The organism is Streptomyces sp. ADI95-16 (assembly GCF_003721495.1).
Classification (GTDB): domain Bacteria; phylum Actinomycetota; class Actinomycetes; order Streptomycetales; family Streptomycetaceae; genus Streptomyces; species Streptomyces goshikiensis.
The window spans coordinates 280,343-630,187 of record NZ_CP033582.1 but is presented as its reverse complement, the minus strand read 5'-3'; the positions used below and the strand labels follow the sequence as shown (position 1 = coordinate 630,187).

The window sequence follows — 349,845 nt, the reverse complement described above, 5'->3', positions numbered from 1 at the left end:
CGAGCCAGGGCCGGCCCTTCGGGCTGGAGTCCTGCGCTTCGCTCCGGACGGGTTCGGGGCTTCGCTTCGCTCTTCCCCGAACGCCCGCTCCGCGGGCCAAGGTGACCCCGTTTCACGGGGTCCGGGCCTACGGCCCGTTGGGCGGGTCCGCTCCGCTCCCCCACCCGGGCACTTCCGGCTCCACCGCTTCGCGGTGGCTTGGTCGCAGTTCGCTTCGCTCTCTGACCTGCGGGAATCCGCTGCGCGGGCTGCTGGCTACGAGGTGCCCTGGAGTATCCGAATGTGATTCAGAGTTGCCAACCCCCAAGTTGTAAGGCCTTGATCAGATCTGACTATTATTCAGGTCTTGGTCCAGAATTCAAAAAATTCAATGCCTTCGTCTCCTTCTTCTACGGGTCGCGATTGAGTGGAGTTCGTGCCAAGATGGTAGGGGAATCTTCACTGGTAGTGACAGAAGTTGATGATTCCACGACAGTCCGTCGAATGCCCTCTTCTAAGGGAGTGCTCGATGAGAAGACGACGCATGGTTCTCCTGTCGGCATTCGGAGCAATCTTCGCTGCATCCAGCGTGCTTACTCCAAATATTGCAAATGCGGGCACGGGTCCGCCGACGTATATCGTCAACGCCCAGTCTGGCCTGACGACCTTCCTTGTTTCACCACCCAACTGTCACAACATGACATGCCTCAATGGGGCTCCGTTCAAACTAGGAAGCGGAAGTGATTTCTCCAGGTTCTACACCACCAAAAATGCCGCTGGCCTTGTACAGTTCCATTGGACTCTAGACAAATGTGTTGACGTTCTGAACGGGGGCACGCAAAACGGCACATCGGTAGTCCTTAATGACTGTAATGGGAGTCTCGGTCAACTCTGGTTCCCGTCAAAAATCTCTTCGGGCAAGTTCCTTTTGATTAACGGAAACGGCGGCGGATGTCTCGACGCCGATAATCCCGGATTCCCGAATCCCCCTCACGCAGGAGCCCGCCTACAACTATGGAGCTGCGCCAACTCTGCTTCTGCGTTCATTGGCAACCAGACTTGGCAAGTGGATCTCTGAATACCAATCAGGCGCAGCCTGACACCTGAGCAGGAAAACCCACTGCGATCTCAGCCCGCCTTCGGCACCCGGCCCGCGTCACAGGTAGCCGCAGACGCCCTGTGGGGGGCATGGTCGCGTAATCCATGAGGCGCTCAGGAAGGCGCACGCCATCCGGGTTCGGCCGGACTGGACCGACGGACCCGTCAGGCAGGTCGGCGCCGCCAGTAGTAGGCCCAGGACAGGGCCAGCACGATCGGCCCCCACGGCATCACCGGGCTGATGCACAACCGGGCCAGGGCAACCCACCATCCGTAGACACCGAGTGCTTCAGACTGAAATCCTGGATAGAGACTGGAACGGACCACACCACCCCTGCGGGCTCTGCGGCCCCCACGAAACGGCTAGGGGCGACCAGCTGGCGCTCAGCCCCGTCCAGAGGACGGGGCAACAGGGCTCTCGCCCTGGGCCCGATACAAGTCCCGTAGGGCGAGCGCCCCCTCACACGCCAGGCGCATCAGCGAGCGGCTATGAGGCCAAGGCAGGCGACGACCAGGGCAACGGCCATCCCAGCCGCCGTGATCGGCACGGCCAGGGCCGGATGGCAGTAGGCGACGTAGCCGATGCCGGCCGCCAGGAGCAGCGTCACGAGGACCAGGAGCAGCAGAACGGTCAGGGCGAGCGAGGACACGGGGCAGTTCCCTTCGTCGGGCATGCCGGGACCCCGCATGCGGTGAGGGCGGAGCGTCGACCAGCCGGACTGCTTGCATCTCGGGGTCGGCAGCAGGGTGCGACGGGCGGGGGCTAGCCCCGCAACTCGCCGCGGCACGTCGGTTGTACGGCCGTCCTGCACTCCACTGTTATGGGGGAAACCCGTCCACATGTTGGTGTGACGCCGCACACACGAAGCGGCCCCGGTACACCGTGAGGTGTACCGGGGCCGAGGTGCGGTCCGGTCGTACTGCCCCAGAACACGCTGGGCACCGGTCCTGACCCGCACACCCATGTCGGCGCGGACTAGACCCGACCCTAGCCCCGCAAGGGGCACGCCGTTCGCCGGTTCAGTTCCGGCCGAGCCAGCCTTCCTGCCGCCGGTGCCGGTCCAGCTCCGCCTGCTCGGCCGCCAGCTGCCCGTCCTCGCGCTCACGACGCTCCCGAAAGACCGCCTCCCGCCGACACTCGTGTCAGGAGCTCCCCCGGGCGTCCGCACTCCACTCACCGGGGTAAACAGGCTTGCCGCAGCCCGGGCACGGCCAACTGGAGGCCTCCCGCGCCCGCTCGGCCGCTGCTCTAGCGGCCGCCTCCTGGTCCTCGCGCTCACGGCGCCGTTCGGCCTCGCGCGCCATGTAGGCATCGCGTGAGTAGTAGCCGTTGTTGTCGAGAGCCGCGGTGAGGCTCTCGCCGCCGCGCTTGCGTCCGTAGCGCCACCAGATCGGCCCGTGCGGCCCGTCGGCCTAGGCCCTGTCGTCAAAGTGGCGCCGGCCAGGCCCGCGGCGTCCGGCGCCGTGCATCGCAAGGCGGAGGGACGCCCGTGTACCGGACGTACTCGGGCGCCTGGACAACGCGGCGAGGCGCGGCGCCGGGCGTCGCGGGCCAGGCGCCACTTTGACGACAGGACCTAGAGGCGGTCCAGCCGGCAGGCCACGACCGGCACCCGTCCCTCGAAGGTCCGGAAGCCATCCTGCTCGCCGTCCCGGTTGGGGCCGGGGCCCCAGTCACCCTGCCAGACGGGCGACGACAGCTGCGCGATCCCGCGCATGCAGGCGTCCATCGCCTCCAGCCCCATCTGCTTGGTGAACACGATCGCCACCGGAGGATGGGCGACGTCGTCCGGGGCGGTCCACACCGTGCGCCACAACGGCCGCTCCCGCCCGCCGACCGTGAACGCGTTCTTCTCCGTCCGGGCGAAGAACGTGGCGTACCGGTGGAGCTTATCCGCGACCTCAGCCCTGGTCTCGGTCCCGTTGTCGACCTCCAGGAACAGCAGCGGGACCGGCGCGCCCGGCAGAGCGAACACGGCGTCAGCGCGCAGGCTGCCCTGGGCCGACGAGGCGAACGCCCCGCCAGGGCTTTGCCTGGACCAGTGCACCTGAGATGCCCACGGATCGGTCCCGTTCGCCTGGGACAGGGACCAGACCGGCCGAGATGGCACACGTACTGGCGGAAGGAGTCGGGGTTGGGCGAGCCTGTCCCGTCACAGGTGATCTTGACCATTTATCAGGCGATCTTGACCGCTCGGCTCGCCGACAGGCTCAAGCTCCCTTGGGTGGGGGTAACACGGACCATTGGGCGCCGGCGGACGACGAGCGGGACAGGCTCGTTGCCTACACCGACACATGATCGGTCGCAGTCGTGCCTCGCTCGACCACGTAGATGCCGATCCCGATCTCCCGCGACCGATGGCACAACCGCTCCATATCCATCGTGGCTGGCCACCGTGTGGTGTGCGCCGACCACCGCACTCCCTCCAGGTCAACATGGGTCAGATCCACACCCCTCAGGTCCGCCTGCGTGAAGTCGTCCAGCAGGTCCTGAAGCATCCGCGCCGCACGACCATCGACGACCTCCAGCCCCAGCAGATGGGCTGCGGCCTGGCCGAGGTCGTGGGCAAGGTCGTGAGTGGCGGAGAGGGCGCGGTCGAGGTTGAGAGCGCGGGCGCGGGCGAGCGCGCGGATCACGGTGGGGAGGGGGGCACGGTTGGGATCGAGGTCGCGGGCGAGTTCGCGGGTGCGGTCGATGGCCCGGTCGAGGTCAAAGCCGAGGTCGTGGACAACGTCTAGGTCGCGGGCGCCGGTGTGGGCGATCTCGCGGGCGACGTCGTGGGCGAGGTGGAAGACGCGGTCGAAAGCGTTGGCGAGTTCGCGGACGAGGTAGTCGAAGTGGGCGGCGCTGCGGGCGCGGGCGCTGCGGAAGGCGCGATCGAGGGCGGCATCGCCGCCGAAGTCGCGGACGAGATCGCCAGCATGGGTAAGGACGCCGGTGAGGCGCTCCAGGGTGGCCCTGGCGGCGAACACGGGGTGATTGCGCAGTATCAGGCGCGTTCGGTGGTCAAGTGCGGCGATGTGCATCTGCAGGTCGGGGTCCCTGGCGGCTGATTCCGTGCCGACGGGCGCAGCGTCCTCGTGTGCCGGGACGGTGGTCTGCGCGGGCAGGATCGCGGCCAGGCTGCTCTCCATGTCTAGAGCCTGGCCGAGCCCTTGGACCAGATTGTCGTGGTGAGCGTAGAGGGACACCTCCGCAAGGCCGGCCTCCAGATCCAGGAAGCCCGTAACAGCGCCGATGAGGTTGCTGTGCTGCGCGGCCAGCCACTGCTCCAGCTCGTCATCTGCGGGGACAGGCAGCAACGCGTCCGTCATGACTCCTCCTCCCGTGTCTTCATCAGCCTGGCGACAGCGCGGCGGGCCTTCAACAGGTTCGCGCGCCCTGTGGCAGGGTCGATGCCCAGTTCCTCGCCGATCTGCGACGGACTGTAGCCGGACACGCTCCAGGCCAGGACCTGGCGCTGGCGCGGTGGCAGAGCCCGCAGGCATTCCAGGAGGACCAGCCGGCTCTCCCATTCCGCAAGCTAGTCAGAACACGGCAGCAGTGCGGTCACCTGTTCGGGGACCTGGCCAACCAGTTCTTCCTCGGCCCGGCTGACGTGGCGCACCAGCTCCCGGGAGGCGACCTTCCGCGTCCATGCCTCAGGGCTCCGGATCTTCGCCCAGTTCCGGTGCGTGGCGATCATCGCGTCCTGGGCAAGGTCCGCCGCCAGGCGTGCCGGGGCACCCTGCCATACGAGGAAGCCGAGCAGCTTCGGCATGAAGTTACGATAGAACGCGGCGAACTCCTTCTGTGCTCCGCTGTTGGCCGGTGACCCCGAGCTGGCGGGACCAGGAGTTGCGGACAGCGGCGGTGCGGGCCTTGCTTCTGATGACTCCCTGTCGCTCACGTTTCCTGCTCCGCCGGCCGGTCCCCCTGTTGCGGAAGCGTCAGGCTCACACTGCTGCCGTCCCCTCGGACCTCGTGAAAGCGGCTCCCCTCCGGCAGGGACCGAGCCAGCGCCACGAGCGTCTCCCGGTGCGCCTGTTCATGACGCACACGCCAACGTAGCCGCAGGTACTGGCACACCGCAGTGGTCACCCGAACCCCCACGCCCGACGCGGCCATCACCGTCGATGCAACCAGCGGATCCATCTCGCCCCCTCCCAGAACGCCCACCCCATGCGGACCCTCACAGGTAAGAGGAACCGCACCCCCTCAGCGTGAACTTTCTTGCTGAACAACCTTGGAAGGCAACGGGATTGACCAATATCCTTCCACTCCGACGCCGTGCGCGGCACCCTGCCTCGATCAAGATCAAGTGGCAGGAGCCTGGTGTCGGTCAAGATCGCTTGGCGAACGTTCAAGACCTCCTGTCACGGGACAAAGCCCTGCGGGTGGCTGGACAAGCCAGGCTTGTCCAGCCACCCGCAGGGCTTGCCCAGTCATCTGGGAAAACAGCTGGTCGGGGGGGCCGGCCGCGGGCGAGGTGCAGCAGGTTCGCTTCTGCGGTGCAACGCGTCGTGTAACACGGCCTTCAGGCAGCCTCCGCTGTGAAGTTCGTGCAGGTCAGTGCTGCAACGCAGCTCTTGGTGCAGTTAGGTGTTACAGCACTCTGTTGCACGGGGCTGACCTGCGACAGCGAAGCCGGGACGTTGGTCGGGACAATACCGATCCGTGACATCGAAGCCGGGAACGGCACTGTCAGCCCAGCGCCTTCAAGGCGGAGATTTCACCCCCCAGGCTGCATCCAGTCGTCGTACTCATCTACGCATCCTTGTGCTGCCAGGGCGAACAGCCCCCCACACACGAGCATGAGATTCCCCAGCACTGCGGCCACAACGATGACTGCTCCAATCAATGCGCATCGAGCAGGATATTCAATATCGCCAGGGCTCCAATCACCGTTTGCAAGTGTGTGCACCTTGTGGGCCATAACGTCGAGCTGCCGCTCATACCTCGAGGAGAGCATTCCAAAACAACTGGCGGCGAAGGTATCGAAATTTTCAACGTTCGCCAAAGGCGTCAAGCGCCCCAAACTCTCGGTGTTGAGATCATCCGAGTCCAACACTCGCGAACAATTCCATGCACCATACGGTGCTGACGTCTTGACGAGGTTGAGGAGCTCCTTGAGCACTTCAGGGTGAGCTACCTGAACCCACAACTCCTCGATCTTCAAACCGTACTTTGCTAGCTCGGTGATGTCCTCAGCGTTCAAGTCGGATCGCTGCAACTTGTCCGTCCACGTTTCATCAATCACCAACAGCTTGACTGCGGATTCGATGAAGGCGTTTGCCGATCGTTCTTCAAGAATGGGAGCGAACATATACAGCCCTCCAAGATGCTACTCACGTCTCCGGCACATCGAACCTGAGATGTGGGGCGCCCGCCTCTGGAAAGGACTGAATGGGGCAACCCGCGCAGCGGAGAGGCCGGCGGAACCCCGGGCTGGACCTCCAAAGGGGTGCTCGGGCAGTGGTGGCTACGTGATGTCGAGGACACCGCGTGGCCGGTCATGTACGCGGCCCAGAAGCACGGGACCTTGGATGATCAGAAGGAATTAAGGGAGGGCTGGCGAAATTCCTGATCCTGACCCTATATAGCGCGGCGACTCCCGGAGTTTTCCGGGGGCCGCCGCATTTTCTGTCCTCAGAGGTTGAAGTCCATGTAGTGGATGTCTCCGAATTCTATTTCCGCGTACTGGTTGCCTCCTCCGGCTCCCGGATGTATTCGTTCTGGATCTACTCGCGGACGATGCGCTGGGCCTCTTGCTCGTCGCCGTCTTCGAGCGCCTGCCAGAGGGGTGTGGCGTAGTGGGGTGAGAGGTTTTCGGCGATGTGCCTCATCCGCGGATCGAGGGTGTGCGTTCCAGAGTGGCTGTTGGAGTAGCCGAACTCGGCCTTGCCGCTGACTTTCACGGGAGCGGTAATGGCTTGCTGAGCTACCTTCTTCTGAACGTTGGGCCTCGCGACCGCGCGCACTTCGTTCGCCAGCTTCTCCTCGATGCGCTTAGAAGTCATCTCATTTGGTCAGTCTGCGGTAGCAGATGAGGGTGCAGGCGATGCTGGTGAAGGCAAGGAAATGCTCGGCCTTGCGTTCGTAGCGACGGTGGAGGCGGCGGCAGCCGGCAAGCCAGGACACGGTCCTTTCAACGACCCATCTGTGGCGACCGAGCCGCTGTGAGGACTCGACGCCTCGGCGGGCGATGCGGTGCTTGATGCCGCGTTCGCGTAACCATCTCCGCAGGTGGGCGTAGTCGTAGCCCTTGTCCGCGTGGAGCTTGCCGGGCCGGCGCCGTCGGCGTCCACGGCGGGATCGGATGGGCGGTATGCCGCGAACGAGGGGCTCAAGGGCCTGGCTGTCATGCAGATTCGCGCCCGAGATGCCGACGGACAGGGGCAGACCGGTCCGTTCGGTGATCAAATGGATCTTCGACCCGAACTTGCCCCGGTCGACAGGATTCGGGCCTGTCAGGTCCCCTTTTTCAAGGCCCGCATGTTCACCGAATCGATCGCGCAGCGGGACCAGTCCAGCTCGCCGCGGGCACCGAGTTCATCGAGGACCAGACGGTGGAGTTTCGCCCACACCCGGGCCTTGCTCCACTCCGAGAAACGACGGTGAGCTGTCGCCCCGGACGGGCCGAACGAAGCCGTGGGTAGCTGCTGCCAGGTACAACCCGACGTGGTCACGAACACGATCGCGGCAAGCACCTCCCGGTCACCGTGCCGGCGCCGCCCACCGCCCTGAGGCCGCGACGGCGCCTCCGGAACCACCCGCTGGAACAGCTCCCACAACTCATCCGGCACCAGCCGTTCAACAATCCCCACCATGTCCGAAAGCCTACCCGCCGAGGCCAAATGAGATGACTTCTAAACCCGGCGAGCCGAGCCGCCTCATCCACCGCCCCCGCACCCATCTCCTGCTCAAGGGCGCCCGCAAGAGTTTCTCCTGGCAGGACTACCGCGACCTGCTGGTGAGAGCCCATATTCAGCTCGGCGGACCCATCGTGGTGGTCTGGGACAACCTCAACACCCACCTGGCCGCCGGGCTGAAACGCTACGAGGCCGAGCACGACTGGCTCACCACCGTCCGCCTCCCGGCATACGCGCCAGACCTGAACCCGGTCGAAGCCGTCTGGTCACTCGTGCGCAGAGCCACGGCCAACACCGCCTTCGACACCTCCGAAGACCTCGACCGCAAACTCCGCCGCGAGCTACGCAGAATCCAGCTCCGACCCCACCTCATCGACGGCTGCCTCACCGCCACCGGCCTGGCTATCAACCCACCGACCCCACCCAGAAATCCTCAGTAGGCGGGGTGATCGGCGTAGGGTGAGGCGAGGTCGAGCAGGTCGTCGCATGGCCAGGTCTCGCCGTCGTACTGGCAGTCATCGCGGTTGTCCCACGGTAGTTCGGGGTCGCCGGTGGCTGGACTGAGTACATGGCGGGAGAGCACGCGTCGCTTGGCTTCGACGCTGCCCCGCTCCCCGACCCAAAGCAGCCCCGTTTCCCTTGACCAAAGAGATAGAGCCCCGTCCCGCGCACGGAACACAGGTGTCCTCCTCAGCAACACCCCAGGGTGGGTCACGATTCAAGCGCCGCCGACACGCGCCGGGAACCCGGCGCGGCCGGCCAAATCCGACGGCGCTCGCGACGGGCGGAACCTGCGGCCGCGGCGCCCACGGTGTCCTCCTCCACGCGCGAACGAGATCCACCCGGTTGGCCTGCGCAAGGGCCGGATCCGCTCCCCCGACCGCTCCGGGCATCGCCCAGCTGACAGAACGCCACGCACCCGGCGTCACGCGACTACGCCGACGGCCTGCACGCAAGGCAGCAGTGATCCTTCGTTACGAGAGGGCGCTCTTTCGTTCGGCATCACTCAGTGGCGGGCCCGCCAGGTGCGGCCTCTTCGGGCCGAAGAGCATGGGCAGCAGCATGTCGAGCGAGAACAGCCGGGTCGCGGGTTTTTCAAGGCTCATCACGTCCAGCAGGGCGCCCAGGGCGCGGGGGTTGCGGGCTCCGGTGTCGACAGCGCGGTCGACGAATTGTGAGAGGAGCTTCTCGACTGCTGTGGGCGGTGTGTCGCTGGCGCCTGGGTAGACCGCGTCCTGACCGACGGCGAGGTCCCACGCGCCGCCGACGGAACGGGCCGCGGCTCGCTGCATCCGGCGGGCCGCGCCGGGGGCGGTGATGCTGGTGGAGCGCAGGATGTCTCGGAGAGCGACGGCACACTGGGCGGCCACGGTGAGGCCGTGACCGTACACGGGGTTGTACCCGGCGATGGCGTCGCCGAGGACGACGAAGCCCGCCGGCCACCGGCTCATCTTCTCGTAGTAGCGACGCTGGTTGGCCGTGCTGCGGGTGGTGGCGACGTCACCAAGGGGTTCGGCTCCCTTGATGAGCTCTCCGATGATGGGGTCGCCCAGGCCGAGGGCGTAGTCGACGAAGGCGCTGGGATCGTTCGTGGGCTCGCCGCCGCGTGTGCCTGACAGGGTGACAATCCATCGGCCGTCCTCGATGGGGAGGATGATGCCGCCCTGGCCAGGGGCCTGGGCGGGGGTGGCCTGGACGTTGATGAGCGGGAAGGTGCCGACGGTCGCCGCAGGTGCCTGGTAGACGCGGGTGGCGTAGGCAACACCAGCATTGACCTCGCGCTCGGTAACGCGGGGCAGGCCGAGGCTCTCGAGCCACGCCGGTGCGCGGGAGCCGCGGCCGGACGCGTCGACCACCATGTCGGCGGAAAGGGTCCGCTCGTCGGTACCGATCCATATTCGGACGCCGGTGACGCGGGTGGCATCGCCGTCAAGGGCCTCGACCGAGGTGTTCTCGCGGAGGGTGATCCGCGCGTTGCTGAGCACCCGCTGCCGCAGGGTGTGGTCCAGGAGGTTCCGCGAGCACACGAGGTTGCGATGGTGGGTGTGCTCGAATCGGCGGAACCAGACCTTGCTCGGGGACCGGGAGACCATGTCGCCCATGATGTGAACCAGCCGGGCACCCTTGGCGACGATGTCGTTGATGAGGCCCGGGAGAAGTTCTTCAAAGGCGTTGACGCCGCCGCTCCAGAGCAGGTGCGCATGACGGGCCTGCGGCACCCCCTTTCGGCCCTCGGGGCCTTCGGGCAGGGTGTCCCGCTCGATGATGGTGACGTCTGCAAACTCGGCGAGGACTGAGGCGGCGAGGAGCCCTGTGACGCTGGCGCCGATGACGATGGCGGTGGGCCGGTCGCGGTTGTCGATGTCAGACATGTGATGCGCACCAGTCGGCCGCGACGACGTCCACACCGAACTCCCGCGCCAGGAAGACCGACGTGGCGCCCTTGCCGGAGCCGAGGTCAAGAACCCGCATCCCAGGCCGCAGATCCAGATCCCGGGCCAGATCTTCCAGGAGCCACAACGGGTTCGGGCCCGTGTCCAAGCCCACCAGCCAAGCCGCGTCGTAGCGGGAAGAACGTGGGTATCGATTCGGCCGCACAAGATCATCTAAAGCAGTCACGAACCGAACCCAACTCCCCGCCCACCCCGAGCGCAACCCCTTTTCCATTCAAGCCGACGATCCCAGCCAGGACGTGGCCACCTATAGCGCCCGCCGCGCATCCCGGGTGTCGGCCCGGCCACCGGCGCCCGTCACCCCCGCAGCAGGCTCACACCGCACAGCCGCTCACGCAGCCGTATCAGGTGACAAAGGCCGGCCACTTCCTTGGGATCGGGGTGAAACCTCTGGTCCCGGGCTTGCGGGCGGTGATTTCCATGTCGATGCCGAGGGTGGCGGCATGCTCGACGAGGTGCTGGCGGTAGCCGCCGTCGACCCAGACCTTGCGAACCCGAGGGTGGTCGGCGGCCACCTGGTCCAGGAGCCGGGTGCCGGCTACGGAATCCTGCACGCTGGCCGCGGTGACCAGCAAGCACCGCGAGGAGAAGGCCGAGTGTGTCGGTGACGATGCTCCGCTTCCGGCCGACGATCTTCTTGCTAGCGTCGATGCCCTGGCCGGAGGCATGAACGCTGGTGGAGGTCTTGACGCTCTGGGCGTCGATCACGCAGGCCGAAGGTTCGGCGTCGCGCCCCTCCTTCTCCCGCAGGAGCTGCCTGAGCATGCCGTTGAGCTGGGCGAACACGCCCTCATCGGCCCATTTGGCGAAGTACCCGTAGACGGTGTTCCAGTGCGGGAAGTCATGTGGAAGGTAGCGCCACTGGACCCCGGTCCGGTCGACATACAAGATCGCGTCCATGATGTCGCGCAGGTCGTGCTCGGGCGGCCGGCCGAAATGCAGGGCTCGGCCCCGGCGCTCGAAGCGCCAGGCCGCGAGGAACGGCTCGATCAACTCCCAGCGGGCATCGGACAGATCACTCGGATACGGCCGCGATCGTTGGCGCATGTTTCGGTAGTACTGCTGGCCGACGGCCCAAGACAGGGCGCAAACAGGGGTGAGTGGGGGCGCCTTGGGATCAGACGGGAGCGAAGGCGCCTAAACGGACCAGCAGCAGCCGTCACCGGCCACACCCTTAACACCACGACCAGCCGCCTCAGCCATCCTGCGACAGCCGCCCACCCAGATTCGAACCAAACATCATCGACAGGACAAAACGCTCTTTTACAGCCCGGCCTGGGTACCGCGTGCCGGAGGACGACCAAGAGCCAGCAGGTCAGCAGGAAGTTCCGTGCTGCGGTTGCCTGTTCGGCCGCATTCCGGCTGGCCACCGGAGGAAGTCCGGTTCCCGCAAGGGAGGTGAGTTCCCTCACTCCGGTTCTGCGGGCGAGGCATCTTGGCGCAGATATACCCGAACATAAGATCATTTTACGGACGGTACGCGACCGGCCGCGATCGTCATTTTCTGGATGAATGTTGTGTGCAAGCTGTGAAAATAGATAGGACAACCTCACTGATCATCTATGTGGGGGAAATCCGTGCGCACAGCGCGACCACTAGTGCTACTAGGGCCTGTGTGATGTCGTGATCAGCTGCTGGGTTCTGCCTGCTTCGCGGAGTGGGATCCGGTAGGACTGGGGTCGTGACACGTAGGCAACTCACCCATGCCCAGTGGAAGTTCATCGAGCCGTACCTGCCGATCGGTAGGTACGGCCCGTATCCGGAGCGGTTGCGGGAGCAGTTCGAGGGGGTGATCTGGCGGTTCCGCTCCAGTGGGCAGTGGCGGGAGATGCCTGCCGAGTTCGGCCCCTGGGCCACCGTCTACGGACGCTTCCGCGTGTGGCGGGACGCCGGTGTGTTCACGGCTCTGCTGGAAGGCCTGATCGCCGAGGGTGCCAGCGTCGGAAGGACGGACTTGTCGCTGGTCAGCGTGGATTCCACCACGGTCCGCGCTCACCACGACGCCGCGGGAATGCGCGTCAGCAAGCACCTCATGAAGGCCCTGGAAGAAGCCGTGCAGGAGCAGGAGGCAGCCCGGCAAAAAGGGGCGGCGCGGAGGAACAGAACGGACAGGACGAACGCCGGCGCATCCGGCGCAGACGTAAGCTCCCCTGAAGGAAGCCCTGCTGGGCAGGTCCCGGGGCGGACTCACCAGCAAGATTCATCTCGCCGCGGACCGCAGATGTCGTCCGCTCGCGCTGGTCCTGACTGCCGGGCAGGCCGGGGACAGCCCGCAGTTCATCCCCGTACTCGCGAAGGTGAGAGTCCGCCTACCGGTCGGCCGTCCCCGCACGACGCCCGGCGCGGTCGCCGCAGACAAGGCGTATTCGTCCCGCGGCAACCGCGCCTACCTGCGCAAACGCGGAATCAAGGCCGTCATCCCGGAGAAACGGGACCAGGCCGCCAACCGTCAGAAGAAGGGCGCACGAGGAGGCCGGCCCATCAGCCACGACGCCGACCTCTACAAGGAACGGAACACCGTCGAGCGCCTGATCAACAAACTGAAAGCCTGGCGAGGCATCGCCACCCGCTATGACAAAACCCCAGACAGCTACCTCGCCGGACTCCACCTCCGCGCCGCCATGATCTGGATCGACGACCTACTCAAAGCCGCCGACTGATCACGACATCACACAGGCCCTAGGTGTGCGACTGCCGGAGCGATCACCGGCCTCGTCCAAGCCGTCCTCTTCCTGCTTCTCGCCAGCTCAGTCTGAAAATGGAAAACCTTCACTGGCTCAGACACGCGATGCTTCCCAGTGCCCGGGCCCGGCGCGGGCGTCTTTGCAGGACACGCCCTAGCGGTCTTTGACGCAGCGAGGGCCGGAGGGCAGAGTTGACTTACGCAGGCGTAACCACCTTTCGTCTGATGGTCATACCATCCGCCATCGTATTCCTGGACGGTGTGGTCACGATGCTTGCAGGGTCTTTCGCAGGCGCCAGATCGAAGGACGCGCGGGAAACCACAGCACACCAAGGGGAATCATGGCAGACGAAAAGGCGCCGATGGAGCCGAACGACGAGTCGCTTAAGGAGCTCGAGATCACTGAGGATGATCTTGAGTGCACTGATGAAGTGGCGCGCTACACCACGATGTGCACCACTTTCAGGGACACGGTCATCCAATTCAAAGAGACGGATATCGACAGACTATACTCACGGCCGGTCTCGAGCATCACCACTGAATTCAAGTTTGCCGATGAGGCGGTGGAGTCCGAGCGCCGTGAGGCTGACGCGACGAAAGACCGAGGAGAGGAGACAAAATAGAAGACACCGGCAGTTGGAGTGAGCGACCGCAGGTTCGTCGTCCACTTTCCATCCGAGACCGGCGAATTGTTGGAACTATCAGTAGGCCGATCGCAATCAAACCGGCCTACTGATTTCGCTGATCGGTACGGCACGATGCCGGTGCGATTCTTCATCCACGACTGAGCCCGATCTTGGGTTGCGCTTGTTTGACAATGCCGACTCGCCGTCTCGATTACAGATCATCAAAACAGCTTGGTAGAGGCGCACAAACACCTATTCGGCCGCTGATATTTCGGTGGTGTTCAATGCTTATGGCGCTGACAGTCGGAACGGCTGCGCGAGGCGGACGCGGACCTCGATCGCGGCGGTGCTTGCATGCTGATCTGACGGCGAATGAGCTCTCATTGGGTCCACGTGGTCGAGCCCGCTGAGTTCTTCGTAACCCGCGTTCCGGCGCTGCCGTTCTCCACGCTGACCGACTGGTCGGCCGGTGTGGAAGCTCCGGGGGCGGCCGCCGCCGAACTCGATGAAGCGCTGGCGCGCGATCGGGCGTTGCTGGGGTCACGATTGCAGGCCTTGTGTCGGCGTACTGATATCGCCCGTGCCCTATGTGAAGCGTCACCCGATCTGGTGCGCGCCACCACTGACGGCGGTGCGCCACCACTCAGTGACGCTCCTCGCACGTTCTCTACACGATCACAGATCGCGCTGGTGCGGTATCTGTTCCGGATGGCGTCGCGGCCGACGCCGTTTGGCCTCTTCGCCGCCTGCGGTGCGGGGACGATCGGACCGACGACGACGTCGCTGTCGATCCCGCCACGCGACCGTTGGCGCCGGAAAACGATGCTCGACGGCGCATATTTGGACGCTCTGCTGATGGCACTGTGCGACTCGCCCGAGCTGCGAGACCGGCTCACGCTGCGACCGAACGAGACGATTACCCGCGTGGCTGGCAGGCTTAGGCTGCATAGGAGACGTCCCTCCGGAGACGAGCGCCAGCACCAGACGATCGAGGTCAGGCCTACGCGCGAGTTGGAGCGTGCGCTGGATGCTGCGGGCCCGGGTGCACGCGCACCGGAGATTGCCGCCGCTGTGGCAGCCCCCCGGCCGATGACGCCACGACAACTCGACTTCGTGCGAGCACTTGTCAAGGCGCAAATCCTGGTCGCCGACCTCCAACTCCAGGTCACCGGGGCAATGCCGTTGGACGTGCTGATCGATGATCTGGAGAACGTCGGTGCCGGGCTCCCGACGGCCGGGGTCCTGCGCGCCGTGCGTGACGCGCTAGACCAGCTCGACGACGTCGGCGGGCTTCAAGATCCGAAGATGCACCATGAGATGAGGGATCAGCTCGCCCAGATTCGCGCCGTAGCTGTTCCGACGCAACCGTTCCACACAAGTCTGTCGCTCCCGCGCGGCGGCTTGAACCTGGCTCGCGCAACAGCGACTGACATTGAACACGGCGTGCGCCTGCTAGCGCGGATTGCACCCCCCTCAGCTCCCGATGAGCTCGTCAACTTCAAGCTGGCGTTCGCTAAGCGCTACGGCCGACGGGAGGTGCCACTCGCCGAGGCGCTGGATGATCGGATCGGCATCGGTTTCGGCGTTCCGAGACCAGAACGGGCGTCACTACTCGACGGACTGCTGGGCAACGATCGGCCAGTGCCGCCCCCACCCCCGCCCTCCACGAGGCGCGACGCGGCGCTGCTTAAAATGGTTCTGCGCGCCGCCGAGTCGGGAAGCCACGAGGTAGAGCTCAAGCCGGCTGACATCGAGGCGCTTGCGGCTGAGTCGCCGCGTTCGGCTCCGGCAAGCTTCGCTGTGGTCGCCAGCCTGGCGAACACGACGGGCGGACCACGGATCCTCTTCAGCTCGTGTGCGGGCCCCTCCGGGCTCGGGGCGCTCGGCCGCTTCTGCCATGCCGATCGCGACCTCGCCGGTCTCGTTCAGCGCCACCTGCAGGCTGAGGCTGCCCTCGATCCCGATGCTCTGTTCGCCGAGATCGTCCACCTGAGCGGGAGCTCCAGCATCAACGTCCTCGCCAGGCCGTTGCTACGCGAGTGGGAAATCGAATGGCTCGGCCGATCGGGCGCGGCGGCGGACCGGCGGCTATCGGTCGCAGACCTCCTTGTGTCGGTCCGTGACGACCGGGTCGAGTTGAGAGCGAAGAGTCTGGGTCGCCGAGTAGTCCCGCGCCTTACCTCGGCTCACAACTGGGCATCATCCCGCACCCTGCCGATCTACCGTTTTCTGTGCGCGCTCCAGGAGCAGGACAGCGCCAGCGTGCTGTACTGGGATTGGGGCCCCCTCCTGAGCGCCGCCTTTCTTCCTCGGGTGAGATGGGGCCGTGTGGTGTTGTCGCGGGCTCGTTGGATGCTGGCCTCATCAGAGCTGGATCCGGGCGAGCGCGAGCCGTGGCGTGCCGTACAGACGCTGCGCGCTCTGCGCGGCCTGCCGCGGTGGGTCGTGGCCGTCGAGGAAGACAAGGAACTCCTGGTGGACTTCGACAACGTCCTCAGCGTGGATTCGTTCGCGCAACTGTTGCGAAGCCGTGGCTGGACGATCGTCAAGGAGATGTTCCCCAGCCCGGATGAGTTGGTGGCACGAGGCGCAGAGGGTGCCTATACCCATCAGCTGATCGTCCCGTTCATTGCCAAGGCCGCTGGCGCGTCCGAGTCGGCACGTGCACGTGTCGTGGACTCGGGGGCGCCATCTCCGCCTCCGCGGATCTTCGCCCCCTGCAGCGAATGGGTTGCGCTCGAGCTCAACTCGGGGATGGCGCTGGCTGATCGCCTCCTCCTGGAGATGGTTGCGCCACTGCTCGGCGCCTTGGCCGCGGACGGCACCACCGACTGTTGGTACTTCGCCCGGTTCAACGGGCGTTCACCCGGTATTGCGGTGCATGCCCATGGCAATCCCGATGTGCTGGTGCACGCCCTGCGGGGTCTGGCGGCCCAAGCCCTCGACGTCGGCATGGCCCGCGACGCAAGCTTCAGGACCCATGTTCAGCAGGCCGGCGTCAGCGAAGCGGTCGTCGACCCGACCGCTGCGGGCCGACTGGCCCAGGCCGACTCGAACGCCGCGATCGACCTGTTGGCGGTTCTCGGCGCGGACAATCGACACCAGGATGACCGCTGGCGAATCTGTCTGGTCGGCGTCGACCGGTGGTTGCGCGATGTTGGACTCGATCTTGACCAGCGGCTGGCCCACGCCAGGGCGATGAGCCGTGCGCTCGCCCGGGGGCAGCGGCTCGCTGACAGTGCGTCCCGGCGGCTGGGCGAACGCTTTCGCGCGGAGAGGCTCACGCTTGGTCGATTGCTCGCGGCACCGCAGGAAAGCGATCCGCTCGCGCCATGTATGGCCATCCTGGACCGCCGCACGGCGGGGACGGCGTCGATCCTGGCGAAGCTCGCCGACTCAGGGGATCCGACCCAGAATGTGCGCGCCCGACAGGAGCTGCCTGTCTCTCTGGCGCGCGACTGGGTCAACCGCGTGATGCGCTCGCGCGACGGCGCCCACGAGTGGGCGATCTATGAGCTGCTCAGGCGTTTGTATGAGGCTTCGGTACACCTTCGATCAGCCTCGGCCCGTCCTGACCCGAAAGCCACGCAGGGATGAGTGGATGACCCCTTACCCGGAGTCGACGCACGAGAGCGTCGCGACGCCGTCGGTTCCGACTCGCAAGCTTGCCGCGGCCGTGATGGAAAGCCTCACCGCGCCGAACCTGGAGCGGGTTGCAGCGCAGGCTGGTATGCCCGTCGACGTGCTTGTGGCTGCCCGTGACGCCTTCATTGCAGGGGGAACCGCCGCGATCCACTGCCTAGACCGCCAGCAGCGATGGCTTCAGTACTCGATCACAGTGGGTCCGGACGGTTGGCAGCGGATCGTGCGCAGCGACATCGGCACTCGGATCCTTGCGTGGCTTCGGGGCGGGCCCGGCCGGGGATTCTTCTACATGCACAAGCCGCCAGGGCTCAGGGTCAGGTTCTGCGGCGTCGACGGTCGATGTGCCGACGCACTGAAAGAGGCACTGGATGTCTATGTGGCCGAGGCAACGATCACATCGTGGTCTGCCGGTCCGTACGACGCGGAGGTCATGCAGTTCGGCGGTGCCACCGGACTGTCGTTGACTCACCGATGGTTCACCGCCGAGAGTCTCGCGGTGCTCGAGCACCACCGCCTGCGCCTCGACGGCACCACGCGGATGGGATCGGAGCTCTTCTCACTGCTTCTGATCGACCGTCTCCTCCGGCGCCTGTGTGACGATTGGGAGCGCTGGGACGTCTGGTGCAAGCTGGCGCTCACCGGACGCCTGGTTGACGACGCCGCCGGCGCCGTCGATCTGTCGCGCTCGCGCCCCATCCGCTTGCTGCTCTCCCACCAGGCCCGGATCCTCGGCGCTGCCAGCGAGCCGGAGCGCACGCTGTTTGCACAGTACGACGCGGCTCTCGACGAGCTCTGTCCGGAGATTCAGGCTGCAGTGGACGCTGGTCGACTGCTATGGGGCTTGCGCGAGATCGTCCCCTTCTGGATGGTGTTCCACTGGAACCGGATGGCATTCGACTTCGAAACGCAGAAGCGGCTGGCGGCCACGGTTGTGGCCGCCCTGTCGCCGAAGCTCACCCCTGAAGCCAGTTGACTGACCAGCGGGAAGGAGCGGCGTGCCCGCAGCGCCGAGCCTTCCCCAGGCCGCCCGCTCCCGCGCGGTAGAGTCACGCCCGTCGGTGGCGAAGAAGCGGGGCAACGACGGCCCGTTGATCTGATGACACGCTTCACCCGCGGCCGTGGGGCTCGGCGACTCGCTGCTGGCGTGAAGGCGCTCGCCCACGAATGTGCTGGTGCGATTGCTCGCCCTCCCTCTCGAGCGCCCCCGCCATCACGTCCATCAACGTCTTCACTCTTAGTCGGCAGGTCATCGTCTCGGTGCCGGTCACCGTTCCCAACTCGCTGAACTTGTTGCCTGGCGCGCCACCTCCACACACCCCGAAATACTCACACTCGCGTGCGCACGCCGCCACCCCGACGGCGAGGTCCTCATAAAAGGCAGAACCGGTTACGCGCTCGACGAACGTAGAAAAAACGTCCTCAGTCACGTCCGCCCAGGTGAAGCTCCGATACCGCGATGTGGGCGCAATCGTGAGCAGCTCGGGTGAGAACGTCGACACTCGACCGTTCACGTCGAAGTTCAGGATCGACCCGAGTGCGCTCTCCCCGTTCACAAAGGTGCAAGAGGTCGGCCGTAGAAGCAGATTCCGCGAATCGACGATCTCCCGGATCCTCACCTCTGGGTGAGTCTTCGTAAACTCGTAGAGAGTGGAGAAGAACTGGCGATACAACGCCGTCGCGTCATCACCGGCCAGCGTGGAGGTCAGATGCGCGCCCTCTACTTCCTCCACGTTGAAGCCGATGCTGGTGATCCCGCACTCTTCGATCCACTCGCAGACCAAGTCGGGCCGCATGAGTGAATCAACGCTCAGCACGGATGTCACCGAGAACTCGATCCCACTCTTGGCCAGCAGTTTGGCACCGGCCATGGCGCGGTTGAACGTACCGCGTCCGTGCCGGTCCTTCCGGTGCCGGTCGTGCAACTCGGCCGGCCCGTCAATGCTGAGACCGATGAGCATGGTGTGCTCCCGCATGAAGTCGCACCACGCCTCGGTGATCAACGTGCCATTGGTCTGAAACTGGTGAACGCATCGCACACCTCGGTCACTGAGCCGGGCGAACTCAGCAAACGCGGCCCTGTAGAACGAGCGCGGAACCACCAGCGGCTCACCGGCGTGCCACGCGACGTCAACAACCGGCGCAAACTCGGGGACACTGAAGAGGAACTGTACGATCGACCGCACCGACTCCATAGACATCCGCGTGCGATCCAGCCGCGTCGGCAGGTAGCAGTAATCGCAGTCGATGTTGCAGAACGGGCTGGGCTGGACGATGACGGTCGACGTCGGTAGAACAACGGCGGGTCGGCGGCCTTCAATTCCGGACCACATGACTAGCCACATCCCCCCGATAGCGTGTACAAGGACGTCTGATGATTCCTGCCACCACGATCTGCACAACCGGCAGCGGGCGCGTCGATCCGGCGGTCAGGCCGGCTCCAGCACACCTACAGGCCAGTTACCGAGCCAGTAGGCGACGATCGACGGAAGCCTCGCGTCCAGCGTCGAGCCGTCGTGCACGAGCAGCTCTGTCGGCGCGACGTAGGCCTGCCCCGGTTCGAGCAGCACCGAGTAACAGCGCAGACGTCCACCGTTCGCCACGAACGCTCGCACGTCGTCGGTATGCGGGAGATGCTCGTCCGGCCTACCTAGACTGCGACAGATGTCACACGCACTCGGGCTGGCGAACAGAAGCGCCCTACTCCCGGGTCCGAGGTTGACGGTGAGGCGCCGACGACTAGCAGCGCGGGCGCGCATGGGCATTTGGTCCCAGTTGTCGACGTGGAGCCCCAATCGTTTGCCACTGGGACGGCGTTCAGTGGTGGTGAGCTGCCCTGGGGCGTCGAGGCGGATGGCGAGGAATGCGCCGTCGCCGAGCGGGCTGACATTTTGCCGAGCCAGCTGTCGCACGGACTGGAGCGTGTCGTCCGAACTCCACCATTGCCTGATCTGGTCCGGACCGCCGGTCGGGAAGGTGTCTTTGATGTATGCGCAGGCTTCGTTCAGCCCGGCTGGAGCTCGCACGAACTCGATCGCCTCCGAGTGGAGACGTCCGCAAGCCGACAACGGGAGCTCGGAAAAGTCGATCTTGATCCACTCCCCGTCCGGCACGACCGCGCCCGCCTCATACCGCTCGTCATTGTCAGCAACCCGCCGCACGCTGTCCGCGATGCGGGCGGTGACGGCCGGGACCTTTGCCAGCACCGGGTGTTTCATGCGGTTTTTCTATCACTTCTGGTGGTTACAGTAGGCTCACGCCACGCCCTTCTCGCACGCTCGCTGGCCTGGACCGCGACCCAGTGGGACCTCGTCACCCCAGACGATCCGGGACCAATGCGATCCCACACTCGCCGAGCTGCTCGACCGAGCCACCCGAAAGCTCGTGCCAGCGCCACCCGAAAGCTCGTGCCGGCCGAACCCGGCTGCCCCGTCTGGTCCGAGGTGTCCGGGCCGCTCAACCCCACAGTCGAAACCGCATGTTGAACCCGACCCTGCGGGCGCGGGGGCTGAACCGCGCTGGGTTCCGTAGAGGCTCCGTCCGGTGGACGGAAAGGGCCGCGTCACGTGCGAGCAAGTGGCCAGCGGAAGCTCGTGCCCTACTCGAAAATCGGCGAGGCCAGTAGCGTCCGGTCCCACGATGGTGGCATCGCGGTGGCCGCGGCAAGCAATGCCAATGCCACTCCGGTCGCGCCGGTCAGCAGCGATGAGCCGTCACCGTCCCACGGATCTGGCTTGGGATACCCGGCGAAGTCGCCGCCACCGGGCTTGTGAAAGTCGAAAGTTCGCATGAACCAGAACCGAGACCCTTCGCCAATCTGCCCGTCACCAGTCGCTTGCCACATCCGGTTGAACACGTGGGCCAGGCCGGCGCTGCCGTGGCACAGCCACGCGTCGGTGACGCCCGTGTCCTCAGGCGCGCGGACAGCGGCGGCTCGCGCCAGCACGGTCGCCTCGGCCTCCCAGGCCGTCACGCCCAGAGACCGTGCCGCGACCAGCACCGCCATCGCCGCGCCTGCATCGCCGTAGCACCACGCGGTGCGCGCCGGTACGGTGAATCCGTCGGTGTTCAGCCAGTACGGGAGCCGCGACGGGGACGTGTCGTCCAGACGCTGCGCGAGCAGCCAATCGACGGCTCCAGACGCCATCACAGCAGCCTGAGGTCTAGCCACCCCGGCCGCGGCCGACAGCGCCAGGACCGCCAGCACGCCGGGCACCCCGTGGGCCACCCCCAGGTTGTGATGGCCGTCGGGGCTCTGCCTGCGTTGGTGATCCCGCAGCAGCTCGGGCCCGGTGTGCCACGTCACGCCCTCGGGTGTGTGGATCGCAAGCTCGCCCAACTGCCTCACCACCCCTTCGAGGCATTCGCGTGCCCCCGGTGTCGGCAAGCATTGGAGCGCGTACACACCGTAGCCAGCGAGGCCAGATACGAGATCGAAGGGTGCGCACCAGGGCGAGCGCGCGAGCCGCGTCATGAGCGCGCGATTGATGTGCGTTGTCGGGTCGAGAGACTTCGCCTCGAGCCCCAGCAGGCGCGTTACGTGCGAGGCGGCCCATCCCACGCCTGCGACGCCCGCGAACAGCCCGGCCCTCGGCCGAACCCGGAGCCCCGCCATCGCACGCCGGAGCCACGTTTCGGCGCGCTCAGCGGCCGCGGCGTCGTCGAGCGCCAACGCAAGGTAGGCATTGAGAACAGCAAAACCTGCCGCACCGTCGCACAGCGAGGGGCCGACGTCGGCAGGGGGAAGCGCCTCCACCGCTTCGGCGACCTCGACCGCGACGGTGACGGCCTTCGCCGCCGCCGGTCCGGACAGCAGCGCGGTCCAGCGTCCCCGCTCGACGGGCCGGATCACCCGAGGTACGCCGCGTCCGCGACCGCCGCCGTTGCCTCGCCGTAGGGCCAGGCGAAGTCCTGCATCCTCTCGATCCGCGGTTGCGGCCCCCCGGACACGATCGAGTCTCCCGGCCGCATCAGCAGCACGTTAACCGCCGATCGATGGATTCCGGAGCCCGTCTTCGTCCTGGTCGCGGCGGCCCCGATGACGCGCTCGGGGAAGGGGTCGAAGACGGGGTTCTCCGACGCCGCCTCGTCGAGACGAGGACCAAGGCCCATCTGCCAGTACCACGGCGCGCCACCATCCGCATAGGGAACCAGATGCGGGGCTTTCCAAATCTCGGCGATGTCGACGGCCTCGTCAGCAGTCGTCATGCTTCGTTGCCGCACACCCCACGACTCTGGCGGCACAAACGGCAGGTAGCGGCCAACGGACGAGGTCAGTAGCTGAACCGGATACATCAGCCATCCGCGGTACCCGACAAACAAATAATCAGGGCTGCCGAGGTCACGACGGGCGCGAGCCGCTACCTGACGGACGTCTCCCCCGGCGTCACGGCCCGAGTCAGCGAGAAACGCCGCCGAGCACCGCGGCGTACGGACGAAGTAGGTGTTTCCTGCGTTTCGGATGTCGGGATGCAGCTGGCTGCCGTCGGTGGGCTGCTCCCCGTGAAAGGGAAGCGCCGTCACCTCGATGTCCTTCACCTGGACGCTGTCCCACCATGCGAGCTCGGTGACGTTGTCAAAGCCCAGCTCGTGGAGGCGTTCGTACATCCGAACGGACAAGAACGTTTCGCGCTCCAGTTTCGGCACGATGATCCTGGTGTCGCACGGCAGTTGTAGCAGCGTGCCGGTATCGAAATGATCGGGATGGGAGTGCGTCAGTACCACGGCGTCGATGCGACCGAAGTCGCGCAGCTGCAGCGGCTGGTAGTCCGCTGGGTAATGGCCGCAGGCGGGACGGACCCATGGATCGACAATGACTGCCGCGGTGGCCGAGCGAACCACCGCCGTGCTGTGCCCGAGGAACGTCACGTGCGCGTGGTCAAGGTCGGCCGCTGGTTCAGACACCGGCTCGAGCAGGCCCTCACGATCCATCGCAGCCAACAGACGTGCCACCGCGCCCGCCGATCGGTCGACGTCCACGCCGGTAGTGGTCAGCTGCACGATGAGCCGATGCACGTCTGGCCAGGTTGGCATCGGGACGGGCTGGCTGAGCGCCCGCATCCGGTCACTGTTGGCCAGCAGAAGACGATGCGGGAAGCAATCCGACACCGCGGGGAACAAGACCTCGTCTCGGATCGTCCACGAACCCTCAGTCGTGGGCTCCGCGATCTCCCGAAATCGCCGCCCCGCCACCACGTCCGCCAGCATCCCAGGACCGGCGCCGATCAGGTTCGCCTCACCGTGCTCCTCTACGTAGGACATGATCGGTTCGTAGATGCGGCGCATGCTCCGCTCCGGTTGTGTCGTCACCGGGCTGCCGAACGCGGTCCGATCGCTGTACTCGACACTGATTCCGACATGACGACCCAGTCGCTGCAACATCAGATACGCTCGCTCGATTCCATGTCAGAGGCGGATTGGCGACCGGAGGGAGCTCCTGGTCAGCTGTAGAACTGCAGGGGCCTTGTCCCCTCGTGGAGAGCGAAGGCCTGCAGCGTCACGCGGGTGCCTGCCGTGAATCCTCGGACCGCGTGTGGTCGCCCCGTATTCAGGACGATGAGGTCGCCTGCGCGCGGAGTGAGTGTGACGGGGGCAGGAAGAAGGGCGTGCAGCTGCCGCTGGATGCGTTCGCGATGAACGGGGTCGAAAGAGTACTGGAGGAAATAGGCGACGACGCGGACGAGGCTCTGAAGGTGCTCGGGCTGCTGCATCGCGACCGGGAAGATGTTGAGCTCGCCCCCGCTCGTCGGGACGTCGAGGTAGATGTTCGCGCTGAACAAGCCGTGCTCGGAGTCGAGAAACATGCTCGAGTCGGTGTGGATAATCCCCTCGACGCGCGTGATGCCGTCGAGCAGTGTTTCAGGCCGCATCACGCGGGCCAGACCAGCGAGCATCTTTCGGCGGTATGGGTTGTCCCGACTCACGGTCGCCCCCGAGGGCCAGAGCTCGTCGAGCTCGAGTCGGAGCTTGTCGAGCGGAGAGAGACCATTTGTGGCCCCTCGGATCGCTCGCATGGCCGGCAGCGCTTCCTTGAAGTAGGCGATCGCTTCGTCGACTGACGAGTAGAGGGCGTTCACCGGGATGCCGGCAGTGTAGGACGTATCGGTGCCACCCCAGGTGTGGGCGGGTCGATCGGCGAGCCAACGCGCGAGCTCCGTGCATGTGCCGACGTTGCCGAACCCGGGCACATGCAGGGCACACGTTCGATTGGCGAAGAGGTCCTGCAGCGCGCTTGGCGTCAGCTCGCCGCACGTCGCGACTCCGGCGCCGTCGGACTCGAGGCGAACGTCCCGCACCGCCTCGAGTTGCGCCAATACGTCGGTAACGCTTTTGGCCGGCGTCTTCGCGGAGGGCTTCGCGTCCCTCCGTCGCTCGAACTCGGCGCGCAGTTCCTCGTCGCTCATGGCATCAAGAGCGTCGGCGAGCGCTCGCCGTGGCTCTTCCTCGAGTGTGGTGGCTGCCTTCGCCATGGTGCTCTCTTCTCGGTTCAGTCGAGATCGCCTTTCGGACGAAGCGTAGAAGCGCAGAGGTTGTCTGCGGTCCGCGAGGAAGCGGTGGCTGCCAATGTGGCGACTTGATGGTTGATTGCATCACGCCATCGCCGATATAGGGGCAAACACGCCGAGTACGTCAGGACGCAGGGGGCTCCCCCCCGAGGCTGCTATATCAAGTCAAGCTGTTTGAGGAAGATCTTCAGCGGTGATCTGCTGTGTGGGCTGATGGGGATGACCCCTCCGACCGGCTCCCCACCGAACTCCGCGACGACTGCTCCCCGCACCCGCGGGGATGACCCCTGGAACCCAACCCGGACACCGCTCGGTACCTGTGCGAGTTCCTGTCGAGGAAGGTCGGCCGTCCGCTTACCTTGCTGGATCTCGGGTTCAACTCAGCTGATGCCCATTCCGGTGAAGCCAACTTGGGGCTTACCGTCGAAGACGATCCAGTGGAGACGCTGGGGCGGATTGGGAGAGCTGACATCGAGCGACGAGACTTCTTGACCCGGGCCGCGTACTCCGTGGCCGCCGCTGCCCTACCCCTCGGCGTAGCTGGTGAGGCGCAGGCACGCACCGCCAACGCCATTGCAGGTGGTGTGGCCGGGGCCGCCGAGGTCGCGGCGGTCCGCGACATGGTGGCCATGTTTACCGCTATTGACGAGCGGCACGGCGGACAGCACGGCCGCAGCACGGTCGTTCAATACCTGACCGACGACGTGAGGCGCCTGTGTCAGTCCCGCTTCGAAACAGACGACCTACGCAAGGAGATGTTCTCCGCTGCGGGCTCACTCGCCTACCTCGCTGGCTGGAAGGCGTACGACGCTAGCGAACACGGGCTCGCCCAGCGTTACTACCTTCAGGCGTTCAACCTGGCTCGCTCCGCCGAGAACCGGGCCGACCAGGCATATGTGCTGCGTATCCTCGCCCACCACGGCATGGACAACGGGCGCCCGGAGCATGTCCTCGGCCTGGCCAACGCAGCTTTGGAGCTGAGCCGTGGCGTAGATCCGGCCACCGAGTCCCTGTTCGTCATCTGCCGGGCGCGCGCACTGGCTGAGTCTGGCCAACAGGCTGAAGCGCGCCGCGAGGCTGAACGTGCCCGCGAACTTGCTCTTCGGGGAGAGACAGCCGAGATGATGGGCTGGGCCACCATGTGGGGTACGCCCAAAGCAACCGTCGATTCGCACACGGCCAAGATCTACGCCCGATTGGGCGACCACGCCGCCGCCGAGGTTCATCACGCCGGCGCGCGTAAACGGTACGCCTCGACCGAGCACCAGCGCATCGCCGCCTTGTCGGCCGCGGCAGAGGGCGGCGCCCAGCTCAAGCAGGGGCAGATCGAGGCGGCCTGCGCGACCTGGGACAAAGCGCTGGACACCATGACCGGCATCCGGTCGTCCCGAACTGTTAAGTCCGTGCGGACGATGCGCGCAGACCTCGCGCCGTTCCGCGCCCGCGGTGCCCGCTCGGCCTTGGGCTGGACGAGCGAGCCCGTACCCGGCTACGTCAGGCGGTCTAGATTTCTGGCGGCGGGAGGCTGGCGGGCGCACGCTGAGGGAGGCGGGCCCGCCAGCCGGCCTCAGCGCCCTACCTGCAGGGATCGCAGTCGATCCGCGATGCCGTACGAGTCGAGGCGCAGGGCGCGGATCTCGTTGATCAGGTCGCGCCACGGCTCGTACGAGGTGTCGACGGGCTTGCCCGAAGCCTCCAACAGGCCGCGTACCGTCGCGTTCGCGCGGCGCTTGAGGTTGCCCAGGGTGGTCAGGGCCCGGAACAGGGGCTTGTTCGGCTGGTAGGCGGGCTCGCCGCCGGCGGGGTTCTGGTCGTGCTGGGTGGGCTCGAACAGCTCGCGGAGGTCGGCGAGCCAGGCCCGTACACGGGCGACGATCCGCAGGTCCGGGCGGTTCTGCGATTCCCGGTTGGGGACCTCGTCGCCCCGCGATGATGGCCGGACGATCGAGGATCGCCGCGACACAGAGCGCCAGACGGGTAGAGCGCTTCGCGGATCAGCTCTTCGACGGTGTGGGGGCCGTAGGCGTCGGCGGTGTCGATGTGGGCCCGGCCGAGCTCCTCATCGCCACGAAGGTGGGCATGGCCCGGCCGGCCCCGAACCTGTGGGTGCCGCACGGCCACCCCGTGTACCTGCGCTCCTGCGTGGAGGCCAGCCTTCGCCGCCTGCGGGTCGAGCGGCTGGAGCTGTGCTACCTCCACCGCATCGACCCTGAGGTCCCGACCGCCGACCAGCTCGGGACCCTGCGCGCCCTCCAGGACGAGGGGAAGATCGGGCACATCGGGCTGTCCAAGGTAAAACCGGAGGACATCCGGCTGGCCGCCAACGACATCGCCGTCGCGGCCGTGCAGAAAGGATGCTGCGGCGCTTCGCCGACGACGGGATCAGCCAGGTCCTCGTACTGGGATGCGGCATCCCACAAGGTCCCGTGCTGGTCCAGGACGTCATCCAGCAGGTGCACCCCGACAGCTATGATGCCGTGGGTGTGGACGGCCTGGCGGAGCACGCTGAGCGCGCGGGTCCGAATCTCCGGCTCGCCCCAGGTGCCGGGGCCGGTCAGGCGCATGGTGCCGAAGCCGAGGCGGGAGACGTCCTTGCCCGCGATGGTGATGGTGCCGCCGGGACGGGAGGCGGTCATACGGCGGCCACCTGAAGGCAGAGCTGGACGGCCCGGTCGATGGCGCGGGCCTGGCTGTCGGGGTCGCTGGTGACCCGCAGGTGCGGGATCTGGTCGTCGGCGAGGAGACCGTGGACGTGCTGGTCGACCAGGCGGCGGTAGCGGGCGTCGTAGTCGTGGCTCTCGTCCACGGGCATGTCTTCATCGAGCACGAAGGCCAGGAGCAAGTCGTACTTGGGGAGCTGGGTGGAGGCCAGGAGTAGGAGGCGCTCCTTGTCGAGGCGGGGGAGGTGGTCCCCGCGGTACTCCACCGCGGCGTGCAGGTAGGCGATGGCGTCGAGCGGGGCCCGGTCGGCAAGGACCACTTCCATGCCCTGTGCGAGGACCGCGATCTCGTCGGCGATGCCCTGCGTGATGATCCACTCGGTGGACGCAGGAGTGTGGTGCTGCATCTTCGGGAGGCCGATCTCCCGGGCCCGCTTGCCGAGCCGGCCCGTGCGGGCTACGGGGACGCCGTGGCCGCGCAGTTCCATCTCGACCCGCTTGAGCAGGGTCGTCTTGCCCGTGGAGTGTGTGCCGAGCACGCCGATGCGGATGGGGGTCTTGGTCACCACAGGGTTGCTTCCTCTTCTGGTTCGGGGGCTCCGGGCAGGCCGGGCGGCACGGCCGCGGCGACGAGCTGGTCCCAGGTGTCGTATTGCTCGGCCATGGCCAGCAGGAGCTGGGCGGTGGCGTATGCGTCGTAGGTGGCGCGGTGGCGGCCGACGGCCGGCGCGTCGGTCAGGTCGGGCTGCCGGTGGGAGATCAGCGCGTCGAGGCCGTACGAGGGCAGGCCCTGGTAGGTGGCCTTCGCCAGGCGCAGGGTGTCCAGGACTCCAGCCGGCTCCCACTTCGGCAGGTGCGCGGACAGGACTCGGTAGTCCACGTGCGCGTTGTGCGCGCAGATCCACGCCCCGGCCAGGAAGTCGCCCACGGCGCCAGCCGTCTCCTCCCAGGAAGGAGCGGCGGCGAGCGCCTCGTTGGTCAGGCCGTGGACGCGGGTCGCGAAGGGGGTGACGGGCCGGGGCGGGCGGATGAGCCACGCCCCGGCGGTCGTCTTGTCCGCCTGGCCGTCACGGATGGGCAGGGCAGCGACCTCGACCAGGTCGGGCGGGTTGGCGCCGTTGCCTTCGACGTCTACGACGAGGAGCTTGGTGGGCCAGGCGGTGATGTTCATACGACGGGCGTTCCGTTCTCCGCCTCCCAGCCGATGGGGGCCCGGCCGTGCTGGCGGTGGTGGTGGGGCTTGGCTCGGTCGTGGCACTGGTAGCCGAAGCCGTGCTGGAGGGAGTAGCGCGGGGGCTCGTTCAGCCCCTCCACGATGATCGCGCGGTCGGTCACCTCGACCGTGCCGGTCGCGCCGAGGCGGCGTGCTTCTGCGGTCACCACCGCGAGGTCGGGCTTGATCCATGCCTTCTCGCACACGCCGAGCTGGGCGACGGGGCAGATGTCGCACAGCTCGCGGACCCCGACGTGGCCGTTGTAGTCCGGGAGGCCGTGGGCGAAGGCGACGCCGCAGGAGGTCTTGCGGAACAGGTTCCCCCACGGGGCGGCGCTGTTCTCGGGCTTGTGGAAGAAGTCGAGGATCCGCTGCTCGGCCAGCTCCGGCATGATCTTGCGGCGGGCGATGTCCTCGTACGGCATCGGCAGGCCGTGGGCCTCGTAGTAGTCGGCCATCTGCTGCCGGAAGAAGAGCCCGGTGAACACTGTGGCGTGCGCGTGTGCGGACAGCTCGCGGGCGCGCTCCAGGTGGGCTTGGGAGTCGTTGAGGCCGGGCACGATGGGCCGCCAGTACAGGACGGTCCGGTACCGCTCGGCGTGCTCGTAGAGGGTGCGCAGGCTGGCCGCCGCGATGTTCGAGTCGACCGGCTCGATCGCCGCGTTGTCGATCCCGGAATGGGTGACCAGCACGGTCAGCCGGATGTTCTGGAAGGAGTTGAGGACGGCGCAGTCCTCGGGGCTGACCCTCCACCGGGTGATGACGAGAACGTGGTTGGTCAGACCCCGGTCGTCAAGGTCTTGCAGGACCGCGAAGGTGTGGGGCTTGACGATCGGCAGCATGGGCTCGGTGGCCCGGTTGAAGAGCTGGATCGGCGTCGTGTGCGGCCGGAAGTAGGGGTGGCCGACCAGGAGCTTCACCGCGTCGGTGTCGCTCATGATCGCGCGCGGGACCTTCATGTCGAAGTTCTCGAACAGGTGGCGCACGCAGTACGTGCAGTCCAGCGGGCAGCCGACGATGTGGTTCAGCGACAGCCCCGACTTGCGGTACTCGATCACCTCTTTCAGCTCGGGCTTCATCACCGCGAGCTGGGCCGGGGTGAGCATCTGGAGTACGGGGCCGCGCCTGATCTTCACGGGAACGCTCACAGTTCTCCTTCGAAGGGTGTTGTGGTCAGCTCTGGGTACGGGCGCGCGGACGGGGCGCGGGAACCGGGTGGAGGAGACCGCGGCGGTTGGATCCGTACCAGGTGCCGAAGTCCCGGCGGGCGGCCTCCGGGTCGTCGGAGGCGTGCACCAGGTTGTTGATGAGCCGCTTCTCGGCAAGGGCGCGGTCGAGGCTGTCGTCGCCGAAATCGCCACGGATCGTGCCGGCTGCGGCCTGCGTGGGGTCGAAGTGCCCGAGGCGGTCGCGGAACGCGGCGTGGATGCCCGGGGGGCCGTAGGCGAGGACCGTGGTGACGGTGCGTCCGACGTACAGCTCGTCCAGGCACGCGGGCATGTCCCGGCCGGAGAACCAGTCCCGATCGACCAGCATGTCCCAGTAGTGGACATGAATCTGCCAGGGGGCGACGATCACGTCCTGGCGGCCGACGAACACGTCAGTGTCCGAGAGCCGGTCGAGGATCTCATCCACCAGGCCGCGCTCCACGGCGTCGGGCTTGAACAGGATGACGGACCAGCGGCCCCACTCAATCCCGTTGACGACGGCCCCGCTGCGCGAAGGCTTCTGGTTCATCGGGTGCTCCCACAGGCGGTCCAGCGGTGGCCGACGAGCCGCCGAAGGCCCGGGTCGAGGGCGGCAAGGATGTCCGGGGCGACGGCGGTGACGGTCTCGTGGGTGACCTGGCGGTAGAGCTCGAAGAGGAGGAGGAACTGCTGCCAGTACGGCGGGAGGCCGGTCGCGGCGACGTCGGCCGCGGTGTAGCGGACCTTGTTGGCGCGGATGTTCTCCTCGTGCTCCAGCACCGTGGCGATGGTCTTGGCCGTGGTGTCGGCGGGCATGCGCGGGAACTCGGTGTGCTGGAAGGCCGGCCGGGTCTCGGCCTCCTGGAGTACGCGCTCTACGCGCTCGGTGTTGCGGTCGTTGACGTGCGCCGACCCGATCATGTGCGTGTACGTGCCCAGCTCCAGCCCGAGCTGGACCGCGGCGTACTCCTGGATCATCGTGAAGGAGAAGACGTCCGAGAGCAGCCCGCAGTCCAGGTCGTTGGCCCGCATGGTGCACACCATGTGCAGCTGGCCATAACGAGCCAGGAGGTGCAGGCCGGCCACGCATGCGACGTCCGGGTTGCCCGGGTCGGCGAGCTCGTCGGGGGAGAAGACGGAGATGAGGGCACGCTTGCTGTCGGGCTCGGTGCGCAGAAGTTCCAGCACACGGTCGAACTGGGAGACGTCGTCGCCGGGGGCCGGGTTGAAGATGGTGTGGCCGTATGCGCTGCCGCCGAGGTTGATGCCGTCGGGGGAGCTGGAGCTCATGGAGGGCGCGTAGTAGCCGATCATGGCCAGGTCCCGGCGGCCGGCCAGGTACCAGAGCGCTTCGGCGAAGTTGAAGACGGGGTTGGCCTTCCGCGCCGCCAGGTAGGTCAGGCGCTGGCGCGGGTCCGGCAGACGGAAGCCGACTCCGATGACCTCGCGGGCGTCGTTCCCGCGGGCACCGATTTGGTGCTCGGCGTTCTGGGTGGCCAGCCGGAGCAGGGCCAGGTAGGCCCCTTCCAGGCTGGAATAGCTGGGCATCGAGAGCACGATCGGTTTCTCCTTGGTGAGCGGGTCGGGCTCCGCGCCGGTACCGAGCGGTCCGGGCGGGAGCAAGCGATGTGGACTCAGGAGTGGTCGGGGCCGCGGAGAGCCAGTGCGGTGAGCCAGCCGTTCGGGGTCAGGTCCCAGCGGGTGCTGTCCCGCCAGCCCTCACGAAGCTGGTCGACTTCGGCGTCGCGGTGGCTGAGGCTGACCCAGTCCGGGGGCTGCCGTTCCGTGACCTCCAGGACCAGGTGGAGCGTTCCGGTGCCGGGCCGTAGCCACCGCTGGGCCTGGGCGAGAAAGGCCTTCTGATCCAGGTAACCGAGGCTCAGGCGGCAGACGACCAAGTCGACCGAGGCCGGCTCCAGGCCGGCCGGGTCGGCCGCGGTGAGGAAGTTGTGTTCCGCGAAGCGCAGCCGCATGCTGCTGTACCGCTCGCTGGCCTGCTGGATCGCGGTTGGGGCCCAGTCGTAGCCGGTGACGGCCATCCCCGTGCGGGCCAGGGCGGCGGCGAACCTGCCGCGGCCGCACCCTACGTCGACCGCGACCTGGCCCGGTGCGGGCCACAGGTGGCGCTGGAACTGTTGGACCTCGAACCTGGTCGGGAGGTGGCAGTCCTGGTCCTTGCGGGAGTAGAACCTGGTCCAGTACCGGAGGGCGAGTGTCACTTCCTCGTCGGTTTGCGGGACGCGGGTGATCTTCACCGGACGCTCTCCTGTCTGGGGTGCAGGTGCTCGTGGATGGTGGTGTCGCTGTAGCCGTAAGAACCGGCCGCGGGCGGCGTCGTCCCAGGGAGGCGCGGGAGCACCCCAGTCGACGGTGTGGCAGGTGTCCGTGTGGGGGCACCACCTCACCCGCAGGTTCGGGAAGCCGGGGTGGCCGGCCAAGGCGTCGCGTACGGCCATGGCCATGGCCAGAGCCAGCTCGGGCGCGGGGTAGTAGCCGCCCCGGCGGGGACCGCCCCCGGGCACGACGAGCACGGGAAGCCGGAAGACGCTGATGGCGATGCCCTGGTCGGCCAGCCAGGGATCGGCGAGCCGGTCCCGGTACCACTCGTAATCAACGGCGCCGTACGCGGGCCCGAGGATCAGCTCGGGGTACAGGGCGGGGATCCCGCTCACTCCGGCACCTCCGGCATGCCCGCCAGGAGGGCTTCCATCAGCGCCTCGGTAACGATCGCGAGACGGCGCAGGTAGGCCAACGAGTTGATGCGCCCGGTCGGTTCCTCCTGGCGCAGGGTCCGTGCCCGATTCACCAGCGTTTTGACGGGCTCATCCGACAAGTCACCGTCGCGTTCCAGGACCGCATCCACGAGCTGCATGAGCGCGCCCCGGAGCCGTTCGGTCTTGGACAAGACGTCCGGCTCCTTCAGGGCGTGCCCCTGCTCCTGGACCTCCTCGATGATCTGGAAGAGGTCATCGACCGAAACGCCCGTGCGCAGGTGGCTCGCGAGGCGTCGCAGGTCCCTGGCCGGCAGAGGGGGCGTCCACGGTGCGGCCGGAACGGCTTCCGGGATCTGGCCGGCGAGCGGGGTCATGCTGCGCTCCTGTCGGCGCGGACGGGAAGCTCACACCACGTCCCGGTCCTGTCCGACGTCGCGCCCCACGAGCCATGGTGCTCCTGGGCGATGGCGTCGACGATCCCGAGACCACGTCCGTGCTCCGCGTCCTCGCGGGCTTGCTGCGGGTCGCGGGCAGCAGGGGTGCCGTCGGTCACGATGACCAGGAGCAGTTCGTCCCGTAAGACCATGAGGAAACTGATCTCCGTGCCCCGGCTGTTGTGGCGGATCGCGTTCGTGATCAGCTCGGAGACGACCAGGAGCACGTTGTCCGCCAGGTCGGAGAGCCCGCAGTACGTCAGCCGCTGCTTGACCGTCCGGCGGACCTCCTGCACGCGAAGAAGGTCTTCGGTCCTGGGCTCCGCTCCCTCGGCGTGAGGGGAGGTGGAGAAGCAGATGAGCGTGGCGTCGACCTCTTGGCACGTCGACAGCTTGGCCGGGCGGTCTATGGGCGCCGATGAGCTAGGTCGGCAGGTGCTCGCCGTCGGCTGGGCTGTGCTCGGCGCAGTTGCCGTTCCCATCGACTCCTCCTCGTCACGGACCGGGCACTTAGAGTTCCTAACAGAAGCTGTTGATCATGTGACTTTCGGTTCGGATGGTCGTTGGTCTGGCCGTGGGGAAACGTCAGCCGCGGCCGTGGATCGTGTCGGATGAACTGTGGTCGCTCATCGAGCCGTTACTGCCTGAGCCAGCGCCGAAGCAGGTCGAGGGACGCCCTCGGGTGCCGGACCGGCAGGCACTCTGCGGGATCCTGTTCGTGCTGCATACCGGGATCCAGTGGGAGTACCTGCCGCAGGAGCTGGGCTTCGGATCAGGCATGACCTGCTGGCGGCGTCTGGCCGCGTGGAACGACGCCGGTGTCTGGGATCAACTGCACGTGGTGCTGCTGAAGAAGCTGCGGGTCGCGAAGAAGCTGGACTGGTCGCGGGCGGTGATCGACTCCTCCCACGTCAGGGCCGCTCGGCGGGGCCCAAAAGTGGGCCGAGCCCGGTCGACAGAGCACGTCCGGGCAGCAAGCACCACCTCATCGTCGACGGCCAGGGCATCCCACTCGCCGTCTCTCTGACTGGCGGCAACCGCAACGACGTCACCCAGCTGATACCCCTGCTGAAGAAGATCCCCTCGGTCGCCGGCCTGGTCGGACGGCCACGCAAACGACCCGACAGCCTGCTCGGCGACCGCGGCTACGACCACGACAAATACCGCCGTCTCGCCTGGGCGCTGGGCATCAAACCGGTGATCGCCCGCCGCGGCGTCCCGCACGGTTCCGGCCTCGGAGTCCACCGGTGGGTCGTGGAGCGGACCATCGCATGGTTCCACGGCTTCCGCCGGCTACGGATTCGATGGGAACGACGCGACGACATCCACGAAGCCTTCCTCGGTCTCGCCACCTGCCTCATCACCCACCGCCACGTCCAACGCCTTTGTTAGGACCTCTTAGCGTGGTACGGCGAGGAGGGGTGTGCCTATGTCGCGGTTCTGACTTCTACCTGCCCTTTCGGGTGTCACCATGACGTGGCTATGACTTCTTGCCGCCTTCTGACGGGCGGTGGTTCCGCTGGGATGCTGATGCGGTATCCCATAGGTGGGAACCGATTCCGGAGGGGACATGGACGAGGTCCGGCGCACGGTGCTGTTCCTGCTCGCGAGCCAGAGGGGGATCCGCTCCTACGGGTCCTTCAGCGAGGAGTACGACCGCGTCGCCCGGGAGTTAGGGCGTAGGGGCCGCAAGGTGGCCCCACCGCCGGGTGCCCGCCAGTACGAGCGTCTGCTCCTCGTCGGAGGTGTCAAGACGGCGCCCTACGCCGCCACCACCTGCGTGCTGGAGCAGATGTTCCAGGGGCCTGTCAAAGAGCTGCTGGGCCCGGCCGATGAGGAGCCTCCGAGCGCGCGGCCGGCGTCCAGCCGGACTTCCTCTCCGCCTGTGCTCAACGAAAGTGAACTGCTCATGACCGCTCGTGATGCCGCGTCCCACTCAGGCGAAGCCGCCGCGCTGCGCCTGGACGAGCTGACCCTCGACCAACTCCACGACGACCTGATGAAGCTCTCCCGCGAGTACGGGCGCAGGGCACCGGGTGAGGTCTTCCACGAAGCGAACGCCTTGCTTCAGCAAGCGCAGATCAACATCGAACGAACGCGCTCCCCGGAGCAGCACACGCGCCTGTATTACGCCGCTGGGCAGGCGAGCGCGCTGCTCGCCGCAGCATCCTTCGACCTGGGGGCTCTGCGGCCCGCTGTGTCGTTCGCACGCTCCGCCGTCCAGTACGGCAAGACGATCAGCAACGGCCCGCTACAGGCGTACGCGTACGGGATGCTCGCCTTCATGGCCTTCTGGGACGGCCGGCCGAGCGAGTCCGTCAGGCTGGCCAATGCGGCTCAGCAGTTCGGAGGGGTCGGCAGCACGGCCCGGCGTCGCCTGTACGCCATCGAGGCGCGCGCGTACGGACACCTGCGCAACGACGACCAGGCGCGCCGCTCCATCTTGGCCTCCCTGGAGCAAACGGGCGGCGACCGTGACGAGCTGCACGACGATGTTGGCGGGGAGTTCGGCTTCGACGCGGCTCGTACGGCGATGAGCAACGCAACCACGAGCCTTCTCCTCAGGGATGCCGAAGGAGCGGAGGAGTTCGCGGCCACAGCGCTCACTCTGCTGGAGAACCGCCCGGAAGCTGATGTGCCGTTTGTGGTTTCGGGGCCCGCCGCCATCGACCTTGCCCGCGCGCGGCTGCTGCGTGGCGAGATCGAAGGCGCGCAAGAGGCCCTGGACCCGGTGTTCCGGGTGCCTGCGGGCTGGCGGGGTTCGGGGATGATGGAACGCCTGACTGCTGCCCGCATCGAGCTGACCCGTCCCGGGCTGCGGGACGCGCCCGCGGCGCTGGCCCTGGCCGAACAGATCGAGGAGTTCAGCGCTCTCTCCCCGGCCCGGCGACTGGGCGGTCAAAGCCCGCTCACGCTCGAAGCCTGACGCCTAGCGGCTGAGGGCGGACAGGATCGCTGCCTCCTTCCCCGGCGTGATCCCGTGCTCGGCCCAGCGCGGGTGCTCCACCGGCAGCCCCCCGCCCCGCAGCCACGCCCAGGTGTCCACGACGGTTTCCGACAACGGTCGGCACACCAGGCCCGCCGCCTGCGCCCGGGTCGAGTCGATCTTCCAGACGCCGGCGTGGGTGCGCCACAGAGGCAGCTCGGTCCACTGCTGCACACCGTGGTCCAGGAGCAGCTTGTCTGGAGCCCATGCCAGCTGCGCGTCGCCCCCCGTTGCGAGCACGCACGCGGTGAGCAAGCCCCCCATGGTCTCCCTGCCGACCGGCGCCACGCAGTTGTACGCGCCGCCCCGGTCGGCGGCAGCCTGGTTGAGCGCGAACTCGGCGACGTCCCGAGCGTCGATCGGCTGGATCGTCTTGTCCGGGGTGCCGGGGGCGAGCATGCGGCCCCCGCGGGCGGCGCGGTTGAGCCACCACGGGAGGCGCCCGACATACTCGCCGGGCCCGAGGATGACACCCGGCCGAAGAAGTACCGAGCGGTCCCCGCCGAACGCGAACACGACCGCCCGCTCCGCGCCCGCCTTCTGCCTCCCGTAGTACCAGTCCGGGCCGTCCCAGCCCTCGGGGAGACGGCCGTAGTCGAGGTCCGCGTCCGGCGGCCCATCGAGGACTTCCGAGTCCTCCGTGAGCACGTCGTTGAGCCAGCCGCGGTAGGCGTTCACCGTGGACACGTACACGTATCGGCCGGCAACGGGCTCCAGGGCGCGGACGCCCGCGAGAACGTCGCGCGGGGCCATCTCGGACGCTGAGGTGTCCACCACGGCGTCCCAGGGCCCTTCAGCTGCGAGCCGAGCCAGATCGGCCGCAGCGGTGCGGTCGCCGCGAACCGTCCGCGCCCCTTCGGGCGCGGACCCCGAGCGGCCGCGGTTGAAGATCGACACCTTCCACCCACGGTTGAGTGCGGTCTGGGCGACAGCCCTACCGAGAAACCAAGTCCCGCCGAGAACCAGAATCTTCATGCCGCAGATCCTGTCGTGCGGGCTGGGGTCCGGGGAAGACGGACCTAGGCCGTTTCTTACCGATCATCTGATCGTTGGTTGATGTGTGTCGTTGACTGACGCCCAGTGGGCTCAGATCGAACCGCTACTACCGGACCGGGCACCTCGGCGTGGTGGGCGGTGGCGGGATCACCGGCAGGTGATCGATGCGATCGCGTTCAAGTACCGCACCGGGACACCGTGGATGGACCTGCCTGAGCGCTTCGGCTCGTGGAAAGGCGCTCACAGCAGGCTGCGGATGTGGGCGATCGACGGCACGTGGGAACGCGTTTTCGCCGCCCTGCTGGCCCAAGCCGACGCCGAGGATGACCTGGACTGGGTCGTCGCCGTCGATTCCACCATCGTCCGTGCCCACCAGCACGCCGCCGGGGCCCGTCAAAAGGGGCTCCGACTGGCGAGCCGGCCGACCATGCCCTCGGACGCTCCCGCGGCGGGCTGACCACGAAAATCCACCTCGCCGCCGACGGCCGCTGCCGGCCAATCGCGTTCATCCTCACGCCCGGCCAGGCCGGTGACGCACCGGCGTTCACCCAGGTCATAGCCGCAATCCGGGTGACGAGGCCGAAAGGCAGACCGCGAACCCGCCCCGTCGCCGTGCTGGCCGACAAGGCGTACTCGTCCCGCGCGATCCGCGAGCACCTACGGAAACGCAGGATCCGTGCCGTGATCCCGCAGCCAGCCGACCAGATCGCCAACCGCAAACGACTCGGCAGCAAGGGCGGCCGTCAGCCGGCCTTCGATCGCGAGACCTGCAAGCAGCGGAACACCGTCGAACGCTGCATCAACAAGCTCAAGCAGTGGCGCGGTATCGCCACTCGCTACGACAAGACCGCCACCGCCTACCAGGCAGCACTTCACCTCGCGGCCATCCACATCTGGGCCGCGAGGTGATCGCTAAGAAACGGCCTAGTCGGGTAGCGGGCTCCCCCAGGCACGTTCAGTCAGCTCGCCCAGAACCCCCGGCGCGACCGTCCGCGGATCGACAGCCTCACTGGGCGCGGACGTCCTGTACGTACCATCGGGTCGTTCGGAACGGTCGTAGTCCTTCACCCAGAACACCCGGCGGACGAACCTACCGGGCGTGTCGCCGCTTGGGGCGTCCGGCTTGAGGACGGAGTACCCCACGCGTCGGCCTGTTCCGTTCCACCCCACCGGCTTCTGCCGGGTCGTGGACAAATGGGCTACGGTCTGGCGCACATAGTCGAAGTCGCTTACGTCCTCGGTCCAGACGATCTGTTCCTCGTGCTGCAAAGCTGCGTGGTCCTGCGGCAAGGCCCCTCCTAGATGCACACGGTTTCCCCGACTCGCACCCTCCCCATGCGTCCTGCTCTGTATGCCCGCCCTGCCCATCCGGCGTTGCGCACGCAGGCCGAGAGGGCTCACTGCAGCCACGACAGGGAATAGATCACGAGGGTGTTCACGCTGACGGAGATGAACGTTTGAACGATCGTGCTCAGCGCCAGCTCTCCGAGCCCCTGTGGTGCTGCCCCAGTGCAGCCTGAGCCGGCCGTCTTCTTCTTACAGCGACGCATCTGTGTCCCCTTCTTGGTGGTTGCTCCCAGCATTGAGCGCGGCCCAGAAGGCATGAGCAGTTAGCGTCACAACCAGTCAGTTTGCGATTTCACGTAAGTGGCTGACCTGCGGAGTCCCCTCGTGAAAGTCTGGGCTGGAGACACTTGGAGACACTCAGGGGGGACAGTGGCCACTGCTAGAGGGAAGCGGGGGGTAGCGATGCCGCCCGAGGAGGACGTGCCACCTGGACCGCACCGTCAGATGCTTGTTGCACTGCATGCGGCCTACGCGGCAGCTGGCCGCCCGGGGCTGCGCCCGATGGCGCTGGGACTGCGGCTTGACGACTCCGCGCCGGCTACGCTGAATTACCAAGCCATTGGGAAAATTCTAAATGGCAAGCTAATTCCGAACCCGAAGAGCTCGTAACACGATCTTGCTGCAACGTCCTGGTTGGCCGTGACCGGTGTGAGGTTTTGGCCGTTCGCGATGGTGTGAGTACTCGGCCGTGGATCGTGGACGACGACTTGTGGGCGCTGATCGAGCCCTTGCTGCCGCCCTGGCCGGAGAAGGCTCCCGGTCCGCGGCCAGTTCCGGACCGGTTGTGCCTGCAGGGCATTCTGTACGTGCTGCACAACGACATAGCCTGGCAACTTCTGCCGCTGGAGCTGGGGTTCGGCTCGGGCCAGACCTGCTGGCGGCGTCTGGACCGGTGGCAGAGGGCCGGGGTCTTCGACCAGCTCCACCGGGTACTGCTCGCAAAGTTGAACGCGGCCGGTGAACTCGACTGGTCACGGGCGTGCGTGGATGGTTCCCACATCCGGGCGAAAAAGGGGGTGCCGACACCGGTCCGTCGCCGGTCGACCGGCGGAAGACCGGCAGCAAGCACCACTTGATCTGCGACGGACGCGGCACCCCGTTCAAGGTCATCACGACCGCGGCCAACGTCAACGATGTCACCCAGACCCTCGCCCTGGTCGACGGCATCCCGCCTGTTGCGGGCCGCCCCGGCCGGCCCCGTCGCAGGCCCGACGCCCTGCTCGGTGACAAGGGCTACGACTCCAATGCCCACCGCGACGAGCTGCGACAACGGCGGATCCTGCCTGTCATCTCACGCAAGGGATCACCGAACATCAAGGGCATGGGCAAGCTCCGCTATGTCGTGGAGCAGACTTTCGCCCTGCTCCATCAGTTCAAACGTCTCGCCGTCCGCTGGGAACGCCGCACCGAACTCCACGACGCCTTCGTCTCCCTGGCCTGCAGCCTCATCTGCTGGAGACGCCTCAAGAAGACCCACTCCTGATCGCGCCCCAAGCGATCACGGGCAGCGCAGCACCTCGAAAGGCCCTGGGGCTACTGGTGCGGTGCGTGCCTGGTTCCGGTCGGCTCTGCAGTGTCTGCCTCGGCTGCGGTGAGGATGAGCCGTCCCTCGACTCCTGCTTCGACGACCTTGACCAGCAGCGTGCTCGCGTCGTCAAAACGCAGGGTGAAGTGCGGATCGAGCTGCATCAGGAAGTCGAAGCTCTCCCTGTCCTCCGCGGCCAGGGGAGATTCGAGGGTCGCCTCGGACGTCCAGGTGTCTCCGGCAGCACGGACCGCGACCTGCACACGAAGCCTGCCCAGACAGGTCGATCGATTGGCCCACCACTCAAGCGTCGCGGTGCCCTCGTAGCTGTCCATGGTCCAAGTATCGCGAGCGAGCAGGCAGCCGTGTGACAGCGATGCAGAATCTGAGGTCACAAGATCGTGTTACGAGCTCGAAGCAGCTATTAAGCTTGGCGGGATGGCTCTTCCGTGAGGGAACAGGGTCGGGACAGTCGGCGGAGGAAGAATGCGGCCGTTTCCTCGACCACCTCCAAGGTCTATGCGCAGCCATCCATGAACAGCAACTAGGATTCGGTCGCGAGAAAAGCGTCTCTGCGGCAGATCATTCGAACCACCAAGTCGAAGACGAGAGAAAGCTTCTCGGTTGCATGATCTTGTCGGTGGATGCCATTGCGGATGTCCAAGAATTTAACAGTGCGGGCGATTTCATCGACGAGTTCAACAGTGCGGTTTTCGTCACCCTGCTAAAGCTCTTCGAACGCAACGAGAAGATTTCTCCTGCGCGGATTCTCGAAGAGATGCGCAATCTCCCATCCATCACCCCGAGTCGGGCCGAACGCCTTCTGCACGCCATTGTGGCCGCCGCACCCGAGCCGCGCACTGCGGAAATCTATGCTGCTCGCATTTCGGCGAGGTCACTGGCCCGAGAGATAGCCAAGGCGGGTGAAGAGGTTGCGGAACTCGCACTCTCAATCTCCAACGCTGAACACCCTGACACGGAAGATCTAGTCCGGCTTGTGGAGGGGAAACTCCTTGCTGCGTCCAACGCGCAGAGCATGCCTTCGCGGGCGGCGAATTCGGTGGAGGGGGCGCTTGATGTATTGGAAGCGGCCGGTTCGGCACAGAGCCCTCTGTGGCTGCCCTCTGGATTCCGTGATCTTGATCTCCTCACCTCCGGCTTTAGGCCAGGCGAGCTGATTGTGGTGGCTGGAGCTTCGAGAATGGGCAAGTCCACACTTGCGCTCAATTTTGTTCGAGCCTGCTCCGTCGTCGGAAATCGGCCCAGTTTTCTGACGTCCCTGCAGGCAAACCAATTCGAGATCACGATGCGTCTTATGTCCGCCGAGGCGCGTGTCGCTCTGCATCACATGACCTCAGGGACCATGACTGATGAAGAGTGGACGAGGCTAGCCAAGAGAATGCCGTCTGTTAATAGTGCCCCGGTTCATATCGCCGATGCCGCGAGCTATACAATTACTGAAATTGTCCGAGATTGCCGGAAGCTAGCAAAATCCAATGGTCTCCACCTCGCGGTAGTTGACAGTGTCGATCTTCTATTCCCGGGCCTCGAAATGACGGCTGACGAGAGAGAGCGAAACCTTGCAGCCGTGGTGCGTGAACTGCGCGCCGTGGCTAGAGAGCTGGACCTCACAGTCATAGCGTTGTACCAGTTGGGCCGCCTCTCGGCCAATCAATACGAAACTTCCCGGCCTGAAATGCGTCACGTCCCGTGGGTCTTGGAGAGTGCCGCAGATCTTGTGATTCTTTTGCATCGCGACGATGCGTATGAGTTGCACTCTCCAAGGGCCGGTGAGGCCGACTTGATTGTCGCAAAGAACCGTTCGGGGCCTACTGGGGCAGTCACAGCGGCCTTTCAAGGGCATTACGCGCGATTCGTAGACATGAGCCAGGGCTGACCCATCTCCCGTAACTGCGCGCCTGCAGGCCTCCCGTTCGCACTGCCGGTGAGCGGCACCGGTGTCTGGCGATGCCTGAGAATGTCCCATAGATGTTCTTTGTGTAGGCGTGGACGAGACTGTTCGCTGTGTGGCCCTTCTCGGTTACAGAGCGGGTGCGCGTCGAGACGGGGTAGCTTGGTTGCGTGATCTCCCGTTACTGCCTGAAGTGCCACGGCTGCGGCGAAGTCTTCGTCGCCCGGCTGGGCTTGGAACCGACCTGCGGAACGCGCTTCTACCTGCCGTGCCCACATTGCGGACTACCGATCGGAGGATCGATGTCGGGCACTGAGCTGCAGAATCACCGTGTCAATATCGAGTGCCAGGTACTGAGCGGCTCCGCGTCAGAATCTCCTGGTATGCGCGTTGTAACTATTAATCCTTTTGTGCCATCGCGATACGATGCCGACTCGTTTACTCCGGACGGGTCCTTCCCGACGATGACGCTATTGCAGGCCCTCGGCCAGGACACCTATATGGAGTTCAAGTCCGAACGGGATGCCGCGCTTGAGGCCGGCCAGATCCTATGGCCCAAAGTCCGCATGCTGTTTCAGTACTACCTTCAGGGCAACAGCGATATGTTCACTCGCATTGCGCAGCAGCATTTTGGGGTCACGTGGCAACCCAGCACGAGCCACGAGCGGACGAGCGTCGCTTATCAGGCCATGGGAGCAGCGACGACTGTGATCACGGGGAGCACGGGGACCACCAGTGCGAAAGTGATCGGCCGATTCTCGCGAAAGCACTTGGCAGCGATGGAACGCAATAAGGATCACCTTCTTGCCTTTCGGCGTCGGGGGCAGTCCTCGGTGAGTTTGGAGCGAGATGTATTCACCGAGCTGAACCGTTTCGTAGAGCATCATGAATCCTGGGAGCTGGGGCTCCTCGGGAGGTTTTTCGAGCCGGGCAGCAAGGATACGTTCGATGAACTAGTGCTCTACCGCGATGAGTTCTCGCTGGTGAGGGACCTCTACCAGCATGGATTCGAACTCGCCTGTAAGTGTCTGTGGCCGCTCGTCGCAGCTCAGAACTCAGTGCTGCGTGGCAACCCCGACGAATTCGGTGACGTTCACCCCGACCGGGTGCCCGAGAAGCAGCGCCCGAAGAACCTCGATAAGTTCGACAAGCTGTCTAATGCTTTCAAAATCGCATATGTGGCACAAGTGCCAGGATGGGAGTCATTCGAGAGCTTGCTCAATAATCGCCGCCGTAACACGATTGGGCACGCGACAGCCCATCACGACCTCCAGACAGGCCGCATCGTCAGCGATGAGAGTGTCTCCGGGATGACTTATCTTGATTTCCTCAGTGAGGTCCTTGGCGTCTTCGAAGCACTTTCGACCCTTGCTCAAGTGCTCAGGGCCAGCCGTGTTGCTTCCTCGCCAGACTTCGATGTCTGACGCGCTCTCACCACCGCGACGGTTTTCAAGAGCGTTCCATGCGCAGTAGCTAAGCCGTGCCTGAACTGCACGTTCCCGTGCCCAGAACCACAATCTGGCGGTTCTGGCCCGCGCATGGCCCACAGGGCCTGGAATCGCTCTGCTATGCAGCCGCCCCCGCGGCCCTCCTCCCACGGATCCCGGCGCCCCGGAAAAAACGAGCCGGGACACGTCTGCTGCTCGGCCGAGCCCGCGTTGTCCGGTGCCGTGCATCGCAAAGCGGAGGAGCTCCTCGTGTACTGGGCGTACTCGGGAGCCCCGACAACGCAGGGAGGTGCGGCACCGGGCAGCGCGGGCTCGGCAAGATCCGAAAGAGACGGCCTAGCGGTCTTCCCCGTCCCGGGGACCCTCGGTTGACGAGGCGGACTCCCGAGCCCGCGCGACTGCGGCACGAGCCGGGCCGCGGACATTGACATCGCGTGACCCGGACGCCACCGAGGACGACAATGAGATCTGGCCAGCGTGGCGGGGTGGAGGGGTGGCTCGTGACGTTAGGGAGCCCGACGGGCTTGTCCTATCGTCACTGGCCATTCACGGAGTCGGCGTCTTCTGTCGGGAAGCCCGAGACCGACCTCAAGAACCCGGCGGACACGAAGTAAGGATTGTCAGCACCACACGGCACCTCGATCTGGACCGCGTCCCCGTCGCAGTCCATCACGCGGTACTCGTCGCCGGCGCTCAGCCTCAGGCCGCTGTCGTCTCTGCCGTCGGAGACGACCTCGAAAACCTGGTCCTTCGTCGCGCAGGGCGCGTTCCTCTTCGCGAGAGCGGCCTTCGACGCTTTGACTGCCTTCTTCACTCCCGCTTCGGCACATCGCAGGACCACATAGCCGCCCGTGGCGACCCCGGACCCGACGATGACCGTGGCCTTGGTGGGCCCACCGAGGCTTTTAACAACCGCCGTCGGGGTCGTCCTTGAGGAAGTGGGCGGCAGCGTCGATGGCGGGCTCGTCCCAGACGATCGCGAAGGTCACCCGCGCTCCAGACCGAGCCGGGCGCGGACGTCACCGTGCGGAACGGCCGCGGCGGTGCCGGCGGACTGCCGCTCCCGGTAGAGGGCCAGGGCGAGGGCGTCCTCGAGGTCGGCGAGCTCTTGGGGGTTGATGAGTACGGCCGCGGGCTGGCCATGGTCGGTGATGGTGATGCGTTCGCGGGCGTGGGATGCCCGGCGGACCAGCGAGCCGAACTTCGCTCGCGCTTCGGTGATCGGCAGAGTGTCACTCATGTGCAGAACTGTACACTTCTCGCGTCTTGTGTGTCGTATCCGCCACTCGGGTGCGGCCGGGTGCAGGGAAAGAATCCGGCGACATGACCACGGAACAGCGCTTCGGCCCCCGGTTCGTTGCCGAGCAGCAGCGCCGCTACGGCAAGCGGCCGCCGGAGAACCGGATGCTCTCGTACGACCTGGCGGTGCTGGAGGAGTATCAGCCCTGGCGGATCTGGCTGGACGAGCAGCTCAATCTGCTGCCGGAGCCGGCCGCGGATGCCTTCGCTGCGAACCTGTGGCGCGACCAGAACTTCTGGCCCGACGTCACCGAGCTCGCCGCCGGGGCCGCGCTTCGGCGGCTGGGCTTCGGCGTGGAGCTCGAGCGGCAGTGGGGGCGCCTGACACCGGACTGGACCGTCATCGGCGAGGGCGGTGAGCCGGTCGCGCTGGTCGAGGTCCTTAGCCACAGGCAGCAGGGGGCGACCCTCGGCCTGATCCTCAACGCCTCGTGCTCTTCAACACGTGGTACATGGACGCCGCGGTCAACCAACTGCGCACGGACGGCTTCGATGTCCGCGACGAGGCCGTGGCCCGCCTGTCGCCGTTCGTGCGGCACCACATCAACATGCTCGGCCGGTACTCCTTTCAGCTCCCTTACCTGCCGGGCGTCCTTCGACCGCTGCGCGATCAGACGCCGCAGAAGACGAGTGAGAGCCGGATAAGTTGCCTGCATCCCGGGCGCTCGACTTGCTGGACCATTCGTCGCGTGCGCCGACGAGCATGAAGGAGAAGAATGGCCTGCATGGGACCTGGGACCGTACCCCTTGGGACGGCACCCGAGTTGTAGCCCTTTCAATAAATGAGCCCTAAACGGCCAAAGCGCATCCGCACCCAGTGTGAGCATCGCGCGCTCATGGAGTCATCATGACTACCACGGCCCGGGGGCGAATCCCCCGGCTTATCTGCGCTTCCTGCGTCAGTAGCGCACTTCTCATTTCCGCAGGCGCCACCACAGCCATAGCAGCCACCCAGTCTCCTATGCCGGTCCAACAAATATCTAGGGACGATTCGGGCGGTAGCGCAGACACCGGCGACCAGAGCGACAACGGCTCGGACACCGGCAACCAACCCTCCGACGACGGCGACCACCCGAACACACCCTCCGACAACGGCGGCGGGACCGATACCCACAACAGCGGCGGGACCACCGGCAACGGCTGGAACAGTGGCAACCAGTCGAGGCCGGACTTCACGCCATCAACGACGAAAAATCCGTCAGCCAAACTCAAGGTCTCGCCGAACACCGGCAACCACGAGAAGAATAACGTGCGGGCGGATACAGATCGGCTGTGGACCGCTTTCAAAGACTTCGTGAATCTGGTTAACGCCAAGCGCATACTGAAAGGCCTGCCACCGTTGAAGGGCCTCCCGGGCGTTTCACTCGCAGTATGGAGTACAGAATTCAACCTGTGCCTGCAAGATTATTCCTGCGTCATGAACCACTTCCCTCAACTCCTTGCGCCATCACAGAGCAACTGATCACTGCAGCAGCACGCGTGACATGACGTTCTGGGATTCGCTATCCGAGGCGCACCTACTGCCTCACTGCGGGCCTACGGTGCGTCGAGCATGGCGTTGTCCCAGCTGTGGGCGTCCCGAGGTAATTCTTTATGGCGGCAGAGTCAAGCTGAAGGGCTGTCGCTTACAGCACGCCGATTACGGCGTGTCCCATCAGCTCACGCCGGACGATGAGCTGCGGTCGGTGGATCATGCAAACAGGCCCGAGGCGGGGCGTGAAGGGGGCCAGGAGCGCCGACTAGACCACCCGGTGCCCAGGCGCTGCGCGAGAGGGTCAAGATCGTTTGCGGCCCGGTGGCGGGCTGAGGTGCCTCGAATGGGGGTGGTGGGTACGGCGCGGGCCGTACCCACCACCCAGGTCCGGGAGCGGCAACGCCCTGTTAATAGTGCAGAGCGGGGGGCCGCTGGTGCAGCCATGCCCGCTGCGGACCACCCTTCGTCTGGACCGTCACCTCACGGAACTCCTCCACGGGAACGCCCCCGTAGCCGTGGCGCACGGTGTCCGAGTAGACGGAGTCCGATACGCACAGCGCGTAGTCCTCCTCTCGTTCGCGCAGCGCCGCCCGCAGAACCTCTGCGTCGAGCAGCCGGGAGGCTTCGAAAAGCGCAGCACCCACAAAGCCCTCGGGCTGATCCACGGCCACGCGGCCTGTCGCTAGGACCAAGCGGAGTCGGAGCCGAACCGACTTTGCTGCCAGCTTGTTGACCGCCTTCAGCTCCGCAGGAAGAACTCCGCGCAGAGTTCGCAGGACGACGGTCAGAGGTACGGAAGCATCGATCAGCTCGATGACGCCGTCACCCCAATCAGCTTGCCGTCGCACCCCCGGGCCGGCTCCGGCGCTGTGTGCGACGCGGTCAAGGACTCCGTAGAGCATTCGCCGCATATACGCCTGCTCAAGATCAGTTCGGCTGGTGAAGCGTTCGAGATCGACAAGCAGCAGAGTTCGGTTGGTAGCCGTCGACCAGCGGGCCTCAGATGCGCGAGGCAACGTCACTTCCAGGTCACGCTGCGGTTCGTCGCCGGCCAGCGGACTGGTCTCCGCCTGAGCGGCCTGGTCCCAGAGGGTGTGAAGCCGCTTCACCTCAGCTGCGACGTCGGCCCCGGGCGTCCGTCCAGCGAGCTCCACCACCAGTACCTGCACGAGCCCCCATGTCGGCAACCGGGGCTTTACGAAGGCGTCGTGGATCCGGCTCGAGCTGACCACCCCAGTCCCAAGCGCGCGGGCCAGTTCCCGCACCGAGGGCCACCCTGCTCGCCGATGGATCGACTGCAGCTCATCACTCAGCTGCTTGCGAGGCCCCGGCGGAAGCGGGGGAGCCGTCAACCGAGCCATGCGTCATCCCCCACAGAGTGTCCAGAAGCGTCCAACTACGTCCGACGGGCAACGTACAACGTCCGAACTCGTAAATCCTCGCCTTGAGTTGTCTTGCGACGTCCGACCACGTCAGCGCGCCAGCGGCCAGGTCGAACCTGAGTGAGACCAATCGGAATCACACCGGGAGACACCATGATCGACGCAGCGTTGACCCTCGTAGTTCAGGGTCTGCTCACCGAACTCCCCACCAGCTTGATCACGGCTGCGTGCGCGGCACTCGTAGTCTGGGGAGTACGCAAATGGGGCACACAGCGAGACAAGTGAACCGTCCGTTCGCAAGGCCACCCTCGAGGTTCTCCATCACCCGAGACCGCCGAGCTCTGCCGGCATGCTGCACACCACAGGCCCGGTGGGGGTATCGGGGGCCCATCGCCATCGTGGTGAGCACCGCAAGCCGGTGCATGTCGGGGCGGCACCCGCCGGTCTTCTACTGCGGCCCGCACGGGGCCGGCCACCAGAAGCAGAAGAGTGGTCGGGGCCGGTGGAACTGCGACGAGGCCCCCGCGGACCGGGGCCGCGTGCACGCGGAGTGGGGCACACCTTCTGTGGCCGGTGTCCAGTCCGGGAACTACAGGCCCCCGGCACGACGGACGTGTCGGGGGCGAAGCCGGTGTGACTACGAGAGCCACTGTGGCAGGCGGAGCGGACAGTGTCCCGGGCTCAGGTCTGGAGATCGGCCGCGCGGGCCAGCCGTGCATCCCTGGCGTCGTTCCGGCGCTGCTCGATGATCTTCAGCTCGGCCTTGAGGGCCGTTTCCACTTCGCCGAGCGCCTCCTTCGGCACGGTGTCCCCGATCGCGCGCCCGATGCCGTGCATGAGTTCCTTGTGGATCTCAGCCTGGTCAGCGTCGTACGCAGCGCGTGCTTCCTCGACCCCGGCATGGGTGTTCCCGACGGCGCCCACGGTCCACGCGGTGCTGGCCAGGTCGCCGAGGACACGTGCCAGGTTCAGGATGTCCAGGATGGCCCTCGGGGATGATCGGAACTCCCAGTAGCGACAACTGGCCGACGTGGGTTCCGGCCTCGGACATCAGGGTCGGGCGCACGTCGATCTGGGCGAAGCCGACCCAGGCCTGGCCGAAGTGGTGGCCAAACAGGTGGTGGTGACGGACGCCCGGCGTGATCGTTCTTCGGGGCATGAACAAGATGCGTCGCGGATCGTGATGGTCCCCGGCAGTTCGGCGACCTCCACCCGTCCGAACTCCTCGCCGAGGAAGGCCGGGGCCTTCTCTAAGGAGACTCCGAGGCGGAGCCCTTGAATGCGCGGGGGCACGGGCCGGCTATGGGCCGATGCCACCCGGGAGGCAAACAGTCACCCAGTAGAATGCGGCATTTAGGTGGTATGAGTCATATGAGCGTATCTCTGGAAGTGGTTCAGAACAAGGCACAACTGGCCTAAAGTGGCAGGTCATTAAGACTGCTCCCCGCGCACCCGGGGATGGCCCCATCCCCCTCCGCGCCCACCGCAACGGCAAGTGCTGCTCCCCGCGCACGCGGGGATGGCCCCCCTCCAGCGATGCCCGCTGGTGTCACCTGTGGTCTGCTCCCCGCGCACGCGGGGATGATCCCTCTGGTTTTCGACTTTGTGGTCTGCTGACCGTTCCGAGAGACGATGCCCACCCTCGCCCGCGCGGCGGTCGGCCTCGCCGACAGGCGGGATCATCGCGGGCCGCCGCCCAGTCGTGCGTCTCAGCGCGTGCGTGCATGGGGCGCGAGGCCCCATGCGAGCGCGCCGGCGAACAGGGATCCGACAAATGCGAGGGCGGGGATGCTGCCAGCCGGGTAGAGAGGCAGCGCCCACCAGGAGCCGATGCGATAGCCGAGCGGGTCGGGGGGTTGTCCGAGCATCACGTTGGCGATGATGTAGAGCAGTCCGGCAGCCACCGCTGTGGCCTCGTTCGCGATCCGGCGCACCACCAGGGCCAGAGCCAAGATGAGAAGGGTGTTGCGGGCTACGTCCAGTCCGACGGCGGGCGCAGCGGCCAGTAGGAGTACCGCCCCCGCTGACACCGCTGCTCGATCGATACGGCGGACCGGTACGACCGCCGTCAGCTCCGCCTCCGGCAGCCGTCGGTCCAAGCAGTACATGACGGCGACGCTCACGATCACTGGCACGAAGTGCTTGATCTGGGCCATTCCCGCACCTCCCAGAAGACTGGGAACAGGCACCTGGCTCGCCCCGATCAGCCAGGTGACCAGCATGAGCGCAAGCACTGCGGGGACCATGACCCACCAGCGCCTCACTGACAGCGTGTAGAGCTTCACGAGACCGCTCCGCAGTGTTTCTGTGCCCGCGCCGCCTCAGTGAACCACGCGACCTGCTCTTCCTTGGGGAGGGTGCGGATCTTCGTGATCTCCTGCCAGGCCGGGGGCGGCATCGCCCTCCGTACGTTGTCTTCGTTCACGCCGACGACGAGGGCGGCCCAGGCCGCGGGCATGGAACCGGGGCGGCGGCAGGGAGTGACTCCGGCGCTCACGGAGGTGCCGGTGACGGCGGATTCCGCCAGGTCGGCCCGGAAGGAGTCAGGGTTCGTCTGTCCATTGGCGAGGGGCAGCGACCAGATCAGTGGCCAGACTCCAGGCTTCAGCGGCTCCTTCGAGGAGGCCAGGAGCAGTTCACTGGGGATGGGCACGCCCGCATCGCGCAACTTGCTCAGCGGCTCCGTGAGGTCCTTGCGTATCCCGTCTGTGTACGAGGCGTACTCGGGCGGCAGGCACACTCGGGGCGCCTCGCCGGCGCACACGGGCGTGACGACCCGCGCATCCGAGGGGCGGAAGTAGCCCCAGTCGGCAACCGCGCTGCGGCCGAGCAAGATCGTGGCGATCACGAGGGCGAATCCGAGGGAGATTGCAGAAACTCGCTGCCGGACCAAGGTGGGAAGCCAGAACGCGAGGACCAGACCGCCGAGCACCGCCCATGGAATCAGGTACGCGAGCGGCGATCGTGTGTCGGTTGGGGAAGAGAATCCGTCGATGAAGCCGCCCAGGTGCCGCAGCCACGGGTTTGCCATGCCCTGTGGGAAGGAAAGGAACATCCAGCCGCCTACGCCCGCGACAGGGGCGGCCAGGCTGCGGGGAAGGATGTGGCCCAGCCGCCATCCAATGGCAGTCCATCCGAGCGGAAGCACGAGGGCATGGGCGACGCCCAGCCAGCCGCCCGCGCCGCTCGGCAGAGTCCCGACCGTGTTGGCGGCCAGCAGTAAAGAAACGACAAGGAGCACCCCCTGCAGCACAACGACGGGGGTAACAGCCCATACGAACCGGCGCAGCGCACTGCGGGCGGCTGTGGCGGGGAATGTGCCGAGCAGACGGTGCCGTCCGGCCTCCCACGCCGCAACCGCGGCCACGGCGCCGACCACGACGGGCAAGGTCTGCGCGACGGCTTCGCCGGCCTCGACCCCGTATGCCGTCGGCACGCTGATGCGGTTGGCGGTGATGTACAGGCCCGAGTACACGGAGGCGGGCAGCACCATCCAGAGGGCTGCCGAGGCGCGGAGGTTGGCCCATGTGATCATTCCGCGGCCTCCAGGAGAGACGCGTACGCGCTCTCCAGGCGGCGGCCGGGCGCGCAGTCGGGCGCAGCGTAGCTGTCGAACAGCGACACCGGGCCCTGGAACCTCGCCCTGCCCGACTCGAAGACGACAACCTGATCGAAGGCCTGGTCGAGGTCGCCGATGTCGTGGGTGGAGACGATGACGTGCATGGTGCCGCGCAGGGACACCAGCAGGTCGAGGAAGCGGCGGCGCTGGTGTGGGTCGAGCCCCACGGTGGGCTCGTCCAGGAGCAGTAACTCTGCTTCGTGGACAAGGGCGCCGGCGATGGCGACGCGCTGCTGCTGGCCACCGGAGAGCGTCTTGATGCGGTCGTTCAGCTTGTCGGCAAGCCCGATACGGTCGATCGCCGCGGGGGCGGCCGCCCAGGCGTCGCGCTCCCGCATTCCCTTGAGCCACCCTATGTACGCCACGTGTTCACGAGCGGTCAGTCCCGGCAGGAAGCCGGGCCGTTGCGGGAGCCAGGCGACCTTGCGCCGATAGATGCGGGTGTCACGGCGGGTGCTGGCGGACAACGGGCCGACGCCCACCCGCCCCGATCCAGGCCGGAGCGCGCCGGCACCGAGCGAGAGCAGTGTGCTCTTCCCGGCGCCGTTCGGACCGAGCAGTACGGTGTGACCTGGAGCGAACTCCAGGTCCAGCCCGTTCAGGACAGGACGTGTGCGGCGACCGTAGCGAAACGTACAGTCCTGGTAGTGCAGGGGCATACATACCTCAAGTGCGCTATAGGAAAAGCCTGTTCGGGTGGGAAGCGACCTTCCCACCCGAACAGGGAGTGCATCAGTAGTAGACATCCACGACTCTGACCGTCAGGTACGTCCATCCGCCGTAGTTCACGGCAAAGTAGTAGTTGCCGCTGCCATGGTCGTCCCAGCTGTCCGAAGACGTCGAGTTGTAGCCGTTGAAGCAGTTGGTGAAGGAGGCCGTGGAGTACTGCGGGTCCACCTGGAAGTCGACGTCCTTGCGCAGGGTGACGTTGGCTACGGAGGAGCCGCTGGTGCAGTTGGTGAACTCGACCGTCGTCGAGCCGCCAGTGTCGTACCAGCGACGGGACTCGAATCCGGGCCCCGCGTTGCTGAGGCTGCTCATCCAGCTCGATGCCTGGGCCGGGCTGGAAACCAGACCGACGACGGCGGCAGTGCCCAGGCCAACCATGGCCGCCCGGCGGCCGGATTCACGCAGGGCGGAAAGATGCACTGACTTCATGATGCTTGCGCTCCTTTGAGATAGTGGCGAACAAAGCAGCCGCGAAATGATCAGCCCCTGCTCGACATGGATCGGTCGCTCGACTCGTGCCGAATTTCAGAGTTGATTCAGTAATTGACGTTGACGACCCGGACGTCCAGGTCGCTGTATGTCGCGCCCAGGTTCACGGCAAAGTAGTAGTTGCCGCTGCCGTGGTCGTCCCAGCCATCCGAAGACGACGAGTTGTAGCCGTTGAAGCAGTTGGTGAAGGAAGCTGTGGAGTAAGTGGGGTCCACTTGCCAGTCGACAGCCTTGCGCAGGGTGACACCGACGCTTGTAGCTCCAGTGTGATCCGCACAGTTGGTGAATTGGATGCTCGTGCTGCCTCCCGTATCAGCCCAACGGCGGGACTCGAAGTTGGGGTAGGCGCCATCGAGGTAGCTCGACCAGCTGGCGGCCTGGGCCGAACCGGCCGTTAGAGACAGCAGAGTCATGGCGCCGAGCGATACGAGCCCGACGCGATGTCCAGTTTTCCGCAGGCCGGACAGAATAGCGAATTTCATATTCCCCCCCCCGGGAATAATCGAAGATTCGGTACCTGATTTCACCTGGAAGCGCGATCGAATTTATCCGTGCAACCGCCATCCAGGCACACCGGGGATGCAATCATGCGCCGGACGGAGCCGTCAAGATCAAGTAAAGCAACCTCATCCACCACAGGCGGCCAAGGCCGGAAATGATGACCCGCGTCCCGACTGGCCGGAATTAACCGTTCCGCCATCGGATCGCAGTGAGGACAGGGCCAAGAGCCGCCGCGAGACACCCTGCGGTGCCCTCCGGGTTCTCAAGATAGTCGACTGGAATATGACCCCGCTCAATCAAGCCAAGTAGCTTGCAATAGGCCAGTAGTCGCCCCCGCCCCGTTCATGCAACGGCCGCTCGTCCGAGCTGTTCCTGCCGGAGCTGCCCGTGCCCGTCCGCACCGACACCCACTGGAGACCGAGTCCCGAGAACCCGCTGCACATCCAGCTCCTCGATGAAACCGACTGGTTCACCGTCGCCCCGGCCACCGCGACAGGCATGCGCCGAATACGGCTGGACCGCCAAGGCCGAGCACCTGCTCCGTGTCGTCGACCCGGTCGACGACACCTACCGCCGCCAGATGAACCGCCAGCTCACCGCGCAAGAGTCCCGGCCCAAGCTGGCCCGCGACCTGTGCCACGGCAAGCGCGGCACCATCCACCAGGCGTACCGGGACGGGATGTAGGACCAGCTCGGTTCACTGGGCCTGGTCCTCAACGCCGTGGTGCTCTGGACCACCCGGTACATCGACGCCGCCGTCGCCCGGCTCCGTGCCGAGGGCCACGAGATCCGGGACGAGGACATCGCCCACCTGTCCCCGCTCAAGCACCGCCACCTCAACGTCCTGGGCCGTTACAGCTTCACCGCCTCCACTCCGGCTGGCGGCGCCCTACGCCCGCTTCGCGACCCGGACACAGTGGAACTCCACGAGGACGACAAGGGGTAGGGGGAGCAGACTGACTCGTTTTGCGCCCGACGATACTTTCAGCGCTTGACCTTGACGCAACGGCAGGGTTTCTACTGGCGGCATGCGAATCGGAGAAATCGCCGCGCTCGTGGGGCTCACCACCCGGGCGATCCGGCACTACCACCATGTCGGACTGCTTCCGGAACCGGAGCGGCGCCCCAACGGCTACCGGGCCTACAGCGTCCGCGACGCCGTCCTGCTCGCCAGGGTGCGCAGGCTGACCGAACTCGGCCTCAGCCTCGATGAAGTGCGCAACGCCCTCGCCGATGATGCCGGACGCGAACTGACCGAGATATTGGAAGAACTCGATGCCGACCTGGCCCGCCAGGAAGCCGAGTGGGTGGAGATCACCAACACCACCCGCGACGGCATCAACCTGCGCGGCTGGACTCTGCGCGACAGTGACGGCAACCGCTACCGCTTCGACAACGTCCGCATCGCCAGCCGCGCCACCATCCGCATCCACACCGGCAATGGCCGCGACACCCGCACCGACCTGTTCCAGGACCGTCGCGACTACGTCTGGGACAACCGTGCGGACGCGGCGACGCTGCGCGATGACCGCGGTCGCACCGTTGACACGGAGTCCTGGGGCCGGCATCACCACTGACCTCAGGCCTGGGGCCGGCGGCCGCCTGACGGCGGGCGGCCGCCGGCAGCTGGGTTCGGCGGGAAGCCGCTGACCGGTGCAGCAAGTGCGGGTTGTCCCCCTTCACCGGGTGGCGGCCCGCACGGCTGCGTACCGGGCAGGCGCCCGGGCTTGGGGCCTGACCGCAGGGGCTGTGAGGAAGGACGTGGAGGCGGAGGAGGCCGCGCACGCGCTGGCGTACATCATCGTGACCGACCGCCGGTTCACCGATCTCTGCCACGGGGGCAACCGAGCCGCTGTCCTCCGGTTTTCGGGCTCTGGGCCTGCGTTTTCAATCAGCTGCGGCGGCGCTTGACGATCAGCGTGCCGGCGAGGCCGAGGCCCGCGGCAACGACGGCGCCGAGTGCCAGCCACTGCCAAGGCAGGCCCGCTTCCGCAGACGCAGCTTTCGCCGGGGCCGCAGCGGTCTGCCCGGTGCTGGGGGTCGGGGTGGGCGTGTTCGTGGGGACCGGGGCCAGGGGGTCGACGTCAGGGGCCCCCGGGTTGCCCGCCTTTTCGAGCAGGACCATGCGCGGGCGGACCGCCCCGTAGCCGATCCGGTCGCTGCGCTTGGAGCCGTCCTTGGGGCCACCGGCGGTCTCGATGAGGACGCGCGCGACTTGATTTGCGGTCCAATCGGGGTGAGCCGACCAGACGAGAGCGGCGGAGGCGGAAGCCAGGGCAGAGGCGTACGAGGTGCCGCCGTCGGCGATGCACCAGGCGGTGTTCTCCTTGCAGCGGATCGGCGCCTTGCTGCCGTATGCGGACAGGTCCGTCTCCGGCCCGTAGGAGCTGAGCTTCAGCGCCACGGCCTTCTCGTCGATGGCTCCTACGCCGATGACTCCCGGAGCCATGGTGATCAGGTTGAACGCATTGTTGCCCTCCCCCTCATTTCCCATGGCAGCGAAGACCAGTACCCCCTTGCTCTGGGCGTACTCGACCGCCGACTTGAGCCTTTCGTAGCCGTAGTAGTCGCCCCAGCTCAAATTGATGATCTTGGCCCCGTTGTCAGCCGCCAACCGGATCCCCTTGGCACCTTCGGCGCCTACGGCCCAGGCCATGAGCGTGCCCATGCTGGTGCGAACAGGCATGACCTTGGCGCCAGGAGCCAGACCCTTGGGACCGCCTCCTGAACCGTCTCCGACGATCGCCGCGGTCATGGTGGTCCCGTGCCCGCTGACATCCTCGTGCGGCGAGTACTTCTTGTCCGGCTGCTCGACCGGCGGCTCCATGACCGACAGGCCCGGAAGGACGGACTCGCTCGGCACGCCCGGGACTTCCTTGAAGCCGCTGTCGACGACGGCAACCGTGATGCCGCTACCGTCTGCCACCTTCCACAGCTCTTCGGCTTTCATGACCTTGAGGTAGTCCGGCGGGTCGCTGTCGGCTGCCGCCGGCATCACCGTGCCGACGCCGACCGCCCACGCCGCGACGATGACGCCCACCGCCCTCCACCACGAACCCCGACGTATGATGCCTTGCATTTCTGCCCCCTTGATGTACGTGCGCTGCGATCTCTCGCAGCCCCACCTCATCACACGGCATTCCGACCGCCTGTGCGGGGGTTGAGACTGGTAGGCCCGCATGTTGAGGTGTCGCGTGTTCCAGCTTGGAGGGCTCTCGTTGGTCACTCTGGGGGGCGAGGCCAGTGTTCGTGGTCCGTCCTCGGACGGATAGGTTCACCGTGGTGTGTTCGAGTCACTTCTGGAGGGGGCACCGGTGGACATTGTCGCGATCATGGAGGCGCTGGCCGAACAGGGCATAACAGTGCTGTTCAAGGCTGATGCTGAGCGGATGGCAGAGAAGCGGAAGCCCTGGACGTTCGTGGCCAGTGGCGCCCCGTTGCGTGATGACATCCTCGTGCGTACCGATGCTGCGTCGGTGGAGCAGTGCCTCGAAGCCTGCCTGCCCCGCCTGCGCGAACTGGGCTTCACTTATCCCGAGTGACGAGGCATGCCAGCTGGAGCGGCGCGACAACTCACCGTGTGTGGTCACCGGGGCGTATCGGCTCCAGGTTCCGCTGTAGCTTCACCGCCTCCACTCCGGCCGCCGGGTCTCTGCGCCCGCTACGCGACCGGGACGCGGCGGAGCTGGACGAGGATGACGAGGGCGAGGTGGGAGCACGCTGATCTAAACGGTGTCCTTGATCCTGGCCCGCAGTGAGCGGCAAGAGCGCGGGCTTCCACCGTCTGGACCGGGGCTGCGGAATCGGCCTTGGGGAACAGCGGTTGCCGCCAAGTTGATGATGTGCCTCTTTCCAGTGTGCGGCGACGTGGTTCGCGTCGCGCGCTTTCGGGTTGATCTGCTCGCGGACTGCGAGGTAGAGGACCTTCAACGCGGCCTGTTCCGAGGGGAAATGGCCGCGGTTTCGGGTGGCCTTGCGGAGCCGGGCGTTGATCGATTCGACCATGTTTGTGGAGTAGACCACCGTCCGTATGGCCGGCGGAAACGCCAGGTAGGGCGTGAACTCCGGCCAGGCCGACCGCCAGGTCCGAACGATCGCGGGATAGTGTTCGCCCAGCTCAGAGGCTGCGAACAGGTCGAGGGCCTGCTCGGCCGCCGCCTCGGTCGGGGCCGTGTAGATCGCCTTGAGGGCCGGCACCAGCTTCGGGTGGTCCCGCGACGACGAGAGTCGGAGCGAGGTCCTGGTCAGGTGGATCACGCAGGTCTGGACGGTCGCCTTCGGCCAGGTCGCGGTGACCGCGTCGGGCAGGCCCTTCAGGCCGTCGCAGACCACGATGCAGACGTCCTCGATGCCCCGGTTCCGCAGCTCGGACAGAACTGCCATCCACGTGGTCGCGCCCTCTCCCTCGGAGCCGACCCACAGACCGAGGACGTCTTTCCGGCCGTCCATGTCGACGCCGACAGCCAGATAGACCGGCTTCGAGGTCACCGAACCGGAGCGGATCTTCACCCACAGTGCGTCGATGTAGATGATCGGCCAGACCGGGTCGAGGGGCCGGTTCTGCCAGGTCACGAGCTCGTCGATCACCGCGTCGGTGACCTTGCTGATCAGATCGGGACTGACCTCGACCCCGTAGTTCTGGGCCAGGTGCGAGCGGATGTCGCGCACGCTCATCCCGCGGGCGTAGAGCGAGAGGATCCGGTCGTTGAACCCCGCGAGCCGACGGGCGTTCTTCGGGACCAGACGCGGTTCGAACTCACCGTTGCGATCCCGCGGCACCGCCAGAGCGACCGCGCCCGCATCGGTCAGGACCGTCTTGGACGAGGTCCCGTTGCGGGAGTTCCCCGACCCGTGACCTGCCCGATCTCCGCGTTCGTAGCCCAGGTGTTCGCTCATCTCGGCTTCCAGGGCCCGCTCGAGAAGGGCCCTGGTGATCTCCGTCAGGAGACCGCCCTCACCGAGGAGAGCCGCCCCGGAGGCATCAGCCTTGTCCAGCAGCCGCTCGACCACCTCCTCGACTGTCTTGTCCCCGGCCGCGGACGTGGCCGCTTCGTCTTTGTCCGCCATGACTCATCCGATCCGCCTGGCCCACAGGCCCGAGGCCGAGCCCCGGGCCAGGCTTCCACATCGGACTTACACGATCTTTCAGACACGCTCGCGAAGGCTGACGAGCGTCAGGGAGTGTGACTGGCAGCGGCTGGCCGCAGCGACGTCTGGACGCCCGGCGGACGCAGCCGCCGGGCGTGGTGGGGCAGGGGCGAGCCGGTTCAGCAGGAGCAGCCCCACTGCGGGGTGGGTGCGGTCGAGGGGGTTCCGGAAGCCTGGTCGGTGGGTGCGGGCGGGTGGACGGTGGTGCCGGCCTTGATGGTCTCGATCACCTTGATGTCGCGGATCTGTTCGGGGTCGACCGTCAACGGGTTCGCGCTGAGGATGACCAGGTCCGCGAGCTTGCCGACCTCGATACTGCCCTTGCGGTCCTGCTCGCCGTACTGGTGGGCGGCGTTGATGGTGATCGCGCGAACCGCGTCCAGGGCGGAGACCTGCTGGTCGGGGCCGAGGACGTGGCCGCTGCGGGTGCGGCGGGTCACCTGGCTGGACAGCACGGCGATCGAGTTCGGCAGCGCCACCGGGGCATCGTGGTGCGAGGTGTAGCGCAGGCCCTTGTCGAGTGCCCAGCGGGCGGGGGAGATGCTCTCCGCCCGCTTCTCGCCGAGGACGGTCTCGCGGTACCAGTCGCCCCAGTAGTAGGTGTGCATCGAGAAGAAGGACGGCAGGATTCCCAGCCGAGCGAACACGTCGACCTGGTCCTTGCGGGCGGTCTGCGCGTGGATCGCCACGGTCGGCCGCCGGCCCGGCCCGGCGGCCTCGACCGCCTTGAGGAACTGGTCGATCGCCGCGTCGCCGTTGACGTGCGCCAGGACCTGCCAGTCCCGCTCGACCGCCGTAGCGATCTGCTTGGCCACCACCGCGTCGTCCGGCACTGCCGGGTACCCGCAGTAGTCCTCGGGCTGTCCGGGCGGCGGCGTCAGGTACGGCTCGGTGAGCCACGCGGTGCGCCCCTGCGGCGAGCCGTCCAGGACCAGCTTCACGCCGGCCGCGCGGACGCCGTCCACGTACTCGTCACTCACCCCGATCGGGTCGTCGAGCGTGGACGCGGTTGCCTCATCGGCCTTCACGTACGCGACCACGTCGACCGGGAGCGGCACGGCGGCGGCCGTGTCCCGCAGCGCCGTGAGGTTGGCGAGGGTGGTGCCGCCCTCCTGCACGGTGGTGAAGCCGAAGCTCGCCGCCTTGGCCGCGCCCGTCGCGAACAGCATCAGCAGCTCCCGTTCCGGGAGCCCCACGAGCGCCAGGTCCGAGGCCGGGGTGAACGCCTTCTCCTCCAGCACGCCGTCGGGCTCGCCGTACGAGGGCGGGACGGCGAGTTCGCGCCGCCGGATCACCCCGCCCTCGGGGTCGGGTGTGGCGGCCGAGTAGCCGAGCCGCTTCAGGCCGATGCTGTTCACCGCGCCGAGGTGGAAGGACTGGTGGATGGCGAGCACCGGGCGGTCCGTGGACACCTCGTCGAGGTCGTCGCGGGTGGGGTGCCGGCGCTCGGCGAGCATCGCGTCGTCGTACCCGAATCCGATGATCCAATCGGAGTCCGCACCCACCGGTCCCGCAGCCCAGGAGCGCAGCTTGTCCTTCAGAGCGGCGAGGTCGGTGACGTCGCCGTCCGGGTCGGCGAGCAGGTTGGCGATGATGGCCTGCAGGCCGATGCCGCCGAGGTGCCCGTGCGCGTCGATGAACCCGGGCAGCAGGGCGAGGCCCCCGAGGTCCCGCACGACGGTATGCGGGCCGCGCCAGCGTTCCAGCACCTCTTGCTCGGAGCCAACGAAGACGATGGTGCCGTCCTTGACGGCCACCGCTTCGCCCCGTTCGTCGCCGTGCTCCGCGAGCGTGACGATGTCGCCGCCGTGGAGGATGAGGTCGGCCTGCTCGGCCATGCTGGTCTCCCGTTCGGTAGAAGGATGGTGAAAGCGGCCCAGAGCCTAGAAGCGACGTGGGCAAACTTCGCCGAGGACGGCCGGACTTCACTGGAACGGGGCAGCGCGGTCGGGGAACCGGGCCCGCGGAGGGGGCAAGGAAGCCGTCTCCGAGGTCACCGGTGTGGCGGTAGCAAATCAGGCCCCGGACCAGCCCGGCCCTGATGCCAGCCGACAACCTCAGCGTGTCCAGCTCCTCGACCCTGGTCTCCGGGTCGACGTGGTCGATGGTCCCGATCTCCAGGTCGACCCTGCCCTCGCACAGTGGCAATGAGCTGCGGGCGCGCCACACCGAACCTGGCTCGTGGTCGCCGACACATGTCGCACGCTGGACGACAAGGGCAGCGACCCCCAGCATCGAGCGGACCCAGGTCAAGCGCGGCACCGGCTACTGACGCACCGTGCGGAGCGGTCTTCCGAGCCACCGGCCATCGGCCACCCGTGCCGTTACCGGTCCACCCGTCGAGGCGACGGCCCTCATCTCCGGGCTGTACTACGGGGCGGGGGTGAACTCCACCGCCCATGGCCTGGCAGGGGTGCGCTTCGCCGGGCAACCGCTGGCCCGCAAGTGCTGAACAGCGAAACCCGGGCGAGCATCAAGGTCATGACCACCACCCCGTCCTGAAGACGTCGCCTCGTGCCGCCTCACTGGACGGCGATCCCCAAGATTGAAAGCTCAACTGTGCAGGTTGGGAACACTCGCCCATGCGTCGGAGTCAGCGTCGTCGTGTCAACCAGCCCAGCAGAGAGTGCGCGCCTATACCCGGGCCGGGCTCCTGCGCCACGGACCTTGGTACAGGCCGCCGCAGTCCTGGCAGCGGGCCGTCAGGAACGCCGACGCCGGGGTGTTCTCCTCGCACGGCTCTACCACTTCGACCCCGTCGGGGAACACGGCCAGCAGGCTTGGAGCCTCGCAGGCACAGGGACCGGCCCTGCGGGCGCTGGCAGTCGGCTGCTGGGGGATCGACACCTTCAACAGGGTTGGCACCGGGGCAGGCGGATTGAAGTCGAGAGTGAGTGTCACGTACCGGTCGCTGACATCCCATGGCGGCGGCGGGGCCTGTGCCAGGAACCGGGTCCGTAATTCCCAGGTGGTGAAGACCAGCACCGACGCCGCGAGCACGCGGGAGCCGGCCTGGGCCGGGTGGGGGTCGATGACCGCGACGGGGTGAGCGGCCTCGCCCATCAGCGGCACACCGCCCGCGTACCGCGCATCGCCCATGCTGCGCCCAACGTGGTCCGCCCGGAACCCCTTCTGCTGGAGGACATCCATTGCCCAGCCTGCAGTGTCCTCACCCGCCGCCCCAAGGCAGGGCAACGGCACCCCGGCCGCCCGGCGCTTACGCTCGACAACCGCCAAGATTTGGCGCACCATACGACGGGTAATCTGCTGAAGCCTAAGACGCCGCTCCTCCGCATCGCTGAGCCGCCACGATGGCCCGGCCACCTGCTCCTCCTCATCCAGCCGGGCGCCCAACAGGGCATCCTCCTGCCAGCACCGAGCATCGGCCACCTGCGACGCCTCCAGCGCCCGGCGCTCTTCCGCTTCCTCCCGAGCCCGCGCCGACTCCTCCGACTCCCGGTAGTCGGCCGCCGCACGCAGGCATCGGGAATCAACCCACAACACGTCCAGCACGAGGCCTTCGGCCCTTCGCTCCGGGCTGTACGACACCACCTGCCCACTGAAAACGCGGCGCAGGAACTCGACCAAGGTCATCGGACCGCCCTTGACCCACTCACCGGCTGCGAACCGGGCCAGACCCTCCACCACCATGACCACGTCATGGACTTCGCCCACACGCACCGACGGCACCACGCCCAGCCACGGCGCCCTCCGATAGGAGAACCACACCGACGGCACCCCGTCTTCGAGCATCCGCTCCGACCTGCCCCGGATGTCGTCCGCAGTGATCGCGGCCAACTGCGCCTCCAGCGCAATCCGCCACTTCCCGCCCGCACCGCTCGCCAGCACGTCCGCTCGCCACACCCCACCCGGACCGGGCACCTCGGCCTCGGCGACCGCCCCAGCCTCCCGCGCCGCCGTCACCAGACACCACTTCAGGTAGAGGTGATCCGGCGACTCCTCCCCCACTGGACAATCCTCCGGCGCGCCGGGCTGGTGCGCGAAGTGCGGTGCCCTCCGCCGCGATAACCGGGCGTGCATCGGCCACCCGCAGCCCCCGCACGTCAGCTGCGACGGCTTCACCTTGTAGACGTCCCCCCAGGCCCTTCCGCACCCCAGATCCGGCAAGTACGAGTGGACCTGCCCCCATTCAGCGTGCTCGGCATGGAACATGACGATCCCCCCCCTTAGGGGCAACGGCTGCCCGCAGCGTCCCGCAGTCCGAGACCGGGCGCAGCCGAGCCCACCCCCTCAAACACCTGTCCCTACCAACAACAAGTACCCAGGTATCACGCGCCGTGATCGTGGGCGGCGCGCGCGATCGACTTCATCCGCCGCCCCGAGCTCAGCGGGTGCTACAGAGCGGCGCGGGGGTCTGTACGGTCAACGGTGGATCTTCGAGCAGGAAGTGACACCTGATGACAGATGTGACCGTGTCGGCGGAGGCCGTGGCGGAAGTACAGCCGTCCGGGTTCGTGCCGGAGGTTCTGGATGATCAGCTGATCAGTCAGCTGGTGGACCGGGCCAAGGCTGACGGGATCAAGCTGACGGGCCAGGGTGGTCTGCTGCAGCAGTTGACGAAGCGAATCATCCTCGAGTCGGCTCTGGAAGGCGAGATCACCGACCACCTCGGGCACGAGAAGCATGAGAAGGCCGGCTCGGGCAACACCCGTAACGGGACCCGGTCCAAGACGGTGGTGACCGAGGTCGGCCCGGTCGTTCTCGAAGTCCCGCGGGACCGGGAGGGCTCGTTCGAGCCGCAGATCGTCAAGAAGCGGCAGCGCCGGCTGACCGGCGTCGACGAGATGGTCCTGTCGTTGTCGGCCCGCGGTCTGACCCATGGGGAGATCTCCGCTCACCTCGCGGAGGTCTACGGCGCCGAGGTCTCCAAGGCGACCATCTCCACGATCACGGACAAGGTGATCGACGGCATGAACGAATGGCAGAACCGGCCTCTCGACTCGGTCTATCCGGTTTTGTTCATTGACTGTGTCCACGTGAAGCTGCGGGATGGGAAGGTCGCGAACAGGCCGGTCTACGTGGTCCTGGCGGTCACCGTCGAGGGCACTCGCGAGATCCTGGGCTTGTGGGCCGGCGACGGGGGCGAGGGTGCCAAGTACTGGCTCCAGGTCCTCACCGAGATCAAAAACCGCGGCACGGAAGACGTCTGCATGGTCGTCTGCGACGGCTTGAAGGGCCTGCCTGACGCGATCGGGGCGGTCTGGCCGCAGGCGATCACGCAGACCTGTGTCGTTCACCTGCTGCGGGCGTCGTTCCGATACGCGGCCCGGCAGGACTGGGACAAGATCTCGAAGGCACTCAAGCCCGTCTACACAGCGTCGACCGAGGACGCCGCCATGGAACGGTTCCTGGAGTTTCAGGAGGAATGGGGCCAGAAGTATCCCGCGATCGTGAGGTTGTGGGAGAACGCGTGGGCCGAGTTCGTGCCGTTCCTGCAGTTCGACACCGAGATACGGCGGATCGTCTGCACAACGAACGCGATCGAGTCCGTGAACGCGCGGATCCGCAAGGCCGTCCGGGCCCGTGGCCACTTCCCGAACGAGCAGGCCGCCGTCAAGTGCGTCTACATGGCCATCATGAGCCTCGACCCCACCGGCCAGGGACGCAAACGATGGACCCAGCGCTGGAAGGCCGCTCTGAACGCCTTCGACATCACCTTCGACGGCCGGCTCTCAGCCGCCCGCCACTGAACCCCCAACAACCCCAAAACCACCGTTAATTTTACGGACCCCGGCGCGGCGCGGGACACGGGATCGGGTTCCGAAAGGGCCCTGGCCAGAACTTTCGTAATCATGTGTCGGCGTAAGGGTTCATCTACCGAGCGAAGTACCAGGGGTGCAGAGCTCCTCGCTGACGGGAGGGACTGATGTACGTCGTAGCGGGGTCATCCCCGCGTCGGCGGGGAGCACTCGCAGTGTCGGCCGCACGCGGCTACGACTCCCGGAACACCCCCGCGTCGGCGGGGAACGCGTCCGGGCGCCAAGCGCTGGCCTTAATCGCCGGAACACCCCCGCGTCGGCGGCGCACCCAAGGCCGGCGCGCCCGGATCCGTCCTGATCAGCACTTCCCGCGACACCGCGCGCGGGGTCACCTTCTACCGGGCCAAGATGGCCGAGCCGACCGCGACTCCCCGCATCGACCTGGCGAAGGTCTGCCGGGGACTGGGCATCGCGGAGGACGACTCCTGCGTGTTCGTCCTCATCGATGGCAACGAGTTCCTGATCAGCGCGTTCGACGAACCGCCACTCAGCGCGATCTTCCCCGCCACCCGCGAGCTGCTGACCCCGGACGCCAAGGGCATGTACGTGTGCGGGTTCACCATCACCGGCCAGCCGGTGAAGACCATGGTGTACCAGCACGACAAGAACGCCCCGGCCCACGGCCTCACCCTCGGCGTCAGCCGGTCGGGCAAGACGCAGTACTTCGCGATCCACATGGCCGCCCAATCCCTGAACGGCCAGGTGGTGTGGCTCTCGACCGTCCGCAAGGACGAGAAGACCACCACGCTGGGCCGGTACATCGACCGGCAGGGCTCGAACGCGCTGTGGATGGCCCGCTCGCTGCGGGCGGCGCAGGCACTCTGTGAGATCCGCGCGGAGATGCCATGGCCCCACGACGGCCAACCGCACGACTACAAACCGGGCGATCCCCGCTGCCCGTACGCGCAGCTGAACGTGTACGCGGACGAGTTCATGACCGCGGCGCAGGACCCGGACTTCGGCCAGTTCATCCAGACGGACGGTGAGGACCTCACGGTCACCGGGCTGAAGTACGGGATCGGCTTCAACCCGGCCGGCCAGTCGCCGTTCGCGCACAACGGGTTCTCCACCGAGATGAAAGACAACCTGCGGCAGAACAGCAGGCCCGTGATCTTCAACATGGGCTCTCCCGCAGCCACCCGCAAGGCGGCGGAAGGCACGATGGAGAACGCCTACGACGTGCCGACCATCCCGGCCCGCTACGCCCGCCAGGAAGGCTCCGCGATCGAGCGGGCCATGAACGGCGAAGCCGACCCCGAGAACGGCGTCTCCACAGGTGGTGTCGCCGTCATCGTCCTCGACAACGGCCGCGCCGTCCTCATGCGGTCGCTGTACGCCGATTTCGACACCGACCTCGGCAGTCTCTTCCCCGACGAGGTCAACCGCCTCACCGACCACGAGATCCGCGAACTCGACAAGCGCGGACTCTGGTTCGACTGGAACGAAGACCCCCGCCCCGGCGAATTCGGGCCCATGCCCAGTGACGACGAGGACGACGACCGCCCCAGAAAGACCAGCGGCAAGCAGGCGGTCAAGTCCGCCGGCGCGCAGCATCGCGACACCGTCGTCTCCGCCCGCCAGGCTCTCGAGACCATCCAGAGACTCACCAACAGCTGAATCGCCCACCCCACCCCATGAAGGAGGAGCCACCGCGGCCTTTCCCATCTCCGCCACCGTGCTGCTGTGCGTCGTCGCCGTCGTCCTGGTCAGGGGCGGACACGTCCGCGTCGGCTCCGCCCTGATCTGCACACTGTTCGGCTTCACCCTCGCCGCGACCGGCCTGGACCCGGCCATCAACAGAGGCCTGGCCGCACTGGTCGCCAGCTGATCGTCATCCCCCGGCCAGTTCCGCCAACGCCGCAGCACAGCGCCGGTATCTGACCCATGCTCGTCTCGGGCCCCACCAACCACCCCGGGGGAGACAAGGCATGGCACACCTGCACTACACCTGCTGGAACTGCGACGAGGACTGCGTCGTACACGGCGACGGGTGCGACTGCTGCGACCTGGTCGAAGTCCCCGACGAATGGGACTGCTGGAACTGCGGCGCGCTGAACTACACCCCCGACGACTAGCGCCCCTCTCCCCCTCCCCCACTGCACGACGCCGAAGGGCGCCGCCGGAGACCCACACCGGCGGCGCCCTTCGGCGTACCCGCTTGGAGCCCCGATGCCCACCACCGCCCCCTCCCCCGCCATAACCTGCCCCGTCTCAACCACCCAGGCTGCCGCGCCGCTGGCGGAACTGTCCCTTGAGGAGCGCCTCACTCTCATCGACGCGGCGATGACCGCCCGACTGGAACAGGCGGCCATCGCCTACGAGGTCAACACCGCGCACATCCCCACCGAGCCCATCGATCTGACCCACGTCGTCACCGTGCCGCTGACCCCTACGCTCCAGCCGCCGGAGCCCTACCCGACACCCGTCGCCGCCCTTCTCCAGCGCACCCACCACCACCTGTTCACTGGCGGCTGGTGCTCCGGCACGCTGGTCGACGAGGACGGCGCCCGCTGCCTGGTCGGAGCCATCCGAGCGGAGGCTGGCGGCGACAGCGGCCTGGAGGCCGACGCCTCCTCCGTGCTCCTGGACGCGATCCGCCGCAGGTTCGGCGACCACGTTGACTCCGTGCCGTCCTTCAACGACGCGCACGGCTCGGCCCTCGTCCCGATGCACATGCTCGACCAGGCTGCCGATCTCGCCCACGCCCGCGGCCTCTGACCGCCCGCTCCGGACCACCTGCCTCGCACCCGACCCCCTGCGGCCGGGTACGGGCCAGGCCGTCCGGCCTGCACCCCCGCCCACCACACCGCCCAATCAAGGGAGAGCGCCCCGCCATGCAGCCCATCAACCGCCAGCACGTACTGAACCGCCCGACGGACGCGATGTACACCCTTGACGAGCACACGCCCTACCGGCACGGCCGCTACGAGTTCACCCCGCTCCCGCTGATCCAGCGCGGGCTCGCCTACCACGAGGCCGGCCATGTCGTGCTCGGCCAGCTCGTCGGCTTCACCTGCGAGCGCGTCCGGATCCACACCATCACCCGCGACGGCGTCACCGGCTGGACCGGCGCCACCACCTGGGCCCAGTCCTTCGGCAGCTACCTGGACATCGCCGTGGTCTGCGGAGCCGCCGGTCAGGCCGCCGGCCTCCACCAGCTCGCCGAGTCCGGCCGCCTCACCCCCGAGACGGCGAGTCTCACCGTGGCCGAGCACGACAAGCAGATGGCGCTCAGCATCCTCACCGCCGAGGGCGTCCAGGTCACCGAGACCGGGCCGGCCCCCGACGGTGGCCTTGCCTGGGACCACGTCATGGCCACCGCCGAGCAGCGCGTCGACTGTGAGTGGGACCGCATCACCGCTGTCGCCGAAGCGCTCCTCGCCGCGCCCGACTTCACCCTCACCGGCGCCCAGGCCGCGCAGTTCGCTGGCATCACCGTCGCCTGATCCGCGCACCGCCCACCGGCGACTGGAGAGACAGCCCGTGCTCATCCCCCGCCCGCGCTGTCGGATCGGCCGGCCCCGCCCGCAGCGCCCCGGCCCCGGTTACCTACACCGCCCCGACCTCCTGCCCACCGCCTGGAGCAGGTGATGCCGTGTCTGCGGAAGGAGCGCCGCCGTCGCGAGGTGAACCGGGTGCCCCGCTGGGACGCGGCGCTGCCCGAGTACGCGGCAGCACGGTGCCCGACGGGCTCGTCACCCGCAGGCAGTTACGGGAGATGGGCCTGAGCCCCGGCAGCAACTGCGGCCCGGTCGCGATCCTGCGCTGCAAGCTGTGCGCCACCCGGCCGCAGTGGTCGTGCACCCACCCCACCCGCGGCTTCCTGCTCCGTGTCGACCTCGCGAAGCCCAAACTCGTTCCGACGCTCGCCCAGGAGCGGGCCCTCGATCAGGCGATGGCAGCCCGGCAAACCTGCGGCGAATGCGGCCGCCGGTTCTACATCTGCCTCTCCAAGAAGCTCGGGTGCTGCCTGGAGTGCTTCGACGGCACCCCTGTGGACCCGAGCAGCTGCATGACAGCACCGGCCCCGGCCACGCACCGGCTGGCCGCATGAGCCAGCCCCGTCCCGACCGCACCGGCCGGGACGGGGCCCGCACAACCGGGCGGCCGCAGCACAGGCAAAGGCCGGCCGCCCGCTCCTTCACCCTTCGAGATCAGGAAAACCCCCAGCATGACGCACCGGCCCGCCGTCTTTGCCGCCCTGCTCGGACTGACCCGCGCCGGAAGCGCCATCGGCGACTTCTGGGTTAACGCGGCAAGGATCGTGTCCAGCATGTCGCGTGTCTCGGTCCCGCGGCTCGCGGCCGGGGGCAGCGGTTTCCTGCTGCAGAGCACCGGTGTCGCGATTGTGCGGCGTCACGGTCTGGCCTCGCGATTCGCTCTTGTGGGTGGCCGCTGATGACCTCCATCGACGCTACTCGAGTCTGGGTAAACCGATGGCAGCTGGGTCGTCACCGGGCGAAGATGCAGCCATGCGCTATGCCAACACCGACCCCGAGCTCAGGGAACTGGTCCGACGATTCGTCGCGCCCGGCCGGCGGTATATGCGGCTGGGTGGTAGCTCGCTGCGGTTGAGTGGGCCTGAGCGCGAGTCGTTCGTGAGGGAGTTGGTCCAGGCTGCCGGGGAGATCACTCCCGCTGAACTCGGCATCCTTTTCGAGGGCGGGTGGCGGGAGTGCAGGACTGCCTCCTGGCTTGTTGCCGTGTCCGGCAGGACCGAGTTTCGCAGCCGCATCGGCGAACTCCTGCTGGCCAGCGGAGGCCCCTACCGCGGGGCTTTCTGCATCGCTCTTGCCGCCTTCGGCACCAGCGCGGACGCCGATCTGATCTGCAGATATCTTGATCGCTACTTGCCTCAACCTGACCTCGTCTGGGACCAGACCGAGGTTCTCAGCACGCTGCTTCACCTCGATGTCGCCCTTGGGACTGAGCGAGCAGCCCCATACGTTGCCGCTGGTGGCCTGTGGCAGCAGTGGGCCGATGCCACGCCGAACGTGGTGCGGGATCCGCAGGAGTACCGGCAGGTCGTGGATCAGCTCTGTTCCTTCATCAGCGAGTGCGCTGAACTCTTTGCCGTAATGAAAACCAGGCACTGAGCTCTTCATCCCACAGCGCTGCTGATCTCGCCCCTGTTGATCACGTTGGTGTGACATTAGCGGCGGGGCAGGGGGGCTACGCCCTTGGCGTCGTCCCCCTGCCTTTGATCCGGGACCGTGGCGGACGTACTGAGCTGGCGGCGAAGCCGCTGGACTTCGTCGTCCTTGGCGGCCAGGACCGATAGGAGTAGCTGGTGGCGCTCCTTGAGCTGGGTGAGCTCGGTGTGGGTGCGGGCGAGTTTGCCGGTGATCCGCTGGTTGAGGTCACGCAGCCGTGCGATGCGGGCCTCGCGCGGGTCGGGTTGCTGGCCCGCCGCCCAGGCGGCTGCCCTTCGCTTCTCGAACTCGTTCTTGAGGTGGCCCCAGGTCCGGTAGAGGGATGCGCGGGAGATGCCCGCCTCGCGGGCGAGCGTCTTGACGTCGCAGGCGCCGCCAAGCGGGATCTGTCCGGCCAGCAGCCGGTCGATGGCCGCGCGGACGCGCCGTTCGATCTGGTCGCGCTGCTGAGGGCTCAGTGCCATGTCATCAGGCCTTTCCGGCTGCCTTGTTGATCTCTTCGAGAACCCGCATGGACCGCTCGTGCTCCACTCGCAGCCTCCCGGGCGGGGATGCGAGGGCTGGCCAGCAGGGCGGCGCCGTTGTCAGCCGAGGTTTGCCAGACAGGGCTCTCGACGGCCTCTGTCCCCCTTCGGCCGTAGTCGTCACGGAAGAGCGGGCAGAACCGGCCACCGGTGTGGCCGGCCCGGCCAGGGTGCGGGCTCCGCTGCCGTTGTTCGAGGCGATCGACCGGCTCCCCGTGGCTGTCGAGCACCGCGAGGGCTACAAGCGGGACCTGTACAAGCACTGGAACCTCGGGTTGAACGCCGGGGACGGTTGCGACACCCGCAAGGAGGTCATCCTCGCCGAAGCCGTCGAGGCGCCGCAGGTCGCGGCCGGCTGCAAACTGACCGGCGGATCCTGGCGCAGCGCGTGCGACGACATCGTGGTGACGGACACGGCCCGACTCGATGTCGACCATTTCGTCCCCTCGCCGAGGTGTTCGACTCTGAGCAGGTGCCGTGGTCGGCGGGCCGGCGGGAGGCGTACGCGAACGCCAGGCCTCCCCGGACACGCTGATCGCGGTCTCCGCCGCCTCCAACCGGTCGAAGGCCGACAAGGACCGGCCGAGTGGCTGCCCTCTGACGGCTCTTACCACTGCACGTACGCCGCGACCTGGGTCGGCACCAAGCTGCGCTGGGACCTGGCCGTCGACGAGAACGAGCGCCAGGCCCTCCTCGGGCTCGCCGAGGACTGCCCCACCGCCCTGTAACCCGTCGGCCGGCCGTAGATCGCTATCCACCGATTATCAGCCATCGTCGGTCGCTTTGGGTTTGCTGCGACAACGCAGGGTAGCCATCGGCCGCTCGGGCGACGCCCGGCGTGCACAACCAGCCGACACTCGATCGCGCGTCCCTCTGCGTGAGACGCGCCGTTAGGAGCTCTTCATGGCCGTATCGACTGCTCAGCCCACGAATGACGACGTCCCCGAAGCAGCAGTGGAGCCGCCGCATGGGCGGTCCGGGGAAGAGACCGAACTCGACCTCGTCGCGTACGCGGGAGGGGGTCCTTGTCCAGAATACGGAGACGGTGAGGTCCGCTACGGTGCCCAGGCTCTGGAATCCTCCTTACCGGACGGCGAGGGAGTGGGGGACCGGACCGATCTCGCCACCACACCGGTGGACGATCTCGCGGCCGCCCCCAGGACCGGCTGGGTGCCGGTGTCCTCGGACTGGATGGCGGGCATCCCCGACCACGTCAATATTCGGGACATGTCCATCCCGGGCACGCACGAATCTGCCGCCTACCAGGAGAACGTGGGGTCGGCGGGGTACGCGCTGTGCCAGAGCAGGGACCTGGACTGGCAGCTGACCAACGGTGTCCGGTACCTGGATGTTCGGCTCCGCCGGATGGACTCCAAGGTCTTCTCCGTCCACCACGGCGACTACTACCTGAAGCAGATGTTCGGCGATGTTCTGCAGAGCTGTCGGAGCTTCCTTTCGAACCACCGCTCGGAAACCATCCTGATGCGGATCTCGCAGACCAAGTCCAACGCGTCGGCCCAGGACTTCACGCAGACGTTCAACCACTACCTCGACACGTACTGGGGTGGTTCGGGAATGCGGAGCGACTTCCACATCAGCTCCGGCTTCCCGACCCTCGGGCAAGCCCGAGGAAAGATCGTTCTCATGTCCGGGTGGCCCTACCTGGGCTACGGACTGCACTTCAGCAATGAGAACGTGTTCGACCTACAGGACATGGCCAGCAGCCCGACGCCCCCTGGCAAGAAGGACGCGGTCCGCAACCATCTGAGCCGGGCCGTGAACACCGCGTCGAAGCAGAAGATGTTCGTCAACCACACCAGCGCATACGGCACGCCTGTCATCGGTCTGACCCCCTGGGGGTACGCCCAGCAGTTGAATCCCTACACGCTCGGACTGCTCAACGGCGTCGCCGCGGGGAAGACCACGGGCGTGATCGCGATGGACTACATCGACCGCCCCGCCGGCAGCACCAGCGGCGGGAAGAACGATCTCCCCCTTGCCGTCCTCAAACTGAACCAGTTCGCCGGCACACCAACCGGCCCTCGCGCCATCAGCTCCGGCACCACGCAGGGCGCGGCGGTGACGGGACCTGCGTACCAGGGCGTTCAGAACCAGAGTTTCCAGTTCAAACTGGCAGGCCTGGGCTCCGGCGGATTCACCTACCGGATCGAGAACGTGTACAGCGGCATGGTCTTGAGCATGAACGCCAACGGGTCGGTGACCGTCCAGCCCTCCGGCACCTCGAACGACCAGCACTTCTCGCTTGTCAACCAGGCAGATGGCTCCGTCGGTATCCGCAACGCCCACAACGGCCTGGTCCTCGACATGTCCAGCGCGGGCACGGTGACGGGCCGGGCCTACGCCGGCAACACGAACCAGAGCTTCAACCTCTTCACCCAGGGTGACGGTTCGACAGGCATCCGCAGCAAGTACTACTGGCTCGGCGCCTGATCAAGCAGGTCTCCACCGCACCCGACGGTAATTGGCATGGTCCGGCCCCACCTCGTCGGCACCACGGCGAGCCCGGCAGCCCCGCCGCAGACCACAGTCTGCGGCGGGGTCCCGGCAGGCCTGCGGCCTGTCCCAGCCCGGGACGGACCAGGCTCATCGTCTGGGACGGGATCAGTGCCACCTCGCTCCAGCCCCCGGCGCCGGTGTAGGTACGCAACCACAACGCGTTGTTCCCCGCCGTTGTGGGCGTAGAACAGCTTGCCTTGGCCAGCGGTCAGAGCGGGAGCGAACAGGGTGCCGTCCGCGCCGATCCGCCCTTATCCGCTGCGGCCGCTACCGGCGCCGTCGAGATCCCGTGCACGGCAGGTTCGGCTCCGGACACACGAAAGCACGGATCGCCGCCGATGTGGCGACCGACCGGGGGCTCAAGGGCGCTCCAGTATCTGGGTAGCAGGGGTCCGGGAAAGGGTGCAGCACGTCGGTGCAACGCGCTCGCGCACCAGCGCATTGCACGCGTTGTGCCAGGTCAAGACCGCAACACACGGTTGCGTTCGACGGCCTTGCACCGCCTGTGTTGCAGGGCACCCGCGTGCGGACGGCGGGACTACCTCCCGCCGTCCGCGCCCCAGCCGCCGAGGAAGTCGGCCAGGGCGCGGCGCAGCTCTTCCTCGCGGCGATCTGCTGCGCGAGCACGGTGCGCTCAGGCGCTGGAGTTCGGCCGGCTCCAATGCCTCCACCTCCCACTGCACCGGGCGGCGAGGGCCGAAGCCGTAGCGGCGGGCGAAGGCTGGCCACCTCGGGTCGCCGCTCTTGCCCTCGGTCGCCAGGAGCCCGTACGCGCGTACCTGCTCGTAGGTGAGCAGCACCCTGGTCACCTCGCTCCAGCGGCCCGTCCGCTCCACCCGGTCCCGCTCGATGTCCTCGCCCGAGCAGTCGAGTCGCCTACGACGAGTAGACAGGCTTCGCGTTGCTCGTGGGCGACGCGGTCGCGGACGACGTCGGCGTAGGACTGGGGGCTGAAGCCGCGGACCACGAGCACGGGGATGCCCGCGAACTCGAGCCAGCCGGTCAGCTGCTGTCAAGGGGGTCCTTCTCCGCGGCGACGGGCGACGTACAGGGCCCGCTTCTGGCCCGCGGAGCGGTCCAGGCGGAACCAGCCGGGCATCTCGGCGACGAACGCGTCCGCGTCCGGCCAGGCCGGCGGGACGTGCACTTCGCGGACGGTGTCGATCAGGTCGGGGAAGCGGCCCTCTCGCCGAGCCTGGGCCAGCTGTGCGGACAGCCGCCGGTACATCGGCGGCGTGTGCGGCAGCACGCCTTCGGAGACGAGTCGGTACAAGACCTGGCGCAAGGTGACTTTCAGGGGTGCGTACCCGTCCACGATCTGCCGCGCCCGTTCGCGCCCTGTCCCTCCGGGGCCGCCGGCCCTCGGCTATGGATGGACCTCTCCCCTCGGCTATCGCGAGGAAAGACACCTCATGCAGTTAAACCGTCAAGCCGTGGGGTGTTAGGCCGTCTCTTTCGGATCTTGCCGAGGGTTCGGCCCTGGGCCCAGCCGACGCGCAGGGGTCGGCTGAGGGTGCCCGTCGGGCGGGTGGATCACCAGAGCGTGCCGAAGAACCGTGTCCACCAGGTGGGCCGCGCTGCCAAGTGCTCCAGCGCGCTGGGGCCCTCGTAGTCGCTCTCCAGCAGTTCCTCGGGGACGCTCACGTAGCCGAGTTCGGCCAACGCCCGCTCCACGGTAGCGAGGTCTGCCGGGTCCAGTACCCCCTCCTCGCGGGCCTCGTCCGTGCCGAGGAAGGCCCCCGGATTATCGGCGCAGACCTCGGCGAGGGAGCCGAATTTGCTCACACAGACCACGATCCGCGTCCCGCAGACCGTCGCGCCCGCGGGCACGCGGACGCGCCCGTACTCGCTGGAATCCTGGCTGTCCCGCTCGAACTCGCACGGGACCCCGAAGTCCGCTTCGAGTCGGCGCACCAGCCCGCCGAACGCGACGCCGGTCGCGGCGCGGTCGTAGTGCAGCGGCCGTTCCAGCCGTTCGGGGTCGTCGAGTTCGCGCAGCAGGGCCGGCAGTTCCATCTCGCTCATCGCCGTCTGCCCATCCTGCCGCCCGGCGGGCGGGAGCGGAGGGGCAGGGGTGGCGAAGCAACGGCAAGATCTGAGAGCGGCGGCCTAGCCGCCCCATCGCGTCCTCAGAACCTCGGCCCAGTCGCTGGCTTCCGGACCCGGATCCTCCAGCTGTGGCACCGGACCGGGAGCCGTCTCGATCAAGTGCACGAGCGTCCAGGCGACGCCGTAGCAGTCGTCGGGGCCGAAGCAGGTGGCCAGGGCAGCGGCCTCTTCGGGGGTGACAGGGCGGGAGATCGCCGTCAGCTGGCGGTCGCGCCGGTCGACGTCTTCCTCTCTCGCGTCCCAGTCGGGAAGCGGTCCGTCGGCGACGAACGTCTGCACTTCGGGTCTCATGACTGAATGATCGTCTCTCCTGCCGCCCCTGAACAAACTCCCCCGTCCTGTTCATGCGGTGGCTGTTCCTGCTGGCTGGGACTCTGAGGGGAAGGCGATCGCTTCATCGAATGGGATGCGGGCCAGGAGGAAGGTGGCCCCGGTACGGGCCGTCGCCTGGGTGACGGCGTCCACGAGCACGGTGAACGGGCACCCGGGCCAGCCGCTGAGCTCCACCGCGAAGGGGCCGATGGCGGGTCGGTCGAACGTCAGGGTGATCGGCCCCGCGGCGCTGACGCAGGACTCGATGTCCCTCACGAGGGCGTTGACGTCGACGTCGTCGCGGCCCAGCCCGATGGCGTGCAGGAGCGTGGAGTGCATCCCGCCAGCCTCCACACTCCGCAGGCCTGGCGGAGTGAGGTGCTGTGTAGGCCCGCATTCGGAATGTCCTGTTCCGTCGTGACGACCTGGACTTTCCCGGCCGTCTCGTTTGAGGGACACCGCACTTCTATCTCACGATCTTGGCCTTTGTCCGCCGGTCCAGACGGTCATCAGTCGGCATCTGCGGCGATCGGGTGCCTCGGCGGTGTGGCGTCTGCCCTTCTGGGGGTCCGTCGATTGTCATGGACAAGGTGAGGGGAAATGCGCGTGGTGGATGGCTGACTCGGATCGCGCACAGGCGCGGGGCCAGACAAAGGCGCCGCCGCGGTACGGGCGCGCACGGTGCCAGCGGCTTGGGCCGGTCCCAATGGCTTGTGCTCATGGCGGCCACCCTCCCCGGCCTGGCCGCGGTGTTGGCGCTGCTGTTTACGTGGAGGGAAGTACGGATCGCCGAACAGGGACAACTCACGAGCCGGTTCAACGATGCGATCACCAACCTCGGGTCACAGTCGTTGGACGTACGCTTCGGGGGGATCTATGCGCTGGAGCGCATCATGCAGGACTCACCTCGCGATCAGCCCCGGATCGTTGCGGTCCTCTCGGCGTACCTACGACGCCACGCACCCGTTCCGGCGACCGGCTTCGCGAAGGAGTCAGAGGACTTGGAGGAGGCACTCAAACTCCGCCCCTCCACTGATGTGGCGGCTGTGATGAATGTGCTGGCCCGCCGCCATCCTCGCCACGACGGAGGTGCACAGGTCGATTGGAATCGAACAGACCTCCGGGGCCTGATGTTGTCCACCTGGGACATCAGAGACATCGCAAAGATCCCCAAGGCCGGCGAATTTCCCAGCACGCGTTCCTCATTCAGCTTCGTGAACATGGAGGGCGCAGACCTGCGACATGCAACGTTCTCGGGAGTAGACCTGCGGAGCGCATTCGCCAGTGAGGCCAACCTGAGTGGAGCACAATTCCTGCGCACAGACCTCAGCGATGCCCAACTGTACGGAGCGGACCTGACCCACGCGAATATCATTGAGACGGATCTGACCGGTGCAGATCTCAGCAGCGCGATCCTGCGCGAGGCGGTACTGAGTGCACCGGACGCGCCAATCCCCACCAAACCGTCCAATCTGGCCAATGCGGTGCTCTGGGATGCGGATCTCACAGGTACAAGCCTTGCCGGATCGAACCTGGCGGGGGCGATCCTGGTTGATGCCAACCTGACGGGCGCGTCCCTGGCCGGGGCGCACCTTCACGGCGCGAAGTTCAGCGCGGCTGACAAATCCCTGCAAGCCAAGATCCTCTCTGGCACCGTCACAGAAAGCGCGAACCTGACGAACGCCAACTTGATCGGCGCCGACTTAACGGACGCTGACCTGCGCGGTGTGAACCTGACCGGCGCAAACCTCACCAACGCTGATCTGCGAGGGGCACAGGTGACCGGAGCCAAGCTCACCCGGGCCAAGACCAACGGGGCTCGCGGACTACCGCCCTCCTCCACCCCGGACTGATCTGGCAACCCCCAGTCAGATCACACACCAGGAACGAACGCCGTCCTTCAGAGCTCGGTGCAGTGAGAGTCCGCCGACGCGAATGAGATCGCCTGTGAATCGGCCGGCTTGAGGACTCGCGCGGCTACGACGCAGCCAAGAAGATCAACGGCAGGAAACGCCACATCGTCGTCGACACACGGGGACTGCCACTGCTAGTCATGGTCACCCCCGCCGACATGACTGACCGCGACGCGGCCAAGGAAGTCCTCTTCCGGCTCAGGCTCATGCACCCCGAGATCACCATCGTCTGGGCCGACTCCGCCTACGCCGGCCAGCTCGTCACCTGGGCCAAGAAGTACCTCCGCCTCACGATCAAAACGGTCAGCCGACCCAAGGACGCCACCGGATTCGTCGTTCTGCCCCGCCGTTGGGTGGTCGAGCGCACGTTGGCCTGGCTGATGCACGCCCGCCGCCACGCGCGCGACTACGAACGACTCGTCCAGCACTCCGAAGCCCTCATCACCTGGGCTGCGATCACGTTGATGACACGGCGAATCACCCGAGGCCGTGAAAGTCGAACCACACGCTCAGCGTCCGTGGACGTCCTGCCTCAGGCAGCTTGACGACAGGAGCTCATCCCTACAGCCCAGCCTGAGCGAGCAAGGACTCGGCCTGTTGTCGCGTGAGATTCGGCGGGACCGGTGTGGCTGGCGGACACGTATGGGTGCCGCGACTGAACGACAGCATCCACTCGGCAACGGGGCCATCGGGCTCCAACGTGGCCACAACCTGTTCACGCATTGCCGACGGGATATCCCCGGCCGGGCCGCGATCGCGTTCCTGACGAAGACGTCCTGGTCAGCTGCCAGCAGGTCACGCAGACCGGGAGGCAGGTCCGGATGTGCGGCGCCGGCCTCCCGGACATCGGAATCCGGGTCGGCCGCCAGTTCCGGAGTCGGTACGGCATACGCGACCGCGGCAGCACGGGTCGCTGGATCTGCCAGCAGTCCGGGCAGGAGGTCAGGAGGAGGGGCGAATGCCCGAACACTGTCGCTGCGGATGCCTGGATCGGCGTCTGTCAGCAACATCCTGCGGACATTGTCCGGAGCATCGCGCCAGCGCTGGATGGCCGACGACCGCACACTGACCTCTGAGTCCGCGGCCAGGAGCTCCAGCAATTCCGCCGGCAGATGCTCGTTCATCGCAAGGAACGACCGCACGGAAGGGTCCGGGTCAGCCGCAAGACGGGCGAGCAACCCCAGATGTTCGTCCCTGACACTCGCCGCTACCGCACACCGAACGGACGGCTCCGGATGCTCCGCGAAGCGGGCCCTGATCCGAGAGGGCACGGAGGAGTTCGCAGCGAGAGTCCGTACGGAGCCGAGGTCGATGATCTCCGCTATCAGTTCATCAGTCAGGTCCCGACGCAACAACGCCACCGAGCGCCGAGCCCCCGGGTGCTGGAGCAAGCGGCGCACCGGGTCAGCGGGCAGGTCCTCTTGGGCCGCTAGAGCACTGAGTTCGGCATCCAGATCCATGGAACGCAGAGTAGGCCTCGGGCCTGGAAGAGGACGCCCCAAACCGATCTGCCGCCGCAGCCGGACGCCCAACTTGTCATGGGCGACTCAGACACAGGTACTCAGCGCCTCTCAGACCTCGGGCACGGGCTCGCGGCGATGACCTGGGCGATGCGCAGCGGGAGGCCGTTGAGGATCGCCTCGGTGATGAACATCCTGCGGAAATCGTGAGGCTGGAAGAGCAGCGGATGCCCGGGGCCGGGGTCAGGAGAAACGCGGCCGTGCGCACCGGGGTGGATGCCTGGCATCGCACCGGGAGGACTCAACGGCCGGCTTCCGGACCTCGGTGTGGGTCGGGATGGGGCCGGTGTGCGCGCTGGTCGTCCTCGCGCACCGGACGCGGCGCGGTGGCGTCCTTGCGCGACCCATACGGCGGGCGGTGCGCAGTTGGGCGGCGAGCATGGTGGAGGCCATGGCCGCGCGGTCGTGGCGCAGCGGGATGCGGGGAATGTCCCAGTCCCCCTCTTCCGACGGCGGCGGAGGCGGAGGCGTGTCAGGTCGCCCGTGCCGGCCGTGGGCGGCTGATCCGGGTCAGGTGCGGCCGTGGGGTGGCGCCTGCGGGTGGATGGCGGGTCGGCCAGAGCGCGGCGGGCGGTGTAGAGGCGGTACCCGCCATGAGGCCCCGGACGGTCTTGGGTTCGCTGATGTCCACGCAGTGCGCGGCGAGGGCGGCGTCCACGATCTGTTCGTCCAGGCCGGGATCGTGGCGGCGGCCGCGGAGTACGAGGGCGAGGTGGCGGGCGGGCTTCGGCGAGCAGGTGCCGACGGTGGAACCATCCGTCGCTGTTCATCGCGAACACGACCACGGTGACGTCGAGGGCCGCCAGGGCAACGTCGACGATCTGGGCGACCCGGGCCCGGATCGCGACGGCTGCGGCACGGGCGCGCTTGAGGAGGGAGTCGATGATGCTGGCCATCACGCCGGAGTTCAGGATGGCGTTCGTCTTCCACCACACGCGCAGCTGGGCGAGCGGCTGGGTCTTCCGCTTGGGTGAGCGCGACTTGCGAGCGGCGATCTGGTTGAGCTTGGTCCGGGCTCTTTCGGAGACCACGGGCAGGAACCTCGGCTCGTCCTTGTCGTCGACGGCGGTGACGTAATCACGCTCCAAGTCCTGGCAGCATGCTTCGGCGCCTCACCACAGCGGTGACCCGAGTTCACCGCACACGCCCTTCCGTACCCAGCCCCCCGGCACCACGCCGGGGGCTTCGTGAGGATCAGTCGAGGACCGACCGCAGCTGACGGTGGTCTCACACCCCGACAGCAGGGCACGGCGTGCCTGCGAGGGCACATGGGATCCGACGCACACAATGCCCGTGCATATCTGATTCATGAGAAAAATCCATGCTGAGTTCATGACACAAGGAGTGCGTGCCGATGGATCTGGAGCTCACGGACAAAGTCGCCGTCGTCACCGGTGCCAGCAAGGGCATCGGCCTTGCCATCACCGAGGCGTTCCTGCGTGAGGGCGTGCGTGTGGTCGCCGGCAGCCGTTCCGAGACCCTTGAGCTGGCCGCGTTGCGCGAGACCTATGACGTGGCCTTCGTCGCCGGCGATCTGGCTACCAGCGAGGGCGTGGATGCACTGATCCAGGCGGCGATGGAACGGCACAGCAGGATCGACGTCTTGGTCAACAACGTCGGAGCCACAGAGCCCCGCACCGATTTCCTCGCCATCGACGACGCACAGTGGCGGCGGGGCTTCGACCTGAACTTCTTCAGCGCCGTCCGCGCCAGCCGCGCCGCGCTGCCGCACCTGCTCGCGGACGGCGGAGGCGCGGTCGTCAACATCAGTTCCATCAACGCCCGGCTGCCCTTCCCCACGGTGGTGGACTACTCGGCGGCCAAGGCCGCGCTGACCAGCCTTACCAAGGCGCTGTCGGAGGAGTTTGCGCCGCGCGGCGTACGGGTGAACGCCATCGCTCCGGGACCGGTCCGCACCCCGTTCTGGACCGCCCCCGGCGGCTTCGCCGAGGCCGTGGCGGCCAGCGCGGGGACCAGTGCCGAGGAGGCCATGGACGTGGTGGTGCCCCAGCAGATGGGCATCTCCACGGGACGCTTCACCGAACCTCAGGAGGTCGCCAACCTCGCGCTCTTCCTGGCCTCGCCCCGCGCCGCGAACATCACGGGCGCCGAATTCCTCATCGACGGCGGCCAGACCAAGACGACCTGAGCCCGGGCGCGACGGTGCCGCGGGGAATCCTCTTCGGGGCTTCATGGCATAACCACTCGGGCGGCGCGGATCGACTTCAGCGCGGCCAGGCCCCAGCAGATGCCCCTTCCGACCCGGCGAACCTAGGCGGCCACAGCACTAGCCGTGCCTCTGGTGGGCTAGTGCTGGGGCGTTTTGAAATCCGGAGGGGCACCGTTATGCGATCGTCGGGACGTAGATCCACAGCACCATGGCCGTGCCGTGCCGTGCCGTCCCGGCGGCGTACGAGGCCGAGCTGTCGGCCGTACTGTTCCGGGGGGGCTGGGCCGACGTCGACCTCGTCGCCAGCCTCGACTACGCAGGCTGGCTCCCGGCCTCGGACATCGCCTCAGCGTCCGACTTCGGGGTCCGGATGGATCAGTGGGTCGCTCGTGTCTTCGGGGTCCGCGGTTTTGCTCAGTGAGCGCTGGTCCCTCGCGGTTCAGCTGGCAGGTCGGTGTTCGGCCCGGGGCCCGGCCCCGAAGTCGTGGCCCAGACACCACCCGCAAGGTAACCGGCCTCGCCTCGTCGGACGGCTCGATTCCCAACATCGGGCGTGTCGTTGGGCGGGAGTCAGCGTTGCGTGCAGGCGAGCGACGCGGCAGTCTCCCAGGCGAACCCGTCCGGGTCGGTGAAGGCGTCGGCGGTGCCGCCGAGGACGACGCGGTGCGAGCCGGTGCCGTCGGCGGGGACACCGAGGTCCTTGGCCAAGGCGCGGCGCTTGTACAGCGCCAGCTTGACGGGGCTGGACTGACCGGGGGCGAACTCGACGTACTTGCTGCCGACGCTCTTGGCCACGGTCAGGCCCCTGTCGGCGTAGTACTGCTTGGTGGCCTTCACGGCCTCGACGCCGATCAGCAGGACCACCTCGTCGATCTCGCGGGTGGCGGGTCCGGTGTCCTTCTTCGCCGAGGTCGCGATCTTCCAGATCGTCCCGTCCGGAGCCTGCACGACGCCGCTGTAGCCCCACAGTGACTTCGCGGCGGGCTTCAGGACCGTGGCCCCGGCGTCCACGGCGGCGCCGACGAAGCCGTCGACGGTGGCCGGGTTGGACACCGTGAGCGCCAGGGTGAAGCCGCGGAAGCCCGTGGAGTGCGCCTCGGACGCCCGCAGGCGCACGTACGCGTCCACGCCGAAGGCGCTGTAGAAGCGGCGGGCAGCCTCCAGGTCGGCCACCTCAAGGGTGACGGACGCGAGGGACGTGTTGGCTGTGGTGGAAGCGGTGGTTGCCATGACCATCACGCTAGGGGCTGCACCGCGGCCGCGGCTTCTCGATTCCTGACCGGCTGCTTCTCAGCTGGTGTCTGAGCCAAGAATCCGGGGCCGGGCAGCGGGCGGGCTTTCGCCTTCTGCCCGGCAGGCGCTCGGCTGGTCAGGTCCTTCGCCGGGAGCCTGCCCGTGGTCAGGTAGACCGTGGCGGTCTTGTCTGCGCAGGAGTTGGTGCCGTTGACGATGTGCCCCTCTCCGCTGGCGACGCTGACCATCCTGGTTTCGCACAGTGATGATCGTCCTTGCTGGAGAAGCCGCCCGTCACCGGTCAATTCCCGGTGAGCTGCTGATGGACGCACTGCCTGTACTGCTGGAAACTGTCGGGCTGATAGCACTCCTGCGTCTTGTTGGCGTACCAGACGAAGAGGACGGTGACCAGAACGGACACCGCGATCGCGATGGTCGAGGTCACCACGCCGGTGAGGGCCTTGCCCCGGCCGGTACCGGTCCGCTTGGCCGTCGTCAGGGCGACGATGCCCAGGATCAGGCCGATCCCGCCGAACAGGCCGCCGATGAAGAAGACCGACGTGCTCAAGCCGATGATGCCCAGCACCATGGCGGCCCCGGCCAGTCCGTTGGCCGATGCCGTGTGATGCGGTGGCATCTCTGTTCCTTGCGTGCTCATCAAACGTCCTCCGGTCAACTGTTCAGGACACGATCCTGGCCTTCGGCGTCGCGGATGCGCATCGCGGGAAGGCGGGAGAAAGTGCTCCCTCGATCGGGGGAGGCCATAGGTGAGCTGCCCGGTCATACTGGGGCGATCAGGCTCAGGGGACTCCGGCCGCTGCCGCGCGGCTCCACGGGCCGACATCCGGTATCGCTCCCGGGACATCGGGGCGGCACCCTGGCCGGAAGCCCCGCGTGCCGGGTATCCGGTACGACGCCATCGACCGCTGCGAGCCCCCGACCGTCCCTGTCCGCCCGGGCTGCCCCGCGCTGATTCTGGGCCCGGAGGTCGGCGCCGTTCATCTTTACGCGAACGCGTTGTAAGTCAAGTACCGCCGAACCCTGATCGGGAGATGCATAAAGGGTTCATATAAATCCGCTATGCTTCAGGCATGAGTCGCCGAGACGCCGCGCACGGCGCTTCCGATGCCATCGGGTCAGCCCTCTACGGTCTGGCCACCAGGGCCGTGAGACGCCTTCCCCGCGACATGAGCCTGACGTCCGCCGCCACCTTGGCCACCCTGGACAAGACCGGCCCGCGACGGATCACCGATCTGGCGGTCGCCCAGGGCGTCACCCAGCCCGCGATGACCGTCCTGGTCCGGGTGATGGAGGAATCCGGGCTGGTCGAGCGGAAGGGCGACCCGTCCGACAAGCGGGTCACGCTGGTGTGCCTGACCGAGGCCGGCGCGTCGTACGTCCGGACGCGACGCCAGGCGGGCGTCGACGCGTACGCGCGGTTGATCGACGAACTCACCGGTGACGAGGTCGAGGCCTTGGCGGCAGCCCTTCCGGCGCTGCTGCATCTGGCGGAGCTCGAAAGCCACGCCCGAGAGGAATCGGACCGGTGACCGCGGCCCAGGCTCATGACCAGCCCATGAGCACTGCCCTGATACGTTCCGAGGCACGTCTGCTGGTCCCCGCCCTGATGTTCATCGCCCTGGTCGTGGCGGCGGTCGCCAGCCTCGGGACGCCGCTCATCACCAGCGTGGCGACCGCGTTCCACGTCTCCCTCGACAGCGCGCAGTGGACGCTGACCATCGCCCTGCTCAGCGGCGCCGTCGCCACACCCGTCCTCGGCCGGCTCGGCGCCGGTCCGCACCGGCGGGCCACGATTCTCGCCACGCTGGCGATCGTCGTCGTCGGCAGCGCGCTCACCGTGCTGCCGCTGCCGTTCGCCTGGCTGCTCGTGGGCAGAGCGGCCCAAGGCGTCGGACTCGGTCTCACGGCGCTCATGATGGGCGTGGCCCGCGACCATCTTCCCGAGGAGCGCAGCGCGGCCACGATCGCCCTGATCTCAGTGGTCTCCATCATCGGAGCCGGCGTCGGCTACCCGCTGGCCGCGCTGCTCGCCGAGTTCGGCGGACTGCGGGCCGCCTACGGCCTCGGCCTGCTCGTCACCGCCATCGCCTTCGTGACCGCGTGGCGCTCGATGCCCGCAGCTCCCGAAGGCCGCTCCGCTCACGTGAACGTGGCCGGTGCGCTCGTCCTCGCGGGTGGACTGCTCCTCGTCCTGTTCCTGGCCGGCGAGAGGAGCCTGTGGAGCCGACACCTCGCCGTGGCGGTGACCCTTGCCGTCGCCGCCGTACTCCTGCTCTGCGTCTGGACCGTTTCCGAACTGCGAACCAAGACGCCCCTGGTCGACGTCCGGGCGGTACGGCACCCGGCGGTCGCCGGGGCGAACCTCGCCATGTTCGTCGGCGGGAGCGGCATGTACCTCCTGCTCACGCTCATCACCCGCTACGCGCAGACGCCGCACAGCGCCGGCTACGGCTTCGGACTGACCACCTTCGTGGCGGGGCTGGTCCTCATCCCGTTCTCCGTGCTGGGGTTCGTCGCCGGCAAGCTCACGCCGCGGGTCCGGACGCGGATCGACGGCCCCCTGCTCCTGGCCGGCAGCGCCGCCATCGTCGGCGGCGGGTTCGTCCTGTTCGCCACCGCCCGGTCCAACCTGGCCGAACTGCTCGCGGCCATGGGCGTGCTGGGCTTCGGCGTCGGCAGCTTCTCGGCCGCCATGCCCGGCGTCATCCTGGCCGTCACCCCCAAGAGCGAGACGTCGAGCGCCATGAGCTTCAACTACGTCGTCCGCAGCGTCGGGTACTCCCTGGGCAGCGCCATCGGTGGTCTGGTCCTGGCCGCCGGCACCGCCACGGGCCGTCTCTTCCCGGACGACGACGCCTACACGACCGCGGCGCTGGTCGGCGTCGCCGCGATGGCGATCACGACGATGGCCAGCCTCGCCCTCGCCCTCGCCCGCCGACGCTCACCCGAGACCAATCCGATCACAGCCCCAGTGGGTGTGCCGGGCGTGGGCCGGTCGAGTCGAACCGGAAGCTGAGGATCGAAGCCGCCGTCCGACTTCGACGCCGTCTCCGTCGGCTCGCTGACCCACAGCGCGCCGGCCGTGGATCTGAGCATGCTTCTGAGCATCGATTCCGAACACAGGAGGTACCGTGACCAAGGGCTATTGGGTCAGCGCCTACCGCACCATTGCGGACCCCGAGAAGCTGGCTGCCTACAACAAGCTGGCTGGTCCAGCCGTCGAGGCCGCGGGCGGGCGACTGCTCGCCCGCGGCAGCCGGGTCGTCGCACACGACGCCGGAATCGCCGAGCGCACCGTCCTGGTCGAGTTCGACAGCTTCGAACAGGCGGTCGCCGCACGTGCGAGTGCGGCCTACCAGGAGGCGCTGGCCGCACTTGCTGACGGCGTCGAGCGCGACTTCCGCATCATCGAGGGCCTCGACTGACGATCGAGGCTGCGTCGGCGACGAACACGAAGCCGACTGCGGGGCTCACCAGCGGCCGATGTGGGTCATCAGGGCGGCGTAGGGGTTCGGGGTCGCGATGTTGGAGAAGCGGAACGTGCCTCCGGGGCGGCACAGGCGGGGGCAGAGTGGTGCGGATCAGGGCTCGGGCGAAGCGTTCTTCGAGGTAGTCGAAGGCCTCCGGCCAGGACCAGGTCGAAGGGGCCGTGGTCGGCGGCCGGGTGGGCGGCGGTGCGCAGGACGTTGCCGGGGCCGCGGCGGTCTGGGCGCGGGTCGCGGGCGGCAGGGCGTGAGGGCGTACTGGAGGGCGCCGGGTTCGACGTCGTTGAGGACCAGGCGGTTGGCGGGGTGTAGGAGAGCCGGGTCGACTCGGCGCAGGTCGGCGGCGCCTCCGGATGCCATCAGCAGGGTACGGCGGCCGGTGGCGCGCGCGGGGGCCGTGCTCGGGACGTCCGCCGGGTCGCTCCCGAGTGCGGACTCGATGAGCGCGGCCTGGTGGGCAATCTTGTTGCGGTGCTGGTCGGTGATGGGAGCGTGCAGGAGGTAGTCGTCGAAGTGGAGCCCCAGGTGCCGGGCACGCCTCCGGGCTGACCGCGCAGGACGTACTCGATGATCTCGAGGCGGGCGCCGGCGGCGGGTCGGTGCGGGCACCAGCCGTGTGCTGATGCGCCGGCACGATGGTTGAGTCGACCGATACGTCCCAGTCGATCTCGCCTGCGGCGTCGGCCGCGGCCTCAACCTGCTGGAGCAGGCGCTCCCACGTCCCGTCGGCCGACCATAGCCGATGCCGTTCGTAGACGGGCTTCCGTGGACCGAACCGTTCCGGCAGGTCACACCAGTGAACGCCGGTCCGCACCCGGTGCAGAATCCCGTCGATCACCTGCCGGTGATCCCGCCACCTGCCACAACGCCTGTTGCTGACCGGCAGGAACGGCCGCAGCCGTTCCCACTCAGCATCACTCAGAACACCCCGCCCCATGCCCATATCAACGGCCTGGACACGCGGTAGTCACACGTGCAACCAGACAAGCCCTAGCCGGACGGTCGAATCGCAGCGAACCGTGCACTCATGGCAGGACCAAGGTGCTCAACAAGGCCATATCCAGGCTGGTCCGGCCACGGCAGGCTGAAGAGGAACGAGGTGACAATCACCGTGGTGACCTCGGGGACATCGAGACGAAGCTGCTCTTCCAGGAACCGCAGCGTGACACGCCAGTCCGTCTCATCGCCTCCAAGGAACGACGCTACGGTCTCCTGAACAACGTCCCAGAAGAACACGTGGGACAGGACGTCGTGCTCGTTGAAAACGTGCGCGTCAAACAAGTCCTCGAAGCCCGGCACAGTAGCCACCAAGTCCCGTACCAACTGCACATCTCGCTCCACGGCGCACCCCCTCCCTAGGCGCTCAGGATAGATCCACTGCCGCATCGAACATGATCGGCCGGCCAAGTCCTAGTGTCCTGAGTCTTAAATTTCCATATAGTTGAGTCATGACGCGCCCGGGACCGAAGCTTGCGCCGCTGGATCTGACTGATGCTGAGCGATCGGTGTTGGAGGGTTGGGTGCGGCGGCGTAAGTCCGCGCAGGACATGGCGATGCGGGCCCGTGTGATTCTGGCCTGTGACGATGTCGGGGAGGACGGCTTTCCCGTGTCGACGCGTGTGGTGATGGAACGGGTCGGCGTGTCCCGCGACACCGTCTCGAAGTGGCGTAAGCGTTTCCTGGCGGACCGTCTCGACGGGTTGTCGGACGAGCCGCGTCCGGGCCGGCCCCGCACGGTGATGGACGAGCAGGTCGCCGATCTGATCGCCCGGACGCTGGAGTCGAAGCCGGAGAACGCCACGCACTGGTCGACCCGGTCGATGGCGAAGAAGACCGGGTTGTCGCAGTCGACCGTTTCCCGGGTGTGGCGGGCTTTCGGCTTGCAGCCGCACCGGTCCGAGACGTTCAAGCTGTCCACGGACCCGTTCTTCGTCGACAAGGTCCATGACGTGGTGGGGCTGTATCTCGATCCGCCTGAGCGGGCGCTGGTGCTGTGTGTGGACGAGAAGTCGCAGATCCAGGCACTGGACCGGTCCCAGCCGGTGCTGCCGATGATGCCCGGGGTGCCCGAGCGGGCCAGTCACGACTACGTCCGCGCCGGCACCACCACGCTGTTCGCGGCCTTCGACGCGGCCACCGGCAAGGTGATCGGGTCCCTTCATCGCCGGCACCGGGCCGAGGAGTTCAGGAAGTTCCTGAACAAGCTCGACAAGGAGATCCCTGCCGGACTCCAGGTCCACTTGATCTGCGACAACTACGCGACCCACAAGACCGCGGCGGTCAAGAAGTGGCTGCTGGCCCATCCCAGGTTCCACATGCACTTCACGCCCACCAGCTCGTCCTGGCTGAACCTGGTCGAGCGGTGGTTCGCCGAGCTGACGAACAAGCGGATACGGCGAGGAGTCCACAAGTCGGTCCAGGCGCTGGAGAAGGACATCCGCACCTGGATCGCCACTTGGAACGAAGACCCTAAGCCTTTCGTATGGACCAAGACCGCCGACCAGATTCTCGAATCCCTCGCCTCATACTGCCGACGAATTACCGACTCAGGACACTAGGGCCTGTGTGATGTCGTGATCAGCTTCTGAGTTCTTCCCTCTTCGTGGGGTGGAATCCGGTAGGACTGTGGTCGTGACGCGTAGGCAACTCACCAATGCTCAGTGGAAGTTCATCGAGCCGTACCTGCCGATCGGTAGGTACGGCCCGTACCCGGAGCGGTTGCGGGAGCAGTTCGAGGGTGTGATCTGGCGGTTCCGCTCCAGTGCCCAGTGGCGGGAGATGCCTGCCGAGTTCGGCCCCTGGGCCACCGTCTACGGACGCTTCCGCGTCTGGCGGGACGCCGGTGTCTTCACTGCCCTGCTGGAAGGCCTGATCGCTGAGGGTGCCCGCGTGGGAAGAACAGACTTGTCGCTGGTCAGCGTGGACTCCACCACGGTCCGTGCCCACCAAGACTCCGCAGGAATGCGCGTCAGCAAGCACCTCATGGAGGCCCTGGAAGAAGCCGTGCAGGAGCAGGAGACAGCCCGGCAAAAAGGGGCGGACCGGAGGAACAGAACGGACAGGCCGAGCGTCGGGCCATCCGGCGCAGACGTAAGCTCCGCCTGAAGGAAGCCCTGCTCGGAAGGTCCAGGGGCGGACTGACCAGCAAGATTCATCTCGCTGCGGACCGCAGGTGCCGTCCGCTCGCGCTGGTCCTGACCGCCGGGCAGGCCGGGGACAGCCCGCAGTTCATCCCCGTGCTCGCCAAGGTTAGAGTTCGCCTGCCCGTCGGCCGCCCCCGCACGACGCCCGGCGCGGTCGCCGCAGACAAGGCCTACTCGTCCCGCGGCAACCGCGCCTACCTGCGCAAACGCGGAATCAAGGCCGTCATCCCGGAAAAGCGGGACCAGGCCGCCAACCGGAAGAAGAAGGGCGCCCGAGGCGGCCGCCCCGTCAGCCACGACGCCGACCTCTACAAGGAACGGAACACCGTCGAACGCCTGATCAACAAACTGAAAGCCTGGCGAGGCATCGCCACCCGATACGACAAGACCCCGGACAGCTACCTCGCCGGCCTCCACCTCCGCGCCGCAATGATCTGGATCGACGACCTCCTGAAGACCGCCGAATGATCACGACATCACACAGACCCTAGGTGGGAGGGCTGCTGGCCGAAGGCGGTGACGATCGCCTCGTGGATGCCGCGGGCTCCGATCATGGGGTTGGGCAGGTAGATCACGCTGGTCCTCCGGGTGGTTGGCAGGGCCGGGGCATTCGCCGGTCAGATCGGTGAGGTCGACGACGGCCGGCACGTCGCCGAGGGCCGCGTAGTTGACCTTGTCCGCGAGCTCGGACCGGTGGGCGGTGTCGATCAGGCCAGGCCGGGCCTTGGGGTGCGAGTGACGGCTCATCTGGAAGGGAGGCGCGGTGCCTGCGTCCTGTCCGTTGTTGCCTTCCACGCCGCCGGGTTAATGCCGGTCAGGACGACACGGGTAATCGGGCAGACCGGCCGGCAGGCTGCGGGCATGGCTCAGGCCTCGGTGATCATCAGGCGCAGGTCGTCGGCTTCCGCGGTCCTGACGGCGTTCCGAGGGTCGTCATGGCGCGTCAGAAGGCGGTGTCGTCGTGGCAGGCGAGGCGTTGTTCGAGGTCGGTGGCCCAGTGGTGGGCCCAGTTCCTCAGGTCGGTGATGGCGGCGTGGTCGAGGCCGTAGGCGTCGAATTCCTCGTCGTCGTACCATTCGGCGCCGGTGAGGCGGTCGTGGAGGTCGTCGAGGCGGAACTCGTCGCGGCCGTGGCGGCGGCCGAGGCTTTCGAGTTCGGCGGTGGTGCGCAGCTGGGAGGCGGCGTGGACGTCGATGAGGTCGCGGACCGCGCCGCGGTCGGCCAGGGCACGGACCTTGGTGCCGATGACGTCGTCGAGGGCGAGGACCGGGCCGTACTCGGTGTGGGCCGGGGTGCTCCACAGGTTCTCTTTGAGGACGTCGACTTCGCATTCGGCGCCGTCCGCCGGGTCGGTGACCATCAGGCGGGCCGACAGCGGGTCGATGGAGATGACGGCGACCCGCCATCCGCGTTTGGTCAGCTCGTGGGTCAGGTCGGCGGTGATGTCGGCCATGGGGGCGGGGTTCTCGGTGGCGACGTCGAGGTCCTGGCTGAGGCGGTCGACGAGGCCGTGGGCCTTCACGGCGTAGCCGCCGGTGATCACGAGCGGGTAGGGGGAGCCGATGGCGATCACGTCGGCCAGGAGCCGACGGTGGAGTGCGCTGGGGTTCACGCCGCGGACGTCGTCCGCGGCCGGGCCGGGAGCTGGGGGAAGCGTTCTTCCCAGACCTGCCGGATGTGCCGGCTGACCAGGGTGCGCAGGACGGGCCACTGCTCGGTCAGCAGGTCGCGGTCGAGGAGCGCGGTGAGGTCCTCGCGCTGGCCTTCGGCGAGGACGGTGCGGTACAGGCTCATCCGCTGCCGGGGCCGGTCCAGGTCGTAGGCGCGCAAGCCGGACCAGGCGACGTGCAGGGGCAGCTCCACCACTCCGTGCGACGGGCCGGCCAGTTCGCCGAGGGAGGCGGGCAGGCGGTTGGTGTACCGCTCGCGCAGAACCTCGGCGGCGGGCGCCGGTGTGAGGGGGGACGAGAGCTGAGCCATGCGGCCAGTATCGCGTGCCACGGGCCTCACTGGTACAGCGGGCGCGACATCCGTCCCGTCATTGGCCTGCGTTCCTCTCGCCCCAGAAATCGAACACATGATTGAATTGGTGGATGCACCGCTCCTCCTTCCCCGATGACCTGGTCGGACTCCAGGCCGATTGGCTCCGTACCTACCGGGAACTGGCCCGGCGTCCCGCAAGCGCCGGCACGACCACGCTCCGTCGCCGGCTGATCGCGCTCTCGCGCGCGATCGCCGCTCATCCGTACTGGTCGGACGCGGTCCACGGGGCGGGCGGGGCGGGCGGTCCGGTCGAGCTCCGCCGCGCGGCGCGGGCCCGGTCCTGGGTGAGGGCGGCATGACGCGCGCCTGCCCCGGGAACGACGAGGAAAGCGGTAGGCCGATCCCGGCTCCCCGCTTGGTCGTGCTTCCCCCGGACCACCGCGGGTGGCGCCGGGTGCGGTGCGACGGGCAGAGCCTGGGTACGGCGTACCGGATCGGCGACATAGCCGTTTTCCTCGCTGCCAGGGGGATGGAGAACGCCGAGGACTTCGACCTCACGGACCCCGCCGCCGTCGAATGGCGCGGGGGCGGCCCCGACTGCTGGACGCCCCCGCCGGGGTAGCGCGCCCTGGTCCGCCGCCGCGGCGTGACCCCGCGCTACGGCCGCAGGTGCGGGAAGCGGACTTCCCCGCTCACGAAGCACACGAAGCACTACCGGGCCTGGATCCGCCCGCCCTCGGTCCACGCACCGAGCTTCTCCGGGTTGCGGATCGCCCAGATGCGGCTGACTCGGCCGTCCGTGAGGTCGATCGCGGCCACGGTCACGGCGACGCCCCGGTACAGGGCGACCAGGCCGGGGCGGCCGTTGACCGTCCGCTCCGCGAGCGTCAGCCCCGGCGCCTTGCCGGCGACGTGGATCAGGTACGCCGCGATGTCCTCGGCTCCTTCGACCGGGTGCAGGACGGTACCGACCATGCCGCCGCCGTCGGCCGTCATGATGGCCTCGGGGTCGAGGAGAGCGACGAGGGCCTCGATGTCCTTGTTCTCCCACGCCTCCTTGAAGTTCCGTACCAGGCCCGCCTGTCCGGCGGGGCCACCCGCCGGAGCCGCCGTGGCGCGCTCGGCGCGGATGCGCCGGCGGCCCGAGGACGCCAGCTGCCGGCACGCGGCGGGGCTCCGGCCGACGATCTCGGCGATCTCCGCGAAGGGGTAGCGGAAGACGTCGTGGAGGATGAACGCCACGCGTTCGGCGGGCGTCATGGACTCCAGGACGACGAGGAAGGCCATGTTCACCGACTCGTCCAGGGTGATCCGGTCGGCCGGGTCAGCCGAGTCGGCCGACCCGGTCCCGCAGTCGTCCGCCCGCCCGACGACCCACTCCGAACGGTCGGGCAGCGGCTCGGGTATCCACGTACCGACGTAGCGCTCGCGCCGCGCCCGTGCCGAGCCGAGCACGTCCAGGCAGACGCGGCCGGCCACCGTCGTCAGCCACGCGCCGGGCGACTCGATGGCCTCCTGCTGCTTCCGCGACATCGCGTACCAGCGGGTGTACGTCTCCTGCACGGCGTCCTCGGCATCGGCGAGCGAACCGAGCAGCCGGTAGGCGAGGTTGATCAGCCGGCGCCGCTCACCGACGACCACGCTCGGCTCCGGACCGGACCGGACGCCGTCGTTCCCCGACTCGGGCAGGCTGTTCACGATCGGGACCCCCTGGTCGTTCTCGCCCGCCGTCGCTCCCGCCCCCTCGACGAAACACGGCCGCGAACTGTGGGACGACGCCTGACCTCACATTTCGCCGGCCTGCGTCGTCGGACTGGCGAGACACTACTGATCCACCGCCACGAGGCGGAAGAGGGGACCACATCATGGCCACGCAGACGACGGCGGCGCCGCGCACCACCACCTTCACGCAGGTCGCGATCGCCCTGCAGACCCTGACCCTCTTCGCCCAGGCGGTCAGTGCCGGACTGCTGCTGTCCACGTCCTACGGCGAGACGGTGCACGGCGTCGGAGCGCGCGTGATGTACGGCGCGACGATGCTGTACGTGCTCGCCGCGATCCTGGCATGGCGGCCGGGCGGCGGCTCGCCCCGCCCGATCCTGTACGCGTCGGGCTTCCTCGTCCTCGCCTCGGTACAGGTGGTGCTGGGCATAGCGCACCAACCGGCCCTGCACGTCCCGCTGGGCGTCCTGATGTTCGGCCTGAGCGTGCTGGACCTGGGCCGCGTCCTGTTCAGCGCCGTCGGCGGCGGCCGCCAGCAGCGTACGGCGTGACGCCGGACTCCCGGCCGGCACTCCGTGGACGCGCACGGCGCGGACGAACGCCGGTCCAGCTGCCACGGGTGCATCGGGGTCTCGCGCTGCCCCGGGCGTAGCGGGGCCCTGCCTACCAGGCCGGGCGCGGGTCCCGGAGTTCCTCCGGGGTCTGTTCGGGCAGCCACGTGTGCCCGACGTCCGTGCGGAACAGGTGACCGGGGCTCGGCGCGTACTCCTGGGTGGGCGGGGCCGGCGTGTGGAAGCGCTCGGTGCCCGACACCGGCAGCTCCACCAGCTTCCCCTCACGGAACATCCACAGCCCGAAGCAGTCGTCGTCCTCGTCGTGGAGCATGACCTGCACGCACTCCGGCTGATTCCACGGCAGGGCCTCCAGGTCCTTCAGGATCCCGACGCGTTGGCGCTCCCGGAAGAACTCGATGTACCACCCGCCGATGAACCAGCCGGGGATCTGCTCGAACCGGCCGCGCCACGTGCGCGACTCGTCGTCCCGCGTCAGCGGCTCCATCACCTCGTCCTCATACCGGGCCAGCACGAGGACCTGCGCCATTCTGCTCATGGCTGTATGTGACAGGATCCCGGCTCTCGCGGACAAGCCGATTTCCCTGGGGTGTCCATTGCACGGCGGCGGGTCGCCCGGGCGGGCCTCTGGCCTTAGGTTCAGCGGTAGTTGTCGTTTCAGTCACCCGGAGGGTTCACCCATGTCCATGGCCGCGCCGCACCTGTTGTTCTCCTACGGCACGCTTCAGCTCGAACAGGTCCAGCTGGCCCGGTTCGGCAGGCTTCTGGAAGGGACCCCGGACGCGCTGCCCGGGTACACCACGTCAGTCGTGAGGATCACGGACCCCGAAGTGATCGCGGCGAGCGGCACCGACCTGCACCCCGTGGTCGTGGCTTCCGGCGATGAGGGCGATGCCGTGTCAGGGACCCTGTTCCGGATCACCGGGCCGGAGCTCGCCGCGGCCGACGACTACGAGGTCGACGACTACGCCAGGACCGAGGTGGTGCTGCGGTCCGGAACGACGGCCTGGGCCTACCTGGACGCGGGGACGGGTGGGCACGGCTGAGCCCTCGGCCGGGGATCAGTGGGTGGCCTGGCCGCGGATGCCCCGGGGGGGCTGTAGGCGGTGAGGAGGTCGTGGTCGGTGCTGGCCAGTGGGGGGTGTGAGCGGTGTCAGCGGTGCTTCGCCCGCCTGGCTCCGGTGCTCACCGCAGGAGCTGGTCGAGGACGGCCGAGGCGAGAGCCGCGTCGAGCGCGCCCACCCCGGTGAGGTCGGCGACCGTGATCGCTGCTTCTGGGCGGTCGACGGGTCCTTTCAGTAGTTCGCCGGCCGCGGTGTCGCTGTTCTGGCCGGTGGCTCCGGCACGGACGGCGTGGCCGAAGTCTCCGTGGTCGAGGCATTGGGTGTGGTCGTCGGTCGCGATGAGTCGTGCGCGGTGGAACAGCGCGGGTGGCAGCTCGTTCTTGTGCGGCATGTCCGTGCCGATGCCCGTCACGTGTGCGCCCTCGCGCACGTGGGCGGCGTTGAGGACGGGGGATGTGGCCGGGGTCGTGGTGATGACCATGTCGGCGGCGGCCGCGTCCTGGGTCACTGCGGGCCGGGCGTCCAGTCCGCGCGCGTGGAGCTGTTCGCACAGGGCGTTGGCCTTGTCCGGGCTGCGCCCGTGAACGAGCACCGTGCTGATGGTGCGGAGTCCGGCCAGCCAGGTTGCCTGGAGCCGGGCTTGTTCGCCGGTGCCGAAGACGGCCAGTGTCGTGGCATCGGGGCGGGCCATGGCGTGGGTGACCAACGCGCCCGCTGCCGCGGTGCGCCATGCGGTGAGCAGGCCGCGGTCGTCGAGGAGTGCGCGCATCTGTCCGGTGCGGGCGCTGACGACGCAGACCAGGCCGTGGTTGGAGGGGATGCCCAAGACGGGGTTGCCGTAGAAGCCGGTCGCGATCTTGACGGTGAAGTTGGCGGCGCCGGTGATCCAGCCGGCCTTCACATGGCAGTCGCCGTCGGCTTCGGGGAAGGCCATGTGCAGCGGCGGCGGCACGCTCGTGCGGCCTTCCGCGTGGGCGATCAGCGCATCCCGGACGGTGTCGAGCACCAGCTGCGTGGTGACCGCCCCTTCGATGGCGGTCCGATCGAAGACGGGGAGAGTCATCGACGGGCCCGCAGAAAGTCGGCGAAGGCGGCCAGGCCCTCCTCGGGGTCGCGTCGGCCGAGGCCGATGCGGAACCGATCGGTGGGGGTGGCGGTGAGTTCCGAACGGTAGATGCTCGCGGGCAGCAGCAGGACTCCGGCTTCCTCCACGAGACGGATGCAGAACGACTCCACCCCGTCGGTGCCGAGGTAGCGGGGATACGCGACGCACCCGCCGTCCGGGGCCTGCCATTCGAAGTCGTCCGCGAACTCGGCGAAGAACGCCTCGAAGGCCGGCAGATTGGCCTCGATCCGGCCCCTGTTGCGGTCCAGGATCGTGTCGCGGGCTTTGAGCGCGATACGGGCCAGGACCTCGCTGGGCGCGGAGTTGCAGATGGTGGTGTAGTGCTTGGCGCGCTCCAGGCGGGAGAGCAGTGCGCGGTCGCGGCAGGTGATCCAGCCGATCCGGAGCCCGGGCAGCCCCAGGGACTTGGAGGTCACGTTCAATGACAAGGCGCGCTCGGAGAGGTCGGTGGCCTGCGGCAGGGCGCGGGCCGGGTCGCGCTCCAGACCGCGGTAGACCTCGTCGCTGAACAGATGGATGCCCCGTTCGTCACACAGCCGGGCCAGCGCGGTGAAGTCGGCGGCGTCGATGATCTTGCCGGTGGGGTTGTTGGGGAAGTTCACCGAGACGAGGCGGGTGTTGGGGCGTATCGCCGCGGCCACCTCGTCGAGATCCAGGGCCCAGTCCCGGTCCGGGTCGAGGGCCACCCCGGTGACCTCGCACAGCGCCAGCGGCACGGTTTCGGCGGCCTGGTAGTTCGGTGTCACCACCACCGCGTGATCGCCCGCGTCGAGCAGGACGTTCATGGCCAGGTAGATGGCCTCCTCGGCGCCCGCGAAGCAGATGACGTCGTCGGCCTCCGCGTGCTCGTACGTCTGCGCGATCACTTCTCGCAGCGCCGGGTCGCCGAACGTCTGGGTGTAGCCCAGGGACAGGTTCTCGAAGGCGTCCCGGTCCTTGTCGTCGGCCAGCGCGAGGAGCTCGCCGAGCGTCGTGGTCTGCACGTCGGATGCGGTCAGGTGATGACGGGCGGTGAACTCCCACCGCGAGAAGTAGGTCTCCAGACGGAAATCGGGCAGCCGGGTCATGGTGCATCAGTCCTTTGCACTCGGTGTTCTGAGCTCGGCCAGCAGGCCGTAGACGGTGGATCGGGACACCCGCAGCGCCCCGGCGACGACCGGGGCCGCGCGGCGCACCGCGAACACCCGGGCCTCGTCCAGACGCCCCAGGACGGTCAGGCGGTCCTGGCGTGTCATGCGTTCGACGGGGCGGCCCGTCTCACGGACGTGGGAACCGATGATGTGCTGGATGCGTTCGGACCAGTCCTCTTCGAACAACGGCTCCGGCCGCTGGACGGTCGGTGCGCCGAAGGCGGACAGGACCGCCGCGGCCTGTTCCAGCGGAGTGCGGTCGAGATTGACGCACAGCACCGCGGAGGGCCGGCCCTGCGCATCCCGCAGGACCGCACTGACCGAAGACAGGCGGCGGCCGTCCACCAGCAGCTTTTCGTACGGCCCGTACACGTCGCGCGCCGACGGGTCGAGCGCGTCCAGCTCGCCGAGCATCGAAGGATCGCCCGGGCGGCGGGTGGTCATCGGGTTCCAGATCTCCAGAACCCGGTCGGTGTCCGGATCGTGCAGAACCACCTCGGCGTACGGGCCGAGCAACAGCGCGACCGCCTGGCACACCGGGCCCCACGTCCGAATTCGAGGGTCGGGAACCTCTTCTGTTTCACCCATGCCTGGACTGTACGTCCAGACTGGACGGAAAGTCCAGACCCCTGGCGACCCGCGGCGGTCTCACAGAGCCTTGACGGGGCGGCGGCGTGCGGCTTCGGTGAGGTGGTCCAGGTGCTCGTAGAGGGTGCGGACGAGGCGGGCGTGGCCCTGGGCGCAGCGCACGGTGCCCTGCGGGTCGGCCGCGAGGCGGTGTTGGGCTTCGGCGAGGACGGCGGCTGCGAGGATGCGGGCGGTGTGGCCGCCGGTGAGCTGTCCGGCGGCGTGACGGACGTCGTCGGCCACGACGTGGGCGGCGCCCGTCAGCTGCAGGGTGATCTGTTCGAGGTCCGCGGGGCACAGGCCGGGGTCGGCGGGCCAGCCGAGCACGGCCTTGACGACGCGCTCGTGGAACGCCCTGTCGAGAGGGAGTTCACCGTTGAGGTGTCCTTCGGGGTCGTACAGGGCAACGTGCCCCGACTCGGGGGTGGTACGGCCGTCGCCGCGTGTCACCGGGTGCCGGGGTGGTGGCCTGTAGGTCATTGAGGAACTCCGACCGGCCCGCGCGCGGGGGACCTCGCTTGCAGGGGGTAGTGGGGCGGCCCGGTGATACTGCCGCCAGAGCGCTGCTGGCACCGGGCCTCGCCCGCGCACGCCTGATCGGCGCGGACTGCCCCGACCATAGCGGCGGCCGACCGGCAGCCCGCAGGAAAGGCACAGCATTCGGCATCCTGTGTGACCAGCACGGGCTGAGCGTTGACGCCCCGTGCTGACAAGCCCGCTCGCATCGGAGCCCGCTTCTTCGGCCGTCTCAGGGGCGGGAGTACATCGCCGGGGGAAGTGGCACCGTGCGATGCCGGCCGGGCCGGGGGCGGCGCCTGGCGACTGCGGTCACGCGGGGGTGTGCTGCTTCACGCCCCTGCACACGCCCTCCCCACCGGTGGAGATCGGGCGGACAGTGTCGCCTTCTGAATCCGATCAGAGCGGAGTGGGGAAGCGTGTCGCCCTGCGGTGTCGTGAAGTGGTTCGACCTGGGCCGGGGCATCGGTCTCATCAGCCAGGAGGGCGCCGGACCTGACATCCGGGCGGAAGCCTCGGCGATTCACGGAAGGGACGGCGACCTGCGTCAGGGCGAGGAAGTCCTCTTCGACCTCATCCTGGACAGTGCGGGACTGCGGGCCGACAACATCCACCGTGCGCGGAGGGTCTTACGCACCCAGGTCAGCGGTATCACGTACGGGGGCAGGGGTGCGGCTGAGGCTGATCCTTGGGAGTGGACACCCTGACAGTGCATCTTGACGGCCCGGGGAGGGATGTACGCGGCGGTGGCCGCGGATCTCGGCATTGCCGCGCAGTGGCAGAGGATCCGCCGGGTGCTCGGGGCGTACCGCGCCGAGCACCCGGCCGACGCCAGGCGGGCCATGAGCGAGATCCGCGCGATCCACACCGCGCGCCATGGCGCCTGTGGTGCCCCGCACGTCACACGGCTGACGCCGCTCCGGACGTCGCGCACGGCTGAAAGCGCTCTTCCACACGAGCCGTACCGCTCGCCGAGTCAGGACCTCTGCCCGACGAGCTGCCGGCCATCACGTGTGGATGTAGTTGGTGATGTTGCCGGTGCTGAAGTTGATCAGGCCACCGCAGGCGAGCAGGCACCATCCGGGGGTGGTGCTGGGTGGAGCGGGTGCGGTCGTGGCTTCGACGGTCGTGGTGCTGTTGGAGGCATCGCAGGTCTCGTTGCCGTTGTAGGCGGCAGTGATCGTGTGCGTGCCGACAGTGAAGGTGGTGCTGAAGTCGGCCTGGCCGCTGGCGTTCACGGGCACCGTGGCCAGCAGGTTGCCGCCGTCGAAGAACGTCAGGCCCAGACCGCCGCTGGGATCGGACGCGCAGCCGACCGATGCGTGCAGTTGCACCGGCGAGCCCGCGGTGGTGGTCTGCGGAGTGGCCGTCACGGTGGTGTTCGACGCCACGGCCGCAGCGGACGACGCCAGCCCCACTACGGCCGCCAGCGCGGTGGTGACGACCAGATTTCCTCTGCCTCGCGTGATTCTCACCGGTTCAGTTCCTTACGTCGTCGGACGTGTCCCGCAGGGTCGTACGTGCTGTGGTGATCTTCACGCTAGGGCGACTTCCCTCCTCCTGCGAGAGGCCGCGCGCAGAGGGAACCCGGTTGGACCAGCGGGCCGCACCCGCTGGAACCAGGCCGGACGCGCCGTCAGATGCCGGGGGCGGCGACGCGGGTGTAGATCAGGCCGGCGGTGGAGCCGCCGGCGGTGGTGACGCTCACTGACACCGGACCGGCGGCCCCGGCAGGTGCCGTGGCCGTGACCTGTGTGTCGGAGCTGACCGTGAAGGCGGCGAGCGTGGCGCCGAAGGTGACTTTCGTCGCGGTGGCCAGGTTCGTGCCGGTGAGGGTGACGACCGTGCCGGCGGAGGTCGGTCCGCTGACGGGCACGAGGCCGGTGAGTGTGGGAGCGGGGATGTAGGCGAAGGGCACCGGGTTGCTCGTGCCGCCCGGGGTGATCACCGTGATCTGGGTACTCCCCGTGCCGGCCGGCGCGGTGGCCGTGATCTGTGTCGATGACACCACGGTGAAGGAGGTGGCGTTCGTGGAGCCGAAGCGGACCGCGCTCGCGTTGAGCAGACTGGACCCGGTCAGCGTCACCACCGTTCCCCCCGACGTCGGGCCCTGGGCCGGGCTGGCATCGGTCAGTACGGGAGGCGCGGCGTAGAAGAAGTAGGAGGCGGCGGAAACGGCACTGGTGCCCAGGGGCGTGGTCACGGTGACCGCGGCGCCGCCGGGGTTTCCGCTCGGCGTCACGGCGGTGATCTGGGTGGCCGAGTTGACGGTGAACGACGCCGCCGGTACATCGGCGAAGCGCACCGCGGTGGCGCCGGTGAACCCGGTCCCGGTGATGGTGACGCTGGTGCCGCCCGATGTCGGACCGTTGTTGGGCGCCACCGCCGTGACCACCGGAACCACGACCGTGACGTAGGTGAAGATCAACGCGTTGCTGGTGCCGGTCGGGTTGACGACCGTCACCGCCACCGCGCCCGCGCTGCCGGGGGGGCTGACGGCGGTGATCTGGGTGGCCGAGTTGACGGTGAACGAGGCAGGCGTACTGCCGAATCGCACGGATGTGGACCCCGTCAGACCGGTGCCGGTGAGGGTGACGGTGGTGCCTCCGGTGGTGGGGCCTAGGGAGGGACTGATGGCACTGAGTGTGGGCGGCATGAGGTGCTCCTGCGACGGCCTGGGTCGGGGCCCGGAGTCGGGCACGACGGTGCCGCCGCCCGCTGGTGAGCCGGGCGGCGGCGGGACGAGTGATCAGATGCCGGGGCCTGTGACGTAGGTGAAGGCGCCGACGGCCGTTGCCGAGCCGGCCGGGTTGGTGACCACCACGTCCACCGCGCCGGCGGTTCCGGGCGGGCTCACCGCCGACAGCGTGGTGGAGTTCACCACGGAGAACGGTGCCACGACCCCGTCGAAGGTGACCGAGTCGGTGGTGCCGAGGCCGGTACCGGTGATCGTCACGGCGGTACCACCGGACGTGGGCCCGGAGGACGGGACGACCGTGGCCACGGTGGGAACGTCGACGTAGGTGTAGGTGAAACCGTTGTTGGTGCCTCCCGCCGTGGTGACGCTCACCCCGACGGAACCCGCCACCGCACCCGCCGGCACGACCACGTTGAGCAGGGTGTCGGAGACGACCGTCGGGGTGGCGGGCACCGCGCCGAAGGTCACACTGGTCGCGGTCGACAGCCCCACACCGTTGACGGTGATCGTGTTCCCGCCGGCCAGCGGACCCGACGTCGCCCCCAGCGAGGACTTGAACGGGGCGCCGACGTAGAAGAAGGGGATCGGGTTGCTGGTACCGCCCGGAGTCGTCACGGTGATGCCGACCGTGCCCGTACCCGACGGTGATACCGCGGTGACCTGGGTCGGCGAGACGTTGGTGAAGCTGGTGGCCGGCTTGGTGCCGAACTTCACCGCGGTGGTGCCGGAGAGGTTCGTACCGGTGATGGTCACCAGCGTGCCACCGCCGGTCGACCCCTGGTTCGGAGAGATGGGCATGGAGAGACTCCTCGTTGTCAGAACAGGGACAGAGGACACAGCCGACCGGCGGGACACCCGGCGCCGAAGACACGCCTGGCAGAGCGGCACCGAAGCGCACAGTGGGTTCCTGCGTTCACGGAAACCGCTTGAGGGGAGGACGAGCGGATCGATCGGGCTGCGGGGTTTCGCGGAGTGCTCCTGCACACGCCCAACGGAAAAACCGGCAGGCGCCGCCATTACCACGATCCCCCGGGTTGGGATGGGCGGCCCACCGGTTTGCTGTTCCAAGTGACCCATACGGGTGTATCGCTGACAAGGCTCCGGCTCTACTTGTCACCTGAATGGGGGAACGCACACCTGGAAAAGGGCCGCGCGTCTGCGACGGCTGACCACGGACTCTCTGACGACGTATCAAAAAGTGGCCACTACGTTCGCGTTCGCGACGCGCCCCGGCCGGCGGGGCGGCGCGCGGCGAGGTCGTGGTCACGGCGAGGTCGTGGTCGCGGCTCGGTGGAAGCGGCATGTCATCAACGCTTCGAGCTCACCCGGGCCGTCGCACGGGGCGGGTGACGGAGCCCTACAACCGACCAGTCGGTGCCACATAAGCGGCACCGACTGGTGATCCAACCCCCCTCGAGGGGGCCCATCGTGACTCCGGTACGTCGGTGGCCCCCTGACCAGCAGAGAGCCGCAGGCCATAACAGGGCCACGCCCCCCGAGAGGGATGGGCTGCCCACCGGTTGGATACTCAATTGACTCAGGGTTTTGGCATGTGCCGCAAGCATCTGCCGGCACCGTCACCCCAATGGAGGGGCGCGCCGCGGGAGCGCATTGGGGGCGCCGGCGTCAAGGCGATGTCTTCGCCTCTGGCGCCAGGCCCATGAGGGCGGCGAGGGCCGTGGCGAGGGAGGCCACGGTGGGGTGCTGCCAGATGAAGTTCCCGGCGAGACGGACGGGGAGCTCGGTTTCGAGGCGGACGCGTAGTTCAGTGGCCAGCAGCGAGTCGAAGCCGAGGGCTTTGAGAGGGGTCTGCGGATCCAGCGTGGCGCTGCCGGTGCGCAGGATGGCGCGGATGTGGTCGCCCAGGTAGGTCTCCAGGGCGCTCTGGCGTGCGATGCCGGCAGGCAGGCCTTGGAGGCGGGCGTGGATGCCGGAGCCGCCGGACTCGGGCTCGTCCGCAGCCGGAAGGTCGTCCGGCGCGAGGAGGGCGAAGAGGCTGGAGGCCGAGCCCGCGCGGGGGATCCAGGTCTGCGGCGGACCGGGAATGACGGCCGTCTGGACCCGTTGGTGGGCCAGCAGGGTGTGCAGGGCCTCGATCCCCTCGCGGGTGGGGATGGTCTCGTAGCCGCGATCGGCGAAATCGGTGGCCTGCCCCGTCTCGCCCCAGGGACCCCAGTTGACGGCCAGCGTGGGCAGGCCGCCACGGGTGCGCCAGGTGGCGAAGGAGTCGAGCCAGGCGTTGGCGGCGGCGTACGTCCCCTGTCCGGCGTTGCCCAGCAGGGAACTCATCGAGGAGTACAGGACGAAGAAGTCCAGGGCGTGTCCGGTCGTGGCGCGGTGGAGGTTCCAGGCACCGGTGACCTTGGGGGCCCACACCCGTTTGATCTGGTAGTCGCGGATGGTGCCCAGGGCGGCGTCGCTGAGGACCATGGCGCAGTGGACGACCCCGCGCAACGGCATGTCGCCTTCGGTGGCGGCCTCGACGAGCCGTTCGGCGGTGCCGGGCAGGGAGATGTCGCCGAGGACGATCGTGCTCTGCCCGGGCAGGTCCTTGACGGCGCGTGCGGTCTCAAGGGACGGGGACCGGCGGCCGTTGAGGACGACACGGCCCGCTCCCTGCTCCGCGAGCCAGCGCGCCGTGGCGATCCCGAGACCGCCCAGGCCGCCGGTGACGATGTAGGCGCCGTCGGGGCGTACGACGGGAGGCCCGTCCGGCAGGACGGCGGTGGTCTCTCCCCTGTCGGGGACGGTGAGCACCATCTTGCCGATGTGCCGGGCGCCGGCCATCAAGTGGAAGGCGTCGGCGGCCAGATCGAGCGGATAGGCGGTGCACAGCAGCGGCTTGAGGCGTCCTGCGGCGATGTGGTCCATGACCTCGCGCAGCAGCGTGCCGAACAACTTGGGTTTGCGCTGCTGGAGTTCGATGAGGTCGACGGTGGAGAAGGTGATGTTGTGGCGCAGCGGGGCCAGTTTGAGGGCGGCGTCGGCCAGGATGTCGCGTACGCCGAGTTCGACGAAGCGGCCGAAGGGGCGCAGTGCTTCGAGCCCGGCGCGGACGGCGGGGCCGGCGAGGGAGTTGAGGACGACGTCGACGCCCTCGCCGCCGGTCGCCTGGCGGGTCTGTTCGGCGAAGTCCAGGGAGCGGGAGTCCATGACGCAGCGGATGCCGGTGCCGCGCAGGTAGCGTCGTTTCTCCTCGGTGCCGGCGGTGGCCAGGACCTCCGCGCCCAGCAGGCGGGCGACGGCGATGGCGGCCAGGCCGGTGCCGCCGCTGGCCGAGTGGATGAGGACGCGTTCACCGGGGGCCAGCCGTGCGACGCGGTGGAGGGCGTACCAGGCGGTGAGGAACGCCGTGGGCAGTCCTGCCGCCGCCTCGGTGGTGAGGGCGGGCGGGACGGGGACGACGGCGGTGGCGGGAACGGTGATGAAGGAGCCGAAGGCGCCGCCTTCGAGCTGGGCGGCAGCCACGGTGTCTCCGGCGCGGACGTGGTCCACGCCCTCTCCCACGGCGGTGACCTCACCCGCGCACTCGAAGCCGATGCGGTACGGGGTGAGGGGCTCTGAACCGAGCATGCCGAGGGTGGTCAGGACGTCGCGGAAGTTGATCCCCGCGGCCTGGACGCGCACCTCCACCTCTCCCTCGCCGGGTTGACGACGGCCGGTTGCCGCCAGTTCGAGGCTGTCGAGATCGCCGAGGCGTCCGGCGCGCAGGCGGAACCCGTCCTCCCCGTAGCGGACGACCCGGGTGGTGGAGGCGGTGCGTTCGGCCGCGGTGACGGGGGCGCGGTCGATGCGCGCCACGTATCGGCGCTCGTCCCGCAGTGCGACCTCGTCCTCAGGTGCGTCGGCGAGGAGTTCGGCGGCCAGCGCGCGCAGCCCGTGTGTTCCGGGATCGGCGTCGACGAGGGTGGGGCGCAGGCGCGGGTGCTCGATCGCGAGGACACGGGCCACGCCGCGTACGGTGCTGTGGGCGGGGTGGCCGGCCTCGTCCGCCGTGACCGCGCGGGCGTGCCGGGTGACGGCGTACAGGCGCCATGTTCCGTCGTGGTCTTCGGCGGCCTGAGCGAAGGCGAGCAGTCGCCTGGCGCGCTGCTCCGCGCCGTGGGTGGGATCGCTGTCGTCGGCGGACGGCGTGGCGCACAGCATGACGACACCGCGCCAGGGTCCCGCTCCGGCGGCCAGGTGGTTGCGGAAGACGTCGGCCAGTGCGGCGAGCCCCTCCGTGCTCAGTGGGGTTTCTCGCACCTCCGCGTGGGCGCCGGCGTCCCTCAGGAGTGCCGCCAGGCGTCCGGCCTCGCCGTCTCCCTCGTCCACGACGAGCCACTTGCCGGGGGGTGCCTGCCTGGCGCGGGAACGGGGCGCCTGATGCCATCCGAGTTCCAGGAACCACTGGTCGACGGTGGTGCCGTCGGCCGGTGCGCGGCGGGCGAAGCGGGCGCCGTCGAGGGCCAGGAGCGGGCGGCCGTCGGCGTCCAGGACACGGACGTGTCCGGCGAGGGTGGTCTCGGTGTTCTCGGTGACCCAGGCGTGCGCGTGGACGGCCTGTGAGGGGTCGCCCAGGATGCGCAGGGCGCCGACCTGGACCGGCAGGATGGGCGCGGGGGCGCTGTCGTGACCGGTTCCGGCGACCAGCAGTTGCAGGCACAGGTCGAGCAGGACCGGGTGGGGGCTCAGCGCGTGCTCGGGAGTGCGGGCGGCGGCCGGAAGCTGGATGCGGGCCCAGAAGCTGTCCCGGTGGCTGTTCGTGTGCAGGCTGGTGATGCCGGTGAAGGCCGGGCCGTGTTCGAGGCCGCAGGCACGCAACCCGGCGTAGAGGGCGGCCGGATCGAGCGGGACGGGGTGCTTGCGGTCGAGGTCCGGGACGGAGGCGGCACGAGCGGACTGGGGTGTGAGCCCACGGCGGGTGACCGCCGAGGCGTGGAGCTGCCAGGACCCGTCGGGCTGGCGGGAGTGGATCTCACCGGTGGCCTGCTGGGAGGCGGCGAGGGTGAGCGTGGTGCTGATTTCGGTGTCGTCGGTCAGGCGCAGCAGGTCGTGGAAGGCGACGTCGGTGATCTCGATGTCCGTGGTATCACCGCCCAGTGCGGTTCTGGCCGTGGTGTGCAGGAGGGCGCAGAAGGCGGCCCCGGGCAGGACGGCGGTGCCGTGGACGCGGTGGTCGTCGAGCCAGGGCAGATGGCGAGCCGGGGCGGTGGCGGTCCAGGTGTGGCGGATCGGTTCGCCGGGGATCTCGGTGTGCCGGCCGGGCAGGGCCCCCGCGTCGGCCGGCTGCGCCTCGCCCGAGGTCCAGTGGCGGGTGCGGTCGAAGGTGATGGTGGGGGCGTCCGTCAGAAGGCCGCCGCCGTACAGGGGGATCCAGTCGACGGTGCCGCCGTCGCAGTGGACCGCGGCGAGCTGGGTCCGCAGGGTGACGGTTTCGTCCAGTCCGCGGCGCAGTGAGGGCAGGACCAGTGCGTCCGGGGTCAGTTCGGCCAGGCTGTCCGTGAGGGACTGGGTGATCACGGGATGGGGCGAGATCTCGATGTAGATCTGGTGGCGGTCTTGGGCGGCGGCGGCCACGGCGGAACGGAAGCGGACGGGCCGGCGCAGGTTGTCGCACCAGTAGGCGGCGTCCAGGAGGGGGTTGTGCCGCGGGTCCTCGGTCACGGTGGAGTAGAAGGGGATGTGGGGCGCGCGGGGGCGCAGATCGATGAGGTCCTGGTGCAGATCGGGCAGGAGGGGGTCGACGTGGTGGCTGTGGGAGGCGACGTCGACAGCGATCGGCGAGGCGAGGATCCCGCGGTCCCCCCACAGGGTGATCAGGCGGGCGATCTGGTCGGCGTCACCGGAGACGACGGTGGTGCCGGGCGCGGCCAGGACCGCCACTGAGACGGCGCCGGTCCCGGCGTCGGCGAGGTCGGCCTCCACGGTGGCCTGGTCCAGGGCGACGCTGGCCATCGCGCCCGTCCCGGCGATCCGCTCCAGCAGTGCCGAGCGGCGGCAGATGACGCGGACCCCGTCGCTGAGGGTGAGCGCTCCGGCCACGACGGCTGCCGCGACCTCTCCCATGGAGTGCCCGATGACGGCGGCGGGCCGGACGCCGTGCGACTGCCAGGCCGCGGCCAGGGCGATCTGCAGGGCGAAGAGGACCGGCTGGACTCTCGGGCATCCGGTGAGGGGTTCGTCCGAGCGGATCAGCTCCAGGACGGAGAACCCCGCCTCCTGCTGGATGAGGGCATCGACATCGGTCAGGGCCTTCGCGAAGGGTTCGTGGTGCGCGAAGAGCCCGCGGCCCATGCCGGTCCACTGGGAACCCTGGCCGGAGAACACCCATACCGGCTGGTGAGAAGCGGTGACATCGGCCGTGCCCGAGACGAGGGCCGGATGGGGCAGGCCCGCGACGAACAGCCGGAGTGCCTCCAGGGTTTCGGCGCGGGAACGGGCCACGACCGCGAGGCGCCCGCGTCCGGGGCTGCGGCGCAGGGCGAGGGTGTGGGCCACGTCCCGCAGCGGGACGCGCGCCCCTTCCCCTTCGAGCCAGTCCGCCAGGCGGTCGGCCGCGGCCGACAGTGCCCGGTGGGATCCGGCGGCGACCAGGATCACCTCGGGCGGCGCGCTCTCCGGCCGGCGTGGGGCGGGCAGGCCGGCGCGGCGGCTGGGCCGCGGGGGCTGCTGCAGGATGACGTGGGCGTTGGTGCCCGAGAAACCGAACGAGGAGACCGCGGCCAGCCTGACCGGCTGCCGTCCGGGCCACTGGGTCGGTTCGACGGGGATGAAGAAGCGGGTGGCGTCCGCGGCGATGGCGGGGTGCCAGCTGCTGAAGTGCAGGTTGGGAGGGATGACCCCCTGCTGGAGGCACAGAACGGTCTTGATCAGTCCGGTGATGCCGGCGGCGGGCTCCAAGTGGCCGAGGTTCGTCTTGACCGAGCCGAGGGCGCACGGGGAGAGGCCGTTGCCGTACACGGCTGCCAGGCTGCTGAACTCGGCCGGGTCGCCCACAGGGGTGCCCGTGCCGTGGGCTTCGATCAGGGAGATCTGCGCCGGGTCGACTCCCGCCTGGGTGAGCGCCGTGCGGTAGAGGGCCTGCTGCGCGGTGGATGACGGGGCGGCGAGGCCGTCGGAGCGGCCGTCCTGGTTCACGGCGGAACCGCGGACGAGGGCGAGGATGCGGTCGCCGTCCCTGCGGGCGTCGGTCAGGCGTTTGAGGACGACGGCACCACAGCCCTCGCCTCGGACGAATCCGTCCGCGGCGGCGTCGAAGGTGTGGCAGCGTCCGGTGGGCGACAGCATGCCCATCCTGGTGAAGGACCGGGTGGTGCGCGGGGTCAGCATGAGGTTGACGCCGGCGGCCAGCGCGAGATCGCACTCCTCGCGGAGCAGTGCCTGGCAGGCGAGGTGGAAGGCGACCAGGGAGGACGAGCAGGCGGTGTCGAGGGCGATGCTGGGGCCGTGCAGGCCGAGGAGGTAGGAGATGCGGCCTGCGGCCACGCAGTGACCGTTCGTCAGGATGGAGCCTTCCAGCTCCTGGGGCAGACCGACGAGCTGGTCCATGTAGTCGTTGTAGCTCAGACCGGTGTAGACGCCCGTGCGGGAACCGGCGAGCCCGTCGGGAGGCAGGCCGGCGTGCTCCAGGGCCTCCCAGACGACCTCCAGCAGGAGCCTGTGCTGTGGGTCGAGGACGTCGGCTTCTCTGCCGGAGACGCCGAAGAAGTCCGCGTCGAACCGCGAGACGTCGGTCAGATACCCGCCCGGCAGGCGCGCGGCCCGCGCGTCGGCCGACGTCCCGGCCGAGGGTGCCGGCGCGTCACGGCCGGGCGGCGGCGCGCCCACCGCCTCACGGCCCTCCATCAGCAGATTCCACAGGGCGGCCGGTGAGTCGATGTCTCCGGGAAGCCGGCAGCCCATGCCGATGACGGCGATGGGCCCGTTCGCGGGGCGGGAGGGGTACTTGTCCAGGGCCACCACGGGAGTCTCCTAGTCGTCCAAGGGGAAAGCGGATGCGTGTGGTTCGCGGAGCTCGGGGAGTTCGAGGAGAGGCAGGCATGCCACATGGCCGGCGCGACGATCGGGGCGGGGCGCCGGCCATGGCGTGTGCCCGCGGTCGGCAGGTGGCCTTCGGGGGCGGGTCCGCGGGAAACCGCGGGGAACGGGCAGGACCTCGTGCTCCCGCGGGGCGCCGTCGGCTTCGGGTCGGCGACGGCCCGCGAACAGCTCAGTCGAGCGGGCGGAGGAGGGACTCAGACGTCGGCACTCCCCAGCAGGATGGCGCTCTTCAGCCCTCCGACCTGGTAGTTGAAGGTGAAGGCGTAGTCGAAGTCGAGGGGCCGCGTGGCCGTCCCAGGAACCGGGTCGAAGGTGAGGTTGTCCGCGGGCTCCTCGCAGTTGGCCGTGGGACACACCTGACCGTGGTTCATCATCAGCAGGGTCAGGGCCACTCCGAGACAGCCCGCGGGTGCGCCGTTGTGACCGAAGCAGCCCTCCTGGGAGGACATGAGCAGATCGCGTGACGCGGGGCCGTACAGCTCCCTGATCGCGTTGGCCTCGAACGTCGTGACCACCACGTTGCCGTCGCTGCCACCATGGACGTAGGGCACCTGGTCGATCTCCCAGGTGTCGCCGAGGCACCGCCGCACCGCCGACACCAGCGCCTGTCCGGTGTCGTCGCAAGCCAGCGGATTGGCGAGCCCGTCCCGAGTGGTGGCCTGCGAGAGGACCTGGCCGTAGACGCGGCCGCCCCGTGCGAAAGCGTGTTGGCGGCTCTCCATGACGATGGTCGCGGACCCTTCGCCGTGGTTGATGCAGTCGGCACGCCGGTCGTACGGACGCATCAAGGACTCGAATGACGGAAGGAGGGCCGGCATGTCCTGGGACCGCATGGCGTCGTACGTCTGCTGGGCTCCGCTCAGCAGACGCTGGATGTTGTGGATGAGGGGGACGCTGAAGACGTCCACCCCGGTCACCACGGCGATGTCGGCCTCACCGGCGGCGATCATGCGCTGGGCGTTGCCGATCTGGAGGGCGGAGGACGCACAGCCGCACGAAACGGTGAAGTTGGCGCCTTTGGACCGGGTGAGCGCGCCCTGGACCAGGGCCACGTCCGAGGGGGTGACGGACTGCTCCGCCGCGACGAACATCTCCATCGCCTCGGCGACGGGGAGGGTCGCGGGGTCGGCTCTGAGGACGGCGAGGTAGCTGTCGATGTTGGCGTCCACACCCCCGCGGCCGACGAGGACGGCGGCCTCCTGGAGATCGCGGTGCACATCGAGGCCCGTGTCCGCACACGCCTGTGCGAGGGATACCAGCCCGAAGCGGTGGGCGTCCGTGTAATGGCGGGAGAAGAAGTCGGGAATACCGACCACTCTCTCCTCGAACGATTCCTTCGACAGGTTCACGCTGCCGTAGTACACGCCCTTTTTGACAAGGCATGACATTCCATTGCTGGCCACCTGCCAGAGTTCGTCGGCCGTGAAGACCGGGGAATCGATGCCGGGAAGGCACAGTCCGATTCCGGTGACTACGGCGTCTCGCCCCCGTCCCCCGGCCCGCCTGGTCACGAGTCACCCTCAGGCGACAATGGATTCTTCATCGAGATTCCCCTTCAGGATCAGCCAAGGGCGGCTATGATGGGTCACCGTGCCGCAGTGCGGCCCTTTGATCTGCCGGGCCGGCGCACCGGCCTATTCAGCCACGTAGGTACGGCAGCACCAGCGGTATACCGGCCTCTGCTCACCTTCGACGAGGTGGAAGCCCGAGAACTCGAAATGCTCGTAGGCATTCCCGCACAGGATTTTGACCTTCGGCTCGCCTTCCACGGACTTCACGCTCCAGACGACGGGAGCCCAGTCCGGTCCTCCGGCAAGCATCACGCTTATCTTTTCCGACATGTCCAGCTCCTGTGTCGAGGTGGCGGTCCGGAGCGAAATGCGCTACCGCCCCGACCTCTGCTGTCGTCGGGTCTCAGTTTCACGGGGCGTTCCGCATTTCCCGCCGGCTTTCGGGGACTTCGGCTCCTTCATCGGGTCGGAAGGAGTCATACCTGGGAATCAGGCACCGGGAGACCAGGAGACAGGTCCGGCACAGGGACCGCAGAAATTGGGAAACCAGCAGCATAGTGACCTCGTCATGTGTGGAAAGGAGCCATGACTCGATACGGAGGCCGAATGCCCTGACACCACGCCTGCGGACCGCGCCCCGTGAATGGAGGGTGAAGGGCGGCGCCGGTGTCTCCACCGGTCGCCCGCCTGGCCGGGACACGTGGCCCCCGGCGCCCCTGCCGGCACGAGCGGCCCCTCGTCACGCCGCCCGGGCCGGCCTTCCGCCGCCCGGGCTCGCCACCCGCCGCCGACTACGCGGAGAAGACGGGTGGCGGCCTGCGCGCCACCCGTAGGGGAGACGCGGTGGTCCGGCGACGGCCGAGTCCGGCCGTCGCCGGGGGTGGAAGGGCGGGCGACCCCGCTCAGGGGTGCCTTCCCGCGAACCGTCAGGTCGCGACGGCCAGCGCCTGGGTGAGCGCCGATGCGGTCGCCTGCTCGGCGCCCAGGGCCGAGGCCGAGGCGCCCAGCAGGTTGTACACGAGCGCGACCGCGTTGCTCGCGGAGGCGGTGAGGACGTTGGCCCCCACCACCGGCACCTGCCCCGCGCAGTCGCCGATCGCCGCGACGAGCGAGGTGGCGGTGGACAGGTTGGCGGTGCGGGCGGCCGCTGTGTTGTTGACCTGGTCGGCGGCGATCGCGGCGTTGTTGGAGGTCTCGGCGGCCTGGAGGTCGCTGACGCACGCCGAGGGGGCCATGGCGGGAGCCGCCACGGCGAGCGGGGCGAAGCCCACAGCGGCGGCCGCCGCCATGGCGGCGGTTACGGTAGCCGCGGCAAGGCGGGAACGGTTCATGATGAACTCCCTGGAGGTGATGAACGGGCCTGATTTCAAGGGCGGCCGACGGGAGCGGATCCCCGCTCTGTCCAGAAGCTGCTGTGGGAACTGGAACTCGCCCTGATCGTCTGACACTTCACCTGCTGGGAATGACGAACGGAACGGGTCGCAAGGAGGTTCCCGGAGATGGGATGGGCGACCCGCCGGTTCGTGCATCAGTAAGCACCCAAGCTGGGCGGCATCTCTAGGGGCGACTCCCCCACATCACCCGATCGGATGCACCGGCAAGCCCCGCACGCCTCAGGCGCAACTACAGGAACCCCCATAACAGGCGCGGAGCCGGCTGCGACACCTTTCGCGCCCCTTTCGCGCCCCGTTCGCAACGCGCGGGCGGTGACGTCATGTGCAACCCGTTAATGGACACGATAGTCGCGGGCGCGCCTCTGGCATATGCCGTGCGAAGAATCAGTCCATCCCGCCGGACTACGCCATCCGAGTGGTAGTCCTTTGTCCGCCGTTGCGGTCATATGCCAATTCGCTGGATAACGGGTGGTATCCACCCGGTGGGCCGTCCATCCTCTCCGGGCCACGGCTGCCGACCGTCTCGCTTGGGCCACGGGTCGGCCGCCGCGCCGAGAGCACACGAGCAGCCGGACAGGCCACCGCCTTCCGAAGACGCGGTGGTTCCGCCGCCCTCCACCCATGAGGCGGATCCGGAGCAGCTCCCCGACCGGTTCGAAGCGGGAGCCGGGAGCCTGGGTGCCGGGGCGCTCACCGCACGGACAGCCCCGTATGCCCGGTGAGCGGGACGCGCCTGTTGACCGCCGTCACGACCGCATCCGTCGGGGCGCCGGGAACAACGGCCGGCCTCGTCGCGCACCGCAGCACCGACCACACCAGCGCTGGTGATCTCCGGCGCTGGATCACGATCCACCTGGAGTTCCGACCTGGTCTCACCCGAAATCACGAGAGGAGCTGGACGTCATGCACCCGCGCATCTATGTGGTCGATGTCCCCATACACCACACCACCGACCCGGGCCGGCGCGGCCTGCACGTCTTCACTGGCGTCGCCGACTCCCCGGCCGCGGCCCTGCGCCGTGCGTACGAGGTGTACGAGGCCGCGCTCGCCGCACACACGGCTGGACTTGACATCCCCGACAAGCAGCCGGACAGCTGGGGGGCACGCGGGCTCAGGCCCGGATGGCACATGGACTGGGCCGCCGCGAAGGCCGGCCTCTGGCACAACCCCGTCAGCTGGACCAGCCTCAGCGACTTCGCGCTGTAGATCCCGAGACGAGAGAGGGAGATCACCGGCATGGCTTCCGTTCTACGCGTGTAGGCCTTCGGGCAGCACGCGCTCATTCGGCCCGGCCGGGCCGTGCGGCATCCGTGCGGCATCGATTGGACCCGACGAGCCCGCGCCCGTGACCAGCCTGAGGAGCTACACGTCCAGTTCGTTGCCGTGGGTCATGTCCCGCAGGCGGGAGTAGTGGAACTGGTGCGCGACGGTGATCGAACAGGTGGGGCCGTTGCGGTTCTTGGCGAGGATGAGATCGCTCTCCCCCGCACGGGGGCTGTCCGGGTCGTACGCGTCCTCGCGGTGCAGCAGGATGATGCCGCTCGCATCCTGCTCCAGCTGCCCGGAATCACGCAGGTCGGACACCTGCGGCTTCTTGCCGTCCCGGTGTTCGGGGCCGCGGTTGAGCTGGGCGCAGCAGATGATGACCGCGCCGGTCTCCTCGGCAATGATCTTCAATTCGCGGCTGACTTCGCTGACGCGCTCGTAGGCGCTCTGCCGGGTGGTGCGCTGGTCGGTGTACATGAGCTGGACGTAGTCGACGACGACCAGGGGCACTTGGCCTGTCTGCCGGATCAGGGCCTTGATGCGGGTGCGGACCAGACCCGGGGTGACGCGGGGGGTGTAGTCCATCCACAGCGGCAGCGCCGAGAGGTCGGGCAGGCGCGGGGCGATGCGTCTCCAGTCGTCGTCGGTGACGGCCGGCCCGCCCTCCATGAGTTGGTGCAAGCTGACGCGGGCCCGGTTGGAGAGCACCCGGTTGGTGACCTCGCTGCGGCCCATCTCCAGGCTGTGCACGATGGTGGTCCTGCCCGAATGGGCGTTGGCCAGCGCGACGCCCAGCGTTATCGCCGATTTGCCCATGGCCGGGCGCCCGGCCACCACGACGACGTTCCCCGGTCGCATCCTGAGGGCCTGGTCGAGGTCGGTGAGTCCGGTGACGGCCGCCGCCTCGGCCGTGGTCTCCAGGCTTTCCAGGTGCTGCTGGAGGCCGTCGCCGAACCGTTCGAAGAGCCCGTCGTCGCCGCTCTGGTCGGCGGCGAGGTGCTCCAGCTCGGCCTGGTGTGCGGCGATCGCGTCCGTGACGGCGGCGGGGCCGGCCTGACGGGCCGTCTGCATGCCGCGTACCAGGGCCTGCTGGTAGCGGCGCAGGTGGGCGTAACCGTGGACGAGTTCGGCGTAGTGCGCCGCCTCGACGGACGTGCACGCCTGCGCGGCGATCTCTGACAGCCGGACGGCTCCACCGATCCGTTCCAGGTCACCGCTGCGGCGCAGTTCGGCCTCAACCATCGGCACTCCGGTGGGTTTGCTCCGGCCGTGCAGAGCCAAGATCGCCTGCCAGATCGTCTCGTGGTGGGGGTGGAACCAGTCACCGCTGTCGCTTAAGACCGATGCGGCGGCCGCAACCGGGTCATAGGCCGGTGTAGCCGTCAGGCACGCACCGAGCACGGCCGTTTCGGCCTCGGTGCTCGCCACCCTGGCTCCGTCCGACTGCTGCGCGGGAATGCCCGCGCCGGAGGTGCTCATTGCAGCTCTTCGAGGGTGTCGGCCTTGATGCCCGGGTGGGTACAGCGGCGCATCGGCGCATCGTCGTCGTCGTCCACGGCCCAGCCGTACTGGTCGCACGCCGGGCAGACCGCCCGCAGCACGACGAGGTCCTGCGGCGCCGGCCCCGGCTGCGCGGCCGGTGCCGGGCCGGGAGCACGGTAGCGGCGCAGGTCCGCCACCCACAAGGGCAGGCACTTCACCCACGAGGCAGCGCCTGTGGTGTTCTTGAAAATCTCGTCCTCCAGTTTCCGGCGCTGGCATTCGTCCATGGTCGTCAGCGCCGGCCAGCTCTGTGCCCGCATCGTCAGCAGCAGCTTCGGGGCGCTCTTGCGCGCGGTCGCCAGCCCTGCCTGCCACTGCTGCATCTGTTGCAGGAAGTCCTCGGCGGACCGGATCTCCTCACGGGAGAACTCCGGCGCCTCCGCCCGCTGTGACGGCAGCGACCCCGTGGCGCGGGTAAGGGGGTAGGGGGAGGAGGAATCCTCCTCCCCCGGGGGGTGCGGGGGGTGGACACCGGATCGCTGGTTTCCCGCACCCCGGCTCTGCGCAGGCGAAACGCGGGTTTCCAGATCGCTGAAAACCCGCGATCCGGCTCCGGATCGCGGGTTTCCCGCGTTCCGGCCCTGCCCAGGCGAAACGCGGGTTTCCAGCGGTTCCCGTCCGGGCTCCGGCTCCGGATCGCGGGTTTCCAGCCGTTCGGTGCCGACCTGCGAGGATGCGGTGATTCCGAGATCGATGTACTGCTGGTTGTTGGCCGGGTTGCGGTAGACGCGAGTGACCCAGGTGGGACGCTGGGCGACCTCGTCGTACACGGAGATCCGGGCGAGGTGGCCGGCCTTGGCCAGTCGGCCCGCGATCGCGTTGTACCGGTCCTTGCCCATCTTCCAGCCCCGCGCTTGAAGGTCCTTGCGGATCGCCTCCATGGTCGAGGGGAGCTGGGGGTCCCGGAGCAGCAGCTCCGCCAGCACCCCGAGATCCTCCGGCTGCAATCCCGGCGTCCGCACCAGCTCACACCGGAGGATCACCTCCTCCGGGACCTCGCAGGGGCGCTCCAGACAGCTGTTCCCGAACTCGTCAGTCACCGGGCACCACCGCTCACGGCGGCCAGCGGGATCCCGAGCTGTGCTTCGGCGGGGCGGCCGGGACTCCTCGAAGGGGTCCCGCTGGGCGGGGCCGGGGCGCCGGTGGGCCAGGAGACCGGGGTGTCGAAGGCCGAGAAGGTGGTCACACCTGCTACAAGTGTGAGATCGAGGACCGGTGCGCCGCTTCGGTGCGGACAGTTCGGAGCCGCATCGGCTGGGAGCCGACGGCGTCGGTACGGCTGGTGACGCATGTGGTGGATCTCCCCTGGCAGGGGAGCCGAAAGCAGAGACGTAACCAGACATGCAGGGCAAAACATGTCCCGTGCTGGCTATCCTGACGAGGTTGCCTATCCTGGGGTAGGTGACCACGCGAACCCAAGGTTCACGCGTATCACCGCAGTCGAGGTCACCTCGCTGCTCACGACTCGGGTTCTTGTAAGGCTCTGCGAGTCGATCGCTGGGGAGCGGTCTCCGTTGTGGCGACGGAGACCGCTCCGCGCGCTTACGGCGGCATCTCCACACTCTTCTCGGCAGAGACTACGAGGGCTACGAGGGCTTCGGGGTGCTGAGCGGACGGTTCCGCGAGGGGCCGGGCGCACGCCTCGGGACGCCGGCCCCGAAGCTCTGTTCCACCCGTTTCCCACCGGGTCACCGTGTGGATGAGGCCGTGGGCCCTTCCGGGCCGCTCCCACATCGCTGGTGGCGGCATGGCGGTACGGAACGTGCGGAGCAGCAGGTCCACTGCGGCCGATGGGTCGGTCATCGTTACCCCTCTTGTCGCTCAGAAAATACATGTCAAGAGGCGCTGGTGGGGAGGCTTATGACGACATATCACCTGCAAGGCTGCCCGTACGGGTTGACCGCACGGCGGAGCCCCGTGCCCTCGCCCTGCCTGCGGTCATCGACGTCGTCGCACGGGGCGGGGGCGACGCGAAAGAGCGGACTCACGAATGCGGCGCTCCTCGGCTCCCGGCACCTGGGAGCGCTCTCGGTGGCACACCGCTCCCGCGCGCTGCCGCAGAGGTCGTACACCCCCTACGGGGGCCGTCCGTTGTGGGACCTGGATCCGTCCACAAGGTCACCCGGTTCCCGATGGATGATGCGCTCGGCCGGATCCGGCGCCGCCCGGGTCCGGGCGGGTCCGGGCGGCATCTGGGTGGGATCGTCCCGCGGACATCCGCTGCCCCCGGCCGCGCGTAGAACGCGGGCCGGGACGAGGCTCCGGAAAGCCGGGTGCCGACGGCGCAAGCCCCGTTGCCGGGCATGAACTTTCGGATGCGTAGACCTTCGGGCTGAGTCTTCGCACGGCCCGTGACTATCGGTTTCGATCTTCGTTGCAGAGGTGGGGGCACGCGCCCCTTTGACGTGTGGGAAGGACCGGGTTGACCAGGGAGTTACCGTCTGCTGCCACCGGCTTCGTCCTCTGCGGTAGCCCCCGATGCGAGACCCGCCGCCGTGTCGCCGTCCGACAGCGCCCCCGGCCCTCCCTGCGCTGCGTGGACCTGCGCAGGTGGCACTGCCTGACACGTACGACACTCATGCGCCCTACCCGAGCCTTTGGCCGCGGCTGTGGCTGTGCGACGGAGAGCGGGCCGCGCGGCCGTCCGCGGCGGGGGAGGCTGCCGGGGCACTGTCCGGGCTACGTCTGGCCGCGGGCGTCTGCCTGAGCTGCGCGGCCACGGAGCGCACCCGGTTCCGGTGTCGTGGAGCGGGTTGGCGGGGCGGTCGCGTGAGGGTGATCTGGCGGACCAGCTGCTGGAAGCAGGCCAGGGCCGCGACGGCGGGAAGAGCGGACGCAGCCACGGCAGCGATCGTTCTGGGTGTCTGGGCCACGCACAGGAGCGTGGCCAGGGTGGAGAACAGCAGGACGATGGACCAGGAATGGAGGGCCCGGCGCTGGTGCAGGGCGGATCTGAGGATGGACAGGGAAGCGACCGTCCAGGGGCCGTAGATCAGCAGGGGCCACCAGATGACCACTTCGCGGGGCGTGTGGGGCGCGGCGCTGTGGCGCAGGGCGTCGTAGATGGCCAACCCGCTGAGGATGCTCACCACAGCGGCGATGACGGCGACGAGCGCAGCGGTGAACAGACTGCCCGTCTGCAGCAGGGTCATCACCGGCGACTTCGACCGGTTCCGTCTGTGGCCGTGGGAGGGTCGTGCGGGCGTACGCCCGGCAGGGGCGTGTTGCAGCCCTGCGAAGAAGCCCAGCGCACTGACCGTGTCGCCGATGTTCTCGAATCCGGCTGGCGTGAAGGGCTCCGGCTGCCCCGGTACGGCGCTCTCCTGGAGAAGGCCGGCGAGTTCCATTGCCGGATCCCATGGCGGATGCTCCTCGCCGGACGACCCGAGCAGGTGTCCGGGCGAGACGTGCTGTAGCTGCTCCGGCGGGGCCCAGAAGGCGGAGGCCTCCGGCTGGGGGTGGGGGTCGTGGAAGTTCGGGTATCCGTACGGCTCATACACGGGATCTGCCACCCAAGCACTCGGGGACAGCCGGTGCGGGGGGTGCCGTCCTGCCCGGCCGCCTGCCGAACTCGAACTGGACCACGCTCATCGCATGGAGGAACTCCTCGAAGGTCGAGGAGGAGCAGCTCGGATCGACTTCCAGGCTCTCGTGTCCCAGCGTCGCGCTCCGGGTCTCGCCGCGATCGGTTAAACGCGGAGTAGGAGTCCGCTTGCCGATCTGGGTGACACCGGAGCGAATACTGCCTCCCTGCCCTCCTTCGCCTGCAGTCCTGCAGAAGGGGGCGGGGAGCTCTGCTGTTGTCATATTCCATAAACGCCGCCGGTGTTGGTCTGGGTGTGCGCCAACCGGGTGATGGTGGTCGATGCACACCCGCCCCGGCCTCCGGGGCGCGGGGCGGCAGCACCCGTACGCGATCCGAACCGGGGCACGGTGGGCGTGGCCGTGTGAGCGGGCGGCTGGGCCGGCGCTTACGTGCCGACGGCGGTGATCGTCTCGTGCAGGTAGCCGTCGATCGCGGCGAAGGTCGCTTCCGGCTGTTCCAGCTGTGGCAGGTGGCCTGCCCCGGGAATGACCTGGAGCCGGGCGTCTGCGAAGGCTTCGGCGTACGCGGCACCGTAGGCGGGAGTGACGATCCGGTCGCTCTCGCCCCAGAGCAGGAGAGCGGGAACGTCGACGCGCCGCAGACGGCGCAGGAGCTTCGGGTCGTGCATGTAGGGGTCACCGGCGAGGAGGCGCAAGGTGGTCATGTTGTCGCGGTGGAGGGCGGCTTGTCCGGCGGGGAGCGTCTCGGGGTCACGGTGGAAGCGGGCCTGGTCGTGCCGGGCGTACTCGGCCACGCCTGGGGCGTCGGGGGCGAAGAGGTTCGTGATCGGCTCGGCCTCGACGTGGACGCCGACGGAGTCGATCAGGACGAGCCCGGTGATGATTGCGGCGGTGTCCCGTACGGCCATCTCCGCGGCGGTCCATCCGCCGATCGAGGAGCCGACGACCAGGACGTCGCGCAGTCCGCGGTCTTGGAGGCAGTGCAGGTAGGCGAGGGCGAGATCGTCGATGCCCGTCAGCCAACGCGGGCGGTGGGTGCCGTCCCATCCCGGGTGCACCGGAGTGATGGTGTGCATGGTCTGGGCGAGGTGGGAGGTGAGTCCGGCGACTGTGGACGGTCCCCCGCCGCCGTGAAGGATGAGGCAGGGCCTGCCGGTTCCGGCTTCGGTCAGGGTGAGGGGCAGGTCCGGGTACAGGTCGATGCTCGTGTTCGAAGGCATGCCCCGGACTCTAACTAAACTTATTTATATAAACAAGCTTAGTTGTGTCGTAGACTGCTGCTCATGCGCGATGAACTGCAGGTCCTTGGAAGAACGGTGAAGCAGGCCCAGTACAAGCAGCACCGTGCTCTGGACAGCCGCCTCGCCGCTGCCGGCACGACGCTGGCGCAGTGGGACGCCCTCCGCGCGATCAGCCGCGCGCCCGGGTCGCCGGCCCGGGCCCTTGCGGCGGCGACATTCCAGAGCGAGCAGGCCTTCGGCACGCTCGCCGGCCGGCTGACGGCCCTGGGCCTGATCGACCGCAGGCCCGGCAGCGGCCGCCGCATCGAGCACCACCTCACCCCTGCCGGCGAAGAGGTCCTGAGCACAGGACACCGGATCGCCGACGAGGTCCTCACCGCCTGCTACTCCGGCCTGTCCCCGGCCGAGCGCACCACGCTGCTCGATCTGCTCCGGCGCGTCGTCGACGACGCGGGCGCCTGAACCGACCGGTGCCGTACACGGCCGTGCGGGCCGTCACCCGGTGAAGGGTGACGGCCCGCACGGACCGATGTGTACCCGCCCGACAGGGCGGCTGCCGGCGGTCGCCCGCCGTCAGGCGGCCGGCGGCAGTCCGCCCTGGGGGTCAGTGGTGGCGGCGGCCCCAGGACTCCGTGTCTACGGTGCGGCCGCGGTCGTCGCGCAGGGTGGCGGTGTCGGCGCGGTTGCCCCAGACGTATTCGCGGCGGTCCTGGAAGAGGTCGGTGCGGGTGTCGCGGCCGTTGCCGGTGTGGATGCGGAGGGTGGCGCGGCCGGCGATGCGGACGTTGTCGAAGCGGTAGCGGTTGCCGTCGTCGTCGCGGAGGGTCCAGCCGCGGAGGTTGATGGCGTCGCGGGTGGTGTTGGTGATCTCCACCCACTCGTTGTTCAGGGAGCGGTTGGAGTGGTCGTCACGGCCGGGGCTGTCGGCCTGGACCCGGCTGATCTCCACCCGCGGACGCTGGTGGTGACCGTCCTGCGCGGCGGCCGGCAGCGCGGCCGCACCGACCACGGCTCCGGCGGCCAGGACGGTCGCGGCGATGCGGCGGACGGAGGAAGAAGCAGAAGACATGGGTGACGCTCCCTCAAGATGCATGCCCGACCAGCCGAAACAAGCTGGTGAGGCGGTGCGGGTTCCCAGCCCGGAATGAGCCGAGGCCCACACTCTCGACCCCCCGACCGCCCCGCCGGCGCGCTCGCCGGGGCCGGTTACCAGAACCGGACATTCCCGTCACACTCACCTGCACACCACACGCATATCGCCTGAACGTGGCCCTGACATTCACTGACCGCTACACCCACCCGCCCCACCAGCGGAACCTGGAAACAACGCACTCCGGCGCACCACCCGGCGCAGTCCCCACCCCCGTCACCCGCCCGGAGCAGTTGTTCAAGTAACAACCGTTCTGCGGGATTCTTCGCTCCCGCGTTCGCAGATCGCACTGATGTTCGGGTCTACCATCCGGTGCCGGTCTGGACGCGCGCGCCGAAGGAGGTCGTTCCGGTGCCGGGGTAGAGGAAGAGGTTTCCGGTCGTGGTGGCGGGGGCCTCGACGGCGGCGAGGTCGCCCTTGCCGTCGCCGTTGAAGTCCCCTCCGGTCAGTTGGCGCATGCTGTCCCAGTTGGTGCCCATCCGGGTGCGGGCGCCGAGGGTGTTCATGCCGGTGAGGGCGCCCGTGCCGGGGTAGGTCCAGAGGTTTCCGCCGTGGTCGACGGCCACCAGGTCCGCATTGCCGTCCGTGTTGAGGTCGCCGGGGCTGGTCAGTTCGGACAGGCTGTTCCAGCCCGCGCCGATCTGCTGGCGGTTGCCCAGCCCGCTCCCGTTGCCGGGGTAGGCCCACAGGGCGCCGGCGGGGTCGACGGCCAGCAGGTCGGGTTTGCCGTCCTTGTTCAGGTCGATGGTGGTCAGGCTGCGCATGGCTCCCCAGCCGGTGCCGATCTGGGTGCGGGCGCCGAGGGTGTTCATGCCGGTGAGGGCGCCGGTGCCGGGGTAGAGCTGGAGGGTGCCGGTCGCGGTTTCGAGCGCGAGCAGGTCGGACCTGCCGTCGGCGTTGAAGTCGCCGGCGGTGAGTTGGTTCATGCCGTTCCAGCCGGAGCCGATCTGGATGCGGGCGCCGAGGGTGCTGTTGCCGTTGCCCGGGTACAGCCAGAGCTTTCCGGTGGTGGCCTCGATGCCGACGATGTCCTGCTTGCGGTCGCCGGTGAAGTCGCCGGCGGTCAGGTTGACCAGACCCGTGAGTGCGGGCGGGGTGGGCCAGGTCGTGCGGTAGGCCATCCGCTGCTCCGGGCGTTCGTTGACCATCCACAGTTCGTCGGTGCCGGGCAGGTAGGCGAGGTTCTCGTTGTAGATCCCGGTGCGGGTCATCAGCCACACCGGTTCATTGACGACACCGTGGTAGAGGCAGCTCGGCTGGTGCAGGTCGCCGCCCTCCTTGAACTCCGGGCAGGGCGCGGACAGGGCGATGCGGCCTTGGTTCATGGCCACGCCCTGGGTTCCGCCGATGGGCGAGCTGAACGCCTCCGATGCCTGGACCCGGCCGGTGGCGTCGGCCTTCAGGATTCCGGTGGTGGGGTCGATGGGCCAGCGGACGATGGGGGCGGACGCGAGATCGAAGGCGTCGCCGGTGGTGTTGTTCATCTCCGCCGTCACCAGGGCGGGCTGGGACCCGCTCAGATCGAGGGAGGCGGCGGAGATGCAGGGGCGTTCGGGCACCTTCTCGTGGACGCCGCAGCCGTCGCCCGCGCCGGTGTGGGCGTAGCTGCCGGTGCGCGGGAGGACGTAGGTGTCGGCCCCGGTCTGCCAGATGTCGTTGACGTCGAAGACGTCGAAGCCGCTGCCGATGCTGGCGACGTAGAGGCGGGTGCCGGCCCATACGACGGCGTGGCCGTGGCCGGTCAGGGGTGAGTAGCCGCTGCCGTCGGCGGACAGGCCGACGAGTTGGACGTGCCGGTAACGGACGTTGGCCGGGTCGGTGACGTCGGCGAAGGTGAGGCGTTCTGCTTTTTCGCCGGTGGCGTACCAGCTGGTGACGATGGTCTTGCGGCCGCCGGCCGTCGAGGCGGCGACGCCCTGCGGGGTCCACGATCTGGAGTCGTCGTCCTCGGGGGACCAGCAGAAGCCCTGGGCGCCGGTGATGTTGGTGGGGTGGCACAGGGGTCGGGCGGGCGTGGTCGTCGCCTGGTCGAGGAGGCGGGCGGCGGTGGTGCGCCGCAGATCCGGGTGCGCGGCTTCGTAGGTCGCGACCCGTGCGGCGTCGGCGCCCGCGTCCCATTTCAGGCCGAAGCCCGTGGTGCCGGTGCGGGTGATGGCGTTGGGGGTGGCGAGCGAGGCGTCGGCGATGGTCGGCAGGGCGGACGCCGGACCGGCCGTCGTGAGTCCGGTGACCAGGGCCGCCAGCGCGCCGAGGACGGCGGTGGCCCTTCTGGCCCGGGTACGGGTACGGGTACGGGAGCGGGCTTTGCGGGCGGCGGCTGTCATGACGGACGGTCCTTTCGGTTCGGCCGGTGATCCGGGGCGGGGCCGGTGGGGGTGCGCCGCGTCTCAGTGGGGGCGCAGCGGGCCGGGCCGCCACCGCGGTGGTGCGGTGGCGGCCCGTGGGCGGGTGGGGAGGGAGACCTTCGGGGTTACCAGCCGGTGCCGATCTGGACGCGGGCGCCGAGGGTGTTGTTGCCGTTGATGGTGCCGGCGCCGGGGTAGGCGAAGAAGGTGCCGGTGGCGCCGGGGCTGGCCTGGACTGCGGCGATGTCGCCCTTGCCGTCGCCGTTGAGGTCGGCGCCGACCAGGTCGGTCATCGACTTCCAGCCGGAGCCGATCTGGGTGCGGGCGCCGAGGGTGCTCATCCCGCCCAGGGTTCCGGTGCCGGGGTAGACGAAGAGGTTGCCGGTCTCGTCCTTGGCGACCAGGTCGTTGATGCCGTCGGAGTTCATGTCGCCGGGGGTGACGAGGGAGTTCATGGCGTTCCAGCCGGCGCCGATCTGCACGCGCGCCCCGAGGGTGTTCATCCCGCCCAGGGCTCCGGTGCCGGGGTAGGCGTAGAGGTTGCCGCTGGAGGTCTCGATGGCGACGACGTCCGCCTTGCCGTCCTTGTTGACGTCCATGCGGGTCACGTCGTGCATGCCGGACCAGCCGGCGCCGATCTTGACGCGGGCGCCGAGGGTGTTCATGCCGTTGGCGCCGCCGCTGCCGGGGTAGAGGTAGAGGTCGCCGGCGGCGGACTCGGTGGCCAGGACGTCGGCCTTGCCGTCGCCGTTGTAGTCGCCGACGGTGATGTTGGTCATGCTGTTCCAGCCGGAGCCGACCTTGACCCGGTTGCCGAGGGTGCCGTTGGCGTTGAGGGTGCCGCTGCCGGGGTAGAGGTAGAGGTCGCCGCTGGTGGCCTCGGTGGCGAGGACGTCCCGGGTGCCGTTGGCGTCCAGGTCGCCGCCCGCCAGGTGGGTCATGCCCGCCGCGGCCGGTGTGGCGCTGTCGTCGCTGTTCAGCACGGGCGAGATGTAGCCGCTGATGCGCTGCCGGCTCCAGGGGGCGGAGCCCACTGACCAGTTGGTGGTGGACTCGCGCTGGACGATGCCCTGGGTGTGGCCGCTGCTGTGGCCCTCGTTGCCGCCCACCACTGTCATCGTCGTGCCGTCGAAGGCGGTCACCATCGCGACGTGCTCGGCGTAGCCGTCCGAGTAGTCGAAGACGACCGCGTCGCCCGGCTTGGGGGTGGAGTGGAGGGTGCCGTAGGCCTGGCCGTACTCGTAGAGGCTGGCCGCGCCGTCGGTGAGGGCGCTCATGTGGGCCACGTCGTAGTGGGACCAGATCCAGCCGACGAAGTCCGCGCACCAGGCGTGGGACTGGCCGCCGTGGCCGTTACAGCTGTTGTTCTGGCTGCGGTTGTGGCTCCAGTAGCCGCCCGGGGTGCCGCAGGGGCCGTTGCCGACCTCGCCGTATGCGAGGGAGGCCATGGACGATCCGGTGTCGGCCTGGGCGGGGATCGTACCCAGCGCGGTGACGGCCGCCGTGGCGACGAGGGTGGCGATGGCGGACTTCTTCAGGGTGGAGGCGAACTTCGACATGAGGTGAGATCTCCTGGAATCGTGAGGACGGGAGGCGCGGCGGACGGCCGCGAGGTGGGGCGGGTGTTGCGAAGTCATAGGTGCGGGTGGGCGCCACGTCCGCGAGCGGGTTCCGATCCGCGCTCGGGCGGTGAGGTCGGCGCCGGTACGGACTGCCGGGGTACGGGTGGGAGTAGCCCGGTGTGTCTACCAGCCGGTGCCGATCTGGGCGCGGTCGGCGAAGCCGCCGCTGCCGTTGCCGGGGTAGAAGTAGAAGGTGCCGGTCGAGCCGGTGGGGGCCTGGACGGCGTCGAGGTCGCCCTTGCCGTCGCCGTTGAAGTCCGCGCCGACGAGCTGGTGCATGGTGTCCCAGCCGGAGCCGATCTGGTTGCGGGCGCCGAGGGTGTTGCTGCCGTTCAGGGAGCCCGTCGAGGGGTACTTCCACAGGTTGCCGGCGGGGTCGACGGCGACGAGGTCGTCCTTGCCGTCGGAGTTCAGGTCACCGGGAGAGGCGAGTTCGGCCATGCTGCCCCAGCCGGAGCCGATCTGGGTACGGGCGCCGAGGGTTCCGGTGCCGGTGCCGGGGTAGGCGAACAGGGCTCCGGCGGCGTCGACGGCGAGCAGGTCCGCCTTGTCGTCCTTGTTGACGTCGATCGCGGTGAGGTTGCGCATGGTGCCCCAGCCGGTGCCGATCTGGAGGCGGGCGCCGAGCGTGGCGCTGCCGTTCAGGGAGCCGGCGCCGGGGTAGACGAACAGCTTTCCGGTCGAGTTGTCGACCGTGACGAGGTCGGCCTTGCCGTCGCCGCTGTAGTCGGCGGCGGTGAGGCTGCTCATGCCGTTCCAGCCGGTGCCGATCTGGACGCGGTTGCCCAGGGTGCCGTTGCCGTTGCCGGGGTAGAGCCACAGCTTGCCGGAGGCGGACTCGACGCCGACGAGGTCCTTCTTGCCGTCGCCGGTGAAGTCCGCGGCGGTGAGGTGGACCATGCCGACCGGCGCCGGCGGCGTGGAGGTGGCGGGGTAAGGGTCCGCGTGGTCGCTTCCGAGGCCGGCGGCGGGCCCGCAGTTCGGCCAGGCGCCCTGACCCTGTCCGGCGAGGATCTTCTCCCCGATGAGGATCTGCTGCTGCTTGGTCGCCTGGTGCGGGTAGGCGGCGTACTCGCGGCCGCCGAAGGCGTTCCACGTCTGGGGGGATATCTGTAGGCCACCGTAGTAGCCGTTGCCGGTGTTGATCTGCCAGTCGTCGGTGGATTCGCAGTGGGCGACCTTGTCCCACGTGCTGACGGACGCGGCATTGGCGGGGATGGTGGCGAGCAGGGCGGCGCCCAGACCGGCCACGGTCAGGGCGGTCGTGGCCAGAGCGGTGGTCTTCTTGTTGACGCGGCGCTTGGTACGGGACGTTGCGGACATGACGAAACCTCACAGTGGTGTCAGGAAAGGGGTGGTGGCGGGGGCGACACAGGCCGGTCGGCCTGGGGCCACGGGGGCGGTGCGGTGTGCTGGGAGTGGTGCGAAGAGTGCGCGGCGGCCGGGATCGCCCGGGATCGCCGGGGGGCTTGGGCTGCTGACAGCTGCCCTGCAGGAGCAGCTGGGAAGACCGGGCCCCGCGTCAGACCAGCGGGTGGGTCAGGGCCGGCCCATGGTCGGCGGGCTGACGGCCGGTGTGGTGGCGGTAGCCCCGGACCGGGGGCGTGGTGGCGGGGCGCCGAACGAGCCGGTAGCCCTCGAAAGGGTTTCGCGGGTCAGGACGAGCCCATCGTCTACGTGCCGGCAGTCGGGACGCTCAGAGCCGCGGCGGGGGCCGGCAGGAAGGTGGTGGCGAGCGTGGTGACCGCGGCGGCCTGGGCGAGACGAATGCGAAGCATGATCGTGGTCCTGTTCTGACGTGGGGTCGGGGCTCCTGAACCGGACTGCATCCCGCGGTGATGCTTTCCGGTTTCCGGCCTGCGGGGCGGTGTTCCCTGCTGGCAAGAACAACTCTCGCCGCTGGTCGGGGCGGTGGGAAGGTCCACCGGCTGGACCGAAACGGCCTTGGCCCATTGAGTCCACCGGCGGTGCGCGGGCCCGGCGCGGATGAGAACCGGTCCGCTCCCTGGCCCGCGCGGGCCTCCCCCGCGTGGCCGGACACGGTGGTCCAGCCGGCCCGCTCCTGCGTCCAAGCGGGGCAGGCGGCTGGCCTCCGCCGGTCTGGCCGCTCGCAGAGTCCGGCGCGTGGATTTCCTCCTGCGCCGGGCACGCACCACGCGACGCGCTGTTCTTCACCCCGTCGACTGAGCTCCGCTGAACGGTGCCGCGAACCGGTCGGGCGGGCGGACGCCGGTACGGGTACGGGCCCACTGACTCAGACCGGTGGCGTCTGTTCCCGGGGGCGGCGTCCACGGGGGCAGTGCCCCGGCTGCCGGGGCATGCCTGCGAGACAGGTCCCGGAGAGCCTCGGAAGAGCCGTAGGGGTGGTGCTGCGCGTCTTCCTTCATGAGGCCCGGGAAGCCACCGGGTACATCCGCCGCCCGGCCTGCGGGTTCTGCCGTGCACCCGGCATTCGAATCCCGTGGACGGCGGACTCGGGGTGACATATCTTCAGTCGGCTCGGGCCGCCCGTCAGGCGGCCCGTTTCCATGTCACACGTCGCGCATGTTCCCGTGGGGGGTACTCCGTCATGTCCGTCAACGCGCCCGGTCCTTCGCCGTCGCCGTCGCCGTCACCACAGCCCGGGGCCTGGCCGGCTCCGCCGCCGCATGCCGCCGACGTCCTGCGTTCCCCGCAGGGGCTCGCGACGGCCCTGACCGTGCTGCTGTCCGCGGGTGCCGCCGTCGATCTCTTCTCGGCCGGGGTCGGCCTCTACACCCGGAAGCTGATGACGGACTACGCCGTCGATCCCGCGGCCGTCGAGTCCGGCAGCCTCGACCTGTCCGACTCCCTCACCACCCGTACCGGCTTCGCGCAGGGCCTCTTCGCCCTTGCCACCGCCGTGGTGTTCATCATCTGGTTCCACCGGGTCCGCTGCAACGGCCAGGTGTTCCGCCCCGACTGCTTCAGCCGGTCCGCCGGCTGGGCCATCGGCGGCTGGTTCGTGCCGATCGGGAACCTGTTCATCCCGTACCGGACGGCGCGGGAGACCTGGGAGGCCAGCACCCCTTACGACCCCGACGGCACCCACCGCCGGGTGTCGGTCGCGCCGGTGATCGCCTGGTGGCTGGTGTTCATCGCCAGCGAGTTCCTCTACCGGTTCGCCTCGGCGCAGTACGTGCGCGCCGAGACACCCGAGGAGATCCGCGACGCCTCCGCACTCAACGCGGCGGTGGACCTGACCGCCGTCGTGGCCGCCGTGCTCGCCGTCGTGTTCGTGCGAAAGCTGACCGCGCTGCAACGCGCCCGGGCCGAGGAACTGCTGCTCAGGCGGACGGTCCCGGGGGCTGCCGCCGCCGCCGTGTGACCCGCGCGTCGGCACGGCTGGGCCCCGTCGGATGCTTCACGTACGCAGGTACGAGGCTCCGTTGAGGTCCAGAACCGTTCCCGAGGCCCATTCGGCGGCCGGTGAGGCCAGCCACAGCACGGCCGCCGCGATCTCGTCCGCCGACGCCACCCGCCCGAAGGGGCTCTGGGCGCGGATCGCCTCGCCCTGCGCCCCGCTCAGCCGGTGCGCGACCCGCTCCGTCTCGAAGAACCCGGGTGCGACGGAGGCGACGCCGATTCCGTGGGGGGCGAGGTGTACGGCAAGTGACTGGCCCAGTGCGTGCACCGCCGCCTTCGTCGCCCCGTACGCCGGGTGGTCGGGCTCGCCGCGGAAGGCCCCGCGCGAGCCGACGTTGACGATCCGGCCACCGCCGCCCTGCTCGATCATCCGGCGGGCCGCGAGGTGGCTGAGGTTCGCCGTCGCGAGGAGGTTGACGGCCACGTGACCCTGCCAGGCGGTCGCCCAGTCCTCGTACGAGGTGGTGTCGAGCGGGTGCGGGAGGTTCACCGCGGCGTTGTTGACGAGCACGTCCAGCCCGCCGAGTCCCCCGGCCGCCGCCTCGGCGACGGCGTGCGCGCCTTCGGGGGCGGACAGATCGCCTCCGGCGAGCACGTGCCCCGTACCGACGAGGGAACCGAGGGTTTCCTCCGCCTCCTCGCGCCGCGAGCCGAAGTGGACGGCCACCACGTCGCCGTTGGCGGCGAACGCCTGGGCGAGCGCGCGGCCGAGCCCGCGCGAGGCACCGCTGACGAGCACGCGGCGGCCGGTGGGCGGGAAGACGCGTGCGGAGGGAGAGGCGGCGGCGCGAGAGGCGGCCTCGGTGGGGGTGGAGGGCGGGGCTGAAGTCATGTGGATCATGATGCCCCCCGGTCTGCTCGGCCGGAACGGCGTCCCGCGCTGACCGCCGGGGAACCCGTGCTCGTGTTCCGGCACCGCGTGGACGTCCACCCTGGACCGCTTCCGGCCAGGGTGGACGCGCGGACACCACGCGAGAAGGGTTCGTCTCTTTGTTCGTTCGGTCCCTTCCGTCCCTTCCGTCCCTCCGTCCGCCGTGTGCGGCAGTGGGGGGACGGTCAGGCGGTGGCGGCAGCCGGTGCCTTCTCGGTCTGGGCCGGTGCCTCGGTGCCGGCCGGGGTCTCGCCCGCCGTGCCCTCGCTCGGGACGGCCGTGTAGTAGACGGTGGAGCCCTGCTTGGAGCGCTCCACCAGTGAGCGGGCCACCAGACGCTCCGTGGTGGTGCGCACCAGGTTGCCGTTCAGGAGCCGCTCCGGGTGCGCGGCGGCCAGGGCCTGGGTGATCTCGCCTGCCGTCTTGGGCTCCTTCTGGGCGCTCAGGTGCTGGTGGATCAGCCCTGTCAGCGGAGCCCGCGTCTCTCCGGACGTGGCGGCCTTCTTCGGCGCGTCCTTCGCGGGGGTGGCCTTCTTGACGGTCGCCTTCTTGACGACGGTCGTCTTGTTGGCTGACGCCTTGTTGGCTGCCTTCTTCACGACGGTGGCGGTCGTGGCACTCGCCGCCGTCTTCCTCCCCTTGGCCCTCGCGGACGTCGGGGCCTTCTTGTCGGCGCGCGGGCCGGGCACCACGGCCAGGGTGTCGCCGAGGGCAGCGCGCATCCCGATCAGGAGTTCGTGGTCCTGCTCCAGGGCGGTCAGGCGCTCTTGCAGCGATGCGATCTCGTCGCGGATACGTTCCTGCTCAGCCGTGTTCAGTTCGAGGTCGGCCGTGACCTTGTCGGCGTACTGGGACTTGAGGGTGGTGGTCTCCTGCGGGGGCATGAGGGCTCCTGAGGTAGAAGTGTGGGATGCGGACTCTACCCAGGTGATCTGTGGGACGTGTGAAATAGCGTTGTACACCCCTCTTAGGGGGCACAACATCTCCGTTGAGGTCCAGCCCGGGACAACAGCGCCTCAAGGCCGATTCCTGAGCACGAAAGGGGCAGTTGGGCCTCTGAAAACGTTCCCCTGATCCTCCTGGCACTCATCATCCTGGTGCTGATGGTCGTGGGCTTGAAGTCCAACGTCACGTGCCCCGGCGGCGCCAGTAGCTGCGGCTACCCCTGACACGGGGGCGCGGCCGCCCCGACGTGCTGTGCTCTTCCCGGGGTAGCCTCGGCGGGTGCCCGTTCGCAGCGGGCCGCGGCCGGTGGACAACACGTAGGGGAGATGGGGAGTCGATGACTCTGAGGGCAGGCCAGCGGGTGGTGCTGGCGGCGGACACCCGGCTGACCGATTCGGTCGAGGTGTCGGGGGTCGTCGTCGGGTTCCTGTCCCTGGCGGCGGGCACCGGCGGGACCGTCGAGCAGGTGGTCGGCCACCAGGACGAGAGCGACGACGTACGCGAGTACGAGCGGCTCAAGTCGCTGCTCGACGCCTTCGGAGGTGAGATGCCCACGGGGAGCAGGAGGCAGCTCGAAGAGAAGGTCGGCTCCCTGGAACCCGCGTGGACCGCCTTCCAGGAACGGGCGCCACGCGTGAGCGTACGGGTCCGCTTCGACAACGGGTTCATCCTCGACGGGGCCCAGGAGGACGTCTTCGTCCCCGCCTGAACCCTGACAACGACACCGCGCCGCCGCCCCGGCCTACACGATCTCTTTGACACGCTCGGCGGGCGCGGCGCCGGCCCCCGCGCGCACCGCGTTGAACTGCGCGCCGGCGAGTAGCGCCAGGTTGGTGAACCACAGCCACACGAGGAAGACGACGACCCCCGCCAGCGAACCGTAGAGACGGCTGTAGGTGCCGAACTGCGTGTAGAGGGTGAAGAGCGCCGAAGCGCCGAGCCACAGGAACGCCGCCAGGGCGCCGCCCGGGAACCCGCGGCGGGTTCCGCGGGCCTCGGCGGGCCCCGTCCGGTAGAGGATGAGGATCAGGGCCGTGACGATCACCAGGAGCACCGGCCACCGCAGGAGGGCCATGGCGTCCGTACCCGAGTAGCCGGCGGCCGCCGCGAGTCGGCGGGCCACGGGGCCGGTCGCCACGAGGCTCGCGGCGCCCGCGACGAGCAGGGCCAGCAGCACACCGGCGGTCAGGACGAGGATGTGCGCCGCGCGCAGGGGCGGCCTCGTGTCGGGCAACCGGTGCATCGTGTGCAGGGCGCGGCGGAAGACCGCCAGGTAGCTGCAGGCCGACCACAGTGCGCTCAGGACGCCGCTGACGAGCAGCACCCACAGGGAGGACGGCCTTGAGGTGAGGCCGTCCAGGGCCTCGCGGAGCACCTGTGCCGATTGGGGAGGCGCGTAGGAGGTGAGGTCGAGGATCAGGCGTTCGCGGGTGCCGGCCCCGGCCAGTCCCACCAGGGAGACCGAGACGAGCAGGGCGGGTACCAACGCCAGCACCGCGTAGTAGGTGAGAGCTGCCGCGTAGTCGGCGATGTTGTCGTTCCAGAGGTGTACGGCTGTGCCGCGCAGGGCTGAGCGCCCCCGTCCGGCCAGCTCGACGGCGCGGTTCCCGGGGGTGCTCCGGTGCGTGCGGAGAGTGTTCGATGCCACGAAGCCCTCTTGCCCGGCGTCACCGCTCTCATCCCCGGTACGCCGCTCTGCCTGCCGTTCCGTCGTCGGCCGCCGCGCGCCCCTCGCGGTCCGGGCGGCCGGGCCCCCGCCGGGTGCGCGTTCGCAGCGGCGGGGGTACGCGTAGGGCCGTCGGCGGTCAGGGAGTGTCGCCGTCCCAGAGGAAGGTGTTGTCGGGATCGGTCCCGGAGGGGCTGTACAGCGCACGCCCGCCGACCCCGAACAGGCCCCGGTCAGTCGCCAGGAGCACGCCGTCCGTCCGCTCCTGGTCGGGCAGGTTGGTGATGTCGAGGAGCTGGCCGTCCAGAGGACCGCCCGCCAGCCTCACGTACACCCGCCCCGGGGTCGGCCGCACCAAGTGGCCCTCGTCACCGCAGTACACCCGCTCATCCATCGTGCTCATCCCGCCTGTCTGCCCTCCCCCGGACCGCCGGCCACCCCGCGCGCGGGTGAACCCGCGCGCGCGTGCCCCCCTTGGGGCGAAGGCCGGCAGAGGGGCAACGGCCCCGCTTGGAAGGACATCCTCTCCCGGCCGCATCGGACCGGGCGAGCGCGTCGGCAATCGGCGGCGGTTGAGGGTCGGGGCAGGTCACACCTGCTTGGCCGTCGATCCGCCCGGCGAGAACGTACTCGAAGACAGTTGCGCCCCGGCTGTTTGGGGAGGCGTCCTGCGGTCATACGGGGCTGCGTAAGACTTTTCCACCGAAGAGGGAGTGATCAGCTGTGTCTGGTGAGCAGAAGGCCGAGGCGAAGGGCGAGCAGGCCAAGGGCAAGCTCAAGGAGACCGCTGGCCGCCTGACCGGCAACGAGCGGCTGACCGCCGAGGGCCGCGCCGAGCAGGCCAAGGGCGATGCCCGCGAGGCCAAGGAGAAGGTCAAGGACGCCTTCAAGCACTGACCCCTCATGCCCGTACGCGACCGGGGCCGGGACCGCAGTAGCGGTCCCGGCCCCGGTGTGTCGACGGACGACGTCTTCGCGGTGGTGGGTTATTCGCCCTGGAGCTTGGCCAGGATCCACTCGCCGAGTTCCTGGGTCATCAGCGTGTGTCCCTCGTTGTCACTGGCGCACATGAAGGCGTCGAGTTCGCTGTCGGCGGGGTCGATCTTGCTGTAGAGCGTGTCGTGGTCGTCGATGTCGCCGGCCGCCACCGCGCTGACGCTCGGAACGAACGTGCTCGTGTTGTACGTGAGTTCGGCCGGCTGGCCTTCGAGGAGCCCGGCCAGGAAGGCGGCGGTTCCGAAGTTTCCGGGGTGGCCCGGGAGGTTGTGCGCTTCGGGGAACAGGCCGCCGGGAGCGCCGTCGATGTCGGGCAGGCCGCTGGTGGTGATCCGGATCTCGGTGTCTCCGGTCTTCTTCAGGACGGCGACGACCGGTTGGCCCGTGTTCTGGGTGTCCAGATAGGTGCCGGTCAGCTCCTGACCGGTGGTGCGCATCGCCGTCACGCCGGCCGGGATGTTGTTTCCGGCGCCGGTGCCCGTCCCGTTTCCGACACCGAGCAGGCGTACGCCCTCGGGCCAGCTTCCGACCCGTTCGAGTTCGGCGAGGAAGTCGATGCGGGCCTGGTCCTCGCGGGCCTCGGCCTCGACGGTTCCGATGTGCCAGCGCAGCAGTTCTCGTGCGGCCGGGCTGTTGACCAGCACGGAGAAGCTGCCGAGGAGTTCGCCGAACCCCGGGATCGAGCCCCAGTTGTCCTTCACCCAGTGCGCGAACGCCTGTACCGCGATGGGCAGCCAGGCGCCGCGGTGCGGGGTGTCGTAGGAGAGGTAGGTCGAGGTCTCGGGGTCGTCACCGTCGTGCTGCATCTTCGCGAGCGCGTAGCGCGTGACCAGCCCGCCCATGCTGAAGCCGCCGACCGTCAGCTTGGCGGTCCCTTCGCGGTCGTCGATCGCCTTCTCGATGCACTCGATCGCCACGGCGGCGTTGTCGAGGATGGACGCGGAACGCTCGTCGAAGCCGAGGAGGACCAGGTCGAAGCCGGCCTCGCGCAGCTTGGTGACGAAGGGGTACTCGCCGTTCTCCAGGGCGTTCCACAGCGCGTCGGGGTCGCTCTTCCCGGCGGAGAAGCCGTCGGAGAGGATCACCGGCTTCCTGACCCGGCCCTGGCCCTGCGTGCTGTAGAACACCCAGGCGGTCCCCCCTTGGAGGGGCCACGTGGCGTCCCACGCGGAGGTCTTCGGGTGCGCGGGCTGAGCACCCGGCATGGCGTTGTCCCAGATGCTCACAACAGGCATGGACATGAATCCAGCTCCTCCGTTTCGTGGTGCGGCCGGGCTGCGCCACCCGTGAGGCCGCCGCTTTCGGGGCGAATGCGGACCCATGATCGCGAGGCTCTGATCCCGCTGCCAGCGAATCCACACCACGTCACCCTTTCGACCCCGGCGCCCTTTCCGTGCAGGTCACAGGGGCGAAAGGGAAGAAACGATGATGCGGGTCCGAGGTCCGGGAGCATTCGGCCGGGCGTGAAGTACGGCGGAGAGACGACTTCGAGCGCCCCCCGGCGCGCAGTCCTGCGGGACTCCTCTCGGCTGTGACTCCAGCCGTGACTCCGGCGCCGGCCGCGACCTGGGCCGTCGCCGACATGCCGCGCATCGGCGTAATGAGCCGCTCCGGCGGCTTCCCGGGTCACGGTGTGCGGAGGCGGTGACGGGCGTGGTGGGCAGATCGGGGCGGGGGCCGGTGCTCCTCGACGCCATGACCGGAATGGGAGCGGCCGATGCTTCTCTACGCCCAGACCCCAGCACGGCGGACCCGCCAGGTCCTCGCGGACCTGATCGCCGTGGTCCTGATCGCCGCCGCGGTCAGGTTCGCCCTGGCCGTCCACGGCGCGATCATGATGCTGGCCGAGCCGGGACGCAAGGTGGAGAGCTCCGGCGAGGGCCTCGCCACCGCCCTCGATGACGCCGGTGCCACGGCCTCGAAGGTGCCGCTCGTCGGCGACCTGCTGGAGAAGCCGTTCCAGTCCGCTGCCGACGCAGGCACCGGGATCGCCGACGCCGGCCAGTCGCTTCAGGACGCCGTCAGCCAGTTGGCCACCCTGGCCACCCTCGCCCTCATCGTCGTCCCCGTGGCCTTCGTACTCCTGCTGTGGCTCCCCCTGCGCCTGCGCTGGATCCGTCGCAGCGCCACCATCCGACGCCTTCTCGACGCACCTGGAGGCGCCGACCTGCTCGCCCTGCGCGCCCTCACCGGACCGCCGGGCGACCTCTCCACGGTCCCCGCCCCTGAGGGCGGCCTCGCGGACGCCTGGCGCCGCGGCGACCGGCACGTCGTTGCCGCCCTGTCCCAGATCACGCTCAGGCGAGCCGGTTTGCGGCCCTGACGGGATCAGCGTGCGGCCCTGGAACACGGCGCCCGCGCCCGCGGCGGCCTCCTCCGGGCCGGCCGTGGGCCGTTCGGGGGAGGACGGCGGGGGCGTGCGGCGCGCTCGGGCCCACGAGGGGCCACGCTGGGCAGTCGAAGGGATTCTCCATCCCCGAAATCCCCGAACGGACCTCAAGGGAGCTCGTGGTGCCCCACGCAACCGACCCGCCCGCCCACGGGCCCGTACCCGACGGCGCTCCCGTACCCGACGGCGCTCCCGGCCCGGCGCCGCGCACTCCGGACGACGCGCCCGCCACGGCCGTCCGCTCCCGCGTGGCCCTGCGCGTCAACGGTGTCCACCACGAACTCGACCTGGACCACCGGGTCACGCTCCTCGACACCCTGCGCGAGCACCTGGACCTGACCGGCGCCAAGAAGGGGTGCGACCACGGGCAGTGCGGTGCCTGCACCGTCCTGGTGGAGGGCCGGCGCGCCAACAGCTGCCTGCTCCTCGCCGTGGCCCTCCACGGCTGCGAGATCACCACCGTCGAGGGCCTGGCCGGCCCCGACGACGCCCTCCACCCGCTCCAGCGCGCCTTCATGGAGCACGACGCCTTCCAGTGCGGCTACTGCACGCCCGGCCAGCTCTGCTCCGCGGTCGGCGCGCTCCGCGAAGCCGCCGCCGGCCACCCCTCTCACGTCACCGCCGCCGCGGCCCTGGCGGTGCCCGGCCCCGCCGTGCTGACCGCCGAGGAGGTCAGGGAACGGCTCAGCGGGAACCTCTGCCGCTGCGGCGCCTACCCCGCAATCGTACGAGCCGTCGCCGACGCGGGAGCCGACACCTCGGCCACCGCGACCGGTACGGAGGTGACCCCGTGAGGCCCTTCGCCTACGTACGCGCCACGAGCCTCCAGGAGGCGGCCGACGCCTACGCCGCCCACCCCGGCTCCCGCTATCTCGGCGGCGGCACCAACCTCGTGGACCTGATGAAGCTGGGCGTCGAGACACCCGGCGCCCTGATCGACGTCTCCCGCCTCCCGTTGGCGGAGATCCGCGAGCTCCCCGACGGCGGTCTGCGCGTCGGCGCCACGGTCCGGGGCAGCGACCTGGCCGCCGATCCGCTGGTGCGCACCCGCTACCCGCTCCTCAGCCGGGCGCTGCTCTCCGGCGCCTCCGGCCAGCTGCGCAACGTCGCCACCACCGGGGGCAACCTGCTCCAGCGCACCCGCTGCGGCTATTTCCAGGACCTGTCCAAACCCTGCAACAAGCGCGAACCCGGCAGCGGCTGCGGGGCCCGCGACGGCCTCCACCGCGACCACGCCGTACTCGGGCACTCCGAGCACTGCATCGCCACCCACCCCTCCGACATGGCCGTCGCCCTCGCCGCGCTGGACGCCGAAGTCGAGCTGTACGGCGGGGCGGGCACCACCCGTAGCGTCGCGGCCGCCGAGTTCCACCGGCTGCCGGGGGACCGGCCCGAGCACGACACCGTCATCCGCCCCGGGGAGATCATCACGGCGGTGCTCCTGCCCGCCCCCGCGCCGGGCGCCGTCTCCCTCTACCGCAAGGCCCGCGAACGCGCCTCGTACGCCTTCGCCCTCGCTTCGGTCGCCGTCGTCCTCGACCTCGACCCCGACGACGGCCGCGTGCGCCGGATCGCCCTCGCCTTCGGCGGCCTCGCCCACCGGCCCTGGCGCGCGGCCACCGCCGAGGCCCGGTTGACCGGCGCCGTACCGCACCCGGGCGCCGTCCGCGCGGCCGTCGACGCCGAACTCGCGCGGGCGAGGCCGCTGCGCGACAACGCGTACAAGCTCCCGCTCGCCCGCCACCTCGCCTGCGACGCCATCGCCGAGCTGACCGGCACGCACCCCGGTTCCCCCGCCACGCCGTAACGGTGCCACCGACCAGGAACAGGACCACGATGAGCCCGACCGCCGCCACCCTCGAATCCGCCACGGCCGCCGCTCTCGGCGCCTCCGTCCCGCGGCGCGAAGGCCGGGAGAAGGTGACCGGCGCCGCCCGCTACGCGGCCGAACGGCACCTGCCCCTGCGGGCCTACGCCTGGCCGGTTCCCGCGACCGTCCCGCGCGGGCGGATCACCGCCGTCGACACCGCCGACGCCCTGGCCCTGCCCGGCGTACTGGCCGTCCTCACCCCCTACGACGCCCCCCGCCTGGGTCCCTCCGACGACCCCACCCTGCAGCTCCTCCAGGACCTGCGGGTGCCGCACCGGGGCTGGTACGTGGCGCTGGCCGTCGCCGACACCCTCGAAGAGGCGCGGGCCGCCGCCACGGCCGTACGGGTCACCTACGAGACGGAGCCGCACGACGTCACCCTGCGCGCGGGGCATCCGGGCCTGTACACCCCCGAGGTGGCCAACGGCGGCTATCCGGCGCACCGCGAACACGGCGACCCCGACGGGGCGTTCGCCGAGTCGCCCGTACGCGTCGACGTCCGCTACTCGGTTCCGCCGCTGCACAACCACGCCATGGAGCCGCACGCGGCCACCGCCGACTGGGACTCGGAACGCGGCCACCTCACGGTGCACGACTCCTGCCAGGGCACCACGGTGGTGCGCGGCGTCCTGGCCGGGCTGTTCCGGCTGCGGGAGGACCAGATCACCGTCCTGGCCGAGCACGTCGGCGGCGGCTTCGGCTCCAAGGGCACACCGCGCCCCCACGTCGTCCTCGCCGTGATGGCCGCCCGGCACTGCGGACGCCCCGTCACACTGTCCCTGCCCCGCCGGCACATGGCCGCCACCGTCGGGCACCGCGCGCCCACCCTGCACCACCTCCGGCTGGGCGCCCGGCCCGACGGCGCCCTCACCTCCCTCACCCACGAGGTCACCACGCACACCTCGCGGGTCCGCGAGTTCGTCGAACAGGCCGCCGTACCGGCCCGGGTGATGCATGCCGTTCAGGACAGCCGCACCACCCACCGCGTCACCGCGCTCGACGTTCCCACGCCCTCCTGGATGCGCGCCCCCGGCGAAGCCCCCGGCATGTACGCCCTGGAGTCGGCCATGGACGAGCTCGCCGACGCCCTCGGCATGGACCCCGTCGAGCTGCGCGTGCGCAACGACGCGGCCACCGAGCCCGACAGCGGCCGCCCGTTCAGCAGCCGCCACCTCGTGGAGTGCCTGCGCGACGGCGCGCGCCGGTTCGGCTGGGCCGGCCGGCGGCCGCCGCGCCGCGAGGGGCCGCTCCTCATCGGGGCCGGTGTGGCCGCCGCCACCTACCCCGTGTACATCGCCCCTTCGGGCGCCCGGGCCCACGCCCGACCCGACGGGAGCTACCTGGTCGAGGTCAACGCCACCGACATCGGCACCGGCGCCCGGACGGTCATGGCCCAGATCGCCGCCGACGCCCTCCGCGTCCCGCTCGACGCCGTCTCGCTGGCCATCGGCAACAGCGCGCTGCCGCCCGGCCCCGTCGCCGGGGGCTCCACCGGAACGGCGTCCTGGGGCTGGGCGGTGCACGACGCCTGCACCGCGCTGACCGACCGGCTGGCCCGGCACCAGGGGCCGCTGCCCGCCGCCGGGCTCTCCGCGTCCGCCGACACCACCCAGTCGGCGAAGCAGAAGTCCCCGTACGCGCGCCACGCGTTCGGGGCGCACTTCGCCGAGGTCCAGGCCGACACCGTCACGGGCGAGGTACGCGTCCGCCGGCTGCTCGGCGTCTTCGCCGCCGGCCGCATCCTCAACCCGCGCACGGCCCGCTCCCAGCTCGTCGGGGGGATGGTGATGGGGCTGGGCATGGCGCTGACGGAGCACAGCGGGCTCGACCCGGCGTTCGGCGACTTCGTGGAGCGGGACCTGGCCGCGTACCACGTGCCGACGAACGCCGACGTCCCCGCCATCGAGGCCCACTGGATCGACGAGCACGACAAGCACCTCAACCCGATGGGCAGCAAGGGCATCGGGGAGATCGGCATCGTCGGCGCGGCCGCGGCGATCGGCAACGCCGTCTGCCACGCCACCGGCCGGCGGCTGCGGGAACTGCCGCTGACCCCTGACCGGGTCCTGGCCGCCCTCGATGCCGGGCCGGAGGGCGCGGGGCGCGTCGCAGGCCCGTAGCGCGGTGTCCCGCGGGCGGGGTTGACCGCCCTCACCGGGCACCACGGGGCGTGGCCGCCCGGCCCTTTGACCGCCCGGCCCTTTCACCCGCTACCGCGTGGGGCGCGGTGGCAGCCGCTTCGTGATCCGGTCGAACAGGTCCGTCAGCGGCTCGCCGACGTCCTGGCCGAACTCGGTCAGCCCGTAGGTGACCTGGGGCGGTGTCGTCGGCTCGACCTGCCTCCAGACCAGGCCGTCCTGGACCAGTGCGCGCAGCGTCTGGGCGAGCATCTTCTCGCTGATCCCCTTGATGCTCTCGCGCAGTTCGTAGAACCGGAGGTCGTCGCTCCGAAGGGCGATCAGCACCCAGACGCCCCACCGGCTGGTGACGTGGTCGACCACGTCCCGGGCGGGGCAGTCGGTGTGAAACACCTCATACGACGCCCTGTTCCCGGCCTGTGTGAGCTGCGCGCCTTCCGTCATGTGAGGAGCTTACCCAAAGGTATGTCCTTACCAAGAGTTAGTCCGGCTCATAGCGTCGGTGCCACGAAGGACGTCGAACAAGGAGCTGATCATGATCGTCGTAACCGGGGCCACCGGGAACATCGGCCGGCCGTTGACGCGGGCGCTGGCCCGGGCGGGCCGGCAAGTGACGACCGTGTCGCGGCACGCCGCGGCGGCGCCCGACGGCGTACGCCACCTGACCGTCGACCTGGCCGAGCCGGCCGCTCTCGAACCCGCGCTGGCCGGGGCCACCGCGTTGTTCCTGCTGCTCTCGGGCGACCTGCACGCCGAGGGGGCCAGGCCGGCCGACATCATCGGGCTGGCCGCGGCCAGCGGGGTGCGCCGGGTCGTCCTGCTCTCCTCGCTCGGTGTGGCGACCAGGCCCTTCGGCACGACGCGGATCAGGATGCGCGAGCTGGAGGACGAGCTGCGGAAGTCCGGTCTGGACTGGGCCGTCCTGCGGCCGGGCGGCTTCGCCTCCAACGCCTTGTGGTGGGCCGAATCCGTCCGCGCGCACCGGGTCGTCGCCGCCCCGTTCGGCGACGTGGGGGTGCCGATCATCGACCCGGCGGACATCGCCGAAGTCGCGGCCGCCTGCCTGCTGGACGACCGCCATACGGGAGGGGTCTACGAACTGACCGGACCTCAGGTGATCACGCCGCGCGAGCAGACCGAGGCCATCGCCGCCGCCCTGGGCTCGCCGGTGCGGTTTCACGAGCTCACCCGCGAGGAGGCCAAGGCGGCCATGGCCCGGAGCATGCCGGCGGAGCTCGCCGATGACACCCTGGACATCCTCGGCTCGCCGAACCCGGCCGAGCTGCGCGTCAGCGAGGACGTGCGGCGCGTCCTCGGCCGCGCTCCTCGCTCCTTCGCGGACTGGGCCACCGACCACGTCGCCGCGTTCCGCTGACGGGGCCGACACGAGCCGGGTGCCTGGCCGCGCTGACCCGATGTCACCGCGGGCCCCCGCTGGATCGGCGCCAACGGCTGCCGCCGCCCGGGCAGCTGGCGATGATCAAGAAACGGAGGCGTTTGGAATCCTTGAGACGGTGAAGACGAGCGTTGACACGGACTTCACTCATCGAGGTAGGAGAAGCGCATGGGCATCATTGCCTGGATCTTGATCGGACTGCTCGCGGGCTTCATCGCCAAGGCACTCATGCCGGGCAGGGACCCGGGCGGCGTCATCATCACGATGCTGATCGGCATCGCGGGCGGCCTGCTCGGCGGCTGGCTCGGCAAGGTCTTCTTCGGCGTCGACTCCATCGACGGCTTCTTCGACCTCTCCACCTGGATCGCCGCCATCGCCGGCTCCGTCATTCTCCTCGCCGTCTACCGACTGGTCACCGGCAACAGGCGCCATCACCGCCACGCCTGAGCGACGACCCGGCCTCAGCCGGACGCGGGCGGCCCCCCTGGGGGGCCGCCCGCGTCCGCGTGGGCGCTCTTGCCCGGGCCGAACGCGCCCGGCCCGGCGGGCGGCAGGTGAGACCATGCCCGCGATCGCGGCCAAGTGGCGGTACGGGCTGGACTCCGACGGCACGCCCACGCTGCCGTGGCACTGACTCGGAGTCGGCCCGTAACCCCCCGAGTGGGGCGGAACGGGGGCTGGTTCAGGCGTCTTCCGGTCCCGGAGTGTGGGCCGGGTGGCCCGCCGTGCGGCGGGACGCCTTCAACTGGGCTTCGTAGAGATGGTCCCGCCCATCCGCGAGGTCCCGGACGATCTGCTGTTCCAGAGCGACGAACGGGCGGTGGTACGTCGCGTTGTAGGCCTCGATGATCTGGAAGGTCCAGTGTCCGGGAATGACGTTGCGTCCGAGGATCTCGCGCTCGACGGCTTCCGCCTGGCGGTGGTGGCCCGCGCGGCGCAGCAGGCGGACCGCGTCGTCGAGTTCGAAGTCGGCTGTTCCGGTGAGCTGGTGGAAGTCGTAGAGGTGGCCACGAGCCCGCTCCGTGGTCTCCAGCGCCTTGGACAGCGCCCCCAGAGCCTCCACGGTCGCGTCGTTCACCCCGCTCGGGCGCCCGTCCACCAGGTCGGGGGCTCGGTCATCGTCGCGTTGGTTCATCCTCTGGAGGGCCCTTCTCTTTGGTACGGGCCAGGGCCCATACGGCTCCGGTCCGGCGCGCGGACGCCGGTCGCGGGACCGGAGCCGTCCCCCGGCTCGATCGTCGGCGTCTACTCGGACCGCTTCGCGTTGCGCGCGTCGCGCTTGGCCGTGCGGCGCCGGGCATCGGTGTCGGGGCTCGGCGCGTCGGCGGCCCCGTCATCGTCAGACGCGGGGATGACCGCGTCGTCCGCCTCTCGCCGGGCCGCGCGGTCTCCGCTCTCACCGGGCGCCTCGGAGGGCGGGGTGGGCTTGCGGTGTTCCTTCTCGTTCATTTTCTGCTCCTTTTCTCCGCGGGCCGTTGGATCACTTGGTGGTGGTCGGGAAGCGGTCCCAGACCCGGTGCTCGGCGAGCAGCGCCGCCAGGCCCTCCAGGGTGGACGCCGCGTCCGTTCCCCCGACGATGCCGGGGGCGTCGGCCGGAACGCCCGCTTCGGCCAGGACGGTCTCCGCTCCGGCGAAGCCGCCGATGGCCTTCGCGTGCCGGAACGTCTCGGACACCAGGAGGAGGATCCGGGGGTCGCTGCCCGTGGACCGCGCGGCGGGGCCGGGTACTCCGGCGATGAGCAGGGCGTCGAACTCGGTGGAGCGGGCGGTGGCGAACGTCCGCTGGACGGTGACGGTGTTCTTGCCCTTGCCCAGGGTGCCACCGACCGGGGCGATCACCAGGGGGAGCATGCCGGCGTCGAGGACCGCCTGCCGTGCCGCGGCGATGTCCTTCACGGCGCTGTCCGGGCCGGCGACGATGCCGACGACCCGCCCGTCCAACGGCCACTCCTGGCCGAGCTGCGACAGCGCGGGGCTGGGCTCGGCTTTCGGGAGCGGCTCCGTGGCGGCCGGGGCGGGCAGCCCCAGGCCCGAGGCCACTTGGGCGCAGAGTTCGGCGTCGATGTTGGCGAGCACGGTGAGTGCGCGTCGCTTCACCGCTTGCTCGTAGCATTTGGACAGTTCGAAGGTGTAGGCGGCGACGATGTGTTCGCGTTCCACCGCCGTCATGCTGAGCCAGAACTGGCGGGGCTGGCTGAAGTGGTCGTCGAAGGACTCGGCAGCCGCGCGCTCTTTGCGGGCGGGCGGCAGTTCGGCCGGCACCTCGATGAAGGCCGCCGTGTCCGCACCGGCGAGGAACGGGCAGCCGCCGTCCAGACCGTTCGGACGGTACGGCGCGACGCCGGAGTGGACGGCGCTCTGGTGCATGCCGTCGCGGAGCATGTCGTTGACGGGCGCGTGGGGCCGGTTCACCGGGATCTGGCCGAAGTTCGGGCCGCCGAGCCGGCTGATCTGGGTGTCCAAGTAGGAGAAGAGACGTCCGGCCAGGAGCGGGTCGTCGGTGACGTCGATGCCGGGTACCAGGTGTCCGGGATGGAAGGCGACCTGCTCGGTCTCGGCGAAGTAGTTCTGCGGGTTGGCGTTCAAAGTCATCAGGCCGATCGGCCGCACCGGGGCCAGCTCCTCGGGGACGAACTTCGTCGGGTCCAGCAGGTCGATTCCTTCGAACATCTGGTCCGGGGTATCGGGGAAGGCCTGGATTCCCAGTTCCCACTGCGGGTACGCGCCCGCCTCGATCGCGTCGGCGAGGTCTCGGCGGTGGAAGTCCGGGTCCATGCCGGCCGTGATCTGGGCTTCCTCCCACACCAGGGAGTGCACGCCGAGCTTGGGCTTCCAGTGGAACTTCACGAGGGTGGTGGCGCCCTTGGCGTTCACCAGGCGGAAGGTGTGGACGCCGAAGCCCTCCATCATGCGGTAGGAGCGGGGGATGCCCCGGTCGGACATGTTCCACAGGGTGTGGTGGGTGGCCTCGGTGTGCAGCGAGACGAAGTCCCAGAACGTGTCGTGGGCGCTCTGCGCCTGCGGGATCTCCCGGTCGGGGTGCGGCTTCGCGGCGTGGATGACGTCGGGGAACTTGATCGCGTCCTGGATGAAGAAGACCGGGATGTTGTTCCCGACGAGGTCGAAGGTGCCCTCCCCGGTGTAGAACTTCGTCGCGAAGCCCCGGGTGTCGCGCACGGAGTCGGCCGAGCCCCGTGAGCCGAGGACGGTGGAGAAGCGTACGAAGACCGGCGTCTCGACGCCCTTCGCGAGGAAGGCGGCCTTGGTGACCTTCGCCGCCGTTCCGTATCCGGTGAAGACTCCGTGGGCGGCGGCCCCTCGTGCGTGGACGACGCGCTCGGGGATCCGCTCGTGGTCGAAGTGGGTGATCTTCTCCCGCAGGTGGTGGTCCTGGAGGAGGACGGGCCCGCGTGCGCCGGCTTTGAGGGAGTGGTCGCTGTCGGACAGCCGGGTGCCCTGCGCCGTCGTCAGGTACGCGCCCCCTTGGGCCATTGCGGCCGTCGGCGCCCCGGTCGGCTGCCCCGTGGGGCTCAGCGTGTCAGGACTGCGCTGGTCGGCCTTGGGCGGCAGGGGTTCCCTCGGCCGTTCCGGCTCGGCGAGTGCGGGCGGCTCGGGAGCCGGGGCTCCCGGGACCACGCCGGGGTCGCGGCGCGCGCGGGCCGCCTTCCGGCTCGTGGCCGCCTTCGCGGGCTTCGCGGGCTTCGCGGGCTTCGCTGCCTTCGCGGGCTTCGCCTCTGCCACCTTCTTCGCAGCCATGATGTCCTTTCCGCTGGTCGAGGGCGGGGCGGGTGCCGTCGCCCTGAGAACCGGCCTCACCCGCCACCAGGTCGGCGCTACGGCCTGGATCGTCGAATACCCCTTATCCCCCGAAACATCCGATTCCTACCGCACCTGCGTCTTCCGTGCGCCGACTGCGGGGTGATGCCGCGGCCTCGGACGGCCACCGGCTCGGCCGCTACAGCCAGCCGTTGCGGCGGAAGACCCGGTGGAGGAGTCCTGATGCCAGGGCCATGAGGGCTACGGCGAGCGGGTAGCCGTAGGCCCAGCGGAGTTCCGGCATGTGCTCGAAGTTCATGCCGTAGACGCCGGCGACCATCGTGGGGATCGCGAAGATCGCGGCCCAGGCCGAGATGCGCCGCATGTCGTCGTTCTGCCAGGTGCCCACCCGGGCCTGCTGGGCGCTGAGGACGGAGTCCAGCAGCTCGTCCAGGGTGCGCACCTCGATGTCCGTACGGTGGAGGTGGTCGGTCACGTCGCGGAGGTACGGGGCGATCTTCGGGTCGAGGTCCGCCGCGCCCGGGCCGCTCAGGAGCCCTTGCGCCACCGGGACGAGCGGCTGCACCGCGTCACGGAACTCGCGCACTTCCCGCTTGAGGGAGTAGATGCCCTGGGTGTGATCGACGCGCGAGGTCGAGAAGACCTGGTCTTCCAGCCGGTTGAGTGCGGCGCGCACCCTGCGGGCCGCGTCGCTGTAGGCGTCGACGGCGACGTCCAGCACGGCGTGCAGGACGGCCCACGGGCCGAAGCGCAGCATGTCCGGGTCGGAGTCGAGCCGGCGGGCGGCCTCGGCGCACGGGTCGACCGCTCCGTGGCGCACGGTCAGTACGGCGCGGGGCCCGACGAAGAGCATGATCTCGCCGGTCTCCACCGCCGTCTCCTCCTCCACGTACCAGAGGGTCTTCAGCGCGATGGCCAGCACGTCACCGAACCGCTCCCGCTTCGGGCGCTGCTGGGCGTGGACCGCGTCCTCGACGGCCAACGGGTGCAGGCCCAGTTCCTCGGCCAGCTGGAGCAGCTCGTCCTCGGAGGGGTCCGCCAGGCGCACCCAGGCGAACTCGCCGTCGCCCACCCCGCGCAGCCGCTTCAGGACCCGCTGGCACTCCTCGTCGGGCAGCTCGCACTCCACGTACTCCGAGCGGCCCGATCCCTTGTCGTAGATGACGCATTCCATCTCACGCACATGCTTCACAACTCCGGCTTCATGCGCCCCCTCGGGCCGGGATTCCAGCCCGCCGGGGTGATCCCTTCGAGGTGGACCCCCGGCGCCGGGCGGCGGCTCAGCCCCCGCCGGCCGCCCCGCCCCGGTCCAGGACGCCCTCGACCGCGGCGAGGAGCCGCTCCCCCACCCGGTCGACGCTGCCGTTCTGGGCGCTGATCTGAGCACCTTCCAAGAGGAAGGTGATCTCCGCGGCGGCCTCGTCGGGAGAGCGCACGCCGGCACTCTCGCACATGCCCGTGAGCCTGCGCCGCTGGGTGGCCTTGTGGTCCTCGATCAGCCGGCGGGCCGGGTGTCCCCGGTCGGGCAGCCCGGCGATGGAGTTGACGAAGGGGCAGCCCCGCCGCGCGATGTCCGGCAACCCGTCGGCGATGAACCGCGTCACGGCGAGGACCTGGCCCCGGCCGTCGCCGGGGTGCTCGGCCTCGGTCCGGTCGAAGGCGGTCGAGTACCCCACCGCGACGATGCGCAGCCACTCCTCGATCAGGGCGTCTTTGGTCACGAAGTGCCGGTACAGGGCCATCTTCGTGGTCTTCGCCCGCTCGGCGATGGCCTGGACCCCGACGGCCCTGACGCCCTCGCGCAGGAAGAGCTCCTCGGCGGCGTCGAGGATGCGTTCGCGCGGGGGCAGGCGGGCCACTCTCGTGTCCCGGCCGGGCCGTGGGGTGCTGCTCGCCATCTCCGCCTCACTTCGCTCGCCGTCGCCGGCCTCTCTCCGCTCATGCTACGTTACCGACCACCCCCGGACGATACCGATCGGTATCACACGGGACCGATCGGATCATCGCGAGGCTGGACATCTTGAAGCTGCACGAATACACCCGGTACGACGCCGTGGGGCTGGCACGGCTCGTCGCACGAGGAGACGTCACCGCCGCGGAACTCGCCTCCTCGGCCCGGGAGGCGGTGGCCGCCGTCAATCCCCGTATCAACGCGGTCGTGGAGGACTGGCCGGCCGAGGACGCTCCGCGCCCCGGCAGCACGCCGCTCGCCGGTGTCCCGTTCCTCATCAAGGACCTGGCGGTGGCCATGAAGGGCAAGCGCGTCGAACTGGGCAGCCGCCTCGCCGCCGGCAACGTGGCGGCGGCGGACTCCTTCCTCATGCGGCGGTTCAGGCGGGCCGGCCTGGTGACGCTGGGCCGTACGGCGTCCCCCGAATTCGCCTACAGCACCACCACGGAGCCGGTCCTGGGCGGAGCGACCCGCAACCCCTGGGACCTCGGCAGGACGCCGGGGGGTTCCAGCGGCGGTTCGGCCGCGGCCGTCGCCGCCGGCATCACCCCCCTCGCGCACGCCACCGACGCGGCCGGCTCGATCCGCGTCCCCGCCGCCAGTACGGGGCTGTTCGGGCTCAAACCCACCCGCGGCCGCGTCTCCATGGGTCCGGACGCCGACGAGGTCTTCAACGGCCTGGCCGTGCACGGCGCCCTCAGCCGGACCGTGCGCGACAGCGCGACGCTCCTCGACCTGATCCACGGCCCCGAAAGCGGCGATCCCTACTTCGCGGCGCCTCCCCGGCGCCCGTACGCCGAGGAGAGCACCCGCGACCCGGGGCGGCTGCACGTCGGACTGCTCACCACCCCCTGGAACGGACGCGCCGTGGAACCGGCCGTTCACGAGGCCACCCTGGCCGCCGCCCGCCTGCTGGAGTCGCTCGGCCACCGGGTCGAACCCACCGGCGTGGACCTCGGGGTGAGCTGGGAGGAATTCGTCCTCGCCAACGCCCGGCTGTGGACGGCGAACCTGGTGACCTGGATCGACGGCTTCGCCGAGGCGTACGGCCGCCCCGTGGACGAGACGACCGTCGAGCCCGAGATGCTGGCGAGCTACGCCTGGGGCCGCGGGGTGAGCGGTGCGGAGTTCGTGCGGGCCCTCGACGTGCGCAACCGGGTCGCCCGCGCGATCGGCGCGCACTTCGACCGTCACGACGTACTGCTGACGCCCGCCCTTCCCGAACTTCCCCCGGCCATAGGCACCTACCACCACGGCGCGGAGGGGGCGGACGGCCGGGGCTGGCTGGAGCACCTGTTCCACAGGTCGCCGTTCACCGCGGCCTTCAACGTCGCCGGCACTCCCGCCATGTCGGTGCCGCTGGCGGCCGATCCGGCCACCGGCATGCCGATCGGCGTCCAGTTCGCCGCCGGGTACGGGCGCGAGGACGTTCTGTTCCGCCTCGCCGGGCAACTGGAGAGGGCCGCTCCCTGGGCGCGGCGCACACCCCCCGTCTGGGCGGGCACCCTCCCGGTCGCCTGAACCCCGGGAACGGTGGCCCGGGATCAGACGCCGTCGGCGCGCCTCAGATGCGCTGTGCGGTCAGCCTCTTTCCGTCCGCCCCGAGGACCAGCACGTTCCTGGCGGTACCGCCCCGGCCGTGATCGCCGTCCCACCACTCGACGAAACTCCGGGCGAGAGATTCGGATCCAGGCTTCCCGGGCCCTGCCGGGTAGTCCGTGCTCAACTCGACGTCATAGTCCCGTTCGGTCAGTTGGACTACGGTCAGCACGCGGACGTGGTCGGCTTGCCGCTCCTGGCCCTCGGTGCGGGCCCGGGCGCGGAACCGCTCCAGCATGTCCGCATCCGTGGTCCGTTTGGTCACGGGGCCGGTGGGCAACTGCTCGGGGGCATGGGCGACGCCGTTGAGGCAGCCTCGCACCCAGGCGCCACGATCCGTCTCGGCGGCACTGCCGGCCTGGAGGGCCCGGCGCGTACAGCCGCCCCATACGGTCTCGCGCACGGCCGCTCCCTTGCCCGAGGAGTCGTAGACGGCCTTGCCCTCGGTGTATCCGGCTCGGTAGGCGGCCACGTAGGCAGGTACGGCAGACGGGCTGGACCCGGGCGCGGAGCCGTCGAGGGGCCTGCCGCCGCCACACCCGACCAGGCCGACCAACGCGGCGACGGTCATACCGATCACACGGCCTGAGCGATGATTCATTACTCCCCCTGGGTGCGGACTGCCAGCCAATGAGAGGGAATCCCGGGCTCATTGGTCGCACCGGTCGAGCATGGCGCAGCCCGCCGCGGAACTGGCGGATCCGCAGCCCGGCCGCCCCGGCGGCCGGGCTTACGGCTGCGCGCCCTGCCCGGGGCACGGGCTTCGGCCGGGCCGCTGGGGGCCCGGCCGTTCAGCCGATCAGGCGTGCACCGCGTGCCACGGGGTGCACTGGCGCTCGCTGCCCTTCACGACGCACCCACGCAGCTTGTACGCGTGCCCCTCGGGCAGGTTGCCGGAAACGACCTTCAGGTAGATCGCCTTGTGGCCGCGCGTGGAGGCGATGCGGCCGTTGCTCAGCTCGGCCTCGACCGCCCAGCCGTCGGGGCTGATGTCCTTGGCGATCAGGGAGTCGCCCGGGATGCCGGGCGCGGGCTGCGGGTCGGCGTTCCACCGGACGAAGCCCATCTCGTGGCCGTCCCGGGGGCTCATGACGTTGATCGTGTACGACCCGTCGGCCGACATCGCGGTGAGCCCCGAGACCCCGGTCGTGGACACCGAGGTGTCGACGTCGGACGCGAGGTCGCCCGTCTCGTCGGCACTGGCGGTTCCGGCCCCGGCCGTGAGCCCCACCCCGACGAACAGGGCGGCCGAACCGAGGACCGCGCCGATGCGCTTGTGTATCGAACCCATGATTTCCTTCGTTCCCGCGCGCGACGGCGCACCGCCGCGCGCACGCTCTCCCGCCGGCTGCGAACGTCGCCGACGGACAGTCAAGACCACTGTAACCAGGCCCCGTTGAGAAGCTACTGGCGGGTACCCAACCGAACGCCCACCCCGCGCCGCGCCGTCGTGGTCAGCGCACGAGGGGGAGGAAGATCGTGTCGACGATCTCTTCGAGCACGTGGTCGGGCGCGGGGGCGCGGGTCACGAGGATCTCGTGGCGCAGCAGGTCGAAGGGGAGGGACTTGACGCGTTCGCTGAGGCGCTCCGGCGCGATCTCGCCGCGGTCGACGGCGCGGTCGAAGATGGCGTCGGCGGCGTTCTCGCGTCCGGTGGCGAGAAGGTCGCCGGGGCTGGTGCCCGTCGCCTGGTGGTAGCCGGCCAGGTGCGCGCTCATGGCGGTGACGAGCTGGACGCGGGTGGCGTTGATCGTCCGCAGGAGGGTGAGGACGTCCTCGCGCAGGCTCCCGGTGTCGGGGACCTCGACCCGGGACTGCTCCAGGACGTGCGTGATGGCCGCCCGTACGAGCGCGTCGCGGTCGGACCAGCGGCGGTAGAGCACGGGAGGGCTGGTGCCGGCGCGCTGGACGACGGCGTCCATGGTGAACCTCGCGTAGCCGTTGGCCGTGAGTTCTTCCCAGGCCGCATCGAGGAGCGCCTTCTCCAGTGCCGCTCCGCGGCGTCGCTCGGGCATCCGCACACCTCCGTTGGATAGATTTGCCTATCTTATCCCGGCGCCCTACCCTGAGGATCGCAAGATACAACTCTCTATCTTAAGGGCGGTGCCCGTGAGCACTCTCGGGATGTCGGCGACACCGGACCACGACGTGCTCGTGGCGGGCGCCGGGCCGGTCGGCTTGATGCTCGCCACGGAACTGGCGTTGGCGGGGGTCCGGGTGGTGGTCGTCGAACGGCGTACGGAGCCCGACACCGCGCCCAGGGCGGCGGGGATCAACACCGCCTCCGCCGAGGCCTTCGAGCGGCGTGGTCTGCTCCCCGCGGTGGAGGCGGTGCGGGGGCGGCTGCCGTTCCAGGGGGACCGCGAGCGGGCGCCCTTCGCCGGGCACTTCGGCGGGATCCACGTCCCGGCCGGCGCCGTGGACGAGCAGGACCCCGTCCTGCGTGGCCGCGGCCCCCACTGGTTCCTCGCGGTCCCGCAGGCCGAGGTGGAGCGGATCCTCGGTGAGCGCGCGGCGGAGCTGGGGGTCGAGGTACGGACCGGGGTCGAGGTGCGCGGATTCGACGCGGACGAGGACGGCGTCACCGTTCACCTGCACGGCGACGCCGACGGCAACGGCGACGTGCGCGTGGCGTGGCTCGTCGGCTGCGACGGCGGCCGCAGCCTGGTCCGGCGCCTGGCGGGCTTCGAGTTCGCCGGTACGGACCCGCTGATCACCGTCCGCCAGGCGACCGGCACCGTGGAAGGGGCGGAGCTTCTGGGACAGGGCTGGCAGCACACTCCCACCGGCGTCTACCACTACGGGCCGACGCCGGGCTGGATTCGCACCGTCGAGCTGGACGGCCCCCCGGCGGACCGGGAGGCGCCGGTCACCGCGGCCGAGATGGACTCCAGTCTGCGGCGCGTCAGCGGCGTCGACGTCCGGGTGAGCGAGGTCGCCGAGGGCGGCACGCGCTTCACGGACCACGCCCGGCAGGCGACGGCCTACCGGCGTGGTCGCGTGCTGCTCTGCGGGGATGCCGCCCACGTGCACTCGCCCTTCAGCGGCCAGGGCCTGAACCTGGGGCTCGGTGATGCCGTCAACCTGGGCTGGAAACTCGGCGCCACCGTGCGGGGGTGGGCGCCCGAGGGCCTGCTCGACACGTACACCGGCGAACGGCACCCCGTCGGCGCGGGGGTGCTCGACTGGACGCGTGCCCAGGTGGCCGCGATGCGCGGCGATGCGTACAGCGGTGCGCTCCGGGCCGTGGTCACCGACTTCCTCGGCACCCGGGACGGGGCGACCCTCTACGCGCGGCGGATCTCCGGCTTGGGGCAGCGCTACGACCTGGGGGACGGCCATCCGCTGGTCGGCGCGCTGATGCCGAGGCTCCGGCTGGACGACGGCAGCCGGCTGACCGACCACACCCACGGGGGCCGGGCCCTGCTCGTCGACCTCACCGGGGACGACGAGCTGGCAGCCCTGGCCGAGCCGTACGGCGGGCGCCTGGAGCTGCTCCGGGGCAGTTCGGACGGCGCCGGGGTGCGCGGCTTGCTGGTGCGTCCCGACGGCTTCGTGGCGTGGGCGTCGGCCACCGGTGGGCCCGCCGGCCTGGAAGCCGCCCTGACGCGCTGGCTGGGGGACGTCCGGAAGGGGTGAGCCTCACAGGAAGCGGCGCAGCGGGCGGACCGACAGCTCCCGGGCGCGCTGCACGAGGGAGCGGCGCTTCCAGCGCTGCGCGCCGATCAGGGTGCTGGCTTCCAGGTCCTGGTCGTAGTGCTCGTCCAGGGTCCGGGTGACGTCCGGGTCCATCACGGCGAGCATGACCTCCTCGTCGTGGTCGAGGGAGCGGCGGTTGAAGTTCGAGGAGCCGATGAGGGAGACCACGCCGTCCATGGTGATGACCTTGGCGTGCATCATCGTCGGCTGGTACTGGTGGATGCGCACGCCGGCGGCGGTGAGCGCCTCGTAGTGGTGCTGGCCCGCGAGTTGGCACACCCGCTTGTCGGTGTGCGGCCCGGGCAACAGGATCTCGACGGTGACGCCCCGGCGGGCCGTGGCGGTGAGCAGGTCGACGAAGAAGTCGTCGGGAGCGAAGTAGGCGGTCGCCAGGCGCACGCGCTCCTCGGCCGATTCGAGGATCACCCGCATCAGCGTCTGCATGTCCTGCCAGCCGAAGGCGGCCGAGCCGCGCACCACCTGGACCACGGCGGAGCCGGCGGGCTCGTGGGACACGAAGCGGTCGCGGGCGTCGAAGAGCTCGGGATGGCACTCGGCCCAGTTCTGGGCGAAGGCCGCGGCGATCCCGTCGACGGCGGGTCCGCGGACCTCGGCGTGGGTGTCGCGCCATTCGCGCGGGCCGCGGGCGTCGCCGCACCATTCCTCCGCTATGCCCACGCCGCCGGTGAAGGCGGTCTGTTCGTCGATGACCAGGACCTTGCGGTGGCAGCGGTGGTTCTGCTTGAGCGGGGAGAGGAAGACGGGTCTGCGGAACCAGGCGATGTCCACCCCGGCCGCGTCCATCCGGTCCAGCAGGTCCCGCTCGATCAGACGGCTGCCGAAGCCGTCCAGGAGCAGCCGCACCCGCACGCCCTCACGGGCCCGCTCGGCCAGGGCCTCGGCGAACCGGCGGGCGATGGCGCCCTTCCAGTAGACGAAGGTCATCATGTCGATCGTGTGGCGGGCGGAGCCGATGGCGTCCAGCATCGCGGTGAAGATCTCGTCGCCGTTGCGCAGCGGGCGTACGGAGTTCCCCTCGGTCGCCGCGATGCCGATCAGCCGCTCCAGCCGGCGCCGGATGCGCTGGATGCGCTCGTCCGCCGGGGTGGCGTGCGCGGGGGTGGCCTGCGGTGCCACGGCCTCGGTGCGGGTGGCTTCGGTACGGGTCATGGCGGGGCTCCTCGGGCAGACGCTGCGCGCGCCGTGGTTCCCGGCCCGCTCGGGTCGGACCCCGTGGCGGGGCCGAACGCTGTTCGGTCCCCGTATGGCCGGGATCGCGGGTCCCAAACCCGGCCGGCCGCCCTCCGCCGCCCCCCGGGGGCCGGGCGGGTCGCCGGGCGGACGCACCTCGGACGGCTGCGCGCCTGCGGGCGGGAGGCTCTGGCGGCGGGGCCGGCCGCTAGCCGGCGGTCGCGGCCCCGCTGCGGCTACCGGCTACCGGCTGAGCGACCCGAGCGCCGCCGCGTCGTACGGCTTCAGCTCGTCGAAGCGGTTGCCGAGCACCTTCGCCGCCCAGTGCGGGTCCTGGAGCAGCGCCCGGCCGACGGCGACCATGTCGAACTCGTCGCGTTCCATGCGGTCCAGGAGGTTGTCGATGTCGCCGAGCGCCGCGCCCTCGCCGGCGAAGGCGCGGATGAAGTCGCCGTCGAGGCCGACCGAGCCGACGGTGATGGTCGGCCTGCCGGTGAGCTTCTTCGTCCAGCCCGCCAGGTTCAGGTCCGAGCCCTCGAACTCCGGGAGCCAGTAGCGCCGGGTGGAGGCGTGGAACGCGTCGGCGCCGGCCGCCGCCAGCGGGGCCAGGATCGCCTCCAGCTCCTGCGGGGTCTGCGCGAGGCGGGCGTCGTAGGCCTCCTGCTTCCACTGCGAGTAGCGGAAGATCACCGGGAAGTCGGCCCGGACGCGCTCGCGGACCGCGGCCACGATCTCCGCGGCGAACTTCGTACGGGCCACCGCGTCGCCGCCGTAGGCGTCGGTGCGGCGGTTGGTCCGCTCCCACAGGAACTGGTCGAGCAGGTAGCCGTGGGCGCCGTGCAGTTCGACGCCGTCGAAGCCGATCCGCTCGGCTTCCGCGGCGGCGTCGGCGAACGCGCCGATGACGTCGTCGAGGTCGGCGCGGGTCATCGCCTTGCCGGTCCCCTCGGTGCCGTCGACGCGGATGCCGGAGGGGCCGACGGCGGGCGCGTCGGCGTACGGCGCGTCGCCCTGCTTGCGCACCATGCCTATGTGCCACAGCTGGGGCACGATCGTGCCGCCCGCCTCGTGCACGGCCGCGGCGACCTTCGCCCACCCCGCCAGCTGGTCCTCGCCGTGGAACCGCGGCACCCGGTCGCTCTGCCCGGCGGACTCGTGGCCCACGTAGGTGCCCTCGGTGACGATCAGGCCCACACCCGCGGCGGCCCGGCTGGCGTAGTACGCCCGTACGTCCTCGCCGGGCACGCCGCCGGGGGAGAACATCCGCGTCATCGGAGCCATCGCGATGCGGTTGGGGACGGTCAGGCCGTTCAGCGTGACGGGCCGGGACAGGATCTCGGACGCGCGGGAGGCGGTGGACGTGGTGACGGTCATGCGGGTCCTCCGGGGTGGGGCTGTGGCTCGTCGGGGTGACGACGAGAAGTGCATAGTACACACGCTATGTATGATGCATATTTCCACGGACCACCCCGCCAGAGGCCCGCCGGAGGACCGCCGGTCCACGGATCGGCGATGGGCGATAATGGAGCGCCGGAAGGAGGGGGAGGCGCAGTGCTGGAGAAACTGGAGCGGGAGCTGATGCTGCTCACGCGGCACCAGGTGCTCGCCCGGCGCGAGCGCGACCCCGAACGCCTGGAGCGGTCGGCGTACCTGCTGCTCAGCCGGATCGACACACAAGGCCCGATGTCCATCGGACAGTTGGCGGAGGCCTTCGGGCTCGACACCTCGACCGTGAACCGCCAGACGGCCGCGCTGCTGCGCTGCGGACTGGCCGAGCGCGTCGCGGACCCGGACGGCGGCATGGCCCGCAAGCTGCGCATCACCGCCGAAGGCGGGCACCGGCTCGCCGGGGACCGCGAGGTCAACCAGTCCTGCCTGGCCCGGGTGGTCGCCGACTGGTCCCCGGCGGAGGTACGGGAGCTGGAGGACGTCCTGGTCCGGCTCAACCGCAGCGCCGAGGCCCTCGAAGGGCGGTACTGGCCGCGCCCGGAGGAAGACGGCACCCGCGCCGCGTGCCACCCGCCGCTCCCCCGGGAATCCGCGCCGCGAGCCTCGCGCGAGACCGCGACTCCCGCCCCGTAGGCGTTCCGGCCCTGCCGGGCGGCGATGCCGCCGACTACAGCGGAGGCGTGCGCGCCGCCGCCACGATCCTCTCCAGGGCCGAGGCGTGCCGCTGGAACGCCTGGCGCCCGTGCGGGGTGAGGCGGAGGTGGGTGTGGCGTCCCGTGCTGTTCCGCGTCTTGCGGACCTCGACGTACCCGGCGCCCGCCAATGCGGCGATCTGCTTGGACAGGGCCGAGTCGCTGGTGTCCACCGCGTCCCGGACGAACCCGAACTCCACCCAGTCGGCCGGAGTCAGCGGCGCGACGACCGAGAGTCGCGCCGGAACGTGCAGGAACTCGTCGAAGTCGGGGTCCATCAGCCGTTGCCGTTCCCGCGGACGATCGACTCGACGACCGGGCGCAACGCGTACGAGGCGACCACCGCCGCCAGGGCGGTGACGGCCGCGGCGAGCGTGTGCCGCGCCGGAAGGGCGAGGAAGTGGGCGGCGATCGCCACCGCCCAGAAGAGCGCGGGAACAGGCCCAGCGCCGCGATGAGCGCGTAGGGGCGGGAGCGGGCGTGCCGCAGGTAGGCGTCGAACGTCTGCTCGGTGGAGCCGAGGCGTGCCCGCCGGGGACCGGCGGCAGGCACGAAATCGGTGTGTGCCGCGCGGGTGTCTCCCGTAGGTTCGGGAGGCGGCGCGCCCGGCGCCCTGAACTGGCGCTGAGGAAGTGCACTGTTGAACGTGAAGTACGCCTGTTGTTTCTGTGACCTGACCGTCGATGTGGAGCAGGACGCGTCGGCGACCGTGGTCCGGTTCGATCCGCTCGACCCCGCGCACGACGGTGGTGTGCTGCGTCAGCAGGTCCACGCGCACTCGCGCTGCCTGCGGGACCGGGTCAGCGCGTCCATCGATCTCTGGTGGGAGCACTGAGGCCCGCGCCGCGTCGCGCGGTGGCCGCGTCGACCCGCGCCCCCGGGGCCGCCGCGCGGCTTCAGCGTTCGGGGCCCGCGGGTACGGGGGCCGCGGCCGGCTTCCCGCGCACGGCTCCGACGGCAAGCGCGGCGGCCTTCGCGCTCCGGGCGCATGAGGATGGGGCGGGTCGTCCCGGGCACGAGGCCGGTCTCGTCGGCCAGCTCAAGCCCGTACGGCTCACGAGCAGGACGGGAGAGCAACGCGCACCATCGCGGTCGCCGTACTCATGGGCGGCCGGGCGGGCCCGGGGGCTCAGAAGTCGCCGGGGGGCAGTGGAAGAGGCAGTCCGGGCAGGCCGTCGATGCTCTGCGCGATGTGGTCCTTCTTGCTGAAGTACGCGCTCAGCGAGGCGTCGTCCTCGCGCGCGAAGCGCTTGCCGTGCAGGTCGCGGTCCTCGTCGTACGACATGAAGGGCACCCCGTATCCGCAGGAGTCGCGGACGAGTTCGGCCGTCACCACGATGATCGCGCGCAGGCCGTGCGGGGCCGGGTCGATGTCGGGGAAGTGCGCGAGCAGTTCCTTGAAACGCGGGTCGTCACGGAAGACGGGCTCGCCGCGGCCGTGCACGCGGACGATGTTGGGCGGTCCCTGGAAGGCGCACCACATCACCGTGATCCGGCCGTTCTCCCGCAGGTGCGCGATGGTCTCGGCGGTGCTGCCGGCGAAGTCGAGATAGGCGATCCGCTTCTCGTCGAGCACCGCGAAGGAGCCCTTGAGGCCCTTGGGGGAGAGGTTGACCGTGCCGTCGCCGACCAGCGGGGCGGTCGCGGTGAAGAAGACCGGCTGCTGCTCGATGAAGGTGCGCAGCCGGCCGTCGATGCGTTCGTAAGTCTTTCCCATGTCTAAGGATTATGTAGGGAAACCATTCGCCCGTCTAACGAAATCCTCCGGGCCGGGCGGCGCGCGGATGCCCGAGCCCCAGCGAGCCTCGCGGCCTGGCCGGGAGCGCCGGGTCAGGATGGGAGCGCCGGCGGGCGCGGTGCCCGCGGGTGGGAGGAGAACGCATTGATCACCATGGACGTCCAGTGCTGCGGCGGTTCGGTCCTGGCCAAGGTCAGCGGGAATCTCGACGACGAGGCGGGGGCGGCGCTCCAGCGGGCGCTGGAGGGGGTCACGGGTTTCGAACGGGACCTCATGGTGGATCTGCACGGCATGGTGTCCATGGACGCCGACGGTCTGCTGCACCTGTTGGACCTGCACCGGCGCGCGGAGGGCCTGGGCCTGCGGGTCCTGGCCATCGGCTGGCAGCCGCAGCCGCAGCGGCTCATGGCCGAGGTCGCCGGCATTCCCGGGCCGGGATCGGCCGTCGGCGAGCGGTACGCGCTGGCCGGCTTCCGGCGGCTGATCGAGGAGCGGGCGCAGCGGGCAAGGGACCGCGCGGATTTCGCCGCGGGATGGCTGCCACGGGCCTGACCGGCCGCGGGGGGGGGTGCCGGCCGCGCATCCCGCGGCTGCTCGGTGTGTCCGGCGGACGCGGCGACGGCGTGGGCAGCGGCGTGCGCGCGGGGGCCAAGACCCCGAGCCGCGCCGGGCCGCTGTTCGACGGCACGTACTTCCTCGCCCAGCCGCAGGGCCGCCCGGCCGAGGTGGCGGTGCTGGGCGGCCTCCCCGACTGGGGGCCCGTGCACGGGCCGGGCTACGGGAGGCGGGCCAGTACGTGGGCGTCGAGGAAGCCCCGCTCGGTGGCCGGGTCGTGGAGCAGTCGGGCGAAGGGCGCGAGGCCGGCCCCGGTCAGCAGCTCGGCGAAGCGGTCCACCGGCCAGCTGTACGCGGGCGTCACCTTGTGGTCGAAACGGACCGGCTCCGGTCCTTCCGTCCCGAAGAACGAGACCAGGAGCAGGCCCCCCGGCGCCAGGACGCGCGCCTGCTCGGCGAGCAGCGCGGGCAGTTCCGCCGGCGGGGTGTGGATCATCGAGTAGCGGGCCACCACGCCGCCCAGCGCGCGGTCCTCGACGGGCAGGGCCTCCATCCGCGCCTCCTCGAACCGCAGGGCGGGATGCGTCCGCCGGGCGTGGCCGATCATGGCCGGGGAGATGTCGAGCCCGAAGGCGTCCAGCTCCAGGTCGTGCAGCATCGCCGTCAGGTGTCCGGGGCCGCATCCGACGTCGGCCGTCCGCGTGTTGCCCGTCGCGCGCACCAGCTCGGCGAAGGTGGCGACCATGGCCCGCGCGAACGGCTGCGTCTCCAGCCGGTCGGCGAACATCGACGCGTAGAGCTCGACGACCCCGTCGTAGGCCGCCCTGGTCTCGTCCTGGTGTTCCGGCACGGGAGGGAAGGTAACACCCATGCCGTTCTCGGTCAGTTCGGCCGGTGGGGGGTGCGGGCCTCGGCGGTGGTCTTGAGGTCGCTCAGCCATGCTTCGAGGCCCCGGCGGAGGATGGCGGTCGCGGTGGGGACGTCCGCCTCGACCTGCGGGCCGGTGTGGGTCTCCTCGGTGCTCACCCTGACGCCGCCGGGGACCTCGGTGAAGTTCCACACGTGGACGCCGTCGAGGTGCAGCCCCTCGCCGGTCGCCGGGCCGGTCCAGCGGATGCAGGAGCGGTACCGGAGCTGTTCGACGGTCGAGGTGATGTCCAGGCGGGTGGCCGGAGTCGGGTTGGGGGGTACCGGGGTCGTCCACCGGAAGGCCGAACCCCGGCGGAGGGGGCCGTGGTCGAGGCGTTCCGCGGTCGTCACGGGAGCCTGCCAGGACGGCCAGCGCTCGACGTCGGTCTGTAGCTTCCAGACGGTGCGCAGCGGGGAGTGGACGAGGATCTCGGCCCGGTGGCGGACGCGGGCGGCGGGGTCGACGCCGGCTCCGCGGCAGGTGAGGGACTTGGCGGCGCGGGGGCCGGGGGAGGCTGCCGCGCCGGCGGGCAACGCCGCGGCGGCGGGTAACGCGGCGGCGCCGAGGAGGCCGATGGCGAGGGGGACGGTGAACAGGGCGCGCAGGTGCGTGCGGCGGGTCCCGGGCATGGGCTCCCCTTCCTGAGGCATGAGACTTGACGCCCTGCCGATCGGCAGGGCATCACGTGATTGTTAGAGGCTATAACCCAGAAGGGGCGAGGGGCAATAGCGGGACGGTCCCCGCCCGCCGGCGTTCGGGGGCGGGGGCGGGAGCGGGGGCGCCGGTCGCGTCGCGGCCTACTCCTCCGGCTCCCAGGCGCGGAGCCGGTCGAGCGGGAGCAGGTCTCCGTCGACACGTGCCGGCCGTGAGCTGGGCGTCGTACGTGTGCACCGCGATCTGCTGGAGCTGGTGCCGGGCGACGGTGCCGGTGGTCTCGGGCGACTGGGACGCACCCACCACGTCCAGCAGCCGCCGTCGGGGCCGGCCTCGCGCAGGGCGTCCAGCAGCTCCTGCGTCGACGCGGCCAACCAGTCCGTCAGGGCACCGCGCTCCGAAGGCGCGGGCGCCGGCGGGGCGTCCCGCGGTTCGGCCTTGCCCGTGGCGCCGGGGCCCGTGGCGACGGTGGCGGCCCAGGCGTAGCGGCCCTCGCCCAGGCGACCAGACAGCGATCTATTTCTACGGGGTCCGCGCCGGGGTCAACCGCGTGAGGACCAGCAGGGTTTCGACGAGGTCCTCGGCGGGGGCGCCGGTGGCCAGGCGGCGCAGCTGCTGCCCGAAGACCAGGGCGACGGCCACGCCGGCCAGGCGCTCGGGGTCCGGCACGCCGAGCTGGGTCAGGATCCGGGTGGCCAGCAGGTCGTAGGCGGCGAAGCACTCGGCCGCGGCGGCGCGCAGCCGTTCGTCACGGCCGGCCTGGACGTACAGCTCGAAGGGCGCGATGTGCCGGCTGTCGAAGGCGTTGCCGCCCGCGACCTGGGCGACCACCTCGGCCGCCTGCCCGATGTCGAAGCGCTCGTCGGAGCACTCGTCGGCGAGTGCCGTGAAGTGCCGGGTCTCCTCGGCCACGAAGTGGAGCAGGCTTTCGCGCAGCAGTTCGTGCTGGGTGGCGAAGTGGTAAGTGACGGAGCCGAGGGAGACTCCGGCCTCCTTCGCGATGCGCCGGTTGGTGACGGCGGCGATGCCGTCCTGCCCGATGATCCGCAGTACGGCGTCGATGATGCGCTGGCGGGTGTCGGAAGCGTGGGGCATGTCGGCATTGTGCCCCATCGGCCGGAGCCGGTGGCCGGGCAGGGCGGGTGAGTTGGGGTGTCCGGGGTGTGGACAGCCGAGGGGGCGATCTCTACTGTTCGTTCGAACGAACAACAGACTGCGGCGCGGGAGTGATCGTGGACGTATCCGGATCGAAAGTTCTGCTCACCGGGGCCACCGGGGGCATCGGCTCCGCTCTGACCGCGCGCCTGACGGCGCAGGGGGCCCGCCTCACGGTCAGCGGGCGCCGGGAGGAAGCCCTCAAGGTCGTCGCCGACGCCTGGGGCGCCCGTACCGAGGTCGCCGATCTGGCCGTCCGGTCCGATGTCCTCCGCCTCGCCGAGCGCTGCGCCGACGCGGACGTCCTCGTCGCGAACGCCGCCCTGCCCGCCAGCGGCGACCTCGGCGACTACACCGAGGAGCAGCTCGACCGCGCCCTCGACGTCAACCTGCGCGCGCCCGTCCTGCTGTCCCGGCTGCTCTCGGAGCACATGGTGGCGCGCGGCCGCGGCCACATCGTGCTGGTCGGTTCCCTCTCCGGCAAGGCGGCGACCAAGTCGACCTCCCTGTACAACGCGACCAAGTTCGGGCTGCGCGGATTCGCCCTGGCCCTGCGCCAGGAACTCCGGGGCACGGGGGTGGGTGTGTCCCTGGTGCAGCCCGGTTTCGTCCGCGACGCCGGGATGTTCGCGGCCACCGGCGCCGCCCCGCCGAAGGGCATGAGGACCGTCACGCCCGGCCAGGTCGCCGACGGCGTCGTACGGGCGGTCCACCGCGACCGGTGCGAGGTCAACGTGGCGCCGCTGGAGCTGCGGCTGCTCAGCGCCGTCGCCGGGCAGTTCCCCGGCTTCGCCGAGCGGATCCAGGCCCGGGCGGGCGTCGACGGCTCCGTACGACAGATGGTCGAGGCCCAGCGCTCACACCGCTAGGGCCTGTCTTTCGGGTCATGCCAGGCCCCGCGAGCCCGGCATGATCCGAAAGACAGGCCCTGGACGCCCCCCAAGGCCGTGACCGGCCCCGTGACGGGCGCCGGCGCCGGCCGTGGCGGTAGGGCGCGGGGGTTACTCGCCCTGGCCGGCGCTGCCGATGGGGCCCACCTTGACCGGGGAGCCGGAGCCGTCCGTGACGGGGAGGGTGGCGGTGCCCGGCCAGGGGAGGGTGACCGACTTCGTCTCGTCCGGCGGGGTCACCACCAGTCCCGTGATCCGGACGCCGGAGCCGCCGGAGGTGTTGAGCGGGTAGTTGATGCCGAAGGCGACCGACTTCCCCTTCTTGAGGACGCCCGCCGGGGCCTGCTCGCCCGTGCGCTTCGCGGACAGCGATCCCGCGCTGGTCTTCAGGTCGACGCCCGCGTACCCGGAGATCGCGCAGTCCCGGCCGCTGCGGTTCTTCAGCTCCACCGCGACGGTGCCGTCGGTGTCGCCGTCGATGGTGTGGTCCAGCGCCTTGATCTCCAGGTCGTCGGTGCGGCACTTGGCGGTCTTGCCGGTGTCGGGCTTGGTGGTGCCGGCGGCGGTGCCCTTGCCGGCCGTGCCGCCGCCGTTTCCGCTGGAGCTCGTCCCCGGGGAGTTCGTGCCGCCGGGCTGAGCGGAGCCGGCCTGGTCCGGGGCGCCCTTCGAGGAAGACGCGGTGGGCACGGACGACGTGCCGCTCCCCGCCGCGCCGTCGTCGCCGTTCTGGCAGGCCGTGAGCGAGAGGCTCGCGGCGGCGGCCAGGGCTGCGATGACGGTGAGCTTGTGAACGCGCATCATGTCTTCCTCAGTATCGGTTGGGGGTCCGACCGCTCCGCACGAGTCGGTACGAGCGAGCGTTTCTGATGATCAGGACCCACCGGGCCGGTGATCCGTTCCGCCCCACCACCCGCTAATACATTCCTGTTACACGCATGGCCGGGCGGGCCGGACCCGGCCGCGCCGCCGGCCTGCCGGGACGGCGGTTCCCGGCACCGCCCCGTACGCGCGTACGACCCCTGGCCGCTGGAACAGACCCGTAACGCGGCGGGTCTTGACCGGGCGTCAGCTTCCGGCCTGTCGGCCCGCCGGGGCCCGGCGGCGGGCCTACCGTGGTGCCGTGGCACAGAGGGAACCACGGCGGGGCGTCGGGCCCGCGCGCAGGCAGGTGCTCGGATTCGCGGCGGCGGCCGCCCTCTCGGGGGCGGGCCCCGGCGCCGCCTCGGCGGCGGGGGGCGGGCCGGCCCTCGACGTACGGGAAGAGAACTCCCGTCCGGGCGCGGCGGACTGGCGGATCACCCGCCCCGGGGCGGCGCGCGCCGTCGAGGGGTACGCCGACCGCGACTCGGTCCTGAGCGGGGAGCGGGTGGGCCTGCGGGTGTCGACGACCGCTCCCGCGTTCACCGTGTCGGCGTACCGGATGGGCTGGTACGGCGGTGCCCGGGCCCGGCTGGTGTGGCGTTCGCCCGCGGTGCCCGGAGTCCTCCAGCGGGCGGCCCGGACGGATCCCGCCACCCGGATGGCGTGGGCCGGGTGGGAACGGACCCTCGGCCTCGACACCGGCGGCTGGCCGGAGGGCTGTTATCTGCTGCGGCTGGACACCGTGGGGGGCGAGCGGGCCCAGCGGTTCGTCCCGCTGACCGTGCGGTCGGCGTCGGCGGCGGGGCGGGTGCTGTTCGTCAACGCCACCGCCACCTGGCAGGCGTACAACCGGTGGGGCGGCGCCGACCTGTACGAGGGGCCGACGGGGAAGAAGGGTTCGAGGTCGCTGGCGGTGAGCTTCGAGCGGCCCTACCGCGGCGGGCACGGGGCCGGTCTGTTCCTGACGTACGAGGCGCCGCTGCTGGCGGTGGCGGAGCGGACGGGGATTCCCCTCGCCTACGCGACCGGCCTCGACCTGGCGCGCGAGCGGGCGCCGGCGCGGGGGGCGGTGGCGCTGCTGTCGCCGGGGCACGACGAGTACTGGAGCCCGGAGCAGCGCCGGCACGTGGCCGCGGCCCGGGACGCCGGTACGAACCTGGCGGTGTTCGGGGCGAACTGCTGCTACCGGCGGGTGCGGTTCGAGGATTCGGCGACCGGCTCCGACCGGATCATGGTCTGTTACAAGGACGACTACGCGCTGGATCCGGGGTACCGGGGCGGGCTGCCGCCGACCAACGACTTCCGCCGCCGGCCGGACCCGGATCCGGAGAGCGGCCTGCTCGGGGTGATCTACGACGGGTACCCGGTCGACGCGCCCTACGTGGTGACCCGGCCGGACCACTGGCTGCTGGCGGGGACCGGGGCCGTCGCGGGGGACGCGTTCGCGCACCTGGTGGGGGTGGAGTACGACCGGGTGGACCTGCGGTACCCGACGCCGAGGCCGATCGAGATCCTGGCCCACTCACCCGTGGTGTGCAAGGGCAGGGCGTCGTACGCGGACACCGTCTACGCCTCGCTGCCCTCCGGCGCCGGCCTGTTCGCGGCGGGGACGATGAGGTGGGTGGAGTCCCTGGAGGCCCGGGGAGCCGGCGGCGGCAAGGCGAACCACGGGCTGGACGGCCGGGCGGGGCAGTTCACGCGTACGGTCACCGAGAACGTCCTGCGGGCGTTCGCCGCGGGTCCCGCGGGATGCGCGCGGCCGGCGGTGGACACCGTCGCGCTCCATTACGGTGACCCCGGCTCCCCGGAGGAAGCAGCGACCGGCGTGTAGTGGGCGCCGCGCCGGGGACCCTCGCTAGCGTCCGGGCTCCGATCCGCCGGCGCGGTCGCTTGCCGATGCGCCGGTCCGCCCGGTCTTCGGGAGTCCGCGATGCTCCGTACCACCGCCGCCATGACGCTGCTGGCCACTCTGGTGTCGGGCGCGGCCTGGACCGCCGCGCCGGCCGGCCCTCCCCCGCCGGGGAACGGGAGCGGGAACGGGACGAACGTCCTCGTCGTCGGTGTCGACAGCCGTGCCGGGCTGTCGAAGGCGGAGAAGAACCGGCTGCACGTCGGCGGCAAGGGCTGCAACTGCACCGATGTGATGATGCTCGTGCACCTCTCGCGGGACTCCCGCCGGGCGAGCGTGGTCTCCCTGCCCCGGGACTCCTACGTGGAGTACGCCGACGGCAGCGGCGTCCGGGGAAAGATCAACGGGGCGTACGCCCGCGGGGGCCGGGCGCTGACCGTCAAGACCGTCGAGAAGGTCACCGGGCTGCGGGTGGACCACTTCCTGGAGACCGGGTTCACCGGGTTCGAGCAGACGGTCAACGGCCTCGGGGGCGCGGCCCTGTGCACCGACCGGCACCTCCAGGACGAGAACTCCGGTCTGGACATGACCCCGGGCATGCACCACGCGGACGGCAACGGCACCCTGCGCTTCGTGCGGGCCCGGCACATCGAGCGTCCCGGTGACCTGGGCCGGGTGCGGCGCCAGCAGCGCACCGTCTCCGACCTGCTGACCCGGCTCACCGCCGAGGGCGCGCTGGCCGATCCGGCGGCGGCCGCCGAGACCGCGGCGACGCTGCTGAAGTCGGTGCGCACGGACGACCACACGGGCGTGGCCGATCTGGCGCGCATCGGCCTGGCGCTCGCGCGGCTGCGGCCCGAGCGGACCGAGTTCGCCACCGTCCCGATCGAGGAGTTCGACCACCGCGTGCCCGGGGTGGGCTCCACCCTCGTCTGGCACGGGGCCCGCTCGCGGGCGCTGTGGAAAGCGCTGGCGCGGGACCGGCCGATCACCGGCGACCCGGCCATCCAGCCGGTCCCCCGGACCCCGGCGGCGACCGACCCCGCCGGGATCACGGTACGGATCGACGACGCCGGGGCGGCGGCGGGCCTCAGGGCGGCGGGCTTCATCGTCATGGACACCTCGGCGCGGGCACCGGAGGTCCGGCCCGCCGGTCCGCCGGTGATCCGCTACGCGCCCGGACGGGAATCCGACGCCGCGACCCTCGCGGCGGCGCTCCCGGGTGCCCGGCGGCAGGTGGTCCCCGGACACGACGGGGCCTTCGACGTCGCGGTCGGCGCCCGGAAGCCCGAGGTCAGGCCGGTCACGTACGACCGGAACGTCGCCGAGGGCGCCCCGGTGACCGCCGACCGCCTGGGCTGTCTGACCCGGCGCCAGGCCCTCTCTACTGCTCTACGTCGACCATCACCCAGTCGCTGATCTCTCGCCATTGGGCGATCGCGTCCTGGTGGAAGGGGTGGACGAGGTACCTCTCGACGGCTTCCATGTCGTCGAGGAGTCCGTCGACCAGGAAGTCGCAGGCGACGGGGCGCGTCGAGACGTTGCGCCCGTGGCGCCACTCCCTGAGTTCGGGTACCTCGGCGCCGACCCTGACCGCGGTGCGTTCCGCTTCCAGGACCCGCGGATCGGTCCAGTCGAAGCCGGGCTTGAAGGTGAAGAGTACGACGTGGCGTATCACTGTTCTCCTAATGTGGCGGAGAGGCGGCCGACGGCCTCCCTGAGCCTGTCCTCGGGCGCCAGGAGGCTCACCCGTACGTATCCCTCGCCGTGCTCCCCGAACCAACGGCCGGGCGCCACGGCCACGTTGGCCTTCCGGAGCAGTTCGTCGGCGAACGCGACGGAACCTCCCCCACCGGGTACCGGCAGCCACGCGAAGATCGACCGCGGTACGTCGAGGTGCCATCCGGCGTCCCTCAGCCCGGCGACGAAGACGTCCCGGCGGCGTGCGTAGACCTCCGACAGCTCGTGGACGCAAGTCTGCGGGCCGGTGAGCGCCGCAGTGGCGGCCCGTTGGATGAACGGCGGGAGGGAGACGTAGTAGTGCTCCTGGATGAGGTTGATCGCGGAGATGACCTCGCGGTTGCCCACGACGGCGCCGACCCGCCATCCCGCCATGTTGAACGTCTTGGACAGCGAGATGAACTCGACACCGACGTCCTTGGCACCGGCAGCCCGCAGGAACGAGACGGGGGCGGCGCCCCCGAGGGCCAGCGCTCCGTAGGCGAAGTCGGAGGCCACGATGATGTCGTGCTCGGCGGCGAACCGGACGGTGCGCTCGTAGAACTCCGGCGGGGCCGTCACCGAGGTCGGGTTGTTGGGGTAGTTCAGGAACATCAGCCTGGCCGCGCCGAGCACGGCCGGGTCGAGGGCGTCGTAGTCCGGGAGGAAACCGTTCTCCCGCAGCAGCGGCAGGGGATGCATGCGCGCTCCGGCGAGCACCGCTCCGGCCCAGTAGTCCGGAAAGGCGGGATCCGGCATGAGGCAGACGTCGCCCGGGTTCAGGAAGCACTGGCTGATCTCCACCAGGCCGGCCTTCGCGCCGAACAGGATCGCGACCTCGGTCTCGGGGTCCAGCTGCACCTGGTGGTGCGTGGCGTACCAGCCGGCGATGGCGGCCTTGAGTTCGAGCATGCCGGAGAACGCCGGGTACCGGTGCGTGGCGGGGTCGAGCACCTCCCGGCGCAGGACCTCGACGATGTGCGGCGGGGTGGGGAGGTCAGGGTTTCCCTGGCACAGGTTGACGACGTCCTCGCCGGCTTCGACGAGCTCGGCGATCTTGCCCGCGGTCGTCGCGAACGAACTCCGGGGCAGGTCGAGGAGCCGGCGCGCGGGTTCGGTCCTCACCTGCGGCCACCGCCGCCCGTCGCCGCCCGCTCGGTGCCCGTCGCCGGCCCCTCGGTGCCCGTCGCCGCCGGCTCGGTGCCCGTCGCCGCCCGCTCGACGCCCCGCCTCTGGGCCCATCCGCTGAGGGCGAAGGCGACGAGGGTGATGCCGGCGCAGACCCAGCCGAGGGCGGAGAACCCGTACGCCGTGAACAGGGGGCCGAGCAGCGCGGCGCCGAGGGCCACCGCGAGGTTGGTCGCGAGGCTGTAGAAGGCGAGGACGGTGCCGCGGTACTGCTGGGAGGACTCGCTGAGGAGGGTGCTGAGCAGGGTGACGACCAGGCTCTGCATCGCGCCCCAGAGGAACAGGCAGAGCACCAGCAGCGGCGTCCACCCGGCGACCAGCGGGATGGCCACGAGGGCCGGGACCAGGCCGCCCAGCAGGGCGGCGAGGACCCGCTCCTTGCCCAGCTTGTCGGCCCACCTGCCGGTGACGAAGCTCGTCGCGAACCCGAGGCCGTACAGCAGGATCATGATGCCGGTCATGGAGCTTCCGTCGCCGAACCGGTACTGCAGGGCGCTGCCGAGGAAGGTGTACATGCCGTAGAAGCCGAGCATGTTCAGGAAGGTCGCCAGTACGTACAGGCTCACCTTCGGCGCCAGGAACGCGCGGGCCGCCGACTGGATCCACCGCTGCGACGAGACCGGGGCCGGGGCCGTGTCCGGCGCGGTCGCCGGCGGGGGAACCCCGTCAGTGGCGGGGCCGGCGCCGACCCGGGTCATCAGCAGGACGCAGGCGACGAACACGCCCAGTACCGAGAGCATCCCGAAGGTCCAGCGCCAGTTCGCCCACTGCCCGATGAAGGACCCCATGGGCACGCCGAGCACGAGCGAGATCGACCAGCTGGACACCAGGATGCCCATGGCCTTGGCGCGATGGCGGTAGGCGATGTGGTCGCCGACGAAGGCGTAGGCGGTCGGAACGAACGCTCCCGTCGCCAGGCCGGCCAGCGCCCTTCCGGTGAAGAACAGCCCCGGTCCGGTCGCGAACGCGCACATCAAGGTGCCCGACACGAAGGCGGCCATCCCGATCGTCAGACTGAGGCGGCGCGAGAACCGGTCGCCGAGCGGGGCGAAGAGCAGGGCGCCGATCGCCGTGCTGACGCCGTAGGCGCTGACGGACAGCGCCATCACGGCCACCGTCGTGTCGAACGAGGTGGCCATGTCCACGAGCAGCGGGGACACCACGAGTTCTTCCGAGCCGACCGCGAAGATTCCGGCCATCAGCGCGAGGACGGTCAGCAGGGGGAATCCGGCCGCGCCCTCCTCGCCGCTCAATCGGTCTGACACTCCGGCCAACCTTTCTTCTGGGGTGATGGTGGTGATGGTGACGACGGTGGTGGTCTACGGGCCGGCTAGATCGCCGTGTATCCGCCGTCGACGGTGAGCGCGGCGCCGGTGATGAACGACGACTTCTCCGAGGCGAGGAACAGGATCGCGTTCGCCACGTCCTCGGGCGTGCCGAGACGTCCGATCGGGTTCAGCTTCGCCTTCGCCTCCTTGACCGACGCGTCGTTGCCTATGGACGTGTCGGTCATGGGGGTGTCGATGATGCTGGGGCAGACGCAGTTCGCCCGGATGTTGTACGGGGCGTAGTCGACGGCGAGGGATTTCGTCAGCATCATCACGCCGCCCTTCGTGGCGTTGTACGCGGCGATGCCGGGCCAGGCGACCAGCCCGCTGACCGAGCAGACGTTGACGATGACGCCGTTGGTCGCCCCGACCATGTGCCGCAGGGCGTGTTTCGAGCACAGGAACATGCTCTTGAGGTTGGTGTCGACGAGCCTGTCCCACTCCTGCTCGGGCATCTCGTGCAAGGGCGTCGATATCTCGATCCCCGCGTTGTTGACGAGGACGTCGAGCCGGCCGAAGGTGGCGGTGGCGGTGGCGATGAGGTGTTCGCAGTCCGCCTCGCTGGTGAGGTCGGTCCTGACGAAGACCGCGTCGAGTCCGTCGTTCTTCATGCCGGCGACGACGGCCGCGCCGCGGCGTTCGTCGATGTCGGCGACGACGACCTGTGCGGCCTGCCGGGCGAATTCGATCGCGGTCTGCCTACCGATGCCGGAGGCGGCGCCGGTGACCACGACCACACGGTCCTTGAACACGAGCTCTTCTTCTCCTATACGCATGTCAGTTGCCCGCCGTCGACGGAAATCTGCTGCCCGGTGAGATAGGACGCCTCTTCGGACGCCAGGAACCCGATGAGGGCCGCGACTTCTTCGGCACGGCCCGGTCTGGCCATGGGGATGGCCTGCTTCAGGAGGTCCTCCGCCGTGGACCGCGAAGTCTTGGCGGACGCGCTCAGGTGCTCTACGGCGCGGTCGTAGCGCGGGGTCCGGATCGTTCCGGGGTGCACACAGTTCACCGTCACGTTGTGCCGGGCGTACTGGCCCGCGAGGTACTTGCCGGCGTTCGCCACGGCCGCGTTGACCAGACCCGAGAGGAACATTCCGGGGGCCGGTTCCCTGCCGATGTTCCCGACGATGTTGACGATCCGCCCGAATTCGTTGCGCGCCATCGCGGGAGCCACGGATTTGATCAGGTCCAGGTACGGTACGAGTTTCCGCTCCATCGCGGAGGTCACGTCTTCGGCGTCCACGCTGTCGAAGGATCCCGGCGGCGGGCCGGGCGCGTTGTTGACGAGCACGTCGATCCTGCCGAACCGCCGTTCCGCGTCTTCGACGAGTTCGGCGCGGAATGCCCGCGAGGTGATGTCGCCCGGACATACGTGGACGTCCTGCCCCCCGGATTCCTCCGCGACCTCCCGCAGTGCGCTTTCCGTACGCGCGGTCAGCACCGTCGCAAATCCTTTGGCGCGCAGGTGCAGGGCGGTCGCGCGCCCGATCCCGCTGCCGGCGCCCAGGACCATCGCCACGCGCATCAGGAGGCTTCCCGGCCTTCGTCCTGCCGGGGTACGCGGTGGTACCGGGGCGGGATGAAGATGTTGAGGGAGCGCGCCATGCCGGCGTGGGGGTTCTCCGCGCTGTGTCCCTCCTGGCCGGCGCAGAAATAGGTGCCGCCGAAGCGGAGCTCGTGGCTCGTTTCCTCGACGGTCATGTCGTAGCGGCCTTCGAGGCAGATCCCGATCTGCTCGTGCGAGTGCTTGTGGTACGGCATCTGGCCGCCGCCGGGTATGTCGGCGATCATCAGCTCGATCCAGTCGGCCAGGAAGAACGTGACGTCCATCTTGACGAACTTGCGGGATTCGAGCGGTTCCAGGAAGTACCCGTCCGGCGCGGGGTAACTCTCGCCCGGCTTGCCGCGCGTGATGTCGAGCAGGACGGTCTCCTGCGCCGAGGGGTTCACCGCCGACAGCGCGACCTGCGGCGGGACGACGTAGACGTCGTGCTCGGGCCGCATCGCCTTCGTCACCTCCCCCACGGTGACGGAGAGATCGCCGCGGACGGTCATGCCGACCCGCGCCCGCGTCAGATCGCCGCCCGTCACGGCGGCGCCGGGCGGAATGAAGGAGAGCCGGACCTCGGTGCCGTCCCGCCGGTAGGACTCGACGCGCACCCCGTTGTCGTGGCGCACCACGTCCGGAGCGGGGAAGTACGGTCGCTCACGCGTCGGCGCGGTCACTTGTTCACCTTTCGCGAGAAGACGGTCCACGTCATGGGGATGTGCGAGAACCTGTAGACGAACTTCAGGTTGTGCTCCCTCACCGCCTGCGCGTTGGTGATGGCGATGTCGTACCGCCCGTCGGCGACGTCGCGGGCGGCCTGACTCGTCGAGTTCGCGGTGGCCAGCCGGACGGGGCGGCCGAAATGGTATTCGAGCAGCGGAACGGGCGCGGGGTGCGAGACGACGGTTTCACTGAAGAGCAGCTCTTCGCGGAATTCGAAATCGGGTCGCGTCGCCAGACCGTACTCGGGTGTGTTTCCGCGGAACACGATCGCCGGTTCCAGCAGTGGGTTCATGTAGAAGGCGTTGATCTTCGGATAGGCGTGCGCCACCAGTGCCAGGTCGACCTGTCCGTCGGCGAGGGCGGTCATGCACTGTTCGTACGTGCTCTCCAGCACGATGCGCAGGGCGTCTCGGTCGCCGATGCTGCGCACCATCGACTGGGCGATGTACTCGCTGCTCGTCCCCTTGGGACCTAATGTGCCCAGCTTCACGGATTTCGCGGAGCCGGCGGGTATGAGCGCATCGAATACCCGCCTCTCGCTCTCGGGTATCTGTAGTATTTCCACGCGTCACTCTTCTCCGGTGTCACCACACGGGTCGGCATATTCGGCCGAGTCCGCGCCGCACCATTGCGGCTTTGCGGATTCCCCGCCACTGGGGCCGGGGGGCCTGCCGATCTAAACGTGAGACGAAGGTACATGGCCTGATCAGCGCGTTCAACATTTCCTCGATCATGGCCGAAAAGCGTTGAACGGCAGGTCCGCACCAGGCCCTTCCCTCACTTCACCCGGGGAAGTTACGCCGCTATTTCCGGTCGATGACGTTTCTTTTGCCGCCCATTCACGTGGGGTGCGGCGAGCCGTCCTGAGTTTCGAATTGCGTCAGGCCGACCCGATGGCGACGCGCCGCGGAGGCCGGGAGGCGGTGGGAGCGGAGCGAGTGACCTGCGCGCCGCGTTGGCCGAAACGCGCCGGCGACGGTACCCGCCCGAGGGGCGCCGCGCGCGCCTGTGGGCCGTTCACCGACCGGCTGCGCACCTCGGGCGGGCCCTACTCGGAGAAGGTGCCGTGGCCGCGGACGCCCTTGCCCGCCGCGGCCACGGAGGCGGCCCCGCCGCTCAGGCGGTGAGGGTGGGGTAGTCGGTGTACCCGCGGTGGTCGCCGCCGTAGAAGGTGGACTTGTCCGCGCTGTTGAAGGGACCGCCGACGGCCAGACGGGCCGGGAGGTCGGGGTTGGCCAGGAACAGCGCCCCGTAGGCGACCATGTCCGCCGTCCCGTCCTCGACCAGCTTCAGCGCGTCGGGGCCGGTGGCGTCGGGGTAGGTGAACGGGTTGAGGACGAAGGTCCCCGGCCAGTCCCCCCGCAGCCGCGCGGTCAGGGAGCGGTCCGGCCCCTCCATCAGGTGCAGATAGGCCAGGTCCAGGCCGGCGATCCGGTCCAGCAGGGCCGCGTAGACCTCGGCCGGGTCGTCCTCGGCGATGTCGTTGTAGACGTTCCCGGGCGAGATCCGCAGGCCCACCCGGTGGCCGCCGATCGCCTCGGCCACGGCCGTGACGACCTCCACGGCGAAGCGGATGCGGCCCTCGGTGCCGGCTCCCCAGGCGTCGGTGCGCAGGTTGGTGTTGGGCGCGAGGAACTGGTGGATCAGGTAGCCGTTGGCGCCGTGGATCTCCACGCCGTCGAAGCCGGCCTCGATCGCGCCCAGGGCCGCGTCGGCGAAGTCGGCGACGGTCTGCCGGATCTCGGTCTCGGTGAGCTCCTTCGGCGTCACGAACTCCTTCGGGCCCTGTTCGGTGTACACCGACCCCTTCGCGGCCACCGCCGAAGGCGCGACCGGCACCAGACCCTCGGGCAGCAGGCTGGGGTGGCCGATCCGGCCGGTGTGCATCAGCTGGGCGAAGATCGCGCCGCCCTCGCGGTGCACGGCGTCGGTCACCGTCCGCCAGGCCCGGACCTGGCCGGGCGTGTGCAGGCCGGGGGTGGCGGGGTAGCCCTGGCCGACCCGCGAGGGCTGGACGCCCTCCGTGACGATGAGGCCCGCGCCGGCGCGCTGCGCGTAGTACGCCGCCGTCAGCTCCGTCGGCTCGGCGCCGGGTCCGTAGGCGCGGCTGCGGGTCATCGGAGCCATCGCGATGCGGTTGGCCAGGCGCTTGCCGCCCAGGACGATCGGATCGAAAGCAGTGGTCATGGTCTGGTCTCTTCCTCTGGATGTGTGGCACCCCGCGGCGCGGGCGCTGCCCGCCCGGAGCAGAAATGCCTGTCCGAACAAGTAAATCACCTGTCCGAACAGGTAATCCAGAGGATCCATTCCCGGGGGTGGGATGTGAAGCGGCTAACAGGCTCTGACCTGCCCATATGTGCCCTTACGCCTCAAACGGACCCGGAGGACCGCGGGCCGGCGGTAGAATCATCCTGACCAAGCAGGAAAGGTGGGTACGAGATGACGCAGTCCACTCCGGAGGCCGGGAACGGCGCCGTGGGGACGGTGCCGGAGGGCACCGTCCCCATGCCGGGCGCCGCCAAGGGCGGCCCGGTCAGCCACGCGATCTTCCGCCTGGCCCGCCTGCACCGCATGTTCGCGGGACAGCTGCTGCGCCGCATCGGCCTGCACCCCGGCCAGGAGCTGGTGATGATGCACCTGTGGGAACTCGGCCCCCAGCGGCAGGCCGACCTGGTGCGGCTGATGGACTCCGACGCCGCCACCATGACCCGGACCGTCCGGCGCCTGGAACAGGCAGGCTTCGTCCGCCGCCGGCCCTCGCCCACCGACCGGCGCGCCTCGCTCATCGAACCCACGGCAGCCAGCCAGGCCCTGCGCCATGAGGTGGAACGGGTCTGGAGTCAGCTCGAAGAGATCTCGACGGCGGGCCTCTCCGACGACGAACGCGCCGCGGCCCTGCGCACCCTGGAGTGCCTGGAGCAGAACCTCGTACGCGCCGCCGCCGACTCCGCGTGCGCGGAGGCGGAGGCTCCGCGACTCGGGTAGGACGAGCGCGCGGCGGGGGTCAGTTGCAGCGTCCGCTGCCGCTGTAGCAGGGCGAGTAGCCCGGGCTCGGGGCGGGCGCGGGGCGCGGGTGGGAGAGGTCGTAGTCGTGCTGCGCGAGTACGAGCAGCGCGGCCGCCGCTCCGGCGGCCAGGAGTTGTGACAGCACCGTCCACGGCGCGCGGAACAGCAGCGCGAGTACGACGAACACGATCATGGCGACGAGGAAGTGCCGCATCGAGGCGAGGTCCGCGAGCCGTGCCGCTTCGATCCGGGTTTCGTCCCCCTGCGCGGCCCACATCTCCATGCCGTGCCCGAAGCGGACCGAGAAGTGGACGGCGGCCTCGACGACGAACAGTACGACGCCCAGGGCGATGTCCCGCCCGAGGGGCGTCCTGCGCGACCAGGGCCGGCCGCGCCGGGGCCGGGGCGCGGGCTCAGTGGGTGCGTACGTCATGCCCCCACCTTGCCGGTCCGGTCACGGGGGCGCATGAGTACGCGCACTCAGGTCGCCCCGGCCGCGATGCGCGGCGGCGCCGCCCACCGTCCGGTCCGCAAATCCGACGACCCCTCACTCATGCGGAGGGCCCGGGCCCGTCAGCGCACTTGGCGCAGGCCCGCGACGAGGAGCGCCACCAGGCGGCGCGCGTCGTAGCGGGCGTCGGCCTCGGCGCCGATGCAGAGGTTTCCGATGCCGCGCATGAGCTGGTACGCGGTCAGGTCGGAGCGGATCTCGCCCGCCGCGGCGGCGGCGTCGAGGAGCTCGGCGCACACCGGCAGGAGGCGGTCGAGGAAGTAGGCGTGCAGCGTCTCGAAGCCGGCGTTGTCGGCCTGCATCGCGCCGGCCAGGCCGTGCTTGGTGACCAGGAAGTCGACGAAGAGGCCGGCCCACCGTTCGAGGGCGGCGTGGGGGGTCGGGCCCGCCGCCAGCAGGGCCGGGCCGGCTTCGGCGCAGGCGTCGACCTGGTGGCGGTAGACCGCGATGACGAGGTCCGCGCGGGTGGGGAAGTGGCGGTAGACCGTGCCGACGCCGACGCCGGCCTTGGCCGCGATGTCGCGCACCGGCGCTTCCACTCCCGACGTGACGAAGACCGCCGCGGCCGCGTCCAGCAGGGTCCGCTGGTTGCGCCGGACGTCCTTGCGCTTCGATCCGGCCGTGGTGCCTTCCTGGGCTTCCTGGCCTTCCTGGCCTTCCTGCCTGTTGCCGTCGTTCAACACGGCACTCCCTTCCCGAGCAGCCTTGTGAAACGGAACAGCGTTCCGTATCGTTTGCGGAGCGAGGTTCCGTTTTGCTCATGATGGCAGACCGCGGGACCGCCGGCCATGCCGCGCCCGCGCCGCACCCGAAGGAAGGCACTTCCATGTCCGACTCCCCCACGACGGTGATCTCCGCGAAGCCGGTCGTCCTGGCCGCCCCGGAGCGCGGGGAGGACCTCCAGGTCCGCGTCTGCGCCCCCGCGACCGGTGGCGACCTGCCCGTCATCGTCTTCTCGCACGGCTTCGGCTGGTCGATGAACGGCTACGCCCCGCTCGCCGACCACTGGGCCGCCAGCGGCTTCGTCGTCGTCCAGCCCACGCACCTCGACTCCCGGACGCTCGGCATCCCGCACGAGGACCCGCGTACGCCGCGGATCTGGCGCATCCGCATCGAGGACCTCACCCGGGTGCTGGACGGACTCGACGTGCTGGAGGCCGCCGTACCGGGCCTCGCCGGGCGCCTAGACCGCGGCCGCGTCGCCGTCGCCGGGCACTCCTGGGGAGCCCAGACGGCGAGCGCGCTCCTGGGCGCGCGCGTCCTCGGCCCCGACGGCCTGCCCGGCGCGGACCTGTCCGATCCGAGGGCCGGCGCGGGCGTACTGCTCGCCCTGACGGGCCTGGGCGACGACCTCACCCCGTTCGCCGCCGAGCACCTCCCCTTCATGAGGCCGTCCTTCGAGACCATGGCCGCTCCGGCCCTCATCGTCGCCGGGGACAACGACCGGTCCCACCTGTCCACGCGCGGACCGGACTGGTTCACCGACCCGTACGTCTACAGCCCGGGACCCAAGAGCCTGCTCACGCTGTTCGGCGCGGAGCACTCGCTCGGGGGCATCCCCGGGTACGAGGTCGCCGAGACGACCGACGAGAGCCCCGCGCGCGTCGCCCTCGTCCAACAGCTCAGCACGGCGTTCCTGCGCAGCGCCCTCTTCCCCGGGGACACCGGCTGGAAGACTGCGGTCACCGCCCTGGAGAACGACCCCGCCCCGCTGGGCGCCCTCCGGAGCAAGTGACGCCCGAACCCGCGAGCGGTGGGGGCAGCGTGGACAGCGGGGACTGCGGGGACAGCTGGGACAATGGGGACATGAACCTGGTGGCGCCGCCCGGTGTCGAGCAGCTGCGCGAGTACCTCGGCCGCAGTCTGTTCAGCCGTGTCGCCGGGCCCGCGGGGCCGGAGAACCGCGACCGCATCCACTACGCGCCCGGCCCCCGCTGGTTCGGCCCCGACCGCCCGATCCGCCGGGTGCACGGGGACGCGTCGATGTTCATCGGCGGGCTCAGCGCCCTGCTGCTCCAGTCGCTGCACCCGCTGGCCATGGCGGCCGTAGCCGCCCATTCCGGCTATCGCGGCGATCCCTGGGGCCGGCTCCAGCGCACGAGCACCTTCCTCGCGGTGACCACGTTCGGCCGGGCCGAGGACGCCGAGCGGGCCGTCGCCCGGGTGCGCGCCGTACACCGCCGGGTGTCCGGGGTGACCGCGGGCGGCGAGCCGTACCGGGCCGCCGATCCGCACCTGCTGGGCTGGGTGCACGTGGCCGAGGTCGCCTCGTTCCTCGGGGCCCACCAGAGGTTCGGCGCCGCCCCGTTGGACGGGACGGGCTGTGACGGCTACCTCGCCGACACCGCCCGGGTCGCCTCGGTCCTCGGGGCCGCGGCCCCGCCCGGCGACCGGGCGGCCCTCGCCGCGCGGCTGGCCGCGTACCGGCCCGAGCTGCGCGCCACCCGGGAGGCGCGCGAGGCCGCGCGCTTCCTGCTGTTCCGGCCGCCGCTGCCGGTGCCCGCCCTCGCTCCGTACGCGGTACTCGCGGCGAACGCGGTCGCGCTGCTGCCGCCGTGGGCCCGCGAGCTCCTCGGCCTTCCCTGTCCGCCCCTGGTGGAGCGGATGTGCGTACGCCCGGCCGGACACGCGCTGACCGGCGCCATCCGCTGGGCCATGCCCCCGCCGCGGCGCGGCGCTGGAGGCGGCAGCTGATCTTCGAGGGCGCGTTCCGGGTCAGGGCGGTGGCCGGCGGCGGTGCTCGCGCCAGCGGGCCCACATCTCGGCCGGGGTGCGCGGCGAGGGCGTGGGCTCGGCGGGCCACTGCTCGGCCGGGGTGAGCGGGAGGACCGGCATGAGGTACGACTGCCCGCCGGTCTCCAGGGTGCACAGGGGTTCACCGCCGGGGATGTCCGCCCGCCCGACGCGCACCGTGAAGCGGCGGGGGACGCCGCCCCCGGCGAACTCGCCCGCCAGCTCCGTCGGCGCGTGACGGCGCGTCCGGGTGGCGGCCACCACCCTGCCGTCGACGAGCAGCTCGGTACGGCGCCCGCCCGAGGACCGGACGACGGTGATCGAGTGCCCGTCCTGGTCGAGGTGGAAACGCTGATCGACCCCGGTGCTCACGGCCGCCTCCTGGTTTCGTACCCCCGCACACTAATTCTGCGATCAACCAATCCATTTCGCGAGTTCGGCGATTTCCAGTGAATTGGGCCGCCGGTGGGATGGCCTCGGTGACGGGCAATTAACCCCATTCACACAACGCGGTGTACGGGTACAGTGAGCAGGACGGGGAGGCGATCCTCCGTACCGGACATGACTCGTCCGGACGGCAGATCGCCAAGGGGGAAAAGCATGGTTCATCGTTTTCATCGTATTGCCGGAATTGCCGTATTGACCGCCGTCGCCGTGCTGCCGTTGGTGGATCCTGTGCCCGCGGTGGCCGCCGAAGCGGGCCCGGTCGCGCGCACCGCGGTGGCGGGTCCGAGCCCGTCGTCCGGGCCCCGGCTGATGTTCCGTGGGGACGGGCAGCAGCCGGTGGAGCAGGGCGACGAGTTCCGGATCACCGTTCTGGACATGCCCGCCGGCTGGGACGAGGTGTCCGTCACGTCTCCGGCCCTGGTGGAGCCGGTGCGGTTGGTCCCCAGGGCCGAGGGGGCCACGGACTCCGACCCGGACCGGTACCAGGCGGGCGCCACCGTCCGGATGGACGTGGATCCGGGGACGTACTCGCTGGTGGCCACCAGCCACGGCCGCGTGGTCACCTCCGCGGAACTGAAGGTCTCGCCGTACGGGCCGGCCCGGATCGGGCGGTTCGGCGTCTGGCAGGAAGAAACGGTTCTGGGGGATCCGGTCCGTCCCGGCAGCCGTGTCAATGTCCTTCTCGGGGACGCGCATCCCCTGCCGGGTGAAGACGTACTGGTGGCCAAGTCCCCCGCGTTCAAACGGGACGTGAAGATCCGGAGGGACGGCCCGGAGGATCCGGCGTGCAAGTGTGACGACGGATCCATTCTGTTCACGGGCCACACGACCCTGCGCGACGACCTGCCCGTCGGGACGTATCCCCTCACTGTCACCAGCCACAACGGCCGCGAGACCCACACCACGCGCATCAGCGTGGCCGGTGAGCCCGTCACCCCCTCCCGCTCCTGGGCGCTCTGGGGTGTCCCGGCCGTTCTCGCCGTGCTGTGCGGGGCGGGGATCGTCCTGCGCCTGCGCCTGCGCCGGAAGAACACCGGTACCGCGTAACCGGACCAGCACCAGCCGTCTTTCCTCCCCGCGTCCAGAGCCGCCGTGGGAGGCCTTCGCCTGCCTCTCGCCGATCTCGGCGAGAGTGCTCGTCTCCTGACCAGAGAGTCTCTTCCTTGACGCCCAGAACACCTTCCGCGCGCCCTCGGCACGTACTTGCCCGCATGGCCCTCGCCGCCTGCGGGGCACTGCTCATGGCAGGTGGCGGCACCACCGCGTACGCCGCCGGAACGCCCACGCCGTCGCCCAGCCCCACGTTGACCGTGCCGCTCGGCAGACAGCCGGCCGCCCCGGCGCCCAGCGCCTCGGGCGGCCCGTCCGCTCCGGCCGTGAACACGCCGTCCCCGTCGGCTCCGGAGACCCCGTCCGGCTCTCCATCCGGCTCTCCGTCCGGCTCTCCGTCCGGCTCTCCGTCCGGCTCCCCGTCGAGCTCGGCGTCCGGCAGCCCCGAGGCCGTCGCCCCGCCGAACGGCGGGGACGCGGGCTGGACGGATGAGGACGTGCTCAAGTTCTGGACGCCGGAGCGCATGGCGTCCGCCACCGACCCGGGCCGCCCCGCGTCAGGCGCCGCGGCGGAGGGCTCCGCTGCCGCGCGGTCCATGGGCGCACTCGACATGCCCACGGCCGAGCACTTCCTCGGCGCCAAGTCCGTCGGCACCGTCTTCGTCTACGAAACGAAGGACCCCACGACCGGTCAGGCGCACGCCTACTCGTGCTCGGCCAGCGTCGTGGACAGTCCGGGCCACAACCTGATCCTGACCGCCGGTCACTGCAGCGGCGGCAAAGCGGTCTTCGTGCCCTGGTACCGGTCCGAGGCCACTCTGGACAAGCAGACCTACGGGTTCTACAAGATCGACGGCAAGGACTGGTACTTCGACCGTCAGTACGAGCACAACACCATGAAGGCCACCTCGGACCTGGACTACGCGTTCGCCAAGGTCTCCCTGTCGCCCAGCGGCAAGAAGGTGCAGGACGTGGTGGGTGCGAACACCCTCGTGCGCACGCCCCGGTTCGACCAGGACGTGACGATGATCGGCTACCCCAAGGTCAAGCACAATCCGGAGGGCCACCCGGTCCGCTGCCCGGCCCGCACGAACGCGCTGCCGGGCTTCAACCAGATGCGGGTCGAGTGCGCCGGCATGTGGGGCGGGGTCTCCGGCGGTCCCTGGTTCTCGAAGATCAACTGGGAGACGGGAACCGGAGAGATCATCGGAAACGTCGGCGGCTACAACGGCGGCGGCATGGACGTCGGGGAATCGGACCCCCGGTACAACCAGATCACCTACAGCCCCATGCACGGCGACCACTTCCTCAGGCTCTACGCCGACGCCAAGAACGACAAGCACACCGACTACGGCCCCTACCAGCAGCCGCCGCTGCCCTACTCCATGGGCGACGGCGAACTCTGGAAGCACGCCAAGCAGATGACCTCCGGGAACTTCTCCGGCACCGGTCACAGCGATCTGCTCGTCATCTGGACCGACGGCGAAGTCACCCTGTACCCCGGCGACGGCAACGGGGGTTTCGGGTCCGAACGCCGGCTCCTGGCCCCCAACGACACCTGGAAGCCCATCGCCACCATCACCGCCGGTGACTTCGCCGGTTCCAACCAGTTCGACCTCCTGGTCCGCTGGGACGACGGCCGGATGACCCTGCACGCGGACGTCGGCTCCAACGGCCTGGGCATCGGCACCGAGATGGCCGGCTCCGGCTCCATCTGGAGCCACGCCACCCAGATAGCCGCCGGCCGGTTCAACGCCACCACCTACGTCACCGACCTGATGGTGCGCTGGTCGGACGGCGAACTCAGCCTCTTCACGAACGTCGGTGCCGGAACCCTCGGCCAGGAGTACAAGCTCAAGGACCCCAACGACACCTGGAAGGACGCCACCCTGCTGACCGCCGGCCAGTTCTCCGGCAACCAGAAGTGGGACCTCATGGTCCGCTGGTCCACCGGTGAACTCGACAACTACGTCGGCACCACCACCGGCGGCCTGGGCAGCCAGCAACAGATCCACGGTGCGAACAAGACCTGGACCCACAGCGTCATCATGACCACCGGCCAGTTCACGGGCGACGGACTCACCAACGACCTCGTCATCCGCTGGACCGACGGCGAGACGACCATGTACCAGAACACCCGGATGAACAACCTCGGCAGCGAACGGACCCTCGTGCCCGCGGCCTGAGCCACGGGGGCGCACAGGAAGGCGGCACCACCGGTACGACCGGCGGTGCCGCCTTCCGTCCCACCAGGCATTTGCGGACCTCGGCTGACCGGGCGGGACGGCCTGGCCGGAACCTGTCGGGGCGTCAGATCGCGCGCGGTGGACTTCGGCGCTGGCGCGGCACGGCATCTGGTGGGCACCGGGCCACCGGTCTAGGCTGCGGGGCGGCGATCCCCCCGCGGCCGTGTGCACGTCCACACTCAATGAGCAACGCTTCGAGGAGCTGACGCATCATGAGCACCACACCACAGGCACGGAACGTCGTTCTGGTCCACGGCGGATTCGTCGACGGGTCCGGCTGGAGGGGGGTCTACGACCTGCTGCGCGCGGACGGATACCGGGTGAGCGTCGTCCAGAACCCGACCCTCTCCCTCGCCGGCGACGTCACGGCGACCCGGCTCGTCCTCGACGCCCAGGACGGGCCGACCGTGCTGGTCGGCCACTCCTACGGCGGCGCGGTGATCTCCGAGGCCGGCAACCACGACAACGTCAGCGCGCTCGTCTACGTCGCCGCCTTCGCGCCCGACAAGGACGAGTCCGTGAACACCCTCATCGCCGACCCGCCGCCCGGCGCGCCCGTTCCGCCGATCGTGGCGACCCCGGACGGGTACCTCTTCCTCGACCGGGAGAAGTTCGCCGAGGCGTTCGCAGCGGACCTGCCCGCCGCCGACGCCCGCTTCCTGGCCGACTCCCAGGTGCCCTGGGGGCCGGACGCCCTGGCGGGGACCGTCGTCAACCCCGCCTGGCGCGACAAGCCGAGCTTCTACCTGGTCGCGGGCGACGACCGCATGATCCCGCCGCCGGCCCAGCGCGCCATGGCCGAACGGGCCGGGGCCACCGTGGCCGAGACCGCCGCCAGCCATAGCGTGTACGTGTCCAAGCCCGCCGATGTCGCGGCCCTCATCGCCGAAGCCGCCTCGGGAGCCACCTCCTGAGCGGTGACTGACGCCCCCTGATCCGCCCGGGCGGATCCGTGGTCCCGTGGCAAGGAAAGGGCCCCGGCCAGCCGAGGGGGGAGTGGCTGGACGGGGCCGGACCCTGACCGACCGGGGGGGGATGGCAGGTCAGGGCGTATGGGGGAGGTGGCCGGGCAGGGCGGTCGATGGTGTGGAGGCCGTGCGCACCGGACAGGTCGGCGCGCACGGCCCAGCCCACTAGAGCCGCTCAGCTCCAGCCGAAGACGCGTATGTCCCGCTACCGCGGATCCACACCTGTGACGCCCCTCACACGGCCCGGCGGGCGCGGCCCGGCGGTGTCGGACGAGGGCGTGGCCGCCGCGGCCGGGACGGTGAGTACGGCGCTCGCGGCGAGGGCCGCCGCGGCGGTCTTGAGACGCATGGTTCCCCCTGTGAACGGTCAGGGCGGTGCGCTGCGCACGCGGTCGGGACCATTCACCCCCATCCGGCACCCGCCGGTCGAGACCGGTTCAGGACTCCCCCGCCCGCCCCCGCGGGCGGCGGGGAGCGGCCGCACCGGCGCAAGTCACCGGGCGGACGCGCCGCCCCGCGGCCGGTCGCGCTGGGACACCAGCGACGGAAGACCCGCCCTAGCCCAGGCGGCTGACCCGGGCGGTGAAGGAGGGCTCCGCCAGCTCGGTTCCGACCGCCACGGGCACGCTCTTCGCCCCCTCCCCGTCACCGATCGTCAGGACGCCGATCTCGGTTCCCGCCTTCGCGGTGTGCGGGACCTTGGCGGCCCCCGGCCGCAGGGTGAGCTTCAGCCGCTGGCCAGGAACGCCGATCACGTTCAGGTCCTTCGTGGCCACGAGCGGCGTACTGCCGCCGAGGCCGTCGTCCACGCGGCCGACCTGCTGGCCCTTGCGGACCGTCGGAGCCGAGGCGAGCGCCTGCCGTACCGCCTCGATGATCTTCTTGCTGTTGGCCTGCACGAGGACCAGGCTGTTCTCCCCGTTGAGGTCCGGGCCGTCCACGTGCTGGTCCATGAGCGTGCCGAGGATCAGCGGGGTCTCGTCGCCGACCGACTTGTACGCCGCCCACATCAGCGCGCCGCCCGCGGGCGTACTGGACCCGGTCTTGATGCCGCGGATGCTGAGGCCGTTGGCCGTGAGCAGGGTGTTGTTGTTGTACAGCGGCGTGGACAGCCCCTTGATCTCGGCGCTCGGCAGCGCCACCACCGCGCGGAACGCCTCCTCCTTCATCACGGCGTCGGCCAGCTTCAGCTGATCGGCGGCCGTGCTGACCGTTGCGGCGTCCAGGCCGCTGGGATCCGTGTACGTGGTGTTCGTCATGCCGAGTTCCCTGGCGGCGGCGTTCATCTTCTCGACGAAGGCGGCCTCGGAGTCGGTACCGCTGTCCCAGCGCGCCAGCAGCCGGGCCACGTTGTTGGCCGACGGGATCATGAGCATCTTCAGCATGTCCTGCTGGCTGAACTTCGTACCGGCGACGAGGCCCTCGACCCGGGACTCGTGCTCCGAGGCGCCGTCCACCACGGCCTTCGCGTCGATCTCGATCTGGGGGCCGGGGTCGCCCTTGCGCAGCGGGTGGCCCTTGAGGACCACGTAGGCCGTCATCACCTTGGCGACGCTCGCCGTGGGGACCGGCTTCTGCTCGCCGAAGGTGCCGATGTCGCCGGAGCCGGGGACGCGGAGGGCGCCCTGGCCCTTGGCGGGCCACGGTACGGAGAACTGCCCGTCGAGGGTGTACGCCGTGTCGGACGCGGCGAGCCGCGGCTCGGGCAGCGGGCGCAGCAGCTGCCCGCCGACGACCGCGCCGGCCAGGGCCAGCAGGATCGGCGCCCAGATCTTCACGCGGCGGATCGCGGTGCGGCGCGGGGTCTCCGGCGGAGCGGGCGTGTTGGTGAGCTCGGCCAGCAGGTCCAGTGCGGGGGGCGCGGGCGCGGGGACCTCGCGGGTGGGCTCGACGACCTCCCCCGTGCCGGGGGCGGGGGCCGGCGACGGGGTCTGGTGCTGCGGTACGGCTACCGGCCAAGTGGCCTTCTTCGCCGGGGCGTCCAGCTCCTTCAGGGCCACGAGCGTGCTGGTCCGCTCCGCGTCGGCCTCGTCGCCCCGCGCCCAGGCCGGCACCCGCCGGGACGCGCCGCCCGCGCCGCGCTCCGCCTCCGGCTCGGATACGGTCCCGGCTCCGTCGGCGGCCTCCGGCTCGGGATCGGGCTCGGGTGTGGCTACGGACTTGGCTCCGCCGGACGGCTCCCCGTCGGGGCGCGCTTCGGCCCCGGGAGCGATCTCGGCCGCCTCCGGCTCGACCGCGGCCGCAGCCGCGTGTTCCGTCTCGGGGTCCGCTACGGCGTCGGCGCCCGGCTCGGCGCCCGTCTCCGGGTCCGCGTCAGCAGCCGCGTCTGCGGCCGACCCAGAGTCCGCACCCGGCTCCGGGTCCGTGCCGGCGCCCGCCTCGGGCTCCGACTCGGCATCCACGCCCGCGTCCGCACCCGGCTCCGGGTCCGGGTCCGTGTCCGCGTCGGTGCCCGCGTCCGCGTCGGTGCCAGGCTCCGGGTCCGTGTCGGTGCCCGGCTCCGTGTCGGCGCCCGGCTCGGCGTCCGCTTCGGCATCCGTATCGGCGTCCGCTTCGGGGTCCGCGTCCGCGCCCGGCTGCGGGTCCGCTTCGGCGTCCGACTCGGGTTCCGCCTCCGCCTCCGCGTCGGCTTCGGCGTCCGGCTCCGGGGGCGCGGCGGCGGCCGGTTCGGGGTCCGGGGCGGTCGGTGGGTTGGGGGCTGGGCTCGCCGCGGGGGTGGGCTTCTTGGCGTCGTCGGGACTGGGGTCCGCGTCGCCGGTACCGGGATTCGTTGCCGGGATCTCGGTTCCTTCCGGCTCCGGAGTCTCCGGGGTGTCCGGGGAACCGCCCGCCACCGATACCGCCTTCATTCCTGCCCCACCTTGCCGCTCGCTCCCGGCCGGCCACCGCCCCCCGCTCGCGCGGTGGGCGGTGGCCGCCCGGATCTTGCCGATATACCGGCTAGATGCACGCCGTGCCCCGTCCGTTCCCGTAACCGGATCCTGTGACCGTCTGGTCATACTTCGGCACCGGAACGGGTGCAGTGTGGTGCGGTGCCGTCCGTCGGTCCGCCGGCCGGGCTGGGCGTGACGGGTGTGATGAGGGGCTTGCCGGGGGCCTCGGCGGTGACCGTGGGCGTACCGCATGCCGTCGGCGCCGGACCGCACGACCTCTTCGCGTGGCGCACGGCCGCCTTCCCGGCGGCCGCTCCGTCCCGCCGGCCTGACGGGTCGGCACCAAACGCCCGCACGTCGACCATCGTCGCGGCAGGAGGCCGAGCGGCGGCAGCGGGCGCCGGACTGACGGGACCGGCGATCACGGCCGCGCACGGCAGGCCGAGGCGGGGAAAGCGCTAAGCAGGGGCACGAGGCGCATACAAGGAGACCTCCAAGGAGGCACGCGAGCACCGCGCCCGGACGCCAGCCGGGGGCGGGCCGCACGTCGCGCCGGGACCGTCCAAGAGGAACTCGCCTTGTGAACCGGTCGGTGAGAGAGGCGTCGCGCCCGGGCAGCGCGCGCGGTGGAACGGTCAGCGGCGGCCACTGGCGGGAGCCGCGGAGGGGCCGACTCCAGCGAATCGGTTCCCTGGTGGCCGCCCGCCCCGGGCGGAGGCGGCAGCAGGGGTGGCCGGTGCACCGGCCGCCCCTGCCTTTCACCTTTCGCCGCAGTTCAGCGGGTGCCGTCAGCTCCGGCCCCCTCCTCCGCGCCTAGAAGACGAGGGCCCAGGAGTCGATCTTCCCTGTGTCGCCGTTCGCGAGGTCCGCGACCCTGAGCTTCCACACCCCGTCGGCCACCACGGCGGAGGCGTCCACCTGGTAGGTCCGGACGATGTCGTCGTCACTGCCGCCGGTGTGGTTGCGCAGGTTGTAGACGGTGCCGTCGGGGGCGACGAGGTCGACCCGCAGGTCGCCGACCCAGGTGTGCCGGATCTCGACCGGCACGCGCAGCGCGGCCGGCGCGTTGCCCGTGATCCCGGTGACGGTGATCGGCGACTCGACGGTGGAGTTGTCGGCGATCGGGTAGTCGTCCGAGTTCTCGAAGCGATTGCCCGGGTCCGGCGGGGTGGTGGTGCTGTCACCGGCGTACAGGAGCAGGTTCGGGGAGCCCGGTCCGGGGCCGGCCACGACACCCGCAGTGGCCGCGGCGACGAGGCCCTCGGCGACTTCCGCCGGGGTGCTCCGCGGGTGCTGCGAGAGGCGGAGTGCCGCGGCGCCCGTGACGTGCGGGGTCGCCATCGACGTACCCGAGAGCACTTGCGAGGCGTGGTCGTCGGAGTTCCACGCCGAGGCGATGGAGGAGCCCGGCGCGAACAGATCGAGGGTGCTGCCGTAGTTGGAGTAGGAGGCTTTGGTGTCGCTGCTGGTGGTGGCACCGACGGTGAGAGCTTCGGCGACTCGCGCCGGAGACCTGGTACTCGCGTCGGTGTACTCGTTGCCCGCCGCGACGGCGTAGGTGACTCCGGAGGCTATGGAGTTGCGCACCGCGGTGTCGAGTGCCGAGTTGGCGCGGCCGCCGAGCGACATGTTGGCCACGGCCGGCTTGACGGCGTTCCGCGTCACCCAGTCGATGCCCGCGACGACCTGGTCGACCGTGCCGGATCCGGAGTCGTCGAGGACGCGGACTCCGACGATCTTGGCCTTCTTGGCAACGCCGTACAGGGAGCCCGCGACCGTGGCGGCGACGTGGGTGCCGTGGCCGTTGCCGTCCTGGGCGGTGTTGTCTTGGTCGATGGCGTCGAAGCCGTCCGCGGCGCGTCCGCCGAAGTCGCTGTGGGTGATCCGCACTCCGGTGTCGATGATGTAGGCGGTCACGCCCTCACCGGCCTGGTCCGGGTGGCTGTAGCTCTGGTTGAGCGGCAGCGCACGCTGGTCGATGCGGTCCAGGCCCCACGACGGGGGGTCGGGCTGGGTGGTGGAGCCGCCGTCGAGGGCGACGACGCTGTTCTGCACCACGGACTCCACCGCCGGGTCGGCCGCGAGCTTCCTGGCCCGCGCCTCGGAGAGTTCGACGGAGTAGCCGTTGAGGGCGGCGGAGTAGGTTCGGTCGATCTTCGCGCCGTACCGCTCGGCCACGGCCTTGCCGCCGACGGTCGTGGAGCGGGCGGCGGAGTCCTTCAAGGTGATGATGTAGCTGCCGGGAACGGTCCCGGCAGCTCCGGCGTTCTCGATGGCGCCTTGCGCCTGTGCGTTGCTTTCGGCCGCCGACGCGGGGAGCGCGGAGCCGGTGCCGAGCGCGACGGCCAGAGCCGCGGTCGCGGCGATGCCGGTTAAGTGCGGACGGATGTGACGCATCACGAACACGAGGGTCCTCCTCGTAAGTGGTGCACGACAGGGGGTTTGGCACAGCACTCCGGGGTGGCCCGCACGAGGTCCTGCTAGGTCATGTCCATGACATTTCGCGAGCCACCGCCGAGCTGATGCCACAGGAAGTCTCCCATGTTTACGCGAACATATTGTGTCGCGGGAGTAAAACCCGTCTCACCGGCGCAGCGGCGCGGCGCGGAGCACCGTGGGCCGGCTGATCCCGCTGCGCGAAGTGGCCGTCACCGCGACGGCCGATGCGCGGCAGCGCTCAGGGGCAGTTGACCATCGGGTCCCCGGGGTCCCGCGTGCAGGAGTCGAACGCGACACCGCCGTCGAGGCTGTCGTTGCCGTTGACGCCGTCGGTGGCGTCGAGGGTGTCGGTACCCTCGTCGCCGTTGAGGGTGTCATTGCCGGCTTCTCCGGTCAGCGTGTCGTTTCCGCCGTTCCCGTTGAGCGTGTCATTGCCTTCGTTTCCGTTGAGGGTGTCGTTGCCCGGCCCACCGCTTATGGTGTCGTTGCCCCCCAGCCCGAAGATGGTGTCGTTGCCCGGCCCTCCGTTGATGGTGTCGTTGCCCGGAGTCGCCGCCGTGGAGCCGAGGATCCCGGGCGGTTCGTCGCCGACCAGCCGATCGGCGTGCGGGCCGCCGTTGAGGGTGTCCTTGCCGCTGCCCCCGTAGAGGGTGGCGGGAGCGTCGAGGTTCGGGGAGACGGTGACGGAGTCGTCACCGTCCTGGCCGTAGGCCTGTACGGCCGTGGGGAGGGGACACTCCGCGCTGCCCGGTGAGCGTGACGCGCAGAGGGTTCCGGCGCGTACCTCGGCTGCCGCGTCCGACACGATGACGACGCTGCCCTGACGGCGGATGGTGATGTCATTGGCCACCCCCTGGCCGGCGGTGACCAGCAGGGTTCCGCCGGACATCTCGACCACGGTGGCGCCGGCGAGGTGCCGGGGGCCGGCCGCGAGCGGTGCTGCCGAGGCGGAGGTGGCGCCGCTCGCGGCGCAGACGAGGGCTGCCGTCGCGAGCAGTGCGTAGAGGGGGCGCAGGGTCATGGGGTGTGTCTCCTTCGTCGTGGGCCCGTGCGGCGCGGGCGGGTCCCAGCGCCGCTTCCGGGTGCCGGTCACGGGCAGTCGGTGACGCTGTCGCCCAGGTCGGCCCGGCAGGTGTCGGCCTCGGCGCCCCCCAGCACGTAGTCGTTGCCGCCGATCTCGTCGACGGCGTCGAGGCTGTCCTGGCCCGCGCCGCCCTCCACGTAGTCGTTGCCGGTTCCGGCGACCACGTGGTCGTTGCCGTTGCCGCCGCTCACCACGTCGTTTCCGGCCCCCGCGTTGATGGTGTCGGCGCCGCCCCGGCCCTCGATCGAGTCGTTGCCCGGGCCGCCGAAGAGCCGGTCCCGGCCGCTGGCGCCGATGAGGGTGTCGTTGCCGTCTCCCCCGGCGAGGAAGTCGGAGCCTTCGTCGCCTTCCAGCGTGTCGTTGGCGCTCCCGCCGTAGAGGCTGTCGTCCCCGGCGCCACCGATGAGGGTCACTCCCGGACTCGCGAGGGAGGACGTCACCTCGTCGGCCTGGTCACCCGCGTTGACGACGAGTTCGGTGAGGTCGCCGGCGCCTCGGCAAACGGCTTCATTGGCGCTGACCGCGGTGCACCCGCCGAAGGCTGTCACCGTGTCACCGGTGTCCCTGACCCGGATCGTGTCCCCGGCCCGCCACACGGAGATGGTGTTGCTCAGACCCACGGCGGCTGTGACGGTGACGGTGGTGCCGGTCTTGCCCACCAGCGTGCCGGCCGCGGACATCCCGGCCGGCCGGGCGGCGGGAGCGGCACCCGCCGGGCCGGTGAGACCGAGCGTGGTGCCGAGCACCGCCGTCACGACGGCGAGGGTGCGGCGTTGTCGTTGGGACGCCTTGCTCATGGTCTGCCTCCTGAAGAACGTTCGGGGACGTCGGGACCAGGCGAGTGGAGAGACGCAAAGGAGCTCAGAGGGAATCGATCAGAATCAAACACATCTCCACAGAATCGATCGCCTTCGGAAGGTTGAGGGCTCTGGAGACCCGGTGTCAAGCGGCCGCGTCGCGCCCGCGCGGCCGGCCCGTCCGCTCCGACCCGCGCGGACCTGGCCCTTTACGGGGCTCATACAGGAGCACCTGCGCCCGCACATCGGCTCGATCGCACGGGCTCAAGGTCCGGATCTGGTTCACTCGCCGTCGGCGGACCGCGCGGTCCGCACCGCCTTGCGCCTGCGCCGGAGGATCAGCGGCCCGGCGGCGGACAGGAGCGCCAGGATCCCCGCGAGAAGCCACGGCACCTCCAGAAAGCCGTCGGACGCGGAACCGCGGAGGCTGTCCGCTCGTGCCGTGACGGTGAGGTCGCCCCAGCCCGCGAAGGGCGCGCCGGGCCACGACGCGGAGAGCCGCACCTTCTGGCCCGGAAGCAGTTCCGCCGGCACTCCCGTCAACTGCCGTTCGGCGGGCCCTCCCACGTACACCCCGCCCGCGGACACGGACACCCGGGGAGCAAGGGTCACGTTGCCCGTGTTGCGCAGGGTGTACGCGACGGTCGACCCGCTGGCGCCGGTCCACGGTATCCACGGGTTCCGCGCCGTGAACCGGACGTCCTCGACGGCGACGCCGGGTTGGCGCTGTCCGTCGACGCGCAGGTAGATCCTCGCTCCGACGCCGCGCCGGACGCCCACGTGGGAGCCCGCCCCCGGGCGCACGCGCTCGTCGACGGCGACCAGGGCCCCGACGTGGTCGCCCGGCGAGGCGTCGGAGGGAATGCGGAGGGTGATGCCGACCGTCAGCGACGAACGGGCCGGGACCGTGATGACGTCGCGTTCGGGCTTTCCCCAGGCGCCCACGTCCCGCTGGGTCTCCTCGACACCGCGCACGGCCAGTCCGCCGTCGCGTTCCGTGTTGTGGGCGTCGGCGACGTAGAGGCGGAACGTCAGGGCGCCGTCCGTGGTGTTGGTGACGACCGCCCGGTCGGAGAGCGTCGCGCCGGGGCTCGCCGGGAGCTGGAACGCCGCCCGCGGTGTGATCGCGGAGTCCGCGGGCCTGACCGACCATTCGCCGTTGTCCGCCGCTGCGGCCGGTGCGGGGTCGAGGGCCGTCAGGGCAAGAAGGAGGAGGGCGACGGGGACTGTGCGCATGGCTCTTCAGCTTTCTGGGGCGCCGCGTGCCGGACGCATGGCGTCCGGCACGCGGGCGCGGTCAGAGGAGGGTGAGGGTGAGCGTTCCGGCGTAGTCGCCGACGGGCGTGTACTTCGGGATGTCCAAGGAGACGGCGGCGTCAGCGGTGAACTCTCCGCCGGTCAGGTCACCGTCGGGGGCGTGAGCCAGGGTCGCGCCGTCCTTTCCTACGGCTCCCGGGCTTCCCGCCGTGCAGGAGCTGGGGCTGTCGGGCTTGGTGGTGCACGTGGGCGTCCAGGTGAGCCGGCCGGCGTCGATCTTTCCGCGCGGCCCGGTGAAGTCGGTGACCCTGCCCGTCAGTGACCAGCCGGACTTGCCGCCGCGGAAGTCCTTGACGGCGACGGTGTTGAGACGTCCGGCCGAGGTTCCTCCGGCACCGAAGTCGACCGGGGGCAGCCGGACGGGCTCCGCCGTGGTGGACATGGTGAGCACGCCGGCGCTGACCGAGGTGGTGAGCCGCTGGTCGGCCGTTCCGGGGGCGGGCGGGTCGGTCGGGTCGGTCGGGTCGGTGGGGTCGGTCGGGTCGGTCGGATCCGCGGCGGCGGCGACCTTCCACGCCTGGCCGGCTGATCCGTCGCACTGCGACTGGACGATCCTGGCTCCGGCCGCCGCATCGGATCCGCCCTGGACGTCCAGGCACTTGCTGCTGTGCTGGGCGACGATCCGGACGTACCCGTCGGAGAGGGTCTCGAAGCGCCAGCGCTGGTTGTCGCCCCAGCCGCAGTCGTACTGCCTGACCTCGGCCCCGTCGGCCGTCGACCTGTCGGCGACGTCGAGGCACTTGCCGCTGTGCTGGGCGAGGACGCGGACGTACCCGTTGTTGTTGTCGGTGAACCGCCACCGGCTGTTCAGGCCGCCGGTGCACTTCTCCTGGGTCACGGGCACCTGATTGTCGGAGAGGCTGCCCGCCACGGTCGCACAGGCGCCGCTCTGCTTGCCGGTGATCGTGTGGAGGGGGTCGCCGCCGGAGCCGGACATCCGGCCCGTCTCCGTGTCGATCGCGACCTGGGGGTACCACGGAAGGGTCATGGTCGTGGCCGTGGGGAACTCCAGCGGCAGCCACACGTACTTCGAGTCGTTGACGCGCTTCGGATCGGACCACACGCCCGCCCAGCGGTCCCCCATGTAGAGGAAGGAGGTGGTCTCGGTGCCTTCCACCGGCAGGACGAACGCCGTCTGCGAGTGGTGGCCGTCGTGGTTCCCGACGTCCTTCATCGCCGACCACGGTCCGGCGAGGCTGGTGGCGGTGGCGTACTTCTGCTGGTTCGGGTCCCAATAGCTCGTCCCGGAAGTGAGCATGAAGTACACCTCCCCGCGCTTGAACAGCGCCGGCGACTCGCGGTGCTGGCCGGGCCACGGGTTCGCCACCAGCCCCTTCACCTGCGTGTAGTCGTCGGTGAGCTCGTAGATGTGCAGATCGGCGTTGTGGTTGGCGGCGGAGATCATGTAGGCCTTGCCGGCGGCCTTGTCCTCGTACACCGTGATGTCGCGGGACATGTGCTCGGTGCCCGAGGCGTCCTTCGGACGGAAGGAGCCCTTCCACTCGTACGGGCCGTCCACCGTCGAGGAGACCGCCACCGCGGCCCGCGCCTCGGCGTAGGAGTCGTCCGCCTCCTTGTGCATCCACATCACGAACTGTCCGGTCTTCTCGTTGTAGAGGACCTTCGGCCGCTCGATCACCGCGGAGCGGATCTCGGGGTCGGCCTCCTGGGTCAGCACGTGCCCGCGGGGCTCCCAGCTCTTCAGGTCCTTGGAACGGTAGGCCGAGACGTAACGGAACTTGTTGTCCTCGCCCCGGTCCTCACCGAACCAGTAGTAGTAGTCGCCGGCTTTGAGCACTCCGCCGCCGTGCGCCTGCACCCCTTGCCCCGTGGCGTCCGGGAACTGGGTACCGGATTCGGCGGTGACGGGTGCGGCGAGCGCCGCGGGCGCCCCGCCCAGAACGGGGAGGAGCAGGCTCAGGCCCACGAGAACGGATCTCACTCTTCGCAATGCGGATCCTCGATGTCGCCGCGCGTCCGTGGCGCCCGTGTGAGTGAGGGGTCCCACCCCCACTCACACAGGAAGCAACATTTCTGCGCGTGAACCAACATTTACGCCCAGAGAGTGGCCCGCTCATTGCCTGAATGTCAACGGCTTGTAAAAGAATATGACGGCTTGTGTGTGCCTCATGGCGGAGAGTCAGCTCCCCTGGGCGCCTCGGAGCCGCCGCTGTCGGGCCTGCGGGGGCCGGGGGGTGAGATGCGCGAAGGCTCCCGACGGTTGCCCGGCCCCCGCACGCGGTTCGTCAGGTCCTGGTGGCCGGTCAGGTCCTGGCGGCCGGTCAGATCCTGGTGGCCAGGGGGACGGAGGTCCGCTTGAGCCAGCGTCCCGCCGCGAAGTCGCGGGCCTTGACCACGACGCGGTCCCGATGCACCTCGACCTGGAGGCCCTGGTTGAAGACGCCGGGGACCGTGCTCTCACCGCCTTGTCCGTTGTCGGTGAAGCCGGTCTGTACGGCTCCGGTGTTGATCACCGAAAAGCCGTCCAGGTTCGCCGTGCCGGGCACCACCCGCCGTACGCACCAGTCGGACAGGGACAGGTTCCAGTGCGTGTGCCCGCTGAAGAGGAACACGTCGCGGTATCGGCCCAGCAGGCCGAGCAGTGCGTCGGCCTGGAGGTAGTCGCTCGTGTAGAGCTTGTTGCGCGTCCCCGAGACCGTGTCCGGCAGTGGGTGGTGGGCGACCACCATGACCGGCTTGCGACGTCCGGACCAATACCTCAGGCGTTCTTCCAGCCACGACAACTGCGCCTCGCTCAGCCACACTTCGTCCCAGAGTTTGGGGTCGTGGTAATGCATGTAGCGCTCGGTTCCGATGGTCAGGACGGGTATCCCGCCGAACGTCGTCTCGGCGTACACCGCGCTGCGGCCGGCGAACCGGTAGAAGCTGCGGAACAGGGAGTCCTCGGTGGTGCCGTTGGGCCAGGTCGCCAGGGCGAGTGTCTGCGGGTCGGCGTACTTGGGGACGTAGAACTCGTGGTTGCCGATGGCCCAGGCGATCTCGCGCGGGCGCGGACCTCGCTCCAGCACCTGCCGCACCGCCGCGTACTCGAAGTCGTAACCGCGCGGCGTGATGTCGCCCGCCACGGCGAGTCCCGCGCTGTCCGGGGCGGTGGCCGCGATGTCCTTCAGGGCGACGGCCAGGTCGCCCAAGTCCCCCTGGATGTCACTGATGACGTTGAACGTGCACAGCGGCGCGCTCGGAGCGCGGCCGAGCGGCTGCGCCGAGGCCGTCGTCGAGGGCGCGGCGCCGAGGGCGACGGCTGCCGTCGCGGTGATCAGAGACCTGCGTTTCATGGACGGGTGGTCCTTCCGCTGGTGCGGGACGCCAACGCGCGCGGCCCGGGGACGAGACCCCGTATGTTTACGCAACCAACGCGGCCGGCGCGTGAATACCGGGCAACACTTCCCCCGACGTCGTCACGTCGCCGGTGCCTCACGGGTCCGCGCGGAGGGTCCAGGACTGGTTGCGCCCCGTGGTGGGCCGGTAGGTGCCGACCGGGGCGCCGTCGGCGGTGGAGGCGCCGGTGACGTCGAGGAGAGTGCCGTCCGCGCTGTTGATCAAGGTGTAGTGCCCGTCCCCGGAGGTGGACAGCATCCACTGCTGCTGTGCGGACGGTCCCGGAGGGAGCAGGGTGAGTGCGCCGTCGGCGACGGCGAGGGCCCGGCCACTGCCCGCGTTCGTCACCCGGTACGCGGCCGTGCTGCTCCAGTCGCCGGGCACCGACCTGGTGAGGTGCCACTGCTGTGCGGGGTCGAGCCGGTCCGGGAGGTGCTGGACGGGGGTGCTCCCGGCTCCGGCCGAAGGGGCGGTGAGGGCAAGACCGCTGTGGTCGTTGACGAGGAGCCGGCGACCGGCGGCGGGGGCCGACTTCTCGGGGTCGACGCCGGACGCGCCCGGTACGACGAGGGTCGTGACCGAGTGGGGGGCCAGGGTCACGGCAAGCCGTTTGCCGGCGGTGAAGACGTCGGCCTCCCGGTGGACGTCGCGGGTCGCGTCCGTGGTGTAGCGCCGCACCGGTGCGGCCGAGACGTCCCGGAAGCCGGTGAGGTCCAGGGCGATCGTCCGGGCCGACCCGGTGGGGTTGGTGTGCACCACGACCGCGCCCTGCCCGCCGGGGCGCACCGCGGCCAGGGTGTGGTCGTCGTCCGTGCCGATGACGCGGGATCCGGGCCGGATGAACCGGCTGTACTGGGCCATCGCCCAGTACTTCTTGTTCTTGCGCAGCGGCTCCTTCGCGGCGTGGGCCGGGGTGAAGTCGGTCTGGATGAGACCCCAGTTGGAGTTCTCGTGGGCCGGGGTCATGTTCTCGTAGTCCTCCACGGCCTGCCACAGCACCCAGGCCCGGGGTTCGAGCTGCGTGAGGTCGCCGGTGATGCGCTCGGCGAGGTCGAGGGCCGGGCTCATGTCGGTGAAGCTCTGCGGGACCGTGCCGCCGAGGTCCACCTCCGACATCCACAGGGGCGTGTGCGCGCCCTTGGCGATGTCCCGTGCGCCGCCACGCCCGTTCGTCCCGTACGTGTGGGTGTTGAGCCGTCCGACGGTGGCGCGGACCGTGCTGCCGTAGCTGTCCCAGTTGGCACGGAACATGTCCGGGTCCGTCTCGTCCATCGCCGCGATCGGCGTGCGCAGCCCGTTGCGGTCCAGTTCGGCGCGCAGTGCCGTGATCGCGCGGGCCTGGGAGCCGGGGTCCCAGTGGGAGCCTTCCTGGCGTCCGCCCGCGCGCCAGTAGGCGGTGGCCGGTTCGTTGACGGGCGACACGGAGGCGAAGGTGACGCCCGTGCTGTCCTGCACGCGCCGCAGGGCCCCGGCCAGGTAGGCGGCGAAGCGCTCGTACTGATCGGAACGGAGGTTGTCGTCCATGGGGTTCACCGCCCCGCTCACCCGTCCGCTGCTGGTCATGAAGTACGGCGGCGAGTTCGAGAACGCCTCGAAGGTGTCGGCGCCCCGGGCCTTGGCGGCCTTGAGCCACCAGCGCTGGTTGCCGTCGGCGTACGGGTCCCAGTGATCGGGGTCGTCCGGGTCCCAGGCGTCGGGCGTCCCGGGGCCGGGCAGGCTCCAGTGGCCGGGTACGGCCGCCCCCGCGCGCATGTAGGGCTCGGTCTCCGGGCCGTCACCGCCGCCGATGTTGTAGCGGGCGATGGTGAAGCCAAGTCCTTCGGCGCCGTAGAGGGCGTCGGCGAGCCGGTTGCGCTGAGCGTCGGGCCAGCCGCCCGTCACGTTGGCGAACCAGGCGAGCGAGGTGCCCCACCCTTCGAACGGCGCCTGCTGGTAACCGGGATCGAGGCGGACGGGGACCGCCGCCGGGGCGGGGCCGGCAGCGGCCGGGGGTAGCGCCGCACCGCCGACGAGGAGGGCGGCGACGGCCGCGAGCGAGGGTGCGAGGGCGGTGCGCGTGTGGCGCCGGGGGGCGCCTCGGGGCCTTCTTCTGGTGCCGAGCACAGCTGATCTCCTGTCGTGAGCGGTGCCCACCCCTACCGGTATGTTTACGTAAACACGGGGGTGCGGGGGAGAGTGTCGAAGCGGTCGGCGGACGTGTCAAGAGAACCGGCGAGTAACGTGCGCGCACGCCGTCTCGGCGTGCGGCGCTAACATCCGTACGGAGTGCACCACGCACTCAGCTTGGAGCAGGGGTTCGGAGGTCCGGTTCACATGCCGCGCGAGGTCGGAGCACGATCACCGAGGTCCCGTCCGCTGCGCCAGTCGCCTTCCATGGCCGATGTCGCCGCGATGGCGGGAGTCTCGTCGCAGACGGTCTCCCGTGTGGCCAACAACCGGGAGAACGTGGACGCGTCCACCCGCGAGCGGGTGCTGGCCGCGATGAAGATGCTCGGGTACCGGCCCAACACGGCGGCCCGCGCGCTGGTCACCGGACGGTTCGGCACGCTGGGCGTCATCAGCTTCGACATCAGCGCCTACGGCAATGCCAGGACCTTCGCCGCCATCTCGGACGCCGCCCGCGAAGCCGACCTGTTCGTGAACTTCATGGGAGCCCGGGCACAGACCGGAGCCGCCGTGCGCCAGGCGTTCCAGCAGCTGATGGTCCAGTCGGTGGACGGCATCATCCTCATCGAGTCGCAGATCCTGGACACCCCCGAACTCCGGCTGCCGTCCGCCGTCCCCGTGGTCTTCGCCGACGGGGACACCGGCCACCGCTACGCCAACGTCGACATCGACCAGGCCGAGGGGACCCGCAGCGTCGTGGCGCACCTGCTGGGCCTCGGCCACCGTACGGTCTGGCACGTCGCGGGGCCCCGTGACTCCTACGCGGCGCGCCGCCGGGCCGAGGCGTGGCACCGCTCGCTCAAGGACGCGGGCAGCGTCGTACCACCGCTCCTCTACGGTGACTGGTCCGCGGCCTCGGGGTACCGCGCCGGCCGTGAACTGGCGGGCCGCCCGGAAGTGACCGCGATCTTCGCCGCCAACGACCAGATGGCCCTCGGCGTCATGCGCGCCCTGCAAGAGGCGGGGCGGCGCGTGCCGCAGGACGTGAGCGTGACCGGATTCGACGACGTTCCCGAGGCCGCGTTCTTCCCCGCCCCCCTCACCACGGTCCGGCAGGACTTCGACGCCGTGGGCCGGCACTGCGTCACTCTGCTCCTCGATCAGATCGGCGGCGAGACGGGCAGCCCGCGCCAGGCATCGGTGGCGCCCGTCCTGGTGGTGCGCGAGAGTACGGCGGCCCCGGTCGGCTGAGCGGCCGGACGCCGGGCCGCCCTTCAGGACGTCCTGGCTTTCGCAGCCCTGGCGGCACGGCGCCCCGCCGCCACGGTGGCGAAGGTCTCGCGGTCGTCGAGGAAGCCCTCAAGGGCGAAGGTGGCGGCTCCGAGGGTGACCGGATTGTCCGGCACGGTGCTCCGCTGGAAGGTGAGCGCCTGGAGCGTCGCCGGTAGCGCGTGCGCCGCGATGACGTCGCGGGTCTGCCGCAGCAGCGGCTCGCCGAGCCGTTCGGCCACCCAGCCGCCCAGTACCAGGGTCTGCGGATTGAACAGGTTGAGGAGATCGGCCGCGGCCTCGCCCAGGTAGCGGGCGGTCCGCGCCACGGCTTCGGCGGCCACGGCGTCCCCCTCCGCCGCGGCGCGGGCGACCTTGGCGACGACGGCGTCCTCGTCGGGGTCCAGGAGGGGGCTTCCCGCGTCCAGTTCCCGTACGGTGTCGGCGATGCCCCGCGAGCTGACGTAGGCCTCGACGCAGCCCTGCCGGCCGCACCTGCACTCGCGGCCGCCGCGGACCAGGCAGGTGTGGCCCCACTCCCCGGCACTGTTGGTGGCGCCCCGGTAGAGCGCTCCGTCGACCGCGATGCCCGCGCCGACGCCGGCCCGGAGGGTCAGTACGACGAGGTCGTCGACCTCGCGTCCGGCGCCGAACCACATCTCGGCGACGGTACCGGCCTTGAGCGGGTTGTCCAGGTACAGGGGCATCGGGAGGCGCTCGGCGAGGAGGGAGCGCAGGGGCACGTCGCGCCAGGACCAGTAGGGCGAGAAGACGGACACGCCGCCCTCGCGCTCCACGAGACCCGGGACGCTGACCCCCGCGCCGAGGATGCGCGGGGCCGCGCCCGTGGCGTCCGAGAGACCCTCGACCCCCGCCACGATGGCGTCGACCACGTCGTGCGGCCGGACGTCGCTCTGCGGCAGCGGCAGCCGTACGCCGCGCAGCACCGTCAGCGCCAGGTCGAACAGCTCGACCTGGACGGAGGTCTCCGCCACGTCGATCCCGACGAGCGCCCCGCGCTCCGCGTTGACCGCGAGACGTGCCCGCGGGCGCCCGCCCTTCGAGTCCTCGTGGCCGGCCTCGCGGAGGACTCCGGCCTCCAGCAGCTCCACGACGAGGTTGGCCACGGTGGCGAAGGACAGTCCGGTCGCCGCGGCGATCTCCTGCCGGCTCACCGGGCCGGGGGCTGCGAAGACGCACCGCAGCGCGTCGAAGCGGTTGCGGCGGCGGATGTCCTGGGCGGTGCGTTTCGCCATGGGGTGCGTCCTTCCCTTGTCGTGGCAGAGGCCGTCGGGTGCGGGACCGAGCTTATTCCATGCGTTGGACGATGAGTATTTACATGGGTTAGAAGAACTCCTAGAGTTTCCTCGCACAAGAGAGGAGCGACACCATGCACCTGACCGCACTGCCGTGCGCGCCCGTGCCGGGACGCCTCACCGAGGGCCCCGTGTGGCATGCCGGACGGGGTGACCTGCTGTGGGTGGACATCACCGCGGGCCTCGTCCACCGGGCTCGTCTGGTGGCCCGTGACGACGACAGCGGTCTGCCCGACCTCGGGCCCAGGACGACCGTCAGCCTCGACCGGCCCGTCGGAGCGGTCGCGCCCTGCGCGTCCGGCGGGCTCCTCGTGGCCGCCGGAACGTCCTTCCTGCGGGTCGACGGCGCCGGGGCGGTCACGGAGTTCGCCGCCCCCGTCGTCCCCGAAGACGGCACGCCGCGACGGTTCAACGACGCCAAGTGCGACCCCGGCGGCCGGCTGCTGGCCGGCACCATGGCCTACGACGCGACCCCGGCCGCGGGCACCCTCTACCGCCTCGACCCCGACGGCACCGTGAGGACCGTGCTGAGCCCGGTCACCATCTCCAACGGCCTCGGCTGGAGCCCCGACGGCCGGCTGCTGTACTACGCGGACAGTCCCACGCGCCGGGTCGACGTCTTCGACCACGACCCCGCCACCGGCGCCCTCTCGGGCCGCCGTCCCTTCGCCGACACCGGCCCCGCCGGTGTGCCGGACGGCCTGGCGGTCGACACCGAGGGCCGGGTCTGGGTGGCGGTGTGGGGAGCCGGGCAGGTCAGGGCCCACACCCACCCCCGACGGCGCACTCCACGCCGTCGTGACGGTCCCCGCCTCGCAGGTGTCCAGCTGCGCCTTCGCCGGCCCGGACCTGGATCTCCTGATGATCACCACCGCCGCCGACGGGCTGACGCCCGGGCAGCTCGCGGCGGAGCCGCACGCCGGCCGGATCTTCATCTGCCGGCCCGGTGCCACCGGCCTGCCGGTCCCGCCCTTCGCCGACGACCCGGCGCGGTTCCCCGGGTCCTCCCCCCTCTCACACGACTCCCGAGGTCCCGCATGACGACCGACCCCCTGGCCCACGCACTCGCCGTCGCCCCCGTGATAGCGATCCTGCGTTCCCGATCGCCCCGCCACTTCGCCGCCACCGCCGACGCCCTCCACGAAGCGGGCATCCGGGCCGTGGAGTTCACCCTCACCACACCGGGGGTCCTGCACGCGCTGCGCGAGTACGCCGAGTCCAAACCGGCCGGTACCGCCCTCGGCGCGGGCACCGTCATGACCCCGTCCGACGCGATGCGCGCCGTGGAAGCCGGCGCCACCTACCTCATCACTCCGGCCACGTGCCTGGACGTCATCAGGGAGGCCCGCCGCCTCGGTGTCCCGGTGCTCCCCGGCGCCCTGACGCCGAGCGAGATCGTGGCGGTGTGGCGGGAGGGCGCCACCATGGTCAAGCTCTTCCCCGCCTCGGCCGGAGGCCCGGACTACCTGCGGGCCGTCCGGGCGCCCCTGCCGCACGTCCCTCTCGTCCCCACGGGGGGCATCGGCCTCGACCAGGCCCCCGCTTATCTCGCGGCCGGCGCGAGCGCACTCGGCATGGGCAGCCCGCTGATCGCAGACGCCTGCGAGGGCGGCGACCTGGACGCCCTGCGGGAACGCGCCGCCACACTGCTGGAGGGCATCCGCTCATGACCGCGCTCGTCACCCTCGGGGAGGCCATGGCCGTCCTGGCCGCCGACCGGCCCGGCCCGCTCGCCTGCGGCACCTCGCTGCGCCTCGGGTTCGCGGGGGCCGAGGCCACGGTCGCCATCGGCGTCAGCCGCCTCGGCCACCCGGCGTCCTGGACCGGACGGGTCGGGGCCGACAGCGCCGGCACGATGATCCTCGACGGACTGCGCGGTGAGGCCGTCGACGTCACCCGCGCACGCGTCGACGACGCCGCACCGACCGGACTCATGCTGCGCGAACGCCGCACACCCGACCACACCCGTGTCACCTACTACCGCCGCGGACTCGCGGGCGCCCGCCTCGTCCCCGAGGACATCGACCCGGAACTCGTCGCCGGGGCCCGCGTCCTGCACGTCACCGGCATCACACCCGCCCTCGGCGACGGGCCGCGGGCCGCCGTCCGGCACGCCGTCGACCTCGCCCGCGCCGCCGGCGTCACCGTCAGCCTGGACCTCAACTACCGGGCCCGGCTGTGGACCAGGGAGGAGGCCGCGGCCGAGCTGACCCACCTCGCGGCCCGCGCGGACATCGTTTTCGCCGGTCCCGACGAAGCCTCCCTGATCGTCCCCGAGGCCGGACCCGCCGCCATGGCGCGTGCCCTGCTCGGCCTCGGCCCCCGCGAGGCGGTCCTGAAACTCGGCGCCCGGGGAGCCGTCGCGGTCACGCACGGCGGCGAGGCCGTCCAGGACGTCGTGCCGGTCACCCTGGTCGACCCGATCGGCGCCGGCGACGCCTTCGTCGCCGGATATCTCTCCGGGCTCCTCGACGGCGCTCCCCTCCCGGGCCGGCTCCTGCTCGCCGCGACGTGCGGGGCCTTCGCGGTGGCCGCCTCCGGTGACTGGGAGGGCCTGCCCCGGCGCGCCGAACTGGACCTCCTCCACGGCGCGGACGTCACCCGCTGACCGGAGCGTCCCGACCACCCCCACCCCACCTCACCTCCGCCACCACTCCACCCACGAAAGACCAGCCATGAACCGATTCACAGGGCGAACCGCCGTCATCACCGGCGCCTCGTCCGGCATCGGCGCAGCCAGCGCCGTACGTCTGGCCGCCGAAGGGGCCGCCGTCGTCCTCGCCGACATAGACGAGGCGGCGGGCACCGCACTCGCGCGGAGGATCCGCGAGGACGGCGGCCGCGCGGAGTTCGTGCCGTGCGACGTCTCTCGCGAACAGGACTGGCACGGCCTGAAGGACCGCGCGCACACGCTGTTCGGCCCGGTGGCCGTCGTACACAGCAACGCCTTCACCCACACGCCCGCGCCCGCCCACGAACTGCCCGGCAGCGACTGGGACCGTGACATGGCCGTCAACCTCAAGGCGCCCTACCTGGCCGTACGGACCTTCCTCGACGACCTGCGCGCCGCCCGCGGCTCCTTCGTCGCCACGTCCAGCGTGCACGCGCTGTGCAGCCTGCCGGGTTACCCGGCCTACGCCGCGGCGAAGGGAGGCATGTGCGCGCTCGTCCGCCAGCTCGCGGTCGAGTACGGACCGGACGTGCGGTTCAACTCCGTACTGCCCGGCCCCATCCTCACCGAGAACTGGCAGGACGTGGACGAGGAGGGCCGTCTGCTCTCCGCCCGCGCCACGGCGCTGGGACGGCTGGGCCGCCCCGACGAAGTGGCGGCCGCCGTCGCCTTCCTCGCGTCCGACGACGCCTCGTACATCACCGGCACGAACCTGACCGTGGACGGCGGCTGGACCGTGAAGAAGGAGTCCAAGTGAAGATCACATCCCTGCGGACCTACCTGGTCGCCCCCCGCTGGTGCTTCCTGCGCGTGGAGACCGACGAGGGCATCACCGGCTGGGGCGAGCCGGTCGTCGAGGGCCGTGCGCACACCGTCGCGGCGGCCGTCGAGGAACTGTCCGACTACCTCGTGGGCCAGGACCCGATGCGCATCGAGGACCACTGGCAGGTCATGACCAAGGGCGGTTTCTACCGCGGCGGCCCCGTCCTGTCCAGCGCGGTCGCGGGCATCGACCAGGCCCTGTGGGACATCGCGGGCAAGGCGCTGGGCGTGCCGGTGTGGCAGCTGCTCGGCGGAAACGTCCGGGACCGGGCACGGGTGTACAGCTGGATCGGCGGCGACCGGCCGACCGACGTGGCGCAGGAGGCCGCCGCCCGCAAGGCCGAGGGCTTCACGGCCGTCAAGATGAACGCCTCGCCCCAGCTGGAACTGATCGACACGCCGCAGGCAGTCCGCGACATCGTCGAACGGGTGGAGAGCGTCCGCGCGGAGGTCGGCGACGGCTTCGACATCGCCGTGGACTTCCACGGCCGCCTCACCCTCCCCATGGCGAGGCGGGTGCTTCCCCTCCTGGAGCCGTACCTGCCGTTCTTCGTCGAGGAACCGGTGGTTCCAGAGATGAGCGCCCACATCGGCGAGGTCGTGCGCTCGACGAGCATCCCCATCGCCACCGGGGAACGGCTGTACTCCCGGTGGGACTTCAAGACGGTGCTCCAGCAGGGGATCGCCGTGGCCCAGCCCGACCTCTCGCACGCCGGCGGGATCTCGGAGGTGCGGCGGATCGCGGCGATGGCGGAGGCCCACGACGTGTCCCTGGCGCCGCACTGCCCGCTCGGCCCGATCGCGCTGGCCGCCTGCCTCCAGGTCGGCTTCGCCACGCCCAACCTGCTGATACAGGAGCAGAGCCTCGGGATCCACTACAACGCCGGGTCGGACCTGCTGGACTACCTCACCGACCGGTCCGTCTTCCGTTACGAGGACGGCCACGTCGCCCTGCTCACCGCACCCGGACTGGGCATCGACATCGACGAGAAAGCCGTCGAACGCGCCGCCGAGGCCGGCCATCGCTGGCGCAACCCGGTGTGGCGGCGGGCCGACGGGTCCCTCGCCGAATGGTGACGCGTTGAGCGCCCCCGCGGGCCGAACGCGGCGGCCGTCCGGGCGTCAGGAGGTCAAGGACTCCAGCCGCTGCCGAGTGGCCGGGCCGTAGACCCCCGGCGGGTCGCCACGGACGCCGTACTTCGCCTGGAACCGCTGCGCCGCGTCGTCGAGGTGCTGGTCGTAGCGTCCTCGCAGGGGGAGGGACCACAACCCCAGCTGCGCGAGGCGCCGCTGCAGATCGACGACCTCGGGCCCGGTGTCGTGCCGGCGCAGCGTCCGCTTCTCGGAGGGGGCCGTCGGCGACGCGGGGGCGGGCGGCGTGGTGCTCGGACTCCCGGAATGCTGTCCGGCGGCCGGCGCCTCGTCGGTGGCGGTGGGCGCGCTCGCGGTCGGCTCGGAGGGGGCCGCCGAAGGCGGTGTGCGCACCGGGCTGTTCCCCGCTGTCGGTGGTGTGCGCGGGGGACGGCTCGGATGCGGGCTCCGGGAGCGGGACGCCTCGGGCGACGTGCTCGGTTCGTCCTCCACATCGAGTACGTCGAGCCGGCTCGCGGGGGCCTGCGCCGTCGTCTCCCCCGCGCCCTGGTTCCGGGCGAAGGCGTACGTACCCGCGATGGCCGCGGAGCCGATCAGGGTGGCGAGGGCCGCGGTGACGCGCAGCGGTCGACGCCGCTTGGCGGGCCGGTGTGCCCGGTGCCCCGCCAGCCTGGTCATGACGACGGGCCGGCCGAAGGCGTCGTCGCCGGGCGGTGTGTCGCCCTCGTGCACGACCGGCGCCGCGACCCACGACACCGTGACGGTGTTCATGGTGGCCGGTCCGTCCGCCGGCGCGGGTTCGTGCGGGGCGATGTAGGGCCTGATCCACTCCCGGTCGAACTGTGCCGGGGCGGCGGCTCGGCCTGCGCCCGCGTCGTGCCGCGCGATGCCACAGGCACAGCGCAGGGGGTCACCGCACTGTGGGCAGAAAGGGGTGCTCACCGAACTCCAGTCGACTGTTCCAGGAAATGCAGAATGAGCCCTCGGTAGGGAGTGAACGGTGAATCTACTGTGCGCGGAGCCCCTTGATCCAGCCCGGTCGGGGCCCAGTTGATAACGATCGGCTAAACGTGCGACCGGGGTTGCCCCGGGGCTCCGCCGGGCTCTTCCTCTCCTTGTATGGACGCGGTACGCATGTCTTGAACTGTTCGAACTTTTGTCAACAGGACGGCCGGCGCTTCCGTTGCCAGCCCTGGGCCATCAGCGGGTACCGCCGCCGGTCGAGCAAGATCTCCGGTGTTGACTTCCTTGCGCGTGTGTCTGATTCTGTTCGGTACAAGGCTGTCCAGCGGCGCGGGCGAAATCGAGACCGGACCTCTCTGCGCATGGAGAATTCCGGTAGCTCGCCGCGCCCGAATAAAGCATGTCCACATTCCTGAGGACAGTTCTTGAATTCTCGCCGACAAGAACTATCGACAGGCGTGTCGTGTCCTGAACAATAGGGCGACTTTCCCTCCCACCCAGGATGTTCCACGTGTCGACGAATCATCCCTCTGTTGTGAGTCGAATGACCGACCAGCAACTGTGTGACACCATCCGCAGCTCGGTACCGGCCGCCCCGTCGGCCGAGACCGAGCTGCGCCGACGCCATGGCCCGAGGGTCTCCGCCTTCGCCCGGACCGCCGCGGGCGGCGACCACCTGTCGGCCCGACGCGCCGCGGACCGCGCGATCGAGCAGTTCCTCGGCATGCTGGCCGCCACGACCGACGACCCGGACCGGCCCCCTCGCCTGTCGTTGCTCACGCTGGTGTCCGCGTCCGCGTCTCCCGCACCGTCCGTAACGTCCGCGCCGCCCGCCGGTGTTCCGTTGGACCCGGCCCTCCGGTCGTTCGTCCGCAAGGGGTTCACCGCTCTGCCTCCGCGCACGCAGGCCGTCCTGTGGCACTCCGTGGTCGAGCGGGAGCCGGACGACCACGTCGCGACGATCACCGGCGACCGGCCCGACTCCCTACCGGACCTGGCCCACCGGGGGTTGGCCGCGTGCCGTGACGCCTTCCTGCGAGTCCACCTGGAGGCCCGGCCCTCGCCGCACTGTCCCGCGTACGCACGCATGCTGGACGCCGCCGCGGACCGCGCGGACGTGCGGGGGAACCCGGACCTGACGCGTCACGTCGACGGATGCCCGGGCTGCGCGGCCGCCCTGCGCGGCCTGGTCGCCCTCTGCGACACCCCCGGCCCGTCGCTGGCCGCCTCCCTGCTCGGTCCCGCCGGCCCGCTCTACCTCTCCGCGGCAACCCACACGGACACGAGCACGGGCACGGGCACGGATACGGACGCCGAGGACATGCCGCCCCTCCCGGTCACGACCGCCGCCGGAGGCCGGCCAAAGCCGGCCGGGCGGGTCCCCCTCGGCGTCGCGGCGGCCCTGATCACGACGACGGCACTCGCCGCGGTCGTCCCCGCGGCCTGGGGGCCCGAGCCGCCCGCCGCGGCTCAAGGGCAGCCACCACGAGCACACGTCGAAGCGGGCGGTGCGGGGTCGCCGGCCCCGTCGAGGAGCAGGGCGCGGCCCTCCGCCTCCGCCTCCGCCTCGCCGCATCGCTCCCCCGGCGCGTCGCCGTCCGCGACGGGGCCCTCGCCCAGCGACGGGCCCACGGCCGGCGACGGGCCCGCGCCCGGCCCCACACCGACCACGGAGGTCGCGACGGCCGACCCCGTACGCCCCTTCCGGGCCTCGGCGTACGGTCCGGCCGTCAATTCCGCCACCGGTCTGTGCCTGGACGTCCGCGGCGGCACCTTCGCCAACGGCGTCGACGTGATCACCGCACGCTGCCGCGCCGGCGCGCCGATCCAGCAGTGGCGCCTCGACGACAAGGGTCTCCTGCGCAATGCCGCCAACCCGGGCTACTGCATGGACGCACGGGGCTCCGCACGGGACGGCGTGGGCATCTGGTCGTGCTCGGCGTTCGGCAGGGCCGAGGGGAACAACCTGGTGTTCTCCACCGATGCGACCGGGCGCATCAAGCCCCGGATCGCCCCGGGCCATGCCGTGACGTCCGGGAGCGGCGAGCCCGGAGCACCTGTCGTCTTCGGCCGTACGGGCCCGGCGGCCGAGCAGCGCTGGAACGAGCCCGGCGGGCCAACACCCTCAAGCCGATAGTCGAACAGATTCAGACATGTTCCGATAGAAATCAACAGGACTTGAGGTCCCCGACGTCGACGCCCGCGCCGTACGGTGCCGCACGGGCAGCCGCCCCGTGTCTTCGGCGGTACGGCCAGACGGCAGCGGCAGAGCGGCTCTCCCCGCCCTGCGGTGCCCCTGGAGGTCACGGGGGCGCATCAATCCGAAACCCCCGCTTCACACTGTTGACTTATGGCGGAAACAGCGCTTTTCTCTGTTGCATCAAGTTTGAAAACGGCCGACTGTGGCGGATTCCCCAGTGAGGGGATCGCCCCCTGGGGGCTCGCCGGCCGAGGTCGGACACCTCTGCCTCGAAGTCCCCAGGGACCCGCAGCCCGGGCGGCGATCACGACGACCGCCGGACCGAACCCCACCCCATCGCACGTGCCCCACTGGTCGCCCGGTGCGACCCGTCCAAGCAAAGGGATCGACATGCTCACTCACCACCACCGCCGTCCGGTAGCGGCCGCGGCCCTGGGCCTGGCCACGATGCTCGTGCTGTCCTCGTGTTCCAGCGGTCAGGAGACGACGGACGGGACCGCGGACGTCGGGAAGGTCGACGGGAAGATCTCCCTGACCTATCTGCAGAAGCAGGGCGACCAGGAGTACTTCATCGGCGAGGCCGCCGGCGCGAAGGCCAAGGCGAGCGAGCTCGGCATCGACCTGAAGGTGGTGAACCTGGGCAACGACGCGAACAAGACGGTGAGCGAGGCCCAGGCGGCCATCTCGCAGAAGAGCAACGGACTGATCGTGGTCGTTCCCGACCCGGCCGTGGGTCCGCAGGTCGTACAGCTGGCGAAGACCGGCAAGGTGGCGCTCCTGACGTCGGACGACCAGATCTGCGGCACCGGCCCGGACCCCTCCGCCTGCGGCGGCGACGCCCTGGTGCCCCGCATCGGGTTCAGCGGCGAACAGATGGGCGGTGAGGTCGGCAAGCGGGCCGCCGAGGAATTCAAGAAGGCCGGCTGGAATCCGGCGGAGACGCGGACGATATCGGCCTGGAAGCAGGACGTCACCGTGTGCACCGACCGTGTCAACGCCTCGAAGAAGGCGTTCGCGGATGCCGCGGGCGCGCCGGTGCAGAACATCGACGTGCCGACGGACAACTCCCCGACGGGCGCGCAGGACAAGATCGCCGCGACGATCACCGCCAACGCCTCCGTGAAGCACTGGGTGGTCTGGGGCTGCAACGACGAGAACGTCCAGGGCGGGGTCACCGCCCTGGAGAACGCCGGCTTCAAGGCCGAAGACGTGATCGGCGTCGGCCTCGGCGCCTACCTCGCCTGCAAGAACTGGAGCTCCGCCAAGCCGTCCGGGATGAAGGCCGCGCTCTTCATCAACGGCAGGGACGTCGGCGCCCTGGCGGTGCAGACGATGTACGACAAGCTCAAGAACGGCAAGGACTTCCCCAAGGAAGCCTTCGCCCCGACCAAGATGGTCGACGCCTCCAACTGGAAGGACGCGGGCGTCACCTGCGCCTGAGCCCGCGGTCTGGACGGGGCGGGTACGGCCGCCGCGGCGGCGGCCGTACCCGCCACCCGTCCGGACCACCACCGCCGACCGGCAGCGTCGCCGGCACGAACGCCCCACGTCACCCCAGCTTGCGAGGCCCCCATGACCACAGCCGGTACAGAGCCACCCGCCCCCGCCCGGGATCCCGGCGAAGAGATCTCCGTCGAGAACATCACCAAACGGTTCGGTGCGGTACAGGCGCTCAGCGGTGTCACGCTCACCTTCCCCCGGGGCCGGGTGACCGCCCTCATGGGGGAGAACGGCGCGGGCAAGTCGACCCTGCTGAAGATCCTCACCGGTGACCACCAGCCCACCGAGGGGAGCATCCTCTGGGACGGGCGTCCGCGGACCCTGTCGTCACCTCACGACGCCCACAAGGCCGGGATCCGCATCATCCCGCAGGAGCCGGAGATCATCCCGCACGTCTCGGTCGCCGAGAACGTGTACGCCGGGGCCCTGCCGCGCACCGCCCTGCGCCGCCTCGACCGGGCGGAGCTGGGCCGCCGCATCACGGCGGACCTGGCCCGGCTCGGCTTCGAGAAGGTCATCCACCCCGATCAGCTGGGGTCCGAACTCACCGCCGCACAGCGCCAGTTGGTGGAGATCCTGCGGGCGCTGACCGGTGAGGCCAAGGTCATAGCCTTCGACGAGCCCACCTCCTCCCTCTCCGAGAACGAGGTCGAAGCGCTCTTCGGCCTGATCGACCGGCTCCGGGACCAGGGCATCGCCGTCATCTACGTCTCCCACCGCATGAAGGAGATCTTCCGCCTCGCCGACCGCATCGCCGTCCTGCGCGACGGCGCGGTCGCCGGCGTCCTGGAAGCCCGCGACACCAATGAGGGGGAGGTCGTCCGCCTGATGGTGGGCCGTGACCTGTCCTCCCTGTTCGTGCGGCAGGACGTCGCCCGTGACGAGGTGGTCCTGCGGCTGGAGGGCGTCACCACGGACGACGTCAGCGGAATCGACCTCCACGTCCGTGCCGGAGAGGTGGTCGCCCTGGCCGGACTCATGGGGGCCGGACGCTCCGAGCTGGCCCTCGCGCTCGCCGGCGACCGGCCCATCCGGTCGGGTCGCGTTTCCGTGAACGGCAGCCCCCTGCGTCTGCGCAGCCCCAGGGACGCGATCCGCGCGAGCATCGGACTCGCCCCCGAGGAACGCAAGGCCCAGGCGCTGTTCCTCCACCGCTCCATCCGGGACAACACCTCCCTGGTGAGCCTGGACCGGCTGCGCCGCTGGCGGTTCGTCCAGAGCCGCCAGGAGAAGGCGGTGGCGCAGGACTTCTCCGACAGGCTCCGGGTACGCACCCCCTCGATCGAGCACGAAGTGCGCAAACTGTCGGGCGGCAACCAGCAGAAGGTCGTGCTCGCCCGCTGGCTGCTGCGCAAGCCCAAGGTCCTGATCCTGGACGAGCCGACGCGCGGGATCGACATCGGTGCCAAGGCCGAGATCTACCGCATCATCGCCGACCTCGCCCGGGAGGGGGTCGCCCTGCTGGTGATCTCCTCCGAACTACCCGAGGTCCTGGGCCTCGCCGACCGGATCGTCGTGATGCAGAACGGTCGCATCACCGGCGAACTGGGCCGGTCGGAGGCCACCGAGGAAGCCGTCCTGGGCCTCGCCATGGCAGACGACCTCGCCCCCGTCGCATCAGACCGACCGCACACCGACTCCGCCGATGGAGACGCTCGATGACCACCACCCAGACTCCGGCCACCACCGAGAACCTCCCCGCTCCGGCGCGGAAGACGGCGGGAGCCCTGCTCTCCTCGCTCGGCGGGCAGAACCTCAGCCTGATCGGCGCCCTCGTCCTCGTCCTGGCCCTGTTCGGGCTCCTGGACGACAACTACCTCAGCCTCGGCAACATCCAGGTCATCGGCGAGGCGGTGACGATCACCGGGCTGCTCGCCATCGTCCAGACGGTCGTGATCATCTGCGGTGGCCTCGACATATCCGTCGGCTCCCAGGCCGGCCTGGCCTCCGTGGTGAGCGCCATGGTCTTCACGTCCGGCGGATCCAACCCCTACCTCGGGATGGCCGCCGCGATCGGCATCGGCATCCTCGTAGGTGTGGTCAACGGCGTCGCCATCGTCTACGGCCGGGTCAACCCCACCATCGCGACGCTCGCGGGCCTGGCCGCCTACAAGGGCGTGGCCCAGCTCGTCTCCGACGGCCGCGCGCAGGGCTACGTCCTCAACGATCCGTTCTTCGTCTTCCTCGGCCGGGGGAAGATCGCCGGGGTGCCGGTGATGATCTGGATCCTGGTCGTCGTGGCGCTGGCGGTGCACGTCATGCTGAAGTACACGGACATCGGCCGCAACATCTACGCGATCGGCGGCAACGACACCGCGGCGCGCCTGGCGGGCATCAACATCAACAAGTACCTGGTGGCCGTCTACGCGCTCATCGGCGTGGTCGCGGCGGTCGCGGGCATCCTGCTGACCGCGCGGACCGGCTCGGGACAGCCCGTCTCGGGAAGTGAGGGCCTCGAACTCAAGGCCATCACGGCGGCGGCGCTGGGCGGCTGCGCGCTCAAGGGCGGCAAGGGCGGCATCGGCGGCACGCTGCTGGCCGTGGCGCTGCTCGGCGCCCTGGAGAACGGGCTGACCGTCCAGGGCATCAACACCTTCTGGCAGAACGTCGCCCAGGGCGCGCTCCTCGTCGCCGCCGTCGTCATCCAGCAGCGCCGCAGCGGCGAACGGGCCGTCGGCCTGCCCCACTGATACGGCGCGCACGACGGTGGTGCGGTCCGTATGACGAGGCCCGCCCCGGGAGGGGCGGACCTCGTCGGGCGCAACGGATTCTCCGGCCTGAAACGCGATCAATCACACGGCGGGCGGGGGAGATCGGGGATACGCCTCTCGGGACGCGCCGCCGTATTTCGTCACGAGATCGCGCGGACAAAAGAGCGGGGACGGTCACCAGGGCCGGCCGACCGGATAGGCGTCCCGGCAAATCCGCCCTTCGGTACGAAGGTTCGGCAAAGGGCCCGCGAACCCCTTGCCCACCCTTATTGGATGCCGTGTACAATTGATCTCTGTCTGGAATGCGCTAGAGATCATTGGGTGGGACTGTGACGGAGTCGGCACCGCTGGCGGCCCAGCGGCGAGAAGTGATCCTCGATACCGTGCGCCGCAAGGGAGCGGTGCGCGTGGCCGCGCTCGTGGAGCAGCTCGGGGTGTCCGACATGACCATCCGTCGCGACCTGGACGTGCTGGCCAGAGCCGGGGCGGTCGAGAAGGTGCACGGCGGGGCGGTGAGCACCTCCGGCACCACGGGCGACGAGCCCGGGTTCGAGACCAAGTCCACCCTCCAGTCCGCGGCCAAGGCCGCGGTCGCCGACGCGGCCGCCCAACTGGTGCAGCCCGGCAGTGTCGTGGCGATCTCCGGCGGGACGACGACGTACGCGGTGGCCCACCGGCTGCGCGACATCGCGGGCCTGACCGTGGTGACCAATTCCCTGCCCGTCGCGGAGCTGCTGCGGTCGTTCGGGACGGAGGACGCCTCCGCCGCCCCGACCCTGCTGGTCACGGGCGGGGCCCCGACCAAGTCCGCCTCCCTGGTCGGGCCGTTGGCGGATCAGGCGATCCGCTCCCTGCAAGTCGACCTCCTCATCGTCGGCGCGCACGGCGTTTCCGAGCGCGCCGGGGTGACCACTCCGAACCTCGCGGAGGCGGAGACCAACCGCACCCTGATCTCCGCCGCGACCCGGCTGGCCGTCGTGGCCGATCACAGCAAGTGGGGCGTCGTCGGGCTGAGCCGGTTCGCCGTCCTGTCCGAGATCGACTACTTCGTGTCCGACGACGGGCTCGGCGAGCAAGCACGCACCGTCCTCGGCGAGCAGGTCGGCCGGCTGATCCTGGCGGAGACCCAGGGGTCGTGAGAGACGGGCGGCGCCCCCATGGCCGGTGACACCGCCCGTCGGGGCTCGAAGCGGTAGCCGAAACGCAGTCGCCGGCTCCTGCCGGAACCCGGTGCGGCGGCGAGGTCGTCGCCGTCGGCGGCCGCGCGCACTCGTACCCGTAGCGCGAGAGGGCGAGCGGCATGGCCCCGCCTCTCGTCCGCCTTCGCCCGCATTTATCCGGCGCCATGCGCGCCGACGCCCCGAAAATGTTCAGAGCCAAAGCGGTATTTCTGCGCTCATGTGACGGGGTGTCGTAAGTATGACCACGCATCAGGCGGATGCCAAGCAATTGTGGCGGGCGAGAAGCCGTCTTTGAATTGATTACGCTGCACGCCTCTTGGGGCGTCGGGCAGCGGTGCAATGCATTCGCCGACACCTCTTGGCCGCATTTACGGCGTGGCGTTATGGTCCGCCGATACGATCCGCACGCGAGAACGCATGCCCGTGCCCCACTCCTTGGCTCCGCTCCCGGGGCGACGGCGCACGAGGCGCGGACCGACGCGACGGCGCGCGGGAGCGCCGGCCGGATGGCGTCGCCGGGGGCGCCGGTCGCGGATCCGACCGGAGCTACGCGTTGACTATAGTTGTTTTCTGTTTATTCTTGTCGGTGTATGGCCTGCCCTAGCCGCCGTACCGCACTCCGAGAGACGGGCCCGTTTCCGTGAAGAGAACCACGACGAAGCTCGCCGACGGCCGCGAGCTGATCTACTTCGACCTCGACGAGAGCGCCGAGCGCGACACGGTCGACCGGCGTGTGCCGGAGTCCGTCGACAGTCAGCCGGAGCTGCGCCTCGACCTGGCGACCGGCGACTGGGTCACGATCGCCTCGCACCGGCAGGGGCGCGTCCACCATCCGCCGACCGACGCCTGTCCCCTGTGCCCCTCCGGAGACGGACACCACAGCGAAGTACCGGCGGCGGACTACGAGGTGGCCGTGTTCGAGAACCGCTTCCCCTCACTGGCGGGGCGCCTCGGACGCTGCGAAGTCGTGTGCTTCACCCCGGAGCACGGCGCGAGCTTCGCCGATCTGCCCGAGGACCGCGCCCGCCTCGTACTCGACGCCTGGACGGACCGCACCGAGCGGCTGTCGGCCCTTCCCGGCATCGAGCAGGTGTACTGCTTCGAGAACCGGGGCGCGGAGATCGGCGTCACCCTCGCGCATCCGCACGGGCAGGTCTACGCCTTTTCCTTCGTTCCGCCGCGGACCGCCAAGATGCTCGCCGTCGCCGGCACACACCGTTCCGTCACCGGCGGAAACCTCTTCGAGGACCTGCTGGCCGAGGCCCGGGCCGCCACCTCGCGCGTGGTCCTGGCCGGGGAGCACTGGACGGCCTTCGTCCCCTACGCCGCCCGCTGGCCGTACGAGGTGCACCTCTACCCCCATCGCCGCGTCCCCGACCTCACCCACCTCACGGAGGCCGAACGCGCCGAGTTCCCCGGGATGTACCTGGAGCTGCTGCGCAGGTTCGACCGGCTGTTCCCCCAGAAAGGGGAAACCGCGCAAACGACCCCGACCCCCTACATCTCCGCCTGGCACCAGGCACCGAAGACCGGCGGGCAGGAACTGGCGCTGCACCTGGAGCTGTTCACGGTCCGCCGGTCGGCGGGCAAGCTCAAGTTCCTCGCCGGGGTCGAATCAGGCATGGACTCCTTCGTCAACGACGTGGCCCCGGAGGTCGCGGCCGCACGGCTGCGAGAGGTCGCGTCATGAGCCGATACCTCGTGACCGGAGGCGCCGGCTACATCGGCAGCGTGGTCGTGGCCCGCCTCCTCGAAGCCGGCCACCGCGTGACGGTGCTCGACGACCTGTCGACCGGCGTGCCCGGGGCCGTTCCGGCGGGCGCCGAGTTCGTCCGGGGCGGTCTCGGCCATGCCGCCGCCCTCCTGTCCGCCGAGTACGCCGCGGTCCTGCACTTCGCCGCCTCGTCGCAGGTGGCCGAGTCCGTACGCGACCCGGACAAGTACTGGCGCAACAACGTGACCGGTTCGATGGAGCTGATGGCCGCCATGCGGCACGCGGACGTGCGCACCTTGGTGTTCTCCTCCACCGCCGCGGTCTACGGCGAACCCGAACGGCTGCCGATCGCGGAGGACGCCCGGACCGCGCCCACCAGCCCCTACGGCGCGACCAAACTCGCCGTCGACCACCTGATCAGCGGCGAGGCCGCCGCCCACGGGCTGGCCGCCGTGTCCTTGCGGTACTTCAACGTCGCGGGCGCCCACGCGGGACACGGCGAGCGCCACGAACCCGAGTCGCACCTCATCCCGCTCGTCCTCCAAGTCGCCCTGGGGCGGCGCCCGCACATCGACGTCCACGGCGACGACTACCCCACGCGCGACGGCACCTGCGTACGCGACTACATCCACGTCGCCGACCTCGCCGAGGCCCACCTCCTGGCCCTGGAGGCGGCCCGTCCCGGCGAGCACCTGATCTGCAACCTGGGCAACGGCGAGGGCTTCACGGTCCGAGAGGTGATCGACTCCGTCCGACGGGTCACGGGCCGTACGATCCCGGAGATCGTCCGCCCCCGCCGTCCCGGCGACCCGGCGGTACTGGTCGCGTCCGCCGCCCGCGCGCGCGAGCGCCTCGGCTGGCGGGCCCGCCGCACCGGGCTGGACTCCATCGTGGCCGACGCCTGGGCCTTCGCACGCGAGGTGACCGTATGAAGGAGGCGTTCCGGCGCATCTACGGCGCCTACCCGGAGGGGGTCTGGGCAGCGCCCGGCCGGGTCAACCTGATCGGCGAGCACACCGACTACAACGACGGCTTCGCGCTGCCCATCGCCATCCCCCAGCGCACGCTGGTCGCGGCGCGGCGGCGACAGGACGGCCGGCTGCGGCTGCACAGCGCCCAGGGGGACGGCCCGGTCATCGACCTCCACGTCGGCCGGCTCATCCCCGGAGCCGTCACCACGTGGGGCGCCTACCCGGCGGGGGTCGTCTGGGCGCTGCGCGAGGCCGGGCACCGGCTCGGGGGCGCCGACCTCCACATCGACAGCTCGGTGCCCGCCGGCGCGGGCCTCTCGTCCTCCGCCGCGCTCGAATGCGCGGTCACCTTCGCCTACAACGACCTCTACGGGTTGGACCTGAGCGCACCCGCCCTCGCTCTGATCAGCCAGCGTGCGGAGAACGGCTTCGCCGGCGTGCCGTGCGGGGCCATGGACCAGCTGGCCTCCGCCTGCTGCACCGCCGGTGCGGCACTGCACCTGGACATCCGCGCCGGCGCCCACGAGCAGGTCCCGTTCGCCCCGGAGGCACAGGGGACGAGCCTGCTGGTCGTCGACACCCGTGTGAAGCACGACCTCGGGGACGGCGCCTACGCGGCCTTGCGGGCCGGGTGCGAGCGGGCCGCCCGTCTGCTCGGGCTGGCGGCACTGCGCGACCTCGCTCCCGCGGACCTGAACCGGGCCGCGAGAGCGCTCCCCGCCCACCTGGTGCCCCTGGTCCGCCACGTGGTGACGGAGAACGCGCGGGTCACCGAGGCCGTCTCGCACCTTCGGGCCGGCCGGCTCGCGGCGTTGGGGCCGGTCCTCACCGACGGCCACGCGTCGCTGCGCGACGACTTCCGGATCTCCTGTGCGGAGAGCGACCTCGTGGTGGACACGGCCCTGGCGCACGGGGCCCTCGGGGCGCGCATGACCGGCGGCGGTTTCGGCGGGTCCGTCATCGTGCTGGCGGAGGAGGGCGGGGTGGAGGTGCTCGGCGAAGCCGTCACCGCCGCGTTCCGTTCGGCCGGGTACCAGGCTCCTCACCTGTTCCCGGTCTCCCCGGCCGCCGGCGCCGGGCGCATCGTATGAGAACGCGGGGAAGCCGAACCCCGGCGACGTACACTGTTCGTTCGTGAGGAATGCCGTGTGACTTTGACGGCGCACGCGGACCGCGCGCGAGGGAACAGGGGACGAGATCGTGACCGAGTCAGCTCGCCTCGCGCCCCAGCGGAGGGCCCTCATCCTCGACATCGTGCGCCGCGACGGTGCCGTGCGGGTGGCCGAACTCGTGGAACAACTGGGCGTCTCCGACATGACCATCCGCCGTGACCTCGACGTGCTCGCCCGCACCGGTGCCCTGTCGAAGGTGCACGGGGGCGCCATCAGCGCCTCCGCCACCACGGGTGACGAACCACCCTTCGAAACGAAAGTCGCTCTGGAGTCGCGGGCCAAGTCGGCGGTGGCCGAGGCGGCCTCCGCCCTCGTGAAACCGGGCAGTGTCGTCGCCGTCTCCGGAGGGTCGACGTCCTACGCGGTGGCCGCCCGGCTGCGGTACGTCCCGGGGCTGACGGTGGTGACCAACTCCCTGCCGGTCGCCCAGCTGCTGCGGCCCACGGGGGCCGAGCCCGGTCCCGCGGGTCCCACGCTGCTCCTGACCGGCGGCACTCCCACCAAGTCGGCCTCTCTCGTCGGACCTCTCGCGGACCAGGCGATCCGCTCCCTCCAGGTGGACCTGCTCATCATCGGCGCGCACGGCGTGTCCGAACGCGCCGGCGCGACGACTCCGAACCTCGCGGAAGCACAGACCAACCGCGCGCTGATCGACTGCGCCACTCAGGTGGCCGTGGTCGCGGACCACACCAAATGGGGCGTCGTGGGTCTCAGCCGGTTCATCGCGCTCTCGGAGATCGACTACTTCGTCTCCGACGACGGCCTCGACCCCGAGGCGTGTTCCGTCCTCCAGGATTCGGTGGGGCAGCTGATCCTGGGCGCCACCCAGCCGTAAGCCGCGATCGTATGTGAGCGGGGACTTGCCATGACACGAATGTTTACGCAAACATGCGGGAGTGGCCCTGTCCCGGCGCGATCCGCGCACCCCTGCTCAGTCGAGGAGCACGCGCATGCCCCTTCTCCAGATCGAAGACGACGGATTCCGGCTCGACGGCGAGCCCTTCCGCATCCTCTCCGGCGGACTGCACTATTTCCGCGTCCATCCCGGCCTCTGGCGCGACCGGCTGCACAAGGCCCGTCTCATGGGGCTCAACACGGTGGAGACGTACGTTCCGTGGAATCTCCATCAGCCGCGGCCCGACGAGTTCCGCATGGACGGCGGCCTCGACCTGACCGGGTTCCTCGATCTCGCGGCCGCCGAGGGGCTGCACGTACTCCTGCGGCCCGGCCCCTACATCTGCGCCGAATGGGAGGGGGGCGGCCTGCCCTCATGGCTCCTGGCCGATCCCGCCATGCGGCTCCGCAGCCGCGACCCGAACTTCCTCGCCGCGGTCGACGACTACTTCGGCCGGCTCCTGCCCCCGCTGCGCGACCGGCTCGCCAGCCGGGGCGGGCCGGTGCTCGCCGTACAGGTGGAGAACGAGTACGGGGCGTACGGGGAGGACACCGCCTACCTGGAACACCTGGCCGGCTCCCTGCGCCGCCACGGCGTCGACGTCCCGCTCTTCACCTGTGACCAGCCGGCCGACCTGGAGCGCGGGGCGCTGGCGGGAGTGCTCGCCACCGCCAACTTCGGCAGCCGGCCGGCGGCACACCTCGCCACGCTGCGGACCGCCCGGCCGTCCGGGCCACTGCTCTGCGCGGAGTTCTGGATCGGCTGGTTCGACCGGTGGGGCGGCAACCACGTCGTCCGCGACGCGGAGCAGGCGTCCCAAGAGCTCGACGAGCTGCTCGCGACGGGGGCCTCCGTGAACTTCTACATGTTCCACGGCGGCACGAACTTCGGCTTCATGAACGGCGCCAACGACAAGCACACCTACCGGCCGACCGTCACCTCGTACGACTACGACGCCCCCCTCGACGAGGCGGGCGATCCGACCGAGAAGTTCGCCGCCTTCCGCCGGGTCATCGCCAAATACGCCCCGGTCCCCGCGGAGTTCCCGCCTCCACGCGCCGGGAAGTTCAGCCTGGAGGCGGTGGAGCTGACCGACGGCATCGGGCTGCTGGACGCCGCGCCGGCCCTCGGGGACGCCGTCGCCTCGCGCCGTCCGCTGACGATGGAGGAACTCGGACAGGACTATGGCTTCGTGCTGTACGAGGCGAACCTGCCGGAGGCCGGGCCCGCCCTGCTCGAACTGGAGCGGGTGCGCGACCGCGCACAGGTCTTCCTCGACGGCCAGCCCGTGGGGGTGCTGGAGCGGGAGGGCCACGAGCACTCCCTCACCTTCGCGGTCCCGCGGCCGGGTACCGTCCTGACCGTCCTCGTCGAGAACCAGGGGCGCGTGAACTACGGCCAGGGCATCCACGACCGCAAGGGGCTGCTCGGCCGCGTTCTGCTGAACGGGTCCCCGCTCGACGGATGGACCAGCCGTCCGCTGCCGCTCACCGCACTCCAGGACCTTCCGTTCGGCGCCCGGCCGGCCACGCCGACCGGACCGGCCTTCCACCGCGGCACCTTCGAGGCGGACCGGGCGGCCGACACCTTCCTCCACCTGGACGGCTGGACGAAGGGCAGTGCCTGGGTCAACGGCTTCGCCCTCGGCCGGTACTGGTCCCGTGGTCCCCAGCGCTCGCTGTACGTGCCCGGCCCGGTGCTGCGCAGGGGTGCGAACGAGGTCGTCGTACTCGAACTGCACGCACCCGGCCGGGACAGGAAGGTCTCCTTCCGCGATACGCCCGACCTCGGGCCGGTGGAGGACTGATCGCCCGGCGGCCGTCTGAGGCCGGCTCCCACGCCGTGCGTGCGCACGGCCGCACCGGTGCCGGGGCGAGGACGGGGCGGGTCAGACGGCCGACCGCCGCCACTTCTGGTTGGCGCCGCCGTTGCACGTCCACTGGACGAGGGGCGCGCCGTCCGTCCGGGACTGGTTGGTGACGTCGAGGCACTTTCCGCTGTGCTGGGCGACGAGCCGCATGCCGCCGGCGTCGGCCCGGGCCGTCTTCCACTTCTGTCCGGGGGCGTCGCCGCAGGTGGTCTGGACGACGGCGGCGCCGTCATCGGGGGACGCGTCCCGCACCGCGAGACACTTCCCGCTGTGCCGGAGCATGATCCGCACCGTGCCGGCTCCCGCGCCCTGGAACCACACCTGCTGGTTGACGCTGCCGGCCGCGCAGGCCCACTGGATCAGCGGGGCGCCTTCGGCCACCGACCAGTCGGCGGCGTCGGCGCACTTGCCGCTGTGTGCGGCGGTCAGGGTGTTCCAGTGCCCGGTGCCCCGCACGGTGCCGGCTTCCGTGGAGATGATGATCTGGGGGTGGTAGTCCATGGACAGGGTGGTCCGAGTCGGGAACTCCAACGGGAGCCAGATGTACTGCGAATCGTTGACCGTGCCGCCCATCGAGTTGCCCCAGCGGTCGCCCATGTACAGGTGGGTGGTAGTACCGGAGGCGCCCTCGACGGGCAGTACGAAGGCCGTCTGGGAACCGTAGGTCCTGCCGTCCCCCAGGTCCCGCAGCGAGCTCCAGGTGCCGGTGAGGCTGTCCGCCGTTCCGTACTTCTGCTGGTTGGGGGACCAGCCGGTGGCGCCGGACGTCACCAGGAAGTAGACGCCGTCCCGCTTGAACAGGGCCGGCGCCTCGCGCGACTGGCCGGGCCACAGCTTCTGTACCTGGGTCTCGACGCCGGTGTAGTCCGCGGTGAGCCGGTAGACGTGGAGGTCGGCGTTCTCGTTGGCGGCCGAGATCATGTAGCCGGTTCCGTCGGTGTCCACGAAGGTGGTGATGTCCCGGGACATGTGCCCCAGCGGCCGGAAGCTCCCGCGCCAGGAGTAGTTCCCGTCGACCGTGGAGGAGACGGCGACCGCGGCCCGGGCCTCGCCGTAGTCGGTGGCGCTGCCCTCCTTGTGCATCCACATGACGAACTGTCCGGTGGCCCGGTTGTACATCACCTTGGGCCGCTCGATGTTGGCGGTGCTCAGCTCGGGGTCGGTGGCCTGTGAGAGGACGTGGCCGCGGAACTCCCACGTACGGAGGTCGGTGGAGCGATGGGCGGAGACGTACCGGAAGCTGTTGTCGGGATTGCGGTCCTCTCCGAACCAGTAGTAGTACCCGTCCACCTTGATGACCCCTCCGCCATGGGCGTGAACGGGCCGGCCGGCGGGATCGGTGAACTGGGTCGCGTTGGTGACGGTGACGGGGGCGGGTGAGGCCGCGGCGGTGCCGAGACCGCCGAGGAGGCTCGCGAGCAGGGCCGACACGATGGCGAACAGGGCTGCCAGGTGTGGGGGGTGACGTCGCATGGGTACCTCTTGCTGGTGGGGTGAGAGAGGCAGGGGAGGGCGAGGTGCGCCCAGGGGTCCGGCACGCGGTCATGCGGGGCCCGGATGACGCCGGTGTTCCGCCTCTGTAATGTTTACGTAAACACTCAGTGGCTGGCTGTGAGTCTGAGAGCCGCGCAGGGGCGTGTCAAGCATTCGGACGTGAATCGTCGCCACCGGCCCGGGGCCGAGCGCGGCATCAACCGGCCGACGGCGGACCGTCGCCGTCGGCGGACCGGTTTCCGGCCGGCGACAGCAAGTCGCTTGACCATCCCGGGTACTTGACGCTCCCAGGCAGGAGTGCCACGATCGCGCTACCGATGATTACGTAAACATTTCTCATCAGGTCCTGCCCCCATGAGGCCGATTCCGGCCCGGAGGCCGTCGCTTCCCTCCGTCGCGGACCTGTAGGTCACTGACTCAAGGACCCACCATGACGCTCCTGCCGTCACCGGCAAAAGCAGTCTCCCCGCCCCGCTCCCGTTCACGCGCCCGTAGGAACGCCCTTGCCGGCTGGGGGTTCGCCGGACCGTTCGCCGTGGTGTTCGCCCTCGTCTTCCTGGCTCCCATCGGGTACGCGTTCTACCTCAGCCTGATGCGCGACCGGCTGATCGGCGGCACCTCCTTCGTCGGCGCGGACAACTATCTCCAGGCGCTGACCGATGCGCGGTTCTGGGAGGGGTCGGCCCGGGTCGGGCTGTTCCTGCTCGTCCAGGTGCCGGTCATGCTGGGGATCGCGTTGCTCGTCGCGCTCGCCATCGACAGCGGCCGGCTGTACGGCAAGGCCTTCTTCAGGGTGGCCGTCTTCCTGCCCTACGCCGTACCGGCCGTGGTGGCCAGCCTGATGTGGGGGTTCATCTACGGCACCAGGTTCGGCCTGGTGGGCAACCTGGACGAGGCGTTCGGCCTGGCCCTGCCGGATCCGCTCTCCCCCTCTCTGGTGCTCGCCTCCATAGGCAACGTCGTGACCTGGGAGTTCGTCGGCTACAACACCTTGATCTTCTATGCCGCCCTGAAGGTGGTTCCGCGCTCCCTCTACGAAGCGGCCGCCATCGACGGCGCCGGGGAGTGGCGCATCGTCACCGCGATCAAACTGCCGGCCATCCGCAGCGCGGTGGTCATCGCGACGATCTTCTCGATCATCGGCAGCTTCCAGCTGTTCAACGAGCCGGACATCATGCGGAACCTCGCGCCCAACGCGATCACGACCGACTACACCCCGAACCTCTACACGTACTCGCTGGCCTTCTCCGGGCAGCAGCACAACTACGCGGCGACCATCGCCCTCGTGATGGGCGCATTCACCGCCGTCATCGCCTACGCGGTCCAGCTCCGCGGCATGCGGAAGGGCTGAGCACATGATCACGGACCCCACCGGCGCCCCCACCGGCGCCCCCTCCGACACGAGGGAGCGCACCGTCCGCTCCGGCGCCGGCTCGACCAGCGCCGCCGCCGGATCACGCAGGACCCCGGCCGCCGAACCGCCCCGAGCTTCGGCGCCGCGGCGACGCCGACGGCCCCACACCCCGCTCGACCCCAGGCCCAGCGTCCCGCTGACCCTGCTGACCGGGCTGGTCCTCCTCTACACCCTCCTGCCTCTCGTGTGGCTGGTCATCAACGCGACCAAGAACCAGGAGGACCTCCTCGGCTCCTTCGGTCTGTGGCTCGGCAAGGACTTCCGGCTCTGGGACAACATCTCCCGCACGCTGACCTACGACGACGGCGCCTTCGTCCGCTGGACGCTGAACACCCTGCTGTACGTCGCCGCCGGCGCGGGCGGTGCGACGCTGCTGGCGGTCCTCGGCGGATACGCGCTGGCCGTGTACGAGTTCCCGGGCCGCCGAGCCGTGTTCGCCGTCGTCATCGGGGCGGTGGCCGTCCCCGGCACGGCCCTCGCCGTGCCCACCTTCCTGATGTTCAGCGGCATGGGCCTGGCCAACACCCCTTGGGCAGTGATCATCCCCTCCCTCGTCTCGCCCTTCGGGCTCTACCTGATGTGGGTGTTCACCGCCGAAGCGGTACCCGCCGAACTGCTCGAAGCCGCCCGCATCGACGGCGCCGGCGAGCTGCGCGTCTTCTTCCGGATCGCCCTGCCGCTGCTGATGCCGGGAACCGTGACGGTGCTGCTCTTCTCCATGGTCGCCACCTGGAACAACTACTTCCTGCCGCTGATCATGATCAAGGATCCGGACTGGTACCCGCTCACCCTCGGTCTCAACGCGTGGAGCGCCCAGGCCAGGACCGCGGGCGGCGAGCCCGTCTTCGACCTCATCATCACCGGATCCCTGCTCACCATCGCGCCGGTCGTCCTTCTCTTCGTCCTGCTCCAGCGCTACTGGCAGTCAGGTCTGGCCGCCGGCAGCGTCAAGGAGTGAGTGACCCGCCCGGCTTCGCGCCTCGTCCCGGCCCACCTCGTCCGCACACCGAATCAGGAGCACCACCGATGAGAACGAACAGCCGCCGCCGGATCTTCGCCGCCGTCGCCGCGACGTGCGCCCTGACCCTCGGCGCCACCGCCTGCGGTTCGCCGGACCCGGGGACCGACGGAGCCGCGAAGGACGTGGCGTCAGCACTCGAAGCCGGAGGCAAGGTGACGGTGTGGGCGTGGGAGCCCACGCTGAAGAAGGTCGCCGCCGACTTCGAGAAGAAGTATCCGAAGGTGGACGTCGAGCTCGTCAACGCGGGCACGGGCGACAAGCAGTACACCGCGCTGCAGAACGCCATCGCCGCCGGCTCGGGAGCGCCTGACGTGGCCCAGGTCGAGTACTACGCGGTCGGCCAGTTCGCCATCGGCAAGTCCTTGGAGGAGCTCTCCCCCTACGGCGCGGCAGCCCACGACCGGGCCTTCACCACCGGTCCCTGGAGCGCGGTCAAGTACGGCAAGGGGATCTACGCCCTCCCCATGGACTCCGGACCCATGGCGCTGTTCTACAACAAGAAGGTCTTCGACCAGCACGGGGTTGCCGTCCCCACCACCTGGGACGAGTACGTCGAAGCGGCGCGCGCCCTGCACAAGGCGGACCCGAAGCTCTTCATCACGAACGACACCGGGGACGCCGGCGCCACGACCAGCCTGATCTGGCAGGCGGGCGGACGCCCCTACACGGTGGAGGGCACCGAGATCGGCATCGACTTCGGTGACGCCGGTACGGCGCAGTACACGAGCACCTGGCAGAAGCTCATCGACGAACGTCTGCTCGCGCCGGTCACCTCCTGGAGCGACGAGTGGTACAAGGGACTGTCGGACGGCAGCATCGCGACCCTGTCCACAGGCGCCTGGATGCCCGCCAACTTCGTCTCGGGCGCACCCGCGGCGGCGGGGGACTGGCGCGTGGCACCCCTCCCCCAGTGGACCAAGGGCGCCAAGGCGGGTGCGGAGAACGGCGGCAGCTCCCTCGCCGTGCCGAAGGCGTCGAAGAACAAGGCGCTGGCCTACGCCTTCATCGAGTACGCGACCACGGGAGCCGGGGCCACGGCCCGCGTCTCCGGGGGCGCCTTCCCCGCCACGCGGGCCGACCTGGAATCGCAGGCCTTCCTGGACACCCCGTTCCCCTACTTCGGGGGGCAGCAGGCCAACCGGATCCTGGCCGACGCGGCCCGTGACGTCGCGGCGGGCTGGTCGTACCTGCCCTACCAGGTGTACGCGAACTCCGTCTTCAACGACACCGTGGGCAAGGCGTACGTCTCCTCGACGACCCTCGCGCGGGGGCTGGAGGCCTGGCGGGCCACAAGTGCCGAGTACGGCACCGATCAAGGGTTCACCGTCGCCAAGTAGCCAGGGCCGCATGGCGCCGCATGATGTTCGGGTGTGTTGATTTAGTTCCATTCATGATGGATCGCAGGCAGGATACTCAACATGAACCACCATGCCGCGCAGGGCCGTCATTCCTCCATGACCTACCGCCGGACCGGACACAGTGGTGTCCGGTTGCCCGCCGTGTCGCTGGGCCTGTGGCACAACTTCGGCGACACCGTGCCGTTGGAGGCGCAGCGGGCGGTGCTGCGCCGGGCCTTCGACCGGGGTGTCACGCACTTCGACCTGGCGAACAACTACGGCCCGCCGTACGGGAGCGCGGAGCGCAACTTCGGCCACCTGTTCGCCCGGGACTTCCGGCCGTACCGGGATGAGCTGTTCATCGCGTCCAAGGCGGGCTACGACATGTGGCCCGGTCCGTACGGGAGCGGCGGCGGCCGTAAGCACCTGCTGGCGAGCCTGGACCAGTCGCTGCGGCGGATGGGCCTGGCGTACGTGGACGTGTTCTATTCGCACCGCCACGATCCCGAGACCCCGATCGAGGAGACCATGGGGGCGCTGAACACGGCGGTGCGCTCCGGCAGGGCGCTGTACGCCGGCATCTCCAACTACCCGGCCGAGCGGCACCGCGAGGCGGTGACGATCCTGCGGGAGCTGGGCACACCGGTATTGCTGAACCAGGCCCGCTACTCGATCCTCGACCGAACTCCGCAGGACGGTCTGCTGGACGCGGTGGGCGACACCCGGACCAGCCTGATCGCCTACTCACCGCTCGCGCAGGGCCTGCTGACGGACCGCTACCTCTCCGGCGAGGTGCCCGCCGGGTCGCGGATGTCGGTCGGACACTTCCTCAAGCACGAGGCGCTGACCGGCGCCAAGCTGGAGCGGCTGCGGGCCCTGGCCGAGCTGGCCGGGCGGCGCGGACAGAGCCTGGCGCAACTGGCGATCTCCTGGGTGCTGCGCGACCCCCGGGTGGTATCGGTGATCATCGGCGCGAGCAGTGTGAGCCAACTGGACCAGAACCTCGACGCGCTGCTCGGGGAGCCGCTGTCGCAGGAGGAGCTGGTGGAGATCGACGTGCTGAGCCGCTGACCGTGTCTGCGGCCGTCTCCGGATCGCTCACCGCCTCGGCCGGGACGGAACGAACGGCAAGAGGCACGTGCCCGTGCCATGCGATGTCCTGTCGACCGAAGGAGCAGCACCGTGATGTCCGACCCCACCCCCCACCCGTCGGCGGCGGGCGGCCAGCCCGAGGTGTCCCGCCGTGGCGTTCTGAGAGCGGCCGCCGCTCTCGGGGCGTTGTTCGCGATGTCCTCGCTGCCCGAGTTCGATCCGGCCGCGGCAGCGGTGACGCGGCCGGGCACGCCGTCCCTGGTGCCGGAGGACGAGGCCGTCACGCTCTGGTACCGCTCGCCGGGCCGGGAGGACGTGATCATGGAGGAGGGCCTGCCCGTGGGCAACGGGCGGCTCGGCGCGCTGGTGTCCGGCGACCCGGCCCGGGACGCGCTCGTCCTCGCGGACGCGACGCTGTGGACGGGCCACGCCAACGCCGCGCTCCAGTCCGACGGGCAGTTCCCCTACGGCACGGACGACTTCGGCGCCTTCGGCATGCTGGCCAAGGCGTACCTGGAGGTCCCGGCCCACACCGGCTCGGCGATCAGCGGCTACCGCCGCTCCCTCGACCTGAGCAACGGCCTGGTCACCGTCTCGTACCGGCTGGGCGGCGTGACGTACCGGCGCGAGGTGTTCTCCAGCCACCCGGACGACGTCATCGTCGTGCGCCTGTCACAGAGCGGCGGCGGCTCCTGCACGGGGTCGCTGACCCTCGCCGGCACGCGGGACGAGACGGTGACGGCCGACGCCGGCGCGGCGGAGGCGTGGTTCGCGGCGGCGCTGCCCAACACGCTGAGGTACGCGGCCCTGGTCAAGGCGGTCGGTACGGGCGGCAGCGTCTCGGCGGCGGGCGCGAAGGTGACGTTCGAGGGCTGCACCGAGGTCGTGCTGGTCCTGTCCGGCGGCACCAACTACAAGGCCGACGCCTCCGTCGCGTACAAGGACACCGCCCTGGCGCCGCTGGCCGTGGCCCGCGGCAAGGCGACGGCCGCGGCGGCGGCGACCGGCACGGCGCTGCTGGCGACGCACGTCGCGGACTACCACCGGTTGCGGCAGCGGATGTCGGTGGACCTGGGAGCCTCGACCGCCGCGCAGCGGATGCTGGACACCCCCGCACGCCTGGCGGCGCGTGCCGCGGCCGGTTCCGCGCCCGACCCGGAGCTGGAGGCCTCCTATCTGGAGTTCGGCCGCTATCTGACGATCACCGGGTCCCGTGGCAGCCTCCCGGCCAATCTGCAGGGGCTGTGGATCGACACCAACACTCCCGACTGGATGAGCGACTACCACACCGACATCAACGTCCAGATGAACTACTGGCTGCCCGACCGGGCGGGCCTGCCCGAGTGCTTCGACGCGTTCACCGACTACTGCGTCGCACAGCTCCCCGGCTGGCGGGCCAGGACGAGGAACCTCTTCCAGGACTCCCGCAACCGCTTCCGCAACACCTCGGGCAGCGTGGCGGGCTGGACCCTGGCGATATCCGCCAACGTCTGGGGCGGCAACGGCTGGTGGTGGCACCCGGCCGGCAACGCGTGGATAGGCAACTGCCTGTACCAGCACTACGAGTACACCCAGGACACCGCCCACCTCGCCAAGATCTACCCGCTGCTCAAGGGCGCCTGCCGGTTCTGGCAGGTACGGCTGATCACGACGACCGTGACCGACCCCGCGACCGGCGCCGCCCGGCAGGTCCTGATCGACGACCACGACTGGTCCCCGGAACACGGTCCCGAGGATGCCCGCGGCATCACCTATGCCCAGGAATTGGTCTGGCAGTTGTTCGAGAACTACCGGGCCGCCGCGGCGAAGCTCGGCAAGGACGCCTCCTACGCCTCCACGATCGCCGGCCTTCAGAGCAGGCTGTACCTGCCCGGGGTCAGCGCGACCAGCGGCCGGCTGGCGGAGTGGATGACCGGGGACAACCTCGGCGAGACCAACCACCGCCACCTCTCGGCCCTCATGGGCCTGTTCCCCGGCGACCGCATCAGCCTCCAGGACTCCCCCTCGGACCTCGTCGCCGGCGCCACCAAGCTCCTCGAAGCACGCGGCACGGAAGGCTTCGGCTGGGCCACGGCATGGCGTGCCGTCTGCTGGGCCCACCTCCAGCACGCCGACAAGGCGTACCAGTGCGTCTTGAACGTGCTCAGGCCCTCCATCGGCTACAGCAACGGCTCCGCCGTCAACCTGTTCGACATGTACAGCCGCGGGGACAGGTCGGTCTTCCAGATCGACGCCAACTACGGCACGCCCGTGGCGATGCTCGACATGCTGGTCCAGTCCCGCCCCGGACGCGTCGAGCTGCTGCCCGCCCTGCCCGATGCGTGGGCCGCTTCCGGCTCGGTCACCGGCATCGGCGTACGGGGCGGTCTCACCGTCGACCTCGCCTGGTCGTCCGGACAGGTCACGAACGCCACGCTCCGCGGAGCGGCCGGACGGTCGGCCACCGTCGTCTTCGGCGCCTGGAGCACGACCGTCGCCATCCCCTCCAGCGGATCCGTCACCCTCACACCTCCCGCCCGGCACACCGTGTTCCAGCTGGTCAACCGCCACAGCGGAAAGGCCGTCGACGTCCCCGGCGCCTCCACCGGCCCCGGCACCGAGCTCATCCAGTACACCCCGAGCGGAGCGATCAACCAGCGGTTCCGCTTCATCCCCGTGGGAAGCGGCCTCCACGAGATCCGCACCACCCACGGGCTGTCCTGGGACATCAGCGGCGGGGGCACCGCCGACGGCACGAAACTCGTCCAGTGGACCCCGGCCTACGCCGACAACCAGCACTGGAAGGTGACCGACACCGGCGACGGCCACGTCATCCTCACCTGCGCCCGCAGTGGCAAGGTGCTCGGCATCACCGACCGCTCCGCCTCGGACGGCGCCACGCTGGAACAACAGACCCCCGACGGCAGCGCCCAGCAACAATGGCGCCGCGTCAGCGGATGAGCCGGGCCCCACGGGGGCGGTCGTTTTTGTCCGTCGGTGACAGAACTGAACTCGCGTGCGGTGCGGGGCCGTATGCAGGACGCGGGGGTCCGCGTCCATCTGATCGAGGAGTGCCCATGTCCAGAAAACGGACGATGAGTCTCAAGAAGAAGCTCGTGCTCTCTGTCGTCACGGGAACGCTCGTGACCGGAGGGGTCGCCGCCACGATGGCGACCGGCAACGCGGCGGTCCCGGACGTGGTGTGTCCCGGATCGACGGTCACGTTGTCGGGTGAGGCGGGGCCGCCCGCGGCGACCAGCGGGACCTTCCCGGTGGGCACGAAGCTGAAGGTGACCAACCTCGACAACGCCCGCTCGACGACGGTCACCGTCAACGGCCCCTCGGGCAGCTGCGCGCTCCTCAACAACGCCGCCTTCGAGAAGGTGCGGGAGCCCGGAAAGAACCTGATCCGGCGCGCCCGCATCGAACGCGTGGGCGGTGGCAATGCCGCACCGGCCCGTCCGGGCGCGCCTGCCGGGACGGGCGCGGGAGCGCCCGCGGGGACGCCTGCGGGGACGCCCGTACAAGTGCCGCCGACCACCGGCGCGGTCGTGTGCCCCGGCTCCACGGTCACGTTGTCCGGTGAGGCGGGCCCGCCCGCGGCGACCAGCGGGACGTTCCCCGTCGGCACGAAGCTGAAGGTCACGAACCTCGACAACGGCCAGGCGACCACGGTCACCGTCAACGGCCCCTCGGGCAGCTGCGCCCTCCTCAACAACGCCGCCTTCGACAAGGTGCGGGAGCCCGGAAAGAACCTGATCCGGCGCGCCCGCATCGAACGCGTGGGCTGAGCGACCGGAGCCGGTTCAGGGTCAGCGGAGCCGCGGCGGGGAGGACGCCCGTCCCCGCCGTGGCTCCGGGTGGACACGAGTGGGCAGTGCTGGACAGTCGCCGGCCCGGTGGGGCCTGGAGAGTGGACACCGGACGGCGCGAGTGTGGATGCCGTGGACGCCGCGTCCGCCCGGCACCGTCACGGGTGGGGCGGCACCCGTATCCGTACCGGTATCCGTATCCGAAGGGGCATCACCATGACCTCCCGCACGCTCCGCGCCATGACCGTGCTGACCGCCGCCGCGGCCCTGTGCGCCACCGCCTCCACCACCTACGCCGTCCAGAACACCGACCGGCGCACGCCGAGGATCGTCACCGCCTGGGCACATGCCTGGAACGGCACCGACCCCCAGGCGCTCGGCGGCCTGTTCACCGCCGACGGCACCTACACCGACGAGGCCGTGGCCGTCACCTTCCGCGGCCCCCAGGAGATCGCGGGGTGGAAGGCGCGCGCCGACACCCTCATCGAAGACGTCCGCGTCACCGTCCGCGCCACCCGTGTCCAGGGCGACCGCATCACCGTCCGGGCCGTCTACTCCGGCCACCTCAAGGGCGCGCCGAAGCCGTTCGCGGTGCCCATGACCACGCTGCTCGACCTCGACGAGAACCACTGCCAGATCGCCTCCGACCGGGACCACTACAGCCTGGCCGCCGTCCTGACCCAGTCAGGCCTGCCCGCCGACTGGACCCCGCCCGCCGCCTGACCCCGGGTCCCGGCCCAAGTCCGCCGACCAGTAGGCTCGTTCCGCAACACGACGCGAAGGGGAGCTTGTGGCACGGGTTGCGGTGGTCGGTGGGGGTATCAGCGGGCTGGGGGCGGCGCTCATGCTGGGGCGCCGGGGCCACGAGGTCACGTTGTTCGAGCAGGACGCGCGGCAGGCCGGAGAGGATCTGGACCGGGACTTCTTCCGCTGGGAGCGGCCCCGGATACCGCAGGCCGTCCAGCCCCACTCGCTCCTCGCGCCCGTACGCAGCGTGCTGCGCGCCGAAACCCCCGACGTCTACGCGGACCTGCTGGCCCGCGGGGCCCGGGAGTACCACGACTTCGACTGGTTCGATGAGCACCCGCCGCACCGGGAGGGCGATGAGGAGCTGGTGACCCTGCGCACCCGCCGCATCGTGCTGGAGGCCGCCCTGGCCGCGGCCGTGCGGCGGGAGCCCGCCGTCGAGGTGCGCCGGGGCCGCCGGGTGGACGCCCTCGCGATCCGGGCGGGCCGGCCCGCCCGGGTCACCGGCGTACGGGTGGGCGGGGAGACGTTCCGGGCGGACCTCGTCGTCGACGCGGCCGGCCGTCGCTCGCCGGTTCCCGGCTGGCTGGTCGCGGCCGGCTGCCGGCCGCCCGTGGTCGACAGCCACCGGACGGGGCTCGCCTATCTGTGCCGCTGGTACCGGCCGCGCGCCGGCGGCCCGCGAGACCCCGGTCGGGTGAAGACGGGCTCGGCCTCACCGTTCGCGCTCGCCGGCGTCTTCCCGTCGGACAACGACACCTTCGCGGTGAACCTGGTGCTCTCCACGGGGGATCCGACCCGCGGCGCGCTCACCGACCCCGTCGTGTTCGAGGCCGCGGCCCGCCGGTTCCCCGCCACCGCCGCCTGGCTCGGCCTGGACCCCGAACCGCGGTCGGCCGTCCTCGCGATGGCCGGCCTGGACAACCGCTGGACCGCCCTCGCCGACGACGAGGGCCCCGTCGTCACCGGCCTGGTCAACGCCGGGGACAGCCTCATCCACACCAACCCCACCCTGGGCCACGGCGCGGCCCTCGGCCTGCGCGCCGCCCAGTACCTCGCCGGCCATGCCGACGAGATCGCCGCGGACCCCGCCGGCTACCACGCCTGGACGGCGCAGGCCCTGCGCCCGTGGTTCGACGCGCAGGTGACGGCCGACCGGGGCAACGAGCAGCGCCTCGCCGAGAGCGCACCGCCCCCGGACCGGCGGGCCGCCGCGCTGGCCGCCTGCGCCTTCGACGACCCCGTCGTCATGCGGGCCCGGGCCCACGTACGCCATCTCCTGCGGTCCGCAGACGACGCCTACGGCACCGACGAGGTGGAGCGGCACGTCACGGCCTGGCTGGCGGCCCACCCGGAGTTCGCGCCCCGGCACGACGGCCCGACCCGGGAGCAGTGGGACGCCCTCGTCCCGGGCTGAGCCGCTGCCCGCTCACGCCGTCCGGAAGGAGCCACCCATGACCGTGAACACGCCGCCATCGCCGGCTGGAGCGGGGCCGGCTGACGGGCCGTCCGTCCGGATCGGCGCGCTCGTACCGCTGACCCGGCCCGGCTGGGTCGAGGCGGGCCGGCACCTGCTCGCCGGGCTCGAACTGGCCGCGCGCGACGTCAACGAAGCCGGCGGGATCGGCGGAACGCCACTCGAACTGGTGGTCCGGGACACGGCCGCCGATCCGCAGCGGGCCGCGGCGGCCGTGGACGAGCTGGCCCGCCTGGGCGTGGCCGCCCTGGCGGGCGAGTACCACAGCGTCGTCGCCCGCGCCGCCGCCACCCGGGCGGACGCCCTCGGCCTGCCCTTCCTCTGCTCGTCGGCGGTGCTCGACGCGCTCACCGAACAGCCGACGCCCTGGGTCGCGCGGCTCGCCCCGCCGCAGTCCCACGGCTGGCGGGTCTACGCGGACTTCCTGCTCGGCGCCGGCCACAGCCGGATCGCCGTGGCCGCCGAGTCGAGCGTCTACTGGGCGTCCGGCACCCGGATCCTGCGGGACCACCTCGCGCCGCGCGGCGGCACCGTCATCGCGCTCGACACGGGCGCGCTCACCCCCGGGGCGGTCTGCGAGGCGCTCCTCGCCCATCGCGCGACCGCGCTCCTCCTGCTGGTCGGCCACCCGGATCCGGCGGTGCCGGTCGTCAAGGCCGTCCGGGGCGACCAGCGCCTCGCCGGGCTCCTGATCGGTGCTCCGGCCGGGCAACCGGAGTTCGCGCCATGGGCGGGGCTGCTGGGCGACGACGGCGCCGCCGTCCCGTTCCTGCGCTACCTGCCCGAACGCCTCGGCCCGCTCGGTGCACGCGTCGAGACGGCCCTGCGCGAGCGGCTGGGCGAGGCGCCCTCCTTCGTCGCGTTCGAGGGCTACGACACGATCGCCGTCCTCGCCGAGGCGCTGCGCTCCGGCGGCGCGGACCGGGCACGTACCGCCGAGTCCTGGCCGCGCGTCGCGGTCGAGGGCACCCGGGGGCGGATCCGGTTCTCCCGCGCGCCGGGGATCAGCGTGTGGCAGTGGGCCCGGGCGCCGATCCAGGTCGTCGACCGCGATCCCGCGGCCCCCGGGCGCTTCCGCGTCCTGCGCGCGGGCGGAGCGGGCTCGGGCGGCTCAGCCGACTGAGGGCGCGGCCACCTCCACCGCTTCGGAGCCCTCACGGCGCATCCGCTCGATCCCCCAGGCGCCGAGCGGTCCGAGCGCCTGGTTGAGCGTGCGGCCGTGGTCCGTGAGGGAGTACTCCACGCGCGGCGGCACCTCGGCGTGGACCTTCCGGTGGACGAGGCCGTCCGCCTCCATCTCCCGCAGGTGCTGCGTCAGCATCTTCTCGCTCACGCCCGGCAGACCGCGACGGAGCTCGGCGAAGCGGCGTACGCCGTGGGCATCGAGTTCCCAGAGGATCAGCCCCTTCCACTTGCCGCTCACCACGTCGAGCGCGGCGTCGATGCCGCAGATGTACGGTCCGTTCCTCGGCCCCTTGGCCATTGCCGACTCCCCTTACTGAAAGGTAAGTACCCCAGAAAATAGTGGGTACTTCCGAGACTAGCGGCGCTCTCCGAGCATGGAGGGGTGAACGCACCCCAGAACTCCACCACCAGGCAGAACAGCGCCGTCACCGTGATCGGACTCGGCCCCATGGGCCGGGCGATGACACGCGCCCTCCTCGCCGCCGGTCACCCGGTCACCGTCTGGAACCGCACCGCCGGCCGGGCCGCCGGCGTCGTGACCGACGGCGCGACGCTCGCGGCGACGCCCGGCGAGGCGGTCGAGGCGAGCGATCTCGTGATCCTCAGCCTCACCGACTACCGGGCGATGTACGACGTCCTCGGCGGCGCCACCGGATCGCTCGCCGGCCGGACGCTGGTCAACCTGAGCTCCGACACCCCCGACCGCACGCGCGAGGCGGCCGCCTGGGCGGCGGGCCACGGCGCCGCCTTCCTCACCGGAGGTGTCATGGTCCCGGCGCCGATGGTCGGCACGGAGGCGGCCCACGTCTACTACAGCGGCCGCGGCGAGGCGATGGAGCGCCACCTGACGGCCTTGGCACTGCTCGGAACACCCCGGTACCTGGGGGAGGACCCGGGTCTCGCCCAGATGATGTACCAGGCCCAACTCACGGTGTTCCTGACCACCTTGTCCGCTCTGATGCACGCCACCGCGATGCTGGGCACCGCGGGAATGAAGGCCGGCGAAGCCCTGCCGGAGCTGCTCTCCTCCGCCGACGCGATCGGCGCCATCCTGCGGGCCGGCGAACAGCACCCCGGCACCGCGCTCGACGCGGGAGAGCATCCCGGCGACCTCAGCACGGTCACCATGATGGGGGCGACGGCCGACCACATCGTCGAGACCAGCACCGCGCTCGGCCTCGACCTCGCGCTCCCGCATGCCGTGCGGGCCCACTACCGGCGCGCGATCGAGGACGGACACGGCGGCGACAACTGGACCCGCATCATCGACGGCATCCGGGGCCCGCGCCGGGCGGACCCGGCCTCGGCCGATCGGGTTCTTCCGGGGCCGGGCAGGTAGCGGGTCGCCCCCGAGCGGGTACATCGCCTCGGCCACGGGCTGACGCGCGCGGCTCACGCCGAGAGGGAATCACCCATGTGCACGCGGATCTTGTGGAACACCAACGACCGCGCCGTGCTCACCGGCCGGACGATGGACTGGCCGGAATCGACCGAGCCGGTCCTGACCGTCTTCCCCCGGGGGCTCCGGCGCGACGGCGGGATGCTGAAGGGCGCCGCCGTCGTCGGCGAGAACCCCCTGCGGTGGACGAGCGGACTCGGCAGCCTCGTGACGACGGTGTACGGCGCCGGAACGGCCGACGGCCTCAACGAGGCGGGCCTCGGGGCGCACATGCTGTACCTGGACGTCACCGACCTCGGCCCCCGCGACCCCGGCACGCCGGGCGTCCAGATCGGCCTGTGGATCCAGTACCTGCTGGACGGCGCCCGCACCGTGACGGAGGCCCTGGAGCTGCTCGACACCTGCCAGCTGGTGCCGATCGAGCTGCACGGCTTCCCGGCCACCGTGCACATCGCCCTGGAGGACGCGTCGGGAGACTCCGCGATCGTCGAGTACCTCGCGGGCGAACGGCGGGTGCACCACGACCGCGGCCACACGATCATGACGAACGCCCCCGCCTACGACGAACAGCTGCGCCTGCTGCGGGAGGAGGTGCGCACCCTGCGGGAGCTCGGCCACGACAAGCCCGGCAGTGAGGTCCCGCTGCCCGGGAACGTCAACGCGGTCGACCGCTTCCAGCGGGCCGCCTACTTCAGCGCGCTGCTGCCCGAGCCGGCGGACGACCGGCAGGCGGTCGCCGGCATCCTGGCCGTCACGCGCAACGCCTCGGTGCCCTTCGGCGCGCCGTACCGCGAGGGGAGGTTCCGGACCTACAACACCGAGTACCGCACCGTCTGCGACCTCACCAACAAGCGGTACTTCTTCGAACTGTCCACCAGTCCGAACCTCCTGTGGGCCGAGATCGGCCGCTTCGACCTGTCGCCCGGCGCCCCCGTGATGACGCTGTGTCCCGAGGGGACCGACCTCGTCGGAGACGTCTCGGACCGGTTCACGCGAGCGCCCGCCCCGTTCTGAGCGCCTCAGCGCGGTCAGCGCGGTCAGCGCGGAAGCACCCAGTCCGGCGTCCAGGTCCCGGCGTCGTCGTGGCCGGCCGCCGTGGCGGCGAGGTGGGCGCGGAGCAGGGCCAGCGCCGGGTGCGGGTTGTCGCGGTGCCACAGGAGCGAGTGCGGGTAGACGGGCGTCGGGTCGGTCACCGGGATACGGCGCAGCCCGCGGCCGGCGGGCCAGGCGGTGTCGGCGCCTCCCGGCGGTAGCCGGGGGAGGGTCAGCCCGCCCATGAAGGTGGCCAGGGCCGGGGTGTCGGCGACGGTGTCGAGGAGCGCGTCGGAGCCGAAGTTGGGGCCGGTCGCCTCGATGGTGAGACCGAACTCGGCGACGAGGTCCTCGTAGTAGGCGGCCCACTCGGTGCCGGGGACGATGCCGGGCATCCAGATCCGGTGCCCGACGAGCTCGGCGACGGTCACCGAGCCGGCACCGGCCAGCGCGTGGGCGGTGCCGGTGAGGAGCTGGAGCGGCTCGTCGAGCACCCGGACGGACTCGATGTCCTCGGGAAGGGGCCGTCCGGGCACGGCGACGGCGCGGAAGGACGCGTCGATCGCACCGGACCGGATGGCGGCGACGGCCGCCTCGATGTCGATCAGCGTCAGTACGTCGAGGTCGACCTCGGGGTGCGCGCGGTGGAAGGCGCGCATCAGGCCCGACGCCGCGCCGCGCGAGGCGATGATGTCGACGCGCAGCGGCCGGCGGCCGCCGCGCACGGACGCGACCGCGCGCTCGGCGACGCGCAGCAGCTCGCGCGCGTGGGGCAGGAAGGCCTGCCCGTCGATGGTGAGCTCGGCGCCGCGCGGGGTGCGGGTGAACAGCCGCACGCCGAGGCTGCGCTCCAGCACGGCGATGCGTTTGGAGACGGCCTGCTGGGTGACGGCAAGCTCGGCGGCGGCCTCCTGGAACTGCCCCGCGTCGGCGGCGGCGACGAAGGTCCGCACGGTGTCGAGGTCCATGCCGACAGCCTAGGGCGTGCGGCCACAACCGTTGGTTGTGGCCGGTGGCCCCGTGGTTGTTTGATCCCCGGGTGCGGCCTTGCTTTGATGCGTCCGGCTTGATGCGTCCGGAAGCGCATCGGTTGTACGGGACGGTGCGGGGCGAGGGGCGAGGGGCGTCGGGCATGAGCGGCGGGCACCGGCTGGGGCGGCGGTTCGGGTGGCTCTGGGGGGCGTACGGGACGAGCGCGCTCGGCACGTGGCTGGCCTTCGGGGCGTTTCCGCTGATCGCCATCCAGGTGCTGCACTCCGGGCCGGCCGAGGTCGCCGCGCTCTCCTGCGCGGGCGCCGCGGTGGGCGCGGTCGTGGCGGTGCCGCTCGGCCCGTGGGTGGAGTTCCGCCGCAAGCGGCCGGTGCTGATCGCGATGGACCTGGTGCGGTGCGCGGCGCTGCTGACGGTCCCCGTCGCGTTCGCGCTCGGCGTGCTCACCTTCGTTCAGCTCCTGCTGGTCTCGGTCGTCGTCGCTGCGGCCGACATCACCTTCCGCGCCGCCTCCGGCGCGTACCTGAAGACGCTGCTGCCGGCCGGGGAGCTGCTCGTGGCGAACGCCCGGTTCGAGTCCACCGCCTGGACGACCACGATCATCGGACCGCCGCTGGGCGGCGCAGCGATCGGGTTCCTCGGCCCGGTGGCGACGGTGGTGGCCGACGCGGTCAGCTACCTGCTCTCGGCCCTGGGCATCCGCGCGATGGGCGGGCCGGAGCCGCGGCCCGAGCGCCGGGAGGCCGCGCGGCTGCGGGCCGGGGACCTGCTCGACGGGTGGCGCTACGTCCTCGCCGACGCGACGCTGCGCCCGCTGCTCTTCAACACCGCCCTGTTCAACGGGCTGGTGATGGCCGCCGGGCCGCTGCTGGCCGTCCTGATGCTCGGCCGGCTCGGGTTCGCGCCGTGGCAGTACGGACTCGCCTTCGCCGTGCCCTCGATCGGCGGGCTGCTCGGTTCGCGGCTGGCCCGGCCGCTCGTCACCCGGTTCGGGCAGCGCGAGGTCCTGGTCGGGGCCGGGGCGCTGCGCGCGCTCTGGCCCGTCGGCCTGGCGTTCCTGGGGCCGGGCACCGGGGGGCTGCTGCTGGTGATGGGGGTCGAGTTCGGGCTGATCCTGTGCTGCGGGGTCTTCAACCCCGTCTGCGCCACCTACCGCCTGGAGCGCACCCCGGCCGACCGGGTCGCCCGCACGCTGTCCGCCTGGGCGGTGACGACCAAGGCCGGGACCGCGCTCCTGACGGCCGTCTGGGGCGTGCTCGGCGCGCTGCTCGGCCCGCGTACGGCCATCGGCCTGGCCGGCGTGTTCCTGCTGGCGACCCCGCTGCTGCTCCCCCGCCGCGCGGCGGCGCGCGACACCGAGCCGGAGCCGGGGCCCGGGCCGGAGCCCGGGCCGGAGCCTGCGCCGAACCGTGTCTGACGGGCCCCGAGGGCGACGGCCGCGGCCTCAGCCCCGGGCGGCGACCGCCGCCTCAAGGAAGGTCCAGCCGTCGACCTTGGCTTCCCGGCGCTCCTGGGGGTCCCAGCCGCGGGCGATCGCCGTGTCGAGCAGGAACCGTACGGTGCCCGGTTCGTGCAGGTTCAGGGCTCCGGCGGCGACGGCGCCGACCTCCCCCGACCCCGTGGTGAAACCCGAGACGTACCGGCCGGGGCCCTCGTCGAAGACGAAGCGCAGCAGACCGCCGGTGCCCGAGGGGTGGGTGTGCAGGGTGAGGGTTTTGCGGCAGCCGCCGTCGTCCGGCACGTGGTGGCCGTGGCGGACGGTCCACAGGTAGGTGCGCCCGTCGGCGACGAGCCGGCGGGCCTTCTTCGAGGAGCGGGGCATGTGGCCGAGCGTACGCGGCCCGGCGGGACGGTCCCCAGGGGTTTACTCGCCGCCGGGGCCGGGGGACGCCGCCCCGGCTACGGTGCCCCCATGACTGATCACGTGATCGTGCTGACCACCGTCGACTCGCAGGACGCCGCGCGGAGGCTGTCGCGCTCGGCCGTGGAGGCGAACCTGGCCGCCTCGGGCCAGGTGACCGGCCCCATCGACACCACCTACCGGCACCTCGGCGAGGTCCGCGAGGGCACCGAGTGGCAGGTGACGTTCCGTACCGCCCAGGACCGGCGCGTTTCCCTGGAGGAGCACCTGGTGGCCGAGCACCCCTACGACTCCCCCGAGGTCCTCACCTTCGGCATCGACGCCGGCCGGGCCGAGCACCTGGCCTGGATCACCCGATCCACCCGCTGAGGGCTCCGCCATACCGTCCCTGACCTGCGGGTTCGCTCTCACGAGATGCGGCTGGACGGGCCTCGGCGGAGAATCTTGCGTTGGAGATCGTTCGGCAGCGTCGCCGCGGCCTCCGCTTCTCCGTCGGAAGAAGGAAGGTACTCCATGGCTTCCGGATCCATACGACGCAGCACCCTCACCTGCGCATCCTCGCTCCTGCTGCTCCTGGGCACCGTGGGCACCGCTTCGGCGGCTGTCGCCACGCCGCCCGCACAGGGCACGCGGGCCGTACTGCCACTGGCGTCCGACCCGGGCAAGATCCTCGAATTGGTGAACGAGGCCCGCAAGGCGGCTGGTTGCCAGCCCCTGACGGTGGACCCGAAGCTCACCGCCGCGGCCCAGGAGTACGCGAACGACTCGACCACCAGCCACACGGGGTCGGACGGTTCGTCCATCCAGGACCGCCTGAAGAAGGCCGGGGCGACGTTCAACGCCTCAGCGGAGAACATCGCCTGGGGCTCCGTCCCCGAGAAGAAGCACGTGGACGACTGGCTCGCCAGCGCTGTCCACTCGGGCAACATCAAGAACTGCAGCTACACGAAGACGGGCGTCGCCGTGGCCGGCGACAGGATCGTCCAGGTGTTCACGGACTGACCGAGGCCACCGCTCCCCGCACACCCCTCACGGGGTGTGCGGGCTCGCGGCCGTCGGGCCGTAGTGGCCCAGGTAGTCGCGCAGGGGCGGATCCAGTTCCGCCGGGCCACCGCCGTGGACCGCGTGCCATATGCGGTTCTCGGCCCAGAACCGGTACGCGAACTCCTCGAAAGCCGGCGCGCACCAGCGGATCTCCGCCCGCAGCTCCGCCGCTCCGTGCGCCGCGCCGCCCTCGCGGCCGCGCTCGTACTCGTACGCGAAGTCGACCGGGGACCAGACGACGCACGTCTCGCCCGAGGGCCGCAGGCACAGGTACCAGTGGACGCAGTCCTGCTGGTCCCGCAGGAACCGTACGAGGAAGGTGCCGGGCTCGCCGGGGCAGGGCAGCGGTTCCGAGACGCTCGTCCAGCAGGCCGTCACCGACACCTCGTCCAGCGCGTGGTGCGTCCGCTCCCCCGCCTGGAAGGCGATGAACTCCGCGGGCAGCGCCAGCCCGTGGGCCGCGAGCGCGCCGTCGAGCGCCGCCAGCGCCGCGCTCCGCTCCGGCGACGCGGCACCCGGTCCCCCGAGCCAGGCGAAATCGCCGGTGAACCGGGCGGAGTCCAGGGGTGGCAGGCTCTCGTAGGCGTAGTACTCGTAGGTGTACTCGCACGGCCGGTGCTCGCCCAGGTCGGTCGCGCACCACCCCGCCTCGAAGCCGGCTCCGGGCTCGGTGGTCACAGGTCGCTCGGCAAGCATCGGATCCCCCGTCGGTCTCGCACGTGATGTTCGGGAACCAGCATCACAGCCGGCACTGACAATCGGGCGCGCGCCGGTGTGGGGCCGCCGCCCCGCCGGTAGCGTGACGACAACCGGGAAGAGGAGGGGACATGACGCGACGCGAGACCGCGGCGGAGGTGTTCGACGCGCTGGGCGCGCGGTACGAGGACCTGTTCGGGCGGGTGCCCGAGCAGATGGCGGCCCTGGACTGGATCGCGGAGCGGCTGCCCGCCGGCGCCCGGGTGCTGGACGTGGGCAGCGGCACCGGCCGGCCCACGGCCGAGGCGCTCGCCGGGGCCGGGCACGCCGTGACCGGCATCGACGTATCGGCGGCCATGGTCGAGACGGCCCGCACCCTGGTGCCGGGCGCGCGCTTCGAGCAGGCCGACGTCCGCACGTACGTACCGCGGGAGGCGGGCGGTTTCGACGCCGTGTGCTCCTTCTTCCCGCTCCTGGTGATGGACCAGCCGGAGATCGAGGCGGCCCTCGACCGGATGGCGTCGTGGGTCGCGCCGGGCGGGTACCTGGTGCTGGCCACGGTGCCGGGGGACATCCGCGGTCTGGACATCGAGTGGATGGGCCACCCGGTCACGGTCAGCAGCCTGTCCGTGGACCAGCACCTGCGCCGGCTGACGGAGGCGGGCCTGGAGGTGCTGCACCACCACACCTCGACCTTCGTTCCCGCCGATCCCCTCGCGGGCCCGGAGGAGCACTTCTTCTGTTACGCGACGCGACGAACCGCGTGACGGTGCCGGAGCCGGCCTGATCCGAAGGACAGGCCCTAACGGCCCTTGGCCGGGGCGGGGTTCCACTCGTACACGCGTGGCACCGTACCGCCCGTGGCCACCAGGAGGCCGCCGGCCGGTGTGAACCCGACGGCCTTGACGACGGAGTCGACCAGCAGGTCCTCGCCGCTGCGTTCTCCCGTCCCCGCGTCCCACCGGGTGACCCTGCCGCCCGAGGTACCGGTCAGCAGGTGGCGGCCGTCCGGGGAGAACCGCAGGGCGTACACCGGGTCGCGGCGGTCGGCGTCCAGCCTCCATACCTGGCGCCGGGCCCGTACGTCCCAGATCCGGACGGTGCGCTCGATGGCGGCGGTGGCGAGCAGCGCGCCGTCGGGCGAGAAGACGATGGTGTGGACCGGCGCCGTGTGGCCGACGAGGGGTTCGCCGTCGGGGCGCCCGGTGTCGACGTCCCACATCCGCATGTCCCCGCCGCGGTAGCTCCCGGCCACGAACGTCCGGCCGTCGGGGGAGAACGCGGTCGCCTCGACCGTGCCGAACGTGTGCCGCAGGGTTCGTACGGACTTGCGCGTGCCCGGGTTCCACAGCTTGACCGGGCTCGCGGCCGGGGCGACCGCGAGCAGGTCGCCCCGTGGGGAGTACGCCAGGCCGGACACCACCGCCAGGCGGCTCACCTGGAGCGGCTCACCCAGGGGCCGCTGGGTGGCGGTGTCCCACAGGTGCAGCTTCTTCGGCGCGTACATCGCCGGGCCGACCCTCATCTCCGTGGCGGTGACGAGCACTCTGCCGTCCGGGGAGAAGACGGCGTGGGTGACCTGCCGTCCGAAGGTCCGCCACTGGGCGTCGGTCAGGGCCGCGCCGGTGGGCCGGGGGTGCGTCATGTCCCACAGGAGCGCGGTCGGCCGCTTCGCGCCGAAGGTGGCCAGCGCCTTCCCGTCCGGCGTGAATTCCGCGAACCGGATCTGCCCGGTGTGGCCTCCGTGGAGCGGGCGGGTGGCTCGCGGGGCCGGGGCCGGCGCCGCAACCGCCGGGGCGTCCTGCGGGGGTGGGGCGGGGCGCTCCTCGACGGGACCGGCCGGCGGGTCCGGGAGGCAGAGGACGAGGTGGCGTCGCAGGGCGGCGTAGGTCAGGTGCTCGCGCGTGTCGGGGCGGATGATCCCGTTGTGGTCGCCAGGGAGAACGGAGACGTCCGGGAAGACGTCCTGGGCCGACGCCGGCGGGACGATGTTGTCCGTCTGTCCCGCGAACACGGCGAAGGGGACGGGGCAGGTCCGCTCGGTGACCTCGGTGGCACGCACGATGTCACGCATGACGACCCGGCGGGCTTCCGTGATCTCCTCGTTGAGCGGCCGCAGGTCCCGTTCCTGCGGATTGCCCCTGAGCAGTCCCCGCCGGAACGCCGCCCCCCACTGGGTACCGCTGTTGGGGCAGGCGAAGAGCACCACACGGTGGATCCGGGCCAGGTCCTTGCCCCGGCCCTCGCCGAGCATCCGGGCCAGGCAGTACTGGATGACCAGCCCGCCCTGGCTGTGGCCCACCAGGGCCAGCCGCCGGTGTCCCGAGGTCTGCGAGTCGAGGAACTCCTTCAGCATGTCGGCGACGACCCTGAGCGTGGGGATGCGGCGCCGGGGGTCCGGCTGCCACAGCCGGGACTCGTAGTCGAAGAGGAGGGGGTCGACGCGCTCCAGCGCGGGGTCTCCGGCGATCAGCGAGGTGATCGGGTTCCAGGTCTCGGACGAGGACAGGAACCCGTGCACGAACACCACACCGAGCCGTCCCTCGTCCGCCTCAGCCCCCACCCGGCCCCCCAGCCCGCCCGACGTCACCTCACGCCCCCGTTCACTACCCCGGCCGCAAGGGGCGCAACCCGGGGGCGGCGGTGTGGGTCAGGTGGTCGTGGCCGGGTGTGCGGGGAGGGTGTGCGACCACGACACGGGGAGGGCGGCGACGCCCCTGAGCATGGCGCCGGGGCGGCGCTCCACGGAGTCGGGGTCGGTGTCCAGGGTGAGGTCCGGCAGCCGCCGCAGGAGGGTCGCCAGGGCGATGCGTCCTTCGAGGCGGGCCAGCGGCGCGCCCAGGCAGTGGTGGATGCCGTGCCCGAAGGCGAGGTGGCCGCGGGCGGGGCGCCGGATGTCGAAGCGGTCGGGGTCGGGGAAGTGGGCGGGGTCCCGGGAGGCCGAGGCGAGGGAGAGCATCAGGCTGTCGCCGGCCGGGATGCGGACTCCGGCGATCTCCACGGGTTCGGCGGCGTGCCGGAAGGCCGCGGCGGTGACGGGCCCGTCGTGGCGGAGCATCTCCTCGACCGCGCCGGCCAGGAGGCCCGGGTCGGCGCGCAGGGCGGCGAGCTGGTCGGGGTGGCGCAGCAGGCTGAGCACGCCGCCGGAGATCAGGTTGACGGTGGTCTCGTGTCCCGCGACGAGCAGGAGGAAGGCCATCCCGAGCAGTTCCTCGGGGGACAGCCCCTCCTCGCCCGCGGGCGCCAGGACCAGGGCGCTCATCAGATCCGTACCCGGATCGAGGGCCTTGGCGGTGATGAGCGAGCCGAAGTAGGCGGTCATCTCGGCGCCGGCGGCGGCGACTGCGGCGGGTGAGGACGGTGCCACGAGCTCGGCCGACCAGGTGTGGAAGAGGTGCTGGTCCCCGGCGGGCACTCCGAGCAGCTCGCATATGACGGTCAGCGGCAGCGGGAGGGCGTAGCCGGCGACCAGGTCGAAGCCGCCGGCCGGCGGGAGGGCGTCGAGGAGCGCGTCGGCGATCCGCTGGACGCGGGGCCGCAGCGCTTCCACCCGTCCTGCGGTGAACTCGCGGGCGACCAGGGCGCGCAGCCGGGTGTGCCGGGGCGCGTCGGTCTGGAGCATGTTGAGGCCGATGGCGTGTCCGCCGTCGCTCTCCCAGGTCGCGGAGTGCCGGACGTCGTTGCGCAGCCGCTGGTCCGTCAGCGCCGCGCGCACCTCGTCCCGTCCGAGGACGAGCCAGACGTCACCGGTTCCGGGTACGTGGACGCGGTGCACGCGGCCGCGCTCGCGGAGCGCCGCGAGGGCGGGGTGGGGGTCGGCGGTCAGGTCGCTTCCCGCTGGGGCGAGTTCCTCAAGGGTCGGTGCAGGCACGGCGGTTCCTCCCTCACGACAACCGGGGACCACTCCCCGTTTCCATGGGAGGGACGCTAGCACGGAGCGGGGGCCAAGTGGGGACCACTCCCCGGATCGCGGCAGCGGCATCCGGTTGTCCGCGCCGGCGGAGCGCACTCGGTCAAGGGACGGTCATTTACCCGCCCGTTGCCGCCGGAACGCAGCCCCGGACCTGTGGGGGCCGTCTTAGGCCGTGTTCACGAGCGATCATGAACGTTCGCACTACTGGCCGTTGTGAGGGGATACGCAGGTGGCTGGAGGATTCCGTTTCGAGGTTCTTGGCGCGGTTCGGGCATACCGGGGGGATGTCGAACTGCGGGTGGGGCCGCCGCAGCAGCAGGCGCTGCTGTCGCTGCTGCTGCTGCGCGCCAACCAGCCCGTCTCCATGGCGCAGATCGTCGGCGCGCTCTGGGCCGACGCGCCGCCGACCCGTGCGGTGACCACCATCCGCACCTACGTCTGGCGGCTGCGCAAGCTGCTGGAGCCCGACGGCGCCGCGCCGACCGTCCTGGAACTGGCCGGCGACGGGTACCGGCTGACCGTGCCCGGCGCGGCCCTGGACGTGTACCGGGCCGAGGAGCTGGCCGCCGAGGCCGCGCGCGCCTCCGCCGGCGGCCGGGTGCCGCAGGCCCGGCAGTTCCTGGCACGGGCCCTGGACCTGTGGCAGGGGGAGCCGCTGGCCGGGGTGCCCGGCCCGTTCGCGGAGCGCCAGCGCGTCCGGCTGGAGGAGCTGCGGCTGGCCCTGCTCGAAGAGCGCTTCGAGCTCGCCCTGGCCCTCGGCCACCACCGCCCGGCCATCCCGGACCTGGTCGAGCTGACCGACGCCCATCCGCTGCGGGAACGCCCGTACGGCCTGCTGATGCGCGCGCTGTACGGTGCGGGCCGCCAGGCCGACGCCCTCGCGGTGTTCAGCCGGGTACGGGACCTGCTCATCGAGGAGCAGGGCATCGAGCCCGGTCCGGAACTGGCCGAGGTGCACCGGCGGATCCTCGTCGGCGACCCCGCGCTGGCCGGGGCCTGCCCGGCGCTGCCCGCGGAGCCGCCGGAGCCGGGCGACGACGAGGCCGCCGACGGGGCCGCGGACCCGTACGCGTACCCGCCGCGGCGGGAGGACGGCGCGGCGGACCGGCCGAATCCGCCGCCCTCGGCGGAGGCACACCGGAGCGCCGGGCCCCAGACCGCCGCGCACCCGGCGGCGGCGCCGGTGCCCGCCCAGCTCCCCTACGACGCACCGGACTTCGTCGGCCGGACCGAGCAGGTCGACGCCTGGCACGCGCTGCTCACCGAGCCGGTGCGCCGGACCCCGGTCGTACTGGCCGCCGCCGGGATGGGCGGCGTCGGCAAGACCTGCCTCACCCTGCACATCGCCCACCGGGCCCGCGCCCACTACCCCGACGGCCAGCTCCACGCCGACCTGCGGGGCAGCGGCGCCGACCCGGCCAAGCCGGGCTTCGTCCTGGCCGGGTTCCTGGCCGCGCTCGGCGTGCCCGAGGACAAGGTGCCCGACGGCGTCGAGGAGCGCTGCCGGCTCTTCCGGTCGCTGGTGGACGGGAGACGGCTGCTGATCGTCCTGGACAACGCCCGGGACGCCGCCCAGGTCCGGGAGCTGATACCGGGATCGGCCAGCTGCGCCGTCATCCTCACCAGCAGATCGCCCATGTTCGACCTGCCGTTGACGTCCCAGCTCCTGCTGGAGCCGTTCCGCAGCGACGAGGCGCTGGCCCTGCTCGGCTCGATCATCGGCCGGGAGCGCCTGGCGGCGCAGCGGGAGGACGCCCTGCGGCTGGTCGAGACCTGCGGCCATCTGCCGCTCGCGGTGCGGATCGTGGCCACCCGGCTGTCGGCCCGGCCCGCCTGGTCGGTGGCGACGCTGACCGCGCGCCTGGCGGACGAGCAGCGGCGCATCGCCGAACTGCGGATCGGCGCGCTGGCCATCGACGCCGCCTTCGAACTGGGCTACCAGCAGCTCACCGGCGCCCAGGCGCGGGCCTTCCGGCTGGTCGCCCTGGCCGGCGCGGCGGACATCGGGGTACCGGCGGCTGCCGCCGCGATGGGTGTCGACGAGCCCACGGCGGAGGTCCTGCTGGAGTCGCTGACCGATGCCGCGATGCTGGAGTCCGCCAAGCCCGGCCGTTACGGCTACCACGACCTCGTACGGGTCTTCGCCCGGCAGCGCGCCGAGTCGCACGACCCCGCGGAGGCGGCGGCGGCCCTCGGCCGGCTGCTGGACTTCCTGCTGGCGACGGCCGCCAGCGCGTTCCCGCACGCGATCCCCGGGGATCCGGTGGCGGACGCGTTCGGCCCGCTGCGGTCGGCCGGGCTGGAGTTCCGCGACGTGCACGCCGCCCGCGCCTGGGTGGCGGCCGAGATCGACGGCCTGGTCGCGGCCGCGCTGAGCACCGTCACCCTGCGCCTGCCTGACGCGGCGCAGGACCGGCTCGGCAGCGCCGTGGACCTGCTGCTCGCGGTCAGCCCGTACACCCACGCCGTGTGGTACGACCGGATGACCCCGGTGGCGCTGGCGCTGACCGAGACCGCGGAACTGACCGGCTGCCCGAGGATCATCGGGCGGGCCCGGATGCTCTGCGGGGGCATCGCGCTGCGCGCCGACCGGATCGCCGACGCGGGGCGGCACGCCGGGCTGGCCGTCGAGGCGGCGCGCGCCGCGGGGGACGTGTACACCCTGCGCCAGGCCCTCAACGACCTGGGCCTGGTGGCGCAGTTCCTGCGCCGCTTCGAGGAGGCGGCGGCCTGCTACGACGAGGCGATCGCCCTCGCGCACACGCTGGGACACCGCTCCGGTGCGGCGGTGACCACCGTCAACGCGGCGCTGGCGCGGGTGCGCAGCGGGCGCTCCGAGGAGGCCATTCCGTCCTGCGAGTCCGCGCTGGCGCTGATGCGCGAGCTGGACGACGACGCCAGTGCGGCCTACGCCCTCTACGTGCTGGGCCTGGCCCTGCACGAACTGGGCCGCTACGAGGAGGCGGTGGCCCGCTACGGCGAGGCCCTGGCGGTGTGCCGGGCGGCCGGGCTGCGGGAGCGGGAGGCGCAGGTGCTCTACCGGCTGGCGGAGACCCTGCGCAGCACCGGGCGGGAGCTGGAGGCCGTGGAGCACGCGGCCGCGGCGGTCGCCCGCTGCGAGGAGGCGTGCTCCGAGCGGGACCGGGCGCACTCCCTGGTCGCGATGGGGCGGGCGCTGGCCGGTCTGGGGGAAACGGGCCGGGCCAGGGGCCATCTGACGGAGGCCCACGGGGTCTTCACCCGCCTCGGGCTGCCCGACGCGGCCGACGTGTCGAAGCTGCTGGCCGGGCTGGGCTGACGGCGCGGCCGCGCGACGGGGGCGCGTACGGAAAGGGGGCCGCCCGGGGGCGCGTACGGAAAAGGCCGCCCGGGGCGGGGGTACCCGCGCCGTCGGACGGCCTCCCGTCAGCCGTGGATCACATCTTCTCGCGCGGGTCGAAGCTGGACCCGGTGTTGTTGACCTCGGGCGCGGCGTCGTTCCCCACGCCGTCGGCCTGGACCGCGACGCGCTGGCCCACCGGCGTGGGGGTGTGCGCGAGGGCGGCGGGGGCGAGACCGGCGGCGCCCAGGGCGGTCGCGGCGAGCAGCGTCAGACCGAGTGCCGCACAGGCACGGGGCAGCTTGAACATGAGGGGTCCTCCTTGACGTTCACCACCGGTGGTCTGCCGGTGGGTCGAGCGGGTGGTGCGTGGCCGCTGACGGGTTCCGTCAGCAGCAGAGGGGAATGTCCTTGGTGTGCGCGGCGCTCTCGATCCCCGTCAGTACGCCGCGGAACTCCGGTGCCGTCGCCGTGGCGAGTTCGGCGGGCCAGGCCGCGAGCAGCAGGGCCAGGACCACCGCTTGAACGCTGCGGTGCCGGAACGGGCCGGTGACGGCCCCGCCGGACGTACGGACACCGGTGGTGCGGCTGGCTGCGTGCGGCATGCGGGCGTCTGCTTTCGTCGCGGGGAGGAACCGATGAGCGGTGTCGGGAAGGGGCGATCGCCCGTTCCCGCGCTGTCTCCTCCGACGTTAGGCGCCGGCGATCAACACGATATCTGCAATTGATCTACGGCCGCGTCTATCGCCTATCGCCCGCGGTCGGCGGGCCCGGCGGCTCCCGCCCGGCCTGCGGCCGATCCGGCGGCGGCCGGTCCGTCGGCGGCGGCCGGGAGCAGGCTGCTGCGCTGGCCGAGGCAGCGCAGGCTCTGGCGGAAGGCCCACACGGCCCGCTCGGTGCGCCCGGAGCGCTCCAGCAGTTCGCCGAGGTCGTTCCAGGCGGAGGCCGCCTGCCGGTCCGCCTCGGAGGCCTCCAGCAGCAGCGCGGCCCGCTCGCAGCCGGCCTCGGCCGCCTCGGCGTCGCCGAGTTGCAGTTGGGCGCCCGCCAGCACCAGGAGGGTGCGCGCGGTCTCCAGCCGGTGTCCGGGGCCCAGCAGTTCAAGGGCCCGCCGGGCGTGCTCCCCGGCCTGCCGGGGGTCGGACTCCAGCAGGCAGGCGCGGGCGAGCGCGGTCTCGCAGTACGCCATGTCCACGGTGCTGCCGTGGTCGGCGAGGGTCTCGGCGCTGCGCACCAGCTGCGACTTGGCCTCCGCGATGTCACCGGACTCCGACTGCATCAGCACCGACGCGTACGCGTTGCGCAGCCGGGACAGCGCCCGGGCGTCGTCGCCCTCGGAGTAGATGGCCAGGGCGCGTTCGAGCAGCAGCAGGGCGTCGGCGGAGGCGCCGCCCCGGTGCGCCACCACTCCGGCGTTCCAGTAGGCGGCGCCCAGGGCCTTGCGGTCGTCGATGCCCTCCGCCTCCTCGATGGCGGTCCGGGCCAGGGCGGCCGCGCGGTGCAGGTCGCCGCGCTCGCAGTACAGCCCGACGAGGGTGGCCAGCAGTTCGACGCCCAGCACGGTCGGGGTGAGCCGGAGCGCGCGGGCCTCCTCCAGGGTGGCGTTGGCCAGGTCGATCGCATGGGCCAGGTCGCCCGTCTCGCGGTAGCAGCGGCACAGTGCCACCGCCACCGCCAGCCGCGGGATCAGGGACTGTCCGTATCCGGCGTGGTCCAGCAGCGCCTGGTAGCGGTCGGCGGCCTCCTCCAGCCGGCCGTCGTGCTCCAGGGCCTGGGCCGCGCCGTACTCGGCGGACAGCCGGATGCCGTCCTGCCCGGCGGCCGCGGCCTTGTCTCGGACCGCGGTGTAGGTGTCCAGGGCGGTCTTGGGGTCGCCGTTGCGCAGGCTGATCTCCGCGTAGCGCAGGTCCGTCTGGAGGGTCTCGTGCCGTTCGGGCGCCAGCAGTTCCAGCAGCTGCCCGGGGGCGCAGCCGAGCCGGGCGGCGATCTGTTCCAGGACCTCCGGGGAGGGGGTGCGCTTGCCCGCCTCCAGCAGCGAGATGTAGCTCGGGGAGAGGTTCTCGCCGGCCAGGTCCATCTGCGACAGGCCGGCTTCGCGGCGCAGCCGGCGGATCCGTGACCCCAGAGTCTGCGATTCCGCCATGACGGCTCCCCCTATTGTGACTGACGGCAGGACATCCCGAGTGAATATAGTGAATATACTCGGTCAAGGCCAGGCGGAGCCGGGCCGCCGCAGTCCCCGGCCCCGCAGGTTCAGCCGGCGGCGAGCAGCCCCCCGAGCCCGTGGGCCCGCTCCACGACGAAGCTCTCCGCGCGGTCGGTTCCGCTCAGGCTCCCGTGGAAGCGGTCCGCGGCCTCCACCGCAGCCAGGTCGACGGGCCGGAAGCCGGGCCGGGCGGTGGCGAAGGGTTCCAGGGCGCGCCGCTTGGCGGCGGAGTGCGCGGTGATGTCCACGAACACCTGCGGGGCGAAGCGGGAGAACGCCGGGGTACGGGTCTCGCCCGGCCGCATCCCGTAGAGGTCGACGCGGCAGGTGCGGGTCGCGGCGGCGGCCGCCCGGGCGGTGAGGCGGTGGTCCGCGTGGCCGTCGCCGCTCCAGTGGGTGAGCACCGCCCGGGGGGCGACCTCGGCGATCAGCCGGTCAACGGCGGCCACCAGGGCGATCTCCCCGATGTCGGCGACCTGCCGGTTCTCGCCGCGGGTCGGCCAGCGCAGTTCGTAGCCGAGGGTCTCGGCCGCCCGCTCGGTGTACCGGGTGCGCCGCTCGCCCTGCGCACCGGACTCGGGCAGGGAGAGGACGGCGGTGACCACCCGGACCCCGGACGAACTGAGGCGGGCGATGGTGCCCCCGGCGGCGATCTCCGCGTCGTCGGGGTGGGCGACCACCACCAGTACGGTGGCCGGGTGGTGCCCGGCGTCCGGTGCGGCGGCGGGGGCGCCGCTCACACCTGCCATCCGTAGAAGGCCACCGTCTTGTCGATCTCCTCGGCGGGCAGCCGGGCGTACCAGTCCAGGGTCTCCGCGAGCGAGGTGGTGTAGTCGCTCAGCCGCGGCTCGCCGAGGACCTCGCGCAGCTCGGTCATGTCGGCGGTGAGGACGGTGCGCGGCACCTCGCCCGGGCGCATCGGCAGGTGCCGGATGCCCGCGGCGTTGCCGAAGTGCTCGTTGACCGAGGCGGCCACCTCGTTGACGCTGACGCTGATCCCGCTGCCGCAGTCCGGGATCACGTCGGTGCGCTCGGTGCGGGTGAAGCGGATGGTCATGTCGGCGAGGTCGTGGGAGTAGACCATGTCGACGATCTGCTCGCCGTCGCCGTAGACCTGGATCGGCAGGCCCCGCATGGCCTGTGCGGCGAAGGCGGGGACGATCTTGCGGATGGGGAGCAGGGCCTGGCCGGGGCCGTAGGCGTTGTAGTAGCGCAGGGAGCAGATGCGGCTGGGGCCGGACTCGTTGGCCATCTGGGCGAAGGACTCGGCCGCCGCCTTGGTGATGGTGTAGGTGTTCAGCCAGACGTTGGGCTTGCCGGGGTAGAAGACCCGGGGCACCCCGCAGGTGCCGGCCGCCTCGAAGACCTTGACGGTGCCGCCGATGTTGACGTCGATGGCTTCCTGCGGGGTCTCCTGGAGCTCGGAGGTGCCGAGGACGCCTGCCAGGTGGTAGACCTCGTCGGCGCCCTGGAAGGTCTTCATCAGCAGTTCGGAGTCGCGGACGTCGCCCTGGACGAAGCGGGCGTCGGGGCGCAGGCCCTTGGTGCCGATGGGCTTCAGGTCGAGGACGGTGACGTCGTGGCCCTCCTCGATCAGTCGGCAGGCGATGGTGCTGCCGAGGAATCCGCTTCCGCCTGTGACGACGGCTTTCATGAGGTCTCCCTGGTGCTGGTGCGCGGGCGCGGTGGGTGAAGGGTGTGCGTACGGGGGCCGGGCGGCCGGGGCTCAGGGCCGGGACGCGGTGGCGGGGCTCAGGGCCGGGGCTCGGCGGCGGGTCGCGTGGCGGGGGTGCCCCATTCCGCGTAGCGGACGGCGGTGCCGCGCAGCGTGGCGCCGTAGCTGCCGAGGTTGTCCACGACCGCCGGCGGGTCCGCCAGCGCGGCGAGGCGGGCGGGCAGGTCGCCGTAGAGGTCGTGCGGGGTGACGGCGACCAGCGTGCCGAGGCTGCCCAGGTCGTCCGGCCAGCTCAGCGGCCGGGCGCCGGTGAGGGAGGTGATCTCCTCTGGGGTGAAGTACGGGTCGTGCAGCAGCACGTCGGCGCCGCGGGCGAGCAGGTGCTCGGCGAGCCGCCGGGCGGGCGATCCCTCGACGATCCGGGCGTTGGGCGCGTAGCTGAGGCCGAGGATGCCGATGGGGCCGTCGGCGATCCGGAGGATCGATTCCGCGACCCGGGCCGGGTGGTCCCCGTCCCAGGCCATCGCGGCGGCGACCAGCGGCAGCAGGCCGTCCTCGGCCGGGCCCGGGCCCTCGCCCGGGCCCTCGCCCGCCCCGTCGACGGCGAACCGGGGGCTGAGCGGGATGCAGTAGCCGCCGATGCCGATGGAGGGGTGGAAGGTGGGCACGTTCCACTTGGTGCCGGCCAGCCGCAGCACCTCGGGCACGTCCAGGCCCGGGTACGCCTCGGCGAGCTGGTTGGTCAGCACCAGGTCCAGGTAGCGGTAGAGGTTCTCCACCGGCTTGGTCAGCCCGGCGTGCCGCCAGTCCGGCGCGGGATGGACGACCTCGCTGATCGCCTCGTACAGCTCCCGGGCCAGGGGCAGGGACTCCGGGCGGGCGGTGCCCACCACGCGGGGCAGGGTCCGCAGGTTCATCTCGGGGGAGAGCATCCAGTCCCGGCGGGGCGCGGCCACCAGGTGGAGCGACGGGTCGCTCGCGGGGGCCGCGCCGAGCGCGGCGGGCACCAGTTCGTCGAGCCAGCGCAGGCTGACCGTGCTCTCCAGGGCGATCAGGGTCTCGCCGCCGGTGCGGGCCCCGGCGATGGCGGTGAGCACCTCGGTCAGCGGCCCGGTCACCGGTCGGCCGTCGCGGTCGGTGTTGACGCAGACCAGGTGCACCCGGGCGGCGACCGCCGCGGCGTCCTCGGGGGACGCCGCCCGCAGCCGCCCGCCGGAGCGCGCTTCGGCGAGGGGGATGACGTCCTCGAAGCCCGGCAGCGGCACCACGCCGGCGTTGATCTGGCTGACCCGGTTCCCGTCGGTGTCGAGCACCGTGCAGGGGAATCCCGCTCCGGCCAGGGCGCACGCGGCGGACAGACCGATGTAGCCCGCCCCCCACACCGTGACGGACTCCGTCCGGTCCTGGAGCGCCGCCGACAGCGGGCGCGGGGACGTCGAGGGCTTCATCGGCCTTGCTCCCTTGGGTCGAATCTAATTGACTGGATCATATGGAGAGATTGACAAGCTAGTCAATATTCCAGTCACAAACGAAGTCAAAAAAAATTACACCGGGTTCAGGTCCAGGTCCCTGGTGACCCCGGTGGCGGCCGCGTTCTGCAGGGTCAGCCGTCCGGAGGCGGCCTCCTTCTCCCCCACCAGCGCGAACCACTGGCTGGGCCGGGCCGGCACCCGGCGGAGCTGGCGCCCGAGCCGCCGGGGCTGCCAGTGCTCCAGCACGTCGTACCCGGCTCCGCGCAGCCGCCGGGCGACGGCCATGAAGGTGCGCAGGTCGGCGGAGGGCATGCGCATCAGGTGCACGCACTCCGCCTCGGGCACCGGCCCCAGCTCGGCCAGCAGGTTGACCGAGGCGCTGGTGCTCCAGCAGCTGCTCAGCCCGATGTCCAGGGTGCGCACCATGTGGTGGTAGCCGCCGCCGTCCCCGAGCGTGCGGCCGTCACCGGTGCGGGCCAGGAAGCACAACCCGGCCTGGTACTCCGGCGCGTGCTCCCAGTCCAGGGCGAACTCCACCCGTACGCCCAGCTCGTGGGCGATCGCCAGGACGGTCCGCAGATGGGCCATCCGCTCCCCGGTCACCGGCTCCGCCGCCGCCACCCGGTCCGGAGCCTCATGCGGCGGCAGGCCGCGGCAGAGCGCGGAGAGCCGGTCCAGGCGCCGCAGGAAGCCCGCGGGGGACGGCGGAGCGGGCTCCGCCTCCCGCGGCTCCCCGGGCGGCAGCACCTGTGCGGCGTCCTGCGATTCCCCGGGCGCCGGAGCCTGCTCCGCCTCCCGCGGCTCCCCGGGCTCCGGCGCCGGCCCGCGGCGACGGTGGTGGAGCGCGTTGCGGGCGGCGGCGGGGCTCAGGCCCTCGTCGGCGGCGATCGCGTCGAGCACCCCGTAGTCGCAGTACTCCAGCCGCCCCCCGGCGGCCGGGCCCAGGACCTCGAAGAGCTCGGCCCAGAGCCGCAGCAGGGTCAGGTCAGCGGCGAGTTCGTCGGCCTCGTTGCAGATGACCGCGACCGCCTGGCTCCAGCCCCGGTGCCGCTTGCGCCGGTACCGGGCGATGGGCACGCAGGCGGCGCCGAGGGCGCTGGCGCCGCCGGTCAGCCGTCCCGACCCGGCCAGTGCCCGTAGTACGGCCACCAGCGAGTCCGCCGTCAGGGCGAGGCGCCTCCCGGAGAGGTCCTCGAAGGCGAAGATGCGGCCGGTGGCCGCGGAGCCGAACTGCTCGAAGGTCTCGGCGTAGCCGACCGGCGCCACCGTGACGGGCGCGAAGCCGAAGCTGCGCGTCACCGACCGGAACATCGACTCGGCCCACACCCCCTGCGCGGCCTCCTCGCCCACCAGATCGCTGAACCCTCGGGGCAGCGCCTCGAACGCGTAACTCATGTGTCGTCCCTCCCCTGGGAGCGCGCTCAGCGCAATGACAGTGATCCGGTGCGGACGGTGTGCCGCAGCGCTCTGGTCAGCAGCAGCCAGGCCAGCAGCCCCCAGCCCGCCGCGACCGCGGCCTCACCGGCCACCGCGCCCAGGTCGAGCGGGCCGCCGGCGGCCAGCGTCCGCGCCGCCGACAGGCCGTGGGTGAGCGGCAGGATCCGGGCCAGCAGGCCCGCGGCGCCGGCCTGCGGCACCGCCGTGGTGACCCCGGCGAGCAGCATCAGCACGATGGTGGTGCCGGCGGTCAGGTACATCCGGGAGCCGGGCCTGCGCACACTGACGCTGGTCATGCACAGGGCCAGGCAGTAGCAGGAGAGCGTGCTCAGGCAGAGCACGGCGAGGATCGCCGGCAACGCCGCCCAGTGCAGCGGCACTCCCAGCAGCGGGGAGACCACGCAGAGGGCGATGGTCGAGGTCAGCAGACCGTCCGCCATCCAGTGCAGACCCCGCGAGGCCAGCACCAGGAAGGTGCTGCCCCGGCTGAGGAGCAGGAACTCCAGGGTGCCGGAGACCCGTTCGCCGACGGTGGAGGAGACCACGCCGAGCGAGCCGAGCGGCCCGAGGATCGCGGCGTTGCCGAACGCGAGGTAGGCCTCGGCGGAGGGCGAGCCCACCAGCCGGCCCAGGCTGGCGAAGAACAGCACCTGGCAGATCAGGCGTACGGTCCAGCCGAACAGCCAGGTCCGCAGCGTGAACATCGCGCGGTAGTCCTGGAAGCTGGCCAGTGCGCCGTAGGCGACCTGGCGGGCGGCGGCCCGGAGCCGGGCGGGCGGCGAGGCGCGCCGCCCGGAGAGCGGATCCGGGGCGAGGTCGCCGCGCGGGCGGCCGGGAACGCGACCGGGGAGGCGTTCGGGAGCGAGCTCGGTCATTGGAGAACCACCCGTCCACTGCGTACGAAGGACAGCACCCGCCGGACGGCCCACAGCCCGGCGGCCATCTGGAGGGCGACCAGGGCGCACAGCACGGCCAGCCGGGCGCCCAGTTCGGGCACCGGCCCGGCGGCGGCGTCGCGGAGCAGTTGCGCGCCCCAGGAGAGGAAGAAGCCCCGGGCGATCCACCGCAGCGGTTCGGGGAGCGTCGCGATCGGCAGGATCAGTCCGCCCAGCAGGTAGAAGGGGTAGGTCAGGGCGTTCTGGAGGCTGCGGGCGGCGCGGACGAGGATCATCAGGCCGCTCATCAGCAGCGCGGTCGCCGCGACTCCTGCCGTCACGAGCGCCGCGACCAGCAGGGTGAGCCCCGGGCGTTCCACCCGGATCGGCAGCCCGAACACCCAGCGGCCGACGAGGAACATCTCGCCGAGCACCGGCAGTGCGAGCGAGGTGGTGAGCAGGGTCCGGGTCGCCAGCGCCAGCAGGTAGCGGGTCGGGGTCAGCAGGGAGAGGCTCAGGGTGCCCTGGGCCCGGTCGTCGTCCACCGCCTGCGAGGCCACGAACACCGCGTGGGACCAGGCGCCCATCAGGAAGGCGGTGAGGGCCGTGGTGGTGGCCAGCTCGCCCTGGTGGTGGGCCTTGAGGAAGTGGAAGAAGACCAGCGAGTAGAACGGGATCACCACGAGGGTGGCGAAGAGCTGGGGCGACCGCATCAGCATCTGTGCCTGGGCGCGCATGAAGTGGAGCATCAGAGCGCGAACTCCCGGTCGGTGATGACCGTGCGGTACAGCTCGGTGAGCCCGGGCGGCGCCACCGCGATCTCGGTGGCCCGCGTCTCCACCAGCACGGCCAGCGCCGCGGACTGGGCCTGCGCGCCGTCGAGCCGGGCGGTGAGGCTGCCCTGCTCGGTCACCTCGACGGTGCCGGGCAGCTCCGCGATCCGCGCGGCGGCCTCCGCCGTCACGCCCTCGGCGCGGATGGTGCGGGGCGCGCCGATGCGGGCCAGCAGCTCCCCGGCGGCGCCGATGCGCAGGATGCGGCCGTGGTCGATGAGGGCGATGCGGGTGCAGACGTCCTGGGCCTCGTGCATGTCGTGGGTGGTCAGGACGATGGTGCAGCCCGCCCCCTTCAGCTCGTGGACGAGCTCGCGGAAGCCTGCCCCGGCGTGCGGGTCCATGCCGTTGGTGGGCTCGTCCATGATCAGCAGCGGGGGGCGGCTGAGCAGGGCCCGGGCGAGGTGGACCCGCTGCACCATGCCGCGGGAGAACAGCTCGACGCGGTCGTCCGCGCGGGAGCCCAGCCCGAAGCGCTCCAGCATCTCGTCGGTGCGCTGCCGGGCGGTCCTGCTGCCGAGGCCCTGGAGGGCGCCCCAGTACAGCAGGTTCTGGCGCGCCGTCAGCCGTCCGTAGAGGCCTCGGTCGCCGCCCAGGACCAGGCCGATCAGGCGGCGGACCTCCTTGGACTGGCGCACCACGTCGTAGCCGCCGATCCGGGCGGTGCCGGAGGTGGGCAGCAGCAGGGTGGTCAGGATGCGGGAGAGGGTGGTCTTGCCGGCGCCGTTCGGGCCGAGCAGACCGAGCACCTCCCCCTCCCCGATGCTGAGGGTCACCCCGTCCAGCGCGGTGACCCCGGCGCCCCGGCGGGGGGTGAACACCCGGCCGAGTTCCTGTACGTCGACGATCGCCATGGCTCAGCTCCCACTGCCGGCGGGGACGGCGCCGGCGGCCGCGTGAGTGGGTGCCCGGGGGGACGGCGCCGGGGCGGGGGCGACGGCCGGGGCCGGACGCTCCTGCCACGGGGCGAGCGCGGACAGCGCGGCCAGCGCCGCCTCGTGGTCGGCGGGGTCGACGAGTTCGCCGGAGACCAGCAGGAAGTCCGCGACCGGGGTGCGCCGGAGCAGCACCCCGCCGAAGTCGTGGTCCTCGACCGCGTCCCCGGCGCCGCGCCGCAGCGGTTCGGTGAGCTGGAAGCCGTAGTGGCGCGGCTCCTCGGCGGCGGGGCCGGCGGCGGCCCGGCGGGCGCGTTCGATGCGGGCGGGCTCGCGCAGCCCGTCCGCCAGCTCCGCGGGGACGGCGGACGCCAGGGCCGGGTGGCCGGCGGCCTTGGCGCACAGCTCCTCCAGCTCCGGCGCCAGCGCGTAGTCGGCGGCGGCCCGGGCCAGCGCGGCCGGTTCGGGGGCCGCGGGCGAGGTGAGGACGCAGACCAGGTCCAGTACGTCCTTGAGGGTGAACTCGCGCTGGAAGCGCTCCTCCGCCACCGCGAGCACATCGGCGCACACCTGCTCGGCGGGCAGCTCGGGACGCAGCGGCACCGCCCGCTCGGGCAGTCCGCCGTAGGCGAAGGTGGTCACCTCCACGCCGCGGTCGAGGTCGAGCATCGGGTCCTCTCCGAGCCACCACACGGAGACCAGCAGGTCCCGCCGGCCGCCCTCGTGCAGCTCCGTCATCAGGGCCTCGCCCGCCTCCCGGCGGTCGAGCACCTCGGCCAGCACCCGCCACAGCGCCGCCTCGTCGGGGACGACGACATCGAGGTCGCCGATCGCACGGAGCAGACCGGCCGGGTAGTGGCGGGCCAGGGAGGGGCCCTTGACGGTGCGCGCCCCGGGTACCGCGCGGACCGCCGCCTCCAGTTCCCGGTAGAGGTCGGACCGCCGGGTCATCCGGGCCAGCTCGCCGCGGGCGCCTTCGCCCAGGGCCAGGCCCTCGCGCTCGGCCAGGGAGAGCACCAGGGTCGACACGACGGCGCCCTCCTGGCGCGCCCGGCGCAGCAGGTACCGGGGAGGGAGGTCGGGGTCGACCTCCAGCAGCTCGTACAGCAGGCCGAGGCTGAGGGGGAAGGGGGAACGGGTCGGTGGTTTCACGGGGTCTCTTCCTGGTCCTGGGATGCGCCCGCGGCCGCGTCCTCGGCGCTGGGGCCGGCGCTGGGGCGGGGCGCGTGGCGGTACTGATGGGTGCGGCGCCAGCCGCGGGCCTCCAGGGCCGTGACCACGGCCCCGCTGCGGCCGGCCTCGTCGAGGCCGTGGCAGACGTTGCCGAGCAGGGGCAGCCCGAGGCCGTCCGCCACCTGGGCACAGGCCCGCACCAGGGCCGCGATCGCGGCGGGGCGCAGCGCGGCGTCGTCGATGAGGATGTCGACGAGGTCCACGAAGTCCGTTCCGCTGGGGTCGTCGTGGGCGTCGACGGAGAGGGTGGCGTGGCCGACCGGCTGGTCGCGGCCGTCGGCGTACACGACGAAGGTGCGCCGGCCGGGAGAGTCCAGCAAGGCGTCCACGGCGGCGCGGACGGCCTCCGGCAGGGTGGCGAGGCCCCGGCCGGCGGCCGCGGTCTCCATGGCCCGGCGCAGCCAGTCGTGGACGGCGGCGTCGTGTGCGCGGGCCTCGTCCGGGGCGACCGTCAGCCCGGTGGCCGGCGCGCCCTCGGGGGCGCCGGCCGCCGCGGCGGGCAGCGACAGGTAGCTCAGATGGGGGGTGAGCACGGGGTGCGGGTCGTCGGCGCCGGCCACCCGGACGATCGCCTCGGTGCATTCCGGGAAGCGGGCGAAGAGCGCGTCGAGGAAGGCCGGCGCCGCGCGCAGCAGTCGCGGGTCGGCGTGCTCGACCAGGCACTGCTCGACTCCGGTGAGCGGCTCGCGGTAGGCGCCGGCCACGTAGACCAGCCCGTCGCTCCGGTGCAGCAGCCCCGCCTCGTCGGCGGCGGCCAGATACTCGGCGGAGGCGGTCAGCGCACCGGGGTGCGCGGCGGCATCCGCCGGGACGGGCGCGGGAACGGTGGCAGACGCCGGAGCGGACGCCGAGGCCGGCGCGGGGGCCGGTGCCGGCGCGGGGGCAGCGGCGGACGCCGGGGCCGGCGCGGAGGCCGGAACGGACGCGGGCGCGGCAGCATCCGCCGGAGCGGGCACGGACGCCGGGGCTGGCGCGGGGGCAGCGGCGGACGCCGGGGCCGGCGCGGGGGCAGTGGCAGACGCCGGGGCAGTGGCGGGCGGCAGGGCGCCGGGAGGGGTCGTCGGCATCGGGTCAGGCCGCCTCGGGGCGGACCACGGCGACCAGTTCGCGCGCCACGTCGGCCGCCGCGGCGGCGACCTCGGCGGCGGTGACCCGGCCGAGGGCCTCGATCTCCTGCTCGGGCAGGGTGACATCGGCCGCCAGCGCCCGGTCGACGGCCAGCGCGATCGCGGCCTCCTGCTGGGACTCGGCGCGCAGCACGACCTCCACCACGGCCTGCCGGACGGCTGCCGAGAAGGCCTCCTCGCCCGGCCCGTCCGAGGCGATCTCGGCGAGCAGCGAGCGGAAGGCGTCCAGGACGCGGGGGGCGTTGGCGGGCTCGGCGCCGGCCAGCATCCGCCAGGCGCCGGTGTCGCTGTAGCTGCGGGACCAGGACTGGAAGGAGTAGGCGAGCGCCTCGTCGTTGCGGATGCGCGCGTAGAGCAGGGAGGCGGGGCTGGAGCCCATCAGGTGCCCCAGCACGTTGTAGGCGTGGCGGCGCGGATCGCCGAGGTGGGGCGCCCGGCTGCCGGCCTGCAGCCAGCAGAACTCGTCGGGCCAGCGCTCCGGGATCCCGGTGCGGACCGGCGGCGGGGTCTGCGGCGGGCGCGCGCCGAGCGGCGGCGCGGCCGGGAGGGCGCCGATGCCCGCCTTGTCGAGGGCGGCGAGCAGTTCCGTCGCCGGCAGTCCGCCGACGGCGCTCACCGCGACGGGTGCGCCGGCCAGGGCCTGGCGGTGGGCGTCGCGCATGACGTCCACCGTGATGCGGGCGATGCTCGCGGGGTCGCCGCCGACCGGCGATCCGAGGGGGTGGCCGTCGAACAGCCGGGCCAGGAAGGCGTCCTGGACGGCGTCGGCGGGGTCGGAGGCCGCCGCGCTCAGTTCCTGGAGGACGACCTGGCGCTCGCGGTCCAGGTGGGCGGCGGTCAGTTCGGGGCGGAGCAGGGACGCGCCGATCCAGCCGATGACCTCCGGCGCGTCCTCGTTGAGGACCTGGGCGTGGATCACCAGGAGTTCGGGGCTGGTGAGGGCGTTGCAGGTGCCGCCGAGCCGTTCGACGCGCTCGCTCAGCGACGGGCCGCCGTCCAGCGGGCACGACATGACGAGGTGTTCGAGCATGTGCGTGGCGCCGGCGACTCCCTCGGGGTCGTGCCGGGCACCCGATCCGACGGCGACGCACACGGTCGTGGTGCGGCTGCCGGGGGTGTGGTCCACCAGTACGGGGACGTTCTGCGTCAGGAGCTGTTCGGTCACGGGGGAGGTCTCCGTCGCTGCGCGGTGCGGGCGGGGTGGGGCCGCGTTCGGTCCCGTCCCGAATTCCGCCGGGGCGCGCCCGGTACCGGGCGCGCGCGCACGGCCGGAGGGGAGAGCTGCGAACACGGCCGGGAGCGGAGCCGGATGCGGCCCCGCTCGCTGGGACCGTCAAGGGCCCGGAAATGCGGCGGCCGGGCTGCCGCCGGAGGTGATCCGGCGGCAGCCCGGCACTCGGCGTGCTTACTTGCCCGAGCGGACCTTGATCTTGTCGAGGCGGGGACGCATGCCGACAGCGTGGTTACGGGTCATGATGACTCTCCTTCATTGTGTGTGATGCCCCGCAAGGCGTTCATTCCCTTGCGGTGAAGCGATATGACCATGATCTAGACCCGCGAGTCAAGTCCCCCTGTCAATATTGTTTGCGAGCGACTCCACAGGGGGCCGAGCAGCCACAACCTCCTCCGCACTCCTGGAGGTTGGAGATCGCCTCACCCACACGAAGGCAACTTGACTAGCTTTATTGACTCAGCCGCTCATTTCGTGTCAATCTCGCTGTGACAAGCACGCGAATGTGAGGGGAATCAGTTGGAACGCCTGTCGGAGAGCCAGCACTCCCTGCTCCTGATCAAGCCGGACGGGGTCTCGCGCCACCTCCAGCCGTACGTCCTCGACACGGTGCGGGAGGCCGGACTGACCGTCCTGTGCCACCACCGGATCCTGCTGGACGAGGACGACATCCGCCGGGCCTTCGCCGACATGCGGCGCAGCGAGAACCCGCTGGAGCACCTCACCCTCGACCTCTGGTACGCGCACCGGCCCATGGAGGTGATCGTCGTCCGCGGGGGCGACGACACCGTGGAGACGGCCGCCGCCGTCAAGCGCAAGGCGCGAGCCGCCTACCGCCTCGGCGTGTGGGCCAACGTGGTCCACACGCCGGACCACTGGGAGGAGTTCGCGCTCCAGCTCTCCGTCTTCGGGCAGCACTGCCCCGACTGCCGGGCCCTGCTGGCCGGCACCGACTTCGGGGACTACGAGGACGTCACCCAGGCCTACCCGCCCGGCATCTCGCTGCCCCCGCGCTGGCGCGACCCCGAGGCGCTGCGCGCGGTCGTCGAGCCGATGTGGCGCGACCCCTCCTCCTGCGTCTGGCGCCCCACCTATCCGCCCCTGTACGAGGCTCCGCGGCGCGCGGACGGGCCGCGCGACCACGTCGTCTGCGTCACCCGCTCGCCCAACCAGCTCTCCTTCGACAACCTGGTCGCCGCCGTGATGGCCGCCCTGCCCGGCATCGACTTCCCGCAGGCCTTCGAGGTGATCTTCACTTCGCTGCACCACGCCGAGTTCCCGCTGGCCGCCGGCACCCTCGCGGAGTGCCGGGGCTACGCGGATTCGCTGTGGGACACCGGCCTGCGCACCGTCATCCGCGCCCTGGACGAGGACTTCCGCTACCCCGCCGGGGACGGACTGCGCGGAGACGAGATGCCCGGGGACGAACTGCCCGGGGACCGGCGGCCGGCCGTCCGGAAGGTGCTCGCGTGACCACCCCCTCCACCCTGACCGGCACCCCGGCCGGCGCCCCCGCCGCTCCCCTGGCGGGCACCCCCCAGCGGCTCGACGCGCTCCTCGAACGGGCCTGCGCGCGCTTCGCGGACCGCGTCGCCCTCGACGACGGGGAGGACGTCCTCGGCTACCGCGACCTCGGCGAGCGGGGCCGCGCCCTCGCCGCCGCCCTGACGTCGGCCGGCCTGCGGCGCGGGGAACCCGTTCTCGTCGCGGTGGACAACCGGTGCGGCGACCTCGTGTGCGAACTCGGCGCCTGGTCCGCCGGGGCGGTCGTGGTCCCGGTACACCGGGACTCCCCCGCGCTGGTGCTGCGCGCCACCGCCGAACGCGTCGGCGCCCGGCTGCTGCTCGGCGACCCCCGCCACCGCCCCGCGGCCTGGGAGGACGCCACCGGCCCGGCCGGCCACCCCTGGATCAACGGGATCGTCCAGGACACCGCCGCCGGCGCTCCCGGCGCTCCCGGCGCTCCCGGCGCTCCCGGCGGCCCGCCGGTCCCGCCGGTCCCGCCGGCCGAACTGGACGCCGAGCAGGCCCTGGTGGTCTTCACCTCCGGCTCCACCGGCCGCCCCAAGGGCGTGGTGCTCTCCCACCGCGCCCTGCACACCAAGCTCCGGGCGATCGCCCGGACGCTGCCGTTCGGCGAGGGCCAGACCGCCCTGCACCTGCTGCACCTCAACTTCAGCTTCGGGCAGTGGACCTCGCTGCTCACCCTCGCGACCGGCGGCACCCTGCTGCTCACCCCGCGCTTCCGGGCCCGCCAGGTGCTGGAGCTCCTCGCGCGGCGGACCGTCGACCGGACCGCCGTCGTCCCCAGCATGCTGCGCCTGATCCGCCGCGAGCTCGACTCCCCGGACGGAACCGCCCTGGCGGCGCGGCTCGCCGCGGCGGGCTCCCCCGGCACCTGGATCTGCGGCGGCGAACCCCTGCCGGCCGGCCTGGGCCGCGGAACGCGGGCCCTGCTGCCGCACGCCGGGATCGCCGACGTCTTCGGGCTGAGCGAGAGCGCCACCTCCGACTTCATCCTCACCCCCGACCGCTACGACGAGGAGGCGGGCACCATCGGGCGCCCCTCCCCCGGCGTGGAGTACCGCATCATGCCTGTGGACGGTGCCCCCGCTGCCGAAGCCGGCGCCGAAGCCGAAACGGGTACGGCCGGTGAACTCTGGCTCCGTACGCCCCATCTGATGACCGGGTACCTCGACGACCCCGCCGCCACCGCCGCCACCATGGCCGGCCGCTGGCTGCGCACCGGCGACCTCGCCCGGCACCGGCCGCTGGACGGCCGGGTGGAACTCGTCGGGCGCGCCAAGCAGCTCATCGTGCGCGGCGGCGCGAAGATCTCCCCACTGGAGGTGGAGGCCGCGTACGCCGATCACCCCGACTGCGCCGCGTGCGTGGCCGTCGGTGTCCCGGACGCGCTGCTGGGCGAGCGCCTGCACCTGCTCTTCGTACCGCGCGCGGGCCGGATGCCCGCCGAGGAGGAGCTGCGGGCCCACGGGCGGCTCCGGCTGGAGGCCCACAAGGTGCCCGAGCGGGTGCACCGCGTCGAGCAGCCCCCGCTGGGACGCACCGGCAAGACCGACCGGGCGGCGGCCGCGCGCCTCGCCGAGGCCGCCGCCGCCGCACCGGGGGGTGCGGCATGACCCTGCTGGGCGTCTCCACCGGTGTGCTGGCCGACCGCACCGATCTGACGGGGCTGCTCGCCTACGAGCCCGAGGTCGTGGAGTTCTACAACTACCCCCGGTCGATGCTCGCCGCGATCGAGCGGTTCTGCGCCCGCCACGGCATCCGGCCCGCGCTGCACACTCCCGTCCCCTACGACGAGCCGCGCCCACTGCGCCGGTTCGCGCCCACCGGCCCCGACCCGGACGAGGCGGCGACCGCGCTGCGGCTGACCGAGGCCACCGTCCGCTGCGCGGCCGACCTCGGCGCGCTCCACGTGGTGGTGCACTTCCCGAGCCCCTACCCGCCCTACCCGCTCGCGGGGTTCGACAGCTGGTGCCGCGACTTCCTCGACGCCGCCTGCGGGCTGGCGCGCGAGCACGGGGTCCCCGTACTGGTGGAGAACCTCTCCGCCCACCCGCTGCTGCACACCGCGGAGCACTACCGCGACGCGCTCGCCGGGCGCCCGGAGCTGGGGCTCTGCCTCGACGTCGGCCATGCGCACCTGCTCGGCCCGGAGCACGGGCCGCTCGGCTACGCCCGCGCCCTGGGCCCGGTCGTGCGCAGCATGCACCTCTACAACACCACGACCGCGCGCTACCCCGAGCACGGCCACGAGCCCGCCCACGCCGGCCAGTCGGCCGCCGACGGCTACCTGCCGCTGGCCGAGGTGCTGCCCGAGCTGCTCGACCTCACCGGCGCCCCCGCCGTCGTCCTGGAGCACCGGCCCCCGGCGCCCGGCGATCCGGAGCCCGAGCAGATCAGCCGGTGGATCCGCGCGCTGATCGGCCCCCGCCGGCCGGGCAGCTCCACACCGGACGGCCCTGGCCTTCGTACACCCGGCGGCCCTGCCGTTCGTACGCCGGGCGGCCCCGGCCCTCGTACACCCGGCGGCCCTGCCGTTCGTACGCCGGGCGAGCCCGCCCGAACCGCGCCCACCGGACCTCCCCGTCCCGCCCACACCTGAGGAGCCCCGATGCCCGACACCACCGCGCTGGAACTACTGCGGCACCTGGCCGCCGCCGACGAGGAACTGCGCCCCGCGCTGCTCAAGCACGTCTCCGAAGTCACCCAGGGCCTGATCGACACCACCGGCCGCGGCATGGACCTCACCGAGGCCGACCTGAGCAACCTCGACCTGCGCCGGGTCGACCTGCGCCGCGCCACCCTCAACCGGGCGCTGCTGCACGGCACCCGCCTCCAGGAGGCCGACCTCTCCGAAGTCAGCATGGTCTGCCCGGGGATGGAACGCACCAACCTCACCGGAGCCAGCCTGCGCTCCGCCTACGTCCACGCCCTGGCCGCCCAGACCTGCGTCTTCGACGGCGCCGACCTGACCGGGCTGCGGGACGCCACCGGCACGCTCTTCCACGGGTGCAGCATGCGCGGCACCCACCTGGACGACGGCCACCTGTCCGGCTCGTCGTTCTACCAGTGCGACCTGTCCGACGCCTCGATGCGCAACATGAACCTCCAGGGCGCGCTGATCAGCGAATGCCTGCTGGACTCCGCCGCCCTGGACGGCTCCTGCGTCGACCAGCTCTCCGTCACCAAGTCCAGCCTCCGCGACACCTCGCTGCGCTCGGTGGCCGGTCACGGTCTGGCCCTCCAGCGGCTCACCGCCGCCGACGGCCTGGTGCTCGCCGACGCGGGGCTGCCGCAGCTGCGGCTCACCGGCATCCAGGCGCACGACTGGCGCGCGGCCGGGCTCAAGGCGCCCGACGCCGACTTCACCGACCTCACCGTCACCGCCGCGGACTTCGGCGGCGCCCAGCTCACCGGTGCCCGCTGGACGCGCTGCACCCTGCCCCAGGTCCGCCTCGGCGGGGCGTCGCTGAGCAACGGCAGCATCGTGGAGAGCAGTCTGCGCGGCGCGGTCCTCACCGCCGCCCGCGGCGAGAACCTCCACATCGTGGAGAGCGACCTGTCCGACGCCGAGATGAGCACCTTCCTCGGCCGCTGCCTCACGGTGCGCGACTCCAGCCTCGCCCGGGCCAACCTCCGCCACGCGAACCTCTACCGCGCCATGATCACCGGTGATCCGCCGCGCGGCATGAGCCTGCGCCGCGCCGTCCTGGACGGTGCCACCCTCGTCCAGGCCTACATCGCCGCCGACCTGCGCGAGGCCGGGCTGGTCGGCGCCAACTGCGCGTACAGCCGGTTCAGCCAGTCCGACCTGTCCGGCGCCCGGCTCGACGGCGCCGGCATGTACCAGTCCACCTGGGTGAAGACCGTCGTCACCGGCGCCTCCCTGACGGGTGTGAAGGCACCGGTGTTCACCGACCGCTGTCCGGGCCTCGCCGAAGCCCTGGAGCGCGACGGCGGACCGGCCGCGACCGAGTTCGCCGCCTTCGTCGAGAACCTCGGCGCCGCGCTGGCGAAGGGCCGCAAGGGGTCGACGTGACCATCGACCAGACCCCCGACGACGGCTCGGCCGGCCGGCGCCGGCTGATCGAGGCCGGAGCGGCGGTCGGGCCGGGCGTGCGCGCCTGGCTCGGCTCCAACGTCCTCATCGGCCGCGACGTGACGATCGGCGCCAATGCCGTGCTGGCCGCGGACACCCTCACGCTGGGCGACGGCGTCACCATCGGCGAGCACTGCGACCTGCGCGCCGGCACCCTCTTCCTGGGTGACGCGACCGAGCTCCAGGCCTCGGTCACCGTGCTCGTCGCCGACGCCTTCGAGGTCGAGGGCGGCGGGCGCATCGAGTCCGGGACGCACGTCACCTGCCGCTCCTTCCAGGCCGACCGGCTGCTCTACCTCGGTCAGGGCACCAGCGTCGGCTACGGCGGCACCACCGCCTCCACCTCGCACGTCGTCCTGGGTGCCCGGGTGGCGATCGGACCGCACAGCATCCTCAACGCCAACCACCCGATCATCCTGGGCGACCAGGTCGGTTCCGGCTCCCACCTGACCATCTGGACCCATGGGTTCCACTTCGGTCACCGGCTCCTGGACGGCTACCCGGCGACCTTCGCGCCCGTGCGCATCGAGCGCAACGTCTGGCTCGCCTACCACGCCACCGTGCTCCCCGGGGTGACCATCGGCGCCGACACCATCGTCGCCGCCGGCAGCGTCGTCAGCCGCGACCTGCCCGCCGGAGTACTGGCGGGCGGCGTGCCCGCCGCCGTCAAACGCACCCTGGAACCACGGCCCCCCAAGGACGAGGAGGCTCACCGGCGCGTGGACGCCCTGCTCGACGAATGGATCGCCGAGCTCCAGTGGAAGGGCCTCAGCGCCGAGCGCACCCCCGACGGCGGCATCGACGTCGAGGGCCGCCACCGCGTGCTGCTGGTCACCGAGGACACCTGCCTCGACGCCGTCCACGCCCACGCCAACGCGGCCCACCGGCGCGGATTCCACCTGCTCGCCGTGGACGACCGCCCCGACCTGCGTCCCTGGACCAGCCGCAGCCGCGCCCTGTTCGAACTGCGCTCCGGGCGGCTCACCGGCGGCCTCGACGAGGTCGGCCACGACCTGCGCGACTTCCTGCGGCGCAACGCCCTGCCCTGCGGCGACCAACTGCCCTTCCGCAGCCTGCCCGTCGAGGGATTCGCCCGGCTGGCCGCGCTCACCTCCAAGCCCACCACCACCGGGAACGGCCGATGACCAGCACCCCCCGCCAGGCGCCCCACACCACCACGCCGCAGCACACGGCCCTGCCCGGGCCGGCCGGCGGCCCGCGCAATCTGGACCTGCGCTACGCCGACCGCCCCGTGGACAGCGAGCACCCGCACTACTTCCCCTTCGTCGTCGACCACGCCGAGCCCTGGCTGCGGGGCCACCCGGACGGGCCGGTGTGCGAAGTGGGCTGCGCGGCCGGAGCGTTCGCCCACTACCTCCTCGGCCGCCACCCCGGCACCGACCTGACCTGCGTGGACCTCCAGCCCACGCTGATCGAGCAGGCCCGGCTGCGGGTGCCCGGCGCCCGCTTCCTGACCGGTGACGTGCTGCGCCCCGACACCCTGCCCGCAGGGCCGTTCACCACCGTGTTCATGGTCGCCCTGCACAGCCACTTCGACGACCCCCAGCAGTGGATCGACGCGCTGCTGCGGCTGACCGCACCCGGTGGGCGCGCCTACGTCTTCGGGCTGTTCAACCCCGAACCGGTGGACGTCGTCATCCGGTTGCGCCATTCGGACAGCGACCCGGAGTGGCTGCCCGGGTGGAACCAGTTCTCCGTGCAGACCGTCAGCCGGCTGCTGGACGCGGCCGGACTGGGGCACGCCTTCCACCGCTACCTGCCCGCCGCACCCCGCGCCCGGCAGTCGCAGGACCCGCTGCGCTCGCACACCGTGCCCGACCCCGACGCCCACCCCGGCGCCACCGCGGACCCGGCGCTGGTCTACCTCAACGGCAGCCAGATGCTCCACCGCTTCGCCCTGCTGGAGATCCACCGGCCGGAGCCCGCAGCGGCCGCCGCCGGTGACCGGTCGTGACAGGGCACCGGCAGCACCCGCCCGGCAGCGGCGGGTGCTGCGGCACGCCTGCCGCGCCTGCCTCGCCTGCCGTTCCCGCCGCGCCCGCCGTCCCCGCGCGGCGCGGCCGCCTCGCCGCGCACGGGCACAACGTCTTCGCCGAGATGTCGGCCCTGGCCGAGCGGTACGACGCCGTCAACCTCGGCCAGGGCTTCCCGGACACCGCGGGCCCCGACTCCGTCGTCGAGGCCGCCGTCCGCGCGCTGCGCGCCGGCCACCACCAGTACCCGCCGGTCCCCGGGCTCCCCGCCCTGCGCCGCGCCATCGCCGACCACCAGCGGCGGCGCTACGGCCTGGACATCGATCCCGACCGGGAGACCGTCGTCACCACCGGTGCCTCCGAGGCGCTCGCCGCCGCGCTGCTCGCGCTGACCTCGCCCGGCGACGAGGTCGTGGCCCTGGAGCCCTTCTACGACTCCTACGCCGCCTGCGCCACCCTGGCCGGCGCCACCCTGGTGCCGGTCCGGCTGCGGGCGCCCGACTTCACCCTGGACACCCGGGACCTGGCCGCCGCGATCACCGGGCGCACCCGGGTCCTGCTGCTCAACACCCCCCACAACCCGACCGGCGCGGTCTTCACCCCCGGGCAGCTCCACGAGGTGGCCGCGCTGGCCCGGGCCCACGACCTCCTGGTCATCTCCGACGAGGTCTACGAGCACCTGGTGTTCGACGGAGTCCACCAGCCCATCGCGGCCCTGCCCGGCATGTTCGAACGCACCGTCACCATCTCCTCCGCCGGCAAGTCCTTCTCCTTCACCGGCTGGAAGGTCGGCTGGGCGAGCGGCCCCGCCGATCTGGTCACCGCCGTCCGCGAGGTCAAGCAGCACCTCTCCTTCGCCGCCGGCACGCCCTTCCAGTACGCCGTGGCCGACGCCCTGCGCCTCCCCGAGGAGTACTTCACCGCCGCCACGGACTCCCTGCGGCGACGCCGGGACCTGATGACCGACGGGCTGCGCGCGCTCGGCTTCGACGTGCGGCCGCCGCAGGGCACGTACTTCATCACCGCCGACATCACCCCCCTCGGCGAGCGGGACGGGATGGACTTCTGCCGTGCGCTGCCCGGCCGCGCCGGCGTCGCCGCCATCCCCCAGCAGGTCTTCTACGCCGACCCGGACGCCGGGCGGCGCTACGTCCGCTTCGCGTTCTGCAAACGCGAGACCGTACTGCACGAGGCGCTGGACCGGCTGAAGGAGGGCCTGGCATGATCCCCGCCCCCGTCCCAGCCCCCGCGCCCGTCCCCCACAACGGGCCGCTCGTCACCGAGGACGACATCGCCGCCGTGACCGAGGCCCTGCGCTCCGGATGGCTCGCCACCGGCCCCCGGACCGCAGCCCTCGAAGCGGCCTTCGCCGAGCGCTTCCACCCCCTGCACGCCTCCGCCGTCTCCTCGGGCACCGCGGGGCTGACGCTGGCGCTGCGCGGCGCCGGGCTCGGGGACAACGGCGCCACCGTCGCCGTCCCCACCTACGGCTGCTCCGCCCTGCTGGACGCCGTACTGGCCGCCGGCTGCACCCCGCTGGTCGTGGACGTCACCGAGCGGACCCTGGGCATCGATCCCGAACGGCTCGACCCGGCGCACCCCCTCGACGCCGTCATCGCCGTACACACCCACGGCCACCCGGCGGATCTGGACGCCCTGCGCCCCAAGACCGCGCTGCTGGTGGAGGACTGCTGCCAGAGCCTCGGCGGCCGCGACGAGCGGGGCCGCCCCCTCGGCGCCATCGGGGACGCCTCGGTGTTCTCCTTCTACGCCACCAAGGTGATCGCCGCCGGTGAGGGCGGGATGCTGCTGCAGCGCGACCCCGCGGCCCGCGAACACGTCCGCGGCTACCAGGACCCGGGCGCCCGCGAGGTCTACGCCCCGCGGTTCAACCACCGCCTCTCCGACCCGGCGGCGGCCCTGGCGCTCAGCCAGTTCCGCCGCCTCGACGGCATCGCCGCGCACCGCCGCGCCGTCGCCGCCCGCTACACCGCGGCCCTGCCGCCGCACGTCGCGCCCCCGCCCGGGCTGGCCCCCGGCCAGGTGCCCTACCGCTACTGCCTGCGGGCCGCCGGCCGCGCCCAGCAGCAGCGGTGGATCGGCCACCTGCGCGCCGCGGGCATCGCGGCCGATCCCCTGATCCCCGCCCGGCACCTGCTGCACCGGCAACTGGGCCTGGAGCCGCGGGAGTACCCGGTGGCCGAACGCGTCGTGGACAGCACCGTCTCGGTACCGCTGTTCGCCGCGCTGACCGAGGAACAGGCCGACCGGGTGGCCGAGGCCCTGACCGGCCTGCCCGACTAGCGAACGAGAAGGACCGACCGTGACGACACCCCTGCGCCCCGCCCCCGAGGAATCCCGGGAGGACCGGGAGGGCTTGGAGGCCCGGGAAGACCGGGAGGCCCGGGAGGCCCGGCGGGCGTTCCTGGCCGGGCGGCTGGCCGCCGTCCGCGAGCGGATCGCCGACGCCGCCCGGGCGGCCGGACGCGACCACACCGGAATCACCCTCATCACCGTCACCAAGACCTGGCCCGCCGAGGACGTCCGCCTGCTGGCCGGGCTCGGCGTCCGCGACGTGGGCGAGAACCAGGACCAGCAGGCGTCCGCGAAGGCAGCGGCCTGCGCCGGGCTCGCGCCGGCCCTGTCCTGGCACTTCATCGGGCAGCTCCAGAGCAACAAGGCTCCCTCGGTGGCCCGTTACGCCGACATGGTGCACTCCGTGGACCGTGCCTCCCTGGTGTCCGCCCTCGGCAAGGCCGCCGAGCGGGCCGAGCGGGAGCTGCGCTGTCTGATCCAGGTGAGCCTGGACGCCGCCGCGGGCCGCGGCGGGGCCCACCCCGACGAGGTGCCCCGGCTCGCCGCGCTCATCGCCGGCCGCCCCGGGCTCACGGTGGCCGGGGTGATGGCGGTGGCCCCGCCGCAGGAGCCGGCCGCCGAGGCGTTCGCCCGGCTGCGGCCGGTCCGGGAACGGCTGCTCGGCGAGCATCCGGGAGCCGTGGTGATGTCGGCCGGCATGAGCGGCGACCTGGAGGCCGCGATCGCCGCGGGTGCGACGCACGTCCGGGTGGGTTCGGCCATCCTCGGCCACCGCCCGCCCGCGCCCCTGCCACACTGAGGCCCCGCCGGGCGCCGGTCCGCCCGCCGATCACCCTGACGTCACGTCAGCACCCCTTGTTACACTGTCAGCTGTTTCGCGTCACCCCATAGGAGCCCCTCCGTGAGTCGTCTGCTGCCCACCGCTCCCTACCGAGGCACCAGGGATTTCCTCCCTGCCGAGATGTCCGTACGGCAGCAGGTGTTCGGCCATCTGTACGAGACGGTGGAGCGTTACGGCTACGGACGGTACGACGGCCCGATCCTGGAGTCCGCGGAGATCTACGAGGCCAAGTCCGGCCAGGAGATCGCGAACCAGCAGCTGTACTCCCTCACCGACCGGGGCGGCCGCCGGATCGCGCTGCGCCCGGAGATGACCCCCTCGGTCGCCCGTATGATCGCCGCCAACGCCGGCAGCCTCCAGTTCCCGGTGCGCTGGTACAGCCACGTCAACTGCCACCGCTACGAGCGTCCGCAGCGCGGCCGCACCCGTGAGCACTGGCAGCTCAACGTGGACATCTTCGGGTCCGACAGCCCGAACTGCGAGATCGAGATCTTCGACCTCATCCACGACGTGATGGGCTCGCTCGGCGCGACCCGCGACATGTGGGTGCTGCGGGTGGGCGACCGGGCCATCCTCAACAGCATCCTGCGCGACGTGGTGAAGGTGCCGGAGAGCGCGCACCAGCAGACCATGGCGCTCATCGACCGGTGGGAGAAGGTGCCGGCCGAGAAGCTGCGCGAGGACGCCGCGGAGTTCGGCGTCGACGGCCGGATGTTCGACCTCCTGGAGTCCACCCTGCGCTCCGGGGCCGAGGTGCTGCCCGACCTCCCCGACGAGGTCCGGGAAGCCTCCCCGCTGGCCCAGGTGATGAAGAGCGAGGCCAAGGACCTCTTCGTCTTCGACCCCTTCATCGTGCGCGGCCTCCAGTACTACACCTCCACCGTCTTCGAGGTGTTCGACCTCTCCCCGGAGAACAACCGCTCGCTCTTCGGCGGCGGCCGCTACGGCGACCTGGCCGGCCTCTTCACCAACCAGCGCATCCCCGGCATCGGCTTCGGCATGGGCGATGTCACCCTGCACGACTTCCTCGACACTCACGGCCTGCTGCCCGAGGCCAAGAACGAGGTCGACGTCGCCGTGATCCCCGTCGACGACGAGCTGGTCCCGGCCTCCCGCGAGGTCGCCCGCAAGCTCCGGCAGGCGGGGATCCGCACCTCGACCACCCTGGAGCCGCGCAAGCTGGGCAAGGAGCTCTCCCGCGCCGACCGCAGCGGCGCCGGCTTCGCGCTCATCGTCGGCCGCGACGAGTGGCAGCGCCAGGCCGTGGTCCTGCGGGACCTCAAGGGCGCCGCGCAGCACGAGATCGCGCTGGCCGATGTGGTCGCCCACCTCACGGAGCGCCTGGCGCCCGCGGGAGCCTGACCCCCGGCGTACGCGCGGGCCCCGCCCGGGGTCCGCGCGCGGGCGCCGTAGCGCTCCCCGCCGCTCCGTCCTACTCGGCCGTCTTCCAGAGGGTCAGGGTCATGACGTGGTCGGGCATGCGGCCGCTGGCCCCCTTGGCCGGGACCCGCACGTCGGTGATCCGGAGCATCGCCAGGTTGTGCTCGCTGGTGACCGTGCACAGCACCGTGCCCCTGGCCAGGAACGTGCCCTCGTTCAGCTCCCGTGACAGGACCGAGGACGGCAGCGTGTCGGTGTCCACCCCGGTACGGCACTGCTCGGGCGTGGTGCCGGCGCTCCTGCCCAGGGGGACCACGAAGCGCAGACCGGCGTCCGACCAGTCCTGGTAGGTGAATTCGACCCCCGTGGTCTTGCCGATCTCGCCGCTGGGGCTGATCTTCGGCGCGTCCAGGTCCACGTGGGTCCCGGTGTTGAAGGCCGGGGCGCGCAGGGTCAGCGGCTTGTCCTGGAAGACGAGCGTGTAGGCCGCCGCCGGCTTGGGCGTCGGGGAGGCCGGTGCGGGTGAGGAGCCGGAGCCAGGGCCGGAGCCGGCAGCGCCGCCGGCGGCGGTGTCCTTGCCGTTCGTACGGCTCTCACCGCTCCCTTCCGCGTTCCCGTCCGGGCTCACGGCCGCCCAGGTCACGACCGCGGTGAGCGCCATGGCGGCCACGGCGGCGGCCGCGAGCGGCACGGGACGGGAGCGCCCGGCGGCCCGGGAGGCGGGCGGAGCCGTCGGCGGCGATACGAACGGCGGCGGGGCGGCGGGCCGCGGCGGGGCCGTCACGGTGGGCTGCCCGGCGGGAGGGACCGGACCCGCCTGCGCTGGGGCGTCCGGCCGGGTGGGCGTGGGCCGGGGGGCCGGTGGGGGCACGGGCTTCGCGGCGGCGGCCTCCCGGTGGGCGATCCGCGCCATGAGCGGTGCGGGCAGCCAGCCCTCGAACGCGCGCAGCGGCCGGCCCGCGGCCCGCTCGGACAGCCGCGCGAGTTCCCCGGGGGTGATGCGGGCCGCCGGGTCGGCGGTGAGGCACCGTTCCAGCAACAGCCGCAGCGGCGCCGGGTATCCGCCGAGGTCGGGGGGGCATCCGCTCGGTGTTGGCGATGCGTACGCCGAGGGCGGTCGCGCCGCCGTCGCCGTAGGGGTGCCGTCCGGTCGCCGCGACGGCCGCGTTCAGGCCCAGCGAGAACAGGTCGGTGGCCCCGGTGACGGCCTCGCCCAGCGCGTGCTCGGGCGACATGTACTGCGGGGTCCCGATGACCGCGCCGCTGCGGGTGAGCTGGGTGACGTCGGCCGCGCGGGCGATGCCGAAGTCGATGACGTACGGCCCGGTCGAGCCGAGCAGGATGTTGGCGGGCTTCAGGTCGCGGTGGACGACGTCCGCCGCGTGGATGGAGCCGAGCGCCCGGGCCGCGCCAGCGGCCGGTAGCCGGCCGTCTCACGGGGATCGAGGGGGTCGAGCGGGGTCAGTACGCCGTCGGTCGCGTTCGTCACGGGAGCCGAGCCCATGTCATGTGACGGCACGTCAAAATAGCCCGGCACCAAGCCCCGTGCGGTCGTGACCAGCCCACTTCGCCACCGCGGCGGACGGCGCGTGCGTGCGAACTCTCAGCGTTGCGGCGGGTAGCGCACGCCGGTCAGCTCCTGCGAGTACGCCCACAGCCACTCGGCCGTGGCGGCGTCCTCGATGGCGCGCTCCCGATCGCGGAGGGTCGGCTCGCCCCGGAGCTGGAAGGACCCGTCGGGTACGACGTAGCTGCCGCCCGGGAGGCCGGGGACGGTCGCGGCGTACAGGGAGGTCTTCGCGCCCTCCGGTGTGGGGCGGAAGGCGAGGCGTACGAGCGCGCGCGAGAGCGTCCGGTACGTGCGGCCCCTGGCGAGGTTGGCGCCGCCGGTGAGCACGTTGGAGCGGGTCAGGCCCGGCGCGACGGCCATGCTGCGCAGTCCGAGTCCGGCCGCGTCGGCCCGGCGCTGGAGTTCCACGGCGAAGTAGAGGTTGGCCCGCTTGGACTGCAGGTAGGCGGAGCCCGCCCGGTAGCGGCGTTCGGCGTTGAGGTTGGCCCGGTCGAAGCGGGCGAACCGCTGGCCCTCGCTGCTGACGGTGACCACGCGCGGGTCGGCGGCGGCCAGCAGCGGGGGCATGAGCAGGCCGGTGAGGGCGAACGTGCCGAGGTGGTTGGTGCCGAACTGCGATTCGAAGCCGTCGGCGGTCCGGGCGAACGGCACCATCGCGACGCCGGCGTTGTTGACCAGGAGGTCGAGCCGGTCGTGGTTCCAGCCTCCGGCGAAGCGGCGCACGGATCCCAGGTCGGCCAGGTCGAGCGACCGCAGCTCGGCCCGGGCGCCGGGCACCTCGGCCCGCAGCCGCTCCAGGGCGGCCCCGCCGCGGGCGGGGCTGCGGCACGCCAGGACGACGTGCGCGCCGTGGCGGGCGAGTTCACGGGCGGTGACGTAGCCGATGCCGCTGTTGGCACCGGTGACGACGGCCAGCCGCCCCGACTGGTCGGGGAGGGAAGGCGCTGCGATCACCATGGAGACCTCGTTCCTTAGGGCTAAGGGGGTGCGGGGGTACGGGGTGGAGGACCGGACCTCAATGCAACTGTCAGTTGCGATACGCTGAGCAGCATGCCGCACGGCCCCACCTAACGCAACAAGGAGTTGCAATGCAGTCTGCTGAGACACCCCCGCAACGCACCCGCGCGGTCGGGCGGGGCGACAAGATGCGCGCCGCCGTGCTGGCGGCGACCCTCACCGAGCTGACCCGGGGCGGTTACGCGGGACTGACCGTCGAAGGCGTCGCCCAGCGGGCAGGGGTGCACAAGACGACGATCTACCGGAACTGGAAGGACTCCGACAGCCTCGTCGCGGACGCGCTGACCGGGCACTTCGCCACGGAGGTCCCGATCCCCGACACGGGGGCGGTCGAGAGCGACCTGCGCGAGCTGGCTCGTGCCCTGGTCACTTCGATGACCTCGGAGGCGGGCCGGGCCCTCCTCTCCACCGCCCTCGCGGAAGCCGGCCGCACCCCGAAGCTGGCCGCGGTCAAGGAGGCGGTCTTCGACGACCGGTTCCGGCGGGCGCGGATCGTCGTCACCCGGGCCGTGGACCGCGGCGAACTCCCCGCCGGCACCGACCCGACCGAACTCCTCAAGACGCTCGTGGCGCCGATCTACTTCCGGCTCGTGTTCACCGGCGACCCCGTCGACAGCTCCACCGCGGACCAGGCCGTCGGCGTGGCGCTGGCCGCCGCGCACGCCCGCGCACTGCCGCCCGGACGCGCTTGAGTCTCCCGTGGGGGGAGACGCGAGACTGCGGGCATGGACAGCGAAACGCTCTATTCCATCGGGGAGTTGTCCCGGCGGTCGGGACTGCCGGTGAAGACGATCCGGTTCTACTCCGACCTGGGCATCGTCCCGCCGACCGACCGCAGCCCGGCGGGCTACCGGCTCTACGGCCTCGACGCGCTCGCCCGCCTCGATCTGGCCCGCACCCTGCGCGAGCTCGGACTCGACCTGGCGACCGTCCGCAAGGTGCCGCAGGTCGTGGACGCGCACGCCGACGCCCTGGACGCCCAGATCCAGACCCTGCGCCTGCGCCGGCCGTCCTCCGCACCATCACGGGGCACGGCCCCGCACACCTGGAGACGGACCTCGTACACCGCCTCACCACGCTCACCCGCACCGAACACCACCGGCTCGTGACCGACTTCGCCTTCGACGCCTTCGACGGCCTGCGCACCAACCCCGAATTCGCGGCCCTGCTGCGGTCCGTCCCGCCCGAGCTCCCGGACGATCCGACGCCCGAGCAGGTCGACGCCTGGGTGGAGCTCGCGGAACTCTGCCGGAGCGCGGACTTCCGTACGGCGGTCCGGCGGACGGCCGACGCCCAGGCGGAGGAACTCGCGCGGTGCGAGGCCGGCGCGCTCCAGGACGCTCTCGACCGAGCGGTGCGCGAGCGCCTCGACGAGGCCGTGGCCGCCGGCCTGCTGCCGGTCTCCGCCGCCGGCCCGTCCCCGGCGGCCACACCAGCCGATCTCCACGCCCACGCGTTCGAGCGCGCCGGGCAGAGCGACGTGCGCCGCTGGCTCCTCGCCCGCCTGCGGGCCGGCGACGACCCGCTCGTGGAGCGCTACTGGCTGCTCCTGGCCACGGTCAACGGCTGGCCCGCGTCATCCACGCTCGCCCCCGTCCACCCCTGGTTCACGGCGCTGGCGGCATGAGGAGGCGCGACCTGCCGTTCGGCCCGTACGCGTACGACTTCCTGACGTCGCAGTGGGCGGTGGAACACCCGGGGCAGAGCAGCGGCGCACGACAGCCAACCAACCTGCGCGTCCGCCTCCGGTGTTCCCTGCGGACACGGCGAACCCTGCGCAAGGCGGTGCCCAAGGCACTGCGCCCGCCGGGGACGCCCCCCGGGCGACTAGCGGCGGACGCGGCCGGCGAGCCAGGGCGTGAGCATGGTGCCCGCGATGAGCTCCTTGTACGTCTCGTCGCCGGGCAGGGGGACGACGAGCCAGTGCCCCGGCGGAAAGAACCGCCCCTTCACGAAGGCCAGTCCGCTGTAGAGGGACGTCAGGAACGCCGGAACCGCGTCCCGTGGCACGTCCTGGAACTCCACCCCGTCCACGGTGATCTTCGCGTCGTCCTCGGGGAAGACCCGCACGCTGACCGCAGGGCTGCCGCCCAGCTCCACGAACGCCTCGTGCGGCAGCGACCCGTCGGGATCGACGGCGGTGAACAGGGCCGCGGAAGTCCTCCGCGACGTCTGATCGGCGCCGATGTCCTCGCTGACGGCCACGGCCCGCCGGTACTCGGCCGCGACGGCCCGTATCGCGACGACGGCCGACTCGGTCGTCGGCAGGGAAGGATGCGTCATGATCTAAATAATGCCCCACCAAGCCCCTTGCGAAGCACCGCGAGCGCCGTCCACCGCGTACAGGCCCACTGTCAAAGACATCCGCACCCGGCTCAACCAACTCCGCACCACCTGCCAGTGCTGCGTCCGCCGCATCGACGCCAGGCACGACCAGCCCCACTGACGCTGACCTGCATCCGCTCCGTCCGCGAGGAGGAGATCCCTCGCAACGTCCGCTCACCCCGCGCACCGCCAGCGAAGCCCGCCAGTTCCTCACCACCATCCGAAGCCACCGCCTGCACACGCTGTACGAACTCGCCCTCCACACCGGACTCCGCAAGGGCGAACTTCTCGGCCTTCAATGGGTAGACGTCGGCGTTTTATCGACCCCTCCCCGGATAGGACTTCATCGTAATCATGGAGAGGACCGGGGTGGAGTCTGCGAACACATAGCAGGCATACGCGGGCCAACTTGCCGTGCACTGATTGCTGTTGCGAAAAACCACCAGCGGCCCCAACGGAAACGAATCCACCGGGGCCGCCGAGTACCTACCTACACGCTAACCAGTCGCAGGTGACAAATATCTGCACTGGGTGCCATTTGATTTATATCTCCCGTTTCCTTGCCGAGTCGAGCCGCCGCCACCTCGGGATTCCAGAGCTGAATCCTGACACCCTCTTCAGCAGCTCGATAGAAGCGAAAGAAGCCGACTGGCGGCAGCTGCCACTCCGCGGTCTGCATCCCGCGCAAGAATCTCGACGACTTGCCTGTGCGCTAGCACCGCATCCTTCGCCGTCACCTCCCAGGCGACCTTTTCTTCGAACGCTGAACGATATCTCGGATCGGACGCAGCCGAGGCATCTTCCCACTGCGTTGCCTCGTAAATCGAGGTGATCAATTCAATCACCTCGACTCGGCACTGCGCCTCGGGGTGACCTGCCAGTTCCACAAGGAATGGAACGGTGACCGGCGTTACCTCAGACACTACGAAACCGAGCGCACAGACCCTATCCGACAATTCATCTACAGCCGCACACGCAGCTGGCCCATCGGCCCACGCTACCCGTGAAAGCAAAGCGGGAATTCCACCTGCCGAGCCAGTTGCGTCCGACAGATCAGCCCAGCGCACTGCAGCCAACCGCTTAAGAAGCCTACCCACTACGGCGCCCCATTTTCCGGGTATAGGTCAGCGATTCGGAGCCTGGCCATGACGAATTGACACGACCCACAAGCCGGAAGGAGGTCTCTGTATCGCGGGTGATCGAATGGCTTACGGAGGACCGCCAGGCTACTACTCCCTCGCACTAGGTCGCCGGCTTCCATCGCCTGCGGCATTCCCAAGCGTCAAATCGTACGGAACTTCGCCAGTGGCCTCCATACCGTACCGATGCGACCTGGTTACGAAATATTTCAGGCGAGCGGGCTAAGCCTTTCCGGCGCAACTCCCTTAACGAGATGCTCCGAGGCTGCATCCCCTACGCCGCGCCTTAGCGCCCAAGCACCAAGGAGATAGATGGCACCCTCTTCATCGATCGCCAGGAAGAATTCCCCTTGACCCATTTCCCCCAAGGGGAAGAATTTGCGACCGAACAATTCAGAAAGCTCTGCAAACTTTTCCCCCTCTCCGATGGCGAGCTCCGGATCGAACTCGAACGGCTCCCTCGCGCACGTGATTCCAGGGCCGCTGATGTCTACTCGGACTCCACCAAACTCTTGAAGGAACTCCTCCGCTGCGGCATGCCAGGTGAACTCTGACAGTTACGCCTTCCATCGATCGAGGTCAACCCTGCGATCCGGTACCCAGCCGGCGAGCCGAAGGGCACCCTCTACTTCTTGGGAGAATCGAGGCATCTACGGCGCCATCCTGGAGTCGATATCGAAGTGCTCGACTAGAACCTGGCAACTCTCGCACGGCCCGATGAGCTTTTTGAAGTTCTTGTTCGTTCTGATGCGTCCCAGGGTGGCCGCGGCGGTGGCTCCAGTCGGATCGAGTCCAGCGTCCAAGCTTCCGTCAGACACTGAACCAAACCACAGCCTCCATGATTATTCCCGCGCGCAGCGGTCGGGATGGAATCGAGGATTCCCTGGATAGCGGGATGTACTCGTCGGATAACTGCCCCTCCGTCGCTATGGGCCACGATGGGGGCATGTCCGGGAACCTGCAAAGCTTCCATTACTTGCGGACGCTGAGAGCCTCCAAGGTCCGCAACCGCCTCTGCTTCCGCATGGACTGCGTCAACAACACCACAATTATGAACGAGTACCGGAGTGGCCCCAGCCAGCACATAGTACGTGTGCTGGCGGCCCCTCCTCTAGCTGCTTTTATGCAGGTGGGGAGGGGTTTTGGGGTCCGCCGGAGTCCGTGGTTGTGCGCCTGAATCCGTAGTTGTTGCCGTCGCTACTGCCGTCAGGAGCGGAGTGTCTCGGGTGGGGCGGGGATTCGGTCGCCGCGTGATTCGGCGATCCGGAGTGCGTCGGTCAGGGCTTCGGTCAGCCAGCAGGCGAGCCACCGGTACTCGACGGCCGAGAGCATTTTGGCTCCGGGAACCACGACTCCTCGGGCGTACTTCAGGAGTTCCTCGCCCATGTCGAGTTGTACTTCTTCGATGCTGTCGGCGAGTGAGGAGAGGTAGCCCCTGCCGTCGGTGCTGAGGTAGCAGGGGTTCCCGTCTTGAGTGGTCCGTGGCAGTAAGCGAGGGCCGGTCGCGCCTGCTGCCGCGTCGTGGAGGTCTCTGCGCCGCATGCGGTCCGCGTCGGTCCTGGATGTGCTCATCGTGCACCCCCACCTGGGTAGCCGAATGGAATACGGCGACCGTAGGGGCCCACTGTCCGTCACTCCATCGATGAGACATGCCAGTTGGCGACGGAGGGTGCCGGAAGTATCGCGTTGCGTGGTAGCTAACCGACGACGCCCAGGTAGTCGGCCATCTCTCGCATCTCCGTCGTGAGGGTGCGCTTGCGCTTGCCCAGGATCTCCTGCGTGGTCTCGGCGGCCATGTTCTGGTGCCGCATCCACTCCGGGGCCGCCGACCGGGCACGGGTCAGCTCATCCATCGCGGCCGATAGGTCCCCGGTCCGTGTGTGGGCGCGCGCCACGTCGAGGGTGAAGCGGTTCCCGTCGTTCGTGCTGGGCCTGCCCAAGCGCTTCCACGCCTTGGGCGACAACTCTTCCTGCTCGCCCGCCTTACGCACTACGGCGCAGGCGTCTCCTACGACCATGGAGTCTTCGAGGGCCTTCATCGCCACTGTGACCGGCCCGAAGACGGACCAATGCCGGGAGACGTTGCGGTGGGACATGCCAACGGCGGCTGCCGCCACGCGGGCTGCCTTCCGGTATTCCTTGGCCGCATCAGGGCGGTTGTTGCGGGCGGCCGCGGCTGCGGCCTCCATGGCCAGACCACCCCACACCGCGTAGTGGTCCGGCTCGGCCCCGGTGATCTTCGGCTCCACCACGTCCATGCTCTCGGTGGCGATCCGCTCCGCCTCGTCCAGCCGGCCCTGCCGCACCAGCAGCCAGCACATACCGCCGACGCCCGAGCCTGCCGCAAGCATGTCCCCGGCCTGCCGGGCATCCGTGATCGCACCGGCCAGGGCGGTGTAGGCGATGTCGTACTGCCGGACCTGGGTCAGGTAAGTGCCGGCCAGCCGCAGCGCCTCAGCTCGGGCCAGCAGGGCTTGCTGATGCTCGTCTCCGCTGCCGTAGTAGGCAACGGCCCTCGCGGCATCGCGCAGCAGATCTGGCAGTTGAGCCGCGACGCTCTTGTAGCTGTCCGAGGAATACAGGACCCGCGCGTCTCCCACCATCCGGCTGAAGGCGCGCAGATTCGGTTCCTCGCCCCCCACTTCGGCGTCCTGGTCCACGAGACCGACAGCCGGAGTGAGTACGGCGCGAAGCTGGATCAGGTTGACCCGGTTCGGCTCCTCTGTACGGCCCACGGGTTCGGGGGCATCGGATGCCATCAGCGCGCCGGTGGTCACCCTCAGCGCGCGAGCGAGGGCGTGAAGGGTTTCCATACGGACCGTTCCGCCCTGCTCGACCTTGCGGATGGTCCCCGGCGAGACGCCTGCGGCGTGGGCCAGTTCCTCCTGGCTCATCCCGGCCCGACGCCGGTACTTACGGACGTTGTCCGCCAGTTCCGTAATCATCAGCTGACCACCTCCAGCGCCACGGTACGCCGGTCCGACGAGTCAACCGAGGGCTATCCGGCAGATACCCGCCCGAAGCGGTGACCCATCATCGCGCTCCGTGCCGGTGGATGGCCGAAGTGGTGCAGGGCCGGACCCCCGCCAGGATCGGGGCCTGAGCGGGAGGGGTCCCTCGTCGGTCGGGTAGCTGCGCCGTACCAGGGTTCCCCGGGGGCCGCCAAGGCTCACTGGGTGACGCTTGCGCTTGGCCTTGGCGGCCCCCGGGGGTTCCTGGTACGCCTCCGGTGGCCGGGCGGCGAGGGACCCCTCCCGCGACCCCGACCACCCATCACTACGACGGAGCCGCACAAACACTCGGCCTCCTCCCCCCTCGGAGAGAGGCCGGGGCCTGGGGCAGAGCCCCAGAACAATCCACGCTGGCGGCTGTTGCGCGCCCGGACCGGCGGGGCGGCCGGCAAGCGGGGGCGGAGACAGGAGCGGGCGGCGGCCCCGAGGGGCCGGAGCGCGCGCGGACCGCGCCAGCGGGCCGCCTTGATCAAGTAAAGAAACTCTGAACAGCTCTCCTATACAGCCAGGCAACTGCGACGAGCCAGCACTTCGTGCAGTACCCATCCGCTGACGTTGCCGTCAACTACTGCCGTCAGACAGCCGATCACACGTCCGGGGCCCGGCCGGGGATGGGCCCGGCGGGGCCTCTCACATGCCGCGCAAAGATGCTCAGCTCACCTTCATGAAATATGGCGGAAGCCCGGCACACCCACAGTGAGGCGACCACCTATTTCCAGCGTGGGTGAATAGAGGCGGCGACAGCCTCTACAGGGAACCCGAAAAGCCCTGTCGGATGCACCTTATCGCCGACAGGGCTTTTCAGTCTGAATATTGATTACGAAATCACCACAGGCGGGCCAATTCGTCATTTCCGGAGTCTAGGACAATATAGTCAGACTCCCCCGGATAGGGCAGCCAAACCGATATTCCATTCGGCCAGATATTAATCTCCACGGAGGGAGCAAGACTCGGATCCAGCTGCAACGTAATGAACTCGCCAGCGTCGAGAGTGAAGACGACCCCGCCCGGCTCGAACGTAACTCGCGTGAGCCCAGCGGTTGCAGCGATCTTCATTTCCATCATCGAACGATCAGCCTCCACACTAGCTCCAGGCATCAATTATCTCCTGCAACAGCTGCACACGGTTTCTTGCGGTGTTCACGGGCGACCTGGAGTTCTTCGCACCCCGTCCGGCCGCGCCGCCCTTGCCTGCATTGACAGCCCCCTGATAGAAGTCCTGGAGCTTCTCTGCGTCGCCCCGGCTGGCAAGACCACGGAGAGCCTCCGGCGTGCGCGTTCCAATGAGTTCTTCGGGGTCACTGTTGCCCCAAATCTTGTTGCCGACGATATTCATCTTTCCCCCTTCAAGCGTCTGCGCCTTTACGTAGCCGCCGCGTTCGGGAAGAGGGTTGGCCAGGTCTTCGGCGACACCGTCGGAACCCACACTGAATCGCGTTCCCCCGCAATTGTGGACGAGGACCGGGGTGGCGCCTGCGAGCACATAGTACGTATGGACGTCGGCGACGGTGAGGTTGTGGGTGGTGGTGGCGAGGGGGTAGTTGCGGGTTGCGGTGATGGTGAGCGGGGTGCCGTCGGGGCGGCGGAGGTGTTCGCCCGGGGTGAGTTCGCCGGCGTCGGTCCACTGGCGGCGGGTCTCGCTCCAGTACGGGTGGTGGTAGGTGGAGGTGAGGGTGGCCGGCGGGCCTCGGGGGTTGGCGTCGTCGGTGAGGGTGAGGTCCGTGAAGTCCTTGTCGTCCGGGGTCGTGATGGTGGCCGTGACCGTCTTGGGGCTGGTCTCGCCGGTCTGCGGGTCGGTCGCCAGTACGGTGTCGCCGGTGGTGACGTCCTCGATGGGCTTGGTGGTGCCGTCGCCCATCTGCACCCTGGTCCCGGCGGGGAAGCTGTTCTGCCGGGTGCAGGAAGGTGCCGCGTCCGAGCCGCTGCCGGCCGCGTCGCTGTCGGCCTCGCCTCTGCCGGCCTTGGATTCAGTGCCCGCCGTGTCGGCGGCGGTCTCCTTCACGGCCTTTTCCTCGGCCGCCTTGCTGACCTGGGCGGCGGCCGCTGCCGCTTCGTCCTCCGCCTTCTTGGCCTTGGTGAACGCCGACATGGCGCGGGCGGCTCTGCTTTCGGCCGCGTGGATGGCGTCGTAGGCCTTGCTGAGCTCCTTGTAGATCTTGAAGGCCTTGATGCCGATCTTGATGGCCTTGGCTATCTTCCCCCAGGGCACCGCGTTGAGCGCGGTGTTGATGCAGGCCATCACATCGCCCTTGGTGAAGCAGTCCCGGGCGTCGTTGAAGCCGATCAGGTCGGCGACGAGGTCGACGACCTGCCCCTGGAGGCGGTTGGCCGTCTTCTTGGTTTCCGTCACCTCCGTGTCGGCGTTGACGACCTCCTGGCTTCTCTGCTGCCTGCTGGTCTCCTTGTGCTGCGACAGGGTCTGCGTCTTCACGTACGACCGGAAGCCCTCGCCGCACTCCGAGCCCTCGCAGGGGAAGGCGAGGCCGCTGGGGTCCGAGACGTTGACGGGGCTGTTGTTCGCGTACCCGTAGGCGTTCCACTGCTGCGGGTTGCTGGGGTCGATGACGGGGTCCGGGCTGATGAAGCGGCCCGTGGTGGGGTCGTACTCGCGGGCGCCGAGAAGCGTGAAGCCGGTGGCCTCCTCCTTGGTCCCTCCGACGAAGCCCTTGTCCCCGGCCCAGGAGCCGGCCGCGGGCCGGGTGCCGCGCTCGTTGCCGAAGGGGTCGGCGGGGCGGCGGGCCTGGGCGAGGTCGTCGGCGTTGAACTGGACGCCGTTCGTCCCGTGGTGGTCCGAGGCCTGGTAGGTGAGGGTGGAGGTGCCGCCGCTGGTGGTGCGGGTGACGGACAGTCCGCCGGGGGCGGAGTACGTCCGGACGTCGGAGACCTTTCCGGTGGCGGTGTCCAGGGTGAGCTGGTCGGAGCCGAGGTTCAGCGTGGTCTTGCCGGGGTCCCGGCGGATGAGCTGGTTGCCGCCGGTGTCGTACAGGTAGCTGGTGCCGGCGCTCTCGCCGGTTCCGGTGATCTTGTCGAGCTTGCCCTGGCCGTTCCACGTCAGGGTCTTGGTGCCGGGGGTGCTGGTGACGGCGGCCGTGTTGCCGGCCGCGTCGTACGTGTAGGACGTGACCTTCGTTCCGGACGGGCTCGTCTCGGAGGAGGTCATCAGGGCGTGCGGGCCGCCCGTGCCACCCCCCGTCTTCGGGTCGGAGGAGGGGGTGTTGGCACCGGTGCCGAACGTCTGGGTGACCGTGACGTCCTTCGAGGCGTCACCGGTGGTGTCCTTGCGCACCAGCTTCTTGCGGTTTCCGAGCCGGTCGTACTCGTACTTCTGCCAGTACGGGGACGGTCCCCCGACGCTGGGCTTGCCGGCACCGTCGGCCGCCGGGCCCTTGCCGTTGGCGCAGCCGCCGATGCCGCGCACGCTCGGCTGCGGGGCCGTGGTCGCGGCGCCGGTGTCGGTCCAGGCCTGGGTCAGGCGGCCGAGGTAGTCGTGCTCGAAGCACTGCAAGTCGATGGCCGCGCCGTCCTGGGCGCTGCGGATGGAGGTGATCAGGCCGCTCTGGTCGTAGGTGTAGTCGTTGACGTCGACGCTGGATCTCGCCGTGGTCTGTTTGTCGAGGGTGGAACGGATGAGCCGGCCGGAGGCCTGGTCGTAGTCGGCGGTCGTGACGACCTGCTTGCCGCTCTTTCCGACGGTGGTGCGGATGACACGGCCGTACGGGTCGTACTGCAGCGAGGTGACGTACGGGACGCGCTCGCCGTCGATGTTGCCGTCCAGCGAGGAGAGGTTGCCGCCCACGTCGATGCCGAAGGAGAGGCTCTCGGCGCTCATGCCCGCCTTCGCCACGGCGGGCAGTTTCGTCTCCTTCAGCTGCCCGTAGGCGTCGTATTCGTTGACGGTTTCGTAGGTGCCCGCCAGGGCGCCCTCGGAGCCGGGGATCGTGCTCCGGGTCCCGGTGGGCCGGTACCCGGCGTCGTAGCCGGTGACTTCCGAGACGTACGCCGCACCCTGGGCGCCGCCGACGTAGCGCGTGCTCGCGGTGGGTTTGCCGAGGGCCTTCGTGTCGTAGGTGAAACCGGCCACCTGCTTGGCAGGGTCGGCGGACGTGCCCTCGTACGCCGCGACGGGGCGGCCGAGCAGATCGCTGACGCTGGTGGCGCTCTTGCCGCGGGCGTCGGTCGCCGTCACGAGGTTGCGGCTGTCGTCGTAGACCGTCGTCGTGGTACCGGAATCGGGGTCGGTGGACTTCACCGGACGGCCGAGCAGGTCGTAGGCGAACTTCCACTCGTTCCCGGCCGGGTCCTTGCGCCAGAGCTCCTGGCCCTGGGTGTTGTAGCCGTACGTCGTCTCGTCGTACGGGCCGGTCGGGGTGGCGGACTGGTACTGGCGCAGCGCGACCCGCTGGCCCAGTCCGTTGGTGAGGGAGGAGCTGGCGTACCCGCCGGTCGGCGGGGTGTTGCGGACCTCGTCCGCCCCGACGTACTCGGTCTTCGAACGCCACTGCTCGACACCGTAGGACTGGAAGACGGAGGCGGTGGGCCGGCCGAGGCCGTCGTAGACCTGGACGGTCTGCGAGGGGATCTTGGAGTCCGGGTTCGCGCCCCCGCCCGGCAGGAACAGCGTGGCGGCGGGCTGGCCCTGGTCGGTGTAGTACGGCGCGCTGGTCTTCGTCTGCCAGCCGTGGGAGTCGAAGTGGGCGTCGGTGACCAGGCGTCCGACGGGTGTCGAGACGGCCTTGGTCTGGCTCTGACGGACCCGGCCGAGGCCGTCGTAGATCGTGTACGACTGCGTGTAGGTGTCGTTGTTCATGAGCGCCTGGCTCACCACGGAGGCCGGCCCGTCGGCGCCGTTCATCGTGTACGAGAAGGTGCGGACGGGCAGTGCGCCCTTCGCGCGCTCCTGGCCGGGCTGCCAGATCGCGAGCACCCGGCCGTGGGCGTCGTACTCCCGCTCGGCGACGTGGCCGTTCTCGTCGGTGGTCTTCAGCGGCAGCGAGCGCCCGGGGTCGAGGGTGTTGACCGACTTCCAGCCGAAGGGGTTGGTGTGGGCGACCTCGGTCGGGACGGCGCCCGTCGCCGGCTTGTACTCGGTCTTCGTGACGGCGCCGTCCGGGTGGGCGGCGTCCTTGCGGACGTTGTTGGTGGTGCTGGTGACGCGGCCGTACGCGTCGAACGTCGAGGTGACGGTGCGGCGGTAGACGGGCTTGCCGTTGCCGTCGTACTTCTCCAGGACATCCGTGCCCGTCGGATCGGCGGTCGGTCCGGTCTGGCCGAACTCCTTGCCGTCGAAGGAGGCGCGGGTGTCGCCGACCGTGTTGGCGGTGTTCGGGGTCTGGTCACAGCCGCCCGACAGCACCAGGGTGCGGGAGGCCAGCTGGGTGAGGGCGCCGCCCGGTCCGGCCGCGTACTCGAAGGTGGTGCACAGCCGCTGCTCGGGGTGTGACAGGTCCGCCTTGTCGTCGACCTTGAGCGGGCGGGAGAGCAGGGTGTCGTCGTAGGTGGAGGTGCGCTCCGAGAGGCGCCAGCTGCCGTCGGCGAGCTTGGCGGCGCTGGTCACCTTGCCGGTGTTGATCGCGCGGGCGGTGATGGCGGGCATGCCGCCCGACTGCGCGCGGGTCGCGGTGACGGCGCCGAGCCAGGGGTCGGAGACCTCGTAGGAGACGACGCTGCCGCCCTCGCCGTCGCGGTCGTACGTCTGGGTCTGGCGGGCGAAACCCGACAGGACGTCCTCGTCCTTGATGCTGCCGCCCTGGGCGTCCGGGACGTTCACGCTGCGCTTGCTGCCGTTGGCGAGGACGTCGCCGTCCATGCCGCGCAGGAAGGTCGCCACGCTCTTGGTGCGCGGGGCCTCCCCGGCGGCGCCGCTGCCGGTCCGGGTGGTGACGGTGGCGAAGCCGCGGAACTGGTCCCAGGTGCGGGTCTTGGCGTCCGTGGCCTCCGAGTCGTTGCGGTGCCAGGCGATACCGCCGCCGTACTCGTACTGGGTCACGGTGGCGATCGAGTTGGTGACCAGGTCGTTCTGGGTGACGGACTGGACGACGATCTTGTTGAACCAGTCGTTGACCGGGTCCGGGTAGGACTGGCCGGGCAGGTACCACTTGACCGGCATGCACGCCATCGTGTTGCCGTCCTCGGAGGACGGCATGGTGCCCTTGAGCCGTGAGCATTCCGGGGTCTTGTAGACCACGTTGACGCGGCCACCGGTCTCGGTGGTGATCGCCTGGATGCGCGGCCGGTTGTAGCGCGGGGCGGAAGCCTCAGTTCCGTCGGGACGCTTGACGACGCCGTCGACCCGGTTCGGGAGCTGCACCGGTTGGAAGAGGACGGCGGGCAGGGTCTGCGGGGTCTTGGCGTTGGAGCTGGTGCGCTGGACGTTGTCCAGCCACAGGGACGGCGAGGTGCCGTCGCCGGGGTCCTGGAAGGACTGGTTGAGGGCGAAGGAGTCGACCGTGCGGTAGTCCGTGCCGACGAGGACCTCGGTGTCGATCTTCGTCAGGCGCTTGGTGGTGAAGAAGGTGGGCGAGAGGTTCAGGCACTCGCCGGTGGCCGCGCACTCCTGGTCGACGGGCACGTCGGGCCAGGACTTCGCGTTCGCCTTGGTCCGCTGCTCGGGGGCGCAGGTGACGGCCCCGCCCGGGAAGCAGCGCTCGGCGGTACGGAACCACACCTGGGCGGCCGGCTTGGCCTTGCCCTTCGCGGCGATCTGGTCCGGGAGGCGCTGGCCGTAGCCGACCCAGGTGGGGTGGGCGGCGCGCTGGTAGGCGGTCGGGGTTCCGTTGCCGTTGTTCTGGCCGCCGCCGCGGGCGTAGTGGTTGCCCTCCTGCTCGTAGCGGTAGCTCGTCAGGTTCTGGTGCGGGTCGACGACGTAGTCGAGGTCCCACTGCCAGCCCATCGACTGCCAGGAGCCGCTCACCGGGGAGTCGGCACCGAGGCACTTGTCCTTGGCACCGGGCCAGTAGACGGGGACCGTGGAGACGGAGTTGGCGGCCGGGTCGGTGCCGTCGCCGCCGGGGAGCTTGTTGGCACCGAAGTAGTACTGGGTGCCGTCGGTGGTGGTGACCTTCCAGGCCTCGCCCTTCCAGGCGCCGTTGGCACGCCCGGTCAGCCGCTCGACCTTGGTGCCGTCCTCGCCGCGCAGGCGGTAGACGCAGGAGTTGTCGTCGCGTACGAGCTCGCCCGCGTGGCCGGACAGGGAGAGCGAGAGCACGTCCCCGCTCCAGCACTGGTCGCCGGAGTCCTTGATCCCGGCGTCCTTGCAGGTCTTGTACGAACGGGAGATCAGGCCCGGGTGCCAGTCCCAGCCGTCGCCGATCCAGCTCGCCTGCGCGTTGGTGGAGGCGGTGCGGCCGTCCAGGGAGGAGGAGTCGTAGCCGAGCCCTATGCTCGGCGCGGCGCCGGCGATGGAGGAGGGCGCCTCGACGGTGTAGCCGTAGGTGAAGTTGGCGGCGTTGCCTCCGGCCTGCCAGGACATGGAGGGCAGGAGCGGGGTCGCGGAGAAGTCACCACTGGCGCCGGACGGCCCGGCCTCGGCGGCGAGGGCGAGGGTACGGGCGCCCGGCATCGGCGCCGCGAGGTCCGCGCCGGCGGACTTGCCGCCGGACTTGCCCCCGGACCTGCCCCCGGACCCGGCGGCCGGTACGTCGACCTCGGCGACCAACTGCCCGGAAGTGTCGCGGCGGGTCTCCAGCGGGGTACGGGCCGTGCAGCCCTTGGCGCCCGGCGTGGTCAGGGCGCAGGCGGGCAGCTGGACGAGGCGGGCCCGGTCGGCCCAGTTGGCGCCGGCCGCCTTCGCCCAGGCGGTGATGTCGATGCCGACCTTCACCTTGCCGGCGGGGACCTGCCCGGCGGCGTCGGTGAGGGCGACCAGGGCGCCGTTGACTCCGGCCGCCCGGGCCGCGTCGGGGTTCTTCACCTCGACGCGCAGCGCGCCGGGGCTTGCGACGGCCCCCTTCTTCGACGGGGAATGATTTGCGTCATTCCCGGATGCGATCCAGACAGGGAGCGCATCGATTTTGCCAGTCTTCGTATCGGCACCGGCCACGGGAGCTCCGGAGGCCCCCAGAGTTACCGTCTCAACTCCGACAGGAAAGGGAATGTTCGAATCCGGGACCCATTTCCGGCCACTGGGTTTCGTATTGGCCGGCGGCTTGGCATCCACACCCTTTACGGGCTTGGTCTGCGGCAGCGGGGTGTTCGGCGGCACCCACACCCTGGGCGGCTTCTCGGCGGCCTCGACCGCGGGAAGACCCAGGCCAGAGAAGAGCACCGCGACCACCGCGGTGATCGCTACCCGCGATCTCCCGGTGCGCGAGCGCACGAAGAACCCACTCCGACGTAACAACCGAATCCCCCCACAGGGTGCAGGCAATGCAAATGAACCGGACCGGAGGGCCCGGATTCCACGCACCATACGAAACGGCTGTTCGAAAAATCATCGGATCGACACAACTCCAGCCCTGTGATCCATGTCATGGCCTCGCCAGGGTGGTATTTCATGCCGTAAAGCGGATCAATTCACCCGGTAATCCGTTGACAACTTGCAGAAGCGAATGAAGTGTTGCCTGACCTCTGTCCTACACAGCTCACCCACAACTCACTCACAGCGAGGACTTGCGCCTTGGAGTCGTTACTCACCGACCCGCGGACATCCAGACCGCGGATCCCCCGCCGACGGCCGGCCGCCGCCCTGTCGAAGCTCTCCGTCGCGGGGGCGGCCGTACTCTCCCTCGGCGCCGGCCTGCTCACCGCCACGCCGTACGCACTCGCCGCCGGGAGTCCCGCATCAGCTCCCGGGGGCAAGCCCGTTGCCACCGCTGAGGACCGGGCGCTGGCCACCGCTCTGGAGCAGGCCCGCAGTACCGGAAAGCCGGTGCTGATCAGCCATTTGACGACGGGTAGCTCGCAGACCCACGCCACTCCCCGGGGCACGCTCACCACCGACGCGACCACCACGGTCGAGCGGGTGAAGGCTGCGGACGGCGGCTGGAAGCCGGTCGACGCGACGCTGCGCACCCAGGGCGACGGCACGGTCGCACCGACCGCGGTGCCCTCGTCGCTCAGCTTCTCCGGTGGCCGGAGCGGAGCCGGAGGCGGCAGTGGAGCCGCAGGCGGTGCCATGGCCACGATGGACACCGGCGACGGCAAGAGGCTGGCGGTCACGGCTCCCTTCCCGCTGCCCAAGCCGACCCTCGACGGGGACAGCGCCCTCTACAGGAACGTCCTCCCCGACATCGATCTACGCCTCACCGCGAACAGGCTCGGCGGCTGGCGCCAGGTCCTGATCGTCCACACCGCGCAGGCAGCCGCGAACCCGGCGCTGAAGAAGCTGCACTTCGGGGTCGAATCCGACGGCCTGAAGGTGGCCTCGGACAGTACGGGCAACCTCAGCGTCACCGACGACCAGGGCAGGACCCGCTTCTCCGGCCCGCCCTCACTCATGTGGGATTCGGCCACGGCGGACCCGGCTCCCGCCAAGAGCGCGGGCTTACGCGCCCAGCGAGCAGCGGCGGCCGACACCGAGGCGGTGCGCTCCACGCCCGACGGCCCCGGCGCCGGTGCGACCGTCGCGAACATCGCCACCACCGCGAACGCGCAAGGCATCGACCTCGTGCCCGATGCCGCCCTGCTGACCGGCGGCACCGGCCCCTGGTACATCGACCCCGGCGTCAACCCGATGGTGGACAGCGCCACCCTGGCCTGGTCACAGGTGCAGGAAGCGCACGCGGACACCAACGGCTACAACGGCACCGAGTACGGCCAGGACAAGCCCGCCGCCGGCTATTGCGGATACGTGGCCAGCAACCCCCCTTGCTCCGAAGGCCGCACCCGCGCCTACTTCAAGATCGGGATCAACTCCAGGATCCACAACGCCACCGTCCTCGACGCCCGCTTCTACGCCACCGTCGTCCAGTCCTCCAGCCCGAGCACCTCCACCCCGATGGGGCTGTACGCGACGGAGGAGATCACCAACCCGACGAGCTGGAACCGACAGCCCTGCGCGCGGGCCACCCGGATGGGCGGCTGCCCCAAGATCGGCGCGAGCTACAACGCCTCGGGGACCGGCGACATCTCGTTCAACGTCACCTCCCTCATGCGGCAGGCGGCACAGGGCAGCTGGTCACAGCAGACGTTCGGCCTCGCACCCGACGACGAGACCAACAAGAGCTACCGGCAGCGCTTCAGCAACAACGCGCACGTCGTCACCGAGTACGACATCACGCCCACCATCGGGTCGCCCCGCACGCGCCCGGCACCCGGCTTCGCCCGCGACGGCGCGTACGCCGACTGCCGCACTCCGGGCGCGCAGAACCCCGCGGCCGACGCCGGCTGGGTCGGAGCCAACACCAACGTGACGTTGAACGTGGCGACCCGATCCGCGACGGGACGGCAGCTCCAGACGACCTTCTACTTCTGGGACAGCGATGCCGGCGGTGTGACCGAGACCGCCACGACGCCGTGGAACGGCAGCTCCGGTGACGCCTCCTCCGACATCGGATCGCGGCTGACCGACGGTCACCAGTACGGCTGGCACGCCAATACCACGGACGACACGCTCACCAGCCCCGTCACGGACACGTGCTACTTCCGGGTCGACCGCACCCCGCCCACCGCGGCCGTCACCTCCGCCGACTTCCCGGAGTCCGGCACCCTCGGCGGGCACCCCAAGCGCGTCGGCGAGGAGGGCACCTTCACCCTCACCGGAACGGACCCGGCGCCGATCAACGGGGGCCGCTCTTCGGGTCTGGCCTGCGCCCGGTGGACCACCGATCCCGTACAGGCGGCGGCCACCGGCTGGAAGTGCACGGACGACGAATCCCGCATCGTCAAGCTGACGGACGGCAAGGCGAACGTGAAGATCACACCGCAGCACTGGGGCACCAACTACGTGTACCTGCAGACGCAGGACAACGCCGGCAACATGTCCCAGCACGCGGTCTACGGCTTCTACGCGGTGTCCGACCCGAGCAGCAGCGCCCCGGTCTACGGCGATGTCACGGGAGACAGGAAGGCGGACATCCTGCTGCCGGACGGCGCCGGCAATCTGCGCCAGATCGCCGGCGGCACCGATCCCTACGCCGCGCCGAACGCCCGCATCGGGAGCTCTCCCAGCGGCACCGGCTGGAACGGAATCCAGATCACCCACCGCGGCAGCCTGGGCGACAAGCCCGTCGACGACCTCTTCGCCCACCAGCCGGGCGCCCCGAGGCTGTACCTGCACCGCAATGACGAGAACGGCGGGAGGTTCGACGGGCAGCAGCAGATCGCCGTCGCCAAACCGGCGCGGTGCGTGGCAGTGGACCTCTCCCCGATCGACTGCGCCGCGCACGGCTACGGAACCGACTGGACCAAGACCACCCAGATCGCGGCCTTCGGTTCGCCCGGCCGCGCCACGGCGGACGGCGGCGCTCTCGGCCGTACCGCGCTGCTGTTCGTCGAGAACGGGCGACTCTGGCTGAGCGGGGCGGGCGGAACCGACCAGCTCGGCTCCCAGTCGGTCCTGCTCTCGGGCAACGACACCCGGTGGGACGGCTACGACCTCATCACCCCGGGCCGGGCCCAGGGCACGGACTTCCCCACCCTGTGGGCCCGCTCCAAGACCGACGGGACGCTGCACGCCTTCTCCGTCAAGGGAGACCCCAAGACGCCTGACCTCACCGGCTTCGCCGACCCCGCACAGGGCGCCGTTCCCGGCGTGGTCATCGACCCGGTGGTCTACCCCCGAGTCGGCTCCGACGGTGACCTCACCGGCGACGGCATCCCCGACCTGTGGGCCGTCGACGCCAACCAGCAGCTCGTCTCCTTCACCGGCACCGGGACGGCCCCGGACGGCACCACCGTCGCTCACCCCACCGTCACCGGTTTCGTCCCGACCGCAGTGTCCCTGGGCAACCTCAACACGCCCACCGCGCAGTGGAAACTGACCGGCCCGGGCTCCGGCGGTACGGTCGAGAGCTCCGTCGGCGACTACCCCGCCACCGCGAACGGCATCGGCTGGACCGCCTCCGACACCATCGGCGGCCGTGCCACCCCGTACGCGGCCTTCAGCGGCGGCGAATCGGCCATCGTCACCAGCCGGCCCGTCGTGGACACCCGTAAGAGCTTCACCTTCACCACCTGGGCCAAGGTCGGCAGCGCCGGCGGCATCGTCGCGGGCCAGGACGGCCGGCGCAACAGCGCCCTCGTCCTGTACGCCAGCCCTCAGACCAAGCTCTGGAGCTTCGCCCTCGCCAAATCCGACACCGACGGCGTGGACCAAGACCTGACCACCGACGGCGCGGTCAACGAGACGGCCCGCTTCGTCCCCGACACCTGGACCCGCCTGACCGCCGTGTACAACGCCGACACCGGGCAGATGAACCTCTACGTCAACGGCGCTCTCGCCGCCACCGGTCACCACCAGGCGTCCACCAGCCCCGCCCCCGTCGGCCCGCTCACCCTCGGCCGCTTCAAGACGAACGGCCGGCCCGACTACTACGGCGGCTTCACCGGCGGAATCAGCAACGCGGCCGTCTACCCCTACGCCGCGTCCCTCACCGCCCCGGGCACCTCCAGCCACATCCCGCTGACCGACTCCGCCTCCAACTGCGTCGACAACGACGGCGAGAGCACTGCCGACGGCAACAGGGTCCAGATCTGGCCCTGCAACGGCACCTCCGCCCAGCAGTTCGAGATACGGGACGACGGGACCCTTCGCGTCCAGGGCACGTGTCTGGACGCCGCGCGGGGTGCCACCGTCAACGGCACCCCCCTCCAGATCTGGCACTGCAACGGCACCTCCGCCCAGCAGTTCCTGCCCCGCGCCGACGGCAGCGTCTACAACCCGGCCTCGGGCCGTTGCCTCGATCTGCCCGGGGACGACACCACGCGCGGCCGCCAGCTCCAGCTCTACGACTGCAACCGCTCCTTCTCCCAGCGCTGGACCATCGCCACCCTGGGCACCGCCCCGCTCCCGATCCCTGTTCCCTAGGCTCGGACCCGAATGCCTGCGGCCCCCGGCGGTGTGTGCGCCGGGGGCCTCAGGTGTGCCGGGGGGCGGGTCGGGGTGGGGAGGCTACTTCGGGTCGCGGTTGAAGGTGGCCTTCGACCAGGCGTAGCCGAGGGCGGAGAGGGCCAGGCACCAGGCGACCGCGAGCCAGCCGTTGTAGCCGATCTCGGTGCCGAGGAGCAGGCCGCGCAGGGTCTCGATGGCCGGGGTGAAGGGCTGGTACTCCGCGATCGGCTGGAACCAGCCCGGCATCGCGTCGACCGGGACGAAGGCGCTGGAGATGAGCGGCAGGACGACCAGCGGCAGCGCGTTGTTGCTGGCACCCTCGGCGTTCGGGCTGACCATGCCCATGCCGACCGCGATCCAGGTGAGCGCCAGGGCGACCAGCGCGAGCAGCCCGAACGCCGCCAGCCACTCCAGGGCGGTCGCGTCCGTGGAGCGGAAGCCGATGGCCACGGCGACGGCGCCCACGAGGACCACGCTGGCGACGCACTGCAGCACGCTGCCGACGACGTGCCCGACGAGTACGGACCCGCGGTGGATCGCCATCGTACGGAAGCGGGCGATGATGCCCTCGGTCATGTCGTTGGAGACGGAGACCGCGGTGCCGACCACGGTGCCGCCAATGGTCATCATCAGGATGCCCGGGACGACGTAGGCGATGTACGCGGAGCGGTCGGCGACGCCTGCGCCGCCCATGCCGGCGCTCATCACGTCGCCGAAGACGTAGACGAAGAGCAGCAGCAGGACGATCGGCGTCAGCAGCAGGTTCAGGGTGAGGGACGGGTAGCGCCGTGCGTGGAGGAGGTTGCGGCGCAGCATCGTGTTCGAGTCGCGGACCGCGAGGGAGAGGCTGCTCATCGGACGTTCTCCTTGGACTGGTGGGGGACGGTCGCCGGGCCGGTCAGGGCGAAGAAGACGTCGTCGAGGTCGGGGGTGTGGACGGTCAGCTCGTCCGCCTCGATGCCGGCGGAGTCGAGCCAGTCGAGGAGGGAGCGCAGCTCGCGCTGGCTGCCGGCGCTGGGGATCTGGAGGGCGAGGGCCTCGTCGTCGCGGGTGACCTCGGTCAGGGCGGTGGCGGCGCGGTGGTAGGCGGCCGGGTCGGTGAAGCGGAGGCGGACGTGTCCGCCGGGGACGAGCCGTTTCAGTTCCTCGGGGGTGCCTTCGGCGGCGATCTTGCCGTCGTTGAGCACGGCGATGCGGTCGGCGAGTTCGTCGGCCTCTTCCAGGTACTGGGTGGTGAGGAAGACGGTGACGCCGTCGGTGACCAGTTCGCGGATGATCTGCCACATGGTGTGGCGGGAGCGCGGGTCGAGGCCGGTGGTGGGCTCGTCGAGGAAGATGATCCGCGGGTTCCCGACCAGGGTCATGGCGATGTCGAGGCGGCGCTTCATGCCGCCGGAGTAGGTGGACGCCGGCTTCTTCGCGGCCTCGGCCAGGTCGAAGCGCTCCAGCAGGTCCGCCGCGATCCGGCGCCCCTCGGGCTTGGGGAGGTGGTGCAGGTCGGCCATCAGGAGCATGTTCTCCTCGCCGGTGATCAGTCCGTCGACGGCGGAGAACTGCCCGGTGACCCCGATCGCGGCCCGCACGGCCTGCGGGTCGGCGGCGATGTCGTGGCCCGCGACGTGGGCCTGCCCGCCGTCGGCGGAGATGAGTGTGGAGAGGATCTTGACCACGGTGGTCTTGCCGGCGCCGTTCGGCCCGAGCAGCGCGAACACCGAACCCGCCGGGATGCGCAGGTCGATGCCGTCCAGGACGCTCTTGTCGCCGTACGACTTGCGCAGACCGGTGGCGGACACGGCCGCCTGATGTGTCGTGTGCATGACAGAAGAAGGCATGGAGCCCTCCCGTTCGAAGGGTGAAGTGGGTGGGGAAGTGGGTGGGGGAAGTGGGTGGGGACGCGACCTGTTGCGGAGGGCCGCTCAGACCTTGGCGCGGAGGATGTCGATGTTGCCGTACCGGGTACGGGCGCGGACCTTGACGGTGTCCTCGCTCTCCTGCGGGGTCTCGGACGCGGTGAGCGTGTTGCGCACCTGGCCCGAGCCCGAGCTGACGTCGAGCCAGGCCGCCGTACCCTCGCGGACGCCGACCTCGATGGAGCCGTACGAGGTCTCCAACTGGGCGGTGCCCCGGGCCACTTCCCCCACGCGCAGGGCGCCGTGGGCGGTGGTGGCGGTGACCGAGCCCTCGGCTCGCGCGATGTCGATGTCGCCGTTGGCGCCGTTGACCCGCAGCTCGCCGGTGGCGGCGCCGACGGTCGTGGTGCCGTGCGAGTTCTTCAGGACGGCGGAGCCGTCGAGGAGGCCGACGCGCACGCTGCCGGAGCTGGTGGTGATCTCGGCCGTGCCCTCGACCCGGTCCACGGTGATCGAGCCGTGCGAGGCGGTCAGCTTCAGCGGGCCGGTCGCGTCGAGGCGGATGTCGCCGGAGGAGGTCTTCACACGGACCTCGCCGAGCCGGCCCTCGCCGAGCACCTGGGCCCAGGCTCCGGTGACGTCGATGCGCGAGCCCGTGGGCAGTTCGACGGTCACGTCGACGGTGCCGGTGCGGCCGAACATGTTGGGCTTGTGCGTCCTGACGGTCAGTGCGCCGCCCGCGTACGTGACCTGGGTCTGGTCGACGGCCCGGACGTCCTGGTCCTTCTTCGGGTCACGGGGACGCACCTCGACGACGGTGTCTGCGCGGTCGCCCGCAGTGAAGCGGATGGAGCCGGCCTCCACGTGCGCCGTGGCCGAGATCGGTTCGGGAGTGTCGAAAGAAGGCATGGCTGTCCCGTCCTCTTGAGTCTCTGGGGCGTCCCCGCTGGTGGGACGTGATGGGGTGGGTGTGGTGGGTGTGGTGGGTGTGGTGGGTGAAGTGGCGTGTACGGGCGAACGACGGGGTGCGGGCTAGCGCATCCAGCCGGTGATGCTCTGTCCGACGGTCTGGACCTTCTCCGTCGTACGGGGCCGGGCGCCGCCGCCGCCTTCGACCGCGGCCGACACGGCCCGCACCAGCCACGCGTTGACCGACAGGCCCTCGCGACTCGCGGCCTCCTCGGCGCGCGCCTTGAGGTGGGCCGGCAGCCGCAGGTTGACGCGGGCGGTGGCGCCGTCGTCGCCGTCGGCGGGCACCGGGGCGGAGGCGGGAGCGGGGGCACTGAAGGGCTCGACGGGCGCGGCCGGTTCCGCGGGGGCTCCGCGGTCGGTGGGCGGCAGCGTCACGACGAAGTCGGGGTCCAGCCCGCGCAGCCGTACGTCGACCGAGCCGGGGGCGAGCTCGCGGGTGATCTCGTCCATCGCGGCGGAGAGCACGCCCAGCATGGTCAGGCGGGTCGCCGACTCCAGCGGAGCGGTGAGCCGATCGGCCAGCTTGCGGGCGTCTTCCCCGCCGGCTTCGGCGGCCACCGCGAGCTCGCGGCGGAGGGTGTCGACATAGGGCGTGAGGTCCATAGCGCCATGATGGCACCACAGTGGTGCCATACGCAAGCCCCCATGGCACTACGCGGGGGCGGCACCTCGGCCCCAGCCGCCCTACCTGCGGAAACACGGCGATCGCGACCTGAGCCACGGTGGCGCACCGTGCGCTCATGCGCGCCGGAAGGCACAGAATGGCGCCGTCTGGCACCGGGTGGCACCAGACGGTGCCACCCGGCGCCACCCGGCGCCATCCCATGAGGAGCTGTCCGGAGGGGCCGGCATGCCGGCCCCTCCGGACATGCTCACGGGTGGATCTGGAGAGAGGTGTCGTCGATCAAGAAGTAGGTCGGGGCCGCCAGGTCCTCCGTTGCCGTGAAAGCCAGGGTCACGAACTGCCCGCCCACCGAATCGATTTCAAGGCTCCGCTGGACGTAGCCGGGGCTCGCGTCCAGGTTCGAGAACGTCTGCGGACTCGCGCCGTTCACGCTCACCGTCAGCTTGTCGTACGGGACGGCCGGGGTCTCCTCGTTGGTGACGACGCGCAGCCAGAAGGTGGCCGTGGCCCGGCAGCCGTAGGGCACGAACACGGTCTGCGTCAGTGTGTCGGTGGTCGAGCTCCCGTGACCGCCGAGGAGGGCCTTCCACGAGCCCGTGCGCGCGGGCAGCCAGGAGTTGTCGTCAGTGATCATCGAGGGTTTGCTGTTGGTGCCCCAGACGTTCGGGCCCGACTCGAAGCCGGTGTTGCCGAGCAGTTGTGTCGTGGTGCAGTTGCCGGGGGTATAGACGAGCCAGCCGAACGAGACCACGTCGTGGGCTCCGGTCGAGTCCGTTGCGGTGAGGGTGACTGTCGTGTTGCCGTCCGTGGTGGGTGTGCCGGTGATGCCGCCGGTCGAGGGGTCGAGGGTCAGGCCGTCGGGCAGGGTGGTGGCCGCATAGGTCAGCGTGGCCCCCGGGTTGCCGGTGACGGCCCGGATCTGAAGACCGACCGCTGCCGTCGTCGTCGAGACCTGGTCGCCGGGGCTGGTCAGCGTGACTCCCTGCACCATGCGGGGGCCGACATTGACGGCCGCCCAGGCGTTCCCGACGTTGTTGTAGACGACTCCGTCCTTCCCGTACAGATCGGCGGCGGCCGCGAGCGTGGCGGTGCGGGCGCCCGCGTAGTCGGTGTTCGATGTCATGTAGGCCGCCAGCGCCCGGTACCAGATCCTTGCGGCGGCTTCGCGGCCGATCGGGTTGACCGGTTTGCCGTCGTAGGTCGGCGAGTCGTAGTTGACGCCGTTGACGAGCTTGGCACCGCTGCCTTCGGAGGCCAGATAGAACCAGTGGTTGGCGGGCCCCGAGGAGTAGTGAACGTCGATCCGGTTGATGCCCGGGTACCAGTGGTCGGCGGAGTCGCCGTCCTTGGAGGGTTTGTCCATGTAGCGCAGTGGCGTGCCGTCGCCATTGATGTTGATCTTCTCGCCCTCAAGGTAGTCGCCCGGGTCGTACGGGTTGTCGGCCCAGAACTCCACCGCGGCACCGAACATGTCGGACGTGGCCTCGTTGAGCCCGCCGGACTCCCCGCTGTAGCGAAGACCTGCGGTGAATGACGTGATGCCGTGGGTCATCTCGTGCGCGGCCACATCGATGGAGGTCAGCGGGTTGGTGTTGTAGGCGCCGTCCCCGTAGGTCATGCAGAAGCACTGGTCCCACCAGAAGGCGTTGGAGTACGCGTTGCCGTAGTGGACCCGGCTCTGGGCGGAGACCCCGTCGTCCCTGATGCCGTTGCGGCCATGGAGGACCTTGAAGTAGTCCCAGGTCAGCTGGGCGCCGTAGTGGGCGTCCACCGCGGCGGACTGTTGGTTGCCGGGACTGCCGTCGCTCCAGACGTCGTCGGCGTCGGTGAAGAGCGTGCCGGTCGCCTCGTCCTCGGAGGAGTGCCCGAGGTCGGTGGTCCTGTTGCCGCCGCGGACGTCGTCCTGAAGGAGGTAGTTCCCGGCGGATCCCGAGGTGCCGAGGGTGACCTGGCCGGCGTACTGGCCGTGGCCGACGCCTTGCTCGACGGCCTGATAGTCGAAGATCTCCCCGCCCGTCCGCGCATCGGTGACGACGTGCAGCTCCGAGGGCGTGCCGTCGTGCTGGAGTCCGCCGACGACCGTCTCCCAGGCCAGTGCGGGCCGACCGGACGCCGCCCAGACGACCTTGCGCACGGACTCGGCCTTCGGGGCCTTCGCGCCGTCGGCCGTCGCCCGGCCTACAGCGAGGGACACCGCGGAGTCGGCGGCCACAAGGGCCGTCGTGGACGGCACGGCGATCGCCGCCGGCGCCGCCTTGGTGACACCCTTGACGGCTCCTCCCGGCGCGGTGTGCACCACCAGATCACCGCCGAGCACGGGCAGTTGGGCGTACGTCCTGTCGTAGCGGGTGTGCAGGGTGCCGTCCACGTCCTTGAGGACCGACTTGGGCACCAGGGCCTCCTGCCCGCCCAGGCCCAACTCCTCGGCCACGCCGGGGCCGCCCGCGCGGGCATCGGCCAAGAGGGCCGCGCTCTCGTCCGGGGTCTGCCGAGCCTGCGCGGCGCCTCCCTTCGGCGGGTCGGCGACGGGCCGCGCGGTCGTCGCCACGTCGGCAACGGCCGCAGTGGCGGGGACGGCAGCAGCGGCGGGGACGGCGCCGGCGCTCGGGGGAAGGCCAAGGACGAGCAAGGCGGTTCCGGATGTCAGGGCACTCGCCCTGACCATGGTGCGGAGGGTTCGTCTCACTGTGACTCCCGTTCCGGGGACCGGCGCGTGCCGGCCCAAGCGGTCCGGGCGGACCTGTCTGACATCCGCCCGGCGGAGCTGATCGCACAGTTCGGGGCGCGTCCTACCGCGAGGGCCGCGGGCCGATTCCCGCTTCCAGTCCCCTCGCCGTAGCACTAAGGACGGGATGTTAGCGCAAACATAGGCCTCGACCCAGACCGCACCCGCAAGGGGGCCGCGGCGATGTCGCGGCTGGCCTGATCGCGCCGAACATCACGAGCGGATCTCACCGCTCCACATGCTCTTGACTCGCGGTATCCGCTGGGATGTGATGTGGCATCACGTGTGAATCTGTTTGTTTCTGAGCGACTGTGTGGCTTGGCCTGAACTGATCCTGTGGGCAGCAGCACCGACCACCCCTCCCCGGAAGCTGTCCGCCCCCGCAGGTCGCCACCCCGCATCCCCTTCCCTCTTCCCTCCCTCAAGGACGGTTCATGTTCCAGCGTTACAGCCGCAGACGTCGGATCGGCGCCGCGTTGGCGGCCGTATGGGTGGTGGGGCTCGGCGCGACCGAAGCCGTCGCCGACCGTGCGCTCACGCCCGTCCCCTTCAAGGACGGGTTCGAGTCCGGCACGACCGCCGCGTTCCACCGCAAGGGCATCGACGGCACGGGTACCGTCGGCGTCGCTGCGGCACCCGGGGGGCACGGCGGAAAGGCGGTCCGGTTCGTCATGCCCGACGACGGGAAGTCCTACCGCACCGAGATCGCCACGGAGCGCGTGCCCTACGGGAGTTACCGGTACACCTTCGCCAACTACCTTCCCGGCGACTGGATCCGCTACGACAGCCAAACCATCGTCTCCCAGTGGCACGGCGGGACCGGCACCTCCCCCGCGGTCGTCCTCGCCGTCAAGGGCGACCGCTGGATGATGATCGTCCACTGGAAGACGGCCTCAGAGCAGGTGGACGAGAGCAAGCAGCCGGCGCACGAGATCAAATACGACCTCGGCCCGGTACGGCTCGGACACTGGAACCAGTGGTCCTTCGACATCACCTGGTCCACCGCCACCACCACGGGCTCCATCACCGCCCGGCTCGACGGCGCCCAGGTGGGATCGCACCTCGGCCCCAACAGCTACCACCAGGACACCGCTCCCTACCACAAAATCGGCCTGTACCGCCCCAACTGGCAGGCATGGAAGGGGCACAAGGCAGGCGGCACGCAGGCCGTAGTGAACTACTACGACGACATCACCATCACCGCCATCTCCCCGGGGGCTTCCGCGCCATCCCCCGCGTCCTCCCCCCAGGCGTCCCCGAGCACCACGGCGCCGCCCTCACAGCCCGACGCATCGGCGTCCGCGTCCGCGTCGGCCCCGGCCACCGGACCGGCCGCGCCGGGCGTGGAACCCGGAGCCGAGGACGACATCCCGATGGACACCGGCGTAGACACGGACACCGCCAACGACGCCGGGCCCCTGGCCAAGACCGGTGCTTCCAACCGAATCCCGATCGTCCTCGCCGTCGGCAGCGCACTGCTCGCCGCCGGCCTCGCCCTCATCCTCCGCAGCCGCGCCAGGGCGGCGAGGCGCCGGGCGGGCGGCCACAGCGGACAGGTGGTCCAAGGCGCAGGCGACCGAATCGATCCGTGAGTCCGAAAGACGGGCCATAGGGCCTGTCTTTCGGATCGGGCCGGATCAGGGAGCGGGGCCTGGTGCGTGCGATCGCAAGGCGGAGGAGGGAGCCAACGCGGAGCGTTGGCGACCGACGACAACGCGGCGAGCGTGCGTGCCAGGCCCCGCGAGCCCGGCATGATCCGAAAGACGGGCCCTAGCCGCCTGGGGATGTGGCGGCGCCCGAGTCCGGGGACTGCTGGAGGGTGGAGGCGTCGACCGCTTCGAAGTCCGAGCCCTTGAGGCCTTTGAGGGCGTCCAGTTGGGCGTTGTCCCACCCGGAGTTCTGCTCCCCGGAGAGGAACCAGGCCGAGCCGTTGTCCGCGACGATGGCGCCGTACCTCTTGAGTGCCTCGGCCACCGCCTTGGCCTGCGGGGCCAGCTCGGACGTGTCCACCGAGCTCTTGAGGCGCAGCCGCAGCCCCATCGGGGGCAGCGACGGGTCCGCCGCGGAGCCCGCCTGGTGCCTCGCGGGCCACAGGTGGCTCTGGTCCGAGCGGGGCACGGTGATGCGGATCGCGTGGTCGATGCGGCCGCTCGCCGCCTCGTCGTAGCGCGCCAGGCCGGGGAGGATGGCGAGGCCGGCGGCGTCGGCCGAGGTCCATCCGTCGGGGCGCAGCGTGTTGCTCCGCAGGTCGAAGACCGCGCCCGAGCCGGCGTGCCAGGCGTTGCCGCCCTCGGGCTTGGCGTTCCAGAGCTCGTACGACTTGCACAGGGCGCGGTCCCAGACGATGACGTGGCGGTCGCCGCTGCTGGCCGGGCCGTTCTCGATGCCGGCGTCCTGCGGGATCCGGTACCCGGACTTGTCGCTTTCCTCCGCGAAGTCGAACGTGACCTTCGATTCCGGCACCGGCGCGTCCGGGACGGTGACGGGGATCCCGAAGGGCGCCCCGTCCGCCAGCCCCGATCCGAAGTCCGGGTGCAGGGGCTCCGCGGCGCCGATCGAGGCGACGTACCGGGCGGAGTCCGGGTGCACGGGCAGCTTGTCCACGGGTGCGCGCCAGAAGCTGTCCGGCAACGAGGTCTCGCAGGGGGCGGAGGCGGGGGCAGCTGCGGCCATGGGGGCTCCCGGCAGCAGGCACGCTGCGGTCAAGGCGGCAGCGGCAGCGGTGCGGGCGGCGGGGATCCTGCTGACCGGGTGCGATCGCGCGCTGCGCTTCATCGTCGTGCCTCCAGGACAGGTCACTGCCCCCGTCTTCCCCCGTCCATCGTAGGTCCGCGCGATGGTCCTGGACGGGGCCCACGATCCCGCGCCGCCACGCCGACGTGCCGTACGCCCACGACGCCGGGCAGTTCGCCGCCCTGACGCCGCGGTCGGCCGGTTCCTCGACTGGTGCGCGCAGCACGCCGCTGCCTGCGGATTCCGCGACGGACGGCCGCGGCAGGCCTTCGACGTGCTCAAGCGGGCCCTGGACGCCGGCCCCGTCATCACCGCGAGCGGCCGGCCGGCCACCGGCTCAACGCGGGCAAGGCGATCTGGCCCTACCTCGGGCAGGCCATGCGGGCGGCCCAGGCGCGCCGGGATTCGCCTCCGCCGAGTGCCTGGGCCAAGCGCCCTCGGCCCGCCCCGGCCCGCCTCGGCCCCCGCGCACCGGCGGTCCGGGCGGGGGCGCGCCCCCGCCCGGGCCAATGCGGGCGTCCCGGCCGCCGGAGGGCCACCCTGGGGCGCCGGGCCGGTACGCGCCCGCGGCGGAAGGAGTCGGCGGTGGCACCAGCACCCGAGGGGCACCCGGAGCAGGCGCCCGGGACCCCGGGCACCCCGCGGCCCGGAGCCGGGCGGTACGGAGAGGCCCTCTTCCGGCCCGAGCAGCCGGGAGAGGGCGACCGCATCGACCATGCCGCGCTCGTCTACGACCCGTTCACCCGGCAGCGGCTGCGCTCCCTCGGCGTCGGCCCCGGCTGGCGCTGCCTGGAGGCCGGCGCCGGTACGGGAACCATCGCGCGCTGGCTCGCCGAGGAGGCCGGCGCCGACGAGGTCGTCGCCCTGGACCGCGACACCAGCCGGCTGGAGCCGCTCGCGGGGCCGAGGCTGCGGGTGCGCGCCGCCGACCTCACCCGGATCGCCGACGAGCCGGACCTCGGCACCTTCGACCTGGTCCACGCCCGGTTCGTCCTCATGCACCTTCCCGAACGCCGGGCCCTCGTCTCCCGGCTGGCGGAACGCCTCAACCCGGGCGGGTTCCTCGTCCTCAGCGACGCGGTGGACGTGCCCGACCCCGCCGACCCGCACTCGGCGTACCGCCGCACCCTGGACGCGATGTGGCGGACCCTCGCGCAGACCATCGGCACCGACATCGCGGCCGTCCGCTCGCACCCCCACGCGCTGCGCGCCGCCGGCCTGTCAGGTGTCGCCGCGGAGCTGGTCTGCCCGCCGCTGACCCCGGGCACCTCGCTCACGGCCTTCTGGAGCGAGACCTGGCGGCGGATGCGGCCCGACCTGCTCATCGCGGGCGGCCTCGAACCGGCGGCCCTCGACGAGGCGCTCGCCTACCTCGACTCCGCCGGCCTGGCCGAACTGGGCCCCGGCATGCTCACGGCCTGGGGCCACCGCCCGGCCGGCGGGGCGGCGCCCAGTCGCGGCGCCTGACCGGCTCCCCCAGCAGTCCGGCCAGTTCCGCCCCGACGGCGCCCGGCAGCGCGGCCCCCAGACGGTCAGCGTCCGCTCCCAGAGGTGCCCGAAGGTGCCCGGGCGCAGGTCGTGGACTCCGTCCGCCCCGGGCTCCGCCGTCCTGACGCGGCCGGGCTCGGCACCGGGGAGCCGGTCCGCGAGGAGTACGGAACCCTCCGGGTCAGCGCCGGGCCCGGGGCCGGCGAATCGTGCCCGCACCATACAAGGGCTGGTCAGGGGGAGGGTGCGAGGCGCTCCGCCTGGAGTTGCGGGGAGAGGGCGCCCCGGCCTCCGGAGATGGTGACCGACGTGGCGTCGACGCCGGTGGTCTGGCGGGCGTCGAGGGAGATCACGTCACCGACGTTCAGCGCGACGATGGTGGACACCTCCTGCGAGACCCCGAACCCGAAGACCTGGCTCGTCGCGAGCTGGGTGTCGAAGGCGATGGGGTCACCGTTGGCGCCGATGGAGAGCTCGCGGTTGGCGTTCGGCGTCACCGTGTAGTCCCACAGGAGCCTGCCCTTGAGGAGGTAGCGCCCCGCGGTCCTGACCACCAGGGTGGAGGACGCCGCGTCGAACATGCCGTCCGTGTCGTAGGCGGCGGTGCTGAACAGGACGCGCGTGCGCGCGTCCGTGGGAATGGTCTGGTTGGTACTGGCGAACACGCTGGCGCCCACGCTGACGATCGGGGCGGCGGGCGTCCGGCCCTTCTTGCAGCGGCCCTTGTCCTCGCGCTGCGGCTTGCCCTTGCACGTGTCGCCCGTGTCGAAGGCGGTGACCGGGGCCGCGGACGGGGTCGCGGCCCCGGCGGGGGCGATCACTCCCGCCGTGAGGAAGACGAGCGAGACCGCGGTCATCGCGCCCAGCGCCTTGGCGCGACGGGGCAGGGGCAGGTGCCTCCGGCCGGACCGGGTGTTCGTATCGCGGCTCATGTGTGCGCTCTCCTCACGTCGGCGCCGGGGCGTGACGGCGCTTTCCTGCCCACGGGCGAGCCTGCACCGCGCGCCGCTCCACCCCGCCCCCGCGTGCCGGCAACGCGCGGAAGACCGTCGGCTCGGAGTTCGGAGTAACGGCGCCACCCGCGCGGCCCCGCCCCCGCCGGCTCCCCGGTCGACACCCCGGGGCGGCCGGGGGAGGATGGGAGGGAGGACTCCTCGCGCGGCCGCCTGCCGTGACGCGAGCCCACGTTGGTGATGCGAGCCCCGCGGCCTTCAGCCCCTCCGCGGCCGCCCCTCGTGCCTTTCCCTCCGACGGGAGTTCCCCCATGTCTTTCCCGACCCGACGCGCCCTGATCACCTCGCTGCTCGCGACCTCGTTCGCGCTGGGCGGCGCCGTCGTGGCAGCGCCGACGGCCGGTGCGGCCACGACGGCGGTCCCCGCCGCGAGCTGTACGGTCACGCCTTCGCCGGACGGGACGTCCGTCACGATCGCCGGTGAGGGCTTCACCGCGCCGCGCAAGCTCAACGACGGCGAATCCACCCAGAACCTGAACGTGGACGCGAGCGGGCACTTCCTGCTGAAGCGCTTCCAGAAGAACGTCGACTACACCGTCCTCGCCGTGAACGAGGACCAGCCCTTCGTCTTCGTGAACTGCAAGGTCGTCACGTCCGATACGGGTACGGGTACGGGTACCACCAACCCCAACAACCCGACCCCGCCGGGCAACAACCGCGGCGACCGCAACAAGGGCCGCGCCGACGGACGCCAGGCCGGTCTCGCCGCGGCCGCCAAGAGCTGCGCCAACTCGCCCGTGGCGAACAAGAACCAGGGCCAGAGCCAGAGCCACAGCGACGCCTACTGGCAGGCCTGGCAGCAGGCAGCGGACCGCGCCTTCGACAACGCCTGCAACATCGGCTGAGCGCGAGCATGGGGAGAGCGACGATGAGGTACGTACCGAACGGCGGCCGGGCCCGGTCCGGTTGCCTGCTCCTGGCAGCACTCGTACTGGCCGGCACCGGGCCGGCGGCCGCGACGGCGGCGGCGGCCGACCAGCAGGCTCCTCGGCACGCGCCGGCGGCGCAGTGCCAGGGCAGCCGGCTCTCGGCCAGTGCCGCGGGCGGGTTCAACCAGGTCCGGGTCACCGTGGTCAACAAGGGCTCGAAGCCGTGCACGCTCTCGGGCTTCCCCACCGTGGCCATCGCCGGCCAGGGCGCGCCCGACCGGAACAAACCGCTGGGCGTCACCCGGCAGGGCAGCGCGAAGCCGGTTCAACTCGCGCCCGGCGGCCGGGCGGTGACCACCATCACCTTCGCCCCGGTACTCGGTGAGGCGGACGGCTACTGCGCCTCCGGCGCGAAGCCGACCGTGGCCCCGACGATGGTGCTCGGCATCGCCGGCACCCGCACCCAGGTGGCGCCGAACGACGGCGGCGAATTCGCCCTCTGCGGCAATACGGTCACGGCCTCGGCGTTCCGCTCCGCCTGACGACGTCGGCCGCGCCTCAGCCGCGCCTCAGGCCCGCGTCAGCCGAAGCGGACCGTCTTGAACGCCTTGCCGTGGCTCCCGCCGGGAGGGACGGCGACCCCGTCGTCCTCGCAGTCGATGCTCATGTAGAGCGTGGCGGGCCTGTCCGTGAGGTTCCTCGCGAAGGCGGCCCGGCCTGAGGCGCCCACGCTGCCCGTGACGTCGAGGCACGCGCCTTCCGCCGGATCGCGCAGCGCCGCCGTCCGGGTGTGGCCCGCGACGCTGTACCGGAAGGTGAACTTCCCGTGGGCCGCGTGAGCGGTCTGGGGCACGGCCAGGACCAGCAGGGCCGCGAGGGGGATGGCGCCACGGTGAAACAGCCGCATGGGAGGGGACCCGATCCGTAGGGGTCCCCAGTTCAGCGCACGATCGCCCCGTGGGCAGAGCGGCTCGCCGCGCGGGCGCCGCCACCGCGTTCTTCCGGGCGAGGTGGGATACGGTCCCGTCACATCGCATCGTCTCGTACGGACGCCCGCCCCGTCCTCCCCGGAGACCGCCCTGTCCCAGCGCTCCCGCCGCGCTCTCGTGTCGGCCCTGCTCGGTCTGCTGCTCGTCTCGGCCGCCGTCGTCCCCTCCGCGGCCGCTGCGGCCCCCCGCGCCGCGCTCGCCCCGGATCCGAAGCCCGTGACCGCCGTGACCGCGGTGCCGGGCGGTGCGGCCGCGACCCCGCTGGCCGGTTACGCGATCCGGTCCACGGCCGAGGTCTCCGACACGGCGGCCGCCGTGTCCACGCCCGGCTATCCGACGGCGCATTGGCACCGGGCCGGGCCCCGCTCCACCGTGCTCGCCGCGCTGGTCGCCGACGGCACGCACCCCGACCCGTTCTACTCCACCAACCAGCGGCGGATCGCGGCCGGCGCGTTCGCCGTGCCGTGGTGGTTCCGCGCCGACTTCGTCCTCCCGGACACCCGGGCCCGCACCCACCTCGACTTCAGCGGGGTGCTCTCCGCCGCCGACGTGTACGTCAACGGCCGCCCGATCGCCGCCGCGGCCACGGTCGCCGGGGCGTACACGCGTCACGAGCTCGACGTCACCGCGCTGGTGCGGGCCGGCACCAATACGGTCGCCTTCCGGATCCGGCCGAACGACCCCCGCAAGCACCTCACCGTGGGCTGGCTGGACTGGCTGCAGCCGCCGCCCGACGCCAACATGGGCATCGTCCGCGACGTCCTCGTACGCCGCTGCGGCCCGGTGTCGCTGCGGGACGCGCGCGTGCTGACCCGCCTCGCCGTCCCTTCGCTGGACTCGGCCGAGCTGACCGTGAAGGCGCGGGTCCGCAACGACTCGGAGCGGCCCGTCACAGCCACGGTCACGGCGGTGGTCGACGCCGCCGCCCGCGACGAAGGCGCCGCCCGCGACGGCGACGGCGATGACGGCGGCCGGATCGTGCTGCGCCAGCGCGTCACCCTGCGCGCCCACGAGAGCAGGACGCTCGTCTTCGCCCCGGACCGGCACCCGCGACTGCGCCTGCACCGCCCCCGGGTGTGGTGGCCCGCGGAGATGGGGGCGCAGCCCCTGTACGGACTCGGCGTCACCGCGGCGGTGGCGGGCAGCCCCTCCGGCACCGTGCGCCACGACTTCGGGATCCGCGACGTACGGGCCCCCGTCAACGCCTCCGGCGCGCGCCAGTACGTGATCAACGGTCGGCCCCTGCTGATCCGGGGCGGGGGCTGGTCGGCCGACCAGCTGCTGCGCTGGGACGCCGTCGCCGCCCTGGACCGGATCGGGCTGGCGCTCGACGCGGGGCTGAACACGCTCCGCCTCGAAGGCCACATCGAGCCGGACGAGTTCTTCGACCTCGCCGACCGGCACGGCATCCTGACGCTGCCCGGCTGGGAGTGCTGCACCAAATGGGAGGGGCAGGTCAACCCGACCGGCAAGGGCGAGAAGTGGGACGCGGCGGACCGCCTGACCGCCCGGGCCTCCATGGCCGCCGAGGCCGCCCGGCTGCGCGACCACCCCAGCGTCCTGTCCTTCCTCATCGGCAGCGACTACGCGCCCGACCCGGAGACGGAGCGGGACTACCTCGACGCCCTGCGCACCGCCGACTGGCCCACCCCGGTCATCCCGGCCGCGTCCGCCGTCACCACGGCGCTGAGCGGACCGTCGGGCATGCGGATGACCGGCCCCTACGACTGGGTCCCGCCCTCGTACTGGTACGACAAACGCGAGGGCGGCGCGACGGGCTTCAACTCCGAGACGAGCGCCGGGCCCTCCGTCCCCACCCTCGACACCCTGCGCCGTACGCTCGCACCGGCGGAACTCGAAACGCTCTGGCGGACGCCGACCGCCCCGCAGTACCACCGCTCCCCCTCCCCCACCTTCAACACACTGAAGCTGTACGACGACGCCCTGGCCCACCGGTACGGCGCCCCGCGCGGCCTCGCGGACTACGTCGCGAAGGCGCAGCTGGCCCAGTACGAGAACGTCCGGGCCCAGTTCGAGGCCTACGCCCGCAACGCCACGGACGCGGTCGCCCCGTCGACGGGGGTCGTCTACTGGATGTTCAACAGCGGCTGGACCTCACTGCACTGGCAGCTCGTCGACCGCTACCTCGACCTGGGCGGCGCGTACCACGGCGCGAAGAAGGCCAACGAGCCCCTGCACGTCCAGTACTCCTACGACGACCGCACCGTGGTCGTCGTCAACCGCCGGAGCGCCGCCGCGTCCGGGCTCACCGCCCGGGTGACCCTGTTCGCCGTCGACGGGACCTCCCGCTACGACCGGACCGTGCGCGGCTTCCGGGTCGGCGGGGGCGGCGCGAGGAGCACCGTCCTGACCGTCCCGGCCGGCGTCCCCGGCCTGGGCTCCACGTACCTGGCCCGGCTGACGCTGACCGACGGCGCCGGGCGCGAGGTCAGCCGGAACGTGTACTGGCTCTCCACCCGCCCGGACGTCCTCGACCACGACGCCGGCGACTGGTACCACACCCCCACCACCGCCCACGCCGACCTCACCGGCCTGAGCTCCCTGCCGGCCGCCTCCGTGACGGCGACGGCCCACACCGTCCGCCGCACCGGCCCCGGCTCCGTCTCCACCACCACGGTCACCCTCCGCAACACCTGCGGCTGCAAGGCGCCGGCGCTGCTGACCGACGTCCACCTGGTCGACGCCCGCGGCGCGCCCGTGCTGCCGGTCCGCTGGAGCGACAACCTGGTCACCCTCTGGCCCGGCGAGAGCGCCGTCCTGACCGCCACCTACCGCACCTCCGACCTCCCCGGCGCGCTCCCCCGCCTGAGGATCTCCGGCTGGAACACCCCGACCACCCACATCACCCCGGCAGGCGTTTCGTGAAGACCGGCTCACGGGGTCAGCTCCCTCGGATCCAGGGGGATCCTCCAGAAGTTGCGGCGGTGCACGGCGCCCAGCTCGATCTGTAGGGGCGAGGGCCGCACGACGAGTACGGGGCAGGCTGCGTGCGCGAGGCAGTAGCGGGCCACCGAGGGGCGCAGGAGGCGGCGCAACGGGGCACGCGAGCCGGTGCCGACGACCAAGAGGTCCTCCACGCCACGGGCGGAGTCCACCAAGGCGGCGCCGAGGGTGCCCCGTACGGCGAGGCCCGCGAGGGTGACTCCGGGCTTCGCCGCACGGAACGCCGTGTCGAGCACCTCGCGGAGTCTCTCGACGGCGGCCGTACGGCATTCCGCCAGGACGGAGGGGCCGAGGCCGTTCCGGCTGCCGAGTTCGCCGCCCGGTGGTTGCCACGCCAGGACGACCCTCAGCTCCGCATCGCGTACGCGGGCCTTCGCGGCCGCCCTGTGCAGGGCGGCCAGACTCCCCAGGGTGCCGGTCACGCCGACCACGACTCTTCGCACGCCCTGCTCCCTCTCCGCGGCATCCACTCACCGGCCCCCATGGAAAGGCCGCGAGGCACGGCGGAGCCATGTCCCTGACGGATCTCTGGCGGGGAGGCCCACGACCCTGACGCACTCCTGATGGCCTCCAGGTCCTGCCGTCAGTGACGCGTATGGAGTGGGCCGGTGGCCTCGACAACCCGTCCGAGATGGCCCGCATCGCGGCCGCCGTCGGACCGGGCGGCCGCCAGAAGGTCATGGTCCGGGTGGTCCCGGGTGTCTCGGCCGGCGGCCACGACAAGATCCGCACCGGTACGGAGGACCAGAAGTTCGGGCTCTCCCTCACCGACGGCGGCGCGCAGCACACCATCACCCGGATCCTGGGCCAGCCGCGACTCGAACTCACAGGGCTGCACTGCCACATCGGCTCCCAGATCACCGAGGTGAAGCCCTACCTGGTCGCCCTGCGCCGCATGATCGGGCTCATGGCCCGCGTCCGCGACGCGCACGGCGTGGTCCTGCCCGAGCTGGACATGGGCGGCGGCCACGCCGTCGCCTACCGGCCCGGCGAGGCCGCCCTCGACCTCACCTCGCTCGCCCGGCGGTTGCGTACGGAACTCGTCGACGGCTGCGCCGCCGCGGGACTGCCCGTGCCCCGGCTCGCCGTCGAACCCGGACGGGCTGTCGTGGGCCCCGCCGGTGTCGCGCTCTACCAGGTGCTCACCGTCAAGCACACCGGCGAGAAGGTGTTCGTCGCCGTGGACGGCGGCATGAGCGACAACCCGCGGCCGGCGCTGTACGGGGTGCGGTACGCGCCCCGGCTCGTCGGTCGCCACTCGGCGGCCGGGCCCCGTACGGCCACGGTCGTCGGCCGGCACTGCGAGGCGGGCGACGTCCTCGCCTCCGACGTCCGGCTGCCGGGCGACGTCCGCCCCGGTGACCTGCTGGCCGTACCGGTTGCCGGTGCCTGCCGGCTGTCCATGGCCTCCGGCTACAACCTGGTCGGCCGCCCCGCCGTCGTCGCCGTCCACGAGGGCACGGCCCGGCTCCTCGTCCGGCGCGAAACCCTGGATGACTACCGGAGCCGGGACATCGGCATCTGAGGGCATCCAGGCGTGTCAGGCGACGCCGATGTGCTGGACGTGGCCCCCGGCCGGTTCGTGGACGGGCCAGCCGGGATCGCCGGTCTCGGCGAACCGCATCCACGACCGGTGGATACGGGTGGCGAGCGGAGCGGGCGGTTGGGCGTTGCCGAGGAGCCCTCGCGGGCCGCGCAGCGAGGGCAGGGACAGGCGGTCGAAGACGAACGGCAACTCCATGACGTGGCTGGCGCCCAGTTGTCCGTCGATCGCGTCGGAGCGCCAGTCGAACGCGTAGCAGTACGTCCGTCCGGCCGCGGCGCTCGCGTGTGCGGCGGCCATCCGCCGGGTGCCGGCTGTGAACAGCCCGTCGCCGAGGATGGCCGTGCGCAGGTCGGCGGCTGAGGCGGACGGGTACCGCGTCCGGTAGTCACGGACGGCTTCGTCGGGGTCGGGGTGGAACTGTGCCGCGGTGTCCCGGACATCGGCATCGGTGGTGCTCGCGAGAAGTCCCGACGGGGCCAGGTAGAGGGCGCCCTCGTCGCGATTGGCGCCGATCAGCAGGTCGATCTCGTTTCCCTGGCCGGCGGCGACCGCGGTGGCCGGCTGGTGTTCGCCGACCAGGCTGAAGGGGGTGATCCCGCCGAGCGGGTCGTGGTGGGTGGGGGTGCGCAGGTCCAAGCCGGTCAGGCCGGCCGTGACCGCGACGAGGTGCTCGTCGGGTATGTCGGCCAGGGCGTTGGCGGTGGGTTCGAGGTCCAGCCGGCGCCCGACCGCCGCGGTGACGATGCCGGCCTGGTCGGGGGTGAAGGCGCCGGTGCCGCTGCCGCTCTGGATGATCGCCCGTCGGAACAGGCCCGCCGAGGCCGGGTCGGCGAGGACGCCGCCCACGATGACGGCTCCGGCGGACTGGCCGAAGAGCGTCACGTTCTCGGGGTCGCCGCCGAAGGCGGTGGCATTTCCCCGGATCCAGTGCAGGGCGGCCAGGACGTCGAGCATGCCACGGTTGTCCGGGGCGTCGGGCAGGTGCAGGAAACCGGGGATGCCCAGGCGGTAGTTCACGGTGATCAGCACGACGCCGTCGCGGGCGAAGGCCGTGCCGTCGTAGAGCGGTGCACGGCCGGAGCCCGCGACGAACCCTCCGCCGTGCACGAACACCATCACCGGCCGGGGCGGTCCATCCGGCCGCGGGGCCCAGATGTTGACGGTGAGGTAGTCGTCGCCGCGCTGCCAGCCCGGGCCGAAGTTGGGCGACATGTCGAGGGTGCCGAAGGAGTCCCGGGCGGGCTGGGGCGCGGTCGGTCCGGGCCGCGTGGTGTCACGGATCCCGGTCCACCGCGGGTGCGGGCTCGGCGCGGCGAAACGCCCGCGGCCGACGGGCGGTGCGCAGTAGGGCACGTCGAGGAAGACGGTCCCGTGTCCGTGGCGGCGACCGCGGACGGGGCCCGAGGTGGTGGTGACGGTGGCGGGATCGGCGGGTGCCATCTGTGGTCTCCTGGCTGCTGGTCGCTCGTGTGGGCGCCGCCGCTCCGGCGTGGCCGGACCGGCGGCGGGGTGGAATCGGGGTCAGTACCGGGTGATCGGCGCCCATTTCTTGATCACGAATCCGCTGCCCCCGTGCTCGACCTCCAGGGCGCTGTGGCCGCTGAAGTGGGCGGGGAGGACGAGGGCGCCCGTGTCGGCGGCCCAGCCGAGCAGCCTGCGGCGGGTCGCGCGGGCCTGGGCCGGGTCCTGGCAGAAGCAGCTGTTGTGGTCGGGGTGCGTGACCTGCAGGGGGGTGTGCATCAGGTCGCCGGCGAACAGCGCCCGGTCGCTGCCGGAGGTCAGCGCGACGACGCTGGATCCGGGCGTGTGGCCGGGGGCCGCTTCCAGACGCAGGCTGCCGTCGATGGTGTGGCCTTCCTCCCACAGCCGCACCTGACCCGCGGCGTGCACGGGGGCGACGCTGTCCTCGAAGACGTTCTCGTTGACGCCGCCGGTGATGTCCGGGTTGTTCGCCGGGTTCCAGAACTCGAAGTCGGCCTTGGGCATCAGGTAGGTGGCGTTCGGGAACGTGGGTACCCAGTCGCCGTCGATCAGGCGGGTGTTCCAGCCGACGTGGTCGACGTGCAGGTGGGTGTTGACCACCAGGTCGACGTCCTCGGGCCGCACACCGGCGCGCGCGAGGTTGCCGAGGTAGTCCAGCCGCAGGTGGTCCCACGCGGCGACGGCCGGGCGGGTCTTGTCGTTGCCGACGCCGGTGTCGACCAGGATGGTCCTGCCCTCGCTGCGCAGCAGCCAGGTCTGCATCGCGACATGGACCATCGGGTCGTCGGGGCCCAGGTGGTCGGGCACGAGCACGGCACGCTGGTCCTTCCACGCCTGCTCGGGCAGGTCCGGGAAGAACTGGTCCGTGGGCATGATCGGCCCGTGCATCTCCTCGATGCGGGTGATGGTGACATCGCCCAGGGTGATCTCGTGGGTGTCCTGCATGGTGGTTCTCCGTTCGGTGCGTGCCCGCGGCGCTCAGCGGTTCAGGTGGGCGAGGAGCAGGTTGGGGTCCTGGGCGGTGACGTAGGCGGCGCTCGTCACGTGGACGGTGTTGCCGCGCAGGGCGATGGACGTGGGGTTCCGCAGGCCGTCGGCTTGGGTCAGCACGATGGAGTGGCTGCCGCCGGGCCGGACGAGCACGACCTGGCCGGGGCCGTTGAGGGCGGCGAGCAGCTGGTCGCCGCGGCCGGTGAAGGCGAAGTCGTCGATGCCCGGCAGGCCGGTGGCCGCGGTCCGGACACGGCCGGCGCGACCGTCCGGGAGGACGGGGACGCGCAGTACGGTGCCCTTGTCGAGGTTGGTGGCCCACACCGCACCGTTGTGGAGCCTCAGGCCGTTGGCGCCGAGGAAGCCGGTGGAGGCCAGCTCGGGTGCGGTGGACCAGGCGGTGGGGGTGCCGCCGGTGGTGGGCACGCTCCAGATGGTGCCCAGCACGGAGTCCGTGACGTAGAGGGTGCGGGTGCGCGGGTCCAGGGCCAGGCCGTTGGGCAGGCCGTTCGCGGGCAGTGCGGCGATCCGCTGCGGTCGGCCGCCGGGACGAAGCCGCCACACGCCGGTCAGGTCGGGGGTGCCGGTGGCGTACAGGAAGTACAGCGTGCCGTCGTGGGCCCGGACGATGCCGGTGGTCAGCGGGAAGCCCAGGGCCGGTGTGTGGACACCGCCGTCGGCGGGCTCGGGCAGGGTGGCGAGGATCCGGGTGGTGCCGTTGGGGGAGACCTTGGCGATCTGGCGGGCCTTGGCGAAGGTGACGTACACGGCGCCGTCCGGTGCCGGGGCGAGGTTCTCCGGCGTCTGCCCCTTGGGCAGGTCGAAATGCGCGGCGATCCGCGCGCTGCTCAGGGGGGCGGACTCGGCCGACGCCGACGCCGACGCCGAGGCCGAGGCCGGAGCGAGCGCTGCGGCAGCCGCCGCGACAAGGACGGCCGCCGGCACAGCAGACCTGGAGAGCTTCTTGAACATGGTTCCTCCACTGGTTTTCGGGCATGCGGCAGCGATGCGCCGACGCACGGGTTGGGTGGGACGGGCCGGTTCGGGGGCCGTGCGGCCCCGGGACCGCTCCCGGGCGGTGGCCGGTCGTCGGCCGTTCCGGGTGGGGACGGGTGCTCGCCGCGGTCGGCCGAGCGCCCCGTGACGTGGTGCGAGGTCAGAGGTCAGGCAGTGGCGGCCCGGGGCCCCGTCCGCGCCGGGTCGGGGGCGCCGGTGTCCTGGGTGACGGCCCGGGCGAGCAGGGCGAGCGCGGCCCGCGAGGGCGAGCCCGCCTCCGTGGTGGCCACCACCGTGTGGGGGCCCGGTCCGTGACTCAGGGTCTGCTGAACGACGGCCAGCGGGCCGACCAGCGGGTGCCGCATCTCATAGGTGGCGACGGTGCACGCCCTGACCCGGTGGTCGGCCCACATCGAGGAGAACTCCGGGCTCTTGGCGCTCAGTTCACCCAGCAGTGCGTGCAACGCGGTGTCCTGGGGGTGCTGGGCCGCCACCAGGCGCAGGTTCCCCACCACCGCCCTGGCCTTGCTCGGCCAGTCCGCGTACAGGTCGCGGGTATGACCGTCGAGGAACACCAGTCTGGCCATGTTGGGACGCTGCCCCGACAGGTCCGGGGCGCCACGGTCCAGGTGCCCGGCGAACAGCGCGTGACCCAGGCGGTTCCACGCCAGCACGTCACTGCGCCGGCCGAGCACGAGCGCGGGAACGTCCGCCAGCACGTCCAGCAACTGAGCCGTCGCCTCCGTCACACGCTCCGGCGCGGGCCGCCGGCCCCGCGTGCGATGCCTGTCCGCCCGGACCAGGTCGTGCAGGTACCGCCGCTCGGACTCGTCCAGCCGTAGAGCCCCGGCGATCGCGTCCAGCACCTCGGACGACGCGCTCAGCGAGTGCCCCTGTTCCAGCCGGGTGTAGTAGGAGGCGCTCACCCCCGCCAGCAGCGCCAACTCCTCGCGCCGAAGACCCGGCACGCGCCGACGCTCCCCATAGGTGGGCACCCCGGCATCCTCGGGACGCAGCTGTGAGCGCCGCGCCTGCAGGAAGTCCCCGAGCTGCGATTTTCCGGTCATGGATCCGAGTATGGGCCGACGCGAAACGCACAACCTGCCCCAGCTGTGGATAGGCACCAGCGGGTCTGGCTCCCCGGCAGGACTGGTGATGACGTGGGTGTCGCCGACCCGGCACCATCCCGCACGCACCACCCAGGAGGACGCCTTGAGCGCCACCACCGGCGAACACGACCGCTTCGAGGCTCTGGACGCATCGGCCTTCGCCTTCACCCGGCGCGCATGGGTCGATGCCGCACCCGCCCGGGTCTATGACCTGGTCAGTGACGTGTCCGCGATCGGCCGCTGGAGCCCCAACGCGACCGACGTCACGTTCGACCAGGGCGCCGGCCCCCGGGTCGGCGCCTGGTTCAGCGGCCTCAATCGGAAGGACGGCAGGCAATGGACCACCCGCTCCCAGGTCGTACGGGCCGACCCCGGCGACGCCTTCACCTTCGTGGTCGGCGGCGCCGAGGCCGGCATCGTGCGGTGGAGCTGGACGTTCCACCCCCGGGGACGCGGAACCGTCGTCGAGCAGTCCTGGCAACTCCTCCGCCTCGACCCGGTGCTGGGCACCACCCGCGGCGATCTCGACGCACTCCGCGACTACATGACGGACAGCGTCGAAGCCACCCTGGTCTCCCTCGCCCGGTGGATCGCCGAAGAGGCCTGATCCGAGGTCAGCCGGCGCGGATGTGCGGGCGGCGGGTGCGGTCGGGTTCGGCCTCGCGGATGACCTCGCGCGTGACGGGGGCGACCTCGCCCTGGCCGAAGAGGAAGAACCGGAAGAAGTTGGCCATGGGGTTTCCCTCGGTCCACTCGAAGTAGATGTGGGGGCGCTGGCCGGTCTCGTCGCGGACGTGCAGCAGCAGGGCGGCGAGCGCGTTGGGGATGCTGGAGCTCTCCAGGGTGAGGACGCGGTAGCGCTCGTGCAGCACTTCGCCGCGCACCCGCATGCCGGACTCGAACTCGGAGGCGTCCAGAACCGTGACCTCGACGAATATGACGTCGTCGCCGGCCGGGATGTCATTGTCCGCGCGGATCTGCTCGACCTTCTCGCGGTACTCGGCCCGGTCCCGGTTGTCGGGCTCGTTCGCGATGAACCGGATGGTGCGGTTGGCGGTGTCGCGGATGAACCGCTGCGCCATGTCGTCCAGCTCCACGTCCGTGACGCGCAGTTCGAAGACGCGGGCGAGGCGGGACAGGAGCGAGAGCGCCATGATGCCGCCGATGAAGCAGGCACCGATCTTCACGCCGTCGGGGCGTTCGACGACGTTGACGGCCGTGGTGTAGATGAAGACGGCCGAGATGATGCCGAAGCCGATCGTCCAGCCGCGCTCCCCCGCCCGGCGGGCCGCGATGGTCACGGCGACGGCCGCGATGGTCGCCAGCGGCGACAGCAGACCCGCCGCCAGGAACGCGATGCCGGGCTGGTAGCCGAGGGTGGAGAAGTATTCGAGGCCCGTCAGGCACATGACCCGCCACCACGGCCGGCCGTGGGGCTGGGCAGCCGCCTCCTTGGCGGCAGGCGAACTGTTCTCGGCTGTCAAGCCTTCCAGCATCCACGCGCGCAGACGCGAGGAGCGGGCAGGGGGGCCATCGTGGGGCTCCTGTCGTACGGAAAAGAATCAGCCATCGGCACCGACGGCTGAGTCAGCGTACGCAGCGAGATCCTTTTTGCACGTGTGTGCGCCAATACTGACGCGTCCTCAACGCGGACGAACCAGCGGAGTCCCGATCGGACGATCAGCCGAGGCCGGGGACCGTGGACACCAGCAGGTCGATGAGCTTGATGCCTACGAAGGGCAGGACCAGACCGCCGAGGCCGTAGACGCCGAGGTTGCGGCGCAGGAGGTCGTGCGCGGAGGCGGGCTTGTAGCGGACGCCGCGCAGGGCGAGCGGGATGAGCGCGACGATGATCAGGGCGTTGAAGATGATCGCCGAGGTGATCGCGGAGGTCGGGCTGCTCAAGCCCATGATGTTGAGGGCCCCCAGGCCGGGGTAGGCCGCGGTGAACATGGCCGGGATGATCGCGAAGTACTTGGCGACGTCGTTCGTGATCGAGAAGGTGGTCAGGGCGCCGCGGGTGATGAGGAGCTGCTTGCCGATCTCGACGATTTCGATGAGCTTGGTGGGGTTGGAGTCGAGGTCCACCATGTTCCCGGCCTCCTTGGCGGCCGAGGTGCCGGTGTTCATCGCCACGCCGACGTCGGCCTGCGCGAGCGCGGGGGCGTCGTTGGTGCCGTCGCCGGTCATCGCGACGAGCTTGCCACCCGCCTGCTCCCGCTTGATGAGGGCCATCTTGTCCTCGGGAGTGGCCTCCGCGAGGTACTCGTCCACGCCCGCCTCGGCGGCGATGGCGCGGGCCGTCAGCTCGTTGTCGCCGGTGACCATGACCGTACGGATCCCCATGGCGCGCAGCTCCGCGAAGCGCTCCCGGATGCCGTCCTTGACGACGTCCTTGAGATGGATGATGCCGAGCACCCGCGGCCCGTCCCAGTCGTGGACCGCCACCAGCAGCGGGGTCCCGCCGGACCGCGAGACCTGGGCGGACCATGCGGCGGCCTCCGCCGGTACGGTCCCCCCTCGCATCGCCACCCAGTCCATGACCTCGACCACCGCGCCCTTGCGGATGGCGCAGCCGGCGCCGTTGTCCCAGCTCAGGTTGACGCCGCTCATCCGGGTGCGGGCGCTGAACTCGGTGAAGCGGGGTTGCTGAGGTCCTCGGCGGCGGCCGGCTGGAGTCCGTACCGCCCGGCCAGAGCGACGACGGAGCGGCCTTCGGGGGTCTCGTCGGCGAGGGAGGACAGCTGGGCGGCGTCCGCGAGCCTGGTGTGGTCGGTCCCGGGCAGGGGGATGAAGGCCGCGGCCTCGCGGTTGCCGTGGGTGATGGTGCCCGTCTTGTCGAGGAGGAGGGTGTTCACGTCGCCCGCGGCCTCGACGGCGCGGCCGCTGAGCGCGATGACGTTGCGCTGGACGAGCCGGTCCATGCCGGCGATGCCGATCGCCGAGAGCAGGGCGCCGATCGTGGTGGGGATGAGGGTGACGAGGAGGGCGACCAGCACCGTCGTGGACTGGGCGGCGCCCGCGTAGGCGGCCATCGGCTGGATGCTGACCACGATCAGGATGAAGATCACGGTCAGGGCCGCCAGCAGGATGTTCAGCGCGATCTCGTTGGGGGTCTTCCGCCTGGACGCGCCCTCGACCAGTGCGATCATGCGGTCGATGAAGCTGTTCCCGGGGCGCGAGGTGACGCGGACGACGATCGAGTCGGAGAGGACCGTCGTACCGCCGGTCACCGAGGACCGGTCGCCGCCCGATTCCCTGAGGACCGGGGCCGATTCGCCGGTGACGGCGGACTCGTCCACCATCGCGGCGCCGTCGACGACATCGCCGTCGGCCGGGATGGATTCGCCGGCTTCGACGAGCACGAAGTCGAAGGGCTGGAGCTCGGCCGGGGTGACCACCTCGGTCTCGGCGCGGCGAAGGTTCGCGCCGTACGTCCAGTGGTTCAGGCGCAGCGCGACCGTGTCCGTGCGCGCCTTGCGCAGCGACTCGGCCTGGGCGCGGCCACGGCCTTCGGCGACGGCCTCGGCGAGGTTGGCGAAGAGAACCGTGAGCCACAGCCAGACGCTGATCACCCAGGTGAAGACGGAGGGGTGGATCAGCGCCGAGAGGGTGGTCAGCGCCGATCCGACGGCGACGACGAACAGCACCGGCTTCTTGACCAGTTCGCGCGGGTGGAGCTTGGTGACGGCCTCCCGGGCCGAAGTGGCGAGGAGTTCGGGCTCCAGCACGTTCACAGGGCCGGAGCGTTTCCGGGACGGACGGCCGGCCGGAGTCCGTGGAGGGGTGCCGAGACCCGGGGGTTCGTGCTGGGCGGCTGCGGGAGACATGGGGCGACCTTCTGACGAGATCAACGGAGCTGGAGAGGGGGGTTCTGGGGGTTCGCCGCCGGGGACCGTCTCGCACGGACCCCCTCGGCCGTCATGTGAGTGATCGAGGTCCCCGGCGGCGCAACAGGCAGGAAACTACTGCCCGTTGGTGGGTGATGACCCGCGTGGGCGGGGGAATTGGCACCTTCTTGACGGCGGCGCACGACGCGCGTCAGATCGCCGTCAAGGGCGCGTCGTCGGTGTCGCGGCGCACGGCGTGGGCGACGACGGAGCCGCGCTGGTTCTGGAGCATCCGCTGCCACAGGTGGGCGGGTTCCGTCTCCGGGATCAGGACGGTCGCCTGCGCGTCCGGGTGTGTCCGGGCCAGCTCGCGCACGTAGGCCGACACGGGCCGGCCGAGCGAGCGGCTCTGCGAGGTGATCTCGGTCAGCTCCACACCGGGCTTCCACAGCTCCCAGTCCCGGCGCAGCGCTTCGGCTGCCCGCCGGTCCTCCGGAGCGGAGTGCGTGACGGTCACGGCGAGGACCTCGCCGCCGAGCGAGCGGGCGGCGGTGAGCGCCCGGCAGGTGAGCCGGGACAGCCCGGAGACGGGTACGACGACCAGGGAGCGGGAGCTGTGGGGTGCCTGCGGGATGCGGCCGAGTTCCAGGCGTTCGCCGATCTGCTCGTAGGCACGGCGGATCTTCTCGAAGCCGAGGACGAGCAGCGGCAGGGCGAGGACGATCAGCCAGGCGCCCTCGGTGAACTTGGTGGCGGTGACCACGACGGCGGAGACACCGGTCAGCAGCGCGCCGAGGCCGTTGAGGGCGGCCTTCGCCCGCCAGCCCTTGAGGCGTTCGCCGTGCCAGTGGCGGACCATGCCGACCTGGCAGATGGTGAAGCCGACGAAGACGCCGATGGCGAAGAGCGGGACCAGGGTGTTGGTGTCGCCTCCGGAGAACACGAGCAGGGCGGCCGACACGAGCGCCAGAGCAGGGCGCCGAGGGCGACCTCGGCAACCGCGTCGAACTGCGGGTCGTCGACCGCGGGCCCGGGGTCCCGGACGAGGCCAAGGACCGGATCTTCGAGCCCTTCCAACGCCACGGCGATGCCCCTCGGGGCGCCGGCGTCGGTCTGGGCCTCGCTGTCGCCCGCGGCTTCACGGAGGCCATCGGCGGCACCCTCACCGCCGAGGACACCCCCGGCGGCGGCCTCACCATGGTCGTCACCCTCCGCATGGCGGGCAGCGCTTCCCCGGTCAGCGCGGAACTCCCGACCTCGGCGGTCACCTGACCCCGTACGGATCCGGCCCCGTCGCACGATCAGTGTGCGCCGGGCGGACGACCGGGACGGCACCCCTTGACGGGTTCCTTCCGCACAGAACCGATCCTTGACGCCGCCCTGACGGGCGGGCATCAGAAGGTCGTCAAGGAACGTCCGCGGACTTGCCCGCCACACCTGCGATGCGCTGGGATCGAGTCATGAACAGCGGTCCGCGCCACGACGATCGGCCACCGAATCGGGTGCGGCCGACGGCGCCGCCCGCTGTCCGCCCGGCCCTCTGAAAGGCCGCGCGTCCTCCGCGTACCGGCCATCGGGTCTCCGTACGCGTTCCCCCCTCCACCGCACGGCCTGATCCCGCCCACGCCCCCCGTATGACGCGGGCGCAGCGCGTGGCAGCCGTGCCCGTTCCCAGGAAGCCACATGCTCGCATCCCTGTCCGGACGTACCGTCCTCGTCACCGGCGCCACCGCCGGCATCGGCTACGAGACCGCCCGCCTGCTCGCCCGGCGCGGCGCCGTCGTGCTGCTCCACGGCCGCACCGCCGAGGAGGCCCAGGCCGCGACCGATCGCCTCATCGCCGCCGACGGCATCGGCAGCGGCCTGCTGCGGCCGCTCGCCGCCGACTTCGTCCGCCTGGAAGAGGTCGAGAACCTGGCGCACGCCGTCGTACGCGAGTATCCGCGTCTCGACGTCCTCGTCAACAACGCGGCCATCGCCGCACCCGAGCGCCACACGCTCACGGCCGACGGCAACGAGATCGCCTTCCAGGTCAACTTCCTCGCCCACTACCTCCTCACCCACCTCCTGGAGCCCGCCCTGACGAGCGACCCGGGCGGCCGCGTCGTCAACGTGTCCTCCTCGCTCCACCGCACCGGTGCCATCCAGTGGAACGACCCCCAGCGGGTGCGGCGTTACTCACGGCTCGCCGCCTACGCGCAGTCGCAACTGGCCTTGACGGTCTTCGCCGCCGACCCGCGCGTCACCGCCGTCTCCGTCAACCCCGGCGTGTGCGCGACGGACCTCCTGCCGCTGTACGGACACGAGGGCGCGCCGGCCGCCGAGGGCGCCCACCACGTCGTACGACTGTGCGACCCCGCCACCGAGATCGTCAACGGCGCCTACTACGACCGCTCCGAGCGCGTCGCCCCGGCGCCGGCCGCCACCGAGGACCGCACCGTCAAGCGCCTCAACAAGCTCGCCGGCCTCCTCGTCGGCCACACCGCCTGAAGGGGCGCCACCGGCCAACCGCGGCTCCCAGACCGGTCTCCGTGCGTTCCCGTACCTCTCACGCCTCGAAGCGGTATCCCATACCGGGAGCGGTGATCAGGTGGCGCGGGTGGGACGGATCCGCTTCCAGCTTCCGCCGGAGGTGCGCCATGTACACCCGCAGGTAGTTGGTCTGCGTCCCGTACGAGGAACCCCACACCTCCTGGAGGAGCCTGCGCTGGCTGACCGCCCGGCCCCGGTTGCGGATCAGGACCTCCAGCAGGTGCCATTCGGTCGGGGTGAGCCTGACGTTCTTCCCTCTCCGCCTGGTCCTCCTGGCGAGCAGGTCGACGCTGAACTCCTCGGTCTCCACCACCGCTTCGTCCCCGGCGGTCGCGCCGCGGTCGGGCGTGCGGCGGACCACGGCCGCCAGCCGGGCGAGCAGTTCGTCCATGCTGAAGGGCTTGGTGATGTAGTCGTCGGCGCCGGCGTCGAGGGCCTGGATCTTGTCGCTCGAACCGTGGCGGGCGGAGACGACCAGGACCGGTACCTGCGACCACCCCCGCAGGCTCTTGATGACCTGGATCCCGTCCATGTCGGGCAGCCCGAGGTCCAGCAGGACCGCGTCCGGCCGGCAGGCGGCCACCGAATCCAGGGCCTCACCCCCGTCCGCCGCGCACTCCACCTCGTACTTGCGTGCCTTCAGGTTCATGACCAGCAACCGAGCGAGCTGCGGTTCGTCATCGACCACCAGCACCCGGGTCATCGGCGTGCCGCCTTCCTGTCATGCGTCCTGCGGAGATGGGACGGCTCACTTGAGCAAACAGCCGTTTCCTCCTGTGCCGACGGGCGTTGACGACGTCCATACGCCCACGGGCGTGACCTTGACGGCTTCCCTACGGGAGCGGCTCCTGCCCGTGTCAGAGCTGTGTCAAGGACGGTCCGACCCGCTTGAGCGCGGGCTCGCCACCCCGTTGGATGGGCGGGGTGAACAGCGGTCTGCGCCATGACGACCGGCCACCGCATACGGTGCGCCCGGCCCCGCGCGCTGTCCACCCGACGGTGCGCTGACGCGTCCTCCGATCCGCGGCCGCCCGCCCCCGCCCGTACCGGCGGGCGGCCGCCCCCGCCCGTACCGGCGGGCGGCCGCCCCCGCCCCGTGCCCGCCGCCGTCCCGGCGGGCACGGGCCCACCCGTTCGCAGGCTCCGATCCCCCCTGCTTCCCTCCGCCCGGACGTCCCGGGCACAGCCTGGAGAGACCCCATGATCGAGATCGCCCCGCAGCAGCTGCCGGCTCTGAGCCGCTGGTTCCCCGCAGGCTCGCCCGGCCCCGCCACGCTCGCCGAGCACGTGCTGGCCACCGGCCACGGGCAGTGGTGGGCCGACCACCGCGACCGGCCCCGCGTCCTCGCCGTCAGCTGCGCGGACCACGTCCTGCTGCGCGGCGACCCGAGCCGCCTCGCACCGGATGCGCTGGCGCGGTTCGCCGGCCGGTACGTCGAGGCTCCCGCCCGGTTCGGTCCGTACCTCGCCTCGGCGTTCGACCGGGTCGTGCCCTGGGAGCGGATGCTGTACGTCCACCAGGTCCCGGCGCCCCTCCCCCGGGCGCCGCGCGGCGTGACGGTGCGACGCCTGACCCGCGAGGACGCTCCGGCACTGGCGGCGCTCCATCCCGAGAACGCCTGGATACACACCAGCTGGGGCGGCCCGGGCGGACTCGCCGCATCCGGGTACGGCTGGGCCGCGTTCGCCAAGGGGGCGGTCCTCTCCGTCGCCTGTGGCTACTTCCGCGGCGGCTCGTACGAGGACATCGCGGTGGTCACCGTGCCCGACCGGCGCCGCGAACGCCTGGCACTGGCCTGCGTCTCGGGGCTGACCGCCGATGTCCGAGCACGTGGACGGACCGCGAGCTGGTGCTGCTCGCGCGACAACCGGCCCAGTCGGCTCCTGGGCTGGACGGCCGGCTTCCGCCTGACCCGGGAGTACGTGCACCACGTCACCGGACGCGCACGCGTCACGGCACGCGCGGGCGACGCGACGGCGGTACTCACGTGAGCGGCCTGCGAAGCGCCCCGTCAACATGCCGTAGCCGCCACGTCAGCGGCGCGTCAGAGCCCGATCCGCAAGCCGGAACCCGCCCTACCGTCTCCCCATGGGACGACGACTCACACGGTCCGCGACCGGCGCACGGACCGCCGTCGCGCACGACATCCACTGGGCCGGCGAGCGGCGCACCGCCATCGGCGTGACCTGCCTCCTGTACGCGGCCCTGCTCGGCATGGATGCGGCCTTCGGCACGCTCGACACGACGCGCGGCACCCTCTGGACCGGCCTGTCCGTCCTCGCCTTCGTGATACTGCTGCCGCTCCGGGTCTCGACGGCCCCCGGCGTACTGAGCGCACGCGGCCTCCTGACGGGGAACACGGTCCGTACCGACAGCCTCGCCTCGATCAGCTGGTCCGACGGCGTGGCCCAGCGGATGGTCCTGCGCGACACGGAGGGCAACGCGGTCGAGGTCGACCCGACCGTCCTGGTTCGCAACCCCGCGATGTGGCGCCGCTTCGACGAGGACACCCGCACCTCCACCCGGCGGGGCACCCTGCTGTGCGGCGCGGTGACCCTGCGCGAGCTGGCGGCGCGCATCGACCGCGAGACCGCCCGCACCGTGTTCCAGGTCTCCGGCCTGTAGCGACCCGAGCACGCCCGCTCCGCCACCGCAGGCCTGAGCGCCGGCCGTCGAAGGCGCCGGAGACCTCGATGCCGGTCAGGCCGGGAATGTCACCGATGCGCCGCAGCATCCGATGACGGACCGGCCGTCGTCGGCGGGGAAGGCCAGCCGCAGCCGGGGACCTCGCCCGCGCCACCTTCGTCACCCGCCAATCCATGAACGTCGTCCTGCGCGGACTCCAGGAATCGGGGCTGCTCGACCCGCCCGCCACCGTCGAAACCGGCCGGGCGCGCCCGACATCCCTGACGGACGAGGGGCGACGCCGCCTGAACGCGGCGCAGGGCGACGTCTACTCGATCGAGGCGCGCATGATCGAGGCGATCCCCGACGAACGTCTGGCCGGACTCCTCGAAGACCTCGACCGGATAGGGCACGCACTCAGCTGAGCAGCGCACGCGTCACCGCTCACCGGCAGCCGCATCACGCTCGTCCCGTTCCGCTGCCTTCGAGCATGCGCGTGGAAGAGCCGAGGAGGGCGAGGGCGTCGGCATCCGGGCTGCCCGGCTCCGCGGTGCCGATCAGCAGGTGCTGGCCGGGAGCGCTCTGGACGTCGAAGGACTGGTACGTGAGGGTGAACCGGCCCACGGCCGGGTGGTTGAAGGTCTTGGGTCTGAGGCCGAGAGAGCTGACGCCGTGGCGCAGCCACATCTGCTCGAACTCTTCGCTGCCGCCGCGCAGTTCCTGGATGGTGGCGGCCATCCGGAGATCCCCCGGATGGTGTCCGGCAGCCAGGCGCAGGGCCTCGACGGAGCACTGCGCGACTTCTTGCCAGTCCGCGTAGAGCTCTCGGGCCGCGGGATTCAGGAAGAGGGAACGCAGTACTTGGCGGCGGTCGGCGAGTGGTGAGAGGAGCGCATCGGCCAGGGCGTTGGCCGCGAGCACGTCGAGGCGGCGGTTGATGATGTACGCGACTGCGGTGGGGAAGGCGTCCATGAGCCGGAGCAGGGCGGGCTCCACTTCGTCCGGCGCGTCCGAGGCCTCGGGGTCGGGCAGGAGACCGGCGAGGCGGTAGGCGTGCCAGTGGGCGTCGGTATTCAGGCGGAGCGCCCGCGAGATGGCGTCGATGACCTGGCCGGAGGGGCTGCGTTCGCGCCCCTGCTCCAGACGCGCGTAGTAGTCGGCGCTGACACCGGCCAGTACGGCGACTTCCTCGCGCCGGAGCCCCGCGACCCTGCGGTGTCCGTAGGTCGGCAGGCCCACTTCCGCGGGCTTCAGACGGGAGCGCCGCGCTTCCCGGCGCTCGTCCGTCAGGCGAGGCATCCCCCCACCCTAAACGAGAACGCTGGTTTCCGTTCTGGGCGCGCGAGGGAGCAAGCCCCATCCGGTCAGTCGGGCCTGCTCCAGGATGAGGTGCCAGACGGGGGCCAGGCCCAGCACGGTGACGTGCGGGCCGCCGCTCGGCCGACGTGAGCACTACCCCGTCCGGGTGGAACGCGGCGCGACCCTGGAATCCGCCCATGAGTACGACCTCCTGACGCTGAGACAGCGGCGGCACGGCCGAGGGCGGCGGCGTTTCGGAGCACGGCCCCGCCCGGGGAAGCACCGCGACAGCATGTAAACGCTGGCCCGTCCGTACGACTTCCGCGAGAGTCCGCCCATGGCCGCACCGCTGTCCGCACCGCCGTCCGTACCCCTCCCCGCGTCTGTGACCTGGGGGGATCCCATCACCGAAACCCTCGAACTCACCGGTGCGCGCTGCGCCTTGTCCCGCGGACTCATCGCCGCCGGGGACTGGGCGCTGGCCTTTCCGGCACCGGGCCGACTCACGATCCAGGCCGTGACGCAGGGCGTCGTCTGGCTGGTGATGGAGGGCGTCGAACACCCCGTCCGCCTGGAGGCGGGGCGACATCGCCGTCTTCGCCGGCGACCGCCGGTACACCCTGGCGAGTGACCCGGCCGTGCCGCCGATCGACGCGCTGCCCGTGCTCCGGGCGACCACCGAGACCTTCTTCCACGCCGGGGACGAAGGGCGGGACGCCGTCACGATCGGCGGCCACATCGACCTCGACACCACCGGCAGGAACCTGCTGCTGAGCGCCCTTCCGCCCCTGATGCACGTCAGCGCCACCACGGCCGAGGCACCCGCGGCCTGCTGGCTCATGGACCGGACGCTCCACGAAATGCGGTCGGCCGACGCCCTGCACACGGTCATGCGCGGCCCCTACGACTGGGCACCACGCTCCGGGCGCTACAACACCAACGCGCTGTGATCACCGGGGCGCTCCCGGACACCGCTCGCACGATGGCGTGACGGGATCGCCGCGGAGCCATGCCGGTCGTGCGTTTGGAGGCATTACCGGCCGGGCGAAGCCGGTCCGCGACACGGCCGCCGCCCCGGCCGGCTCGGCCAGGGCCCAGCGCCGCTTCGGGTCCGCCCAGCGCCGCGTACGCGAGCACCTCCGCGACCAGGGCGGGCGCGTGGGTTTCGGCCACGTCCCCGAGCACCTGGCCGTGCGTCATGTCGACCTGACCGGATGCGGCCATTCCCGTCCTCCGCTTCCCTGACCGGTGACCGGCGAGCGGTCACCCTACCGAAGGGCCGGCGGCACCGTCCCGGTGACGAACCATCAGCAGCCCTCTGACCTGTTGTAACCCGATGAGAGACCGCCTGACAGGGGTGCCGTCCTGGGGTTTTGCCAGGGCTTTGCCGAACGCGCGTCAGGCCGGGCGGCCGGTACCACGCACCCTCCCGACGGCCGGGCTCTGCTTGCCCGCAGGCCCTGGAGCGTGCACACTTGCGCGAATTCCGGCCGGGCGCAACGTCGCACCCCCCTGCACATCCGCCCGCACCCACGGTGCCGGCACCAGCACGTCATCGGGAGCAAGGTTGAGCACATCGGGTACCGCCCGCCAGCAGGATCTCCACGACCTCAGCGACGCGCAGCTCTGCGCGCTGCTGCGCGAGCACGGCGCGGCGCCCGGCCCCGAAGTCAGCGACGTGATGGGCGAGGTGTTCGCCCGTCACCACTCGGCGGTGCTCGCCTACGCCCGTACCTGCTGCCGGGACGTCGCGACCGCAAAGGACCTCGCGGCGGAGGCGTTCGCCCGCACCTACCGGGCGGTCGCCTGGGGGGCGGGTCCCGAACACGCCTGGCGCCCTTACCTGCTGACCTGCGTGCGCCGGGTGGCGACCGACTGGATGCGCCGCAGCGCCCGGACCCAGCTGTCGGACGACTTCGAGAAGTGGGCCGGCGATCTTTGCGACGGCCAAGACGTCGAGGGCGCCGTCCTGTCGGCGGAGGAGGGGTCGCTGGTCCTGCGGGCGTACCGGTCGCTGCCGGAGCGCTGGCAGGCCGTGCTGTGGCACGCGGTCGTCGAGCACGAGCCCGCGACCGAGACCGCCCGCCACCTCGGGATATCGGCGGGAGGCGTCGGCTCGCTGGCGGCGCGGGCCCGGGAAGGCCTGCGCGAGGCGTACTTGCGCGCCCACCTGGACCAGAGCGCGAGCGAGGAGTGCCGGCACTACGGCGGCCAGCTCGCCACCGCGCTGCGCCGGCCCGCTACGCGCGTCACCCGGGACCTGCGCCGCCACCTGGGGGCCTGCCCCGACTGCGCCCGGGCCGAGCGCGATCTGCGGCACGTCAACAGGAGCCTGGGCGCGCTGCTGCCGGCCGGAATCCTGCTGTGGAGCCCGGGCTCCTTCTTCGCGTCCGCCGGCGGACACGGCGCCGCGCACCTGGCGGCGGCGGGCAAGCTGGGCGGGATCAAGGCGGGCGGGACGAAGCTGGGCGGGATGAAGCTGGCGGCGGCGCGGTTGGGTTCCACGAAGTGGAGCGTGGCGGCGGCCGCGGTGGCGGGGACGATGACCGCGTTCGTCCTGCTGCCGGTGGAGGGCGAGCCCGGGCCGGCCCTGCCGCCCGCCCCGCTGGCCGCGAGCCCGAACCCGGATCCGATGCCGACCCCGCACCCGGACGACTCCGGGACGCCGTTCGTGGCCGTCGGCGTGCCCATGTCGGCGACGGCCTCCGCCGGGCCGTCGCCCGCCGTCGCCACGTCGGCCGCGGCCTCACCCGTGCCCTCGGCCTCGGCCTCACCGTCGCCCTCGACCGGTCCGGCCGGCCCCGCGCTGGTCAACACCGCCTCGGGGCTGTGCGTCGGCCTGGGCGGCAACGGTTCGGACGGCCCGCTGGAGCTCCAGCGGTGCAACAAGGCCCCCTCCCAGGGCTGGCAGCGCCTGCCTGCCGGGCGGGACACGTACCAGCTCCGGAACACGGGCACCGGCACCTGCCTCGACGGAACCACCGGCGGCGGGAACGTCGTCGGCGTCCGCCTCCGTGCCTGCCGCTCCGACGCGGGCCGCGTGACACAGCTCTGGCGGTTCGATCCGGTCGCACGACCGGGCACGTACCGGATCTGGTTCGTGCCGCGGGTCCGGCAGACCGATTACGCCGACCACCTGCTGGGCCCTCTGAACTGGCCGAAGGCCGATCCCCCGCGCCCGGGTTCGCCCATGGTGCACCTGCCCGACTACTACAACTCCGTCAACTTCCACTTCTCCCTGGGGTGAGCGCGGCCCGCCGCCCCGCTCAGTCCCGGATGAGCAGGACGACGACGCCGGCCACGACTCCCAGCAGCAGCCCGAGCACGGAGTACCGGGGCCGCGACTCGCGCAGCACGGGCAGGAAGTGGTCGACGGAGAAGCGGCCCGGCCCGGTGAGGGTGAGCGCGACGATGCCGGCCAGCAGCGCCAGTTCGAGTTCCACGCCCTTGGGGGCGGAGAAGGGGCTCAGCCCGCGCACGTCGAGGATGTTGATGAAGGTGCCGATCAGGGCCGCGCCGGCGAGCGGGGTGAGCAGGCCGAGGGCGAGACCGAGGCCGCCGAGGGTCTCGGCGAGACCGGCGATGACGGCCATGGCGTCGCCGGCGGGATAGCCGCTCATCGAGAAGCCCTTGCCGGTCGCGGCGAGACCGGGGCCGTGGAACCAGCCGAAGAGCTTCTGCGTGCCGTGGGCGGCCATGGTGAGGCCGAGGAAGAGCCGGAGCACGAGCAGGCCCACGTCGTGGGTGACGGTGGTAGCGGGAGCAGGGGTGGCGCGGTAGACCGCGTGGTCCCATCGTTCGTGCGCCATGGACGTCCGTTCTTCCGTCACGTGCGAGCGGCGGCCACCCTATGACGTCCGTCCGGTTCGTCCTGCCCGCAACGTCGTCGGCGCGGATCGTCGACCCTTTCGGCCGCAACCCGCAGGTTGACGGTGCGGACCGCCGCGACCGGCCGCCCGGCTCGTAGGATGCCTGTCATGCCGGACACCCCTCCCCGCCCCGAGCCGTTCCTCGCGCGGACCCCGCCCGCGCTACTGGAGGACCTGCGGGCGCGGTTGCGCGCGACGCGGTGGCCGGACGAGCCCGAGGACGCCGGGTGGTCGCTCGGCACCGACCTCGGATACCTGCGCGAGCTCGTCGCCTACTGGGCCGACGGGTTCGACTGGCCCGCGCAGGAGGAGGCGCTCGCCCGGCTGCCCCGCTTCCGGGTCGCGCTCGGCGGCCTCGGGATCCACTTCGTCCACGCGCGGGCCGTCGCGCCCGCCGGGCCGGTGCTGCCGCTGGTGCTCAGCCACGGCTGGCCGGACTCGTTCTGGCGCTACGCGAAGGTGATCCCGCTCCTCACCGACCCCGGCGCGCACGGCGCCGATCCCGCCGACGCGTTCGACGTGGTCGTGCCCGACATGCCGGGCTACGGGTACTCCGACCGGCCGGCCGGGCCGCCCCTCGACTCCATCGCCGTCGCCGGCCTGTGGGCCGAGCTCATGGACGTACTCGGTCACCGCCGGTTCGGGGCGGCGGGCGGGGACATCGGCAGCCACGTGAGCCGCTACCTCGGGCTCGACCACCCCGACCGGGTGGTGGCCGTCCACCGTACCGACGGGGGCGTGCCCGTGTACGGCGGCGATCCGGCGGACCTCGCTCCGGACGAGCGCGCCTGGTTCGAAGGGGCCGCGGCCTGGGGCGCGGCCGAGGGCGCCTACGCCGCCCTGCACCGTACGAAGCCCCAGACCGCCGCGTTCGGGCTGAACGACTCGCCGGCCGGGCTCGCCGCGTGGATCGTGGAGAAGCTGCGGGCGTGGAGCGACTGCGACGGCGACGTCGAACGGAGCTTCACGAAGGACGAGATCCTCACGAACGTCACGCTGTACTGGCTCACCGGGACGATCGGCTCGTCGATGCGCATGTACCGCGCGAACGCCGCGATCCCGCCCGCCCAGCTGGCCCGCCGCGTCGAGGTGCCGTCCGGCTTCTCGCTGTTCCCCGGCGACATCGTCCGCCCGCCCCGCGCCTGGCTGGAGCGCACGGCGAACGTCGTACGGGTCACCGAACCCGCCCGCGGCGGCCACTTCGCCGCCTTCGAGGAACCCGAGCTCTACGCGAGGGAGCTCCGCGACTTCTTCCGCCCCTACCGCGCGGGGATCGCCGGCTGAGGGTGGTGCCGGGGCACGCGGCAGCCGTCACATCCCGTATCCATCGCCTGTCCGTCGCTCCGTCGGGTCCCCGCGGTCCGTCGCCGCCTCGGCGAGTGCGCGTACCAGTGGGGGCACGCTGTCGGTGCGCCAGATCAGGGCCCACTCGACGGGCGGGGCGTCGTGGAGGGGAAGGAAGGCGACGTCGGGCTGCACGTTGTAGCGCCGTCCCTCGTCGGGGACCGTGCACACCACGTCCCCCACCGCGACCAGGGCAAGGATCTCGTGAAAGGTCGAGACGGCCGGCCCGCGGCGGACGGGGCGTCCGGCCGGTGTGCGGGCCGGCAGGACCGCGCTCTCCCAGTAGGCGGGAAGAGGGCCGTTCAGGCGCGGCACGATGTGGTCACCGAGCACCTCCAGGCCCACCGACTCCTGCCGGGCGAGCGGGTGGTCGGCGGCCACCATCAAGTGGAGCGGTTCCTCGCGCAGCACCACCCCGACGGTCAGGTCCGGCTCGCGAACGGGCAGCCAGGTGGCCACCGCGTCGACCTCACCGGCCCGCAAGGCTCCGAACGGATCGCTGAAGAACACCTCTTTGAAACGGAGTTCGACGGACGGGTGCCCGGCCCGGAAACGGGTCAGGACCGGGCGCATCTCGTGCATCTGCGCACCCATGACCCCCAGCGTCAGCGTGCCGGACGGATGGCGGGCCATCGTGGTCACCTCCGCCAGGGCGTCCTGGATGCCCTCGTACGCCGGCTTCAGCCGCTGGAGCAGCACCTCTCCGACAGGGGTCATCCGCACGTGACGGCTGGTCCGCTCGAAGAGCTGAGCGCCGATGACGCGTTCCTGCTTCTTGATCGCCTGACTGACACGGGCCGGGGAGACGTGCAGGCGTTCGGCGCTGCGGCCGAAGTGGAGTTCCTCCGCGAGCATCAGGAAGATCTCTATGTCCCGCAGTTCCATTCCGCCCCCGGTTCCCTCGTGGTCCGCGAATTCATGAACCTCTGGGTTAACGACCATAACAAGATCGGCCGTTGTTCCCGGGCCGCCCGCCCCGCATGCTGGGTGCCGCACAACCCGGACCGCGCGGAGGTCGCGTACCTCACCGGCCCCGGGCCTCACGCCCAGGGCCCCGGCCGCCGCGCACGAACACCCCACGAACACCCCCACGGAGCGATTCCCACGTGCCATCCGACCCGAGCACTGCCCGGCAACCCGACCCGGCCAGGCTCCACCCGCTGCCTGCCCACGAGCGGGTCGTCTTCCTCAAGCCACTGGTCGCCGGAACCAACGTCGTGGCAGGTGACTTCACCTACTACGACGACCCCGACGGCGCGACCGACTTCGTACGGCGCAATGTGCTCTACGCCTACGGTCCGGAACGGCTGGTCATCGGCAAGTACTGCGCGATCGCCACGGGCACTCGATTCCTGATGGCGGGCGCCGACCACCCGTCGATGGGGGTGTCCACCTTCCCCTTCACCATGTTCGGCGGGGCGTGGGCCGAGCAGACCCTCGACCTCGTCACCGGCATGCCCAGCCGCGGGGACACCGTCGTCGGCAACGACGTGTGGTTCGGATACGGAGCCACCGTGATGCCGGGAGTGCGGATCGGTGACGGTGCCGTGATCGCGGCCGGTGCGATGGTCACCGCCGACGTGCCGCCGTACACCGTGGTGGGCGGGAACCCGGCCAGAACGATCAGACAGCGCTTCGACGACAGCGACGTCGAACGGCTCGTGCGCGCCGCCTGGTGGGACTGGCCCGTCGAGCTGGTGACCGCGCACGCGCGCACCATCATGGCCGGTTCCCCGCAGGACATCGAGCGCATCGCCGCCGCCGAGGGTCTGGAGGGGCAGTGACGACGCGGACCGTCGAAGAGCACGTGGTGTCCGGTCGCGGCAGCGGCCCGTACGCGATCACCACCGGCCCGGACGGCGCGCTGTGGTTCACCATGGTGCACAGCGGCCGGATCGGCCGGCTCGTCCCGGGGCAGAAGCCGACCAGCCATCAGATCGCCCCGGACAGCGGCCCGACGGTCATCACGGACGGGCCGGACGGCGCCCTGTGGTTCACCCAGTACCGGGCGCACCGGATCGGCAGGATCACGACGGCCGGCCACCTGACGGAGTTCGCATTGCCGACCGCGCAGTGCGGTCCCTTCGGCATCGCCTCGGGCCCGGACGGCGCGCTGTGGTTCACGGAAACCGCCGCCGACCGCATCGGCCGCATCACCACCGACGGATCGGTCACGGAGTATCCGCTGCCGTGCACCGGCGCGTTCCCCTCCGCGATCACCGCGGCCGGGGACGCGATGTGGTTCACGATGAACCAGGCCAACGCCATCGGCCGCATCGGCATGGACGGCCGCATCACGATCCACGGTCTGCCCACCGAGGCCGCCGCCCCGGTGGGCATCGCCGCGAGCCATGACGGCGGCATCTGGTTCACCGAGATCGCCGCCGGTCAGATCGGTCACCGCGCGCCCGACGGCCGGATCACCGAGTATCCGCTGCCCGACCGCTCGGCCCGGCCGCACGCCGTCACCACCGACACCGACGGCACCGCGTGGTTCACCGAGTGGGCCGGCAACCGCGTCGGCTCGATCACCGCCGACGGCACGGTCACCGTCCACGACCTGCCCACCCCGGCCTCCGAACCGCACGGGATCACGGTGGGCCCGGACGGCGCCCTGTGGACGGCCCTGGAGACAGGCGCACTCGCCCGCATCTCACCCACCACCAGGAACACCGGACAGAGGAACACCCCATGAAATACGCACTCGTGGTCTTCGAGACGGACGCGTCACGCGCCCGGATCCAGGCCGACCGCGACGCCTACCGCACCGCGTACCAGACGTGGATCGGCGAGCTCGCGGCAGCGGGCAAACTGGTGGGCGGCGACGCCCTCGACACCGAGCACCAGGGCCCCGTCACCGTGCGCAAGACGTCGGACGGGTCCGTGGCCGTGACCGAGGGACCCGTACACGGCGGCGAGGAGACCCTCGGCGGCTGGTTCGTCCTGGAGGTGGCCGACCACGCCGAGGCCATCGAGCTGGCCCGCGGCTTCCCCACCCCGGAGGCGCTCGAAATCCGCCCCCTCCTCGAATCGGCCTGAGCAACAGGCGGCCCTCGCCTCGGTGAGCGGGGGCTCGGTCGCTTCGACGACGCGATGCACGGTTCCCGCGGCGCTCTCCGGGAAACCGGCGGGCCGCGAGTCACCGTGGGTTCACATCCCACACCCACCGCACCAGGACAGACAACGTGCTGATCAGAAGGGGTGTCCCGACAAGGGGCACCCCTTCGTCGTGGCGCCGGGCCGCGCGGCGCGGCGGCCCCAGGCCGCCGCTGGCTCCATGCCTCCGCCAACTGCCCCACGGCGAGCACGGCCGACAGCAGCGGGACGTACGCCGGCACACGCGGGCCACCGCGGATTGCCCTTCACCCAGATGTGGCCGGGGCGGTCGGGTTGATGTGGGCCGGGGGGCGGACCCCCGTCAGCTCTTCCGCGCGGCGGCGCAGGAGGGGGGCCAGCTCGATGTACCAGCCTCGGCCGACGGCCTGGAGCATCTCGGCGAGGGCGATCTGTTCGCCGATCCGGCCGGCGGGGGTGTCGAGGACGTGGGCGAACTCGGCACGGATGCGGTCGGCGACGGCGGGGACGCGGAGGCTGTTCACGTAGAGCATCGCGGGGTCGTAGCCGACGGGGACGGCGCCCCAGCGCTCCCAGTCCAGGATGACGAGGGGGTCGTGGGTGAGGTTGGCCCACTGGAGGTCGGCGTGCCCGGTGACGCGTTCGGTGATGGCCGGGGCGGGGATCCCCAGGAACTCGGGGAAGACCCGGTCGGCCCAGGACTGGCGGATGGTCTCTCGGGGCGGTTCTGCGGTGCTGAGAGCGTCCAGGCTCTCCCGCAGGGTCGTCCACCAGGAGTCCGGCAGGCCCGGATCCGCAGTGAGGTCGGGCGTTTCCGGAGAGATGACGGGCTGGGCGATGTAGTCGATCAGCTCCGCCTCGAAGACGTACTCGCCGCCGTCCCAGCGGTACAGGTCGTGGAGGTGAGGGCGAGACACCTTGTCGGACACCCGTTCCTCGGCGAGGGCGATCCCCTCGTTCCGGGTGGCGGGGGTCTTCGCTGCCTCGCCGCAGTGGACGCGGAGCCAGTGACCGCCTGCGGTGCGGCTGCCGATGGTGCGGCCGAGCCATCCCCAGGCCGGCGCCCCCGTCGTCGTGGTGGACAGGCGAGCAGCGGCGTGGGCCAGGGCGTCCTCCATGCGTGCCCTGGTGGTCTCATCCTTGGGCGAGTACATCGGTGACCTTCCTGAGGTGGCCCGGATCGAGCGGGGCGGCAGTGGTGGCCTTCGCGGCGGCCCAATGGTGGGCGGTGCCGGCAGACAGCAGTACCACGTCCAGGCTCGGGCAGGAGGCCGCAGCGAGGAGACAGGCGGTGCCCGGCGAGGCCCCCGGGCGGATGAACTCTGCGAGTTCGGGCGTGACCAGGCCGGGCAGCTCGCCGCCGTGCAGGGGCGAGGAGCCGAAGGTGATCAGGCCCGCCTCGCGGGCCAGGACGAGGGGGCCCCTGCCGTCGAGGGCCAGGGCGATCGGCCTTGCCATGACGAGGCTGACCGGCTGTTGGACGGCCCGCAGATGATGTTCACCCGAACCAGCGGCCTCGATGGCCAGGCCAAGGAGTTCGGACACCGAGAAGGCGTCGTGCTGGAACCCCGACCAGGTGGCCACGCCGTACCCGCCGATCCTGCCCGCAGCAGCGAACTCCTCCAGCACCGCGAACACATCACGCAGTGCCGGATGCAGCTCCGTGGGGCTGAGGCCGGCGTGCTCCGGGTTGTGGACGAACACGAGGTCGATCCGGCCGAGAGCGGCCAGGGACCTTTCCGTCTGCCAGCGGACGAAGCCGGGGTCGAGGCTGTGTCCGGCTCGGACTTGGGCGGTAGTGAGGAGCCCGGCTCGAAGAGCAGCCGCGCCCTCATCCGGGGTGAAGAAGCCTGTCTTCGTCGCCACCATGGCGCGTGGGTGGTCGGCGATGACGGGGCCGAGCGCCTGGTGGGCACTGCCGTAGTTGGGGGCGGTGTCGATCCACACGAGCCCGTCGGCGCACGCGGTGCGGGCCGCCTGTTCGACGGCGCGCACCCGGTACGTCCCCAGTCCCAGGGAAGCGGTCACGAGGAGCCCCCGACCACGGCGGCGGCTTGACCGGCAACCAGAGCGGAGACGACTTCCGCCACCTGTACGAGGGTGAGATCCGACTCGGCGGAGAGGTCCGCCAGGGTGGCCGGTGATCCACTGGCGAGGAGGCGGAGGACCGGGGCGACGGGGAGGGCGAAGGTCCACTCGTTCCCTGCCCCGGCGAAGGTCACGGCCTGGTCGTCCTGGTCGATCCTGGCACGAGGCACCGTGGCCTGAACAGCGATGCCGGGTTCGGCAGGAACGCCGGTCAGGTGGGGCAGTGACAGGCGCGGGCGCCCGGGGTGCGTCGCGTCCAGGGTCCTTTCCCAGCGATCGAGAACCGCAGGGTCGTCCAGGGCGGCCAGCACGTCCTTCCGTACGGCAGCCAGGTAGTCCGCCCGATCCTCCGGGGTGCCGAAACGCGGTACGTCCGCCCGGACGGTCACGTTGGCCCGCAGGTCGTCGCACAGCCAGCCCAGGAACTCGGCGCCGGTCTGCGTGGCGAGTCCGAAGGTGAGGTGGAGGGATGCGGTGCCCTGGTCGGCGCTCACGGCGTGCCACCAGCCGCGCGGCAGATAGAGCAGGTCGCCGGGCGTCAGCACGATGTCCGCGACTGGGTCGCCCGTCGGGGCCTCAGGGGCTTCCACGTCGCGCCAGGCGGGGGCCTGCCGGGTGGGGCCGTAGATCTTCCACCGCTTGGAGCCTTCGAGCTGGAGCACCACTACGTCGTGGTCGTCCCAGTGGGTGCCGAAGCCTTCCTCGGCGGTCCACGAGGCGTACGCGTTGACCTGCACGGGGGTGCGGAAGAACCGTTCGAGGCCGGCCGCGGCTTCGCGGACGGGCGGGTGGATCTGGTCGATCGCGTCGATGACGAGGGACGCGCCCTCGGCGAGCCGGGCGTGGAAGTCGGCAGGCCGGGGCTGGTACCAGGACACCCCGCGACGGTTCGTCCGGAGGATGGAGTACGCGGTGGCCGGGACAGCCTCCCCGGCACGCGAGAGCCGCATCCGGGGCGGTTCGAGCCGGTGAGCGGCCACGATCTCGTTGAGGTCGCCCCAGGTCAGTGGCGAGGGGGGCGTGGTGCTGTTGGAGCGGATCACTTTGTGGGCCCGGAAGCACGTCTGGGCGAGGAACGTGTCCCCGCCCAGACGCGCGGCCCACGATGCGGAATCAATCACCGTGGGTCTCCTCGGTCGATCAGGTGTCGTTCATGTCCGACTTGCCGCCGGTGTTGTCCGAGGCTTCCTCGGCACGCGAGCGGGCCGCCGCGATGCGGCGAACGCCGATCAGCAGGCCACTGTTCTGCTCGGTGGGAGCGTTCTCGTTCATTCCGTACTCCTTCCTGATTTCGATGGATCCCGCCGGGGCCCCGGAGGGAAATCTGTGAGTCAGCTCCCGGGGCTTCCGGCTACGGCCAGGGTGACCACCAGGACGCTGAAGGCGACGACGTACAGGAGGACGGCGAGCTGCTGGCGCCAACCCCAGGGGGCGCGTGCGGTCAGCCACGTTCCAGGCTGGAAGGGTCCTCGACGACCCACTCCACCCCACCGCCCTCCGGCCGGACGAAGACGGCGTTCTGCATGACGACGCGGGACTTGGGGTCCTCGAATTCGCCGATGAACTGGACGATGCCGGTGCGGCCGTTCAGCGGGTCGCGGATGCGGGTGCCCTCGCTGACCCAGCCGGGCACGGTCTGACGCTGACGAAAACGGCTCTTGGTGGACACTGCGCCTCTCCTCGGTCTAGTTCGGGCACTGCACTCCGGGGACGCAGCGGGCCGCAGGTGTGACGTTGCGGACGGCCCTGCGACCCGCTGCGAGGGGGGAGGCCGCCTCTCCGTGCGGCTGAGACCAGTCAACTCCGCTGGCCAAACCCCCAACAGGGCATTCCACTAGGCACGTTGTAGGCACTCAGAAGGCAGATTCCGGCTACGATTTCGGCGCCCGGCTCGACCAGCGGACGGCGGGATGATGGCGAACGAAGCTCTTCGCAGACACAGAAACTCCCAGCGATGGACTCAGACCCAGGTCGCGGAGCGCGTGTGCGCTCAGGTCCAGGCAGCCACCGGGCGCGATCCGGAGCTTGATGCGAACTGGGTCTCCCGCCTTGAGCGAGGAGCCATCACATGGCCTTCCGGTGATTACAGGGCCGCGTTGTGCGCGGTGTTCCAGGTCGCCAGGGAAGAGGAGCTGGGCCTGTACCCGAAGGGGTCCGCCGCACCGGATGAAAGGCCGGCCGAAGAGGCTCCGTCTGATGATGTCCGATCCCTGGCCGCCGACACGGAGCTGTCAGCCCGTCTGGCTCGCCACGCGGCGGAGACCAACGTCAACGCGCTCGTACTGGAGCAGTTCGACGCTGACGTCGAACGACTCGCCCGGGACTTCGTCAGCCGGCCTCTGCCTCTCCTGATCCCGGAGATTCGCACGGCTCGGGGTGCGGTGTTCCGGTTGCTGGAGGGCCGCCAGCACCCCAGCCAGACCCGTCACCTCTACGTGGTCGCGGGGTGGTTATCCGGTCTCGCGGCGCATGTGTCGCTGGACCTGGGGGACCGCTCCGGCGCGGCTACTCACGCCCGCACCGTGGTGCAGTGCGCGGAGATCTCGGAGCACTCACCGTTACGCGCATGGGCACGGTCGTTCCAGTCCCTGGCCGCTTACTGGGCGGGGGACTACCGGCGGGCGGGAGACCTTGCACAGGCCGGGCATAGCGAGGGTCGAGGTCCCGGCGCAGGCACGATCAAGGCCCGGCTGCTGAGCTTGGAGGCCCGAGCTCGTGCGGCCGAAGGGGACAATCGCAGCGCGCTGCGGGTACTCGCGTTGGCACAGGAGGCACGGAGCGCTGCGGGACCCGACGAGTTGCCCGGGGTCTTCTCGTTTCCCGAGGCCAAGCAGTGGGCCTACGCCGGTACCACCCTGTTGGCCGTCGGGGGCGACGAGCAGACCCGGCACGCCATAGGCGCTTCCAATCGTGCCGTGGAGCTGTACCACGCCGGGCCAGAGGGCGACCGCTCCCCCGGCGATCTACAAGCCGCCCACCTGGACCTGGCCACGGCCTATCTTGCGAGCGGCCAGGTGGAGAGAGCCGGTGCGAAGCTCTCGGAGGTGTTCACCGCCGAGGTGTTCACGGCGAGCATCACCATCAGGCTCCGCAATCTGGCCGCGCTCCTCGGAAGCGAGCCGTACCGTGGCGCACAGTCGGCAGTCGATCTCCGCGCGCACATCCACGAGGTGACCGTCCGGCCCGCTCTCGCCAGCAACCCCACGGAGCCCCGATGACCGTCCAACCCACGCCTGATCATTTGGTCACCGACCGCAGCCTCCTTTCCACCAAGGCGTACGGCACGGGTCAGCACCTGGCCGCCCGCCAATCCCTCTACCAGTGGCAGACCCCCAGCCACGACCTGCCGGGCATCGTTGTGAACGAACTGGCCGGCGTACGCGGTGCGGTCGCGGACGTGGGGTGCGGAAACGGGAAGTTCGTCGCCCGGGTGCGGGAGGACCGTCCCGACCTGGTGGTGCTTCCCATGGACGTGTCGCACGGCATCCTCGGTGCCATTCCGGGGGCTCTCGTGGCGGATGTCCAACAGCTCCCCATCAACGATGGAGTCCTTGGTGCGGTCCTTGCGCTCCACATGCTGTACCACGTCGAGGACCAGGCCCAGGCCGTGCGGGAGCTGGGCCGTGTACTGGCGCCCGGCGGAATCGCGATCGTCTCCACCAACAGCAGGACCGACAAGCTGGAACTGGAGCACCTTTGGCGCCAGGCCGCGGGCGATGTGCTGGGCATCCAGGAGGGCCCGGCCCGAGTGCAGCTCTCTGCTCGCTTCACCTTGGAGGATGCGCCCGCGATCCTCGGCACGGTCTTCAGCGAGATCCGTACGATCCCCCTGCCAGGAGTGATCGAGGTGACCGACGCTGAACCAGTCGTCGCGCACTTGGCCTCGTACGAAGCCTGGGCGGACAAGATGGGCGTCCCGTTCCGGGAGACGATCGAGCGGGCGCGGGAGCGGGTCAACAAGGCCATTGAGGCAGAGGGCGTCTTTCGCGTCACCTGTCTGGGCGGGATACTCGTCTGCCGGTGAGCCTGGCACCACACTGCCTGCGAGTCTCTGCCGTCAAGCCACAAGCACACATACGCAGAGGAGTGCCACGCCGTAGAGCGCAATTGCGAGGTGCAGCATCACCCATAGCCGGTGCAGCCGAATGCGGTGCAGGCGGGGGAACCTGTTGTTGTGCTCAACACGCGCCTGCACGAGCCCCTCTTTCGACCCCAGGACTCCTCGCGCCACCAGATCTGCGGTCAACGCCCTCGCCTGAGAGAGGTGGTAGGAGGATCGTTCGTAGTACTTAGATACAGCGACAGCTCCGTACGCACCCGTCAGTACGACGAAGATGCATAGGGGTACGACATTGAGCGTGAATTTCTGCTGCACGATCAGAGCGCTCAACGCAGCTGTAACGACGATGAGGAGGTTCGTCAGCGTGGAGCGTTGGGTTTCGCACTGTCGTAGCTGCTCTCGTTGCTCTTTCCAGTAGGCGCGTGTTGCCTCGTCTGAAGCGTCAGGCATGAAACACCTCCTCCCCAGGATCGGCACACTGGACACACGAGCCAACCGCTTCGCCGTGAAGGCGAACCGCAGCAGTGGAGACACCGTAGCGTGAAGATCTTCATCAGCAGCGCCCGCAAAGGTCTTGTGAAAGAGCGAGACGCCCTCAGTCCGTTGATTACCGCACTTGGTCATACTCCAGTGCGATTCGAGGACTTTTCGGCTCAGCCCGTGCCAAGTCGTGAGGCGTGTCTGAGTGCTCTGGAATCCGCGGATGTATGCCTCTTCCTCCTTGGTCCGTTCTACGGCCACGTCTTCCCAGAGACAGGGCAGTCGGCTACGCACGACGAATGGGTAGCTGCCCAAGCAGCAGGCAAACCCAGTTTCGTCTACCGCAAAGAAGGCGTGGAGTTCGAGCCGAATCAGCACAACTTTGTGCGGATCTTGGAGGCCTACGCCACCGGAAGGTTCCGCGACACGTTCCACACCTCGGAAGACCTGACGATCAAGATCGTACAGAAGGTAAGGGAACTGGAGTCAGCCGCGTCACCGTTGGCCTTCGCCAAGATCGTGCAGCAACCGGCCCTTCACTGGTCCTCGGACGATAGGGCCTCCCAGGCTGTCAGCCACCGAGATCCCCCGCTGGAACTGCACGTCCTTCCGCTGGATTTCCCTGGATACTCGGCGCGCGAGCTAGATCAACTGGGTGCGTCGCTGATGGAACGAATCCGAGCTACTCGGATGATCGGGAGCGATGTCGCACTGAACCCCATCAGGTCTGATGGATACGTGGGCGTCAGTATTCCGGCCAGTCGGACACGGTCATGGAACACGCCCCAGGAGGGCGAGACAGCGGAATGCCGCCTGTACAAGACGGGGCAGCTCTCTATCCGGGCTACGTTGCCCCGAGACAGCTGCGGCGCGATCCTGGATCCCGATGCGCTGCCTCAGCAGCTCGCTGGCCTGCTGCGGTTTGCCGGGGCGCTGAATATCGTCCAGGCAGACCGCATCGTGGTGGCGGCCGGCGTGTTGACTGAGATGCTCATGAGCGTCGACACCTTTGATCCGCGGCGGTCTCGCCAGTCGTACCAACCCATTGGCCCCGGGCGTTCGGGGCGCCAGCTGCGGACCGAGCCCGATGAGTCTGTCACTCTTGCAGCCCTTGGGGCTGGCGCTGCGGAGGTCTCTCCCCACCTGGCACAGGTACTGATCTTGCAGGCCCGCAGGTAGCACCGAACCGACCCAGTGAACCAGGTGTGGACCGCCTGAGCCAGCCCGGATGGTGGGTAAGGATCAGGTCAGAGACGGCGTGGCGCTTCCCGCGGCGCTCTCCGGGAAACCGGCGGGCCGCGGGCCTTGTTCCGGTGGCAGGATGCCACGGGCGCCGCGGGGGGTTCGCGGCCGGGACGGGGGCGGGGCGTGCTGGACGGGCTGGACGCGGTGGACTGGCGGGGGCTGGAGGTGGCCGACCGGGAGCGGTCGGGCGCCGAGGTGCCGAAGATGCTGCGCAGGATCGGGCGCGCGGACGCCACCACGCGGCGGGAGGCCGTGGACCGGGCGTACATCGATCTGAGGGACCTGCTCGTTGCCGCCGAGGGGGTCACCAACGCGAGTACGGCCGCGCTGCCGTTCATGGTGGAACTGGCCCTGGACCCGGACACGGTCGCGCGGCCCGACCTGGTCGACCTGCTGGCGCAGCTCGCCGGGGACGGCGCGGCCGGGGAAGGGGACCCCGGGTGGCCCGCGGCCTGGCAGCGGCAGTGGCCGCGCCTGCGGGGGCTGCTCGGTGACGGGGACCCGGCGACCCGGCGGGCCGCGCTGCGGCTGATCGCCGACCGGACCGCCGACCTGCTGGAGCGTTGGCACGCGGAGGAGGACCGCTCGGTCCGGCTGACGCTGCTGCCGGCGCTGGGCGAGGCCGCGGCGGCGGAGGATCCGGCGGGAGGGCTGGTCGCGGAGGTACGGGCGGTGCTGGACGGCGTCCTCGGCGGCGAGGACCGGCTGCTGCGGGTGGCGGCCGTGATCGCCACCGCACCCCTGGACCCGCAGGCGCCGCCCCGGGCCGTCCCGATGCTGCTGGAGCTGCTGACCGACCCCACGCTCGCCCCGGAGATCGACGCGCTCCCCTGGTACGCCCTGGACCGCGAGTACCCGTACGACCGCGAGGGCGTCACGGACCGGATCGTCCGCCTGCTGGAGCACGACCCGGCGGTGGCGGCCTCGTTCGTGGCCGGGCTCGCCGCGGCCGGGACCGGGGACCGTACGTGGGACGCGGAGCTGCGGCGGTGCGCGCTGGACGAGGCGTGGCGGCTGCTGGTGGACCGGCCGGGGGCGGCCGCCCCGCTGCTGCCGTTCGCGGCCGGGATGCTGGCCGATCCCGATGACGAGGTGCGCTTCAAGGCGGTGCACCTGGTGGCGGTGCTCGGCCGGCGGGCGGCGCCGTACGCCGACCGGCTCGCCGCCCTCCTCGACGACCCGGGCGAGTCGCGGTTCGTCGACGGCACCGTCGGCGACCTCGCGTGCTGGGCACTGACCCGGATCGGGGACCCGCGCGCCCTGCCGGGCCTCGTCGAGCGGCTCGTCGCGCCGTACCGGGACATGCGGGGCCGGGGCGGCTTCCCCGGTGACCCGCGGCGGCCGGACGTCGTGGACGTGCTCCGGCCGCTGCGCGCGCACGCCGCGCTGCTGCTGCCCGGGGTACGGGAGGCCCTGCGCGACGAGGTCGCCCGCAGGGGCTGGCTGGTCGAAGAACTCCGCGAGGTGCTCCAGGCCTGGGGCGAGGACCCGCAGCTCCCGGGGGAGGAGGCGCCGTACCCGCCGGCGTGGCAGCCGCCGCCGATGGAGGCGGGGCGGGCGGAGGCCGTGGTGCTGGCGTTCGCGGCGGGCCGCGATCGGTACGGGGAGTTCCGCACGGCCCTCGCCGCGCTCACCGGCCACGGGCGGCGCCCCGCCCCGGCCGTGCGCGCGACGCTGGCGGCCCTGCGGGACGCGGACCGGCTGCTGTCGCGGCACCGCGACTACCGGGCGTTCCTCGACGACGAGGAGATCCGCCCGGCGATCGACACGGTGCTGGCCCTGCCCTGACCTGCCCGCTCCGCGAGGGCCCCGCCGGGCCGGCGGCCGCAGACGTCATCGCGACGGCCCCGACGGAGGCGACCGACGCGTCCGCCTCCGCGCCGGACGGGGGGGAGGGTGACCCACCGGCAGCGCGGCGCGTACGGTCAGCACATGCATCAGCTCACGCCGGGGGACGGCGAGCCGGGACGGGCGCGAACGGCTGACCGTGGCGAGGGGGCTGCCGGGGCCGAAGCGGTGGTCTTCGTGTGCACGGTGTGCGCCACCGCCCTGACGGCTCCGCTCACCCGGCTGCCCGCCGTTCCCGAGGCCCCTGACCACCCGTTCTGGGACGTCGAGGAGCCGGGCCCGTGGCCGCCGACCGTACCGGCGGGCCGCTTCGCGATCGAGACGGAACCGTACGGCGGGCCGCTGGTCGTCTCCGACGTGCCCGGGCCGGTCATGCCGCGCCGCGGAGCGTCTCTCAACGTGCACGGTCAGCACTTGGTGTCCGACGGCCCGCGCGGCAACATCGTCATCAACCCCGAGGACGCACGGAACCTTGAGCTTGAGGACGCGTGCGCCGCGTGCTGCGGGGCCAGCCCGGACGGTGGCATGAACCAGGTGTGCGTCTGCGGAACCCTGGTGGCGACCCTCTCCTCCGACTGCTGCCTGCCCCACGAACTCCACCTCTCCGCCGCCCACGTCCGCGCCGTCCGTCCCTGAACCGACCCGGCAGCGGCGGGGATGCCGCGACAGGGCAACCGCCCGCCCTGGCCCGCCGGGGCCACACGATCACGTGCCCGCGCGCGCTGCCGGAGCGGGGCGGCCGGCGGGGCGTCAGCCGCCGTAGGTGGCCTCGGACTCGCCCAGGACCGCCGCGAAGTCGGCCGCGAGGCGCGGCGCGTCCGCCTCGTCCAGCGTGGCGCTGGTGATCCGGACCGCCGGGGGGCCCTCGATGCGGAAGCGGGTGCCCGCCGCCACCCACCAGCCGTACGTGCGCAGCCCGTTGACCACCGCCGACTCGTCGCGCACCGGCACCCACACGTTCAGGCCGCTCTCGCCGTACGCGGTGATCCCGTGCCGCCCCAGCGCGCCGGTCAGCGCGACGCGCCGGCGCGCGTAGGCCGCGCTGCCCTCGGCGACGAGGGCATGGGTCGCGGGGTCGGCGAGCAGCCCGGCCGCGGTCTCCTGAAGGACGTGGCTGACCCAGCCGGAGGTCAGCAGCATCCGCCCGTCGTGCCGGGCCAGGGTGGTGGCGTCGCAGGCGAGCGCCGCCCAGCGCAGGTCGATGCCCAGGTGCTTGGAGGCCGTACGGACCTGGGCCCAGCGCGGCAGGGCTCCGGTGGTCAGCGAGTGCAGCGGGACGCCCGCGATGTCGGCGTTGTGGTCGTCCTCCACGACCAGCACCTCGGGGAATCCGGCCAGCACGGCGAGGAGTTCGGCCCGGCGCCCGGCGGTGAAGCGGGCGCCGCGCGGGCTCTGCGCGCGGGGGCTGCACAGCACGGCCCGCGCGCCGGCGCGCAGTGCGCGGCCCAGTTCTCCGGGGCGCATCCCCTCGTCGTCCACGGCCACCGGCAGCATCCGCAGCCCGAGCGCGGGGACCAGGTCGAGGAGGTGGTGGAAGCCGGGATCCTCGACGGCGACGGCGTCGCCGGGCCGCAGTTCGACCGACAGCAGCCGTGCGACGCAGTCCAGGGCGCCGTGGGCGAAGGACACGTGGGCGGCCGGCACCCCGTCGCGGGCGAACCACGCGCGGGAGAGCTCCTCCAGGGCCGGCAGCCGCGGGTTCCCTCGGTGCGATCCGCGGGCCGGGGGGACCTCGGCGGGGGGCGTGAGCACCGGCAGGAACGCCGGGTCGGGATGGCCGCCCGCGAGGTCCCGGATGCCCGCGGGGACCTTCGGCGGCCGGCGCGAGCCTACGGCGGGGGTGGGCGCGACCACGGTGCCGCCGCGGCCGCGGGTGACCACGATGCCGCGCCCGCGCAGCTCCTTGTACGCGGTCGCGACGGTGCCCGGGCTCACGCCCAGCTCCTCGGCGAGCCGTCGGACGGGGGGCAGGGCGGCCCCCGGCCCGAGCCCGCCCTCGGCGACGGCCCGTTCGACGGACGCGGCGATCTCTCTGGCGGACGTCCCCTGAAACGCATATTGTGTTGCCACGATGCACATTCTGTACTGATACATAAATCGCGTCAAGGGGGATACGTGAGAGACGTGGGTAACCCGGGATCACGAAAATCGGGCAGCGCACCGCGCGCCCGCACCGCCAGCACTGCCCGCACCGCCAGCACCGCCCGCATACCCGGCGGCCCCGACGGCCGCCGCATGCTGTGGATCGCGCTCGTCGACAAGACCGGCACCGGCCTGTGGGCGGGCGCCGCGGCCCTCTACTTCACGACCGTCTCGGGGCTCGGCATCGCCGAGGTCGGCCTGCTGATCTCCCTCTCCGGCGCCGTCGGCGTCGCCGGCTCGCCGCTCGCCGGGCGCATCGCCGACCGGGTACCGCTGACCCGGCTGCTCGTCGCCCTCCAACTCCTCCGCGCGCTCGGCGCGCTGGCGCTCTTCACCACCGACGCGTACGGGCTGCTGCTGCTCTACTCCGCCGTCGGCAGCCTCGGCGACCGCGGGGCCAGCGTCGTCACCAAGCTCTACGCGACCCGGGTCACCGGCCCCGACCGGGTGCGCTACCAGGCCGTCAACCGGACCGTCTCCAACATCGGCTTCTCGCTCGGCGGGCTCGCCGCCGCCGCGGCCCTGGCCGTCGGCACCGCCGCCGCCTACCGCTCGCTGCTCCTCGGCGACGCGCTGTCCTACCTCGCCGTGGCCGCGCTCACCCTGCGCTGCGGCGAGCCGCCCGCGCCGTCCCGGGTCGTCGCCTCCTCGGACGGGGTGGTCCCGGCCGCGCCGACGAGTCCGTGGCGCGACCGGACGTACCTCCTGTACACGGCGAGCGACACGGTCCTCTCGCTGCACGACTCGGTCTTCCGCGTCGGCATCCCGCTCTGGATCGTCCACGCCACGGCGGCGCCCGAGGGGCTCGCGCCGCTGCTGATGGTCCTCAACAGCGGCCTGGTCGTCTTCTGCCAGGTGCCGCTGGCACGCCTCGGCGCCACGACCGCGGCCGCCCGGAACCTGCTGCGCCCGCTCGCCGGGACCTTCCTGGTCAGCACGCTGGCGCTGGCCGCCTCGGCGGCGGGCGGGCCCTGGGCCGCCGTCACGGCGCTGGCCCTCGCCGCGGTCACGCTGACCCTCGCCGAGATGCTGCACGCCGTCGTCTCGTGGGAGTTGTCGGTCGCCCTCGCGCCCGGCGAGGCACAGGGGGCGTACCTCGGCGTCCACGGGCTCGCCCAGTCCGCGCAGCGCAGCGGGGGCCCGCTCGCCGCCACGGCCGCCGTCGTCGCGGGACCGCCGGCCTGGCTGGCCATGGGCGTGCTCCTGGCGGCGACGTGCTGGGGTCAGGGCCGACTGGTCCGGGACCGCCTCGCGGTGCCGGTGACCGCGGCGGAACCGGAACCGGAAACGGAACCGGAACCGGAACCGGAACCGGCGCCTGCGGCCGAACCGGCGTCGCCTACGCGGACTCGGCGTCCATGACGCGGCGGGCCGCTTCGGCCTCCGCCGCCGGCGGGGACAGTTCGTCCAGGGTGTCGAGCTCGGCGTCCGACGCCAGCTCCCGCTCCCAGGCCGCCGCGAGCCGCTCCTGCTCCGCGCGCGGCTCGGCGCCCACGGCTTCCCTGTGCTCCGGGTCCAGGGCCGCCAGGAATCGTCCGACCGGGTCCGGCATGCCGTGCTCCTTCGTCGCCGGGATGGGCTCCCGGCCCAGCATGGCGAACCGGGCCGACGCCGGACGACCGACACGGCCCGGGGCCACCCGATTGCCGCGCGGCCCTCGCGCACGCGCCCGCCCTGCTCAGTGGGACGCGCCCCCGGTCCCGTAGCGCACCCGCAGCTCCAGCAGCCCGCGGGCCCGCAGCGACGGGCGCCAGCGCGGGCCCGCCTCCGGTTCCGCGAGGGCGAGCGCGCCGAAGCGGTCGAGGAGCGCGGCCAGCGCGATCTCGGTCTCGGCCCGGGCCAGCGGCGCGCCCAGGCAGTAGTGGATGCCGTGGCCGAGCGCGAGGTGGCCGGCCGTATCGCGGAAGACGTCGAAGAGGTCCGGGCCGGAGAAGCGGTCCGGGTCGCGGTTGGCCGCGGCGAGGGACAGCAGGACCGTCTCGCCGGCGGGGACGGTGACGCCCGACAGGGTGACGTCCTCGGTGGCGAAGCGCCGGATGGCGAGGAGGGCGGGCCCCTCGTAGCGGGCGGCCTCCTCGACGGCGGCGCGGAGCCGGGACGGGTCCTTCCTGACCACGGCGAGCTGGTACGGGTGGCGCAGCAGCGCCAGGACCGCGTTGCCGATGAGCTGCACCGTGTTCTCGTACCCGGCGACGAGGATGAGGAAGGCGAGGGAGAGCAGCTCGTCCTCGGTGAGGCGGTCGCCGTCCGAGTCGCGCACCGCGATCAGGTCGGAGAGCAGGTCGGCGCCGGGCCGCTCGCGCTTGTGCGCGACGAGTTCGAGGAAGAAGCGGAGCATGGCCGCGACCGCTTCCTTCGCGGCCCCCGGGCGGGCCGGGTCCGGGGCGATCAGGGCGTCGGTCCAGACGCGGAAGTCCCGGCGGTGCTCCTCGGGGACGCCGAGCAGGTCGCAGATGACGATGATCGGCAGCGGTGCGGCGTAGGAGGCGATCAGGTCGGTGGTTCCGTGCGGGCCCAGGGCGTCGAGGAGCCGGTCGGCGCTCTCGCGCATCGGGGTGCGCAGGTGCTCGACGCGGCGGGCGGTGAAGGCGCGGGTGACGAAACCGCGGATGCGGGTGTGGTCCGGGGGGTCCATGTTGAGCAGGTTGGCGTCGAGGGCCGGCGGCAGGGACAGCCCCCGGTAGCCGCCCTCGGCCGCGTTCCTCTTGTCCAGCGAGAGCCTGGGGTCGGCGAGGGCCGCGCGGACGTCGTCGTAGCGCGTGACGAGCCAGGCCGGCCGGCCGTCGGTGCCCTCGATCCGCCGCACCGGCGCGGCCTCGCGCAGCCGCGCGTACGCGGAGTGGGGGTCGTCGACGAGCTGTTCCCGGAGATCCATGCCCTCACCCTAGGGCCTGCCTTTCGGAGGACCAGGCCGGCGACCGCGACCGCGGCCCGGTCAGGGGGGCGACTCCTGGAGGTGGGCGGCGATGAGGGCGAGGTCGTTCGCGATGGCCAGGATCCCGGCGGGGTCGGTGTTCTGCGTGGACGCGCCGGTGACGCCCGCGTAGAAGGGGTCGAAGCGGCCGCCGCCCTTGTCGAGGTAGCCGGCGATGGTGATGGCCCCGACGGAGAACCGGTCGTTGAGGGCGTCCCCGCCGACGGCCGCGCCGGTCTTCGCGAACACCTTCCCGCGCGCCGGGCAGTCACGGCAGTTCTCGGCGAGCAGACCGTCGACGCCGAGGATGGGCAGGGCCTCCCGGAAGCGCCTCGCGTCCGGCGTGCCCTGCCAGTACGCCAGCATCCGCACCACCGCCCGGGGCGTGGCCCGGTCGGCGGGGTTGCCGCCCCGGCCGTCCATGAGCTCGACCTGCCGGCGGTCGACGCCGGCCCGGTCCAGGAAGCCGGCGAGCACCGGGAACCCGTCGGCGCACTGGTGGCTGCCGGTGGTGACGGCCAGCAGGCAGATGTCCAGGTTGGCGCCCAGGTTGTGGCTGACCTTGAGGATCAGCTTGGCGTACTGCTCGTACGGCGGTGAGGTGTACGCGGCCACCCGCGGCCGCCCGTCGTAGTCGCGCGGCAGCCGGGCGGCCGGGTTGGGTCCCGTCGCAGGGGAGGTGACCTCCACCCCGGCCCGGGCGAGCGCCTCGATGAGCGCGGTCCGGCCGAAGGCGGCCGGGTCCGTGACGGGCGAGGTGCGCAGCAGCGGCGCGGCGCCGGCGGCGATCGTGCCGGACAGCCGGATGCGGGTGCCGCCGTCGGTGGCGGTCACGGTGACGTTGGTGGGCCCGCCGGCCGCGACGGTCTTCACCGTGGAGGTGACCTCGTACGGCGCGACCTTGGGCCGCCAGTCCAGCCGGGCGGCGGCGCCCGCCCGGTCCCCGGGCGTGGTCAGCAGGTCGATGAGGTTGTCGTTGATGATCAGGGGGGTCGGGGTGGGGTCGAGGACGGGGTCGGGGGCGAAGAGCCGGCTGTCGACGATGACGTCGCCGTCGACGCCGGTGATGCCGGAGTCCCGTACCTGGCGGGCGAGTTGGTCGATGCCGGCCAGGGGGTTCTCGGGGGTGAGGGTGGCCCCGGGGAAGTCGTTGGCGTAGGTGTGGTCGAGGTCGGTGTACGCGACGGTGCCGTCGGGGCGCGTCCGGCCGCCCAGGGTGAGGTCGCCCTGGGCGACGAGGTCGAGGTCGCCGACCAGCGTTTCCCCGCTGCGCTTGCCGACCTCGTAGAGGGGGGTCACGAAGCGGTGGTCGGCGCCGAGGGTCTGCCAGGTTCCGGATACGGGGAACAGCTTCGCGGTGGAGCCGGGGATGAAGAACTGCCCGGGGAAGAGGCCGTGCAGCACCCGGCCGTCGGCGCCCGGTTCGGTCTGGAGCAGGCCCCACTGGGCGTGGCGGTACTCGGGCTTGCGCATGATCTCCGTGATGCGCGGGTCGAGCCGGGAGGGCGGGGGCGGCGGCGAGGGCGAGGGGGCCGCGCGGGCCCCCGTACCGCAGGCGAGCGCCACCAGCAGCAGGGCGGCGAAGGCACCGGCGGCCGCGCGGCGCCGCGGCGGAGGTTTCGAATGTCCCACAGCGCGCTCCGTTCGTCGCGGCTGTCACCTTCCCGGGCCCCCGGGCCCCGGCGTGTGAACAGAGTGGCACGGGACACTACGGAGCGCATTTCACCCTCCCCCCGGTTTCACCCCGGTTTCACTCCGCTTTCACCCCGGCACGACGGTGTCGTCGTCCCCGATGCGCACGAGCGCGAGGGTGATGTTGTCGGGGCCGCCGGCCTCGATGGCCGCCTTCCACAGTTCGAAGGCGGCCCGGCCGTCGTCGGCGGTGCGCAGCACGCTCCCGATCACGTCCTCGGGCACCGGGTCGGTCAGGCCGTCGCTGCACACCAGGTAGCGGTCCGCGCCGGCCGTCGGGAAGGCGGCCAGGTGCGGTACGACGGGGCTGGGGGCGCGGCTGCCGCCGAGGGTCTGGGTGACGACGGAGGTGGTGCGCCGTCCCGGGGGCAGCGGCGGGCTGTCGTCCACGCTGACCTGGCGCAGGCCGCCCTCGGGGTCCACCTCGAACACCCTGCTGTCGCCCACGTTGAACGCCAGCAGGGATTCCGCGAGGACGAGGACCCCGGCGACAGTGGTGCCCATGGCCGTGAGGTCGGGCCTGCCCTCGGCGGCCGCGTACACGGCGCGGTTGCCGGCTTCGAGCGCTTCGCGCAGGGCCTCCTCGCCGTCGAGGGCGTGTCCGAGCGCGGAGAGCCGGCGGACGACGAGTTCGCTGGCCACTTCCCCGGCCGGCTGCCCGCCGAGTCCGTCGGCCACGGCGACCACGAGCGGTCTGCCGCGCGGGAAGATGAGGGTCTGCGGGTTGTCGGTGGCGGTTCCGCACAGCGTCCAGGGACCGACGGCGAGACTGTCCTCGTTGTGCTCGCGCACCAGCCCGACGTGGCTCAGGGCGGTTACGGCTATGTACGGCACCTCGGTCGCCTCCCCTCCCAGCGTGCGGCATGCCGTCGGCGGTCGCACGCTGGCCTGGGAAGGGGTTTCCAGGAAGGGTTTCGGCGATGTTCGCGAGGCTGAGCACGTACCAGGGGTCACCGGTTCCTCCGGAGGGAGACCTGTCCGTGCATTCGGAGGAGATCGTCAAGCAGGTGGAGGAGGTCGCGGGATACCTCGGGGTCTACTACCTCGTCGACAGGGCCACGGGGAAGGCCGTGACGCTGACGCTGTGGGAGGACGAGGCGACGATGCGGGCGAGCGAGGAGGCCGCCGCCCGCATCCGCGAGGAGACCGCGCAGCGCCAGGGCCAGCGCGTCGTCTCGGTGGACGGCTACGAGGTGGGCTTCAGCAGCACGAAGCACTGAGGTGGCCGCGGCGGGGCCTGGGCCCGGGCTCAGACCCGGGCTCAGACCCGGGCTCGGGCTCAGACCCCGTACCGCGCCTCGATCCCGGCGATCACCAGGCGCACCCCTTCCTCGAAGCCTTCCTCGAAGCCCTGGAAGAGGTCGGCGCCCGCGGCCGCCGCGAGGGGGAAGTCGGCCATGCGGGCGGCGCGTTCCTCGACGTCGAAGCCCTCGCGGCGCTCGCCCGGGAGCGGCTGGACGCCCTGTTCCTCGGTGACGTGGCCGAGGGTGAAGAGGAAGGCCGTGGACAGGGCGCGTACGGCCTGCGAGAGCTCGAACCCGGCCTCGACGCAGGCCCGCAGGGTGGTCTCCAGCGCCGCCGCGTGTTCGGTGCCGGTGAAGCGGGAGCCGCTGAACACCTTCGCGCCGTCCCGGTAGCCGAGCAGGGTCCGGCGCAGGTCCCGCTGCGCCGACAGGAGCCGCTCCTGCCAGGTGGCGCCCGCAGGGAGTTCCGCGCCCGCGGCCATGCGCCGGTACATCTCCGTCGCCATCTCGTCGAGCAGGGCCTGCTTGTTCTTGAAGTGCCAGTACAGGGCGGGGGCCTGGACGTTCAGCTCCTTGGCGATCGCCCGGAGCGTGAGCCCGTCGAGACCGACCTCGTTGAGGAGCCTCAGGGCGGTCTCGACGACCTGCTTCTTGTCCAGCTTGGGGGATCTCCGGGTAGCCACGCTTGACAGTTTAACGCCGTTAAGTGCAAGCTCCGACCCATGGAACTTAACAACGTTAAGGACGCGGCAGACATGACGGACGTCCTCATCGTCGGGGCCGGCCCCACCGGGCTCGCCCTCGCCATCGACCTCACCCGGCGCGGGGTGCGCGCCCTCGTCGTGGAGCGCGCCGACCGGCTCTTCCCCGGCTCGCGCGGCAAGGGGCTGCAGCCCCGCACCCTGGAGATCTTCGACGACCTCGGCGTGCTCGACGCGGTCCGCGCGTCGGCCGGTCCTTACCCGATCGGGG

General features: G+C 70.8%; 310 protein-coding genes and 22 pseudogenes (1 of these 332 running past the window's edge). 145 read left to right on the top strand and 187 right to left on the bottom strand.

Annotation, left to right across the window (positions count from 1 at the left end):
* Positions 1-460: 460 nt before the first annotated feature.
* Positions 461-1,057: an RICIN domain-containing protein gene (locus EES41_RS44345; RefSeq protein WP_123083382.1), complete on the top strand. Its 597-nt coding sequence runs from the start codon at positions 461-463 to the stop codon at positions 1,055-1,057.
* Between the two features lie 496 nt (positions 1,058-1,553).
* Here EES41_RS44345 and EES41_RS41980 read toward each other — a convergent pair whose 3' ends face one another.
* The 9 genes from EES41_RS41980 to EES41_RS39800 all read right to left on the bottom strand — a co-directional run bounded on the left by EES41_RS41980 (position 1,554) and on the right by EES41_RS39800 (position 7,887).
* Positions 1,554-1,751, bottom strand: coding sequence for a hypothetical protein (locus EES41_RS41980; RefSeq protein WP_164496156.1), 198 nt, complete (start codon positions 1,749-1,751; stop codon positions 1,554-1,556).
* 903 nt (positions 1,752-2,654) lie between these two features.
* Entirely contained in the window at positions 2,655-3,188 is a 534-nt protein-coding gene (locus EES41_RS39830) for a replication-relaxation family protein (RefSeq protein WP_123083381.1), read from the bottom strand.
* Between the two features lie 172 nt (positions 3,189-3,360).
* Complete coding sequence (locus EES41_RS39825; RefSeq protein ID WP_123083380.1) at positions 3,361-4,392, bottom strand: hypothetical protein; 1,032 nt, start codon at positions 4,390-4,392, stop codon at positions 3,361-3,363.
* Entirely contained in the window at positions 4,389-4,571 is a 183-nt protein-coding gene (locus EES41_RS44340; RefSeq protein ID WP_367995823.1) for an RNA polymerase sigma factor, read from the bottom strand. Before EES41_RS44340 ends, EES41_RS39825 begins: the two co-directional genes overlap by 4 nt.
* 30 nt (positions 4,572-4,601) lie before the next feature.
* On the bottom strand, positions 4,602-4,838 hold the full coding sequence (locus EES41_RS39815; protein WP_123083378.1) for a sigma factor: 237 nt from the start codon (positions 4,836-4,838) through the stop codon (positions 4,602-4,604).
* Between the two features lie 125 nt (positions 4,839-4,963).
* Positions 4,964-5,212, bottom strand: a complete 249-nt coding sequence (locus tag EES41_RS39810; protein ID WP_123083377.1) for a hypothetical protein — start codon at positions 5,210-5,212, stop codon at positions 4,964-4,966.
* A 577-nt stretch (positions 5,213-5,789) separates the two neighbouring features.
* Positions 5,790-6,383, bottom strand: coding sequence for a hypothetical protein (locus EES41_RS41975; RefSeq protein ID WP_164496231.1), 594 nt, complete (start codon positions 6,381-6,383; stop codon positions 5,790-5,792).
* Between the two features lie 415 nt (positions 6,384-6,798).
* Positions 6,799-7,077 carry a hypothetical protein gene (locus EES41_RS39805; protein ID WP_123083376.1) on the bottom strand — a complete coding sequence of 93 codons (279 nt, stop codon included), beginning with the start codon at positions 7,075-7,077 and terminating at the stop codon, positions 6,799-6,801.
* Between the two features lies 1 nt (position 7,078).
* A protein-coding gene (locus EES41_RS39800; RefSeq protein WP_123082897.1) for an IS5 family transposase occupies positions 7,079-7,887 on the bottom strand; the annotation gives its coding sequence in 2 pieces (ribosomal slippage) (positions 7,079-7,539 and positions 7,539-7,887; 810 coding nt in all).
* A gap of 32 nt (positions 7,888-7,919) precedes the next feature.
* Between EES41_RS39800 and EES41_RS39795 the strand changes: the two genes are divergently transcribed.
* A complete protein-coding gene (locus tag EES41_RS39795) occupies positions 7,920-8,369 on the top strand; it encodes a transposase (protein WP_123083375.1) in 450 nt (149 codons plus the stop codon).
* Here the strand turns inward: EES41_RS39795 and EES41_RS43620 are convergent.
* The 4 genes and pseudogenes from EES41_RS43620 to EES41_RS39775 all read right to left on the bottom strand — a co-directional run.
* Positions 8,363-8,512 carry a hypothetical protein gene (locus EES41_RS43620; protein WP_254211939.1) on the bottom strand — a complete coding sequence of 50 codons (150 nt, stop codon included), beginning with the start codon at positions 8,510-8,512 and terminating at the stop codon, positions 8,363-8,365. The genes EES41_RS39795 and EES41_RS43620 overlap by 7 nt on opposite strands.
* A gap of 391 nt (positions 8,513-8,903) precedes the next feature.
* Positions 8,904-10,301, bottom strand: coding sequence for an FAD-dependent monooxygenase (locus tag EES41_RS39785; protein ID WP_123083373.1), 1,398 nt, complete (start codon positions 10,299-10,301; stop codon positions 8,904-8,906).
* Between the two features lie 10 nt (positions 10,302-10,311).
* A pseudogene (locus EES41_RS39780) lies at positions 10,312-10,596 on the bottom strand (cyclopropane-fatty-acyl-phospholipid synthase family protein); the annotation flags it as partial.
* A 148-nt stretch (positions 10,597-10,744) separates the two neighbouring features.
* Positions 10,745-11,429 (bottom strand): annotated as a pseudogene (locus EES41_RS39775) (IS5 family transposase); the annotation flags it as partial.
* A 634-nt stretch (positions 11,430-12,063) separates the two neighbouring features.
* Here EES41_RS39775 and EES41_RS39770 point away from each other — a divergent pair.
* The 4 genes and pseudogenes from EES41_RS39770 (at position 12,064) to EES41_RS39755 (ending at position 18,309) form a co-directional block, all read left to right on the top strand.
* Positions 12,064-13,042: pseudogene (locus EES41_RS39770) on the top strand (IS5 family transposase).
* Between the two features lie 364 nt (positions 13,043-13,406).
* Positions 13,407-13,688: a hypothetical protein gene (locus EES41_RS39765; RefSeq protein WP_123083372.1), complete on the top strand. Its 282-nt coding sequence runs from the start codon at positions 13,407-13,409 to the stop codon at positions 13,686-13,688.
* Between the two features lie 396 nt (positions 13,689-14,084).
* A complete protein-coding gene (locus EES41_RS39760; RefSeq protein ID WP_164496230.1) occupies positions 14,085-17,288 on the top strand; it encodes a lantibiotic dehydratase in 3,204 nt (1,067 codons plus the stop codon).
* Between the two features lie 4 nt (positions 17,289-17,292).
* Positions 17,293-18,309 (top strand): thiopeptide-type bacteriocin biosynthesis protein, encoded by a 1,017-nt coding sequence (locus tag EES41_RS39755; protein ID WP_164496229.1) that lies wholly within the window; start codon positions 17,293-17,295, stop codon positions 18,307-18,309.
* A gap of 133 nt (positions 18,310-18,442) precedes the next feature.
* Here the strand turns inward: EES41_RS39755 and grrM are convergent, their stop codons facing one another.
* The 5 genes from grrM to EES41_RS39730 form a co-directional block, all read right to left on the bottom strand.
* Entirely contained in the window at positions 18,443-19,666 is a 1,224-nt protein-coding gene (gene grrM, locus EES41_RS39750; protein WP_164496228.1) for a cyclophane-forming radical SAM/SPASM peptide maturase GrrM/OscB, read from the bottom strand.
* Between the two features lie 96 nt (positions 19,667-19,762).
* Positions 19,763-20,551, bottom strand: coding sequence for a hypothetical protein (locus EES41_RS39745; RefSeq protein WP_164496227.1), 789 nt, complete (start codon positions 20,549-20,551; stop codon positions 19,763-19,765).
* A 380-nt stretch (positions 20,552-20,931) separates the two neighbouring features.
* Positions 20,932-22,185 carry a lanthionine synthetase C family protein gene (locus EES41_RS39740; protein WP_164496226.1) on the bottom strand — a complete coding sequence of 418 codons (1,254 nt, stop codon included), beginning with the start codon at positions 22,183-22,185 and terminating at the stop codon, positions 20,932-20,934.
* The gene (locus EES41_RS39735; RefSeq protein ID WP_123083366.1) at positions 22,182-23,714 is read right to left on the bottom strand and encodes an MBL fold metallo-hydrolase; all 1,533 of its coding nucleotides are present in this window, start codon (positions 23,712-23,714) and stop codon (positions 22,182-22,184) included. Before EES41_RS39735 ends, EES41_RS39740 begins: the two co-directional genes overlap by 4 nt.
* Positions 23,715-23,773: 59 nt before the next feature.
* Positions 23,774-24,802: a hypothetical protein gene (locus EES41_RS39730; RefSeq protein ID WP_123083365.1), complete on the bottom strand. Its 1,029-nt coding sequence runs from the start codon at positions 24,800-24,802 to the stop codon at positions 23,774-23,776.
* Positions 24,803-25,197: 395 nt separating this feature from the next.
* Here EES41_RS39730 and EES41_RS44335 point away from each other — a divergent pair, with 395 nt between their 5' ends.
* Complete coding sequence (locus EES41_RS44335; RefSeq protein ID WP_164496225.1) at positions 25,198-26,622, top strand: hypothetical protein; 1,425 nt, start codon at positions 25,198-25,200, stop codon at positions 26,620-26,622.
* Between the two features lie 190 nt (positions 26,623-26,812).
* On the opposite strand, the pseudogene EES41_RS43610 reads toward EES41_RS44335, so the two are convergent.
* Positions 26,813-26,896 (bottom strand): annotated as a pseudogene (locus EES41_RS43610) (aldo/keto reductase); the annotation flags it as partial.
* Here EES41_RS43610 and EES41_RS43605 point away from each other — a divergent pair.
* A pseudogene (locus EES41_RS43605) lies at positions 26,894-27,160 on the top strand (aldo/keto reductase); the annotation flags it as partial. The pseudogenes EES41_RS43610 and EES41_RS43605 sit on opposite strands and share 3 nt — an antisense overlap.
* Positions 27,161-27,470: 310 nt before the next feature.
* Here EES41_RS43605 and EES41_RS39700 read toward each other — a convergent pair.
* The 8 genes from EES41_RS39700 to EES41_RS39665 form a co-directional block, all read right to left on the bottom strand.
* The gene (locus tag EES41_RS39700; protein ID WP_254211910.1) at positions 27,471-28,064 is read right to left on the bottom strand and encodes an AAA family ATPase; all 594 of its coding nucleotides are present in this window, start codon (positions 28,062-28,064) and stop codon (positions 27,471-27,473) included.
* Entirely contained in the window at positions 28,061-28,669 is a 609-nt protein-coding gene (locus tag EES41_RS39695) for a 3'-5' exonuclease (protein WP_123083363.1), read from the bottom strand. The genes EES41_RS39700 and EES41_RS39695 overlap by 4 nt, the downstream gene beginning before the upstream one ends.
* Complete coding sequence (locus tag EES41_RS39690; RefSeq protein WP_123083443.1) at positions 28,666-29,817, bottom strand: radical SAM protein; 1,152 nt, start codon at positions 29,815-29,817, stop codon at positions 28,666-28,668. Before EES41_RS39690 ends, EES41_RS39695 begins: the two co-directional genes overlap by 4 nt.
* Before the next feature lie 67 nt (positions 29,818-29,884).
* Positions 29,885-30,448 carry a nucleoside-diphosphate kinase gene (locus EES41_RS39685; RefSeq protein ID WP_123083362.1) on the bottom strand — a complete coding sequence of 188 codons (564 nt, stop codon included), beginning with the start codon at positions 30,446-30,448 and terminating at the stop codon, positions 29,885-29,887.
* Positions 30,445-31,446 carry a thymidylate synthase gene (locus tag EES41_RS39680; protein WP_164496244.1) on the bottom strand — a complete coding sequence of 334 codons (1,002 nt, stop codon included), beginning with the start codon at positions 31,444-31,446 and terminating at the stop codon, positions 30,445-30,447. The genes EES41_RS39685 and EES41_RS39680 overlap by 4 nt, the downstream gene beginning before the upstream one ends.
* An 86-nt stretch (positions 31,447-31,532) precedes the next feature.
* Entirely contained in the window at positions 31,533-32,570 is a 1,038-nt protein-coding gene (locus EES41_RS39675) for a DUF6302 family protein (protein WP_123083361.1), read from the bottom strand.
* On the bottom strand, positions 32,567-32,986 hold the full coding sequence (locus tag EES41_RS39670) for a DUF6415 family natural product biosynthesis protein (protein ID WP_123083360.1): 420 nt from the start codon (positions 32,984-32,986) through the stop codon (positions 32,567-32,569). The genes EES41_RS39675 and EES41_RS39670 overlap by 4 nt, the downstream gene beginning before the upstream one ends.
* Positions 32,983-33,342 (bottom strand): ATP-binding protein, encoded by a 360-nt coding sequence (locus EES41_RS39665; RefSeq protein ID WP_164496224.1) that lies wholly within the window; start codon positions 33,340-33,342, stop codon positions 32,983-32,985. The genes EES41_RS39670 and EES41_RS39665 overlap by 4 nt, the downstream gene beginning before the upstream one ends.
* Positions 33,343-33,602: 260 nt before the next feature.
* On the opposite strand from EES41_RS39665, the gene EES41_RS39660 reads away from it, so the two are divergent.
* A protein-coding gene (locus EES41_RS39660; RefSeq protein ID WP_254211908.1) for an IS5 family transposase occupies positions 33,603-34,438 on the top strand; the annotation gives its coding sequence in 2 pieces (ribosomal slippage) (positions 33,603-33,993 and positions 33,993-34,438; 837 coding nt in all).
* 178 nt (positions 34,439-34,616) lie between these two features.
* Entirely contained in the window at positions 34,617-35,972 is a 1,356-nt protein-coding gene (locus EES41_RS39655; protein WP_123083358.1) for a hypothetical protein, read from the top strand.
* Between the two features lie 3 nt (positions 35,973-35,975).
* On the opposite strand, the gene EES41_RS39650 is transcribed toward EES41_RS39655, so the two are convergent.
* A complete protein-coding gene (locus EES41_RS39650; protein WP_123083357.1) occupies positions 35,976-37,007 on the bottom strand; it encodes an NAD-dependent epimerase/dehydratase family protein in 1,032 nt (343 codons plus the stop codon).
* Positions 37,008-37,092: 85 nt separating this feature from the next.
* Here EES41_RS39650 and EES41_RS39645 point away from each other — a divergent pair.
* Positions 37,093-37,937: pseudogene (locus EES41_RS39645) on the top strand (IS5 family transposase).
* 15 nt (positions 37,938-37,952) lie between these two features.
* Here the strand turns inward: EES41_RS39645 and EES41_RS43600 are convergent.
* The gene (locus tag EES41_RS43600) at positions 37,953-38,396 is read right to left on the bottom strand and encodes a DUF6009 family protein (RefSeq protein ID WP_254211937.1); all 444 of its coding nucleotides are present in this window, start codon (positions 38,394-38,396) and stop codon (positions 37,953-37,955) included.
* Positions 38,397-39,049: 653 nt separating this feature from the next.
* Here EES41_RS43600 and EES41_RS39635 point away from each other — a divergent pair.
* A protein-coding gene (locus EES41_RS39635) for an IS5 family transposase (RefSeq protein ID WP_254211935.1) occupies positions 39,050-39,858 on the top strand; the annotation gives its coding sequence in 2 pieces (ribosomal slippage) (positions 39,050-39,367 and positions 39,370-39,858; 807 coding nt in all).
* 50 nt (positions 39,859-39,908) lie between these two features.
* Here EES41_RS39635 and EES41_RS39630 read toward each other — a convergent pair.
* Positions 39,909-40,235: a hypothetical protein gene (locus tag EES41_RS39630; RefSeq protein ID WP_123083355.1), complete on the bottom strand. Its 327-nt coding sequence runs from the start codon at positions 40,233-40,235 to the stop codon at positions 39,909-39,911.
* 41 nt (positions 40,236-40,276) lie between these two features.
* Between EES41_RS39630 and EES41_RS39625 the strand changes: the two genes are divergently transcribed.
* Complete coding sequence (locus tag EES41_RS39625) at positions 40,277-41,797, top strand: DnaB-like helicase C-terminal domain-containing protein (protein ID WP_123083354.1); 1,521 nt, start codon at positions 40,277-40,279, stop codon at positions 41,795-41,797.
* 185 nt (positions 41,798-41,982) lie between these two features.
* On the top strand, positions 41,983-43,236 hold the full coding sequence (locus EES41_RS39620; RefSeq protein WP_164496222.1) for a hypothetical protein: 1,254 nt from the start codon (positions 41,983-41,985) through the stop codon (positions 43,234-43,236).
* A gap of 559 nt (positions 43,237-43,795) precedes the next feature.
* Here the strand turns inward: EES41_RS39620 and EES41_RS39615 are convergent.
* Entirely contained in the window at positions 43,796-44,074 is a 279-nt protein-coding gene (locus tag EES41_RS39615) for a hypothetical protein (protein WP_123083352.1), read from the bottom strand.
* 171 nt (positions 44,075-44,245) lie between these two features.
* Positions 44,246-44,500: a type II toxin-antitoxin system Phd/YefM family antitoxin gene (locus tag EES41_RS39610; RefSeq protein ID WP_123083351.1), complete on the bottom strand. Its 255-nt coding sequence runs from the start codon at positions 44,498-44,500 to the stop codon at positions 44,246-44,248.
* A gap of 487 nt (positions 44,501-44,987) precedes the next feature.
* Between EES41_RS39610 and EES41_RS39605 the strand changes: the two are divergent.
* Positions 44,988-45,266, top strand: a pseudogene (locus tag EES41_RS39605) (Tn3 family transposase); the annotation flags it as partial.
* Positions 45,267-45,406: 140 nt separating this feature from the next.
* On the top strand, positions 45,407-46,021 hold the full coding sequence (locus tag EES41_RS41965; protein ID WP_164496221.1) for a hypothetical protein: 615 nt from the start codon (positions 45,407-45,409) through the stop codon (positions 46,019-46,021).
* A 419-nt stretch (positions 46,022-46,440) separates the two neighbouring features.
* On the opposite strand, the gene EES41_RS39595 is transcribed toward EES41_RS41965, so the two are convergent.
* From EES41_RS39595 to EES41_RS39560, 7 genes are all read right to left on the bottom strand, one after another.
* Positions 46,441-47,298, bottom strand: a complete 858-nt coding sequence (locus EES41_RS39595; RefSeq protein ID WP_164496220.1) for a hypothetical protein — start codon at positions 47,296-47,298, stop codon at positions 46,441-46,443.
* A 798-nt stretch (positions 47,299-48,096) separates the two neighbouring features.
* On the bottom strand, positions 48,097-48,339 hold the full coding sequence (locus EES41_RS39590; protein ID WP_123083349.1) for a hypothetical protein: 243 nt from the start codon (positions 48,337-48,339) through the stop codon (positions 48,097-48,099).
* 785 nt (positions 48,340-49,124) lie between these two features.
* A complete protein-coding gene (locus EES41_RS39580) occupies positions 49,125-49,700 on the bottom strand; it encodes a hypothetical protein (protein ID WP_123083348.1) in 576 nt (191 codons plus the stop codon).
* On the bottom strand, positions 49,697-50,950 hold the full coding sequence (locus EES41_RS39575) for a hypothetical protein (RefSeq protein ID WP_123083347.1): 1,254 nt from the start codon (positions 50,948-50,950) through the stop codon (positions 49,697-49,699). The genes EES41_RS39580 and EES41_RS39575 overlap by 4 nt, the downstream gene beginning before the upstream one ends.
* Complete coding sequence (locus EES41_RS39570) at positions 50,947-51,693, bottom strand: ABC transporter ATP-binding protein (RefSeq protein WP_123083346.1); 747 nt, start codon at positions 51,691-51,693, stop codon at positions 50,947-50,949. Before EES41_RS39570 ends, EES41_RS39575 begins: the two co-directional genes overlap by 4 nt.
* 73 nt (positions 51,694-51,766) lie before the next feature.
* Positions 51,767-52,192: a hypothetical protein gene (locus EES41_RS39565; protein ID WP_123083345.1), complete on the bottom strand. Its 426-nt coding sequence runs from the start codon at positions 52,190-52,192 to the stop codon at positions 51,767-51,769.
* Positions 52,193-52,299: 107 nt separating this feature from the next.
* Complete coding sequence (locus EES41_RS39560) at positions 52,300-52,734, bottom strand: hypothetical protein (RefSeq protein WP_164496219.1); 435 nt, start codon at positions 52,732-52,734, stop codon at positions 52,300-52,302.
* Positions 52,735-53,207: 473 nt separating this feature from the next.
* Here EES41_RS39560 and EES41_RS39555 point away from each other — a divergent pair.
* From EES41_RS39555 to EES41_RS42515, 3 genes and pseudogenes are all read left to right on the top strand, one after another.
* Positions 53,208-53,699 (top strand): annotated as a pseudogene (locus EES41_RS39555) (Tn3 family transposase); the annotation flags it as partial.
* Between the two features lie 82 nt (positions 53,700-53,781).
* A pseudogene (locus tag EES41_RS42520) lies at positions 53,782-54,054 on the top strand (MerR family transcriptional regulator); the annotation flags it as partial.
* Between the two features lie 6 nt (positions 54,055-54,060).
* Entirely contained in the window at positions 54,061-54,330 is a 270-nt protein-coding gene (locus EES41_RS42515) for a lamin tail domain-containing protein (RefSeq protein WP_254211933.1), read from the top strand.
* A gap of 314 nt (positions 54,331-54,644) precedes the next feature.
* Here EES41_RS42515 and EES41_RS39540 read toward each other — a convergent pair whose 3' ends face one another.
* The gene (locus tag EES41_RS39540; protein WP_164496218.1) at positions 54,645-55,793 is read right to left on the bottom strand and encodes a S8 family serine peptidase; all 1,149 of its coding nucleotides are present in this window, start codon (positions 55,791-55,793) and stop codon (positions 54,645-54,647) included.
* 274 nt (positions 55,794-56,067) lie between these two features.
* Here EES41_RS39540 and EES41_RS39535 point away from each other — a divergent pair, with 274 nt between their 5' ends.
* Positions 56,068-56,295: a hypothetical protein gene (locus tag EES41_RS39535; RefSeq protein ID WP_123083440.1), complete on the top strand. Its 228-nt coding sequence runs from the start codon at positions 56,068-56,070 to the stop codon at positions 56,293-56,295.
* 31 nt (positions 56,296-56,326) lie between these two features.
* On the opposite strand, the gene EES41_RS39530 is transcribed toward EES41_RS39535, so the two are convergent.
* The 4 genes and pseudogenes from EES41_RS39530 to EES41_RS39515 form a co-directional block, all read right to left on the bottom strand.
* Positions 56,327-57,820, bottom strand: coding sequence for an IS256 family transposase (locus EES41_RS39530; protein WP_254211906.1), 1,494 nt, complete (start codon positions 57,818-57,820; stop codon positions 56,327-56,329).
* Between the two features lie 200 nt (positions 57,821-58,020).
* Positions 58,021-59,739, bottom strand: a complete 1,719-nt coding sequence (locus EES41_RS39525; RefSeq protein WP_123083340.1) for an amidohydrolase — start codon at positions 59,737-59,739, stop codon at positions 58,021-58,023.
* Between the two features lie 193 nt (positions 59,740-59,932).
* Positions 59,933-60,043 (bottom strand): annotated as a pseudogene (locus tag EES41_RS43595) (LysR family transcriptional regulator); the annotation flags it as partial.
* 492 nt (positions 60,044-60,535) lie between these two features.
* On the bottom strand, positions 60,536-61,870 hold the full coding sequence (locus tag EES41_RS39515; RefSeq protein WP_164496217.1) for a hypothetical protein: 1,335 nt from the start codon (positions 61,868-61,870) through the stop codon (positions 60,536-60,538).
* Positions 61,871-62,319: 449 nt separating this feature from the next.
* Here EES41_RS39515 and EES41_RS39510 point away from each other — a divergent pair, with 449 nt between their 5' ends.
* The 9 genes from EES41_RS39510 (at position 62,320) to EES41_RS39480 (ending at position 68,777) form a co-directional block, all read left to right on the top strand.
* Complete coding sequence (locus EES41_RS39510) at positions 62,320-63,612, top strand: IS256 family transposase (protein ID WP_254211905.1); 1,293 nt, start codon at positions 62,320-62,322, stop codon at positions 63,610-63,612.
* Between the two features lie 417 nt (positions 63,613-64,029).
* A complete protein-coding gene (locus EES41_RS39505) occupies positions 64,030-65,298 on the top strand; it encodes a hypothetical protein (protein WP_254211904.1) in 1,269 nt (422 codons plus the stop codon).
* Positions 65,299-65,356: 58 nt separating this feature from the next.
* Positions 65,357-65,509, top strand: coding sequence for a hypothetical protein (locus EES41_RS41960; RefSeq protein ID WP_164496155.1), 153 nt, complete (start codon positions 65,357-65,359; stop codon positions 65,507-65,509).
* Positions 65,510-65,609: 100 nt separating this feature from the next.
* Positions 65,610-65,756, top strand: a complete 147-nt coding sequence (locus EES41_RS41955) for a hypothetical protein (RefSeq protein ID WP_164496216.1) — start codon at positions 65,610-65,612, stop codon at positions 65,754-65,756.
* Positions 65,757-65,850: 94 nt separating this feature from the next.
* The gene (locus tag EES41_RS39500) at positions 65,851-66,399 is read left to right on the top strand and encodes a hypothetical protein (RefSeq protein WP_123083338.1); all 549 of its coding nucleotides are present in this window, start codon (positions 65,851-65,853) and stop codon (positions 66,397-66,399) included.
* A gap of 116 nt (positions 66,400-66,515) precedes the next feature.
* Positions 66,516-67,127, top strand: a complete 612-nt coding sequence (locus EES41_RS39495) for a hypothetical protein (RefSeq protein WP_123083337.1) — start codon at positions 66,516-66,518, stop codon at positions 67,125-67,127.
* Positions 67,128-67,360: 233 nt separating this feature from the next.
* Entirely contained in the window at positions 67,361-67,735 is a 375-nt protein-coding gene (locus EES41_RS39490) for an RRQRL motif-containing zinc-binding protein (protein ID WP_254211903.1), read from the top strand.
* Between the two features lie 117 nt (positions 67,736-67,852).
* Positions 67,853-68,080 (top strand): hypothetical protein, encoded by a 228-nt coding sequence (locus tag EES41_RS39485; protein ID WP_123083336.1) that lies wholly within the window; start codon positions 67,853-67,855, stop codon positions 68,078-68,080.
* Positions 68,081-68,153: 73 nt separating this feature from the next.
* Positions 68,154-68,777, top strand: coding sequence for a DUF6000 family protein (locus EES41_RS39480; RefSeq protein WP_123083335.1), 624 nt, complete (start codon positions 68,154-68,156; stop codon positions 68,775-68,777).
* Positions 68,778-68,833: 56 nt separating this feature from the next.
* On the opposite strand, the gene EES41_RS39475 is transcribed toward EES41_RS39480, so the two are convergent.
* Positions 68,834-69,298, bottom strand: coding sequence for a hypothetical protein (locus EES41_RS39475; RefSeq protein WP_123083334.1), 465 nt, complete (start codon positions 69,296-69,298; stop codon positions 68,834-68,836).
* A gap of 275 nt (positions 69,299-69,573) precedes the next feature.
* On the opposite strand from EES41_RS39475, the gene EES41_RS39470 reads away from it, so the two are divergent.
* Both EES41_RS39470 and EES41_RS39465 read left to right on the top strand, forming a co-directional pair.
* Positions 69,574-70,086 (top strand): HNH endonuclease, encoded by a 513-nt coding sequence (locus EES41_RS39470; protein ID WP_254211902.1) that lies wholly within the window; start codon positions 69,574-69,576, stop codon positions 70,084-70,086.
* Between the two features lie 373 nt (positions 70,087-70,459).
* Positions 70,460-71,809, top strand: a complete 1,350-nt coding sequence (locus EES41_RS39465) for a phosphatidylinositol-specific phospholipase C domain-containing protein (RefSeq protein ID WP_164496215.1) — start codon at positions 70,460-70,462, stop codon at positions 71,807-71,809.
* Between the two features lie 1,078 nt (positions 71,810-72,887).
* On the opposite strand, the gene EES41_RS39455 is transcribed toward EES41_RS39465, so the two are convergent.
* From EES41_RS39455 to EES41_RS39440, 4 genes are all read right to left on the bottom strand, one after another.
* Positions 72,888-73,148 (bottom strand): hypothetical protein, encoded by a 261-nt coding sequence (locus EES41_RS39455; protein ID WP_164496214.1) that lies wholly within the window; start codon positions 73,146-73,148, stop codon positions 72,888-72,890.
* Positions 73,149-73,408: 260 nt separating this feature from the next.
* Entirely contained in the window at positions 73,409-73,900 is a 492-nt protein-coding gene (locus EES41_RS39450; protein WP_123083331.1) for a hypothetical protein, read from the bottom strand.
* Between the two features lie 84 nt (positions 73,901-73,984).
* Entirely contained in the window at positions 73,985-74,275 is a 291-nt protein-coding gene (locus tag EES41_RS39445; RefSeq protein WP_254211901.1) for a hypothetical protein, read from the bottom strand.
* Between the two features lie 51 nt (positions 74,276-74,326).
* Entirely contained in the window at positions 74,327-74,635 is a 309-nt protein-coding gene (locus EES41_RS39440; protein ID WP_123083329.1) for a hypothetical protein, read from the bottom strand.
* 380 nt (positions 74,636-75,015) lie between these two features.
* On the opposite strand from EES41_RS39440, the gene EES41_RS39435 reads away from it, so the two are divergent.
* From EES41_RS39435 to EES41_RS39410, 5 genes and pseudogenes are all read left to right on the top strand, one after another.
* Positions 75,016-76,149: a pentapeptide repeat-containing protein gene (locus EES41_RS39435; RefSeq protein ID WP_164496213.1), complete on the top strand. Its 1,134-nt coding sequence runs from the start codon at positions 75,016-75,018 to the stop codon at positions 76,147-76,149.
* Between the two features lie 98 nt (positions 76,150-76,247).
* Positions 76,248-76,694: pseudogene (locus tag EES41_RS39430) on the top strand (transposase); the annotation flags it as partial.
* Between the two features lie 1,917 nt (positions 76,695-78,611).
* Entirely contained in the window at positions 78,612-78,806 is a 195-nt protein-coding gene (locus EES41_RS39420; RefSeq protein ID WP_164496212.1) for a hypothetical protein, read from the top strand.
* Positions 78,807-79,083: 277 nt separating this feature from the next.
* On the top strand, positions 79,084-79,878 hold the full coding sequence (locus EES41_RS39415; RefSeq protein ID WP_123083325.1) for an oxidoreductase: 795 nt from the start codon (positions 79,084-79,086) through the stop codon (positions 79,876-79,878).
* Positions 79,879-80,107: 229 nt separating this feature from the next.
* Positions 80,108-80,320, top strand: a complete 213-nt coding sequence (locus EES41_RS39410) for a hypothetical protein (protein ID WP_123083324.1) — start codon at positions 80,108-80,110, stop codon at positions 80,318-80,320.
* Between the two features lie 149 nt (positions 80,321-80,469).
* Here EES41_RS39410 and EES41_RS39405 read toward each other — a convergent pair whose 3' ends face one another.
* From EES41_RS39405 to EES41_RS39395, 3 genes are read right to left on the bottom strand one after another with little or no spacing between them, the layout of a single operon-like run.
* Complete coding sequence (locus EES41_RS39405; protein WP_174261879.1) at positions 80,470-81,129, bottom strand: glyoxalase; 660 nt, start codon at positions 81,127-81,129, stop codon at positions 80,470-80,472.
* A 5-nt stretch (positions 81,130-81,134) separates the two neighbouring features.
* On the bottom strand, positions 81,135-81,380 hold the full coding sequence (locus tag EES41_RS39400) for an alpha/beta hydrolase (protein ID WP_123083323.1): 246 nt from the start codon (positions 81,378-81,380) through the stop codon (positions 81,135-81,137).
* Between the two features lie 53 nt (positions 81,381-81,433).
* On the bottom strand, positions 81,434-81,769 hold the full coding sequence (locus EES41_RS39395; protein ID WP_123083322.1) for a DUF4190 domain-containing protein: 336 nt from the start codon (positions 81,767-81,769) through the stop codon (positions 81,434-81,436).
* A gap of 550 nt (positions 81,770-82,319) precedes the next feature.
* Here EES41_RS39395 and EES41_RS39390 point away from each other — a divergent pair.
* From EES41_RS39390 to EES41_RS39380, 3 genes are all read left to right on the top strand, one after another.
* Complete coding sequence (locus EES41_RS39390; RefSeq protein WP_123083321.1) at positions 82,320-82,682, top strand: MarR family winged helix-turn-helix transcriptional regulator; 363 nt, start codon at positions 82,320-82,322, stop codon at positions 82,680-82,682.
* A gap of 26 nt (positions 82,683-82,708) precedes the next feature.
* Positions 82,709-84,169: an MFS transporter gene (locus EES41_RS39385; RefSeq protein ID WP_123083437.1), complete on the top strand. Its 1,461-nt coding sequence runs from the start codon at positions 82,709-82,711 to the stop codon at positions 84,167-84,169.
* A 115-nt stretch (positions 84,170-84,284) separates the two neighbouring features.
* Positions 84,285-84,578: a DUF1330 domain-containing protein gene (locus EES41_RS39380; RefSeq protein WP_123083320.1), complete on the top strand. Its 294-nt coding sequence runs from the start codon at positions 84,285-84,287 to the stop codon at positions 84,576-84,578.
* On the opposite strand, the gene EES41_RS43995 is transcribed toward EES41_RS39380, so the two are convergent.
* Both EES41_RS43995 and EES41_RS39370 read right to left on the bottom strand, forming a co-directional pair.
* Positions 84,559-85,575: an IS5 family transposase gene (locus EES41_RS43995; protein ID WP_302186203.1), complete on the bottom strand. Its 1,017-nt coding sequence runs from the start codon at positions 85,573-85,575 to the stop codon at positions 84,559-84,561. The two genes, EES41_RS39380 and EES41_RS43995, sit on opposite strands and share 20 nt — an antisense overlap.
* Positions 85,576-85,628: 53 nt before the next feature.
* Positions 85,629-85,979, bottom strand: a complete 351-nt coding sequence (locus EES41_RS39370) for a hypothetical protein (protein WP_123083318.1) — start codon at positions 85,977-85,979, stop codon at positions 85,629-85,631.
* 107 nt (positions 85,980-86,086) lie between these two features.
* Here EES41_RS39370 and EES41_RS39365 point away from each other — a divergent pair, with 107 nt between their 5' ends.
* Together EES41_RS39365 and EES41_RS39360 are read left to right on the top strand one after the other, a co-directional pair.
* A complete protein-coding gene (locus tag EES41_RS39365; protein WP_123076457.1) occupies positions 86,087-87,196 on the top strand; it encodes an IS630 family transposase in 1,110 nt (369 codons plus the stop codon).
* Between the two features lie 73 nt (positions 87,197-87,269).
* Positions 87,270-88,249 (top strand): annotated as a pseudogene (locus EES41_RS39360) (IS5 family transposase).
* Between the two features lie 475 nt (positions 88,250-88,724).
* On the opposite strand, the gene EES41_RS39355 reads toward EES41_RS39360, so the two are convergent.
* Together EES41_RS39355 and EES41_RS39350 are read right to left on the bottom strand one after the other, a co-directional pair.
* A complete protein-coding gene (locus EES41_RS39355) occupies positions 88,725-89,393 on the bottom strand; it encodes a nucleotidyl transferase AbiEii/AbiGii toxin family protein (RefSeq protein WP_123083317.1) in 669 nt (222 codons plus the stop codon).
* Entirely contained in the window at positions 89,390-89,761 is a 372-nt protein-coding gene (locus tag EES41_RS39350; protein WP_123083316.1) for a hypothetical protein, read from the bottom strand. The genes EES41_RS39355 and EES41_RS39350 overlap by 4 nt, the downstream gene beginning before the upstream one ends.
* A gap of 113 nt (positions 89,762-89,874) precedes the next feature.
* Between EES41_RS39350 and EES41_RS39345 the strand changes: the two genes are divergently transcribed.
* Together EES41_RS39345 and EES41_RS39340 are read left to right on the top strand one after the other, a co-directional pair.
* Positions 89,875-90,123, top strand: a complete 249-nt coding sequence (locus EES41_RS39345) for a hypothetical protein (protein ID WP_123083315.1) — start codon at positions 89,875-89,877, stop codon at positions 90,121-90,123.
* Between the two features lie 62 nt (positions 90,124-90,185).
* The gene (locus EES41_RS39340; RefSeq protein WP_254211931.1) at positions 90,186-90,386 is read left to right on the top strand and encodes a hypothetical protein; all 201 of its coding nucleotides are present in this window, start codon (positions 90,186-90,188) and stop codon (positions 90,384-90,386) included.
* An 89-nt stretch (positions 90,387-90,475) separates the two neighbouring features.
* Here EES41_RS39340 and sigJ read toward each other — a convergent pair whose 3' ends face one another.
* The gene (sigJ, locus tag EES41_RS39335; protein WP_123083313.1) at positions 90,476-91,462 is read right to left on the bottom strand and encodes an RNA polymerase sigma factor SigJ; all 987 of its coding nucleotides are present in this window, start codon (positions 91,460-91,462) and stop codon (positions 90,476-90,478) included.
* 167 nt (positions 91,463-91,629) lie between these two features.
* On the opposite strand from sigJ, the gene EES41_RS39330 reads away from it, so the two are divergent.
* The gene (locus tag EES41_RS39330) at positions 91,630-92,037 is read left to right on the top strand and encodes a hypothetical protein (protein WP_123083312.1); all 408 of its coding nucleotides are present in this window, start codon (positions 91,630-91,632) and stop codon (positions 92,035-92,037) included.
* Between the two features lie 112 nt (positions 92,038-92,149).
* On the opposite strand, the gene EES41_RS39325 is transcribed toward EES41_RS39330, so the two are convergent.
* Entirely contained in the window at positions 92,150-92,596 is a 447-nt protein-coding gene (locus EES41_RS39325) for a hypothetical protein (protein ID WP_123083311.1), read from the bottom strand.
* Between the two features lie 142 nt (positions 92,597-92,738).
* Between EES41_RS39325 and EES41_RS39320 the strand changes: the two genes are divergently transcribed.
* A complete protein-coding gene (locus EES41_RS39320) occupies positions 92,739-93,104 on the top strand; it encodes a gamma-glutamylcyclotransferase family protein (RefSeq protein WP_123083310.1) in 366 nt (121 codons plus the stop codon).
* A 139-nt stretch (positions 93,105-93,243) separates the two neighbouring features.
* Here the strand turns inward: EES41_RS39320 and EES41_RS39315 are convergent, their stop codons facing one another.
* The 4 genes from EES41_RS39315 to EES41_RS39300 are packed head-to-tail and all read right to left on the bottom strand — an operon-like array spanning position 93,244 to position 96,455.
* Complete coding sequence (locus EES41_RS39315; protein ID WP_123083309.1) at positions 93,244-94,185, bottom strand: ornithine cyclodeaminase family protein; 942 nt, start codon at positions 94,183-94,185, stop codon at positions 93,244-93,246.
* Positions 94,182-95,315: an aminotransferase class I/II-fold pyridoxal phosphate-dependent enzyme gene (locus tag EES41_RS39310; RefSeq protein ID WP_123083308.1), complete on the bottom strand. Its 1,134-nt coding sequence runs from the start codon at positions 95,313-95,315 to the stop codon at positions 94,182-94,184. The genes EES41_RS39315 and EES41_RS39310 overlap by 4 nt, the downstream gene beginning before the upstream one ends.
* A 6-nt stretch (positions 95,316-95,321) precedes the next feature.
* A complete protein-coding gene (locus EES41_RS39305; RefSeq protein ID WP_123083307.1) occupies positions 95,322-95,966 on the bottom strand; it encodes a transcriptional regulator in 645 nt (214 codons plus the stop codon).
* Between the two features lie 60 nt (positions 95,967-96,026).
* Complete coding sequence (locus EES41_RS39300; protein ID WP_123083306.1) at positions 96,027-96,455, bottom strand: DUF6415 family natural product biosynthesis protein; 429 nt, start codon at positions 96,453-96,455, stop codon at positions 96,027-96,029.
* Positions 96,456-96,790: 335 nt separating this feature from the next.
* Here EES41_RS39300 and EES41_RS44330 point away from each other — a divergent pair, with 335 nt between their 5' ends.
* Positions 96,791-97,228 carry a cold-shock protein gene (locus EES41_RS44330; RefSeq protein WP_367995821.1) on the top strand — a complete coding sequence of 146 codons (438 nt, stop codon included), beginning with the start codon at positions 96,791-96,793 and terminating at the stop codon, positions 97,226-97,228.
* 300 nt (positions 97,229-97,528) lie between these two features.
* Here EES41_RS44330 and EES41_RS39290 read toward each other — a convergent pair whose 3' ends face one another.
* From EES41_RS39290 to EES41_RS39260, 7 genes are all read right to left on the bottom strand, one after another.
* Complete coding sequence (locus EES41_RS39290; protein ID WP_174261878.1) at positions 97,529-97,996, bottom strand: Ig-like domain-containing protein; 468 nt, start codon at positions 97,994-97,996, stop codon at positions 97,529-97,531.
* A gap of 161 nt (positions 97,997-98,157) precedes the next feature.
* Entirely contained in the window at positions 98,158-99,177 is a 1,020-nt protein-coding gene (locus tag EES41_RS39285; RefSeq protein ID WP_123083303.1) for an IPT/TIG domain-containing protein, read from the bottom strand.
* A gap of 93 nt (positions 99,178-99,270) precedes the next feature.
* Positions 99,271-100,017 carry an IPT/TIG domain-containing protein gene (locus EES41_RS39280; protein WP_123083302.1) on the bottom strand — a complete coding sequence of 249 codons (747 nt, stop codon included), beginning with the start codon at positions 100,015-100,017 and terminating at the stop codon, positions 99,271-99,273.
* An 828-nt stretch (positions 100,018-100,845) separates the two neighbouring features.
* Positions 100,846-107,163 (bottom strand): type I polyketide synthase, encoded by a 6,318-nt coding sequence (locus EES41_RS39275; protein WP_123083301.1) that lies wholly within the window; start codon positions 107,161-107,163, stop codon positions 100,846-100,848.
* Between the two features lie 272 nt (positions 107,164-107,435).
* The gene (locus EES41_RS39270) at positions 107,436-108,752 is read right to left on the bottom strand and encodes a beta-ketoacyl synthase N-terminal-like domain-containing protein (protein ID WP_123083300.1); all 1,317 of its coding nucleotides are present in this window, start codon (positions 108,750-108,752) and stop codon (positions 107,436-107,438) included.
* Positions 108,753-108,875: 123 nt separating this feature from the next.
* Entirely contained in the window at positions 108,876-109,082 is a 207-nt protein-coding gene (locus EES41_RS39265) for a DUF5988 family protein (RefSeq protein WP_073780722.1), read from the bottom strand.
* A 596-nt stretch (positions 109,083-109,678) separates the two neighbouring features.
* On the bottom strand, positions 109,679-110,083 hold the full coding sequence (locus EES41_RS39260) for a hypothetical protein (protein WP_123083299.1): 405 nt from the start codon (positions 110,081-110,083) through the stop codon (positions 109,679-109,681).
* A 966-nt stretch (positions 110,084-111,049) separates the two neighbouring features.
* Between EES41_RS39260 and EES41_RS39255 the strand changes: the two genes are divergently transcribed.
* Entirely contained in the window at positions 111,050-111,352 is a 303-nt protein-coding gene (locus EES41_RS39255) for a hypothetical protein (protein ID WP_123083298.1), read from the top strand.
* 156 nt (positions 111,353-111,508) lie between these two features.
* On the opposite strand, the gene EES41_RS39250 is transcribed toward EES41_RS39255, so the two are convergent.
* From EES41_RS39250 to EES41_RS39230, 5 genes are all read right to left on the bottom strand, one after another.
* Positions 111,509-112,891: a DnaB-like helicase C-terminal domain-containing protein gene (locus EES41_RS39250; RefSeq protein ID WP_123083297.1), complete on the bottom strand. Its 1,383-nt coding sequence runs from the start codon at positions 112,889-112,891 to the stop codon at positions 111,509-111,511.
* On the bottom strand, positions 112,888-113,835 hold the full coding sequence (locus EES41_RS39245) for a hypothetical protein (RefSeq protein WP_216827324.1): 948 nt from the start codon (positions 113,833-113,835) through the stop codon (positions 112,888-112,890). Before EES41_RS39245 ends, EES41_RS39250 begins: the two co-directional genes overlap by 4 nt.
* Positions 113,836-113,990: 155 nt before the next feature.
* The gene (locus EES41_RS41945; RefSeq protein ID WP_164496210.1) at positions 113,991-114,140 is read right to left on the bottom strand and encodes a hypothetical protein; all 150 of its coding nucleotides are present in this window, start codon (positions 114,138-114,140) and stop codon (positions 113,991-113,993) included.
* Positions 114,141-115,539: 1,399 nt separating this feature from the next.
* Positions 115,540-116,466, bottom strand: coding sequence for a hypothetical protein (locus EES41_RS39235; RefSeq protein ID WP_164496209.1), 927 nt, complete (start codon positions 116,464-116,466; stop codon positions 115,540-115,542).
* Between the two features lie 459 nt (positions 116,467-116,925).
* Positions 116,926-117,720: an alpha/beta fold hydrolase gene (locus EES41_RS39230; protein WP_123083293.1), complete on the bottom strand. Its 795-nt coding sequence runs from the start codon at positions 117,718-117,720 to the stop codon at positions 116,926-116,928.
* 63 nt (positions 117,721-117,783) lie between these two features.
* Here EES41_RS39230 and EES41_RS39225 point away from each other — a divergent pair, with 63 nt between their 5' ends.
* Positions 117,784-118,203: a MarR family winged helix-turn-helix transcriptional regulator gene (locus tag EES41_RS39225; protein ID WP_123083292.1), complete on the top strand. Its 420-nt coding sequence runs from the start codon at positions 117,784-117,786 to the stop codon at positions 118,201-118,203.
* Between the two features lie 142 nt (positions 118,204-118,345).
* On the opposite strand, the gene EES41_RS39220 is transcribed toward EES41_RS39225, so the two are convergent.
* The 4 genes from EES41_RS39220 to EES41_RS43990 all read right to left on the bottom strand — a co-directional run bounded on the left by EES41_RS39220 (position 118,346) and on the right by EES41_RS43990 (position 124,181).
* Positions 118,346-118,810, bottom strand: a complete 465-nt coding sequence (locus EES41_RS39220; protein WP_123074994.1) for a lamin tail domain-containing protein — start codon at positions 118,808-118,810, stop codon at positions 118,346-118,348.
* Between the two features lie 383 nt (positions 118,811-119,193).
* Complete coding sequence (locus EES41_RS39215) at positions 119,194-121,215, bottom strand: VCBS repeat-containing protein (protein WP_123083291.1); 2,022 nt, start codon at positions 121,213-121,215, stop codon at positions 119,194-119,196.
* Between the two features lie 146 nt (positions 121,216-121,361).
* Positions 121,362-122,795, bottom strand: a complete 1,434-nt coding sequence (locus EES41_RS39210; protein WP_164496208.1) for an FG-GAP-like repeat-containing protein — start codon at positions 122,793-122,795, stop codon at positions 121,362-121,364.
* A 186-nt stretch (positions 122,796-122,981) separates the two neighbouring features.
* Positions 122,982-124,181, bottom strand: coding sequence for a transglycosylase family protein (locus EES41_RS43990; protein WP_123083289.1), 1,200 nt, complete (start codon positions 124,179-124,181; stop codon positions 122,982-122,984).
* Positions 124,182-125,427: 1,246 nt separating this feature from the next.
* Between EES41_RS43990 and EES41_RS39200 the strand changes: the two genes are divergently transcribed.
* Positions 125,428-126,204 (top strand): DUF4328 domain-containing protein, encoded by a 777-nt coding sequence (locus tag EES41_RS39200; RefSeq protein ID WP_123083288.1) that lies wholly within the window; start codon positions 125,428-125,430, stop codon positions 126,202-126,204.
* 36 nt (positions 126,205-126,240) lie between these two features.
* Here EES41_RS39200 and EES41_RS39195 read toward each other — a convergent pair whose 3' ends face one another.
* Both EES41_RS39195 and EES41_RS39190 read right to left on the bottom strand, forming a co-directional pair.
* On the bottom strand, positions 126,241-127,074 hold the full coding sequence (locus EES41_RS39195) for an SDR family NAD(P)-dependent oxidoreductase (RefSeq protein ID WP_254211899.1): 834 nt from the start codon (positions 127,072-127,074) through the stop codon (positions 126,241-126,243).
* Positions 127,075-127,298: 224 nt separating this feature from the next.
* A complete protein-coding gene (locus EES41_RS39190; RefSeq protein ID WP_123083287.1) occupies positions 127,299-127,997 on the bottom strand; it encodes a hypothetical protein in 699 nt (232 codons plus the stop codon).
* Positions 127,998-128,395: 398 nt separating this feature from the next.
* Between EES41_RS39190 and EES41_RS39185 the strand changes: the two genes are divergently transcribed.
* Complete coding sequence (locus tag EES41_RS39185; RefSeq protein ID WP_123083286.1) at positions 128,396-128,767, top strand: hypothetical protein; 372 nt, start codon at positions 128,396-128,398, stop codon at positions 128,765-128,767.
* Positions 128,768-128,800: 33 nt separating this feature from the next.
* Here EES41_RS39185 and EES41_RS39180 read toward each other — a convergent pair whose 3' ends face one another.
* The gene (locus EES41_RS39180; RefSeq protein ID WP_254211897.1) at positions 128,801-129,706 is read right to left on the bottom strand and encodes a YihY/virulence factor BrkB family protein; all 906 of its coding nucleotides are present in this window, start codon (positions 129,704-129,706) and stop codon (positions 128,801-128,803) included.
* A 157-nt stretch (positions 129,707-129,863) separates the two neighbouring features.
* Positions 129,864-130,127 carry a hypothetical protein gene (locus tag EES41_RS39175; protein WP_123083285.1) on the bottom strand — a complete coding sequence of 88 codons (264 nt, stop codon included), beginning with the start codon at positions 130,125-130,127 and terminating at the stop codon, positions 129,864-129,866.
* A 320-nt stretch (positions 130,128-130,447) separates the two neighbouring features.
* On the opposite strand from EES41_RS39175, the gene EES41_RS39170 reads away from it, so the two are divergent.
* Positions 130,448-130,621, top strand: a complete 174-nt coding sequence (locus tag EES41_RS39170; RefSeq protein WP_123083284.1) for a CsbD family protein — start codon at positions 130,448-130,450, stop codon at positions 130,619-130,621.
* 89 nt (positions 130,622-130,710) lie between these two features.
* Here the strand turns inward: EES41_RS39170 and EES41_RS39165 are convergent, their stop codons facing one another.
* Positions 130,711-131,961: a triacylglycerol lipase gene (locus EES41_RS39165; RefSeq protein WP_123083283.1), complete on the bottom strand. Its 1,251-nt coding sequence runs from the start codon at positions 131,959-131,961 to the stop codon at positions 130,711-130,713.
* A gap of 476 nt (positions 131,962-132,437) precedes the next feature.
* Here EES41_RS39165 and EES41_RS39160 point away from each other — a divergent pair, with 476 nt between their 5' ends.
* The 4 genes from EES41_RS39160 to EES41_RS39140 all read left to right on the top strand — a co-directional run bounded on the left by EES41_RS39160 (position 132,438) and on the right by EES41_RS39140 (position 137,099).
* The gene (locus EES41_RS39160; RefSeq protein ID WP_123083282.1) at positions 132,438-133,043 is read left to right on the top strand and encodes a hypothetical protein; all 606 of its coding nucleotides are present in this window, start codon (positions 132,438-132,440) and stop codon (positions 133,041-133,043) included.
* Positions 133,044-133,357: 314 nt separating this feature from the next.
* Positions 133,358-133,903, top strand: coding sequence for a 2Fe-2S iron-sulfur cluster-binding protein (locus EES41_RS39150; RefSeq protein ID WP_123083434.1), 546 nt, complete (start codon positions 133,358-133,360; stop codon positions 133,901-133,903).
* Positions 133,900-134,916: a xanthine dehydrogenase family protein subunit M gene (locus EES41_RS39145; RefSeq protein WP_123083281.1), complete on the top strand. Its 1,017-nt coding sequence runs from the start codon at positions 133,900-133,902 to the stop codon at positions 134,914-134,916. The genes EES41_RS39150 and EES41_RS39145 overlap by 4 nt, the downstream gene beginning before the upstream one ends.
* A gap of 29 nt (positions 134,917-134,945) precedes the next feature.
* Positions 134,946-137,099, top strand: a complete 2,154-nt coding sequence (locus EES41_RS39140) for a xanthine dehydrogenase family protein molybdopterin-binding subunit (RefSeq protein WP_123083280.1) — start codon at positions 134,946-134,948, stop codon at positions 137,097-137,099.
* Between the two features lie 90 nt (positions 137,100-137,189).
* Here the strand turns inward: EES41_RS39140 and EES41_RS39135 are convergent, their stop codons facing one another.
* The gene (locus tag EES41_RS39135) at positions 137,190-137,561 is read right to left on the bottom strand and encodes a helix-turn-helix domain-containing protein (protein WP_123083279.1); all 372 of its coding nucleotides are present in this window, start codon (positions 137,559-137,561) and stop codon (positions 137,190-137,192) included.
* 91 nt (positions 137,562-137,652) lie between these two features.
* On the opposite strand from EES41_RS39135, the gene EES41_RS39130 reads away from it, so the two are divergent.
* Both EES41_RS39130 and EES41_RS39125 read left to right on the top strand, forming a co-directional pair.
* A complete protein-coding gene (locus EES41_RS39130; RefSeq protein ID WP_123083278.1) occupies positions 137,653-138,492 on the top strand; it encodes an SDR family oxidoreductase in 840 nt (279 codons plus the stop codon).
* Positions 138,493-138,681: 189 nt separating this feature from the next.
* The gene (locus EES41_RS39125) at positions 138,682-138,960 is read left to right on the top strand and encodes a GlsB/YeaQ/YmgE family stress response membrane protein (protein ID WP_123083277.1); all 279 of its coding nucleotides are present in this window, start codon (positions 138,682-138,684) and stop codon (positions 138,958-138,960) included.
* Positions 138,961-139,195: 235 nt separating this feature from the next.
* Here EES41_RS39125 and EES41_RS39120 read toward each other — a convergent pair whose 3' ends face one another.
* The 5 genes from EES41_RS39120 to EES41_RS39100 form a co-directional block, all read right to left on the bottom strand.
* The gene (locus tag EES41_RS39120; RefSeq protein ID WP_123083276.1) at positions 139,196-139,648 is read right to left on the bottom strand and encodes a hypothetical protein; all 453 of its coding nucleotides are present in this window, start codon (positions 139,646-139,648) and stop codon (positions 139,196-139,198) included.
* Positions 139,649-139,758: 110 nt separating this feature from the next.
* Entirely contained in the window at positions 139,759-139,962 is a 204-nt protein-coding gene (locus EES41_RS39115) for a hypothetical protein (RefSeq protein ID WP_123083275.1), read from the bottom strand.
* 31 nt (positions 139,963-139,993) lie between these two features.
* Complete coding sequence (locus EES41_RS39110; protein ID WP_123083274.1) at positions 139,994-142,270, bottom strand: catalase; 2,277 nt, start codon at positions 142,268-142,270, stop codon at positions 139,994-139,996.
* Positions 142,271-142,469: 199 nt separating this feature from the next.
* Positions 142,470-143,483: a magnesium and cobalt transport protein CorA gene (locus tag EES41_RS39105; protein ID WP_123083273.1), complete on the bottom strand. Its 1,014-nt coding sequence runs from the start codon at positions 143,481-143,483 to the stop codon at positions 142,470-142,472.
* 88 nt (positions 143,484-143,571) lie between these two features.
* Positions 143,572-144,189: a TetR/AcrR family transcriptional regulator gene (locus EES41_RS39100; RefSeq protein WP_123083272.1), complete on the bottom strand. Its 618-nt coding sequence runs from the start codon at positions 144,187-144,189 to the stop codon at positions 143,572-143,574.
* 122 nt (positions 144,190-144,311) lie between these two features.
* Here EES41_RS39100 and EES41_RS39095 point away from each other — a divergent pair, with 122 nt between their 5' ends.
* Positions 144,312-145,763 (top strand): amidase, encoded by a 1,452-nt coding sequence (locus tag EES41_RS39095; RefSeq protein ID WP_123083271.1) that lies wholly within the window; start codon positions 144,312-144,314, stop codon positions 145,761-145,763.
* A gap of 43 nt (positions 145,764-145,806) precedes the next feature.
* Here the strand turns inward: EES41_RS39095 and EES41_RS39090 are convergent, their stop codons facing one another.
* From EES41_RS39090 to EES41_RS39080, 3 genes are all read right to left on the bottom strand, one after another.
* Positions 145,807-146,442 carry a hypothetical protein gene (locus EES41_RS39090; RefSeq protein ID WP_164496207.1) on the bottom strand — a complete coding sequence of 212 codons (636 nt, stop codon included), beginning with the start codon at positions 146,440-146,442 and terminating at the stop codon, positions 145,807-145,809.
* A gap of 198 nt (positions 146,443-146,640) precedes the next feature.
* Entirely contained in the window at positions 146,641-147,132 is a 492-nt protein-coding gene (locus tag EES41_RS39085; protein ID WP_123083269.1) for a hypothetical protein, read from the bottom strand.
* Between the two features lie 163 nt (positions 147,133-147,295).
* Positions 147,296-147,856, bottom strand: coding sequence for a TetR/AcrR family transcriptional regulator (locus EES41_RS39080; protein ID WP_123083268.1), 561 nt, complete (start codon positions 147,854-147,856; stop codon positions 147,296-147,298).
* A 109-nt stretch (positions 147,857-147,965) separates the two neighbouring features.
* Between EES41_RS39080 and EES41_RS39075 the strand changes: the two genes are divergently transcribed.
* Positions 147,966-149,480, top strand: a complete 1,515-nt coding sequence (locus EES41_RS39075) for an FAD-dependent monooxygenase (RefSeq protein WP_123083267.1) — start codon at positions 147,966-147,968, stop codon at positions 149,478-149,480.
* Between the two features lie 3 nt (positions 149,481-149,483).
* Here the strand turns inward: EES41_RS39075 and EES41_RS39070 are convergent, their stop codons facing one another.
* Positions 149,484-150,710: a phosphatidylserine/phosphatidylglycerophosphate/cardiolipin synthase family protein gene (locus EES41_RS39070; RefSeq protein ID WP_123083266.1), complete on the bottom strand. Its 1,227-nt coding sequence runs from the start codon at positions 150,708-150,710 to the stop codon at positions 149,484-149,486.
* Positions 150,711-150,974: 264 nt separating this feature from the next.
* Positions 150,975-152,105, bottom strand: a complete 1,131-nt coding sequence (locus EES41_RS39065; protein WP_123083265.1) for an NADH:flavin oxidoreductase — start codon at positions 152,103-152,105, stop codon at positions 150,975-150,977.
* Positions 152,106-152,243: 138 nt separating this feature from the next.
* Here EES41_RS39065 and EES41_RS39060 point away from each other — a divergent pair, with 138 nt between their 5' ends.
* Positions 152,244-152,813, top strand: coding sequence for a MarR family winged helix-turn-helix transcriptional regulator (locus EES41_RS39060; protein ID WP_254211895.1), 570 nt, complete (start codon positions 152,244-152,246; stop codon positions 152,811-152,813).
* A gap of 34 nt (positions 152,814-152,847) precedes the next feature.
* Here the strand turns inward: EES41_RS39060 and EES41_RS39055 are convergent, their stop codons facing one another.
* Positions 152,848-153,150 carry a transcriptional regulator gene (locus tag EES41_RS39055; RefSeq protein ID WP_123083264.1) on the bottom strand — a complete coding sequence of 101 codons (303 nt, stop codon included), beginning with the start codon at positions 153,148-153,150 and terminating at the stop codon, positions 152,848-152,850.
* Positions 153,150-153,290: a hypothetical protein gene (locus tag EES41_RS43575; RefSeq protein ID WP_254211893.1), complete on the bottom strand. Its 141-nt coding sequence runs from the start codon at positions 153,288-153,290 to the stop codon at positions 153,150-153,152. Before EES41_RS43575 ends, EES41_RS39055 begins: the two co-directional genes overlap by 1 nt.
* A gap of 228 nt (positions 153,291-153,518) precedes the next feature.
* On the opposite strand from EES41_RS43575, the gene EES41_RS39045 reads away from it, so the two are divergent.
* Positions 153,519-153,707, top strand: a complete 189-nt coding sequence (locus tag EES41_RS39045) for a hypothetical protein (protein ID WP_254211929.1) — start codon at positions 153,519-153,521, stop codon at positions 153,705-153,707.
* 294 nt (positions 153,708-154,001) lie between these two features.
* Here EES41_RS39045 and EES41_RS39040 read toward each other — a convergent pair whose 3' ends face one another.
* Complete coding sequence (locus tag EES41_RS39040) at positions 154,002-154,589, bottom strand: pyridoxamine 5'-phosphate oxidase family protein (protein WP_123083262.1); 588 nt, start codon at positions 154,587-154,589, stop codon at positions 154,002-154,004.
* Between the two features lie 174 nt (positions 154,590-154,763).
* Here EES41_RS39040 and EES41_RS39035 point away from each other — a divergent pair, with 174 nt between their 5' ends.
* Positions 154,764-155,162, top strand: a complete 399-nt coding sequence (locus tag EES41_RS39035) for a hypothetical protein (protein ID WP_234008869.1) — start codon at positions 154,764-154,766, stop codon at positions 155,160-155,162.
* Between the two features lie 223 nt (positions 155,163-155,385).
* Here EES41_RS39035 and EES41_RS39030 read toward each other — a convergent pair whose 3' ends face one another.
* From EES41_RS39030 to EES41_RS39015, 4 genes and pseudogenes are all read right to left on the bottom strand, one after another.
* Positions 155,386-156,015, bottom strand: a complete 630-nt coding sequence (locus EES41_RS39030; RefSeq protein ID WP_123083261.1) for a class I SAM-dependent methyltransferase — start codon at positions 156,013-156,015, stop codon at positions 155,386-155,388.
* 32 nt (positions 156,016-156,047) lie between these two features.
* On the bottom strand, positions 156,048-156,704 hold the full coding sequence (locus tag EES41_RS39025) for an SRPBCC family protein (protein WP_123083260.1): 657 nt from the start codon (positions 156,702-156,704) through the stop codon (positions 156,048-156,050).
* A 235-nt stretch (positions 156,705-156,939) separates the two neighbouring features.
* A pseudogene (locus EES41_RS43570) lies at positions 156,940-157,229 on the bottom strand (maleylpyruvate isomerase N-terminal domain-containing protein); the annotation flags it as partial.
* A gap of 22 nt (positions 157,230-157,251) precedes the next feature.
* Positions 157,252-157,824 carry a TetR/AcrR family transcriptional regulator gene (locus tag EES41_RS39015; protein WP_123083259.1) on the bottom strand — a complete coding sequence of 191 codons (573 nt, stop codon included), beginning with the start codon at positions 157,822-157,824 and terminating at the stop codon, positions 157,252-157,254.
* A 137-nt stretch (positions 157,825-157,961) separates the two neighbouring features.
* Here EES41_RS39015 and EES41_RS39010 point away from each other — a divergent pair, with 137 nt between their 5' ends.
* Positions 157,962-158,753 carry an SDR family oxidoreductase gene (locus tag EES41_RS39010; protein ID WP_123083432.1) on the top strand — a complete coding sequence of 264 codons (792 nt, stop codon included), beginning with the start codon at positions 157,962-157,964 and terminating at the stop codon, positions 158,751-158,753.
* A gap of 132 nt (positions 158,754-158,885) precedes the next feature.
* Here EES41_RS39010 and EES41_RS39005 read toward each other — a convergent pair whose 3' ends face one another.
* Positions 158,886-159,572 (bottom strand): DUF4232 domain-containing protein, encoded by a 687-nt coding sequence (locus EES41_RS39005; protein ID WP_123083431.1) that lies wholly within the window; start codon positions 159,570-159,572, stop codon positions 158,886-158,888.
* Positions 159,573-159,894: 322 nt separating this feature from the next.
* On the opposite strand from EES41_RS39005, the gene EES41_RS39000 reads away from it, so the two are divergent.
* Positions 159,895-161,466 (top strand): N,N-dimethylformamidase beta subunit family domain-containing protein, encoded by a 1,572-nt coding sequence (locus EES41_RS39000; protein WP_254211891.1) that lies wholly within the window; start codon positions 159,895-159,897, stop codon positions 161,464-161,466.
* Positions 161,467-161,565: 99 nt separating this feature from the next.
* On the top strand, positions 161,566-162,903 hold the full coding sequence (locus EES41_RS38995; RefSeq protein WP_123083257.1) for an LCP family protein: 1,338 nt from the start codon (positions 161,566-161,568) through the stop codon (positions 162,901-162,903).
* Here EES41_RS38995 and EES41_RS38990 read toward each other — a convergent pair.
* The 8 genes from EES41_RS38990 to EES41_RS38955 all read right to left on the bottom strand — a co-directional run bounded on the left by EES41_RS38990 (position 162,869) and on the right by EES41_RS38955 (position 170,181).
* On the bottom strand, positions 162,869-163,162 hold the full coding sequence (locus tag EES41_RS38990; protein WP_123083256.1) for a Dabb family protein: 294 nt from the start codon (positions 163,160-163,162) through the stop codon (positions 162,869-162,871). The two genes, EES41_RS38995 and EES41_RS38990, sit on opposite strands and share 35 nt — an antisense overlap.
* Positions 163,159-164,328 carry an aminotransferase class I/II-fold pyridoxal phosphate-dependent enzyme gene (locus tag EES41_RS38985; protein ID WP_123083255.1) on the bottom strand — a complete coding sequence of 390 codons (1,170 nt, stop codon included), beginning with the start codon at positions 164,326-164,328 and terminating at the stop codon, positions 163,159-163,161. Before EES41_RS38985 ends, EES41_RS38990 begins: the two co-directional genes overlap by 4 nt.
* Positions 164,325-165,590, bottom strand: coding sequence for an MFS transporter (locus EES41_RS38980; protein WP_254211926.1), 1,266 nt, complete (start codon positions 165,588-165,590; stop codon positions 164,325-164,327). The genes EES41_RS38985 and EES41_RS38980 overlap by 4 nt, the downstream gene beginning before the upstream one ends.
* 131 nt (positions 165,591-165,721) lie before the next feature.
* Positions 165,722-166,495 (bottom strand): SDR family NAD(P)-dependent oxidoreductase, encoded by a 774-nt coding sequence (locus EES41_RS38975; RefSeq protein WP_164496206.1) that lies wholly within the window; start codon positions 166,493-166,495, stop codon positions 165,722-165,724.
* A complete protein-coding gene (locus EES41_RS38970; RefSeq protein WP_123083252.1) occupies positions 166,486-167,247 on the bottom strand; it encodes an SDR family oxidoreductase in 762 nt (253 codons plus the stop codon). Before EES41_RS38970 ends, EES41_RS38975 begins: the two co-directional genes overlap by 10 nt.
* Positions 167,247-167,948, bottom strand: coding sequence for a cupin domain-containing protein (locus tag EES41_RS38965; protein WP_123083251.1), 702 nt, complete (start codon positions 167,946-167,948; stop codon positions 167,247-167,249). Before EES41_RS38965 ends, EES41_RS38970 begins: the two co-directional genes overlap by 1 nt.
* Entirely contained in the window at positions 167,945-168,559 is a 615-nt protein-coding gene (locus tag EES41_RS38960) for a bacilysin biosynthesis protein BacA (protein WP_164496205.1), read from the bottom strand. Before EES41_RS38960 ends, EES41_RS38965 begins: the two co-directional genes overlap by 4 nt.
* A gap of 551 nt (positions 168,560-169,110) precedes the next feature.
* Positions 169,111-170,181 (bottom strand): alkene reductase, encoded by a 1,071-nt coding sequence (locus EES41_RS38955; protein ID WP_123083249.1) that lies wholly within the window; start codon positions 170,179-170,181, stop codon positions 169,111-169,113.
* 252 nt (positions 170,182-170,433) lie between these two features.
* On the opposite strand from EES41_RS38955, the gene EES41_RS38950 reads away from it, so the two are divergent.
* Positions 170,434-170,979, top strand: coding sequence for a MarR family winged helix-turn-helix transcriptional regulator (locus EES41_RS38950; protein ID WP_174261877.1), 546 nt, complete (start codon positions 170,434-170,436; stop codon positions 170,977-170,979).
* A gap of 19 nt (positions 170,980-170,998) precedes the next feature.
* On the opposite strand, the gene EES41_RS38945 is transcribed toward EES41_RS38950, so the two are convergent.
* Positions 170,999-171,433, bottom strand: a complete 435-nt coding sequence (locus EES41_RS38945; protein WP_250569208.1) for a DUF6234 family protein — start codon at positions 171,431-171,433, stop codon at positions 170,999-171,001.
* A gap of 140 nt (positions 171,434-171,573) precedes the next feature.
* Positions 171,574-172,191 carry a TetR/AcrR family transcriptional regulator gene (locus EES41_RS38940; protein WP_123083248.1) on the bottom strand — a complete coding sequence of 206 codons (618 nt, stop codon included), beginning with the start codon at positions 172,189-172,191 and terminating at the stop codon, positions 171,574-171,576.
* Between the two features lie 146 nt (positions 172,192-172,337).
* On the opposite strand from EES41_RS38940, the gene EES41_RS38935 reads away from it, so the two are divergent.
* Both EES41_RS38935 and EES41_RS38930 read left to right on the top strand, forming a co-directional pair.
* On the top strand, positions 172,338-173,246 hold the full coding sequence (locus EES41_RS38935) for an alpha/beta fold hydrolase (protein ID WP_123083247.1): 909 nt from the start codon (positions 172,338-172,340) through the stop codon (positions 173,244-173,246).
* Positions 173,247-173,317: 71 nt separating this feature from the next.
* On the top strand, positions 173,318-174,205 hold the full coding sequence (locus tag EES41_RS38930) for an oxygenase MpaB family protein (protein ID WP_123083246.1): 888 nt from the start codon (positions 173,318-173,320) through the stop codon (positions 174,203-174,205).
* Positions 174,206-174,226: 21 nt separating this feature from the next.
* On the opposite strand, the gene EES41_RS38925 is transcribed toward EES41_RS38930, so the two are convergent.
* Positions 174,227-174,616 (bottom strand): hypothetical protein, encoded by a 390-nt coding sequence (locus EES41_RS38925; protein ID WP_123083245.1) that lies wholly within the window; start codon positions 174,614-174,616, stop codon positions 174,227-174,229.
* A gap of 294 nt (positions 174,617-174,910) precedes the next feature.
* Between EES41_RS38925 and EES41_RS38920 the strand changes: the two genes are divergently transcribed.
* The 3 genes from EES41_RS38920 (at position 174,911) to EES41_RS38910 (ending at position 178,901) form a co-directional block, all read left to right on the top strand.
* On the top strand, positions 174,911-175,738 hold the full coding sequence (locus tag EES41_RS38920; protein WP_164496204.1) for a cytochrome c-type biogenesis protein CcmH: 828 nt from the start codon (positions 174,911-174,913) through the stop codon (positions 175,736-175,738).
* Between the two features lie 164 nt (positions 175,739-175,902).
* Positions 175,903-177,927, top strand: coding sequence for a serine protease (locus EES41_RS38915; protein WP_123083243.1), 2,025 nt, complete (start codon positions 175,903-175,905; stop codon positions 177,925-177,927).
* A gap of 272 nt (positions 177,928-178,199) precedes the next feature.
* Positions 178,200-178,901: an alpha/beta fold hydrolase gene (locus EES41_RS38910; RefSeq protein WP_123083242.1), complete on the top strand. Its 702-nt coding sequence runs from the start codon at positions 178,200-178,202 to the stop codon at positions 178,899-178,901.
* A gap of 259 nt (positions 178,902-179,160) precedes the next feature.
* Here the strand turns inward: EES41_RS38910 and EES41_RS41940 are convergent, their stop codons facing one another.
* The 9 genes from EES41_RS41940 to EES41_RS38865 all read right to left on the bottom strand — a co-directional run bounded on the left by EES41_RS41940 (position 179,161) and on the right by EES41_RS38865 (position 192,907).
* Positions 179,161-179,304, bottom strand: a complete 144-nt coding sequence (locus EES41_RS41940; RefSeq protein ID WP_164496203.1) for a hypothetical protein — start codon at positions 179,302-179,304, stop codon at positions 179,161-179,163.
* Positions 179,305-179,512: 208 nt separating this feature from the next.
* On the bottom strand, positions 179,513-181,804 hold the full coding sequence (locus EES41_RS43565) for a serine hydrolase (RefSeq protein ID WP_254211890.1): 2,292 nt from the start codon (positions 181,802-181,804) through the stop codon (positions 179,513-179,515).
* Between the two features lie 837 nt (positions 181,805-182,641).
* Positions 182,642-184,225, bottom strand: coding sequence for a S8 family peptidase (locus EES41_RS38895; protein WP_254211924.1), 1,584 nt, complete (start codon positions 184,223-184,225; stop codon positions 182,642-182,644).
* A 280-nt stretch (positions 184,226-184,505) separates the two neighbouring features.
* Positions 184,506-185,288, bottom strand: coding sequence for a calcium-binding protein (locus tag EES41_RS43985; RefSeq protein ID WP_174261876.1), 783 nt, complete (start codon positions 185,286-185,288; stop codon positions 184,506-184,508).
* Between the two features lie 68 nt (positions 185,289-185,356).
* Positions 185,357-186,148, bottom strand: coding sequence for a calcium-binding protein (locus EES41_RS38885; protein WP_123083240.1), 792 nt, complete (start codon positions 186,146-186,148; stop codon positions 185,357-185,359).
* Positions 186,149-186,430: 282 nt separating this feature from the next.
* Complete coding sequence (locus EES41_RS38880) at positions 186,431-187,384, bottom strand: DUF916 domain-containing protein (RefSeq protein WP_123083239.1); 954 nt, start codon at positions 187,382-187,384, stop codon at positions 186,431-186,433.
* Positions 187,385-187,445: 61 nt separating this feature from the next.
* Positions 187,446-189,407 carry an RICIN domain-containing protein gene (locus EES41_RS38875; RefSeq protein ID WP_367995820.1) on the bottom strand — a complete coding sequence of 654 codons (1,962 nt, stop codon included), beginning with the start codon at positions 189,405-189,407 and terminating at the stop codon, positions 187,446-187,448.
* A 340-nt stretch (positions 189,408-189,747) separates the two neighbouring features.
* Complete coding sequence (locus EES41_RS38870; RefSeq protein ID WP_123083237.1) at positions 189,748-190,761, bottom strand: metallophosphoesterase; 1,014 nt, start codon at positions 190,759-190,761, stop codon at positions 189,748-189,750.
* 139 nt (positions 190,762-190,900) lie between these two features.
* Positions 190,901-192,907, bottom strand: coding sequence for a glycoside hydrolase (locus tag EES41_RS38865; protein WP_254211888.1), 2,007 nt, complete (start codon positions 192,905-192,907; stop codon positions 190,901-190,903).
* A gap of 270 nt (positions 192,908-193,177) precedes the next feature.
* Here EES41_RS38865 and EES41_RS38860 point away from each other — a divergent pair, with 270 nt between their 5' ends.
* Entirely contained in the window at positions 193,178-194,161 is a 984-nt protein-coding gene (locus tag EES41_RS38860) for a LacI family DNA-binding transcriptional regulator (protein ID WP_123083235.1), read from the top strand.
* A 23-nt stretch (positions 194,162-194,184) separates the two neighbouring features.
* Here the strand turns inward: EES41_RS38860 and EES41_RS38855 are convergent, their stop codons facing one another.
* Complete coding sequence (locus EES41_RS38855; protein ID WP_123083234.1) at positions 194,185-195,435, bottom strand: ROK family transcriptional regulator; 1,251 nt, start codon at positions 195,433-195,435, stop codon at positions 194,185-194,187.
* A gap of 134 nt (positions 195,436-195,569) precedes the next feature.
* Between EES41_RS38855 and EES41_RS44325 the strand changes: the two are divergent.
* From EES41_RS44325 to dgoD, 6 genes and pseudogenes are all read left to right on the top strand, one after another.
* A pseudogene (locus tag EES41_RS44325) lies at positions 195,570-196,205 on the top strand (SMP-30/gluconolactonase/LRE family protein); the annotation flags it as partial.
* Complete coding sequence (locus EES41_RS44320; protein WP_367995822.1) at positions 196,183-196,536, top strand: SMP-30/gluconolactonase/LRE family protein; 354 nt, start codon at positions 196,183-196,185, stop codon at positions 196,534-196,536. The pseudogene EES41_RS44325 and the gene EES41_RS44320, both read left to right, overlap by 23 nt.
* On the top strand, positions 196,533-197,165 hold the full coding sequence (locus tag EES41_RS44315; RefSeq protein ID WP_123083233.1) for a bifunctional 4-hydroxy-2-oxoglutarate aldolase/2-dehydro-3-deoxy-phosphogluconate aldolase: 633 nt from the start codon (positions 196,533-196,535) through the stop codon (positions 197,163-197,165). Before EES41_RS44320 ends, EES41_RS44315 begins: the two co-directional genes overlap by 4 nt.
* The gene (locus tag EES41_RS38840; protein ID WP_123083232.1) at positions 197,162-198,103 is read left to right on the top strand and encodes a sugar kinase; all 942 of its coding nucleotides are present in this window, start codon (positions 197,162-197,164) and stop codon (positions 198,101-198,103) included. Before EES41_RS44315 ends, EES41_RS38840 begins: the two co-directional genes overlap by 4 nt.
* A 67-nt stretch (positions 198,104-198,170) precedes the next feature.
* Complete coding sequence (locus EES41_RS38835) at positions 198,171-198,923, top strand: SDR family NAD(P)-dependent oxidoreductase (protein ID WP_123083231.1); 753 nt, start codon at positions 198,171-198,173, stop codon at positions 198,921-198,923.
* Complete coding sequence (dgoD, locus tag EES41_RS38830) at positions 198,920-200,065, top strand: galactonate dehydratase (RefSeq protein WP_123083230.1); 1,146 nt, start codon at positions 198,920-198,922, stop codon at positions 200,063-200,065. Before EES41_RS38835 ends, dgoD begins: the two co-directional genes overlap by 4 nt.
* A 45-nt stretch (positions 200,066-200,110) precedes the next feature.
* On the opposite strand, the gene EES41_RS38825 is transcribed toward dgoD, so the two are convergent.
* A complete protein-coding gene (locus tag EES41_RS38825; protein ID WP_123083229.1) occupies positions 200,111-200,851 on the bottom strand; it encodes a peptidoglycan-binding protein in 741 nt (246 codons plus the stop codon).
* Positions 200,852-201,587: 736 nt separating this feature from the next.
* On the opposite strand from EES41_RS38825, the gene EES41_RS38815 reads away from it, so the two are divergent.
* The 10 genes from EES41_RS38815 (at position 201,588) to EES41_RS38770 (ending at position 215,194) form a co-directional block, all read left to right on the top strand.
* Positions 201,588-203,180, top strand: a complete 1,593-nt coding sequence (locus tag EES41_RS38815) for a ricin-type beta-trefoil lectin domain protein (protein ID WP_164496202.1) — start codon at positions 201,588-201,590, stop codon at positions 203,178-203,180.
* Positions 203,181-203,633: 453 nt separating this feature from the next.
* Positions 203,634-204,683: a substrate-binding domain-containing protein gene (locus tag EES41_RS38810; protein WP_123083226.1), complete on the top strand. Its 1,050-nt coding sequence runs from the start codon at positions 203,634-203,636 to the stop codon at positions 204,681-204,683.
* Positions 204,684-204,815: 132 nt separating this feature from the next.
* The gene (locus EES41_RS38805) at positions 204,816-206,405 is read left to right on the top strand and encodes a sugar ABC transporter ATP-binding protein (protein ID WP_123083225.1); all 1,590 of its coding nucleotides are present in this window, start codon (positions 204,816-204,818) and stop codon (positions 206,403-206,405) included.
* Positions 206,402-207,433 (top strand): ABC transporter permease, encoded by a 1,032-nt coding sequence (locus EES41_RS38800; protein WP_164496201.1) that lies wholly within the window; start codon positions 206,402-206,404, stop codon positions 207,431-207,433. Before EES41_RS38805 ends, EES41_RS38800 begins: the two co-directional genes overlap by 4 nt.
* A 350-nt stretch (positions 207,434-207,783) precedes the next feature.
* Entirely contained in the window at positions 207,784-208,593 is an 810-nt protein-coding gene (locus tag EES41_RS38795; protein WP_123083224.1) for a DeoR/GlpR family DNA-binding transcription regulator, read from the top strand.
* 682 nt (positions 208,594-209,275) lie between these two features.
* Positions 209,276-210,325 (top strand): galactose-1-phosphate uridylyltransferase, encoded by a 1,050-nt coding sequence (gene galT / locus EES41_RS38790; RefSeq protein WP_123083223.1) that lies wholly within the window; start codon positions 209,276-209,278, stop codon positions 210,323-210,325.
* Positions 210,322-211,281, top strand: a complete 960-nt coding sequence (gene galE, locus EES41_RS38785) for a UDP-glucose 4-epimerase GalE (RefSeq protein WP_123083222.1) — start codon at positions 210,322-210,324, stop codon at positions 211,279-211,281. Before galT ends, galE begins: the two co-directional genes overlap by 4 nt.
* Positions 211,278-212,411: a galactokinase gene (galK, locus tag EES41_RS38780; protein ID WP_254211885.1), complete on the top strand. Its 1,134-nt coding sequence runs from the start codon at positions 211,278-211,280 to the stop codon at positions 212,409-212,411. The genes galE and galK overlap by 4 nt, the downstream gene beginning before the upstream one ends.
* A gap of 109 nt (positions 212,412-212,520) precedes the next feature.
* Positions 212,521-213,327, top strand: a complete 807-nt coding sequence (locus tag EES41_RS38775) for a DeoR/GlpR family DNA-binding transcription regulator (RefSeq protein WP_123083221.1) — start codon at positions 212,521-212,523, stop codon at positions 213,325-213,327.
* 115 nt (positions 213,328-213,442) lie between these two features.
* Positions 213,443-215,194 carry a beta-galactosidase family protein gene (locus EES41_RS38770; RefSeq protein WP_123083220.1) on the top strand — a complete coding sequence of 584 codons (1,752 nt, stop codon included), beginning with the start codon at positions 213,443-213,445 and terminating at the stop codon, positions 215,192-215,194.
* Positions 215,195-215,275: 81 nt separating this feature from the next.
* On the opposite strand, the gene EES41_RS38765 is transcribed toward EES41_RS38770, so the two are convergent.
* The gene (locus EES41_RS38765; protein WP_123083219.1) at positions 215,276-216,730 is read right to left on the bottom strand and encodes an RICIN domain-containing protein; all 1,455 of its coding nucleotides are present in this window, start codon (positions 216,728-216,730) and stop codon (positions 215,276-215,278) included.
* A gap of 451 nt (positions 216,731-217,181) precedes the next feature.
* Here EES41_RS38765 and EES41_RS38760 point away from each other — a divergent pair, with 451 nt between their 5' ends.
* From EES41_RS38760 to EES41_RS38720, 9 genes are all read left to right on the top strand, one after another.
* Complete coding sequence (locus EES41_RS38760) at positions 217,182-218,102, top strand: carbohydrate ABC transporter permease (protein WP_123083218.1); 921 nt, start codon at positions 217,182-217,184, stop codon at positions 218,100-218,102.
* 4 nt (positions 218,103-218,106) lie between these two features.
* Positions 218,107-219,123 carry a carbohydrate ABC transporter permease gene (locus EES41_RS38755; RefSeq protein ID WP_123083217.1) on the top strand — a complete coding sequence of 339 codons (1,017 nt, stop codon included), beginning with the start codon at positions 218,107-218,109 and terminating at the stop codon, positions 219,121-219,123.
* A gap of 68 nt (positions 219,124-219,191) precedes the next feature.
* Positions 219,192-220,523, top strand: a complete 1,332-nt coding sequence (locus EES41_RS38750) for a sugar ABC transporter substrate-binding protein (RefSeq protein ID WP_123083216.1) — start codon at positions 219,192-219,194, stop codon at positions 220,521-220,523.
* A gap of 81 nt (positions 220,524-220,604) precedes the next feature.
* A complete protein-coding gene (locus EES41_RS38745) occupies positions 220,605-221,594 on the top strand; it encodes an aldo/keto reductase (protein ID WP_123083215.1) in 990 nt (329 codons plus the stop codon).
* Positions 221,595-221,708: 114 nt separating this feature from the next.
* Complete coding sequence (locus tag EES41_RS38740; protein WP_123083214.1) at positions 221,709-224,555, top strand: glycoside hydrolase N-terminal domain-containing protein; 2,847 nt, start codon at positions 221,709-221,711, stop codon at positions 224,553-224,555.
* 134 nt (positions 224,556-224,689) lie between these two features.
* Positions 224,690-225,385 carry a septal ring lytic transglycosylase RlpA family protein gene (locus tag EES41_RS38735; protein WP_254211883.1) on the top strand — a complete coding sequence of 232 codons (696 nt, stop codon included), beginning with the start codon at positions 224,690-224,692 and terminating at the stop codon, positions 225,383-225,385.
* Between the two features lie 237 nt (positions 225,386-225,622).
* Positions 225,623-226,129: a nuclear transport factor 2 family protein gene (locus EES41_RS38730; RefSeq protein WP_123083212.1), complete on the top strand. Its 507-nt coding sequence runs from the start codon at positions 225,623-225,625 to the stop codon at positions 226,127-226,129.
* A 67-nt stretch (positions 226,130-226,196) separates the two neighbouring features.
* Positions 226,197-227,570, top strand: coding sequence for an FAD-dependent oxidoreductase (locus EES41_RS38725; protein WP_123083211.1), 1,374 nt, complete (start codon positions 226,197-226,199; stop codon positions 227,568-227,570).
* A gap of 43 nt (positions 227,571-227,613) precedes the next feature.
* Complete coding sequence (locus EES41_RS38720; RefSeq protein WP_123083424.1) at positions 227,614-228,753, top strand: ABC transporter substrate-binding protein; 1,140 nt, start codon at positions 227,614-227,616, stop codon at positions 228,751-228,753.
* Here EES41_RS38720 and EES41_RS38715 read toward each other — a convergent pair.
* Complete coding sequence (locus tag EES41_RS38715) at positions 228,742-229,113, bottom strand: helix-turn-helix domain-containing protein (protein WP_123083210.1); 372 nt, start codon at positions 229,111-229,113, stop codon at positions 228,742-228,744. The two genes, EES41_RS38720 and EES41_RS38715, sit on opposite strands and share 12 nt — an antisense overlap.
* 84 nt (positions 229,114-229,197) lie before the next feature.
* Between EES41_RS38715 and EES41_RS38710 the strand changes: the two genes are divergently transcribed.
* Both EES41_RS38710 and EES41_RS38705 read left to right on the top strand, forming a co-directional pair.
* Complete coding sequence (locus EES41_RS38710; protein WP_123083209.1) at positions 229,198-230,154, top strand: NAD(P)-dependent oxidoreductase; 957 nt, start codon at positions 229,198-229,200, stop codon at positions 230,152-230,154.
* A gap of 75 nt (positions 230,155-230,229) precedes the next feature.
* The gene (locus EES41_RS38705) at positions 230,230-231,228 is read left to right on the top strand and encodes a linear amide C-N hydrolase (protein WP_123083208.1); all 999 of its coding nucleotides are present in this window, start codon (positions 230,230-230,232) and stop codon (positions 231,226-231,228) included.
* A 23-nt stretch (positions 231,229-231,251) separates the two neighbouring features.
* Here EES41_RS38705 and EES41_RS38700 read toward each other — a convergent pair whose 3' ends face one another.
* On the bottom strand, positions 231,252-232,214 hold the full coding sequence (locus tag EES41_RS38700) for a LysR family transcriptional regulator (protein ID WP_123083207.1): 963 nt from the start codon (positions 232,212-232,214) through the stop codon (positions 231,252-231,254).
* Between the two features lie 164 nt (positions 232,215-232,378).
* Here EES41_RS38700 and EES41_RS38695 point away from each other — a divergent pair, with 164 nt between their 5' ends.
* Entirely contained in the window at positions 232,379-233,653 is a 1,275-nt protein-coding gene (locus tag EES41_RS38695; RefSeq protein WP_123083206.1) for an MFS transporter, read from the top strand.
* A 27-nt stretch (positions 233,654-233,680) separates the two neighbouring features.
* On the opposite strand, the gene EES41_RS38690 is transcribed toward EES41_RS38695, so the two are convergent.
* The gene (locus tag EES41_RS38690) at positions 233,681-234,058 is read right to left on the bottom strand and encodes a hypothetical protein (RefSeq protein WP_123083205.1); all 378 of its coding nucleotides are present in this window, start codon (positions 234,056-234,058) and stop codon (positions 233,681-233,683) included.
* Between the two features lie 90 nt (positions 234,059-234,148).
* On the opposite strand from EES41_RS38690, the gene cutA reads away from it, so the two are divergent.
* Complete coding sequence (gene cutA / locus EES41_RS38685; protein ID WP_008741290.1) at positions 234,149-234,466, top strand: divalent-cation tolerance protein CutA; 318 nt, start codon at positions 234,149-234,151, stop codon at positions 234,464-234,466.
* Between the two features lie 144 nt (positions 234,467-234,610).
* Positions 234,611-235,099, top strand: coding sequence for a CAP domain-containing protein (locus EES41_RS38680; protein WP_164496200.1), 489 nt, complete (start codon positions 234,611-234,613; stop codon positions 235,097-235,099).
* A gap of 27 nt (positions 235,100-235,126) precedes the next feature.
* Here EES41_RS38680 and EES41_RS38675 read toward each other — a convergent pair whose 3' ends face one another.
* Positions 235,127-235,819 (bottom strand): hypothetical protein, encoded by a 693-nt coding sequence (locus EES41_RS38675; RefSeq protein ID WP_254211882.1) that lies wholly within the window; start codon positions 235,817-235,819, stop codon positions 235,127-235,129.
* Between the two features lie 149 nt (positions 235,820-235,968).
* On the opposite strand from EES41_RS38675, the gene EES41_RS38670 reads away from it, so the two are divergent.
* Positions 235,969-236,604: a bifunctional 2-polyprenyl-6-hydroxyphenol methylase/3-demethylubiquinol 3-O-methyltransferase UbiG gene (locus EES41_RS38670; protein WP_123083202.1), complete on the top strand. Its 636-nt coding sequence runs from the start codon at positions 235,969-235,971 to the stop codon at positions 236,602-236,604.
* 35 nt (positions 236,605-236,639) lie between these two features.
* On the opposite strand, the gene EES41_RS38665 is transcribed toward EES41_RS38670, so the two are convergent.
* Together EES41_RS38665 and EES41_RS38660 are read right to left on the bottom strand one after the other, a co-directional pair.
* Complete coding sequence (locus tag EES41_RS38665; RefSeq protein WP_164496199.1) at positions 236,640-238,400, bottom strand: alpha/beta fold hydrolase; 1,761 nt, start codon at positions 238,398-238,400, stop codon at positions 236,640-236,642.
* Between the two features lie 87 nt (positions 238,401-238,487).
* Positions 238,488-239,708, bottom strand: coding sequence for a cytochrome P450 (locus EES41_RS38660; protein WP_123083200.1), 1,221 nt, complete (start codon positions 239,706-239,708; stop codon positions 238,488-238,490).
* A 340-nt stretch (positions 239,709-240,048) separates the two neighbouring features.
* Here EES41_RS38660 and EES41_RS38655 point away from each other — a divergent pair, with 340 nt between their 5' ends.
* Complete coding sequence (locus EES41_RS38655; RefSeq protein ID WP_254211881.1) at positions 240,049-243,048, top strand: BTAD domain-containing putative transcriptional regulator; 3,000 nt, start codon at positions 240,049-240,051, stop codon at positions 243,046-243,048.
* A gap of 118 nt (positions 243,049-243,166) precedes the next feature.
* On the opposite strand, the gene EES41_RS38650 is transcribed toward EES41_RS38655, so the two are convergent.
* The 13 genes from EES41_RS38650 to EES41_RS38585 form a co-directional block, all read right to left on the bottom strand.
* Positions 243,167-243,379, bottom strand: coding sequence for a hypothetical protein (locus EES41_RS38650; protein WP_123083199.1), 213 nt, complete (start codon positions 243,377-243,379; stop codon positions 243,167-243,169).
* A 79-nt stretch (positions 243,380-243,458) separates the two neighbouring features.
* Positions 243,459-243,674 carry a hypothetical protein gene (locus EES41_RS38645; RefSeq protein WP_123083198.1) on the bottom strand — a complete coding sequence of 72 codons (216 nt, stop codon included), beginning with the start codon at positions 243,672-243,674 and terminating at the stop codon, positions 243,459-243,461.
* A 143-nt stretch (positions 243,675-243,817) separates the two neighbouring features.
* On the bottom strand, positions 243,818-245,209 hold the full coding sequence (locus tag EES41_RS38640) for a helix-turn-helix transcriptional regulator (RefSeq protein ID WP_123083197.1): 1,392 nt from the start codon (positions 245,207-245,209) through the stop codon (positions 243,818-243,820).
* A gap of 110 nt (positions 245,210-245,319) precedes the next feature.
* Positions 245,320-246,021, bottom strand: coding sequence for a PIG-L deacetylase family protein (locus EES41_RS38635; RefSeq protein ID WP_254211880.1), 702 nt, complete (start codon positions 246,019-246,021; stop codon positions 245,320-245,322).
* Positions 246,009-246,926, bottom strand: a complete 918-nt coding sequence (locus EES41_RS38630) for an NAD(P)-dependent oxidoreductase (protein WP_123083196.1) — start codon at positions 246,924-246,926, stop codon at positions 246,009-246,011. Before EES41_RS38630 ends, EES41_RS38635 begins: the two co-directional genes overlap by 13 nt.
* Positions 246,927-247,024: 98 nt before the next feature.
* A complete protein-coding gene (locus EES41_RS38625) occupies positions 247,025-248,395 on the bottom strand; it encodes a UDP binding domain-containing protein (RefSeq protein WP_254211879.1) in 1,371 nt (456 codons plus the stop codon).
* Positions 248,396-248,491: 96 nt separating this feature from the next.
* Positions 248,492-249,814, bottom strand: a complete 1,323-nt coding sequence (locus EES41_RS38620; protein ID WP_123083195.1) for an ATP phosphoribosyltransferase regulatory subunit — start codon at positions 249,812-249,814, stop codon at positions 248,492-248,494.
* A 26-nt stretch (positions 249,815-249,840) separates the two neighbouring features.
* Positions 249,841-250,731, bottom strand: a complete 891-nt coding sequence (locus EES41_RS38615; protein WP_123083194.1) for an ABC transporter permease — start codon at positions 250,729-250,731, stop codon at positions 249,841-249,843.
* Complete coding sequence (locus tag EES41_RS38610; protein ID WP_158071260.1) at positions 250,728-251,468, bottom strand: ABC transporter permease; 741 nt, start codon at positions 251,466-251,468, stop codon at positions 250,728-250,730. Before EES41_RS38610 ends, EES41_RS38615 begins: the two co-directional genes overlap by 4 nt.
* Before the next feature lie 11 nt (positions 251,469-251,479).
* Positions 251,480-252,418 (bottom strand): ABC transporter ATP-binding protein, encoded by a 939-nt coding sequence (locus EES41_RS38605; protein WP_123083193.1) that lies wholly within the window; start codon positions 252,416-252,418, stop codon positions 251,480-251,482.
* Positions 252,419-252,421: 3 nt separating this feature from the next.
* Positions 252,422-253,591 carry a hypothetical protein gene (locus EES41_RS38600; RefSeq protein WP_123083192.1) on the bottom strand — a complete coding sequence of 390 codons (1,170 nt, stop codon included), beginning with the start codon at positions 253,589-253,591 and terminating at the stop codon, positions 252,422-252,424.
* On the bottom strand, positions 253,588-254,628 hold the full coding sequence (locus EES41_RS42510; RefSeq protein WP_216827323.1) for a hypothetical protein: 1,041 nt from the start codon (positions 254,626-254,628) through the stop codon (positions 253,588-253,590). The genes EES41_RS38600 and EES41_RS42510 overlap by 4 nt, the downstream gene beginning before the upstream one ends.
* 115 nt (positions 254,629-254,743) lie before the next feature.
* The gene (locus EES41_RS38585) at positions 254,744-255,964 is read right to left on the bottom strand and encodes a pitrilysin family protein (protein ID WP_164496198.1); all 1,221 of its coding nucleotides are present in this window, start codon (positions 255,962-255,964) and stop codon (positions 254,744-254,746) included.
* Positions 255,965-256,549: 585 nt separating this feature from the next.
* On the opposite strand from EES41_RS38585, the gene EES41_RS42220 reads away from it, so the two are divergent.
* From EES41_RS42220 to hisS, 10 genes are all read left to right on the top strand, one after another.
* The gene (locus EES41_RS42220) at positions 256,550-257,503 is read left to right on the top strand and encodes a nucleoside-diphosphate kinase (RefSeq protein ID WP_174261875.1); all 954 of its coding nucleotides are present in this window, start codon (positions 256,550-256,552) and stop codon (positions 257,501-257,503) included.
* Positions 257,500-259,170 (top strand): class I adenylate-forming enzyme family protein, encoded by a 1,671-nt coding sequence (locus EES41_RS38570; RefSeq protein ID WP_164496197.1) that lies wholly within the window; start codon positions 257,500-257,502, stop codon positions 259,168-259,170. Before EES41_RS42220 ends, EES41_RS38570 begins: the two co-directional genes overlap by 4 nt.
* Positions 259,167-260,156, top strand: coding sequence for a sugar phosphate isomerase/epimerase (locus EES41_RS38565; protein ID WP_123083188.1), 990 nt, complete (start codon positions 259,167-259,169; stop codon positions 260,154-260,156). The genes EES41_RS38570 and EES41_RS38565 overlap by 4 nt, the downstream gene beginning before the upstream one ends.
* Positions 260,157-260,165: 9 nt before the next feature.
* On the top strand, positions 260,166-261,593 hold the full coding sequence (locus tag EES41_RS38560) for a pentapeptide repeat-containing protein (RefSeq protein ID WP_123083187.1): 1,428 nt from the start codon (positions 260,166-260,168) through the stop codon (positions 261,591-261,593).
* A complete protein-coding gene (locus tag EES41_RS38555) occupies positions 261,590-262,798 on the top strand; it encodes a DapH/DapD/GlmU-related protein (RefSeq protein WP_164496196.1) in 1,209 nt (402 codons plus the stop codon). Before EES41_RS38560 ends, EES41_RS38555 begins: the two co-directional genes overlap by 4 nt.
* Positions 262,795-263,628, top strand: coding sequence for a trans-aconitate 2-methyltransferase (locus tag EES41_RS38550; protein WP_164496195.1), 834 nt, complete (start codon positions 262,795-262,797; stop codon positions 263,626-263,628). Before EES41_RS38555 ends, EES41_RS38550 begins: the two co-directional genes overlap by 4 nt.
* Positions 263,625-264,872 (top strand): pyridoxal phosphate-dependent aminotransferase, encoded by a 1,248-nt coding sequence (locus EES41_RS38545; protein WP_302186199.1) that lies wholly within the window; start codon positions 263,625-263,627, stop codon positions 264,870-264,872. The genes EES41_RS38550 and EES41_RS38545 overlap by 4 nt, the downstream gene beginning before the upstream one ends.
* A complete protein-coding gene (locus tag EES41_RS38540; protein ID WP_123083186.1) occupies positions 264,869-265,951 on the top strand; it encodes a DegT/DnrJ/EryC1/StrS aminotransferase family protein in 1,083 nt (360 codons plus the stop codon). The genes EES41_RS38545 and EES41_RS38540 overlap by 4 nt, the downstream gene beginning before the upstream one ends.
* Positions 265,952-266,072: 121 nt before the next feature.
* Positions 266,073-266,762, top strand: coding sequence for a YggS family pyridoxal phosphate-dependent enzyme (locus EES41_RS38535; RefSeq protein ID WP_123083417.1), 690 nt, complete (start codon positions 266,073-266,075; stop codon positions 266,760-266,762).
* A 102-nt stretch (positions 266,763-266,864) separates the two neighbouring features.
* Entirely contained in the window at positions 266,865-268,166 is a 1,302-nt protein-coding gene (gene hisS, locus EES41_RS38530) for a histidine--tRNA ligase (RefSeq protein WP_123083185.1), read from the top strand.
* A gap of 70 nt (positions 268,167-268,236) precedes the next feature.
* Here the strand turns inward: hisS and EES41_RS41930 are convergent, their stop codons facing one another.
* From EES41_RS41930 to EES41_RS38515, 4 genes and pseudogenes are all read right to left on the bottom strand, one after another.
* Positions 268,237-269,223 carry a hypothetical protein gene (locus tag EES41_RS41930; protein ID WP_164496194.1) on the bottom strand — a complete coding sequence of 329 codons (987 nt, stop codon included), beginning with the start codon at positions 269,221-269,223 and terminating at the stop codon, positions 268,237-268,239.
* 91 nt (positions 269,224-269,314) lie between these two features.
* Positions 269,315-269,542: pseudogene (locus EES41_RS44310) on the bottom strand (serine/threonine protein kinase); the annotation flags it as partial.
* Positions 269,539-269,673 (bottom strand): hypothetical protein, encoded by a 135-nt coding sequence (locus tag EES41_RS43980; protein WP_302186198.1) that lies wholly within the window; start codon positions 269,671-269,673, stop codon positions 269,539-269,541. The gene EES41_RS43980 and the pseudogene EES41_RS44310, both read right to left, overlap by 4 nt.
* A 114-nt stretch (positions 269,674-269,787) precedes the next feature.
* Positions 269,788-270,711, bottom strand: coding sequence for an oxidoreductase (locus tag EES41_RS38515; protein ID WP_123083183.1), 924 nt, complete (start codon positions 270,709-270,711; stop codon positions 269,788-269,790).
* A 188-nt stretch (positions 270,712-270,899) separates the two neighbouring features.
* Here EES41_RS38515 and EES41_RS38510 point away from each other — a divergent pair, with 188 nt between their 5' ends.
* Entirely contained in the window at positions 270,900-271,463 is a 564-nt protein-coding gene (locus EES41_RS38510; protein WP_123083416.1) for a TetR/AcrR family transcriptional regulator, read from the top strand.
* Positions 271,464-271,496: 33 nt separating this feature from the next.
* Positions 271,497-272,398 (top strand): annotated as a pseudogene (locus EES41_RS38505) (MerR family transcriptional regulator).
* 200 nt (positions 272,399-272,598) lie between these two features.
* Here the strand turns inward: EES41_RS38505 and EES41_RS38495 are convergent.
* Positions 272,599-273,054, bottom strand: a complete 456-nt coding sequence (locus EES41_RS38495) for a hypothetical protein (protein WP_123083182.1) — start codon at positions 273,052-273,054, stop codon at positions 272,599-272,601.
* Positions 273,055-273,121: 67 nt separating this feature from the next.
* Here EES41_RS38495 and EES41_RS43535 point away from each other — a divergent pair.
* Positions 273,122-273,413: pseudogene (locus EES41_RS43535) on the top strand (site-specific integrase); the annotation flags it as partial.
* Positions 273,414-273,713: 300 nt separating this feature from the next.
* Here the strand turns inward: EES41_RS43535 and EES41_RS41920 are convergent.
* The 6 genes from EES41_RS41920 to EES41_RS43975 all read right to left on the bottom strand — a co-directional run bounded on the left by EES41_RS41920 (position 273,714) and on the right by EES41_RS43975 (position 285,155).
* Positions 273,714-274,019 carry a hypothetical protein gene (locus tag EES41_RS41920; protein WP_164496193.1) on the bottom strand — a complete coding sequence of 102 codons (306 nt, stop codon included), beginning with the start codon at positions 274,017-274,019 and terminating at the stop codon, positions 273,714-273,716.
* A 425-nt stretch (positions 274,020-274,444) separates the two neighbouring features.
* Positions 274,445-274,792, bottom strand: coding sequence for an SUKH-3 domain-containing protein (locus EES41_RS44305; protein WP_123083181.1), 348 nt, complete (start codon positions 274,790-274,792; stop codon positions 274,445-274,447).
* Between the two features lie 649 nt (positions 274,793-275,441).
* Complete coding sequence (locus EES41_RS38480; RefSeq protein ID WP_123083180.1) at positions 275,442-275,807, bottom strand: hypothetical protein; 366 nt, start codon at positions 275,805-275,807, stop codon at positions 275,442-275,444.
* A gap of 125 nt (positions 275,808-275,932) precedes the next feature.
* A complete protein-coding gene (locus tag EES41_RS38475; protein ID WP_123083179.1) occupies positions 275,933-277,180 on the bottom strand; it encodes a helix-turn-helix domain-containing protein in 1,248 nt (415 codons plus the stop codon).
* An 891-nt stretch (positions 277,181-278,071) separates the two neighbouring features.
* Entirely contained in the window at positions 278,072-278,329 is a 258-nt protein-coding gene (locus EES41_RS38470; RefSeq protein WP_123083178.1) for a hypothetical protein, read from the bottom strand.
* 1 nt (position 278,330) lies between these two features.
* Positions 278,331-285,155 (bottom strand): polymorphic toxin-type HINT domain-containing protein, encoded by a 6,825-nt coding sequence (locus EES41_RS43975; protein WP_123083177.1) that lies wholly within the window; start codon positions 285,153-285,155, stop codon positions 278,331-278,333.
* A 705-nt stretch (positions 285,156-285,860) separates the two neighbouring features.
* Here EES41_RS43975 and EES41_RS38460 point away from each other — a divergent pair.
* Positions 285,861-290,210: a ricin-type beta-trefoil lectin domain protein gene (locus EES41_RS38460; protein ID WP_123083176.1), complete on the top strand. Its 4,350-nt coding sequence runs from the start codon at positions 285,861-285,863 to the stop codon at positions 290,208-290,210.
* A gap of 84 nt (positions 290,211-290,294) precedes the next feature.
* On the opposite strand, the gene EES41_RS38455 is transcribed toward EES41_RS38460, so the two are convergent.
* From EES41_RS38455 to EES41_RS38435, 5 genes are all read right to left on the bottom strand, one after another.
* The gene (locus EES41_RS38455) at positions 290,295-291,089 is read right to left on the bottom strand and encodes an ABC transporter permease (RefSeq protein ID WP_123083175.1); all 795 of its coding nucleotides are present in this window, start codon (positions 291,087-291,089) and stop codon (positions 290,295-290,297) included.
* A complete protein-coding gene (locus tag EES41_RS38450) occupies positions 291,086-292,066 on the bottom strand; it encodes an ATP-binding cassette domain-containing protein (protein ID WP_123083174.1) in 981 nt (326 codons plus the stop codon). Before EES41_RS38450 ends, EES41_RS38455 begins: the two co-directional genes overlap by 4 nt.
* Before the next feature lie 84 nt (positions 292,067-292,150).
* Positions 292,151-292,993 (bottom strand): DUF4097 family beta strand repeat-containing protein, encoded by an 843-nt coding sequence (locus EES41_RS38445; protein WP_123083173.1) that lies wholly within the window; start codon positions 292,991-292,993, stop codon positions 292,151-292,153.
* Between the two features lie 123 nt (positions 292,994-293,116).
* A complete protein-coding gene (locus tag EES41_RS38440; protein WP_123083172.1) occupies positions 293,117-293,659 on the bottom strand; it encodes a toxin-antitoxin system HicB family antitoxin in 543 nt (180 codons plus the stop codon).
* A gap of 269 nt (positions 293,660-293,928) precedes the next feature.
* On the bottom strand, positions 293,929-296,346 hold the full coding sequence (locus EES41_RS38435) for a M4 family metallopeptidase (RefSeq protein WP_123083171.1): 2,418 nt from the start codon (positions 296,344-296,346) through the stop codon (positions 293,929-293,931).
* A gap of 494 nt (positions 296,347-296,840) precedes the next feature.
* Here EES41_RS38435 and EES41_RS38430 point away from each other — a divergent pair, with 494 nt between their 5' ends.
* The gene (locus EES41_RS38430) at positions 296,841-297,998 is read left to right on the top strand and encodes a heparin lyase I family protein (protein ID WP_123083170.1); all 1,158 of its coding nucleotides are present in this window, start codon (positions 296,841-296,843) and stop codon (positions 297,996-297,998) included.
* A 178-nt stretch (positions 297,999-298,176) separates the two neighbouring features.
* Here the strand turns inward: EES41_RS38430 and EES41_RS38425 are convergent, their stop codons facing one another.
* On the bottom strand, positions 298,177-299,079 hold the full coding sequence (locus tag EES41_RS38425) for a hypothetical protein (RefSeq protein ID WP_123083169.1): 903 nt from the start codon (positions 299,077-299,079) through the stop codon (positions 298,177-298,179).
* Between the two features lie 645 nt (positions 299,080-299,724).
* On the opposite strand from EES41_RS38425, the gene EES41_RS38420 reads away from it, so the two are divergent.
* Complete coding sequence (locus EES41_RS38420) at positions 299,725-300,606, top strand: class I SAM-dependent methyltransferase (RefSeq protein ID WP_123083168.1); 882 nt, start codon at positions 299,725-299,727, stop codon at positions 300,604-300,606.
* Positions 300,607-300,860: 254 nt separating this feature from the next.
* Here EES41_RS38420 and EES41_RS38415 read toward each other — a convergent pair whose 3' ends face one another.
* The gene (locus EES41_RS38415; protein WP_123083167.1) at positions 300,861-301,559 is read right to left on the bottom strand and encodes a hypothetical protein; all 699 of its coding nucleotides are present in this window, start codon (positions 301,557-301,559) and stop codon (positions 300,861-300,863) included.
* 332 nt (positions 301,560-301,891) lie between these two features.
* Between EES41_RS38415 and EES41_RS38410 the strand changes: the two genes are divergently transcribed.
* Both EES41_RS38410 and EES41_RS38405 read left to right on the top strand, forming a co-directional pair.
* Entirely contained in the window at positions 301,892-302,485 is a 594-nt protein-coding gene (locus tag EES41_RS38410) for a hypothetical protein (protein WP_123083166.1), read from the top strand.
* A gap of 23 nt (positions 302,486-302,508) precedes the next feature.
* Complete coding sequence (locus EES41_RS38405; RefSeq protein ID WP_123083165.1) at positions 302,509-303,051, top strand: DUF4232 domain-containing protein; 543 nt, start codon at positions 302,509-302,511, stop codon at positions 303,049-303,051.
* Between the two features lie 38 nt (positions 303,052-303,089).
* On the opposite strand, the gene EES41_RS38400 is transcribed toward EES41_RS38405, so the two are convergent.
* Positions 303,090-303,416, bottom strand: a complete 327-nt coding sequence (locus EES41_RS38400; protein WP_123083164.1) for a hypothetical protein — start codon at positions 303,414-303,416, stop codon at positions 303,090-303,092.
* Between the two features lie 199 nt (positions 303,417-303,615).
* Between EES41_RS38400 and EES41_RS38395 the strand changes: the two genes are divergently transcribed.
* Entirely contained in the window at positions 303,616-306,384 is a 2,769-nt protein-coding gene (locus EES41_RS38395; RefSeq protein WP_254211878.1) for an exo-beta-D-glucosaminidase, read from the top strand.
* A gap of 8 nt (positions 306,385-306,392) precedes the next feature.
* On the opposite strand, the gene EES41_RS38390 is transcribed toward EES41_RS38395, so the two are convergent.
* Positions 306,393-306,905: a universal stress protein gene (locus EES41_RS38390; protein WP_254211877.1), complete on the bottom strand. Its 513-nt coding sequence runs from the start codon at positions 306,903-306,905 to the stop codon at positions 306,393-306,395.
* Positions 306,906-307,075: 170 nt separating this feature from the next.
* Here EES41_RS38390 and EES41_RS38385 point away from each other — a divergent pair.
* Positions 307,076-307,987 (top strand): annotated as a pseudogene (locus EES41_RS38385) (diaminopimelate decarboxylase); the annotation flags it as partial.
* Between the two features lie 15 nt (positions 307,988-308,002).
* Here the strand turns inward: EES41_RS38385 and EES41_RS38380 are convergent.
* The 4 genes from EES41_RS38380 to EES41_RS38365 form a co-directional block, all read right to left on the bottom strand.
* Positions 308,003-309,448 (bottom strand): carboxylesterase/lipase family protein, encoded by a 1,446-nt coding sequence (locus tag EES41_RS38380; protein WP_123083161.1) that lies wholly within the window; start codon positions 309,446-309,448, stop codon positions 308,003-308,005.
* Positions 309,449-309,529: 81 nt separating this feature from the next.
* A complete protein-coding gene (locus EES41_RS38375) occupies positions 309,530-310,435 on the bottom strand; it encodes an MBL fold metallo-hydrolase (protein ID WP_214352917.1) in 906 nt (301 codons plus the stop codon).
* Between the two features lie 33 nt (positions 310,436-310,468).
* Positions 310,469-311,452, bottom strand: coding sequence for an SMP-30/gluconolactonase/LRE family protein (locus tag EES41_RS38370; RefSeq protein ID WP_123083160.1), 984 nt, complete (start codon positions 311,450-311,452; stop codon positions 310,469-310,471).
* Positions 311,453-311,643: 191 nt separating this feature from the next.
* Entirely contained in the window at positions 311,644-312,543 is a 900-nt protein-coding gene (locus EES41_RS38365; protein WP_123083159.1) for a helix-turn-helix domain-containing protein, read from the bottom strand.
* A gap of 10 nt (positions 312,544-312,553) precedes the next feature.
* On the opposite strand from EES41_RS38365, the gene EES41_RS38360 reads away from it, so the two are divergent.
* The gene (locus tag EES41_RS38360) at positions 312,554-313,192 is read left to right on the top strand and encodes an SRPBCC family protein (RefSeq protein WP_254211876.1); all 639 of its coding nucleotides are present in this window, start codon (positions 312,554-312,556) and stop codon (positions 313,190-313,192) included.
* A gap of 7 nt (positions 313,193-313,199) precedes the next feature.
* Here EES41_RS38360 and EES41_RS38355 read toward each other — a convergent pair.
* The 3 pseudogenes from EES41_RS38355 to EES41_RS38345 all read right to left on the bottom strand — a co-directional run.
* Positions 313,200-313,931 (bottom strand): annotated as a pseudogene (locus tag EES41_RS38355) (amino acid transporter); the annotation flags it as partial.
* 334 nt (positions 313,932-314,265) lie between these two features.
* A pseudogene (kdpB, locus tag EES41_RS38350) lies at positions 314,266-316,415 on the bottom strand (potassium-transporting ATPase subunit KdpB).
* 211 nt (positions 316,416-316,626) lie between these two features.
* Positions 316,627-317,388 (bottom strand): annotated as a pseudogene (locus tag EES41_RS38345) (amino acid permease); the annotation flags it as partial.
* Between the two features lie 17 nt (positions 317,389-317,405).
* Between EES41_RS38345 and EES41_RS38340 the strand changes: the two are divergent.
* Together EES41_RS38340 and EES41_RS38335 are read left to right on the top strand one after the other, a co-directional pair.
* Positions 317,406-317,687, top strand: a pseudogene (locus EES41_RS38340) (sensor histidine kinase); the annotation flags it as partial.
* Between the two features lie 411 nt (positions 317,688-318,098).
* Positions 318,099-318,905, top strand: a complete 807-nt coding sequence (locus EES41_RS38335) for an SDR family NAD(P)-dependent oxidoreductase (RefSeq protein ID WP_123083157.1) — start codon at positions 318,099-318,101, stop codon at positions 318,903-318,905.
* A gap of 58 nt (positions 318,906-318,963) precedes the next feature.
* Here the strand turns inward: EES41_RS38335 and EES41_RS38330 are convergent, their stop codons facing one another.
* Positions 318,964-319,650 (bottom strand): response regulator, encoded by a 687-nt coding sequence (locus EES41_RS38330; RefSeq protein WP_123083156.1) that lies wholly within the window; start codon positions 319,648-319,650, stop codon positions 318,964-318,966.
* A 497-nt stretch (positions 319,651-320,147) separates the two neighbouring features.
* Here EES41_RS38330 and EES41_RS38325 point away from each other — a divergent pair, with 497 nt between their 5' ends.
* The 3 genes from EES41_RS38325 (at position 320,148) to EES41_RS38315 (ending at position 321,998) form a co-directional block, all read left to right on the top strand.
* A complete protein-coding gene (locus tag EES41_RS38325; protein ID WP_123083155.1) occupies positions 320,148-320,939 on the top strand; it encodes a GNAT family N-acetyltransferase in 792 nt (263 codons plus the stop codon).
* Between the two features lie 97 nt (positions 320,940-321,036).
* Positions 321,037-321,573, top strand: a complete 537-nt coding sequence (locus tag EES41_RS38320; RefSeq protein ID WP_123083154.1) for a hypothetical protein — start codon at positions 321,037-321,039, stop codon at positions 321,571-321,573.
* Between the two features lie 194 nt (positions 321,574-321,767).
* A complete protein-coding gene (locus EES41_RS38315) occupies positions 321,768-321,998 on the top strand; it encodes a hypothetical protein (protein ID WP_123083153.1) in 231 nt (76 codons plus the stop codon).
* Positions 321,999-322,032: 34 nt separating this feature from the next.
* Here EES41_RS38315 and EES41_RS38310 read toward each other — a convergent pair whose 3' ends face one another.
* Positions 322,033-322,872 carry a helix-turn-helix domain-containing protein gene (locus tag EES41_RS38310; RefSeq protein ID WP_123083152.1) on the bottom strand — a complete coding sequence of 280 codons (840 nt, stop codon included), beginning with the start codon at positions 322,870-322,872 and terminating at the stop codon, positions 322,033-322,035.
* A 337-nt stretch (positions 322,873-323,209) separates the two neighbouring features.
* Between EES41_RS38310 and EES41_RS43525 the strand changes: the two genes are divergently transcribed.
* From EES41_RS43525 to EES41_RS38300, 3 genes are all read left to right on the top strand, one after another.
* Positions 323,210-323,503, top strand: coding sequence for a cupin domain-containing protein (locus tag EES41_RS43525; RefSeq protein ID WP_254211875.1), 294 nt, complete (start codon positions 323,210-323,212; stop codon positions 323,501-323,503).
* Between the two features lie 7 nt (positions 323,504-323,510).
* Complete coding sequence (locus EES41_RS43520) at positions 323,511-323,822, top strand: cupin domain-containing protein (protein WP_367995819.1); 312 nt, start codon at positions 323,511-323,513, stop codon at positions 323,820-323,822.
* A 617-nt stretch (positions 323,823-324,439) separates the two neighbouring features.
* Positions 324,440-326,119: a sigma-70 family RNA polymerase sigma factor gene (locus EES41_RS38300; protein WP_164496192.1), complete on the top strand. Its 1,680-nt coding sequence runs from the start codon at positions 324,440-324,442 to the stop codon at positions 326,117-326,119.
* 19 nt (positions 326,120-326,138) lie between these two features.
* Here the strand turns inward: EES41_RS38300 and EES41_RS38295 are convergent, their stop codons facing one another.
* Positions 326,139-326,681, bottom strand: coding sequence for a DoxX family protein (locus EES41_RS38295; protein WP_123083150.1), 543 nt, complete (start codon positions 326,679-326,681; stop codon positions 326,139-326,141).
* Positions 326,682-326,849: 168 nt separating this feature from the next.
* On the opposite strand from EES41_RS38295, the gene EES41_RS38290 reads away from it, so the two are divergent.
* Positions 326,850-328,025, top strand: a complete 1,176-nt coding sequence (locus EES41_RS38290; RefSeq protein WP_123083149.1) for an epoxide hydrolase family protein — start codon at positions 326,850-326,852, stop codon at positions 328,023-328,025.
* A 27-nt stretch (positions 328,026-328,052) separates the two neighbouring features.
* Here EES41_RS38290 and EES41_RS38285 read toward each other — a convergent pair whose 3' ends face one another.
* Positions 328,053-328,970, bottom strand: coding sequence for a LysR family transcriptional regulator (locus tag EES41_RS38285; RefSeq protein WP_123083148.1), 918 nt, complete (start codon positions 328,968-328,970; stop codon positions 328,053-328,055).
* Positions 328,971-329,191: 221 nt separating this feature from the next.
* On the opposite strand from EES41_RS38285, the gene EES41_RS38280 reads away from it, so the two are divergent.
* From EES41_RS38280 to EES41_RS38270, 3 genes are read left to right on the top strand one after another with little or no spacing between them, the layout of a single operon-like run.
* Entirely contained in the window at positions 329,192-329,869 is a 678-nt protein-coding gene (locus tag EES41_RS38280) for a CatB-related O-acetyltransferase (RefSeq protein ID WP_123083147.1), read from the top strand.
* Positions 329,866-330,780: a virginiamycin B lyase gene (locus EES41_RS38275; protein ID WP_123083146.1), complete on the top strand. Its 915-nt coding sequence runs from the start codon at positions 329,866-329,868 to the stop codon at positions 330,778-330,780. The genes EES41_RS38280 and EES41_RS38275 overlap by 4 nt, the downstream gene beginning before the upstream one ends.
* Positions 330,777-331,124 (top strand): YciI family protein, encoded by a 348-nt coding sequence (locus tag EES41_RS38270; RefSeq protein WP_123083145.1) that lies wholly within the window; start codon positions 330,777-330,779, stop codon positions 331,122-331,124. Before EES41_RS38275 ends, EES41_RS38270 begins: the two co-directional genes overlap by 4 nt.
* 323 nt (positions 331,125-331,447) lie before the next feature.
* Here EES41_RS38270 and EES41_RS38265 read toward each other — a convergent pair whose 3' ends face one another.
* The 5 genes from EES41_RS38265 to EES41_RS38250 form a co-directional block, all read right to left on the bottom strand.
* Entirely contained in the window at positions 331,448-332,314 is an 867-nt protein-coding gene (locus EES41_RS38265) for a hypothetical protein (protein WP_123083144.1), read from the bottom strand.
* Complete coding sequence (locus tag EES41_RS38260; RefSeq protein WP_123083143.1) at positions 332,295-333,188, bottom strand: aldo/keto reductase; 894 nt, start codon at positions 333,186-333,188, stop codon at positions 332,295-332,297. The genes EES41_RS38265 and EES41_RS38260 overlap by 20 nt, the downstream gene beginning before the upstream one ends.
* Positions 333,185-334,369 (bottom strand): cupin domain-containing protein, encoded by a 1,185-nt coding sequence (locus tag EES41_RS38255; RefSeq protein WP_123083142.1) that lies wholly within the window; start codon positions 334,367-334,369, stop codon positions 333,185-333,187. Before EES41_RS38255 ends, EES41_RS38260 begins: the two co-directional genes overlap by 4 nt.
* Before the next feature lie 19 nt (positions 334,370-334,388).
* Complete coding sequence (locus EES41_RS43970) at positions 334,389-334,520, bottom strand: hypothetical protein (protein ID WP_008740613.1); 132 nt, start codon at positions 334,518-334,520, stop codon at positions 334,389-334,391.
* Positions 334,521-334,689: 169 nt separating this feature from the next.
* Positions 334,690-334,917: a hypothetical protein gene (locus tag EES41_RS38250; RefSeq protein ID WP_073794824.1), complete on the bottom strand. Its 228-nt coding sequence runs from the start codon at positions 334,915-334,917 to the stop codon at positions 334,690-334,692.
* Positions 334,918-335,158: 241 nt separating this feature from the next.
* Between EES41_RS38250 and EES41_RS38245 the strand changes: the two genes are divergently transcribed.
* Positions 335,159-336,466, top strand: a complete 1,308-nt coding sequence (locus EES41_RS38245) for a helix-turn-helix transcriptional regulator (RefSeq protein ID WP_123083141.1) — start codon at positions 335,159-335,161, stop codon at positions 336,464-336,466.
* Positions 336,463-337,272 carry a class I SAM-dependent methyltransferase gene (locus tag EES41_RS38240; protein ID WP_123083140.1) on the top strand — a complete coding sequence of 270 codons (810 nt, stop codon included), beginning with the start codon at positions 336,463-336,465 and terminating at the stop codon, positions 337,270-337,272. Before EES41_RS38245 ends, EES41_RS38240 begins: the two co-directional genes overlap by 4 nt.
* A 33-nt stretch (positions 337,273-337,305) precedes the next feature.
* Here EES41_RS38240 and EES41_RS38235 read toward each other — a convergent pair whose 3' ends face one another.
* Entirely contained in the window at positions 337,306-337,758 is a 453-nt protein-coding gene (locus EES41_RS38235; protein ID WP_123083139.1) for a hypothetical protein, read from the bottom strand.
* 90 nt (positions 337,759-337,848) lie between these two features.
* On the opposite strand from EES41_RS38235, the gene EES41_RS38230 reads away from it, so the two are divergent.
* The 3 genes from EES41_RS38230 (at position 337,849) to EES41_RS38220 (ending at position 341,517) form a co-directional block, all read left to right on the top strand.
* Positions 337,849-338,967 carry a DUF4062 domain-containing protein gene (locus EES41_RS38230; protein ID WP_123083138.1) on the top strand — a complete coding sequence of 373 codons (1,119 nt, stop codon included), beginning with the start codon at positions 337,849-337,851 and terminating at the stop codon, positions 338,965-338,967.
* Between the two features lie 189 nt (positions 338,968-339,156).
* Positions 339,157-340,821 carry a hypothetical protein gene (locus tag EES41_RS38225; RefSeq protein WP_123083137.1) on the top strand — a complete coding sequence of 555 codons (1,665 nt, stop codon included), beginning with the start codon at positions 339,157-339,159 and terminating at the stop codon, positions 340,819-340,821.
* A 144-nt stretch (positions 340,822-340,965) separates the two neighbouring features.
* Positions 340,966-341,517: a hypothetical protein gene (locus tag EES41_RS38220; protein ID WP_164496191.1), complete on the top strand. Its 552-nt coding sequence runs from the start codon at positions 340,966-340,968 to the stop codon at positions 341,515-341,517.
* A gap of 114 nt (positions 341,518-341,631) precedes the next feature.
* On the opposite strand, the gene EES41_RS38215 is transcribed toward EES41_RS38220, so the two are convergent.
* Positions 341,632-342,951: an aminotransferase class I/II-fold pyridoxal phosphate-dependent enzyme gene (locus EES41_RS38215; protein WP_123083413.1), complete on the bottom strand. Its 1,320-nt coding sequence runs from the start codon at positions 342,949-342,951 to the stop codon at positions 341,632-341,634.
* Between the two features lie 45 nt (positions 342,952-342,996).
* Here EES41_RS38215 and EES41_RS38210 point away from each other — a divergent pair, with 45 nt between their 5' ends.
* Positions 342,997-344,385, top strand: coding sequence for an MFS transporter (locus EES41_RS38210; RefSeq protein WP_302186197.1), 1,389 nt, complete (start codon positions 342,997-342,999; stop codon positions 344,383-344,385).
* On the opposite strand, the gene EES41_RS38205 is transcribed toward EES41_RS38210, so the two are convergent.
* The 4 genes from EES41_RS38205 to EES41_RS38190 all read right to left on the bottom strand — a co-directional run bounded on the left by EES41_RS38205 (position 344,363) and on the right by EES41_RS38190 (position 348,463).
* Positions 344,363-344,575, bottom strand: coding sequence for a hypothetical protein (locus EES41_RS38205; RefSeq protein ID WP_123083412.1), 213 nt, complete (start codon positions 344,573-344,575; stop codon positions 344,363-344,365). The two genes, EES41_RS38210 and EES41_RS38205, sit on opposite strands and share 23 nt — an antisense overlap.
* A 126-nt stretch (positions 344,576-344,701) precedes the next feature.
* Positions 344,702-345,898, bottom strand: a complete 1,197-nt coding sequence (locus EES41_RS38200; protein WP_123083134.1) for a cytochrome P450 — start codon at positions 345,896-345,898, stop codon at positions 344,702-344,704.
* Between the two features lie 60 nt (positions 345,899-345,958).
* Positions 345,959-347,569 carry a D-alanyl-D-alanine carboxypeptidase/D-alanyl-D-alanine-endopeptidase gene (gene dacB / locus EES41_RS38195; RefSeq protein WP_123083133.1) on the bottom strand — a complete coding sequence of 537 codons (1,611 nt, stop codon included), beginning with the start codon at positions 347,567-347,569 and terminating at the stop codon, positions 345,959-345,961.
* Between the two features lie 129 nt (positions 347,570-347,698).
* Positions 347,699-348,463, bottom strand: a complete 765-nt coding sequence (locus tag EES41_RS38190; protein WP_123083132.1) for a PP2C family serine/threonine-protein phosphatase — start codon at positions 348,461-348,463, stop codon at positions 347,699-347,701.
* Between the two features lie 146 nt (positions 348,464-348,609).
* On the opposite strand from EES41_RS38190, the gene EES41_RS38185 reads away from it, so the two are divergent.
* Complete coding sequence (locus EES41_RS38185) at positions 348,610-348,849, top strand: hypothetical protein (protein ID WP_254211873.1); 240 nt, start codon at positions 348,610-348,612, stop codon at positions 348,847-348,849.
* 59 nt (positions 348,850-348,908) lie between these two features.
* On the opposite strand, the gene EES41_RS38180 is transcribed toward EES41_RS38185, so the two are convergent.
* Positions 348,909-349,556 (bottom strand): TetR/AcrR family transcriptional regulator C-terminal domain-containing protein, encoded by a 648-nt coding sequence (locus tag EES41_RS38180; protein WP_123083130.1) that lies wholly within the window; start codon positions 349,554-349,556, stop codon positions 348,909-348,911.
* A 39-nt stretch (positions 349,557-349,595) separates the two neighbouring features.
* On the opposite strand from EES41_RS38180, the gene EES41_RS38175 reads away from it, so the two are divergent.
* On the top strand, positions 349,596-349,845 hold the beginning of the coding sequence (locus EES41_RS38175; protein WP_123083129.1) for an FAD-dependent oxidoreductase. The gene runs 1,196 nt beyond the window's last position; 250 of the gene's 1,446 nt are visible here — the first part of the coding sequence; the start codon lies at positions 349,596-349,598; its stop codon lies beyond the right edge, outside the window.

Bases quoted from the DNA above. Each gene is read 5' to 3' on its own strand.
- EES41_RS44345 (WP_123083382.1), top strand. From the start codon at position 461: ATGATTCCACGACAGTCCGTCGAATGCCCTCTTCTAAGGGAGTGCTCG.
- EES41_RS41980 (WP_164496156.1), bottom strand. From the start codon at position 1,751: ATGCCCGACGAAGGGAACTGCCCCGTGTCCTCGCTCGCCCTGACCGTT.
- EES41_RS39825 (WP_123083380.1), bottom strand. From the start codon at position 4,392: ATGACGGACGCGTTGCTGCCTGTCCCCGCAGATGACGAGCTGGAGCAG.
- EES41_RS39815 (WP_123083378.1), bottom strand. From the start codon at position 4,838: ATGCCGAAGCTGCTCGGCTTCCTCGTATGGCAGGGTGCCCCGGCACGC.
- EES41_RS39810 (WP_123083377.1), bottom strand. From the start codon at position 5,212: ATGGATCCGCTGGTTGCATCGACGGTGATGGCCGCGTCGGGCGTGGGG.
- EES41_RS41975 (WP_164496231.1), bottom strand. From the start codon at position 6,383: ATGTTCGCTCCCATTCTTGAAGAACGATCGGCAAACGCCTTCATCGAA.
- EES41_RS39805 (WP_123083376.1), bottom strand. From the start codon at position 7,077: ATGACTTCTAAGCGCATCGAGGAGAAGCTGGCGAACGAAGTGCGCGCG.
- EES41_RS39795 (WP_123083375.1), top strand. From the start codon at position 7,920: ATGACTTCTAAACCCGGCGAGCCGAGCCGCCTCATCCACCGCCCCCGC.
- EES41_RS39785 (WP_123083373.1), bottom strand. From the start codon at position 10,301: ATGTCTGACATCGACAACCGCGACCGGCCCACCGCCATCGTCATCGGC.
- EES41_RS39765 (WP_123083372.1), top strand. From the start codon at position 13,407: ATGGCAGACGAAAAGGCGCCGATGGAGCCGAACGACGAGTCGCTTAAG.
- EES41_RS39755 (WP_164496229.1), top strand. From the start codon at position 17,293: ATGACCCCTTACCCGGAGTCGACGCACGAGAGCGTCGCGACGCCGTCG.
- grrM (WP_164496228.1), bottom strand. From the start codon at position 19,666: ATGTGGTCCGGAATTGAAGGCCGCCGACCCGCCGTTGTTCTACCGACG.
- EES41_RS39745 (WP_164496227.1), bottom strand. From the start codon at position 20,551: ATGAAACACCCGGTGCTGGCAAAGGTCCCGGCCGTCACCGCCCGCATC.
- EES41_RS39735 (WP_123083366.1), bottom strand. From the start codon at position 23,714: ATGTTGCAGCGACTGGGTCGTCATGTCGGAATCAGTGTCGAGTACAGC.
- EES41_RS39730 (WP_123083365.1), bottom strand. From the start codon at position 24,802: ATGGCGAAGGCAGCCACCACACTCGAGGAAGAGCCACGGCGAGCGCTC.
- EES41_RS39695 (WP_123083363.1), bottom strand. From the start codon at position 28,669: ATGAACATCACCGCCTGGCCCACCAAGCTCCTCGTCGTAGACGTCGAA.
- EES41_RS39690 (WP_123083443.1), bottom strand. From the start codon at position 29,817: ATGCTCACCCCGGCCCAGCTCGCGGTGATGAAGCCCGAGCTGAAAGAG.
- EES41_RS39685 (WP_123083362.1), bottom strand. From the start codon at position 30,448: ATGAACCAGAAGCCTTCGCGCAGCGGGGCCGTCGTCAACGGGATTGAG.
- EES41_RS39680 (WP_164496244.1), bottom strand. From the start codon at position 31,446: ATGCCCAGCTATTCCAGCCTGGAAGGGGCCTACCTGGCCCTGCTCCGG.
- EES41_RS39670 (WP_123083360.1), bottom strand. From the start codon at position 32,986: ATGACCCCGCTCGCCGGCCAGATCCCGGAAGCCGTTCCGGCCGCACCG.
- EES41_RS39655 (WP_123083358.1), top strand. From the start codon at position 34,617: ATGGACGAGGTCCGGCGCACGGTGCTGTTCCTGCTCGCGAGCCAGAGG.
- EES41_RS39650 (WP_123083357.1), bottom strand. From the start codon at position 37,007: ATGAAGATTCTGGTTCTCGGCGGGACTTGGTTTCTCGGTAGGGCTGTC.
- EES41_RS43600 (WP_254211937.1), bottom strand. From the start codon at position 38,396: ATGGGCAGGGCGGGCATACAGAGCAGGACGCATGGGGAGGGTGCGAGT.
- EES41_RS39630 (WP_123083355.1), bottom strand. From the start codon at position 40,235: ATGGACAGCTACGAGGGCACCGCGACGCTTGAGTGGTGGGCCAATCGA.
- EES41_RS39625 (WP_123083354.1), top strand. From the start codon at position 40,277: ATGCAGAATCTGAGGTCACAAGATCGTGTTACGAGCTCGAAGCAGCTA.
- EES41_RS39610 (WP_123083351.1), bottom strand. From the start codon at position 44,500: ATGAGTGACACTCTGCCGATCACCGAAGCGCGAGCGAAGTTCGGCTCG.
- EES41_RS41965 (WP_164496221.1), top strand. From the start codon at position 45,407: ATGACTACCACGGCCCGGGGGCGAATCCCCCGGCTTATCTGCGCTTCC.
- EES41_RS39575 (WP_123083347.1), bottom strand. From the start codon at position 50,950: ATGATCACATGGGCCAACCTCCGCGCCTCGGCAGCCCTCTGGATGGTG.
- EES41_RS39570 (WP_123083346.1), bottom strand. From the start codon at position 51,693: ATGCCCCTGCACTACCAGGACTGTACGTTTCGCTACGGTCGCCGCACA.
- EES41_RS39565 (WP_123083345.1), bottom strand. From the start codon at position 52,192: ATGAAGTCAGTGCATCTTTCCGCCCTGCGTGAATCCGGCCGCCGGGCG.
- EES41_RS39560 (WP_164496219.1), bottom strand. From the start codon at position 52,734: ATGAAATTCGCTATTCTGTCCGGCCTGCGGAAAACTGGACATCGCGTC.
- EES41_RS39530 (WP_254211906.1), bottom strand. From the start codon at position 57,820: ATGGCGGACAAAGACGAAGCGGCCACGTCCGCGGCCGGGGACAAGACA.
- EES41_RS39525 (WP_123083340.1), bottom strand. From the start codon at position 59,739: ATGGCCGAGCAGGCCGACCTCATCCTCCACGGCGGCGACATCGTCACG.
- EES41_RS39510 (WP_254211905.1), top strand. From the start codon at position 62,320: ATGACAGATGTGACCGTGTCGGCGGAGGCCGTGGCGGAAGTACAGCCG.
- EES41_RS39505 (WP_254211904.1), top strand. From the start codon at position 64,030: ATGGCCGAGCCGACCGCGACTCCCCGCATCGACCTGGCGAAGGTCTGC.
- EES41_RS41955 (WP_164496216.1), top strand. From the start codon at position 65,610: ATGGCACACCTGCACTACACCTGCTGGAACTGCGACGAGGACTGCGTC.
- EES41_RS39500 (WP_123083338.1), top strand. From the start codon at position 65,851: ATGCCCACCACCGCCCCCTCCCCCGCCATAACCTGCCCCGTCTCAACC.
- EES41_RS39495 (WP_123083337.1), top strand. From the start codon at position 66,516: ATGCAGCCCATCAACCGCCAGCACGTACTGAACCGCCCGACGGACGCG.
- EES41_RS39485 (WP_123083336.1), top strand. From the start codon at position 67,853: ATGACGCACCGGCCCGCCGTCTTTGCCGCCCTGCTCGGACTGACCCGC.
- EES41_RS39480 (WP_123083335.1), top strand. From the start codon at position 68,154: ATGCGCTATGCCAACACCGACCCCGAGCTCAGGGAACTGGTCCGACGA.
- EES41_RS39475 (WP_123083334.1), bottom strand. From the start codon at position 69,298: ATGGCACTGAGCCCTCAGCAGCGCGACCAGATCGAACGGCGCGTCCGC.
- EES41_RS39450 (WP_123083331.1), bottom strand. From the start codon at position 73,900: ATGAGCGAGATGGAACTGCCGGCCCTGCTGCGCGAACTCGACGACCCC.
- EES41_RS39445 (WP_254211901.1), bottom strand. From the start codon at position 74,275: ATGAGACCCGAAGTGCAGACGTTCGTCGCCGACGGACCGCTTCCCGAC.
- EES41_RS39440 (WP_123083329.1), bottom strand. From the start codon at position 74,635: ATGCACTCCACGCTCCTGCACGCCATCGGGCTGGGCCGCGACGACGTC.
- EES41_RS39435 (WP_164496213.1), top strand. From the start codon at position 75,016: ATGGCGGCCACCCTCCCCGGCCTGGCCGCGGTGTTGGCGCTGCTGTTT.
- EES41_RS39420 (WP_164496212.1), top strand. From the start codon at position 78,612: ATGATGCTGGCCATCACGCCGGAGTTCAGGATGGCGTTCGTCTTCCAC.
- EES41_RS39415 (WP_123083325.1), top strand. From the start codon at position 79,084: ATGGATCTGGAGCTCACGGACAAAGTCGCCGTCGTCACCGGTGCCAGC.
- EES41_RS39410 (WP_123083324.1), top strand. From the start codon at position 80,108: ATGGCCGTGCCGTGCCGTGCCGTCCCGGCGGCGTACGAGGCCGAGCTG.
- EES41_RS39405 (WP_174261879.1), bottom strand. From the start codon at position 81,129: ATGGCAACCACCGCTTCCACCACAGCCAACACGTCCCTCGCGTCCGTC.
- EES41_RS39400 (WP_123083323.1), bottom strand. From the start codon at position 81,380: ATGGTCAGCGTCGCCAGCGGAGAGGGGCACATCGTCAACGGCACCAAC.
- EES41_RS39395 (WP_123083322.1), bottom strand. From the start codon at position 81,769: ATGCCACCGCATCACACGGCATCGGCCAACGGACTGGCCGGGGCCGCC.
- EES41_RS39390 (WP_123083321.1), top strand. From the start codon at position 82,320: ATGAGCCTGACGTCCGCCGCCACCTTGGCCACCCTGGACAAGACCGGC.
- EES41_RS39385 (WP_123083437.1), top strand. From the start codon at position 82,709: ATGAGCACTGCCCTGATACGTTCCGAGGCACGTCTGCTGGTCCCCGCC.
- EES41_RS43995 (WP_302186203.1), bottom strand. From the start codon at position 85,575: ATGGGGCGGGGTGTTCTGAGTGATGCTGAGTGGGAACGGCTGCGGCCG.
- EES41_RS39365 (WP_123076457.1), top strand. From the start codon at position 86,087: ATGACGCGCCCGGGACCGAAGCTTGCGCCGCTGGATCTGACTGATGCT.
- EES41_RS39350 (WP_123083316.1), bottom strand. From the start codon at position 89,761: ATGGCTCAGCTCTCGTCCCCCCTCACACCGGCGCCCGCCGCCGAGGTT.
- EES41_RS39345 (WP_123083315.1), top strand. From the start codon at position 89,875: ATGCACCGCTCCTCCTTCCCCGATGACCTGGTCGGACTCCAGGCCGAT.
- EES41_RS39330 (WP_123083312.1), top strand. From the start codon at position 91,630: ATGGCCACGCAGACGACGGCGGCGCCGCGCACCACCACCTTCACGCAG.
- EES41_RS39325 (WP_123083311.1), bottom strand. From the start codon at position 92,596: ATGAGCAGAATGGCGCAGGTCCTCGTGCTGGCCCGGTATGAGGACGAG.
- EES41_RS39320 (WP_123083310.1), top strand. From the start codon at position 92,739: ATGTCCATGGCCGCGCCGCACCTGTTGTTCTCCTACGGCACGCTTCAG.
- EES41_RS39315 (WP_123083309.1), bottom strand. From the start codon at position 94,185: ATGACTCTCCCCGTCTTCGATCGGACCGCCATCGAAGGGGCGGTCACC.
- EES41_RS39310 (WP_123083308.1), bottom strand. From the start codon at position 95,315: ATGACCCGGCTGCCCGATTTCCGTCTGGAGACCTACTTCTCGCGGTGG.
- EES41_RS39305 (WP_123083307.1), bottom strand. From the start codon at position 95,966: ATGGGTGAAACAGAAGAGGTTCCCGACCCTCGAATTCGGACGTGGGGC.
- EES41_RS39285 (WP_123083303.1), bottom strand. From the start codon at position 99,177: ATGCCGCCCACACTCAGTGCCATCAGTCCCTCCCTAGGCCCCACCACC.
- EES41_RS39280 (WP_123083302.1), bottom strand. From the start codon at position 100,017: ATGCCCATCTCTCCGAACCAGGGGTCGACCGGCGGTGGCACGCTGGTG.
- EES41_RS39265 (WP_073780722.1), bottom strand. From the start codon at position 109,082: ATGTCGGAAAAGATAAGCGTGATGCTTGCCGGAGGACCGGACTGGGCT.
- EES41_RS39260 (WP_123083299.1), bottom strand. From the start codon at position 110,083: ATGAACCGTTCCCGCCTTGCCGCGGCTACCGTAACCGCCGCCATGGCG.
- EES41_RS39255 (WP_123083298.1), top strand. From the start codon at position 111,050: ATGCACCCGCGCATCTATGTGGTCGATGTCCCCATACACCACACCACC.
- EES41_RS39250 (WP_123083297.1), bottom strand. From the start codon at position 112,891: ATGAGCACCTCCGGCGCGGGCATTCCCGCGCAGCAGTCGGACGGAGCC.
- EES41_RS39245 (WP_216827324.1), bottom strand. From the start codon at position 113,835: ATGGAGGCGATCCGCAAGGACCTTCAAGCGCGGGGCTGGAAGATGGGC.
- EES41_RS39230 (WP_123083293.1), bottom strand. From the start codon at position 117,720: ATGCCTTCGAACACGAGCATCGACCTGTACCCGGACCTGCCCCTCACC.
- EES41_RS39225 (WP_123083292.1), top strand. From the start codon at position 117,784: ATGCGCGATGAACTGCAGGTCCTTGGAAGAACGGTGAAGCAGGCCCAG.
- EES41_RS39220 (WP_123074994.1), bottom strand. From the start codon at position 118,810: ATGTCTTCTGCTTCTTCCTCCGTCCGCCGCATCGCCGCGACCGTCCTG.
- EES41_RS39215 (WP_123083291.1), bottom strand. From the start codon at position 121,215: ATGACAGCCGCCGCCCGCAAAGCCCGCTCCCGTACCCGTACCCGTACC.
- EES41_RS39210 (WP_164496208.1), bottom strand. From the start codon at position 122,795: ATGTCGAAGTTCGCCTCCACCCTGAAGAAGTCCGCCATCGCCACCCTC.
- EES41_RS43990 (WP_123083289.1), bottom strand. From the start codon at position 124,181: ATGTCCGCAACGTCCCGTACCAAGCGCCGCGTCAACAAGAAGACCACC.
- EES41_RS39200 (WP_123083288.1), top strand. From the start codon at position 125,428: ATGTCCGTCAACGCGCCCGGTCCTTCGCCGTCGCCGTCGCCGTCACCA.
- EES41_RS39195 (WP_254211899.1), bottom strand. From the start codon at position 127,074: ATGACTTCAGCCCCGCCCTCCACCCCCACCGAGGCCGCCTCTCGCGCC.
- EES41_RS39190 (WP_123083287.1), bottom strand. From the start codon at position 127,997: ATGCCCCCGCAGGAGACCACCACCCTCAAGTCCCAGTACGCCGACAAG.
- EES41_RS39185 (WP_123083286.1), top strand. From the start codon at position 128,396: ATGACTCTGAGGGCAGGCCAGCGGGTGGTGCTGGCGGCGGACACCCGG.
- EES41_RS39175 (WP_123083285.1), bottom strand. From the start codon at position 130,127: ATGAGCACGATGGATGAGCGGGTGTACTGCGGTGACGAGGGCCACTTG.
- EES41_RS39165 (WP_123083283.1), bottom strand. From the start codon at position 131,961: ATGTCCATGCCTGTTGTGAGCATCTGGGACAACGCCATGCCGGGTGCT.
- EES41_RS39160 (WP_123083282.1), top strand. From the start codon at position 132,438: ATGCTTCTCTACGCCCAGACCCCAGCACGGCGGACCCGCCAGGTCCTC.
- EES41_RS39140 (WP_123083280.1), top strand. From the start codon at position 134,946: ATGAGCCCGACCGCCGCCACCCTCGAATCCGCCACGGCCGCCGCTCTC.
- EES41_RS39135 (WP_123083279.1), bottom strand. From the start codon at position 137,561: ATGACGGAAGGCGCGCAGCTCACACAGGCCGGGAACAGGGCGTCGTAT.
- EES41_RS39130 (WP_123083278.1), top strand. From the start codon at position 137,653: ATGATCGTCGTAACCGGGGCCACCGGGAACATCGGCCGGCCGTTGACG.
- EES41_RS39125 (WP_123083277.1), top strand. From the start codon at position 138,682: ATGGGCATCATTGCCTGGATCTTGATCGGACTGCTCGCGGGCTTCATC.
- EES41_RS39120 (WP_123083276.1), bottom strand. From the start codon at position 139,648: ATGAACCAACGCGACGATGACCGAGCCCCCGACCTGGTGGACGGGCGC.
- EES41_RS39115 (WP_123083275.1), bottom strand. From the start codon at position 139,962: ATGAACGAGAAGGAACACCGCAAGCCCACCCCGCCCTCCGAGGCGCCC.
- EES41_RS39110 (WP_123083274.1), bottom strand. From the start codon at position 142,270: ATGGCTGCGAAGAAGGTGGCAGAGGCGAAGCCCGCGAAGGCAGCGAAG.
- EES41_RS39100 (WP_123083272.1), bottom strand. From the start codon at position 144,189: ATGGCGAGCAGCACCCCACGGCCCGGCCGGGACACGAGAGTGGCCCGC.
- EES41_RS39090 (WP_164496207.1), bottom strand. From the start codon at position 146,442: ATGAATCATCGCTCAGGCCGTGTGATCGGTATGACCGTCGCCGCGTTG.
- EES41_RS39085 (WP_123083269.1), bottom strand. From the start codon at position 147,132: ATGGGTTCGATACACAAGCGCATCGGCGCGGTCCTCGGTTCGGCCGCC.
- EES41_RS39080 (WP_123083268.1), bottom strand. From the start codon at position 147,856: ATGCCCGAGCGACGCCGCGGAGCGGCACTGGAGAAGGCGCTCCTCGAT.
- EES41_RS39075 (WP_123083267.1), top strand. From the start codon at position 147,966: ATGTCGGCGACACCGGACCACGACGTGCTCGTGGCGGGCGCCGGGCCG.
- EES41_RS39070 (WP_123083266.1), bottom strand. From the start codon at position 150,710: ATGACCCGTACCGAAGCCACCCGCACCGAGGCCGTGGCACCGCAGGCC.
- EES41_RS39065 (WP_123083265.1), bottom strand. From the start codon at position 152,105: ATGACCGTCACCACGTCCACCGCCTCCCGCGCGTCCGAGATCCTGTCC.
- EES41_RS39060 (WP_254211895.1), top strand. From the start codon at position 152,244: ATGGGCGATAATGGAGCGCCGGAAGGAGGGGGAGGCGCAGTGCTGGAG.
- EES41_RS39055 (WP_123083264.1), bottom strand. From the start codon at position 153,150: ATGGACCCCGACTTCGACGAGTTCCTGCACGTTCCGGCGCGACTCTCG.
- EES41_RS39040 (WP_123083262.1), bottom strand. From the start codon at position 154,589: ATGGGAAAGACTTACGAACGCATCGACGGCCGGCTGCGCACCTTCATC.
- EES41_RS39035 (WP_234008869.1), top strand. From the start codon at position 154,764: ATGGACGTCCAGTGCTGCGGCGGTTCGGTCCTGGCCAAGGTCAGCGGG.
- EES41_RS39025 (WP_123083260.1), bottom strand. From the start codon at position 156,704: ATGCCCGGGACCCGCCGCACGCACCTGCGCGCCCTGTTCACCGTCCCC.
- EES41_RS39015 (WP_123083259.1), bottom strand. From the start codon at position 157,824: ATGCCCCACGCTTCCGACACCCGCCAGCGCATCATCGACGCCGTACTG.
- EES41_RS39005 (WP_123083431.1), bottom strand. From the start codon at position 159,572: ATGCGCGTTCACAAGCTCACCGTCATCGCAGCCCTGGCCGCCGCCGCG.
- EES41_RS38995 (WP_123083257.1), top strand. From the start codon at position 161,566: ATGCTCCGTACCACCGCCGCCATGACGCTGCTGGCCACTCTGGTGTCG.
- EES41_RS38980 (WP_254211926.1), bottom strand. From the start codon at position 165,590: ATGGCCGGAATCTTCGCGGTCGGCTCGGAAGAACTCGTGGTGTCCCCG.
- EES41_RS38975 (WP_164496206.1), bottom strand. From the start codon at position 166,495: ATGCGTATAGGAGAAGAAGAGCTCGTGTTCAAGGACCGTGTGGTCGTG.
- EES41_RS38970 (WP_123083252.1), bottom strand. From the start codon at position 167,247: ATGCGCGTGGCGATGGTCCTGGGCGCCGGCAGCGGGATCGGGCGCGCG.
- EES41_RS38955 (WP_123083249.1), bottom strand. From the start codon at position 170,181: ATGACCACTGCTTTCGATCCGATCGTCCTGGGCGGCAAGCGCCTGGCC.
- EES41_RS38950 (WP_174261877.1), top strand. From the start codon at position 170,434: ATGACGCAGTCCACTCCGGAGGCCGGGAACGGCGCCGTGGGGACGGTG.
- EES41_RS38945 (WP_250569208.1), bottom strand. From the start codon at position 171,433: ATGACGTACGCACCCACTGAGCCCGCGCCCCGGCCCCGGCGCGGCCGG.
- EES41_RS38935 (WP_123083247.1), top strand. From the start codon at position 172,338: ATGTCCGACTCCCCCACGACGGTGATCTCCGCGAAGCCGGTCGTCCTG.
- EES41_RS38930 (WP_123083246.1), top strand. From the start codon at position 173,318: ATGAACCTGGTGGCGCCGCCCGGTGTCGAGCAGCTGCGCGAGTACCTC.
- EES41_RS38915 (WP_123083243.1), top strand. From the start codon at position 175,903: ATGGCCCTCGCCGCCTGCGGGGCACTGCTCATGGCAGGTGGCGGCACC.
- EES41_RS38910 (WP_123083242.1), top strand. From the start codon at position 178,200: ATGAGCACCACACCACAGGCACGGAACGTCGTTCTGGTCCACGGCGGA.
- EES41_RS41940 (WP_164496203.1), bottom strand. From the start codon at position 179,304: ATGCGTCTCAAGACCGCCGCGGCGGCCCTCGCCGCGAGCGCCGTACTC.
- EES41_RS43565 (WP_254211890.1), bottom strand. From the start codon at position 181,804: ATGAAGGCGGTATCGGTGGCGGGCGGTTCCCCGGACACCCCGGAGACT.
- EES41_RS38895 (WP_254211924.1), bottom strand. From the start codon at position 184,225: ATGCGTCACATCCGTCCGCACTTAACCGGCATCGCCGCGACCGCGGCT.
- EES41_RS43985 (WP_174261876.1), bottom strand. From the start codon at position 185,288: ATGACCCTGCGCCCCCTCTACGCACTGCTCGCGACGGCAGCCCTCGTC.
- EES41_RS38885 (WP_123083240.1), bottom strand. From the start codon at position 186,148: ATGAGCAAGGCGTCCCAACGACAACGCCGCACCCTCGCCGTCGTGACG.
- EES41_RS38880 (WP_123083239.1), bottom strand. From the start codon at position 187,384: ATGCGCACAGTCCCCGTCGCCCTCCTCCTTCTTGCCCTGACGGCCCTC.
- EES41_RS38870 (WP_123083237.1), bottom strand. From the start codon at position 190,761: ATGAAACGCAGGTCTCTGATCACCGCGACGGCAGCCGTCGCCCTCGGC.
- EES41_RS38860 (WP_123083235.1), top strand. From the start codon at position 193,178: ATGGCCGATGTCGCCGCGATGGCGGGAGTCTCGTCGCAGACGGTCTCC.
- EES41_RS38855 (WP_123083234.1), bottom strand. From the start codon at position 195,435: ATGGCGAAACGCACCGCCCAGGACATCCGCCGCCGCAACCGCTTCGAC.
- EES41_RS44315 (WP_123083233.1), top strand. From the start codon at position 196,533: ATGACGACCGACCCCCTGGCCCACGCACTCGCCGTCGCCCCCGTGATA.
- EES41_RS38840 (WP_123083232.1), top strand. From the start codon at position 197,162: ATGACCGCGCTCGTCACCCTCGGGGAGGCCATGGCCGTCCTGGCCGCC.
- EES41_RS38835 (WP_123083231.1), top strand. From the start codon at position 198,171: ATGAACCGATTCACAGGGCGAACCGCCGTCATCACCGGCGCCTCGTCC.
- EES41_RS38825 (WP_123083229.1), bottom strand. From the start codon at position 200,851: ATGAACACCGTCACGGTGTCGTGGGTCGCGGCGCCGGTCGTGCACGAG.
- EES41_RS38815 (WP_164496202.1), top strand. From the start codon at position 201,588: ATGACCGACCAGCAACTGTGTGACACCATCCGCAGCTCGGTACCGGCC.
- EES41_RS38810 (WP_123083226.1), top strand. From the start codon at position 203,634: ATGCTCACTCACCACCACCGCCGTCCGGTAGCGGCCGCGGCCCTGGGC.
- EES41_RS38805 (WP_123083225.1), top strand. From the start codon at position 204,816: ATGACCACAGCCGGTACAGAGCCACCCGCCCCCGCCCGGGATCCCGGC.
- EES41_RS38800 (WP_164496201.1), top strand. From the start codon at position 206,402: ATGACCACCACCCAGACTCCGGCCACCACCGAGAACCTCCCCGCTCCG.
- galE (WP_123083222.1), top strand. From the start codon at position 210,322: ATGAGCCGATACCTCGTGACCGGAGGCGCCGGCTACATCGGCAGCGTG.
- galK (WP_254211885.1), top strand. From the start codon at position 211,278: ATGAAGGAGGCGTTCCGGCGCATCTACGGCGCCTACCCGGAGGGGGTC.
- EES41_RS38770 (WP_123083220.1), top strand. From the start codon at position 213,443: ATGCCCCTTCTCCAGATCGAAGACGACGGATTCCGGCTCGACGGCGAG.
- EES41_RS38765 (WP_123083219.1), bottom strand. From the start codon at position 216,730: ATGCGACGTCACCCCCCACACCTGGCAGCCCTGTTCGCCATCGTGTCG.
- EES41_RS38760 (WP_123083218.1), top strand. From the start codon at position 217,182: ATGACGCTCCTGCCGTCACCGGCAAAAGCAGTCTCCCCGCCCCGCTCC.
- EES41_RS38755 (WP_123083217.1), top strand. From the start codon at position 218,107: ATGATCACGGACCCCACCGGCGCCCCCACCGGCGCCCCCTCCGACACG.
- EES41_RS38750 (WP_123083216.1), top strand. From the start codon at position 219,192: ATGAGAACGAACAGCCGCCGCCGGATCTTCGCCGCCGTCGCCGCGACG.
- EES41_RS38745 (WP_123083215.1), top strand. From the start codon at position 220,605: ATGAACCACCATGCCGCGCAGGGCCGTCATTCCTCCATGACCTACCGC.
- EES41_RS38740 (WP_123083214.1), top strand. From the start codon at position 221,709: ATGTCCGACCCCACCCCCCACCCGTCGGCGGCGGGCGGCCAGCCCGAG.
- EES41_RS38735 (WP_254211883.1), top strand. From the start codon at position 224,690: ATGAGTCTCAAGAAGAAGCTCGTGCTCTCTGTCGTCACGGGAACGCTC.
- EES41_RS38730 (WP_123083212.1), top strand. From the start codon at position 225,623: ATGACCTCCCGCACGCTCCGCGCCATGACCGTGCTGACCGCCGCCGCG.
- EES41_RS38715 (WP_123083210.1), bottom strand. From the start codon at position 229,113: ATGGCCAAGGGGCCGAGGAACGGACCGTACATCTGCGGCATCGACGCC.
- EES41_RS38705 (WP_123083208.1), top strand. From the start codon at position 230,230: ATGTGCACGCGGATCTTGTGGAACACCAACGACCGCGCCGTGCTCACC.
- EES41_RS38700 (WP_123083207.1), bottom strand. From the start codon at position 232,214: ATGGACCTCGACACCGTGCGGACCTTCGTCGCCGCCGCCGACGCGGGG.
- EES41_RS38695 (WP_123083206.1), top strand. From the start codon at position 232,379: ATGAGCGGCGGGCACCGGCTGGGGCGGCGGTTCGGGTGGCTCTGGGGG.
- EES41_RS38690 (WP_123083205.1), bottom strand. From the start codon at position 234,058: ATGCCCCGCTCCTCGAAGAAGGCCCGCCGGCTCGTCGCCGACGGGCGC.
- cutA (WP_008741290.1), top strand. From the start codon at position 234,149: ATGACTGATCACGTGATCGTGCTGACCACCGTCGACTCGCAGGACGCC.
- EES41_RS38680 (WP_164496200.1), top strand. From the start codon at position 234,611: ATGGCTTCCGGATCCATACGACGCAGCACCCTCACCTGCGCATCCTCG.
- EES41_RS38670 (WP_123083202.1), top strand. From the start codon at position 235,969: ATGACGCGACGCGAGACCGCGGCGGAGGTGTTCGACGCGCTGGGCGCG.
- EES41_RS38650 (WP_123083199.1), bottom strand. From the start codon at position 243,379: ATGTTCAAGCTGCCCCGTGCCTGTGCGGCACTCGGTCTGACGCTGCTC.
- EES41_RS38645 (WP_123083198.1), bottom strand. From the start codon at position 243,674: ATGCCGCACGCAGCCAGCCGCACCACCGGTGTCCGTACGTCCGGCGGG.
- EES41_RS38640 (WP_123083197.1), bottom strand. From the start codon at position 245,209: ATGGCGGAATCGCAGACTCTGGGGTCACGGATCCGCCGGCTGCGCCGC.
- EES41_RS38635 (WP_254211880.1), bottom strand. From the start codon at position 246,021: ATGGCAGGTGTGAGCGGCGCCCCCGCCGCCGCACCGGACGCCGGGCAC.
- EES41_RS38630 (WP_123083196.1), bottom strand. From the start codon at position 246,926: ATGAAAGCCGTCGTCACAGGCGGAAGCGGATTCCTCGGCAGCACCATC.
- EES41_RS38625 (WP_254211879.1), bottom strand. From the start codon at position 248,395: ATGAAGCCCTCGACGTCCCCGCGCCCGCTGTCGGCGGCGCTCCAGGAC.
- EES41_RS38620 (WP_123083195.1), bottom strand. From the start codon at position 249,814: ATGAGTTACGCGTTCGAGGCGCTGCCCCGAGGGTTCAGCGATCTGGTG.
- EES41_RS38615 (WP_123083194.1), bottom strand. From the start codon at position 250,731: ATGACCGAGCTCGCTCCCGAACGCCTCCCCGGTCGCGTTCCCGGCCGC.
- EES41_RS38610 (WP_158071260.1), bottom strand. From the start codon at position 251,468: ATGCGCGCCCAGGCACAGATGCTGATGCGGTCGCCCCAGCTCTTCGCC.
- EES41_RS38605 (WP_123083193.1), bottom strand. From the start codon at position 252,418: ATGGCGATCGTCGACGTACAGGAACTCGGCCGGGTGTTCACCCCCCGC.
- EES41_RS38565 (WP_123083188.1), top strand. From the start codon at position 259,167: ATGACCCTGCTGGGCGTCTCCACCGGTGTGCTGGCCGACCGCACCGAT.
- EES41_RS38560 (WP_123083187.1), top strand. From the start codon at position 260,166: ATGCCCGACACCACCGCGCTGGAACTACTGCGGCACCTGGCCGCCGCC.
- EES41_RS38550 (WP_164496195.1), top strand. From the start codon at position 262,795: ATGACCAGCACCCCCCGCCAGGCGCCCCACACCACCACGCCGCAGCAC.
- EES41_RS38540 (WP_123083186.1), top strand. From the start codon at position 264,869: ATGATCCCCGCCCCCGTCCCAGCCCCCGCGCCCGTCCCCCACAACGGG.
- EES41_RS38515 (WP_123083183.1), bottom strand. From the start codon at position 270,711: ATGGTGATCGCAGCGCCTTCCCTCCCCGACCAGTCGGGGCGGCTGGCC.
- EES41_RS38510 (WP_123083416.1), top strand. From the start codon at position 270,900: ATGCGCGCCGCCGTGCTGGCGGCGACCCTCACCGAGCTGACCCGGGGC.
- EES41_RS38495 (WP_123083182.1), bottom strand. From the start codon at position 273,054: ATGACGCATCCTTCCCTGCCGACGACCGAGTCGGCCGTCGTCGCGATA.
- EES41_RS38480 (WP_123083180.1), bottom strand. From the start codon at position 275,807: ATGAGCACATCCAGGACCGACGCGGACCGCATGCGGCGCAGAGACCTC.
- EES41_RS38475 (WP_123083179.1), bottom strand. From the start codon at position 277,180: ATGATTACGGAACTGGCGGACAACGTCCGTAAGTACCGGCGTCGGGCC.
- EES41_RS38455 (WP_123083175.1), bottom strand. From the start codon at position 291,089: ATGAGCAGCCTCTCCCTCGCGGTCCGCGACTCGAACACGATGCTGCGC.
- EES41_RS38450 (WP_123083174.1), bottom strand. From the start codon at position 292,066: ATGCCTTCTTCTGTCATGCACACGACACATCAGGCGGCCGTGTCCGCC.
- EES41_RS38445 (WP_123083173.1), bottom strand. From the start codon at position 292,993: ATGCCTTCTTTCGACACTCCCGAACCGATCTCGGCCACGGCGCACGTG.
- EES41_RS38440 (WP_123083172.1), bottom strand. From the start codon at position 293,659: ATGGACCTCACGCCCTATGTCGACACCCTCCGCCGCGAGCTCGCGGTG.
- EES41_RS38435 (WP_123083171.1), bottom strand. From the start codon at position 296,346: ATGGTCAGGGCGAGTGCCCTGACATCCGGAACCGCCTTGCTCGTCCTT.
- EES41_RS38430 (WP_123083170.1), top strand. From the start codon at position 296,841: ATGTTCCAGCGTTACAGCCGCAGACGTCGGATCGGCGCCGCGTTGGCG.
- EES41_RS38425 (WP_123083169.1), bottom strand. From the start codon at position 299,079: ATGGCCGCAGCTGCCCCCGCCTCCGCCCCCTGCGAGACCTCGTTGCCG.
- EES41_RS38415 (WP_123083167.1), bottom strand. From the start codon at position 301,559: ATGAGCCGCGATACGAACACCCGGTCCGGCCGGAGGCACCTGCCCCTG.
- EES41_RS38410 (WP_123083166.1), top strand. From the start codon at position 301,892: ATGTCTTTCCCGACCCGACGCGCCCTGATCACCTCGCTGCTCGCGACC.
- EES41_RS38405 (WP_123083165.1), top strand. From the start codon at position 302,509: ATGAGGTACGTACCGAACGGCGGCCGGGCCCGGTCCGGTTGCCTGCTC.
- EES41_RS38400 (WP_123083164.1), bottom strand. From the start codon at position 303,416: ATGCGGCTGTTTCACCGTGGCGCCATCCCCCTCGCGGCCCTGCTGGTC.
- EES41_RS38380 (WP_123083161.1), bottom strand. From the start codon at position 309,448: ATGGCACCCGCCGATCCCGCCACCGTCACCACCACCTCGGGCCCCGTC.
- EES41_RS38375 (WP_214352917.1), bottom strand. From the start codon at position 310,435: ATGCAGGACACCCACGAGATCACCCTGGGCGATGTCACCATCACCCGC.
- EES41_RS38370 (WP_123083160.1), bottom strand. From the start codon at position 311,452: ATGTTCAAGAAGCTCTCCAGGTCTGCTGTGCCGGCGGCCGTCCTTGTC.
- EES41_RS38365 (WP_123083159.1), bottom strand. From the start codon at position 312,543: ATGACCGGAAAATCGCAGCTCGGGGACTTCCTGCAGGCGCGGCGCTCA.
- EES41_RS38360 (WP_254211876.1), top strand. From the start codon at position 312,554: ATGGGCCGACGCGAAACGCACAACCTGCCCCAGCTGTGGATAGGCACC.
- EES41_RS38335 (WP_123083157.1), top strand. From the start codon at position 318,099: ATGCTCGCATCCCTGTCCGGACGTACCGTCCTCGTCACCGGCGCCACC.
- EES41_RS38330 (WP_123083156.1), bottom strand. From the start codon at position 319,650: ATGACCCGGGTGCTGGTGGTCGATGACGAACCGCAGCTCGCTCGGTTG.
- EES41_RS38325 (WP_123083155.1), top strand. From the start codon at position 320,148: ATGATCGAGATCGCCCCGCAGCAGCTGCCGGCTCTGAGCCGCTGGTTC.
- EES41_RS38320 (WP_123083154.1), top strand. From the start codon at position 321,037: ATGGGACGACGACTCACACGGTCCGCGACCGGCGCACGGACCGCCGTC.
- EES41_RS38315 (WP_123083153.1), top strand. From the start codon at position 321,768: ATGAACGTCGTCCTGCGCGGACTCCAGGAATCGGGGCTGCTCGACCCG.
- EES41_RS38310 (WP_123083152.1), bottom strand. From the start codon at position 322,872: ATGCCTCGCCTGACGGACGAGCGCCGGGAAGCGCGGCGCTCCCGTCTG.
- EES41_RS43525 (WP_254211875.1), top strand. From the start codon at position 323,210: ATGGCCGCACCGCTGTCCGCACCGCCGTCCGTACCCCTCCCCGCGTCT.
- EES41_RS38295 (WP_123083150.1), bottom strand. From the start codon at position 326,681: ATGGCGCACGAACGATGGGACCACGCGGTCTACCGCGCCACCCCTGCT.
- EES41_RS38290 (WP_123083149.1), top strand. From the start codon at position 326,850: ATGCCGGACACCCCTCCCCGCCCCGAGCCGTTCCTCGCGCGGACCCCG.
- EES41_RS38285 (WP_123083148.1), bottom strand. From the start codon at position 328,970: ATGGAACTGCGGGACATAGAGATCTTCCTGATGCTCGCGGAGGAACTC.
- EES41_RS38270 (WP_123083145.1), top strand. From the start codon at position 330,777: ATGAAATACGCACTCGTGGTCTTCGAGACGGACGCGTCACGCGCCCGG.
- EES41_RS38265 (WP_123083144.1), bottom strand. From the start codon at position 332,314: ATGTACTCGCCCAAGGATGAGACCACCAGGGCACGCATGGAGGACGCC.
- EES41_RS43970 (WP_008740613.1), bottom strand. From the start codon at position 334,520: ATGAACGAGAACGCTCCCACCGAGCAGAACAGTGGCCTGCTGATCGGC.
- EES41_RS38245 (WP_123083141.1), top strand. From the start codon at position 335,159: ATGATGGCGAACGAAGCTCTTCGCAGACACAGAAACTCCCAGCGATGG.
- EES41_RS38240 (WP_123083140.1), top strand. From the start codon at position 336,463: ATGACCGTCCAACCCACGCCTGATCATTTGGTCACCGACCGCAGCCTC.
- EES41_RS38235 (WP_123083139.1), bottom strand. From the start codon at position 337,758: ATGCCTGACGCTTCAGACGAGGCAACACGCGCCTACTGGAAAGAGCAA.
- EES41_RS38220 (WP_164496191.1), top strand. From the start codon at position 340,966: ATGCATCAGCTCACGCCGGGGGACGGCGAGCCGGGACGGGCGCGAACG.
- EES41_RS38205 (WP_123083412.1), bottom strand. From the start codon at position 344,575: ATGCCGGACCCGGTCGGACGATTCCTGGCGGCCCTGGACCCGGAGCAC.
- EES41_RS38200 (WP_123083134.1), bottom strand. From the start codon at position 345,898: ATGGATCTCCGGGAACAGCTCGTCGACGACCCCCACTCCGCGTACGCG.